The sequence below is a fragment of the Streptococcus sanguinis genome (assembly GCF_050234405.1).
Taxonomy (GTDB): domain Bacteria; phylum Bacillota; class Bacilli; order Lactobacillales; family Streptococcaceae; genus Streptococcus; species Streptococcus sanguinis_W.
The window spans coordinates 1384119-1845491 of sequence record NZ_CP092117.1 but is presented as its reverse complement, the minus strand read 5'-3'; the positions used below and the strand labels follow the sequence as shown (position 1 = coordinate 1845491).

Annotated in this window: 402 protein-coding genes, 1 tRNA gene, 1 other RNA gene, 8 pseudogenes and 2 other annotated features (2 of these 414 running past the window's edge); of the genes and pseudogenes, 350 read left to right on the top strand and 62 right to left on the bottom strand. The window is 43.8% G+C overall.

Features of this window, described 5'->3' with window-relative positions:
• From acpS to recG, 3 genes are all read left to right on the top strand, one after another.
• On the top strand, nucleotides 1-33 hold the end of the coding sequence (acpS, locus tag MFP28_RS08955) for a holo-ACP synthase (RefSeq protein WP_002907128.1). The gene continues 330 nt to the left of window position 1, outside the view; only the last 33 of its 363 coding nucleotides appear in the window; the start codon falls outside the window, past its left edge; the stop codon is at nucleotides 31-33.
• Nucleotides 23-1129, top strand: coding sequence for an alanine racemase (gene alr, locus MFP28_RS08950; protein ID WP_032916049.1), 1107 nt, complete (start codon nucleotides 23-25; stop codon nucleotides 1127-1129). The genes acpS and alr overlap by 11 nt, the downstream gene beginning before the upstream one ends.
• A 104-nt stretch (nucleotides 1130-1233) precedes the next feature.
• Nucleotides 1234-3249 carry an ATP-dependent DNA helicase RecG gene (gene recG, locus MFP28_RS08945; RefSeq protein ID WP_002907126.1) on the top strand — a complete coding sequence of 672 codons (2016 nt, stop codon included), beginning with the start codon at nucleotides 1234-1236 and terminating at the stop codon, nucleotides 3247-3249.
• Between the two features lie 715 nt (nucleotides 3250-3964).
• Here recG and MFP28_RS08940 read toward each other — a convergent pair.
• Nucleotides 3965-4927, bottom strand: coding sequence for an asparaginase (locus MFP28_RS08940; protein WP_002907125.1), 963 nt, complete (start codon nucleotides 4925-4927; stop codon nucleotides 3965-3967).
• A gap of 180 nt (nucleotides 4928-5107) precedes the next feature.
• On the opposite strand from MFP28_RS08940, the gene MFP28_RS08935 reads away from it, so the two are divergent.
• Nucleotides 5108-6499 (top strand): Cof-type HAD-IIB family hydrolase, encoded by a 1392-nt coding sequence (locus tag MFP28_RS08935; protein ID WP_032916046.1) that lies wholly within the window; start codon nucleotides 5108-5110, stop codon nucleotides 6497-6499.
• A 21-nt stretch (nucleotides 6500-6520) separates the two neighbouring features.
• Here MFP28_RS08935 and MFP28_RS08930 read toward each other — a convergent pair whose 3' ends face one another.
• Entirely contained in the window at nucleotides 6521-6973 is a 453-nt protein-coding gene (locus MFP28_RS08930) for a universal stress protein (RefSeq protein WP_002896311.1), read from the bottom strand.
• A gap of 344 nt (nucleotides 6974-7317) precedes the next feature.
• Here MFP28_RS08930 and MFP28_RS08925 point away from each other — a divergent pair, with 344 nt between their 5' ends.
• The 11 genes and pseudogenes from MFP28_RS08925 to MFP28_RS08875 form a co-directional block, all read left to right on the top strand.
• Entirely contained in the window at nucleotides 7318-8532 is a 1215-nt protein-coding gene (locus tag MFP28_RS08925) for a pyridoxal phosphate-dependent aminotransferase (RefSeq protein WP_032916043.1), read from the top strand.
• A 319-nt stretch (nucleotides 8533-8851) separates the two neighbouring features.
• The gene (locus MFP28_RS08920) at nucleotides 8852-11437 is read left to right on the top strand and encodes an SEC10/PgrA surface exclusion domain-containing protein (protein ID WP_080556473.1); all 2586 of its coding nucleotides are present in this window, start codon (nucleotides 8852-8854) and stop codon (nucleotides 11435-11437) included.
• A 201-nt stretch (nucleotides 11438-11638) separates the two neighbouring features.
• Nucleotides 11639-12427 carry a GTP-sensing pleiotropic transcriptional regulator CodY gene (gene codY / locus MFP28_RS08915; RefSeq protein ID WP_002896308.1) on the top strand — a complete coding sequence of 263 codons (789 nt, stop codon included), beginning with the start codon at nucleotides 11639-11641 and terminating at the stop codon, nucleotides 12425-12427.
• On the top strand, nucleotides 12427-12984 hold the full coding sequence (locus MFP28_RS08910; protein ID WP_002907119.1) for a cysteine hydrolase family protein: 558 nt from the start codon (nucleotides 12427-12429) through the stop codon (nucleotides 12982-12984). The genes codY and MFP28_RS08910 overlap by 1 nt, the downstream gene beginning before the upstream one ends.
• 316 nt (nucleotides 12985-13300) lie before the next feature.
• Entirely contained in the window at nucleotides 13301-15037 is a 1737-nt protein-coding gene (aspS, locus tag MFP28_RS08905; RefSeq protein WP_002907118.1) for an aspartate--tRNA ligase, read from the top strand.
• A gap of 203 nt (nucleotides 15038-15240) precedes the next feature.
• A complete protein-coding gene (gene gatC / locus MFP28_RS08900; RefSeq protein ID WP_002896305.1) occupies nucleotides 15241-15543 on the top strand; it encodes an Asp-tRNA(Asn)/Glu-tRNA(Gln) amidotransferase subunit GatC in 303 nt (100 codons plus the stop codon).
• On the top strand, nucleotides 15543-17009 hold the full coding sequence (gene gatA, locus MFP28_RS08895; protein ID WP_002907117.1) for an Asp-tRNA(Asn)/Glu-tRNA(Gln) amidotransferase subunit GatA: 1467 nt from the start codon (nucleotides 15543-15545) through the stop codon (nucleotides 17007-17009). Before gatC ends, gatA begins: the two co-directional genes overlap by 1 nt.
• On the top strand, nucleotides 17009-18442 hold the full coding sequence (gene gatB / locus MFP28_RS08890; RefSeq protein ID WP_002907116.1) for an Asp-tRNA(Asn)/Glu-tRNA(Gln) amidotransferase subunit GatB: 1434 nt from the start codon (nucleotides 17009-17011) through the stop codon (nucleotides 18440-18442). The genes gatA and gatB overlap by 1 nt, the downstream gene beginning before the upstream one ends.
• 93 nt (nucleotides 18443-18535) lie before the next feature.
• Nucleotides 18536-18892, top strand: a complete 357-nt coding sequence (locus tag MFP28_RS08885) for a hypothetical protein (protein ID WP_002907115.1) — start codon at nucleotides 18536-18538, stop codon at nucleotides 18890-18892.
• 121 nt (nucleotides 18893-19013) lie between these two features.
• On the top strand, nucleotides 19014-20060 hold the full coding sequence (locus tag MFP28_RS08880; protein WP_032916040.1) for a 2,3-butanediol dehydrogenase: 1047 nt from the start codon (nucleotides 19014-19016) through the stop codon (nucleotides 20058-20060).
• 107 nt (nucleotides 20061-20167) lie between these two features.
• A pseudogene (locus MFP28_RS08875) lies at nucleotides 20168-20417 on the top strand (EamA family transporter); the annotation flags it as partial.
• Nucleotides 20418-20482: 65 nt separating this feature from the next.
• On the opposite strand, the gene MFP28_RS08870 reads toward MFP28_RS08875, so the two are convergent.
• Nucleotides 20483-21109 (bottom strand): TVP38/TMEM64 family protein, encoded by a 627-nt coding sequence (locus tag MFP28_RS08870; RefSeq protein ID WP_002907112.1) that lies wholly within the window; start codon nucleotides 21107-21109, stop codon nucleotides 20483-20485.
• A 134-nt stretch (nucleotides 21110-21243) separates the two neighbouring features.
• Here MFP28_RS08870 and MFP28_RS08865 point away from each other — a divergent pair, with 134 nt between their 5' ends.
• From MFP28_RS08865 to MFP28_RS08725, 29 genes are all read left to right on the top strand, one after another.
• Complete coding sequence (locus MFP28_RS08865; RefSeq protein WP_032916039.1) at nucleotides 21244-21771, top strand: YqeG family HAD IIIA-type phosphatase; 528 nt, start codon at nucleotides 21244-21246, stop codon at nucleotides 21769-21771.
• Between the two features lie 2 nt (nucleotides 21772-21773).
• Nucleotides 21774-22880: a ribosome biogenesis GTPase YqeH gene (yqeH, locus tag MFP28_RS08860; RefSeq protein WP_002907110.1), complete on the top strand. Its 1107-nt coding sequence runs from the start codon at nucleotides 21774-21776 to the stop codon at nucleotides 22878-22880.
• 107 nt (nucleotides 22881-22987) lie between these two features.
• Nucleotides 22988-23299, top strand: coding sequence for a ribosome assembly RNA-binding protein YhbY (gene yhbY / locus MFP28_RS08855; RefSeq protein WP_002896287.1), 312 nt, complete (start codon nucleotides 22988-22990; stop codon nucleotides 23297-23299).
• 28 nt (nucleotides 23300-23327) lie between these two features.
• Entirely contained in the window at nucleotides 23328-23960 is a 633-nt protein-coding gene (locus MFP28_RS08850; RefSeq protein WP_002907109.1) for a nicotinate-nucleotide adenylyltransferase, read from the top strand.
• Entirely contained in the window at nucleotides 23957-24556 is a 600-nt protein-coding gene (gene yqeK, locus MFP28_RS08845; RefSeq protein ID WP_002907108.1) for a bis(5'-nucleosyl)-tetraphosphatase (symmetrical) YqeK, read from the top strand. Before MFP28_RS08850 ends, yqeK begins: the two co-directional genes overlap by 4 nt.
• A complete protein-coding gene (locus MFP28_RS08840) occupies nucleotides 24553-25056 on the top strand; it encodes a cysteine hydrolase family protein (protein WP_002907107.1) in 504 nt (167 codons plus the stop codon). Before yqeK ends, MFP28_RS08840 begins: the two co-directional genes overlap by 4 nt.
• A gap of 9 nt (nucleotides 25057-25065) precedes the next feature.
• Complete coding sequence (gene rsfS, locus MFP28_RS08835; RefSeq protein WP_002901020.1) at nucleotides 25066-25431, top strand: ribosome silencing factor; 366 nt, start codon at nucleotides 25066-25068, stop codon at nucleotides 25429-25431.
• A gap of 74 nt (nucleotides 25432-25505) precedes the next feature.
• Nucleotides 25506-26240 (top strand): class I SAM-dependent DNA methyltransferase, encoded by a 735-nt coding sequence (locus MFP28_RS08830; protein WP_002907106.1) that lies wholly within the window; start codon nucleotides 25506-25508, stop codon nucleotides 26238-26240.
• A 1-nt stretch (nucleotide 26241) separates the two neighbouring features.
• Nucleotides 26242-27336, top strand: coding sequence for a nucleotidyltransferase (locus MFP28_RS08825; protein WP_002907105.1), 1095 nt, complete (start codon nucleotides 26242-26244; stop codon nucleotides 27334-27336).
• 205 nt (nucleotides 27337-27541) lie between these two features.
• Nucleotides 27542-28345 carry a DUF6612 family protein gene (locus tag MFP28_RS08820; RefSeq protein WP_002907104.1) on the top strand — a complete coding sequence of 268 codons (804 nt, stop codon included), beginning with the start codon at nucleotides 27542-27544 and terminating at the stop codon, nucleotides 28343-28345.
• Between the two features lie 230 nt (nucleotides 28346-28575).
• Nucleotides 28576-28941 (top strand): hypothetical protein, encoded by a 366-nt coding sequence (locus MFP28_RS08815; RefSeq protein WP_002907101.1) that lies wholly within the window; start codon nucleotides 28576-28578, stop codon nucleotides 28939-28941.
• A gap of 240 nt (nucleotides 28942-29181) precedes the next feature.
• Nucleotides 29182-29898, top strand: a complete 717-nt coding sequence (locus MFP28_RS08810; protein ID WP_002907099.1) for a YebC/PmpR family DNA-binding transcriptional regulator — start codon at nucleotides 29182-29184, stop codon at nucleotides 29896-29898.
• Between the two features lie 123 nt (nucleotides 29899-30021).
• Nucleotides 30022-31128, top strand: a complete 1107-nt coding sequence (locus MFP28_RS08805; protein WP_002907098.1) for a DUF4352 domain-containing protein — start codon at nucleotides 30022-30024, stop codon at nucleotides 31126-31128.
• A gap of 112 nt (nucleotides 31129-31240) precedes the next feature.
• Complete coding sequence (locus MFP28_RS08800) at nucleotides 31241-32383, top strand: M20 peptidase aminoacylase family protein (protein WP_032916036.1); 1143 nt, start codon at nucleotides 31241-31243, stop codon at nucleotides 32381-32383.
• Between the two features lie 117 nt (nucleotides 32384-32500).
• Complete coding sequence (locus tag MFP28_RS08795; RefSeq protein WP_032913533.1) at nucleotides 32501-33328, top strand: amino acid ABC transporter substrate-binding protein; 828 nt, start codon at nucleotides 32501-32503, stop codon at nucleotides 33326-33328.
• A 116-nt stretch (nucleotides 33329-33444) separates the two neighbouring features.
• On the top strand, nucleotides 33445-34827 hold the full coding sequence (locus MFP28_RS08790; protein WP_002907096.1) for a M20/M25/M40 family metallo-hydrolase: 1383 nt from the start codon (nucleotides 33445-33447) through the stop codon (nucleotides 34825-34827).
• Nucleotides 34828-34848: 21 nt separating this feature from the next.
• Nucleotides 34849-35442, top strand: coding sequence for an MptD family putative ECF transporter S component (locus MFP28_RS08785; RefSeq protein WP_002907095.1), 594 nt, complete (start codon nucleotides 34849-34851; stop codon nucleotides 35440-35442).
• A 31-nt stretch (nucleotides 35443-35473) separates the two neighbouring features.
• Nucleotides 35474-36319, top strand: coding sequence for an SAM hydrolase/SAM-dependent halogenase family protein (locus MFP28_RS08780; RefSeq protein ID WP_002907094.1), 846 nt, complete (start codon nucleotides 35474-35476; stop codon nucleotides 36317-36319).
• 11 nt (nucleotides 36320-36330) lie between these two features.
• Complete coding sequence (locus MFP28_RS08775) at nucleotides 36331-36873, top strand: ECF-type riboflavin transporter substrate-binding protein (protein ID WP_002907093.1); 543 nt, start codon at nucleotides 36331-36333, stop codon at nucleotides 36871-36873.
• A 315-nt stretch (nucleotides 36874-37188) separates the two neighbouring features.
• Nucleotides 37189-38175, top strand: a complete 987-nt coding sequence (locus MFP28_RS08770) for a rhodanese-related sulfurtransferase (RefSeq protein ID WP_002907091.1) — start codon at nucleotides 37189-37191, stop codon at nucleotides 38173-38175.
• Between the two features lie 240 nt (nucleotides 38176-38415).
• Entirely contained in the window at nucleotides 38416-39219 is an 804-nt protein-coding gene (locus MFP28_RS08765) for a helix-turn-helix transcriptional regulator (RefSeq protein ID WP_032916034.1), read from the top strand.
• 56 nt (nucleotides 39220-39275) lie between these two features.
• Nucleotides 39276-39689 carry a VOC family protein gene (locus MFP28_RS08760; RefSeq protein WP_002907088.1) on the top strand — a complete coding sequence of 138 codons (414 nt, stop codon included), beginning with the start codon at nucleotides 39276-39278 and terminating at the stop codon, nucleotides 39687-39689.
• 9 nt (nucleotides 39690-39698) lie between these two features.
• Nucleotides 39699-40058, top strand: a complete 360-nt coding sequence (locus tag MFP28_RS08755; protein ID WP_002907087.1) for a TfoX/Sxy family protein — start codon at nucleotides 39699-39701, stop codon at nucleotides 40056-40058.
• 293 nt (nucleotides 40059-40351) lie between these two features.
• Nucleotides 40352-41269 carry a DUF4299 family protein gene (locus MFP28_RS08750; protein ID WP_002907086.1) on the top strand — a complete coding sequence of 306 codons (918 nt, stop codon included), beginning with the start codon at nucleotides 40352-40354 and terminating at the stop codon, nucleotides 41267-41269.
• A gap of 180 nt (nucleotides 41270-41449) precedes the next feature.
• The gene (locus MFP28_RS08745; RefSeq protein WP_002898091.1) at nucleotides 41450-41710 is read left to right on the top strand and encodes a SemiSWEET family transporter; all 261 of its coding nucleotides are present in this window, start codon (nucleotides 41450-41452) and stop codon (nucleotides 41708-41710) included.
• Nucleotides 41711-41930: 220 nt separating this feature from the next.
• Nucleotides 41931-42692 (top strand): nucleoside phosphorylase, encoded by a 762-nt coding sequence (locus tag MFP28_RS08740; RefSeq protein WP_002907085.1) that lies wholly within the window; start codon nucleotides 41931-41933, stop codon nucleotides 42690-42692.
• Between the two features lie 9 nt (nucleotides 42693-42701).
• Nucleotides 42702-44387: an ABC transporter ATP-binding protein gene (locus tag MFP28_RS08735; protein WP_002907084.1), complete on the top strand. Its 1686-nt coding sequence runs from the start codon at nucleotides 42702-42704 to the stop codon at nucleotides 44385-44387.
• A complete protein-coding gene (locus MFP28_RS08730) occupies nucleotides 44380-45216 on the top strand; it encodes an energy-coupling factor transporter transmembrane component T family protein (protein WP_002907083.1) in 837 nt (278 codons plus the stop codon). Before MFP28_RS08735 ends, MFP28_RS08730 begins: the two co-directional genes overlap by 8 nt.
• 106 nt (nucleotides 45217-45322) lie before the next feature.
• Nucleotides 45323-46270, top strand: a complete 948-nt coding sequence (locus MFP28_RS08725; protein WP_002907082.1) for a hypothetical protein — start codon at nucleotides 45323-45325, stop codon at nucleotides 46268-46270.
• Between the two features lie 100 nt (nucleotides 46271-46370).
• On the opposite strand, the gene rsmG is transcribed toward MFP28_RS08725, so the two are convergent.
• The 5 genes from rsmG to MFP28_RS08700 form a co-directional block, all read right to left on the bottom strand.
• Nucleotides 46371-47084 carry a 16S rRNA (guanine(527)-N(7))-methyltransferase RsmG gene (gene rsmG, locus MFP28_RS08720; RefSeq protein ID WP_002907081.1) on the bottom strand — a complete coding sequence of 238 codons (714 nt, stop codon included), beginning with the start codon at nucleotides 47082-47084 and terminating at the stop codon, nucleotides 46371-46373.
• An 80-nt stretch (nucleotides 47085-47164) separates the two neighbouring features.
• Nucleotides 47165-47908, bottom strand: a complete 744-nt coding sequence (locus MFP28_RS08715) for an ABC transporter ATP-binding protein (RefSeq protein WP_002907080.1) — start codon at nucleotides 47906-47908, stop codon at nucleotides 47165-47167.
• A gap of 57 nt (nucleotides 47909-47965) precedes the next feature.
• Nucleotides 47966-50302, bottom strand: a complete 2337-nt coding sequence (locus tag MFP28_RS08710; protein WP_002907079.1) for an ABC transporter permease — start codon at nucleotides 50300-50302, stop codon at nucleotides 47966-47968.
• Complete coding sequence (locus tag MFP28_RS08705) at nucleotides 50277-51560, bottom strand: MFS transporter (protein WP_002907078.1); 1284 nt, start codon at nucleotides 51558-51560, stop codon at nucleotides 50277-50279. Before MFP28_RS08705 ends, MFP28_RS08710 begins: the two co-directional genes overlap by 26 nt.
• Nucleotides 51561-51622: 62 nt before the next feature.
• A complete protein-coding gene (locus MFP28_RS08700; protein WP_002907077.1) occupies nucleotides 51623-52240 on the bottom strand; it encodes a TetR/AcrR family transcriptional regulator in 618 nt (205 codons plus the stop codon).
• 153 nt (nucleotides 52241-52393) lie between these two features.
• Here MFP28_RS08700 and MFP28_RS08695 point away from each other — a divergent pair, with 153 nt between their 5' ends.
• The 4 genes from MFP28_RS08695 (at nucleotide 52394) to MFP28_RS08680 (ending at nucleotide 59975) form a co-directional block, all read left to right on the top strand.
• Nucleotides 52394-52963: a LemA family protein gene (locus MFP28_RS08695; RefSeq protein WP_002898080.1), complete on the top strand. Its 570-nt coding sequence runs from the start codon at nucleotides 52394-52396 to the stop codon at nucleotides 52961-52963.
• 1 nt (nucleotide 52964) lies between these two features.
• On the top strand, nucleotides 52965-53861 hold the full coding sequence (gene htpX, locus MFP28_RS08690) for a zinc metalloprotease HtpX (RefSeq protein WP_032916031.1): 897 nt from the start codon (nucleotides 52965-52967) through the stop codon (nucleotides 53859-53861).
• Between the two features lie 459 nt (nucleotides 53862-54320).
• A complete protein-coding gene (locus MFP28_RS08685; RefSeq protein WP_002898077.1) occupies nucleotides 54321-55202 on the top strand; it encodes a helix-turn-helix domain-containing protein in 882 nt (293 codons plus the stop codon).
• A 69-nt stretch (nucleotides 55203-55271) separates the two neighbouring features.
• Complete coding sequence (locus tag MFP28_RS08680; protein WP_002907075.1) at nucleotides 55272-59975, top strand: glycoside hydrolase family 70 protein; 4704 nt, start codon at nucleotides 55272-55274, stop codon at nucleotides 59973-59975.
• Nucleotides 59976-60106: 131 nt separating this feature from the next.
• Here the strand turns inward: MFP28_RS08680 and MFP28_RS08675 are convergent, their stop codons facing one another.
• Both MFP28_RS08675 and MFP28_RS08670 read right to left on the bottom strand, forming a co-directional pair.
• A complete protein-coding gene (locus MFP28_RS08675; RefSeq protein ID WP_002907074.1) occupies nucleotides 60107-61348 on the bottom strand; it encodes a hypothetical protein in 1242 nt (413 codons plus the stop codon).
• 350 nt (nucleotides 61349-61698) lie between these two features.
• Nucleotides 61699-62568, bottom strand: coding sequence for an Rgg/GadR/MutR family transcriptional regulator (locus MFP28_RS08670; RefSeq protein WP_032916029.1), 870 nt, complete (start codon nucleotides 62566-62568; stop codon nucleotides 61699-61701).
• 98 nt (nucleotides 62569-62666) lie between these two features.
• Here MFP28_RS08670 and MFP28_RS08665 point away from each other — a divergent pair, with 98 nt between their 5' ends.
• On the top strand, nucleotides 62667-63197 hold the full coding sequence (locus MFP28_RS08665) for a YceD family protein (RefSeq protein WP_002907072.1): 531 nt from the start codon (nucleotides 62667-62669) through the stop codon (nucleotides 63195-63197).
• Between the two features lie 310 nt (nucleotides 63198-63507).
• On the opposite strand, the gene MFP28_RS08660 is transcribed toward MFP28_RS08665, so the two are convergent.
• The 4 genes from MFP28_RS08660 to MFP28_RS08645 are packed head-to-tail and all read right to left on the bottom strand — an operon-like array spanning nucleotide 63508 to nucleotide 66246.
• Nucleotides 63508-63801, bottom strand: a complete 294-nt coding sequence (locus tag MFP28_RS08660; RefSeq protein ID WP_002907071.1) for a DUF5960 family protein — start codon at nucleotides 63799-63801, stop codon at nucleotides 63508-63510.
• Nucleotides 63779-64153, bottom strand: a complete 375-nt coding sequence (locus MFP28_RS08655; protein ID WP_002907070.1) for a hypothetical protein — start codon at nucleotides 64151-64153, stop codon at nucleotides 63779-63781. Before MFP28_RS08655 ends, MFP28_RS08660 begins: the two co-directional genes overlap by 23 nt.
• Complete coding sequence (locus MFP28_RS08650) at nucleotides 64150-65565, bottom strand: Y-family DNA polymerase (protein ID WP_002907069.1); 1416 nt, start codon at nucleotides 65563-65565, stop codon at nucleotides 64150-64152. The genes MFP28_RS08655 and MFP28_RS08650 overlap by 4 nt, the downstream gene beginning before the upstream one ends.
• Before the next feature lie 3 nt (nucleotides 65566-65568).
• Nucleotides 65569-66246 (bottom strand): helix-turn-helix domain-containing protein, encoded by a 678-nt coding sequence (locus MFP28_RS08645; protein ID WP_002907068.1) that lies wholly within the window; start codon nucleotides 66244-66246, stop codon nucleotides 65569-65571.
• Between the two features lie 142 nt (nucleotides 66247-66388).
• Between MFP28_RS08645 and MFP28_RS08640 the strand changes: the two genes are divergently transcribed.
• The 15 genes from MFP28_RS08640 to trpA all read left to right on the top strand — a co-directional run bounded on the left by MFP28_RS08640 (nucleotide 66389) and on the right by trpA (nucleotide 79592).
• The gene (locus tag MFP28_RS08640; RefSeq protein ID WP_002900955.1) at nucleotides 66389-66877 is read left to right on the top strand and encodes a YcxB family protein; all 489 of its coding nucleotides are present in this window, start codon (nucleotides 66389-66391) and stop codon (nucleotides 66875-66877) included.
• Nucleotides 66878-66946: 69 nt separating this feature from the next.
• Nucleotides 66947-67495, top strand: a complete 549-nt coding sequence (gene rsmD / locus MFP28_RS08635) for a 16S rRNA (guanine(966)-N(2))-methyltransferase RsmD (RefSeq protein WP_002907067.1) — start codon at nucleotides 66947-66949, stop codon at nucleotides 67493-67495.
• Entirely contained in the window at nucleotides 67485-67979 is a 495-nt protein-coding gene (gene coaD, locus MFP28_RS08630; protein ID WP_002907066.1) for a pantetheine-phosphate adenylyltransferase, read from the top strand. The genes rsmD and coaD overlap by 11 nt, the downstream gene beginning before the upstream one ends.
• Complete coding sequence (locus MFP28_RS08625) at nucleotides 67966-69009, top strand: SepM family pheromone-processing serine protease (protein WP_002907065.1); 1044 nt, start codon at nucleotides 67966-67968, stop codon at nucleotides 69007-69009. The genes coaD and MFP28_RS08625 overlap by 14 nt, the downstream gene beginning before the upstream one ends.
• A 181-nt stretch (nucleotides 69010-69190) precedes the next feature.
• Nucleotides 69191-69772, top strand: coding sequence for a YutD family protein (locus MFP28_RS08620; RefSeq protein ID WP_002904019.1), 582 nt, complete (start codon nucleotides 69191-69193; stop codon nucleotides 69770-69772).
• Nucleotides 69769-70857, top strand: coding sequence for a 23S rRNA (adenine(2503)-C(2))-methyltransferase RlmN (gene rlmN, locus MFP28_RS08615; RefSeq protein ID WP_002907064.1), 1089 nt, complete (start codon nucleotides 69769-69771; stop codon nucleotides 70855-70857). The genes MFP28_RS08620 and rlmN overlap by 4 nt, the downstream gene beginning before the upstream one ends.
• Nucleotides 70844-71383: a VanZ family protein gene (locus tag MFP28_RS08610; RefSeq protein WP_002907063.1), complete on the top strand. Its 540-nt coding sequence runs from the start codon at nucleotides 70844-70846 to the stop codon at nucleotides 71381-71383. The genes rlmN and MFP28_RS08610 overlap by 14 nt, the downstream gene beginning before the upstream one ends.
• A gap of 75 nt (nucleotides 71384-71458) precedes the next feature.
• Nucleotides 71459-71688 (top strand) — a binding site (T-box leader).
• Between the two features lie 62 nt (nucleotides 71689-71750).
• On the top strand, nucleotides 71751-72932 hold the full coding sequence (gene trpB, locus MFP28_RS08605; RefSeq protein ID WP_002907062.1) for a tryptophan synthase subunit beta: 1182 nt from the start codon (nucleotides 71751-71753) through the stop codon (nucleotides 72930-72932).
• 403 nt (nucleotides 72933-73335) lie between these two features.
• Complete coding sequence (gene trpE / locus MFP28_RS08600; protein ID WP_002907061.1) at nucleotides 73336-74694, top strand: anthranilate synthase component I; 1359 nt, start codon at nucleotides 73336-73338, stop codon at nucleotides 74692-74694.
• A complete protein-coding gene (locus MFP28_RS08595; RefSeq protein ID WP_002907060.1) occupies nucleotides 74691-75254 on the top strand; it encodes an aminodeoxychorismate/anthranilate synthase component II in 564 nt (187 codons plus the stop codon). The genes trpE and MFP28_RS08595 overlap by 4 nt, the downstream gene beginning before the upstream one ends.
• A 10-nt stretch (nucleotides 75255-75264) precedes the next feature.
• On the top strand, nucleotides 75265-76269 hold the full coding sequence (gene trpD, locus MFP28_RS08590) for an anthranilate phosphoribosyltransferase (RefSeq protein ID WP_002907059.1): 1005 nt from the start codon (nucleotides 75265-75267) through the stop codon (nucleotides 76267-76269).
• The gene (trpC, locus tag MFP28_RS08585; protein WP_002907058.1) at nucleotides 76266-77033 is read left to right on the top strand and encodes an indole-3-glycerol phosphate synthase TrpC; all 768 of its coding nucleotides are present in this window, start codon (nucleotides 76266-76268) and stop codon (nucleotides 77031-77033) included. Before trpD ends, trpC begins: the two co-directional genes overlap by 4 nt.
• The gene (locus tag MFP28_RS08580; protein ID WP_002907057.1) at nucleotides 77020-77607 is read left to right on the top strand and encodes a phosphoribosylanthranilate isomerase; all 588 of its coding nucleotides are present in this window, start codon (nucleotides 77020-77022) and stop codon (nucleotides 77605-77607) included. Before trpC ends, MFP28_RS08580 begins: the two co-directional genes overlap by 14 nt.
• Complete coding sequence (trpB, locus tag MFP28_RS08575; RefSeq protein ID WP_002907056.1) at nucleotides 77597-78820, top strand: tryptophan synthase subunit beta; 1224 nt, start codon at nucleotides 77597-77599, stop codon at nucleotides 78818-78820. The genes MFP28_RS08580 and trpB (MFP28_RS08575) overlap by 11 nt, the downstream gene beginning before the upstream one ends.
• Nucleotides 78813-79592 carry a tryptophan synthase subunit alpha gene (gene trpA, locus MFP28_RS08570; RefSeq protein WP_002907055.1) on the top strand — a complete coding sequence of 260 codons (780 nt, stop codon included), beginning with the start codon at nucleotides 78813-78815 and terminating at the stop codon, nucleotides 79590-79592. The genes trpB (MFP28_RS08575) and trpA overlap by 8 nt, the downstream gene beginning before the upstream one ends.
• Nucleotides 79593-79631: 39 nt before the next feature.
• Here trpA and MFP28_RS08565 read toward each other — a convergent pair whose 3' ends face one another.
• Complete coding sequence (locus MFP28_RS08565; RefSeq protein WP_002907054.1) at nucleotides 79632-80324, bottom strand: EcsC family protein; 693 nt, start codon at nucleotides 80322-80324, stop codon at nucleotides 79632-79634.
• A gap of 53 nt (nucleotides 80325-80377) precedes the next feature.
• Complete coding sequence (locus tag MFP28_RS08560) at nucleotides 80378-81034, bottom strand: prepilin peptidase (RefSeq protein ID WP_002907053.1); 657 nt, start codon at nucleotides 81032-81034, stop codon at nucleotides 80378-80380.
• A gap of 166 nt (nucleotides 81035-81200) precedes the next feature.
• Here MFP28_RS08560 and MFP28_RS08555 point away from each other — a divergent pair, with 166 nt between their 5' ends.
• The 4 genes from MFP28_RS08555 (at nucleotide 81201) to MFP28_RS08540 (ending at nucleotide 82737) form a co-directional block, all read left to right on the top strand.
• The gene (locus MFP28_RS08555; RefSeq protein ID WP_002907052.1) at nucleotides 81201-81716 is read left to right on the top strand and encodes a Dps family protein; all 516 of its coding nucleotides are present in this window, start codon (nucleotides 81201-81203) and stop codon (nucleotides 81714-81716) included.
• 91 nt (nucleotides 81717-81807) lie between these two features.
• Nucleotides 81808-82026 (top strand): YqgQ family protein, encoded by a 219-nt coding sequence (locus MFP28_RS08550; protein ID WP_002907051.1) that lies wholly within the window; start codon nucleotides 81808-81810, stop codon nucleotides 82024-82026.
• Between the two features lies 1 nt (nucleotide 82027).
• Nucleotides 82028-82408: a rhodanese-like domain-containing protein gene (locus MFP28_RS08545; protein WP_002900929.1), complete on the top strand. Its 381-nt coding sequence runs from the start codon at nucleotides 82028-82030 to the stop codon at nucleotides 82406-82408.
• A gap of 89 nt (nucleotides 82409-82497) precedes the next feature.
• On the top strand, nucleotides 82498-82737 hold the full coding sequence (locus MFP28_RS08540; RefSeq protein WP_002896181.1) for a DUF4190 domain-containing protein: 240 nt from the start codon (nucleotides 82498-82500) through the stop codon (nucleotides 82735-82737).
• A 33-nt stretch (nucleotides 82738-82770) separates the two neighbouring features.
• Here the strand turns inward: MFP28_RS08540 and MFP28_RS08535 are convergent, their stop codons facing one another.
• Nucleotides 82771-83496 carry a 16S rRNA pseudouridine(516) synthase gene (locus MFP28_RS08535; RefSeq protein ID WP_002907050.1) on the bottom strand — a complete coding sequence of 242 codons (726 nt, stop codon included), beginning with the start codon at nucleotides 83494-83496 and terminating at the stop codon, nucleotides 82771-82773.
• 180 nt (nucleotides 83497-83676) lie between these two features.
• Here MFP28_RS08535 and typA point away from each other — a divergent pair, with 180 nt between their 5' ends.
• The 13 genes from typA to ileS all read left to right on the top strand — a co-directional run bounded on the left by typA (nucleotide 83677) and on the right by ileS (nucleotide 98662).
• Nucleotides 83677-85524: a translational GTPase TypA gene (typA, locus tag MFP28_RS08530; RefSeq protein WP_032916279.1), complete on the top strand. Its 1848-nt coding sequence runs from the start codon at nucleotides 83677-83679 to the stop codon at nucleotides 85522-85524.
• Between the two features lie 23 nt (nucleotides 85525-85547).
• Nucleotides 85548-85817 (top strand): DUF3165 family protein, encoded by a 270-nt coding sequence (locus tag MFP28_RS08525; RefSeq protein WP_002907048.1) that lies wholly within the window; start codon nucleotides 85548-85550, stop codon nucleotides 85815-85817.
• Between the two features lie 218 nt (nucleotides 85818-86035).
• Nucleotides 86036-87388 carry a UDP-N-acetylmuramoyl-L-alanine--D-glutamate ligase gene (gene murD, locus MFP28_RS08520; protein ID WP_032916023.1) on the top strand — a complete coding sequence of 451 codons (1353 nt, stop codon included), beginning with the start codon at nucleotides 86036-86038 and terminating at the stop codon, nucleotides 87386-87388.
• A gap of 1 nt (nucleotide 87389) precedes the next feature.
• The gene (locus MFP28_RS08515) at nucleotides 87390-88460 is read left to right on the top strand and encodes a UDP-N-acetylglucosamine--N-acetylmuramyl-(pentapeptide) pyrophosphoryl-undecaprenol N-acetylglucosamine transferase (RefSeq protein ID WP_002904042.1); all 1071 of its coding nucleotides are present in this window, start codon (nucleotides 87390-87392) and stop codon (nucleotides 88458-88460) included.
• On the top strand, nucleotides 88457-89668 hold the full coding sequence (locus tag MFP28_RS08510) for a cell division protein FtsQ/DivIB (RefSeq protein WP_002904043.1): 1212 nt from the start codon (nucleotides 88457-88459) through the stop codon (nucleotides 89666-89668). The genes MFP28_RS08515 and MFP28_RS08510 overlap by 4 nt, the downstream gene beginning before the upstream one ends.
• Nucleotides 89669-89789: 121 nt before the next feature.
• Nucleotides 89790-91148 (top strand): cell division protein FtsA, encoded by a 1359-nt coding sequence (gene ftsA / locus MFP28_RS08505; RefSeq protein ID WP_002896169.1) that lies wholly within the window; start codon nucleotides 89790-89792, stop codon nucleotides 91146-91148.
• A 16-nt stretch (nucleotides 91149-91164) separates the two neighbouring features.
• A complete protein-coding gene (ftsZ, locus tag MFP28_RS08500; protein WP_032916021.1) occupies nucleotides 91165-92442 on the top strand; it encodes a cell division protein FtsZ in 1278 nt (425 codons plus the stop codon).
• An 8-nt stretch (nucleotides 92443-92450) separates the two neighbouring features.
• Complete coding sequence (locus MFP28_RS08495; protein ID WP_002907044.1) at nucleotides 92451-93122, top strand: YggS family pyridoxal phosphate-dependent enzyme; 672 nt, start codon at nucleotides 92451-92453, stop codon at nucleotides 93120-93122.
• A gap of 9 nt (nucleotides 93123-93131) precedes the next feature.
• The gene (locus MFP28_RS08490; RefSeq protein WP_002896164.1) at nucleotides 93132-93719 is read left to right on the top strand and encodes a cell division protein SepF; all 588 of its coding nucleotides are present in this window, start codon (nucleotides 93132-93134) and stop codon (nucleotides 93717-93719) included.
• A gap of 5 nt (nucleotides 93720-93724) precedes the next feature.
• Nucleotides 93725-94000, top strand: a complete 276-nt coding sequence (locus MFP28_RS08485) for a YggT family protein (protein ID WP_002896162.1) — start codon at nucleotides 93725-93727, stop codon at nucleotides 93998-94000.
• Nucleotides 93997-94782, top strand: a complete 786-nt coding sequence (locus tag MFP28_RS08480; RefSeq protein WP_002907043.1) for an RNA-binding protein — start codon at nucleotides 93997-93999, stop codon at nucleotides 94780-94782. Before MFP28_RS08485 ends, MFP28_RS08480 begins: the two co-directional genes overlap by 4 nt.
• A 9-nt stretch (nucleotides 94783-94791) precedes the next feature.
• Entirely contained in the window at nucleotides 94792-95586 is a 795-nt protein-coding gene (locus MFP28_RS08475; protein ID WP_002907042.1) for a DivIVA domain-containing protein, read from the top strand.
• A 283-nt stretch (nucleotides 95587-95869) separates the two neighbouring features.
• Complete coding sequence (gene ileS / locus MFP28_RS08470; RefSeq protein ID WP_002907041.1) at nucleotides 95870-98662, top strand: isoleucine--tRNA ligase; 2793 nt, start codon at nucleotides 95870-95872, stop codon at nucleotides 98660-98662.
• A 137-nt stretch (nucleotides 98663-98799) separates the two neighbouring features.
• Here ileS and MFP28_RS08465 read toward each other — a convergent pair whose 3' ends face one another.
• On the bottom strand, nucleotides 98800-99255 hold the full coding sequence (locus tag MFP28_RS08465) for a MarR family winged helix-turn-helix transcriptional regulator (protein WP_002900910.1): 456 nt from the start codon (nucleotides 99253-99255) through the stop codon (nucleotides 98800-98802).
• Between the two features lie 22 nt (nucleotides 99256-99277).
• Between MFP28_RS08465 and MFP28_RS08460 the strand changes: the two genes are divergently transcribed.
• Nucleotides 99278-99712 (top strand): GNAT family N-acetyltransferase, encoded by a 435-nt coding sequence (locus tag MFP28_RS08460; protein WP_009659940.1) that lies wholly within the window; start codon nucleotides 99278-99280, stop codon nucleotides 99710-99712.
• Between the two features lie 25 nt (nucleotides 99713-99737).
• Here the strand turns inward: MFP28_RS08460 and MFP28_RS08455 are convergent, their stop codons facing one another.
• Nucleotides 99738-100040, bottom strand: a complete 303-nt coding sequence (locus MFP28_RS08455) for a DUF1827 family protein (RefSeq protein WP_002898025.1) — start codon at nucleotides 100038-100040, stop codon at nucleotides 99738-99740.
• A 67-nt stretch (nucleotides 100041-100107) separates the two neighbouring features.
• The gene (locus MFP28_RS08450; RefSeq protein ID WP_002900905.1) at nucleotides 100108-100557 is read right to left on the bottom strand and encodes an NUDIX hydrolase; all 450 of its coding nucleotides are present in this window, start codon (nucleotides 100555-100557) and stop codon (nucleotides 100108-100110) included.
• Between the two features lie 224 nt (nucleotides 100558-100781).
• Here MFP28_RS08450 and MFP28_RS08445 point away from each other — a divergent pair, with 224 nt between their 5' ends.
• Together MFP28_RS08445 and MFP28_RS08440 are read left to right on the top strand one after the other, a co-directional pair.
• A complete protein-coding gene (locus MFP28_RS08445; protein WP_002907039.1) occupies nucleotides 100782-101681 on the top strand; it encodes a helix-turn-helix transcriptional regulator in 900 nt (299 codons plus the stop codon).
• Between the two features lie 59 nt (nucleotides 101682-101740).
• On the top strand, nucleotides 101741-102355 hold the full coding sequence (locus MFP28_RS08440; RefSeq protein WP_002907038.1) for a GyrI-like domain-containing protein: 615 nt from the start codon (nucleotides 101741-101743) through the stop codon (nucleotides 102353-102355).
• Between the two features lie 48 nt (nucleotides 102356-102403).
• On the opposite strand, the gene MFP28_RS08435 is transcribed toward MFP28_RS08440, so the two are convergent.
• On the bottom strand, nucleotides 102404-104674 hold the full coding sequence (locus tag MFP28_RS08435) for an ATP-dependent Clp protease ATP-binding subunit (RefSeq protein ID WP_002907037.1): 2271 nt from the start codon (nucleotides 104672-104674) through the stop codon (nucleotides 102404-102406).
• A gap of 249 nt (nucleotides 104675-104923) precedes the next feature.
• Between MFP28_RS08435 and MFP28_RS08430 the strand changes: the two genes are divergently transcribed.
• The 34 genes from MFP28_RS08430 (at nucleotide 104924) to icd (ending at nucleotide 142076) form a co-directional block, all read left to right on the top strand.
• On the top strand, nucleotides 104924-105154 hold the full coding sequence (locus MFP28_RS08430) for a DUF1797 family protein (protein ID WP_002896146.1): 231 nt from the start codon (nucleotides 104924-104926) through the stop codon (nucleotides 105152-105154).
• Nucleotides 105155-105352: 198 nt separating this feature from the next.
• Nucleotides 105353-106207 (top strand): bifunctional methylenetetrahydrofolate dehydrogenase/methenyltetrahydrofolate cyclohydrolase, encoded by an 855-nt coding sequence (locus MFP28_RS08425; protein ID WP_002907036.1) that lies wholly within the window; start codon nucleotides 105353-105355, stop codon nucleotides 106205-106207.
• Nucleotides 106204-106977 (top strand): HAD hydrolase family protein, encoded by a 774-nt coding sequence (locus MFP28_RS08420; RefSeq protein ID WP_002907035.1) that lies wholly within the window; start codon nucleotides 106204-106206, stop codon nucleotides 106975-106977. Before MFP28_RS08425 ends, MFP28_RS08420 begins: the two co-directional genes overlap by 4 nt.
• Before the next feature lie 94 nt (nucleotides 106978-107071).
• A complete protein-coding gene (locus MFP28_RS08415; RefSeq protein WP_002907034.1) occupies nucleotides 107072-107914 on the top strand; it encodes an NAD(P)H-hydrate dehydratase in 843 nt (280 codons plus the stop codon).
• Entirely contained in the window at nucleotides 107890-108126 is a 237-nt protein-coding gene (locus tag MFP28_RS08410; protein WP_002896141.1) for a hypothetical protein, read from the top strand. Before MFP28_RS08415 ends, MFP28_RS08410 begins: the two co-directional genes overlap by 25 nt.
• Nucleotides 108071-109411, top strand: a complete 1341-nt coding sequence (gene xseA, locus MFP28_RS08405; RefSeq protein WP_002907033.1) for an exodeoxyribonuclease VII large subunit — start codon at nucleotides 108071-108073, stop codon at nucleotides 109409-109411. Before MFP28_RS08410 ends, xseA begins: the two co-directional genes overlap by 56 nt.
• Nucleotides 109389-109601 carry an exodeoxyribonuclease VII small subunit gene (locus MFP28_RS08400; protein ID WP_002896137.1) on the top strand — a complete coding sequence of 71 codons (213 nt, stop codon included), beginning with the start codon at nucleotides 109389-109391 and terminating at the stop codon, nucleotides 109599-109601. Before xseA ends, MFP28_RS08400 begins: the two co-directional genes overlap by 23 nt.
• Nucleotides 109598-110473, top strand: coding sequence for a polyprenyl synthetase family protein (locus tag MFP28_RS08395; protein ID WP_002907032.1), 876 nt, complete (start codon nucleotides 109598-109600; stop codon nucleotides 110471-110473). The genes MFP28_RS08400 and MFP28_RS08395 overlap by 4 nt, the downstream gene beginning before the upstream one ends.
• Complete coding sequence (locus MFP28_RS08390; RefSeq protein WP_002907031.1) at nucleotides 110466-111281, top strand: TlyA family RNA methyltransferase; 816 nt, start codon at nucleotides 110466-110468, stop codon at nucleotides 111279-111281. Before MFP28_RS08395 ends, MFP28_RS08390 begins: the two co-directional genes overlap by 8 nt.
• Entirely contained in the window at nucleotides 111274-111705 is a 432-nt protein-coding gene (locus MFP28_RS08385; RefSeq protein WP_002902614.1) for an arginine repressor, read from the top strand. The genes MFP28_RS08390 and MFP28_RS08385 overlap by 8 nt, the downstream gene beginning before the upstream one ends.
• A gap of 8 nt (nucleotides 111706-111713) precedes the next feature.
• Nucleotides 111714-113372, top strand: a complete 1659-nt coding sequence (recN, locus tag MFP28_RS08380; protein ID WP_002900883.1) for a DNA repair protein RecN — start codon at nucleotides 111714-111716, stop codon at nucleotides 113370-113372.
• A gap of 52 nt (nucleotides 113373-113424) precedes the next feature.
• A complete protein-coding gene (locus tag MFP28_RS08375) occupies nucleotides 113425-114153 on the top strand; it encodes a metallophosphoesterase (protein WP_002907030.1) in 729 nt (242 codons plus the stop codon).
• Between the two features lie 283 nt (nucleotides 114154-114436).
• Entirely contained in the window at nucleotides 114437-115270 is an 834-nt protein-coding gene (locus tag MFP28_RS08370; protein WP_002907029.1) for a DegV family protein, read from the top strand.
• A 112-nt stretch (nucleotides 115271-115382) separates the two neighbouring features.
• A complete protein-coding gene (locus tag MFP28_RS08365; RefSeq protein WP_002896125.1) occupies nucleotides 115383-115658 on the top strand; it encodes an HU family DNA-binding protein in 276 nt (91 codons plus the stop codon).
• A gap of 332 nt (nucleotides 115659-115990) precedes the next feature.
• Nucleotides 115991-119830, top strand: a complete 3840-nt coding sequence (locus tag MFP28_RS08360) for an LPXTG-anchored SHIRT domain periscope protein (RefSeq protein WP_002907028.1) — start codon at nucleotides 115991-115993, stop codon at nucleotides 119828-119830.
• 219 nt (nucleotides 119831-120049) lie between these two features.
• Nucleotides 120050-120370: a hypothetical protein gene (locus MFP28_RS08355; protein ID WP_002907026.1), complete on the top strand. Its 321-nt coding sequence runs from the start codon at nucleotides 120050-120052 to the stop codon at nucleotides 120368-120370.
• 206 nt (nucleotides 120371-120576) lie between these two features.
• On the top strand, nucleotides 120577-121020 hold the full coding sequence (locus tag MFP28_RS08350) for a Fur family transcriptional regulator (RefSeq protein WP_002907025.1): 444 nt from the start codon (nucleotides 120577-120579) through the stop codon (nucleotides 121018-121020).
• A gap of 466 nt (nucleotides 121021-121486) precedes the next feature.
• Complete coding sequence (locus MFP28_RS08345; RefSeq protein ID WP_002907024.1) at nucleotides 121487-122233, top strand: hypothetical protein; 747 nt, start codon at nucleotides 121487-121489, stop codon at nucleotides 122231-122233.
• 149 nt (nucleotides 122234-122382) lie between these two features.
• A complete protein-coding gene (locus MFP28_RS08340) occupies nucleotides 122383-123075 on the top strand; it encodes a phosphoglycerate mutase (protein ID WP_002900876.1) in 693 nt (230 codons plus the stop codon).
• Nucleotides 123076-123284: 209 nt separating this feature from the next.
• Complete coding sequence (gene pbp2b, locus MFP28_RS08335; RefSeq protein WP_002907023.1) at nucleotides 123285-125351, top strand: penicillin-binding protein PBP2B; 2067 nt, start codon at nucleotides 123285-123287, stop codon at nucleotides 125349-125351.
• 103 nt (nucleotides 125352-125454) lie between these two features.
• Nucleotides 125455-126051 (top strand): recombination mediator RecR, encoded by a 597-nt coding sequence (gene recR, locus MFP28_RS08330; protein ID WP_002900872.1) that lies wholly within the window; start codon nucleotides 125455-125457, stop codon nucleotides 126049-126051.
• Nucleotides 126052-126269: 218 nt separating this feature from the next.
• Nucleotides 126270-127316: a D-alanine--D-alanine ligase gene (locus MFP28_RS08325; RefSeq protein ID WP_032916013.1), complete on the top strand. Its 1047-nt coding sequence runs from the start codon at nucleotides 126270-126272 to the stop codon at nucleotides 127314-127316.
• 75 nt (nucleotides 127317-127391) lie between these two features.
• A complete protein-coding gene (locus tag MFP28_RS08320) occupies nucleotides 127392-128762 on the top strand; it encodes a UDP-N-acetylmuramoyl-tripeptide--D-alanyl-D-alanine ligase (protein WP_002907021.1) in 1371 nt (456 codons plus the stop codon).
• Nucleotides 128752-129363: an NUDIX hydrolase gene (locus MFP28_RS08315; protein ID WP_002907020.1), complete on the top strand. Its 612-nt coding sequence runs from the start codon at nucleotides 128752-128754 to the stop codon at nucleotides 129361-129363. The genes MFP28_RS08320 and MFP28_RS08315 overlap by 11 nt, the downstream gene beginning before the upstream one ends.
• Nucleotides 129364-129470: 107 nt before the next feature.
• The gene (locus MFP28_RS08310) at nucleotides 129471-130157 is read left to right on the top strand and encodes a TIGR02206 family membrane protein (RefSeq protein WP_002907018.1); all 687 of its coding nucleotides are present in this window, start codon (nucleotides 129471-129473) and stop codon (nucleotides 130155-130157) included.
• A gap of 18 nt (nucleotides 130158-130175) precedes the next feature.
• Nucleotides 130176-130862 (top strand): TIGR02206 family membrane protein, encoded by a 687-nt coding sequence (locus tag MFP28_RS08305; RefSeq protein ID WP_002907017.1) that lies wholly within the window; start codon nucleotides 130176-130178, stop codon nucleotides 130860-130862.
• A gap of 547 nt (nucleotides 130863-131409) precedes the next feature.
• Nucleotides 131410-132954, top strand: a complete 1545-nt coding sequence (locus MFP28_RS08300) for a peptide chain release factor 3 (RefSeq protein ID WP_002897991.1) — start codon at nucleotides 131410-131412, stop codon at nucleotides 132952-132954.
• A gap of 53 nt (nucleotides 132955-133007) precedes the next feature.
• Nucleotides 133008-134372, top strand: a complete 1365-nt coding sequence (locus MFP28_RS08295; RefSeq protein ID WP_002907016.1) for a UvrD-helicase domain-containing protein — start codon at nucleotides 133008-133010, stop codon at nucleotides 134370-134372.
• A gap of 12 nt (nucleotides 134373-134384) precedes the next feature.
• The gene (locus tag MFP28_RS08290; RefSeq protein WP_002907015.1) at nucleotides 134385-135068 is read left to right on the top strand and encodes a DarT ssDNA thymidine ADP-ribosyltransferase family protein; all 684 of its coding nucleotides are present in this window, start codon (nucleotides 134385-134387) and stop codon (nucleotides 135066-135068) included.
• A gap of 1 nt (nucleotide 135069) precedes the next feature.
• Complete coding sequence (locus tag MFP28_RS08285; RefSeq protein WP_009659887.1) at nucleotides 135070-135804, top strand: DarT1-associated NADAR antitoxin family protein; 735 nt, start codon at nucleotides 135070-135072, stop codon at nucleotides 135802-135804.
• A gap of 169 nt (nucleotides 135805-135973) precedes the next feature.
• Nucleotides 135974-136882 (top strand): magnesium transporter CorA family protein, encoded by a 909-nt coding sequence (locus MFP28_RS08280; protein WP_002907013.1) that lies wholly within the window; start codon nucleotides 135974-135976, stop codon nucleotides 136880-136882.
• 211 nt (nucleotides 136883-137093) lie between these two features.
• On the top strand, nucleotides 137094-139757 hold the full coding sequence (gene acnA, locus MFP28_RS08275; protein ID WP_002907012.1) for an aconitate hydratase AcnA: 2664 nt from the start codon (nucleotides 137094-137096) through the stop codon (nucleotides 139755-139757).
• Between the two features lie 2 nt (nucleotides 139758-139759).
• Nucleotides 139760-140878, top strand: a complete 1119-nt coding sequence (locus tag MFP28_RS08270) for a citrate synthase (protein WP_002907011.1) — start codon at nucleotides 139760-139762, stop codon at nucleotides 140876-140878.
• Nucleotides 140865-142076 (top strand): NADP-dependent isocitrate dehydrogenase, encoded by a 1212-nt coding sequence (gene icd, locus MFP28_RS08265; protein ID WP_002907010.1) that lies wholly within the window; start codon nucleotides 140865-140867, stop codon nucleotides 142074-142076. Before MFP28_RS08270 ends, icd begins: the two co-directional genes overlap by 14 nt.
• A 31-nt stretch (nucleotides 142077-142107) precedes the next feature.
• Here icd and MFP28_RS08260 read toward each other — a convergent pair whose 3' ends face one another.
• Entirely contained in the window at nucleotides 142108-142506 is a 399-nt protein-coding gene (locus MFP28_RS08260; RefSeq protein ID WP_002907009.1) for a hypothetical protein, read from the bottom strand.
• Nucleotides 142507-142862: 356 nt separating this feature from the next.
• Between MFP28_RS08260 and MFP28_RS08255 the strand changes: the two genes are divergently transcribed.
• The 3 genes from MFP28_RS08255 to MFP28_RS08245 all read left to right on the top strand — a co-directional run bounded on the left by MFP28_RS08255 (nucleotide 142863) and on the right by MFP28_RS08245 (nucleotide 146283).
• Nucleotides 142863-144434 (top strand): DEAD/DEAH box helicase, encoded by a 1572-nt coding sequence (locus tag MFP28_RS08255; RefSeq protein ID WP_002907007.1) that lies wholly within the window; start codon nucleotides 142863-142865, stop codon nucleotides 144432-144434.
• Nucleotides 144435-144819: 385 nt separating this feature from the next.
• Entirely contained in the window at nucleotides 144820-145566 is a 747-nt protein-coding gene (locus MFP28_RS08250) for a DeoR/GlpR family DNA-binding transcription regulator (RefSeq protein WP_002900848.1), read from the top strand.
• A 183-nt stretch (nucleotides 145567-145749) separates the two neighbouring features.
• The gene (locus MFP28_RS08245) at nucleotides 145750-146283 is read left to right on the top strand and encodes an isoprenylcysteine carboxyl methyltransferase family protein (RefSeq protein WP_002907006.1); all 534 of its coding nucleotides are present in this window, start codon (nucleotides 145750-145752) and stop codon (nucleotides 146281-146283) included.
• A 45-nt stretch (nucleotides 146284-146328) separates the two neighbouring features.
• On the opposite strand, the gene MFP28_RS08240 is transcribed toward MFP28_RS08245, so the two are convergent.
• From MFP28_RS08240 to MFP28_RS08225, 4 genes are all read right to left on the bottom strand, one after another.
• The gene (locus tag MFP28_RS08240; RefSeq protein WP_002907005.1) at nucleotides 146329-147195 is read right to left on the bottom strand and encodes a DapH/DapD/GlmU-related protein; all 867 of its coding nucleotides are present in this window, start codon (nucleotides 147193-147195) and stop codon (nucleotides 146329-146331) included.
• A complete protein-coding gene (locus tag MFP28_RS08235) occupies nucleotides 147188-147451 on the bottom strand; it encodes a GIY-YIG nuclease family protein (RefSeq protein ID WP_002907004.1) in 264 nt (87 codons plus the stop codon). Before MFP28_RS08235 ends, MFP28_RS08240 begins: the two co-directional genes overlap by 8 nt.
• Nucleotides 147441-148187, bottom strand: coding sequence for a tRNA1(Val) (adenine(37)-N6)-methyltransferase (locus MFP28_RS08230; protein WP_002907003.1), 747 nt, complete (start codon nucleotides 148185-148187; stop codon nucleotides 147441-147443). The genes MFP28_RS08235 and MFP28_RS08230 overlap by 11 nt, the downstream gene beginning before the upstream one ends.
• A 127-nt stretch (nucleotides 148188-148314) precedes the next feature.
• Nucleotides 148315-150654 carry a cation-translocating P-type ATPase gene (locus MFP28_RS08225; RefSeq protein ID WP_002907002.1) on the bottom strand — a complete coding sequence of 780 codons (2340 nt, stop codon included), beginning with the start codon at nucleotides 150652-150654 and terminating at the stop codon, nucleotides 148315-148317.
• Between the two features lie 157 nt (nucleotides 150655-150811).
• On the opposite strand from MFP28_RS08225, the gene MFP28_RS08220 reads away from it, so the two are divergent.
• From MFP28_RS08220 to MFP28_RS08135, 18 genes are all read left to right on the top strand, one after another.
• Nucleotides 150812-151552: a lysophospholipid acyltransferase family protein gene (locus tag MFP28_RS08220; protein ID WP_002907001.1), complete on the top strand. Its 741-nt coding sequence runs from the start codon at nucleotides 150812-150814 to the stop codon at nucleotides 151550-151552.
• Nucleotides 151553-151624: 72 nt separating this feature from the next.
• A complete protein-coding gene (locus tag MFP28_RS08215; protein ID WP_002907000.1) occupies nucleotides 151625-152173 on the top strand; it encodes an HXXEE domain-containing protein in 549 nt (182 codons plus the stop codon).
• 148 nt (nucleotides 152174-152321) lie between these two features.
• A complete protein-coding gene (locus tag MFP28_RS08210) occupies nucleotides 152322-153002 on the top strand; it encodes a helix-hairpin-helix domain-containing protein (RefSeq protein WP_032916008.1) in 681 nt (226 codons plus the stop codon).
• A complete protein-coding gene (locus MFP28_RS08205) occupies nucleotides 152986-155226 on the top strand; it encodes a DNA internalization-related competence protein ComEC/Rec2 (RefSeq protein WP_002906998.1) in 2241 nt (746 codons plus the stop codon). The genes MFP28_RS08210 and MFP28_RS08205 overlap by 17 nt, the downstream gene beginning before the upstream one ends.
• A 124-nt stretch (nucleotides 155227-155350) precedes the next feature.
• Nucleotides 155351-156436: a DUF805 domain-containing protein gene (locus MFP28_RS08200; RefSeq protein ID WP_002906997.1), complete on the top strand. Its 1086-nt coding sequence runs from the start codon at nucleotides 155351-155353 to the stop codon at nucleotides 156434-156436.
• A gap of 250 nt (nucleotides 156437-156686) precedes the next feature.
• Nucleotides 156687-157733, top strand: a complete 1047-nt coding sequence (gene holA, locus MFP28_RS08195) for a DNA polymerase III subunit delta (RefSeq protein ID WP_002906996.1) — start codon at nucleotides 156687-156689, stop codon at nucleotides 157731-157733.
• 62 nt (nucleotides 157734-157795) lie between these two features.
• Entirely contained in the window at nucleotides 157796-158401 is a 606-nt protein-coding gene (gene sodA, locus MFP28_RS08190) for a superoxide dismutase SodA (RefSeq protein WP_002906995.1), read from the top strand.
• Nucleotides 158402-158536: 135 nt separating this feature from the next.
• Entirely contained in the window at nucleotides 158537-159616 is a 1080-nt protein-coding gene (locus MFP28_RS08185; RefSeq protein ID WP_002934461.1) for a serine hydrolase, read from the top strand.
• Nucleotides 159617-159826: 210 nt separating this feature from the next.
• Entirely contained in the window at nucleotides 159827-159967 is a 141-nt protein-coding gene (locus MFP28_RS08180; protein ID WP_002897970.1) for a hypothetical protein, read from the top strand.
• Between the two features lie 265 nt (nucleotides 159968-160232).
• Nucleotides 160233-161813: an ATP-binding cassette domain-containing protein gene (locus MFP28_RS08175; protein WP_002906993.1), complete on the top strand. Its 1581-nt coding sequence runs from the start codon at nucleotides 160233-160235 to the stop codon at nucleotides 161811-161813.
• Between the two features lie 14 nt (nucleotides 161814-161827).
• Complete coding sequence (locus tag MFP28_RS08170; RefSeq protein ID WP_002906992.1) at nucleotides 161828-162313, top strand: hypothetical protein; 486 nt, start codon at nucleotides 161828-161830, stop codon at nucleotides 162311-162313.
• A gap of 169 nt (nucleotides 162314-162482) precedes the next feature.
• On the top strand, nucleotides 162483-164282 hold the full coding sequence (locus MFP28_RS08165) for a serine hydrolase domain-containing protein (protein WP_002906991.1): 1800 nt from the start codon (nucleotides 162483-162485) through the stop codon (nucleotides 164280-164282).
• A gap of 16 nt (nucleotides 164283-164298) precedes the next feature.
• Nucleotides 164299-166101, top strand: a complete 1803-nt coding sequence (locus MFP28_RS08160) for a serine hydrolase domain-containing protein (protein WP_002906990.1) — start codon at nucleotides 164299-164301, stop codon at nucleotides 166099-166101.
• A 30-nt stretch (nucleotides 166102-166131) separates the two neighbouring features.
• A complete protein-coding gene (locus MFP28_RS08155) occupies nucleotides 166132-166983 on the top strand; it encodes a CPBP family intramembrane glutamic endopeptidase (RefSeq protein ID WP_002906988.1) in 852 nt (283 codons plus the stop codon).
• A gap of 28 nt (nucleotides 166984-167011) precedes the next feature.
• Nucleotides 167012-167836: a CPBP family intramembrane glutamic endopeptidase gene (locus tag MFP28_RS08150; RefSeq protein WP_002906987.1), complete on the top strand. Its 825-nt coding sequence runs from the start codon at nucleotides 167012-167014 to the stop codon at nucleotides 167834-167836.
• Between the two features lie 128 nt (nucleotides 167837-167964).
• The gene (locus tag MFP28_RS08145; protein WP_002906986.1) at nucleotides 167965-168873 is read left to right on the top strand and encodes a CPBP family intramembrane glutamic endopeptidase; all 909 of its coding nucleotides are present in this window, start codon (nucleotides 167965-167967) and stop codon (nucleotides 168871-168873) included.
• A gap of 202 nt (nucleotides 168874-169075) precedes the next feature.
• The gene (locus tag MFP28_RS08140) at nucleotides 169076-169363 is read left to right on the top strand and encodes an autorepressor SdpR family transcription factor (protein WP_002897962.1); all 288 of its coding nucleotides are present in this window, start codon (nucleotides 169076-169078) and stop codon (nucleotides 169361-169363) included.
• Nucleotides 169341-169850 (top strand): hypothetical protein, encoded by a 510-nt coding sequence (locus MFP28_RS08135; protein WP_002906985.1) that lies wholly within the window; start codon nucleotides 169341-169343, stop codon nucleotides 169848-169850. The genes MFP28_RS08140 and MFP28_RS08135 overlap by 23 nt, the downstream gene beginning before the upstream one ends.
• An 86-nt stretch (nucleotides 169851-169936) precedes the next feature.
• Here MFP28_RS08135 and MFP28_RS08130 read toward each other — a convergent pair.
• Both MFP28_RS08130 and MFP28_RS08125 read right to left on the bottom strand, forming a co-directional pair.
• Nucleotides 169937-170392: pseudogene (locus tag MFP28_RS08130) on the bottom strand (transposase); the annotation flags it as partial.
• Nucleotides 170393-170526: 134 nt separating this feature from the next.
• Nucleotides 170527-171201, bottom strand: coding sequence for a DUF6796 family protein (locus MFP28_RS08125; protein ID WP_002906983.1), 675 nt, complete (start codon nucleotides 171199-171201; stop codon nucleotides 170527-170529).
• A 594-nt stretch (nucleotides 171202-171795) separates the two neighbouring features.
• Here MFP28_RS08125 and MFP28_RS08120 point away from each other — a divergent pair.
• The 9 genes from MFP28_RS08120 to MFP28_RS08080 all read left to right on the top strand — a co-directional run bounded on the left by MFP28_RS08120 (nucleotide 171796) and on the right by MFP28_RS08080 (nucleotide 180836).
• Nucleotides 171796-172584, top strand: coding sequence for a YhfC family glutamic-type intramembrane protease (locus MFP28_RS08120; RefSeq protein ID WP_002906981.1), 789 nt, complete (start codon nucleotides 171796-171798; stop codon nucleotides 172582-172584).
• Nucleotides 172562-172843, top strand: coding sequence for an autorepressor SdpR family transcription factor (locus tag MFP28_RS08115; RefSeq protein WP_002896078.1), 282 nt, complete (start codon nucleotides 172562-172564; stop codon nucleotides 172841-172843). The genes MFP28_RS08120 and MFP28_RS08115 overlap by 23 nt, the downstream gene beginning before the upstream one ends.
• A complete protein-coding gene (locus tag MFP28_RS08110) occupies nucleotides 172830-173327 on the top strand; it encodes a DUF1648 domain-containing protein (protein WP_002906980.1) in 498 nt (165 codons plus the stop codon). Before MFP28_RS08115 ends, MFP28_RS08110 begins: the two co-directional genes overlap by 14 nt.
• 47 nt (nucleotides 173328-173374) lie before the next feature.
• Nucleotides 173375-174061 (top strand): Crp/Fnr family transcriptional regulator, encoded by a 687-nt coding sequence (locus MFP28_RS08105; RefSeq protein WP_002906979.1) that lies wholly within the window; start codon nucleotides 173375-173377, stop codon nucleotides 174059-174061.
• A gap of 288 nt (nucleotides 174062-174349) precedes the next feature.
• Nucleotides 174350-175579 carry an arginine deiminase gene (arcA, locus tag MFP28_RS08100; RefSeq protein WP_002897955.1) on the top strand — a complete coding sequence of 410 codons (1230 nt, stop codon included), beginning with the start codon at nucleotides 174350-174352 and terminating at the stop codon, nucleotides 175577-175579.
• Nucleotides 175580-175629: 50 nt separating this feature from the next.
• The gene (argF, locus tag MFP28_RS08095; protein ID WP_002897953.1) at nucleotides 175630-176646 is read left to right on the top strand and encodes an ornithine carbamoyltransferase; all 1017 of its coding nucleotides are present in this window, start codon (nucleotides 175630-175632) and stop codon (nucleotides 176644-176646) included.
• A 166-nt stretch (nucleotides 176647-176812) separates the two neighbouring features.
• Nucleotides 176813-177760: a carbamate kinase gene (arcC, locus tag MFP28_RS08090; RefSeq protein ID WP_002906975.1), complete on the top strand. Its 948-nt coding sequence runs from the start codon at nucleotides 176813-176815 to the stop codon at nucleotides 177758-177760.
• A gap of 205 nt (nucleotides 177761-177965) precedes the next feature.
• Nucleotides 177966-179477, top strand: a complete 1512-nt coding sequence (locus MFP28_RS08085) for a YfcC family protein (RefSeq protein WP_002906974.1) — start codon at nucleotides 177966-177968, stop codon at nucleotides 179475-179477.
• A gap of 21 nt (nucleotides 179478-179498) precedes the next feature.
• Entirely contained in the window at nucleotides 179499-180836 is a 1338-nt protein-coding gene (locus MFP28_RS08080; RefSeq protein ID WP_002906973.1) for a dipeptidase, read from the top strand.
• A 139-nt stretch (nucleotides 180837-180975) separates the two neighbouring features.
• On the opposite strand, the gene MFP28_RS08075 is transcribed toward MFP28_RS08080, so the two are convergent.
• From MFP28_RS08075 to MFP28_RS08065, 3 genes are read right to left on the bottom strand one after another with little or no spacing between them, the layout of a single operon-like run.
• Nucleotides 180976-181446, bottom strand: coding sequence for an arginine repressor (locus MFP28_RS08075; RefSeq protein WP_002896068.1), 471 nt, complete (start codon nucleotides 181444-181446; stop codon nucleotides 180976-180978).
• Between the two features lie 16 nt (nucleotides 181447-181462).
• Nucleotides 181463-182491 carry a tRNA preQ1(34) S-adenosylmethionine ribosyltransferase-isomerase QueA gene (gene queA / locus MFP28_RS08070; protein WP_032916004.1) on the bottom strand — a complete coding sequence of 343 codons (1029 nt, stop codon included), beginning with the start codon at nucleotides 182489-182491 and terminating at the stop codon, nucleotides 181463-181465.
• A gap of 9 nt (nucleotides 182492-182500) precedes the next feature.
• The gene (locus MFP28_RS08065) at nucleotides 182501-182680 is read right to left on the bottom strand and encodes a hypothetical protein (protein ID WP_002897949.1); all 180 of its coding nucleotides are present in this window, start codon (nucleotides 182678-182680) and stop codon (nucleotides 182501-182503) included.
• Between the two features lie 134 nt (nucleotides 182681-182814).
• On the opposite strand from MFP28_RS08065, the gene nagB reads away from it, so the two are divergent.
• From nagB to MFP28_RS07915, 30 genes and pseudogenes are all read left to right on the top strand, one after another.
• Complete coding sequence (nagB, locus tag MFP28_RS08060; protein WP_002906971.1) at nucleotides 182815-183522, top strand: glucosamine-6-phosphate deaminase; 708 nt, start codon at nucleotides 182815-182817, stop codon at nucleotides 183520-183522.
• Between the two features lie 150 nt (nucleotides 183523-183672).
• A complete protein-coding gene (locus MFP28_RS08055; protein ID WP_080556469.1) occupies nucleotides 183673-185028 on the top strand; it encodes a DUF1958 domain-containing protein in 1356 nt (451 codons plus the stop codon).
• A 94-nt stretch (nucleotides 185029-185122) separates the two neighbouring features.
• On the top strand, nucleotides 185123-186292 hold the full coding sequence (locus MFP28_RS08050; RefSeq protein ID WP_002906969.1) for an MFS transporter: 1170 nt from the start codon (nucleotides 185123-185125) through the stop codon (nucleotides 186290-186292).
• 116 nt (nucleotides 186293-186408) lie between these two features.
• Nucleotides 186409-187359, top strand: a complete 951-nt coding sequence (locus MFP28_RS08045) for a competence protein CoiA (RefSeq protein ID WP_002906968.1) — start codon at nucleotides 186409-186411, stop codon at nucleotides 187357-187359.
• Nucleotides 187360-187529: 170 nt separating this feature from the next.
• Nucleotides 187530-187916 (top strand): DUF1310 family protein, encoded by a 387-nt coding sequence (locus MFP28_RS08040; RefSeq protein WP_032916001.1) that lies wholly within the window; start codon nucleotides 187530-187532, stop codon nucleotides 187914-187916.
• A gap of 210 nt (nucleotides 187917-188126) precedes the next feature.
• Nucleotides 188127-188534: a DUF1310 family protein gene (locus MFP28_RS08035; protein WP_002906966.1), complete on the top strand. Its 408-nt coding sequence runs from the start codon at nucleotides 188127-188129 to the stop codon at nucleotides 188532-188534.
• 152 nt (nucleotides 188535-188686) lie between these two features.
• Nucleotides 188687-189079 (top strand): annotated as a pseudogene (locus MFP28_RS08030) (DUF1310 family protein).
• Between the two features lie 322 nt (nucleotides 189080-189401).
• Nucleotides 189402-189788, top strand: a complete 387-nt coding sequence (locus MFP28_RS08025) for a DUF1310 family protein (RefSeq protein WP_002906963.1) — start codon at nucleotides 189402-189404, stop codon at nucleotides 189786-189788.
• Nucleotides 189789-191390: a DUF2974 domain-containing protein gene (locus tag MFP28_RS08020; RefSeq protein ID WP_002906962.1), complete on the top strand. Its 1602-nt coding sequence runs from the start codon at nucleotides 189789-189791 to the stop codon at nucleotides 191388-191390.
• Nucleotides 191387-191761 (top strand): hypothetical protein, encoded by a 375-nt coding sequence (locus MFP28_RS08015; protein WP_002906961.1) that lies wholly within the window; start codon nucleotides 191387-191389, stop codon nucleotides 191759-191761. Before MFP28_RS08020 ends, MFP28_RS08015 begins: the two co-directional genes overlap by 4 nt.
• A 35-nt stretch (nucleotides 191762-191796) precedes the next feature.
• Nucleotides 191797-192105 (top strand): hypothetical protein, encoded by a 309-nt coding sequence (locus MFP28_RS08010; RefSeq protein ID WP_002906960.1) that lies wholly within the window; start codon nucleotides 191797-191799, stop codon nucleotides 192103-192105.
• A gap of 162 nt (nucleotides 192106-192267) precedes the next feature.
• Nucleotides 192268-194070, top strand: a complete 1803-nt coding sequence (gene pepF, locus MFP28_RS08005) for an oligoendopeptidase F (RefSeq protein WP_002906959.1) — start codon at nucleotides 192268-192270, stop codon at nucleotides 194068-194070.
• 1 nt (nucleotide 194071) lies between these two features.
• Nucleotides 194072-194755: an O-methyltransferase gene (locus MFP28_RS08000; RefSeq protein WP_002906958.1), complete on the top strand. Its 684-nt coding sequence runs from the start codon at nucleotides 194072-194074 to the stop codon at nucleotides 194753-194755.
• 113 nt (nucleotides 194756-194868) lie between these two features.
• Nucleotides 194869-195876 (top strand): peptidylprolyl isomerase PrsA, encoded by a 1008-nt coding sequence (gene prsA / locus MFP28_RS07995; protein WP_002906957.1) that lies wholly within the window; start codon nucleotides 194869-194871, stop codon nucleotides 195874-195876.
• A 140-nt stretch (nucleotides 195877-196016) separates the two neighbouring features.
• Nucleotides 196017-196598: an LURP-one-related/scramblase family protein gene (locus MFP28_RS07990; protein WP_002906956.1), complete on the top strand. Its 582-nt coding sequence runs from the start codon at nucleotides 196017-196019 to the stop codon at nucleotides 196596-196598.
• A gap of 38 nt (nucleotides 196599-196636) precedes the next feature.
• Nucleotides 196637-199255, top strand: coding sequence for an alanine--tRNA ligase (alaS, locus tag MFP28_RS07985; protein WP_002906955.1), 2619 nt, complete (start codon nucleotides 196637-196639; stop codon nucleotides 199253-199255).
• 241 nt (nucleotides 199256-199496) lie between these two features.
• A complete protein-coding gene (gene argC / locus MFP28_RS07980; protein ID WP_002906954.1) occupies nucleotides 199497-200519 on the top strand; it encodes an N-acetyl-gamma-glutamyl-phosphate reductase in 1023 nt (340 codons plus the stop codon).
• Between the two features lie 17 nt (nucleotides 200520-200536).
• A complete protein-coding gene (argJ, locus tag MFP28_RS07975) occupies nucleotides 200537-201730 on the top strand; it encodes a bifunctional glutamate N-acetyltransferase/amino-acid acetyltransferase ArgJ (protein ID WP_002906953.1) in 1194 nt (397 codons plus the stop codon).
• Between the two features lie 11 nt (nucleotides 201731-201741).
• Complete coding sequence (argB, locus tag MFP28_RS07970; protein ID WP_002906952.1) at nucleotides 201742-202479, top strand: acetylglutamate kinase; 738 nt, start codon at nucleotides 201742-201744, stop codon at nucleotides 202477-202479.
• 2 nt (nucleotides 202480-202481) lie between these two features.
• Nucleotides 202482-203624: an acetylornithine transaminase gene (locus MFP28_RS07965; RefSeq protein ID WP_002906951.1), complete on the top strand. Its 1143-nt coding sequence runs from the start codon at nucleotides 202482-202484 to the stop codon at nucleotides 203622-203624.
• A 156-nt stretch (nucleotides 203625-203780) separates the two neighbouring features.
• On the top strand, nucleotides 203781-203990 hold the full coding sequence (locus MFP28_RS07960; RefSeq protein ID WP_009659847.1) for a helix-turn-helix transcriptional regulator: 210 nt from the start codon (nucleotides 203781-203783) through the stop codon (nucleotides 203988-203990).
• 97 nt (nucleotides 203991-204087) lie between these two features.
• On the top strand, nucleotides 204088-204852 hold the full coding sequence (locus MFP28_RS07955; protein ID WP_002906949.1) for a DUF3169 family protein: 765 nt from the start codon (nucleotides 204088-204090) through the stop codon (nucleotides 204850-204852).
• 28 nt (nucleotides 204853-204880) lie between these two features.
• Entirely contained in the window at nucleotides 204881-205423 is a 543-nt protein-coding gene (locus MFP28_RS07950; RefSeq protein ID WP_002906948.1) for a DUF3267 domain-containing protein, read from the top strand.
• A complete protein-coding gene (locus tag MFP28_RS07945; RefSeq protein ID WP_002906947.1) occupies nucleotides 205420-206121 on the top strand; it encodes a CPBP family intramembrane glutamic endopeptidase in 702 nt (233 codons plus the stop codon). The genes MFP28_RS07950 and MFP28_RS07945 overlap by 4 nt, the downstream gene beginning before the upstream one ends.
• Before the next feature lie 21 nt (nucleotides 206122-206142).
• Complete coding sequence (locus MFP28_RS07940) at nucleotides 206143-206796, top strand: CPBP family intramembrane glutamic endopeptidase (RefSeq protein ID WP_002906946.1); 654 nt, start codon at nucleotides 206143-206145, stop codon at nucleotides 206794-206796.
• Between the two features lie 162 nt (nucleotides 206797-206958).
• Nucleotides 206959-207876 carry a diacylglycerol/lipid kinase family protein gene (locus tag MFP28_RS07935; RefSeq protein ID WP_002906944.1) on the top strand — a complete coding sequence of 306 codons (918 nt, stop codon included), beginning with the start codon at nucleotides 206959-206961 and terminating at the stop codon, nucleotides 207874-207876.
• Between the two features lie 353 nt (nucleotides 207877-208229).
• On the top strand, nucleotides 208230-209165 hold the full coding sequence (locus MFP28_RS07930) for a helix-turn-helix domain-containing protein (RefSeq protein WP_002906943.1): 936 nt from the start codon (nucleotides 208230-208232) through the stop codon (nucleotides 209163-209165).
• Between the two features lie 181 nt (nucleotides 209166-209346).
• Nucleotides 209347-211770, top strand: coding sequence for a GBS Bsp-like repeat-containing protein (locus MFP28_RS07925; protein WP_002902691.1), 2424 nt, complete (start codon nucleotides 209347-209349; stop codon nucleotides 211768-211770).
• Nucleotides 211771-211864: 94 nt separating this feature from the next.
• Nucleotides 211865-212479, top strand: a complete 615-nt coding sequence (locus MFP28_RS07920; RefSeq protein ID WP_002900765.1) for a DUF6287 domain-containing protein — start codon at nucleotides 211865-211867, stop codon at nucleotides 212477-212479.
• Between the two features lie 77 nt (nucleotides 212480-212556).
• Nucleotides 212557-212862 carry a hypothetical protein gene (locus tag MFP28_RS07915; RefSeq protein ID WP_002900763.1) on the top strand — a complete coding sequence of 102 codons (306 nt, stop codon included), beginning with the start codon at nucleotides 212557-212559 and terminating at the stop codon, nucleotides 212860-212862.
• A 58-nt stretch (nucleotides 212863-212920) separates the two neighbouring features.
• On the opposite strand, the gene nrdF is transcribed toward MFP28_RS07915, so the two are convergent.
• From nrdF to nrdH, 3 genes are all read right to left on the bottom strand, one after another.
• On the bottom strand, nucleotides 212921-213880 hold the full coding sequence (nrdF, locus tag MFP28_RS07910; protein ID WP_002896021.1) for a class 1b ribonucleoside-diphosphate reductase subunit beta: 960 nt from the start codon (nucleotides 213878-213880) through the stop codon (nucleotides 212921-212923).
• 156 nt (nucleotides 213881-214036) lie between these two features.
• The gene (gene nrdE, locus MFP28_RS07905; protein WP_002906942.1) at nucleotides 214037-216196 is read right to left on the bottom strand and encodes a class 1b ribonucleoside-diphosphate reductase subunit alpha; all 2160 of its coding nucleotides are present in this window, start codon (nucleotides 216194-216196) and stop codon (nucleotides 214037-214039) included.
• Between the two features lie 160 nt (nucleotides 216197-216356).
• Nucleotides 216357-216575: a glutaredoxin-like protein NrdH gene (nrdH, locus tag MFP28_RS07900; protein WP_002897920.1), complete on the bottom strand. Its 219-nt coding sequence runs from the start codon at nucleotides 216573-216575 to the stop codon at nucleotides 216357-216359.
• 598 nt (nucleotides 216576-217173) lie between these two features.
• Between nrdH and MFP28_RS07895 the strand changes: the two genes are divergently transcribed.
• The 27 genes and pseudogenes from MFP28_RS07895 to MFP28_RS07765 all read left to right on the top strand — a co-directional run.
• Complete coding sequence (locus tag MFP28_RS07895; RefSeq protein WP_002896017.1) at nucleotides 217174-217437, top strand: phosphocarrier protein HPr; 264 nt, start codon at nucleotides 217174-217176, stop codon at nucleotides 217435-217437.
• A gap of 1 nt (nucleotide 217438) precedes the next feature.
• Nucleotides 217439-219172, top strand: a complete 1734-nt coding sequence (gene ptsP, locus MFP28_RS07890; RefSeq protein WP_002896016.1) for a phosphoenolpyruvate--protein phosphotransferase — start codon at nucleotides 217439-217441, stop codon at nucleotides 219170-219172.
• A 234-nt stretch (nucleotides 219173-219406) separates the two neighbouring features.
• Entirely contained in the window at nucleotides 219407-220831 is a 1425-nt protein-coding gene (locus MFP28_RS07885; RefSeq protein WP_002906941.1) for an NADP-dependent glyceraldehyde-3-phosphate dehydrogenase, read from the top strand.
• 385 nt (nucleotides 220832-221216) lie between these two features.
• A complete protein-coding gene (gene glgB, locus MFP28_RS07880; protein ID WP_002902694.1) occupies nucleotides 221217-223127 on the top strand; it encodes a 1,4-alpha-glucan branching protein GlgB in 1911 nt (636 codons plus the stop codon).
• Nucleotides 223128-223133: 6 nt separating this feature from the next.
• A complete protein-coding gene (locus MFP28_RS07875) occupies nucleotides 223134-224276 on the top strand; it encodes a glucose-1-phosphate adenylyltransferase (protein ID WP_002897914.1) in 1143 nt (380 codons plus the stop codon).
• Nucleotides 224266-225405 carry a glucose-1-phosphate adenylyltransferase subunit GlgD gene (gene glgD / locus MFP28_RS07870; protein ID WP_002906940.1) on the top strand — a complete coding sequence of 380 codons (1140 nt, stop codon included), beginning with the start codon at nucleotides 224266-224268 and terminating at the stop codon, nucleotides 225403-225405. The genes MFP28_RS07875 and glgD overlap by 11 nt, the downstream gene beginning before the upstream one ends.
• Nucleotides 225402-226832 (top strand): glycogen synthase GlgA, encoded by a 1431-nt coding sequence (gene glgA / locus MFP28_RS07865; protein WP_002906939.1) that lies wholly within the window; start codon nucleotides 225402-225404, stop codon nucleotides 226830-226832. The genes glgD and glgA overlap by 4 nt, the downstream gene beginning before the upstream one ends.
• A 215-nt stretch (nucleotides 226833-227047) precedes the next feature.
• Nucleotides 227048-229444, top strand: coding sequence for a glycogen/starch/alpha-glucan phosphorylase (locus tag MFP28_RS07860; protein ID WP_002906938.1), 2397 nt, complete (start codon nucleotides 227048-227050; stop codon nucleotides 229442-229444).
• A gap of 142 nt (nucleotides 229445-229586) precedes the next feature.
• Entirely contained in the window at nucleotides 229587-230087 is a 501-nt protein-coding gene (locus MFP28_RS07855) for a phosphatase PAP2 family protein (RefSeq protein WP_002906937.1), read from the top strand.
• 125 nt (nucleotides 230088-230212) lie between these two features.
• Entirely contained in the window at nucleotides 230213-231154 is a 942-nt protein-coding gene (gene manA / locus MFP28_RS07850; protein ID WP_002906936.1) for a mannose-6-phosphate isomerase, class I, read from the top strand.
• A gap of 264 nt (nucleotides 231155-231418) precedes the next feature.
• Nucleotides 231419-231619: a F0F1 ATP synthase subunit C gene (locus MFP28_RS07845; RefSeq protein ID WP_002906934.1), complete on the top strand. Its 201-nt coding sequence runs from the start codon at nucleotides 231419-231421 to the stop codon at nucleotides 231617-231619.
• 35 nt (nucleotides 231620-231654) lie between these two features.
• Nucleotides 231655-232371 carry a F0F1 ATP synthase subunit A gene (gene atpB, locus MFP28_RS07840; protein WP_002906933.1) on the top strand — a complete coding sequence of 239 codons (717 nt, stop codon included), beginning with the start codon at nucleotides 231655-231657 and terminating at the stop codon, nucleotides 232369-232371.
• Between the two features lie 18 nt (nucleotides 232372-232389).
• Entirely contained in the window at nucleotides 232390-232884 is a 495-nt protein-coding gene (gene atpF / locus MFP28_RS07835) for a F0F1 ATP synthase subunit B (protein ID WP_002906932.1), read from the top strand.
• Nucleotides 232884-233420 carry a F0F1 ATP synthase subunit delta gene (locus MFP28_RS07830; RefSeq protein WP_002904151.1) on the top strand — a complete coding sequence of 179 codons (537 nt, stop codon included), beginning with the start codon at nucleotides 232884-232886 and terminating at the stop codon, nucleotides 233418-233420. The genes atpF and MFP28_RS07830 overlap by 1 nt, the downstream gene beginning before the upstream one ends.
• 15 nt (nucleotides 233421-233435) lie before the next feature.
• Nucleotides 233436-234941 carry a F0F1 ATP synthase subunit alpha gene (gene atpA, locus MFP28_RS07825; RefSeq protein WP_002906931.1) on the top strand — a complete coding sequence of 502 codons (1506 nt, stop codon included), beginning with the start codon at nucleotides 233436-233438 and terminating at the stop codon, nucleotides 234939-234941.
• Nucleotides 234942-234956: 15 nt separating this feature from the next.
• Entirely contained in the window at nucleotides 234957-235838 is an 882-nt protein-coding gene (locus MFP28_RS07820; RefSeq protein ID WP_002895995.1) for a F0F1 ATP synthase subunit gamma, read from the top strand.
• A 38-nt stretch (nucleotides 235839-235876) separates the two neighbouring features.
• A complete protein-coding gene (gene atpD / locus MFP28_RS07815; RefSeq protein WP_002895993.1) occupies nucleotides 235877-237283 on the top strand; it encodes a F0F1 ATP synthase subunit beta in 1407 nt (468 codons plus the stop codon).
• Nucleotides 237284-237290: 7 nt separating this feature from the next.
• Nucleotides 237291-237713 (top strand): F0F1 ATP synthase subunit epsilon, encoded by a 423-nt coding sequence (locus tag MFP28_RS07810; protein ID WP_002904155.1) that lies wholly within the window; start codon nucleotides 237291-237293, stop codon nucleotides 237711-237713.
• Nucleotides 237714-237885: 172 nt separating this feature from the next.
• Nucleotides 237886-238116 carry a DUF1146 family protein gene (locus MFP28_RS07805; protein WP_002906930.1) on the top strand — a complete coding sequence of 77 codons (231 nt, stop codon included), beginning with the start codon at nucleotides 237886-237888 and terminating at the stop codon, nucleotides 238114-238116.
• A 67-nt stretch (nucleotides 238117-238183) separates the two neighbouring features.
• Nucleotides 238184-239464, top strand: a complete 1281-nt coding sequence (gene murA / locus MFP28_RS07800; protein WP_002897900.1) for a UDP-N-acetylglucosamine 1-carboxyvinyltransferase — start codon at nucleotides 238184-238186, stop codon at nucleotides 239462-239464.
• A complete protein-coding gene (locus tag MFP28_RS07795) occupies nucleotides 239457-239639 on the top strand; it encodes a DNA-directed RNA polymerase subunit beta (protein ID WP_002895988.1) in 183 nt (60 codons plus the stop codon). Before murA ends, MFP28_RS07795 begins: the two co-directional genes overlap by 8 nt.
• Before the next feature lie 58 nt (nucleotides 239640-239697).
• Nucleotides 239698-240558 carry a DNA/RNA non-specific endonuclease gene (locus MFP28_RS07790; protein WP_002906929.1) on the top strand — a complete coding sequence of 287 codons (861 nt, stop codon included), beginning with the start codon at nucleotides 239698-239700 and terminating at the stop codon, nucleotides 240556-240558.
• A gap of 178 nt (nucleotides 240559-240736) precedes the next feature.
• A complete protein-coding gene (locus MFP28_RS07785) occupies nucleotides 240737-241456 on the top strand; it encodes a matrixin family metalloprotease (RefSeq protein WP_002902711.1) in 720 nt (239 codons plus the stop codon).
• Nucleotides 241457-241460: 4 nt separating this feature from the next.
• Nucleotides 241461-241826, top strand: coding sequence for a hypothetical protein (locus tag MFP28_RS07780; RefSeq protein ID WP_002906927.1), 366 nt, complete (start codon nucleotides 241461-241463; stop codon nucleotides 241824-241826).
• A 99-nt stretch (nucleotides 241827-241925) separates the two neighbouring features.
• Nucleotides 241926-243821, top strand: a complete 1896-nt coding sequence (locus tag MFP28_RS07775) for an ABC-F family ATP-binding cassette domain-containing protein (protein ID WP_032916272.1) — start codon at nucleotides 241926-241928, stop codon at nucleotides 243819-243821.
• A gap of 21 nt (nucleotides 243822-243842) precedes the next feature.
• Complete coding sequence (locus tag MFP28_RS07770) at nucleotides 243843-245486, top strand: DUF2971 domain-containing protein (RefSeq protein ID WP_002906925.1); 1644 nt, start codon at nucleotides 243843-243845, stop codon at nucleotides 245484-245486.
• Between the two features lie 399 nt (nucleotides 245487-245885).
• Nucleotides 245886-246071: pseudogene (locus MFP28_RS07765) on the top strand (MFS transporter); the annotation flags it as partial.
• A 58-nt stretch (nucleotides 246072-246129) separates the two neighbouring features.
• Here MFP28_RS07765 and MFP28_RS07760 read toward each other — a convergent pair.
• The 3 genes and pseudogenes from MFP28_RS07760 to MFP28_RS07750 form a co-directional block, all read right to left on the bottom strand.
• Nucleotides 246130-246255: pseudogene (locus MFP28_RS07760) on the bottom strand (aminopeptidase); the annotation flags it as partial.
• Nucleotides 246256-246326: 71 nt separating this feature from the next.
• Nucleotides 246327-248105, bottom strand: a complete 1779-nt coding sequence (locus MFP28_RS07755) for a serine hydrolase domain-containing protein (protein ID WP_032916270.1) — start codon at nucleotides 248103-248105, stop codon at nucleotides 246327-246329.
• Nucleotides 248106-248356: 251 nt separating this feature from the next.
• On the bottom strand, nucleotides 248357-250138 hold the full coding sequence (locus MFP28_RS07750; protein ID WP_032915992.1) for a serine hydrolase domain-containing protein: 1782 nt from the start codon (nucleotides 250136-250138) through the stop codon (nucleotides 248357-248359).
• A gap of 405 nt (nucleotides 250139-250543) precedes the next feature.
• On the opposite strand from MFP28_RS07750, the gene MFP28_RS07745 reads away from it, so the two are divergent.
• Entirely contained in the window at nucleotides 250544-251110 is a 567-nt protein-coding gene (locus MFP28_RS07745; protein WP_002906921.1) for a TetR/AcrR family transcriptional regulator, read from the top strand.
• Nucleotides 251111-251221: 111 nt separating this feature from the next.
• On the opposite strand, the gene MFP28_RS07740 is transcribed toward MFP28_RS07745, so the two are convergent.
• From MFP28_RS07740 to murT, 3 genes are read right to left on the bottom strand one after another with little or no spacing between them, the layout of a single operon-like run.
• A complete protein-coding gene (locus tag MFP28_RS07740; protein WP_002895980.1) occupies nucleotides 251222-251479 on the bottom strand; it encodes a LapA family protein in 258 nt (85 codons plus the stop codon).
• A gap of 18 nt (nucleotides 251480-251497) precedes the next feature.
• Complete coding sequence (gene gatD, locus MFP28_RS07735; protein ID WP_002906920.1) at nucleotides 251498-252283, bottom strand: lipid II isoglutaminyl synthase subunit GatD; 786 nt, start codon at nucleotides 252281-252283, stop codon at nucleotides 251498-251500.
• Nucleotides 252283-253626, bottom strand: a complete 1344-nt coding sequence (gene murT / locus MFP28_RS07730) for a lipid II isoglutaminyl synthase subunit MurT (RefSeq protein WP_002906919.1) — start codon at nucleotides 253624-253626, stop codon at nucleotides 252283-252285. The genes gatD and murT overlap by 1 nt, the downstream gene beginning before the upstream one ends.
• A 232-nt stretch (nucleotides 253627-253858) precedes the next feature.
• Between murT and cdaA the strand changes: the two genes are divergently transcribed.
• From cdaA to whiA, 11 genes are all read left to right on the top strand, one after another.
• Nucleotides 253859-254707: a diadenylate cyclase CdaA gene (cdaA, locus tag MFP28_RS07725; protein ID WP_002902726.1), complete on the top strand. Its 849-nt coding sequence runs from the start codon at nucleotides 253859-253861 to the stop codon at nucleotides 254705-254707.
• A complete protein-coding gene (locus MFP28_RS07720) occupies nucleotides 254695-255459 on the top strand; it encodes a CdaR family protein (protein WP_002906918.1) in 765 nt (254 codons plus the stop codon). The genes cdaA and MFP28_RS07720 overlap by 13 nt, the downstream gene beginning before the upstream one ends.
• A 94-nt stretch (nucleotides 255460-255553) precedes the next feature.
• Nucleotides 255554-256906: a phosphoglucosamine mutase gene (gene glmM, locus MFP28_RS07715; protein WP_002895974.1), complete on the top strand. Its 1353-nt coding sequence runs from the start codon at nucleotides 255554-255556 to the stop codon at nucleotides 256904-256906.
• A 65-nt stretch (nucleotides 256907-256971) separates the two neighbouring features.
• Nucleotides 256972-258711: an Ig-like domain-containing protein gene (locus MFP28_RS07710; RefSeq protein ID WP_002897885.1), complete on the top strand. Its 1740-nt coding sequence runs from the start codon at nucleotides 256972-256974 to the stop codon at nucleotides 258709-258711.
• 117 nt (nucleotides 258712-258828) lie between these two features.
• On the top strand, nucleotides 258829-258957 hold the full coding sequence (locus MFP28_RS07705) for a DUF4044 domain-containing protein (protein ID WP_002895969.1): 129 nt from the start codon (nucleotides 258829-258831) through the stop codon (nucleotides 258955-258957).
• A 50-nt stretch (nucleotides 258958-259007) separates the two neighbouring features.
• Nucleotides 259008-260318 (top strand): GTPase ObgE, encoded by a 1311-nt coding sequence (obgE, locus tag MFP28_RS07700; protein WP_002906917.1) that lies wholly within the window; start codon nucleotides 259008-259010, stop codon nucleotides 260316-260318.
• A gap of 11 nt (nucleotides 260319-260329) precedes the next feature.
• Nucleotides 260330-260491 carry a hypothetical protein gene (locus tag MFP28_RS07695; RefSeq protein WP_002895966.1) on the top strand — a complete coding sequence of 54 codons (162 nt, stop codon included), beginning with the start codon at nucleotides 260330-260332 and terminating at the stop codon, nucleotides 260489-260491.
• A gap of 213 nt (nucleotides 260492-260704) precedes the next feature.
• Nucleotides 260705-261085: a RidA family protein gene (locus MFP28_RS07690; RefSeq protein ID WP_002906916.1), complete on the top strand. Its 381-nt coding sequence runs from the start codon at nucleotides 260705-260707 to the stop codon at nucleotides 261083-261085.
• Between the two features lie 55 nt (nucleotides 261086-261140).
• Nucleotides 261141-262031, top strand: a complete 891-nt coding sequence (gene rapZ / locus MFP28_RS07685) for an RNase adapter RapZ (RefSeq protein ID WP_002906915.1) — start codon at nucleotides 261141-261143, stop codon at nucleotides 262029-262031.
• Nucleotides 262028-263005, top strand: coding sequence for a YvcK family protein (locus MFP28_RS07680; protein WP_002906914.1), 978 nt, complete (start codon nucleotides 262028-262030; stop codon nucleotides 263003-263005). The genes rapZ and MFP28_RS07680 overlap by 4 nt, the downstream gene beginning before the upstream one ends.
• On the top strand, nucleotides 263002-263913 hold the full coding sequence (gene whiA, locus MFP28_RS07675) for a DNA-binding protein WhiA (protein ID WP_002897881.1): 912 nt from the start codon (nucleotides 263002-263004) through the stop codon (nucleotides 263911-263913). The genes MFP28_RS07680 and whiA overlap by 4 nt, the downstream gene beginning before the upstream one ends.
• 33 nt (nucleotides 263914-263946) lie before the next feature.
• Here the strand turns inward: whiA and MFP28_RS07670 are convergent, their stop codons facing one another.
• Together MFP28_RS07670 and MFP28_RS07665 are read right to left on the bottom strand one after the other, a co-directional pair.
• The gene (locus MFP28_RS07670) at nucleotides 263947-264915 is read right to left on the bottom strand and encodes an NAD(P)/FAD-dependent oxidoreductase (protein ID WP_002906913.1); all 969 of its coding nucleotides are present in this window, start codon (nucleotides 264913-264915) and stop codon (nucleotides 263947-263949) included.
• 112 nt (nucleotides 264916-265027) lie between these two features.
• On the bottom strand, nucleotides 265028-266344 hold the full coding sequence (locus MFP28_RS07665; RefSeq protein ID WP_002906912.1) for an FAD-containing oxidoreductase: 1317 nt from the start codon (nucleotides 266342-266344) through the stop codon (nucleotides 265028-265030).
• A 188-nt stretch (nucleotides 266345-266532) separates the two neighbouring features.
• Here MFP28_RS07665 and MFP28_RS07660 point away from each other — a divergent pair, with 188 nt between their 5' ends.
• The 6 genes from MFP28_RS07660 (at nucleotide 266533) to rpsU (ending at nucleotide 270979) form a co-directional block, all read left to right on the top strand.
• Nucleotides 266533-266889: a DUF1304 domain-containing protein gene (locus MFP28_RS07660; RefSeq protein WP_002906910.1), complete on the top strand. Its 357-nt coding sequence runs from the start codon at nucleotides 266533-266535 to the stop codon at nucleotides 266887-266889.
• 112 nt (nucleotides 266890-267001) lie between these two features.
• Nucleotides 267002-267379 carry a BlaI/MecI/CopY family transcriptional regulator gene (locus tag MFP28_RS07655; RefSeq protein WP_002895954.1) on the top strand — a complete coding sequence of 126 codons (378 nt, stop codon included), beginning with the start codon at nucleotides 267002-267004 and terminating at the stop codon, nucleotides 267377-267379.
• Between the two features lie 14 nt (nucleotides 267380-267393).
• A complete protein-coding gene (locus MFP28_RS07650) occupies nucleotides 267394-268851 on the top strand; it encodes a M56 family metallopeptidase (RefSeq protein ID WP_002906908.1) in 1458 nt (485 codons plus the stop codon).
• Between the two features lie 377 nt (nucleotides 268852-269228).
• Complete coding sequence (locus tag MFP28_RS07645) at nucleotides 269229-269960, top strand: polyphosphate polymerase domain-containing protein (protein ID WP_002906906.1); 732 nt, start codon at nucleotides 269229-269231, stop codon at nucleotides 269958-269960.
• Nucleotides 269961-269971: 11 nt separating this feature from the next.
• Nucleotides 269972-270655 carry a DUF4956 domain-containing protein gene (locus MFP28_RS07640; protein ID WP_002895949.1) on the top strand — a complete coding sequence of 228 codons (684 nt, stop codon included), beginning with the start codon at nucleotides 269972-269974 and terminating at the stop codon, nucleotides 270653-270655.
• A gap of 147 nt (nucleotides 270656-270802) precedes the next feature.
• A complete protein-coding gene (rpsU, locus tag MFP28_RS07635) occupies nucleotides 270803-270979 on the top strand; it encodes a 30S ribosomal protein S21 (RefSeq protein ID WP_000048054.1) in 177 nt (58 codons plus the stop codon).
• A gap of 113 nt (nucleotides 270980-271092) precedes the next feature.
• Here the strand turns inward: rpsU and mscL are convergent, their stop codons facing one another.
• Nucleotides 271093-271476: a large conductance mechanosensitive channel protein MscL gene (mscL, locus tag MFP28_RS07630; protein WP_002904176.1), complete on the bottom strand. Its 384-nt coding sequence runs from the start codon at nucleotides 271474-271476 to the stop codon at nucleotides 271093-271095.
• A 154-nt stretch (nucleotides 271477-271630) separates the two neighbouring features.
• Between mscL and dnaG the strand changes: the two genes are divergently transcribed.
• The 20 genes from dnaG (at nucleotide 271631) to MFP28_RS07530 (ending at nucleotide 301628) form a co-directional block, all read left to right on the top strand.
• Complete coding sequence (gene dnaG / locus MFP28_RS07625) at nucleotides 271631-273415, top strand: DNA primase (RefSeq protein ID WP_317627896.1); 1785 nt, start codon at nucleotides 271631-271633, stop codon at nucleotides 273413-273415.
• A gap of 2 nt (nucleotides 273416-273417) precedes the next feature.
• A complete protein-coding gene (rpoD, locus tag MFP28_RS07620) occupies nucleotides 273418-274530 on the top strand; it encodes an RNA polymerase sigma factor RpoD (RefSeq protein ID WP_002897871.1) in 1113 nt (370 codons plus the stop codon).
• A gap of 121 nt (nucleotides 274531-274651) precedes the next feature.
• Nucleotides 274652-274990: a metal-sulfur cluster assembly factor gene (locus MFP28_RS07615; RefSeq protein WP_002897870.1), complete on the top strand. Its 339-nt coding sequence runs from the start codon at nucleotides 274652-274654 to the stop codon at nucleotides 274988-274990.
• 81 nt (nucleotides 274991-275071) lie between these two features.
• Nucleotides 275072-275420: a transfer-messenger RNA gene (gene ssrA / locus MFP28_RS07610) on the top strand.
• Between the two features lie 166 nt (nucleotides 275421-275586).
• Nucleotides 275587-276432 (top strand): DUF695 domain-containing protein, encoded by an 846-nt coding sequence (locus tag MFP28_RS07605; protein WP_002906902.1) that lies wholly within the window; start codon nucleotides 275587-275589, stop codon nucleotides 276430-276432.
• Between the two features lie 38 nt (nucleotides 276433-276470).
• A tRNA-Ser gene (locus MFP28_RS07600) sits at nucleotides 276471-276558 on the top strand.
• A 210-nt stretch (nucleotides 276559-276768) separates the two neighbouring features.
• The gene (locus MFP28_RS07595; RefSeq protein ID WP_002906900.1) at nucleotides 276769-285315 is read left to right on the top strand and encodes an accessory Sec-dependent serine-rich glycoprotein adhesin; all 8547 of its coding nucleotides are present in this window, start codon (nucleotides 276769-276771) and stop codon (nucleotides 285313-285315) included.
• Between the two features lie 344 nt (nucleotides 285316-285659).
• Nucleotides 285660-288884 carry an SP_1767 family glycosyltransferase gene (locus MFP28_RS07590; RefSeq protein ID WP_002906898.1) on the top strand — a complete coding sequence of 1075 codons (3225 nt, stop codon included), beginning with the start codon at nucleotides 285660-285662 and terminating at the stop codon, nucleotides 288882-288884.
• A gap of 16 nt (nucleotides 288885-288900) precedes the next feature.
• On the top strand, nucleotides 288901-289905 hold the full coding sequence (locus tag MFP28_RS07585; RefSeq protein WP_002906896.1) for a sugar transferase: 1005 nt from the start codon (nucleotides 288901-288903) through the stop codon (nucleotides 289903-289905).
• A gap of 32 nt (nucleotides 289906-289937) precedes the next feature.
• The gene (gene secY2 / locus MFP28_RS07580; RefSeq protein WP_002906894.1) at nucleotides 289938-291161 is read left to right on the top strand and encodes an accessory Sec system protein translocase subunit SecY2; all 1224 of its coding nucleotides are present in this window, start codon (nucleotides 289938-289940) and stop codon (nucleotides 291159-291161) included.
• A gap of 8 nt (nucleotides 291162-291169) precedes the next feature.
• The gene (gene asp1, locus MFP28_RS07575) at nucleotides 291170-292750 is read left to right on the top strand and encodes an accessory Sec system protein Asp1 (protein WP_002906892.1); all 1581 of its coding nucleotides are present in this window, start codon (nucleotides 291170-291172) and stop codon (nucleotides 292748-292750) included.
• Nucleotides 292740-294269, top strand: coding sequence for an accessory Sec system protein Asp2 (gene asp2 / locus MFP28_RS07570; protein WP_002906889.1), 1530 nt, complete (start codon nucleotides 292740-292742; stop codon nucleotides 294267-294269). The genes asp1 and asp2 overlap by 11 nt, the downstream gene beginning before the upstream one ends.
• A complete protein-coding gene (gene asp3 / locus MFP28_RS07565; RefSeq protein ID WP_002906887.1) occupies nucleotides 294266-294745 on the top strand; it encodes an accessory Sec system protein Asp3 in 480 nt (159 codons plus the stop codon). The genes asp2 and asp3 overlap by 4 nt, the downstream gene beginning before the upstream one ends.
• Nucleotides 294738-297119 carry an accessory Sec system translocase SecA2 gene (gene secA2, locus MFP28_RS07560; RefSeq protein ID WP_002906884.1) on the top strand — a complete coding sequence of 794 codons (2382 nt, stop codon included), beginning with the start codon at nucleotides 294738-294740 and terminating at the stop codon, nucleotides 297117-297119. Before asp3 ends, secA2 begins: the two co-directional genes overlap by 8 nt.
• Nucleotides 297120-297131: 12 nt before the next feature.
• Nucleotides 297132-298652 (top strand): accessory Sec system glycosyltransferase GtfA, encoded by a 1521-nt coding sequence (gtfA, locus tag MFP28_RS07555; RefSeq protein ID WP_002906881.1) that lies wholly within the window; start codon nucleotides 297132-297134, stop codon nucleotides 298650-298652.
• Nucleotides 298636-299988 (top strand): accessory Sec system glycosylation chaperone GtfB, encoded by a 1353-nt coding sequence (gtfB, locus tag MFP28_RS07550; RefSeq protein WP_002906879.1) that lies wholly within the window; start codon nucleotides 298636-298638, stop codon nucleotides 299986-299988. Before gtfA ends, gtfB begins: the two co-directional genes overlap by 17 nt.
• A complete protein-coding gene (gene asp4, locus MFP28_RS07545; RefSeq protein WP_002897858.1) occupies nucleotides 299981-300163 on the top strand; it encodes an accessory Sec system protein Asp4 in 183 nt (60 codons plus the stop codon). Before gtfB ends, asp4 begins: the two co-directional genes overlap by 8 nt.
• Before the next feature lies 1 nt (nucleotide 300164).
• Nucleotides 300165-300386, top strand: a complete 222-nt coding sequence (gene asp5, locus MFP28_RS07540; RefSeq protein ID WP_002906878.1) for an accessory Sec system protein Asp5 — start codon at nucleotides 300165-300167, stop codon at nucleotides 300384-300386.
• A gap of 173 nt (nucleotides 300387-300559) precedes the next feature.
• On the top strand, nucleotides 300560-300940 hold the full coding sequence (locus tag MFP28_RS07535) for a CidA/LrgA family protein (protein WP_002906877.1): 381 nt from the start codon (nucleotides 300560-300562) through the stop codon (nucleotides 300938-300940).
• The gene (locus MFP28_RS07530) at nucleotides 300933-301628 is read left to right on the top strand and encodes an LrgB family protein (protein WP_002906876.1); all 696 of its coding nucleotides are present in this window, start codon (nucleotides 300933-300935) and stop codon (nucleotides 301626-301628) included. Before MFP28_RS07535 ends, MFP28_RS07530 begins: the two co-directional genes overlap by 8 nt.
• Before the next feature lie 42 nt (nucleotides 301629-301670).
• Here the strand turns inward: MFP28_RS07530 and MFP28_RS07525 are convergent, their stop codons facing one another.
• Complete coding sequence (locus tag MFP28_RS07525) at nucleotides 301671-302504, bottom strand: hypothetical protein (RefSeq protein WP_002906875.1); 834 nt, start codon at nucleotides 302502-302504, stop codon at nucleotides 301671-301673.
• Nucleotides 302505-302518: 14 nt separating this feature from the next.
• Nucleotides 302519-303226, bottom strand: a complete 708-nt coding sequence (locus tag MFP28_RS07520) for an ABC transporter ATP-binding protein (protein ID WP_002906874.1) — start codon at nucleotides 303224-303226, stop codon at nucleotides 302519-302521.
• 180 nt (nucleotides 303227-303406) lie between these two features.
• Here MFP28_RS07520 and MFP28_RS07515 point away from each other — a divergent pair, with 180 nt between their 5' ends.
• The 5 genes from MFP28_RS07515 (at nucleotide 303407) to MFP28_RS07495 (ending at nucleotide 310799) form a co-directional block, all read left to right on the top strand.
• The gene (locus MFP28_RS07515; protein ID WP_032916266.1) at nucleotides 303407-306517 is read left to right on the top strand and encodes a DNA polymerase III subunit alpha; all 3111 of its coding nucleotides are present in this window, start codon (nucleotides 303407-303409) and stop codon (nucleotides 306515-306517) included.
• A gap of 84 nt (nucleotides 306518-306601) precedes the next feature.
• The gene (gene pfkA, locus MFP28_RS07510; protein ID WP_002906871.1) at nucleotides 306602-307612 is read left to right on the top strand and encodes a 6-phosphofructokinase; all 1011 of its coding nucleotides are present in this window, start codon (nucleotides 306602-306604) and stop codon (nucleotides 307610-307612) included.
• A gap of 63 nt (nucleotides 307613-307675) precedes the next feature.
• Nucleotides 307676-309181: a pyruvate kinase gene (pyk, locus tag MFP28_RS07505; RefSeq protein WP_002897851.1), complete on the top strand. Its 1506-nt coding sequence runs from the start codon at nucleotides 307676-307678 to the stop codon at nucleotides 309179-309181.
• A 182-nt stretch (nucleotides 309182-309363) separates the two neighbouring features.
• A complete protein-coding gene (gene lepB / locus MFP28_RS07500) occupies nucleotides 309364-309921 on the top strand; it encodes a signal peptidase I (RefSeq protein WP_002906870.1) in 558 nt (185 codons plus the stop codon).
• Nucleotides 309922-310061: 140 nt separating this feature from the next.
• Nucleotides 310062-310799 carry a hypothetical protein gene (locus MFP28_RS07495; protein WP_002906869.1) on the top strand — a complete coding sequence of 246 codons (738 nt, stop codon included), beginning with the start codon at nucleotides 310062-310064 and terminating at the stop codon, nucleotides 310797-310799.
• Nucleotides 310800-310838: 39 nt separating this feature from the next.
• Here the strand turns inward: MFP28_RS07495 and MFP28_RS07490 are convergent, their stop codons facing one another.
• Nucleotides 310839-312029: a cation diffusion facilitator family transporter gene (locus MFP28_RS07490; protein ID WP_002906868.1), complete on the bottom strand. Its 1191-nt coding sequence runs from the start codon at nucleotides 312027-312029 to the stop codon at nucleotides 310839-310841.
• 260 nt (nucleotides 312030-312289) lie between these two features.
• On the opposite strand from MFP28_RS07490, the gene pcrA reads away from it, so the two are divergent.
• The 8 genes from pcrA to MFP28_RS07450 all read left to right on the top strand — a co-directional run bounded on the left by pcrA (nucleotide 312290) and on the right by MFP28_RS07450 (nucleotide 325335).
• Entirely contained in the window at nucleotides 312290-314590 is a 2301-nt protein-coding gene (gene pcrA / locus MFP28_RS07485; protein WP_002906866.1) for a DNA helicase PcrA, read from the top strand.
• A complete protein-coding gene (locus MFP28_RS07480) occupies nucleotides 314587-314985 on the top strand; it encodes an NUDIX hydrolase (protein ID WP_002906865.1) in 399 nt (132 codons plus the stop codon). The genes pcrA and MFP28_RS07480 overlap by 4 nt, the downstream gene beginning before the upstream one ends.
• 98 nt (nucleotides 314986-315083) lie before the next feature.
• Nucleotides 315084-316364: an O-acetylhomoserine aminocarboxypropyltransferase/cysteine synthase family protein gene (locus MFP28_RS07475; RefSeq protein WP_002906864.1), complete on the top strand. Its 1281-nt coding sequence runs from the start codon at nucleotides 315084-315086 to the stop codon at nucleotides 316362-316364.
• Between the two features lie 161 nt (nucleotides 316365-316525).
• On the top strand, nucleotides 316526-317452 hold the full coding sequence (locus MFP28_RS07470) for a glycosyltransferase family 2 protein (RefSeq protein WP_002906863.1): 927 nt from the start codon (nucleotides 316526-316528) through the stop codon (nucleotides 317450-317452).
• Nucleotides 317449-318933, top strand: coding sequence for a glucosyltransferase domain-containing protein (locus tag MFP28_RS07465; RefSeq protein ID WP_002906862.1), 1485 nt, complete (start codon nucleotides 317449-317451; stop codon nucleotides 318931-318933). Before MFP28_RS07470 ends, MFP28_RS07465 begins: the two co-directional genes overlap by 4 nt.
• A gap of 261 nt (nucleotides 318934-319194) precedes the next feature.
• Nucleotides 319195-320049, top strand: a complete 855-nt coding sequence (gene rfbD / locus MFP28_RS07460) for a dTDP-4-dehydrorhamnose reductase (RefSeq protein WP_002906860.1) — start codon at nucleotides 319195-319197, stop codon at nucleotides 320047-320049.
• Between the two features lie 280 nt (nucleotides 320050-320329).
• Nucleotides 320330-321088, top strand: coding sequence for a triose-phosphate isomerase (gene tpiA / locus MFP28_RS07455; protein WP_002906859.1), 759 nt, complete (start codon nucleotides 320330-320332; stop codon nucleotides 321086-321088).
• Nucleotides 321089-321153: 65 nt separating this feature from the next.
• Complete coding sequence (locus MFP28_RS07450) at nucleotides 321154-325335, top strand: GBS Bsp-like repeat-containing protein (RefSeq protein ID WP_002906858.1); 4182 nt, start codon at nucleotides 321154-321156, stop codon at nucleotides 325333-325335.
• 33 nt (nucleotides 325336-325368) lie between these two features.
• Here MFP28_RS07450 and MFP28_RS07445 read toward each other — a convergent pair whose 3' ends face one another.
• The 4 genes from MFP28_RS07445 to MFP28_RS07430 are packed head-to-tail and all read right to left on the bottom strand — an operon-like array spanning nucleotide 325369 to nucleotide 329945.
• Nucleotides 325369-326604 (bottom strand): aminoacyltransferase, encoded by a 1236-nt coding sequence (locus tag MFP28_RS07445; protein WP_002906857.1) that lies wholly within the window; start codon nucleotides 326602-326604, stop codon nucleotides 325369-325371.
• Nucleotides 326605-326618: 14 nt separating this feature from the next.
• On the bottom strand, nucleotides 326619-327833 hold the full coding sequence (locus MFP28_RS07440; protein ID WP_002906856.1) for an aminoacyltransferase: 1215 nt from the start codon (nucleotides 327831-327833) through the stop codon (nucleotides 326619-326621).
• A complete protein-coding gene (gene yidA, locus MFP28_RS07435) occupies nucleotides 327833-328642 on the bottom strand; it encodes a sugar-phosphatase (protein WP_002906855.1) in 810 nt (269 codons plus the stop codon). The genes MFP28_RS07440 and yidA overlap by 1 nt, the downstream gene beginning before the upstream one ends.
• Before the next feature lies 1 nt (nucleotide 328643).
• Nucleotides 328644-329945, bottom strand: coding sequence for an HD domain-containing protein (locus MFP28_RS07430; protein ID WP_002906854.1), 1302 nt, complete (start codon nucleotides 329943-329945; stop codon nucleotides 328644-328646).
• 115 nt (nucleotides 329946-330060) lie between these two features.
• Here MFP28_RS07430 and MFP28_RS07425 point away from each other — a divergent pair, with 115 nt between their 5' ends.
• From MFP28_RS07425 to MFP28_RS07415, 3 genes are all read left to right on the top strand, one after another.
• Nucleotides 330061-330447, top strand: a complete 387-nt coding sequence (locus MFP28_RS07425) for a DUF1934 domain-containing protein (RefSeq protein ID WP_002906853.1) — start codon at nucleotides 330061-330063, stop codon at nucleotides 330445-330447.
• Nucleotides 330448-330732: 285 nt separating this feature from the next.
• Complete coding sequence (locus MFP28_RS07420) at nucleotides 330733-333429, top strand: cation-translocating P-type ATPase (protein ID WP_032915980.1); 2697 nt, start codon at nucleotides 330733-330735, stop codon at nucleotides 333427-333429.
• Nucleotides 333430-333517: 88 nt separating this feature from the next.
• Nucleotides 333518-334309, top strand: coding sequence for a DUF2785 domain-containing protein (locus tag MFP28_RS07415; RefSeq protein WP_002906849.1), 792 nt, complete (start codon nucleotides 333518-333520; stop codon nucleotides 334307-334309).
• Here MFP28_RS07415 and MFP28_RS07410 read toward each other — a convergent pair.
• Nucleotides 334303-335163 (bottom strand): metallophosphoesterase, encoded by an 861-nt coding sequence (locus MFP28_RS07410; RefSeq protein ID WP_002900641.1) that lies wholly within the window; start codon nucleotides 335161-335163, stop codon nucleotides 334303-334305. The genes MFP28_RS07415 and MFP28_RS07410 overlap by 7 nt on opposite strands.
• Nucleotides 335164-335473: 310 nt before the next feature.
• On the opposite strand from MFP28_RS07410, the gene prfB reads away from it, so the two are divergent.
• The 3 genes from prfB to ftsX all read left to right on the top strand — a co-directional run bounded on the left by prfB (nucleotide 335474) and on the right by ftsX (nucleotide 338225).
• Nucleotides 335474-336569, top strand: a protein-coding gene (prfB, locus tag MFP28_RS07405) for a peptide chain release factor 2 (protein ID WP_097677707.1) whose coding sequence is annotated in 2 segments (ribosomal slippage) — nucleotides 335474-335545 and nucleotides 335547-336569 — 1095 coding nt in all. Because the reading frame shifts where the segments join, the coding sequence is not laid out codon by codon here.
• A gap of 44 nt (nucleotides 336570-336613) precedes the next feature.
• The gene (gene ftsE / locus MFP28_RS07400) at nucleotides 336614-337306 is read left to right on the top strand and encodes a cell division ATP-binding protein FtsE (RefSeq protein WP_002895890.1); all 693 of its coding nucleotides are present in this window, start codon (nucleotides 336614-336616) and stop codon (nucleotides 337304-337306) included.
• A complete protein-coding gene (ftsX, locus tag MFP28_RS07395; protein WP_002895888.1) occupies nucleotides 337299-338225 on the top strand; it encodes a permease-like cell division protein FtsX in 927 nt (308 codons plus the stop codon). The genes ftsE and ftsX overlap by 8 nt, the downstream gene beginning before the upstream one ends.
• 68 nt (nucleotides 338226-338293) lie before the next feature.
• Here the strand turns inward: ftsX and MFP28_RS07390 are convergent, their stop codons facing one another.
• Entirely contained in the window at nucleotides 338294-338932 is a 639-nt protein-coding gene (locus MFP28_RS07390; RefSeq protein WP_002906847.1) for an MBL fold metallo-hydrolase, read from the bottom strand.
• 135 nt (nucleotides 338933-339067) lie between these two features.
• Between MFP28_RS07390 and MFP28_RS07385 the strand changes: the two genes are divergently transcribed.
• The 9 genes from MFP28_RS07385 (at nucleotide 339068) to MFP28_RS07345 (ending at nucleotide 350959) form a co-directional block, all read left to right on the top strand.
• The gene (locus MFP28_RS07385) at nucleotides 339068-341512 is read left to right on the top strand and encodes a bifunctional DnaQ family exonuclease/ATP-dependent helicase (protein WP_002906846.1); all 2445 of its coding nucleotides are present in this window, start codon (nucleotides 339068-339070) and stop codon (nucleotides 341510-341512) included.
• Nucleotides 341513-341611: 99 nt separating this feature from the next.
• Nucleotides 341612-342592, top strand: coding sequence for a YeiH family protein (locus tag MFP28_RS07380; RefSeq protein WP_002906845.1), 981 nt, complete (start codon nucleotides 341612-341614; stop codon nucleotides 342590-342592).
• 12 nt (nucleotides 342593-342604) lie between these two features.
• Nucleotides 342605-343837 carry an FtsW/RodA/SpoVE family cell cycle protein gene (locus MFP28_RS07375; RefSeq protein WP_002906844.1) on the top strand — a complete coding sequence of 411 codons (1233 nt, stop codon included), beginning with the start codon at nucleotides 342605-342607 and terminating at the stop codon, nucleotides 343835-343837.
• A 72-nt stretch (nucleotides 343838-343909) separates the two neighbouring features.
• Nucleotides 343910-344458, top strand: coding sequence for a DJ-1 family glyoxalase III (locus MFP28_RS07370; protein WP_002906843.1), 549 nt, complete (start codon nucleotides 343910-343912; stop codon nucleotides 344456-344458).
• A gap of 235 nt (nucleotides 344459-344693) precedes the next feature.
• Nucleotides 344694-345260, top strand: coding sequence for an HAD-IA family hydrolase (locus MFP28_RS07365; RefSeq protein WP_032915978.1), 567 nt, complete (start codon nucleotides 344694-344696; stop codon nucleotides 345258-345260).
• A 12-nt stretch (nucleotides 345261-345272) separates the two neighbouring features.
• Nucleotides 345273-347222, top strand: a complete 1950-nt coding sequence (gene gyrB / locus MFP28_RS07360; protein ID WP_002895870.1) for a DNA topoisomerase (ATP-hydrolyzing) subunit B — start codon at nucleotides 345273-345275, stop codon at nucleotides 347220-347222.
• Nucleotides 347223-347308: 86 nt separating this feature from the next.
• Complete coding sequence (ezrA, locus tag MFP28_RS07355; protein ID WP_002906841.1) at nucleotides 347309-349033, top strand: septation ring formation regulator EzrA; 1725 nt, start codon at nucleotides 347309-347311, stop codon at nucleotides 349031-349033.
• A gap of 150 nt (nucleotides 349034-349183) precedes the next feature.
• Nucleotides 349184-349831 (top strand): phosphoserine phosphatase SerB, encoded by a 648-nt coding sequence (gene serB, locus MFP28_RS07350; RefSeq protein ID WP_002906840.1) that lies wholly within the window; start codon nucleotides 349184-349186, stop codon nucleotides 349829-349831.
• Nucleotides 349832-349840: 9 nt separating this feature from the next.
• Nucleotides 349841-350959, top strand: coding sequence for a glycerate kinase family protein (locus tag MFP28_RS07345; RefSeq protein WP_002906839.1), 1119 nt, complete (start codon nucleotides 349841-349843; stop codon nucleotides 350957-350959).
• On the opposite strand, the gene MFP28_RS07340 is transcribed toward MFP28_RS07345, so the two are convergent.
• Nucleotides 350956-351294 carry a nuclear transport factor 2 family protein gene (locus MFP28_RS07340; RefSeq protein ID WP_002906838.1) on the bottom strand — a complete coding sequence of 113 codons (339 nt, stop codon included), beginning with the start codon at nucleotides 351292-351294 and terminating at the stop codon, nucleotides 350956-350958. The two genes, MFP28_RS07345 and MFP28_RS07340, sit on opposite strands and share 4 nt — an antisense overlap.
• A gap of 1 nt (nucleotide 351295) precedes the next feature.
• Nucleotides 351296-351745 carry a DUF1694 domain-containing protein gene (locus tag MFP28_RS07335; RefSeq protein ID WP_032915977.1) on the bottom strand — a complete coding sequence of 150 codons (450 nt, stop codon included), beginning with the start codon at nucleotides 351743-351745 and terminating at the stop codon, nucleotides 351296-351298.
• A 208-nt stretch (nucleotides 351746-351953) separates the two neighbouring features.
• Between MFP28_RS07335 and eno the strand changes: the two genes are divergently transcribed.
• Entirely contained in the window at nucleotides 351954-353258 is a 1305-nt protein-coding gene (gene eno / locus MFP28_RS07330; RefSeq protein WP_002906836.1) for a surface-displayed alpha-enolase, read from the top strand.
• A 349-nt stretch (nucleotides 353259-353607) separates the two neighbouring features.
• Nucleotides 353608-354948, top strand: a complete 1341-nt coding sequence (gene mgtE, locus MFP28_RS07325; RefSeq protein ID WP_002906835.1) for a magnesium transporter — start codon at nucleotides 353608-353610, stop codon at nucleotides 354946-354948.
• Nucleotides 354949-355000: 52 nt separating this feature from the next.
• Here the strand turns inward: mgtE and MFP28_RS07320 are convergent, their stop codons facing one another.
• Entirely contained in the window at nucleotides 355001-355186 is a 186-nt protein-coding gene (locus MFP28_RS07320) for a hypothetical protein (RefSeq protein WP_002906834.1), read from the bottom strand.
• Nucleotides 355187-355254: 68 nt separating this feature from the next.
• Entirely contained in the window at nucleotides 355255-356265 is a 1011-nt protein-coding gene (locus MFP28_RS07315; RefSeq protein ID WP_002906833.1) for a lactonase family protein, read from the bottom strand.
• 242 nt (nucleotides 356266-356507) lie between these two features.
• Between MFP28_RS07315 and MFP28_RS07310 the strand changes: the two genes are divergently transcribed.
• The 14 genes and pseudogenes from MFP28_RS07310 (at nucleotide 356508) to MFP28_RS07245 (ending at nucleotide 390217) form a co-directional block, all read left to right on the top strand.
• Nucleotides 356508-356780, top strand: a complete 273-nt coding sequence (locus MFP28_RS07310; RefSeq protein ID WP_002895853.1) for a hypothetical protein — start codon at nucleotides 356508-356510, stop codon at nucleotides 356778-356780.
• 28 nt (nucleotides 356781-356808) lie between these two features.
• Nucleotides 356809-358074 (top strand): efflux RND transporter periplasmic adaptor subunit, encoded by a 1266-nt coding sequence (locus MFP28_RS07305; RefSeq protein WP_002906831.1) that lies wholly within the window; start codon nucleotides 356809-356811, stop codon nucleotides 358072-358074.
• Complete coding sequence (locus tag MFP28_RS07300; protein ID WP_002895848.1) at nucleotides 358061-358735, top strand: ABC transporter ATP-binding protein; 675 nt, start codon at nucleotides 358061-358063, stop codon at nucleotides 358733-358735. The genes MFP28_RS07305 and MFP28_RS07300 overlap by 14 nt, the downstream gene beginning before the upstream one ends.
• Nucleotides 358736-358747: 12 nt before the next feature.
• Nucleotides 358748-359965, top strand: a complete 1218-nt coding sequence (locus tag MFP28_RS07295) for an ABC transporter permease (protein WP_002906830.1) — start codon at nucleotides 358748-358750, stop codon at nucleotides 359963-359965.
• Between the two features lie 21 nt (nucleotides 359966-359986).
• Complete coding sequence (locus tag MFP28_RS07290) at nucleotides 359987-360643, top strand: response regulator transcription factor (protein WP_002895843.1); 657 nt, start codon at nucleotides 359987-359989, stop codon at nucleotides 360641-360643.
• Nucleotides 360640-362013, top strand: coding sequence for a HAMP domain-containing sensor histidine kinase (locus MFP28_RS07285; protein WP_002906829.1), 1374 nt, complete (start codon nucleotides 360640-360642; stop codon nucleotides 362011-362013). The genes MFP28_RS07290 and MFP28_RS07285 overlap by 4 nt, the downstream gene beginning before the upstream one ends.
• A gap of 170 nt (nucleotides 362014-362183) precedes the next feature.
• Nucleotides 362184-363362: an AI-2E family transporter gene (locus MFP28_RS07280; protein WP_002906828.1), complete on the top strand. Its 1179-nt coding sequence runs from the start codon at nucleotides 362184-362186 to the stop codon at nucleotides 363360-363362.
• Nucleotides 363349-364578, top strand: coding sequence for a tetratricopeptide repeat protein (locus MFP28_RS07275; RefSeq protein WP_080556460.1), 1230 nt, complete (start codon nucleotides 363349-363351; stop codon nucleotides 364576-364578). Before MFP28_RS07280 ends, MFP28_RS07275 begins: the two co-directional genes overlap by 14 nt.
• 149 nt (nucleotides 364579-364727) lie before the next feature.
• Nucleotides 364728-365447 carry an acetolactate decarboxylase gene (gene budA, locus MFP28_RS07270; RefSeq protein ID WP_002906825.1) on the top strand — a complete coding sequence of 240 codons (720 nt, stop codon included), beginning with the start codon at nucleotides 364728-364730 and terminating at the stop codon, nucleotides 365445-365447.
• A 72-nt stretch (nucleotides 365448-365519) separates the two neighbouring features.
• Nucleotides 365520-366011: a flavodoxin family protein gene (locus tag MFP28_RS07265; protein WP_002906824.1), complete on the top strand. Its 492-nt coding sequence runs from the start codon at nucleotides 365520-365522 to the stop codon at nucleotides 366009-366011.
• A 171-nt stretch (nucleotides 366012-366182) separates the two neighbouring features.
• Nucleotides 366183-375755: a CshA/CshB family fibrillar adhesin-related protein gene (locus MFP28_RS07260; protein ID WP_002906823.1), complete on the top strand. Its 9573-nt coding sequence runs from the start codon at nucleotides 366183-366185 to the stop codon at nucleotides 375753-375755.
• 210 nt (nucleotides 375756-375965) lie between these two features.
• Nucleotides 375966-377327, top strand: a pseudogene (locus tag MFP28_RS07255) (CshA/CshB family fibrillar adhesin-related protein); the annotation flags it as partial.
• Nucleotides 377325-381563, top strand: a complete 4239-nt coding sequence (locus MFP28_RS07250; RefSeq protein ID WP_427192030.1) for a GEVED domain-containing protein — start codon at nucleotides 377325-377327, stop codon at nucleotides 381561-381563. The pseudogene MFP28_RS07255 and the gene MFP28_RS07250, both read left to right, overlap by 3 nt.
• Before the next feature lie 341 nt (nucleotides 381564-381904).
• A complete protein-coding gene (locus MFP28_RS07245) occupies nucleotides 381905-390217 on the top strand; it encodes a CshA/CshB family fibrillar adhesin-related protein (RefSeq protein WP_002906821.1) in 8313 nt (2770 codons plus the stop codon).
• Between the two features lie 188 nt (nucleotides 390218-390405).
• On the opposite strand, the gene fbpA is transcribed toward MFP28_RS07245, so the two are convergent.
• Nucleotides 390406-392055 carry an Rqc2 family fibronectin-binding protein FbpA gene (fbpA, locus tag MFP28_RS07240; RefSeq protein WP_002906820.1) on the bottom strand — a complete coding sequence of 550 codons (1650 nt, stop codon included), beginning with the start codon at nucleotides 392053-392055 and terminating at the stop codon, nucleotides 390406-390408.
• 172 nt (nucleotides 392056-392227) lie between these two features.
• Nucleotides 392228-392461: a binding site (T-box leader), on the top strand.
• Nucleotides 392462-392587: 126 nt separating this feature from the next.
• Here fbpA and trpX point away from each other — a divergent pair.
• The 6 genes from trpX (at nucleotide 392588) to MFP28_RS07210 (ending at nucleotide 399725) form a co-directional block, all read left to right on the top strand.
• A complete protein-coding gene (gene trpX / locus MFP28_RS07235; RefSeq protein WP_002906819.1) occupies nucleotides 392588-393595 on the top strand; it encodes a tryptophan ABC transporter substrate-binding protein in 1008 nt (335 codons plus the stop codon).
• Nucleotides 393596-393914: 319 nt separating this feature from the next.
• Complete coding sequence (pheS, locus tag MFP28_RS07230; RefSeq protein ID WP_002900605.1) at nucleotides 393915-394964, top strand: phenylalanine--tRNA ligase subunit alpha; 1050 nt, start codon at nucleotides 393915-393917, stop codon at nucleotides 394962-394964.
• Nucleotides 394965-395009: 45 nt separating this feature from the next.
• Nucleotides 395010-395519 (top strand): GNAT family N-acetyltransferase, encoded by a 510-nt coding sequence (locus tag MFP28_RS07225; protein ID WP_002906818.1) that lies wholly within the window; start codon nucleotides 395010-395012, stop codon nucleotides 395517-395519.
• Between the two features lie 246 nt (nucleotides 395520-395765).
• Nucleotides 395766-398171: a phenylalanine--tRNA ligase subunit beta gene (gene pheT / locus MFP28_RS07220; RefSeq protein ID WP_002906817.1), complete on the top strand. Its 2406-nt coding sequence runs from the start codon at nucleotides 395766-395768 to the stop codon at nucleotides 398169-398171.
• Nucleotides 398172-398355: 184 nt separating this feature from the next.
• On the top strand, nucleotides 398356-398748 hold the full coding sequence (locus MFP28_RS07215; protein ID WP_002906816.1) for a YbgA family protein: 393 nt from the start codon (nucleotides 398356-398358) through the stop codon (nucleotides 398746-398748).
• Between the two features lie 149 nt (nucleotides 398749-398897).
• On the top strand, nucleotides 398898-399725 hold the full coding sequence (locus tag MFP28_RS07210; RefSeq protein ID WP_002906815.1) for an alpha/beta fold hydrolase: 828 nt from the start codon (nucleotides 398898-398900) through the stop codon (nucleotides 399723-399725).
• 123 nt (nucleotides 399726-399848) lie between these two features.
• On the opposite strand, the gene MFP28_RS07205 is transcribed toward MFP28_RS07210, so the two are convergent.
• Entirely contained in the window at nucleotides 399849-400994 is a 1146-nt protein-coding gene (locus tag MFP28_RS07205; protein WP_032915973.1) for a cobalamin-independent methionine synthase II family protein, read from the bottom strand.
• Between the two features lie 132 nt (nucleotides 400995-401126).
• Entirely contained in the window at nucleotides 401127-401594 is a 468-nt protein-coding gene (locus MFP28_RS07200; RefSeq protein WP_002895803.1) for a GNAT family N-acetyltransferase, read from the bottom strand.
• Between the two features lie 234 nt (nucleotides 401595-401828).
• Here MFP28_RS07200 and MFP28_RS07195 point away from each other — a divergent pair, with 234 nt between their 5' ends.
• Entirely contained in the window at nucleotides 401829-402299 is a 471-nt protein-coding gene (locus MFP28_RS07195; protein WP_002906813.1) for an SP_0198 family lipoprotein, read from the top strand.
• Between the two features lie 180 nt (nucleotides 402300-402479).
• Nucleotides 402480-403517, top strand: coding sequence for a zinc-binding dehydrogenase (locus MFP28_RS07190; protein ID WP_032915969.1), 1038 nt, complete (start codon nucleotides 402480-402482; stop codon nucleotides 403515-403517).
• Between the two features lie 70 nt (nucleotides 403518-403587).
• Here MFP28_RS07190 and MFP28_RS07185 read toward each other — a convergent pair whose 3' ends face one another.
• Complete coding sequence (locus tag MFP28_RS07185) at nucleotides 403588-404313, bottom strand: hypothetical protein (RefSeq protein ID WP_002906811.1); 726 nt, start codon at nucleotides 404311-404313, stop codon at nucleotides 403588-403590.
• Between the two features lie 109 nt (nucleotides 404314-404422).
• On the opposite strand from MFP28_RS07185, the gene MFP28_RS07180 reads away from it, so the two are divergent.
• The 34 genes and pseudogenes from MFP28_RS07180 (at nucleotide 404423) to MFP28_RS07015 (ending at nucleotide 439766) form a co-directional block, all read left to right on the top strand.
• Complete coding sequence (locus MFP28_RS07180; RefSeq protein ID WP_002906810.1) at nucleotides 404423-405031, top strand: TetR/AcrR family transcriptional regulator; 609 nt, start codon at nucleotides 404423-404425, stop codon at nucleotides 405029-405031.
• 68 nt (nucleotides 405032-405099) lie between these two features.
• Entirely contained in the window at nucleotides 405100-406161 is a 1062-nt protein-coding gene (locus MFP28_RS07175; RefSeq protein WP_002906809.1) for an ABC transporter permease, read from the top strand.
• On the top strand, nucleotides 406162-406827 hold the full coding sequence (locus MFP28_RS07170) for an ABC transporter ATP-binding protein (RefSeq protein ID WP_002906807.1): 666 nt from the start codon (nucleotides 406162-406164) through the stop codon (nucleotides 406825-406827). It abuts the gene before it with no gap.
• Nucleotides 406828-406878: 51 nt separating this feature from the next.
• Entirely contained in the window at nucleotides 406879-407295 is a 417-nt protein-coding gene (locus MFP28_RS07165; protein ID WP_032915962.1) for a GNAT family N-acetyltransferase, read from the top strand.
• A gap of 173 nt (nucleotides 407296-407468) precedes the next feature.
• Nucleotides 407469-408080 (top strand): TetR/AcrR family transcriptional regulator, encoded by a 612-nt coding sequence (locus MFP28_RS07160; protein ID WP_002906803.1) that lies wholly within the window; start codon nucleotides 407469-407471, stop codon nucleotides 408078-408080.
• Nucleotides 408081-408098: 18 nt separating this feature from the next.
• Nucleotides 408099-409865 carry an ABC transporter ATP-binding protein gene (locus MFP28_RS07155; RefSeq protein ID WP_002906800.1) on the top strand — a complete coding sequence of 589 codons (1767 nt, stop codon included), beginning with the start codon at nucleotides 408099-408101 and terminating at the stop codon, nucleotides 409863-409865.
• Entirely contained in the window at nucleotides 409858-411603 is a 1746-nt protein-coding gene (locus MFP28_RS07150) for an ABC transporter ATP-binding protein (protein ID WP_002906799.1), read from the top strand. The genes MFP28_RS07155 and MFP28_RS07150 overlap by 8 nt, the downstream gene beginning before the upstream one ends.
• 204 nt (nucleotides 411604-411807) lie before the next feature.
• The gene (locus tag MFP28_RS07145; protein WP_032915959.1) at nucleotides 411808-413079 is read left to right on the top strand and encodes a DUF2130 domain-containing protein; all 1272 of its coding nucleotides are present in this window, start codon (nucleotides 411808-411810) and stop codon (nucleotides 413077-413079) included.
• Nucleotides 413080-413088: 9 nt separating this feature from the next.
• Complete coding sequence (locus MFP28_RS07140; protein WP_002906795.1) at nucleotides 413089-413532, top strand: GNAT family N-acetyltransferase; 444 nt, start codon at nucleotides 413089-413091, stop codon at nucleotides 413530-413532.
• Between the two features lie 30 nt (nucleotides 413533-413562).
• Nucleotides 413563-414366, top strand: a pseudogene (locus MFP28_RS07135) (alpha/beta fold hydrolase).
• A gap of 3 nt (nucleotides 414367-414369) precedes the next feature.
• Nucleotides 414370-415248 (top strand): tRNA pseudouridine(55) synthase TruB, encoded by an 879-nt coding sequence (gene truB, locus MFP28_RS07130; protein ID WP_002906789.1) that lies wholly within the window; start codon nucleotides 414370-414372, stop codon nucleotides 415246-415248.
• A gap of 247 nt (nucleotides 415249-415495) precedes the next feature.
• On the top strand, nucleotides 415496-416425 hold the full coding sequence (locus MFP28_RS07125; protein ID WP_317627895.1) for a bifunctional riboflavin kinase/FAD synthetase: 930 nt from the start codon (nucleotides 415496-415498) through the stop codon (nucleotides 416423-416425).
• Between the two features lie 111 nt (nucleotides 416426-416536).
• Nucleotides 416537-416938, top strand: a complete 402-nt coding sequence (locus tag MFP28_RS07120; protein ID WP_002906786.1) for a Spx/MgsR family RNA polymerase-binding regulatory protein — start codon at nucleotides 416537-416539, stop codon at nucleotides 416936-416938.
• A 2-nt stretch (nucleotides 416939-416940) separates the two neighbouring features.
• Complete coding sequence (locus tag MFP28_RS07115) at nucleotides 416941-417219, top strand: UPF0223 family protein (protein ID WP_002906784.1); 279 nt, start codon at nucleotides 416941-416943, stop codon at nucleotides 417217-417219.
• Entirely contained in the window at nucleotides 417209-417979 is a 771-nt protein-coding gene (locus MFP28_RS07110; RefSeq protein ID WP_032915956.1) for an inositol monophosphatase family protein, read from the top strand. The genes MFP28_RS07115 and MFP28_RS07110 overlap by 11 nt, the downstream gene beginning before the upstream one ends.
• Nucleotides 417980-419284 (top strand): RsmF rRNA methyltransferase first C-terminal domain-containing protein, encoded by a 1305-nt coding sequence (locus MFP28_RS07105; protein WP_002906781.1) that lies wholly within the window; start codon nucleotides 417980-417982, stop codon nucleotides 419282-419284.
• 130 nt (nucleotides 419285-419414) lie between these two features.
• Nucleotides 419415-420296: a phosphate ABC transporter substrate-binding protein PstS family protein gene (locus MFP28_RS07100; RefSeq protein WP_002897767.1), complete on the top strand. Its 882-nt coding sequence runs from the start codon at nucleotides 419415-419417 to the stop codon at nucleotides 420294-420296.
• Complete coding sequence (pstC, locus tag MFP28_RS07095) at nucleotides 420293-421210, top strand: phosphate ABC transporter permease subunit PstC (protein WP_002895771.1); 918 nt, start codon at nucleotides 420293-420295, stop codon at nucleotides 421208-421210. Before MFP28_RS07100 ends, pstC begins: the two co-directional genes overlap by 4 nt.
• Nucleotides 421200-422084 (top strand): phosphate ABC transporter permease PstA, encoded by an 885-nt coding sequence (gene pstA / locus MFP28_RS07090; protein ID WP_002895770.1) that lies wholly within the window; start codon nucleotides 421200-421202, stop codon nucleotides 422082-422084. The genes pstC and pstA overlap by 11 nt, the downstream gene beginning before the upstream one ends.
• Before the next feature lie 10 nt (nucleotides 422085-422094).
• A complete protein-coding gene (gene pstB, locus MFP28_RS07085) occupies nucleotides 422095-422898 on the top strand; it encodes a phosphate ABC transporter ATP-binding protein PstB (protein ID WP_002895769.1) in 804 nt (267 codons plus the stop codon).
• A 75-nt stretch (nucleotides 422899-422973) separates the two neighbouring features.
• Nucleotides 422974-423732 (top strand): phosphate ABC transporter ATP-binding protein PstB, encoded by a 759-nt coding sequence (gene pstB, locus MFP28_RS07080; protein ID WP_009660526.1) that lies wholly within the window; start codon nucleotides 422974-422976, stop codon nucleotides 423730-423732.
• A gap of 14 nt (nucleotides 423733-423746) precedes the next feature.
• Nucleotides 423747-424400, top strand: a complete 654-nt coding sequence (phoU, locus tag MFP28_RS07075) for a phosphate signaling complex protein PhoU (RefSeq protein WP_002895767.1) — start codon at nucleotides 423747-423749, stop codon at nucleotides 424398-424400.
• A 155-nt stretch (nucleotides 424401-424555) separates the two neighbouring features.
• Nucleotides 424556-425149, top strand: coding sequence for a hypothetical protein (locus tag MFP28_RS07070; protein WP_080556458.1), 594 nt, complete (start codon nucleotides 424556-424558; stop codon nucleotides 425147-425149).
• Between the two features lie 219 nt (nucleotides 425150-425368).
• Nucleotides 425369-427909 carry a M1 family metallopeptidase gene (locus MFP28_RS07065; protein ID WP_002906775.1) on the top strand — a complete coding sequence of 847 codons (2541 nt, stop codon included), beginning with the start codon at nucleotides 425369-425371 and terminating at the stop codon, nucleotides 427907-427909.
• Between the two features lie 152 nt (nucleotides 427910-428061).
• Nucleotides 428062-432276: a GbpC/Spa domain-containing protein gene (locus MFP28_RS07060; protein WP_002906774.1), complete on the top strand. Its 4215-nt coding sequence runs from the start codon at nucleotides 428062-428064 to the stop codon at nucleotides 432274-432276.
• A gap of 267 nt (nucleotides 432277-432543) precedes the next feature.
• Nucleotides 432544-432828 carry a helix-turn-helix domain-containing protein gene (locus tag MFP28_RS07055; protein WP_002906772.1) on the top strand — a complete coding sequence of 95 codons (285 nt, stop codon included), beginning with the start codon at nucleotides 432544-432546 and terminating at the stop codon, nucleotides 432826-432828.
• Nucleotides 432829-432883: 55 nt separating this feature from the next.
• Nucleotides 432884-433210, top strand: a complete 327-nt coding sequence (locus MFP28_RS07050) for a DMT family transporter (RefSeq protein WP_002906770.1) — start codon at nucleotides 432884-432886, stop codon at nucleotides 433208-433210.
• 3 nt (nucleotides 433211-433213) lie between these two features.
• The gene (locus tag MFP28_RS07045; RefSeq protein WP_002906769.1) at nucleotides 433214-434029 is read left to right on the top strand and encodes an SDR family NAD(P)-dependent oxidoreductase; all 816 of its coding nucleotides are present in this window, start codon (nucleotides 433214-433216) and stop codon (nucleotides 434027-434029) included.
• 181 nt (nucleotides 434030-434210) lie between these two features.
• Nucleotides 434211-434693: a hypothetical protein gene (locus MFP28_RS07040; RefSeq protein WP_032912009.1), complete on the top strand. Its 483-nt coding sequence runs from the start codon at nucleotides 434211-434213 to the stop codon at nucleotides 434691-434693.
• Nucleotides 434694-434797: 104 nt separating this feature from the next.
• The gene (locus MFP28_RS07035) at nucleotides 434798-435472 is read left to right on the top strand and encodes a response regulator transcription factor (RefSeq protein WP_002906767.1); all 675 of its coding nucleotides are present in this window, start codon (nucleotides 434798-434800) and stop codon (nucleotides 435470-435472) included.
• Nucleotides 435462-436853 (top strand): sensor histidine kinase, encoded by a 1392-nt coding sequence (locus MFP28_RS07030; RefSeq protein WP_002906766.1) that lies wholly within the window; start codon nucleotides 435462-435464, stop codon nucleotides 436851-436853. The genes MFP28_RS07035 and MFP28_RS07030 overlap by 11 nt, the downstream gene beginning before the upstream one ends.
• Before the next feature lie 15 nt (nucleotides 436854-436868).
• Nucleotides 436869-437807, top strand: coding sequence for a ketopantoate reductase family protein (locus tag MFP28_RS07025; protein WP_002906765.1), 939 nt, complete (start codon nucleotides 436869-436871; stop codon nucleotides 437805-437807).
• A gap of 113 nt (nucleotides 437808-437920) precedes the next feature.
• Nucleotides 437921-438307, top strand: coding sequence for a lactoylglutathione lyase (gloA, locus tag MFP28_RS07020; protein WP_002895748.1), 387 nt, complete (start codon nucleotides 437921-437923; stop codon nucleotides 438305-438307).
• Nucleotides 438308-438368: 61 nt separating this feature from the next.
• Nucleotides 438369-439766, top strand: a complete 1398-nt coding sequence (locus tag MFP28_RS07015) for a polysaccharide deacetylase family protein (RefSeq protein ID WP_002906763.1) — start codon at nucleotides 438369-438371, stop codon at nucleotides 439764-439766.
• Between the two features lie 94 nt (nucleotides 439767-439860).
• On the opposite strand, the gene MFP28_RS07010 is transcribed toward MFP28_RS07015, so the two are convergent.
• The gene (locus MFP28_RS07010; RefSeq protein ID WP_002906762.1) at nucleotides 439861-440952 is read right to left on the bottom strand and encodes a DEAD/DEAH box helicase; all 1092 of its coding nucleotides are present in this window, start codon (nucleotides 440950-440952) and stop codon (nucleotides 439861-439863) included.
• Nucleotides 440942-441922, bottom strand: a complete 981-nt coding sequence (locus MFP28_RS07005; RefSeq protein ID WP_002906761.1) for a Gfo/Idh/MocA family protein — start codon at nucleotides 441920-441922, stop codon at nucleotides 440942-440944. Before MFP28_RS07005 ends, MFP28_RS07010 begins: the two co-directional genes overlap by 11 nt.
• 110 nt (nucleotides 441923-442032) lie before the next feature.
• Between MFP28_RS07005 and udk the strand changes: the two genes are divergently transcribed.
• From udk to MFP28_RS06900, 21 genes and pseudogenes are all read left to right on the top strand, one after another.
• Nucleotides 442033-442668, top strand: a complete 636-nt coding sequence (udk, locus tag MFP28_RS07000; RefSeq protein ID WP_032909529.1) for a uridine kinase — start codon at nucleotides 442033-442035, stop codon at nucleotides 442666-442668.
• A 164-nt stretch (nucleotides 442669-442832) separates the two neighbouring features.
• On the top strand, nucleotides 442833-443501 hold the full coding sequence (locus MFP28_RS06995; RefSeq protein ID WP_002906760.1) for a YoaK family protein: 669 nt from the start codon (nucleotides 442833-442835) through the stop codon (nucleotides 443499-443501).
• A 72-nt stretch (nucleotides 443502-443573) separates the two neighbouring features.
• Nucleotides 443574-444254: a hypothetical protein gene (locus MFP28_RS06990; protein WP_002906759.1), complete on the top strand. Its 681-nt coding sequence runs from the start codon at nucleotides 443574-443576 to the stop codon at nucleotides 444252-444254.
• Between the two features lie 157 nt (nucleotides 444255-444411).
• Nucleotides 444412-445440: a hypothetical protein gene (locus MFP28_RS06985; RefSeq protein WP_032916264.1), complete on the top strand. Its 1029-nt coding sequence runs from the start codon at nucleotides 444412-444414 to the stop codon at nucleotides 445438-445440.
• A 46-nt stretch (nucleotides 445441-445486) separates the two neighbouring features.
• Nucleotides 445487-446128 (top strand): DUF443 family protein, encoded by a 642-nt coding sequence (locus MFP28_RS06980; protein WP_032915953.1) that lies wholly within the window; start codon nucleotides 445487-445489, stop codon nucleotides 446126-446128.
• A 12-nt stretch (nucleotides 446129-446140) separates the two neighbouring features.
• On the top strand, nucleotides 446141-446512 hold the full coding sequence (locus MFP28_RS06975; RefSeq protein WP_002906755.1) for a hypothetical protein: 372 nt from the start codon (nucleotides 446141-446143) through the stop codon (nucleotides 446510-446512).
• Between the two features lie 56 nt (nucleotides 446513-446568).
• Nucleotides 446569-447273 (top strand): DUF443 family protein, encoded by a 705-nt coding sequence (locus MFP28_RS06970; protein ID WP_002906754.1) that lies wholly within the window; start codon nucleotides 446569-446571, stop codon nucleotides 447271-447273.
• Between the two features lie 88 nt (nucleotides 447274-447361).
• Entirely contained in the window at nucleotides 447362-448138 is a 777-nt protein-coding gene (locus MFP28_RS06965; protein ID WP_002906753.1) for a hypothetical protein, read from the top strand.
• 256 nt (nucleotides 448139-448394) lie between these two features.
• Complete coding sequence (locus MFP28_RS06960) at nucleotides 448395-449363, top strand: hypothetical protein (RefSeq protein ID WP_223331334.1); 969 nt, start codon at nucleotides 448395-448397, stop codon at nucleotides 449361-449363.
• Between the two features lie 128 nt (nucleotides 449364-449491).
• Complete coding sequence (locus MFP28_RS06955; protein ID WP_002906751.1) at nucleotides 449492-449938, top strand: hypothetical protein; 447 nt, start codon at nucleotides 449492-449494, stop codon at nucleotides 449936-449938.
• A 432-nt stretch (nucleotides 449939-450370) separates the two neighbouring features.
• Nucleotides 450371-451939: a 2-isopropylmalate synthase gene (locus MFP28_RS06950; protein WP_032916262.1), complete on the top strand. Its 1569-nt coding sequence runs from the start codon at nucleotides 450371-450373 to the stop codon at nucleotides 451937-451939.
• A 12-nt stretch (nucleotides 451940-451951) separates the two neighbouring features.
• On the top strand, nucleotides 451952-452989 hold the full coding sequence (gene leuB, locus MFP28_RS06945) for a 3-isopropylmalate dehydrogenase (protein ID WP_002906749.1): 1038 nt from the start codon (nucleotides 451952-451954) through the stop codon (nucleotides 452987-452989).
• On the top strand, nucleotides 452986-453252 hold the full coding sequence (locus MFP28_RS06940) for a DUF1294 domain-containing protein (protein ID WP_002906748.1): 267 nt from the start codon (nucleotides 452986-452988) through the stop codon (nucleotides 453250-453252). Before leuB ends, MFP28_RS06940 begins: the two co-directional genes overlap by 4 nt.
• Before the next feature lies 1 nt (nucleotide 453253).
• Nucleotides 453254-454636, top strand: coding sequence for a 3-isopropylmalate dehydratase large subunit (leuC, locus tag MFP28_RS06935; protein ID WP_002906747.1), 1383 nt, complete (start codon nucleotides 453254-453256; stop codon nucleotides 454634-454636).
• Between the two features lie 9 nt (nucleotides 454637-454645).
• Nucleotides 454646-455236: a 3-isopropylmalate dehydratase small subunit gene (gene leuD, locus MFP28_RS06930; protein ID WP_002906746.1), complete on the top strand. Its 591-nt coding sequence runs from the start codon at nucleotides 454646-454648 to the stop codon at nucleotides 455234-455236.
• 100 nt (nucleotides 455237-455336) lie between these two features.
• The gene (locus tag MFP28_RS06925) at nucleotides 455337-456116 is read left to right on the top strand and encodes an L-threonylcarbamoyladenylate synthase (protein ID WP_002897734.1); all 780 of its coding nucleotides are present in this window, start codon (nucleotides 455337-455339) and stop codon (nucleotides 456114-456116) included.
• A 250-nt stretch (nucleotides 456117-456366) separates the two neighbouring features.
• On the top strand, nucleotides 456367-458040 hold the full coding sequence (locus tag MFP28_RS06920; protein ID WP_002906745.1) for an AAA family ATPase: 1674 nt from the start codon (nucleotides 456367-456369) through the stop codon (nucleotides 458038-458040).
• The gene (locus MFP28_RS06915) at nucleotides 458003-459307 is read left to right on the top strand and encodes an McrC family protein (protein ID WP_002906744.1); all 1305 of its coding nucleotides are present in this window, start codon (nucleotides 458003-458005) and stop codon (nucleotides 459305-459307) included. The genes MFP28_RS06920 and MFP28_RS06915 overlap by 38 nt, the downstream gene beginning before the upstream one ends.
• 111 nt (nucleotides 459308-459418) lie before the next feature.
• Nucleotides 459419-459502: pseudogene (locus MFP28_RS06910) on the top strand (nuclear transport factor 2 family protein); the annotation flags it as partial.
• 13 nt (nucleotides 459503-459515) lie between these two features.
• On the top strand, nucleotides 459516-460244 hold the full coding sequence (locus MFP28_RS06905; RefSeq protein ID WP_002906743.1) for an ABC transporter ATP-binding protein: 729 nt from the start codon (nucleotides 459516-459518) through the stop codon (nucleotides 460242-460244).
• Nucleotides 460237-461373 carry the 5' portion of an ABC transporter permease/substrate-binding protein gene (locus MFP28_RS06900; RefSeq protein WP_002906742.1) on the top strand. Its footprint extends 384 nt past the window's final position, so the window shows 1137 of its 1521 coding nt (coding positions 1-1137); it begins with the start codon at nucleotides 460237-460239; its stop codon lies beyond the right edge, outside the window. The genes MFP28_RS06905 and MFP28_RS06900 overlap by 8 nt, the downstream gene beginning before the upstream one ends.

The following is a 461373-nucleotide window of genomic DNA, read 5'->3' as shown; positions in this document are numbered from 1 at the left end:
AGCGTTATTTTGGAGGAAAATGATGAAAGCTAGTCTGCATAGACCCAGCAAGGCAGTGATTGATTTAGCTGCCATTGATTTTAATATTAGACAATTGAGTGCCCATCTGCCTCAGACGACAGAGAAGTGGGCCGTTGTCAAGGCCAATGCTTATGGCCACGGAGCTATTGAGGTTTCTAGGCATATTGAGCCCCTCGTAGATGGCTTTTGTGTGTCTAATATCGATGAAGCCTTGGAGCTGCGTTCAGCTGGCATTGGCAAAAAAATTCTGGCGCTTGGAGTATCAGATCTGGCTGCGCTTCCGCTGGCTAGAAAGGGAAAGGTGTCTCTGACCGTAGCCAGTTTAGAATGGTTGGATCTAGCTTTAACTGCTGAAGAAGACTTGACTGGATTGAACTTTCATATCAAGATTGACTCTGGTATGGGGCGGATTGGTTTTCGAGATAGTCAGGAAGCTCAGGAGGCAATCCATCGCTTGCAGGCTGCTGGGGCTGTCGCGGAGGGAATTTTTACCCACTTTGCAACGGCAGATGAAGCGGAGCACCATAAGTTTGAAGCCCAGCTGACTCGTTTTCATCAGATCTTATCTGAGCTGGACAGTGTTCCTCCTCTGGTTCACGCTAGTAATTCTGCCACCTCTCTCTGGCATAGCGAGACTGTTTTAAATGCGGTTCGGCTGGGGGATATCATCTATGGTCTCAACCCTAGCGGAAGAGTCTTGGAACTTCCTTACGAATTCAAGCCAGCTCTGTCGCTGGTCTCAGAATTGGTACATGTCAAGGAAGTAGAGGCTGGAGCAGATGTTGGCTATGGAGCCACCTACACTAGCCAGTCTCAGGAGTGGATTGGCACCATTCCTTTGGGTTATGCGGATGGCTGGACACGGGATATGCAGGGCTTTGATGTCTTGATTGATGGTCAGCGTTGCCCTATTGTTGGCCGCGTTTCCATGGACCAGATTACAGTGCGTCTGCCTCAGGCTTATCCCCTTGGCACGTCGGTTGTGTTGATTGGAAATAGCGGTGCGGAGACCATTACGGCGACAGATGTGGCAGAAAAACGTGGCACCATTAACTATGAGGTGGTTTGCCTGATTAGCGACCGTGTACCGAGGGTCTATAAAGACTAAGAAGATTAATGCAGGGAACCGCTTGAAGTATTTGATAATGTTCTAGCTTGGCCCCCTGTCTGCGATATTAGCACCGCAGCAGTATCAGAACTGAAAGAGGAATTATGAATTTACACCAACCTTTGACGGTTCTGCCTGGTGTGGGACCGAAATCAGCAGAAAAATTTGCCAAGCTGGGTCTAGAGACCTTGCAGGATTTGCTGCTTTATTTTCCTTTTCGTTATGAGGATTTTAAGAGTAAGAATGTCCTAGACTTGGAGGATGGAGAAAAGGCGGTTGTTTCTGGTCAGGTCGTAACCCCGGCTAATGTCCAGTATTATGGCTACAAACGCAACCGCCTGCGCTTTACCATCAAGCAAGGGGAAGTCGCTCTGGCAGTTAATTTCTTTAACCAGCCTTATCTGGCAGACAAGATTGAAGTGGGAGCTAATATAGCCGTCTTTGGCAAGTGGGATAAAGCCAAGGCTAGTCTGACTGGCATGAAACTTCTGGCTCAGGTAGAGGACGACTTGCAGCCTGTCTATCGGCTGGCTCAGGGAATTAGTCAGGCTAGTTTGGTCAAGCTGATTAAGACTGCCTTTGACCAAGGATTAGACTTGCTCTTAGAGGAAAATCTGCCCCAGCTCCTACTGGAACGCTACCAGCTAGTGAGCAGAGTGGAGGCTGTGCGGGCCATGCATTTTCCTAAAGATTTAGCAGATTACAAGCAGGCTCTTCGGCGGGTTAAATTTGAAGAACTCTTTTATTTCCAAATGCAGCTGCAGGTCTTAAAGAGAGAAAGCAAGGCTGTCAGCAATGGATTGAAGATTGATTGGCAGTCGGATGCTGTAGCCGAGAAAAAGAAGAGCTTACCTTTTGAGCTGACTTCGGCTCAGGAGCGCAGTCTGGCAGAGATTTTGCAGGATTTGCGGTCGCCTGGCCACATGAATCGCCTGCTGCAGGGCGATGTGGGAAGCGGAAAGACAGTAGTCGCTGGTCTAGCTATGTATGCTGTTTATACAGCTGGCTTTCAGTCAGCTCTGATGGTTCCAACAGAAATTTTGGCTGAGCAGCATTTTGACAGTCTAGCTCAGCTTTTTCCAGAATTGAAGCTGGCCCTGCTAACTGGTGGGATGAAAGCAGCTGAGCGCAGGGAAACCTTGGCAGCGATTGAAAACGGTCAGGTGGACATGATTGTCGGAACCCATGCCTTGATTCAGGAAGCAGTCCGTTACCATGCATTGGGCTTGGTCATTATTGACGAGCAGCATCGCTTTGGGGTGGAGCAGCGCCGGATTTTACGGGAAAAGGGAGACAATCCTGATGTCCTCATGATGACGGCGACACCAATTCCCAGAACCCTTGCTATTACAGCTTTTGGTGATATGGATGTCTCCATTATTGACCAGATGCCGGCAGGACGCAAGCCTATCATCACTCGCTGGGTCAAGCATGAGCAGCTGGAAGTCGTCCTGGACTGGCTGAAAAAAGAGCTCCACAAGGGCGCTCAGGTCTACTTTATCTCTCCCTTGATTGAGGAATCTGAGGCGCTGGATCTTAAGAATGCCATTGCCCTAGAAGAAGAACTGACAGCCTATTTTGGTCAGCAGGCCCAAGTGGCTCTGCTTCATGGCAAGATGAAGAGCGAGGAAAAAGAGGCGATTATGCAGGACTTCAAGGAAGGACGGACTGATATTCTGGTCTCTACCACAGTCATTGAGGTCGGAGTCAATGTCCCAAATGCTACGGTGATGGTCATCATGGATGCGGACCGCTTTGGACTCAGCCAGCTTCATCAGCTAAGAGGCCGCGTCGGCCGAGGGAGCAAGCAATCTTATGCCGTCTTGGTTGCCAATCCTAAGACGGAGTCGGGCAAGCGACGCATGAAAATCATGACTGAGACGACCGATGGTTTCCTGCTGGCTGAGGAGGATCTGAAAATGCGAGGATCTGGAGAAATCTTTGGCACTCGGCAGTCTGGTATTCCTGAGTTTCAAGTGGCAGACATCGTGGAAGATTATCCGATTTTAGAAGAAGCCAGAAAGGTTGCCAGTCAGATTACAGCTGATCCGAACTGGCGGACAGATCCTAGTTGGCACTTGATTGCTCTTCATTTGGACAAGCGAGATTACCTAGATTAAGAGTTCTTTGGATTAAGTTTCCTGCAAGTTATTTATAAGTAGGCTTTAAGTTTGAGGGATTATACTATTGTCAAATCAAAGAAAGAGGTAGGACCAATGACAAAGTAAACATCCCTTAAAATCTGGTAACCAAAGCTTGAAGACTAGAAGACCTGCGAGGTATGAGCCACTCAAAGAATAAGAATAATTTAGAATTTTTTCATCATAAATCTCCTAACAAATCACAAGCTTCACCCAATCGGTGAAGTTTTTTTGTATTTGATTGAAAAGACTTGTTCGTTTCAAATAGTAGATAAGGATTGCTGCCGGATTTCGTTGACTATAAGCTTTCCCTAAGAAATCTATAAGAGATTCTTAAGTTTAGGGCTGTATCCTTATATCCAAGTAAGAACAAAAAGATTAGACACCAAACTTGAAGCTAGACACTCCAAGAGTTTCGTTTTTGCTCTTAAAGAATGAATGATAAGCGAGGTAAAAGCTATGAAAGTTGCAATCAAAGTCCACTATCCAAAGACATTTAAGAAAGCTCAGAAAATAGAGGTGACCTATGGTAAGTGATTATATTTTTGAAATTTTAGAGTCTCTGTTTGAGGTTATCTTCTAAGTCCAGCGATTCAATGAAGTTTTCCCAATGTTAGAATATGAAAGAGTCAAAAAAGTGCTAAGCAACCTTAGCACTTTTTGATTTAAAGAAAGTAAATAAGGACTTTTTCTCTCAGCCTTCCATATAATCTCGTAGTTCTTGGTCTTTGAGTCCAGCATTCAGGGCGATGAGCAGTTTGATTCTGGCTTTTTGAGCATTGAGCTCCTTGACGAAGAAAATACCAGCCTGGTGCAGTTGAACACCGCCTCCTTCATAAGCATAGACTGGCTCAGCAATCCCGTTAAAGCAGCGAGAGACAAGAGCGATTGGCAGTCCGACTGCTATCATATCAGCCAGTTTGTCAGCTACTTCCTTGGGGAGGTTGCCAGCACCGAATGCCTCAATGATGAGGCCGTCTATCTTGTCTAAATCCAGCATGTCTAGCAACTCTGTCTTCATACCCGCATAAGCTGGAATGATGGGCACCAGACCAGAAATGCTGTTCAAGTCAAAGCGGACCCGAGGCTCTGCTGTCTTAAAATAGAGAATTTCCTGCTTCATAATCAAGCCAAGCGGTCCGTGAGTCGGCGTCTGGAAGGTGCTGACATTGGTCGTGTGGGTCTTGGTTACATACTTGGCAGCATGTGCCTCGTCATTCATCACGACAAGCACGCCTTTATCACTAGCTTTTTTATCACTAGCTACCCGCAGGGCTGTCAGGTAGTTATAGACTCCGTCGCTCCCCAGCTCATTGGAACTGCGCATAGCTCCAGTCAGAATGACCGGAATTTTCGGCAGCTGCATAGTATCTAGAAAGTAAGCTGTCTCTTCTAAAGTATCTGTCCCATGAGTAATGACTACTCCGTCAAATTGGTCAGCACTGGCTTTGATTTTCTGGTAGAGCTTGAGCATGTGCTGAGGCGTGATATGAGGACTGGGAATATTAAAAAAGTCAATGACTTCCGTCTCAATCCCCTTAAGCGGAATTGTCACATGGTTCATAGGGTTATCAGCATTGGTGACGACAGCCCCAGAGCCGTCAGCCTGCATGGAAATGGTTCCTCCTGTGTGCAGGACCAAGATTTTCTTTGTCATAAATCCTTTTTCTCCTTGTAGTCATGATGCAGATTCGAAAACTTACATTCTGTTTTCATAGAGTTTTCAATCCTATTGCATAGATATTACTCCAGCTTTTCTTTTCTGCAATTCATGTGATTGTATGTCATTTTTGTGTTATAATTTATTGTATCATAAAAGGAAAGAATGAGAAAATCAATGGAAGTAAAGGCCGTCTTTTTCGATATCGATGGGACACTGGTCAATGACAGTCGAACGGTTTTGAAATCTACAGAAAAGGCTATTCAGAGTTTAAAGGAGCAAGGAATATTAGTCGGTTTGGCAACAGGCCGTGGTCCTTTCTTTGTCAAACCTTTTATGGAGCAATTGGACTTAGACTTTGCTGTGACCTATAATGGCCAGTACATTTTTTCAAGAGACAGAGTGATTTCTGCCAGTCCCATTGACAAGCAGAGTTTACGGGATTTAATCGCCTATGCTAAGAAGCATCGGAAAGAGATTTCCTTGGGAACGGCTGAGGCTATGCTGGGCTCCAAGATTATGTCCTTCGGTATGAGCCCTTTCTCCCAGTGGACTAGCCGCTTCATCCCTAAGCGAATGGCTCGAACAGTCAGTCATGGATTTAATAAGGTCATCAGCAAGGCCTTGCCCCAGCATGAAAAGGATCTCCTGCAGCTGATTCAGGAGCCGATTTATCAAGCTTTGATTTTAGCCAGCCCAGAAGAAAGCCGTAAGATTGAAGCAGACTTTCCTGATTTGAAATTTACCCGCAGCAGCCCCTATGCGGTTGATATTATCAATAAAGATACATCTAAGCTAGAGGGGATTCGCCGAGTCGGCAAGGAATATGGTTTTGACATTCATCAGGTCATGGCCTTCGGTGACTCTGACAATGACTTGGAAATGCTATCGGGAGTTGGTCTGTCCATTGCTATGGGAAATGGAACCAGCTCAGTCAAGGAAGTGGCCAAGCATACGACTAGCAGCAATAGTCAAGATGGGATTCACAAGGCTCTGGAGCATTTTGGCATCCTAGCGAGGGAAAAGGTCTTTACCAGCAGCGACCATCACTTTAATAAGGTTAAAGAGTTCCATAGTGTCATGGATGAAAGTACTCAGGAAGAGCCGATTGCCTGGTCGCCTCAGGACGCTCGCTATCGTGCAGGCTTTAAGCTAGAAGAGTTGGTTGAGTTTCTGCGAGCAGCTAGTAACTCAGAGGAAGACTTTAACAGTTCTGTAGCCTATCTCCATCAAGCGCTTGACAAGGCTGCTGACAAGGTTCGCTCTAAGAGTCAGGCTGAGGTTTCTCTAGTCGGTCAGGTAGATGCCTTGATTGATACTCTATACTTCACTTATGGCAGCTTTGTCCTGATGGGAGTAGATCCAGAGCAGCTGTTCGATATTGTCCATCGGGCTAATATGGGCAAAATTTTCCCAGACGGGAAGGCTCACTTTGACCCCGTTACCCATAAAATTCTCAAACCAGAAGACTGGGAAGAAAAATACGCGCCCGAAGGAGCTATCAAAGAAGAACTGGAACGACAGATTCAGGCCTACCAGCGTACCTTAGAGCAGAAAGAAGAAAACTAGAGCAGTCATCTGCTCTAGTTTTTATAAAGTTTTTTCTGGGTCTCTGACCACCAGCAAGTCAACCTTGGCGTGGCGCAAGATATATTCGGAGGAAGAGCCGACTAGCAGCCGTTCAAAGGCATTGAGGCCGGTAGCACCGACCATGATTAGATCTACCTTATGCTCTTCTGGGATATCTGTAGCCAAGAGAGTCTTGGGATTGCCCATCTCAATGACAATGTCAACATACTTGATACCGGATTTTTGAGCCTTTTCTTTCAACTCAGCTGTCAGCTTTTTGGCATCTTCCTGCAAGTCCTCGTAGACATCTGCATCAAAGGTTGAGACACTTTGCAAAGCTCGGGTATCAATGACGTGGGCGATGGTCAGACGAGAGCCGTTTCTGAGAGCTACGTTAACACCTTTTTCAAAAGCTAGTTCGGATTCATGAGAACCATCCACAGCAACCATAATGTTTTCATATTTCTGAGTCATAGAGCTACCTCCTCTAAAATGGTCGGCAAAGGACGTCGCATCATTCACAGAATGATTGGGCTGACCAAAAATCAATCAGTCCATAACGTCCGAGTGATTTGCAACTATTTTCTTGTTTCTATTGTAACCCTTTTCAGAAAAAAAGTAAAGATAAAATGGAAATGCTGTCAGAAAATTGCAAGCAGAAAAAGATTCCTTTACTTTGAGGGGTTAGAAAAGGAATAGTGCTCTTTATCTTATAAATCGCTTCATAATCGCATGAAAAGTGAGCTTATTTTTTTGTTGTCAATCGCTTTTTCTGGTGGTATAATGATAACATTCTGATGAATAGAGGAAAAATAAGAATGAAAGAATTTGACAAGTCCAGCAAGCTAGAACATGTTGCCTATGATATTCGCGGTCCAGTTTTGGATGAAGCCATGCGCATGCGGGCCAACGGTGAAAAGATTCTCCGCCTCAATACAGGAAATCCGGCTGAATTTGGTTTTACCGCTCCGGATGAGGTCATTCATGATTTGATTATGAATGCGCGTGACAGTGAGGGCTACTCTGACTCCAAGGGAATTTTTTCAGCCCGTAAGGCTATCATGCAGTATTGCCAGCTTAAGAATTTTCCTAATGTAGATATTGATGACATTTATCTGGGAAATGGTGTCAGTGAGCTGATTGTCATGTCCATGCAGGGCTTGCTGGATGACGGGGACGAGGTGCTGGTACCAATGCCAGACTATCCACTCTGGACGGCTGCAGTCAGTCTGGCTGGTGGGAATGCTGTTCACTATGTTTGTGATGAGCAGGCAGAATGGTATCCAGATATTGACGATATCAAGTCAAAAATCACATCTAATACCAAGGCTATCATTATCATTAACCCTAACAATCCAACGGGAGCACTTTATCCTAAGGAACTGCTGCTGGAGATTGTGGAAATTGCTCGCCAGAACAATCTCATTATTTTTGCAGATGAAATTTACGACCGCATGGTGATGGACGGCAATGTCCATACGTCTGTGGCTAGTCTGGCTCCTGATATCTTCTGTGTCAGTATGAATGGTCTTTCTAAGTCGCACCGAATCGCAGGCTTCCGTGTTGGCTGGATGGTACTATCTGGACCTAAGCACCATGTTAAGGGTTATATCGAAGGGTTAAACATGCTCTCCAACATGCGCCTGTGCTCCAATGTCTTGGCTCAGCAAGTCGTCCAAACCTCACTTGGCGGTCATCAATCTGTGGATGAACTGCTTTTGCCAGGTGGCCGTATCTATGAGCAGCGTAATTTCATCTATCAGGCTATTCAGGACATCTCGGGGCTATCAGCTGTAAAACCTAAAGCTGGTCTCTATATTTTCCCGAAAATTGACCGGAATATGTATCGCATTGACGATGATGAGCAGTTTGTGCTCAATTTCCTCAAGCAGGAAAAAGTCCTTCTCGTCCATGGACGAGGCTTTAACTGGAAGGACCCAGATCATTTCCGAATCGTTTATCTGCCTCGAGTAGATGAGCTAGCTCAAATCCAAGAAAAAATGACGCGCTTCTTGCGCCAATATCGCCGTTAATAAGCGGATGTTACAAAAAGGCTGGAAAATATTCCGGCCTTTTTCTTATCAATCTTACATATTTTTTAGTCTTATGCCTGTCTTTGAATTGAAAAAATAAAAATCAAGATGCTCTGGAAAACGAATTTGAGATCGATTAGTAAAAATTATAGGCGGCTTTACCGACATTTTTTAGGAATTTGTCCAACATTTTTTATGTATCTGTCCAAAAATGCTTAAAAAAATGTGTTAGCGTCTTCCTTCCAGAAGACAAACATGATAGAATGTGTTTGTCAATGTTTTTAACAATGATGAAAAAGTGGAGGAGATTATATTGACAATGAAAAAGACACTTAGTGCTTTTTCTGTCAGTGCAGCGGCATTGTCTTTGGTGCTCGCAGAAGGAGTTCAGGCTGATCAATTAGTTGATAATCAGTCTTATTCTGATGCGCCCGTTAGTCAAAGCCAACCACAGGCAGAAAACACACAAAAGGATGAATCTGTTTCGAAAGAACAGGTAGATGCTGCTCAGGCTCTTGTACAAGAAGCCGACAGCAATGTTGCACAAGGGAAAGCTGATTTGGCTCAAGCTCAAGCAAATACTGCTGCGGCTCAAAGTCAGGTCGAGCAAGCACAAGCTGAAGTTAACCGGGCACAGGAGGCAGCTGATAAAGCTGGTCCGGAAGCTATTGAAACAGCTAAGCAAGAAGAGAGCAATCAAAAAGCTCAAGTGGACAGCAACAAGTCAGAACTGGCTAAAGCTGACCAAGCAACTAAGACGGCTGAAGCTGAGCGTGATGCTCAAGCAGCCAAGATTAAAGAAGCTCAAGAGCAAGCGAAAACTCAAGAAGGACGCCTTGCTAAAGCTCAAAACGACGTGAAGGAAGCTCAGGCCAACCTAAGTGGGGACGCTACAGCTAAAGCAGAAAAAAATGCTCAAGCAGCCCAAGACAAGGTGGCAGCTGACCAGTCTGCTGTTGAAAAAGCGCAAGCAAAAGTAGCTACAGCTCGTCAGACTGACAGTCAGAAGCAAGCTGAGGTTGCAAAAGCTCAGACCAACCAGACTCAGGCTAAGACGGCTCGTGATGCTTCTCAAAAGAACTTGCAGGAAAAAACTGCTGCGGCTGAGAAGACTCAGTCAGATCTGAACCAAGCTCAACAGGCTTTGCAAAAGGCTCAAGCTGGAAAAATTACTGCTGAAGCTTCTAGCAATAAAAACCGCGTGTCAATGACTCCGGAATACATTGCAGCCTTGAGAGAGCTAATCGTACCAAATTTATCAGAGCAAAAAACTAATGAGATTCAAAATAGACTGGCTGCACTTAATGCCAGTGCTAAGGCTCTCAATCGTTATGTAGCAGATCCTACAGATAGCAAAGCTTTGATTGATACCAACAATATTCCACAGAATGTTCGTCAGGAACTTTCACAGTTTGCTTCAGAACTCATCAACCAACTGCGTACTCAGATGGGAACAGGTGAAGTAGTTGTGACACCGTCATCAATTGATTTCGCTGATAAGGTGGCAACAGAATACCGCAAAGACAACTGGAACTGGGATTTGATGGAGAAATACCATCACGATGCTAAAGCAATTAACCGCGTAGCGCGTGAATATGGTTTAATGACCACAAGTGCTGAGCAAGAGAGCAAAGGTCTCCAGTATTATGAAAACGCTTATATTTGGAGAGAAAAAGCTGGCCAAATGAGTGTGGCTGAAATGAAGAGACGAATCTATGATTCTGTTGTTGAATTCATGTTTAATGGCTATGAATGGCTGCATGCTACCTCTATCTCTGGTCTCAATACTGGTCGCCAGAAAAACTATCTGGGTGTTGATTTCTCAATGGAAAGCGACATCACTATGGCTCATTTTACCATGGTGTCAGAAGATCAGGTCAAATATGCCAGCAAAAAGAACTTCAATGCCAGCCCGATTACAGGCAAAGCTGCAACAGCAAAAGTAGATCCGCAGGAAGTAGCTAAGGCTCAAACTGCCTATGACGCTGCCTTCAAGGCTAATCAATTGGCTCTGGCATCTAAGGGAGTTGCTCAGACTACTTACAATCGGAAGGCTGCAGCTCTAGAGCAAGCCAACCAGCAACTGGCTCAGGCACAAGCTCAAGCAGGTGAGTCAGCAACTGCTCAGGCTCAAGCAGCTCTTGCTGCAGCTCAAGAGAAGTTGGCAGCTGATCAAGCGGCTTTGGCAGCAGCACAAGCAGCCCTGCAAAACTCAAACTTAGATGACAAGACTAAAGCGGACAAATTAACTCAGGCCCAAGAATCTCTGACTGCTGTTCAAGCGACAGTTGCTGCAGCTCAAGAAGCTCTAAAAACTGAATCAGATAAGTTGGCTCAGCTAGACGCAGCTTTGAATGCAGCAAAAGAAAGAAAGACTACTCTTGAAAAAGCTGTTACAGATGCTGAAGCAGCTTTGCAAATGGCTAAAGAGTCATTGTCAAATCTTGAAAATGCAGAAGAAAACTTGGAACAAGCTAAAACCAAACTAGCCGCAGCTCAGGCTGCTTACCAAGCAGCTCTTACAGCTCAAACAGATCAAGAAGCAAAAGTAGCAGTTTTAACTGCGGTTCAAGCACAAGCTAAGGCGACATACGACTTGCTAGCTCAAACATATGCTGAGCAAAATAAGGAAGAAGATATTCGCTATTATCAGTCTGTTTTGGCTCACACAGAGGAGCGCTTCGCTCGCTCTCCGCTTACTGGACAAGTAGGAGATCCTCAGCATACAGCTCTTGGAACTACTGGAGATGCTGGAAGTGCTGGCCCTGTAAATCATAAGCAGACAGCTGCTTCAGGTCATGCCTTGCCTAAGACAGGAGAAAACTCTTCTTGGCTTCTTCTAGCAGGCCAAATGCTTCTGCTCATGGCTATGAAATTGTTCTACAAGAAACGTTCTCTTGATTAGAAAGAACAAAAGCAATCAAAAACAGTCAAATTCTTGACTGTTTTTTGTTTAATATAACTTGATATATCAAGTCATATACTTGAAAAATTCTTTATTTTATAGAATTGTATGTAATTGTTTTTCAATAAAAAATTTTCAGATAATTATTGAAATTTCACTGCTTTTATGTTACAATGAAGCTAATAAATATGAGGTAAAAATATGGCAGATTTACTAGAAAAAACACGAAAAATTACGTCTATTCTGAAGCGCTCGGAAGAGCAGATGCAGGAAGATTTGCCCTATAATGCTATTACGCGTCAGTTGGCTGATATTATCCACTGCAATGCCTGCATTATCAATAGCAAGGGACGTCTTCTAGGCTATTTCATGCGCTATAAGACCAATAATGACCGTGTAGAAGCTTTTTTCCAAGATAAGAATTTCCCAGAGGAGTACGTCCAAGAAGCCAATCTGGTTTATGAAACGGAGGCTAATCTGCCGGTGACGCATGATTTGACAATTTTTCCGGTAGAGACCAAGGATGATTTTCCAGATGGCCTGACTACCATTGCTCCCATTCATGTTTCAGGGATTCGTTTGGGCTCATTGATTATCTGGCGCAATGACAAGGAATTTGCGGACGATGATCTGATTTTGGTTGAGATTGCCAGTACAGTGGTTGGTATCCAGCTGCTTAACTTCCAGCGAGAAGAAGATGAGAAAAATATCCGCCGCCGGACGGCAGTGACCATGGCAGTCAATACTCTGTCTTACTCAGAACTGAGAGCTGTTTCAGCAATTTTGGGCGAGCTGAATGGCAATGAAGGCCAGCTGACTGCATCTGTTATTGCTGACCGTATTGGGATTACCCGCTCAGTGATTGTTAATGCCTTGCGCAAGCTGGAAAGTGCTGGGATTATTGAAAGCCGCTCACTGGGAATGAAGGGAACTTATCTGAAAGTCCTGATTCCGGATGTCTTTGATGAAATTAAAAAGAGGGACTACTAATGGCTAAAGCACTGATTTCCATTGATTATACAGTTGATTTTGTCGCAGATGAGGGCAAGTTGACAGCAGGAGCGCCAGCTCAGGCGATTTCTGAAGCCATTGCTCAAGTAACAAAGGCGGCTTTTGAGCGAGGAGATTATATCTTCTTTGCTATTGATGCTCATGATGAGAATGATGCCTTTCACCCTGAGAGCAAGCTGTTCCCGCCTCATAACATTAAAGGGACTAGCGGTCGCAATCTTTATGGTCCTTTGGCTGATTTTTATGAGAAGCATCAAGCAGACTCTCGGATCTTTTGGATGGATAAGCGTCATTATTCTGCTTTTTCCGGTACAGATTTAGATATTCGATTGCGAGAAAGAAAGGTAGATACGGTCATTTTGACAGGAGTCTTGACGGATATTTGCGTCTTGCATACAGCGATTGATGCCTATAATCTTGGTTATCAGATTCAGGTGGTAGAGCCAGCTGTGGCTTCTCTGTCAGAGGAAAATCACAAATTTGCCTTAAACCACTTGCAAAATGTTCTGGGTTCGACTATAATAGATACAATTTAAAAGTAAAAGAGAAGCAGAGTAGGCTTGCTGACTTGCACAGAGAGTGCTGATAGCTGAGAGCAGTACCAAGAAAGCAAAAACCGAAGAACATGTTTCGTAATCTTTTGTGTGATCAAGCACAAACGTTGCTCACGTTACGAGCTCAGAGGCTGCTTTTTAGGGCGGCGAATAACAGTGGTACCACGGCTTTCGTCTGTTTTAGAGACGGAAGCTTTTTATTTTGCAGTAGGACAAGTGAAGCTGATGTAATGGGAAAGAGCTGTTAATATCCTGAACAACAGGGCGGAGCTACAAATTGATTTGAGAGGGAAAGAACATGAAAAAATTTTTTATCGGAAACTATGGTTTAGAGCAAGTCGGACAGACCATGACCGCGACTGGCTGGGTGGCCAATATCCGCAATCACGGCAAACTAGCCTTTATTGAGTTGCGGGACCGCGAGGGCTTGCTTCAGGTCTTCGTTGGCGGTGAGATTGAAGATTTTGCTAAGCTGGAAGACATTGGCAAAGAGGATATCATTGCAGTGACGGGGCAAGTGGTTCAGCGGGAAGAGCGTTTTGTCAATAAGTCCATCAAGTCTGGTCAGATTGAGCTGAGGGCAGAGAAGATTGAGGTTATTGCTAGCAGCAAGGCCCTGCCTTTTGAGCTTGACCAGCATGCCCATACAGGGGAAGACCTGCGTCAGAAATACCGCTACCTGGACTTGCGCCGTGAGAAGATGACACAGAACCTCAAACTTCGTCATCAGGTCACCTCAACCATTCGGGAATATTTGAACGGTTTGGACTTTTTGGAAGTGGAGACGCCTTATCTGACCAAGTCAACTCCTGAAGGGGCTAGAGACTTTTTAGTTCCTAGTCGGGTCTATAAAAATCAATTCTATGCCTTGCCGCAGAGCCCACAGATACTCAAGCAGTTGCTGATGGGAGCTGGCCTTGAGCGCTATTATCAGATTGTTCGATGCTTCCGTGACGAAGACCTGCGAGGCGATCGTCAGCCAGAGTTTACTCAGGTGGACTTAGAGCTGAGTTTTGCTAACGAAGAAGAAATCCGAGCTCTGGTTGAAGCTATGCTCAAGTCTGTTGTCAAGAAAACTCATGGTTTAGAGCTAACAGAAGATTTTCCGACTATCAGCTATGAAGAGGCTATGAGCCGCTTTGGTTCTGATAAGCCAGATACACGCTTTGATTTAGAGCTAAAGAGTTTGACGGATTTGTGCCAAGCAAATGAATCGCTTCTCATCAAGAAAGCCCTGGATAACCAAGAGGAAGTGATGGGAATCTGTGTGCCAGATGCGGCTAGTGCTTTTAGCAAGAAACAACTGAGTCATTACTATCAGGAAATGAAGGAATTTTGCTGCAGTCGTTTTGCTAGTCTAAAGGTTGAAAATGGTCAGTTGGTTGGAGATTTGGCTAGCACCTTTGAGGCTGAGAGTCAGGATTTACTAGCACGTTTTGAGGCCAAGGATGGAGACCTCATCCTGCTAGTCATGGCCAAGAAGCGTCGGGCTCAGGAAGCTTTGGGACATTTGCGCATAGAAGTCGCAAATGCTTTGGATTTGATTGATCCGAGTTTGCTTCATTTTCTTTGGGTTGTGGATTGGCCGCTGCTGGAGTGGAATGAAGACCAAAACCGCTATCAAGCCATGCACCATCCTTTCACACAGGGAATCTTTGAAGAGGGACAGGAGCCTGGTCAATTCCGAAGCCACGCTTACGACATCGTCTTAAACGGCTATGAGATTGGCGGAGGGAGCCTCCGGATTCATGACCGGAAGGCTCAGGAAGCTATGTTTGAGCTGCTGGGCATGAGTAAGGAAGACTATGAGCGGGACTTTGGTTTCTTCCTAGAAGCCTTAGAATACGGCTTTCCACCACACGGCGGTTTGGCTCTGGGCTTAGATCGTTTAGTTATGATTTTGGCTGGGGAAGAAAATATCCGCCAAGTCATCGCTTTTCCGAAAAATGGTACTGGCTTTGATCCTATGCTGGAAAGTCCGAGTTTGGTTGACCAAAGACAGCTCAAAGAACTGCATTTGGAATTGAAGAATTAGCCTGAAATATGGTAAAATGAAATGATGCGAATTCCTGAAGAATGGCAGGAAGAAGCTGAAGAAAAGAGCTAGCGGATGGCAAATAAATGAGCGTCCCTAGCTTGTCAAAGTAAAGGTGAGCTGAAGCATGGAAATAAAGATATCATCTAGAAATTCTTATTTTCAGTCGCTAAAGCTCACATATCTTATGAAAGGAATCAGAGATGAAGATTACTCAAGAAGAAGTAAGTCATGTTGCTAAGCTGTCAAAATTGGCTTTCTCACCAGAAGAAACAGCTGAATTTGCGACGACCTTAACCAAGATTGTTGACATGGTCGAATTGCTCAATGAAGTGGACACGGAAGGGGTGCCTTTCACTTCTAATGTAGCTGCCAATATCAACTATATGCGAGAAGATGTGGCTCAGCCAGGCTGGAACCGGGAAGAGCTTTTCCAAAATGTACCTGAAAAAGAGCGGGGCTACATCAAAGTGCCTGCCATCCTAGATGACGGAGGAGATGCCTAATGACTTTTAATCACAAGACCATTGAAGAGCTGCATGATTTGCTGGTCAAGAAAGAAATTTCTGCGGTAGAGCTAACTCAGGCAACTCTGGCGGACATCAAAGAACGCGAAGCAGCTGTGGATAGCTTCATTACTGTCAGCGAAGAGGAGGCTTTAGCTCAGGCTGCGGCTCTAGACGCCAAGGGCATTGATGCGGACAATCTTATGAGCGGCATTCCGCTGGCAGTCAAGGATAATATCTCAACCAAGGGAATGTTGACGACGGCTGCTTCCAAGATACTCTACAATTACAAGCCGATTTTCGATGCGACTAGCGTGGAGAAGCTTTACGGCAAGGATATGATTATCGTTGGGAAGACCAACATGGATGAGTTTGCCATGGGTGGATCCAGCGAAAATTCTTACTTTAAGACGACTAAGAATGCTTGGGACAGCAGCAAGGTTCCTGGTGGCTCATCTGGTGGTTCAGCGACAGCTGTTGCCTCAGGTCAGGTTCGTCTGTCACTGGGTTCAGATACGGGTGGTTCTATTCGTCAGCCGGCTTCCTTTAACGGTGTAGTCGGTCTCAAGCCAACCTACGGTCGGGTTTCCCGTTTTGGGCTCATTGCTTTTGGTTCTTCCTTAGACCAGATTGGGCCTTTCTCTCAGACAGTTAAGGAAAATGCCCAGCTCTTGAATGTTATTTCTGGTAATGATCCTAAGGATTCTACATCATCACAAGAAGCAGTGCCAGACTTTACCAGCAAGATTGGCCAAGACATTAAGGGCATGAAGATTGCCTTGCCTAAGGAATACATGGGTGAGGGAATTGACAGCAAGGTCAAGGAAACGATTCTGGCAGCGGCGAAGCACTTGGAAAGTCTAGGCGCTATCGTTGAAGAAGTCAGCCTGCCCCACAGCAAGTACGGCGTAGCAGTCTACTATATTATTGCTTCTTCTGAAGCCAGCTCTAACCTGCAGCGTTTTGACGGTATTCGCTATGGCTATCGCGCAGAAGGCATTGAAAATCTAGAAGATGTCTATGTCAAATCTCGCAGTGAAGGCTTTGGTGAAGAGGTGAAACGCCGCATCATGCTGGGAACTTTCAGTTTGTCATCTGGTTACTACGATGCCTACTTCAAGAAAGCTGGTCAGGTTCGTACCCTGATTATGCAGGATTTTGCCAAGGTTTTTGAAAAATACGACTTGATCTTAGGTCCAACTGCACCAACTGTAGCTTATGACTTGGGCAGTCAAAACCAAGATCCAGTGGCCATGTATCTGGCTGACCTGTTGACTATTCCAGTCAATCTGGCTGGCCTGCCGGGCATTTCAATCCCAGCTGGCTTTGCAGATGGTCTTCCTGTCGGCTTGCAACTGATTGGTAACCACTTCGATGAAGCGACCATCTATCAGGCAGCCGCAGCATTTGAAGCGACGACTGACTACCACAAACAGCAGCCAGTTATCTTTGGAGGTGAAAAATAATGAACTTTGAAACAGTTATCGGACTGGAAGTCCATGTTGAATTGAAGACCAATTCAAAAATTTTCTCACCGGCTCCAGCTCACTTCGGTGAAGATCCAAATGCCAACACCAATATCATTGACTGGTCCTTCCCAGGTGTTTTGCCTGTTATGAACAAGGGTGTTATTGACTATGGTATCAAGGCTGCTCTGGCTTTGAACATGGATATTCACCAGAAGATGCACTTTGACCGCAAGAATTACTTTTATCCGGACAATCCAAAAGCCTATCAAATTTCTCAGTTTGATGAGCCGATTGGCTACAATGGCTGGATTGAGATTGAGCTAGAAGATGGCACGACCAAGAAAATCCGTATCGAGCGGGCCCACTTGGAAGAAGATGCCGGAAAGAATACCCATGGCAGCGATGGTTACTCTTATGTGGACCTCAACCGTCAAGGGGTGCCGCTGATTGAGATTGTATCGGAAGCAGATATGCGCAGTCCAGAAGAAGCTTATGCCTATCTGACTGCCCTCAAGGAAATCATCCAGTACACGGGTATTTCGGATGTCAAGATGGAAGAGGGCTCCATGCGGGTGGACGCCAATATTTCTATCCGTCCTTACGGACAGGAAGAGTTTGGTACTAAGACTGAGCTGAAAAACCTTAACTCCTTCAACTTTGTCCGTAAGGGTCTGGCATTTGAGGAAAAACGCCAGGCTGAAATCCTGCGCAGTGGTGGTCAAATCCGTCAGGAAACCCGTCGTTATGACGAAGCAACTGGCGAAACTCTGCTCATGCGGGTTAAGGAAGGTTCAGCGGACTACCGTTACTTCCCAGAGCCTGATCTGCCAATCTTTGAGATTGAGGATGCTTGGATTGAGCAAGTACGCAGTAGTCTGCCTGCCTTTCCAAAAGAGCGCCGGGCTAAGTATGTGGGCGACTACGGTCTGTCTGACTACGATGCCAAGCAGCTGACCGCGACCAAGGCTGTGTCAGACTTCTTTGAAGCAGCTGTTGCGGCAGGCGCTGACGCCAAGGCTGTCTCTAACTGGCTCCAAGGAGAAGTGGCTCAATACCTCAATGCCGAAGGCAAGACTATCTCTGATATTGAGCTGACACCTGAGAATCTGACTGAGATGATTGCTCTGATTGCAGACGGAACGATCTCCTCTAAGATTGCTAAGAAGGTCTTTGTTCATCTGGCCAAAAATGGCGGTTCTGCTAAAGAATATGTACAGAAAGCAGGCCTGATTCAAATCTCAGACCCTGCCCAGCTTCTTCCAATCATCCAAGAAGTATTTGCCAACAATGAAAAAGCCATCAATGACTATAAGGGCGGCAACAAGAATGCGGCTAAGTCCCTAATCGGCCAGCTCATGAAGGCAACCAAGGGCCAAGCCAACCCACAAGTAGCACAAAAACTGCTCAATGAAGAGTTGGAGAAACTATAGAAATAAGTAGAAAACCAGTCGAGAGGCTGGTTTTCTATCTTTTATTTAGCCATTAGTTATGTTAAAATAATAGAAAAAACAAAGGAGTCTTTTATGTCAGAAATTAAAATCAAACGCGAGACAGGTTTTGTAGGGATTATTGGGAAGTTTCCAGTCTTTATCGATGGTCAGAAAGTTGGCGCAATCAAAAACGGAGAAGAGGTTGTTTTTCCAATCGCAGCCAATGAAGCAGAAGTCCGTGCGGGATCTGCTCCTATGAAAACCAAGCCAGTGACAGTTAAAGCAGGACAAACCTTGCTGATTGAAACTAATTTTACTAATTTTTCCGTTTATTTGGTAACTTTAGTGGTTGCGCTTCTATTTGGCGGATGGCTCCGTGTGATTCTCCTGATTCTTTGTATTAGCTTCCTGTTCCTTCTGCCTTTTTACACGGCTAGAATTGCAGAATAAGTCTAAGACCAGCTGATGCTGGTTTTTTGTATGCTATTTTTTGAAAATGTAGTTAATCTTTTGACAAGATTTCTGAAAGGGTTTACAATAAAGCTAACAAATTATAAAGCGAGGTATGTTTATGGCAAAAATGAATGCTGCGCGTTGGTATGGCGCTAAAGATGTCCGTATTGAAGAAGTGGATGTACCGGAAGTCCAACCGCATCAGGTTAAGATTGCGGTCAAGTATACAGGAATCTGTGGAACCGACTTGCATGAATATTTGGACGGACCGATTTTTATTCCGACGGAAACAGAGCATGTCTACTCTGGCCAGAAAGCGCCTGTAACTTTGGGACATGAGTTTGCTGGGGAAATTGTTGAGGTCGGCAGTGCTGTGACACGGGTCAAGGTTGGCGATCGGGTGACAGTAGAGCCTATTTTAGCTAAGCATAATCTTGTCGGTGATTATAATCTGGACCCTAATCTAAACTTTGTTGGTCTGGCGGCAGACGGTGGTTTTGCCAAATACTGTGTTTTGGACGGAGACATTGTTCACAAAGTTCCAGACAGTCTTAGCTATGAGCAGGCAGCCTTGACAGAACCTGCTGCTGTGGCTGTTTATGCAGTTCGTCAGTCGGCTCTCAAGACGGGCGATACAGCAGTTGTATTTGGATTGGGACCAATCGGACTCTTGATTATTGAGGCTTTGCGGGCAGCCGGTGCCTCTAAGATTTATGGAGTTGAATTATCTCCAGAACGCCAAGCCAAGGCAGAGGAGCTTGGGGCCATCATTGTGCGACCAGAAGAAGGCGAAGATGTGGTAGCTGCTATTCAGCGTTTAACTGGTGGCGGGGCAGATGTATCTTATGAAGTGACCGGGGTGCCGGTTGTGCTGGGACAAGCTTTGGCTGCTGTCCACAAGGCTGGAGAATGTATGGTGGTTTCTATCTGGGAACGAGAAGCCAGCATCAACCCTAATGAATTTGCCATTCAAGAAAAAACGCTCAAGGGTATTATCGCCTATCGGCATATTTTCCCTAAGGTACTGGAACTGATGGAGCAGGGGTATTTCTCTGCTGACAAGCTTGTGACCAAGAAGATTAAGCTAGAGGATATTGTGCAAGAAGGCTTTATCGAGCTGACTCAGGACAAGGCGCAGATCAAGATTTTGGTATCGCCAGAATAAAATCTTTGCTTAATCATGAGACGAAAATCAGTCAAAACTGGCTGATTTTTCTTTATGGTTTGTGCTGTAATAAGCAAAGATATAGAAAGAGGTTTGGAATGTCAAAAGTTTTGAAAGGGAACATCTTTTCCTACACGGTCTTTTTAAAGGGTACTTCCCTGATAGGTCCTGTCAAATCCAGTCTTCTAGCTTCCATTGATCCTATTTCAACGATCTTCTTTGCTTTTTCTGATGAATTAGCGTTTTTATGTCGTTGATCTGGTAGGGATTGTTATGATTTTAATAGCTGTTTTGCTCATTTCCTTAAAGATTTATGGCTGCAAAAAAAGAAAAAGTCCTGCAGACTCTCTTAGTTGAATCATTATATATGGGAGACAAAAAGGATAATTAAAAAAGGAGTTGACTCTTCAATCAACTTCTTTTTATTTGGAGACCATTTTCCAGAAAAAATCAATGATATAGGTCAATCCGTAGGTATAGATGACGAGAGTGATAGGCTTGCAGAGAAGGATAATCAACATGTACTTTTTGAAAGTCATCTTGGTCAGGGCCGCCAGCATGCAGAGAAAGTCGGCTGGACTGATGGGCCAAATCATCATGAAAATAAAGAAGCGCTCAAAGCGGTTGCCCTTATCCAGCCAGCCGATATATTTATCATAAGTACTCTTGCTGACGACAGACTGGACAAAAGCCGGACCGTAGGTACGAGCTAGGTAAAATATAATAGCGCAGCCAATGACGATACCGATATAGTTATAAATGGTGCCGATGATATGGCCGTAGATGAAAACGCCAGCGACAGAGGTCAGGGCGCCAGGGATAATGGGCACTACCGTCTGTAGAATCTGCAGGAAGATAAAGAGGGGTGGACCCCAGATACCTGCCTGCTGGATAAAGGCTGAGAGAGTTTCCTTGGACTGGAGAATACCTGCGAAATATGCCCAAAGACAAAAAGCCACCGTTCCTAGAGCACCAATGGCGGACGACCAGTTGATAATCTTTTGCAAAAGAGGGGAAACAGCTTGCATCTGCCTGTTTTTTTCTGCCATACAAACCTCCAGAACATTTATACTATCACCACTATAATATCATCTTTTTTCCTTTTTGTAACACTTGAGGCTGTAAGTGCCAAAAAGCCTATTTTATGCTATAATAATGAGAATACGAATTTTTGGAGAGAGATGTGGCGATTGAAGATTATATGCCGGACTTTGCGGTTGAGGCAGTTTACGATTTGACAGTAGAGAGTTTGAAAAGACAGGGGATCAAAGCGGTTTTGGTGGATTTGGATAATACCCTGATTGCTTGGAATAATCCTGATGGGACCCCAGAGATGAAGAAGTGGCTCCATGATTTGCGGGACGCGGGTATTCGGATAATCGTGGTGTCCAATAATAACCAAAAACGGGTCAAGCGAGCTGTTGAAAAGTTTGACATTGACTATGTCTACTGGGCCATGAAACCCTTCACTTGGGGCATTGATCGGGCGCTCAAGCTTTTTCATTTTGAAAAAAAGGAAGTGGTCATGGTGGGCGATCAGCTCATGACGGATATTCGAGCTGCTCATCGGGCCGGAATTCGTTCGATTTTGGTTAAACCACTGGTCGAGCACGACTCTATCAAGACTCAGATCAATCGGGCGCGTGAACGCCGTGTGCTCAAGAAAATTACTGGAAAATACGGCCCAATTCAATACAAAAAAGGAATTTAAGTATGGAAGAACTTCTCTGTATCGGCTGCGGAGCCACTATTCAGACAGAAGATAAGAGCAAGCTAGGGTACACGCCCCAGTCAGCTCTAGAAAAAGGCTTGGAGACAGGTGAACTCTATTGTCAGCGCTGTTTCCGCCTGCGCCATTATAATGAAATCAGCGATGTCCAGCTGACGGATGATGACTTTCTGCGGCTTCTGCATGAGGTTGGAGATAGCGACGCTTTGGTCGTCAATGTTGTCGATATTTTTGACTTTAATGGATCGGTCATCCCTGGCCTGCCTCGCTTTGTTGCTGGAAACGATGTTCTCTTGGTTGGGAATAAAAAGGACATTCTGCCTAAGTCGGTCAAGGATAGCAAGGTGACCCGGTGGCTGACGGAGCGGGCTCACGAAGAAGGCCTGCGTCCAGTCGATGTGGTCCTAACCTCTGCTCAGAACAAGCAGGCGATCAAGGACTTGATTGACAAGATTGAGCATTGCCGCAAGGGACGTGACGTTTATGTGGTCGGCGTGACCAATGTGGGCAAGTCTACTTTGATTAACGCGATTATTCAGGAAATCACGGGCGATAAGGATATTATTACGACTTCGCGCTTCCCGGGCACAACTCTGGATAAAATCGAGATTCCTTTGGCAGATGGCAGTCATATCTATGATACACCGGGCATTATCCATCGTCACCAGATGGCTCACTATCTTTCTGCTAAGAATCTCAAATACATCAGTCCCAAAAAGGAAATCAAGCCCAAAACCTACCAGCTCAATCCTGAGCAAACCCTCTTTTTGGGTGGTTTAGGTCGCTTTGACTTTGTGGCAGGCGATAAGCAGGGCTTCACAGCTTATTTTGACAATGAGCTTAAGCTCCACCGGACCAAGTTGCAAGGTGCTAGTGATTTTTATGACAAGCATGTCGGCAGTCTCTTAGTACCTCCCGTTGGCAAGGAAAAGGAAGAATTTCCAGCTTTGGTCAAGCATGAATTTACCATCAAGGACAAGACAGATATCGTCTTCTCAGGTTTGGGCTGGATTCGCGTCAGTGGTCCTGCCCGAGTAGCTGGTTGGGCGCCAGAGGGTGTGGCGGTTGTCACTCGGAAAGCTATTATATAATACTCAAGACACCAAGGGGAAGAAATTCCCTTAAAATAAGGAAGGAAAAGGCCATGAATAGTGGGGAGTAAAGCGAATCCTAGCTGTATCAAGCCTTATAGAAGAACATGACACTAACATCAAAACAACGCGCCTTTCTCAACAGTCAGGCACATAGTCTCAAGCCTATCATTCAGATTGGGAAAAATGGACTTAATGACCAAATCAAAACCAGCGTCCGTCAGGCACTGGATGCCAGAGAGCTGATTAAGGTTACGCTCTTGCAGAATACAGATGAGAATATCCATGAAGTTGCTGAGATTCTGGAAGAGGAAATCGGAGTGGATACGGTGCAGAAGATTGGCCGGATCTTGATTCTCTACAAGCAGTCCAGCAAAAAGGAAAATCGCAAACTCTCTGTCAAAGTCAAGCAAATTTAAGGAAAAATTTCTGTGGAGATGTCAGCCTATGGCTATTGAATTACTAACCCCCTTTACCAAGGTGGAATTAGAACCAGAAGTTAAAGATAAAAAACGCAAGCAGATTGGTATTTTAGGCGGGAATTTCAATCCTGTCCACAATGCTCATTTGGTCGTGGCGGATCAGGTCCGGCAACAGTTGGGCTTGGATCAGGTTCTGCTCATGCCAGAGTACGAGCCGCCCCATGTGGATAAGAAAGAAACTATTGATGAGCAGCATCGGCTGAAAATGCTGGAGCTGGCTATTGAGGGCATTGAAGGACTAGGGATTGAAACCATTGAGCTGGAGCGCAAGGGAATTTCTTACAGCTACGACACCATGAAGCTACTGACAGAGCAACATCCAGATACGGACTATTACTTTATCATCGGTGCGGATATGGTGGACTACCTGCCCAAGTGGTACCGGATTGATGAGCTGGTTGAGCTGGTTCAGTTTGTCGGTGTTCAACGACCGCGCTACAAGGCGGGGACTTCTTACCCTGTCATCTGGGTGGATGTCCCCCTTATGGATATTTCCTCCAGTATGGTGCGGGATTTTCTGGCTCAGGGACGGACTCCTAATTTCCTGCTGCCTCAGCCGGTCTTAGACTATATTGAGAAAGAAGGGCTTTACCTATGACCTATGAAAGTTATATCAGTATGAGTCGTGAGGCCTTACTGGCTAAGATGGAAACTGTCATGCCTGAGAAACGCCTGCGGCATTGTCTAGGTGTGGAAAAGGCTGCCCGTGAATTAGCGGAGCGCTTCAGTCTTGACGTCGAAAAAGCGGGTCTGGCAGGACTCTTGCACGACTATGCGAAAAAGGTCTCGGACGAGGATTTTCTTGCCTTGATTGACAAATACCGGCTGAATCCTGACCTGAAAAACTGGGGCAATAATGTCTGGCATGGCATGGTGGGCATTTACAAGATTCAGGAAGATTTAGGCATCGAAGATGCAGAGATTCTCCGAGCCATCGAGATTCATACAGTAGGCAGTGGCACCATGTCTGAACTGGACAAGGTCGTCTATGTCGCTGACTATATCGAGCACAACCGAGACTTTCCGGGAGTGGACAAGGCCAGAGAGCTGGCTCAGCAGTCGCTCAATCAAGCTGTGGCCTATGAAACAGCAAGGACTGTGGAGCATCTAGCCCATAAGGGGATGCCCATCTATCCGCAGACCTTGGAGACCTACAATGCCTTTGTAGGGTATTTGAAGGAAATAGAAGAATGAAAACAGCTCTAATCATTATAGATGTACAAAATATCTTAGTGGAAACAGGTTTTCAGTCTAATAAAATGATGGATAAAATTTCCTTTCTGCAGCATCAGGCTAGGAGTAAAGGTGTCGAAATTATCTATATTCAGCATATGGAAAATCCAGAAGACAATGCATTGGAAGATTGGCAGTTGTCTCCTCTCTTGAATCGAAAGTCAGATGAAAAGGTCTTTCAGAAGAAGTATAATAGTATATTTAAAGAGACAGATTTGAAGGATTACTTGGATAAAGAAGATATTGGTCGTCTAGTTTTATGTGGAATGCAGACGGAACATTGTGTAGATGCATCAGTTAAAGTTGGATTTGAATTTGATTATAAACTTATCATTCCAGAAGGTGCTTTTACAACTTTTGATGGAGAAGACGCTTCGGCAGAAAAAATAAATACTTTTTACCAAAAAATTTGGGACGGACGTTTTGCGGATGTTCTAGACTACAAAAACATTTTTAATTAAAGAGGAACTATGAAAGAACAAGAATTATTGGAACTGGTCGTGAAGGCGGCCGATGAAAAGCGTGCAGAAGATATTGTAGCTTTGGACTTGCAAGGTCTGACTACTGTGACAGATTATTTTGTTATCGTCAGCTCGATGAACAGTCGTCAGCTGGATGCAGTCGCTGAAAATATCCGTGAGAAAGCTGCGGCGGCGGGTGTTTCTGCTGGTCATGTTGAGGGAGACGCAGCTGGCGGCTGGGTGCTCTTAGACTTGGGCGGTGTGGTTGTCCATGTCTTTTCAGAGGAGATGCGGGCGCATTACAATCTTGAAAAGTTGTGGCACGAAGCAACTGGTGTGGATGTTGCAGCCTTATTGGAAGAAAAAAACAAGTGATTTTTTGCCCTTGGGCAGAAAGCAGAATTTAGCTCAGTCAGCCTGCTGGCTGGGCTATTTTTGAAAGGAAAAGTATGGCAACTTATGAAACCTTCGCGTCGGTTTACGATGCGATTATGGATGATTCTTTGTATGAGAAGTGGACGGATTTCAGTCTGCGTCATTTTCCCAAGGATAAGAAAAAGCTGCTGGAGTTGGCCTGTGGTACGGGCATTCAGTCTATTTATTTTAAGCAGGCTGGTTTTGATGTAACGGGGTTGGACCTTAGTCAGGAAATGCTGGTTTTGGCGGAGAAACGTAGCAGAGAGGCCGGTTTGGATATTCCCTTTATCCAGGGCAATATGCTGGATTTGAGTGGTGTTGGTCAGTTTGATTTGGTGACTTGCTATTCGGACTCGATTTGCTATATGGAAGACGAAGTCGATGTCGGTCAGGTCTTCACTCAAGTTTACCAGCATCTAAATGAGGGTGGTCGCTTTATCTTCGATGTGCACTCGATTTACCAGATTGACGAGGTTTTTCAAGGCTATTCCTATCATGAAAATGCTGAAACCTTTGCCATGGTATGGGATTCCTATGCGGACGAACCGCCTCATTCCATCGTGCATGAGCTGACCTTCTTTGTCCAAGACGAAGATGGGCGCTTCACGCGCCATGATGAGGTGCATGAGGAGCGGACCTATGAGATTCTGACCTATGATATCTTGCTTGAGCAGGCTGGCTTTAAGAATGTCAAGGTTTACGCGGACTTTGAGGACAAGGAGCCAACTGACAAGAGCGCTCGCTGGTTCTTTGTAGCGGAGAAATGAGATGGCAGTTACCGGTATTATCGCAGAGTTTAATCCTTTTCATAATGGGCACAAATATCTGCTGGAGCAGGCTTCTGGTCTGAAAATTATCGCTATGAGTGGTAATTTTGTTCAGCGAGGGGAGCCGGCTATCGTGGACAAGTGGACTCGGGCACAGATGGCTTTGGAAGCTGGAGCGGATTTGGTCCTTGAGCTGCCTTTCTTGGTCAGCGTTCAGGCGGCGGACTTTTTCGCTAAGGGGGCAGTAGACATCTTAGAGAGACTGGGCATCGAACAGCTGACTTTTGGGACCGAGGAAGTGCTGGATTATGAGAGTGTTTCCAAGGTATATGGTCAAAAGGCAGAGCAGATGGAGGCTTATCTGGCTGGCTTGCCTGATTCCTTATCGTATCCCCAGAAGACTCAGGCTATGTGGCAGGAGTTTGCAGGGCTCAATTTCTCAGGCTCTACGCCCAACCACATCTTGGGCTTGGCCTATGCCAAGGCTGTGGCGGGAAGAGATATAAAACTGTGCTCGATTCAACGTCAGGGAGCTGGCTACCATTCCTTATCGGCTAATCAGGAATTTGCCTCCGCAACTGCCCTTCGTCGGAATCTGGACCAGCCGGGCTTTCTCAAGAAATTCACTCCAGCCTACCACTTGCTTGAAACGGCACCCAAGGTGACCTGGTCGGACCTCTTTCCTTATCTTCGTTACCAGATAGTGACCTGTCCGGATTTGACAAACTTTTATCAGGTCAATCAGGAATTGGCCGTTAGGATAAGAGAGGCCTTGAAAAGCAGTGAGACCATAGAAGAGCTAGTTGAACAGGTGGCAACCAAGCGCTATACCAAGGCTCGGGTTCGGCGTCTTTTGACCTATATTCTGGTCGGAGCTAGGCAAGAAGAGCTTCCGTCAGGTGTTCATATTTTAGGATTTTCCGAGCAGGGACGCCAGCATTTGTCCAAGCTTAAGGGCAAGGTTGAATTAGTCAGCCGTATCGGCAAGGAGCCGTGGGACAGTTTGACCCAGCAGGCTGATAAGATCTATCAGCTAGCCAATCCCGCACTTAGGGAGCAGAATTTTGGACGGGTTCCGATTATGAAAGACAAGTAAGGCTGAATGTTCAGCCTTTTTGCTTTGTTTGCGACGGTAAATAAAAAATGGTATAATAAACAAATAAACTTGTTTTCACTAAGAAGCACGATTTGCTTTTTAGTGATTTGACTGTAGATATGAAAGCTAGCATTTGGTCAATAAAACATTGCTGTGCTGATTGAATGATTATCTTTCCTATCCATATCTCAAAGGAGGAAGACTCATGAAATTCAAAAAGATTACCTTTATGGCACTTACAGCTTTACTGACGCTTAGTTTAGGGGCTTGTAGCTTGATTGGGCAGAAGCATTCTCAAAAGAATCAGGGTGGGACTGAGAATAGCTCCCGTGAGAGCCAAAAGAATACTTCTTCTGACGATATTGAAGAACTCTTGGAGAAAGCAGAAACTGCGAATGAAGATCTAACTTCAATGAAAATGAAGGTGAAATTATCTATCACTGTAGATGGTTCCAATAAAACTCAAACGATGAGCGGGGATCTTCTCTATGATAAAAGCACGGATGAGCTGGCCAAGGGGCATTTAGTCATAGATGGAAAAGAGAGCGGTCAGGAGAGTTATCAAGAAGCGATTATGCCAGGCGGAGAGAATAAACTTTTGTATACTCGTTCTTCTAAAAATGGAACATGGTCTAAGCAAGAAATGGGAAGCGGGGCAGATTATTATGTTCAGCCCGATTATTTCAAACTCATGGATGGCTTTTATCAAATGGCTGATGATGTCACTGTAAAGGAAAGCGGTGATGAATATATCTTTAAATTAAGCAGTAAAAATGCTGATTTGCTAGGACTTTTTGGTGAAGAATTCAAACTAGAGCTGACAGGTGTTACTCAGGCTGATATGGATAAAACGTTAGAAGTACGCTTGGATAAAAAGACCTTATTCTTAAAAGACTTTAAACTAGGTTTATCTTATAAGGGTGAAGAAGGTAGTTTGGATGTTCAAACAGATACTCAATATTCTGACTGGAATAAGGTAGAGGAAGATGAGTTTAAGGCGCCTCAGTAAAGCATAAGCAAAACTATTAGCTGAGAAAGAAGGGAAAAGTCATGCCTTTATTGTTTGCTTTTCGCTATCGTAGAGGACTCTATTTGACCATAGTCATCTTGGCATCTGTCTTTTTAGTCTCAGGCATCATTTTCAGCGCTTTAGCTTCCTTGCTCCTGTTTTCAATTGATAAAGCCATGCTTGGAGCAGGAATAAGCTCGTTCAGTTTGCCTTTTATACTTGCTTTTTTCATGACTGTTGTAGTCGAAATCTTTGCAATAGTCCATGCGGGTCGCAAGCTGAGCAAAAAGTGCTTTGTTCTTGCGGGAACAGAGTGGGGCTTGACCGTGCGAGGTGCTTTCTTGAAAAAGCATAGCTTTGCTTGGAATCAGCTAGAAAGCGTCTTTTACCGGCCGGCTTGGGGAAGAACATCTGATGGGCAGGCTTCTTTTCGACTGGGAGTCAGGTACTATCGGAGAGACTACCTATATGTCAGACCTTACCATGGCAAGTCCGTTCGAGTAGATGTCACTTTTTTAGATGGCAGAATAGAGGATGTTTTTGCCTGCTTAAGCAGATGCAAACCGGATTTGCCTATTGTGAAAAATGATCAGTGATATTTTTGATGGATTTCGGCAAAGGTCCGTTATGACAGGCCTGCTAGTTTCAGGAAATAGAATGTACCGTCCAGTTGCTCTTTTAGCGACTGGATTTTTTATGGAATAGAAATAGGTGTAAAGTTAAAGAAACCAAGCTGGTTCTTCTAAAAGCTATCATTTTTTCTTAGTGATTTTTCTGATTCCCTGTGTTATAATAAGAAAGATTAAAAATGTAATTTATCAAAAGGAGAATCTCCAATGGGACGTAAATGGGCCAATATTGTGGCAAAGAAAACGGCCAAAGACGGCGCAAACTCAAAAGTGTATGCTAAGTTTGGTGTAGAAATCTATGTAGCGGCTAAAAAAGGTGATCCAGATCCAGAGTCTAACACAGCTTTGAAATTTGTTATTGACCGAGCTAAGCAGGCTCAGGTGCCGAAGCATGTTATTGACAAAGCTATTGATAAGGCAAAAGGAAACACCGACGAAACCTTTACTGAAGGCCGCTATGAAGGATTTGGGCCAAACGGTTCTATGCTGATTGTCGATACTCTGACTTCAAATGTCAATCGGACTGCAGCCAATGTCCGTGCTGCTTTTGGTAAAAATGGCGGCAATATGGGAGCTAGCGGCTCTGTAGCCTATTTATTTGATAATAAAGGTGTGATTGTCTTTGCGGGTGACGACGCTGACAGCGTCTTTGAACAGCTGCTGGAAGCGGATGTGGATGTTGATGATGTTGAAGCAGAAGAAGGAAGCATCACTGTCTATACAGCGCCAACCGACCTTCACAAGGCCATCGTGGCTCTGCGTGAATCTGGCATTCAAGAATTCCAAGTAACCGAGCTGGAAATGATTCCTCAGTCTGAAGTAGAGTTGACTGGTGAGGACCTCGAAACCTTTGAAAAACTTTATAGCGTTTTAGAAGACGACGAAGATGTCCAAAAAATCTATACGAATGTAGATGGATTCTAAAGATACTTGACCTGTAGTTGGAGCTACAGGTTTTTCTGTGATGAGAAGTATCAAACTGTATTTACCAGTCAAGATAAGTATGGTAAAATAGAAAGGTCATATTATTAAGTTATTAAGGAGACAATGATGAAAAAAGTATTTCAATACGCGACCTTGCTTCTAGCAGGAATGAGCTTAACAGCCTGTGCCTTTCTTCCGACTTCAAATCAGGATATTCCAAGTAAGCAAAGTCAGGAGAAGAAGGACAAGAAAGCAGCCAGCAATGGGCAAGTAGAGGTCAAGATTAAGGAAGGCCAGTTTATTTTGCCAAGCAATGGGGCCGCTGATTCAAAATACTTAGCTTTGTCATTGGAAATTAAGAATAAAACGGATGAAAAAATCATGATTTCCTCTTCAGACATTGGCTTTTATGATTCAGAAGGTGAGAAAATCCAGCCTGTCGGAGTTTATGATGATGCAGAAAACTTTAAAATACTGAAATATGAAGATTTAGCTAAGGGAAAGACTCTTTCTGGTTATCTTGTATTTAAGGTTGAAAAGGATGAAAAATATGAACTGCACTATGAGAAGAAAACTTATGATGCTGATGAGAAAACAGAAGAAATCAAGCTAAATGTTGATCCTTCAAGTTATCCTGATCAAATCGAAGAGTCAAAGAAATTAGCTTCTGATTATCTGAATGCTGTTTTCTTAGGTGGAGACGCCAAAAGCAAAGACAAGGCAAAGTCATCCAAGGGCAAGGAAGATTTTGTCTTGGGCGGTAATTTGGAGCAAGATAAAAATGACTTTAGAGCAGCTTTTGCTGAAGACTTCAAACGTAAATTGCATGACTATCCCTTTACTGATAAGGAAGTCAATGCCTTTATCGATGCCTATGTGGAAAATAATGCAAAACGCTCCGAAATTTCTTATACAGTAGCCCAGTACATGCCGAATGAGATAGTGATCAAGATTAAACCGAGAACGGTCAGTCTAAGCAAAACCATCCTGAACTACAGTAAAGAGTTTTCTGATAAGCATCGTTCTGAGTATGCGAATCTTTCGGAATTCTATAAAGCACAAGATAAGAATTATGCTGATGACATGATGGCTGGATTGGACTCACGGCCGCTTCTCACCCCAGAACGAGATTATCAGCTGAAATTTGTCAAGACAGATGGCAAATGGGTCTTGGAGCGTGATTTTTCTTATGAATCCATTGTCATTTCTTTCGAAGGCGATATCTCATAATAGCAAAATTAGAGGGCTAATTATTGATTATTTGCTCTCTATTTTTGTATCTGCGTCCAGCTTTGTGCTATACTGGTTGATAGATAGGTGTATTCGAGTAAAGGAGTCGGCCATGAAAAAATTTTATGATAAACTGATACAAACACGGCATTATCTTCATCAGCATCCAGAGCTGTCTGGGCAGGAATTTGAAACGACGGCTTTTCTAAAAGGCTATCTGGAAGATTTGGATATTAGGATTTTAGAATCCGGTCTGAAAACCGGCCTAGTTGCCGAGGTTGGATCTGGCAAGCCGGTTATTGCCCTGAGGGCTGATATTGATGCTCTGCCCATTTTGGAGCGGACTGGTCTGCCTTACGCCAGTCAGAATTCAGGCGTCATGCACGCTTGCGGCCATGATTTTCACCAGACCAGCCTCTTGGGGGCGGCGGAGCTGCTCAAGGCTATGGAAGGAGATTTGAGAGGGACAGTTCGACTGATTTTCCAGCCGGCTGAGGAAACTTCTCAGGGAGCCAGTCAGGTTCTTGCGACTGGTCTGCTGGACGATGTGTCTGCTATTATCGGTTTTCACAATATGCCGCAGCTCAAGGCGGGACAGTTGGCACTTAAAGCTGGAGCCATGATGGCTGGGGTTGAGAAGTTCAAGGTGGAGGTAGAAGGAGTCAGCAGCCATGCGGCTAGACCAGATTTGGGTGTTGATACAGTATTGACCTTAATCAGTATGATTCAAAATCTGCAGGCTCTAGTGGCTCGCACAGTGTCTCCTTTTGAAGGGGCTGTCTTGTCTGTAACTCATATCGAAGCGGGAGCAACTTGGAATGTACTGCCGCAGTCAGGCTTTTTTGAAGGAACGATTCGCAGTTTCAATCCGACCTTGCAGCAGCGTCTCAAGGAAGACTTTATCCGAATTGTAGAGAATACAGTGGAGAATTTTGGAGCTCAAGTCAGGATTTCTTGGGATCATACACCGCCAGTGACCTATAATGACCCTGAATTGGCCGAGCTGCTCTATGAGCATTCACAGAATCTAGCCGAGGTCCTGCCTGCCAGTCCTTCCTCGGCTGGAGAAGATTTTGCTTTTTATCAGGAGAAGCTTCCAGGCGTCTTTGCCTTTATCGGCTCAAATGGGGCAGAAAATGCTCCTGACCTCCATCATGACAGCATGGTCATTGACGACGAAGCCTTCAAAGTTTCCGTTCCTTACTATGTTGAAAGCGCCCTCTTCCTCCTGCAGCACTACAAGCAAAAAGCCTAGAAATGGCTGCCTCAAAGCTGATAAAGAAAAGCTATCACCTCCATAAAAAATATATAATGGTCAAGTTTCTCCTTATTTGATATGATAAAGAAAGACTTTTTAGGAGGAATTCGAAATATGAACCTGAAGAAAACCTTGAAATACTTCTCTCTGGCGGCTGTCAGTGTCTTGGCCATTGGTGCTCTAGTGGCCTGCTCATCATCAAGTGAGAAGAAAACAGAGAAAATAAAGGTAGAAGTTGGAACTGTAGGAACGACCAAACCATTTTCATACGAGGATAAAGACGGTAAACTGACTGGCTACGATATCGAAGTCCTTCGTGCTATCTTTAAGGACTCAGACAAGTATGAAGTCAATTTCAATAAGACCAAGTGGGCTTCTATTTTCTCAGGTCTGGACAGTGACCGCTACCAGATTGGTGCCAATAATATCAGCTACTCTGAAGAACGAGCTAACAAATATCTCTATGCTAGTCCATATGCGAAAAATCCAACAGTTTTAGTTGTCCGTAAAGGTGAGGGCATTAAATCGCTGGATGACATTGGCGGCAAGTCTACTGAGGTTGTTCAGGGGACTTCAACTGCTCAGCAACTAGAGGATTACAACAAGGAACATAGCGATAATCCAACAAAAATCAATTATACGGACGGAACCATTCAGCAAATCTTGGCCAATCTGAATGACGGCCGTACGGACTATAAAGTTTTTGAGCGCATAACTGTAGAGTCTATTATCAAAGACCAAGGCTTGAAGAATCTGGAAGTGATTGAACTTCCAAGCGACCAACAGCCTTATGTCTATCCGATTATCGCAAGTGGTCAGGAAGACCTGCAAAAATTTGTCAACAAGCGAATCAAGGAACTCTATGAGGACGGTACGCTTGAAAAACTATCACAAGAATTCTTTGGCGGCTCTTACCTGCCAGATGCAAAAGACATCAAGTAAGAAATCCCATCAAGTCCAGTCTGCATTTGGCTGAGTAGACTTTGATACAAGAAATACGATAAGGGCGGGGAAGCTTATTTCCCCAGCCCTTTATCTGCTGTTAATAGGAGTAACGCATGCCTTTCTCAACTGAGACTGAACAAATCAAGAAATTTGAAAACGACGAGGTAGCCCAGCATTATTTTGAAGTGCTGCGGACCTTGATTTCTAAAAAATCAATCTTTGCCCAGCAGGTTGGTCTGCAGGAAGTAGCCAACTATTTGGGAGAGATTTTTACAGCTGCAGGTGCCAAGGTCATGATTGACGACAGCTACACTGCTCCATTTGTTTTGGCGGAGTTTCTTTCTTCAAATCCTGTTGCTAAGACCATTATTTTCTACAACCACTACGATACAGTGCCGGCAGATGATGACCAGCCTTGGACCAATGATCCTTTTACGCTGTCAGTTCATTACGGGGTTATGTATGGGCGAGGAGTGGATGATGACAAGGGGCATATTACCGCTCGTCTGACGGCTGTTCGCAAGTATATTCGAGAGCACGGTGATTTGCCGGTCAATATCATTTTTATGATGGAAGGGGCAGAAGAGTCTGCTTCGACAGACTTGGATAAATATCTGGCCAAGCATCGCAAACACCTGCGAGGAGCAGATTTGCTGGTCTGGGAGCAAGGCAGCCGCAACAATTTAGGACAGCTGGAAATCTCGGGCGGTAACAAGGGGATTGTTACCTTCGATATGACGGTCAAAAGTGCAGATGTAGACATCCATTCTAGCTTCGGCGGTGTTATCAATTCAGCTTCTTGGTATTTGCTCAATGCTTTATCCAGCTTGCGCAGTCCAGACGGCCGCATTCTAGTTGAAGGCATTCATGAGCAGATTCAAGAGCCAAATGAACGGGAGCTGGCTCTGATTGAGGAATATGCCCTGCGGACTCCTGAAGAGTTGAGTCAGGTCTATGGCTTGAAATTGCCGGTTTTGTTGGACGAACGGAAGGAATTCCTCCGTCGCTTTTACTTTGAGCCTTCGCTGAATATTGAAGGCTTCGGATCAGGCTATCAAGGCCAAGGGGTTAAAACAATTTTACCTTCAGAGGCCCAGGCTAAGATGGAGGTTCGTCTGGTACCTGGTCTGGAGCCACAAGATGTTTTGGACAAGATTCGTCAGCAGCTGGATAAAAATGGCTATCCGGCAGTTGAGCTGACCTATACCTTGGGAGAAATGAGCTATCGCAGCGACATGAGCGCACCTTCCATTCTCAATCTTATCGAGCTGGCCAAAGATTTCTATCGCGAAGGCATCTCTGTTCTGCCGACTTCAGCTGGAACTGGTCCGATGCACACGGTCTATGAAGCCTTGGAAGTTCCTATGGCAGCTTTCGGACTTGGCAATGCCAATAGCCGAGACCATGGCGGAGATGAGAATGTGAAAATTGCTGACTACTATACGCACATAGAGCTCATTCAAGACTTGATTGGCAGTTACCATCAAACTGACTAGACTAGTGGGAAAGGAAGGCTTATGCTATACTCTATAAGAAAAGACAAACTGAAGCAGGCTGGCTTCTTTTACCTCTTTTATTTTTTAGCCATGCTCTTAGGCGTCTTGGTTGGGCTTCTATTTGACCGCTCGGGCAATATGTTTTACGCTCCGGCTTTTACAGCTTTCTTTGGCGGAGTTCTGTTCATCTTCTACACTGAGAAAATAAAGACCTTCGGTCTAATCAGCGGCCTAGGTTGTCTGCTAGGTCTCTTCTTTCTGCTCAGTCGACATGGCTTTGGAGCCTTTCTACCAGGTTTGATTTGCGGTATTTTAGCGGATCTTATAGCTCGGTCAGGCAGCTATCAAAAGACTGTTAGAAGCTTGCTGGCTTTTATGGTTTTCAGCTTTAGCACAGCGGGTCCTATTTTCCTAATGTGGCTGGCACCCAAGCAGTACGAAGCTAGTCTTCTTGCTAGAGGAAAGACTCAGGCTTATATTGAGCAGGTCATGCTTAAGCCAGAACCCAGCTTAGTCTTTTGGTTTGTGGTCAGCATTTTACTGGGGGCTTTACTAGGCGCCCTATTAGGAAGAAAAATCCTTAAAGCTAGACATTCCAAGTCAGCTTCAGACTAAATATCATCGAAAATATAACTAAGGAGAAAACATGAACAATATACTCGTACTCCAGTCGGACTTTGGTCTGGTAGATGGAGCCGTGTCAGCCATGATCGGAGTGGCCTTAGAAGAATCGCCCACTCTGAAAATTCATCATCTGACTCACGATATCACCCCTTACAATATCTTTGAAGGGAGCTATCGTCTCTTTCAGACGGTTAATTACTGGCCAGCAGGAACGACCTTTGTGTCGGTAGTGGATCCGGGTGTGGGCTCAAAGCGTAAGAGTGTGGTAGCCAAGACTAAAAAAGGTCAGTACATCGTTACGCCTGATAACGGCACCCTGTCTTTCATCAAGAAGCATGTCGGCATTGAGGCCATTCGGGAAATTTCTGAAGTGGAAAATCGCCGTAAGGATACGGAGCATTCCTACACTTTCCACGGCCGTGATGTCTATGCCTATACAGGTGCTAAGCTAGCCAGCGGCCATATCAGCTTTGAAGAAGTTGGACCAGAGCTAAAAGTTGAAGACATTGTCGAAATTCAGGTAGTCGAAACTACGCTTGCGGAGAATTATGTCAGCGGAGCTATTGATATCCTGGATGTTCGCTTCGGCTCTCTCTGGACCTCTATCACCCGCGAGGAGTTCTGCACCTTGAAACCAGAATTTGGCGACCGCTTCGAGGTTACCATCTACAATAATGACATGCTGGTTTATCAAAACCAAGTAACCTATGGCAAGTCCTTTGCGGATGTCCGCATCGGCCAGCCTATCCTCTATATCAACTCCCTCTATCGGGTTGGCTTAGCGATTAACCAAGGTTCCTTTGCTAAGGCCTACAATGTTGGCGTCGGTGCCCAGTGGCATATTGAAATCAAGAGAATTGAGAATTAAGGAAGAAGAACATGAAAAATAATACAATCAGAAACGTAGTCGCAACAGGAATTGGAGCTGCCCTATTCGTGGTCATCGGAATGATCAATATCCCAACGCCTGTACCCAATACCAGCATCCAGCTCCAATACCCTCTGCAAGCCCTTTTTAGCGTCATTTTTGGACCAATCGTTGGTTTCCTGATGGGCTTCATTGGCCATGCCATTAAAGACGCTATGAGCGGTGGCGGACTTTGGTGGTTCTGGATTGCTGGCAGCGGAGTCTTTGGTCTATTGGTTGGTTTCTTTAGAAAATTCTTCCAAGTAGAAGATGGCAAATTTGAAGTCAAGGATATTATCCGCTTTAACTTGATTCAGTTTGGAGCCAATGCAATCGCTTGGCTAATCGGCCCGATTGGTGACGTGATTGTATCTGGTGAGCCGGTCAATAAGGTTATTGCTCAAAGTATTGTAGCAATTCTGGTGAATTCTGCGACAGTAGCAGTCATCGGTACAGTCTTGCTGACTGCTTACGCTCGCACCCGCACACGCGCAGGAAGTCTGAAAAAGGATTGATTACATCAAAAATTGACAGATTGGGAGAATTCCCAGTCTTTTTTTGTACAAAATAAAAAACAAAATGTAAATTATATATTGTATTATAGAAATTTATAAAGTGAAAGGAAAATCTGTAAGAGAATGCAGTCAAAGCGCTTTGAGAAGTATTTGGACCAATTGGAAGAAGAGCGATAACTTGTCCTTCTCATTTAAACTTTTCAGCTCTGCTATTTTCCAAACAAATATTTTGCCCAGCTTTTCTTCTCGCGTTATAATAAATAGATGAATTAAAAAATTCAGAAAATTTTATAGAGAAAAGAGAGTTGAAATCTTATGGCAAAAGATATTCGCGTCCTACTTTACTACAAATATGTTCCGATTGAGAATGCTGAGAAATTTGCAGCTGATCATCTGGCCTTCTGTAAATCTATCGGTCTGAAAGGCCGTATCTTGGTGGCAGATGAGGGAATCAATGGAACGGTTTCTGGTGATTATGAAACCACTCAAAAATACATGGATTATGTGCACAGCCTTCCGGGCATGGAAGACCTTTGGTTCAAGATTGACGAAGAAAACGAGCAAGCTTTCAAGAAAATGTTTGTTCGCTACAAGAAAGAAATCGTGCACTTGGGCTTGGAAGACAATGATTTTGATAATGACATCAACCCACTAGAGACGACAGGAGCTTACCTGTCGCCTAAGGAATTTAAGGAAGCCCTCTTGGATGAAGATACTGTTGTCCTAGATACCCGTAACGACTACGAGTACGATCTGGGTCACTTCCGTGGGGCCATCCGTCCAGACATCCGCAACTTCCGTGAGTTGCCGCAATGGGTCCGTGATAACAAAGAGAAGTTCATGGATAAGCGCGTGGTTGTTTATTGTACCGGTGGTGTTCGCTGTGAGAAATTCTCAGGCTGGATGGTGCGTGAAGGCTACAAAGATGTCGGTCAGCTTCATGGTGGTATCGCGACTTACGGCAAGGATCCAGAAGTTCAAGGTGAGCTTTGGGACGGCAAGATGTATGTCTTTGATGAGCGTATCTCCGTTGATATCAACCATGTTGATCCAGTTGTGATTGGGAAAGACTGGTTTGACGGTACTCCTTGCGAGCGCTATGTCAACTGTGGCAATCCAGAGTGTAACCGCCGCATCCTGACTTCAGAAGAAAATGAAGACAAGTATCTCCGTGGCTGTTCTCACGAATGCCGTGTTCACTCTCGCAACCGCTATGTTGCTGAAAACGACTTGAGCCAAGCAGAAGTGATAGAGCGTTTGGCTGCGATTGGAGAAAGCTTGGAAACACTGGTAGCTCAGTAATTTAATCGTGAAGATAAAAAACTTTAGATGTTTCAAGTGTCTAAAGTTTTTTTCATCATTTACCTACAAATAAAAGGCTTGTTAGATAGAGATTTGGGAAAGCGAACTATTTCCGCTAGTTCTTGGGATATCTCTCAGAGTATTACTTGCTTTCTTCTTTTCTTTATGCGGTTTTGGTTTTTTGTCCTTTCTTTTTGATGTGATATAATGGGCTTAAATAAATGGGAAAGGAGCAAGTCTATGTCTAAAGCTATCATGGAAGAAGTGGCAGCTTATCTGCGTCAGCATGCAGATGAAGAGCTGAGTCTAACCGATTTGGCTCATCATTTCCATTATAGTCCTTCCCATCTATCCAGAACTTTCAAGAAAAAGATGGGATTTTCTATCAAGCAATATAAGGAAGCTCTTAAGATGGAAAAAGGAATTCAGGAGATTGTGGAAGGCCAGCAAAATGTGACTGAGACCTCTATGGAAGCTGGTTATGATAGTCTAGGCAGTTTTTCCAATACTTTTAAGCGGCATACTGGACTTTCGCCTAAAAAATATTATCAGGAATCAACCAAGGCTTATGATTTTATGGTCAAACAGCTGGATGAGAAGGGAGTTTTGTTGCATCAGGATCCCGACTGTAAAAGTGGCAATCGCTTGACTGTTGCGCTATCTTATCCTGAGGGGTATGAACCACGCATTAGCTGTGTCGGGCTTTTTAAAACCCGCATTCCCAAAGAAGAGCCGATTATCGGAGTAGCACTGAGTCAGGAGAGACAGTTTACTTTTGAAAATGTACCCGATGGCCACTACTATCTTTTGGCCTGTGAATTGCTGGAGGATTTACGCCTAACTAAAAACTATGTCTTGAAGCATAACTTTCGCTGGGGCAGCGATGAGCCTCTCGCTTTTTCAGGCGATAGCATCTATCAGGAGGAAATCATCATGCGCAGGCCCTTGCCCAGCGATCCACCTATTACAGTTAATCTTCCAGTTTTAATCATGCGTTCCCTAGCAAAACAAGCGCAATTGAGAATAAGAAAATTTTTATCCTAATTGATAAACTGATACTAGAGATTTATTCTCAGATATAAAAAATTGGAGGAACAATAATGAAATTAGACGTGTTTTTAAGTTTTAATGGTCAGGCCGAAGAAGCTTTTCGTTTTTATGCAGATCTTTTTCAGACAGAGATAAAGGGACTTGTACGAGCCAGTGAGATGATGGATCCAGCAAACCTTCCTGCAGAAAAACGGGATAAGCTTGCCTGGATTGCCTTAGATACGGAAAACTTGACCCTGAATGGTGAGGATGTAGGCGTTTTTAACGACCTATCAATTCCTAGCAATCATCAGCCCAATCAATGGTTGGTTCTGAGCCCAGACAGTAGAGAAGAAGCCGATGAGCTCTTTGCTAAGCTTGCTGAAGGCGGACAAATTCTCTATCCCTTAGAGGAACAAGCTTTCGCAGAGTTTTATGGCCGCTTGATTGACCGTTTTGGTATCGGCTGGGATGTGATGAAATGAGGTAGAAGGATGGCTTATAGTGAATCCCTAGCCCAGCAAGTCCGTGTCATTTTAGCTACTGAACTTCCTCCTCATGTTTTTGAAGAAGAGGTGGAAGAGAAGAAGATGTTTGGTGGTTTGGCTTTTATGGTCCGTGGTAAGATGACCGTTACTGTGAGTTCGAGAGGTCAAGAGCTTGTCATGGTACGCATCGGTAAGGAACTGGAAAAGCAGGTCCTGCCTAAAAATGGTGCCAGTGTCACAGTGATGAAGGGTAGGCTTTATCATGGCTATATTGATTTAGATGGCGAAGGACAAAAGGAACTGCCTTACTGGATCAAGCTAGCCTTGTCCTACAATCAGGAGCTGACACAGCAGGATAAAAAGTAAGAAGTGCTCAGAATGAGTTTTGCTTTCTTAGAAGTTTATTCATTACCTTTTTATGAAATTCAAATATATTCTTAGAATCTGTATTGATGAAGCTTTCAATCGGAAAGTCTCTTCATGGATACAGGTTTTTTCGTCTTTTTCTTCCAAAAATGTTATACTAATACCAGAGTACGTTTTAAGAATGGAGCATGTCTTAAAAGTCTTGGAGAAAAGCTAGTTTGTACCTGTATTGAGTTTTGATTTTGCATTTTCTCGCTTTCTGAAAGGCTTTTGTAGTTAGAAAGGAGCATGGTATGAGTATTTCTTTTTACATTCAGAACCGAAAGGGCTTGTTTAGCTATAAGGCGGTCGAAACACCCTTATCTCTGGTTTCCTTGGTAGAAGGGCTGGAGGTTGTAGGCCTCGAGGGCGATAAGGCTTATCAATCCTTGGATCAGGTCGGAACTTTTCTGGCTGTCTATTGGGAAGGGGCAGGCCGTGGGTTTGAAGTTTATTATCTGCCAGATCGGGAAACCTACCAGGTTCGTGTCTTGACACCATCGACGGTAGGCGACTGGAAAGGGGCCATTCTCTTCATGAATCGTTTGGCTCAGAAGATGAAGCAGGATATTGTCGATGAATACGGCACCACTTACACGGCTGACGGGATTTTTAATATTGATTTTGAAGCGGATATTCTCTATGGCCTGAACGATGCTAGAGTTGCAGCTGCGCCTATGCATGTTTTCGAAGGCTATGCTCATGATTTGTACATGTCGCAAGAAAAACTTCTGGAACTTTTCAAGGCAGAAGATCCTGTGGAGGAGTTTGGCAGGCAGATGGCCGAGATGCAGCAGGTTCAGAGTCAATTTTCTACTCCGAAGTATTATAAGGATCAGGATGGGAAATACCTGGGTTCTTATGTCTTGGCAGAAGGAGTGGATACAGTCCTTCCGACTCAGCCCATGCCCAAGGGATACTTGGTTAAAGAGATGATTGAGAGCGGTGCTAGTCAAGACATGGAATGGCATCTTCATATCCTGATAGAGGATGCTAGCAGTCCTCAGGGCTATAAATATCTGACAACAAAGGACTTGCAGGCTTTTTTGGAGAAAATTCCAGACACTCACCGTAGCTATCTGGATTCCAGCCAGATCCGGATTCAGCCACTTAGTCGACTGGAACTGGAAGCCATTTTGGACCAACTTCCTGATGGAGAACCGAAGTTTTAGAGCTAGGAAAATTTACTTTTTGAATCTTAACAGAGCTGCCAAAAGGCAGCTTTTTTAGGGCTGTCAGCAGTTCTCACAATTTTGTGACTCTTTTCGTTTTGACAACATTATTGAAAATATCTTGAAAATTTCACAAAGAAGCTATAGAATAGAGGTCAGTTTTATAAAAAGGAGAACGAAATGAAAGAAAAACACATGCTAATCTTGGGCTGGGTGGCCACTTTTATGTCTGTTATGATGTATGTTTCCTATATCCCACAGATTATGAATAATCTAGCTGGCAACAAGGGCGATTTTATCCAGCCCTCAGTAGCTGCTCTAAACTGTACTCTCTGGGTCATTTATGGTCTATTTAAAGAGAAACGGGACATTCCTTTAGCAGCGGCTAATATGCCGGGCATCGTATTTGGCTTGATTACTGCTGCAACGGCCCTTATGTAAGATGAGATTGGGAGTTATGCCCAGTCTTTTTTTATTGGAAAATCATAGGACAAAGTAACTACTTCACTTGTAGCTATAGAGTCTGCCTATGGCTTTGGCTATGTAGAAAATATGCAGGCAGCGTTCAGCAGACCGCCTTTTTATGATACAATGGTAAGATGAAGTTAGCAGAGTTCTGCTGGCTGTTTCATCAGGAAGAAAGGGGTAAGAGAGCAAGCCTATGATACTTGAAGAATTTGACCAAAGTCGCAAGGCCATCATTAACCCAGAAGATTTGAATGAATCCATAGAAGGTTTTCCGGAGACGGCTGTTTCCTGCTTTGCCAGAGAGACTTTTGCGCGGATGTTGGCGGATTTTGAACATGAGCTGATTACGACGACTAGCATGGCTAATATTGAAATTCCTATCTATCGTGTTTTCATGGATGGACGGGAACTGGCTCTCTTCAATGCACCGGTTGGAGCTTCGGCTTGTGTAGCTATTCTGGAAGACCTGATTGCGTTTGGCATGAAGAAGCTGGTGCTTTTCGGTACTTGTGGCATCTTGGATGAGGAGATTAAGGAATCGTCTGTCATTATCCCGACGGAGGCCTTGCGAGATGAGGGGACTAGCTATCACTACCAGCCGGCTAACCGTGAGCAAGAAGTCAATCTTGGTCTGAAAGATTTTTTGACGGATTTTCTGGATGCGCGGGGTATTTCCCATAGCAAGGGCAAGGTCTGGACGACAGACGGCATTTACCGTGAGACTCCTGCTAAGCTTCGTCAGAGAAAGGCTGAGGGAGCTATCTGTGTGGATATGGAATGCTCAGCTGTAGCGGCTTTGGCAGCCTTTCGAGAGATATCCGTCTGCCAGTTCTTTTATGCAGCCGATCACTTGTCTGAGGAAGCTTGGGACATGCGCAACCTGGCCAATCATGCAGACTTAGATGAAAAAGATAAGATTGCCAATCTAGCGATTCAGATCGCTCTGGCACTATAGAGAAATAAGATGAAAAAACCAATTATCCAATTTGAAGACTTTAGCTTTCAATATCAGGCCCAGTCTGAGCCGACACTGAAGCAGATTAATCTGACTATTTACGAAGGAGAGAAGGTTCTAATTGTCGGTCCGTCTGGCTCTGGTAAGTCAACGCTGGGCCAGTGTCTCAATGGGATTATCCCCAACATTTATAAAGGAGAGGCCAGCGGTCAGCTCTTGATTAAGGGGCAGCCAGCCTTTGAATCCAGCATTTATGATAAGTCCAATCTTGTCAGCACGGTCTTGCAGGACACGGATGGCCAGTTTATCGGGCTTAGCGTAGCAGAAGATTTGGCCTTTGCGCTGGAAAATGATGTGATGGAGCTGTCGCTTATGCGCGAAAAAGTCCAAACCTGGTCAGAGAAGCTGGATTTAGCGGAGCTTTTGCAGCATCGGCCCCAGGATTTATCAGGCGGTCAAAAGCAGCGCGTCAGTTTGGCTGGGGTTTTGATTGACGAGAGTCCTATTCTGCTTTTTGACGAGCCCTTGGCCAATCTGGATCCCAAGTCGGGTCAGGATACCATTGATTTGATTGACCAGCTTCATCGGGAGACGGCAACGACGACTCTGATTATCGAGCACCGCTTGGAAGATGTTCTTTACAGACCGGTAGACAGAATAGTGCTTGTCAATGACGGACGCATTCTCTTTAATGGACAGCCGGATGACCTGCTCAGAACCCAGCTGCTAGCTGAAAATGGCATCCGCGAACCGCTTTACATTACGACCCTGCGCCAGCTGGGTGTTGATGTGGAAAAGACTGAAGGATTGTCCCACTTGGATCAGCTGCAGCTGGCAGATGTGACCTTTGAGGGCAGAGACTGGTCTGACTCTGACAAAGAGTCTCAGGAGCCTTTACTGGAATTGGAGCACGTTTTCTTTGCTTACCAGAGCGGCGGCAAGCCTATATTGCAAGATATGAGCCTGAAGATTTTCAAGGGTGAGCGGATAGCCATCGTTGGTAAAAATGGAGCTGGCAAATCCACTCTGGCCAAGGCCCTCTGTCAGTTTATCGAGACTGAGGGGAACTATAGCTGGCAGGGGCAGGACATCAAAGGAGACTCCATCAAGGAGCGAGCTGAGCGGATTGGCTATGTCCTGCAGAATCCCAATCAGATGATTTCGGAAGCCATGATTTTTGATGAAGTGGCCTTAGGCTTGCGCTTGCGCGGACTGGCAGAAGCGGAAATCGAAGAGCGGGTCCATGCGGCTCTTAAAACGTGCGGCCTCTATGAATTCCGTAGTTGGCCGATTTCGGCCCTGTCTTTCGGCCAGAAGAAGCGGGTGACTATTGCGTCTATCTTGGTGCTGAATCCGGAGATTATCCTCTTGGATGAACCGACAGCTGGCCAGGACCAGCGCCATTATACAGAGATGATGGACTTTCTAGACGAGCTCAACCAGCAGGGACATACGATTATCATGATTACCCATGATATGCAGCTGATGCTGGATTACTCCGATCGGGCAGTAGTTGTGGTGGATGGTCAGATTTTAGCCGATAAGGCTCCCGCGCAGGTTCTGACAGATCAAGAGTTGATTGCGGCGGCTCATCTAAAGGAAACGTCAATCTTTGCTCTGGCTGAGAAGATTGGTGCCGATCCTCTGGCTTTGACTGAGTTTTATATGCGAAAAAAGGAGGACAAGCATGCTTAATCAGCGAAAATTAATCGGCTACCATTCAGGCAACACGTTTCTTCATGGTCTGTCCGGTGCCAGCAAGATGCTGTTCTTCGTTCTGGTATCAGTGGCGGCCATGATTAGTTACGATACTCGCTTTTTACTGGGGCTAGCCCTGCTGTCTCTCTGTCTCTTTCGGCTGTCCCGTATCCGCATCCGAGACATTTCATTTGTTTTAGTCTTTGCGGCATCCTTTGCTGCTCTTAACTTAGTGATGGTCTATCTTTTTGCGCCTCAGTATGGTGTCGATATCTACGGGGCCAAAGATGTCCTATGGACCGGATGGGGAGCTTATAATCTAACAGCTCAGGAGCTGTTCTACCTCTTTAATCTCCTGCTCAAGTATGTTTCTACTATACCTCTGGCAGTGATTTTCCTCATGACAACCCATCCCAGTCAGTTTGCTTCCAGCCTGCATCAGCTTGGTATTTCCTATAAAATTGCTTACGCGGTCAGTCTGACGCTCCGCTATATTCCAGATTTGCAGGAAGAATTTTTCCTGATCCGGATGTCTCAGGAAGCGCGTGGTCAGGAATTATCCAAGAAAGCCAAACTGGCTCAGCGCGTGAAGGGAAATCTGCAGATTATCATTCCGCTGATTTTCAGCTCACTAGAGCGCATCAATACCATTGCCACAGCCATGGAGCTGCGCCGTTTCGGAAAAAATAAAAAACGCACCTGGTATACCTATCAGGCTCTAAGCAGACGAGATATGCTGGTGCTGATACTGGCAGTCGCCTTTCTATTGCTCTGCTTTGCCCTCTTCGCAGTCAATCACGGCCGCTTTTACAATCCGTGGAGGTAGGATGTAAGCATGTTTCTTATGAATGTACGGTTTCCTAAAGTATCTTCTATTTAGATGCTATTTTAGGAGCTTTTGGAGACTTACGTGCTGAAAGGGAAGGAGTAATATGAAGAAAAAATGGAAATTTATAGTAGTGCTCGTAGTTGCTTTGTCTTTAGTTGGTGCTTATGATGCTTATCAATATTTCACATATAATCGTTATAAAGAAAGAAACTATGCAATTGAACCACGAGCTTATGAATTTATTGCAGATAGGCAAGGGGTAGCTATTACATGGCAGCCAATAGATTCTAAATATAGATCGAAATTTGGAGGTTATTCAGATGCAATTTATGGCAAGAAATATATTGCGACGGATAGCTATCAATTTGTTCACCATTTTAATGACTCTGACTTTGATTTGAAACATCTAACTTGGGGTGAGTACTGGAAAATTCAAGTATATGATACTAGTACGGATAATTTAGACCGTAAGGAGTACGACTTACTTAAAGCTGTTCAGGAATATGACGATGGTTATTATCCTTATGACAGCTACACCTATTTTGTTAGCTATAATAATCAAGAATATCGAACAATAAAATTAAGAAAAATTGGTGGAGGGCCTGGTCGCTTAGTCTTATTCAATCTTGGAACAGGGAAGGTGGAAGATGTTCCAGAAGGGGCAAATATGGGTGGGGATGGACGAACTAGTATTTTTATCAACTATACAAGCCTTAAAAATTACTATTCTGAGAGCATGACAAATACTAATTCTTCTCTCTATTTCCCCAATTCAGTTATTAAACAATCTTCTGATTGGCGCCTAAAGGAGGAATACCCTAAAGCCTATGACTTGATGACGAATCAGGGAGGTCAATTATATCTTTTGACGGATAAGACAGATCCTAAACTGATGTCAGACATTTACAGTCTTTTAATTCCAAAAGATAAGCAGTTATTTGATAACTTAACTGTTTATGGTAGTGTCACAAAAGACGGTCAAGATCATGTGGTCAATTCTTATGAAGAATTTATCAGTGTTTTAAAACTGGAGGAACAGGACAGTAAGTAAGTGACTTTTTATACTTGCGGTAGTCTTGTAGCATCTCTTTTCTATATTGAGCTTCTAGTCGGAGACATAAAAAATCAGGCAATCCTTGCCTGTTTTTTTCTTATAACGGTCTTTTGTTTGGCATACCGGCTTTGCGGGGGTATTTATTGGGGGTTTCTTTCTTCTTTTCTACCACTGTGATAAAGCGGGGGTCGCCGTTTGGTAGGGCATAGCTGAGGTTGTCTTGGACCTTGCTAAAGAGTAAGTTGAGGGCATTTTTTGCTTCTTCCAGTTCTTCAGGAGCATTAGAAGCCTTAAGCGCCAAAAGCTTCCCGCCAACTTTTAGATAGGGAATAGTCAGCTCGGATAGGACCTGCATGCGGGCGACTGCACGGGCAGTGACCAGGTCAAATTGGGCTCGAAAGGCCTTGTCCTGAGCAAAGTCTTCTGCGCGGCCGTGGTAGAAGTGAACCTTGTCCAGCCCGAGTTCCTCTGCCAGTAGTTTGAGGAAGTTGATTCGTTTGTTGAGCGAGTCAATGATAGTCACATCCAGCTGAGGGCAGATGATTTTCATAGGGAGGCTAGGAAAGCCGGCCCCGGCTCCGATATCCAGCAGCTTAAGCTCTTGATTCTCAATCAGGCCTTGCAAAACGGGCGCAATTGAATCATAGAAATGCTTGAGATAGACTTCATTTTTCTCGGTGATAGCTGTCAGATTGATTTTTTCATTCCATTCGACCAAGAGTTCAAAATAACGCTCAAATTGGTCTTTCTGGCGGTCGGTCAGCTCGATTCCCTGCTGGCTCAATAGCTGGTAAAATTCTTGCGGTGTCATAGTTTCATCCTTATCTGTCAGTATTCAACCTATTATATCATAAAAAGGAGACCCCAGCATTCTGCCGAAGGGCCTCTTTTTTATATGCCAATCTGATTGAGGTCCGCCAAGAGCAGCTGGCGCCGCCCATCCTGATTAGCGGTTGGGTCAAAGAGAATTTCTTTTTTTATCTTGCCATCGAAAATGAGCAGAACCTTGTCTGCATAGGTAGCCACACTGGCATCATGCGTCACTAGGAGAATGCTTGCACCCTGCTGGTGGAAGTGCTGCATGAGCTCCATAGCTTGACGGCCAGCCTGAGAGTTGAGCGCTCCTGTCGGCTCGTCAGCAAAAATGATTCGAGGTTGGTTCATGAGAGCCCGGCAGATGCCGGCTCGCTGGAGCTGGCCGCCCGATACCTGATGGATAGAGCGGTGAGCAATGTCCTTAATGCCAGTCAGAGCCATTAAATCCTTGGCTCGCTCATAGGCTGCCTTTCGCTCGCTGCTTTTCTTACCAATAATACTCGGTAGGCAGATATTGTCTAGGATATTGAGATTTTTCAGGAAGGTTGCCTGCTGGAAGACAAAGCCGAAAGCCTCTCTGCGAAGGCGGTCTAAGTCCTTGTCTTTCATAGCTAGCAAGTCCTGTCCCTGGTAAAGAATCTGGCCTTGGTCAGGTCTATCAATGGTGGATAGAAGATTGAGAAGAGTGGATTTCCCGCAGCCAGACGGCCCCATGATGGCGATGAATTGGCCGCTTTCAATCTCTAGCGACAAATCACGGAGAATGGGCTCCTGATTTTCCTGATAGCTTTTGCTGAGGTTACGTGCTTCTAATAACATAGGCTTCTCCTCGGATGTAAAATAAATGCTAAGCGCTCGAAAGCTATCTGCTTAAGATTAATGTTCCTTGAGATAGCGTCCAATTTCCAGCTTGTTCAGCGCTCGGAGACTGATGTGTGCTGCTGTGAGTCCGCTAAGAAGCAGAGCCAGCGGTGTCCATAGAAAAGTAAGGGACTTATTGATGATGAGCTGGAGTTTACTGATACCAAAGCTGCTGAGCAGCAGGTTGCAGACTTCTTGCCCTAGACTAAGGAGTAGCAGGTCAGCTATTGCCAGAGCCAGCATCAAGATGAAGCAGACGGCGAGCAGGTAGTGGCTCCTGAGTCGTTCAGTGCCAAATCCCAGCATCCGATAAAGTGCCAAGTCAGCTTGGTCCTTGGTGAAAATCATATAGATAAAGAGAGTCATTAGGATGAAGACAATGCTGAGCCCTGTCCAGAAAACGCTGGTCTGAATCAAGCGGAGCATGGCCAGAGTGTCATCAAAAGTCTGATGGAAAAAGTCTTCTACATCGGTTAATTTATAGTTGGAATAGTGTTTTTTCCATTCGTTGATTTTTTTAGCTTTGTTGCTAGCATCTTTAAGGCGGATGGTCGTCAGACTATTGAGTGTTTGCGCTTGCTTTGTCACAAAGACAGCCTTGGCGGTCTTGCCGCCGTAGGTCAGGTCTGAGTAAATACCGACTACTTTTAGTTTTCTGGCTTGACCGTCTACCGTCAAGGTCAGACTGTCTCCAACATTTAGCTTGAGCTCTTCTGCCTTAAGCTTGGAGAGAGCAATTTCATGCTCGTTTTTAGGATAGCGGCCTTGGCTGTATTTGACTGGAAATCCCGCATGGTTTCCCAGAGTTACCCGCAACTGCTGGGTCTGACCTTGCTGGTCTTGATAGGAGAAATTCTGGCTCTGGTACTGATTAATCTCTGCGATATCCTTGTCTGCCTGCAGTTCTTTCAGAAGCTGGGCAGTCTTGGTATCGATATCTTCAGTCTGAGAAATATCAATCAATACATCTGCCTGACCAGCTCCCAGATACTGAATGAAATTCTTATCCATCACAGTGCTGTAGAGACTGGCTGGCAGCAGGATAAGCAGGCTAATCAGACTGACAATGAGCAAGATAGTCAAATAGAGTTTTTTATGATTCAGAATCGTTTTCAGAGCGAAATAGGGTCTGTCTAAGAAGGGGATAGACGGTAAACCCATTTTGGGAGTAGAAGGAGTTTCGGTCAGACTGTTGGCAGAAGCTAATCTTAAAGCTTGGCCAGGCGTCATTTTCTTAAAGGAGCTGAGAGGCCGGGCAGTCAGCCAAAAGACCAAGAGGCAAAGCAGCAGCGCCACTAGCATTTCCAAAAGATAGCTATAGAAGGGCGTCGGACTTTGCCCCATAGACAGTGCCATCTGCTTTTTAAAAGGATCACTCAGAAGAAAGGACAGTCCCCATCCTGCGATGGTTGCTAGAGCCAGACAGAAATAATACTTGGTCAGGTAGACCCTGCTGATAAAGCTTTGGGGCAGTCCCATCACTTTCATAACCGCAATCTGCTGCAGGTCTTCTTGAATCTTGGTCAGGAGGGCAAAGCGCATGCAGAGAAAGGTGATGCCAATGATAGCCACAACCAGCAGCCCCATGACTAGGATGACTAGAGCATCATTGAAGCCGTTAATCATCTTGATAGTCGGATAGGTAATCATAGGAGGTCCATTGGACTCAAGCTCCGCATTTTTATATGCTTGCTCGATGATAGAGATCTGACTAAGCTTATGCACTCGAAAGGCAATCAGGTTCTCGTTAGATGCAACTGCTTCTTTTTTCAGAGTCTGCAAATCAGTCTGCGAGATGAGGAAGCGCTTGGAGGAGACTAGACCGGCATTCATCTGAGCATCTCGGATAAAGCCCTTAACAGTCAGTTGGAGCTTGCCGACCTTTATTTGGTCATCGATCTTGATTTTTCCGCTGTTGTAATAATAAAGGGGAATATAAACTTGCCCTGGCTGAGGCTGGGCAGGCTGGTTATTCTGATCCAGCAGAAAGTCAAAGTTTTGGTTCTGACTGGAAAAGCCATTATCCTGAGAGCTGTCCTTAAGTGAGTCCTGCCCATTGATGCGGATGGCTGCTCCTTCCACATTGACAAAGTCTGTCAGCTGCCAAGAGGCAATTTCTGGATGCTGCTGGACGAAGTTTTGCAGGCGTTCTTGGTCAACGCTTCCGCTGTGCATCTGTAGCAGGTGAGGACTTTTAGCTGTTTCTACAAAGCGCTCAATCGAGCTAGTCAGACTAACGGTCAGGCGAGTGGCTGCAAAGCTCAGAGTCAGAGTCAGAAGCAGGAAAAGTCCAATGACTAGCATGCTGACTTTGTTTTCTTTTAAATCATTTTTTATCAAGCGTTGAAACATATTCCAGCTCCTTTACTGAACGTGCTCGGGAGAGCAGGTAAGCACCGATGCTGATAGAGATACCGGATAGGATAAAGAGCAGACCATAGCCTCTGCCTCCTCCGACACCGATGATTTTTCCGACAGAATTTGCCAGCCAGCCAAAGTAAGTCAGTGAGGGCTTGAAAAGAGTGTCCGCGACCCAACCCATGCCGGCATAAGCTAGCACATAGCCCAGCTGAGAAATAATCCCTATGGTCCCCCAGACCTTGCCTTGGTCAGCTTTGTTAATATTGATGCGGACCAGGTAGTCAATGGCTGTATTGGTGAAAGGTAGGGCAGCAAAGAGGAGAAAGCCAAAGCTGCAAATCCAGATGAAGTTTTCCTTCATTCCCAGCCCAACCATGAAGAGTCCCAGTAGAAATAGTGAGAGACAGAGCATACGGTGGAAGTGTTTTTTGATAGCAAATATCCCCAGAACCAAGCCTCCTATCAGCATCCCGCTGCTGGAGATGGTCATGACCCAGCCGGCTGTTTTAGCGTCTGCGAAAGCCAGTACCAAGGGAGAAAACAGGATTTGGACTGTTCCCAAAAAGAAGGAAAAGCCTGTTCCAGCTAGGACTAAAATCCAGATTCCTTTTTTTCTATAGACGATTTGAAAACCTTTAAGGAAATCCGCCCAGAAACGACTATCACTGCTATAAACTTGTGTGTGAATGGCCCTACGAGCCAGCAAGGTGCAGGCTACTGTCACGAAAATGGTTGAAAAATCCAGCAACAGAATCATGCTGATATCTCCGCTCGCCAAAATCATTCCAGCCAAGGCTGGTGAAATCAGATAGCGGGCAATGCCATTAATCTGGGACAAACCAGTTGCTTTTGATAACTGGTCCTCAGGCAGCAAGTCGGAAATCGTAGCCCGAAAGGCCGGATTGACCAAGGCTGAAAAGAGCGAACTAATGGCAGCTCCGATACAGATAAAAATCAAAGCAGGATTCTTCAGACTAAAGTAAATCCAGAGAACGCCTAAGCCTGACAGGCCATCTCCCAGGGCCATCAGCAATCTTCGGTCATAGCGATCTGCCAGAATTCCAGCCAGAGGAGTAACCAAAAGACCAGGCAGAAATGCACAAAGCGTAACAAAAGAAGAAACAGAAACCAAACCGGTCAGCTGGAAGATATAAACTCCTAAAGCGAAAGAAGTCATACCAGAGCCGATTTCCGAGATGAGGCTCCCTATCCAAATCAATAAAAAGAGTCTAAAGCCTGATTGTTTCATAGTTGCCTCCTTATGCTTGCAATGTCAAGTAAGTGTAAATAGTAAATCTAGTAATTAGCTGTCTAGCTGCTTTGTGTCTGAATCAAAGATAGAAAGGGATTGAAGTAGCCTTGCCGGCTGTGAAAAAGAGTTTCTAAAAGATAGAGAAAAGCTTGCAGTTTTTTTTGCTGTTTTTCTGGGGGTAGAGCTTGAAAGCTGCTGCCAAAAACTTGCAGGGAATAAGTAAGAATCATTTCTAGGCTTTCGTAGGGATAGTCGGTCCTCATATCTCCAGCGGTGATGCCGTCTTGGATGATGGGAAGTAGAATCTGGGGTGCTCGTTCAAGAAGAATTTGATTGGTCTTTTCGTGCAGGAGCGCATTTTGTGGCTGATTGAGATGCAGCAGTACTCCCTCTCCCTCTTGGTGATTGAGATTCAGAGCAGCCATACTGCCAACCAAGCGCTCTATGATAGTCAGTCCACGATTATCAGCAAAGGCTTGGGAAGCTGTAAATGCTCTTTCAATGGTTCGCTCAATGATGGCATCCATTATCTCTTCCTTAGAAGAAAAGTAATAGTAGAGAGTACCGCGGGCGATTTGAGTCGCTTCTAAAATCTGGGAGATAGAGGTCTGGTCAAAGCCTTGCTCCATAAAAAGCTTTTGTGAGGTATCTAGAATAAAGTCTTTTTTATTAGCCATGCTTGCATCCTTTTTGGTAGTAAAATTTCATTCGACCGACAGTCGGTTTATTCTTTCCTTTATCCTACATCTTTTCTAAATCAATGTCAAGAATAAAGACACTTCCACTATTTTTTGATATAATAAGTCTAATCAAAATTGAAGGAGTATATCATGACTTTTATTATTATTCTTATTATTGTCGCGGTTTTAGCATTCTTCGTTGTTGGTGCTTACAATACCTTGGTTAAAAGCCGCATGCAGACTCAGGAAGCTTGGAGCCAGATTGATGTGCAGCTCAAACGCCGTAATGACCTGATTCCTAACCTCTTGGAAACTGTCAAGGGCTATGGCAAGTACGAGCAGGCAACCTTGGAAAAGGTAACCCAACTGCGCAACCAGGTCGCTTCAGCTGCTTCACCAGCCGAAGCTATGCAAGCCAGCGACGCCCTTTCTCGTCAGATTTCTGGAATCTTTGCAGTAGCTGAAAGCTATCCAGATCTGAAAGCTAACACCAACTATTTGAAGTTGCAGGAAGAACTGACCAATACTGAAAATAAAATCGCTTATTCTCGTCAGCTTTATAATTCAGTAACTAGCAACTACAATGTCAAGTTGGAAACTTTCCCAAGCAATATTGTTGCAGGAATCTTTGGCTTTAAAGCTGCGGACTTCCTCAAGACACCAGAAGAAGAAAAGGCTGTGCCAAAAGTTGACTTTGGCAGCACTGGACTAGGTGACTAAGATGCTATTTGATCAAATTGCCAGCAATAAAAGGAGGACTTGGCTCCTCCTTATCGCTTTTTTCGGACTCTTGGCTCTCCTTGGAGCAGCTATTGGCTATCTCTGGCTGCGGTCTGCTGTAGGTGGTGTCTTGCTAGCCTTGATTATCGGAGCGATTTATGCCGGAGTGATGATTTTTCAGTCTACAGAAGTGGTCATGGCTATGAACGGAGCTCGCGAGGTCTCTGAGCAGGAAGCACCTGAACTCTATCATATTGTTCAGGATATGGCGATGGTCGCACAGATTCCTATGCCACGTGTTTATATCGTAGAGGACACCTCTCCCAATGCTTTTGCGACCGGCTCTAAGCCTGAAAATGCAGCTGTCGCAGCAACGACAGGTATCTTGCAAATCATGAATCGTGAGGAGCTTGAGGGAGTGATTGGCCATGAAGTCAGTCATATTCGCAATTACGATATCCGAATTTCAACGATTGCTGTGGCTTTGGCCAGTGCTATTACTATGTTGTCTAGCCTAGCTGGCCGTATGATGTGGTTTAGTGGCGGCCGGCGCAGTAGTAATGATCGAGATAACGATAGTGGTTTGGGAATTATTCTCCTTATCGTATCATTGATTGCTATCGTTTTAGCTCCTCTGGCAGCTACCTTGGTGCAGTTAGCCATTTCTCGTCAGCGGGAGTTTCTGGCTGATGCTTCCAGTGTAGAGCTGACCCGCAATCCACAAGGGATGATTAATGCCCTGCTCAAGCTGGATCACAGCGAGCCAATGGAACATCATGTTGATGATGCCAGTGCAGCTCTCTATATCAGCGATCCTAAAAAAGAAGGCAGTCTGAAGAAACTTTTCTATACGCACCCTCCTATCTCAGAGCGGGTGGAGCGATTGAGACAGATGTAAAACCAAGGAAACTTAAATTATTTCCAAAAGTTAGATAAATAACTAGTAAATGGATTTAGTTCTGTATTGTCCAGGACTAAGTCCTTTTCATTTTACTTCCTTTCATTCATGTCTAAAAAATATTCGTTTAGATTTTGTTACAGTTTTATTTCAGTCATCTATAAACCTTAGATTATCCAAGTTTATTTTTGTATAAGTAAGGAAGCTAGATTTAAAAAAGCCAGTGTTTTCAAGTTGTCAGGTTGAACCCTTCTGAGAATCTTATAAAATCAATATTTTCTTGAAAACTATAAAACTTTCAGAAAAAATCACTATATTGAGTATTCCTATCTTTCAAATTAATCTATTTGTATTATTTGGAAATATAAAGTAATTTTTTTGTAACATATTCGAAATATATTACTAGTATATTAAATTTAGTAAAAAATTTTATTGCATATATGAAACCGAGGGCTCAATATGTTGAAAACATTTGGAAAAATTTTCAAAGTCATTAGAGAATCAAAAAATATGTCTCTTAAAGAGGCGGCAGCCGGAGATATTTCAGTGGCTCAGCTGTCTCGTTTTGAGCGGGGAGTCAGTGGTATTACGCTTGATTCTTTCTATTGCTGCTTAAAGAATATGGCTGTTTCTCTAGACGAATTTCAGTATGTTTACCATAACTACATTGAGGCAGATGATGCGCTTTTCTCAAAAAAAGTAGCTGATGCTTATCAGGAAAACAATGTCGTCAAGCTCCAAAGTATATTAGCTAGCTCAGAAGCTTTGGCTAAAAAGTTCCCTGAGAAGAAGAATTATAGGCTTAATACAATTGTTGTTAGAGCAGTATTGTCTTCCTGCAGTCCAGATTTTCAGATTAGCAAGAAAGATGTAGAATTTCTGACCGATTATCTCTTTTCCGTTGAGGAGTGGGGGCGTTATGAGCTCTGGCTCTTTACTAATAGTGTGGATCTATTGACCTTGGAAACACTGGAGACCTTTGCTAGTGAGATGATTAACCGCACCCAGTTTTATAATAATCTACCGGAGAATCGCCGGCGTATTATCAAGATGCTGCTTAATGTTATCAGCGTCTGCATAGAGAGTAATCATTTGCTGGTTGCTATGAGATTCCTCAATTATCTTGACCATTCTAAAATCCCTGAGACAGATCTTTATGATCGGATGCTGATTAAGTATCATAGGGCTCTTTATTCCTACAAGGTTGGGAATAGCTATGCTCTGAGCGATATTGAGGAGTGCTTATCTTTCTTGGAATTTTTAGATTCTTTCGGTGTTGCCCAGAAGCTCAAAGCTCAGTTTGAAAGGATTTGCCTTTCCCAGTTGCAGATGTGCAAATAAAATAGACTCATTTCTAAAAATATACTAGAATAAGAGTATAACTTTATACCAAATTCAGAAGGAGGCTTTATGATGGAGAAAAAAATTCATTATAAGATGCATAAAGTTAAGAAGAACTGGGTAGCCATCGGTGTGACTACCTTAGCACTTATCGTAGCACCAAAAGTACTTGGTCTCGAAGCAGGTCTTGTCCACGCTGATGATGTTAAGCAGGTGGCAGTTCAAGAACCAACTGCAGCTCAGGATAGTGGCTCAGGGCAGCCAGTTCAAGTACAAGCTAACTCAGCTTCTCAGTTGGAAGCAGAAAAAGCAACTTCTGCAGACAAGGTGACTGATGCTGCTGTAGCCAGTGAAAAAACTGTTGAAACTGCAGCAAATACGGAAGCAGCTGCTACTCAAGAGCCAGCTAAGCCGGCAGTAGCAGAAGCAGCAACTACAGAAAAAGCGGCCGTTGCTGAAGAAGCAAAAGCAGCTAATGCAACATCAGAAACTGCTAAAACTGCAGCAATTGCTCAAGATAGACAAGCAAGTCCAGCAACTGCTGACAAACAAGCAAAGAAGACTGTTACAGACAAGATTGTTGCAAATCCAAAGGTTGCAAAGAAAGACCGCTTGCCAGAACCGGCTCAAAGACAGGGAGCGATAGCTGAAAGAATGGTGGCTGCTCAAGCTCAAGCGGCGCCTGTTAATGCTGAGCATGATGATGATGTCTTATCTCACATCAAGACCATTGATGGCAAGAAATACTATGTTCAGGACGACGGTACAGTTAAAAAGAATTTCGCTGTTGAGCTTAATGGAAAAATTCTTTATTTCGATGCAGAGACTGGAGCACTGATTGATTCAGCTGAGTATCAATTCCAGCAAGGTACTAGCAGCCTTAACAATGAATTCACCAGAATGAATGCCTTCCATGGCACTACGGAAAAGGACATCGAAACAGTTGACGGCTACCTGACAGCGGATACTTGGTATCGTCCAAAAGCTATCCTCAAGGATGGAAAAACATGGACTCAGTCTACAGAGACCGACTTGCGTCCGCTTTTAATGGCTTGGTGGCCTGATAAGCAAACGCAGGTTAGCTATCTCAACTATATGAACCAGCAAGGTTTGGGAGCAGGAGCTTTTGAAAACAAAGTGGAACAAGCTATCCTGACAGGTGCTTCTCAGCAGGTTCAGCGCAAAATTGAAGAAAGAATCGGTAAAGACGGAGATACTAAATGGCTGAGAACGCTGATGGGTGCATTTGTCAAAACTCAGCCAAACTGGAACATTAAGACAGAGTCTGAAACAACTGGTACTAATAAGGACCACTTGCAAGGCGGAGCTCTGCTTTATACCAATAGTGATAAGACTTCTCATGCTAATTCTAAGTACCGCATCCTTAACCGCACACCTACCAACCAAACTGGTACACCTAAGTACTTCATTGACAAGTCAACTGGCGGTTATGAGTTCCTACTAGCCAACGACTTTGATAATTCTAATCCAGCTGTTCAGGCTGAGCAACTCAACTGGCTGCACTTTATGATGAACTTCGGCAGCATCGTAGCCAATGATCCGACTGCTAACTTTGACGGAGTCCGTGTCGATGCGGTAGACAATGTCAATGCGGACTTGCTCCAAATTGCCTCTGACTACTTCAAGTCTCGCTACAAGGTTGGAGAAAGTGAAGAGCAGGCTATTAAGCACCTGTCTATCTTGGAAGCTTGGTCTGACAACGATCCTGACTACAACAAGGATACCAAGGGCGCTCAATTACCGATTGATAACAAGCTTCGTCTGTCCTTGCTTTATTCGTTCATGCGTAAGCTTTCTATCCGTAGCGGTGTAGAGCCAACGATTACCAATAGTCTGAATGACCGTTCTTCTGAAAAGAAAAATGGCGAGCGGATGGCCAACTATATCTTTGTCCGGGCTCATGACAGTGAAGTACAAACCGTTATTGCCGACATCATCCGGGAAAATATCAATCCAAATACGGATGGTTTGACCTTTACCATGGATGAGCTCAAGCAAGCCTTTAAGATCTACAACGAAGATATGCGCAAGGCGGACAAGAAGTATACGCAGTTCAATATCCCAACTGCTCATGCTCTCATGCTCTCCAACAAAGACTCCATCACTCGGGTCTACTATGGTGATCTCTATACAGATGACGGCCAATACATGGAGAAAAAATCTCCTTACCACGACGCTATCGATGCCCTGTTGCGGGCTCGTATTAAGTATGTAGCCGGCGGTCAGGACATGAAAGTCACCTATATGGGTGTACCTCGTGAGGCTGATAAATGGTCTTACAATGGTATTTTGACTTCTGTTCGTTACGGTACTGGTGCTAACGAAGCGACAGATGAAGGAACAGCAGAAACCCGTACCCAAGGGATGGCTGTTATTGCTTCTAACAACCCTAATCTCAAGTTAAATGTATGGGATAAACTGCAAGTCAATATGGGAGCAGCCCATAAGAATCAATACTACCGTCCTGTGCTCTTGACGACCAAAGATGGCATTTCCCGCTATCTAACTGACGAAGAAGTACCGCAATCCCTCTGGAAGAAGACAGATGCCAATGGTATTTTGACCTTTGATATGAACGATATCGCTGGCTACAGCAATGTCCAAGTTTCTGGTTATCTGGCTGTTTGGGTACCAGTTGGTGCTAAGGCAGATCAGGATGCTCGTGTAACAGCTAGCAAGAAGAAAAATGCCAGCGGTCAGGTTTATGAGTCTAGCGCAGCCCTTGATTCTCAGCTCATTTACGAAGGCTTCTCTAACTTCCAAGATTTTGCAACTCGCGATGACCAGTATACCAATAAAGTCATTGCTAAAAATGTCAACCTCTTCAAGGAATGGGGAGTGACTTCATTTGAGTTGCCGCCTCAGTATGTGTCTAGCCAAGATGGCACTTTCCTAGATTCTATCATCCAGAATGGTTATGCCTTTGAAGACCGTTATGATATGGCAATGAGCAAGAACAATAAATATGGTTCTTTAAATGACCTGCTCAATGCTCTCCGCGCTCTTCACAGTGTCAATATCCAAGCCATTGCTGACTGGGTGCCAGACCAAATATACAACCTGCCAGGTAAAGAAGTGGTAACGGCAACTCGTGTCAACAACTATGGAACCTACCGTGAAGGCGCAGAAATCAAGGAAAAACTTTACGTTGCTAATACTAGAACGAATGGTACAGACTATCAAGGCAAGTATGGTGGAGCCTTCTTGGATGAACTCAAAGCTAAATACCCAGAAATCTTTGAACGAGTACAGATTTCCAACGGTCAAAAGATGACGACTGATGAGAAGATTACCAAGTGGTCAGCTAAACACTTCAACGGTACCAATATCTTAGGGCGTGGTGCTTACTATGTTCTTAAGGACTGGGCTAGCAACGAATATCTCAACAACAAGAATGGTGAGATGGTACTGCCTAAGCAATTAGTTAATAAGAAAGCTTCTACTGGATTTGTTAGTGATGCTAATGGTACTAAGTATTATTCAACTAGTGGATATGAGGCTAAGAATGCCTTTATCCAAGATGAAAATGGAAATTGGTATTACTTCAACAACCGTGGCTATCTGGTGACAGGCGCGCAAGAAATTGACGGCAAACAGCTCTACTTCCTCAAGAATGGTATTCAGCTGCGTGACTCGCTCCGTGAAGATGAAAACGGCAATCAGTACTACTACGATAAGACTGGTGCCCAAGTTCTCAACCGTTACTACACTACTGATGGCCAAAACTGGCGTTACTTTGATGCCAAGGGTGTCATGGCTAGAGGCCTGGTAACCATGGGCGGCAATCAGCAATTCTTCGACCAAAATGGCTACCAAGTCAAGGGCAAGATTGCGCGTGCCAAAGATGGTAAACTTCGTTACTTTGATAAGGATTCAGGTAATGCTGCTGCTAACCGCTTTGCCCAAGGTGATAATCCAAGTGACTGGTACTATTTCGGAGCAGATGGTGTTGCAGTAACAGGTCTTCAAAAACTTGGTCAGCAAACACTTTACTTCGACCAAGATGGCAAGCAAGTCAAGGGTAAAGTAGTAACTCTGGCTGATAAATCAATCCGTTACTTCGATGCCAACTCAGGAGAAATGGCAGTTGGCAAGTTTGCGGAAGGTGCCAAGAACGAATGGTATTACTTCGATCAAGCTGGTAAAGCAGTGACAGGTCTTCAGAAGATTGGCCAACAAACACTTTACTTTGACCAAGATGGCAAGCAAGTCAAAGGTAAAGTAGTAACTCTGGCTGATAAATCTATCCGTTACTTCGATGCTAATTCAGGAGAAATGGCAGTCGGCAAGTTTGCAGAAGGTGCTAAGAACGAATGGTATTACTTTGATCAGGCTGGTAAAGCAGTGACAGGTCTTCAGAAGATTGGTCAACAAACCCTTTACTTCGACCAAAATGGTAAGCAAATCAAAGGACAGCTAGTAACTCTGGCTGATAAATCGATTCGTTACTTCGATGCCAACTCCGGTGAAATGGCAGCCAATAAGTTTGTTGAAGGTGCCAAGAACGAATGGTACTACTTCGATCAGGCTGGTAAAGCAGTGACAGGTTTGCAGCAGATTGGCCAACAAACCCTTTACTTCGACCAAAATGGCAAGCAAGTCAAAGGTAAGATTGTCTATGTCAATGGTGCTAACCGTTACTTTGATGCCAATTCCGGAGAAATGGCGCGCAATAAATGGATTCAGCTGGAAGATGGAAGCTGGATGTACTTTGACCGCAATGGTAGAGGCAGACGCTTTGGCTGGAACTAATAGTAATAGAATAGGCTAAGTGAAACTTAATCTTTAGCTTTCTAATACACAAAAACGATAACTTCTTATTTGGAAGTTATCGTTTTTTGCTGTCTTCTGGGAGAACAAACATAAAAACAAAATTAAATCTATCAAATTTCTTTAATATCTTTCTTTTTTTCAATAGATAGGAGCAGAGCAATTACACCGATAATGCTGAAGATGAGCCAGCTAGCGTTCATATTCCAGAGGGCCAGACTGCTGAAGACCATAGTACCAAAGGGAACAGAGAAAGAAAAGAGCAGACTCAGAAAGCTGGAAGTCTGAGCGAGAACATCAGAAGGCAATTTGCTCAGTAAGAGGGTGTTTATTTTGGGATTGATCTTGCCAGTGATATAAGCTAGTAAAAAACCAAAAGCAATGCCGACGAAAACAGGCAGATGTAAGAAATTGCTGACAGCAAGCAGAATCATGGTAAGAGCAGCCCAGAGGGTTAGTTGATTTAGAGAGAGACGGCTAAAGTAATCGTTGGGCGTCAGGCTGGCTGCAATCATGGCTAGGACAAGAGTGGTCTGAAGAACCAAGAGAGACTGACTAAAGGATAGCTGGAAGATGGGGTTATCCAGCAAGTAGAGATTATAAAGAGCTATAAGAGAACCTGCCATAGCGTTGACGATCAGGATTTGAGCCAGCAGTTTGAGAAAATTGTTAGAACCTTCCTGCTCAAAGATGAGCTTGGACGATGTGTACATTTTCTTCAATTCTTCTTTCAGAGGAGCTTTTTTCTCAGAAATTGTCACTGGGTCATGGGTCAATCTGCGGCGGACTAGGTAGAGGATGGTGGAGGATAGGAGAAAGGTTAAAGCATTGACCAAAGCCACTAGGAAAAAGTCTTGCTGGCTGACGGTTAAGAGCCAAACTCCCAAAACTTGTCCGGCCAGGCTGCAGAGAAAGCTGATAAGCTGGGTAAAAGAGAAGGCTTCCATAAGGTCTTTCTCTGGAACATTCTTTTTTAAAATCGGCATTTGGAGACCGCTCCGATAGTCGCTGATAATATCTGAAAGAATATTCATCAAGCAGACGGCTGAAAAGGCTAGATAAGAGCTGGAGCGAGTCATGAAGGCAACAAGTACAAAGATCAAGGCTTGAAGATAACCAAAATGAATCAGCCAACGAGCCTTATGGACGGTCTTGTCAGCTTTGATGCCGGCAAAGATAGTAAAGAAAGTCGGAACCAGGACGATAAAATTAGCCACAGCAATGGCAAACTTGGGATTGGGCATACTGGAAGCAAATACCACAAAAACAATATTGAAAATAGAAGCTCCCAAGGTGTTGAAGATTCGGGAAAGGCTGAGTGAGGCATAGACCCCATTTTTAAAAAATAATTTCATCGTAGACTCCTTTTCTAAACTGCAAGAATGAATGAAAGCTGATTAGGTGCATCTGTAATCTAGCTTTTGTTTTTTCTCTTTCTGGTGAACATTATAGACCGTTTAAAGCCAAAAACAAGGGCTTTTCGGCAACTGGTCAGGTCTCATAAGTAAGTGGTAAAATTCTGAAAGTGACTTGCGCTAGCTCTTTCTGCTTTTAGTATAAAATAGAGAATCCAATCTGCAGGAAATGTTGCATATATTCAACGATTTTCGGGTAGAAACTTTTAAATCAGAAAGGTGGAGCTCGAGTAGGAACAAAAAACCACTTTCCAACTCAATATCGCTGAGCTTAAAAGCGGAAATTTGCATTATTTGCTATATTTTTGAAAAGCAGTATCAAGGGCTTCTTGATAGTAGTCAGCGCTATGCTGACAGTTCAAGATTCGGAAAATGTCGACAGCTTGCTTCATTTGAGTGAGTCCCTCCTCTATTTGCCCTTTCAAACAAACTAATTCTCCCTGAGCAAAGAGATAGACAATTCGGAAGTAAGTCTCATTTTCTTCATAAAAGTTTCGCTCAATGACTTGTTGGAAATAGTCTGCCTGAGTGATATTTTCCTGACTGATGGCCAGAAGATAGCCATTAAGAAAGGTAGTGTGCAGGGTGTTGCGATTGTTGGCAAACAAGGCGGCAAAATCCTTTCTTGAGAGGATTTCTTTGGTGTATTGGGAAAACAAGTTTAGGGATAAAACCGGAGTACAGATAGAGAAGAGATTGAGTTCGTAGCGTCCCCAAATGTCAACTGAAAAGAGGTAATCATGGAGGAAATCCAGCTCGCCTAGGCTGGCCTTTTCAGACTCTTTGAGGGCACAGAGATAGGCCTTTATAATCAGGCGTTCAACCCAATCGCTAGTCTTCTTGCTTTTTTGAGTGATTTTTTCTTTTTCCAGATAAAGTTCTTCTAAGAGGTCGAGCTGACTGGCTTGCAACAGGTCTTGAATGTGGCTTAAGAGTTCCTTGTGAGAATGATGATCCTGGATGCCGGCTGCAACGGTAAATTCTTCCGTTTCCGTGTGGATGGCGCTGAGAGCGCTAAAAAGTTTCTGTGCCGAAAGTTCGCTCTGCCCATTTTCAAAGCGAGAAAGCATAGATTTTGAAAATTCTCCGCCAGTCGCCTCGGATAAAGAGATGTGCCTTGCCTCTCGAAAAAATCTAAAAACCTGTCCTAGATGTTCCATTGTCTTCCCTCCTTGCATTTTATTATAACAAAATAATTTTCAATAACATCGTAGCGCCCAAACATGATATAATATAAATAAAAAACAAAGAGGAACTTATGTTGCATATTCAAGAAATTCGGAAGAATGCAGATGGTCTAGCCTTTGAGAAAAAGCTAGACTTGGCAGAAGAGTTAAAAGAACGCAATCCTGAGATTTTAGATGTTCAGGATATTGTAGCCAAAGGAAAAGTTCAATATGAAGACAGCCTTTATTTTCTGGATTATGACCTGTCTTATACCATTACCTTGACGTCCAGTCGCAGTATGGAGCCGGTGGAGCTCAAGGAGTCTTATCTAGTCAACGAAATTTTCATGGAGGAAGGCCAGGCTGCATCACAGGATATGATTGATCAGGACTTGGTGCTGCCGATTGAAAATGGCGAGATTAATATAGCTGAGAGTGTAGCTGACAATATCTTAATGAATATCCCGCTGAAAATCCTAACAGCTGAGGAAGAAGCCGGCCAAGGCTTTCTGTCAGGTCAGGACTGGCAGGTTATGACAGAAGAAGAATTCGCCGCTGCCCAGGAAGCTCAAAAAGAGAAGAACAATCCTTTCGCTGGTTTGCAAGGACTGTTTGATGAATAATTCTTGTAAAAATTTTGAAATCGATAAAAAATAAAATAAAAGAAAAGACAAATTGCTATGACCCGCACCCCAAAAGTTAGACAGAAAATCTGACGATTGGGGTGTTTTGGGTATGAAATTAGTTTATACAAATGAACTGAAAAGATAACCTAAAAAGAATGGCACTTCTTGGGTTCAGATTGACCTCAAATACAATATAGCTGGCCCAAATCTTCAATATTATTCCCCTGACTTAAAGCAAGAAATAATTGAGAAGATACTAGTAGATGGACAGTTCCCTACAATAAGCTCCCAAACTTAGTTTGGGAGCTTATTGATTTATATCTTCTGTTTGGCCTTGATAGTGGTAAATGCAGAGTCGGTTTGCTTGGTCTGGTCGACTGACGGTAAAGTGGAAGTAATGATCCTTTTTATCCAAGCTTTTGGTCTTGGAGAGTTTGAAATAAGTGGCTCGGCGGCTGGCCATGTGGAGTAGGATGTCATCTTCCATGACCATCAGAGGCTGGGGAAGATTGGAAAATTGATAAAAATCCTCTTGAAATTGATAGTAATTCTGGGAAAAATAGTCAAATTGAAGTTCCTCATGTACATTTTGAGTGGTCATCTGCGCCTCCTGAAGCTTGTATCGAAAGAATCTGATGGATAGCAATGCCTTTGTAATGGTCACCTTTCTGCAGGAGGACTTGCTTGCAGTCCAGATGAAAGATTGTAGCAGTAATGTCGGTCAGCCTTTCCTTATTAAGAAAGGTGATTCGGATGGGAACTTGCTGGCTGTAGGCTTGACTGAGCAAGTGGAATTTTTCCTGTCTATCAAGTTGGGGCAATTGGCTCATATCTAGTTCTTTTTTGGCCAAAGCAGTGCTATGTTCAGAGAGGAAAAAGCCAGCCCACTTAGCCATGCCCCGATCCTGAAAGTCACGAGCTGACTGATAGGGGAGGTAGGAGCGGTCGGTCATGATAAGCCCTCCAGCCCTCCAGCCGAATGGCCACCTGTCAGCTTGCTTCGAGCGATGGCACGGGAGGAGCCCAGCAAGGCATTTCCCTTAAGCAGAGAGGCGAAGCCGAAGCGATCTCTGATGCGGTCAATCGTCTGTTGGAGCTCCTCTTCTTTTTGAATTTGCAGAGGATCGTCAAAGAGAGAAATCAGACCATAACCTTGATCGACAAAGTCACTGTAAAAAACGCCAATCTGACGGATAGCCCCGCCCTGATATTTGGAACGAAAAAGCTGAACGACGATTTGAGCCAATCGATCGCTGTTGTTAGTGGGCTCAATTTTTTTCTGTGTATGAATGGAAGGCAGGAGCTCCTGCTTGGAATAACGGGCATAGATGGAGACACGCTGGCATTTCTTACCAGAGCGTCTGAGCCGAATGGCGACCTGCTCAGCCATTTCTCGGAAAACCAACTCAATCTCTGCCTGCTGTCTATAATCTCGGGGGAGAATTTGTGAATTGCCCAGACCATGTGACTTGACCTGATAGGGCTTGTGCACATTGCTTTCATCAATACCGTGAGCATGAAACCAAAGCTGTAGGCCCATGATTCCCATTTCTTTTTTGAGTATGTCGGGGTTAAAGTGGGCCAAATCATAAATGGAATGGATGCCTAGCTTCTTAAGACGGGTGGCCGTTCGGTGGCCGATGCCCCAAAAATCAGTTATTGTCGGAATAGTCCAAACCTTGCTTGGTACATCCTCATAGGACCAGTTGACCCGCATCTTTTTTGTGTGTTTGGCTTCAATGTCCAAGGCTAGCTTAGCGAGAAGAGGATTGGCGTTGCTCAGGCCGATAGAGGCATAAATCCCGGTCTTCTTCCAGATAGCCTGTTGAATGCGGGCGGCCAGCAGATCCAGTTTGGTCCTGCGGTCCAGCGTCTGATCGGGAATGAAGTAGTTGATAGAGCTAGTCAAATCTAAGAAACCCTCATCGATTGAGTAGGGGAAAATGTCATTGGGAGCTGCGAAATCCTGGAAAATTTTTTGAATTTCCATGTTTTTCTGGATGTAGTAGTTCATCCGAGGGGGGACCAATAAGGTCTTTTGAGCAGCATCTTCAATAAAGCGCACATAATCTGCTGTAATCGGCAGTCCCTGCTTGCGGGCAGCAGCATAGTTGAACTTGCGGGTGTGGACATCAAAAGGAAGATTATAGCTTCGGCTGACATTTTGGCTGCCGAAATTCTTTTTAAAGAGAGGGGTGGCAGCTAGTATCAGTCCAGCAGAATTTTCAACTCGGCTCATGACACAGAGCGAGGTTTTTAAAGGGTCAAGACCAAGAGCAATGCATTCGCAAGAGGCATAAAAACTTTTCATATCCACAAAAGCGATGTCTGAACGAGGCTCGCGTGAATAATCAAATAGGACCATAACTTATACCTCAATCGGCAGAAAATGTCCGACTACGATACCAACAATGCTGGGCTGGTCTTCATAGGGAGCAAAGAGATCCTCGTAGTCAGGATTGATAGACTCTAAACGAAGTCCTTCAGCTTCTCGGTAGACTTTTTTGATATAGGTCTTGCCATTCCACATAAGAGCATAGACTGCCCCATCGTAGTCGAATCCTGTCTGTTTCATAAGGGCAACAGAGCCATTGGGATACTTGGGCTCCATAGAATCCCCAGAGACCCAGGATGCAAAGTCATGCTGGATATCTTGATCAAAGTAGACAGTTTCATAGTCTGTTTCATTGTCATAGTAACTGTGCCCGCGCCCTGCAGCTAGCTCAACGGATAGAACTTTATAGGCTGTAAGAGAGCTAACCTTGCGCTGTCTCTCTAGGAGTTGACTAGCTAGCTGGTCTACTTCTTTTTTATGCGGTGGGGTTAGTAAAGGGTAGGTGTAGAGCGCGCTGGTCTCATCCACAAAGTAGTTCTCTTGGACCTTGAGACAGGTGGCCAACCTCCTGAGATTTTTTGCGTGGGGCTCTGCCAGACCATTTTCCCAAGCAGAGTAAGCCTTTCGAGAGATGCCCAGCTCTTGGTAAATGGAAGCCTGAGTTAAATTAAGCTCCAAACGGCGTTTTTTTAATTTTTCATGCGAAAACATATCACACCTCCTATGTAACGTTTTAAAAGTTACATATAGTATAACAAATGAAATCGAGAAAAGCAAGTTCTTTATTGAGTATTGTTATTTCTAGCAAGAGTGTGGTAAACTGTAGGGAGGAATATAACCTGGAGGTAGCGAGATGTTTCCTATGACAGCAAAAACGATCATGACAGAAGAAGCTTATCGCCGTTTCGCTTGGACCAATTTCTGGTATAAAAAGAATGGCATCTTCTCACTGATTCTCCCTGAGATAGTGGTGCTGATATGCGGTGCAATCTGTTTTTTCATCGGGGAACCTTTGCCAGGCGTAGCTTTTCTTGTTACTGTGGCAGTCCTTCCTTTTCTTTACTATCTGTCCATGAATCGACATATTAAAAAGTTTTATAGAGGCAACCCCCTCTGGCATGATATAGAGCAGGAGTTTAGCTTCTATGAGACAGACTTTCGTGTCGTTAATCGGAATAACAATGCCAGATTTGACTATCAAGATATTGTGGCGATTATAGACAAGCCAGAAACTTTTTATATCATGGTTGGCCGGTCAATGGGGCTGATCTTGGATAAGGCAGACTGTCAGCCTGAATTAATTGATTTTTTACTAAAACTAAAAGAAAACAGAAGTCTCTAATTTGGGGCACTTCTGTTTTTTGTCTGTCAAGTTTTCAAAAAATTGGCCTCCTGTGCGATGTGTGTTATAATGTTTTTTATGAGAGTTGTGGCAGGTAAATATGGGGGCAGGCCCCTCAAGACTTTAGACGGCAAGACGACTAGACCTACGACCGATAAGGTTAAGGGGGCGATTTTTAATATGATTGGTCCCTATTTTGACGGCGGTCGGGTGCTAGATCTTTATTCTGGGAGTGGGGGGTTGGCCATTGAAGCTATTTCGCGAGGTATGGAGACAGCTATCTTAGTCGAAAAGGATCGCAGAGCTCAGGCTATTATTTCAGAAAATATTCAGATGACTAAGGAGCCGGAACGTTTTGACTTGCTCAAGATGGAGTCTGGCCGAGCCCTAGAAATGTTGACGGGGGCTTTTGACTTAGTCCTTTTGGATCCGCCTTATGCCAAGGAGCAGATTGTGGCTGACCTTGAGAAGCTGGAGGAAGGCCAGCTCTTGAGCCAAGATGTCCTAGTAGTCTGTGAGACAGAAAAGGAAGTTGAATTACCTGAGGAAATCGCAGGGCTAGGCATTTGGAAACAGAAGATATATGGAATTTCAAAGGTGACGGTGTATGTCAGATAAAATAGGACTATTCACAGGGTCTTTTGACCCGATGACCAAGGGCCATGTGGACCTGATTGAGCGGGCCAGCAGGCTCTTTGATAAGCTCTATGTAGGGATTTTCTATAACCGAGAAAAGTCTGGTTTTTTCACAATTGAGGCCAGAGAGCGGATGGTCAAAGAAGCACTGCAGCATTTGGATAATGTTGAGGTTATTACTTCTCAGAATGAGCTAGCAGTGACAGTGGCCAGAAGACTGGGAACCCAGGCCTTTGTGCGCGGTCTCCGTAACAGTCAAGACCTAGACTATGAAGCCAATATGAACTTTTTCAATCATGAACTAGCAGGAGAGCTGGAAACGATTTTCTTGCTTAGCAAGCCGGACTATCAGCATATCAGTTCATCACGTATTCGTGAGCTGATTGCTTTTCAGCAGGATATCGCGGCCTATGTGCCCCAAAGTGTAATCAAAGAATTAGAAAGAATCAACGATGAAAAGAATTAAGAAGTATCTATGGCCGACGGTCATTGGCGTTACTATTGCCTTTTTTATAGCAGCTTTTTGGGTTCGTCTGCCTTATTATATAGAAGTTCCTGGTGGTGCCGAGGATGTTCGGCAGGTCTTGCTGGTTGATAATAAGGCTGACAAGGAAGCGGGTTCCTACAACTTTGTGACGGTCGGAGTAGAGCAGGCAACCTTTGCTCATCTGGTCTATGCTTGGCTGACCCCTTTTACCGATATTTATTCCGCCAAGGATATGACGGGTGGCTCCACGGACGATGAGTTTAATCGTATCAACCTATTCTATATGGAAACATCGCAAAATATGGCCAAATATCAGGGATTGACGACAGCTGGTAAAGAGATCAAGATGGACTATCTGGGAGTTTATGTCTTGCAGGTGGCAGATAACTCAACCTTCAAGGGAGTTCTCAATATTGCTGATACGGTAACTGGTGTCAATGACAAGACATTTGAAAGCTCTGAGGAGCTGGTCAAGTATGTCAACTCGCAGAAGCTTGGGGATAAGGTCAAGGTGACTTTCCAAGAGGATGGTCAGGAGAAATCGGCAACCGGTAAGATTATCAAGTTGGAGAACGGTAAGAATGGGATTGGGATTAGTCTGATAGACCGGACGGAAGTCAGCAGCAGTATTCCGATTACATTTTCAACAGAGGGTATTGGCGGTCCCAGTGCTGGTCTCATGTTCAGCCTGGCTATTTATACCCAGTTGGCTGATCCGACCCTTCGTGACGGCCGCGATATTGCAGGGACCGGCAGCATCAGCCGGGAAGGTGAAGTTGGCGAAATCGGCGGAATCGATAAGAAAGTCGTTTCAGCGGCCCAAAGCGGAGCAGATATCTTCTTTGCACCGAACAATGAACTTACAGAGGAAGAGAAGAAGCTTTCTCCTAATGGGAAAAACAACTACCAAACAGCTCTGGAGACAGCCAAGAAGATTAAAACGGATATGAAAATTGTTCCAGTTAAAACGCTGCAGGACGCCATTGACTATCTGAAAAAGAACAAGTAAGATCTTAGCTTTTGCTAAGATTTTTCTTGTGAGACAGACAAAATCAGCTGGCCTTTTCTACTTTAAATCGTCTGACTTTTTTCAGAAAGATATTTTTGATGAAAAGTCCGCGAAATACTGGCTGATTTATGATAAAATAAAGTGTTGTAGATAAACTATCCAAGAACGTTAAAGGAAGAGTATGCGTAAAGATATTTCACCTGAATTGTATAATTATAATAAATTCCCAGGACCGGAGTTTAAACAGATTGATAGCAAGATTGTTGCAGAAAAATTCGAGTTTGAATTGATTGAGAACTATAAGGAAGGCTTTGACTTGACGGCCTTTCATCAGCGCTTTTCAGAAATTCTCACCAAGTTTGACTATATTGTCGGTGACTGGGGCAACGAGCAACTGCGCCTGCGCGGTTTTTACAAGGATGAGCGGGCTAATGAAAGCGATGAGAAGATTAGCCGCTTAGAAGACTATTTGCTAGAGTACTGCAGCTATGGCTGTGCTTATTTTGTCTTGGAAAATCCAAATCCCCAGCGCGCTTCCTTTGATAAGAAATCGCATGGCAAGAAAGAGACAGAAGGGCGGTCAAAACGTTCTCGCAACAGCCGTTCAGGCGGCAACCGGAATCGCAGAAGCGAGCGAGACCGAGACAGCCGCTCTAAAAGGGACAATAAGCGCTCTCGCAACAATTCCCAGCAAGATAGGCAGAAAAAGCAAAAAGACAGCAATCGCCATTTTGTAATTCGTCAGAATAAAGGAGAAAAATGAAACCATCTATTTATAGCTTAACGCGCCAGGAAATGATTGAATGGGCGGAAGCTCAGGGAGAAAAGAAATTCCGTGCTGCCCAGATTTGGGAGTGGCTCTACCGCAAGCGTGTCCAGTCTTTTGAAGAAATGACCAATCTATCCAAGGACTTGATTGCCACGCTAAATGATCAGTTTGTCGTCAATCCGCTTAAACAGCGCATTGTTCAGGAGTCGGCTGACGGTACGGTCAAGTACCTCTTTGAGCTGCCGGATGGTATGCTGATTGAGACGGTGCTCATGCGCCAGCACTATGGACTTTCTGTCTGTGTGACCACCCAAGTTGGCTGCAATATCGGCTGCACCTTCTGTGCCTCCGGCTTGATTAAAAAGCAACGCGACCTCAATAACGGTGAGATTGTAGCTCAGATTATGCTGGTTCAGAAGTATTTTGACGAGCGTGGTCAGGATGAGCGGGTCAGCCATATCGTAGTTATGGGAATTGGTGAGCCTTTTGACAACTATGACAACGTGCTCAAGTTTGTCCGGACGGTCAATGATGACAAAGGTTTGGCTATTGGTGCCCGCCATATAACGGTTTCGACCTCAGGGCTGGCTCATAAGATTCGTGACTTTGCCAATGAAGGTGTGCAAGTCAATCTAGCTGTATCCCTCCATGCCCCCAATAATGATCTGCGGACCAGCATCATGCGGATTAACCGTTCCTTCCCTATCGAAAAGCTTTTTGCAGCTATCGAATACTATATTGAGACGACCAACCGTCGGGTGACCTTTGAGTACATCATGCTCAATGAAGTCAATGACGGGGTAGAGCAAGCCAAGGAACTGGCAGAATTGCTGAAAAATATCAAGAAGCTGTCTTATGTCAATCTCATTCCTTACAACCCCGTTAGCGAGCACGACCAATACAGCCGCAGTCCCAAAGAGCGGGTGATGGCCTTCTACGATATCCTCAAGAAAAACGGAGTCAACTGCGTGGTTCGTCAGGAACATGGTACAGATATTGATGCAGCCTGCGGCCAGCTGCGTTCCAATACTATGAAGCGTGATCGCGAGAAAGCATTGGTAGAAAATGTTCAGCCTTAAGAACTATCTGACTTCAGTCGGTGAGCTGACTGCTAAGGGACGGAAATTGCTGGTAGGGGGAAGCTGGCTCTATTTCTTGATGCTTTGCATTCTGTGCTTTATTCCTCAGGTTCCAGAGCCGGGAATGGAAACGCCGGGAATCCAGTATTTTGGTCGAATAGTGGTTTTGTTAATCCCTTTTAATTCCTTTGTCAATATTGGAGAGATCACTTCTTGGATTCAGCTGGTCAAGGTCTTTATCCAAAATCTAGCCAATATCTTTCTGCTATCGCCCTTAATCTTTCAATTGCTTTACCTTTTTCCGAAATTGCGGAAGACAAAGAAAGTTGTATGGCTGAGCTTTGGGATGAGTCTGTCTATCGAAGTGACTCAGATTCTGCTGGACCTTCTTATCAACGCCAATCGAGTCTTTGAGATTGATGATCTCTGGACCAATACTTTGGGTGGTTATCTGGCTTGGCGGGCATTTCAGCTTGGTCAGAAAATCTGGAAAAATCGTCAAGGCGACGCTTTCAAAAGAGATTAGCGAGCGAAAGGTTCGGATTTAGAAGAAAAAAATAAATTTTTTCTTGACAAGAAAAAGGGAAAGGCCTATAATAAAATAAATCATCAGAAAAGTAATAATTTTTTCTGCTTTCAGGGAGCCTGTGGTTGGTGGAAACAGGCAGTGGAAGATTATGAAGTGGGCTGATGCAAAAAATGAATTTGAAGCAATAAAAATTCGGTGAGCACACCTTACAGTGCAGCTTGTTGTTAGACAAGACAGAGATATGGAGGCAGTCTATACTTTGCTCCATAATTGAGGTGGCACCGCGATTTTACGCCCTCACACAGAGTTTTTTCTGTGTGTGGGCTTTTGTTTTGCTTGAAAATAAAGAAATGAGGCAATTAAGATGACAGAAACTAAAGGATATTTTGGACAATTCGGCGGCTCCTTCGTACCGGAGCCTATCCAAGCCTTGCTGGATGAATTAGAAGCGACTTTTGAGAAGTATAAGGATGATCCAGAATTTTTAAATGAATACCGACATTATTTGGCGGATTATTCAGGTCGGGAGACTCCGCTCTATTTTGCAGAAAGTCTGACCCAGCATCTGGGCGGGGCTAAGATTTATCTGAAGCGGGAAGATCTCAATCATCTGGGCTCCCATAAGCTCAATAATGTTTTGGGACAGATTCTTCTAGCTAAGCGCATGGGTAAGACCCGAGTCATCGCTGAAACTGGAGCTGGTCAGCATGGTGTGGCAACTGCGGCAGCCGCAGCTAAGTTTGGTATGAAGTGCGATGTTTACATGGGTGCAGAAGATGTAGAACGCCAGCGCCTTAATGTCTTCCGCATGGAAATGATGGGGGCGACTGTTCACGCTGTGGAAACAGGCACCAAAACCCTCAAGGATGCAGTTGATGCAGCTTTTGGAGCTTGGATGAGTGATTTGGAAGCCTTCTATGTTTTGGGTTCGGCTGTCGGACCTCACCCTTATCCGACGATTGTCCATGAGTTCCAAAAGGTGATCAGTGAAGAATCTCGCCGTCAAATTTTGGACAAGGAAGGCCGCTTGCCGGACTATGTCATTGCCTGTGTAGGTGGTGGATCTAATGCTATCGGCGCCTTCTCCCAGTATGTGGCGGATGAAGAAGTCAAGCTGGTTGGTGTTGAAGCAGCTGGACGGGGTCTTGATACAGACCAGCATGCGGCGACCATGACCAAGGGAAGTGTCGGAGTAGTGGATGGTATGAAGACTTACGCTGTCTTTGCTGAAGATGGTCAGGTAGCGCCTGTTTACTCCATTTCAGCAGGCTTGGACTATCCTGGAGTTGGTCCTGAACATGCTTTCTTTAAAGATTCTGGTCGAGTAGAATACGTGGCAGCGACAGATGATGAAGCTGTGGATGCCTTGCTTCTCTTGACACAAAAGGAAGGAATTTTGCCAGCGATCGAAAGCTCTCACGCCATTGCTGAAGCCATCAAGCGAGCTCCGAAATTGTCATCTGACCAAATCATCATTATCAATGTATCTGGTCGTGGAGACAAGGATGTGGCAGCCATTGCCGACTATCTAGAAAAACGAAAATAAAATACCCAGCAGAAGAGTAGTAACATCACTCCTTTCAGAGAGTCTGTGGTTGCTGAGAACAGGCAGGAGAAGTTATGAAATGGGCTGTTGGAGTCAACATTTTGTCCTTTAGTTGAACTTTTATTATTTTGTTAGTATGCTTTGCTGTAAACCAGTATGCTGACTTGAACTAAAAGGGATCTAAATGACTGCAAATAGGTAAATGAGATGTGGAGCCTGAAAACTCCATAACTGAGGTGGCACCGCGATGATACGCCCTCACAGGATGAACTGTGCGGGCGTTTTTCTGTAGTTCTGGAGCAAGTTATGACAGTGGACAGGTGCTATCTGTTCTTGTAAAATACGGTCATGATTAGCAGATTGCTCCTACCTAAACGCTTCTGATTAAATAGAAAGAAACATTATGCAAAAGATTTTACCAGCTGATATTTTATCGCCGATTCTGGCTTATATGCGGATTCAGGGCGACCACAAGGTGATTTTGGAAAGTATTCCAAGAGATAGCGAGACAGCTCGCTTTTCTATCCTAGCCTATAATCCAGTCTTTGAAGTTCGCTATGAAAATGGCCAGTTAACAAAGAATGGGCAAGTAATTGAGGCAGATCCATTGGACTATCTGCATGAGTTAGCAGTAAAGAAAGATCATCATTCAGACCTGCCTTTTGGTGGTGGAGCTATCGGCTTTGTCGGCTATGATATGATTTCCCTCTATGAAGAGATTGGCCAGATTCCAGCTGATGTGATTGGGACGCCAGACATGCACTTTTTCGTCTATGAGAGTTACATGGTTTTTGACCATAAAAAAGACAAAATCTATATCCTTGAGGAGGCACTCTACAGTAATAGAAGCGAAGCTGATTTGGCTGCTAGTCTGGAGCATATCATGGCTGAGCTGGCGCAGCCTGCGGTAGATGAATTTTCACCGCTGGAACTATCCAGTTTGAACTTCCAGAGTCATATCGAGCAGTCAGCTTTTGAAAAAATGGTGGAAGAAGCGCGTAGCTTGATTCGGCAGGGAGACATGTTCCAATGTGTTCTCAGTCAGCGTTTTTCAGCAGAGTATTCTGGTAGGCCACTGGATTACTATCGCAATCTGCGTGTGACCAATCCTTCCAACTATCTCTACTTTTATGATTTCGGGGATTATCAGATCATCGGAGCCAGCCCAGAAAGTCTGGTCTCTGTCAAGCAGGGGCAGGTTACGACCAATCCTATCGCTGGGACCAGACCGCGCGGGCAGGATGAAAGAGAAGATAAAGCCTTGGCGAAGGAGTTGCTGGCTGACGAGAAGGAAGTGGCGGAGCACCGTATGTTAGTTGATTTGGGGCGTAATGATATCGGTAAAATTGCCCAGAATAACAGCGTGGAAGTCACTAAGTACATGGAAGTGGAGTATTTCCGCTATGTCATGCATCTGACCAGCGTGGTTCGTGGTCAGCTTCTGCCTCAACTGACAGCCATGGATGCACTCAAGTCGACCCTGCCGGCCGGTACTGTCTCGGGCGCGCCTAAGATTCGAGCTATGAAGCGAATTTATGAGCTGGAGCAGGAAAAACGTGGTGTTTATGCGGGGGCTATCGGCTATCTGTCTGCGACAGGTGATATGGATTTTGCCATTGCTATCCGGACCATGATTTTGAAAAATGGCAGAGCTTACGTTCAAGCTGGAGCGGGTATTGTTTATGACTCGATTCCTACTAATGAATACCAAGAAACCATCAATAAGGCCAAATCAATGACCAAGATAGGAGAGATGCAATGATTTTATTGATTGATAATTATGATTCTTTTACTTATAATCTAGCCCAGTATATCGGCAATTTCGCAGAAGTTAAAGTCTTGCGAAATGATGATGCAGGCCTTTATCAAGCGGCAGAAGAAGCGGATGCCTTGGTGCTGTCTCCAGGTCCAGGCTGGCCAGCAGATGCAGGACGGATGGAGGAAGTTATCCGTGATTTTGCTGGTAAAAAGCCGATTTTGGGGATTTGCTTGGGGCATCAAGCCATTGCAGAAGTATTTGGCGGCAAGCTAGGTTTGGCTCCCAAAGTCATGCACGGCAAGCAAAGTATTCTGCGCTTTGAGAGAAAATCTCCTATCTATCAAGGGATAGAGGATGGGCGGCCGGTCATGCGCTATCATTCGATTTTGATTGAGGAGATGCCGGAGGACTTTGAAGTGACGGCTCGGGCGGTTGATGACAACTCAATCATGGCTATCCAGCACAAGAGTCTGCCTATTTATGGTTTTCAGTATCATCCAGAAAGTATTGGCACGCCGGACGGCTTGTTGTCTATCAAGAATTTCATCGATTTAGTAAAATAAAGGAGCGTGTATGAAAGAGATTATTGCAAAACTAGCTGATTTTAAGGATTTAAGCAGCGCTGAGATGACAGATGTGATTGAGCGTATTGTCACCGGACGGGTGACAGAGTCTCAAATTGTAGCTTTCTTGCTGGGGCTCAAGATGAAGGGGGAGACAATTGAGGAACGAACTGCTTTGGCGCAGGTAATGCGAGGCCACGCTAAGCAGATTCCGACCACTATTCGCACTGCCATGGACAATTGCGGTACGGGCGGGGATAAGTCTTTCAGCTTCAATATTTCAACTACGGCAGCTTTTGTACTAGCAGGTGGCGGGATTAAGATTGCTAAACATGGCAATCGATCTATTTCTTCTAAGTCAGGCTCAGCTGATGTCTTAGAAGCTCTGGGGATCAATCTAGACTTGGACGCTGCTAGCTTGGGCAAGATTTTTGAGCAAACAGGCATCGTCTTTCTCTTTGCAAAGAATATGCATCCAGCTATGAAATACATTATGCCAGCCCGCCTTAGCCTAGGTATTCCCACTATCATGAACCTAACTGGTCCGCTCATCCATCCCATGAGTCTAGAAACCCAGCTTTTGGGGACCAGCCGGCCGGATATGCTAGAGAGCACGGCAGAGGTTTTGAAAAATATGGGCCGCAAGCGTGCAGTAGTCGTGTCGGGTCCAGATGGTCTGGACGAGGCCGGTCTTCATGGCCGTACCCAGTATGCTCTGCTGGAAAATGGGCAAATCAGCCAGCACAGCTTTCTGCCGTCAGATATTGGCATGGAAGAAATAGCTCTTGAAGCGATTCGTGGAGGCAATGCCAAGGAAAATGCAGAAATTCTGCTATCTGTCCTGCAAAATCAAGTCAGCCCCTATCTAGAAACGACAGTTCTGAATGCGGGAATGGGTTTCTACGCTAATGGAAAATCAGATAGCATAGAAGAAGGAATAGCTTTGGCCCGCCAAGTGATCGCTAGTAGCGCAGCCTATGAAAAACTCAAGCAACTACAGGAGTATCAAAAATGAGCAAAGAATTTCTCCCGACCATTCTAAAGCAAAAAGAGCAGGAAGTGGCGGCTATGTCTTATGAAGAGCTGCAACCTCTACGCTCGACCTATTCCCTCTATGAATATCTCAAAAGTCATCTTCAAGAGCTGCAGCTGATTGCTGAGGTCAAAAAAGCCAGCCCCAGTCTGGGAGATATTAATCTCGGTGTGGATATTGTGGAGCAGGCTCGCACCTATGAACGATGCGGTGCAGCCATGATTTCGGTCCTGACAGATGAGATTTTCTTCAAAGGACATTTGGATTACCTGAGAGAGATTTCCAGTCAAGTGACCATTCCAACCCTCAATAAGGACTTTATCGTTGATGAAAAGCAGATTGTTCGCGCCCGTAATGCCGGAGCGACGGTTATTCTTCTGATTGTGGCTGCCTTGTCTGAAAAGCGGCTGCAAGAACTCCATGATTTTGCGACAGGTTTAGGCTTGGAAGTTCTGGTCGAAACCCATAATCTGGCGGAGCTGGAAATTGCCCATAGAATAGGAGCTCGGATTATCGGTGTCAATAACCGCAATTTAGTCACTTTTGAGACAGATATCAATACAAGTCTCCAGCTGTCTGCCCATTTCAAAGATGACAGGGCTTACGTATCAGAGTCCGCTATTTTCAGCAAGGAAGATGCTGAGCTGGTAGCTCCTTATTTCCATGCGGTTCTAGTCGGAACAGCCCTGATGCAGGCAGAGGATGTGGCAGAAAAAATTAAGGAGCTGAAAATTGACAAAGGTTAAGATTTGCGGCTTATCAACGGCTAGCGCTGTGGAAACAGCATGCCAGGCTGGTGCAGATTACATTGGCTTTGTCTTTGCTGAGAGCCGTCGGAGGGTCAGTTTGGAGCAAGCTCAGAAGCTAGCTGCCTTGGTGCCGCCTACTGTCCGAAAGGTAGGAGTTTTCGTCTCTCCGAGCTTGGCAGAGTTGCAGGAAGCTATTTCAGTGGCAAATCTGGATTTGGTGCAGATTCATGGCGATTTTGATGAAGAGCTCCTGACTCAGGTTGGCCGGCCGGTTATTCGAGCTTATCAGGTCAAGGGAGCGTTAAAAGGAGTCATCCAACAGTCGGACTACCTGCTCTTTGATGCCCCTCTTGCCGGTAGTGGTCAGACCTTTGACTGGCAAGCTTTTGATAAGAGTCAAATCCACCAGCCCTTCTTTATTGCCGGTGGTTTGAATGCAGGAAATGTTCGAGAAGCTATTCAGCACTTTGCCCCTTACGCAGTGGATGTCTCAAGCGGGGTCGAAACTGACGGCCAGAAGGACTTAGAAAAGATAAAAGAATTTATAGAAAGAGTGAAAGATGGCATATAATCAACCCAATCAAGAAGGATTTTACGGTGAGTTTGGTGGGCGCTTTGTTCCCGAAACGCTGATGACAGCAGTTTTGGAGCTAGACAAAGCCTACCGTGAGAGTAAAAAAGACCCAGCCTTTCAGGCTGAGCTGGACGAGTTGCTGAAGCAGTATGTAGGGCGAGAAAATCCTCTCTATTTTGCTAAAAATCTGACAGCCTATGCTGGCGGTGCTAAGATTTATCTGAAGCGGGAAGACCTCAACCATACCGGGGCACATAAAATCAATAATGCCCTAGGTCAGGTCCTATTAGCCAAGCGAATGGGCAAGAAGAAAATTATTGCGGAGACTGGTGCGGGCCAGCACGGAGTAGCCACCGCCACAGCTGCAGCCCTTTTCAACATGGACTGCACTATCTATATGGGCGAAGAAGATGTCAAGCGCCAAGCACTCAATGTCTTTCGTATGGAACTTCTGGGAGCCAAGGTAGAGTCTGTGACCGATGGCTCTCGAGTTCTCAAGGATGCAGTCAATGCTGCCTTGCGAGCTTGGGTGGCTCAGGTCGATGATACTCACTATATTATGGGGTCGGCCTTGGGACCTCATCCCTTCCCAGAGATTGTCCGCGACTATCAGAGCGTGATTGGGCGTGAGGCCAAGCGCCAGTTTGCTGAGCAAAATGCAGGTGCCTTACCCGATGCTTTAGTCGCCTGCGTTGGCGGTGGTTCCAATGCTATTGGGCTCTTTTATCCCTTTGTAGAGGATAGCACAGTGGCTATGTATGGAACAGAAGCAGCTGGACGGGGCGTGGATACAGATGAACATGCTGCGACCTTAACCAAGGGCCGCCCGGGGGTTTTACACGGTGCCTTGATGGATGTCTTGCAGGATGAGCAAGGGCAGATTCTGGAAGCTTTCTCTATCTCTGCCGGGCTAGACTATCCGGGCATCGGTCCTGAACATTCTCATTTTAATGCTATCAAGCGCGCCACTTATGTCCCAGTCACAGATGAAGAAGCTTTGGAAGCCTTCCAGCTCCTGTCTCGTATCGAAGGGATTATCCCTGCTCTAGAGTCTAGCCACGCTATTGCTTACGCAGTTAAGTTGGCTAAGGTGTTGGGACCAGATAAATCAATGATCGTCTGCCTATCCGGCCGTGGTGACAAGGATGTCGTTCAGGTAAAGGAACGCTTGGAAAAAGAAGCGGCTCAAAAAGGAGGTACCCATGACTAAAACACTCACTCAGCATTTAGAAACCATCAAAAGAGAAGGCAAGGGAATTTTCCTTCCTTATATTATGGCTGGTGATCACGAGAAAGGTTTAGCAGGATTAGCAGAAACCATCTCGTTTTTGGAAAACTTGGGTGTGTCAGCTATTGAAATCGGCCTGCCATTTTCAGACCCTGTTGCAGATGGGCCGGTTATTGAAGAAGCCGGTCTGAGAAGTCTGGGTCACCATACTTCGGCCAAGTCTTTAGTGGCAAGCTTGCAGAATTTGGACACTCAGCTGCCTCTCATCATTATGACCTACTTTAATCCTATTTTCCAGTACGGGCTCAAAGATTTTGTCAAGGATTTGGCTACGACACCGGTTAAAGGATTGATTATTCCGGATCTGCCCTACGAGCATAGGAACTTTATCTTGCCTCTGCTGGAAGATTCAGATATCGCTCTAGTTCCTTTAGTGAGCCTGACGACTGGCCTAGAACGTCAGCAGGAGCTGATCAAGGAAGCTGAAGGTTTTATCTACGCTGTAGCCATCAACGGTGTGACGGGTAAGAGCGGAAGCTACCGCAATGATTTGGACCAGCATTTGAGCAAGCTCCATGGTATTGCTGAGATTCCAGTACTGACGGGCTTTGGTGTTTCAACTTTAGGGGATGTTGATCGCTTCAATCAAGTCTCAGACGGAGTCATTGTCGGATCTAAGATTGTCAAAGCTCTTCATGAAAAGGACGCCAGCATAGCAACCTTTATCCAAGAAGCAGCAGCCTATAAGAAATAAATAAAATGAGGTTCTTTCTATCGAACCTCATTATTTTCTTTATTTGATATCAATAATTGTACCGTCTCCTATATTAATTCCTTTAGAAGTAAAGGTTTTTAAAGCATTTTTCGCAATGATTTGAGTTGATGCGGTATCCACAACTCCGCCTATAAGAGCACCAGCAATAGGAACCATTTTTCCTAAATTCACAGCTCCTTTAGTGCCAAATTTGGTTACCAATCTAAAACCAACCGCTTGATTAATTTTTGTTAGTACTTTTCCAGGGATTTTTTTAATTACTCCAGTTGCCATTTTATTTGCAATAATAATCCCGGCTTTCTTTGCAATATCAGCAACAGATGTTCCAGTTAATGAGGCATAAACAAATGTTTGAACTTGATCGCTCTTTAAATCGTATCCTCTCATATAAGCTATAGTGGCAATCATTCTCATTTGAACTAAAATAACAGAAGTTATATTGGCTGGAATAGTTACCGGCATTGTTAATATTCCCCCAAATCCAGTAACGAAACCAGATATTCCAGCTTTTGAAGTTTGATAAGTAATCATCTTTGAAATTGCAGTTTCTATATCATCATGCTTCAAATAATCAGCAGCTAGTTCTTCTATAGTCTTTTGACCAGGGATACCATTAATTGTAGTTTCATAAGTCCAGTCAAGAACTTTTAACATCGATTTTTCATCAATGTTAGGCATTTTTAATTTTGATTTTGGTAATTCTAATTTCATAATAAAATCCCCTTAATAAATAATCTGCTTTCATTATATAGTACTTTTACGAATTACACAATACATTTAAAAATTAAAACAGCAAATACACCAAACAAAAGACAGGGTACAAATGCTAGCCTGTCTTTTTTCTTTTTAAAGCAGAAACAGGCAAGACCAGAGAAGCTAGCGATTTGGATAAGGATGAGAGTCTCCGTCAGGCTGAAAATGGCTGAGCAAGACACCAGAAAGAGAAAGTCACCAGCTCCAATACGAAGATTATAAAAGAAGGCTAGAAGTCCTAAGGCTAAAAAGAAGAGCATGAGAAGGTTGACGCCTGCTGTCATCAGCAGCAAAAGCTGAAAAATCAGCCAGACCATCAGGGGATACTGTTGTTCTCTTTGATCGTAGATAGCTAAGGTTAAGCCCATGGTGACTACCAATAATTGACTAATGGAAAGAATGCTCAAGGAGGTTGCCAGAAAAAGACCGCCCAAGATAGATTCAAAAAATAAATAGCGTAAGGGAATCTTGTCTCCACAGAAGCGGCAACGAAGACGGTTCATGACTTGAGAAAAAATAGGAATCAAATCACGGGGAGCCAATCTTTTCCCGCAGGCATTGCAATGGCTAGCGGGAGTGATGATAGACTGCTCTGGGAAGCGGTCGATAACCAAGCCTAGGAATGAGGCAAAGACAGTACCAACGATAAAAAAGTATAGGTGAATCATACTTATTTATTCGTAATTTTAAACAGAAAAATTCTGAAATTTTGCAACTTTTCTAATAAAGTCTTTTTTTGAATCTTTTGTCTTGACTTTCTTATTTAGAAGCATTATAATTAAACCATAATCTAAAAAGATTAGAATCATTATAAATAAAAACGAGGTAGAAACAATGACACAAGTAAAAAATGGTGCAGCAACTGACGTAGCAACTTTCAGCAATCAAAAGGCTTTGCCAAAGACTAAGGCTATTCTTAACCAAGTAGTGGCAGACCTTTATACAGCTCATATTGCTCTTCACCAAGTTCACTGGTATATGCGTGGCGCAGGCTTCATGGTTTGGCATCCAAAAATGGATGAATACATGGAAACTTTGGATACAACTTTGGATGAAGTCAGCGAGCGCTTGATTACACTGGGAGGCAAGCCTTATTCTACGTTGACCGAGTTTATCCAACACAGCAAGATTGAAGAAAAAGCTGGTGAATTCAGCAAGAATGTAGAAGAAAGTCTGGCGCGTGTGATTGAGATTTTCCGTTATCTGACAGGGCTTTACCAAGAAGCTTTGGATGTAACAGACGAAGAAGGGGACGATGTAACCAATGATATCTTTGTCGGTGCTAAGGCTGACCTTGAAAAGACTATCTGGATGCTGACAGCTGAAATTGGCCAAGCACCAGCTTTATAAAAAGTTATCCATGCCAAACAGAAAGGAAACAGGCTTTCCTTTCTGTTTTTTCATCTTGAAAAGCGCTGGAAAATCTGATAAAATATAGCTCATGAAAACCCTGTATGATGTTCAGCAATTTCTTAAAAGTTTCGGAATCATTGTCTATATGGGCAAACGTCTTTATGATATTGAAATGATGAAAATCGAGCTGAAGAGAATTTACGACGCTGGTCTAATGGATAAGCTAGCTTATTTTGAGGCGGAGGCAGTCTTGCGCGGAGAACATCGCTTAGAGTTAGAATATTTAGAAAAGAAAAAGGAGACTTGAGATGACAATTTGGATTTTGTGGGCGGTACTTTTAGGAATAATTGGCTGGATGGGCTTTAATTATCTGCGCCTTCGTCAGGCAGCAAAAATCGTGGATAATGGGGAATTTGAAGACCTGATTCGCCAAGGGCAGTTGGTTGATCTGCGGGATCCATCTGATTTTCACCGGAAGCATATCTTAGGTGCTCGCAATATTCCATCTCAGCAGCTCAAGGATAGTGTCGGTGCACTTCGCAAGGACAAGGCTGTTCTCCTCTATGAAAATAGTCGTGGTCAGCGCGTGACCAATGCGGCTCTGTATCTGAAAAAACAAGGATTTAAAGAAATCTATATTCTTTCTTATGGGTTGGATTCTTGGAATGGCAAGGTGAAGGCTAGTTAACATAAATCAAAAATTTGTCGCATTATATATACAAAGCCAGTTTCTTATGTTATAATAAATTAATATTAATTTTAAGGAGTTTTTAGAACATGCAAGAAAAGAAAAAATCTTCACTTGTTTTAGGTATCCTATCTATCATCTTTGGTTTTTTCATTCCATTGGTAGGTCTTATTTTGGGTATTATCGGTTTGGTGTTGGCTAATTCACACCAAAAAGAGTCTAAATTAGACTATAAAACAGAAAAAATTCTGGGTATCGTAGGGATTGTAATTTCCGTAATTGTTTGGATTCTAAATGTTATGGTACTTATGAATGGAGCAGGCTACTAACAAAAAAGCTTTATTATTTAAAGCTTTTTTGTTTTACCGACTTTTCTCTAAATATTCTTTAATGATCTCTAATTCTTTTTGGTTCAAAGCACGGTAATCGCCTTTTGCTAGATCTGGGTCTAATGTAAAATCTCCGAATTGAATTCGCTTGAGATAGGTGACCTTGACACCAACTGCCAGAAACATCTTTTTGATTTGGTGGAATTTCCCCTCAGAAATCCTGACGCTAGCACGGCTCAGACTGGAGCTGGTAGAGAGGATAGAAAGCTGGGCGGGCTGACAGACGGTACCGTCTAAAAAACGAATGCCCTCTTGAAAGGAAGAACTGTCGTTAGGAGTTAAAGGTCCATTGACTTCTACATAGTAAGTTTTTTCAACGTGGTATTGAGGGTGTAGTAGCTGAAATCCTAAGGGACCATTATCGGTAATCAGAAGAAGGCCTTCGGTATCTCTATCCAGCCGTCCGATAGAGTAAAGATTTTCTTTCTCTATCTCCTTGTCCAGCAAATCCAGGACAGTCAATTTTTCAGCATCGCGATTGGCAGTGACTGCACCTGCGGGTTTATTCAGCATGTAGTAACGGTGGGCAGGGCCGCTGACATGTTTGCCTTGAAAAGTAATCTGCTGCAGGCCGGTATCAACGTTTTGGCTGAGTTTGTAGGCGGGCTTACCATCCACTAAAATCTGTTTTTGTAAATGGCTTTGTTTCATCTTTTTTCGGCTGATATGATTGGCAGCCAGCAGTTGGTCGAGGCGCATCTGTTTTCCTTATTTTTTTCTAAATCATATCATAAATTTTCAGGATGGGAAATGCAAATCCTCATGGAGCTCCCATATTTTTTAATGAAAACATTTACACTTATCAAAGCCGTGTTTTTTGCCTGCGTCTGTGGTATAATTGTTCAGTTAGAAATAAAATTTAAAAATTCAGAGGAAATCATGACAAAATTAAGAGAAGATATCCGTAACATTGCGATTATCGCCCACGTTGACCACGGGAAAACAACCCTCGTTGACGAATTATTGAAGCAGTCTGAAACTCTTGATGCTCGTACAGAGTTGGCAGAGCGTGCTATGGACTCAAACGATATCGAAAAAGAGCGCGGTATTACGATCCTTGCTAAAAATACAGCCGTTGCTTACAACGGAACTCGTATCAACATTATGGATACACCAGGACACGCGGACTTCGGTGGAGAAGTTGAGCGTATCATGAAAATGGTTGACGGTGTTGTTTTGGTGGTAGATGCCTACGAAGGAACCATGCCACAAACTCGTTTCGTATTGAAAAAGGCCCTTGAACAAGACCTTGTCCCAATCGTTGTTGTCAACAAAATCGACAAACCATCAGCTCGTCCAGCAGAAGTAGTGGACGAAGTATTGGAACTCTTCATTGAGCTTGGTGCAGATGATGACCAGCTTGATTTCCCAGTTGTTTATGCTTCAGCTATCAACGGAACTTCTTCACTTTCTGACGATCCTGCTGATCAAGAAAAAACAATGGCACCAATCTTTGATACTATCATCGACCATATCCCAGCTCCAGTGGACAACTCTGATGAACCTTTGCAGTTCCAAGTCTCACTCTTGGACTACAATGACTTTGTAGGTCGTATTGGTATCGGACGTGTCTTTCGTGGTACTGTTAAGGTTGGGGACCAAGTTACCCTTTCTAAACTAGACGGAACAACGAAGAACTTCCGTGTCACAAAACTCTTTGGTTTCTTTGGCTTGGAGCGTCGTGAAATCAACGAAGCAAAAGCGGGTGACTTGATTGCTGTATCAGGTATGGAAGATATCTTTGTTGGTGAGACGATTACACCGACAGATACCATTGAGCCTCTTCCAATCCTTCACATCGATGAGCCAACGCTTCAAATGACTTTCTTGGTCAACAACTCACCTTTTGCTGGCCGGGAAGGAAAATGGGTAACCTCTCGTAAGGTGGAAGAACGCTTGCAAGCAGAATTGCAGACAGACGTATCCCTTCGTGTTGACCCAACAGATTCACCAGATAAGTGGACAGTTTCAGGTCGTGGCGAATTACACTTGTCAATCCTGATCGAAACCATGCGTCGTGAAGGATATGAGTTGCAAGTATCTCGTCCAGAAGTTATCGTAAAAGAAATCGATGGCGTTAAGTGCGAGCCATTTGAGCGTGTCCAAATTGATACTCCAGAAGAATACCAAGGATCTGTTATCCAAAGCCTTTCTGAACGTAAGGGTGAAATGTTGGATATGATCTCAACTGGTAATGGTCAAACTCGTTTGGTCTTCCTTGTTCCAGCGCGTGGTTTGATCGGATACTCAACTGAGTTCTTGTCAATGACCCGTGGTTACGGTATCATGAACCATACCTTCGACCAATACTTGCCATTGATTCCAGGTGAAATTGGTGGACGTCACCGTGGTGCGCTTGTTTCCATCGATGCTGGTAAGGCAACGACCTACTCTATCATGTCTATCGAAGAGCGCGGAACTATTTTTGTTAACCCAGGTACTGAGGTTTATGAAGGAATGATCATCGGTGAAAACTCTCGTGAAAATGACTTAACTGTTAATATCACTAAAGCCAAGCAGATGACCAACGTTCGTTCTGCAACCAAGGATCAGACAGCGGTTATCAAGACACCACGTATCTTGACCTTGGAAGAATCGCTGGAGTTCTTGAACGATGATGAGTACATGGAAGTAACGCCAGAATCTATTCGTCTGCGTAAGCAAATTTTGAACAAACAAGAACGCGAAAAAGCCAATAAAAAGAAAAAATCAGCTGCAGCTGAATAAGCAAAAAGGAAAGGAGCAGCAAGATGGTTTATCTTATCATTGGGATTTTAATCCTCTTTTTCTACATTTTTGCTGTTCCATCCAGTATTAAAGGGACTGTTAATGCAGTGACCATGGTGCTACTGATTGTAGCCTTAATTATCTTATTTGGCTTAGGCATTTTTAAAATTTTCCAGTTGCCGGCTGAATATTTTGTAGGTTTCGGCCTATCCGTAGTGACTGTCTTGGCTTTGCGGGATATCAATCGCCTCAAGACGCCTAAGAAATCAAAAAAGAATTTTGATGAAGAATAAAAAAGAGCAAGAGCTTAGAAAGTCGGATAGACGTTTTGAGCTTTTGCTCTTTTTCTTTACAAAAACAATAGGTTTATGTTACAAAATATTTCAAATAGATGAAAACATATCATTTTTTTCAAAACTTGCTTACAGTCGAAAATAAAAGACTCCTATGTCTTTTTTATTTTCACAAAAAAAGGTAAAATAGAGTGAAGTATGAATGGAAGAGGTTGCTTATGAAAAAAATAGCAAATTTTGCCAATAAGAAGGTCTTGGTCCTGGGATTGGCCAAGTCGGGTGAGTCAGCAGCTCGCCTTTTAGATAAATTAGGAGCCATCGTGACGGTTAATGACGGTAAACCTTTCGAGGAAAATCCTGCTGCCCAATCTTTGCTAGAAGAAGGTATTAAAGTGGTGACAGGAGGTCATCCCTTGGAGTTGCTGGACGAAGATTTTGAACTAATGGTGAAAAATCCAGGTATTCCTTATGACAATGCCATGGTCGTCCGAGCTCTGGAGAAGAAGATTCCAGTCATTACTGAAGTCGAGTTGGCTTATCTCATTTCAGAAGCACCGATTATTGGTATTACGGGATCAAACGGAAAAACGACGACTACAACCATGATTGCGCAAGCCTTGACGGCTGGCGGCCAGAATGGTCTTTTGTCTGGTAATATCGGTTATCCTGCTAGTCAGGTAGCCCAAACAGCCAGCAGCAAGGATACGCTGGTCATGGAATTGTCTTCCTTCCAGTTGATGGGGATTGAGGATTTTCATCCGCAAATCGCTGTTATTACTAACCTCATGCCGACTCATTTGGATTATCACGGCTCTGTTGAGGGCTATGCAGCTGCCAAGTGGAATATCCAGAAAAACATGACAGCTGATGATTATTTGGTTTTGAATTTCAATCAAGATTGGGCCAAGGAAATGGCTAGCCAGACTCAGGCTACTGTTGTCCCTTTTTCAACGACTGAAAAGGTGGATGGTGCCTATTTAGAGGGTGATGTCTTGACCTTCCGTGGAGAAGCGATTATGCAGGCGGCTGAAATCGGTGTTCCTGGCAGTCATAATGTCGAAAACGCTCTGGCTATGATTGCTGTGGCCAAACTGCGTGGCATTGACAATCAGACGATCAAAGAAGTCTTGTCTGCTTTTGGTGGTGTTAAGCACCGTCTCCAGTATGTGGGACGTGTAAATGAGGTTGCCTTTTACAATGATAGTAAGTCTACCAATATCTTGGCAACCCAGAAAGCCCTATCTGGTTTTGACAATAGCAAGGTGATTCTGATTGCAGGCGGCTTGGACCGTGGCAATGAATTTGACGAGTTGGTGCCTGACCTCAAAGGGCTCAAGAAAATGGTGATCTTAGGACAATCAGCTGCGCGTGTAAAGAGGGCGGCTGATCTGGCAGGTGTTTCTTATCTGGATGCGACTGATGTCCGGGATGCAGCTCATAAGGCCTATTCTCAATCGGAGCCAGGAGACATTGTCTTGCTCAGTCCTGCCAATGCTAGCTGGGATATGTATAGTAATTTTGAAGTCCGTGGCGATGAATTTCTCGCTGCATTTGAAGAATTAAAAGGTTAAGATGAAAAAGATTGTATTTACTGGTGGAGGAACGGTTGGGCATGTAACCCTCAACCTTCTCCTGATTCCGAAATTTATCAAAGAAGGCTGGCAGGTCCACTATATTGGTGATAAGCATGGTATTGAGTACCAGGAAATCCAAAAGTCAGGACTTGACGTGACCTTCCATTCGGTGGCTACGGGCAAGCTTCGTCGCTATTTTTCATGGCAGAATCTGCTGGATGGCTTTAAGGTTGTTTGGGGCATTTTCCAGTCGATGGGTATTATGCTCAAGGTTCGGCCGCAGGCCCTCTTTTCTAAGGGAGGCTTTGTATCCGTTCCGCCCGTGATTGCAGCCCGATTGTCCGGAGTGCCCGTCTATGTTCATGAATCGGATCTATCCATTGGCTTGGCCAATAAAATTGCTTATAAGTGTGCGACCAAGATGTATGCAACCTTTGAGCAACCTTCCAGTCTGACCAAGATTGAGCATGTCGGAGCTGTGACCAAGATCGGTAACCAAGAGTCAGTCGCACCGCAGGAACTAGAAGAAATTCGTCAATATTTTAATAGAGAACTGCCCACCCTGCTTTTTGTCGGTGGTTCTGCTGGTGCTAAGGTCTTTAATGACTTTGTCAGCCAGAATCAAGCTGCGCTGACCGAACGCTACAACATTATCAATCTGACAGGCGATGCAAGTTTGGATGTTCTGTCTGACCGTCTCTTTCGCAGAGCCTATGTGACCGACCTCTACCAGCCTTTGATGGACTTGGCAGATGTAGTGGTGACTCGCGGCGGTTCCAATACAATCTTTGAGCTCTTGGCCATGGCTAAGCTGCACATTATCGTTCCTCTGGGACGCGAAGCCAGCCGCGGCGATCAAATTGAAAATGCGGATTATTTTGTGAAAAAGGGATATGCCAAGCAATTGGCAGAGGAACAGCTGGATATGAGCAATTTACAGGCAGCACTTGATGACCTTTTGGCTAACCAAGCTTCTTATCATCAATCTATGAAAAATTCTCAGGAAATCAAGTCTGTAGATGAATTTTATGCTTTATTGAAAGTGGATATTGACAAAGGAAAGAAATGAGCAAGAAAAACAATGATGAGCCAAAGGAAGAGGTAAGTGAGCACCTCTCTGAATGGCAGAAACGAAATAAAGAATATCTTGAAAAGAAGGCTCAGGAAGAAGCAAGTAAACAGAAGGAGCTGGAAGAAGAGGAAGTAAAAGAAGCTGAAGCTGAGGACTCAATCGAAGGCGGAGAAATAGCTGAAGAGACGGAAGAAGACGACTCATCTTATGAAGAGGAAGAAACAGAATATTTGGAAGATGACTCATCTGAACCTGAGCTAGAGACCGAATTGGGCGAGAAAGAGCGCAAAAAACTGGAGAAACTTCAGAAAAAGGCAGAAAAAGAAGCTGCTAAGGTGCATATCTCGAGGATTCATATTTATCGAGCGCTGCCGGTTTTGCTGGGCAGTGGCTTGATTTTTCTCCTGTCAGTCTATTTTTTGACGCCACTGGCGACCATGAAGACAATCAAATTTTCAGGGAATCAAATGGTCAGTCAGGAAGATCTGCTCAAAAGCAGTAAGATTGATGAGAAGGACTATACTTTAACAACCTTTATCAATGGTGGCAATCATATCCGCAATATGAAAGCTTCTAGTCCTTGGATTAACAACTTGGAGATGGCTTATCAGTTTCCGATTACTTTTCAGGTAAAAGTCAAGGAGTACGGAGTTCTGGCCTATCTGCACGAGGGTGGCCAGTATTATCCTATTCTGACAAATGGGGAGATTATTTCGGAACCAACTGCTGCAAATTCTATGCCGGAAACCCATATTTCGATAGAATTTTCAGATAAAAAATTGATTAAAGAATTTGCTCTTCAAATTGAAAAGGTACCGGCTTCGGTTAAGAAAAATATTAAGATAGTTCAGCTGACCCCGAGCAAGGTGACACCGGATTTGGTTACGCTGACCATGCATGATGGCAATAAAATTTTGGTACCAATTTCACATATTGCCAAAAAACTGCCATATTACAAGGGAATCCAATCGCAGCTGGAAGAGGGTGTACCTAGTGTTGTAGATATGGAAGCAGGGATTTTTAGTTATGTTGAAGGAGCTCAAAACGAGTCGTCGTCTTCTGACGAAGAAAAGCAGAAAGCAGAAGAGGAATCGACGGGACAGCCAACAGAACAAGCGGCTGAGCAGGTGACAGAAAGTCAAGAACAAGAATCTGCAGAGCCACAAAATTCAACAGAAAACCCGGGAAATACCGAAAATCGCTAAATTATATGTAGAAAAACTGCGCATTTTCATTTTCTTTATGTTATAATAAAGCTTGGGTAACTCTAATTTTTAGCGTTATTAGTATAGACTGGAAACATGGAAGATAGAGAGGACTGGTGTAATGGCTAGAGACGGCTTTTTTACTGGATTAGATATAGGAACTAGCTCAATTAAAGTGTTGGTGGCAGAGCACATCAACGATGAAATGAATGTTATTGGAGTCAGCAACGCGAAAAGTGCTGGCGTTAAAGATGGAATTATTGTTGATATTGAGGCTGCTGCTGCTGCCATTAAGACAGCTATTTCTCAAGCAGAAGAAAAAGCAGGCATTTCAATTGGTTTAGTTAATGTCGGACTTCCGGCTAATCTCTTACAGATTGAGCCTACTCAGGGTATGATTCCTGTGACTAGTGATTCTAAGGAAATCACAGATACAGATGTAGAGAATGTTGTTAGATCTGCTCTGACTAAGAGTATGACTCCTGATCGCGAAGTGATTACTTTCATCCCAGAAGAGTTTGTAGTGGATGGTTTCCAAGGGATTCGTGACCCACGCGGTATGATGGGGATTCGCTTAGAAATGCGTGGTCTCCTCTACACTGGACCACGAACTATCCTGCATAACCTTCGTAAGACAGTTGAGCGCGCGGGAGTTCAGCTTGAGAACGTTATTATCTCCCCATTGGCTATGACTAAGTCAATCTTGAACGAAGGGGAACGTGAGTTTGGGGCAACTGTTATTGATATGGGTGGCGGTCAAACTACAGTGGCTTCTGTTAAAGGTCAAGAGCTTCAATATACGAATATATACCAAGAAGGTGGCGACTACGTAACTAAGGACATCTCCAAGGTTTTGAAGACTTCGCAAAAGTTAGCTGAAAGTCTCAAGTTTAACTATGGTTCTGCTTATGTTCCTGAAGCTGGGACAGAGTCTTTCCAAGTAGAAGTGATTGGAGAGATTGAGCCGGTTGAAGTAACTGAAAAGTATCTGGCTGAGATTATTTCTGCTCGTATCCAACACATTTTTGAGCAAATCAAACGCGATTTGGATAGAAGGCATCTCCTCGAGTTGCCAGGCGGCATTGTGATTATTGGTGGAGCAGCTATTCTTCCAGGAGTGGTTGAACTGGCTCAGGAAGTGTTTGGCGTGAATGTCAAGCTTTATGTGCCGAATCAAATCGGCATTCGCAATCCAGCCTTTGCACATGTTATCAGCCTGTCAGAGTATGCTGGAAACTTAACAGATGTGGATATGCTGGCTCAGGTTGCTGTTCATGGTGATGAGCAACTGCGCCACCGACCTGTATCCTTTGAGCGTCCTGCTCAGTCAGTACCACGCTTTGAACCTCAACCAGCTGATGAGATTCCTGAGGAGCCGGTCCAAGAAGTTCCAGTTGCCAGTGCTGATGTGCCAAACCAAGAACCGAAAACCGGTATTACAGATCGGATGCGCAACCTAATTGGCAAAATGTTTGATTAAGGAGAATACAGAGAATATGACATTTTCATTTGACGCTGCTGCTGCACAAGGCGCAGTAATTAAAGTTATTGGTGTCGGTGGAGGTGGCGGTAACGCCATCAACCGAATGATTGATGAAGGTGTTGCTGGTGTTGAATTCATCGCAGCAAATACAGATGTTCAAGCTCTTAGCAGTGCTAAAGCTGAAACAGTTATTCAGCTCGGTCCTAAGCTGACTCGCGGACTTGGTGCTGGTGGTCAGCCTGAAGTAGGCCGTAAGGCAGCTGAAGAAAGTGAAGAAGTCCTGACTGAAGCTCTGCAAGGAGCAGATATGGTCTTCATCACTGCTGGTATGGGTGGTGGATCTGGGACAGGTGCTGCTCCAGTGATTGCTCGTATCGCAAAAAATGTTGGCGCTCTGACTGTTGCTGTAGTTACACGTCCTTTCGGTTTTGAAGGAAGCAAGCGTGGAACCTTTGCAGTAGAAGGAATCAACGAACTTCGCGAGCATGTAGATACACTCTTGATTATTTCAAATAACAACTTGCTTGAAATTGTAGACAAGAAGACTCCGCTCCTTGAAGCACTCAGTGAAGCAGATAATGTTCTTCGCCAAGGTGTCCAAGGGATTACTGACTTGATTACCAGCCCAGGACTGATTAACCTTGACTTTGCCGACGTGAAAACAGTTATGGCAGACAAGGGTAATGCTTTGATGGGAATTGGTGTTGGTAGTGGTGAAGAACGTGTCATCGAAGCTGCTCGCAAAGCTATCTACTCACCTCTTTTAGAAACAACCATTGATGGCGCAGAGGACGTGATTGTCAACGTTACTGGTGGTCTAGATATGACCTTGATTGAAGCTGAAGAAGCTTCAGAAATTGTCAACCAAGCAGCAGGTCATGGTGTGAACATCTGGCTCGGTACTGCGATTGATGAGTCTATGAAGGATGAAATCCGCGTGACTGTTGTGGCTACTGGTGTCCGTCAGGATAAGGTTGAAAAGGTCAGCGGTATTCGTCAGACCCAGCAGCCTACTAGTCCAAGCCGTCCGCAGCAAGTTGAGCCAAATCGCGAAGTTCGCTCAGGACAGTTTGAACGAAACTTTGATATGACCGAAACAATTGATATTCCTGCTCCAACTCGTCAAAGAACGGATGCGCCTAAAGGTTCAGCCTTTGGTGATTGGGATCTTCGCCGCGAAGCGATTGTTCGTCAGGCTGAACCAAGTTCGTCAGCCCGCGTGGAACGCTATGCAGAAACTAATGAAGATGATGATGAATTGGAAACACCTCCATTCTTCAGAAATCGTTAATCTAAATCATGAATTTGCAGAATAATAAAGAGTTGGTCTTTCAATCCGTCGCTCAAGCGGCGGAGCAAGCCCATCGTTTGAAAGATTCAGTAAATATCATTGCAGTTACCAAATATGTTGACTGCGAAACAACTCAGGAGCTTGCACGTACAGGTATTCAGCATATCGGAGAAAATCGGGTAGATAAATTTCTAGATAAATACCATGCTCTGAAAGATGAGAATCTGACATGGCACCTGATCGGCAGTTTGCAGAGGAGAAAAGTCAAGGATGTGATTAACTATGTTGATTACTTTCACGCTTTAGATTCTGTAAAATTGGCCAAGGAGATTGACAAACGGGCTGAACATGTGATTAAATGTTTCCTGCAGTTGAATATTTCTAAAGAAGAGAGCAAGCATGGCTTTTTAGTTGAAGATCTTGAAGTTGTCCTGCCTGAACTTGAAAAATTAGAAAATGTTCAAATTGTGGGATTGATGACTATGGCTCCGTTTGAAGCTAGTCATGAGGAGCTGAACCAAATTTTTGAAAAGGCTCATCAACTACAAAAAGAATTAAAAAAGAAACAGTTAAATAATATGCCCTTTTCTGAATTAAGCATGGGAATGAGCCGTGATTATCCTGAAGCAATTGCCCATGGCTCGACCTATGTCAGAATTGGTACAGCATTTTTTAAATAGGAAAGAAATATGTCATTAAAAGATAGATTTGATAAATTTATAGATTATTTTACAGAAGATGGAGATGAGACTGAGGTTCAGGAGCAGACTGTCAGCAGACCTGCAGCGCCTGTTAAGCAGAAGCCTGAATTGGTTCAGCCTAAGCCAGTTAGAGAGAGCAAGCCAGCTCCTCGTCCGGTTGCTGCGGCTAAGCCACAGCCTAAACCACAGCCACAACAGAAATCTTCTACAGAGAATATTACCAGACTGCATGCACGTCAGCAGGAATTGGCTCAGCACCGTGCAAATGCGGATGAGAAGATTACGATTGATGTTCGTTATCCGAGGAGATATGAGGAAGCGACTGAAATTGTTGACCTGCTTTTGGCCAATGAAAGCATCCTGATTGACTTCCAGTATATGACTGAGGTACAGGCTCGTCGCTGTTTAGACTACCTAGACGGTGCGCGTTATGTCTTGGCTGGAAATTTGAAAAAAGTTGCAAGCACTATGTATTTGCTGACTCCGATTAATGTAGTGGTAAATGTGGAAGACATCCGCCTGCCAAACGATGTTGAAATCAGCGAATTCGACTTTGATATGAAGCGCAGTAGATAAGAGATATGTTATATTTTGTAATTCGTGCCATCTCTAATCTTTTCGATCTTTATAGCATTGCCTTGATTGTCTATGCACTTCTGTCTTGGTTTCCAGGAGCCTATCAAACCAAATTCGGAGAGTTTTTAACACGAATTGTAGAACCGTATTTAAAACTTTTCCGCCGTCTTCCCTTGCAGTTTGCAGGGCTGGACTTTACCGTTTGGGTTGCAATTCTGGCTTTAAACCTTTTAAATCGTGTGGTCTTTTATTTAATAAGCGTCTTACTAATGTTATTATGATGAAAGATTTATATCAACATTTTTCGCATGAGGATCGAGAGTTTATTGATAGGAGTCTGGAGCTGCTTCAGCGGGTTCAAGATACCTATGCGTTTGAAACAACGTCTTTTCTGAATCCCCATCAGGTCTCAATCCTGAAGAATATTGGCAAGCAATATGATGTGCAAGTCTTTGCTAGTACGGATTTTTTTCCAAGTGAACTGGCAAGAGTTCTTGTGGCGCCTTCTTATTACCAACTGAATATGGATGATTTTGAATTGAGCTTGCTGGAAATTTCCTATGCAAGCAAATTTTATAAAATCAGTCATTCGCAGATTATGGGAACCTTGCTCAATCATTTAGGGATTGAAAGACGGACCTTTGGCGATATTCTTGTAGTTGGAGACCGTGCTCAGCTCTTTGTAGATAAGAGACTGGCCCAGTATTTTATTGATCATGTCTCTAAAATTGCAAAGATGCCTGTCAAACTAAAGGAAGTTTCCTTTGCAGAGCAGCTGAGAGAGCAGAAGCAGGCTGTTACCAAAGAAATTTTAGCATCTAGTCTTCGCTTGGATAAGTTGGTAGCCAGCACCTTTAAACTATCAAGGAGCCAGGCTGTTCAGCTGATTTCTGGCAAGCATGTGAAAATGAACTATGCTGTTAATGACAATCCCAGCCAGCAGGTCGGGCTTGAAGACTTGATAAGCGTTAGACGATTTGGAAGATTTAAGGTTTTAAGAGAAAATGGCCTTTCCAAGAATGGAAAACATAAGTTAACCGTTGAATTATTAGCTAGTAAATGAGGAGGAACTATGACACTTACAGCATTAGAAATTAAAGATAAATCCTTTGGAACCAAGTTTAGAGGCTATGATGTTGAAGAGGTAGATGAATTCCTTGACATCGTTGTCCGCGATTATGAGGACTTGGTTCGCGAAAACCACGAAAAAGAAGCAAAAATTCGCAATCTGGAAGAACGTCTGACATATTTTGATGAGATGAAAGACTCTCTCAGCCAGTCTGTTTTGATTGCTCAAGATACGGCTGAGCGTGTTAAAGTTGCTGCCAACGAGCGGTCTACGAATATTGTCCGTCAGGCAGAGCAGGATGCGCAGCATTTGTTGGATGGAGCTAAGTACAAGGCTGATGAAATTTTGCGTCAGGCAGCTGACAATGCTAAGAAAGTAGCCATTGAAACAGAAGAACTGAAAAACAAAACACGTGTCTTCCATCAACGTTTGAAATCAACCATTGAGAGCCAACTCAGCATTGTGGATTCTTCTGAGTGGGAAGAAATCCTGCGTCCGACAGCTACTTATCTGCAGACCAGCGATGAGGCCTTCAAGGAAGTTGTATCTGAGGTTCTGGGAGAAGAAGCAGTTGTTCGTGAGGAAGAAGTGGATGTGACTCGTCAATTTTCTCCAGAAGAAATGGCTGAGCTGCAAGAGCGCATTGAAGCTGCTAACCGTGAATTAGCTGCGACCCAAGCTTTTTCTCCGCTCAGTGATGAAGATATAGAAGCTCATGCAGCTGAGGAAAACTCAGAAGCTGACCATCACGATGATGATACAAATGGGGAACAAAAAGTTCCAGTAAATATTTTATAATTTTTAAAGAAGATAAGATTGTAAAAACACAGACCAAGCAAAATACTTTCAGCGAGCAGATGATGGTGAGAGATCTGCAGTCCATCTTGCTTGGGCTATCATTTTACAGAACTTTCGTCTGAAATCAGTAGGATGAGACGGCAGTCCACGTTACGGACAAAGAGGGGCAAGAGGAGTATTATGCTATTGTCTTGCCTAAACAAAGGTGGTACCGCGAATTTTCGTCCTTTTTGGAGAAGTTTGCGGTTTTTAATTTGTAATTTTAAAAATAAAGAGGAATAGAATGAAACTGAAAGAAACACTTAACCTTGGAAAAACTGCTTTTCCTATGCGGGCCGGTCTTCCAAATAAGGAGCCAATCTGGCAAAAAGAATGGGATCAAGCTAAGCTGTATCAGCGCCGTCAGGAATTGAATGAAGGCAAGCCACATTTTGTCCTACATGATGGCCCGCCATACGCTAACGGGAATATTCACGTTGGCCATGCTATGAATAAGATTTCCAAAGATATCATTGTTCGCTCAAAGTCTATGGCTGGCTACTATGCGCCTTACATTCCAGGATGGGATACGCATGGTCTTCCGATTGAGCAGGTATTGGCAAAACAAGGCGTTAAGCGCAAAGAGTTGGACTTGGTAGAATACCTCAACATGTGTCGGGACTATGCGCTTAGCCAAGTCGAAAAACAAAAAGAGGACTTCAAGCGTTTGGGTGTTTCTGGTGACTGGGATAATCCTTATGTTACTTTGACTTCTGATTATGAAGCGGCTCAGATTCGTGTCTTTGGCGAAATGGCTAAGAAAGGCTACATCTACCGTGGCGCTAAGCCAGTTTACTGGTCTTGGTCTTCTGAGTCAGCTCTTGCTGAAGCAGAAATTGAATACCATGATTTGGTTTCCACCTCTCTCTACTATGCTAACCGTGTTAAAGACGGAAAAGGGGTACTGGACACAGATACTTACATCGTCGTATGGACAACAACTCCGTTTACTATTACAGCTTCTCGTGGTTTGACTGTTGGAGCAGATATTGATTACGTAGTCGTTCAACCAGCTGGTGAATCTCGTAAGTTTGTGGTTGCTTCAGAATTGTTGAATAGTCTGTCAGAGAAATTTGGCTGGACTGATGTTCAAGTTTTGGATACCTACCGTGGTCAAGAATTAAACCAGATCGTGACAGTTCACCCATGGGATACTGCTGTAGATGAACTTGTTATCCTTGGTGACCACGTTACGACAGACTCTGGTACTGGTATTGTCCATACAGCGCCTGGTTTTGGTGAGGATGACTATAATGTCGGTGTAGCTAACGGCTTGGAAGTATTTGTCACAGTCAACGAGCGTGGTATCATGATGGAAAATGCTGGTCCAGACTTTGCAGGCCAGTTCTATGACAAGGTTGCACCAACAGTTATTGAAAAGCTTGGTGACTTGCTCCTTGCTCAAGAAGAAATTTCTCACTCATACCCATTTGACTGGCGGACTAAGAAGCCAATCATCTGGCGGGCAGTACCACAGTGGTTTGCATCTGTTTCTAAATTCCGCCAAGAAATCTTAGACGAAATTGAAAAAGTTAAATTCCATTCTGAATGGGGTAAAGTACGTCTCTACAACATGATCCGTGACCGTGGTGACTGGGTTATCTCTCGTCAGCGGGCTTGGGGTGTGCCATTGCCAATCTTCTATGCCGAAGACGGCACACCAATCATGACGGCTGAAACCATCGAACACGTAGCTCAGCTCTTTGAGGAGCACGGCTCTATCGTCTGGTGGAAGCGTGAAGCAAAAGACCTTTTACCAGAAGGATTTACTCATCCAGGTTCTCCAAACGGCGAATTTACCAAGGAAACGGACATCATGGACGTTTGGTTTGACTCAGGTTCATCATGGAATGGTGTAGTGGTCAATCGTCCTGAGTTAACTTACCCGGCTGATCTTTATCTAGAAGGTTCAGACCAATACCGTGGTTGGTTCAACTCATCTCTCATCACTTCAGTTGCCAACCATGGCGTAGCTCCTTACAAACAAATCTTGTCACAAGGATTTGCCTTAGATGGTAAGGGGGAAAAGATGTCTAAATCCCTTGGAAATACGATTTCTCCAAGCGATGTAGAAAAACAATTTGGTGCGGAAATCTTGCGTCTCTGGGTAACCAGTGTTGATTCTAGCAACGACGTTCGCATCTCTATGGATATCTTGGGTCAAGTTTCTGAAACCTACCGTAAGATTCGGAATACGCTTCGTTTCTTGATTGCTAATACCTCTGACTTCAATCCAGTTGAGGATGCCGTAGCTTACGAAGATCTTCGCTCCGTTGATAAGTACATGACTATCCGCTTCAATCAGTTAGTGGAGACTATTCGCAAGGCTTATGCGGACTTTGAGTTTCTGACTATTTATAAAGCGATTGTCAACTTTGTGACCGTTGACTTGTCCGCTTTCTATCTGGACTTTGCCAAAGATGTCGTCTATATCGAAGCAGCTAAGTCATTGGAACGTCGTCAGATGCAGACTGTCTTCTATGATATTTTGGTCAAGATTACCAAGCTGTTGACACCAATCCTGCCGCATACAGCAGAAGAAATTTGGTCTTACCTAGAGCATGAAGAGGAAGAATTTGTTCAGTTATCTGAATTGCCAGAAGCTCAGACTTTCCCAAATCAAGAAGAAATCTTGGACACTTGGTCTGCCTTTATGGACTTCCGCAGTCAGGCTCAGAAAGCCTTGGAAGAAGCCCGCAATGAGAAGGTTATTGGGAAATCGTTGGAAGCACATCTGACTGTCTATCCGAATGAAGTCATCAAGACCTTGCTGGAAGCAGTTAACAGCGATGTGGCACAGCTTCTTATTGTTTCACAATTAACGATTGCTGAAGGACCTGCTCCAGAAGGCGCTCTAGTCTTTGAAGATGTAGCTTTTGTTGTAGAGCATGCGCAGGGGCAAGTCTGTGATCGCTGCCGTCGCATTGATACAACAGTTAAAGAGCGTAGTTATCAAGCTCTTGTCTGTGACCACTGTGCAGAAATTTTAGAAGAAAACTTTGTTCAAGCTGTCGCAGAAGGCTTTGAGAGCAAGTAAGTTTTCCAAAATAAAAAATGGCTTTGCCCTTTAGTGGTAAGCCGTTTTTTAGATAGATTGATTTGAAAATTTGTTAATTTAAAACTAAATTAGCAAAAACAAACAGTTGCGTTTGCAACTGTTTTCTGTTATACTACTTATAACTTAGGAGTGCTTATTTTAGCCAAAATGTTTTGAAGCTGAAAGAGCTCAGAGGAAGTCAGTTGCTGCAGCGCCTGACTGGCGTAGGTATTTTCAAAGCCAATCAGTTGGTCGTAGAGTTTGAGAGCCTGACTGCTAGGATAGAGCTCTTTGAACTTCTTATTTTGAGCTTTGGTCTTTTTGATAATTAAGCCTCTATCTTCCAGCTTTCCTAGAGAACGGCTGAGAGTAGTCTTGTCAATCTGCACCAGTTCTGCCAGTTGTGACTGGCTGAGACCTTCATTTTCGACGATACGAATGAGCAGTAGAAACAAATTATTGTCTAGGCCGTAGTTACTGGCTTTTTGATTCATTTTCATCATGGCTTGTCTAGAAATAAAGCCCATTTGCCGGAAAAGTTGACGGTAATCCATAGGAACTCCTTGATAGTTGCATTTGCATTTATTATACATTAAAAAGATAGAGGAAACAAGTATGTGGTCTAGGAAAAAATTAACAGAGCTGAACTCGATAGAATTTTATCAAATCTTAAAATTGCGCATTGACACCTTTGTGGTGGAGCAGGAGCGCATTTATCATGAGCTGGATGAGAAGGACCTAGAAGCAGTGCATGTTTACCATGCTAATAAACAAGGGGAAATTGATGCTTATGCCCGTGTCTTTGAAGAGGGAGAGCATTTAGTCTTTGGTCGAGTAGTCACAGCTCAGTCTGCACGAGGACAGGGCTTAGGAGGACAGCTTATCAGAGAAATCCTGCAATTATGTGCTGAAAAATGGCCAGGAAAGGAAATTGAAATAGAGTCTCAGGTTCAGGTGGCTGCTCTCTATGAAAAGTATGGCTTCAAATCAGTTGGCCAACCCTTTATTTTTGAATCGACACCTCATATTACCATGATCTATAAACAATAAAAAAACTAAGGCAATAGCCTTAGTTTTACTGTTTAACAGGAATGGAAATTTCGATTAGATTATTAGCGTAAATCGTGCGGATAGCAGCTCTATCAATAGTATTTGCATCAATTTTTCTCTTCAAGAAAAATTCTCTGATTTTTTCGATTTCCTGTTCGCGTACAGCACGGTGCATGTTTGAAATCAAAATTTCATAGTGAAGAGGAGCTTGTGTAAAAACAACATCGCTGTTTCCAGCAGAATAAACTTCGACTAATATCGCATCGGTGCTTTCCAATTGGCTTTTGACAAGGTCAGCATGACTGTTTGTTGTATTAATAAGCTTCATACGATTTCCTCCTGCTTTATACCTGCTATTATTATAACATGTTTGCTATGAATTGTGAATGATTTCTTTAAGCTTTAAGCGCATTTTTCCAAGTTTGGATACCCCATTTATGGCTGCCACGTTTGAGTGTTTCGATAGCTTCATCGACGGGGAACCAGGCCAACTGATTGAAATCTTCCAACGGTTTTTGGACTTCTTGGAAAGAGGTGACCTCATACAGGTATGCCGGGTTGTAGAAATGGGTGTCGCGATGGCGAGAGTAAAAATATTCATCAGCCTGTCCAAGATAGCGTCCAAGCTGGGCTGTGAATCCAAGTTCTTCCATCAGCTCGCGTTCAAGGGCAGTCTGATGGTTTTCCCCCTCTTCAATCTCTCCACCGGGCAGAAACCAAGCCCCGTTAGGCGCCTGAATCAAAATAATCTTTTCTTTCTTCTCGTCTGGGATAACGGCATAGACTCCGTAACGGGTCACATATTCTACATTTGCTTCCTTTTCACCAAAGGTTGGATTTGTCATTCTAATATCCTCAATCTCTAGTCAGTTTACTATCTATCATAATGGACTAAGGCCCAGCTGTCAAGAATTTACTCGGTTTATTGGACAGAAAAAGAATGATAGTCCTTGAAAGAAATCCCCTTCAAATAATAAATTCCTTCCTCCGACCGTTTAGAAAACTCTTCTTTATAGGAATGGTAAAACATTTTTAGAAGAAATTGTTATAATAGGAGCGAGGTGGTTTTATGACAGAAAGCAGACTTTTTAAAATCTTATATCTTCTTTTAGAGCAGGGCCGCGCAACAGCTCCCGAATTGGCCTCACTATTTGAAGTATCTATTCGGACCATCTATCGAGATGTAGACAAGCTGAGTTTGGCAGGAATCCCTATCTATTGCAGTCCAGGCAAAGGCGGGGGTATTTTTCTGATGAAGGATTTTGTCTTGGACAAGGCCTTGTTTTCAGAGTCTGAGAGGGATGAGCTATTAGCAGCTCTTCAAGGCTTGCAGATTTTAACAGATGGCGAGCAAGTAGAGACCCTGTCTAAGCTACAGTCCTTGTTTCAAGTTCAGGCAACTTCCTGGCTGGAGGTGGATTTCACTGACTGGCGCAAAAAAGCAGATCAGAAAGAACTGTTTGATACTATTAAGCAGGCAATCTTGCAAAGAAGAGTCTTGTCTTTTTCTTATTTGAATGGGCGTGGAGAAAGAGAGCAGCGCAAGATAGAGGCGCTGAAGTTAGTATTTAAAAGCCAAAACTGGTATGTTGCTGGCTTTTGTCGCTTAAGACAAGCTCCGCGCTTTTTTAAACTCAGCAGAATGAGAGATTGTCAAATGTTAGAGGAACGATTTAAGCAGAGAGTCTTGAATGAGAAATTTAGCCCCGAAGAGCGGCTAAGAGATACTGTAAAAGTCCTCTTGAAATTTGACAAGAAACATGCCTTTCGGGTGTACGAGGAGTTTTCAGAAGCAGAGATAGAGGAGACTGATGGGGGCCTTTATGTTGAAACGCATTTGCCGAGTCACGATAGTCTTTATATCTACTTGCTATCCTTTTTGGATGGAGTTGAAATCATGGAGCCGCCTCGGTTACGGGAAGAATTCAAAGGAAAGTTAAAAGCCATTGCCGATATTTATAAAAGCTGACAGAGGTTGTCAGCTTTTCTTTGATATACTGTTTGTAGTAAAGAAAGGAGGGCTCTCTCATGAAATATGAATGGAGAAAAGCCAATCGAGAATTCTATCAAATCAAGTCTGCACCCTGTCTCATAGATGTTCCTGCCCAGTCTTTTATCATGATTGACGGCAAGGGCAATCCTAATGCTGCTGACTTTTCGGAACGAGTTGGTGCTCTGTACAGTTTAGCCTATGCTATCAAGATGAACTACAAAAAGACAGCGGTCGAGCAAGAATTTACTGATTTTACAGTCTATCCCTTGGAAGGACTTTGGCAGCAGGAGCAAGTAGGAGAACTGATTAAAGAAGAATTGATTTATACTATTATGATTGGGCAGCCAGACTTTATCACTGGAGAGATGGTGAAAAAGGCTCTGGAACAAGTCCGTGTCAAAAAGCCTAATCCTCTCTATGACGAGATTCGCTTTGAAGAAATGACGGAAGGAGCGTGTGTCTCCATGCTGCACCTAGGACCTTTTGATGAAGAACCTCAATCCTTCACTAAAATGGATGCCTTTTGTCAGAGTCACCAGCTGACACGGATTTCACACACTCATAGGGAAATCTATCTCAATAATCTGAATCGGACAGACCCTAGCAAACTGAAAACAATTCTGCGCTACAAGGTTCAGAAGGATAAATAAAGAAATAGAGCAGAAAACTAACTGTTTTCTGCTCTATTTTGTCGAAAATTATTTTTCTTCTTGTGATGAATTAACGGACTCTGTGCTTTCAGTTTTCTTGGCTGACTTGATGAGAATCTTACCATTGCTGGTCATGACAGCTTTAAGCTCTTTTTCGCTTGGATTTTCCAAATAAAAGTCAGTAATAGCATCTTCGATATGGTCCTGAATGGTACGGCGCAGTGGGCGAGCGCCCATTTTTGGATCGTAGCCCAGGTCAACCAATTTTTCCTTGACCTTCTCCGTAACATCCAGATGAATGTCATTGGTTGCCAAACGTTGATTAACATCGTCCAGCATAAGGTTGACGATTTGCAGCAGATTGTCCTTGCTGAGCGCCTGGAATTCGATAATGCCGTCAAAACGGTTCATAAACTCAGGACTGAAGAAATTGCCCAATTCACCTAAGACGGAGTTGGTGCGGCCTTCACGCGCTGCCCCAAAGCCAACGCTGGCTTCAGCTTTGCCAGTTCCAGCATTGGATGTCATGATGATAATGGTGTCCTTGAAGCTGACAGTTCGGCCTTGGCCATCAGTCAGGCGACCATCATCTAGAACCTGCAGGAACATGTGCATAACATCAGGATGGGCTTTTTCTACCTCATCCAGCAGAATGAGTGAGTAGGGATTGCGGCGGACGCGCTCAGTCAATTGACCAGCCTCATCATAGCCGACATAGCCCGGAGGGGCACCGACCAGCTTGGCCACGCTGTGTTTCTCCATATATTCACTCATATCAAAGCGAATCATGCTGTCAGCCGAACCAAAGAGCTCAATGGCTAGTTGCTTAGACAGCTCAGTCTTACCGACACCAGTTGGTCCGACAAAGAGGAAGCTGCCGATTGGGCGATTAGGACTTCCTAGTCCGACTCGGTTGCGGCGGATGGCCTTGGCAATCTTATCCACAGCATCGTCTTGGCCGATGACATGAGCCTTTAGGTCGCTGGCGAGATTGACTAGTTGAGACTGTTCCTTTTCTTTGAGATCGCCAACTGGGATATTGGTCTTTTGCTCCACGATGTGCTCAATCGTTTTCTCGCTGATAATCGGAGTATCCTTATCTAGCACACTTGTCTGTTGGAGTTCCTTGTACTTGGCAATCTGGTCGCGGAAGTAAGCCGCCTTCTCGAAGTCTTCGTCGCGGGTTGCCTGAGCCTTGAGGTTTTCGGCCTCAATCAGACGTTGGTCAATGACCTTGGGATCAACGAAGTTGAGGGTCAGATTCATCTTAGAACCAGCCTCATCCAAAAGGTCAATAGCCTTGTCTGGTAGGAAGCGGTCTTGGATGTAGCGGTTGGAGAGAAGGGCAGCAGCTTCAATAGCCGCATCTGTGTACTTGACATGATGGTAGTCTTCGTATTTTTTCTGAATCCCTTTGAGGATGGTAATGGTTTCTTCAACCGTCGGCTCGTCTACCTTAACGGGCTGCATACGGCGCTCCAGCGCAGCATCCTTCTCGATGATACGGTATTCATTGAGAGTGGTTGCTCCGACCATCTGGAGTTCTCCGCGAGCCAGAGCTGGTTTGAGGATGTTCCCAGCGTCCATATTGCCATCGCCAGCAGAGCCTGCTCCGACAATTTCATGGATTTCATCAATGAAGAGAATGACATCCTGACGAGAACGAATCTCATCAATGAGCTTCTGCATTCTCTCCTCAAATTGGCCACGGATACCAGTTCCCTGTACTAAGCTGACAACGTCTAGGCGGATAACTTCCTTGCCTTGGAGTTTATGAGGCACATCACCATCGACAATTTTCTGGGCCAGACCTTCCACCACGGCAGTTTTTCCGACTCCTGGCTCTCCTATGAGAACAGGATTGTTTTTGGTGCGGCGGTTGAGGATTTCAATGACACGGACGATTTCTTCATCACGGCCAATAACAGGATCAATCTCGCCTTGGCGAGCCAATTCAGTCACATTGATACCATATTCTTCCAGCAAACCTTTTGGTTTTTGCGGAGCTGGCTGAGGCTGGCCTCCCTTGCTGGGATTGGAACCGTAGCCGCCACTGCCTCCATAGGCTCCGCCAGATTGGGTAGGAGGAGTAGTTGGTTCCTGAGGCTGTTGAAAATTGCTGAGGCTATTGAAGAAGTCATCGATAGGATCTGTTCCGTGATTGTTGGCATTAGCAATTCCACCGAACAAGGAATGTTCGGGGTCTGTTTTCATGATTTGGTAGCAGTTTTGGCACAAATCCACCTGCTGTTTATGGCCATTTACATTGGTATAAAGGTGAATCGTAGATTCATTGATTTTACAATTTTGACAAAGCATGCAGATACCTCTTTTCTTTTAGTGTGCAAGCTATTTATAGAAATAATTAAAGGTCAAAAATAGTCAAAGTTTTATAGTTTCATTATATCAGTATTCTCGAACTTTGCAAGAATTTACTACAAAATCCTCCCTTAGACCGAGCAGAATGAAAACAAATTCTTGAAAAATTACAAAAAATTGGCTTTTAGTGGTATTTCGGTCGCTATTTATGGTAAAATAAGAGGGAACTAAGTAAATAGGAGAAACAAAATGGAATCACATTTAGTTAGAATTATCAACCGCTTAGAAGCTATGGCTAAGGATGGCGGAAATTTGAAACGTAATTTTGAGCGTGAAGGAGTTGTTGTAGCAGAAGTAGCTTACAGTTACGATGAAGAAAACGGCTCTGTATTCACCTTGCGTGATGTCGCAGCGCGTGAAACCTATACTTTCGACAGCATCGATTTGATTGCAATGGAAATTTATGAATTACTCTACTAAAAAGCACTTAGCTGCTTTTTATTTTTACCCTTTTTATCTTATTTTAAAAGAGATAGAAATGATTCAGTAGGGCTGAAAATTTTACCACTAGCTGCCAATGAATCCCTACCTTATAACCTTATATAAGAAAAAGTTATAGGCTGGGCACAAATTTTTTTGGTATAATGAAAAAGATAATGAAAAAGAAATGAGAATGACATGGCGCAGATTATTGATGGTAGAGGTTTGGCAGAGAAGCTTCAGAAAAAATTAGCCGAAAAAACGGCTCGCCTCAAAGAAAAGACAGGTCAGGTACCGGGCTTGGTAGTGATTCTAGTGGGAAATAATCCAGCCAGTCAAATCTACGTGCGTAATAAAGAGCGCTCAGCCTTGGCTGCTGGCTTTCGGAGTAAGGTAGAACGTCTGCCAGAAGAAACTAGCCAAGAAGAGCTCTTGAGCTTGATTGAAACTTATAATCAAAATCCTGATTGGCATGGCATTTTGGTCCAGCTGCCCTTGCCTGAGCATATCGATGATGAAGCTGTGCTGCTGGCTATTGATCCAGACAAGGATGTTGATGGCTTTCATCCCCTTAATATGGGCAAGCTATGGAGCGGCCATCCGGTTATGATTCCGGCTACTCCTGCAGGCATTATGGCAATGTTCCATGAATATGGCATTGAACTGGAAGGCAAGCGAGCGGTCGTCATCGGGCGGAGTAATATTGTCGGTAAGCCCATGGCTCAGCTCCTTTTAGCTAAGAATGCGACGGTAACTCTGACACATTCGCGGACCCACAATCTAGCCAAGACTGCTAAGCGGGCAGATATTTTGGTGGTGGCTATCGGACGTGGACATTTTGTGACCAAGGACTTTGTCAAGGAAGGGGCTGTCGTCATTGACGTCGGTATGAACCGAGATGAAAATGGCAAGCTGATTGGCGATGTTAAGTTTGATGAAGTGTCTGAACTTGCCAGCCTGATTACCCCTGTACCTGGAGGCGTTGGGCCTATGACTATTACCATGCTGATGGAGCAGACCTACCAGGCCTTTAAACGGAGTCTTGAATCATGAAATTTGTTTTTGATTTGGATGGGACCTTGTCCTTTGATTATATGACGATTGATGAGGAGATTAAGCAGGTCCTGCTGACGGCTCCTCAGTTTGGGCATGAAGTTCTGTTTGCTTCGGCGCGTTCCTATCGAGATTGTCTGGGACTATTAGGTCCGGAATTGAGTCAGCAGATAGTGATTGGCCTGAACGGCGGAGTAGCTTATCAGAATGGACAGCTGATGTTTGAGCGTCAGCTGCATCAGTCGAGTTATCAAGCCATTCTAGATACTTGTTTGACCTATAATTTGCCTTTTTTCGTTGATAATACTTTTGACTACAGCGGCCAGATTTTAGAAAAAATCCCTTTTATTGCCAGTGTAGATCCTCTCAAGCGGGCAAGACGGCTGGAACTGACTGAACTCCAGCATCCTATTAAGGTCGTTATTTACATGGGGAATCATGAGCAGCTCTTAGATGATGTACAGGCTCGTTTTGCAAGCTTGCCTAATCTAAGTCTAGACTATCATGAGCATGAGAAATGTTTTTATGTCAATCCGGCTGAAACCAATAAAGCTTCAACTGTAAAGGAACTCTGCGGTTCGGATTATGTAGCTTTTGGTAATGATCAAAATGATATCCAGCTCTTTAAGAATTCTCTCTACGCTGTGCAGGTTGGTGATTTCCCAGGCTTGAGCGATTATGCGGATGAGCAGGTCGCTTTTCAGGAAAATTTACCCAAGGCAGTTGCAGCAAGAATCTTACAAAAATTTGCAGATTTTCGGGAAAAATAACTTTCTTATGATACGGGGCATCTGTTTAGGTGCCTTTTGGTGTATAATGAAGATAGGTTTGAAGTGCAGGATAAAGTTGGTCTAGGAGAATATCATGGTAAAAAATGCTGAAAATGTTTTAAAAAGGGTCATTAGGGAACGTCCCTTGGATAGTCACAAGGGCGACTACGGCCGTCTCTTATTGATTGGGGGGACCTATCCTTATGGGGGCGCCATTATCATGGCAGCTTTGGCAGCAGTCAATAGTGGGGCCGGTCTGGTGACTGTTGCTACAGACAGAGAAAATATCGCCCCTCTGCACAGTCATTTACCAGAGGCTATGGCCTTTGACATAGAGGAGCAAGACCGATTGACAGAGCAGTTGGCTAAATCAGATCTAGTCTTGATTGGTCCAGGCCTAGCAGAGAATCAACTAGGTCTAGATATCCTACAAAAGGTAGTACAGACTGTGGCAGAACAGCAGATACTAATAATGGATGGCGGAGCCATTTCTCTCTTTAGCAAAGCAGCTTTGCCATTTCCAAAATCCCAAACAGTTTTTACTCCTCACCAAAAGGAGTGGGAAGGCTTATCGGGTTTGAGCTTGTCAGATCAGACAGCAGCAGCCAATCAGGCGGCGGTCAATCAGCTGCCTCTAGGCAGTATTGTCGTGCAGAAAAAGCATGGAACGACCATCTATCAAAGCGGACAAGAGCAGGTCTTTGAGCTGACAGTAGGCGGAGCTTATCAGGCAACTGGCGGCATGGGGGATACGCTGGCTGGTATGATTGCTGCTTTTGCTGGACAGTTCAAGTCAAGCAGTCTCTTTGAGCGAGTGGCGGCTGCAACCCTTCTTCATTCCCTTATCGCTGATAAATTGGGTCAGGAAGCTTATGTCGTCCTACCAACGGCAATCAGCAGAGCTATTCCAAGGTGGATGAAGGAGATGAGTCAGTAGACTTTTTCTTAGGTTTTAAGTCAGCTGGGTTTCTTTTGTGGAAGCCCAGTTTTTTTCTAGCTTTTCAGGGGATTTTTAGACTTTGTAATCGGTTTTTTATGCAGTTTTTTGTTATAATAAAAGTTACGGAAAAACTAGAAATGAAAGGAAAAGGACATGCCAGAGTATTTGTCGGTTTCGACCTTGACCAAGTATCTGAAGATGAAGTTTGAGCGGGATCCTTATTTGGAGCGGGTCTATCTGACTGGCCAAGTGTCCAATTTCCGCCGGCGTCCTAATCATCAGTATTTTTCATTGAAAGATGAGAAGGCCGTCATTCAGGTCACGATTTGGTCTGGTGTCTACCAGAAGCTAGGCTTTGAGCTGGAAGAAGGCATGAAAATCAATGTCATCGGCCGGGTGCAGCTCTATGAGCCGAGCGGTTCCTATTCTATTATCATTGAAAAGGCAGAGCCGGATGGTATCGGTGCCTTGGCTATCCAGTTTGAACAGCTCAAGAAAAAACTGGGAGAAGAAGGGCTTTTTCAAGATAAATTCAAGCAAGCCTTGCCCCAATTTCCTAAGAAAATCGGTGTTGTAACCAGTCCCAGCGGAGCGGTCATTCGGGATATTATCACGACGGTCAGCCGTCGCTTTCCGGGAGTGGAGATTGTCCTTTATCCGACAAAAGTGCAGGGAGTTGGGGCTGCAGCTCAGGTTGCTGACCACATTAGACTGGCCAATGAGCGGTCCGATTTGGATGTGCTGATTATTGGTCGAGGCGGCGGTTCTATCGAAGATCTCTGGGCTTTCAACGAAGAGGAAACAGTTCGGGCTATTTTTGAGTCTCGGATTCCTGTTATTTCTAGTGTCGGCCATGAGACAGATACGACTTTGGCGGACTTTGTAGCAGATCGCAGGGCTGCGACTCCGACAGCTGCGGCTGAGCTAGCAACACCGGTCACCAAGCTGGACCTGCTGGGACATTTGCAGCAGCAGGAAAACCGCATGTCACGAGCGATGTCCAATCGCCTGACCTATTATCGCGAGCGCCTGAATAAGCTAACCCAGTCGGTTATCTTCCGACAGCCAGAGCGGCTTTACGATGGCCATCTGCAGAAGTTAGACCAGCTCAACCTGCAACTTAAGCAAAAAATTCGCGAATATTATAGTGAAGAGCAACAGCGGGTCAAAATCTTACAGCATCGTTTGGAGGCATTGAATCCGCTCAGTCGCGTTCAGCGTTTTCAAGAGCAGACTGCCCAGCTGGAGCGTTTGCTGCGCAGCAACATGGCGGTCATTTATGATAACAAGGTGGCTCAAGTCAGGAGATTGTCTGAGGCCTTGCTTATGCTGGATACCAGTCGAATCGTGGCGCGTGGCTATGCTATTGTCCAAAAGAATCAAAAGGTTGTCGAATCAAGTGCATGCATTGAAGAAAAAGATGAGCTGACCCTGCTTATGCGGGATGGGCAGCTGGAAGTAGAGGTAAAACATGTCCAAAGAAAAGAAATTTGAAGAAAACTTAGCAGACTTGGAAGTCATTGTCCAAAAGCTGGAAAATGGTGATGTAGCACTGGAAGAGGCGATTGCGGAATTTCAAAAGGGAATGAAGCTTTCAAAGGAACTCCAGGCTAGTCTAGACAAGGCAGAAAAGACCTTAGTTAAGGTCATGCAGGCAGACGGCACAGAAACGGAAATGGAATGACAAGAAACGAGAAACTGGAAAAGATTGGTCTGATGATTGCGGATTTTTATAAATCTCAGCAAGTGTCGTCGGATTTATCAGAAGTTATTTTGTACTCGGTGCAGGCAGGCGGCAAGCGGATTCGTCCCTTACTGCTATTGGAATTGATTCAAGCTTTTGATCTTGAGCTGACTGAGGCTCACTATCAGGTCGCCTCTGCTCTTGAGATGATTCACACTGGCAGCCTTATCCATGATGATTTGCCGGCTATGGATGATGACGACTATCGTCGCGGTCGCTTGACTAGCCATAAGAAGTTTGGAGAGGATATGGCTATTTTAGCGGGCGATTCTCTCTTTTTGGACCCCTATGGACTATTGGCAAGGGCCGAGCTGCCTAGTCAGGTCAAGGTGGACTTGATTTCTGAGTTGTCTCTGGCGGCAGGGAGCTTCGGTATGGTCGCAGGACAAGTGCTGGACATGCAAGGCGAAGGCCAAGCAATTAGTTTAGAAGATTTAAAAACCATCCATGCCAATAAGACTGGTAAGCTACTGACCTATCCTTTTGTCGCAGCTGGTTTGATTGCGGAGGTCGAGTATTTTGTTCAGGACAAACTTCGTAGGATTGGAGAGCTCTTAGGGCTGGCCTTTCAAGTGCGGGATGATATTTTGGATGTGACAGCCAGCTTTGAAGAGCTGGGTAAAACCCCGCAGAAAGATTTAGCTGCGGCCAAGTCGACTTATCCAGCTTTTCTGGGACTGGACGGAGCTAAGAACTTTTTCAATCAGACCCTTGATGAAGCTGTGGACATTCTGACAGGCTTGGAAGAAAAGACAGAGTTTTCAGGCGGAGAAATTCAAAAGATAATAGAAAGTTTGAGATTGAATGGCTAAGGAAAGAGTGGATGTGCTGGCCTACAGACAAGGGCTTTTTGAGACAAGAGAGCAGGCTAAGCGTGGTGTAATGGCTGGACTGGTCATTGCTGCGGCCAATGGCCAGCGCTTTGACAAGCCGGGTGAAAAGATTGACACGGCCACAGAGCTGCGCTTAAAAGGTGAGAAACTCAGATATGTCAGCCGAGGCGGCCTCAAGCTAGAAAAGGCTTTGCAAGTCTTTGATATTTCGGTCACTGACCGAGTGACCTTGGATATCGGAGCTTCAACCGGCGGTTTTACAGATGTCATGCTGCAATACGGAGCTAAGCTGGTCTATGCGGTAGATGTAGGAACCAATCAACTGGCTTGGAAGCTCAGACAGGATGAGCGGGTTGTCAGCATGGAGCAGTATAATTTTCGCTATGCCCAAAGGACTGACTTTGAGCAGGAGCCGAGCTTTGCCAGTATTGACGTCAGCTTTATATCGCTGAGTTTGATTTTGCCGGCTCTGCATGAGATTTTGGCTCGGGATGGCCAAGTGGTTGCATTGATCAAGCCCCAGTTCGAAGCGGGCCGCGAGCAGATTGGGAAAAAAGGAATTGTCAAGGATAAAAAGGTCCATCTGGCAGTTCTGGAAAAGGTCATAGCATTTATGATGGAAGCTGGATTTTCTGTTAGGGGACTGGATTTTTCGCCTATTCAGGGAGGTCAGGGCAATGTGGAATTTCTGGCCTATTTAGAAAAGAGCACAGAGCCGCAGTCTCTTGATTCAGCTATGATGATAGCTGTCGTAGAGGCAGCACACAAGGAATTTAAGGATGAATAAGAAGGATAGATTAGAAAAGATTAGACGCTTTGTCAGTGACTATGACATTGGCACACAGGAGGAAATTGTAGAATATCTCAGGGAATCTGGGATTACAGCGACGCAGGCTACGGTCTCTAGGGATATCAAGGAGCTGGGGATTGTTAAGATACCGCTCAAGGATAACACCTATATCTACGAGCTGCCTAAGACCATGACCAGCAGTCTGGGCTTGGCTGAAAATAACGTCCTGTCCTGTCAGGTCTTGGGAAATATGATCAATCTCAGTCTGGTGCCGGGGAGCACAGCACTGGTCAAGCGCCATCTTAGAAATGAATTTGCTGAAGATATTTTCAGTATCTTGGCAGACAACGACAGTATTTTGATGGTTATGATGACAGAGGAAGCAGCTGCAAGGGTTGCAACCATCATTCACCATTGGTAGGAAAGCCTATGTTATTAGAAATTTCGATTAAAAATTTTGCCATTATTGAGGAGATTTCCCTTAATTTTGAGCAAGGTATGACCGTGTTGACCGGGGAAACCGGAGCTGGCAAGTCTATTATTATTGATGCGATGAACATGATGCTGGGCAGCCGTGCTACGACGGATGTTATTCGTCATGGGGCACCCAAAGCCGAGATAGAGGGACTTTTTTCGCTGGAAAATAGCAGAGCTTTGCGAGAGATTTTTGAGGAGCAGGGCTGGGAGTTGACCGACGAGCTGATTATCCGTCGAGAAATTCTGCAAAACGGCCGCAGTGTCAGCCGTATCAATGGCCAGATGGTTAATTTGTCTGTTCTAAAGGCTGTTGGCCAGCACTTGGTGGATATCCATGGTCAGCATGATCAGGAAGAACTGATGAGACCCCAGCTTCATATTGCCATGCTAGATGAGTTCGGAACAGCAGACTTTTTGCATCTCAAAGGCCGCTATCAGGAAACCTTTGACCGCTATCGAAGCCTACGCAAGCAAGTCCTGACTTTGCAGAAAAATCAGCAGGAGCATAAGGCCAGAATTGAGATGCTGGAGTTTCAGATGGCGGAGATTGAGAGCGCAGCCCTCAAAAGTGGTGAAGATACTGCCCTACATCAGGAACGAGATCGTCTGCTCAACCACAAGCTTATTGCCGATACGCTGACGAACGCCTATACCATGCTGGATAATGAAGACTTTTCCAGTCTGACCAATGTCCGCTCAGCTATGAATGATCTTGAGTCTATTGAAGATTACGATCCAGCCTACAAGGAGCTTTCCGGCAGTTTGTCGGAGACTTATTATGTCTTGGAAGATGTCAGCAAGCGCTTAGAGGATATTTTAGATGGACTGGACTTTGACGGAGATCGGCTGCTGCAGGTGGAGAGTCGCCTAGACTTGATTAACAGCATCACACGTAAATACGGCGGCCAAGTAGATGATGTGCTAGATTACTTTGCTCAGATTTCTAAAGAATACAGCCTTTTAACTGGAAGTAACTTGTCCTCAGAGGATATGGACCGAGAGCTGAAGGCCTTGGAGAGAGAGCTGGTAGAGCTGGCCCAGGAGCTGAGTCAGGCTCGTCATGGCCTAGCAGCCCAGCTGGAAGCAGAAATCAAGCAAGAGTTGCAGGACCTCTACATGGAAAAGGCGCGCTTTAAAGTGCAGTTCAGTAAGGGCAAGTTCAACCGTGAAGGCAATGAGCAAGTAGAGTTCTACATCTCAGCCAATCCGGGCGAGGATTTCAAACCTCTGGTGAAGGTTGCGTCTGGTGGCGAGCTCTCCCGTCTCATGTTGGCTATCAAGTCGGCCTTTTCTCGTAAGGAAGGCAAGACCAGCATTGTCTTTGATGAAGTGGATACGGGCGTTTCTGGCCGAGTGGCCCAAGCTATTGCTCAGAAGATTCACAAGATTGGCTCCAATGGCCAAGTCTTGGCAATTTCCCATCTTCCGCAGGTCATTGCGATTGCCGATTATCAGTTCTTTATTGAGAAGATTTCGGATGAGAATTCGACCGTCTCAACGGTTCGCCTGCTGACGGCTGACGAGCGTGTTCAGGAAGTCGCTAAGATGCTGGCTGGTGAAGATGTGACGGAGGCTGCTTTGACTCAAGCCAGAGAATTATTAAAAAAATAAACAAGCGAGGCTGAGACACTAGTGTTTCGGTCTCCTTTAGGAGGTGGCGCATATGACAGAATATTTTACAATCGGTGATGTCCATGGTAAGGCTAGTATGCTAGATGAGCTGCTCCAGCACTGGGACGGTCGCAGCCAACTAGTCTTTCTAGGCGACTTGATCGATCGAGGCGAGGACAGCCGAGCAGTTTTGGAGCGGGTCAAGAATTTAGTAGATCAGAAAGGAGCTGTTTGTCTGTCTGGCAATCATGAGTATATGTTTCTGACCTGGCTGGACAATCCTGAAAAGTCTTATGACCACTACCGGCGTAATGGCGGAGATACGACGATTAATTCGCTTTTAGGTCGACCTCTCAATGCTCCTGTAGATGGAGTAGCAGACGCGGAACGTGTCAAGACGGAGGCGGCCAATTTAGTAGATTTTATTCGCCAGATGCCTTTCCTATTGGAGACGGAACAGTACATTTTTGTTCATGCTGGTCTAGATTTGGAGCTGAAAGACTGGCGAGAGACCAGTGATTATCAAAAAGTTTGGATTCGCGCTCCTTTTCACGAAGGCAGTAATCAGACTGGCAAAACGATTGTCTTTGGCCATACACCGACATTTTACCTCTTGCATGAGGCACCGGGAACTGATCAGCTATGGATGACTGAGGATGGCAAGATTGGCATGGATGGCGGAGCTGTCTATGGCGGAGTCCTCCACGGAGTTCTCTTTGGCCATAATGGCATCATAGAGCAGTATGCCATAAAAAATGATGGTTTTGTAGCTGAAGACTGAAAAAAGATTGGATTTTCCCAATCTTTTTTTGCTGAGTTTCTCTTTGAAAACCAGCTTTTTCCCAAAATTTTCCCCAATAAAGCTAAAAAAGCTGCATGTAAACACTTTTTCATCTAATTTTAAAGAAGCGCAAAAGGATTAAAAATCTAAAACAGGCAGATTAAATTTAGGAAACGCTTGGCCTGAGCTGTGATTTTAGCGAATATTCCCCCACAAAACCATAAAAATTTGGTATAATGTAGTGTAATAACAAGTTAAAATTTAGATACAGAGTAGGAAATCTATGACAAAAATAAAAATCGTAACTGACTCATCCGTAACCATTGAACCGGAGGTTGCTAAGGAATTAGACATTACAATTGTGCCTCTCTCTGTTATGGTGGACGGGGTGGTCTATTCGGATGCAGACCTAGAGGAAGGTGAGTTCCTTCGTCTTATGCAGTCTAGTCGCAATCTTCCTAAAACCAGCCAGCCGCCCGTCGGAGTCTTTGCTGATGTTTTTGAGCACTTGGCAGGGGATGGAGCGCAGATTATCTCCATTCACATGTCTCACGCCTTGTCAGGGACTGTCGAAGCAGCCCGTCAAGGAGCGACTTTGGCTAATGCTGATGTGACGGTTGTTGACAGCTCTTTTACTGATCAGGCTATGAAGTTCCAAGTCACCGAAGCAGCTAAACTGGCCAAGGAAGGAGCTAGCCTGGAGGAGATTTTAGCTAAAATTGAGGAAGTAAAGGAAAAGACAGAGCTCTATATCGGTCTCTCTACCTTAGAAAATCTGGTTAAAGGGGGCCGTATAGGCCGAGTTTCTGGTCTGATTAGCTCCCTGCTCAATATCCGAGTTATCATGCAAATGAAGGACCATCAGCTGGAGCCCATTGTCAAGGGAAGGGGCGCTAAGACTTTTAAGAAATGGCTGGATGATTTGACAGTAAGTCTGCAAAACAAGCAAGTGGCTGAAATTGGAATTTCCTATGCAGGCAGTCCAGAATTGGCGCTAGAAATGAAGGAAAGTTTACAGCCGTATGTCAAGAAACCTATTTCAGTGCTGGAAACAGGGTCTATTATTCAGACGCATACTGGGGAAAATGCTTGGGCTGTGCTGATTCGTTACGAATAAAACCATAATAATTTAGAAAATAGCGGTTTAGTACTTGACCTGAATGCTTTTTTTAGATATGATAATATTTGTTAGGGTTATTAACCCAGAAAAAATTTGGAGGATTTGTTAAATGGCTAACAAACAAGATTTGATCGCAAAAGTAGCAGAAGCTACAGAATTGACTAAAAAAGATTCAGCAGCAGCAGTTGACGCTGTATTCGCAGCTGTAACTGAGTACCTTTCAAAAGGTGAAAAAGTTCAACTTATCGGTTTTGGTAACTTTGAAGTTCGTGAGCGTGCAGCACGTAAAGGTCGCAACCCTCAAACTGGTAAAGAAATCAAAATCGCAGCTTCTAAGGTACCAGCTTTCAAAGCAGGTAAAGCTCTTAAAGACGCTGTAAAATAATTTTGATTAATAAAGCCTGATACACTTGCCTCTGGCGAGTATGTCAGGTTTTTCTTTTTGCTCTCAATTCTTGAGCTCAATAAAATATTTAGGTGCTTCTAGAAAGTTGATTTATGAACTTTCTTGGAGTTTTTATTTTGCAGTAAAGTGAAGGAAATTGTCTCTAATCAAAAGAGAATGATAAAGGACAAACATTTTTAAAGACTTAAAATAAAAAGTTTAAAATTTTAGCAAAAGTGCTTTTAAATCATAGGTGTTTATGATAAAATGAAGGGAACATTTCTTTTTGTGTAATGATTGCGAGATCATTGAAAAAGTTTAGGAGGTAAGAAATGAAATGGAAACCACTTCAGGGCTCACTGCGCCCTGTTAATCCTTATGGCAGCAAATTTCGCCTGCTGATGGGATTGTTTGTCGTGCTTTTTTCAATCTTTCTACTCCCCATGCAGACCTTGTCTGCCTTGGAGGAGCTGAAGGATGGAACGGATTTGTCCAAGTTGAATATTCATAAGTTTGATTTGAATGTTAACAATGTCAGTGTTCTTTCTAAGTCAGAGGCGATTGAACAGGTTCATTTGACTAATCCAAATTATGAGTATCTGGGAGCAGTTTATCCTGGAGAAATGGAAAATTTCACCATCAAAGTAGACAAGTCTCAAAAAGCAGATCAGGTCTTTAATAAGCCGCTTTCTCTTAAGTTCTCTAATGTTGGAACGGCTTATGGAAAACAAGTAGATGCCTATCTGACTTTTAATAAGGTAACACTCCACTATCTGAACTCATCTACAGCAGAAGCTCAGATGAATGATGCTCAAAAAAATGCAGTTGAATTTTTCTCTATTTCAGAGTTGTGGGAGAGAAGCGCTTTTGAGATTGGGAATATCCCATATGTGGATGCTGCCCATAATAACATTATGAACAAAGCTTTCTGGGTGGAGGCTGATGTTACAGCAGAGCTACGTTATGCGGATGGTTCGGATACAGATTTGAAGTTGGTTATGAAACCGACAGACATTGATGTGGTTGACGGCTTTGGTCTAAAAGAGTCTTTCTATATTAATGATTATAAAAATGCTGTTGATAAGCGCTTGATGAACAATGCCAATGCTTTGAATCAAACAGATCAGAGCGGTCGGACAATTTGGGAAGCGACGACTTCAACTAGCGGTGCTGCTAATGAAAACAACATCTCTGGTTTGGCCGTTCGTTCTGCAGATAACACATTGAATTTCGGTTATTTATCAACAGAAGCTTGTTCGGCAGTCTTTGGCCTTTATATTGAAAAAGTTGATCCCAAGCCAGTCTTAGAAGTGGATCCAGTTAAGATTCCAGCTAAGGAAGGTCAAGAGGTGACTTATAAGGGAACCTTCAAGATTCCAGTTCCTGGTAAGGATATTTTGGCTACCCCGACTACTATTGAGATGACTGAAACCTTTGACGAGCGTCTGGATTACAAGGAGCTCAAGGTTGAGGCTGGCGGTAATGCCTTGCAGGAAGGTCGTGATTACACGATTGAAAAGAAAGGCCAGACTGTTACGGTCAAGATGACACCGGAGTATGTTAAAGCAAATTCTTCTCAGGATATTGTCATTACCTACAAGACTGCAACCAATCAAAAGGTAGCAGAAAAGGGTGCTGCAACGATTGAAAATACAGTGACTTTAAAAGTAGACAATCTTTCAGCACCATCTAATCAAGTTACTACTGACTTGCTCTATGAAAAGAAACACGAATTTGTCAGTGGCACTGCTGGTAAGGAACTCCCGCAGGAAATCAAAGACCTAACACCAGAAACAGAAAAGAATCTGGAGAATGGTACTAAGACCACCCCGACACAACCGGCTAAAACGGAAGTGCAGACCGCTGATGGCACTTGGACCTTCAAGTCTTACGACAAGGCAGAAGAGACTATCACCGGAGCAGATGCGCACTTTGTTGGCACTTGGGACTTTACTCCAGCGCCAATCTATAAGGCAACTCACGAGTTCGTTAGTGGCACAGCAGGTAAAGAACTTCCACAAGCAGTGAAAGACTTGCTTCCAGCCGACAAGCCTGACTTGGCAGATGGCACGAAAGCCACTCCAACCCAGCCATCGAAGACAGAAGTGAAGACCGCTGATGGTACATGGACCTTCAAGTCTTACGACAAAACAGAAGAGACCATCAATGGAGCAGATGCGCACTTTGTTGGCACTTGGGACTTTACTCCAGCTCCAACCTATAAGGCAACTCACGAGTTCGTCAGTGGTACAGCAGGTAAAGAACTGCCACAAGCATTGAGGGATTTACTTCCAAGCGATAAATCTGATTTGGCAGATGGCACCAAGGCTACTCCAACACAACCAGTCAAGACGGAAGTGAAGACCGCTGATGGCACTTGGATCTTCAAGTCTTACGATAAGGCTGAAGAAACTATCAATGGAGCGGACGCTCACTTCGTCGGCACTTGGGACTTTACTCCAGCGCCAACCTATAAGGCTACTCACGAATTCGTTAGTGGCACAGCAGGTAAAGAACTGCCACAAGCATTGAGGGATTTACTTCCAGCCGATAAGCCTGATTTGGCAAATGGCACTAAGGCAACTCCAACCCAGCCATCTAGTACAGAAGTGAAAACCGCCGACGGTACATGGACCTTTAAGTCTTACGACAAGACAGAAGAGACTATCAACGGAGCGGACGCTCACTTTGTTGGTACATGGGAATTCACAGCAACTCCGTCATCAACTTATAAGGCTGTGCATGAGTTCGTCAGCGGTACAGCAGGTAAGGAATTGCCACAAGAAGTGAAAGCTTTGCTTCCAAGAGATAAATCTGATTTGGAAGACGGTAGCAAGACCACTCCAACCCAGCCAGTCAAGACAGAAGTTGAAACATCTGATGGCACATGGAGCTTCCAGTCATATGACAAGAACGAAGCAACCATTAATGGTGCAGACGCTAAATTTGTTGGAACTTGGACGTTTGCAGCGAAGCCTAGCCCAGCACCAACTTACAAGGCTACACATGAATTTGTCAGCGGCACAGCAGGTAAGGAATTACCGCAAGAAGTGAAAGCTTTGCTTCCAAGTGATAAACCTGATTTAGCCGACGGCACTAAGACCACTCCAACACAACCAGTGAAGACAGAAGTTGAAACATCTGATGGCACCTGGAGTTTCCAGTCATATGACAAGAACGAAGTAACCATTAATGGTGCAGATGCTAAATTTGTTGGAACTTGGAAGTTTGTGGCAAAACCTAGCCCAGCACCAACTTACAAGGCTACATATGAATTTGTCAGCGGTACAGTAGGTAAAGAACTGCCACAAGAAGTGAAATCCTTGCTTCCAAGCGATAAATCTGATTTGGCCGACGGCACTAAGACCACTCCAACGCAACCAGTGAAGACAGAAGTTGAAACATCTGATGGCAGCTGGAGCTTCCACTCATATGACAAGAACGAAGCAACCATTAATGGTGCAGATGCCAAATTTGTTGGAACTTGGACGTTTGTGGCAAAATCTAGTCCGGTACCAACTTACAAGGTGACCCACGAATTCGTTAGTGGCTCAGCAAGTAAGGAATTGCCTCAGGAAGTGAGATCCTTGCTTCCAGCCGACAAGCCTGATTTGGCAGATGGCACTAAGGCCATTCCAACACAGCTAGTCAAGACAGAAGTGAAGACCGCCGACGGCACTTGGACCTTCAAGTCATACGATAAGAACGAAGAGACCATCAATGGAGCGGATGCGCACTTTGTCGGTACTTGGACTTTTGCAGCTGACTCAACTACGCTTACTGGCAGTGTGATCTGGATTGACAATGATAACGGTGCAGGTCGCCGACCACAGAGTGTCCTTGTTCACTTACTTGCAGATGGACAGGATACAGGCATCAGCGTAACTGTTGATGAGGCAATGGGCTGGAAATACAGCTTTGAAAACCTGCCTCGCTTCAAGGATGGAAAAGAAATCGTCTATAGTGTCCGCGAGGACGAAGTGGAAGGTTACAGCAATCAAGCTGAAGGTATGAATGTAACCAATCGCTTGCTTGTAGATGCTCAAGTTAAAGAGATTGGCAAGAAACGAATTCTGCCTAAGACTGGCCAAGATACATCTATCTGGATGCTGATTCTTGGATTCTTGACTCTTGGAGGAGCAGTTGGCTTGACCAAACGCCAGCGTGACTAAGATTAAGCGTTAGTAAAAAGCTTTGAAAATCTAGAATATATGAAAAGTCTGTTATCTCAACTTTTGTTGGGAATAGCAGGCTTTTTATTTTTCAAGGAAAGATAAGCAATTATAAGCAGTCAAATGCTTGAATTTTTCATAAAATTAAAAATAAGTTTGTATTTTTCTAGTAAATATGGTAAATTATTTTAGTAAAAAATTATACAAAGGAGACTGTTGATGAGGACAAAAACATTAGCACTCGTAAATGGACTTGTTGGACTTATTGGTGGTATTATTCTACTTTTGTGGCCTTTCTTCATTTGGGTTATTTATTTTATGCTAGGTGTATTTGACATCCTGAAAATTGCAATCCTAGCTTTGGGAATTGCTGGTATTGTCTACAATAAGGATGACAATCGTGTGGGACCAGCAGGCTCTATCTTGATGATTGTAGGTGGAATTTTTACCTTTAATGACTTCTTGGGCTGGATTGGTGCTATTCTTTCTATCATAGGCGGTTCCCTTTATTTAGCAAGCTTGAAGAGATTCCAAGCATAGAGCGAGGATTGAAAAAAATACTAGTTTAAAGCTTGCATTGCCTTAAATGGATAAGCAATCATGCAGAAGCAGGATGATGAACTTTGGTTAGTTCTGTCCTGCTTTTTTCTTTTTAGCTTATTTACAATCATTCTTAATAGCCAAGTAAGCCTAGTCATGGTATAATGGTAATGACTTAGATGAGAGGCTATATAACGGAGTAAATAATGAAACAAGAACATCAGCATGACTTTGACCAAGTAATTGGCCATTTGCGCGCCAAGGGTGTGCGCATTACAGAAACGCGGAAGGCGGTAATTGACTATATTATCCAAAGTCACGACCATCCTAGCGCTGAAATGATATATCAGGACTTGAAGCCCAATTTTCCTAATATGAGTCTGGCAACAGTCTATAATAATCTCAAGGTTCTGATTGATGAGGGTTTTGTCGCTGAGCTCAAGGTTCGCAATGATACGACAATCTACTTTGACTTTATGGGCCATCAGCATCTCAATGTCATCTGTGAAAAATGCGGCCGTATCGCTGATATGGAGCTGGAACTTCCGGATGTGAAGCATGAGGCTGAAGTGCAAACTGGCTACCACATCACCCAAAGTCAAACGACTGTCTATGGTCTATGCCCCCAATGCCAGCAGGAGGCGGTGTGACTGCGAGGATGATTAGCAGCTTTTTGGAGTCTAAAGACGAACAAGGTTGTGACTCGCTTCGCAAATTCAATCTGCAACTTCAAAGCAGTACTTGAGCAATCAGCTACTGCGTCAAGATTCTATTTCTAATAAAAAGAAAGGCTAGAATTTATGTCTCTTAGCCTTTTTTTATGTGTTTTAGCAAGGCATGTTCGTAGGATATCATCTGAGTTTATAGACGCTGACACCTAGTCAAGTACAGCACTTAGCAAGATCAGATATTTTAAGTACAACCCCTTATATACTTATGCTATTATTTTACAGGTCGATTCTCTTTTGATATAATGAAAGCAGAATAAAGCCTTGTACAAAGAGATTCAAAGAGTTCTGAAGGATTTACAATATAGGTAAATTCGTCATAAGTCTGTAGTATCGAAATCTTTAAGGGGTATTACTTTGTGGGTGGGTTTGATTTTTAGGAGGTCTTATGTTCTGGTGGAGAAAGAAATGGCTGGATGAATTGCCAGACGGCGAAGAATCTCCTTTTTTTGAATGCCGTCATCTTCTTTTTGAGGATGAGGCGGGCTATCCTATTTGTCCTTCCTGCGGTCAACTCATAAAAGAGAATTTTCCTAAGAAAGGCGCGGACAAAGCACGTCTGCACCTGATACGGGAGAAGATGCAGCGAGTATGGAGCGTAAGATTTGGAAGGGAATTTTTAGCAGCTTTGTTTGTGATACCAGCTATTTTTCTTCCAGAATTTTTAAGCCGTTGGATTTTAACCACTGGAGATTACGGCTTTTCTAGCTTTTTCATTGCTAGCCGTCATACGCCTACAATGATTAGCTTCACTTATGAAGGCTATATTCCTTTATTCATCTTTTTTATGGGCAAAGAACGCTTTAAACGTTTCTCTACTTTTTCTTTAGGATTTGAGCGTTTTCATAAAATCCTTTATTCTTGGCCTGTTCGGCTTGTTACTTTTATCGCTGTTATTTGCTTTATTAACATTATTATGCCAAAGATTTATGGGGTTGAAGGAGATGTCTTTATAGGTAAACATAGCCAGCTAACTCCGGCCCAGCATGCTAAAGGTGTAGAACTTTTCATTTTTGTCAATATGCTCTCTATCTGGATTGTGTCTGGCTTACTGCTTATTTATCAGTTGATAGACAGGCGGCGGACTTGGTGGCTTAAGGAAGCCAACGAGGTTTATCTATCTGGTGGGTGTTAGGGCAAAGGTTTCTGCTCGGAAATACAAAAGCGCTTTCTTGTTGAAAAAGGTCTGATTTGACGAAATAGGCTAGCTTTTTAGGCGAAAATTTTGTAAAATAGAATAGATAAACGGGGGTTTCCTCGGAAAATAAAAGGAGAATCCATCTAATGGTAAAATTAGTTTTTGCTCGCCACGGTGAGTCTGAATGGAACAAAGCGAACCTTTTCACTGGTTGGGCTGATGTTGACTTGTCTGAAAAAGGTACTCAGCAAGCAATCGACGCTGGTAAACTGATTAAGGAAGCTGGTATCGAGTTTGACCAAGCTTACACTTCAGTATTGAAGCGTGCGATTAAGACAACTAACCTTGCTTTGGAAGCGTCTGATCAGCTTTGGGTACCAGTTGAAAAATCATGGCGTTTGAACGAGCGTCACTATGGCGGTCTGACTGGTAAAAATAAGGCAGAAGCAGCTGAGCAATTTGGTGATGAGCAAGTGCATATCTGGCGTCGTTCATACGATGTATTGCCTCCAAACATGGATCGCGATGATGAGCACTCAGCACACACTGACCGTCGTTATGCTTCACTTGACGACTCAGTAATTCCAGATGCTGAAAACTTGAAAGTTACTTTGGAACGTGCCCTTCCATTCTGGGAAGACAAGATTGCTCCAGCTTTGAAAGATGGCAAAAATGTCTTTGTAGGTGCACACGGTAACTCTATCCGTGCTCTTGTGAAGCACATCAAACAATTGTCTGACGATGAAATCATGGATGTGGAAATTCCAAACTTCCCACCATTGGTATTCGAATTTGACGAAAAATTGAATGTAGTAAAAGAATACTACCTTGGAAAATAAGCTTAAAGGAATCTGAGATTATTCTCAGGTTCTTTGCTTTTCCAGAGAGGAAGGACAAGGATTGTTAGAAGCCTAGCTAGCAAGTCTTGTCTGTTCAGTGGTTTGACGGACTTCCTCTTAACTCGTCCACATTTTCAGATTTTCTATCAGTTTTGAAACATTCATTGAGCTGGATTTATGGTAAAATAAAGGTCAGAACTTTTACTAGAATGAGAGAGAAAATGGCAAGGAAGAAGAGAAAATTTGACAGTCATTCCATCACCAGAAGGCTTTATCTGCTGTTTGGAATCGTGATGTTTTTGTTTTTAGCCTTGATTGCCCGTCTGGGCTATATGCAGGTGGTCAATCAGGACTTTTATACGGATAAGTTGGCCAAGGCCAGCAAGACCAAGATTACCACTAGCTCAGTGCGTGGGCAGATTTATGATGCTACTGGCAAGCCCCTGGTGGAAAATACGACCAAGCAGGTGGTGACCTATACACGGGATAATCGTCTGACGGCTGGAGAGATTCGAGCGACAGCTCAAAAGCTCCTGACCTATGTCGGTGTCAGCGATACAGAGGTGACAGACCGCCAAGAGGTGGACTATTATTTGGCGGACAGCGCAGTCTATCAGGAAGTAGTGGAAAAGCTACCCAAGGATAAGAAATTTGATACAGATGGCAACCGCTTGCCTGAGTCCAAAATCTATAAGGCGGCAGCTGAGAGCATTGACCCTAAGCAGCTGGGCTATACGGATGAGGAAAAGAAGGCCATTGTTCTCTTTAGTCAGATGAATGCAATTTCCAACTTTGCGACGGGGACCATCCAGACAGATCCGCTGACAACAGAGCAAGTGGCTGTACTGGCTTCTAGCAGCAAGGAGTTGCCAGGTATCAGTGTCTCAACGGGCTGGGACCGTAAGGTCTTGGATACCTCGCTGGCTTCCATCGTGGGTAATATCTCGACGGAAAAGACTGGACTTCCGGCTGAAGAAGTGGATGATTACCTGAAAAAAGGCTACTCCCTCAATGACCGGGTGGGGACCTCCTATCTAGAAAAGCAGTATGAGTCAGTCTTGCAAGGCAAGCGAGCTGAGAAGGAGATTCATCTGGACAAAAATGGTAATATGGAGAGTGTGGAAAATATCTCTGACGGCAGCAAGGGCGACAATCTCAAGCTGACGGTGGATTTGAGCTTCCAGCAGGGAGTGGAGGACATTCTCAAAAATGCCTTTAATGCAGAGTTGGCTAGTGGCAATGCGACTTACTCTGAGGGCGTCTATGCCGTAGCTATGGATCCCAATACCGGCGCCGTCTTGGCCATGGCAGGCATCCGGCATGATCTAGAAACAGGAGAAAGCTCAGTCGATGCTCTGGGGACCATGACCAATGTCTTTGTTCCGGGATCTGTTGTCAAGGCTGCAACTCTGACCTCGGGCTGGGAGAATAATGCCATTAGCGGCAACCAAGTCCTGACAGACCAGCCGATTAGCTTTGGCGGTACAGACAGTATCACGTCTTGGTTTACCCAGTATGGTTCACGTGCTATCACAGCCCAAGAGGCTTTGGAATACTCTTCCAATACCTATATGGTGCAGGTGGCGCTGAAGATGATGGGAACGCCTTACTCAGCGGATATGAAGCTAGATTTTGATGAGCTAGATCCGTCCATGAAAAAGCTACGGTCGACTTTTGCAGAATATGGTCTAGGCACTTCGACAGGGATTGATTTGCCAAATGAGTCCACAGGCTATCTTCCAGACAAGTTTACCTTTGCTAACTATCTGACCAATTCGTTCGGCCAGTTTGACAATTATACAACGCTTCAGCTGGCCCAGTATGCCTCAACAGTAGCTAATAACGGCAAGCGTGTGGCTCCGCATATCGTTGAAGGCATTTACGGTAACAGTGACCAAGGAGGACTCGGTGATTTGGTGCAGAAAATTGACACCAAGGAGCTGAACCAGGTTAATATCTCTGACGAGGATATGAGCATTATCAAGCAAGGCTTCTATCAAGTGGTTCATGGCAGCAGTGGCTTTACGACTGGTCGAACCATTTCCCAGGGAGAGAGCGTGCCAATCAGTGCCAAGACTGGTACGGCTGAGACCTTTGTGGACAAGGGCAAGAAAGAAGCCATCAATACCAATGTCGTGTCCTATGCACCAAGTGAGAAACCGCAGATTGCGGTGGCGGTGGTGTTCCCTCACAATACGGACCTATCTTCTACTGTCAGCCACAGTATCACTCGTGATATTATCAATCTATACAATCAACAACACCCTATGAATTAGTGCTCAATGAAAATCATCAGCAAACATAGAAAGCTAATGCAGTCAGTGCTCAAGTAGAGCAATCTGGTTTGAGGAGATTTTTTGAGAATAGAGAAAGGATTTTATGCTTTACCCAACCCCTATTGCCAAGCTGATTGACAGTTTTTCAAAGCTGCCCGGCATTGGCGTCAAAACAGCCACTAGACTGGCTTTTTACACTATTGGCATGAGTGATGACGATGTCAATGAATTTGCCAAGAATCTGCTGGCTGCTAAGCGTGAGCTGAGCTACTGCTCTGTCTGTGGCAACCTGACGGACGAAGACCCTTGTGCTATCTGTCAAGACCAGTCGCGCGATCAATCGACTATTTTGATTGTTGAGGACAGCCGGGATGTGTCAGCCATGGAAAATATCCAGGAATACCACGGACTTTATCATGTCTTGCACGGCTTGATTTCACCTATGAACGGTGTTGGACCGGATGATATCAATCTCAAAAGCCTGATTACTCGTCTAATGGATAGTGAGGTGACGGAGGTCATCGTCGCGACCAATGCGACTGCGGATGGCGAAGCGACTTCCATGTATATTTCACGTGTCTTGAAACCTGCTGGGATTAAGGTGACTCGCCTAGCGCGTGGCTTAGCTGTTGGCTCCGACATTGAGTATGCGGATGAGGTTACGCTGATTCGCGCTATCGAAAATCGGACGGAATTATAAACATCAAGGATTTTTCTGGCTCTAGCTGGCTGGAAGAGTCCTTTTTTCTATTCAAAAATGCTGGGAATTGTGATATACTAAAACGAACTGATACAGAAGCTCCTGCTTAGAAGAATCGACTAGCTAGGTAGATGCAAAACCAAGCTTTTTAACTTGATTCTTCTCGGGCTGGTAGCTTTTGTAAATCGTACTATTTTTAGAAAATGATAGGAAAAATCATGGCAAAACAAAGATTGATTTTATTGTATGGCGGACGCAGTGCAGAGCGGGAAGTTTCGGTTTTATCAGCTGAGAGCGTCATGCGGGCTGTCAATTATGATAGATTCTCAGTGAAAACTTACTTCATCACCAAGGATGGAGATTTTATCCAAACTCAGGAATTTGAAGCAAAGCCAGCGGCTGATGAGAAGTTGATGACTAATGCCACAGTGGACATGTCTCGGAAGATTAAGCCCAGTGACATTTACGAAGAAGAAGCAGTGGTCTTTCCAGTCCTGCATGGTCCCATGGGCGAAGATGGCTCTATTCAAGGCTTCCTAGAAGTGCTCAAAATGCCTTATGTCGGCTGTAATATTTTATCTTCTGGCTTGGCCATGGATAAAATTACGACCAAGCGAGTGCTGGAATCGGCAGGTATTGCCCAAGTGCCTTATGTGGCGCTAGTTGATGGCGAGGATCTAGAGCAAAAAATCCAGGAAATCGAGGAGAAATTGACCTATCCAGTCTTCACCAAACCTTCCAATATGGGCTCCAGTGTCGGCATTTCTAAATCGGAGAACCAAGCAGAATTGCGTGCTTCTCTGGACCTGGCTTTCAAATATGACAGCCGGGTACTGGTTGAGCAGGGAGTAACGGCTCGCGAGATTGAGGTTGGGCTTCTAGGCAATGTGGATGTCAAGAGTACCCTGCCTGGAGAAGTGGTTAAGGACGTGGCTTTCTATGACTACGAAGCCAAATACATTGATAATAAAATTACCATGGATATTCCGGCCAAGATTCCAGAAGAAGTGGTGAGCCTAATGCGTCAAAATGCAGAGGCCGCTTTCCGAGCTCTGGGCGGTCTGGGGCTGTCCCGCTGTGATTTCTTCTATGCAGAAGATGGTCAGGTCTTCCTTAATGAGCTCAATACTATGCCAGGTTTTACCCAGTGGTCTATGTATCCACTACTCTGGGAAAATATGGGGCTGGCCTATCCTGACTTGATTGAGAAACTAGTTGGCCTAGCTGAAGAGGCATTTGCTAAGAGAGAGGCGCATCTTCTCTAAAATATGATATAATAGAGGGGCTGAAAATTTTCGGTCCTTTCTTTTTGCGAGCAAACCGAAAAACGAGGAAGAAGTATGAAATTAGATTTATATGAAATCGCAGAAGTCCTGTCTGCGAAAAATGATGTGACTCAGTTTGAAAATGTCTCTCTTAGAAATGCTGAGTTTGACAGCCGCTTGATTGAGTCGGGTGACCTTTTTGTGCCACTCAAGGGGGCGCGTGATGGCCATGACTTTATCCCAACAGCCTTTGCTCAGGGTGCTGCTGCCACCTTATCTGAGCATCCAGTGGCAGAGGGGGCTTATATCTTGGTCGATGATGTCCTGACGGCCTTTCAGCGCTTGGCCCAGTATTATCTGGAAAAGATGCAGGTGGATGTGCTGGCGGTGACAGGTTCCAACGGTAAAACGACAACTAAGGATATGTTGGCCCAGCTACTAGCAACCAGTTACAAAACCTATAAGACACAAGGTAATTACAACAACGAAATCGGTCTGCCCTACACGGTTCTTCATATGCCTGAGGATACAGAGAAAATTGTCTTAGAAATGGGGCAGGACCACTTGGGCGATATCCATCTCCTGTCGGAACTTGCCAAACCTAAGACGGGCATTGTAACTCTGGTCGGAGAAGCCCATCTGGAATTTTTCGGCAGTCGAGCTGAGATTGCCCAAGGCAAGATGCAGATTGCAGACGGTTTGAGAAAAGACGGTCTCTTGATTGTTCCGGCAGATAAGATTGTCAACGAATTTCTGCCAGCAGACTGTAAACTGGTTCGCTTTGGTCCTGATGCGGATATCTTCCTGACTTGCTTGGAAGAGCGCAAGGACAGCTTGAGCTTTGAATGTAACTTTTTAGAGCAAAGGATTGACCTGCCTGTGACCGGTAAGTACAATGCGACCAATGCCATGATTGCATCCTATGCGGCTTTGCAGGAGGGTGTATCTGAGGCGGCTATTGCTCAAGCCTTTTCTGAGCTGGAGCTGACCCGCAATCGAACGGAGTGGAAGAAAGCTGGTAATGGCGCGGATATCCTATCGGATGTCTATAATGCCAATCCAACAGCCATGCGCTTGATTCTTGAGACCTTCTCGACCATTCCTGCTAATCCAGGCGGACGAAAATTAGCGGTGCTGGCGGATATGAAAGAGCTGGGAGCGGACTCTAAGTCCATGCATGGCTCTATGATTACCAGCCTCAATCCAGAAATTGTGACCGACCTTTTCCTCTATGGGCAGGATATGGAAGCCCTCTATGACTATGCCAAGGAGATTTACCCGCCAGGAAAGGTGCATTACTTTATCAAAAATGACGAGAAAGACCAGTTTGAACAGCTGAAACAAGCTGTCAGAGAGAAGCTGACTCCTGCCGACCAAATTCTTCTCAAAGGCAGCAATTCTATGAATCTGGCTAAGCTGGTAGAGGACTTGGAAGATGGAAACTAAAGAAATTGCAAAAACCATTCAACGTCTCCTTTCTATTACAGAGACAGGTCTAGCATTTAGTCGTGATGAATTTGATCGAGAGCGTTACTTAGAACTCCGTCAGCTTTTGGGACACCTCCTGGCTGATTGGTCAGATTTGGATGAGAAAGAATTGGCAGAGCTGTTGCGCCCAACGGATTTTTATGCCACTCCCTTGATTGATGTCCGAGCTGTACTGGTTCGAGACGGAAAAGTCTGTTTAGTCAAGGGTAAAAATGAGAAAACTTGGGCTTTACCAGGCGGCTTTTGTGAAGTCGGCCTATCTCCTAAGGAAAATATCGTCAAGGAAGTCCAAGAAGAAACGGGATTTAATGTTTCAGTTTCGCGTCTGCTTGCAATTTTTGATACTAATAAATTTCAATTTCAGAGTAAGCAATATGCTAAACTGGTCTTCGAGTGTCAGATAGAGGATGGAGATTTTCAGCCTAATACAGAAATAGAAGAGTTAGCTTTCTTTGATATCCAATCTTTACCAGAATTATCTTCTAAGCGGACGACAAAAGAACAGTTGGAAATCCTTTGGGAGATTTATCAAGGAGATAGAGGACAATATTTGGATTAGTTAAGTAAGTTTCTGGAATGCTTTTTGTCTGAAAAAGCTAGAAATTATTGCAACAACAGGCAAACTCAACCTTGTTCAAACCTTATATTAGAATGGAAACCTAGGAGATGGGAATAAGAGATATGTTTACAACCTATAAAACCGAACCGCCTCAACTGGGGCTTTGGTATTTTGTTCTTTTGGGGCTTGTCTTTGCGATTATCTGGCTTTCCTATCGCTACTACAATCGGAAGCCTTACCAGCAGCTATTTGTCGGGATGCAAGCTTGCCAGCTGATAGGACTCTACTCTTGGTATATGCTGACTGCTGCCCCGCTGTCTGAGAGTCTGCCTTTTTATCATTGCAGAATGGCTATGTTTGCTTTGATGTTTCTGCCTAATCGCTCGGTGTATAAATTTTATTTTGCACTTTTGGGGACTTTTGGCTCGATTGTAGCCTTTATTTATCCGATTTTTGATCCTTACCCTTTTCCCCATATCACTATTTTGTCCTTTATCATCGGCCATCTAGCGCTTTTGGGAAATTGTTTGATTTATCTTTTCAGATATTATCATACTTTCTCTATGAGCTGGCAGCGAGTGGTGTGGACGACCTTTCTGATGAATGCTTTTTTGCTTGTTATCAATATGTTGACAAAGGGTTCTTATGGATTTCTCACAGATCCGCCGCTTGTTGGCAATCACGGACTCTTGCTCAATTATCTGCTTGTCTCAATCGTCTTAAGTGCAGCAGTCTGTTTGGTTTCTGATATTTTTAAGCGCGTGGAGCAGACCAAGACAGTCACCCTAACTTAATTATCTCATGGAGGATTTATGGAAGATTTTTTAACTACGACAAAAACGGTGGCACCGCCTATCTCGATTTTATGGTATGCTGTGATGATTGCTCTGGTCTTGCTGTCTATTTGGAGCTCGCTCAAATACCATGATAATCCGCGTTTTGTCAAGGCTTTTAAGTGGATTCAGATTGCCCAGCTGCTGATGCTTTATAGCTGGTATTTTGGTTTTCGGATTCCCTTTACCAACAGCTTACCCTTTTATCATTGCCGCCTGGCTATGTTTGCGGTGGTCTTTCTGCCAGACAAATGGCGCAGCAAGCAGTATTTTGCTTTATTAGGAGCCAGCGGAGCGGTCTTTGCCTTGGGCTATCCAGTCTTTGACCCCTATGATTTCCCGCATATTACAAGCTTTTCTTTCCTGATTGGCCACTATGCCCTCTTGGTTAATTCCTTGATTTATCTGATGAATCACTACGACAAGACCCTGCTCAAGAAATATATGATTGTAGCTTACACCTTTGGGCTCAATCTTTTCCTAGTCGGCGTTAATCAAGTGACCGGAGGTAATTACGGTCTGCTAAAAAGCCCGCCTTTTATCCCTAACGCACCCCTATGGATAAAGTATCTTCTTGTGTCGGTCATCCTTTCTCTGGCTCTGGTTCTCTTTGACATATTGTTTAAGATACGGTGGAAAAAGCAGTTAAGTTTGGTCCGCAGTTAATTCATCTCAAGTTTACAATTCCTGTCAAGTTAATGTGGCAGGATTTTTCTTAAATTAGAAAGTTTAATTATGACTTGCCTTGTTTGTAGTAACAAATGAACTGTTTGTCTATCAACTCTTTGAGCTGGTCGAGCTAGACGCTTTGTTCGTGAAATGAAATGCTTCAAATTTTGGGATTTCTTAAAGCTAACGGACAAAGGGAAGGAGACTTTGTCCTCTATCTCTTGAAACGGAATAAGGCCATTTTTCCATGACAGCTGAAGAGAAAGAAGAACTGGAAATCAGAAAATTGCCTGCTCTATTTACTAGTTTTAATCTTCATCTTTGCAGTTTTCCTCTTTAACAGTGTCATTGTTAGATTTTAAAGGAAATTTAGTTGACATGGGAGAATAGAATCGCTCGAAAGGGCGATTTTTATCTTCTTTAGATCATTGAAAAAAAGCGCTAAATCCGCTATAATAGGTAGGTTGAAAGGATTGAAATACTCCGATGTAAAATAAAAAATACTAAGATTCACCATTATCCTAAATAAAAGAAAGAGAAGAAAATGACTTTACAAGAAGAAATTAAGAAACGCCGGACCTTTGCCATTATCTCCCACCCGGACGCGGGGAAGACGACCATTACGGAGCAGTTGCTCTACTTCGGAGGCGAGATTCGTGAGGCTGGGACAGTCAAGGGGAAAAAGACGGGTAATTTTGCCAAGTCTGACTGGATGGATATTGAGAAGCAGCGGGGGATTTCAGTGACTTCCTCTGTCATGCAGTTTGACTACGATGGCAAGCGGGTCAATATCCTAGATACGCCTGGACACGAGGACTTCTCAGAAGATACTTATCGGACCTTGATGGCGGTGGATGCTGCGGTCATGGTTATTGACTCGGCTAAGGGTATTGAGGCCCAGACCAAGAAGCTCTTTGAGGTTGTTAAGCATCGTGGTATTCCAGTCTTCACTTTTATGAATAAGCTGGATCGTGATGGTCGCGAGCCCTTGGATTTGTTAGAAGAACTAGAAGATATTTTGGGCATTGCCAGCTACCCGATGAATTGGCCGATTGGCATGGGCAAGAGCTTTGAAGGTCTTTATGACCTCTACAATGAGCGCCTGGAACTTTATAAGGGCGAGGAGCGCTTTGCAACTCTGGCAGAAGGCGATCAACTGTTTGCTTCTAACCCTTTCTATGAGCAAGTTAAGGAAGATATTGAGCTCTTGAGCGAAGCTGGAAATGAATTCTCAGAAGAAGCGATTTTGGAGGGCAAGTTGACACCTGTTTTCTTTGGCTCAGCCCTGACCAACTTTGGCGTCCAGACATTCCTGGAAACCTTCCTCAAGTTTGCTCCGGAACCGCATGGCCACAAGAAGACAGATGGCGAGGTAGTCGAGCCACTCAGCCCAGACTTTTCAGGCTTTGTCTTTAAGATTCAGGCCAATATGGATCCGCGCCACCGCGACCGCATCGCCTTTGTTCGTATCGTTTCAGGCGAGTTTGAGCGCGGTATGAGTGTCAACCTGCCTCGCACTGGCAAGTCCGCCAAGTTGTCCAATGTTACCCAGTTTATGGCTGAGAGTCGGGAAAATGTGACCAATGCTGTAGCTGGTGATATTATCGGGGTTTATGATACGGGGACTTATCAGGTCGGCGACACCCTGACTGTAGGTAAGAATAAATTTGAATTTGAGCCTCTACCAACCTTTACTCCAGAGATCTTTATGAAAGTTTCGGCTAAGAATGTCATGAAGCAAAAATCCTTCCATAAGGGGATTGAACAGCTGGTACAAGAGGGAGCCATCCAGCTTTATACCAACTACCAGACGGGCGAGTACATGCTGGGCGCTGTCGGTCAGCTTCAGTTTGAAGTCTTCAAGCACCGCATGGAAAATGAATACAATGCTGAAGTGGTCATGAATCCTATGGGCAAAAAGACAGTCCGCTGGATTTCACCAGATGATTTGGACGAGCGTATGTCTTCTAGCCGTAATATCCTAGCCAAAGACCGCTTTGATCAGCCAGTCTTCCTCTTTGAAAACGACTTTGCCTTACGCTGGTTCGCGGATAAATATCCAGATGTCAAGTTGGAAGAGAAGATGTGATTCTAATAGGAAATAGTTTGCTTTGTAATATCATGATAGTTTAGGGGGATATAATGAAGAAACTAACGGGAGAACAAACAAAAATTCTTTATTTGCCAGATGAAAAAAATTTGGTTATTCTAGGTGCCGCTGGAAGCGGAAAATCCTTGGTGGCTTTATATAAATCAGTCTATTTAGCTATAAAGTATCCAAGTAAAAAAATAGGGATTGTTTGCTTCAATAAACCTATTATTGAGCAAATTAAAACACAACATTTACCACAATTATGTCAGAATTTGCAGATTCAAGTCCCAAGAAATATTTCTGTTACAACATACCATAGCCTAGTTTGGAATACGTTAAGAAAATTAAATTCAGGCAACGAAATAAAATGTTTAGATTTTATAAAAGTTAATGAAAAGGAAAAATGTATAAACGATTCTATAAAAAAACTGGCAGAAATAGAAAAGTATACTGACAGCAGAATTCTTAATAGAGAAATAGATTTTTTTAAAGAAGAGATTTCCTGGCTGCAAGGAATGATGGTTAAAACGGAAGAAGAATATCAAGAACTTGAAAGAACAGGAAGGGGACGAAAAAATCCAGTTAACAAAGGAGAGGAGAGAGAGTTAGTTTATAGGATATTTAAAGGGTATAAATATTATAGAAGTCAATTGAATCCACCTAAATATTTTGATTATGATGATATTTCTTGGAAATTAGAGGAGAGAAAGGAGCGTATACCGGATAAAGATAAGTTTGATTTCTTAATTATAGACGAATTTCAAGATATGGATAAAGCGAAGATACAATCTTTAACCTATTTAACTAAGGAAAATGGAGCTTGTATTTTATTAGGGGATTATGCTCAACAAATTTTAGGAACTAAGATTTCCTTTAAACAATTAGGTGTCAATAATATATCCAAAGAGACTTTTGTTAAAAATTATAGGAATACAAAACAAATTAGTAATTTGGCAAATATATTGATTGAAAAAGGCTTTATAACGGAAGAAGAGGATGAAAAAATTAGCCGAGTTTCGTCTAGAAGAGATGGAGAAATACCACAATTACAACAGGCTAATAGTTTTGAAGTATATAAAAACATTATTTCGAGTTTTTTTACGAATAAAATAGGTAGCAACGGAATTATTCTAATGGATCCCACTTCTTTTAAAACTATAGCAAAAATTTTAAAGGTTCTGGACTTAGATAATCATGTTGAACTTTATACTATTAATCAAGTCAAAGGTTTAGAATTTGATAATGTCTTAGTACTTGATATAGATAAAAGCAAATACATAGAAGATTATAGCAATCTTGAAGATAATGAAAATAATGAAGTTGCAAAACAATTATATGTTGCAATTACTAGGGCAACTACTAATTTGGCTTTAACATATCAAAACTATGATATGAATTTTTATCTTGGTGGATAGGGGAAGGTTAATGTGAATCAAGAAATTGTTTTTAAAAAAGGCATAACTCGTCTTTGCCATTTTACAAAGTCTTCCAATCTTCCTTATATATTAGGAACTGGTGATGAGGAGGCTAATGGTATTATTTCTAATAAAGCGATTAGAGACTCTGAATGCAAGTTTTTGAAATTAAATGATATTCATCGTTATGATAATCGCCCTGAATTGATATGTCTTTCCGTAGAGTATCCAAACTTTTTCTTTTTTGAAAAATCAATTGAAAAAGAAAAAGAATCGCTTTTGAATGATTGGGTTGTCTTGCTAATTTCTCCTAGTATAATTAACGAAGAGACATATTTTTGTCCTGTCAATGCTGCAAAAAACAGAGGTGCTCATATAGGTAAAGGGAGCCAAAAGTTTATGGAGTTATTTAATACAGAGGTTCTAGGGCTTAATCGTAGTGTCTCAATGTTACCTAATATACCAACCAATAATCAAGCAGAAGTTTTATCTCCAGATATGATTCCGAAAGATAAAATAATAGGTTTGGTTTTTAGTAGCAAAAAGCAAGCTAGGGATGAAGTGTTAAGATTAAAGTTGTGTCAGATAGAACTAAGGAATTTAAAAATATATTACTCTCATGAATGGTTTAAGAGAAATTCAGCATACAGTATTATGCAAGGAAAAGTGTTAAAATTATATGAATTGGAGGAGTAGAATGGCAGAGAGATTTGTCTATATATATGAATCAAGTTCAAACAGTTTTAAAAAAGAGAATATAAAATTCAATTGGTATCCGGGTTTCTCAGTTTCGCAAAAACAAAGATCTATACATTCGCTTCACAAAGAATTCAAAGAAAAATTTGGGAATTTAAAAGTATTAGAAGTTTCCACTGCTTCTGAAGAAGAGTTTGGGAAAGAATGTAGTGCCTTTAATCTTCAACTTACATTGCGTAATGGTAATAAATACTCTGTAGAATCTTTATTTCAGTCTTCTAAAGTGTTTAAGAATTATGGACGTGTAAATCAAGATTTGGATTTGGATGCCAAGGCAGTAAAGAGACAAGTTCGCTCAATTGAGGTAAATGATAAATTAATTGAATTCGATTTTTTAGGAGTAAAATTTCCTCTGCTACCACGTACTTATTTTTATAACTGGTTATACGTAAATGCGTTATTTCAAAATACAGAATTATCTAATTTCATTCTTCAATACGATGCTTTTACAGATATAAATTTTAATCCAAACAAATCTATAAATTGCCAGGCTGAGGCTTGCTCAATATTTTTATATCTGGCTAAGAATTCCTTATTAAACGATTCAATTCGAAGTCCTAAAAAATTTTTAGAGCTCGTTTATAGGAAAAAAGATAAAGAATTTATTTCTGAATTAGGAGAAATAGAAAGCGAAACAGAAACAGATATTGAAGGAGAACAGTTGACCCTTTTTTAAAAAAATAGCAACAATTTTCAAAATAAAGAATTAGAAATTATTAGCAATTAATGAGAAAACTAAAAGAAAAGGCAACTTTTATAATTGGATTAACATGCATTTATATTCAAAAAGATAGAAGGTAAGATAATTTTGTGAGCACTAAGTGTTCCTCATAGAAAGGAGCTCCATGTTTTTGGAAAGAAAACTAAAAGATCAGTCTGTCTGGATCAACATTGACTCAGATAGTTTCAAAAAGAACGCCCGGATTTATCAGGATTATGAGATTGATAAAGAGACCATCGAGTATGCGCTTGATAAGAACGAGCGGGCTCACATGGACTACAATCGTGAGAATGGAACAGTTGTCTTTATCTACAATGTCCTTAATCTAGCGACAGATAAGGAATATTATGAAACGATTCCCATGACCTTTGTAGTGCAGCAGGGGCGGCTCATTACTATCAGCAACCAAGACAATGCCTATGTTGTGGACATGATGAAAGCCTATACTGAGTGCCATGAGCCAGTATCGGTCTATAAGTTTCTCTTTGCTAGTCTAGAGTTAATCTCCAATTCTTACTATCCGGTTGTTGAGCGGATGGACAAGCGTAAAGATGAGATTAATGCTCTCCTGCGTCAGACAACTACCAAAAAGCATCTTTTTGCTCTGTCTGACTTGGAAACTTCTATGGTCTATCTAGTTGCTGCAGCTAAGCAGAATCGCATGCTCCTAGAGCATATCAAAAGTCATGGCATTTACCGACGTTTTGATGAATTAGAAACCGAGCAGTTTGAGGATGCTATGATTGAGGCTCGTCAGCTCGTTTCGATGACTGATCTGATTGCTCAAGTTCTCAGCCAGCTCTCTGGCTCCTACAATAATATCCTGAATAACAATCTGAATGACAATTTGACGGTCTTGACCATTATTTCGGTCCTTTTGGCAGTACTCGCAGTTATCACGGGTTTCTTTGGTATGAATGTTCCTCTGCCCTTGTCTAATGATAAAAACGCCTGGATTTATATTGTTGTCATTAGTTTGATCATCTGGGGACTTCTAACCAAGCTTCTTAAATGGTTAGCCAATAAGAAGTAAGCATTTGAAATTATTTTACCTATAACAAGCACCGAGAATGGTGCTTGTTTTTTCGTGCTTGGGAAAAATAATCATTAGTACAGTTTGCCTATATTTAAAAAACTGTTATTTTATGTTATAAAATATAACATAAAAATTATAATTTTTATTGCATAAAATTTCATAATGAAGTATAATATAAAACAATTTAAAATAAGTGAGGGGTAGAAATATGGCAGAATACCTAAACGATTTAAATTACAAAGGTAAAGTATACCAATATACAGACCTTAGGGAAGCCTCGGCTCTACTAGGAGGGGATATAGAAGGGCTTCCTTATTCTATACGAATATTATTAGAAAGTGTTCTTCGTAAGGAAGACGGAATTGATGTAAAAAAAGATAACATTAACTCTTTGGTGCATTATCAAGCTAAATCACCAAGCGGAGAAGTGCCTTTTAAGCCTAGTCGAGTTATTCTCCAGGATTTTACAGGTGTTCCTGTCGTGGTGGATTTGGCTAGTATGCGCGATGCTATTGTCGGGCAGGGAGGTCAGGCTGATCAGATTAATCCAGAGATTCCGGTTGATTTAGTTATTGATCATAGTGTTCAGGTGGACTTTTATGGCTGTGACACAGCTCTAGAGGCCAATATGAATCAAGAGTTTGTCCGTAACAATGAGCGCTACGAATTTCTCAAGTGGGCAGAAAAATCATTTGATAATTATCGAGCTGTTCCTCCTGCTACTGGGATTATCCATCAGGTCAATATCGAATTTCTCAGTGATGTCATCATTGAAAAGGATGGTCAACTCTATCCAGACAGCATGTTTGGAACGGATAGTCATACGACAATGATTAATGGGATCGGTGTTCTGGGCTGGGGAGTCGGTGGGATTGAGGCTGAGGCTGCCATGTTAGGTGAAGCTTCTTATTTCCCAGTTCCTGAGGTGATTGGTGTTCGTCTCTTGGGTAAGCTGCCTAAGATTGCGACTGCGACGGATTTGGCTTTAAAGGTCACGCAAATCTTGCGGCAGGAAAATGTTGTTGGTAAATTTGTCGAGTTCTTTGGGCCTGGTTTGTCTAATCTAAGTCTGGCTGACCGAGCAACGGTGGCTAATATGGCACCGGAATATGGAGCTACCTGTGGTTATTTTCCGATAGATGAGGAAACGCTCAATTACATGCGTCTGACTAATCGGTCAGAAGATCATATCGAGCTGACCCGTCTCTATTCTCAAAAAAATCACCTCTTCTATGATGAAAGGGTTGAGCCGATTTATACCAAGGTAGTTGAAATTGATTTGTATGGCATTGTGCCGAGCATCTCAGGACCCAAGCGGCCCCAAGATCTAATTGAATTAACAGCTGCTAAAGAGGAGTTTCAAGCTAGTCTAGTAAGAGAAGCGGGGGTCCGAGGCTTTGGTCTAGATGAGAGCGAGCTGGAAAAGTCAGTAGTGGTTCAATTTTCTGATCATGAGGAGACGATTAAGACCGGCCATGTGGCTATCGCTGCCATTACTAGCTGTACCAATACATCTAATCCCTATGTCTTGATAGCGGCAGGGCTTTTAGCCAAGAACGCAGTAGAAAAAGGCTTACGGGTTTCAAAGACAGTCAAGACTTCTTTGGCTCCTGGCAGCAAGGTGGTTACAGGCTATCTCAAGAAGAGTGGTCTGCAAACTTATCTGGATCAGCTTGGTTTCAATGTTGTCGGCTATGGCTGTACCACTTGTATTGGAAATTCAGGAAATCTCCGACCGGAAGTGGCTCAGGCGATTATGGATACTGACTTGCTGGCTAGTGCTGTTCTTTCAGGAAATCGGAATTTTGAAGGACGAATCAATCCACTGGTCAAGGCCAATTTCCTAGCTAGTCCGCCCTTGGTGGTCGCCTATGCTCTGGCTGGAAATACCAATATCAATCTGACTAGCGAGCCACTAGGTTATGATCAAAAAGGGCAGCCAGTCTATTTGGTGGATTTGATGCCGGAGCACGACTTGGTTGCTGACTATGTTCAAAAATATGTGACGCGCCAGCTTTTTGAAAAAGAATATGCCCATGTGTTTGATGACAATGAAAAATGGAATCAGATTCCGACAGCCTCTTCTCAGAATTATCAGTGGAATCAGGCTTCGACCTATATTCAAAATCCACCTTACTTTGATGGCTTAGCTGATGATTTAGCCATTCAGCCGCTGAAAAATCTTGCAGTGCTGGCAAAATTTGGGGATACGGTGACGACAGACCATATCTCCCCAGCAGGAAATATTGCCAGAAAAAGCCCTGCAGCTTCCTATTTGCTAGATCATGGAGTGGATTACCAAGAGTTTAATTCCTATGGCAGCCGTCGGGGTAATCATGAGGTCATGATGCGGGGGACTTTTGCCAATATTCGGATTAAAAATGAATTGGCGGATGGGAAAATTGGTGGTTACACAGATTATAAAGGAGAGCTGCTATCCATTTATGAGGCGGCCATGCGTTACAAAGAAGAGCAAATTGACACCATTGTCCTAGCTGGTAAAGACTACGGTATGGGTTCCAGCCGTGATTGGGCAGCTAAGGGTGCTAATCTTTTGGGTGTCAAGGTGGTCTTGGCAGAGAGTTTTGAGCGTATCCACCGGTCAAATCTGGTCATGATGGGGATTCTTCCTCTGCAGTATCTAGAGGGCGAAAATGCGGATAGTCTAGGCTTAACAGGCAAGGAGACTTTCGATATTAATCTGCCACAGAATCCTCAAGTTGGTCAGCTAGTTGATGTGATAGCTAGGAAGGGTGCTGAAGAAATAGATTTTCAAGCTCGACTGCGTTTTGATGCAGAGGCGGATATCCGTTACTATGAAAATGGGGGGATTTTGCCCATGGTCGTTAGAAAGAAATTAGAGGAGGTGTGAGCATGAGTCAGACGGACGGTTTGAAAGATACCATTGCCTGTGATACTAGGATTAGCCAGATTGTGGATGATTCTTTGTCTTATGCAGGCTACAATATTTCTGAATTGGTAGAGCACCATGCCAGTTTTGAAGAGGTGATTTATCTGCTGTGGCATTTGCATTTACCGACTCAGATTGAGCTTAAGCATTTTGAGGAAGATCTGCGAGCTAATTATGCTATTAGCGATGCGGTGGAGCAGTGCATCCTTATCCAGTCCCGCAAGCATCTTCATCCCATGAGTGTCTTGCGCTCAACGGTCAGTCTTTTGGGTGTTTATAATGTCCACGCAGAGGAAGCTTCTTTGGAAGCGACCTATGAGCAGAGCATCCAGCTTATGGCAAAGATGCCGACTATTATTGCGGCTTTTGCCAGGCTGAGGTCGGGTCAGACTCCGATAGAGCCGCGGGAGGATTTAGGTTTTGCGGCTAATTTCCTTTATATGCTCAAGGGAGAAGAAGCTAGTGAGCTTGAAGTCAAAGCCTTTAACTGTGCCTTGGTGCTCCATGCCGACCATGAGCTCAATGCTTCAACCTTTGCGGCTCGAGTCTGCGCCTCAACCTTGACTGATATTTATTCCTGCGTGACAGCAGCCGTTGGAGCGCTCAAGGGCTCGCTTCATGGCGGTGCTAATGAATGTGTCTTTGATATGCTGAAAGAGATCAGAGAGGAAGGGGATTGTCAGGCCTACCTAGACCGCAAGCTGGCCTCTCACGAGAAGATTATGGGCTTTGGTCATCGAGTTTACAAGACCCAAGATCCGCGTGAAAAATACCTGCGTCAAATGGCCAAGGACTTGACGCAGGGGACTAAGGATGAGGTCTGGTATCAACTTTCAGAGGAAATTGAAGCCTATATGAAGCATACCAAGCATCTGATACCGAATGTCGATTTTTATTCGGCTACGGTTTACCATGTGCTGGGCATTGACAGCAGTATCTACACCCTGATTTTTGCCATGAGTCGGGTGGCTGGCTGGATTGCCCATATTCAGGAACAGCGTAAGAATAATAAGCTGATTCGGCCGCGTTCTAACTATACTGGTGCTCAAGGTTTGGAGTATCTTCCCATTGGAAGGAGATAAAATGGCAGATAAGATTTTGTTTGAGAAAGGGCGATTGCAGATACCGGATGCTCCTATTATTCCTTACATCCAAGGTGACGGGATTGGGGGTGATATCTGGAAAAATGCCCAGTTGGTCTTTGATAAGGCAGTGGAAAAGGCTTATGGTGGCCGGAGAAAGGTTGTTTGGAAGGAAGTTTTGGCTGGAAAAAAAGCAGCAGACCTGACGGGTGACTGGCTGCCGGATGAAACGCTGGCAACGATTAAGAGCCATCTAGTGGCTATTAAGGGCCCGCTAGAAACCCCAGTCGGAGAAGGGATTCGTTCCTTGAATGTGGCCTTGAGACAGGAATTGGATCTTTACGCCTGCCTGCGGTCAGTTCGTTATTTCAAGGGAGTTCCCAGTCCGCTCAAGCACCCAGAGAAGACTGACATCACAATTTTTCGGGAAAATACAGAAGACATCTATGCAGGGATCGAGTGGGAGAGTGGAACGGCTGAAGTCCAAAAAGTTATTGATTTCCTGCAGAAGGATATGCAGGTTGACAAGATTCGCTTCCCAGAAAGCTCTGCTATTGGAATCAAGCCTATCTCTAAGCAGGGAAGTGGGCGGCTGATACGGGCGGCTATTGACCATGCTCTAGCCAAAGGACTGAGGCGTGTCACTCTGGTTCACAAGGGCAATATCCAGAAATTTACAGAGGGCGGTTTTCGGAAATGGGGCTATGAGCTAGCTCAAAGAGAATATGCAGATGAGTTGGCTTCTGGAAAACTAGTCATTCAGGATGTGATTGCAGATAATTTTCTGCAGCAGATTCTGCTCTATCCAGAGAAATTTGATGTTGTTGCCTTGACCAATCTAAATGGTGACTATGCCAGCGATGCCTTGGCTGCTCAGGTGGGCGGGATTGGTATTGCGCCAGGGGCCAATATCAATTACGAGACTGGTCATGCTATTTTTGAAGCAACTCATGGGACTGCGCCAGATATAGCAGGTCAAAACAGGGCTAACCCTTGTTCTCTTCTCTTATCAGGGGCCATGCTCTTTGATTACATTGGTTGGCCGGCGGTCTCTCATCTCCTGACTAAGGCTATTGAGAAGGCTCTCTTTGAGCAAAAAGTGACAGGGGATTTTGCTAGTCAGCTGGAAGGAGTAGCGGTTCTGACCACTAGTCAATTTGTTGAGGAGCTGGTAGCTAATATAGAAAAGTGCTTATAGTGAAGAAAAAAGCGATGAGGAAACTGCCTATCTAGACGGTCTCTTCATCACTTTTTTGTCTTTTTCGATATTCTAGTCCCCAGCCGATGATCCAGCAGAAAACTAGCAGATAATTTTCGATCCAGCCCAGTAGATTGGCTTGATTAGCCTTTTCCAGATAGCCTAGCAGATGGTTGGTACCAAAGCCCAGCCCACCCAGAATCAGTGCTAGCAGGGTCATCCGTAGATAAAACCAATCATACTTCATATTGGCAGCAATGACTAAAGGTAGAATAGCCAGATTCCAGAAACCAATTTCCCGCTGCCAGTAGGGAGCTAGGCCGTAGATGGATTCATTACCCAAGAGCCGGGGCTGGAAAATCTGGATTATAGCCGCGCCCAGCATAGCTAAGATCAATAAAATGAAAGTCACTCGTAAAAATTTATTCATACCTGTCTCCTTTCTTCTTTGTAGATTATAATGTTTTTGAAAATGATTTTCAAGTTTTCATTTTTACAAAAGAATCTCTAATAAAATATTTTACAGCCAAGTCCTATCTTTTTAACCTTATTTATGGTATACTGGATAGGTTGCAAAACTTACAGTTTTTCTATTCAGTGGGAACTAGCGACCGAGTCGGCGCTTTTTTAGTGCCTGGACTTGAGAGACCATATTTATGAAGAGAAGAGCGAATACTCTCAGAAAATCGAGATTTAGCAAGCGACACGTGGTTGTTATGTTTCGATAGTTGAGTATCAAAAGCCTTATAAGGTGGCTTCGCACCGCCTTTAGAAAGAAGAAGAACATTGAAGTTTAATGAATTACATTTATCTGCTGAATTACTAGCAGAGATTGAAAAAGCTGGCTTTGTAGAAGCAAGCCCTATTCAAGAGCAGACGATTCCACTTGCTATGGCAGGTAAGGATGTCATTGGTCAGGCCCAGACAGGGACAGGAAAGACGGCAGCCTTTGGCTTCCCAACTCTGGAGAAGATTGATACAGATAATCCTGCTGTGCAGGCTTTGATTATCGCTCCGACCCGTGAATTGGCTGTGCAGAGTCAGGAAGAGCTTTTCCGTTTTGGCCGCAGCAAGGGGGTCAAGGTGCGTTCTGTCTACGGTGGCTCCAGCATCGAAAAGCAAATCAAGGCCCTCAAATCTGGTGCTCATATCGTCGTAGGAACACCTGGCCGTCTCTTGGACTTGATCAAACGCAAGGCGCTTAAGCTGAATCGGATTGAAACTTTGATTTTGGACGAAGCGGATGAAATGCTTAACATGGGCTTTTTGGAAGACATTGAGTCGATCATTTCCCGTGTGCCAGAAGAACGTCAGACTTTGCTCTTTTCAGCGACCATGCCGGATGCTATCAAGCGTATCGGTGTTAAGTTCATGAAGGAGCCTGAGCATGTCAAGATTGCTGCTAAAGAGCTGACAACGGAGCTGGTAGACCAGTATTATATCCGTGTCAAAGAAAATGAAAAATTTGATACCATGACCCGCCTGATGGATGTGGAGCAGCCAGAGCTGTCTATCGTCTTTGGGCGGACCAAGCGCCGGGTCGATGAGCTGACTCGCGGTCTGAAAATCCGTGGTTTCCGAGCAGAGGGTATCCATGGTGACTTGGATCAAGGCAAGCGCCTCCGCGTCCTCCGCGACTTTAAAAACGGCAACCTGGATGTCTTGGTGGCGACAGATGTGGCTGCGCGTGGATTGGACATTTCTGGTGTGACACATGTCTACAACTATGATATTCCGCAGGATCCAGAAAGCTATGTTCACCGGATTGGTCGAACTGGTCGAGCTGGTAAGTCAGGTCAGTCTATTACTTTCGTAGCGCCAAATGAAATGGGCTATTTGCAGATTATCGAAAATCTGACTAAGAAGCGCATGAAAGGCCTCAAGCCTGCGACTGCAGAGGAAGCTTTCCAAGCTAAGAAAAAAGTTGCTCTTAAGAAGATTGAACGCGATTTTGCGGATGAAAGCATCCGTTCTAACTTTGAGAAATTTGGCAAGGATGCCCGCAAGCTAGCAGCAGAATTCAGTCCGGAAGAGCTGGCTATGTATATCCTCAGCTTGACGGTGCAGGATCCAGATGCTCTTCCTGAAGTAGAAATTGCCCGTGAAAAACCATTGCCATTTAAACCGTCTGGCGGTGGCTTTGGCGGAAAAGGCAAGGGCAGTCGTGGCGGAAACAGCAACCGTCGCAGCAATGACAATCGCCGTGACCGAGGTGGCCGTCGTGACCAATTTAAGAAAGGTCGCAAAGACGAGCGTTTTGATAAAGATAATCGCTACCGCAAGGACCACAAGAAGCCACGCAATACTTCTAGCGAAAAGAAAACCGGCTTTGTAATCCGTAACAAGGGTGATAAATAAAGCGGGGTGTTAACTGGAGTTGACGACAATTTTAGCGACGAGAGAGAATGCAAGTTCTCTCTTTTCGTTTGTTCAATAAATCTTCTTATTCTCAGTCCTGCAGAAATATAAGTATGAGCCAATGTAGTTTCCTTAATCATGCTGATTGAAGCAGTCCTGTTTATCAAAGTAAATTATAGCCTCCTTATTTCTGCTTTGAACTGTTTCTGGTGTTTTTGCTATAGAACAGGATTCAAAGTATTTCAACTAATTTCGACATCAAAATTCAACATATTAGCTATTTAAAATAAAAAAATTCACAAATCTTTGTTTATATGCTGGAACTGTTGTATAATAAGGTGAAGGTGAGTCTGTAAGAAATTCAGGAGTAAAAGGAGAATGTAAAATGAAAGAAAGTAGACATAGAATCATTCTGCAAGAACTGGATCAAACAGGTGTGGTTGCTGTTAAAAACCTCAAGGAAATGCTGGGTGTCACGGATATGACCATCCGTCGGGATTTGATTGATTTGGAGAAGCAGGGCATGCTGACCCGTGTTCATGGTGGAGCCCATAAGAAGGTCAAGAATGCTCTCAACGAGATTTCTCACTCAGAAAAGCAAATGCTGAATGTTGAGGAGAAGAAGCAGATTGCCCGTAAATGTGCGGATTTGATTGTTGACGGGGATACGGTCTTTATTGGGTCAGGCACCACAACGGATTTTATAGGAGACTATTTGGATGGCAAAAATATCAGCATCGTCACCAATTCGCTACCAATTTTTGAAAAGTTAAAAGAAAGAGCCAATTTAGATTTAATTCTGATTGGCGGACGCTATCGGGCTAAGACTCAAACCTTTGTCGGTCAGTTTGCCAATAATCTTTTGAAAGAAATCAAGGTTTCTAAGGCCTTTATTGGGGCGAATGGTATTGACGGTCATAATGTTACGACCAGCAATGAAGAGGAAGGCAACGGCGACGCGATTATCCTTAACAATGCCATCAGCAAATACATTGTAGCCGATAACAGCAAGTTTGACAGCTATTCTTTCTATTCTTTTTACCGGCTGGACAACCTCAGTGCAGTTGTGACGGACGACAATATCGCTCCGAAAGTCAAGGAAAAATACAGCACCTATATTGAAATTTTGTGATGTCTGACCGGTGAGAGAAACTTGCTTCAAATAAATATTTTATAGAGGTTGTGACTGGGATTTTGTCTAGAAATTCTAGTCGCAGCTTTTTTATATCTTTATCTCATTTTGTAAACAACAGTCTTGACTTTGCTGCAGAATTCCTTATATAATAAAATGTATTATTAAATTTTAGGAGGTCTTATGACAATCAATATAGTGATTTTTGTGTCTGTGTCGCTTTTTCGTTTGGTGTTTTTGAGGAAATCCTCTCAGAATGAGCAGGATATTCTGGCCAAGGGAGGCATGGAGTACGGGGTGAAAAACTCAAATATCATGAAGTACCTGCACATGCTTTTTTATGCGGTTTGCTTTCTGGAATTGCTGCTGAAGAAGCCAGCTTTTGACTTTGTGAGCCTACTGGGAGCTGTCTTGTTACTCTTTTCTATGTTTATGCTCTACCTTGTTGCCAAGCTCTTGGGACCAGTTTGGACCATCAAGCTTATGCTGGTTAAGGATCATAAGTTTGTTGACCACTGGCTCTTTCGCAATGTCAAACACCCTAATTATTTCCTGAATGTTGTACCAGAATTGGTGGGCTTGGCCCTGCTCAGTCATGCCTACTTTGCTCTTTTCATCCTCTTCCCGCTCTACTGTATCACCCTCTATGTCCGTATCAAAGAAGAAGAGCAGTTACTCAAGGAAGTTATCATTCCAAATGGAATTGCTGGTGAATAAAGTTAATAAAATACATATCGACTGCAAAAGAAAAGTCTAGGATCTTTATGTCCTAGACTTTTCTTTCAATAATTTTCGTATTTCATTAGCCATTTGTTGGGGTTGGTCCGATTCGAAAAGTAAAGTATTTGCTTCAGGCTGGTGGGCAGTTTGACGGAAAGCTAAAACTGGCTTCCCCTTGCTGATAGCCCTTTGGACAATCTGGTCTACCTCTCCCCAGTGATTGATATCCAAGTAAATATCCGCCCTATCGAGCAAGTCTTCAATAAAGTCATCCTGGTGGATATTGGTGTAGAGGTTGATATTGGGATAGTCATTAAAGCTGGCTAAGTAAGGAGAAATATTGGTCTTAGCAGCTATGTGAAATTCTAATTCTGGCAGATTTTCTGCTAAATAGGCCAGTTGTTCCAAAGTATCAGAAGCCGTTAGCGTGAAGGCATGGAAATTGCCCTGTGGACGCTCCTTGATGATAAGCTCTTCCTTGCTCATAGCGATAGAGTTGCTGGGAATATCCTGGAAAATCAAGCTGTTGGCTCCAATGATGACATTATCACCAATGGTCACACCTTTGAGGATCACAGTATTGGCCCCAATCCAGCAGTTAGCTCCGATCTTGACTGGCGCAACAGTAAAATCAATCTTCTCAATGTGATAATTAGAATACTGATGATTATGGTCAAAAATGCGGACCCCATCGCCAAACATGGTGTCCTTGCCGATTTCGATAGAGTGCTGACAGCGGACAGTGCAATGGTCATTGAAGAAAACCCGGGTTCCTAGCTTGAGTTGTGCGCCACTTGCTACATTGAGGCTGGTAAAAGATTGGAAGATGACATCTTGACCGATATCGAGCTGGCTGTCTGGGGAAATTTCGATATGATGAAAGTCGCCTTTAAACTGGATTTCAGGCATTTTGAGTCCTTTCTTTGATGTAAGCCAGTTTGGCTTGTCTAGTTTTCTTTTTAAAGAGGGCTTCAGCCGACATGGCAGCCGGCTTATTAGGGTGTTCCTCTTGGTAAAGTAAGGTAACTGGCAGGCGAGCACGGGTGTACTTGGCTCCTTTGCCAGCTTGATGTTTTTTGAGTCGGGCTTGGACATTCGTTGTGTAGCCGGTATAGAGGGAGCCGTCTCTGCATTCAAGTACGTACATATAGGCTTTATTTTCCATAGTAAATCTCGTGAATCTCCGGAGTGTAGCTGCCGTCCTGATTGTGAATAAAGAGAGGGGGCAGGATTTTTAGACCGTCGCGGGAACCATCTTTAATAGCTTCGATAAGCAGCATATTGGCCTCTTTACCCAGCTTTGGATAGACAAACTGGATGCGCTTGGGAGCCAGGTTGTGGGCTTGCATGGTATCTAAAATATCTAAAAAGCGTTCTGGTCGATGAACCATGGCCAACCGACCATTAGATTTGAGGACTCGTTGGGCAATCTTGCAAATCTCTTCCAGATTTGTTGAGATTTCATGGCGGGCTAAAAGGTAGTGCTGGCTTTCATTGAGATTGGATTGCTTGTCAACCTTGAAATATGGAGGATTGCAGAGAATCATATCAACCCTGCTGCCAGTGATATAGCGTCCTAGGTTTTTCAGATCGTCCTGAATAACCTGCATTTGCTGAGTCAAATCATTGAGCTCAATGGAGCGCTCGGCCATGTCTGCTAGACGTTCCTGGATCTCGACTGCCATAATCTGAGCCTTGGTGCGAGTGCTGGCAAAAAGTCCAACGGCGCCATTTCCAGCACAGAGATCGACAATCAACCCCCGCTGGGGCAGCTTGGGAAAGCGGGAAAGCAGCACGCTGTCTACCGAATAGCTGAAGACCTCACTATTTTGAATAATCTTGACATCCGTCGAAAAGAGCTGGTTGACGCGTTCTCCGTCTTTTAGTTTTGCTTCGTTCATAAGTCAATTATAGCATGATTTAGCATGGATTCCAAAGGGATATGGGAAGTTTTTGCACAATTAAAAAACATGCGAGAACCCTCGCATGTTTCCATGAGCTTAAATGACAATCTTTTTTAGCTAGCTCTTAATCAAATCTGTATTTCTGCTTGATGGTGCAGGCAACAAAGACAAATCCAAAAACGACCATGAGAATCAGATAGACTGGTAAAGTTGCGGCTGTCAGCGTTGCAATTTCCAAAAGGTGCTGCAGGACAAAGGCTGATAAATAGAAGCCAAAGACAGAGAAGATAATGAGCAGGCTGCGCCAGAGGTTGAGTGGCAGGCAGGCCCGAATGACTGACAAGAAGCTGATGCTGCCTAGCAAGTAGTAGGTCAGGGTGGACATTTCTATGTCGCTCCAGCCATGGCTGCTGCCCCAGATGCGAACAAATAGCACGCTGAAGACAATCATGAGGGAACTTGGCAGAGCTAGCTGCAGGGAGCGTTTGAGGAAGTGCTTTTCAACCGGCTTAATATTGCGCTCAAAGGTGAGGACAAAGGGTGGGAAACCTTCGACAAACTGGTCAATCAAGGTGATCTGAATTGGGATGAATGGGAAAATCAAGAGGTATTCAGGTTTTCCGAGCAGGATACTGGCGATACAGATGATAGCTAGGATAAAGGAATAGATGGTCTTGATGAAGAAAATCGGAGCAATCCGGCCGATATTGTTAACGACTCGGCGACCTTCAAAAAGAATCTCAGGGACATCGTTAAAGTCGGAGTTAAGAAGGACCAAGTTGGCAATTTGCCGAGTTGCGGGGTCGCCCTCGGCCATGACGATGGAGCAGTCTGCTTCACGCAAGGCCAAGATATCATTAACCCCATCTCCGGTCATGGCTGTTGTCCGACCAGCGGCCTTAAGAGTCTGGATGAGCAGCTTCTTTTGATGGGGAGAAACACGGCCGAAGATAGCTGTTTCTTCGGCCTGCTCAACCAGTTCTTGGTCGCTGATTTTAGAGCAGTCGATGTAGCTGTCGTAGTTGGCAAATCCAGCCTGGCTTGCGATATGAGAAACGGTCACAGGATTGTCACCAGAGATGATTTTCAGATCAACATCCTGAGAGCGTAGGTAGTCCAGTGTCTCGGCCGCTCCCTCACGAATAGGGTCAGTGATTTCCAGAACAGCCAGAGCAGTCATATCTTCAGGCAATTGGATACTGTGTTTGTCTAGCACTTGGTCGCTGTGAGCCAGTACCAAAACCCGAGATCCGCGTTTTTGAGCCTCTCCAACCGCTGCAGGATTGCTGTCCAGTAGCATTTCGGGAGCTCCCAGAAAGATAGTTCCGACACTTGATAAATGCATAGCGCCCCATTTTCGGTCACTAGAAAATGGGATGACATTGTCGCTAGTATAGGTGTGCTCTAAATGGCCGTAGCCCTTGCGGATAGCCTGAGCTGTTGGGTTATTATCCTCGCTGGTTTGGAAGTAGGCTGCTAAGATTTGACTGACGGTCTCATCAGAAAACTTATCTGAAAGGCTATGTAAGGCTTCAACAGTCATCTTACCTTGGGTAATTGTCCCGGTCTTGTCCAGGCAGAGAGTATCCACCCGAGCCAGAGTTTCAACAGAATACATTTCCTGAACAAGAACCTTGCGCATACCTAGCTTGATGACAGCTGTCAGAAGTGACGTGACTGTCAGCAGGGCGATTCCCTTAGGTAGCATACCCAAAAGGGCTGTCGAGCTGGTAATGACAGAGTTTTTGACAGGCAGTCCCTTTATCATTAGGGCTTCAAAGAAGAGAGCCAATCCGAAAGGAATGATGATTTTTCCAGTAAAGCGGGAAATTTTCGCAAGATTGTATAGAATGCGCGAGTTGATAGGCTTGAGTGTTTTAGCCTCAGTCATGAGCTTGTTGGCATAGTTGTCCGCGCCGACATGGTGTACCTCAGCATAAATCTGCCCACTAGCCAGAAAGCTACCAGACAGCAGCTCAGCGCCTTCTTCCTTGAGAACCAAGTCGCTCTCCCCTGTCAGCATGGCTTCATTGGCCTCGGCAACCCCCTCTACCACACGGGCATCACTGGGAATTTGCTCACCAGCTGACAGCTTGATCAGATCGCCCAGTACAATTTCTTCTGGCTGAATCTTGACTTCCTGGCCTTCGCGGATGACTGTGACCAGCTCTCGGCTGACCAGATTGAGCTTGTCAATCATGCGTTTGGCTCGCAGTTCCGTAATAATACCAGTGACGGCGTTAAAGCTGATTACTGCGAAGAAGACTAGATTGCTCCAGGCTTGGACAGAGACCAAGGCTACAGCAATAACAAAGTTAAGGGCATTAAAAAGGGTGAAAACATTCCGCTTAACGATTTGCCAGTTACTAGTACTGGTGTCACTTGTAAAATCGTTGGTCAAGCCCTGCGAAATTTTTTCATCTACTTGGGTTTGGTTTAAACCGATTAATTCTTTCTTGTTCATGAGATTAATGATACCATTTTTTTATGGAAATGGCTATCAGAATCAGCTGTTACAGCCAAAGTTTGGAAAAATATTGCAGACTATAAGGGTATAGGGTATAATGGGAAAGGATGTAATAAATTTCAAGTACAATCACAGTTTGAAATAAGGAGAGTTTATGTTTTATACTTATTTGCGAGGTTTAGTGATTTTTATCCTGTGGACCTTAAACGGCAATGCACATTACCACAATAAAGAAAAGATTCCTTCAAAAGATGAAAATTATATCTTAGTTGCCCCTCACCGAACATGGTGGGATCCAGTTTACATGGCTTTTGCGACCAAGCCCAAGCAGTTCATTTTCATGGCCAAGAAACAACTCTTTGAAAATCGGGTGTTCGGCTGGTGGATTCGCATGTGTGGTGCTTTTCCTATCGACCGGGAAAATCCTGGTTCGTCAGCTATCAAGTACCCTGTTAATATGCTGAAAAAGAGCAATCGTTCTCTGATTATGTTCCCAAGCGGCAGCCGCCATTCTACGGATGTCAAGGGAGGAGTGGCAGTGATTGCTAAGATGGCTAAGGTCCGTATCATGCCAGTAGTCTATGCTGGTCCCATGAGCCTTAAAGGCTTGGCAGCTGGGGAGCGCGTGGATATGAATTTTGGTAATCCCATTGATATTTCAGACATTAAGAAGATGAATGATGAGGGAGTTGAGGAAGTAGCTCGCCGTATTCATGCGGAGTTTGATCGTCTAGATGCTGAAGTGGCTCCTTATCAGACACAAAAGAAAGGCAATATCTTCTTACGGATTCTACGTGCCTTTGTCTTTATTCCTGCTATTTTGATTGGAATTTTGACCATCATTTTCAGCTTTTTTGCTAGCTTTGTCTGGGATCCGGATAAGCACAGAAAATAAGATACTAATCAGCTTCCTGATCAATCTTGCTTGGGAGCTGATTTTTGTATGTGAGTGAGTTATAATGTAGGTATGTTTTATAAGGAGGACACTATGTCTCTTGCTTTTTTGTCTTTTGTAACCTTATCGCTTTTCATACTGCACGAGTTTGATGAGATTATCCTGGTTCGGCCTTGGATTTCTCAGAATCAAGACCATCAAGGCTATCAAAAGGAGATGTTCATTGCCAGAAGAGGAAGTTATCTTTCTGCTGAAAGCATTGCTCTAATGATTGCGGAGGAATTTCTACTGGCTTTTATCCTTTTGTTGCTTGCGATTCTATTTCGCATTCCTGAGCTGGCTTTGGCTATTGGCTTCTGTCATACCCTCCATCTGCTGGGCCATATCATGCAAGTGTTTCGCTTTCGTCGCTGGGTACCGGGCGGCTTCACAGCTTTGACGACTTTTCCTATACTCATCTTAGTCTTTGTCCTTTATCTGAGTCAGCAGTCGATTTCTTGGTCGCTACTTCTGATTCTAAGCGTGTTAGTGATGGCTTTTCTTTTGGCAAATCTGGCCTTTTTACATGGCAGAGCTCAAAAGATAGAAGCTTGGATATACAGGGTAAGCAAAGCAGACTGATATTGCAGCTTCTATTTTTGTCAATGGCCTTTCTATCTATACGACTTCTTGCAAAATAAAGATTTTAAAATATGACAAGCTGAAAATATTCTCGGCTTGTTTTATTTTTTTGCAATCTTTTACGAATAAAAAGACAAAGGAGAAAAATATGCTTGAAGAAATCATTGAAAAGCTGAAAGAATACAAACTCTTTGTCGGTCTGGCAGTAGTTGGTACTGTGCTAGGTGGCTTTTTCCTCATCAAAGGAAATCACCAGCCGCGAAATCAGGTGGCCGCCTTGAGTCAAGAGGTAACTTCCTCATCCAGCTCAGCTGATGAAGAGAGTGAAAAAGTTCTTTCTAAGGCCAAGGCGGATGAAGAGGAGAGTGAGCAAGTCACTGTGGATATTAAAGGCGCAGTTAAGAATCCTGGTGTCTATGAGCTGAGAGCGGGAGCGAGAGTCCATGAAGCCATCCAAAAAGCTGGCGGATTGACAGCAGACGCCGAGGCTAAGTCCATTAATCAGGCACAAAAATTAACAGATGAAGCAGTAATCTATGTGGCAAAGATTGGTGAAGAAGGAGCCGATGTCACACAGACCGGCCAGTATCAAGCAGGAGCTTCTGATTCTGCTGGTGCCAGTGGTGGAAAGTCGGACAAGGTCAATCTAAATACGGCGACAGAGACTGAACTGCAGACTATTTCAGGCATCGGGCAGAAGCGGGCTTCAGACATCATTGCCTACCGCGAAAGCAATGGCCGCTTCAAGTCAGTAGATGATCTGAAAAAGGTGTCAGGTATTGGAGATAAGACCTTAGAAAAGCTGAAAGAATATGTCACAGTGGATTAAAAAGCTACCCCTCCCCCCTATCTATCTAGCTTTCATCCTTGTATGGGCCTATTTTGCAGTCTACTCTGGCAGTTCCTTGGCTTATTTTGGGTTGGGGGTACTTCTACTTCGTCTCTTTTTCAGCTATCCTCTCAAAAAAAGTCTAGCTGCCTTGGCATTCCTGTCCCTTTTTGTCCTCTTTTTCTTGCTTCGTCGGGAAATGGCAGAGCAGGCCTTTAGGCAGGAACCTCCTTCAGCTAGCTTGGTTCAAGTTTTGCCGGATACGATCAAAGTCAATGGAGATTCCCTATCCTTTCGAGGGCGAACGGACGGTCGGCTTTATCAGGTCTTCTACAAGATCAAATCAGCCAGTGAAAAGGAAGATTTTCAGCAACTGACAGATTTGGTCGTCCTTGATGTTGAAGCAGAGTTTGAACACGCCCAGCAGCAACGAAATTTTTCGGGCTTTGACTATCAGGCTTATTTAAAGAGTCAGGGGATTTACCGTACCTTAAAAATCAATAAGATTCAGTCACTAAGACCATTTTCCAGCTTAAATCCACTGGATTGGCTGTCTGTTTGGCGGAGAAAAGCGCTGGTCTATATTCGAAGTAATTTTCCCAGCCCGATGAGTCATTATATGACTGGACTCTTGTTTGGTGACTTGGATACGGAGTTTGCGGAAATGAGCAATCTGTATTCTAGCTTGGGTATCATCCACTTGTTTGCCTTGTCTGGTATGCAGGTAGGTTTCTTTTTGGATGGTTTTCGCAGGATTCTTCTACGTTTGGGGATGAAGAGGGAGACAGTAAACGCCTTGCAGCTACCTTTTTCATTTATCTACGCTGGACTGACAGGCTTTTCTGTTTCTGTCGTCAGAAGCTTAGTTCAGAAGTTGTTGGCCCAGCAAGGACTGACCAGATTAGATAACTTTGCTCTGACACTGATGGTTCTCTTTATCATCATGCCCAATTTTCTTCTGACAGCAGGCGGTGTCTTGTCCTGCGCCTATGCCTTTTTGATTTCTATGATGGATTTTGAAAAGTTACCGCCGATTCGTAAGCTTTTAGCGGAAAGTCTGACTATTTCATTGGGGATTTTGCCTATACTAATCTACTATTTTTCTGAATTTCAGCCTTGGTCTGTGATTTTAACTTTTCTATTTTCACTATTCTTTGACCTGCTGATGCTACCGGGGTTAACCCTCATTTTTATTTTGTCACCACTTGTAAAAATTTCTCAGGCCAATTTTTTCTTTGAGTTACTCGAAGATGTGATTCGTTGGGTAGCTGATTTTACTCCGCGTCCTTTGATTTTTGGGAAGCCCAACCTCTGGTTACTGTTTGCTCTGCTTTTGGTTTTGGCTTTAATCTATGACTTTCGGAGAAAGAAAAGCTGGCTTTTATCTTTTAGTTTGCTTACTCTTCTCTTATTTTTTCTAACAAGGCATCCGCTGCAAAACGAGATCACAGTAGTGGATATTGGTCAGGGAGATAGCATTTTTCTCAGGGACTGGCGAGGCAGGACGGTTTTGATTGATGTAGGAGGACGAGTCGAGATAGGAAAGAAAGAGGCTTGGCAGGAGCGACAGACTTCATCCAATGCAGAAAAGACCTTAATTCCCTATCTCAAAAGTCGTGGCGTTGCTAGTCTGGATGTATTGGTCCTGACTCATACCGATACCGATCACATGGGAGATATGCTGGAGGTAGCTAAGCATTTTTCCATCAAGGAAATCTATGTTTCTAAAGGAAGTCTGACTCAGCTTGATTTTGTTCAAAAACTGGAGCAGATAGAAACTTCTGTCCATGTCGTAGAAGTAGGAGATGAGATTCCGGTGTTTGACTCAGTTTTGCAGGTTCTCTATCCTAGCGGAACAGGAGACGGTGGAAATGATGATTCAATTGTACTCTACGGGGAGTTCTTTCAGACAAAATTTTTGTTTACAGGTGATTTGGAAAGGCAGGGAGAAATTGAACTGCTGCAGCGATTCCCTCAGCTGAAAGCAGATGTCTTAAAAGCAGGACACCATGGCTCCAAAGGCTCTTCCAGTCCAGAGTTTTTAGAGCAAATTCAGCCGAAACTGGCCTTGATATCAGCTGGCCAGAATAATCGTTATCGACATCCGCATCAGGAAACTTTGCAAAGATTTAAGAAGTTTAATACAGCCATCTATCGAACTGACCAGCAGGGGGCCATTCGTTTGATTGGTTGGAATTCCTGGAGGATTGAAACGGTTCGTTGATAGCTGCGTTAAAGATGCCAACTGATACTTTGTAGACTGCTTAGCTTCAGTTAGGAAGTCATATTGATTTATTTATGCATTTGTGATAAGATAATGGGTATAAAAAATTATAGAGGAGAATTTTATGTTTGCTGCATATAAAAAATTCTGGACACACTATGCTGATTTTTCAAGCCGGTCTAGCCGGTCAGACTATTGGTGGGTAGTTTTATGCCATGTTATTGTTACTGCACCGCTATTTATCATTTTTTGGGCATCTGCTTTTGGAAGTATTCTTTCAGCAGCAGTTCAAGACTCAACTTATGGATATGAATCAGATCCATCAGCAATCTTGGCTGGAGCAGGATTCGCTGTAATCTTTATTTTCATCTTAATTCTCTATGCTCTGGCAACTTTTGTACCTAATTTAGCTATCATTGTCCGTCGTTTACGTGATGCTGGTTATCATTGGGCATTTCTTTTCTTGTATGTTGGTCCTTTTTTACTATCATTTATTCCAGTTCTAAATATTATTGCAGGAATAGTATCTCTTCCATGTAGTATTGCTTTGATTGTTTTGCTTTGTCAAGGATCTAAGCCTGAAATGGTTGGAAATTCATATGGTCAGCAAAACTTCCAAGGACAACAGTTTGGACAACAGCCATACAATCAAGGTTTGAACTATGAAAAACAACCACAACAAGGTGGTTTCCAAGGACAACAGTTTGGTCAGTCACAACAACCTGTTCAAAATCAACCATTTGGTCAACAACCGCAACAAGGTGGTTTCCAAGGTCAGCAATTTGGTCAACAACCACAGCAACCTGTCCAAAACCAATCATTTGGTCAACAACCGCAACAACCTGTTCAAAATCAACCATTTGGCCAACAGCCACAACAAGGTGGTTTCCAAGGACAACAGTTTGGTCAACAACCACAGCAACCAGTCCAAAACCAACCATTTGGCCAACAGCCACAGCAAGGTGGCTTCCAAGATCAGCAGTTTGGTCAACAGCCACAACAACCTGTTTCTGATCAAAGTCAAGCGGGGGAGCAAGCAGAACCAGTTCAAAATCCATTTACTGCTGAAACACCTGAGCAGTCAACACCTCAGGATTTTGGAACTCAAGCACCTGTTCAAGACAATCCTTTTGTTTCACCTATCCAAGAGGAGCAACCTTCTACACCAGTTGAAAACAGTGTAGAGGATGCAAGTGAAAACCAAGAATAAACAAAGAAAGAGTTGGAATTTTTCCAGCTCTTTTTCTTTGTCGCTCGCAGAAAAGTTTTAACAGAACGAGGCATTGATTGCTTTTCATAACAAAGAAAAATGAAGCCACTAACAGTTTATATTTATATAGCGGATATACTCAAAAATTAGATTTTGTTTGCAGAGAAAATAGCAGACTTTCCGACTCTTTTTTGTTACAATCAATACATGAAAAAAATTGACAAGAAATATAAAGCAGGGGAGACTTTCTGTGTTAGCTATTGAGGAAATTAAAAAAATCACGCCAAGCAACCTTCCTGCTTTGACAATTGTGGCGGGAGATGACTTGGGTCAGTTTGAGTTGTTGAAGGAGCAGTTTCTCCGCCAGATTCAGTTTCAACCGGGCGATTTGAATACTGCTATTTTCGATATGAAAGAAGCAAACTATCAGGATGTGGAGTTGGACTTGGTCAGTCTGCCTTTTTTTACGGATGAAAAAATCGTGATTTTGGACCATTTTGCTGATTTGACAACAGCCAAGAAGCGCTATCTGACTGATGAAGAACTCAAATCTTTCGAAAATTATCTGGAAAATCCAGCAGATACGACTCGTCTGGTTATCTTTGCAGAAGGCAAACTGGATAGCAAGCGCCGTCTGGTCAAACTGCTGAAACGAGATGGGAAAATTTTTGAGGCTGCAGAACTTAAGGAAGCAGATCTGCGGGCTTATTTCAGCAAGGAAGCGCAGGCAGAAGGTTTACAATTTGCTCCGGCGGCTTTCGATCAGTTGCTGCTGAAATCAGGTTTTCAGTTCAGTGAAGTCAGTAAAAATTTAGCCTTTCTGAAAGGATATAAAGAGTCTGGTCAGATTAGTTTAGAAGACATTGCCGAGGCCATTCCCAAGACTCTTCAGGACAATATTTTTGACCTGACCCAGCTGATTTTGCAGCAGAAGATTGATGAAGCCAGAAGTTTGGTACGAGATTTGACTCTTCAAGGTGAGGATGAAATCAAGCTTATTGCCATTATGCTGGGGCAGTTTCGTATCTTTACGCAGGTTAAGGTTTTAGCGGAAAATGGCAGAGCTGAGAGCCAAATTGTGTCTGATTTGTCCGACTATCTAGGTCGCAAGGTCAATCCTTATCAAGTCAAGTTCGCCTTAAAAGATGCTCGTTCGCTGAGTTTGTCCTTTCTTAAAAAGACCATGGCCTGCCTGATTGAAACTGATTATCAGATTAAGTCGGGGCTTTATGATAAAGATTACCTATTTGATTTGGCTCTGCTCAAGATTGCGACGGGTGAGCTACAAGCAAAATAGTTGAAAAATTCTAATGATTGCGTTATCATTTTTATAATCATATAGAAAAAGAGGTCTATCAAATGGCAATTATCTTACCTGATCTTCCTTACGCTTACGATGCGTTAGAGCCTTACATTGATGAAGAAACAATGCACTTGCATCATGACAAGCATCACAATACCTATGTAACGAATGTTAATGCTGCGCTTGAAAAACATCCTGAAATCGGTGAGGATTTGGAAAAATTATTGGCTGATGTTGAGTCTATTCCAGCTGATATCCGTCAGGCAGTCATCAACAACGGTGGTGGACATCTTAACCACGCTCTTTTCTGGGAATTGATGACACCAGCAGAAACATCACCATCTGCAGAATTGGCAGCAGATATTGAAGCTACTTTTGGATCATTTGAAGACTTTAAAGCAGCTTTTACTGCAGCGGCTACAACTCGTTTTGGTTCTGGCTGGGCTTGGTTGGTTGTCAATAAAGAAGGCAAGTTGGAAGTGACCTCAACAGCAAATCAGGATACTCCTATTTCAGAAGGTAAAACTCCAATCTTAGGACTGGATGTTTGGGAACATGCTTACTATGTGAAATACCGCAATCTTCGTCCGAATTACATTCAAGCTTTCTTCTCAGTTATTAACTGGAAAAAGGTTGACCAACTTTACGCAGCTGCGAAATAAACAGGCAGTTTCAATATATAAAAAGGTGAATCGTTTAAAGATTTGCCTTTTTTAATGCTTAAAATACCTTTTTTCTGGATTTCACTTGTTATTTTCCTCATAATTTTTTATAATACAAATGCTAGGAGAAATGTTTTGAGTAAAAAAATTGTAACGATTATCGTAGCTGTCCTTTCTTGTCTTTGTCTGCTGGGCTTCATCTTCCTTTTTATAACCCAACGAAATAAGGCTATTGAAAAGAAAGCACAAGAGGCTGCCCAACTTGCAAAGTCTGGCGAGCAAGAACAGGAAGAAGAGAAAGTCAAGCCTGATTCCAAACTAGTTGAAGAAAAGCCGAAGCCTGTTGAGAAAAGTCCAGAGGAGAAGCAGAAGGTCATGGAGGCGGACGGCCCGACTATGGATGCTTTGGGGCTGCGATTTGACTATGCAAATTTGGATTTGACTCAGGTCATTCAGGCTTATATGACTGAAATGGGAATTGAACCCTCCCAGGTTGCATTTTCATATAAGGATTTGACGACTGGCAAGACCTTTGCAATGAATGATACCCAGCCTATGACTGCGGGATCGACCTACAAGCTCCCTCTCAATATGCTGGTAGTAGATGAGGTTGCTGCTGGAAAACTTTCTATGGACGAGCGGTTTGATATTACCAATACAAACTATGAATATAGGGGCGAGCATGATAACTATGTCGGTGCTTTCAACGGTGCTATGAGAATATCAGACATGCAGGAATATTCCTTGGTTTATTCTGAAAATACTCCAGCGTACGCTTTAGCAGAGCGTCTGGGCGGTATGGAAAAGGCCTATGATATGTTTAGTCGCTACGGTCAGTCCAAGGCTGATATTAAGACGATCAGCCGGGAGAATAATAAGACCACGACGGACTACTATATTCAAGTTCTTGAGTATTTGTCTAAAAATCAGGAAAAGTACAAGGACATCCTTTACTATATTGGCGAATCCTTCCCAGGTGAATACTATAAGCGCTATCTGCGTGACATTACCATCTATCAAAAGCCTGGATATGTTCGTGAGGCGCTCAATGTGGATGCATTAGTTATGGAAGAGAAGCCTTATATTATAGCTCTCTATACGGCTTATTTAGGTGGTAGCACCGAGGCCAGTGATGAGATCAGTGGTGTCGGAATTGAGCAAGTTGGTCAGTTAGCCTACGTCATCAATGAATGGCATCGGGTTAATATGAACTAAGAGCAATCTAGTCTAGACAGGCTAGATTTTTTGATAGCTATTTAGAAAAAAACCAAAATACCTCTTGCTTTTTTGAAAGAGAAGTGTTACAATCTATTTAGAAGATGTTCTAATTACTTCATTCTGCTCTGTTTAATTAGTCACTGAGCAATTTTTTATAAAAGCTATTTAGAAAAAATTCTAAATTTCTCTACTCAAAAAGGAGGAAAAATGAAGAAAGCAAGAAACTCAATCCTACTAACCGTAGTAGGTCTAGTGACGGGTCTATCCATTTGGCTGGCTGTTTTTTCCTGGGTGCTCTATAAAAATAAGGACGACCTGCAAAAAATATCCAATCAAAAACATTTTTAAATACAAAATAGGCAATCTAGTTTTTCTAGACTAGATTTTTTAATCCAGAGTATTTAGAAATAAATCGAAATACCTAAGAAGGATTAGATTGCTTCGTTTCGTACTCTTTATTTAGAAAATTTTCTAAATAGATAGATAAAGGAGAAAAGATGAAAAGAGGATTACTTTTATTGCTTATAGGCTTGCTCACGGTTTTATCCGTCTGCTAGGCAATTCCGTCTTGGATCGTTTTCAAAAATAGACGAAAATTGGAAGGAAAAATTAAATGTTGAAAGAAATTTTACGGAAATACCGCGCTTCTTATCTGGGTGCGACTATCTTTAGCATTGGAGCAACGATTTTTATCACTTTGTTTTCTTTGCAGCTGGGAGTTGTTGTGGACAGTGCGCAAAAGGCTCATTCTAACTTGCTTGGACAATTCTTTATCTGCCTTTTTTGCACTTGTGCTTGGTCTCTTTGCAGCTTGCTGGCTATTTGGTTCAAGAACAATCATAATAAGCAAGTCTTGGAAGAAGTCAAAACGAGGCTTTTCCATTCTTTTTATGACAAGAATTTGCATGACAAGGCTTCCGAGCAGGAAAATAGCTATCTCAACACAACGACCAAGAATATGGATATTTACCAAGAGAATTACTTGACCCCGCGCTGTGATATTGTGGCTGCCTTTTCTTCAGTTTTTATCAGTACACTGGCTATTTTTTGGATTGAATGGCGCATGGCTCTGGGCTTTATTCTCATTTCTTTTTTGACCATGGCTGCGTCGCAAATTCCGGGGGTCTTGATGAGAAAGGCGACGGCGAATTTTACCCAGAAAAGCAATCATTTCTTGAAGCAAGTCACCAATTTTTTGGAAGGGTTTGAGCAAATCAAACTTTTGCAAATCCAAAAAAGGGTGGTTGAGCACTTGTCTAGCAGTAACAGCGATTTTGAGCAAGCCAGAAAAAGTTACAATGTGGCAAAAGAAGGCGCTGTGAATCTGATGATGTTCTTTAGCTTTCTGTCTCAGATATTTTGTATGTCTCTGGGGATTTGGTTTGTCAGTCAAGGCTCACTGACGATTGGAGCTTTGATTGCCAGTCTTCAGCTTTTGAACTTTGTCTTCACTCCTTTGCAGCTTTTTATCAATAACAAAAATCTCATGAGCACGGTCAAGGATATTGAGAATGATTTTGATGCTAAGTTGGCTAAGAAAGAAGCGGAGCCCGCTCAAAATCTGACCGAAACGATTGAGCGGATTGATTTTGAACATCTCGGTCTGGAGTTGGGCGACAAGGCTCTCTTTCAGGATTTTTCTTATCAGTTTGCCAAGGACAAGCACTATGCCATTATCGGCGAGTCTGGTCGGGGCAAGTCGACCTTGATGAAGCTCTTGCTTAATTATTTTGATAAGAAGGACTACGCTGGTCAAATCATGGTCAATGGTCAAGCGGTCAGCCAGCTAGCAAGCGACAGCCTTTATCAGAAAATCGCCTTTATCCAAAAGAATGACTTTTTTATCGAGGGAAGTGTGGCGGACAATATCGCGCTATACAGAGATATAAATGCACCTGACCAAACTTCCTTGTACCAAAGTCTGCATTTTAATGAGGCTTTCTTGAGCAAGAAGCTGGACTTGGAGCGGCAGGAAGTTTCCTATGGCGAAAAGCAGCGGATTGATTTGGCGCGCTTCTTGGTCAAGGATTATGATGTGCTGATTTTTGATGAGCCGACTAGCAATCTTGATCCCAACTTGGCAGCGGAAGTCATGGACTATATCTTGTCGATTAAAGACCGCATTGTTATCGTTATTACCCACAATCAAGGTCGGGCTCTTTTAGACCGCTTTGATGACTGTCTGGAATTATAAAAGGAAGAAAGAAAATGAAATTAAAATGGAAAGAATTAGTGGCAAGCCTAATCGTTATTTGGCTACCGCTTATCTACGCTTTGTCAATCTATGCAGACCTACCTCAGCTAATCAGAGGGCATTTGCCCTATAGCGGTCTAGGCATGCCCAAGCAAATCTTTATCTGGTTTTTGCCAGTTCTCTTGAGTGTAATTCAACTGATTGTTTGCTACACGACGACTATTAAGGAGATTATCGACAAGCAATTTGTCCATTTCCTTTACTGGCTGGTTCCCTTTATCAATGCCGTAGTTTATATCAGCGTTCTTCTTTATGCGCTCAATCCGTCTTTTCCGATATTTAAGGTCAATGGGATTATGGTGGCAATCAGCCTTAATGCTGTCAGCTACTTTCTCACGAGAAAAATAGTGGCAGACCAAGAGCCGGCTCCACGCGTTTTAGCTTATATCTTCAGTGGCATCAGCTCAATCCTTTTTCTTGTGAGCCTCTTCCTCTTTTAAAAATGTCTGATACGAAAGGAGAAAATCATGTTTTATATTTTCGTTTTTGTTAAAATCCTGTTATTCTTTATCTTTGGCTGGTTGTGGCTGCTTCTCAGCCTGTTCGGTTTGCCCTTTTTCTTTCCTTTTTGAGTGAGTGAACTCTAGTAAATGATGATTGGAGGCAAACATGAAAACATCATTTTTGAAAAGCGCTGTGGCGCTAGTAACTTGTGGGCTGGTCGTTTTTGGAGCGGGTCACGCTTACGCCGACCAGCAGAAATTGCCGTCGGGCACGCCTTATGACCAAATCGGTCAGAAAATTGAGGACTACTACAAGGAACACGAAAAAACCAGCGCGGGGCTAGCGGCAGCAGTCTTTGATAAGGACGGCAACACTCTTTACCAAAACAACTTTGGCTATATGGACAAGGAGAAAAAGCTAGCTGTAGACGATAGCTCGGTTTTCGAGTGGGGGTCAACGACCAAAATCACGGTTTGGGTCAGTGTCATGCAGCTTTGGGAAGAAGGAAAAATCGACCTAAAAACAGATATAAAAGAGTATCTGCCCAAGGATTTTTTGACAAACCTCAAGTACGACAAGCCCATTACCATGCTTGACCTCATGAACCACCAAGCGGGTTTTGAGGATTACCATTTATATATAGGTGTTGATAAGAGTTTAGGGACATTGCTAAAAAAAGCTCCGTCGCAGATTTATGAGCCGGGAACGGTGACCTCCTATTCTAATTATGGGACAGCACTGGCAGGCTATATCGTGGAGCGGGTGAGCGGGCAATCCTTTGCCGACTATGTCCACGAGCATATTTTCCAGCCGCTGGGTATGGAGCACACCGCTCTCAAGCCTGATTTGTCGGATAATCGCTATGTACAAAAGCAGCGGGAGAAGGAGAAAACCTATGATACAGAAGGTAACTTGCTAAAAGGTGATGTGCCATTTGTCCTCGGAGAATATCCAGCGGGGCGAGCGACAGGCACTTTTTCCGATTTGAAACGCTTTGCCCAAGCTCTCTTGCAAAAGAAAACGCTCTTTAAGCGAGCAGAGACTTGGGAGAATTTTTACAGCGCTAGCCATACTTATCCGGGTACGGACGTTCCTGTCAATGCTCATGGACTGTGGGCGACAGAATTTGAAAACACCAGAACGCTTGGGCACGGTGGAAATTCGCCGGGCTTTACGACCAGCCTCTTGATTGATTTGAAGTCAGGGATTGGCTCAGTCGTTACAGTCAATCAGAGAAATGAGTTCCATTTTGCTATCGCCATGCCCGACCTCATTTATGGTGGGAAAAAAGAAGCCTCAAAGGCGTCACAAAGAGATTTTCAAGCTGGTTTTTATCGCGAAGCGCGCATTTTTAGTGGAGGTCCCCTGTCTATATTGAGGGTTTTCAAGTCGACTAGCTATCTAACTAACCCTTCTGAAAATGCGGCTATCAAAGACTATTTTGGTTTTTGGACGGCAGGAGAAAGAGGAGGGCACTATATTCTGAACCTGCCTATTTCAGATAGGACAAAGCTGCCCTTGTTGGATGTTATCAAAGATTATGGTAGTTTATTACTCGCTGGGCTCGCCGCACTGTATGTCGCCCTTTGCTATCTCAGCGGTATTTTGGCAAAATTATATCGTTTGCTCACTAGGAAAAATAAGGGAAGCAACTCAGCTGTTTGGTCAATCTGGCATTATCTGACGGGCTTCCTTATTCTTTGGGTGTTTCGCAATTTATTCTCATTTTTCTCTATTATTCTTGCGAAAAATTCTTTCGACCTAGCTGGTCTGACGGGGCATTTTCAACTCTTTGCCTTGCTTGCTCTAGTCTTGCTGATTAGTGCTTTTCTGCCCTATCTGCCTTTTTTCAAAGAGAGATTGAAGCAAGGAAATAAATACCTCACGCTAGCGACTAGCTCCGCCGCTTTTATCATCGCTTTTAATATTTTCTATTGGTCGCTATACCAGTGGTGGGCACTTTAATAGAAAGGTGAATATCATGAAAAGATCATTTTTGAAAAGCGCTGTGGCGCTAATAACGTGTGGCTTGGTGGCTTTTGGAGCAGCCCACGCTTACGCCGACCAGCAGAAATTGCCGTCGGGCACGCCTTATGACCAAATCGGTCAGAAAATTGAGGACTACTACAAGGAACACGAAAAAACCAGCGCCGGGCTGGCAACATCCGTCTTTGACAAAGACAGCAATACTCTCTATCAAAACAACTTTGGCTATATGGACAAGGAGAAGAAGCTGGCAGTAGATGACAACTCGGTCTTTGAGTGGGGGTCAACGACCAAAATCATGGTCTGGGTCAGCGTTATGCAGCTCTGGGAAGAAGGAAAACTTGACCTCAATGCCGACATTAAGGAGTATCTGCCCAAGGATTTTTTGACAAACCTCAAATACGATAAGCCAATAACCATGCTTGACCTCATGAACCACCAAGAAAGTTTCGACGAAACACCCCTTTACATGGGTAGTGACAAGAGCTTGGAGGAGCTGCTCAAAGAAAGTCAACCGCCGCAATCCTATAAGCCCGGTGAGCTGACGTCTTACTCTAACTATGGAACGGCGCTGGCGGGCTATATTGTAGAACGGATAAGTGGGCAATCTTTTGCCGACTATGTTCACGAGCATATCTTCCAGCCTTTAGGCATGAAGCATACTGCCCTCAAGCCTGATTTGTCGGACAATTCCTATGTACAAAAGCAGTGGAAGAAGGAGAAAACCTATGATACAGAGGGCAACTTGCTGAAAGATGACCAGCCGTTTATTCTCGGAGAATATCCAGCAGGGCGGGCAACGGGAACCTTTTCAGATTTGAAACGCTTTGCCCAAGTTCTCTTGCAAAAGAAAACGCTCTTTAAGCGAGCGGAAACGTGGGAGACCTTTTACAGTCCTACGAATACATTTCCTCATACGGATATTCCAATCAATTCCCACGGACTTTGGTCAATAGAGTATGAAAATACCAGAACGCTTGGGCATGGGGGGAATTCGCCGGGCTTTACGACTAGTCTTTTGCTTGATTTTAAAACGGGTGTCGGCTCTGTCATTATGGTTAATCAAGGGCTGGAGACTAATTTTACTTCTAAAATACCCGAACTTATCTACGGTCAGAAAAAATCGACTTCGCAAGAACAAGTGAAAAACTTCCAGCCCGGCTTTTACCGTATGGCTCGCACTTTCAATCAAGGTCCGTTATCTCTGATGAAAATGATGCCCAACTATACAACTTATATCAAAAATCCTAATGATAATCCAAATATTCAATCGCGTGGTTTCTGGATAGCAGGTGAAAAGCATGGACGTTATGTGATTAGTTTGCCGATTTCCGACTGGGTCAAGATGTCTATATTTGATGTGGTAAAGGACTATGGTGTTTTGATTTTGGCAGCTGTAGCAGTGGTTTATGCGCTACTAGCTTACATTGGTGGTTTTCTTGTTAAAATGTATCGCTTGATTTTCCGCAAGCCAAATCAGCAGCCTGCTAATCTAGTCTGGAACATCTGGCATTATGTGACTGCAGTGTTTGTGCTCATTGTGCCAGTCAACTTTGTGACGGCTTTATCCTCTATCCAAGCGACGGCTTCAACAGCTGGTAGCCGCTTGCAATTCGTGCTCTTTGCCATGGTAGGACTGGTCTTGGTTGTTAGCACCCTTTTGCCAGTCGTTTGGCGCTCTGCCTTCAAATCAGCTAGTAAGGCGCGGATAGCTCTCACGCTAGCGACCAGCTCCGCTGCCTTTATCATGGCTTTTAATATTTTCTATTGGTCGCTATACCAATGGTGGACTTTATAATTTTACAAATGACAGAAAGGAACATTTCATATGCAAACTTCCATTTCAACTTCAACGATTAAAAAGTTTCTCATCTGGGCTTATGGCATAGGTTGGTTTCTTATGATTTTCTTATGTTATTTCTCTCAGCAAAAGCAAAATGTCATAGCCTCGGTCTTCTCTATTTCCGCTATGTTTGCGCCGAGTATCGCCGCTCTTCTTTCTAAAGCGCCCATAAAAGAGGTTGGCTGGCGACCTAACTTTATCAAAAAGTGGAAATCTTATGCTGCGGTTTGGCTCTGGCTTGCCTTTTATGTTATCTTTGGTGCGGTGGTTTACTTCGCTATCTTTCCTCAGCACTTTTCACTAGCCTTTAGCCTACTTGCTAAAAGCATTGGAACTAGCGATCTGGCTCTGGTTCAATCCACAGCTTGGCAGTATGTCTTTAATTTTCTAACGTGGATAAATTTACTTTGTATCATTCCAGCTTTAGGTGAAGAGTTAGGCTGGCGGGGTGTGCTCTATCCTTATCTGAAGGAGCGCTACGGTCGAACCAAGGGGCGCATCATTGGTGGTCTGATTTGGGCTTCGTGGCATTTGCCTATATTACTGTTTGCGGACAAATTATCACTAGACACCATTCTCTATATCTTTCCTTACTATATTATGGCGATTACTATGGGCTTCTTGTTAGATATTTATTATGTAAAAAGCAAATCCATTTGGTTGCCTGCTTTTGGTCACTCCACTATTGATACACTTGGCCCCCTGACTTCTTTGTTGGTCGCAGGCAATGTCAAACCTCTTGCCTATCTCGGGCCTGGAGCCAATGGGCTATTTGTAGGCTTACTAGCCATTGTAGTGGTTACTTGGCTAACCAAGCGGGAGGCGAAAGAAAACTAGAATTAAAAAAAAGAAAGGAGCATTTTATATGCAAAACACAATTTCAACTTCAACCATTAAAAGGTTTCTAGCTTGGGCGTTTGGGCTCGCTTGGCCAGGTATGCTAGCCATAGCTTACTTTTATGCGATCAATCAGAAACTTGTCGGTAACATTTTATCCGCAAGTGTGGTAATGTTCGCCCCTATGGTGGCTGCTTTTTTGGCCAAAGCTCCTGTCAAGTCTATCGGCTGGAAATTGAAGCTCGCCAGTAAATGGCGCGATTACCTAGCCTGCTGGTTAGCCATTTGTAGCATTATACTTGGCGGCGCACTTGTCTATTTTGCTGTCTTTCCGCAGCATTTGGCTTTTGCCCTGAACCCACAAGTCGCCCTTCAAATTTTAATGATTTTTACGGTCTTAACTCTAGTCGTCAGTCTTTCTGGCTTGGGCGAGGAAGTCGGCTGGCGGGGTATTCTCTATCCTTATTTGAAAGAGCGCTTCGGACGGACTAAGGGACGCATCATTGGTGGTCTCATCTGGGCTATTTGGCATTTTCCTGTCAATATGATTGGAGCAGGGACGTTGGGTGAGCGTTTCTTAAATTTAATTCCCTATTATATCATGGCTATTTCTTTTGGGATTATCCTTGATATTTACTATGTACGTAGCAAAACCATTTGGCTGCCAGCCTTTGGACATGGGGTCATTGATGCCGTTGCCATGATAACTACCGTTTTCACTGTTAGTGGGGTAGAAACGTTTAAATTCCTTGGTCCTAGTCCAACTGGACTTTTTGGCGCTCTCATTGCTCTTGTCATTGCCGTTTGGCTGACCAAGCGCGAAGAGAGAGAAAGTCAGCAGGGGATTTCTTAATCTTTTTTAGGTGATTTTTCTACCACTTACTAGCGCAATCTAACCACTTACCAAAAAGAGCTTGAGTTGGTGTACTTCTTTTGTTAGGATAAGGGTGTAGGGGAAAATACACCTTAAGGAGGTCACACATGACACATACTTATCAAAAGACAGCCCATCGCTCTAGTCTGGAAATCTTGCAAGAAGAAGCAGGGGCAAAAAATTGGTGGCTGAGCCTGCCGCTGGCTTTTCTTGCGATTGCTGCGGGAAGCCTCATCAGCGGAGCTTTGTCCCAATGGCTCTTGCTGCCGAGCATGACGGACGCCAATCGCTTACTGATAGGCATCGTTTCTTTATCCGTCTTTTTAGGTAGCAGTTTACTCATCATTCTCTTCGTCGCTAAATTTTGGGAGCGGCGCAGTCTTGCCAGTTTCGGTCTCTGGAAGGAAAAATTAGGGTTCAATCTGCTGCTTGGTACAGCACTGGGTTTCTTCTTAGTCCTTCTGGAAGTGGGCTTCAATCTGCTCGGCGGACAGCTCCACATTCAAGTCGAAAAGCAGTTCAATCTAGGAATTTGGCTCTTTTTCCTGGTCAATTTCTTCTTTCAGGCGCTGGCTGAAGAGATGATTTACCGTGGCTTTGTCATGAACAAGCTCCGCACCAAACTGAGCTTGCTGCCGGCTGTCCTGCTCAACTCCCTGCTCTTTGCGGTTATCCACATTTTTAAAGGTGGAACGTCCGTCCTTTATATCCTCAATGTCTTTCTGACCGGGATTTTCCTTTCCCTCCTTTTTGCACTGACGGACAATCTCTGGCTGGTCACAGCGCTGCATGCGGCTCATAACATGATTTATCTAGGCATCTTTGGAGTGATTGGGGCGGGCAATAATCTCCAGCACGGCAGTTTTTTACAGACGACTTTGACCAGTCAAGCCAACAGTTTCTTAGCAGGAACGCCAAGCGAACCTCTATCAGGCGGGCTGATAGCAGTCATCGTTATGGCGCTGGCTGCTCTTCTCACCGCTTATCTAGCCAAGAAAAAGCAAGTGTTTAGCTAAGCCCTCCTTGTCTTTTATCCTCAAAAACAGTATAATGGAGAAAAGAATTTGAAAGTTCTCTAAATAGTTTTAGGAGGATTGCTGGCAGAAAATCTTGTCCGTTTGAGTAGCGCCTTGCTTACATTTGTAGGAGCCATGACTTATCTAGAGCTAGTTGCTTTGTTTGTCCTTAGCTAGAAATCAATTTTAAGAGGTATCAAAATTGGGAATTAGTGAAACCATGAAAGCCCTAGCTGATCCAGTTCGGCGGGAAATATTAGAAATATTAAAAAAAGGTCCTAAGTCGGCTGGTGAAATCGCTCAAGTCTTCGATTTGACGGGAGCGACGGTATCCTACCATTTGTCCCAGTTGAAAAAAGCGGGGCTCATCTATGAAGAACGGCAGAAAAATTACATTTACTACCATTTAGATGCTACGGTTTTTGAGGAAATTTTGGTCTGGATTGCCGCGCTAGGAGGGAAAAATAATGAAAACGAAACTGAGAAATAACCTTAGAGAATTGCTGCTGACTTTCTTGGTTATTTGGCTGCCACTTGCTTATGCCTTATGGATTTATCCTAGTTTGCCAGAGAATATTAGGATCAATTTCACGTCGCCGATTAGCCCGACATTTAAGTATGTACCCAAATTTCTCTTTATCTGGGGTCTGCCAATCTTTATGACTTTGGCACAGCTGATTGTTTATGGGGCAACGGCTTACCGAGAAATCACCAAGCCAGCTTTTGCCCGCTTCGTCCTTTGGATTGTTCCCTTGACCCATATCATTGTCTATCTTTCTATTTTGTTCTATGCTCTCGATTCTCACTTCAATGTTAATAAGATTGCCTTGATTTTTTCAGGCTTGATGTTTATGATTTCTGGGAATTATATGCCCAAGAAAGTGGTGGTGGAAGAAAAACCAGCGCCGCGTTGGCTAGCCTACCTCTTTATCCTAGTCGGATTGACAGCCGTACTAGTGGGACTTTTTCTTTTGTAAATCAAGTGAAAACAAAGTGCACAGATTGTGCGCTTTTGTTTAGTCTCATTCTGGCTCTTTGTCAACTGTAGTGGGTTGATGAGAAGTTATAATCTGGAGAGGACTAAATCAGTCCTCTCCTTTTTGATGTTCAAAGCGATGAGGATTCTAGTTTTAAAATTGTCAAAGTTCCGAAATCCGAAAGCATTGCGCTTGATGACCTTGATGAGGTTGTTAGTAGCTTCTAGTTTTGCATTTGAGTAGGGCAGTTCCAGCGCGTTCAAGATCTTGTCCTTATCTTTCAAAAAGGTCTTAAAAACAGTTTGAAAGATAGGATTTACACAAGAAATGGTATTTTCGATGAGACCAAAGAAATGCTCAGTTTTTTTCTCTTGAAAATGAAAAAGCAGGAGTTGGTAGAGTTTATAGTGTTCTCGGAGTTCTTGAGAGCAAGAGAGAAGTTTTTCTAGAATCTCTCCGCTGGTCAAGTGCATGCGAAAAGTTGGGCGATAAAATCGTTTCTGACTTAGTTTCCGACTATCTTGTTGGACGAGTTTAATGATGGTTTTGTTGCTTTTCATTATAGGTCTTATGGGACTTTTTTTCTACAACAAATAGGCTCTATCATTCCTACAGTGGTTTTACCCACTACAGAAATTATAGAGCCGTTTTATGACTTGTCTTTTAATGTTAGCATTTAAGGTTGTCTATTGGCGCTACTTGCTTCCTTGCTGGTAAAGTTTTTGTCCTTTAGGGCAAAAATCATGGCTATTGTTATCATTAAAGCAAACCAAAAGGCGGGAATGAGAATAGGAGAAAGCATTTCACGAAGGGCTGGTACAATAGCGCTGAGTAGCCGACTAAGGAGAATTCCTGTTAAGGGAGTTGTTAGGGCAAACCAGCGAGGGTAAGCCGTTTTCTTACTCAAAACGAGGATAACAATAAATAGGAGAAGTACAGCCATAAGTACGAAATAAATAAGCATAAAGTTATTTTTCACTATTGAAAAGCTTTCTAGTAATTTTGCAATATCGGCAGAGGGATTCTGGGCATACAGCCGCGAAGTGGCGGCAAAATAGAAATAGCTGGTGTGGAGGAAAACACAGACAGTCATGAGAATCCAAGCTCCTACTATTCCTAGCCATTTTTGTCTCAGCCCGATAGAGAGGATATAGACGCCCATTCCTAAAAGCGGAAAAAGAAGTAAGGCGTAGCCTGCAAAATCAACTTTCCAAGCTGCTAAATCAGGCATGTGCTGCCAAAATCCCTTTCCAAAACCGTCAGAGATAGCAATCAATATATCTGCAACATAAATCAGCCAGCTTCCTAAAATAGACCAGGGAGCCCAGCAACGGATCGTTTTTTGAGTCATAAGCGCCTCCTTTAGACTTGTGTTACTAACATTTTACTATAGGCTTGTTACGGAAGCAAGGCTCGAAATGCCTAGAGGCTATAAAATGGTGTCTGCTTTCTATGTAAGGGGATAAAATGATTTCAGAAAGTGTGGGAAATGTTTGATTTTTGGACTCTTTGTCAACTGTAGTGGGTTGATGAGAAGTTATAATCTGGAGAGGACTAAATCAGTCCTCTCCTTTTTGATGTTCAAAGCGATGATTTCTTTATGAGTTCCAGCATCTAGAACATCCAAGATTATGATGTTAGGGTCTTTTATTCCCAGTAAGTTTGTGATAAAATTGAACTGTTCCATAAGAGTCTTTCTAATGATGGTTTTGTCGCTTTTCATTATAGGTCTTATGGGACTTTTTTTCTACAACAAATAGGCTCCATCATTCCTACAGTGGTTTTACCCACTACAGAAATTATAGAGCCGTTTTTTATTGCAGTAGAGCTTGATGATTTTTAGATTGAAGTTATTTAGAAAAAAATCGAAATAGATTTGACAGAAAGAAAGGAAAGATGTATAATCTATTTAGAAAAAAACCAAAACAGTTTAGGAGAAAAAACGATGATTTCCATTCATATCTTGATTGCTATGCTGCTGATTTTAGGGACAGTCCTTGTTCCTTTGGTTTATTTTAAAAAGACCAAGCACATTTCTCTATTAGTCTTTCTTTTAGGGGGAGTTGGCTTTTATCTGTCTAGTCAGGTTCTGGAAAATATCTTGCACCGTATCGTCTTACAACCTCAGGCTGATGGAACTATCGCTTTGCAGACGGAAAATCCTTGGCTATACGTTCTTTATGCTATTGCTGCGGCAGCTATTTTTGAAGAAACAGCCCGCTGGGTCATCTTTTACTGGTTGCAAAAGAAGCGCCCACTGACCTTTAGGGATGGTATAGCCTATGGCTTGGGGTATGGTGGTATTGAGGCTCTGTTTGTTGGTATTGTCAGTCTCTTAAACTTTTGGGTTATAGCTCAAGTAGTGACTCAGGGGAATGCCCAGACGCTGGCTCAAATTCCTCAAGCAGTTATTGACAATGTCCGCTCCATGAGCGCTGGCAGCATCTATCTTTTGGCTCTTGAGCGAATCTTGGCTATTCTCATCCAAATTTTGCTGACTTTCTGGGTTTGGAAGGCGGTCAAGGAGAAGGCTCCGGTATATTTTTTAGCTGCGCTGGGACTTCACGCCCTGATTGACTTAGCGCCTGCTCTGGCTCAGGTAGGTGTTCTTCCGCCGCTTGCAGTTGAAGCTTTGCTCTTGGTAGAAGTAGTGGCACTAGTCTTTCTGACCAAGAAAATTTTGAAAGTTTACCTGAAGGAAAGGTTCAATCATGGGGATCAGTCAAACGCTTAAAGCTCTAGCTGACCCAGTTCGAAGGGGGATTCTGGAAATGCTCAAGCATGGTCCGAAGTCTGCTGGGGAAATTGCTCAAGCTTTTGAGCTGACTCCTGCGACGGTATCCTACCACCTCTCTCAGCTAAAGAAAGCCGGTCTGCTCATAGAAGAAAAGCAGAAGAACTTTATTTATTACAGCTTAGATGTCACTGTTTTTGAAGAAATTCTTGTCTGGTTTCAATCTCTTGGAGGAGGAAACGAAAATGAAAAAAAATAGTTTACAGGAATTAGGTTGGGCGCTTGGCGTCATGCTCTTGCCAGTTTTATATGCCATCTGGGTCTATCAAACATTACCAGAAAACTTGGCTATTCACTTTGACTTATCTGGAAAAGGAAATGCGTTTTTACCTAAGTTTCTAATAGTATCTGCTTTTCCAATTGTCATGATGCTGCTAGAAGTTATGATCTATTGGACAACCATTGCCAAAGATATCTTGAATAGAACCTTTAAGCACCTTATTTGCTGGATATTTCCTTTTACCTTTGTTTTGCTGTATCTAGCTACCATTTATCGGGGCTTAAATGAGAGTTTTGATGTGCGTAAAATAGCAACTATGCTAGTTGCTTTGGTTTTCATAATTGTAGGCAATTACTTGCCCAAAAAAGTACAAGCTGATAGAAATTCCATGAATAGAAAATGGGCACACCTCTTTGTTTTGTTAGGATTTCTTACTTTTATAGTCAGCATTTTCTATTTGTAAGCGGATTTATGCTATAATGGTATCAAGTATCAAATAAAAGGGTTATCATGATTACCAAGGAGCATTATCAATTTATCCGGCAGCACCCTGCCTTTGTCAATCTGCCAGTGGAGCTTTTCGATAAGTTGGCTGTGGAGATTCAGTATCGCAAGATTCCAAAAGGGCAAATTATCTTTTTTGCAGGAGACCGACGAGAGCGCCTTTTTCTCTTGTCTCAAGGCTATGTTCGGATTGAGCAATATGATTCGACAGACACATTTTCTTATATGGATTATGTCAAGAAAAACAGTGTTTTCCCCTATGGAGGTATGTTTTTTGATGAGTGCTATCATTACACAGCAAGTGCTGTCACCAATGTCGAATATTTCTCCATTCCTATCGATTTGTTTGAAGAATATTCTAAGAAGAGTGTGGACCAGCTGTTGTTCATTACCAAGCGGCTATCGCAAATCTTGGAATTTCAGGAACTTCGTCTGCGTAATGTTGTAGCAGCCAGTGCCAGCGAGCGTGTGGTTCAGTCCTTGTCTCTGCTCTGCATGGATTTGTGCAAGGTAGGAGATAGCCTGCCCTTTCCTATCAGTATGAAAGAACTGGCTAAGCTAGGAGCCACGACTCGGGAAACGGTCAATCAAGTTCTGAAAAAGCTCTTAGATGAAGGTCGGATTGAATACGAACATAAAAAATTAACTTTTAAAGAGAAAGAGTATTTTATGAAATACCTTGCTGGAAGCTAATCGGTTCTGATTAGCTTCTTTTTTGCTTATGAATTCAAAATATTCTAATATTAACCGTGTACTAATTTTATTTTAAAAAATAAATATTCACAAAAATAATATAATGCATAAAATATTCAAAGAAAACGCTTTAAAGAAGAATATTATAAAAATAGAAATAGAAAAAAGCAAAGGATTTGACATTTGCAATGTAGGCTTTTTCTTGAAAGCGGTAGCATTAAATGCTAGAATAGTACATGTAAACGGGCTTAGAAAAACCTAAACCGCAAAGAAAAAGGAGGATAGTAGATGTCTACACATCCAATTCGTGTTTTCTCAGAAATTGGAAAACTGAAAAAAGTTATGTTACACCGTCCTGGCAAGGAGTTGGAAAACTTGCAGCCGGACTATTTGGAACGTCTTCTCTTTGATGATATTCCTTTCTTGGAAGATGCACAAAAAGAACATGACAACTTTGCTCAAGCGCTTCGCAATGAAGGAGTTGAGGTTCTCTATCTTGAGCAGTTGGCTGCTGAGTCACTGACTTCTCCAGAAATCCGCGAGCAATTCATCGAAGAATATCTGGAAGAAGCCAATATTCGCGGCCGTGAAACCAAGAAGGCTATTCGCGAACTGCTCCGTGGTATCAAAGATAACCGAGAGTTGGTTGAAAAAACGATGGCAGGGGTTCAAAAAGTTGAATTGCCAGAAATTCCTGAAGAAGCAAAAGGCTTGACGGACTTGGTAGAATCTGATTATCCATTCGCTATTGATCCAATGCCAAACCTTTACTTCACACGTGACCCATTTGCTACAATTGGTAATGCTGTATCGCTCAATCACATGTATGCAGACACTCGTAATCGTGAAACTCTCTACGGTAAATACATCTTCAAACATCACCCAGTATACGGTGGAAATGTTGAACTTGTTTACAACCGTGAAGAAGATACACGTATCGAAGGTGGGGACGAGTTGGTTCTTTCAAAAGATGTGCTGGCAGTTGGGATTTCACAACGTACAGACGCAGCTTCTATCGAAAAACTCTTGGTCAATATTTTCAAGAAAAATGTTGGCTTCAAGAAAGTTTTGGCCTTTGAATTTGCCAACAACCGTAAGTTCATGCACTTGGACACTGTCTTCACTATGGTTGACTATGACAAGTTCACGATTCACCCAGAAATCGAAGGCGATCTTCGCGTTTACTCTGTAACTTATGTTGATGACAAACTTAAGATTGTTGAAGAAAAAGGTGATTTAGCAGAAATCTTGGCAGAAAACCTTGGTGTGGAAAAAGTTCACCTGATTCGCTGTGGCGGTGGCAATATCGTAGCTGCTGCGCGTGAGCAGTGGAATGACGGTTCTAACACCTTGACCATCGCACCTGGTGTGGTAGTGGTTTATGACCGTAATACCGTTACTAACAAGATTTTGGAAGAATACGGCTTGCGTTTGATCAAGATCCGCGGAAGTGAATTGGTTCGCGGTCGTGGTGGACCACGTTGTATGTCTATGCCATTTGAACGTGAAGAAATTTAGGAATCCAGTATTTTACTAATACTCAAAGAATAGAAAGAGGAAATAATAGAATGACACATTCAGTATTCCAAGGACGTAGCTTCTTAGCAGAAAAAGACTTTAGCCGTGCTGAGTTAGAATACCTTATCGGTCTTTCAGCTCACTTGAAAGATTTGAAAAAACGCAACATTCAACACCACTATCTTGCTGGCAAGAATATCGCTCTCTTGTTTGAAAAAACATCTACTCGTACTCGCGCAGCTTTTACAACAGCGGCTATTGACCTGGGAGCACATCCAGAATACCTTGGTGCAAATGATATCCAGCTTGGTAAGAAAGAATCTACAGAAGATACAGCCAAAGTTTTGGGCCGTATGTTTGATGGGATTGAATTCCGCGGCTTCAGCCAACGCATGGTAGAAGAATTGGCAGAATTTTCAGGTGTTCCAGTATGGAATGGTTTGACTGACGAATGGCACCCAACTCAAATGTTGGCTGACTACTTGACTGTTCAAGAAAACTTTGGCCGTCTGGAAGGTTTGACATTGGTATACTGTGGTGATGGACGTAACAACGTTGCCAACAGCTTGCTGGTAACAGGAGCTATACTTGGCGTCAACGTTCACATCTTCTCACCAAAAGAACTCTTCCCAGAAAAAGAAATCGTTGAATTGGCAGAAGGCTTTGCGAAAGAAAGCGGCGCACATATCCTCATCACAGAAGATGCTGACGAAGCAGTTAAAGGTGCAGACGTACTTTACACAGACGTTTGGGTATCTATGGGTGAAGAAGATAAGTTTGCAGAACGCGTTGCCCTCCTCAAACCTTACCAAGTTAATATGGATTTGGTGAAGAAAGCTGATAATGAAAACTTGATTTTCTTGCACTGCTTACCAGCATTCCACGATACAAATACTGTTTACGGTAAAGATGTCGCTGAAAAATTCGGCGTAGAGGAAATGGAAGTAACAGACGAAGTCTTCCGCAGCAAATATGCTCGTCATTTTGACCAAGCAGAAAACCGTATGCACACAATCAAAGCGGTTATGGCTGCAACTCTTGGGAACCTCTACATTCCAAAAGTATAATCTTACCTAAGAAACCGTCTACCAACAGCTATGAGGGCTGCGACTAATAGCTTTAGTCTGGCCCTCTTTTATATGATAAGGAAAGCTCATTTTCTTATTGAAAATTAAAAAATCTACTAAAATAAATTGGAAGCGCATTCATTAGAGCGCATTTAAGGAGAATTTAATGTCAAATCGTAAAATCGTTGTAGCCTTGGGAGGAAATGCCATCCTTTCATCTGACCCATCAGCGAAAGCACAGCAGGAAGCCTTGATGGAAACTGCTAAACATTTGGTAAAATTGATAAAAAACGGGGATGATCTTATCATTACCCATGGAAATGGTCCACAGGTAGGGAATTTGCTGCTGCAACAGTTGGCAGCGAACTCTGAGAAGAATCCTGCTTTCCCACTAGACTCTCTTGTGGCTATGACAGAAGGCAGTATCGGCTTCTGGCTGCAAAATGCCTTGCAAAATGCTCTCTTGGATGAAGGTATCGAAAAGAATGTTGCTTCTGTTGTGACGCAAGTAGTGGTGGATAAGAACGATCCAGCCTTTGTCAACCTCAGCAAGCCAATCGGTCCTTTCTACTCAGAGGAAGAAGCAAAAGCGGAAGCTGAAAAGAGCGGAGCGACTTTCAAAGAGGATGCTGGCCGTGGTTGGCGCAAGGTTGTTGCTTCACCAAAACCAGTGGATATCAAGGAAATTGAAACGATCCGTACGCTTTTGAATCAAGGTCAAGTAGTAGTGGCTGCGGGCGGCGGCGGGATTCCTGTCGTCAAGGAAGACAATGGCCATCTTACTGGTATTGAAGCTGTTATTGACAAGGACTTTGCTTCTCAACACTTAGCGGAGTTGGTTGATGCAGACCTCTTCATCGTCTTGACTGGTGTGGACTATGTCTTTGTTAACTACAACAAACCAGACCAAGCAAAATTGGAGCATGTGAATGTTGCTCAATTGGAAGAATACATCAAGCAAGAACAATTTGCACCAGGCAGCATGCTTCCAAAAGTAGAAGCAGCTATTGCCTTTGTCAATGGCCGTCCAGAAGGTAAAGCAGTTATCACATCTCTGGAAAATCTTGGTGCTCTGATTGAGTCTGAGAGCGGTACGATTATTGAAAAAGGCTAGACATAGAACTGATTGAAAAGCGATAGCAAGTAATCTCTATTGCTGATGGAAGTCTTTTCCTGAAAATCTTTGATTATTTTCAAAAATACTGGCTTTTTCAATGTTAATATGGTAAAATAAAAACAAAGTAAGCGTTTTCTTGTTTACTCATACAGGGAAATGTAGGTTCGTAACCTCGTTAAAAAATTTTTAGGAGGGAATACAAATGAGTGAAAAAACAAAAAAAGGGTTTAAGATGCCTTCATCTTACACCGTATTGTTGATAATCATTGCCATTATGGCAGTGCTGACTTGGATTATCCCAGCAGGGGCTTTTGTAAAAGGTGTTTATCAGCCTCAGCCACAAAATCCACAAGGGATTTGGGATGTCCTGATGGCACCGATTCGTGCAATGCTGGGTACGCATCCAGAAGAAGGCTCCTTAATCAAGGAGACGAGTGCAGCGATTGATGTTGCCTTCTTCATCCTCATGGTTGGTGGTTTCCTTGGCGTTGTCAATGAAACTGGCGCTTTGGATGTGGGAATTGCCTCTATCGTTAAGAAGTACAAGGGGCGCGAAAAGATGCTGATTGTCGTCTTGATGCCTCTCTTTGCCCTCGGTGGTACTACCTATGGTATGGGTGAGGAAACCATGGCCTTCTATCCGCTTTTGGTGCCGGTGATGATGGCGGTGGGTTTTGACAGTTTGACTGGGGTGGCTATTATCTTGCTTGGTTCGCAAATCGGATGTTTGGCTTCTACGCTAAATCCATTTGCAACTGTTATCGCTTCAGAGACTGCTGGTGTTGGTACCGGTGAAGGGATTGTCCTTCGTCTTATCTTCTTTTTTGTCATGACAGCTCTCAGTACTTGGTTTGTTTATCGCTATGCGGATAAGATTCAAAAGGATCCGACCAAGTCACTGGTTTACAGTACTCGCGAAGAAGATTTGAAACACTTCAACGTTGAAACTTCTTCATCTGTTGAGTCAACACTGAGCAAAAAGCAAAGACTTGTCTTAGTATTGTTCATTTTGACATTTGTCCTTATGGTATTGAGCTTCATTCCTTGGACAGATCTTGGTATTACTATCTTTAAGGACGTCAATACCTGGCTGACAGGTCTTCCAGTACTCGGTAAGATTATTGGTTCATCTACTTCCGCACTGGGGACTTGGTACTTCCCTGAAGGAGCTATGCTCTTTGCCTTCATGGGAATTTTGATTGGCGCTGTTTACGGTCTCAAGGAAGACAAGATTATCTCTGCCTTTATGAATGGTGCAGCTGACCTGCTTAGCGTAGCCCTAATCGTAGCAATCGCCCGTGGTATCCAAGTTATCATGAATGATGGTATGATTACAGACACTATCCTCAATTGGGGTAAACAAGGACTCAGCGGTCTGTCATCACAAGTATTTATCGTCTTGACCTACATTTTCTACCTGCCAATGTCCTTCCTTATCCCATCATCATCTGGTCTGGCCAGTGCGACTATGGGAATCATGGCTCCTTTGGGAGAATTTGTCAATGTCAAGGCAAGCTTGATCATCACAGCTTACCAGTCTGCTTCAGGTGTGCTGAACCTGGTTGCTCCAACTTCTGGTATCGTTATGGGGGCTTTGGCACTCGGACGTATCAATATCGGAACTTGGTGGAAATTTATCGGCAAGCTGATTGTAGCTATCATTGCGATCAGTATTGGTCTCTTACTCCTAGGAACTTTCTTACCGTTCCTATAAGCTAGAAGCTGAGGTGATTCCATGAAAAATTTTATAACGGAAGAAGTTAAAGAAGATTTTCTTGAATCTTTGAAAACAATCGTTTCTTATCCTTCAGTACTGAAGGAAGGTCAAAATGGAACACCTTTTGGACAAGCTATCCAAGATGTCCTAGAAAAAACTTTAGAAATCTGTCGGGAGCTAGGTTTTACAACCTACCTCGACCCTAAAGGTTATTACGGATATGCAGAAATCGGTCATGGAGCTCAGCTCCTGGCCGTTCTCTGTCATTTGGATGTTGTTCCATCAGGTGATGAGTCGGACTGGCAGACGCCGCCTTTTGAAGCCACTGTCAAGGATGGCTGGATTTTTGGTCGTGGGGTGCAGGACGACAAGGGACCTTCCATGGCCGCTCTTTATGCTGTAAAAGCATTGCTGGACAGTGGAGTGGAATTTAAAAAGCGGGTTCGCTTTATCTTTGGTACAGATGAGGAGACGCTTTGGCGCTGTATGGGAAGATACAACCAACTAGAAGAGCAGGCTACACTTGGCTTTGCGCCGGACTCTTCCTTCCCTTTGACCTATGCTGAAAAGGGGCTTCTGCAGCTCAAGCTGGAAGGGCCGGGCTCTGACACTTTAGAGCTCGAAGCTGGGCAAGCTTTTAATGTCGTTCCTGCCAAGGCTTCCTATTCAGGCAGCCTACTAGAGTCAGTCGTTGCAGGACTGAAAGATTTAGGTTATGAATATGAGCGAACGGCAGAAGAAGTAACGGTTATTGGCTTGCCCAAGCACGCCAAGGATGCCGCCCAAGGAGTCAATGCCATTATTCGCCTAGCCAAGGTCTTGCAGCCCCTGAATTCGCATCCAGCTCTTGCCTTTCTGGCTCAGGCGATTGGTGAAGATGCGACAGGCAGCCATCTTTTTGGGCCTGTGTCTGATGAACCGACGGGCTTTCTTTCCTTTAATGTTGCCGGTCTGACTTTAACCTCTGACCGCTCTGAGATTCGGATTGACATGCGGATTCCGGTCTTGGCAGACAAGGAAAAGCTGGTTGAAAAGCTGGCAGAAATAGCCAGTCAATACGAGCTGACCTATCAGGAGTTTGACTATCTGGCTCCCCTCTATGTACCATTGGACAGTGAGTTGGTCAGCACCTTGATGGCAATTTATCAGGAGAAAACAGGAGACAACAGTCCAGCCATGTCGTCGGGCGGAGCGACCTTTGCTCGTACGATGCCTAACTGTGTTGCCTTTGGCGCCCTCTTTCCGGGAGCTGATCAGACAGAGCATCAGGTCAATGAACGATTCCGCCTAGATGATCTGTATCGGGCCATGGATATTTACGCAGAGGCCATTTATCGTTTGGCTACAACACCTTAAATGCTGACTTTTTAAAACCCTCTTCAAATCTTATTTGTACTGCCTTGCTCTGGTCAAGTATGGCTTGCTGATTTGCTAATGGGGTTCATTGAGGGAAAAATCGTAGATAGAAAAAGCTGAGGCAATGTTGTCTCAGCTTTTATTTACTAAAGAAGAATGGTGGGGTGAATTCTTTGAGCTTCTCAAAGCAGTCAAGAGCCCCTTGATCATCTTCGCAGATAATCAGACAGACATCATCGCCGCAGACAGTAGCTACAATCTGTGGTAGCTCTAGAGCGTCTAAGATTGCACCGAAAGATTGAGCTAGACCAGGCAGGGTTTTCATAACGACTTGATTTTGAACTGGCCGCAGCATGACCAAAGCATCCTCCATGTAGAAGCGGAGGCGTTTTTCCCAACGGGATGGTGCGATGCTATTGATGATATAGTAGGAAGTATCGTTCTCACTGACCTTGACCAGATTGAGTGCTTTCATATCTCGTGAAAGAGTGGACTGGGTTACAATGACGCCGTTTGCTTCCAAATGCTCTTGGAGTTCTTGCTGGGTATGGATTTTCTTTTCCATGATTAAGGAGCGAATAAGACGGTGTCTGCTTTCAATTTTATTCATAAATTTTCACCTATAGTTATTTGATAAACATAGCATCACCAAAGCTGAAGAAGCGATAGCGCTCAGCAATAGCGTGCTCATAAGCTTTAAGTGTTAAGGAACGTCCGGCAAAGGCAGAGACTAACATGACCAGAGTTGACTTTGGCAGGTGGAAGTTGGTTGAAAAAGCATCAACGACCTTCCAATCGTATCCCGGCTTGATAAAAATATTGGTCCAGCCAGAGTCAGCCTGAATCTGCCCCTGGAATTTACTGCCAATCGTCTCCAAGGTGCGGATAGATGTCGTGCCGACTGCAATGACACGTCCGCCATTAGCCTTAACCTGACGAAGTGTCTGGGCAGCTTCCTCGGACAGACTGTAAAACTCGGAGTGCATCTCGTGATCATCTAAACTGTCTACAGAAACCGGTCGGAAAGTTCCCAGTCCGACATGAAGGGTGAGATAGACTAGCTTGACTCCCTTAGCAGCGATCTGCTCCAGCAACTCTTCTGTGAAGTGAAGTCCAGCAGTTGGCGCAGCAGCAGAGCCATTTTCTTTAGCATAGACAGTCTGGTAGCGTTCGCGGTCTGCCAGTTTTTCGTGGATATAAGGTGGCAGCGGCATTTCTCCCAAACTTTCCAAGACTTCTAGGAAAATCCCTTCATAGCCAAAGCGTACGATTCGACCGCCATGGTCAAGCTCCTCTACCACAGTAGCAGTTAAGCGGCCATCGCCAAAGGAAATTTGAGCACCTACTCTGAGGCGCTTGGCTGGCTTGGCTAGCACTTCCCAATCATCGCCCTGGGTATTTTTGAGTAGCAGCAGCTCGACATGGCCCCCTGTCTCAGGCTTGATACCATAAAGGCGGGCAGGCAGGACACGTGTATTATTCATAACTAGGGCATCGCCGGGCTGGAGCTGATCAATAATCTGGTCAAAGTGCTGGTCGGAGAAGGCTCCCGTTTCTTTATCGACCACTAGCAAGCGGGAAGCATCCCTTTTCTCCAAAGGTGTCTGAGCAATCAGCTCTTCAGGCAAGTCAAAATCAAAATCAGCGGTATTCATCATATCTCCTTATATTGTTTTCATCAGCCAGAGTAGGTAGGCAGCGAGTAGAAAGGGACTAGCTGTAAGCAAGCCGCCTAAAATCAAACTTACAATCTGCCAGCCTGGTTGTTTTTTCATGAGGAAACTCAAGCTGCAGAGTAAGACTCCGACTAAAAATAAAATCAATAAAACAATCAGTAAAAACATGTCTCTATTATAACACGATTTGCCGCAAAAGGAAGCGAGCATGACTGAAAAGTATGTCTATTTTGCATACTTTTTCTTGACAAAAATTGGTCTATACCATATAATAAAATTAAGAAAAGAAGTGGAGGTAGAAAATGAGAATTATTCAAGTGGAAAACCAAGTAGAAGGTGGCAAAGTGGCTCTCGAGCTGCTCAAAGAAAAGCTGGCTCAGGGGGCAAAAACTTTAGGCTTAGCTACAGGTAGCAGCCCTGAAGGATTTTACAAGCAGATCGTTGAGAGCGACCTTGATTTTTCAGAGATGTTCAGTGTTAATTTGGATGAATATGTTGGTTTGCAGGAGGACAATCCTCAGTCTTATCGCTATTTCATGAACCAGCACCTCTTTAACCAAAAGCCTTTTAAAGCAAGCTTCCTGCCCAATGGTGCAGCGAAAGATTTAGAAGCAGAAGTGGCGCGGTACAATCAGCTTCTAGCAGAGCATCCAGCTGATTTGCAGATTTTGGGAATCGGTACGAATGGTCATATCGGCTTCAATGAGCCGGGGACTAGTTTTGAAAGCCAGACTCACTTAGTGGATCTGACACCGTCCACCATTCAATCCAATGCTCGATTCTTCGACAAGATGGAAGATGTTCCGACTCAGGCTATTTCCATGGGAATTGGCAATATTCTCAATGCTAAGTCCATCATCCTCTTTGCTTACGGTTCAGCTAAGGCCAAAGCCATAGCAGGGACTGTTGAGGGTGAGGTGACAGAGGAGCTGCCAGGCAGTGCTCTCCAGAAGCATCCAGATGTTGTGATTATCGCTGATAAGGAAGCACTTAGCTTGTTAAATCACTAAGATTTTGACGTTGTTGCTAGAAAACTGGCTTTGCCAGATAAAAGTCTCTTAATTTCCTATCTATTTTTTAGGTAGGATTTTTAGATTTATGGTTGACTTTGCGTAAAATATGATATACTAGATAGGTATAATTGTTCTTTGGAGGATCCTGTGAAGAAAAAGCTTTTGTTACTGGGAATTGTGTTCCTGACCTCTTTAGCGCCACTAGCTGCTAGGGCTGATGAATTGGTGGATATGGCTAAAAAGATGTATCCGCATGATAATGTTCAGGCGATTAATCGTCCCAAGTCTTCTCTCGTGATGGATGGCAGTACAGGTGATGTTGTCTGGGAGGATAATGTCGATGAGGTGCGTGATCCCGCTAGTATGAGTAAGCTCATGACACTTTACTTGGTCTTTGAAGCGATTAAGGAAGGAAAAATCAGCGAAAAGACGGTCATTACAGCTACACCTCAGGATCAAGCTACTGCTAATATTTATGAAATTTCTAATAATAAAATTGTTGCGGGTGTAGACTATACCGTATCTGAGTTGATTACCATGACAATCGTGCCGTCATCCAATGCGACAACCGTTATGCTGGCCAATTATCTATCGGACAATGATCCAGATGCTTTCTTGGATCGGATGAATGCCAAGGCTCAAGAGCTGGGTATGACGAATACCAAGTGGTTCAATGCCAGCGGTGCAGCAGCGATTTCTTTCAAGGGATATTACAATCCTCAGAATTACGATAATACTCTCAGCAATCAAACAACAGCCCGTGATTTGGCGATTCTGGCTTATAACTTTGTCAATCACCATCCTGAGATTCTAAACTATACTAATAAAGCCAAGGTTACGGTTAAAGCCGGAACTCCTTACGAGGAAACCTTTGAAACCTATAATTACTCCCTGCCGGGTGCTAAATACGCACTCAAGGGCGTAGATGGCATGAAGACAGGCTCTAGTCCTAACGGTGCTTTCAACTATATCGCGACCATTAAGCGTGGAGATCAGCGCATGATTGCTGTGATTATGGGAGTCGGTGACTGGTCTGACCAAGACGGTGAGTATTACCGCCATCCTTTTGGTAATGCTTTGATTGAGAAGGCTTATGCGGACTACGAGTACAAAAAACTCTTATCCAAGGGTGAGCAGGAGATTGATGGACAGAAATATAAGCTGCCTGAGGATTTCTACGCTACTGTTAAAAAGGGAACCGAGCCTAAAGTCAAGGTTGAAAATAATGTTCTCAAGGCTGAAAATGGCTTGAAGACCTTGTCTAGTAAGATCTCTGATGAAATGAAAGTCGAGAAAGTTGAGAATCCAGTTGCTCAGGCTATTGAAAATGTGACTGGCAGCAAGTCGGAAAGCAAGCCTTGGTATGGTGTGTTCTTCAGCGATAAGATGTTAATTCTGCTGCCTGTTGGCATCCTGCTAATCATTCTGTACTTTGAATACCGCAGTCGTCAAAAACGCAAGGCTGCAAAACAGGAACGTCGTAGAAATACAGATGTTGAATAAAGGGAATGTCCTCTGTCGCATACGAACGGAATGACTTTCCAAGCTAAAACTCAGTGATTTTGCTGAGTTTTCTTTCTGTTTTAAGGAGATTTTCATGCTAAAAAAGTTTCACAACAGCTATCTAGCTCATTTTTTACTCTTTAATTTTTTCTTCTTAGCCTATTCTCTTTTTTCGACTCTGATATCAGTCTATATGCAGGACTTAGGCTATTCTAATGCCCAAGTATCTATGGTAGTGTCAGCTTCCTTCTTTGCTTCCATGTTGGCTCAGCCGCTGTTTGGGATTCTCAGCGATGCTTTGGGGATTAAAAAGATCTTCCTTTTTAGCTTTCTAGTTATGATGGTTGGGGCTGTATTTTTCATGAAAGCGACTCAGCTTTGGCAGTTACTGGTCTGGTATAGTCTGGTCCTCATGCTGGTTAACGGGGTCAATCCAGTCATGGATGTTCTGGCAGCTCAAAGTCCTTATACTTATGGTAAGATTCGGATTTGGGGAACCATTGGCTATGCTTTAGGCTCTCAGCTGGCAGGATTGATCTATCAAAGAGTCGCACCGCAGGCTATTTTCCCAGTTTTTATTGGCATGATGCTTATCAGCAGCATAGGACTTTTGGGAATCCAGCCCAAGCACGACCGAGCAGCCCTAGAAAGCAGGAATACCCGTAAGCAGACAGGTCTGGGGAAGCTCTTGACCAACAAAACCTATCTCTTTTACTTACTTTTGGTCGCCCTCTACTCTGGGGTGGGGAATACTGGTCATACCTATATCCCTGCCATGCTACAGCATAGTGGCTTAGAGGTGGATATGGCTTCGACTGTTGTTGCCCTATCAGTTCTGGTTGAAGCGCCTTTTATCTTTTATTCCTATCTCTTTATGGACAAGATTTCGATGAAGAAGCTTCTTTATATCTGTTTGGGAATCATCTTTCTCCAGTACAGTGTCTATGCCTTGGACCTAGGTTTGATTTCGAAAATCGGGATGACTCTCCTTTCCAAGCACGTGACAGGCATGGTTTTGATTATGGTGACCTTGAAAATCGTGGCCAGCTTGGTCGATGAAAAATACCTGGTTACAGCCATTGCTCTGGTCCAGACAGCCCGCAGTCTGGGCACTATTCTCATTCAAAATCTGGCTGGCCATTTTCTGGACAGTTGGGGTTACGAAGGGATGAACCTCTTTCTAGCAGCGGTTATCTGCCTAGTCTGTCTGCTGGCCCCCTTTCTGAAATTGCCAGAACGAAAAGGAAATCAGTTATTTGGATAATGAAAAACGAGTCGGAGAGATGTTCTCTTGACTCGTTTTTTTGATGGTGTAGTTCTTTTCTCTTTTCTTTTGCGAATATTTTAGTAAATGAGAGAAATTTTAGAGGGGGTTAGGATATGTTTGTGGCGCGAAATCATAAGGGACTTTTGTGTAATGCTCTGGAGGGGAAGATTGAGAAGGGGGCTGATTTCGTCTGCCCAGCTTGTTCAGGGGCAGTCCGTTTTAAAAAAGGGAAGGTTATGCAGCCGCATTTTGCGCATATTTCGCTAGAAGAGTGTCGTTTTTACAGGGAAAATGAGAGTGCTGAGCACCTCAACCTTAAGGCCGAGCTTTTTCGCTGGGCTGTCCAGAAAGAGGAAGTTGAGGTGGAGGCTTTTTTGCCTGCTCTGCAGCAGATTGCTGATTTGCTGGTTGATAAAAAACTGGCTCTTGAAGTCCAGTGCAGTTCTCTAAGAATAGAACGACTGCAGGAACGGACGCTTTCTTACCGCCAGCATGGCTATCAGGTCCTCTGGCTCTTGGGGCGAAAACTTTGGCTCAAGGATTCCCTAACTCGCCTGCAGAAGGATTTTCTCTATTTTAGTAAAAATATGGGCTTTCATCTCTGGGAGCTGGATCAAGAAAAGCAAGTTCTGCGTCTTAAATACCTGATTCACGAAGATCTGCATGGAAAAGTCCAGTACAAGACCAAGAACTTTCCCTTTGGTCACAGTCAGCTTTTGGATATTTTGCGTTTGCCCTTTCAAAAGCAGGAGATGAACAGCTTTCTGGCCCAGCAAGATCCGCAGATCTGCAATTATATCCGCCGTCAGCTTTATTACCAGCAGCCTAGATGGATGCGGCTGCAGGCTCAGCTCTATCAGAATGGCGATAATCTCTTGACTAAGACTGCAGAGGATTTTTATCCACAGGTTCGGCCAATACAAGCTACCTCCTTCTGTCAGATAACTACTGACCTGACTGGCTATTATCAGCAGTTTGAGAATTATTACGCCAATCTCCAGCAAAAAAATCTGCAAATTGTTTATTCACCGGCTTTTTATGAGATGATAAGAGAAAAATGCTAAGTATCGTTAGTTTCCCATTGATGAAGCCATAAACTTTTAGCTATCCTTTCAGTTTTAGAATATTTAAGAATCCTGTATAATATAATAAAGTAATAAGTTAGATAGTTAAAAATTCTAAATCGTGCTAATTCAGCTAGCTTTAGAAAATATGAGAAGTGAAAGGTGCTATCATGAAGAAAATTTTTGTCATTTTTCTGACTATCATCACACTCAGTTCAGCTATGTTTTTAGGAGGATGCAGCATGCTAAATAGTCGGTCAGAAAAAGAAGAAATGATTCAGATTGCGGAGAGTAAAAAGATGAAGAAAGCCTTGGAAAATTTTCTCAAAGGTTTAGATTCTAAAGCTTTGACACCAGAAGGAAAGATTAAATCCTATGAAATTCAAAAGGATAAGTTAGATTATAATCCCATGGGAGGGATAATGATTCAAATGTTTATTAACGGAGATAAGAATTTAAGTTTAAGTGTAACAGTAGTGGAAGATTCAACAACTGGTAATTATGAAATTGCTACAAATTCAAGAAGTCGGAAACTTAGTGACCTATTGGCGAAATAGAATACATAGGCTCCGTTTCCCAAATTTACGACAATATTAAGGGTGAGAGAGAATGAGTTTTTGTCTTTACAACTCTTTATACGTAGCGTAGTCCTTGAAACTTTTAAAAAATAGTATAACAATGATAATATAAAACATTGATTCAAATCCAGTTTCCCATTTTCGTTAGGACATCAGTTTGAGCAAAGAAGAGAAACGAAAGGAGCCATTATGAAGAAAATTTTTGTCACTTTTCTGAGTATCATAACGATTAGTTCGGCTATGTTTTTAGGAGGGTGCAGTATGCCAAGCAGTCGGTCGAAAAAAGAAGAAATGATTCAGATTGCAGAAAGTAAAAAGATGAAGAGTGTTATTGAGGAAGGGCTGAAAAAGATTGATCCTCAAGCTTTAACACCTGAAGGGAAAATTAAAAGTTATGAAATTGATAAGAAGTCACTAACTCAGAACCCAATGGGAGGATTAATGTTCGATTTAATCATTAATGGTGACGAAGAAGTAACACTAGGATATGTCATTGGAGAGGACGAAAATGGGAAATTTCACAGAGATGGGACTGTGTGGTCACCGAAGCTTACAGAACTAATGGATGAAGAAAATGTAAATGGCAATGAAGAATAAGGTTTTTCTAGATAACTTCCTAACAATGATTGTGCTATTATGTTCTTTGGAAAAATAGTATAATAATTAATATAAAAAATTAATCTAAATTCGCCTTCTCGTTTTTGTTAAGGCATCGGTTTTATCAAAGATGAGAAGCGAAAGGAGTCATTATGAAGAAAATTTTTGTCATCTTTCTGACTATCATTACGCTTAGTTCGGCGATGCTTTTAGGAGGATGCAGTATGTTAAACAGTCGGTCGGAAAAAGAAGAAATAATCCAGATTGCGGAAAGTACAAAAATGAAGAAGGCGATTTAGAAAGAGTTGAGAGAACTGGATCCTAAAGTTCTGACAGCAGAAGGGAAGATTAAAACGTATAAAATTGAAAATAATAAATTAGATTTCAATCCGATGGGAGGATTAGACATCTATTTAATAATTAATGATAATAAGAAGTTTGAATTAGACATGACTTTTCAAGAAAATTCAACTACTGGCGAATACGAAGTGGGTGGTTATGGCATGTCTCCGGAATTTAACGAGCTAATTAGAGGAGAAAAGTAATACGCCTGATTATAAAAACCCTGTTGATGTTAGAGAATATGAAGATAAACAACTTGTTGGAACTTATTTATATGAGTATGGAAGTATGCATATTGTAAAGAATATGATGTAAATGGGAGGATTATTTAGGCACCGTCTCCCAAATTTATAAAAATATCAAGCGTGATGGAGAACGAGTTTTTGTCTTTACAACTCTTTATCCGTACTGGAGTACTTGAGACTTATAAAAAATAGTATAACAATGATAAGATAAAACATTAATCCAAATCCATTTTCATTAGGACATCAGTTTGAGAAAAGCTAACAAGCGAAAGGAGTCATCATGAAGAAATATTTTTTCATCTTTCTGACTATCATCACGATTAGCTCAGCTATGCTTCTGGGAAGCTGCAGCATTCTAAACAGTCGGTCAGAAAAAGAAGAAATGATTCAGATTGCGGAGAGTAAAAAGATGAAGAAGGCGATTGAGAATGAGTTGAGAGCACTAGATCCTAAAGCTCTGACAGCAGAAGGGAAAATTAAATCTTATGAAATTCAAAAGGATAAGTTGGAGTACAATCCTATGGGAGGAATGTTGGTTTATGTGGTTCTCAATAATGACCGTGAGTTAAATATGAGTATGACGGTATTAGAAGAAAAGACGGGTGAATATAGAATAGCGAGTTATTTTGCATCTGATGAACTTGACAAGCTTGTTGGAGGTGTATAAATGGATGGCTACTTAAATCCTATTGATGGCACAGGATATACTGATGGACAACATGTAGATATTGCTATGTTTGAATATGCCGAAGATATAACTGTTGGAAAAAAAGCTAAAGTTGGTGATGTTGGCTACATAGGCACCGTCTCTCAAATTTACGATAATGTAAATGGCCATGAAGAGCAGGTTTATGTACTAACAAATAGTGGAACGAATCGCGAGGCTGTCCCTTACTCCGCTTCGGATGCTGAGCGTGCTCAGGTGCAGGATGTGACAGTCATGATGCAGGGGTCACAGACTAAGACGCATACTCCTAAGTTGCTCCATGACACTGTTACGGATTGGCTGCCTACAGACTTTGTGACGGCGTCTCATCGTCTGGGACCTGCAGGTGCAGTAGAATATGCTACCCCTTTTGTTTATCGTCATTCAAAAAATATGATTACTCAAAAAAGCCGAGAAGAACTAGATAAGGCAGATCGAGACGTAAGTAATAACATAGGAAATGTAGTCGGAATCTTTAATAAAGATGCTGGTCAAGCTGTGAAGCAGAGCCTTAATTCTCTCAATAAAAATCCCTTCAATGAGCTGAGGAAGAATGTTATATCAAATGTTACAGGTGTTTATGGCGGAACTTTAACGACAGGAATTGCTGCACCGAATATTATGGTAGCTGCTAGTTATCTCAAAAAGACACAAGAGTTTCCTCCGGCTCAGTTTAAGGATGCGGCTAAGCATCTTAAGGAAACCATTCGTAAGTATCCGAATGCCAAGATTGATCTTTACGGACACTCTTTGGGTTCTATGGATATCCAGTATGCTCTATCCACTCTGACAGAGGAGGAGATGCGCCATATTGGCACTGTCCATATCTACAATGGCCCCAATATCTATCCTCTCTTAACCAAGGAACAGCAGGAAAGACTGGATAGTGCTAAGTATAAGATCTTTAATCATATCGACCATAAGGATATCGTCAGCTTAGGCTACAGCTTATCTGGCAGTGAAAATGCTGCTGGTATTGTACGCCATATTGCGACTGTCGAAAAAGAAATCGGCGATCAGCATATGATGGAGGGCTATATCTACGATAAAAATAAAAATTTTGTGCTTATGGATGGGACAGGAAAGACGACTATCAAGGATACTATCAAAGCAAATATGATTCCTTACCAGAATATGAAGAAGTATCTGTCTAAGGGTAGATTTAGCAGCAATGAAAAGATTTATCTGGATAGTGTTCAAGCCCAGGCAACTGTTCAAAATTTAGTAAATGTAACCAAACTAGGCTATGACACGTTGCAGCAGGCTAGAGATCAGGTTGTTAGCGAAGCGGAAAAGCTAGCAGAGCAGTTGGGAAAGGTTCCTCAGGGCTTCAGTCTTTGTCCAGATGAGGTGACTGCAGCCTATCAGGCTGGAGGTGCAGATTATCAATCATTGGTCGGATCTTTGCAAGAGCACTTTTATATTCGATTGTCTAAATTTCAGATGCTTCTAACTATCTTTGAAGTTTTGCAAGGTCAGATTGAAGCTGGTATTGAGCTGTTGCTGGCTAAGGATCAAACATTAGCAGGAGATTTTGAGCAATGGAACCAAATCAATCAATGAAGCAGGATATAGCTAAAAAAGAAAAAGAGATGGAGGAACTATACTCAGAACTTCAGCGTGAACGTTTGAAGATTGATAAAGAACGAGATATCATACTATCTAAGAAAAAAGCTTTTTCCGACATGCTACAAGAAGAGTATGAAATGGCGACTGCTATTTTACGGAAACAAGAAAGGGACACTAGTATCGAATGGCAAGCTTTAAATCAGTATATAGAATCCTATGATGTGTTGGCAGAAGAGGCTAGCAGCGAGGAATTGAAAAATCTTGATTTAAAAGATGAGAAAGTTTTGGAAACATTCTCTAAGCAGAGACGCCGTTTAGAATGGGAAATTGAAGATAGCTATTGTCGTCTTCGTGATTCTAAATAAATCTGCTGTTTAGAGTAGAGGAAAGGAAAAAGTCTATGTTTATATCAGAAGTAGCTTCAGCACCAGTAAAAAGTTACTTTTCACCATCTAAAACAGCCGATTTGACAGAAATTAGGAAAGCAATAGAAAAGCAAATTATAACGAATGTTTTAGCTCCTCTTTTGTTAGCTCAAAAAAGCAGCCTTCAAAGCAATTATGATACTCTTTTTACCGATGTCGCAAAGACTGTTCAGGAGAGTGTGAAAGTAGCTGCAGATCAGATAGATAGCTCGATGAAAGGGCAATTTTCTAAAAAAGTTGTAAGCGTTATAGACAACAGCGGTACGAAATTTGAAGAAATCTAGCAATGAACTCTTTGGAATCTAATTTTTCTTTGGTCAGGAATTAGGTTCAAAGAGTTTTTTTATTAATTAAGTCTGTCTGCCTAGCTACTATGTGATTTTGGTACTTGAGTTTTATAAAAAGTAGAATTTTGTGATAGAATAGGGGAGTCGGAGGATTTTTTTATGGCAAAACAAAGAAATGAAATTGAAGAAAAATATACTTGGGATTTGAGTACCATTTTCCCAACAGATGAAGCCTTTGAAGCGGAGTTGGCGCAGGTTTCAGAAGAAGTGAAGAAAGCAGCTAGTCTGGCTGGGCATTTGCTTGATTCAGCGGACAGTCTCTTAACAACGACTGAAGTGCAGTTGGACTTGATGCGTCGTATTGAAAAGCTTTATTCTTATGCTCACATGAAGAATGACCAAGATACACGTGTGGCTAAGTACCAAGAGTATCAGGCTAAAGGCATGACTCTTTACAGCGACTTTGGTCAAAGCTTTGCTTTCTATGAGCCAGAATTTATGGCGATTACAGAAGAGCAGTACCAAGCTTTCTTGGCTGAGCAGCCAGCCTTGCAGCAGTATCAGCATTATTTTGACAAGCTTTTGAAAAAGAAGGCTCACATCCTGACACAGCGTGAAGAGGAGCTATTGGCTGGTGCTGGTGAAATTTTTGGTGCAGCGGGCGAAACCTTTGCTATCTTGGATAATGCAGATATCGTCTTTCCGATGGTGCATGACGAAGATGGAAATGAAGTTCAGCTCAGCCACGGTAACTATATCACTCTGGTCGAGTCTAAGAACCGAGAGGTCCGCAAGGAAGCTTACGAGGCTCTCTACAGCGTCTACGAGCAGTATCAGCATACCTATGCTAAGACTTTGCAGACCAATGTCAAGGTCCATAACTACAATGCGAAAGTCCGCAAGTTCTCATCTGCCCGTGAAGCGGCTTTGTCAGCGGACTTCATTCCAGAAAGTGTTTATGACAGCTTAGTTTCAGCTGTCAATAAGCATTTGCCTCTTTTGCAACGTTATATCGCTTTGCGAGCAAAGATTTTAGGCATTTCTGACTTGAAGATGTATGATATGTACACACCTTTGTCAGAGACAGACTATAAGTTCACTTATGAGGAAGCCTTGGCTAAGTCTAAGGAAGTTCTGGCTATTCTGGGTGAGGATTATTTGAGCCGAGTGAAGAAAGCCTTCTCAGAGCGCTGGATTGATGTTCATGAAAATCAAGGCAAGCGCTCTGGAGCATACTCAGGCGGTTCATATGATACCAATGCCTTTATGTTGCTCAATTGGCAGGACACACTGGACAATCTCTTTACCTTGGTGCATGAGACAGGCCACAGTATGCACTCCAGCTATACTCGTGAGACTCAGCCTTATGTTTACGGGGATTATTCTATCTTCCTAGCTGAGATTGCTTCAACGACCAATGAAAATATCCTGACCGAGAAGCTCTTGGAAGAAGTAGAAGACGATGCTACGCGCTTTGCTATTCTCAATCACTTCTTGGATGGCTTCCGAGGAACGGTCTTCCGTCAAACCCAGTTTGCTGAGTTTGAGCATGCTATCCACAAGGCTGACCAAGAAGGGCAAGTTTTGACCAGCGAGTTTCTTAATGAACTCTATGCAGACTTAAACGAGAAATACTACGGCTTGAAAAAGGAAGATAATCCACAGATTCAGTACGAGTGGGCTCGGATTCCGCATTTCTACTATGATTACTATGTTTTCCAATATTCGACAGGATTTTCAGCGGCTTCTGCCTTGGCTGAAAAGATTGTCCATGGCAGTCAGGAAGACAAGGACAAGTATCTGGACTATCTGAAAGCTGGGAACTCTGACTACCCACTCAATGTCATCAAAAAAGCAGGTGTGGATATGGAAAAAGAAGACTACCTAAACGCTGCTTTTGCTGTCTTTGAGCGTCGCTTGGATGAATTCGAAGCCTTGGTAGAAAAGTTGGGACTGGCATAAGATGGTCGAGACTTATAATCAAAACTCTAATCCCAATATGCGCCGGCCAGTGGTCAAAGAAGAAATCGTTGACTTTATGAGACAGCGTCTCCAGCCGGTCACTGGTGGACTCAAGGAGCTGGAGGATTTCGCCAGAGCTGAAAATGTACCTGTGATTCCCCATGAGACAGTAGCTTTCTTCCGCCTGCTACTCGAAAGCCTGCAGCCTGAGAAGATTTTAGAAATCGGGACGGCTATTGGATTTTCGGCCCTTTTGATGGCAGAACATGCTCCTCAGGCTCAGATTACTACTATTGACCGCAATCCAGAGATGATTGAGCTAGCCAAGGCTAATTTTGCTAAGTATGACAGCCGTCAGCAAATTACGCTGCTAGAAGGCGATGCGGTGGATTTGCTTGAGACACTGGAGGATTCTTACGACCTTGTCTTTATGGACTCTGCCAAGTCTAAGTATGTGGTGTTTTTGCCTCAGGTCCTCAAGCGCCTCAATCCTGGTGGGCTGATTCTTATTGATGACGTCTTCCAAGGCGGCGATGTTGCCAAGCCTTTTGAGGAAATTAAGCGTGGTCAACGAGCTATTTACCGAGGACTGCATAGTCTTTTTGACGCAACTCTGGACAATCCAGATTTAACTTCTAGTCTGCTTCCCTTGGGAGATGGTCTGCTTATGATTAGAAAAAAATGACATCTCTGATTTTTTCCTAATTTCCAAAAATTTTTAGTAAAATTTAAGATATCAATTCAAATTTGTGCTACAATAGAAAACATGAACTTTTAAGAATAAGGAGTCAATATAAAATGAAGAAAAAAATATTTGCAGGAGCTGTGACACTCTTGTCAGTCGCTGTATTAGCAGCATGCTCTAACTCAGAAGGCAAGGACATCGTGACCATGAAAGGAAACACGATTACTGTCAATGAGTTCTACGATCAAGTGAAAAACAATGGTGCAGCTCAGCAGGTCTTGCTGCAGATGGCTATCAAAGACATCTTTGAAGAAAAATATGGCAAAGACGTCAAAGACAAGGATGTTAAGGATGCTTTCGAAAAGTCTAAAACTGCTTACGGTACAGCTTTTGCCCAAGTCTTGGCTCAAAACGGATTGACCGAAGATGCCTACAAGGAGCAAATCCGCACCAATATGCTGGTAGAGTATGCCGTTAAGAAGGCTGCTGAAAAAGAGCTGACTGACGAAAACTACAAGGCTGCCTTTGAAAACTACACGCCAGAAGTAACAGCTCAAATCATCAAGGTTGACAGCGAAGACAAAGGTAAGGAAGTTCTCGAAAAAGCTAAAGCAGAAGGAGCAGACTTCAGTCAAATCGCTAAGGAAAACTCTACCGATGCTGCCACTAAGGAAAAAGGCGGAGAAATCAAGTTTGACTCTGGCTCTACTGATGTTCCAGATGCTGTCAAAAAAGCTGCTTTTGCTTTGGAAGAAAATGGCGTTTCAGACCTTGTGACTGTGCCAGATTCACAGTACTCAGCAAGCTACTATATTGTTAAGCTGGTTAAGAAGTCAGAGAAATCTTCTAACTGGAAAGACTACAAAGATAAACTGAAAAAGATTATCATTGCGCAAAAAGAAAAAGATACTAGCTTCATCCAAAGCGTCGTGGCTAAAGAGCTGAAAGATGCCAACATCAAGGTTAAGGACAGTGCTTTCCAATCTATCTTTGCTCAGTATATTGAAACGACAGGCTCTTCAACTTCTTCATCAAGTGCTGCCAGCAGCTCAAAGACATCTGAGTCTAGCTCAGCAGCTGAAAGCAGTTCAGCAGAAGCTTCATCCTCAGCCGCAGAATAAGGTTGACGAAAAGAGAATAAGCAAGTATAATAAGACTGGTGAGAATTGATTTTTCAAGTTCTTAGTTCAGAGAATTGGCGGTGCTGCGAGCCATCTGAGACGGAGAATCATGCTACTCATCTTGAAAAATAGAATATGAAATGAGAATGACAAGTTCATTGAATGAAGGTGGTACCGCGGTTTTTCGCCCTTCGGACAAGGAACTTGTCTTTTATGTTGACTGTGGAGGTAACGTAATGAAAACCTATCTTGTCAAACAGAAATTTCGCTTAGGCGGCGAACGCTTTGATATCAAGGACGATCGCGGAAATGTGGATTACCAAGTGGAAGGCTCTTTCTTCCAGATTCCTAAGACCTTTACTATCTATGATAGTCAGGGTCAAATCGTCAGTCAGATTACCAAGACCCTTATAACCCTCCTGCCCCAGTTTGAAATCAAACTCAGCAGCGGGTATAGCTTTTATATCCGTAAGAAATTCTCTTTTTTGCGTGATAAATATAAATTTGATAATTTGGGTCTTCGAGTTGAAGGGAATATCTGGGATTTAAACTTTCGTCTGCTGGATGACGGCAATCAAGTCGTTGCAGAAATTACCAAGGAGCTCTTCCATCTAACCTCTACTTATCAGGTGAATGTCTATGATGAGACTTATTCAGATTTGGTGATTTCCCTCTGTGTCGCTATTGATTATGTCGAAATGCTGGAAAGTTCGTCGTCATAATGCAATTATTTTTAGAAAAAAATTAAGGAGAAAAAGAAATGAAACAAATGTCAAGTGCTCAGGTTCGTCAAATGTGGCTGGATTTTTGGGCAACTAAAGGTCATGCAGTAGAACCATCTGTCAGCTTGGTGCCGGTCAACGATCCAACCTTGCTCTGGATTAACTCTGGTGTAGCGACGCTCAAGAAATACTTCGATGGAACTATTATTCCGGAAAATCCTCGGATTACCAATGCTCAAAAGGCCATTCGGACCAATGATATTGAAAATGTCGGAAAGACTGCCCGCCACCATACTATGTTTGAAATGCTGGGCAACTTCTCTATCGGCGATTATTTCCGTGATGAAGCAATCGAGTGGGCTTACGAGCTTTTGACTAGCCCTGAATGGTTTGCTTTCCCCAAAGACAAGCTCTACATGACCTACTATCCAGATGACAAGGACTCTTACAACCGCTGGATTGCTATGGGAGTTGAGCCCAGTCATTTGATTCCGATTGAGGATAATTTCTGGGAAATCGGTGCGGGACCTTCTGGACCGGATACAGAGATTTTCTTTGACCGGGGTGAGGCTTTTGATCCAGAAAATATTGGGGTCCGTCTCTTAGAAGAAGATATTGAAAACGACCGTTATATCGAAATCTGGAATATCGTTTTGTCACAATTCAACGCTGACCCTGCTGTACCGCGTAGCGAGTACAAGGAATTGCCACATAAGAACATTGATACGGGCGCAGGTTTAGAGCGTTTGGTCGCTGTTATCCAAGGGGCTAAGACCAACTTCGAGACCGACCTCTTCATGCCTATCATTCGTGAAGTAGAGAAACTGTCTGGCAAGGTCTATGACCAAGATGGCGATAATATGAGTTTCAAGGTTATCGCAGACCATATCCGCTCGCTTTCCTTTGCCATTGGGGATGGGGCTCTTCCGGGAAATGAAGGCCGTGGCTATGTGCTTCGTCGTCTGCTCCGTCGTGCTTCAATGCATGGTCAAAAGCTGGGGATCAATGAGCCTTTCCTTTACAAACTGGTTCCAACTGTGGGCAAGATTATGGAAAGCTACTATCCAGAAGTTCTTGAAAAGCAAGACTTTATCGAAAAGATTATCAAGAGTGAGGAAGAATCTTTTGCTCGTACTCTGCACTCTGGTCAACACTTTGCAGAAACAATTGTGGCAGATTTGAAAGCTAAGGGACAAACTGTTATTGCTGGTCAAGATGCCTTCAAACTCTACGATACTTACGGTTTCCCACTGGAGTTGACTGAAGAAATTGCTGAAGAAGCAGGCATGACTGTGGACCGTGCTGGCTTTGAAGCGGCTATGAAAGAGCAGCAGGATCGGGCGCGTGCTTCTGTCGTCAAGGGCGGCTCAATGGGCATGCAAAATGAAACCTTGCAGGCCATCACCGTAGAAAGTGCCTTTAATTACGAAAAAGAAGAGCTGACAGCTGAACTCCTTGCTATCGTGGCGGATGATGCATCAGTAGAGTCTGTTGAGACAGGAACAGCTGCCCTCATCTTTGCAGAAACACCATTCTACGCAGAAATGGGTGGTCAGGTGGCCGACCACGGTCAAATCTTTGATGTGGCAGGCAATCTGGTAGCGCAAGTTACGGATGTGCAAAAGGCACCAAATGGTCAGCCACTGCATACTGTAGAAGTTTTGGCTCCTCTGGCTCTGGGTCAAAGCTATAAACTGGAAATTGACCACAGCCGTCGCCATCGTGTGATGAAAAACCACACGGCGACTCACCTCTTACATGCAGCCCTGCATAATGTTCTTGGTAACCATGCAACCCAGGCTGGTTCTCTGAACGAAGTAGAATTCCTGCGCTTTGACTTTACGCATTTCCAAGCAGTGACTGCAGAAGAGCTGCGTGCTATCGAGCAAGAAGTCAATGAGAAAATTTGGGAAGCTCTTGCCATCGAGACAGTAGAGACAGATATTGACACGGCTAAGGAAATGGGTGCCATGGCGCTCTTTGGCGAAAAGTATGGTAAAGAAGTTCGCGTCGTAACCATCGGCGACTACTCTGTTGAGCTTTGCGGAGGAACCCACGTAGGCAACACTTCTGAAATCGGTATTTTCAAGATTGTCAAAGAAGAGGGGATCGGCTCTGGAACTCGTCGTATCTTGGCAGTCACCAGCAAGGAAGCTTTTGAAGCTTACCGTGAGGAAGAAGAGGCGCTCAAGGCTATCGCAGCGACACTCAAAGCACCGCAAATCAAGGAAGTGCCTCACAAGGTAGAAGCGCTGCAAGAGCAGCTGCGTCAACTGCAAAAAGAGAATGCAGAACTCAAGGAAAAAGCAGCAGCAGCGGCCTCTGGTGAAGTCTTCAAGGATGTTCAAGAGGCAAATGGACATAGCTTTATCGCTAGTCAGGTCTCTGTGTCTGATGCAGGTGCCCTGCGTACCTTTGCGGACACTTGGAAGCAGAAGGACTATTCAGATGTTCTCGTACTGGTCGCAGCGATTGGAGACAAGGTCAATGTTCTTGCAGCCAGCAAGACCAAGGACGTCCATGCGGGTAATCTGATTAAGGAATTGGCACCGATTGTAGATGGTCGAGGTGGTGGTAAGCCAGACATGGCTATGGCCGGCGGCAGCAAGCAATCAGCTATTCCAGACCTGCTAGCAGCAGTTGCTGAGAAGTTATAATATTAGATAACAGATAGATGAAAAGGTCTGCTCTTTGGGCAGATCTTTTTTTGTACTCTCAGCTCTCTTACTTTTCTATATGTGAAGGTAATAAGCCGCTTTTCGGCAAGAAATTATGAATTGTTTTAGAATAAATAATGATATTTTCAAAAATATTGCATAAAAATACAGAAAATACTTGACAAAGGGAAAATATACGAGTAAAATAAAACGCATATTTATACGGAGGTGTTTTAAAAATATGCGAATTTCGATTGTAGGAATAACTGGTTATTCAGGAATGGAACTCCTCCGTATTTTGTTGCAACATCCGCAGGCAGAAGTCGTTTCCCTTCATGCCAGTCAAGATATGGAGGCTCCTGTGTCAGAGCTTTATCCTCATTTGAAGGGGATTTGCGACCTGAAAATAGAAGCTTTTGACAGTCAGGAAATAATGCGACGAGCAGATATTGTTTTCTTTGCAACGTCAAGTGGAGTGGCTAAAGATTTGTCAAAAGACTTTGTAGAAGCAGGATTTTCAGTCATTGACCTATCTGGTGATCATCGTTTGCCAGAGAATATTTATAAAAAATGGTATCAGAAAGAGCCGGCTGAAGACTATGTTCAAAAAGCGTTTATTTATGGGCTGTCTGAGTTTACAGATATCAGAGGGAAGCGATTTATTGCTAATCCCGGCTGCTATGCGACGGCTACAGAGTTGGCCTTGATTCCCTTGCTGAAGGCTCGGGCTATTGAGCTGGACTCCATTATTGTCGATGCCAAGAGCGGCTTGACTGGAGCAGGGAAAAATCCAGCTGCATCCAGCCATTTTGTTCATGTGCATGACAATTATGTGACTTACAAGCTGAATCAGCATCAGCATATTCCAGAGATTGTGCAGCAGTTGCAGCGTTTTAATGAGGGATTGCAACAGATTCAGTTTTCAACTTCCCTCATCCCGCTCAATCGTGGTATCGTGGCGACAGTTTATTGCAAGTTAAAAGAACCTTTGACTCGAGAAGAGTTGGCTGCTATTTACCAGGAATGCTATCAGGATAAGCCTTTTGTCCGTATCCAAGCTACTCTGCCGAATCTGCATCAGGTTGTCGGTACTAATTATACAGATATTGGTTTTGACTATAATCCTGTAACAAACATTTTAACTGTAGTGGCTGTGCTGGATAACCTGATCAAGGGGGCTGCTGGTCAGGCGGTTCAAAATATGAATCTGATGTTGGGCTTTCCTGAAACAGATGGCCTGCTCAGTCAACCGTCCTATGTCTAGATGAGAAAGGGTTAGATATGAAAACTATTGATGGAACGATTGCCAGTCCGCTAGGCTTTTCGGCTGACGGTTTGCACGCTGGCTTTAAGAAAAAGAAGTTGGATTTTGGCTGGATTGTATCAGAAGTGCCGGCCAGTGTGGCTGGAGTCTATACAACTAATAAGGTCATTGCTGCTCCGCTTCTAGTGACCAAAGCATCGATCCAAAAGAGCCAGAAATTGCAGGCAATAGTGGTTAATTCTGGTGTTGCCAATTCCTGTACAGGCCAGCAGGGACTGGACGCAGCCTATGAGATGCAGCGATTGACTGCTCAAAAGCTGAAGATTGAGCCCGACTTGGTAGGTCTGGCTTCTACAGGAGTCATCGGCGAGCAGCTTCCAATGAATGCTCTTAAAAATGGTCTGTCACAGATTCTAGTGAGTGGTAAGGCAGAAGATTTTGCTGAGGCTATCTTGACGACGGATACTTGTACCAAGACCTGTGTAGTCACAGAAGAGTTTGGCACAGACTTGGTGACTATGGCGGGAGTAGCCAAGGGTTCGGGCATGATTCATCCGAATATGGCGACTATGCTGGCCTTTATCACTTGTGATGCCAATATTTCCAGTGCTACCTTGCAAGCGGCTCTCAGTCAGCATGTGGAGACGACTTTCAACCAAATCACGGTGGATGGAGATACATCGACCAATGACATGGTATTAGTCATGGCTAATGGCTGCCGACAAAATGAAGAAATTCTGCCAGATACGGAAGAATTTGAAAAGTTTTCTAAGATGCTCCGCTATCTTATGGCTGACTTGGCTAAGAAAATTGCCAAGGATGGAGAGGGAGCGACCAAGCTGATTGAAGTCAATGTTCGGCATGCCAAGGATGGACAGAGTGGCCGTATGATTGCCAAGAGTGTTGTTGGCTCTAGCTTGGTTAAAACCGCCATTTTTGGTCAAGATCCCAATTGGGGTCGTATCTTAGCAGCTATCGGCTATGCGAGAGCAGATGTCTCAGTGGACAATATTGATATTTGGATTGAGGGGATTCCAGTTATGCAGGCTTCTAGTCCTGTGGCTTTTGACACCGAGGAGACGAGTGATGCCATGGCTGGGGAGCTGCTGACCTTGACCATTGACCTGCACGATGGGGACACTGAAGCTCAGGCCTGGGGCTGCGATTTATCCTATGATTATGTGAAAATCAACGCCCTCTATAGAACCTAAGGAGAAATGCAATGAAAGATGTGATTGTTATAAAAATTGGCGGTGTTGCTGCGCAAAAGCTGTCTGATAAGTTTATCAAGCAGATGCAAGATTGGATAGCAGCTGGTAAGAAAATCGTGATCGTTCATGGGGGCGGTCTGGTTATAAACCAACTCATGAAAGAGCGCCAGCTGCCTACTCGCAAGATTAAGGGGTTGCGGGTAACAGCTAAGTCTGACTTGCCTATCATTGAGCAGGCCTTGCTAGGTCAAGTCGGCCGAACGCTGACACAAGAACTGAACGACTCAGATATTGAAAGCCTTCAGCTGGTTTCACATTTGGGAAAGACAGTTTCGGCAGATTTTATCGACAAAGACCTCTATGGTTATGTCGGTCAGGTGAAGGTGATTCAAACTGCTTATCTAGAGCAGCTGCTAGCTGAGGACATAGTCCCAGTGCTGGCTTCGCTGGGGGGAAATGCGGCTGGCGAGTTCTTAAATATCAATGCAGACTATCTAGCAGCGGCAGTTGCTAGTAGTTTGCAGGCAGAGAAGCTGATCTTGATGACAGATATAGAAGGGGTTTTAGAAGACAAAAAAGTTCTGCCTCGGCTTCTGACCAGTCAGGTTTCCAAGAAGATTCAGACAGGTGTCATCAAAGGTGGGATGATTCCTAAGATTGAGAGTGCTGTCCAGACTGTGCTTTCCGGTGTCGGGCAGGTTCTGATTGGTGACAATCTTTTGACGGGCACCTTGATAGCAGAGGGATAACGATGACTTATTTATTTGAAAACTACAAGAGGGCACCCATTGAGTTTGTTAAAGCAGAGGGCTCCTATCTGATTGACAATGAGGGAAAGGCTTATTTGGACTTTTCATCGGGGATTGGTGTAACCAATCTTGGCTTTCACCCGCAGATCCAGCAGGCTTTGATCCAGCAAGCAGGGCGCATCTGGCACAGTCCCAATCTCTATCTTAGCTCTCTGCAAGAGCAGGTGGCTCAGGAACTGGCTGGTTCTTATGATTATTTGGCTTTTTTCTGCAATAGCGGAGCAGAAGCCAATGAAGCAGCTATTAAGCTAGCCCGCAAAGCTACTGGCAAGCAAGGCATTATCACTTTTCAGCAATCCTTTCACGGTCGAACCTTTGGCGCTATGGCCGCAACAGGACAGGATAAGATTAAGGAAGGATTTGGTGATGGGGTTCCCCATTTCAGCTATGCGGTTTACAATGATTTGGCCAGCGTAGAAGACTTGGTCAATCAGGATACGGCAGCTGTCATGCTGGAATTGGTCCAAGGAGAATCAGGAGTTCGTCCAGCAGAAGCAGCTTTTGTCAAAGACTTGGCTGATTTTTGCCGACGAGAGGAGATTTTGCTGATTGTTGATGAGGTCCAGACAGGTATGGGGCGTACGGGCCAGCTTTATTCCTTTGAGCATTATGGGATTGTACCGGATATTGTGACGCTGGCTAAGGGTCTGGCCAATGGCCTGCCTGCTGGCGCTCTATTAGGAAAGTCTAGCTTGGCTCCGGCTTTTGGACCTGGCAGTCACGGTTCTACCTTTGGTGGCAATAAATTAGCCATGGCAGCTGCCTTGGAGACCTTGCATATCATGAAAGAGACGGGATTTATGGAAGAAGTCAGGTCTAAGAGTGCCATCTTACTGGAGCAGCTGCAGCTTGCTTTTCAGGACCATCCAAATATTTCTGCTGTTCGAGGCCTGGGCATGATGATTGGGATTGAAACAAGTGCCAGTCTGTCAAGGCTTGTTGAAGCCGCTCGTCAGAAGGGCTTGATTATCCTGACAGCCGGAGAAAATGTTATCCGTCTCCTGCCGACTTTGACTATCAGCAGGGAGGAAATTCAGCAGGGTATTGCTGTTTTAAAAGAAGTATTTTCAGAAATTGATGAATAAAGGAAAAGGATTCAGTTTGAGCTGGATTCTTTTTTGTCTATGATAATAGCGTTTTTGACAATGATTATTATTTTTTTGACAAAGATACTTGTCAAAAAGAAAAGAATTTGTTACAATGATTTTATCCAAGGGAGAATAATAAATAAGGAGTTTATGATGCAGCTTAGAAATCGACTCAAGGAGTTGAGGGCGCGTGACGGTCTCAACCAGACAGAACTGGCTAAGCTGGCCGGTGTTTCCAGGCAGACAATCAGCCTTATAGAGAGAGGCGAATATACCCCGTCGATTGTGATTGCCCTTAAGATTGCCCATATTTTCAATGAAAACGTTGAGAATGTCTTTCGGCTGGTGGAGGAAGCAGAATGAAGAACCAATTAAGATTCATTTCAACAGGAGCTAAAACAGTCCTTCAGCCTCAGCATTCTTGTATCATCTATTGTAAAAAAATAAAGGAGAAGAAGTCGTGAAAGAGCAAAAACGTATATCTACACAGAAAAGAGTTTTATATAATGTCCTTATATTTCTAGCTGGAGCTTTAATAGGTGGTCTGTCTATTTTGTTTTCTGAAACTGGTCTGCTAAAAAACATCAGTTGGTCGACTATTTTTTCTGTTCAACTGCTGCGCCAGCTAGGTAGGGCCAGCCTTATCATCCTCTATCCCTTGGTCTTTTTCTTGATTTATCGGACTCGTAAATACAATGAAGCCTATGAAAAAGAAGCAGATGAGGATAAGAATTATGAATGGTACCGGCTAACCTTTAAAAATCTGGAATATGCGACTATTGTCTTTAATATCAGCAGTGCTATCGTTCTTTTTACGATTTTAGTTGGAGTTGTTTTTATTGGAAATATTACTAATCATAAGAGCCCGCTTCAGTGGAGTCTTATAGATTATGCGATTGCATTTCTTTATTTTATTTTGCAAGTTGTCTTTTTAAAGACAGTTCAGAAGGTGCGGCACTATAAGCTATCAGCCTTTCCGACTACTGAGGAAATAAAAGAATTTGCCCTCTCTTATGATGAGTCAGAGCTGCAAGCCAATTATGAACAGTGCTATCTCATTCTCTTCAATGTAAATCAGAGACTTCTGCCAGCCCTCTATGTTATTTTAGGGATACTGGGAGTCTTCACCCCCCTCAATGTCGTTTCCGGTTTTGTCGTCCTAGTGGTGATCCATATCTATATCAATCTTATGTATTATCCAATGGTAAGAAAATATTTCAAATAAGCTTATTTCCCGATGAAAGGCGGAAATTATGAAACTACTGAAAGAACTTGATTTTATCCATAATAAAAAGGTCAATCTGGCTCTGAATATAACGGCTGTGCTGCTGATCTTCCCTTTTCTAGCTCTCTTTACCTGGATTGCTATTCTGATGTATGGCAAGGGTAGCGAAGTTTTTCATTTTTTTGACTTACTCTACCTCCTTGTTCTAATGGTCATCCATGAGCTGATTCACGGCTTTTTCTTCAAGGTCTTGGGGGATGAAAATACCAAGGTCAAGTTTGGTTTTAAAAGCGGCATGGCCTATGCGACCAGTCCAGGCAGTCGTTACAGTCGGAAAAGGATGCTCGTCATCATCCTGGCACCTTTCTTTCTGATTAGCCTAGTCCTGACCTTGATCTATGCCTTGCATATTCTGACTGCAACCTCTTATATCGTTCTTGCTAGCTTCCATGCAGCCGGCTGTGCAGGAGATTTTTTCCTGGCTGTCGCTATTCTTCGGCAGAAGGGTGATATCGCTGTTGAGGATACGGAAGTCGGTATCAATATTTATCAAAAGGAGAATACAAAATGAACAACTTCAAATCAACTGCTTTAGGACTTGTAAAATGGATAGGCTTAATTGCTCTTAGCCTCCTTATAAATGTTGCTCCGATGCTATTCTTAAGGCTCGGGAAGAGTTTACCTATTTATGCAGAAATCTTATTGGTAGCCTTGTATCTGATTTTAGTTTTCCTGATTTTTCGTGTCTTCTGGCGGCGATATCAGAAGCATGTGCCTGAAGAAAAGAAGAAATTCAAACTGTCTGGCAAGGACATCGGTTTTGCTTTTCTATTCTTTTTCCTTGCCAGAGTGGCTGCTATTGTTGGTGTTTATCTCAATCTCATCCTGAGCGGCAATTCCCAGACAAGTAATGACAGCGCCATACAAGGGCTAGGGGGAATGATGTCTTCGCAGCATATCTTCTTTGCCTTACTCTTTGTTGCAACGATTGCTTTTATCGCTCCTATTATGGAGGAATTAATTTTCCGCGGTTTTGGTACTGCCTTCTTTTTTAAAAATGATCAAAAAGTTTTGCCTGCTATTGTGACTTCTGTGGTCTTCACTCTGCCTCATATTACTCAATTGACAGAGTTCCCAATTTATTTTGCACTTGGACTGGTTCTTTATTTATCCTATGCTCGTCGGGGGAATATAAAAGATTCTATGTTGGTTCATATCCTGAACAATCTCCCTATGGCTATAATACTGCTGCTAGCTATGTTTAAATAAATCAATCTATAAGGAATCACTATGAAATTAAAAACTTTCTTTACTAATTTTGGCCTTTATATTCTTGTCCTCTTGGCCTATTTCTATATATTTTCGGCTGTAGTTCTCTTCACTATAGGTTCTCTGACAGGAGGAACTTCTCAACTATTGATTTTGCCGATTTTTGTCATACTTGCAAGTCTCTATTCTTTTGCCATGTGGAAATGGTACCAGAAAGATTTGAAACTGGAAATCAAAAATACCAAGCTGACAAGCTCTATCTGGCTTCCCAGTGCCCTCTTGCTTGCTTTTATCATCTTCCAGCAGCTCGTTCCTATTGAATCCTCTGCTAATCAGAACACTGCTGTGCAATTGATTCAGCAGCAGCCAGCCTTTGCTTTTCTATACATGGTAATCTTTGCTCCTATTCTCGAGGAGTTGCTGACACGAGGATTTTTGGCTAAGTTTCTCTTTCCTGACCAAAATAGCTTGGCGAAAATCCTGCTCTATTTAACCGTATCTGCCAGCTTTTTCTCTCTTCTGCACATGCCAGGCAATCTTGTCCAGTTTCTGGTTTACTTCATCTTGGGAGCTATCTTTGGCTTAGGATATCTAGCTAAGAAGGATCTTCGCTACTCAATGGGGCTACATTTGGCCAATAATCTAATTGCCTTTGTTCTCATTGTCTTCTTTTAGTAGAAAAAGTTAAATATAAGACAGCACTTCTAAAGTTAGGCAGTAAAGTCTAACGGCAGAAGTGTTTTTCTGTGGAATGGAGTTTAAATACCAAACTGCTTTTCTGGTCTTTCGAAAGCCAGCAGTTTCAAATTCTTGTGAAAGTGTTTTCCAGATGGTATAATGAGCTATCAAATGAAAAGAGGTTTCTTTATGTCTAAAGTCCTATTAATTGTCAACCCTAGCTCGGGAGGCGAAAAAGCCAAGTCCTATGAAGACTTGGCAAGAGAAAAGCTGGCAGAATGTTTCGATGAGGTAGTGGTCAAGCATACTGAAAAAGGCGGAGACGCAGCGGCTTTTGCTAAGCAAGCAGCAGAAGACCGTTATGATAGCGTCTTTGTCATGGGTGGCGATGGAACAGTCAATGAAGGAATCAGCGGCCTGGCTGAACTAGACTATCGTCCGACTTTTGGCTTCTTTCCACTTGGTACGGTCAATGACTTGGCGCGTGCTCTTGGCATTCCCCTGGACGCTGAAGAAGCCATTCAGAATCTGGATATCAACAAAGTCAAGCCGCTTGATATCGGTAAGATTAATGACCAGTACTTTATGAATGTGGTTGCCATTGGAACGATTCCTGAATCGATTAACAATGTGGATCCTGAAGACAAGACCAAGTGGGGTAAGTTTGCCTACTTTATCTCTGGCTTCAAGCAGTTGATGGATACTAGTTTTTACGAATTTCACTTGAAGATTGATGGAGAAGAGCGCACGATAAAGAGCAGCACACTCTTGATTGGCTCTACCAACTCAATCGGAGGTTTCGAGAGCATTCTCCCTGAAGCTACTGTCAATGACGGCTTGCTCCATCTCTTGTATCTTAAGGATAAAAATCTCTTGGACACCTTGGTTTCTGTGCCGGATTTGATTTCTGGCAATGGCGAAGAAAGTGATAATATCGAGTATCTGACCTTTAAGGAAATCACAGTTGAGTTGGTAGATGATAAGGCAGAGCTCAGCGTCAACGTTGACGGAGATGAGGGCGACCAATTACCAGTAACGATTCGTGTCTTGCCATCTCACTTGAATGTTTATTGCTAGTTTTTTTGTGTTTAGACTCAAAAAAGAATATGGTAGAAGGACTCCAAACTTTTAAGTTTGGGGTCCTTTAATATTTGTAATATGCTAATTTTTAGATTTACATACTTTTCTCAAGTGATGGCGGACGTCAGCGACCTCCTGCAGAGTTCCATGACTAGCTATTGAGCCTAAGGTCTCAATAGCTCCGCTCTACCTAACTGTTGCAACAGTTAGGTAGATTTCATCACTGAGAAAAGGAAGTAATCTTTTTAGAATTTTATTAGTAAAATCTTTCCAGTTATGCTATAATAAATCTAGAATAACATGATAACATAAGCAAAGGTTTCCTAATTTATTTGGGAGGGGAATTGACGATGCGAGGAAAAGAATTTGGACAGCATTTGAAACAGCTTCGATTAAATAGGGGCTGGACCAAGGAGCAATTGTGTGGTGATGAGTCAAAGCTTTCTATACGGCAGTTAACGCGTTTGGAGTCCGGCATTTCCCAGCCGACTCTCTCTACTTTAGAATATCTGGCTTCCTGTCTAGAGGTTGATTTGGCAACCTTGATAGGAAGTAAAAAAGAAGATGCCGCTCTACCTGCTGATTACCAGCGCTTGAAGTATAAGCTGATTCGGACGACCACTTATGGCAATACCAAAGTCTTGTCCGAATTGGAGCATATCATAGATGAAATTTTTGACGTTTATTACGATGATTTGCCAGAAGCTGAGCAGAATGTAATGGATATCTTGCAATCAAAGATTTATACCTATACTTCTGAGAATTTCCAGAAGTATGGAATGACTCTCTTTGCCCAGCATTTGGATGATTTGCAAAGTAAAAAGCATTATGACGTGAATGATTTACTCTACATCCAGCTCTATCAGATCTATGTGGGAGATGAAGAGGAGATTCGGTCAGCTAAGTTTGATAAGGAATTATATACAAGAATCGCTCGGCGATTACTGCAGTCAGTTGACTATATTCCAAATGAATATCTCTTTCTCATGCGAGATGCTCTACTGACAATTCCAGGTATTGAGTGCGAGCGAAAAGAGTTCATTTATACAAAAGATACACTCAATAAACTTAATATAATCATGGAATTGACAGAGGATTATCAAAAGAAACCGCTGATAAGAATGTTAGAGGGAGAATATGAGCTTTTCGTACACAAGGACGAGAAAAAGGCTCAACAATACTACGAAGAGGGACTGACGCTGGCGAAATTGTTAGGTCATACTTTTCTATCTAAAAAAATGTCTGAGGAGTGGAATAAAGAACTTCAGATCTATCATCAAGGCTAACAGGACATCTATGTCCTGTTTTTTATTTGTAATTGAGTCTATAATTGAAACATGGAAAAAGTTAAATAGGAAAGGAGAGAATCACATGTTTAGGATTTCTTATTATCTCGCCATGATTTGGTTTTGGCTTTAGGAAATTAAATGTTGTCGTGCACAAAGATTAATAAAGGGAGCAAATAAAATGAAAAATCAATTTTTTAATAAGCAGGTTCAACGTTTTTCTATTCGTAAATATTCTCTAGGAGCAGTTTCAGTGCTTCTAGGAACATTATTATTTGCAGGGACTCAAACAGTTGCTGCTGATCAAGTAATTTCGCCAACTGGTACTGATTCAGTAGTTTCTACAGCACCTTCTGACATAGCTGTGGACACAAATCAGAGTGTTTCAGAAAAGTCAAATGCAACAGTAAGTTCTGATATTGAATCGGAAACAAAAAATGCTGTAAATAACAATTTAGTTAGTATTGAAAATGGAGTAACTTCTGAAGTTCCTGAACCACTAGAAACTGAAAATAAAGCGACAAATGCAAATGATATTCCAATCAACACTGAGCCTGTTTCTGATCAAACTTCAACAGTTAATGAAAAACAGAAAACTGTTGAAATAAATCCAGTTATAGATGATCCTACTAATCCTAAACATTTAGTAACACGTGGCTATGCCGCTTCGAATGTAGATAAGCCAGCCACCTCAATTGTTAATGATGTCAGCCGCCGCCGTGCAACTAAAGAAGAAAAAACAACTCTCAAAACAACTGTTGGTAAAGTTGCAAACGGGACTGGACATACGACTTTACTGGCTACAGGGAATGGTTCAATCGCTCGAGGCGATGATTATCCAGTAAGGTTTAAAAATCTCCCTGATTATGCTGCGGACGATTGGGGACTTATTGTTAAAAATTGTACTTCATTTACTGCTTATAGATTAAGTTCAGTTAATGGTTTTAACATTCCTCGTGCGTACGGAAATGGCGGTGAATGGGGATATCGGGCAAGAAGAGAAGGATATAGGGTAGATAATCATCCAGCTCTTGGCTCAGTCGCTTGGATTGATGATGGAAGTTACGGACATGTAGCATGGGTGTCCAATGTATTGGGAAATAATGTAGAAATTGAAGAATATAACTATGCTTGGAGTAAAAGTTATAATCGCAGAGTAGTTGCTGCAAGTTCAATCTCAGGCTTTATACATTTTAAAGATATCATTGGAGGTACATCCACACCGATTTCCCAGCCTTCTGATAATCAAGGAATCCCTGCCAGTGGAGTGTATCATTTCACTCAAAGAGCCTCCATTAAAGCTGAGCCTAAGATGTCTAGTCCTGAATTAGCTTATTATGATGCAGGACAAACTGTTACATATGATCGTAAATTGGAAGCAGATGGCCATCAATGGATTAGCTATCTCTCCTTTGCTGGAAATCGTAGATATATTGCCATTGGAGTAACAAAGACAAAGGCTCCTTTAAAGGGAACCTTGACTATCCAAAACAATAATGCTCAGACAGGGACTTTTGATGTCATTGTATCTGATGTCTCTAGCCCGTATGGTGTGAAAGAAGTGAAATTACCAACTTGGTCAAGTGAAAATGGACAAGATGATATTGTTTGGTACACTGCTGCTAAACAGCCTAATGGAACATATAAAATAACTGTCAATGCAAATAAACATAAAGGTTCTACGGGAGAGTATAATATCCATCTATATTATGTTCAAAATAATGGGGAAATGGTTGGAGCTGGGGGAACGAAGACTACCGTTTCTATTAAGAAGCCTGAAGGGAAAATTACTATTCAAAATAATAATTCAAAAACAGGAACCTTTGATGTTGTTATATCTAACATTTCCAATCCTGGTGGTGTAAAAGAAGTAAAAGTACCTACATGGTCTAGTGCGAATGATCAAGATGATATTATTTGGTATACTCCTAAAAGACAATCGGATGGCACTTACAAATTGACAATAAAGGCTAGCGATCATAAATATTCCACTGGAAAATATAATGTGCATTTATACTATGTTCAAAATAATGGCCAAATGATTTGTGTAACAGGAACGACGACAGAAGTCTCCTTGGATAAGGAATTAATCCGGCCGACAGGAACTATTACTATTCGGAATAATACTTCAAAGACAGGTACCTTTGATATTATTGTGTCTAATGTTTCTAATCCTGGTGGTGTAAAAGAAGTAAAGGTACCTACATGGTCTGCTGCCAATGACCAGGATGACGTGGTTTGGTACACTGCTAGCAAGCAACCAGATGGGACTTACAAACAGACTATTAAAGTAAGTGATCATAAAAATTCCACAGGGAAATACAACGTCCACCTGTACTACGTTCAGGATGATGGAAAACTTGTAGGTGCCGGCTCAGCTACTACGGAAGTCGCATTACCAACTATATCTATTCCATCAAAAGGGAATTACGTTTTTCAAGGCTATGCTTCTATTCGGTCTGAAGCTAAAATATCAAGTCCAGAACTAGCAAACTTTGACAAAGGGAGCACAGTCTTTTATGATCAAACTTTTATTGCAGATGGTCATCAGTGGATTAGCTATGTTGGGTATAGTGGTAGCCGTCGTTATGTAGCAATAAATTAATTTTATAATATTTCAATATGATTATTGATTTTATTAATTCAAAATGTTACAATAAGATTACAAAAAGGTATTAATTCATGAGGAGGCCTCTTTTATGAAAAATGCAAAATTAATGTTTCTTGCGACTGCACTCACTTCTTCCATTATCTTGCTTGGTGCTTGCAGTAAACAGCAGGACAAGCAAACATCTCAAAGTAATAGCTCTAGCCAAACAGTTCAAACTTCTAAATCAGATTCTAAGTCTGAAGCGAAAGCTGTTCCATCAGCTAGCCCAGATGAAACTGATGCAGCGTCAGTATCTTCTGAAGCTCAGCCTAAAAATGAAACAAAGTCTGACACGAAAGACCCAGCCACTCCAGCAGCGGGTATCGATGTCAATGCTTTGGCAGCAGGAGATTTTTCGACTGTAGCCGGTACTTGGCAAAATGATTTGGGGGATGCGATAGTATTGAATAATCAAGGGGTCGTTTCTCATACTCTGAATGGAAAAGAATCCAGCGATTATACTTTACTAAAAGGTCAAGTAAGCGATGGTAGTTATGTATCTACTCTTGCTTATACTGCTGGTAGCAGTAGCGCAACCTTTTTAGTAATTCCAGAAGGAGCTGTTTTGCCTGATACTGGAAACGAGAATCCTAAAGCACAGATTCGAGTTGGACAAGATGCTATCACTGCTTCCCAGCATCCGTATTATCGCGTATCTAATTAGTGACTGCATAAGTGGAGTTAGGGATGATGTTCCTAGCTCCACCTTTATTTGGATAAAAAACATGAAGGGAGGAAAAGATGGCTACTTTAATGATGAAAAAAATAGCTGAGGATTTAAATAAGACTAGAGTATTGGATGAAAATGGAGCTTTGGTAGCTTATTATGCCCTTCTGCCAGCTGACTTTTCTGGTGGTGACAGCAAGCTTTATCTTGAAAATCCAACGAGTCAAAGGCGGATGTATAGAATTTATCAAAATATGAAGCCCTTTTTATTTCCTATTGTCCCAGCTCATGACTGTACCGTGATTTATCTAACATCTGATGTTGGAGTTGAGATTACAGTCGCAGAACATCTGGAAGAATATATCTATGATAGTCAATAGATTAATAGTCAGTCAAAGACCCCCTCTTTCCGTATTTTGGAAAGAGGGGGTCTTTGTCTTATAAACCGTAATTATAGTCGTCATCCTGCATGGCTTCAACTTCGCCTAGCAGGTAGCCGTTACCCACTTGGGAGAAGAAGTCATGGTTGGAAGTACCGGTTGAGATACCGTTCATGACGATAGGATTGACATCGTCTGCTGAGTCAGGGAAGAGCGGATCTTGCCCTAGATTCATCAGAGCCTTGTTGGCATTGTAGCGCAGGAAGGTCTTGACCTCTTCAGTCCAGCCGACTGTGTCATAGAGGCTTTCAGTGTAGCCTTCTTCATTTTCATAGAGGGTGTAGAGCAGGTCGTACATCCATTCTTTGAGTTTTTCTTGCTCGTCTTCTGGCAGCTCGTTAAAGGCTAGCTGGAACTTGTAGCCGATATAGGTTCCATGGACAGACTCGTCACGGATAATCAGCTTGATAATTTCAGCAACGTTAGCCAGTTTGTTATTGCCCAGATAGTAGAGCGGAGTGAAGAAACCAGAGTAGAAGAGGAAGGTTTCCAAGAAAACGCTGGCTATTTTCTTTTCCAGAGCTGTACCGTTCAGGTAAATCTCGTTGATAATCTCAGCTTTCTTTTGCAGGTATGGATTGGTGTTGGTCCAAGCAAAGATTTCATCGATTTCTGACTTGGTATTGAGCGTAGAAAAGATAGAAGAGTAAGACTTGGCGTGAACGGACTCCATAAATTGAATGTTGTTGAAGACAGCTTCTTCGTGAGCAGTGCGGACATCCTTGCGAAGGGCATCCACACCAGACTCAGACTGGAGGGTATCCAGCAGGGTCAGGCCACCGAAGACCTTGCCGACCAGGTCTTTTTCCTTGTGAGACAGCTTTCTCCAGTCATCCAGGTCATTGGATAGGGGAATCCGCGTATCCAGCCAGAATTGCTCGGTCAGTTTTTCCCAGGTGGACTTATCGATGACATCTTCAATAGCGTTCCAGTTAATGGCTTTATAGTAAGTTTGCATTCTTTCTCCTTTAGTAGATGGTACGACCTGATGTGGTATCAGCTATCACTTCTTGGATACTGTCCCAATGCTCCACGATTTCACCTTCCTGTTCATGATGAGGAAGGTGAAATTGTGACATGGTCGAATTTCCTTTTCTTTTTCTAAAATCTCTTGTTAGATGACACAGCTTTCACATTGGTTGGCACCTACTTCGCCGCCATCATCAGTAAAGGTGCGGACGTAGTAGATGGACTTGATTCCCTTGTTGAAGGCATAGTTACGCAGGATAGAAAGATCGCGGGTTGTCTGCTTGCTTTCTTTTTTCCATTCGTAGAGGCCTTTAGGGATATCGCTGCGCATAAAGAGAGTCAGAGAAAGACCTTGGTCCACATGCTCAGTTGCGGCTGCATAGACATCAATAACCTTGCGCATGTCCATGTCATAAGCACTGGTGTAGTAAGGGATAGTCTCAGTTGACAGGCCAGCAGCAGGATAGTAGATCTTACCGATTTTCTTTTCTTGACGTTCTTCGATCCGCTGGGTAATTGGATGGATTGAAGCAGAAACGTCATTGATATAGCTGATAGAGCCATTTGGTGCAACGGCCAGGCGGTTTTGGTGGTAGAGGCCATCAGCCTTGACCTTGTCGCACAACTCTGCCCAATCCTCTGCAGACGGGATAAAGATGCCTGCGAAGAGTTCTTTGACACGATCAGACTTAGGTACAAATTCACCCGTCAGGTATTTGTCAAAGTAAGTACCGTTGGCATAATCAGATTTTTCAAAGTTATGGAAGGTCACACCACGTTCGCGAGCGATATTGTTAGACTCGACTAAGGTCCAGTAGTTCATAAGCATGAAGTAGATGCTGGTGAACTCTACAGCTTCCGCTGATCCATAATCGATCAGCTGCTGTGCCAAGTAGCTGTGCAGTCCCATAGCTCCCAGACCAAAGGTGTGCGCCAGACTGTTACCATTGTCGATAGAAGGCACAGCTGTGATGTGTGAACTGTCTGTGACAAAGGTCAAAGCGCGTGTCATAGTTCGGATGGATTTTCCGAAGTCAGGCGAAGTCATCATGTTGACAACGTTGGTAGAGCCTAAGTTACATGATACATCTGTTCCTAGGTGAAGATACTCTTGCGCATCATTCAAAAGGCTAGGCTCTTGTACTTGCAGGATTTCAGAGCAAAGGTTACTCATGACGATTTTACCGTCAATTGGATTTGAACGGTTGGCCGTATCAATGTTTACGACATAAGGATAGCCAGATTCTTGTTGGAGTTTGGAAATTTCTGTTTCCAAATCACGGGCCTTGATCTTGGTCTTAGTGATATTTGGATTAGCGACCAATTCATCGTATTTTTCAGTGATGTCAAGGTAGGCAAATGGCACTCCATACTCGCGTTCAACAGAGTATGGGCTGAAGAGGTACATTTCTTCATTCTTGCGCGCTAATTCGTAGAACTTATCCGGAATGACAACACCGAGTGAGAGGGTTTTAACCCGAACTTTTTCGTCGGCATTTTCTTTCTTAGTAGAAAGGAAAGAGATGATATCTGGGTGGAAGACATTGAGGTAAACAACTCCAGCTCCCTGACGTTGGCCCAGCTGGTTAGAGTAAGAGAAACTGTCCTCGAAGAGTTTCATAACAGGCACAACGCCAGACGCAGCTCCTTCATAACCCTTGATAGGAGCTCCAGCTTCCCGCAGATTGCTGAGGGAAATACCAACCCCGCCTCCGATACGAGACAATTGCAGGGCAGAGTTGATGGAGCGACCGATTGAGTTCATATCATCTGTTACTTGGATGAGGAAGCAAGAAACCAATTCACCGCGACGAGCCCGACCAGCGTTGAGGAAGCTTGGTGTAGCTGGTTGGTAGCGCTGGTGGATAATTTCATTGGCAATATCCTTGGCAATGGCTTCATCTCCGTTGGCAAAGTAGAGGGCGTTGAAGAGTACCCGATCCTCCATGCTTTCCAGATAGTATTCGCCATCATTTGTCTTCAGGGCATACTGGTTGTAGAACTTATAAGCAGCCATGAAAGATTTAAACTTGAAATCTTGAGCATGGATAAAAGCAGTCAGCTCCTCGATGTATTCAGGAGAATAAAGTTCAATAAATTCCTTCTCCAAATAGTTTTCTTCTATTAAATATTTAATTTTTTCTGTGATAGAAGAAAATTGCTTGGTGTTTGGCTCAACGTTTTCTTTAAAAAAAGCTTTTAAGGCTTCTTGGTCTTTATGAAGCATAATCTGACCATTAACTGGACGGTTGATTTCGTTGTTGAGTCGGAAGTATGTCACATCCTCTAAATGTTTGAGTCCCATGTTTTTCCTTTTCTATATAAATAAGATAATTAGCTAGCGGAAAAATATCCGCCTTACAAAAGAAACGGCCCCTATGAGCATAGGAGCTGCAGTTTGCCCTGATAATCTGTCTTTTAGTTTATCTCCCAATCAAGGCGCGCTGCCCTCAAAATAAACTACATTAAGACAGTTTTTTCAATTTACCAGGTTGGAAACCAGAAAATGCCTCAGTTGCTGTCTGAATCACAGGAGCAGCGTTGAAACCAAGATCTTTGACATGGTCAATGAATTCTGGCTGTTCGTCCAAGTTGATTTCGCGGTATTCTACATGATTAGTATCTAAGAAGCGCTTGGTCATTTTGCACTGAACGCAGTTGTTTTTTGAGTAAATAGTTACCATTAAAAATTCCTCTAAACTTTCGTTTTTTCTTTTAAATAATACGAAACTAGTATATCTAAAAGAAAATAGAATGTCAATAGTTTTGAACTAAATATTGTGTGATATTTTGTTATAGGATAGATTACAATACAATATATAGTGTTTGTATAAGCGGTGAAAAGAAGTGAAAAATTGCAGAAAAGGAGCAAAATGCTGTTGCGGCAATGCTTAAACAAGTCTTAAAATGTTAGAAAAATGACTAGTAGCTTTTCCTCCCCAAAACCAAAATCCAATATCTTGTGTTACAGAATTTAGGGAATCACTAGCAGGAGTGGAGGGAGGAGTTTATATTCTTAATTTATGGAAATTAAGAATATAAAAATAAGAAATTTATGATTGAAAACTTGCTGGAAGAAATGTTTGAATAAAAGCTGAAAGATAGGGGCTTTTGCTTGGAAATTCCACCTTCAATATAATAAGAAGAGTTTTCATTTCCTAAGAAATATTTTGTAAGCGGGCTATAAAATTCTTGAAAAAGATTTCAAAAGGTGATATAATATCAACTTGTAAGGGTTATCACAATAACTCAAAAAGAATTATTTAAAAGGAGAGTCTAACTATGGCTTCTAAAGATTTCCACATTGTAGCAGAAACAGGTATTCACGCACGTCCAGCAACTTTGTTGGTTCAAACTGCTAGCAAATTCGCTTCAGACATTACGCTTGAATACAAAGGTAAATCAGTAAACTTGAAATCTATCATGGGTGTTATGAGTCTCGGTGTTGGCCAAGGAGCTGATGTTAAGATCTCAGCTGAAGGTGCAGATGCAGACGATGCTATCGCTGCAATCTCTGAAACAATGGAAAAAGAAGGATTGGCTTAATATGACAGAAATGCTTAAAGGAATTGCAGCATCTGACGGTGTTGCCGTTGCTAAGGCATATCTATTAGTTCAACCGGATTTATCATTTGAGACTGTTTCAGTCGAAGATACGAATGCAGAAGAGGCTCGTTTGGATGCAGCTCTTGAAGCTTCACAGAACGAGCTTTCTGTTATCCGTGAGAAAGCAGTAGATAGCCTTGGTGAGGAAGCCGCTCAGGTGTTTGACGCTCACTTAATGGTACTTGCTGACCCTGAAATGGTTGGGCAAATCAAAGAAACAATCCGTGCGAAAAAGACCAATGCAGAAGCTGGTCTGAAAGAAGTAACGGACATGTTTATCACTCTCTTTGAAAACATGGACGACAATCCATATATGCAGGAACGTGCGGCAGATATCCGCGACGTGACGAAGCGTGTTCTTGCTAACCTTTTGGGTAAGAAATTGCCAAACCCAGCGTCTATCAATGAAGAATCAGTTGTGATTGCTCATGACTTGACTCCTTCTGATACAGCACAGCTGGATAAGAAATTTGTTAAAGCTTTTGTAACCAATATCGGCGGCCGGACAAGCCACTCTGCTATCATGGCACGTACGCTTGAAATCGCAGCAGTATTGGGAACTAATAACATTACTGAGCTTGTAAAAGACGGCGATGTGATTGCAGCTAACGGTATCACTGGTGAAGTGATTATCAACCCAACTGAAGAGCAAATCGCAGCATTTAAAGCAGCTGGTGAGGCTTATGCTAAGCAAAAAGCTGAATGGGAATTGCTTAAAGATGCTCAGACTGTGACTGCAGATGGCAAGCACTTCGAATTGGCAGCCAATATCGGTACGCCAAAAGACGTTGAAGGTGTCAATGCTAACGGTGCAGAAGCGGTTGGTCTTTACCGGACTGAGTTCCTTTATATGGATTCTCAAGACTTCCCGACAGAAGATGAGCAGTATGAAGCATACAAGGCTGTGCTTGAAGGCATGAATGGAAAACCAGTTGTTGTTCGTACGATGGATATCGGTGGAGATAAGGAACTTCCTTACTTTGATATGCCGCATGAAATGAACCCATTCCTTGGTTTCCGTGCTTTGCGTATCTCTATCTCTGAAACTGGCGATGCTATGTTCCGTACACAAATCCGCGCTCTCTTGCGTGCTTCTGTACATGGACAATTGCGCATCATGTTCCCAATGGTAGCCCTTCTAACAGAATTCCGCAAAGCTAAAGCGGTTTATGACGAAGAGAAAGCTAAGCTGCAAGCTGAAGGCGTTGCAGTAGCAGACAATATCCAAGTGGGTATTATGATTGAAATCCCAGCAGCAGCTATGTTGGCGGATCAATTTGCTAAGGAAGTAGACTTCTTCTCTATCGGTACCAACGACTTGATCCAGTACACTATGGCGGCTGACCGGATGAATGAGCAAGTCTCTTACCTCTATCAACCATACAATCCATCTATCCTTCGCTTGATTAACAATGTTATCAAAGCAGCTCATGCTGAAGGCAAATGGGCAGGTATGTGTGGAGAAATGGCTGGTGATCAAACAGCGGTGCCATTGCTCGTAGGTATGGGCTTGGATGAATTCTCTATGAGTGCGACTTCAGTTCTTCGGACTCGTAGCCTCATGAAGAAGCTGGATACGAAGAAGATGGAAGAACTGGCTCAGCGTGCACTGACTGAATGTGCAACGATGGAAGAAGTTCTTGAGCTTGAAAAAGAATATCTGGACTTCGATTAATCTGAAAATTAAGATCAGGGAGATTTTCCTGGTCTTTTTTAGTTTTCTTCAAAGGCATAGTGAAGATTGTGCAGAAAGTTGAAATCAAAGAAAACAGAAAATAAGCAGATCTAATATGAACAAAATTAGATAATCTATCTTAATTGTGAAAAAATTCTTTAAATTTATAACTTTTGGTTGAAATTTTCAGAAAATTTGGTAAAATAATATTTAATAACATTTTGGAGGGGACAAGTGACACAATATAAAAACTATATAAATGGAGAGTGGAAAGTTTCTGAAAATGAAATTACCATCTCATCTCCTATCAACAATGAGATTTTAGGAACTGTGCCTGCCATGACTCAGGCAGAGGTCGACTATGCGATGGCGAGCGCTCGTGCGGCTTTGCCAGCTTGGCGAGCTCTTTCAGCAGTTGAACGTGCAGCTTATTTGCATAAGGTTGCGGATATTTTGGAGCGCGATCAGGAGAAGATTGGCGAAATTCTTGCAAAAGAAGTTGCCAAGGGTATCAAAGCGGCAGTCGGAGAGGTAGTCCGGACAGCAGACTTGATTCGCTATGCGGCTGAAGAAGGGATTCGTATTCACGGTCAGGTTATGGAAGGTGGCGGCTTTGAAGCTGCCAGCAAGAAGAAATTGGCTGTGGTTCGTCGTGAGCCTGTAGGAGTTGTACTAGCCATTGCGCCATTTAACTACCCAGTCAACCTGTCTGGTTCTAAGATTGCTCCTGCCCTTATCGGCGGAAATGTCGTGATGTTTAAGCCACCTACTCAAGGTTCAATCTCTGGTCTGCTCTTGGCTCAGGCTTTTGCTGAGGCTGGTCTGCCTGCTGGTGTTTTCAATACCATCACAGGACGTGGTTCAGAAATCGGAGACTACATCATTGAGCATAAGGAAGTAAACTACATTAACTTTACTGGCTCCACCCCAATCGGAGAGCGCATCGGTAAGTTGGCTGGTATGCGTCCAATTATGTTAGAATTGGGTGGTAAGGATGCTGCAGTCGTGCTGGAAGATGCTGACTTGGAGCATGCAGCTAAGCAGATTGTTGGCGGGGCATACAGTTATTCCGGCCAGCGCTGTACGGCTATTAAACGTGTCATTGTCATGGAGAGCGTAGCAGATAAATTAGCGGCGCTGATTAAGGCAGAGGTAGAGAAACTGACGGTTGGTGATCCCTTTGATAATGCGGATATCACACCAGTCATTGATAATGCATCAGCAGATTTCATCTGGAGCTTGATTGAAGATGCTCAAGAAAAGGGAGCGTCAGCCTTGACAGAAATCAAACGTGAAGCAAATCTCATCTGGCCTGCCTTGTTTGACCATGTGACACTGGATATGAAATTAGCTTGGGAAGAGCCATTTGGTCCTGTTCTTCCGATTATTCGTGTGACTTCCGTTGAAGAGGCTATCCAGATCTGCAACCAGTCAGAATTTGGTCTTCAATCTTCAGTCTTTACAAATGATTTCCCGAAAGCATTTGAAATTGCTGAAAAACTGGAAGTGGGTACTGTACACATCAATAATAAGACCCAGCGTGGTCCAGATAACTTCCCATTCCTTGGAGTTAAGGGATCTGGAGCCGGAGTGCAAGGGATTCGTTACAGTATCGAAGCGATGACACAAGTGAAATCCATCGTGTTTGATGTGAAATAATGAGAAAGGCGGCTTTGTGCGGCCTTTTTTCTTACATTGATGAACTTGTAAATTTAACAAGATTATCGAACCATTTGAAAAGAATCAAGCATTTATATGTTTAATTGCTTATTATTTTAAAATGTAAATTTACATATTGGTCTATATCTTTATGAAAATTTTCATCTTTTTCTTGTTTTGGATAGCTCCTATATTTAGCGAAAAAGGAATAAAAACATACTTAGAGGCACAAAATGCAGTGTTTTCTCTCTGATTTATTACTAATTTTAGCTAATGTTCGGTTTTAGTGATTTTCCGTAAGGATATTTGAAATTTACTTGAAAAAGAGATAAAAATAATGTAGAATAGTATTATAGAAAACGCTTACAAATAGAAAGGTGATTGCATGGATAAGAACGAAGCATTAAGAACCTTTACAACAGGTGAAAACTTTCATTTGCAGCATTATCTAGGGGCGCATCAGGATGAAGTGGACGGCAAGTCTGGCTACTCTTTCCGCGTTTGGGCGCCTAATGCTCAGAGTGTCCATTTGATTGGAGATTTCACCAATTGGTATGAAGAGCAGATTCCTATGGTCCGAAATGAAGCGGGCGTTTGGGAAGTCTTCACGGAGCTGCCTAAGGAAGGAGATATTTACAAGTACAATATCAAGCGTAGCAGTGGTCAGGAAATTTTAAAAATTGATCCGCTGGCTATCTATCTGGAAGAGCGTCCGGGTACTGGAGCAGTTATTCGCACTATTCCTGAGAAGAAGTGGAAAGACGGTCTTTGGCTGGCACGCCGGAAGCGCTGGGGCTTCTTCTCTCGGCCGGTCAATATCTATGAAGTGCATGCCGGCTCGTGGAAACGCAATGAAGACGGCAGTCCTTATAGCTTTGCCCAGTTAAAAGAAGACTTGATTCCGTATCTGGTGGAGATGAACTACACGCATGTGGAATTCATGCCGCTTATGGCTCATCCGCTGGGACTTAGCTGGGGCTATCAGCTCATGGGCTACTTTGCCTTTGAGCATACCTATGGCACACCTGAGGAATTTCAAGACTTCGTCGAAGAATGTCACTTGAACAATATTGGTGTCATTGTGGACTGGGTACCAGGTCACTTTACTATTAATGATGATGCTCTGGCCTACTATGACGGGACACCGACTTTCGAGTATCAGGATCACGATCGGGCTCATAACTATGGCTGGGGTGCTCTCAACTTTGATTTGGGTAAAAATCAAGTTCAGTCTTTCTTGATTTCCAGCATTAAATTCTGGATTGATTTTTACCATCTGGATGGGATTCGGGTTGATGCTGTCAGCAATATGCTCTATCTGGACTATGACAGTGGTCCATGGCAGCCAAATAAAGATGGCGGCAATCGCAATTATGAAGGCTATTACTTCCTGCAACGCCTCAATACGGTTATCAAGCTAGCCCATCCTGATGTCATGATGATTGCAGAGGAAAGTTCCTCAGAGACCAAGATTACTGGTATGAGAGAGCTGGGTGGTCTTGGATTTGACTACAAGTGGAATATGGGCTGGATGAATGATATCCTTCGTTTCTACGAAGAAGATCCGATTTATCGTAAGTACGATTTTAATCTGGTGACCTTTAGCTTTATGTACGCTTTCTCTGAAAACTTCCTCCTGCCATTCTCGCACGACGAAGTGGTTCACGGTAAGAAGAGTCTCATGCACAAGATGTGGGGTGACCGTTACAATCAATTTGCAGGTCTCCGCAACTTGCTGACCTATCAGATTTGCCATCCGGGCAAGAAATTGCTCTTTATGGGTTCAGAATTTGGTCAGTTCTTAGAATGGAAGTCGGAAGAGCAACTAGAATGGTCGAATCTGGACGATCAGATGAACAAGAAGATGCAGGGCTTCACTGCTGCACTCAATGCCTTTTATAAAGACAATCGTCCGCTTTGGGAAATTGATCTGAGCTATGATGGTATCGAAATCATTGATGCGGATAATACCGATCAAAGTGTCCTCTCCTTCATCCGTAAGACGGAAAAAGGAGATATGTTAGTTTGTGTATTTAATATGGCGCCGGTAGAGCGGAAGAACTTTACCATTGGTGTTCCAGTGGAAGCCATTTATGAAGAAGTATGGAACACTGAATTAGAAGAATGGGGAGGTGTTTGGAAGGAACATAACGAAACAGTTCAGTCTCAAGAAGGACTTTGGAAAGATTATCCACAGACCTTGACCTTTACACTGCCAGCTCTTGGAGCCAGCATCTGGAAGATCAAGCGTCGGATTGCTCGTAAAAATGTTAAAAAAGATTCCACAAAGGAGTAATAGTCTATGAAGAATGAAATGCTAGCTTTGATTCTTGCCGGCGGGCAAGGAACTCGTCTTGGAAAGCTCACACAGAGTATCGCAAAACCTGCGGTACAGTTTGGCGGCCGCTATCGTATTATTGACTTCGCCTTGTCTAACTGTGCCAACTCCGGTATTCACAATGTCGGTGTCATTACTCAATACCAGCCATTAGCTCTGAACAGTCACATCGGAAATGGTTCTAGCTGGGGGCTTGATGGTATTAACTCAGGCGTGTCCATTCTTCAGCCTTATTCTGCGAGCGAAGGAAATCGCTGGTTTGAAGGTACTAGCCATGCGATTTATCAAAATATCGACTATATCGACAGCATTAATCCTGAATATGTCCTGATTTTGTCTGGGGACCATATCTATAAGATGGACTACGATGACATGCTTCAATCTCACAAGGACAACAATGCCAGCTTGACAGTAGCTGTTTTGGATGTGCCTCTCAAAGAAGCCAGCCGTTTTGGTATCATGAATACAGATGCTAATAATCGGATTGTTGAATTTGAAGAAAAACCAGAACATCCTAAGTCAACCAAGGCTTCTATGGGGATTTACATCTTTGACTGGCAGCGTCTGCGCAATATGCTGGTAGCTGCTGAAAAGAGCAATGTAGATATGTCTGACTTTGGTAAGAATGTTATCCCTAACTATCTTGAATCTGGCGAAAGCGTTTATGCTTATGACTTTGCAGGCTATTGGAAAGACGTTGGTACAGTAGAGTCTCTCTGGGAAGCCAACATGGAATACATCAGCCCAGAAAATGCTCTGGATAGCCGCAATCGTCGCTGGAAGATTTATTCTCGCAACTTGATTTCTCCGCCAAACTTCATCAGTGAAAATTCCCATGTAGAAGATTCGCTGGTCGTTGATGGCTGTTTCGTTGACGGTACAGTAAAACACTCTATTCTTTCTACTGGTGCTCAAGTCAAAAAGGGCGCAGTCATTGAAGACTCTGTCATTATGAGTGGAGCTGTAATTGGCAAAGATGCTAAGATCAAGCGGGCCATTATCGGCGAAGGTGCTATCATCTCTGATGGTGTAGAGATTGATGGTACAGAGGAAGTATATGTTGTCGGATACAACGAGAAAGTGGGGGTACCAAAAGATGAAGATTGATAAATACTCAGCAATTTTAGGAAACACAGTCGGCTTCCATGATATGTCAACTCTGACAAATCATCGTCCAGTAGCCAGCTTGCCATTCGGTGGGAAATACCGCTTGATTGACTTCCCGCTTTCAAGTCTTGCCAATGCTGGTATCCGCAGTGTCTTTGGTATCTTCCAGCAGGACAATATCAGCTCTGTTTTTGACCATATTCGTTCTGGTCGTGAGTGGGGTCTGTCTACCTTGCTCAGCCACTATTACTTGGGAATCTACAATACCCGTGTAGAAAGTTCTACAGTCGGTGAGGAATACTATGATCAGCTTTTGACCTACCTGAAACGTTCCGGTTCCAACCAAACGGTTGCACTTAACTGCGATATCCTGGTTAATATTGACCTCAATCAAGTTTTCCACTTGCACAATACAACAGAGCAGCCTATTACAGTTGTCTATAAGAAATTGCATAAGGAAAATATTTCGGATGTGAATGCTGTCCTAGATATTGACGAAACGGACCATGTTAGAGGGCATAAACTCTTTGATGGCCGAGAAGATGCTGAGCTCTTCAATATGTCCACAGACATCTTTGTGGTAGATACTCCATGGCTGATTGAAAAACTGGAAGAAGAAGCTAAGAAAGAGCATCCGCAAAAACTGCGCTATGTCTTGCGTGATTTAGCAACTCAGGAAGGGGCATTTGCCTACGAATATACAGGCTATCTGGCGAATATCTATTCTGTAGAGACCTACTACAGATCCAATATCGATATGCTTGAAAGTAAGAAATTCTACTCTCTCTTCAGTCCGAACCAAAAGATTTACACCAAGGTTAAGAATGAAGAGCCAACTTACTATGCTGAGTCTTCAAAAGTATCTCGCTCCCAGTTTGCGTCAGGAAGCATTGTGGAAGGTGAGGTCATCGATTCTGTGATTTCACGGAATACCAAGATTAAGACTGGAAGCAGTGTTAAATCCAGTGTTCTCTTCCCTCGAGTGAAAGTTGGAGAAAATGCAACTGTCGAGTACGCGATTGTGGACAAGGGTGTTGAAATTGGCGAAGGAGTGGTGATTCGCGGAACTGCAGAAGACCCAATCGTAGTCAAGAAGAGCCAAAAAGTTACAGAGGACATAATTCGATGAAGATTTTATTTGCAGCAGCAGAAGGAGCCCCATTTTCTAAGACAGGTGGTTTGGGAGACGTTATCGGCGCTCTCCCCAAATCACTGGTCAAGGCTGGCCATGAAGTTGGTGTTATTCTGCCTTACTATGACATGACCCATGCCAAATTTGGCGACCAAGTGGAAGACCTTTTCTATTTTGAAGTCAGCGTTGGCTGGCGTCGCCAATACGTTGGGGTCAAGCGACTGGTCTTGAATGGTGTGTCCTTCTATTTTATTGACAATCAGCATTATTTCTTCCGCGGTCATGTTTACGGGGATTTTGATGATGGTGAGCGCTTTGCTTACTTCCAGTTAGCAGCCGTAGAGCTGATGGAGCGGATTGATTTTATTCCAGATGTTCTGCATGTTCACGATTATCATACAGCTATGATTCCTTTCTTGGTTAAAGAAAAATACCATTGGATTCAAGCATATCAGAATATCAAGACTGTCTTGACCATCCATAATCTGGAGTTCCAAGGTCAATTTCCTGACAGCATGCTTTGGGAACTGTTTGGAGTGGGCTATGAGCGCTATGCAGATGGCACCCTACGTTGGAATGACTGTCTCAATTGGATGAAGGCTGGTATTCTCTATGCGGATCGAGTGACGACTGTATCACCAAGCTATGCAGGCGAAATACGTACACCAGAATTTGGTTGTAATTTGGATCAAATCCTGCGGATGGAGTCCGGTAAGTTGGTCGGAATTGTCAACGGTATAGATACAGATATCTATAATCCAGAAACGGATCCGCTATTAGCCCATCACTTTGACAAATCTGACTTATCTGGTAAACTAGAAAACAAGCGGGCTTTGCAAGAACGGGTTGGTCTGCCTGTGCGTGACGATGTGCCGGTAGTTGGGATTGTTTCCCGTCTGACCCGTCAGAAAGGCTTTGACTTGGTAGTGGAAGAGCTGCATAATCTCCTCCAGGAAGATGTGCAGATTATCCTCTTGGGAACAGGCGATCCAGCTTTTGAGCAGGCTTTCGCTTGGTTTGCCCATGCTTATCCTGAAAAGCTTTCAGCTAACATTCTCTTTGATGTAACCTTGGCTCAGGAGATTTACGCTGCCAGCGATATTTTCCTCATGCCAAGCCGCTTCGAGCCTTGTGGACTGTCACAAATGATGGCTATGCGCTACGGAACCTTGCCTTTGGTGCACGAAGTGGGCGGTTTGCGTGATACCGTGGAGCCTTACAATGCCTATACAGGACAGGGAACTGGCTTTAGCTTCAATAACTTTTCTGGCTACTGGCTGACTTGGACCTTCAAGGAGGCCCTCAAGCTCTATGTGGATGACAAGGAAGCTTGGAAATCTCTGCAAGAGCAAGCCATGGAGAGAGACTTCTCTTGGGATACAGCCAGCCAGGCTTACAGTGATTTATATCAATCACTTCTATAACATTTACTTCGGAATCAGTGTAAACAAATCCTCTCTTGTCCATGGGACAAGGGAGGATTTCCGTGAGAATTACATTTTTATATATTATCATACTGTTTTGGAGCTCTGTTTTTAGCTTGTGGCTGAAGCGAGTACTTCTCATCTTGATTGAAAAAAAGTATTCCTGCGTTTAAAAACTGTTTCCCGCTATTAAGAAAGGGAGATAACCACCCACCATGGAACTGACAAAAGAAAGTTTTATTCGAGATTTTAAGGATATTCTACATGAAAGACAGCTGATTAAGGTTGCTGATGCGACTTCAGTGGAGCTTTTTCAGGCTTTGGCTAGCACTGTCCGTAAGTATATCACGCCCCTGTGGCTGGAGCGTCGCAATCAGTTGATTGAGCAGCAGCAAAAGACAGCTTATTACTTTTCTATCGAGTTCTTACCAGGACGCATGCTGGAAACCAATCTGCTCAACTTAGGTATCCTCGATACGGTTAAGGAAGGCTTTGCCGAGTTGGGCGTTGACTTTGAGGATGTTAAGAATGCTGAGTATGACATGGCCTTGGGAAATGGCGGTCTGGGCCGCTTGGCGGCTGCCTTCATGGACTCGCTTGCAACCACTGGCTATCCAGGATTTGGAAATGGGATTCGCTATCGCTATGGACTCTTTAAGCAACGCATCGTAGATGGCTATCAGGTAGAAATTCCTGATGCTTGGTTTGGCAGTCTGGGCAATGTCTGGGAGACGCGCAAGGACCATGATATTGTTGATGTTAAAATCTTCGGAAATGTTTCCCTCCACGCCAATGAAAAGGGCCGGATTGTGCCTCTTTATGAGAATTCCAAAATCTTGCGGGCCGTTCCTTACGATGTGCCGCAGATTGGCTTTGGCAATGACAATGTCAACAATCTCCGGCTTTGGGATGTTGAAATTCCAGAGGAGCATGAACTGGACTACCCGACCATTGAAGCTCGTCGCCGGGTGCAAGATATCACTGCTATTCTCTATCCAGACGACTCTAGCTACGAAGGAAAAGAGCTGCGCTTGATCCAGGAATACTTCATGACCAGTTCAGGTCTGCAGACCATTATCAAATCCTACCTCAAGCAAGGTCGTCCGCTCAAGGATATTCATGAGAAGGTCTCAGTCCATATCAACGATACCCACCCAGCTGTCGCACCGGCTGAATTTATGCGTCTCTTGATGGATGAATATGATTTGGAATGGGCAGATGCTTGGAATGCTACAGTTAAAACCATGAGCTACACCAACCATACCATTCTGTCTGAAGCCTTGGAAAAATGGGATGCAGAGCTCTTTAAGAATGTCTTGCCGCGGGTTTATCAGATTATTCTAGAAATTGACAATCGCTATGTAGCTGAAATGGCTGGACGTGGCCTTGATCCGCAGGTCATTGAAAATACTCGGATTGTCAAAGATAATCAAATCCACATGGCCCACTTGGCGATCATTGGCGGTCATTCAATCAATGGTGTTGCCAAACTCCACACCGAACTGCTCAAAGAAGACACCTTGCGTGATTTCTACAGCATTTACCCAGAGAAGTTTAATAACAAGACCAACGGGATTATCCAGCGCCGCTGGCTGCAAATTGCGGATGAGCCTTTATCGGCTGAGATTGATAAGCTGATTGGTCAGGGTTGGAGAAGTGATATCCATGAGCTGCGTAAGCTTTTGGAATTCAAAGATGACAAGCAAGTGCTGGGCAATTTCTATCGGGTGAAGCAAGAAGCCAAGGCTCGTCTAGCTGACTTCATCAAGGAATCAACAGGAGTAGAAGTTTCTACAGAAGCCATCTTTGATGTGCAGGTGAAACGCCTCCACGCCTACAAGCGTCAGCTCCTCAACCTGCTGCATATCATCAAGCTTTACTGGGACCTCAAGGACAATCCTGATAAGGATATGGTGCCGCGCGTCTTTATCTTCGGTGCCAAGGCTGCTCCAGGCTACCACTTTGCCAAGTCGGTCATTAAGCTGATCAATGAAGTGGCCAATCTGGTCAACAAGGATGAAAGCCTGCAAGGAAAACTCAAGGTTGTCTTCTTGGAAAACTACCGCGTCAGCCTGGCTGAGCTCATCATTCCAGCTGCGGATGTATCAGAGCAGATTTCTCTGGCTTCCAAGGAAGCTTCTGGTACTTCCAACATGAAGTTCATGATGACAGGTGCCATTACCTTGGCTACTCTGGACGGAGCCAATATCGAAATCAAGGACGAGGTTGGTGACGACAACATTGTCATCTTCGGGATGGACAAGGACCAAGTTTACGAGCACTATGCCCTCCATGATTACTACTCACGCGGTGTCTATGAGAGCAATCCAGACATTCGTCGAGTAGTCGATACCTTTGTCAACGGCACTATTCCAAACGTCCGTGAAGAAGGCTCAGAAATCTACGAAGCCCTCATCACCCACAATGATGAATACTTCCTCTTGGAAGACTTCCATGCCTATGTAGAAGCTCAAGAGAAGATTGATACTCTCTATCGTGACAAAGAAAAATGGGCCCGCATGAGTTTGATCAACATCGCGACATCTGACAAGTTCACTTCAGATGATACCATTGAGCAATATGCCAAGGAAATCTGGAACTTGGAGAAATAATACTCTTCAGAAAACATGGACAATAAGAGATTGGGGCTTGGGTCTCAGTCTCTTTTGCTATCTATCTACCATCTTGTCTAGAAATATGCTATAGTAGAGAAAGTATGAGAGTCCAACTTTTAGAAAAGCAGGGTAAGCATGCATGAAAGATTACACAATTTTTTATCAACAATTAACGGCTCCCTTTCGCAGTCGCCCTCAGTGGCTGAAAGGGCTGGTTTACTTCAATAGGGGAATGACCTTGTTCATACCTATCGTTTATGGTCTCGTTCTGCTCAGCGCCTTTCTGACAGAAGGCTGGAAAGGGTTGCTTACTTTTTTCTTCTTACCAGCTATCGGATTTGGTCTCTTGTCAGCTATTCGCAAATGGCTGAATCAAGCACGCCCTTACGAGAAATGGCCAATTCAGCCCTTGTTGGCCAAGGATACTTCAGGCAAGTCCATGCCCAGCCGCCACGTCTTTTCGGCGACAGTGATTTCCATGTGCCTACTTTACTTTTTCTGGTTGCCGGGGCTAATCTGCCTCTTGCTTTCGGCAGGGCTGGCCCTAGTGCGCGTGATTGGCGGAGTGCACTATCCAAAGGATGTGCTGGTCGGTTATCTTTGCGGCATTTGTTGGGGAGCTTTACTCTTTTTATTATAAAGGACCTGTTTTCGGCAGAGAGTAGACAAAGAACCTCCAGCTATATTATAATAGAAGCAGCAACAACCGTTTCGACACCAAGGGCTATTCCTTGCTGGATGTAAAAAATATTTAAGGAGTCTACTATGTCAGAACCATTATTTCTACAGTCTGTGATGCAGGAGAAGATTTGGGGCGGCACCAAGCTGCGCGATGTCTTTGGCTATGAGATTCCCAGCGACCATGTAGGGGAGTACTGGGCTATTTCGGCTCATCCTAATGGTGTGTCAATCGTCAAGAACGGACGCTTTGCCGGTCAGAAGTTAGATGCGCTCTATGCCGAACACCGGGAGCTTTTTGGCAATCGTCCAGAACCTGTCTTTCCGCTTTTGACGAAGATTTTAGATGCCAATGACTGGCTCAGTGTTCAGGTCCATCCTGATGATGCCTATGGACTGGAGCACGAAGGGGAGCTTGGTAAGACTGAATGCTGGTATGTCATTGCTGCAGACGAAGGAGCAGAGATTATTTATGGTCATAATGCCAAGAGTAAGGAAGAGCTGCGCCAGCAGATTGAGAGCAAGGACTGGAACCATCTCCTGACTAAAATCCCAGTTAAGGCTGGCGATTTCTTCTATGTACCAAGTGGCACCATGCATGCCATTGGCTCAGGGATTCTGATTTTGGAAACTCAGCAGTCCAGTGACACAACCTATCGTGTTTATGACTTTGATCGCAAGGACGATGCTGGCAATCTTCGTGAGCTGCATTTGGAGCAGTCGATTGACGTTCTGACTATCGGTGAGCCAGCCAATAACCGTCCTGTTACCATTCAGGCAGATAGTTTGACTTCTACTCTTTTGGTGGCCAATGACTTCTTTGCTGTTTACAAGTGGGATATTGCCGGTTCAGTCAATTTTAAAAAGACAGCAGATTATAGCTTGGTCAGTGTCTTGGAAGGTATCGGTGAGCTAGAAGTTGATGGAGCTGTTTACCCGCTCGAAAAAGGGGAGCATTTCATCCTGCCAAGCGATGTCACAGAATGGACCTTGTCTGGAGATATGCAGCTGATTGTCAGCCATCCATAACTATAGAAAAATCAAGAGCAAATAATCATTTTGCTCTTTTTTCTTTAAAAAACATATGAAATAAGTGAAATTTTAATCACTTTCTTCTTATTTATATAGCAGAATAGTTTGTATATCAATAATAATTCAATTGTTTTGACAGGAAAATGTATAAATCAAAAGAAAGAAATAAAAAACGCTTACAATGGTGGCAAAAGATTGACTATTCGATATTTTAGGAGTAAACTAAGGAAGTAAATTTTAAAATATAAAGGAGAAGTCATCATGAATTTAACATATTTAGGACTTTGTTTGGCCTGCTTGGGCGTATCAATTGCTGAAGGTTTGATTATGAGTAATCTATTTAAGGCAGCAGCTCGTCAGCCAGAAATTATCGGTCAATTGCGAAGCCTCCTAATCTTGGGAGTAGCCTTTGTTGAAGGTACTTTCTTTGTAACGCTGGCTATGTCCTTTGTTATCAAATAAGAAAGAATTCTCTTTAGAAAAGGGGGTGTCATCTGTTGGAAGAAAGTATCAATCCAACTATCAATGTCGGTCCTGTGACCTTTGATTTGACCCTGCTGGCCATGACTCTGCTGACGGTGTTTGTAACTTTTGGACTTGTTTATTGGGCAAGTCGAAAGATGACGATTAAGCCGTCAAGAAAGCAGAATGCTTTGGAATATATCTATGATTTTGTCATTGATTTTACCAAGGGAAACGTTGGCGAGCATTATATGAAGAATTACTCGCTTTTTCTATTCTCCCTCTTTCTTTTCGTAGCTGTGGCGAATAACTTGGGATTAATGGCTAAGGTTCAGACAACTAATGGTTTCAATCTCTGGACATCGCCGACAGCCAATCTCGCTTTTGACCTAGGCTTCTCTCTTTTGGTGACGGTATTCTGTCATGTCGAAGGAGTCCGTCGTCAAGGTATAAAAGGATATCTAAAAGGTTTTGTGACTCCAGGTATCATGACACCCATGAATATCTTGGAAGAATTTACCAATTTTGCTTCGCTAGCCTTGCGGATTTATGGGAATATTTTTGCAGGTGAAGTATTGGCTGGTTTGCTCTTGACTTGGGCACATCAAGCAGCGTATTGGTATCCGATTGCCTTTATTATGAACATGGTTTGGACTGGTTTTTCCATCTTTATTTCCTGTATCCAAGCCTATGTTTTTACCATGCTAACATCTATGTATCTTGGTAAAAAGATTAATGGTGAGGTAGAATAAAAAGAAAGGATAGATAAAATGAATATAACCGTAGGTGAAATTATTGGCAACTTTATCTTGATTGCCGGCTCCTTTCTTCTTTTAGTATTTCTCATTAAGAAGTTTGCCTGGGGCAATATTATCGGGATTTTAGATCAGCGTGCTCAAAAGATTTCAGACGATATTGACGGTGCGGAAGCGGCCCGTAAGAAAGCTGAAGACTTGGCGCAAAAGCGTGAGGAAGCTCTGGCAGGCAGTCGGGTCGAAGCAGTTTCTATCGTTGAGACTGCTAAGGAGACAGCTGAGAAGAATAAGGCTGGAATCCTAGCTAATGCAGCAGAAGAAGCAGGGCGCTTGAAGGCTAAAGCCAATCAGGAAATTGCCCAAAACAAGGCAGAGGCTATGAGCAGCATCAAAGGAGAAGTAGCTGATTTGACTGTGACTCTGGCCAGTAAGATTCTGAGCCAGGAGCTGGATAAGGAAGCTCAAAGCGAGCTCATTGACCGCTATATCAAACAGTTAGGAGATGCCTGATGGATAAGAAGCAATATGCAATCATTGAGAAATATGCTTTGCCTTTTGTTCAGACGGTCTTTGAAAAAGGTCAGCAAGAAGATGTTTTTGAAAAACTGAGTCAGATTAAGGCTGTTTTCGCGGAGACCGGCCTTGCTGACTTTTTGTCACATATCGGTATTAGTGACCACGAGAAAGAAAAGAGTCTGCGGCTCTTTCAAAACTCAGGCTCCCAGCTGCTTGATAATCTGATTGAAATTGTCATTCTCAATCATCGCGAGGACCTCTTTTATGAGATCGTGCTGGAGAGTCAGCACCAGCTTGAAAAGATCAGCAATGAGTTTGAGGTGACGCTGCGCTCTGTTCAGCCTTTGACAGCCAGTCAGAAGGAGAAGATTCGACCGATTATTGAGCAGAAGATGGGCCTAAAAGTCCGCTCGCTCAAGGAAGAATTGGACAGCAGCTTGATTGGCGGCTTTGTCATCTCTGCCAATAACAAAACAATTGATGCAAGCATAAAACGTCAATTGCAAGTCGTAAAAGAAAAATTGAAATAGAAAGTGGTGTGAATTTTGGCGATTAACGCACAAGAAATCAGCGCTTTAATTAAGCAACAAATTGAAAATTTCCAGCCAAATTTTGACGTCACAGAAACAGGGGTCGTCACTTATATTGGTGATGGAATCGCGCGCGCTCATGGACTGGATAAGGCTATGAGCGGAGAGCTCTTAATCTTTGAAAATGGCTCTTATGGTATGGCGCAAAATCTAGAGTCGACCGATGTTGGGATTATCATCTTGGGAGACTTTACAGACATTCGTGAGGGAGATACCATTCGCCGGACTGGCAAAATCATGGAAGTTCCTGTGGGCGAGTCCTTGATTGGGCGGGTTGTTGATCCGCTGGGTCGTCCTGTTGATGGACTGGGTGACATTGTCACGGACAAGACACGTCCGGTTGAAACACCAGCTCCGGGTGTCATGCAGCGTAAGTCAGTATCTGAGCCTTTGCAGACAGGTCTCAAGGCTATTGATGCCTTGGTTCCAATTGGCCGCGGCCAGCGGGAGCTGATTATCGGGGACCGTCAGACTGGGAAGACGACCATTGCCATTGATGCCATCCTGAACCAGAAAGGTCAGGATATGATTTGTATCTATGTGGCGATTGGTCAGAAAGAATCTACAGTCCGTACGCAGGTAGAAACGCTCCGTCAGTATGGTGCTTTGGACTATACGATTGTCGTGACAGCCTCTGCTTCACAGCCGTCGCCTTTGCTTTTCCTAGCGCCTTATGCTGGTGTAGCGATGGCAGAAGAGTTCATGTATAATGGTAAGCATGTTTTGATTGTCTATGATGACTTGTCCAAGCAGGCGGTGGCCTATCGTGAACTGTCCCTCTTGCTCCGCCGTCCGCCAGGTCGTGAGGCCTTTCCTGGAGATGTTTTCTACCTGCATAGCCGTCTCTTGGAACGTTCAGCCAAGGTTTCTGATGAGCTGGGCGGTGGTTCGATTACAGCTCTGCCATTTATTGAAACGCAGGCGGGAGACATTTCAGCCTATATCGCGACCAATGTGATTTCAATCACTGATGGACAAATTTTCCTCAGCGACAGCCTGTTCAATGCTGGGGTACGTCCAGCCATTGATGCAGGTTCTTCTGTATCACGGGTTGGGGGCTCTGCCCAAATCAAAGCTATGAAGAAAGTAGCTGGAACCCTGCGTATCGACCTGGCTTCTTATCGGGAGCTTGAGGCCTTTACTAAGTTTGGTAGTGATTTGGATGCGGCAACGCAGGCCAAGCTCAATCGTGGCCGCAGGACTGTAGAAGTCTTGAAACAGCCAATTCATGAGCCGCTGCCGGTTGAAAAGCAGGTGGTGATTCTCTATGCTTTGACCCATGGTTTCCTAGACAGTGTGCCAGTAGATGATATTTTGCGCTTTGAGTCAGAATTATTTGCCTACTTTGATGCACATCAAGAAAGCATTTATGAAACCATTCGAACAACGAAAGACCTTCCAAGTGAGGAAGTCTTGGATGCTGCCATTACTGAGTTTATTGACCAGTCTAGCTTCAAATAAGAATAGAGGTGTCAGATGGCAGTTTCATTAAATGATATTAAAAATAAAATTGCATCCACGAAAAACACCAGTCAAATCACCAATGCCATGCAGATGGTTTCTGCTGCTAAGCTGGGAAAGTCTGAGGAAGCAGCTAAGAACTTTCAGGTCTATGCCCAGAAAGTGCGTAAGCTAGTTACGGATATGCTGCATGGCCACGAGGCAGAAAATGCCCGTCATCATTCGATGTTAATCAGTCGGCCAGTCAAGAAATCAGCCTATATCGTCATTACTTCTGACCGCGGGCTGGTAGGTGGCTATAATGCGACCATTCTCAAGGCTTTGATGGAGCTGAAAGCTGAGTACCATCCGACAGGAGAGGACTTTGAAGTCATCTGTATCGGAAGTGTTGGTGCTGATTTCTTCCGAGCTCGGGGGATTCAGCCCGTTTATGAGCTGCGTGGTCTAGCCGACCAGCCTAGCTTTGATGAGGTCCGTAAAATCATTAGCAAGACCATTGAGATGTATCAGAATGAGCTCTTTGATGAGCTCTATGTCTGCTATAACCACCATGTCAACAGTCTGACCAGTCAGATGCGGGTGGAGCAGATGCTGCCAATCATTGACTTGGACCCTAATGAAGCTGATGAAGATTATACGCTGAATCTGGAACTGGAGTCCAGTCGGGATTCTATCTTGGACCAACTGCTGCCCCAGTTTGCAGAGAGCATGATTTACGGTGCCATTATTGATGCCAAGACGGCTGAAAATGCTGCCGGTATGACTGCTATGCAGACAGCGACAGACAATGCTAAAAAGGTCATCAGTGATTTGACTATTCAGTACAACCGCGCTCGGCAGGCAGCCATTACGCAGGAAATTACTGAAATCGTGGCGGGTGCAAGTGCCCTAGAATAAGGCCACAAATGAATTAGAAATTAAACGAGGGAAAAAACATGAGCTCAGGCAAAATTGCTCAGGTTATCGGGCCGGTCGTAGACGTTGCGTTTGCTGCCGGAGACAAACTACCTGAGATAAATAATGCACTTGTAGTCTATAAAAATGATGAGAAAAAATCAAAAATCGTCCTTGAAGTAGCTCTTGAGCTTGGTGACGGTGTGGTGCGGACCATTGCCATGGAGTCGACCGATGGTTTGACGCGTGGTTTGGAGGTCTTGGATACTGGTCGTCCGATTTCTGTGCCGGTCGGCAAGGAAACTCTGGGCCGGGTGTTCAATGTCCTAGGAGACACTATTGACTTGGATGCGCCTTTTGCAGAGGATGCAGAGCGCCAGCCGATTCATAAGAAGGCACCGACCTTTGATGAACTATCGACTTCATCAGAAATCCTGGAAACAGGGATCAAGGTTATCGACCTTCTAGCTCCTTATTTGAAAGGTGGGAAGGTTGGACTCTTTGGCGGTGCCGGAGTTGGGAAGACAGTCCTGATTCAGGAATTGATTCACAATATCGCTCAAGAGCACGGTGGGATTTCTGTCTTTACGGGTGTTGGTGAACGAACACGTGAGGGGAATGACCTCTACTGGGAAATGAAAGAGTCTGGCGTTATCGAAAAGACCGCTATGGTCTTCGGTCAGATGAATGAACCGCCAGGAGCTCGGATGCGGGTTGCTCTTACCGGACTGACTATCGCGGAATATTTCCGTGATGTGGAAGGTCAGGACGTGCTGCTCTTTATTGACAACATCTTCCGCTTTACGCAGGCTGGTTCGGAAGTGTCTGCCCTTTTGGGCCGCATGCCGTCAGCCGTTGGTTACCAACCAACACTTGCGACAGAAATGGGACAGTTACAAGAACGGATTACCTCAACCAAGAAAGGTTCCGTTACTTCCATTCAGGCTATCTATGTGCCAGCGGATGACTATACTGACCCTGCGCCAGCGACAGCTTTTGCTCACTTGGACTCTACGACCAACCTAGAACGGAAATTGGTTCAGCTGGGGATTTATCCAGCCGTGGATCCATTGGCTTCCAGCTCTCGTGCCCTTTCACCAGAGATTGTCGGAGAAGAGCACTATGCAGTAGCTGCAGAGGTTAAGCGGGTTCTGCAACGTTATCATGAATTGCAGGATATCATTGCTATCCTTGGTATGGATGAGTTGTCTGACGATGAGAAGACTCTGGTTGCACGTGCGCGTCGGATCCAGTTCTTCCTGTCACAAAATTTCAATGTGGCAGAGCAGTTTACTGGCCAGCCAGGTTCTTATGTACCAGTAGCTGAAACGGTTCGTGGCTTCAAGGAAATCCTTGAAGGTAAGCACGATAAGCTGCCGGAAGATGCCTTCCGTGGTGTAGGGTCCATCGAGGATGTATTGGCCAAGGCTGAGAAAATGGGATTCTAAGAGGTGAATGATGGCTCAAATGACAGTACAAATCGTGACACCGGATGGTCTTATTTATGATCACCATGCTGCATTTGTTTCCGTAAAGACCATTGATGGTGAGCTGGGGATTTTACCCCGCCACATCAATACCATCGCTGTTTTAGAAGTAGATCAGGTCAAGGTACGTCGGGTTGATGATGACAAGCATATCGATTGGATTGCGGTTAATGGCGGAATCATTGAAATTGCAGATAATGTCATTACCATTGTGGCGGACTCAGCTGAGCGTGAGCGAGATATCGACATTAGTCGGGCTGAGCGGGCTAAGCTCCGAGCTGAGCAAGAAATTGAAGAAGCACATGATAAGCATTTGATTGACCAAGAACGCCGGGCTAAGATTGCCCTGCAACGGGCGATCAACCGGATCAATGTCGGAACAAGATTATAAGAAGCTATTTTGTCTAGATTGATGGAAGTCATTCGTCATCTGGTAAGATGCTTTCATGAATACAAACTGAATACGCAAAACTGAGGCAGAAATGTCTCAGTTTTCTTTTCCAAAGAAAAAGGGGGACTATTTAGTTCGTCCCTGACTGGAGTCTTGTGGTATAATAAAAGTTATGGTAGAAGTTATTTTTAAATTATGCAGTCATTTGCTCTTTATTTTCTTTACCTTTCATCTGCTGTCAACAGTTGTTGAGTGGGAGAGGTTTTTCAAGGTCAATGCCGATAATGCGATGAAGATTCGCTTTTTGATTCTCTTGTTTAGCATTGCCTTGGGCTATTTAGTCAGCCTTTTCTTCATTGGTATTTACGATATGAGCCGGGCGATTTTTAATGGTACTTTATAAGGTCATATTTTTGATTTTATGGTATGATAGTATGGATGATTTTAAAAATTTAGAGTAAGGAATCGGTATGGAAAAAATTATTATTCAAGGTGGAGATAATCGCTTGGTCGGAAAGGTCAAGATTGAAGGAGCAAAAAATGCGGTGCTGCCTCTCTTGGCAGCGACAGTCTTGGCTAGTGAGGGCCAGTCTGTTTTGAAAAATGTTCCGGTCTTGTCTGATGTCTTTACCATGAACAATGTGGTCCGCGGTTTAAACACTCAGGTGGATTTTAATCAGGAGGAAAATACAGTTGTTGTGGACGCCACTCAACCTCTGTCAGAGGAGGCGCCATATAAATACGTCAGCAAAATGCGGGCGTCTATCGTTGTTTTGGGTCCAGTCCTGGCTCGCAATGGGCATGCTAAAGTTTCTATGCCAGGTGGCTGTACGATTGGCAGTCGGCCTATTGACTTGCACCTGAAGGGCTTAGAAGCTATGGGAGCTCAGATTACCCAGACAGCAGGTTATATCGAAGCCAAAGCAGAGCGGCTTAAAGGTGCTCATATTTACATGGACTTTCCTAGTGTGGGAGCAACGCAAAACATCATGATGGCTGCAACGCTGGCTCAAGGCACCACAGTGATTGAAAATGCTGCTCGGGAGCCTGAAATCGTTGACCTAGCCCTCTTTTTAAATGAAATGGGAGCCAAGGTCAGAGGAGCGGGTACAGAGACTCTGACTATTGTCGGAGTGGATCAGCTACGCGGGGCCAAGCATAATGTGGTTCAAGACCGTATCGAAGCAGGAACTTTTATGGTTGCTGCAGCTATGACCAGCGGTGACTTGCTGATTGAGGATGCCATTTGGGAGCACAACCGTCCCCTGCTTTCCAAAATGCAGGAAATGGGAGTGGAAGTGACAGAGGAAGATGAAGGGATTCGGATTCGTTCCGATGTTTCGAAGCTCAGACCGGTTGCGGTCAAGACCCTTCCTTATCCGGGCTTCCCTACCGACATGCAGGCTCAGTTTACGGCGCTCATGGCTATGGCCAAGGGCGAGTCTACGATGATTGAGACTGTCTTTGAGAACCGCTTCCAGCATCTGGAGGAAATGCGTCGGATGGGGCTGCACTCTGATATCATGCGTGATACAGCTCGTATCTGGGGCGGCGGCAGCTTGCAGGGAGCTGAAGTCATGTCAACTGACCTTCGGGCCAGTGCGACTTTGATTCTGATGGGCTTGATTGCTGAAGGCGAGACTAAGGTCAGCAAGCTGGTACACTTAGACCGAGGCTACTATAAATTCCATGAGAAATTGGCAGCCTTGGGAGCCAAAGTGAAGCGTGTAAAGGAAGAAGACGATGAGTGAAAATCTAAAATATTTAGGTCGGCAAATTGGCCTTGTTCTGTTGGTTCTCCTGGTAGCAGTGATTCTCTTTTTCGTGTCTCTGATGATTGGCTATAACATTATCGGAAACGGTAAGGGATCAGTTTTTTCACCAGAAACCTGGCAAGAATTAATCGGGAAGTTTACTGGAAACTAGCTCCTAGTCGAAAAGACTAGCTGAAATGAATCCAGTTTGCTAAGTTGAAAGAAAGAAGATGAAAAGAAAGACTAGTCAGAAAAGGAATTCTAAGAGCCTGCAAGGCTGGGCTGGGCTGACTCTAGCCTTGATTTTAGCTCTGGCTGGCTATTTCTGGGGACAGGAAGGTCAGCAGCCACTTCAAAATCCAAATTCAGAAATCAGAGTTGGGCAAGTCCAAGATCAGGGCACCCCTAGCCAGGAATTGGCTGAGAGCGTTCTGACGGATGCTGTCCGAGCTCAGCTCAAAGGCAGCATTGAATGGAATGGAGCTGGTGCCTTTATTGTGAATGGGAATAGGACAGACTTGGATGCGGGGATTTCTAGCAAACCCTACGCTGACAATAAGACCAAGCTTGTACAAGGGCAACCACTTCCGACAGTGGCGAATGCCTTTTTATCCAAGTCTACCCGCCAGTACAAAAAACGGGAAGAAACTGGAAATGCCAACACTTCATGGGTACCGGCAGGCTGGCATCAACTCAAGAACCTCCCTGGTGAGTACAATCATGCTGTGGACAGAGGACATCTCTTGGCCTATTCGCTGATTGGTGGTTTGAAGGGCTTTGATGCTTCTACTAGCAATCCTGCCAATATTGCTGTGCAGACAGCTTGGTCTAACCAAGCCAATGAAGCGGATTCGACAGGGCAGAATTACTATGAGACAAAGATCCGTAAGGCCCTTGATAAGAACAAGCGAGTGCGCTACCGGGTAACCTTGATTTATGCCACGGAGACTGATTTAGTACCGGTTGGGTCACATTTAGAGGCCAAATCTAGCGATGGTAGTTTGGAATTTAATGTCTTTATTCCGAATGTGCAAAAAGGGATTCGCCTGGACTATAATAGTGGCAGGGTCAGTCAGGAGACGGGTTCTTAATTTTATACTCAAAAATGGATTTGCAAAGAGTATTCAACAGTATGAAAAGAAATGGTTGCAGATTTGTAGTCATTTTCTTTTATTCTAATAGAATAGAAAGAAGGCGAATTTTTCAGTCTTTTTTAAGAAAGCGGTGGTAAAATCAACGTTCTCTTACAATCTAGTAAAGGAGGTTGCGATGGGACTTATTTTTAAATGCATCCGTTTCCTCATGCGTCTGATTGGACGTGTGGTATGGGGACTTGCCTGGTCCTTTGTCCTGAGCTTTATGGTTATTGTCGGAATTTTCTATTTTACCACTTCAACAAAACCGGGTACAGAGGGACTGACGCAGGCTGTTCAGACAGCTGTTGGCAGAGTGGATCAATTTTTAAATCACCAAGGCATTTCCACGGGCCTTCATAGCAGTGAGGAGACGCAAACAGATCAGCTGACAGATGAGCATGCAACAACAGGGGCTCGTTGGGATCAGCCAAGCGCCACGATTTATATCGATACAAATAATGAAACCTTCCGTTCAGCCTATAAGGAGGCTATTGATTCTTGGAATCAAACAGGTGCCTTCACCTTTCAAATCATCAACGACAAAGACAAGGCGGATATTGTTGCAACGGAGATGAACGATGGCAACGTCAGTGCAGCTGGTGAAGCTGAGTCGCAGACCAATCTCTTAACCAAGCGGTTTACCCATGTCACGGTTCGCCTTAATAGTTACTACCTGCTAGACAGTCGCTATGCTTATTCTCATGAGCGGATTGTCAATACAGCAGCGCACGAATTGGGCCATGCTATCGGATTAGACCATAATGAGGAGGAATCAGTGATGCAGTCAGCAGGCTCATTTTACAGTATCCAGCCGACAGATATCCAGGCTGTAAAAGACTTGTATCAATCGTAAGCCTATGTTAAAATCTATTTTTTACTTGATTCGACACTTTCCAGAGCAAGTTTTTCTCTTTGTTTTTAACTCAGGAATCTTTGTCTGGCTATGGAAAAGCGGCAATGAGATTGCCAACCAGCTAGGAGTGACAGCGGCTTGGGAAAATCATGTTCCGGCGCCCATTCAGGTCTTCTTCGGCCAGAATATTGAGGCAGTTCAGGGATTTTTTCACAATTCCGCCTTTATGTGGCTAGTCGGGTCCATGATTATCCTTCTGGTTATTCGTCTGATTAAGGGAATGATTAAATTTGTTGTCTTTGCGGTTTTGATTCTGCTGGGAATTTATCTGATTTTGCAGAATCAATCTATTCTCAATAGTTTTATGTAAGACAGTCTGGTATGGCTGTCTTTTTTCTTTTGGGGAGCTGAGTTCTCTTTCTCTTGAATTCTGATAGCTGTGCTTCTGGAAATCTGCTATAATGGTCTTATGATTATTTTACAAGCAAGCAAGATTGAGCGCTCTTTTGCAGGGGAGCTTCTTTTTGACAATATTAACCTGCAGGTGGATGAGGGCGATCGGATTGCCCTAGTCGGTAAAAATGGAGCCGGGAAGTCAACCCTGCTCAAGATTTTAGTGGGCGAGGAAGAGCCTACTTCTGGTCAGATCAATAAAAAACGAGACCTGTCCCTGTCCTATCTGGCTCAGGACAGCCGCTTTGAGTCGGAGAATACTATCTACGACGAGATGCTGCTGGTCTTTGATAGTCTGCGCCAGCAAGAGAAGCGCTTGCGGCAGATGGAGCTGCAAATGGGAGAATTGTCGGGGGAAGCCCTGACTGCACTCATGACTCAGTATGACCAGCTGTCAGAGGACTTTCGCCAGAAAGGTGGTTTTACCTACGAGGCCGATATTCGAGCGATTTTGAATGGTTTTAAGTTTGACCAGTCCATGTGGCAGATGAAGATTTCTGAGCTTTCGGGCGGGCAGAATACCCGTCTGGCTCTGGCCAAGATGCTTTTGGAAAAGCCAGAGTTGTTGGTACTGGACGAGCCGACCAACCACTTGGATATCGAGACCATTGCCTGGCTGGAGACTTACTTAGTCAACTACAGCGGTGCCCTGATTATCGTCAGCCACGACCGCTATTTTCTAGACAAGGTTGCGACTATCACGCTGGACTTGACCAAGCATTCCTTGGATCGCTATGTGGGCAATTACTCTAGCTTCGTGGTCCAAAAGGAGCAGAAGCTGGCCACTGAAGCCAAGAACTATGAAAAGCAGCAGAAAGAAATCGCTGCGCTGGAGGACTTTGTCAATCGCAATCTGGTTCGGGCTTCCACAACCAAGCGGGCTCAGTCCCGTCGTAAGCAGCTGGAAAAGATGGAGCGTTTGGACAGACCGGAGACCGGCAGCCGCTCGGCTACTATGACCTTCAAATCCGATAAGGTTTCTGGAAATGTCGTCCTGACTTTGGAGGATGCAGCTATTGGCTATGGCGAGGAAGTCCTGTCGGAGCCAATTAACCTTGACATTCGCAAGTTTAATGCGGTAGCTATCGTCGGACCAAATGGGATTGGAAAGACGACCTTGATTAAATCACTAATCGGGCAAGTGCCCTTCATCAGAGGCAAGGAGCAGCTGGGAGCTAATGTGGAAGTGGGCTACTATGACCAGACCCAGAGCAAACTGACTGCTAGCAATACGGTTCTCGATGAGCTATGGAATGACTTCAAGCTGACACCAGAGGTCGAGATTCGCAATCGCTTAGGCGCTTTCCTCTTCTCGGGAGACGATGTCAAGAAGTCTGTCGGCATGCTATCGGGTGGAGAGCGGGCGCGGCTGCTTCTAGCCAAGCTGTCTATGGAAAACAACAACTTCCTCATCCTAGATGAGCCGACCAACCACCTAGATATTGACAGCAAGGAAGTTCTGGAAAATGCCCTGATTGACTTTGACGGCACCCTGCTCTTTGTCAGCCACGACCGTTACTTTATCAATCGCGTGGCCACCCAGATCATCGAGCTCTCTGAGACAGGCTCCACCCTTTATCTTGGTGATTATGACTACTATCTGGAGAAAAAGGCAGAGCAGGAAGCCTTGCGTGAGGAGACGGAGCAAGCCAGTCCTGACAAGCCAGCACCTGCCAATGACTATCAGCTTCAAAAGGAAAACCAGAAAGAACAGCGCCGGCTGGCCCGCCGCCTAGAGCAATTGGAAGCGCAAATCGAGGATTTGGACAGTCAGATCAGTCAGCTTCAGAAAGCCATGCAGGCAACCAATGACGCCGCCGAACTCATGGAAAGCCAGCAGCAAATCGACCAACTGACCGCTGCCCAAGAAGAAGCTATGCTAGAATGGGAAGAACTGGCGGAGAAGGTGTGAGAATAGAAAGGAATATAAACTATGATTAATTTTGCTTGGGATAATGAAACTTATTATAAAAATTCAGTAAAAAATCAGAAACGTCCAAATTGTTTTGTATTTTATCAAGATAATTGGAATGATTATGGCTATTATTTAACTTTTACAGTATGCTACTACGATCAATATTTGAATGAAACTCTTTTAGGAAATTATAGAATTTACAACCCATCAATAGAGGTGCAAATTGATGAATTTGGAATAAAGAAGATTTCTACTCAGATACTTAGTGATATGAGCAATGAAATTTTTTATAATTACGATGATTCTCATAATTTTGAAGGTATAAATTGTAACTATTGTTCATTAGCTCAGGATATTTCTTTTTATCAGCATTTATATAGACTCGGAACGGGATGCTATGAGAACTTTTTGAAAGTGTTTCGAGATTTAACAGTTATAGACTTACCTGATGACATAAAAGAAAACGAGGGTGTAAAAAAAGCTCTATTAAGAAATGATGGGGTTACAAATAGTAAGGATATATTGAAACTAGAAAAGAAACTAAAGGGACTTGATGAATGTCTGAATGTTGGAAATTATCCTTTTACTGATTATTTCTTTAATTCTATTGTCAAACATCGAGAAGAGCTAGAAAAAATTGAGAATAATATTTTCGACTCAGTAAGAGCAACCATTTATTCCTATGCTTTATTAAATAATTTAGTTGATAAATATAAAAATAAAACCTTTAAAGACACAGATTTTAAGGTATATAAATTTTTGTCTTCGTTGTTGAAGAGTAATATCTATCCCCAATTAGAATCTGATTTAGATTCTTGTATTGATAAGAATCTAAAATGTATTATAGATAATGTGAACTGCATAAGGGAGAAATTGCGATTTGATATTGAAGATTATGACAATTTTATTCACTATACATCTCTAAAAACTTTAAAGAATTTAGTGTATACGAAGGATAAGAAAAATATTTACCCTAGATTACGACTAAGTAATGCGAGACAGATGAATGATCCAAATGAAGGATATACATTTCTTGATCTCATAGGAATTGAGAAAAAAGAATTGCCTGAGACTGATTATGAAACATCATCATTCTATTTTGCATCAATGTCACAAGCTGGAGAGGATAAAAATCTTGAAGATAGTCTTCCTATGTGGAAACAATATGGGGATGATGCGACGGGAATTAATTTAACATATCATTCAGATTATATTAAAGAATTAATTGATGATATAAATAATGGGATTGGAATTTATAAGGTTTGTTACGATGCTAAAGAAGATTCTTTAGAGAAAGAAATAGCTGAAATAAAATCAGCATTTGGCGAAATTAAAAAGGATGATGGTGATGAAAGACAAAAATACTTTTCTTCAGCTTTGAATTTAATAGATGATATTCGCTATTTATTTAAAAAGACAGATTATAGCTATGAAAATGAGTATCGGATTATTAAATCTTATGAAGGTAAGGAGAATGAAATTTTTACTAGCGATAGTTCTAATAGTGTCATTCCTGGTCTATATGCCTATATTGACAAAGAATTAAAATACTCCAAAATTAAACTAGGTCCTAAGTGTGATGATATTGACTTTGTTGCACCGTACATCAAGTATGTTGATCCAAATATTGAAGTAACTCAATCAGAGATTTCGTATCGCTAATTGTTTGTTTCTATCAGGAAATTTCTCGGACCATATGTGAAATCTCTGATTCTGTGACAAAAAGATAAATCCTTCATGAATAATTGTTTCCCTGAGAGTAAGACCCGAACTTTTACATGTGTTCTGAGATTTTTTCGAGGAAAATAAACTATTCTTCATGTAATCTAAATTCTTTTAAAGACAAGTCAGTCCGTCAGATTTTCTGAAAAGCTATTTTGAAGCAAAATGACTCTGTCAGATTTTCTGACGGTTGTTCTGAGAGCAAATCCCGAACTTTCTATTTTCTGACGATTTCTTTTAGCAGAATTTGCCTTTTCCGATTTTCAGACGATAAGATTTTGACGAAAAGAGTCTCGTCTGAAAATAAAATCCGAACAAGGGGCGGTGAAGATAGTTTTGAAAGAGCGACTAGGCCGCATTTTCTCAACGATCTACACGCTGGCAATTCTTTTCATGCCTCCTGCGACTTTTCTGATGACTCTTCTGCCGAGTGTCCGCACCCTTTCCTTTCTTCTGATTGGTTTTGGAGTGATGGGATTGGCTTTGATTTCCTACCTTTACCAAAAGAGAATACAAAAAGACTAGGCTGGATTTCCAACCTAGTTTGTTTGTATAATATTTTAGGAAAAGGCAGCAAGCTACAGGCCAGTTCTGCCTGCTCAACCTCAATACTGAGAGCAACCGTTTGTCCCGGCTGGACATTGATACCGTAAGTAACTAGAATTTTATCGTATTTGCGTAGGTTTTCTTGAAAATTTGTTAGAGTCATGTTTGTTTTCCTTTCTTGTAGAGAAGTAGCGAGTGAGATAACAGCTCACTCGAAAGCAGCGAATATCTTCTTTATAGCACCCACCACTGATAAAGCGACCAATAGAGAATGTTGGCTATGATGGTGAGGGCAGCTAGGCTGGTCAGGACCGTTAGGAAGAGACGTCCCTTGCTTAATCGGCTTTTGGCCTTAGTTACCCAAGGATAGAGGAGTCCTGCTAGCAGTAAAATTCCCAGTCCAGCGAAGACCATATAGCGCCAAGGTTGCATAATACCAGTCTTGCTGACAGTCATAACAGTAAAGATGAGATAAGAATTGAATCCAACGGCGAGAATAGTAAGCGAGGTCAGATAATTCCAGATTTTTAAATCTACTGGAGCCTTGGCAGGTGTCTTTCTGATCAAACGAATCAGGTCAGCCACTCCGCTGATGATGAGATTGATAAGAGCATAGACCAGCCCGAGAAAGAATAAGGCGTACATGGCATAGTCTTTGTAGATCTCAATGTCCGCAATCTTGTAGCTATCTCCGTCCGCATTTGTGATAGTCTCTTGGTTATTCGCATGGCTAAGGACTGCATATCCTTGAGTGAGGAGAGGATTGTCTGCGCTTTTTGGGGCGTAGCTGGTGTATAAAAATCCTCTGGTAATTGATATCGGTCCAGTCTCGAAGTAGCGGGCTTTGCGGTAAAAGCCAGGCTGAAAATTTTTAAAGGCTGTTTTGTCAGTCTTTTTCTTGTCTCCGAAAATCAGCTGGGGCATCTCGCTATTATAGATTTGCTCTTGGGATTGATTGGTCATGACGGCATAACCGATGCCGTTTTTCAAGTCAAGCAGAATATTGGAGGAGAAGGCGTCGGTATTCCCTCCATGGCCGACAAGAGTCGTGCCGTACTCTTGGGTCCAGAAGCCATGCATGTTGAGCGGTATATCCGTGCCAGGATAGGTGGAGCTAGCTGTGTAAAGAGTTGTCCAGGTTTCCTTCCGCTTAAATAGCTTGTCCTGACTCAGGAGGGCTTGAGCAAACTTCTGGAAATCTGCCATAGTACCGGCGGCCTGACCTGCTGGATAGATGTCCATGTAGAAGTTGGATGCTCCAAGAGACTGTCCTTCTGTACTGTAGCCTTTGTCTTCCTTCCGCTTTTCGCGCACATAATCATTGTCTGTAAAGCCTGGTAGGATAGCTGTCTTATCCATGTCCAATGGCTGGAAAATATGTTTATAGACATAGTCTGAGAAGCTCTGACCGGAAACCTGCTCCACGATATAAGCGGTCAAAGCCGCGCTGTAGTTTGAATAGGCAGTCTTTGTACCAGGTTCAAAGATTTGGGCAGGCTGCTTAGTTGCTAGGAATTCTTCCATGCTGATGTCGTTGTAGTTCATGGCCGCACCAGACTCTTCAAAGCCAGCTTGATGATTCATCAGATCCAGCATGGTAATAGGCTTGTCGTAGCGAAGAGTTTTGAGAAAGTCCTTTGGCAGATAGGTTTTTATTTCAGTTTCCAGGTCTATCTTGCCTTCTTCCCAGAGTTGCATGACTGAGATCCAAACAGTCAACTTGGTCACAGAACCCCATTCAAAGACGCTTTTGTCATCCACTTTGATGCCTTTTTCTTTGTCCGTATATCCAAAGTTGGCATGGTAAATCGTACCGTTCTTGTCAAAGACTGCCGTTGTCATACCGGCTGTTGTCTTTTCATGCTCCTTGACAAAGTCTTGGATTTTCTGCCCAATTTGGCTGCGCTCTATGCCTGATGGCAGCTTTTGTGATTCATCAGCTAATGCAGTGATTGGTTGGAAAATTCCTAGGCTGAGAATAGCCAGAAGCCATAAAAACATTCGTTTTGTCATCATATTCATACTCCTTTTTGACATGTTTCAGATTTAGCTATTGCAGCAATAGATTAAAAGGCCGAGGACTAGGATGATTAAAATGATTAGGAGTTTTGATTTTCTCATAAAAATTCCTTTCTGTTCTATGTAGATAATAATTGGTTATTTTCTAATACTCAGTGAAATTCAAAGAGTAAACAGGGAAGCTAGCTGTAAGCAATACTGAAGTACGAAAATTTAGCGCTGATTTAGTTTGCATTTAGTATAAACTATTGGAAAACCCACCACTGATAGAGAGACCAATATAGAATATTGGCTATCACAGCTAGGGCAGATAGGCTAGTCAGAACTGTCAGACAGATATGACCTCGACTGAGTTTCTCTGATGATTTTTTGAAAATGGGCAGCAGAACAGCAAGGGTCAGTAGAAGTCCTAAGATAGCAAAGACCATATAGCGCCAAGAGCTAACGCCACTAAAATCATTTTTTAAAACTGCTTGGAAAACCAATAGGAGTTGAAGCGGAACAGCCATGATGCCTAGAGAAGTCAGGTAGTTCCAAACCTTCCAAGAGCGAGGCAGAGTTTTTTTCTGCTTGTGCCAAATTAGATGACTAATGTCTCTAAAAATACTACACAAGATATTTCCCAGAGCAAAAAGGCTGGCAAGGAGTCCTAAGCCTGTGACGGCATAGTCTGTAAAGAGCTCGGAATCAGAAATCTTCTTAAAGTCAGAGGAAGTCAAGGACAGCGTAGTTTGCCCATTGCTATCGTCAATAGTCCAAAATTCATCTTTTAACAAGTCTTCATTCGGACTATTCAGTCGATCGATAAATGGAGGTACAATTTTAGCTATAGACAAGGGACCACTATTAAAAATTCTGAAGGAAAGATAATATCCAGGACTGAATCGATCCTTAGTAACTTCGCTAGCTGTTTTTCGCTGTCCAAATACTAATTCCGGCATATAGAGATTATAGCGTTCTTCAATGGATTGATTGGTCATGACAATCATGCCAACTCCTGACTCAAGGTCCAACAAAAGATTGCTAGAAAATCCGAACGTATGTCCTCCTTGACCTAAAACAGAAACATTATACTTGCTTACCCAGAAGCCGTGAGCATTGCGTACTATATCTGTACCTGGATATGTTGAAGTAGCAGTATAAAGGGTCGTCCAAGTCTCTGGACGATGGAAAAGGGTCTCCTTTTTGAGAAGTGTTTGAGCAAACTTTTCTAAATTCTCTAGCGTTCCTGTAGCTCTGCCAGAGGAGTAGAGACCGAGTTCAGAATTAGCGCTTCCTAAGAGCTTGCCTTCGCTATCGTATCCCTTTGCTTCCTTGCGCTTAGCCTGTACAAAAGCATTGTCGGATAAATCTGGTAAAATGGCCGTCTTGTTCATCTTTAGAGGTTCAAAAATATGCTCGTGAACGTAATCGGAGAAACTCTGACCAGAAATCCGCTCTACGATATAAGAGGCCAAGCCCGTCCCGTAATTTGAGTTAGCTGTGACCGTACCTGGCTCGAAAGATTGAATCGGCTGGTAAAAAGTCAAAATTTCTTCTAGATTCTTGTCGCCATGTAAGTAATTGGGAATCGTATCAAAGCCTGCCTGATGATTCATCAGATCGAGCATGGTGATAGGCTTTTCAAAACGAAGATTTTTGAGAAAGCCTTCTGGCAGATAGGTGCGGATGTCTTCTTTGAGGTCAATCTTACCCTCCTCCCAAAGCTGCATAACAGAAATCCAAACAGTAAGTTTAGTCACTGCTCCCCATTCGAATACGCTATCTTTGTCCGCTTTGATACCTTTTTCCTTATCCATATAGCCAAAACTGTCTTGGTAAATAGTTCCATTGGTGTCAAAGACGGCTGTTGCCATACCAGCAGTGGTCTTTTCGTGCTCCTTGACAAAGTCTTGGATTTTCTGGCTGATTTGGTCGCGACTGATACCAGATGGCAGCTTTGTTCCCTCCTCGGCTAGAGCTCTAGCTGGGTAGAGAAGGCTGAGAGTTAAGAAACTTAGTATAAAGCATAGGGTCAATTTTTTCATTACGAGATACTCCATTTCTATCGGGCTTTAGATACAGAAGCAGCAGACTAGGAACGATCGCTTAGTAGCTTCTACAGAAGAAAGTCCATTCAAGCAAGGAAAATTTTGTGGAGAACTGATCCGATTTGTTGGATCTATTGTATTCTCTTCGAAAAACAACTTAAAATCACATTAATGCCGTATCGCTGTACTCTGGTACTGTCTGTGCTTGCTCTTTAGTTTTTATTGAGTATTAAAATCTCCTCTGCTATGTCTTCGTTGAAAACGAAGTCAAAATACGCTATACTAGGAGCAAATTGACACTAAGATTATAACCAAGCCAGCAGCCAAGTTCAAGGGAAAACGGCCTTTAGCCTACAAGAGATACTTTTTGGCTGCTTCTGTATACCATTCAAGGAGGACAAGATGGACGGCAAGCAATTGCAGGTGCAGGAAACGAAAGAAATGCTGAAACAAGGATTATTAACCTTGCTGCAAAACCAAGATTTCTCGGAAATCTCGGTCACAGACATTATAGAGGTTTCGCAAACTTCCCGTCGGACCTTTTATCGCCATTTTCGCAATAAAAGGGCTTTATTAGATTATTACTTTCAGGAGCTGATGAAGGAGTATTTTCGTGTGGAAGAGGATATGCAGAATAAGCCAAACCAGTATGAAGCTTATCTTTATCTTTTTCGTTTTTGGTACAGCAAACGTCAGGAGCTCAGAGGACTGGTTAAGAGTCAGCTTTTTTCCTCCTTTATTTCTGCATGGAATGCCCATTCTCCAGCAGTGCTTCAGCCCTTTTTTAAGGAGCAGATGGATATGCAGCTTTTTAGGATACACTTTCTCATCGGAGGCTACAGTAATGCTATTTGGAACTGGCTGCAAGAGGAGGAGCCGGAGAGGCCAGAAGTCATTACAGACTATTTTTTCAAGATTGTAGGCTATTTCGCCTGTGATAAAGATGATTCGACAAGCCAGACGGAGTAATGGATATGGCAAAAAAAACAAGAATGGCCTGAAGACTTCTTAGTTAGAAAGGGGAGCAGCGATTTCCGTTGTTAAAAAAGCATAAAAAACTAGGCTGGAGTGATTTCCAACCTAGTTTTCTGTATGGGAATTTTTAAGTGCTTCTTTGGTTTTTTTAAGCTCTTTTTTCAGCGAGAAGTTTTTTAGCATGCTGATGAGAAAGGTCGTGACAGAGCCTAGGAGCACTGAGACCAAAATCAATATGATTAAGGGAAGTTTGAAGCTAAATAGGATAAAGCTAACATTGACACTCTGCATATTGGCCAAGGAAATACCAGCAACTAATAGAACGGTAATTAAAAGCAGGATATAGTGCAATTTTTCTTTCATAGTGATTCTCCTGTTTATCTATTCAAACTCTGCCTTGCTCTTGATATCTCCATATTCTTCTGGGATTTCTTGGGCTAGGATATCTTCATAAGCCGCCAGTTCAATATCTGAGCCATACTTGTTTTTCAGAGCAGTGGTCACCAGACGGTAGGCCAAGTTCGCATTGCGGGACAAGATAGGGCCGTGAAAGTAGGAGCCAAAGACATTTTTATAATGAACGCCTTCGCAACCATCCTCTTGGTTGTTGCCATTTCCATAGACGACTTTGCCCAGAGGTTTTTCATCGTCAGCGAGGAAAGTCCGTCCTTGGTGATTTTCAAAGCCGTAGTAGGTTTCATCGAATTCTTCGTTATGAATCTTGATGTCACCGATATAGCGATTATTGGTCTGGTTGAGGGTATAGTGACCCATGATGCCCAGACCTTCGATTCGTCGGCCAGAAGCTTCTATATAGTATTGGCCTAAGAGTTGGAAACCACCGCAGATAGCTAGCACAACGCCATTTTCATTGATAAAACTTTCCAAAGCTTCTTTTTTAGACGGCAAGTCACGAGCCACAATCGTTTGCTCATAGTCTTGACCTCCGCCAAAGAAGACGATGTCGTAGCTGTCCTTGTCAAAGTCATCTTCTAGAGAGACGATATCGACTTCAACTCTAGTACCTAGCTTTTCAGCCACATACTTGAGCATGAGAACATTGCCGTTGTCGCCGTAGGTATTCATGAGATTGCCATAGAGATGGGCAATTTTAATATCGTAACGGTAATCCTTGTTTTCAGGAGAAGTGAGGGATCTGTAAACCATTAGTTCATCTCCTTTCTGACCACTTGACGCTCTGCCAGTAGCTCGCGGAATTCCAGCATGGCAGTATAAGTTGCTAAGATATAGGCATGCTTGGTTTCTTGCTGCTCAATGGTCTTAAAAACTGCTTCCAAATCTTTGACTTCAGTAATCTGATTTGCTGGATAGCCCGTTACCCGCAAACGACGAGCAATCTCAGAGTGGCGCACACCACCTGCAATGACATGAGGAATCTCCATCTCTAAAATCTTCTCAAAGTCAGCATCCCAGATCCAGCTGGTGTCAATGCCGTCCGCATAGTTGGCATTGAGTAAGACAGACAAGCTAAAGTCAAATGGTGCAAGTCCAATCATATCTAAAGCTTGGGTGGCTCCGACCGGATTTTTAATCAAGACTAAGGTACATTCCTTATCGCCGATTTTAAAAGTTTCCTGACGGCCAAAGACAGCACGGCTCTTGTCAAAGCCAGCCTTGATAGTAGCCGGCTCAACGCCAAAGAACTGAGCCACTGATACAGCGGCCAAGGCATTGTAGATATTATAAAGACCGCCGATATTGATTTGATAGTCTTGACCATCAATGGTAAAGGCCGAGCGGTTATGCTCAAGTGTTTTGAGAGCGGTCAGGCTGTAGTCAAGCTTAGGACGCTTGAAGCCGCAGTCCTCACAGATATAAGCCCCCAGATTGGCATAAGTGTTGAGCTCGTATTTGAGGATATGCTCGCACTTGGGACAGAGAATGCCCTCTGTATTGTAGTGAGCCAGCTGAGCTTGGCCTTTCTCGGTATCAAATCCATAGTAGCGTACAGGATTCTTCAGGCTTACGGAGTTAAAGAGGGGGCTGTCACCATTCATCAGTACAGTTGCTTCAGGCACTTTAGCTGCAGCATCCAGAATCATCTGGTAGGTCGTGTAGATCTCGCCATAGCGATCCATTTGGTCTCGGAAAATATTGGTAAAAACGAAGAGGCTAGGCTTGATATAATCACAAATCCGAGATAGGCTGGCTTCATCTATTTCCAGCACAGCGATATGTTTGCCAGATTTGCCTTTTTTAGCAGTCAGGAAGGTTGTCGTAATCCCAGTGATCATATTGGCACCGCTGGGATTGGTCACCACTTCTCCAAAGGCTTCCTTGAGAATGCCTACTGTCAGAGCTGTAGTCAGAGTTTTCCCATTGGTTCCGGTAATAACCACGACCTCATAGTTCTTTGCTAGGTTCTGTAGAATATTTTTATCAAATGTCAGGGCAACTTTCCCTGGCAGAGTCGATCCACGCCCCATTTTGTTGAGAACAAAGTGGGAGGACTTGCCCGCCAAGAGGCCCAAGGCTGTATTTATCTTCATAAGAAATATTTTATCATAAAAAAGTAAAGAAGGTTACAGAAAAATATTGACAAACGTGATATAATGGGTTGGTAAGTCTTTAAGCGTTAAGACCCACTGTAAAATAAAAAGAGAGAAGTTAATTGAGTAAACTCTGACTACAGGACAAAATCAGGCTGTTACTAGATTTAATAAGTTCGATTTGTTGCTACAGCTGTTTGATTTTGCTTGTAGAGGAGTAGGAAGTCTAAGTATGAATTTTCAACAACTAACCAATCTCCAATATTGGGCCAGTTTGTTTTCTGACCCTTGGAGGATTGTAATTAATATTATTGACGTCGCTATCGTCGCATGGATTCTATATTATCTAATCAAGGCCATTGCCGGTACCAAGATTATGATTCTGGTCCGCGGGGTGCTCTTCTTTATCTTGGCACAGTTTTTTGCCAATATCATCGGCTTGACCACCATTTCTTGGTTGATCAATCAGGTCATCACATACGGTGTCATTGCGACCGTGGTGATTTTCTCGCCAGAGATTCGGGCAGGATTGGAAAAGCTCGGCCGAGCAACAGATATTTTTTCTACAACGCCCATCAGTAACGAAGAAAAAATGGTTCAGGCCTTTGTCAAGTCTGTTGCCTATATGAGTCCGCGGAAAATCGGGGCTTTGGTGGCCATTCAGGGAACCCGCACCTTGCAGGAGTACATTGCAACAGGGATTCCTTTGGATGCAGATGTGTCTGGAGAGCTGCTAATCAACATTTTTATCCCCAATACGCCATTGCATGATGGAGCTGTCATCATAAAAAACAATAAGATTGCGGCTTCCTGTGCCTACCTGCCTCTGACAGAAAGCAGCGGCATCTCTAAGGAGTTTGGAACCCGGCACCGCGCAGCTATTGGCCTGTCTGAAGTATCCGATGCGTTTACTTTTGTTGTTTCAGAAGAAACAGGTGGGATTTCCACTACGCACAATGGAATTTTCAAGCATGATCTGACTTTGGATGAGTTTGAGATAGAGCTGAGAAAGGTCTTCTTATCAGAGCAGGACAAGCCAGCAGGTTTGAAAAAACGCTTCATGGGAGGATGGAAGAAATGAAAAAACGTAAAAAAATTCTTTATATCATCTCTTCGTTTTTCTTTGCCCTAGTCCTGTTTGTCTATGCAACCTCTAGCAGTTATCAAAACAATACTGGAGTTCGACAGGTCACATCTGAAACTTATACCAATACGGTTTCCAATGTGCCAATTGACATCAAATATGATAGCGAGAATTACTTTATCAGCGGCTTTACTTCTGAAGTTTCTGTTGCCCTGACAGGCTCCAACCGGGTCAATCTAGCCAGTGAAATGCAGGAAAGTACTCGGAAGTTTCGAGTTGTAGCTGATCTTTCCAAGGCTACAGAAGGCACAGTAGAAATCCCTCTGAAAGTGGAAAACCTACCGAGCGGTCTGACTGCTACAGTCACCCCGCAGAAGATTTCGGTTAAGATTGGTAAAAAATCCAGCAAGAAGGTTGAGGTCCGCTACCTCATCACAGACAGCCAGGTGGCTGAAAATGTGACTATCAGTGGTGTGACCTTGGAAAATAAGGAAGCTACTGTAACAAGTGACGAGGAGACCCTGTCTAAAATAGAGTCTGTCGTAGCTATTCTTCCGACCAATGTCATTATCACTGGCAACTACAGCGGAACAGCACCGCTGCAGGCTGTGGATGGTCAGGGAAATGTCATGCCAAGCGTGGTGACACCATTTGAAACGACTATGCGTGTCAACACTAAAACAGCAGACAGCTCAGGCTCGTCCTCCTCTAACAGCAGCTCAAATACGAGCTCATCAAATAAAAACTAAATAAAATTTTGAAAATAAACTTGTATGAAGTTAGTCTGCCTTGCTTGCAGCCTAAATCTTTACATCCAGGTCTTATGAAAGGAAACTATTTATAATGGGTAAATACTTTGGAACCGATGGTGTTCGCGGAGAAGCAAATGTGGAATTAACGCCGGAATTGGCCTTTAAACTCGGTCGCTTTGGTGGTTATGTTCTGAGCCAGCACGAAAGTGAAGTTCCTCGGGTCTTTGTTGGCCGGGATACTCGAATTTCAGGAGAAATGCTGGAAAGCGCCTTGGTTGCAGGACTTTTGTCCGTTGGGATTCATGTCTATAAGCTGGGTGTCATTGCAACGCCTGGTGTAGCTTATCTGGTCAAGTCAGAGAAAGCCAGCGCCGGAGTCATGATTTCTGCCAGCCACAATCCAGCTTTGGATAATGGTATCAAATTCTTTGGTGGTGACGGCTATAAGCTGGATGATGAGCGTGAGTTGGAAATCGAAGCTTTGCTGGACGCAGCAGAAGATACCCTGCCACGTCCAAGCGCAGAAGGTTTGGGTGACTTGGTGGATTATCCAGAAGGACTGCGCAAGTACCAACAATACTTGGTATCAACCGGCTTAGAACTAGAAGGAATGCATGTAGCTTTAGATACGGCCAACGGTGCGGCTTCAACCAGTGCCCGTCAGATTTTTGCGGATCTAGGCGCACAGTTGACCATTATCGGAGAAAATCCAGACGGCCTCAATATCAATCTAAATGTCGGCTCTACGCATCCAGAAGCTCTGCAGGAGGTTGTCCGTGAGTCTGGTGCAGCGATTGGTCTGGCCTTTGATGGAGATAGCGATCGCTTGATTGCTGTGGATGAAAATGGCGAACTGGTAGATGGTGACAAGATTATGTACATCATCGGTAAGTACCTGTCTGAAAAAGGCGAGCTGGCACAGAATACCATTGTTACGACCGTCATGTCTAACCTAGGCTTCCATAAGGCTTTGGAGCGTGAAGGTATTCAAAAGGCTGTGACCGCAGTCGGTGACCGCTATGTTGTAGAGGAAATGCGCAAGAATGGCTATAATCTAGGTGGTGAGCAGTCTGGACATGTTATCATTATGGACTATAATACGACAGGTGATGGACAGCTGTCAGCTGTGCAATTGACCAAGGTCATGCAGGAAACAGGTAAGAAACTATCCGAATTGGCCGCTGAAGTAACCATCTATCCGCAGAAACTAGTCAATATCCGTGTGGAAAACAGCATGAAGGATAAGGCGATGGAAGTTCCAGCTATCAAGACGGTGATTGAGAGAATGGAAGCCGAAATGGCTGGCAATGGCCGAATTTTGGTTCGTCCGAGCGGAACAGAGCCTCTGCTGAGGGTCATGGCTGAAGCACCGACTGACGAAGAAGTAAATTATTATGTAGATACCATTGCCAATGTTGTTCGAGATGAAATTGGGATAGACTAATAAATGTAAAGAAACTGAGACATAATGTCTTGGTTTTTTTATATTCGTATGAATTTTTAAACACTTTGAATAAAAATGTTGATAAATTGCAATACTCTTGGTATAATAAGCTACGAAAGGAGTATAAGATGAAAAATAAGAAAACACTTATTCTTAAAATTTTAATCTTGTTAACGGCCATTGTTACAGGTCTTGGTTTGGCTGCTAGGACACAGGCTGCTGAGGTAACAGATTATACCCAGCAAACAAGCATTACCAAAGATGGTGTGCCATTAACAAGTGACTCAACAGTTATGACCAATGAAACTCTGTCTGTAACAACTAGTTTCACATTCCCGTCATCTCAAACTATCGCTGAAGGGGACACTCTTACTTTCTCACTGCCGCAGGAATTAACCCTGATTACTCCCTTAAACTTCCAAGTATCTGATGTTGTCAATCACAAGGGAGAAGTAGTCGGAAAAGCTCAAGCGAATCCAGCAAGTCAGACGGTTACAGTAACCTTTAGTAATTACTTTACTAACTACACCGAACAAAAAGAAATGTCCCTGACTTTTAATGTACGAGTTAATAACGACAAGGTGCAAAATTCAGGGCCAGTTTCCTTCAAATTTGGCCAGACAGATTTTTCTTTCCAATACGAAAAGGTAGAAGGAACTGCTGGTGAGTATGAAATGAAATATGGTTACCAAGACAGTAGCGATCCAAAGATTGTCAAATGGCGCATTATCCTGAATGCAAGACAGGACATGCTTCGTAACATGGTGATTTCAGACAACTTTGGCGATGGTCTGACATTGGTACCAGGTACACTGCGCGCAGTTCGTTATGCTCCTGTAGAAGGTGGTATCCGCAATGAAGCGCACTTGCTGACTCTGCCTGTTTTGGATAACTTCACTAACAAGGCGGTTCTTACGCAAAATGCTAATGGTGATGCCAATGGCTTTACCATCAACTTTGGTGATAACTACAACTGGCCAATGTACATCGAGTACTCTACTCGCGTACCAGATGGTGTTCAAGTAGGTGATGTGGTTAACAACACCTTGTCTTGGACAGCTAAAGGCTTCCCAGAGCGTACTATTACTAAGTCAGTCCGCTTAGAAGATGGTTCTGGTAAAGGAAGCGCTCTGTTGGCAAAAGACGTAATGATTAAGGCCCAGAAGAAGCTTGTTAACAAAGAGTTAGAAAAAGGTCAGTTTACCTTTGGTCTCTTTGACGAAAGTGGTAACTTGCTTCAAACTGTTACCAATGAAGCAGACGGCTCTATCAACTTCAAGGCTTTAAACTACAGTGCTGCTGGTACTTACCGCTACAGCATTAAGGAAATCCCAGGAAACGATCCTAACTACGTCTATGATGACAAGGAAGCACAGCTGACAGTTACTGTAACAGATGTTAATGGTGAGCTTTTGGGCTCTGTCAAGTATGACTTGGATCCAGTCTTTACAAATACTTATAGAGGTAATGATCCAGGCAAGTCAGTTCAGCCGCCAACTCCTGGCAATAACAACAATCCAAACAACAACCCAAATAATAATCCAAACAATAATCCAAATAACACTCCAGGCAATGGTAACAATACCCCTGGTAACAGTTCCGACAATCCAAAGGGTGGAACAGACAATCCAGGGAATGGAAATAACAATTCAAACAATGGTACCAATGATCCGGGTGCTGCAGGAGGCAACAAAAAAGTTCTGCCTAAGACTGGTCAAGAAACTACACTTTGGCTGTCAGTTGCAGGTTTGGCAATCTTAGTTGGCTTTGGAAGTTATGTCTTTCTTCAAAAAAAGACTAGATAAGATTCAAAGGTTTTAAGAGTTTTCTCTTAAAGCCTTTTTGCATACTTTTCCATTTGAAAAAACGGAGCAATCATGTTAGAATAGACCTAGTAATTTTTAAAGGATAGAGGTGTTATCGTGGCTTTTGGAGATAACGGACAACGCAAAAAAACAGGATTTGAAAAATTGACGATGCTGGTCGTGATTATCATGCTCATCGTGACAGTTGGAGCTATCTTTGCTTCCGCTCTCAGCGCAATCTTTTAATCCAAACGCTTCAGGGCGTTTTTTTAGACTAGAAAAAGAGAATAGAAAAAATGAGTATGTTTTTAGATACGGCCAAGATTCAAGTTAAGGCTGGCAATGGTGGCGATGGCATGGTGGCCTTTCGCCGTGAAAAATATGTTCCTAATGGCGGTCCTTGGGGCGGTGATGGCGGTCGTGGCGGCAATGTTGTTTTTGTTGTAGACGAGGGCCTGCGCACCCTGATGGATTTTCGCTACAATCGCCACTTCAAGGCTCAGTCTGGTGAAAAGGGTATGACCAAGGGTATGCATGGCCGTGGAGCTGAGGACTTGATTGTTCGTGTACCGCAGGGGACGACGGTTCGTGATGCTGAGACGGGCAAGGTGCTGACGGACTTGGTAGAAAATGGCCAAGAATTTATCGTAGCGCGTGGTGGCCGAGGTGGTCGTGGAAATATCCGCTTTGCAACGCCTAAAAATCCTGCTCCAGAGATTTCTGAGAACGGAGAACCAGGTCAAGAACGGGAGCTTCTGCTTGAGCTTAAGGTCCTAGCAGATGTTGGTCTGGTTGGCTTCCCATCTGTCGGAAAATCCACTCTGCTTAGTGTTATCACAGCAGCTAAGCCTAAGATTGGTGCCTATCATTTTACGACAATCGTGCCCAATCTAGGAATGGTTCGTACTCACTCTGGAGAGTCCTTTGCAGTAGCAGATCTACCAGGTTTGATTGAGGGAGCCAGCCAAGGGGTCGGACTGGGAACTCAGTTTCTCCGTCATATTGAGCGGACACGGGTCATCCTGCATGTCATCGATATGTCAGCTAGTGAGGGGCGTGATCCTTATGAGGACTATCTAGCTATCAATAAAGAGTTGGAATCCTATAATCTTCGTCTTATGGAGCGCCCGCAGATTATTGTTGCTAACAAGATGGATATGCCAGATAGTGCTGAAAATCTCAAGGTATTCAAAGAGAAATTAGCGGCTAATTATGATGAGTTTGCGGAGCTGCCACAAATCTTCCCAATTTCCAGTCTGACTAAGCAAGGACTTGCGACTCTCTTGGATGCGACTGCAGAGTTACTGGATAAGACACCAGAGTTCTTGCTTTATGATGAGTCTGAAATGGAAGAAGAAGCTTACTATGGCTTTGACGAAGAAGCACCAGCCTTTGAAATTTCTCGTGATGATGATGCGACTTGGGTGCTGTCTGGTGATAAACTTGAGAAACTTTTTAATATGACTAACTTTGACCGCGATGAGGCAGTCATGAAATTTGCCCGTCAGCTGCGTGGTATGGGCGTTGATGAAGCCCTTCGTGATCGCGGAGCCAAGGATGGGGATTTGGTTCGCATCGGCAAGTTTGAGTTTGAATTCGTTGACTAAGGAGGCTTGCAATGGGTGATAAACCAATATCCTTTCGCGATGAAAATGGAAACTTTGTCTCTGCAGCCGACGTCTGGAATGCAGAAAAGCTAGAAGAGCTCTTTAATAAACTCAACCCTAAGCGCAAGCTGCGTCTGGAAAGAGAAGCATTAGCGAAAGCAGAAGAGGAATAAGACTTCTGATTTTGAAACTATAAACGCTGGGAAAAATTTCTCAGCGTTTTTAAATCTTAAAAAATGGGTTCTGATAGGTAAGTCGATTTCCTTTTAGCTTCTAAGGACCTCATTAATGAAAAAATGGAAAAAGTCAAGGCTTATCAATCTGTCGTGGCCATTGCTTGCTATTTTATGGTATAATGAAAAAAATAAATAGGAGAAGTGATAATTATGGCAAAAACGATTCATACAGATAAAGCACCAGCAGCGATTGGACCTTATGTTCAAGGAAAAATTGTCGGCAATCTTTTGTTCGCGAGCGGGCAAATTCCCCTGTCTCCTGAAACTGGAGAAATTGTTGGGACGACTATTGAAGAGCAGACCCAGCAGGTGCTGAAAAATGTTTCAGCCATTTTGGAAGCCGCTGGAACAGATTTTGACCATGTAGTCAAGGCTACTTGCTTCTTGAGTGATATCAATGATTTTGTGGCCTTTAATGAAGTTTACAAAACGGCCTTTACAGAAGCATTTCCAGCTCGTTCAGCAGTCGAAGTGGCTCGCCTGCCTAAGGATGTGAAGATTGAGATCGAGGTTATTGCCGAGATTCTCTAAAAAAGAGCGGGAGAAAACAGCTTTTTGACGGATTCTATCTGATGAAAGGATTATTATGTCTGAGAAGAAAATTCAGCTTGTCATTGTGACTGGAATGAGCGGGGCGGGGAAAACCGTTGCCATCCAGTCCTTTGAAGACTTAGGTTATTTTACCATTGATAACATGCCGCCAACTCTGGTGCCGAAGTTCTTGCAGCTGGTCGAAGGGACTACTGACAATGATAAATTGGCTCTGGTTGTTGATATGCGCAGCCGTTCCTTCTTTTTGCAAATCCAGAACGTTTTGGATGAATTAGAGCAGAATGAGAACATTGATTTCAAGATTCTTTTCCTAGATGCGGCTGATAAGGAGTTAGTGGCTCGTTACAAGGAAACGCGTCGCAGCCATCCGCTAGCAGCTGATGGACGGATTTTAGATGGGATTAAGCTGGAGCGCGAACTCTTAGCCCCTCTGAAGAATCTAAGCCAAAATGTCGTGGATACAACAGATTTGACACCACGGGAGCTCAGAAAGACCATCTCTGAGCAATTTTCAAATCAGGCTGACATGCACAGTTTCCGCATTGAGGTCATGAGTTTTGGTTTCAAATACGGTCTGCCTTTGGATGCTGACTTGGTTTTTGATGTGCGCTTTCTGCCAAATCCCTACTATAAGCCTGAGCTACGCAATCAGACAGGCTTGGACAAGGATGTCTTTGACTATGTCATGAACCATGCCGAGTCAGAAGAATTTTACCAGCATCTGCTAGGCTTGATTGAGCCCATTTTGCCAGGCTATCAGAAGGAAGGCAAGTCTATCCTGACTATTGCTGTGGGCTGTACGGGTGGTCAGCACCGCAGTGTAGCCTTTGCTCAGCGCTTAGCAGATGATTTGGCTAAAAATTGGCCGGTCAATGCTAGTCACCGCGACAAAAACCGTCGGAAAGAAACGGTGAACCGCTCATGAGAAAGCCACGAATTACAGTCATTGGCGGTGGGACAGGAATTTCAGTTATTCTAGACAGCCTGCGTAAAAAGGACGTAGAAATTACAGCCATTGTCACAGTAGCAGATGATGGAGGCAGTTCTGGTGAGCTGCGGAAAAACATCCAGCAGCTGACTCCGCCAGGTGACCTTCGAAATGTTCTGGTAGCCATGTCTGACATGCCAAAATTCTATGAGAAGGTCTTCCAGTATCGCTTTGCGGAAGGAGATGGCGTTCTAGCGGGGCATCCCTTGGGCAATCTGATTATTGCCGGTATTTCCGAAATGCAGGGCTCAACCTATAATGCCATGCAGCTTCTGACCAAGTTTTTCCATACGACAGGAAAAATCTACCCTTCTAGCGACACCCCCCTAACTCTGCATGCTGTGTTTGCAGATGGGACGGAAGTTGTCGGTGAAAGCAATCTGACCAGCAAGAGTGGAATGATTGAGCGGGTCTATGTGACCAATACCTATGATGACAAGAAGCCTGCTGCTAGCAAAAAGGTGGTTGAAAGTATCCTGGAAAGCGATATGGTGGTTCTGGGACCAGGTTCGCTATTTACCTCAATCTTGCCTAATCTCGTTATCGAGGAAATTGGTCAGGCTCTTCTAGACACCAAGGCAGAAGTGGCCTATGTCTGCAATATCATGACCCAGAGAGGCGAAACAGAGCATTTTTCAGACAGCGACCACGTCCAAGTCCTGCACCGTCATTTAGGCAGGAAGTTTGTAGATACAGTCTTGGTTAATATCGAACCTGTCCCTCATGAGTACATGGACAGCAACCAGTTTGACGAATATCTGATACAGGTGGAGCATGATTTTCAGGGGTTGCAAGAGCAGGTTCCGCGCGTTATTTCTTCGAACTTTCTGCGTTTGGAAAATGGCGGAGCGTTCCATGATGGTGAGTTGGTCGTTGACGAATTGATGCAGATTATACAGGTACGTAAATGAGCTTTACAGTAAAAGTAAAAGAAGAACTGCTGAGTCTGGCAAGCAGAGATAAAAATGAGCTGTCAGCCATGATCAAGATGTCTGGCAGTTTGGGCTTGGCCAGCAGTGGTTTGACCCTGTCTGTCACAACAGAAAATGCCAAAATTGCCCGCCATCTCTATGAGTTGCTGTCGGACCTCTATCAGGTCAAGTCAGAAATCCGCCACCATCAGAAGACCAACTTGCGCAAGAACCGTGTTTATACAGTATTTCTAGATCAGAAAGTGGAAGAAATCCTTTCTGACCTGCACTTGGCTGACTCCTTTTTTGGTATCGAGGCAGGGATTGACCAGGCTATTTTGACTGATGACGAAGCCAGTCGAGCCTACCTACGGGGAGCCTTTCTCTCAAATGGCAGCATGCGGGAGCCAGACTCAGGCAAGTACCAGCTGGAAATCCTGTCCGTTTATCTGGATCATGCTGAGGACTTGGCTGCCTTGATGCGTCGTTTTCTGCTTGATGCCAAGACCATCGAGCGCAAGAAGGGGGCTGTTACTTATCTGCAGCGGGCTGAGGACATCATGGATTTTCTCATTGTCATCGGGGCCATGGAAGCCATGGCTGAGTTTGAGTCTCTTAAGCTCATGCGGGAAGCGCGCAATGACCTCAATCGAGCCAATAATGCAGAGACAGCGAACATCGCTCGCACGGTCACAGCCAGTATGAAAATCATCAACAATATTGCTAAAATCAGTGATAATATTGGCATTGAGAGTCTACCTGTAGACCTGCAGGAGGTAGCCCAGCTTCGCATCCAGCATCCAGACTACTCCATCCAGCAGTTGGCTGATAGTCTGAGCCGGCCACTGACTAAGAGCGGCGTCAATCATCGCTTGAGAAAAATCAATAAAATCGCAGATGAATTATAAAAGCTGCTGAGCTTGAGCTCGGCAGCTGTTTTTTTATAGGCTTGTAGAATGTTTGGGTTGGACTTTTTGCTCAGGATAGATATGGTTAATGGCATTGTTGACAGCAGTAGGTGCCTCACCTAACCCAGTCGCAATCAAGTCAATCTTTCCCTCGTAGCTGCAGCAGTCACCAGCTGCATAGATACCTGGCACGGAAGTTTCTTGCTTGCTATTGACCAAAATTTTGTGACGGTTGAGCTCCAAGCCCCAATCTTTGAGATTGCCGACAGAGGATTTAAAACCGTAGTTGACAAAGAGGTGATCCAGAGGCAGAAGCTGACTTTCCTCCCCCTTGACTTGGCTGATTTCCAAGTGGGTTATCTTGCCATTCTCACCAACCAATCGACTGGGTACAAATGGTGTCTTAATCTCAACACTAGAAGCCTTGAGTTCTTCCACACTATGCTCTAAAGCTCGGAAGTTGTCCCGACGGTGAACCAGGCTGGTTTCTGCGATTTTTTCAAAAGCTAACGCCCAGTCAACAGCCGAGTCGCCGCCGCCCAGAACAACAACCTTTTTGCCAGCGTACTGGCTGATGTTTGAAACGTGATAGTGGAGGTTGCTGTAGCTTTCAGCATCATCTAGCTCCAAAGCTCTTGGTTTGAAGGCACCGCCTCCCATGGCGATGATGATGGTTTTGGTCTGATGCTGGGCTTGAGAAGTCGTGATAGAGAAGCCATCATCAGATTTAACGATATCCAGCACCGTTTCATTGAGGCAGATTTCAGTCTGGAAAGTTTCCAGCTGCTCAATCAGACGCTGTGTCAGTTCTTCGCCACTTAGATTGGTAAAGCCCGGTACATCCAGAATCTTCTTCTCTGGATAGAGAATGGCCGGCTGACCGCCCAGCTGAGGCAGGGAATCAATGATTTTAACCTTGGCTTGGCGCAGATGGGCGTAAAAAGCTGCGAATAGGCCAACTGGACCGCCGCCGACAATCGTAATATCATACAGTTCAGACATAATTTTCCTCAATCTTTTTAAAATAAACTAGCATTATTGTACCACAAAAAGGGGTTGAAATGTAGGCAAATGTTTTGAAGCCATCTTAAAAGCCCCATCAGGGGCTTAAAAATTAGATAGCAAATAAATCATTGAGGTTTTCAGCCAACGTTGGGTGGGTGAAAATTTGCTTGCCAAAGTAAGTGTAAGGAATTTTATTATCCATGGCTACTGTCAGGATATTAATAATTTCCTGAGCTCCCGCTGAGAAGATAGTTGCTCCAACGATTTCCTTGGTTTCAGTGTTGACAACAGCCTTGAAGGCACCGCGTAAGTCAGCATTGACATGTCCACGAGGCATTGCTGCGACAGGAATCTCCTTCACTGCAATCGGCAATCCTTGCTCTTGGGCTTCCTTTTCTGTCAATCCGATTTGAGCTAAAGGCGGTGTGATGAACATGCTGGTAGGGACGTTTTTACGGTCTTCCAGTGTGTAGCTGCCATCGCCAGCTAGATAGCTATAAAGGATACGGAAGTCATCCAATGAGATATAAGTAAACTGCAGACCGCCATTGACATCGCCCGCTGCAAATACACCAGGTACAGATGTTTCCAAGTGCTTATCGACCTTAATCGCTCCGCGCTCTGTCAGCTCGATATCTGTATTTTCCAGCTGTAGTGGTTCAATATTGGGCTTACGGCCGGTAGCATAGAGAAGGGCATCGAAGCGGAATTCTCCAGATTCTGTCACAACTACAACTTCGTCACCATCATTTTTGATCTGTGTAGTACGTACATTTTGTAAGAGTTGGATTCCGTCTTCTTCCATGTATTGCTTAGCTAGAGCAGCGATAGAAGGCTCAACTCGAGGGAGAAAGGCAGGAGCAGCATCCAGCACAGTCACCTGACTGCCCAATTTGTTGTAGAGTCCAGCGAATTCTAGGCCGATGTTACCGCCACCCAGAACTCCCAAGCGTTTAGGAAGTTCTTTCAGGTTTTGGATACCTGTTGAATCGTAAACATTTTTAGTATCAGTCAATCCAGGAATTGGCAGGACATTGGAAACAGCGCCAGTATTGATGACAATAGTTTCAGCAGTCAGTTCCTCTTTCTCATCGCCAGCTGTGATTTCAATGACTTTATTGGAAAGGAAATGAGCTTCCGCATCAATGATGTCAACACCAGCACCACTGATTGCTGCGTAGTTCTTCCCGTTGAGACGGCTGGTTACAGCGTTCTTCTCAGCCATGACTTGGTCGAAATCCAGGCCTTTTTCAGCTGCGACAAGCAGGGTCTTGGTTGGGATGCAGGCGATATTAATACAGGTTCCCCCGTACATAGCCTTGCTTCGCTCAATCAAAGCAACTTTTTTTCCTTGGGCCGCCATTTTGGCTGCCAATGTTTTACCGGCCTTCCCAAAGCCGATGACAATTAAATCATAGGTTAACATAATTTACCTCCATTTTTCAAAAAGATTGTATCACATCTAGTCAGAAATTGCTGATTTCTGCTACGCTTTTTTTCTTCAGTATTTTTAGTCACACTTTTTATACAAACTGTCCATTTTTGAGCAAGATTTTCGCAGTTCAAGTCAGTTTGTGTTATACTGATTTTCATTATTTATTTTAGGGGGATAAAATGTCTATTATTACTCTGATTTTGGCAAGCTTGGTTGCCTTGGAATTTTTCTACATCCTGTACTTGGAGACCATTGCGACGACTTCTGCAGCAACAGCTCGGGTTTTCGGTATGTCACAAGAGGAGTTGGAGCAGCAGTCGGTCAATACACTTTTCAAAAACCAAGGAGTTTACAACGGATTGATAGCTGTTTTAGTGCTGATTGCGGCCTTTGTGCAGTCTAGTCCGGTTTGGCTGGGAATTTTTATGGTTTATATCATCTTGGTGGCAGCATACGGTGCAGTGACCAGTGATCCTAAAATCCTGTTCAAGCAGGGAGGGCTGGCTATGCTGACCCTACTTAGTTTATTTTTCTAAAATAGAGTGAGGAAGTGATTTCCCGCTCTTTTTTTATATAATGATTGACTTTTTTGTTAGACAAGTGTAGAATAAAAATAGAATAGCATTATTTAGAAAGCGCGTGGGAACGATGAAAAGATCTATTAAACGTTTGCCAGACGGGGAATTTACTATTTTAAAAGTAATTTGGCAGCTGCCTACCCCGACGACCTCTGCCCGTATCATGGAAAAGCTGGGACCAGACAATCACTGGAAGCCCCAGACTTTGCTGACAGTCTTGGCTCGCTTGACTGAAAAAGGCTTTTTAGAAAGTGTCCGCAAGGGACGTGAAAGGCAGTATACAGCCTTGATCTCAGAAGATGAGTATCTGGAAGTTGAGGCTTCGGATTTCTTGAAGCGTCACAGTGGCCGTTCTATGGGCGGGTTTGTCAAAACACTCTTTTCTTCTAACTCCTTTTCGGAAAATGAATTGGATGAGCTGCGCAGTCTGCTCAACCAAGGAAAGTAGGATGGAGGATAAGCATGAAACAATTCCTTCTTTCTTTTCTTCTGACCAGTTTGTCAACATCCATTTTGGTGCTTTTGCTTAGTCTGCTTTTTACGGCCTTTAAGACTAAGATTTCGGTCAGAGTGAAGTATTTTATTTGGTTTTTGATATTGCTGAGTTTTCTGTTTCCGTTCCGTCCTCAGTTTGGCTCAGGCCTGATTCGGCTGAATACAGGATCGGTAGTTCAGACAGCAGTGACTGCCACCCAGACAGGTGGTGCTCAGGGTGCTTCTCCAGCAGTTGAAAAAGCTGCCCAGCCAAATCTGTGGGAGGCTTTTCTGGGACTACCTTGGTTTGAAATTCTCTTTGCCATCTGGCTGATTGGCTTTGTCTTTAGTATAGGAAGATACGCTTATTCTTATATTCGCTTCAGAAAGATGCTGAAGCGCTGGGGAACGGAGTTTCAGGACGAAGAAGCGATGGCTCAGCTGCGGTCTGTTCAGCAGGAGATGGGAGTTAAGGGCCAGATTCGTCTGCTCCACTATCCTATGTCCCAAAGTCCTATGCTGCTAGGTTTCAGAGATATTTTAATCGTGCTTCCAGAACTTGACTACACAGAAGAAGAGCTGCAGCTGATTTTTAAGCATGAGCTGACCCACTATAAGCACCGCGATGTTTTAATCAATCTCTTAGGGATTTTTGCCAAGAGTCTTCATTGGTTTAATCCGGTTGTCCGCTTTGCCTGCCGTGAAACCCAGGAAGCAGGAGAAATGTACTGTGACTACGATGTTCTGAGCTGTAGAGATACAGAGTATCGGACGTTCTACGGTGAAACGATTTTGACCATGATAGACCGCAGTAAGAAGACTCCAATTGCTCTGACGACTTGCTTTTACTCTGACAAGTTTAATCTCAAGCGTCGGATTGTTGGTATTATGGATAGCCGACTGCCTAAGAGGTTTCTGTCTGCTGCTTTTGTAGTGGCCGTTCCTCTCCTTTTGCTCTTGACTAGCTCGGTCTTTGCTCTAGAAAGTCCAGCTGCTCAACAAAGCAGACCTGTTGCAGGGCAAAAACAGTCTCAAGGGTTCAGTCAGCATCAGGCTCTAGCGTCCGTCTTAAAAGAGCTGTCTCTTTCTGAAAAAGATATTAAAGATTTACAAATTTCGCGTGAGAAAGACACCTATAAAATTCGCTTCTCGCACGGGCAAACAGCTCATGAAACCATTGTCAATGCTAAGGATGGAAAACTGATCCAATCCAAGCAGCATACCATTGTCGAAAAGACGGTAACGGTTGAAAAAGAAGTCAACCCATCCTCGTCAGCTGCATCAAGTCCAGCTGACAACAGCGCTACTGCAGGCGCAGGGAATACGGGAGCAGCGGGCTCTACTGGAGCCAGTACAGCGACTGTTCAAACTCCGTCTCAGCACAGTTCCTCTCATACGACAGACACCGATGATCCGGACGATGATGATGACCATGATGACGATTAAGTAAAGGATTCTGCCAGTTTAAGTTTCTTAAAAGCTTAGACTGGTAGAATTTTATTATCTTCTCAAAGGGGGATTTGGCAATCCTCCAAGAGCAGTTAGTCATCAGTTTATCTTTATTTTAGGACGATTTTGCTTACAGTTTGTACTTCGTTTTCTAATGCTAAAAAAACTGAAAGATTATTTATCTTTTTTCTTGACATTCACAAACGACAATTGTAGAATATGTTTATAAACTACATTTGTAGAATGTTTTTGAAAAATACTGCTTGGAAAGGAGAAGAAAGCAAAGCTTATCCAGACGCTTGTAGGATGCAGAGCGGAAGCTCTATTTCTTTTAAAAGCACAAACTACATTTGTAGAATCAAAGGAGAATTCAAATGAAACAAAAGCAAATCCAAACAAACTTCCAACGAATCGAAACGAAGTATATTCTTGACCGAGCAATGCTAGCTCGTCTTGAAGCTGATATGAGACCTTACCTCACCGCAGATGATTATGCGACATCCACCATTTCTAATGTGTATTTTGATAATGATGAGTTCCAGATGATTCAGGATTCCATTGCTAGAAAAGGTGGTCGCGAAAAAATGCGGATGCGGACTTATGCTGAGCAGCCAAATGATGATAGTCAAGTTTTCTTAGAAATCAAGAAGAAACGTGATGAAGTAGGCTTCAAATACCGTTTGGTTTCGAATCCTCTCTCTGTGACCAACTATATTGTGAACGGTGTGGCAGACCATACTATTTCTGATGACCGGGTCAAGGCAGAAGTGGAGCAGTTGCAGGAGCGCTATATAGACTTGAAGCCAAAAATGGTGATTAGCTATGACCGCTATTCTATGAGAGGCTTGGAAGATAAAAAGGTACGCGTGACAGTTGATTCCAACATCCGCTATCGTGATTATGATGTAGACTTGGCTTTAGGCCGCTATGGACTGCCCTTGCTGGATGACGACAAGGTGATTATGGAAATCAAGGTTCCTGGTCAATACCCTCAGTGGTTGGCTGATATTCTGAATAAATACGGTCTTGAAGACCAGTCCTTCTCAAAATACGGCAATGCCTACCTGAAAACTAAAGAAAGGCTGACTCAAACAGTCAAGGCCTAAGGAGGTAGTCTATGCTCAATCAGTTATTTAACAGTATCTACTCCTCTACGGAAGTCAAGATAAATCCTTTAGCATTGATTTTTTCACTAGCAACTAGTGTGGTTTTAGGAATTATCTTGGCCAAGGTCTATAAGCGCCAAACCATTTATACCAAGGAATTTGTCGTCACCCTCTCCCTTTTGCCAGCCATTATTTCCATTATCATCTTCTTGGTCAATGGAAATCTAGGTACCAGTGTCGCCGTAGCGGGAACTTTCAGTTTGATTCGCTTCCGGTCGGCTGCAGGTGGCTCCAAGGAGCTCCTAGCCATCTTTATGGCGACAGCTATCGGGATTACAACAGGGATGGGCTTTGTAGCACTGGGAATTGTCTTTACTCTAGCTATTTCAGGCATCTGGATGCTCTTTGAAAAGATGAGCTTTACTTCAGTCAGTCCGACCAGACGTTATGTCCAGGTTCAGGTTCCAGCTGACTTTGACTACGAAGTACTCTTTGATGCTATCTTTGAAACGACTTGTAAGTCAGCCGAACTGACATCTCTCAAGTCGGCTGAAAAGAAGTCTATTAAGCTGGACTATGTTGTTGACTTGAATCCTGACATGAGCGACAGAGAGCTCATTCAGCAGTTCCTGTTCTATGATAAGGTACAGGATATTTCCCTTTCCAAAGCCGCTAAGAAGCGTAAAACCCTCTAAGCAAAAGAAGACCAGCTGCAGCAGAGCAGTTGGTTTTCTTGTTTGTATCATAAAAAGGGGATACATCATACTTACAGAAAATACTTGACACTCTTTTCTATATGTGGTATGATTATATAGATTTTGGACTTGAAGGGAGTGAAAAAAATGTCAAAAACAGTAGTACGCAAGAATGAATCACTTGATGATGCACTTCGTCGTTTCAAACGTGCGGTTACTAAAGCTGGTACTCTTCAAGAAACACGCAAACGTGAATTCTATGAAAAACCTTCTGTAAAACGCAAACGCAAATCAGAAGCAGCTCGTAAACGTAAAAAATTCTAATTGAACAAAAAAGCAGACTCCGGTCTGTTTTTTGTTTTGGTTATTTGGAGAGAAGAGGATGATTATGAGCAACAGGAAAGAAAAAAACACTGATTTTCATCAGTGAATTCTCTTTATTTTTTCTCAGCCAACAAAGCTTTGATTTCTTGCAGGACTTCCAATTCAGTTGGTCCAGCTGGCGCTTCTTCAACTTCTTCCTTCTTCTTAGCAAGGCTTTGTGCTTTTTCAGCAGACTTGACGATGAAGAAAAGAACAGTACCGATTACCAAGAAGTTAATTACAGCGCTCAAGAAGTTACCATAAGCGATCCCGTTCCATTTCAATTGAGAAATTTGCTCCAAGTTTGCAGCTTTCAAAATTGGGTTGAGGAAGAGAGGAGTGATTACGTCAGTAATCAATGAAGTGACGATTGCTCCAAAGGCGTTGGCGATGATCACACCGACTGCCAAATCAATCACGTTCCCGCGCAGCAAGAATTCTTTAAGATCCTTTAACATTCTTTCTTTCCTTTCAAGAATTTATTAATGAGATTATATTATAGCTTATTTATATGACATCCTCAAGATATTTGCTTGTCAAATATTTTACATTTGCATCATTTTAGTATAAAATATAGAATGATATTCTATGATAAATTGGAGGTATTGTCTCTTGATTGATAAAGAAATCATTTCTGAAATTAAAAACAGCGTCAATATCGTCGATGTCATAGGAGAAACAGTGGCCTTGACTAAGGCTGGGCGGAATTTTCTGGGACTCTGTCCCTTTCATGGCGAAAAGACGCCCTCTTTTAACGTTGTAGAGGACAAGCAGTTTTATCACTGTTTTGGCTGCGGCAAGTCGGGCGATGTCTTCAAATTCATTGAAGATTATCGAGGCGTTTCCTTTATGGATGCTGTGCAGATTGTAGCAGAGCGGGCAGGGATTCCCTTGGCTGTGGAGACAGCGGTCAATGACCGACCGAGACAAAGCCATCCGCACCAGGCTCTCTACGATATCCATACCGAGGCAGCGAAATTTTACCATGCGGTCCTGATGACGACCAAGATGGGAGAGGAAGCGCGGGCTTATCTCTACCGGCGGGGTCTGACAGATGATGTTCTTAAGCATTTTCAAATCGGGCTGGCTCCTAATGAGGGCAATTATCTTCATAAGAGTATGGTTGGCAAGTTTGATGAGAATACCATCATGAACTCGGGTCTCTTCAATCTGGCGGAGAATAATCTGGTCTATGATGCCTTTCAGAACCGGATTATGTTTCCCCTGACCAATGACAGTGGGCAGGTTGTAGCCTTTTCCGGGCGGATTTGGCAGTCGGCGGCCTCAGACGGCCATCAGGCTAAGTACAAAAATAGTCGCGGCACTGCTATTTTCAATAAAAGCTACGAGCTCTATCATCTGGATAAGGCCAAGCCGGTTATCAAGAAGAGCCATGAGGTCTATCTGATGGAAGGCTTCATGGATGTGATTGCGGCTTATCGGGCCGGGATTGAAAATGCTGTAGCTTCTATGGGAACTGCTCTGACGCCTGAGCATGTCCAGCATCTGAGCAAGTATTGCAAGAAGATTATCCTGTCTTACGATGGAGATAAGGCAGGGCAGGCTGCGACTGCTAAGGCTTTGGATGAGCTGAGAGATATGACGGTGGAAATTGTTCGGATTCCTGATAATTTGGACCCCGATGAATTTCTCGCTAAAAATTCTGAGGAAGACTTGCAGCATTTGCTGAGCAAAACGCGAATAAGTAATGTGGAGTTTCTGCTGCATCATCTGAAACCAGATAATATTGAAAATCTGCAGGCTCAGATTGAGTTTGTAGAGAAGATGGCACCGATTATTGCGAAGACCAAGTCCATCACAGCTCAGAACTCCTATATTTACATGCTGGCTGAGTTGCTGCCGGACTTTGACTATCAGCAGGTGGAGCAGACGGTAAATAACAGTCGGCTGGCTGAGCGCTCTAATCGCAGTCAGGAGGTGCCCACTCAGCAGTCTCAACCAGTCGTCATGCAGTTTTCGCCTTCAAACCGGCTGAGTCGGCTCATGAGGGCGGAAAATCATATCTTCCACCGCATGATACATCATCCTTTGATTTTGAACCAATACAGGCTGAGAGAAGACTTTGTCTTTGACTCAGAGGAATTGCAGGCCTTGTATGAGATTTTACTGGCAAATGGCGAGGTGACACCGCAGGATTTGTCCCAGCTGCCAGATCATGTCCAGCAGGCTTGGTACCGCGTCTTGGAAGAAGACTTGCCGGATGAGGTTTTGGAAGATGAATTGAAAGAAGTGGAAGAAACCAGAGAGCGGGAGATTTTGCGCAAGCATAATCAGTTTATTAGTAAGAAGATTCGAGAAGCTTCTCACAGCGGAGATACGGATACAGCCCTGTCCGAGCTGGAGCGCTTGATTGAGCAAAAAAGAAGAATGGAGTAGGAATGGCTACAAAACAAAAAGAAGTAACAACATTAGACGTTCAAATTGCAGAATTTATCCGCAACCACAAGCAGACAGGGGTTGCGACAGATGATGAAATCAATGACCAGCTGGTCATTCCTTTCACTTTGGATGCCGATGGGATTGAGGATTTGCTGCAGCGCATCCAGGATGCGGGCATCTCAATTACGGATAAAGAAGGAAATCCCAGCGCGCGTGTCTTAAATAACGAAGAGGAAGAAGCGGAGCTGACGGATGAAGAGCTCCTAGGCAGCAATTCAGCCAAGGTCAATGACCCAGTCCGTATGTATCTGAAAGAAATCGGGGTTGTGCCCCTTCTTAGCAATGAAGAAGAGCAGGAGCTGGCTATCTTGGTAGAGCAGGGAGACTTGGAAGCCAAGCAGCGTCTGGCCGAGGCCAATCTTCGTCTGGTTGTTTCCATTGCTAAGCGCTATGTTGGCCGTGGCATGCAGTTCCTTGATTTGATTCAAGAAGGGAACATGGGGCTGATGAAAGCCGTTGATAAGTTTGACTACACCAAAGGATTTAAGTTTTCAACTTATGCGACTTGGTGGATTCGTCAGGCCATTACCCGTGCGATTGCTGACCAAGCTCGTACTATTCGGATTCCAGTCCATATGGTGGAAACCATTAACAAGCTGGTCCGTGAACAACGTAATCTCTTGCAGGAATTAGGTCAAGATCCTACGCCTGAGCAAATCGCTGAGCGGATGGATATGACACCTGACAAGGTTCGTGAGATTCTCAAGATTGCTCAAGAGCCAGTGTCGCTGGAGACCCCTATCGGTGAAGAAGATGACAGTCATCTGGGAGACTTTATCGAAGACGAAGTGATTGAAAATCCAGTTGACTATACAACTCGTGTCGTCCTTCGTGAGCAGCTGGATGAAGTTTTAGACACCCTTACAGATCGTGAAGAAAATGTTCTTCGTCTGCGCTTTGGTCTAGACGATGGAAAAATGCGGACACTGGAAGATGTCGGCAAGGTCTTCAATGTCACCCGCGAGCGGATTCGCCAGATTGAAGCCAAAGCCCTGCGCAAACTCCGCCATCCAAGCCGCAGCAAACCACTCAGAGACTTTATTGAAGATTAGGAAATGAAGAGGAGCGAGGGGGCAGAGCAGGAAAACGTCAAGTCGGCAATCCTAGCTGAAAACAAAAGCCCCCCCTCTAGCTAACTTGAAATTTCTGCTATATCTATAAGGAGGATATTGCATGTCAGAACAAAAATACAGCCCTGAAGAAGTTGAAAAGATTAAAACGCGTATTTTAGAGAGCTTGGAGCAAGTCATTGACCCAGAATTGGGAATTGATATTGTCAATCTAGGCTTAATCTATGAAATCCGTTTTGACGAGACCAATGGAGAAACGGAAATCGATATGACCCTGACAACTATGGGATGCCCTCTGGCGGATCTTCTGACTGACCAGATTTATGATGCCATGTCAGATGTTCCAGAGGTTACCAAGACGGATGTTAAGTTGGTTTGGTACCCAGCTTGGACGGTGGAAAAGATGAGTCGTTATGCTCGAATTGCTTTGGGAATTCGCTAAGAACTGATAATAAGTGCTGGCCTGCTGCGTGCAGGCTTTTGCTTTTTTTAGCAGATTCTGTTATAATGTTCCTATTGTCTTGGGGTCGTTACGGATTCGACAGGCATTATGAGGCACATTTTGCAACCCATCTAGCGGATGTAAAACGCCAGTTAAATATAACTGCAAAAAATAACAATTCTTACGCTGTAGCTGCCTAAAAACCAGCCAGCGTGACCCGATTCGGATTGCTTGTGTCTGATGACAGGTCTTATTATGAGCAAGCTACGGCAAAATCTGGTCTAGGGATTTTGCAAGAGATTGATAGACTCGCTTGACTTGGGCTTGAGCTATGTGTCAAAGTTAAGTCAAACCAATACATAGCCTATGGTTGTAGACAAATGTGTTAGCAGGTGTTTGGACGTGGGTTCGACTCCCACCGGCTCCATTATTTTAAAGTCTTTCTAAAACGTTGAGAAATCAGCGTTTTTTGCTTTTACGATGTTCAGGAAATCTTGATTTCTATCTGAAAAAGTAATACAATGATGTTAGTGATGACAAAGGAAATATTTGTATTTCTATTGGGTTGATTTCATAAGTATTAAGGGAAGTTGGATATGAGTTTTTTTAAGAATCTGTTTGGTAAGAAACAAGAGCAAGAGGAAGAGAAAGTAGAAAAGGTTGAAGAAGCAGTGCTTGATGTGCCTTCTGAAGATCCTTTTCCTAGTGAGTGGGGCTCTTTCTCAACCTATATAGATGACAAGTTGGCTAGTATTCGTCTGAATCTAGCTTTGGCTGATGAGGCACCCTATCCTCTCTATGCTTATGCTATGAGGCTCAAGGTAACGCTCCTCCAGTACGATGGGGAGACAGGTTTTCCATCTAGTGATGAGTTTAAAGAGCTGAATGTGATTGAGGACCGGCTTTCTGAGGCTTTAGGGCAAGTCGGTGGCATTCATGTCGGTGTGATTACGACAGATGGAAATATTGAGTTTTACTACTATCTGCAAGACAAGAAAAGCCATCTGGAACCAATTGCTGAAGTGATGCGCGACTTTCCAGACCGCCGCTATGACTCGGCAACCCTGGAAGACGAGGAATGGAATCAATACTTTGACTTTCTCTATCCTAATGAATACGAGTATCAGACCATTCTCAACCAGAGGGTCTGGTACCAGCTGGAGCAGGACGGTGATGACCATAGTCAGGAGCGCGAGATTGACCATTGGGCCTATTTTGCTTCGGAGGAAGACCGAGATGGTTTCCTAAAGGAAGTAGAAGAGCTGGGCTATAGCCTCGTATCAGCTGAAAAGATAGAAGATGCTGACAAACCATATCAGCTGCATGTGATTCGTATGGATACGACGGAAATCTTTGATTTGAACCAGAATGTTTGGACTTTGGTTGAATTTGTGAAAAAATTTAACGGAAACTATGGCGGTTGGGGCTGTAATGTGGTATAATGGTTAAAGTTTTGAGAAAGCTGGGCTTTCTCTTTTGTGGAAGATTACTCAAGAGGCTTAAGAGGCTGTGTTGGAAACGCAGTAGGCGTGTAAAAGCGTGCGTGGGTTCGAATCCCATGTCTTCCGTCATAAGTTGCAAGAAACGCTGTTTGGCGTTTTTTCTCTTTGTAAAAGAGGCATGAAAGTAAGGTGATTCTTTTTGAAAATGAATTTTTTGGAAATTCTTGAAAACAATTTCAGCAAAAAAAATAAGTAAATTATTGTTCATTTTATATAATAGTGTGGTAAAATGGGATTAATGGATTTTTAAAAAGGATATAAATTAAAGGGAGAATTATGTTTTTTAAACGTCAAAAAGGTAAGTACCACGAAGTAGAGCGTGTGACTCGTTTTAAGCTGATTAAATCGGGTAAGCATTGGCTGCGTGCTGCGACATCACAGTTCGGCCTTTTTAGATCAATGAAGGGGGGAGGCCTTTCATCGATCGAGCTCAAGGTAACGGAAGAACAAGTTACCGATAAGAAGAGCGGCATAGACTTTTTGAGGGGCATTGTCGCTACGGGGGCCGTGCTGGGCGGAGCTGTTGTGACAAGCACAACTGTCCATGCAGAAGAAGGTCAGGCTCTGGAAAAGGTCATTGACACGACAGACGTTTTAGCGACACGTGGTGAAACAGTTTTAGGAGAAGAAAGCAGTGCTGCTGAAGCAGCAACTGCAACGGCAAGCTCACATACTGAGTCAGAGTCTGTATCAGATACATCCTCAGCCAGTGCCAGTGCTTCTGTCAGTGCATCTATCTCAGCCAGCATCTCAGCATCAGAGTCAATGTCACAGTTTAGCTCTGCCTCTATCAGTGCCAGCACATCTCAAGCAGTCTCAGATTCCTTAAGTGTATCTGAGTCTCTTTCAGTGTCTTCAAGTACATCTGATTCGGTTAGTGCAAGCACCAGTGCGTCCGCTAGTGCATCAGAGTCAGTCTCAGCCAGTCAGACATCTACCACCTCTACATCAGAGAGTGCTAAATCCGAAAGCAGCCAGCAGTCGACAGAAGCTTCTAACCAGACAGGACGGAGAAGGGGCCGTCGGGCGGTGACACAGCCCAATTTCAATGAGACTAACCGTGATAGAGTCAACGGTGATATGATTGACAACATCACTACAAGCTTTGATGATCAGACTCGTCTGCTGACTTGGACTATCACCTTGTCACCTAACAAAGCACAGACTGGCAATATTGGGGCGCTTGTATCTATCGGAGAAGGTCAGGAAACTACAAGCGTTACTTTTAATGGTCGAGAAGCTACTAATTCTGGGACTGTTCAGTCATCTGGAGCTTGGAACCTCTATACTGGTCGTTCAGCAGCGACTACAACACTGCGAATTGTCACCAGAGTGGCAGAGACTACAGGTAATCCAGCTATTGCCCTGCGATTGGCAACAAGTACTCAAGCTATTACAAATAATAATTTTCCTGCTGAATACAGCGAAGTCACTAGTAAGACTAGAGGAAGTTGGGATAAGATAGATCTGGATACCAATGTGCCGTTTAGAGATACGGAAAGACCAGTTGTTGATTTCCCTAGTGAAATTACTGTTTATCGTGGTGAGTCCTTTGAATTTGTTGCGACAGTAACGGATAATTCCAATGCTTTTGATCTTAATAAGACACTTTATCGTTGGTTGTATAGTAATCTTCCTGGAACCGGTACTGAATGGGTGAGATATTCAGTTGCGCAAGAAGGTAATCAGTTAAAGGTTCGAGTTTTTGGTAATGTTCCAGTCGATACAACGATTGGTGATTATACTCGTTACATAACTGCTACGGATGCGGCAGGGAACGTTAATGCAACACAAACAGAAATGGGTAATGCTGCTGTTGCAAAGACATCGGTAAATGGCCAGTTCAGATTGATTATTCGATACAAACCGAATATTCCAGAGAATACGTTAATAGTTAAGAACCCAAATCAATTATCAGAAACTGAAAAAAATCAGGTCAGAGAAGCAATTAAGCAGAGTAATCCAAACTTAAGACCACAAGACGTTGCAGGTAACAATTTAAATACTGCTATTTCCGTTTCTAATAATGGTACGACTACTATAACATTCAGAGATAACAGGAAGGCTACTGTTGAGGGCAATAAGTTGGTAGATACAAGAGAAGGAAGTACTTCCAAATCTGCAAGCACCTCCGCATCCGTCAGTGCCTCTACCTCAACAATCGAATCTATTGCGGAAAGTAAGTCAGCCTCTGCTAGTGCCTCAACTTCAGCAAGCAGTTCCGCATCTACAAGTGCTTCTGTGTCAATTAAGAGCTCCGCGTCCACAAGTGCGTCTACAAGTGCAAGTACGTCCGCGTCGACGAGTGCATCCGTAAGTGCAAGTACATCAGCTTCAACGAGTGCGTCCGTCAGCGCCAGCACATCGGCATCTACGAGCGCGTCCGTCAGCGCAAGTACCTCAGCGTCCACGAGCGCATCAGTTTCAGCAAGTACCTCAGCGTCCACGAGTGCATCCGTAAGTGCAAGTACGTCCGCTTCAACGAGTGCATCTGTGTCTGCAAGCACATCTGCGTCCACTAGCGCCTCCGTAAGCGTAAGTACGTCAGCCTCCACGAGCGCGTCAGTTTCAGCCAGCATGTCCGCCTCAACGAGTGCGTCAGTGTCAGCAAGCACGTCCGCTTCAACGAGCGCGTCAGTTTCAGCCAGCACTTCAGCGTCGACAAGTGCGTCCGTGAGTGCCAGCACGTCCGCATCGACAAGTGCATCTGTAAGCGCAAGTACGTCAGCCTCCACGAGCGCGTCAGTGTCAGCAAGCACGTCCGCGTCGACAAGTGCGTCAGTAAGTGCAAGTACGTCCGCATCGACCAGCGCGTCAGTGTCCGCAAGTACATCTGCTTCAACGAGCGCGTCAGTAAGTGCAAGCACCTCAGCCTCCACGAGCGCATCAGTAAGTGCAAGTACCTCAGCGTCAACGAGTGCATCAGTAAGTGCCAGTACGTCCGCGTCAACCAGCGCATCTGTATCTGCAAGCACATCCGCATCAACCAGTGCATCAGTTTCAGCCAGTACGTCTGCATCGACGAGCGCATCAGTCAGCGCCAGCACGTCTGCCTCCACGAGTGCGTCCGTGAGCGCAAGTACCTCGGCATCAACGAGCGCATCTGTATCTGCAAGTACGTCCGCCTCGACGAGCGCATCAGTGAGCGCAAGTACGTCCGCGTCCACTAGCGCGTCAGTAAGTGCAAGCACCTCGGCATCAACGAGCGCATCAGTAAGTGCAAGTACCTCAGCCTCCACGAGTGCATCAGTAAGTGCCAGTACGTCAGCTTCCACGAGCGCATCTGTATCTGCAAGTACGTCCGCGTCAACTAGCGCATCTGTATCTGCAAGCACTTCAGCCTCAACGAGTGCGTCCGTAAGCGCAAGTACGTCAGCGTCAACTAGCGCCTCAGTAAGTGCAAGTACCTCCGCGTCGACGAGTGCGTCCGTAAGCGCAAGTACCTCAGCATCAACCAGCGCGTCAGTTTCAGCAAGTGCTTCAGCCTCAACGAGTGCGTCCGTTTCAGCAAGTACGTCCGCGTCAACGAGTGCATCCGTATCTGCAAGTACCTCAGCTTCAACGAGTGCCTCAGTAAGCGCAAGTACGTCAGCGTCAACGAGTGCATCAGTAAGTGCAAGTACGTCCGCGTCGACGAGTGCGTCCGTAAGCGCAAGTACGTCAGCGTCAACTAGCGCCTCAGTAAGTGCAAGTACGTCCGCGTCGACAAGTGCGTCCGTTTCAGCAAGCACGTCCGCATCGACGAGTGCGTCGATATCCGCAAGTACGTCCGCGTCCACTAGCGCCTCAGTGAGTGCAAGCACGTCCGCTTCAATAAGTGCAAGTACCTCGGCGTCTACTAGCGCGTCAGTATCAGCAAGCACATCGGCTTCAACAAGTGCCTCTGTATCAGCAAGCACGTCCGCGTCGGCAAGTGCGTCAGTAAGTGCAAGCACGTCTGCCTCAACGAGCGCATCCGTAAGTGCAAGTACCTCAGCATCGACGAGTGCATCCGTAAGCGCAAGTACCTCAGCGTCCACCAGTGCGTCGGTATCCGCAAGTACGTCCGCGTCCACTAGCGCGTCCGTAAGTGCAAGCACATCGGCATCAACGAGTGCGTCGGTAAGTGCAAGTACCTCAGCATCGACGAGTGCATCAGTAAGTGCAAGCACCTCAGCATCCATGAGCGCATCAGTAAGCGCAAGTACGTCTGCATCAACAAGTGCGTCCGTTTCAGCAAGTACATCTGCCTCCACGAGTGCATCAGTAAGTGCAAGTACCTCAGCATCAACGAGCGCATCCGTTTCAGCAAGTACGTCTGCCTCAACGAGTGCCTCCGTGAGTGCAAGTGCCTCAGCCTCAACAAGTGCGTCAGTGAGTGCAAGCACCTCAGCGTCTACTAGCGCATCTGTATCTGCAAGCACATCCGCATCAACGAGCGCGTCAGTGAGCGCAAGTGCCTCAGCCTCCACGAGTGCGTCGGTAAGTGCAAGCACGTCAGCATCAACCAGTGCGTCAGTAAGCGCAAGCACATCGGCTTCAACAAGTGCCTCTGTTTCTGCAAGTACGTCCGCGTCGACGAGTGCGTCAGTAAGTGCAAGCACCTCAGCTTCCACTAGTGCGTCCGTGAGCGCCAGCACGTCAGCGTCCACAAGTGCCTCTGTATCAGCAAGTACATCCGCATCAACCAGTGCGTCAGTATCCGCAAGTACGTCAGCGTCCACGAGTGCTTCAGTATCAGCAAGTACGTCCGCATCGACGAGTGCTTCAGTGAGCGCAAGTACGTCTGCTTCAACGAGTGCATCTGTATCAGCAAGCACATCCGCATCAACCAGTGCATCAGTATCCGCAAGTACGTCCGCATCGACGAGTGCATCAGTTTCAGCAAGTACGTCTGCATCGACGAGTGCCTCTGTAAGTGCCAGCGCGTCAGCGTCGACGAGTGCGTCCGTAAGTGCAAGTACCTCTGCGTCAACGAGCGCATCTGTATCTGCAAGTACTTCAGCATCGACAAGTGCATCTGTATCTGCAAGTACGTCCGCGTCGACGAGTGCGTCCGTAAGTGCAAGTACTTCAGCCTCAACGAGTGCGTCAGTTTCAGCAAGTATGTCAGCGTCGACCAGTGCTTCAGTAAGCGCCAGCACGTCCGCGTCAACAAGTGCGTCAGTAAGTGCAAGCACCTCAGCTTCCACTAGTGCGTCCGTAAGCGCAAGTACGTCCGCATCGACGAGCGCATCAGTCAGCGCCAGCACGTCCACCTCAACAAGTGCATCAGTAAGTGCAAGTACGTCGGCTTCAACGAGTGCGTCAGTGAGCGCAAGCACATCGGCCTCAACGAGTGCATCAGTAAGTGCAAGTACGTCCGCGTCGACGAGTGCATCAGTAAGTGCAAGTACCTCAGCGTCCACAAGTGCATCAGTAAGTGCAAGTACGTCCGCATCAACGAGTGCGTCAGTAAGTGCAAGTACCTCGGCATCAACAAGCGCATCAGTAAGTGCAAGTACGTCCGCGTCAACGAGCGCGTCCGTATCTGCCAGCACGTCAGCATCAACAAGTGCGTCAGTATCCGCAAGTACGTCTGCATCAACAAGTGCATCTGTATCAGCAAGTACCTCAGCCTCAACGAGTGCATCTGTGTCTGCAAGCACATCTGCGTCCACTAGTGCATCAGTAAGTGAAAGTACGTCTGCTTCAACGAGCGCATCAGTTTCAGCAAGTGAGTCTGCTTCCACGAGTGCATCCGTATCTGCAAGCACGTCCGCGTCAACGAGTGCGTCAGTGAGTGCCAGCACGTCCGCGTCAACCAGTGCGTCCGTTTCAGCAAGTACCTCAGCATCGACGAGTGCATCCGTTTCAGCAAGTACGTCTGCGTCTACCAGCGCATCAGTAAGCGCAAGTACCTCAGCCTCCACGAGTGCATCAGTAAGTGCAAGTACGTCCGCCTCAACCAGTGCATCCGTAAGTGCAAGTACGTCCGCGTCGACGAGTGCGTCCGTGAGCGCAAGTACCTCGGCTTCCACAAGTGCGTCCGTGAGTGCAAGTGAGTCAGCTTCAACGAGTGCATCTGTATCTGCCAGCACGTCTGCGTCCACCAGCGCGTCAGTAAGTGCAAGTGAGTCCGCGTCAACGAGCACCTCTGTAAGCGCAAGCGAGTCAGCCTCGACGAGTGCGTCCGTATCAGCAAGTACGTCTGCTTCAACAAGTGCATCTGTATCAGCAAGTACGTCTGCTTCAACGAGTGCATCTGTATCAGCAAGCACATCCGCCTCAACCAGTGCATCAGTAAGTGCAAGTACGTCCGCATCGACGAGTGCATCCGTAAGTGCAAGTACTTCAGCGTCCACGAGTGCATCCGTAAGTGCAAGTACGTCTGCGTCAACCAGTGCGTCTGTATCTGCAAGTGAATCTGCATCGACGAGCGCTTCAGTCAGCGCAAGTACTTCAGCCTCAACGAGTGCGTCAGTATCTGCAAGCACGTCTGCTTCAACGAGTGCGTCAGTAAGTGCAAGTACCTCAGCCTCAACGAGTGCGTCAGTATCTGCAAGCACATCTGCATCGACGAGCGCATCAGTGAGCGCAAGTACGTCTGCTTCCACGAGTGCGTCAGTAAGTGCCAGCACGTCCGCGTCAACCAGTGCGTCAGTAAGTGCCAGCACATCGGCATCGACGAGCGCGTCAATGAGTGCCAGCACGTCAGCATCGACGAGTGCGTCAGTATCTGCAAGTACCTCAGCCTCAACGAGTGCGTCAGTGAGCGCCAGCACATCAGCCTCCACGAGTGCCTCTGTATCTGCAAGTACGTCCGCGTCAACCAGTGCGTCAGTAAGTGCCAGCACATCGGCATCGACGAGCGCGTCAATGAGCGCCAGCACGTCAGCATCTGCTAGCGCGTCAGTGAGTGCAAGTACGTCCGCGTCGACCAGTGCTTCAGTAAGCGCCAGCACCTCAGCCTCCACGAGTGCGTCCCTAAGTGCAAGCACCTCAGCCTCCACGAGTGCCTCTGTATCTGCAAGTACGTCCGCTTCAACAAGTGCTTCAGTATCTGCCAGCACATCTGCATCGACGAGTGCGTCAGTCAGCGCAAGTACGTCCGCATCGACGAGTGCCTCAGTAAGTGCAAGTACCTCAGCCTCCACGAGTGCATCTGTGTCTGCAAGCACATCTGCGTCAACCAGCGCCTCCGTAAGTGCAAGTACCTCAGCCTCCACGAGCGCATCAGTTTCAGCAAGTACCTCAGCCTCCACGAGTGCATCAGTTTCAGCAAGTACGTCCGCATCGACAAGTGCGTCCGTTTCAGCAAGCACGTCTGCATCAACCAGTGCGTCCGTTTCAGCAAGCACGTCTGCATCAACCAGTGCGTCCGTTTCAGCAAGTACGTCCGCGTCAACGAGTGCGTCAGTCAGCGCCAGCACGTCCGCATCAACGAGTGCATCAGTTTCAGCAAGCGAGTCTGCGTCAACCAGCGCATCGGTAAGTGCAAGTACCTCAGCGTCCACCAGCGCGTCTGTGAGCGCCAGCACGTCCGCATCGACAAGTGCGTCCGTAAGCGCAAGTATCTCAGCCTCAACGAGCGCGTCGGTAAGTGCAAGTACCTCAGCATCGACGAGTGCCTCAGTATCAGCAAGTACGTCCGCATCAACGAGTGCGTCAGTGAGTGCAAGCACGTCAGCATCGACGAGCGCATCTGTATCTGCAAGTACTTCAGCGTCGACGAGTGCCTCTGTATCAGCCAGCACGTCAGCATCGACGAGTGCGTCGGTAAGCGCAAGTACGTCCGCCTCAACCAGTGCGTCAACGAGCGCGTCGGTAAGTGCCAGCACGTCCGCTTCAACGAGTGCCTCTGTATCAGCCAGCACGTCAGCATCGACAAGTGCATCTGTGAGTGCAAGTACGTCCGCGTCCACGAGCGCATCAGTGAGCGCAAGTACGTCTGCTTCAACCAGCGCATCAGTAAGTGCAAGTACGTCAGCTTCAACGAGCGCGTCTGTGAGCGCCAGCACGTCCGCTTCAACGAGTGCGTCAGTGAGCGCAAGTACGTCCGCTTCAACGAGTGCGTCAGTGAGCGCAAGTACCTCGGCGTCCACGAGCGCGTCAGTATCTGCAAGTACATCTGCCTCAACAAGTGCGTCCGTATCAGCAAGCACGTCTGCCTCAACGAGCGCGTCCGTATCAGCAAGCACGTCAGCGTCTACTAGTGCATCTGTATCAGCAAGCACGTCAGCGTCTACTAGTGCATCTGTATCAGCAAGCACGTCAGCGTCTACTAGTGCATCTGTATCAGCAAGCACCTCAGCGTCAGCAAGTGAGTCAGCTTCAACTAGTTCATCCGTATCTGCGAGCGAATCCGCTTCAGTAAGTGCATCTGCTTTAGCGTTGGCAAGTATATCCGCTTCAGTAAGTGTCTCAGAATCTGCCAGCACTTCGGCTAGTCTATCTGGTTCAGAAAGTGCTTCGATTAGCGATTCTCAGTCAATCAGCGAGTCTACCTCACTGAGCACCAGCACCTCAGTCTTGCATAGTCAGCTGGATCTGGTTCATGAGAAGGAATTCTACTCATTAAGCATTTCTACAAGTGAGTCACTGTCAGCAGCAGTCAGCCTCAGTGAGCTTGTTCGTGTCAGTCAGTCTGTATCGGAAAGCCTGTCGACGAGTCTGTCAGCTAGTCAGAGCACATCTGAAAGTCTGTCCGCTTCCACAAGACAGTCTGAACTGGATCTGATTTCCAGAGGTCGTCTGCCTCAGACAGGGGAAACGGAGAGCAAGGCTTCCATCCTGGCTCTGGGCTTAGGAGCATTGGGCTTGGCCTTCAAGAGACGTAAAAAGAAAAGCGACTCTGAGGAGTAGCAGTAAATAGTGCCGCTCAGTTTATCTTTTAGTCCGTCGAAAGTTCACTCAGTTAGTGAGTTGAGGAAGTGATGGGCAGAGCAAGTCTTAAGGGAATTAATTTGATAATTTCTAGTGCTTGCTTACTAAAATACTAGACTAGGAACTAGTAAAAAGAAACCGAGAGGCAATAGAAACAGGAAGTTTTGACAACTTCCTGTTTTTTTGACAATTTAGTAGAAAAAAGAGTTCTTTATTGTGCAGGAAAATCCTTGAGAATATAGATTTTTTGGACAATATTTTATATAATATCAAGTATAGAAATGATGTTTTAGAGTTTATGAAATGAAAGAGTAAGGGAAGAAATGAAAACGATTGTTTTGGTTGGGGATCAGGCCTATCAGGAGCAAGTTTCGACTACAATTAAGTCGATTTTATATTACAATAAAAATGTAAAAATCTATGTTTTCAATCAGGGATTAAGTGACGAGTGGTTCCGTGATTTTAAGGAGCTGGCTGAGCAGGTGGATAGTGAATTGGTCAATGTCAGCTTGGACCAAGTGACTATCAGTCCAGAGTGGCTGACTCAGGACCATATCAGCTCAGCAGCCTATGCACGCTATTTCATTCCGCAGTTTGTAGCAGAGGAGCGCGTCCTTTATCTGGACAGCGATCTGGTGGTCAATAGAGATTTGCAGCCTTTATTTGATATTTTTCTAGAAGGCAAGCTTGTTGCAGCGGTTGGAGATGCTGGTGGTTATGGATTTAACTCTGGAGTTCTGCTAATTGATAATCGAGCATGGAAAGAAAAGCAGCTGCAGGAGACCTTTATCAAGGAAACGGACCGCATCATGGGCTTGGTCCAGTCTGGCCAGATGGAGGATTTCAACGGCGATCAGACGGTTTTAAATCATGTGCTGGCTCAGGACTGGCTGCCCTTGGATAAGATTTACAATCTGCAGGTAGGCCATGATTTGGTGGCCTTTTACAGCGGCTGGAATGGGCATTTTGAGCTGGATAAGGAACCGATGATTATTCATTATACGACTTATCGTAAGCCTTGGAATTCGGAGATCAGCTATCGCTACCGTCAGCTTTGGTGGGACTTTCAGGCTTTGAGTCTGGAGGATGTTTTAGCCCATCATCGGGGAGAGTTTGAGATGCAGGACCGTTGGGAGAAGGCCGCTCTCAACTGTATGCTCCTGACAGATGTGCAAGAGCTAGAGCAGATTGAGTTTTTAGCCCAGTCCCTGCCTAGCGTTCATTTTTATATAGCCTGTTACACAGATATGGGAGATTATCTGCGTTCTTTGGATCGCTATGAAAATATCCATCTCTATCCGCAGGTTATCCATGCAGTGCTGGATGAGCTCATTGATAAGTGCCAGGTCTATTTGGATATTCACCATGGGAATGAGCACTATGAACTGAGTCGTCGTTTCAAGACGCTGGGCAAGCCAGTTCTGGCTTTTGACAATACTAAGAAAAATGAAAACGAAGAACTGGTCTATCCCCATGAGCACCCTCAGGAGATGGTGAGAAAGCTGTGCAGTCTGATGAAAAAAGAGAAGCCGCAAGCCTTTCGGGCTGTGGTGCTGGCGGCTAATGCTGCCTATAGTGAGCAGGTCTTAACCACCATTAAGTCCATCGTTTGCCACAATCGCTTTATCAAGTTTTATGTCATCAACAGTGACTTTCCGACAGAGTGGTTTGTCAGCATGCAAAAGAGACTGGCCAAGCTAGACTGCCAGATTGTCAATGCTCGGGTGGATGGCAGTCATATTAGTCAATATAAGACAAATATCCATTATTCAGTTTTTTTGAGATATTTTACAGCTACTTTTGTACAGGAAGATCAAGCTCTTTATTTGGACTGCGATATTGTAGTAACACGTGATTTATCAGAAATTTTTGCAGTTGATTTAGGTTCCTATCCGCTTGGAGCGGTAAGAGATCTGGGTGGAGAAGTATACTTTGGCGAGCAGATTTTTAATTCAGGTGTTTTACTAATTAATGTGAACTACTGGAGAGAAAACGATATTGCGGGTCAATTGATTGAGATGACTGATAGCTTGCATGATAAAGTTACTCAGGATGACCAAAGCATTCTCAATATGCTCTTTGAAAACCGCTGGCTTGAGCTGCCTTTTGCTTATAACTGCATTACGCTGCACACGACCTTTTCGGACTATGAACCTGAAAAAGGTCTCTATCCGCCTGTGATTCACTATCTGACCGAGCGCAAGCCTTGGAAAGAGTATACCCAGTCTATCTATCGTGAGGTCTGGTGGTTCTATCAGGGACTGGATTGGTCGGATATGGAGGAGCCAGTCGGAGCCCTGACTCAAAAGATGGTGGAAGAGGAAGATAGCTCAAGTCTGTCCTGCCTAGTCTACACCTACTCTTGTGACCTGATGCATATCAATTATCTGATTCAAGCCCTGCCTGCCTGTCATTTCTACATTGCTGCACCGGTAGTGGTGGCAGAGCCAATCACGCGTCTGCTCCAGTATCCTAATGTCAGCGTCAGTTCAGATATAGCGGGCATTCCGGCTCTCTTGGAGTCGCTGGAAGCCAAGTCTCAGCTGCTGCTGGATATCAATGCTGGCGATGAGGTAGGGGACATTATTGCTCGCTTTAAGTCTGCTGGCAAGCCAGTCTTTGCCTTTGATAGTACAGTCCATGGCCAGCAGGGGCAGGAAGTCTTTCCAGCTGATAACCCTGAAGTCATGGTGCAGGCTATTGAGAAGCTGGGCTTAGCCGAGCCTGAGGAGCGGCAGATTTCTGTACTCTCTATCGACCAGTCGCTGGATTATCTCTTGGAGAAAGGTGCTTCAGTAGTTCGCTTTGGAGATGGGGAGATGGATTTGGTTGCGGGCCGTAGTATCGTCTATCAAGACTTTGATCCAGAGCTGTCAGCACGCTTGAGAGAGATTATGTCTATGGAAAGCAATGAGCGTTTGATGATTTGTCTGCCCGATGTCTTTACAGGGCTAGAGCGCTATTCCATCGATGCCCAGAATTTCTGGAGTCTAAATCATTTGCCACATTTTCTTGAGAAATATAAAAATATTTGCCGAGCACCTTGGTATGGATCGACCTTTATTTCCCGTCCTTATATTGACTTGGAAGATAAGACACCGTCTGCGGGCTATTTTGCAAAGCTCAAGCAGCTATGGAAGGACAAGGACCTCTTGATCGTAGAGGGCTTGACTTCTCGCTCTGGTGTGGGCAATGACCTCTTTGACGGGGCTAAATCCATCAAGCGGATTATCTGTCCTTCTCGCAATGCCTACAGCAAGCTGGATGCCATCAAGCAGGCTGTTCGAGAATATGCGGACAATCGTCTGATTTTGACTATGCTGGGTCCGACGGCCAAGGTCTTGGTCTATGATCTGGTTCAGGAAGGTTATCGGGCGCTGGATATTGGGCATATTGACTCAGAGTATGAGTGGTTCCAGATGGGGGCTAGCCACAAGGTCAAGCTGTCGCACAAGCATACGGCTGAGCACAACTTTGATCAGGATATTGAGTTTAGAGACGACCAAGCTTATGACAGTCAGATTGTTGCCAATCTGGCTCAGGAATGAAGATTAGAAAAAGAATATGAAAGTTAATATTACCAATCTATACGGTATGTCTGGCCAGAGTACGGCCTTGATTGCCCAGAATGATGTGACCAAGCTAGCCAAGCAGCTGGGCTTCAATGAATTGAGTTTTTACTTTTACGATATTTACAGCGACAGCCAGTCGGAGCTTAGTCGGCGTCTGGACGGTATCATGGCCAGTGTAGGCTATGGCGATGTGGTTATTTATCAGTCGCCGACTTGGAATGGTCGGGAGTTTGACCAGGCCTTTATCAGCAAGCTGAAGATTTTGCAGGCCAAGCTGATTACCTTTATCCATGATGTACCGCCGCTGATGTTCCCGTCAAACTACTATCTGATGCCGGAGTATATCGATATGTACAATCAGTCAGATGCGGTCATCGTGCCTTCTGAGCAGATGCGGGATAAGCTAGTGGCAGAGGGGCTGACGGTGGACAAGATTTTGGTCCAACGCATGTGGGATCATCCCTATGATTTGCCCCTGCACCAGCCTCAGTTTGCCCGCAAGCTCTATTTTGCCGGAAGTGTGGAACGTTTTCCACATCTGATCAATTGGTCTTATGCTACGCCGCTGGAGATTTTTTCGCCTGAGGAAGAGTCAAATCCAGAGGCCAATGTCAGCTATCGTGGCTGGGTCAGCCGGCCAGAGTTGCTCTTGGAGCTGTCCAAGGGCGGTCTAGGTCTGGTCTGGGGGGTTGAGGAAAATCCAGCAGACGAGCCGGAATATTATGGGCTCAACATCTCTCATAAGTCAGCTACCTATCTGGCGGCAGGTATTCCGGTCATCGTCCCTTCTTACCTGTCCAATGCAGAGCTGATTCGCGATCGCGGTCTGGGCTTTGTCGTAGACAGCCTGGAAGAGGCCAGTCGGATCGTTGAAAATTTGACTGCAGAGGAATATCAGGCTATGGTCGAGCGGGTTAGAAAATTCTCTTTCCTGCTCAAGGAAGGTTATTTTAGCAAGAAAGTCTTAGTAGATGCGGTGATGGAAGTCTTATCTTAGAGCTTTTCCAGCCATCGTCATGAGGAGTCAGTGTGAAGTCATTTTTTAAACCGGTCATTATCAAGAAGTTTCTGTGGACCTTATTTTTCTTATTTATCTATGTCTTGGGAACCAAGCTGACCCTGCCTTTCATCGATATGAGTAAGGCAACCGCCATGGACGGAACCTCTACGACCTTGAACTATGCGACAGCCCTGATGGGGGGAAATCTGCGCAGTATGTCGCTCTTTTCTGTCGGCCTGTCTCCTTGGATGTCCTCTATGCTGATCTGGCAAATGTTTGCTGTGTCCAAGCGCCTAGGCTTGAGTAAGCTCCCTCTGGAAGTACAGGAAAGGCGGCGGATGCTGCTGACTTTGGTTATTGCCTTGATACAGTCTGTGGGACTGGTCCTAAATCTGCCACTGCAAGAATCAGGTGGGGTGGATATGACTACGATTATGGTCTTAGATACCTTGGTCTTGATGGCTGGGACCTACTTTCTCATCTGGCTGACGGATTTGAATGCTGCCATGGGACTTGGCGGTTCCATCATGATTGTCATGGCCAGCATGATTGCCTACATTCCGCAGGATATTTGGAACTCTATTCAGGAGCTGAAGATTTCTTCTCTGTGGCTAGCCTTGATGCTGGTTTTCAGCCTAGTTTTTCTCTATCTGGCTGTTACAGTTGAGCGGTCCAAGTACCGAATTCCAGTCAATAAGATTAATATCCATAACCGTTTCAAGAAATACTCTTATCTGGATATTCGTCTGAATCCTGCTGGTGGGATGCCGATTATGTACGCTATGACCTTGGTCAGCATTCCCCAGTATTTCCTCTTGATTATCCACTTTCTCCAGCCGGACAACCAGCTGATTGAGCAGTGGATAGAAGCGCTGTCTATGGGAAGTCCAGCTTGGTTTATCCTCTATCTGCTGACTATTTTCATCCTGGCACTGGCCTTCGCCTTTATCAATATTAGCGGCGACCAGATTGCTGAGCGGATGCAAAAGAGTGGAGAGTATATTGAAAATGTTTATCCGGGAGGAGCAACCCGCCGCTATATCAATGGTTTGGTGACTTATTTTGCTCTAGTGGGGGCTTTCTATCTTATCCTGATTTCTGGCCTGCCCATGATGGTAGTCCTTCTGGACATTCGCTATCTGCGACTCAGCATGATTCCGGGGATTTTTATGATTTTTATCGGGATGGTCTTTTCTATTAAGGACGAGGTGGATGCCTTGATGCTTAATGACCGTTATCGTTCATTGTTGTAGGAGAAACTATGTATTACTTTATTCCTTCATGGAGTGGCAGTGGGGATCGGGTTTGGCACCGGGATATTGTCCCTTGGTATCGCTCCATGCAGCGACTGGAGTTTGATGACTCGATTCATCAGATTCGGATTTTCCAAAGTGAAAATCTGCCAGTCCAGCTGCTTTTGCCAGCCTATATGCCGCATGCCCGCTACCTCTTGCATCGGCAGGATATTTTTGAGACGGACTATTACTCGGTCTTTGATGAGATTCAGGGGATTCAGTCTAAAGAAATGCAGGTCTTGCAAATCAAGGATCTGGACTGGGAGCCAGACTGCGAGTTTGTCTATACGCCCTTTCTAATCATGGTTCGCAGGCAGGGCCAACTCTATGCCCATGTCGAGTTTGGAGTAGAAGGCTTTATCAGCTTTATCAAGTTTTTCAAGGATGACCAGCTGGACAAGTTTTATATCTTTGATGACCGGGGCTTTGTCTCCAGTATCACCTATTATGAAGTAGGTCAGCCCCTGTATCAGGACTACCTACAGCCGGATGGTGATTGGCGGATTCGTGAGTATCTGAAGCCTGACGATAGTCGGATAGAGGTCAACCCTGCTTACTTACTGGACTTTGATAAGCTGGAGTATGAGCGGATGCCGGACTTAATCTTGGAGAAATTAGGCCACTACATCGAGCGCAATGCAGGAGCAGACAGCCGCTTCGTCCTGGCAGCGCATCCCTTATACACTCAAGCCATTTTGCGCTTATTGCCCCAGCAAGTTCAAATCATTCTCAGCTTTTTCCACGAGCGCAATCATACAGTGGATTGGCCGGCTTTAGAAGCAGATTTGCAGCAGGCGAATTTAGTCTTGACTGATCGTATGGATTTCAAGAAGGCTATTCAGCGCTATCTGCCTAGACAGGCTCAGAAGGTGCACTACTTGTCGCCTTTTGATACTCGTCTGCAGCTGGGCAAGAGCCAACGCCGTCGTGAATCCAAGATTTTTTATCAGATTAATCTGGAAGAAGGGCTTAATGACTATGCCATCTTCAAGGTTCTCCACTATGTGGCCAAGCATCCGGATACGGAGCTGACTATCGGTGTTTACAATGCCTGGCATGAAGGAATCCAAAAGGTGGAGACCAAGGTACAGGAGGTTATTGATGAGTATCTGAATCAATATGAATTTGTCAAGAATTACCGCCGCAGTGAGCAGGCTGAGAATGCCCTGCTGGAAAATCAGGAGCAGGATCTCCGTTTCACCATTAAAAATATCACGGACGAGCTCAGCTTGATTCAGGAGCTGGATGATACACGTTTAATCATCGACCTGAGTGAGCAGCCAAATCTCTATACACAAATTGCTGGGATTTCTGCCGGGATTCCGCAGATCAATCTGGTGGGCTCGGATTATGTGACCCATCTGCAAAATGGCTATATCTTGGACTCTATCTCTGATGTTCCGACTGCTGCAGACTATTACTTGGAAGGTTTGAAAAATTGGAACCAGGCCCTGATTTATTCCATTGAAAAAATCCATCATAACACTGGTCTGGAGCTGATTGGCCGGTGGGAGCAGTGGCTCAAGGAGGCTGAGAATGCAAAATAAGCTGAAAATCTTACAGATTGGCTCAAGCGACTGGAGCAAGGAGCTTGCTATTCCAGACAATATGGCCTGGTATTATTTCTTTCCTAACTCCAATCTAGCCATCAAAAAGGTCATGGAGATGGATAAGATTGGCAAGTTTGATGCGATTCTGGTGGACGATTTGCATCGGATCCCAGATTTGTTTATGATTGAGGCCAAGATTATCCCTTATACAGTTTTCTATGATCGGGAACAGGAAACCCAGGAAGCGGATATTGAGTACTTCCTCAAGCGTCACTGCGCTCAGCCAACGGATATGAGCGATCGAGCTGATCTTATCCGCAAGCTGTCCAAGTCTCTCTTTTCCGGCCAGTATGGTGACAAGATGACCCCGCTTGATATGGTGGTCAGCCCTGGATTTCACGGGAAGATTTGCTACAATGGCTATGAAAATCTAGAGCTGGAAGGTGACTTTGGTCAGGACTTTCAGTCAATCCTGTCTTGGAAATACAATATTATAGCCAACAAGTTCAATCCAGTTGAACTCTGGCTTGAATATGAAAAGTCAGGCAGCTGTGAGCTGCGGCTGCGCCTCTATAATATCCAAGAAGGTTCGACTGCAGACATCGCTCGCGAGACTATTTTCGCAGAAGAGGACATGCGGGAATCCATGGTTCTGGACAATGACTTTACCTCCTATCTGGGAGTCAGTTTAGAGGCTAGAGGAGTGGGACGGATTCAGGTTGGTGCTCTGCATCAGCGCCTGACCCGCTTTGAGTTTGGTAAGTATGTTCTGGGCGGGAAGATTTTTCGTGATAGTCACCGTCAGGAGATTAATTACTTCTTTTATCCGGGAGATTTGAAGCCACCTTTGGCTGTTTATTTCTCTGGTTACCGTCGGGCGGAAGGCTTCGAGGGCTTTGGAATGATGCGCAGTTTGGGCTGTCCTTTTCTCTTGTTTTCTGATCCGCGCGTGGATGGCGGTATGTTTTATCTGGGCAGTCAGGAGCTGGAGAGCAGTATTCATAAGATTATCCAAGAGCATTTGGACTTTCTGGGCTTTACCGAGCGGGATTTGATCCTATCGGGCATGTCTATGGGGACTTACGGTGCGGTTTATTACGGATCAGAGTTTCGTCCGCGAGCTATTGTTTTGTCCAAGCCCTTGGGAAATCTAGGCACTATTGCCCAACGTGGTCGTTTACGCCTGCCCGAGGTCTTTCCGACGGCTCTAGATGTCCTTCACCGTCACACAGGTGGCAAAGATAAGGAGCATGTAGAGGAGCTGAATCAACGCTACTGGCGTAAGTTTGAGAAGGCTGATTTCAGCCGGACGACCTTTGGTATCGCCTACATGAAGGAAGAAGACTATGATCCGACGGCCTATGAGGACCTGGTAGCGGCTCTTCATCTTACCGAAGCTAAGCTGATTAGCAGAGGTGTCCCTGGACGCCATAATGATGACTCCACTATAGCCATATCTTGGTTTATGAATTATTATCGAATGATATTGGAAAAGGAATTTGGGAGAAAGAAATGAAGATTCAAAAAAGAAAGGGCATATACTGGGGAGAGCTGAGAGGGGTTTCGGCAGCTGGTAAAATGACTGACTTTACCTATCTTTACGGCACTACCCTTATTATTCATTCCCCTTCACATATATTTTTTGAAAATAAACTGATGGCCTCCGGCCAGACCATCCATGAATGGTCTTCCAAATGGAACTATCAGCGAGACCGGCAGGTGCCTGCTCTCCCCTTGCTCAAAAAGGGAGCTCGCTATTGCCTGTCTAGAGATATGACCACCTATCCTGAATCCAGCGTCTTTCTGAAAATCATCTTCTTTGACCGCTATGAGAAAGAAATCAGCAATCAAGTGGAGCGTTCGGAGAGTATGATCTTTACCTACCCAAACGAAGCCTATAGCTATAAGGTTCAGCTGCTGAGTGCAGGAGTTGAGTCCTTGGAGTTTCATTGCCTAAACATTGACCAAATCATAGAGGAGTCTGATGATTAAAAATCATTTTCAAATTCAGCGCTTAAAGAAAATCTTAGCCAAAGTCAAGAGTTTTGAGTCAGAAATGGCTGGCTTGTCAGACGCTGACCTACGAAAGAAAACTCAGGAATTTAAGGAGAGACTGACCGCAGGTGAGACTTTAGACGACTTGCTGCCGGAGGCTTATGCTGTGGTGAGGGAAGCGGACAAGCGGGTGCTGGGCATGTTTCCCTACGATGTGCAGGTCATGGGGGCGATTGTTCTCCATGAGGGCAATGTCGCTGAGATGGCTACAGGGGAGGGCAAGACTCTGACAGCTACCATGCCGCTCTATCTTAATGCCCTGTCTGGACAAGGAGCTATGCTGGTGACCACCAATACCTATCTGGCCCTGCGGGACGCTCAGGAAATGGGGCAGGTCTATCGTTTTCTTGGGTTGACTATTGAGGCAGCGGTGGTAGCTGATGGGTCTGGAAATTTGACGCCCAAGCAGAAGCGGCTGATTTACCAGGCGGATATTGTCTATACGACCAATAGTGCCTTGGGCTTTGACTATCTGATTGAAAATCTAGCAGAGAATAAGGATAGCCAATATCTTAGTCCTTTCAACTATGTCATTATAGACGAGATTGACTCCATCCTCTTGGATAGCGCTCAGGTGCCTTTGGTTATCTCTGGTGCTCCTCGGGTTCAGTCAAACTTCTATAGTATCATGGATACCTTCATTACGACTTTGAAAGAAGACGAGGACTACCACTACGATGACGAGAAGAATGAAGTCTGGCTGACGTCGAAAGGTATTCTGGCAGCGGAGTCTTTTCTTGACTTGGAGCATCTTTTTTCTAAGGAAAATCAAGAGTTGGTCCGCCACCTCAATCTAGCCTTGCGGGCCCACAAGCTCTACAAGAAGGATAAGGACTATGTTGTCCGCCAGGGTGACAAAGAAGCAGAAGTTGTACTTCTGGACCGCGCAACCGGCCGTCTGCTGGAAATGACCCGGCTTCAGGGAGGCCAGCACCAGGCCATTGAGGCCAAGGAGCATGTCAAGCTGACGGAGGAAACGCGGGCCATGGCTTCCATCACCTATCAGAATCTCTTCCGGCTCTTCCGGAAAATCTCTGGTATGACCGGGACCGGCAAGGTGGTGGAGAGCGAATTTATGGAGACTTACTCCATGTCTGTCATCAAGATCCCGACCAACCGGCCAGTGATTCGGCAGGATTTACCAGACCAGCTTTACCAGACCCTGCCAGAAAAAGTCTTTGCTTCATTGGACGAGGTCAAGCACTACCATGCTCAAGGCAATCCACTCTTGATTTTCACCGGCTCAGTGGAGATGTCAGAGATTTACTCATCCCTACTGCTGAGAGAAGGCATCGCCCACAATCTGCTCAATGCCAACAATGCGGCGCGTGAGGCGCAGATCATCGCAGAGTCTGGGCAGAAAGGTGCTGTGACGGTGGCTACATCCATGGCCGGCCGCGGTACGGATATAAAGTTGGGACCGGGTGTCGCTGATTTGGGTGGTCTCGTGGTGATTGGTACTGAGCGGATGGAGAACCAGCGGATTGACCTACAGATTCGTGGCCGTTCAGGCCGCCAAGGTGATCCGGGGATTAGTAAGTTTTTCATCTCGCTAGAGGATGATCTGCTCAGGAAGTGGGGGCCAGATTGGCTCAAGAAGCTCTACAAGGACTATTCAACTGAAGAAGTTCAGCAGCATCCAGTCCAGCTGGGGCAGCACCGCTTTAGACGCTTAGTGGCCAAGGCCCAGAGAGCCAGCGAAAGCAGTGCCAAGATGTCCCGTCGGATGACGCTGGAATATGCCCAGTGTATGAAGATTCAGCGGGAGATTACCTATGCTGAGCGCAATCGCTTGATTCAAGCTGAAGAGCGGATTGATGAAGAAATCAGCCGTGTCCTCAGTCAGGTCATTCATCAGGCGGCCTATGAGCAGTCCTATGAGACGCGGGCAGACCTCTATCGCTTTATCTTAGACCATTTCAGCTATCATGCTGAGCGTATTCCTTATGATTTTGATATTTATTCGCCGGAGAAAATTGCAGAGCTCTTGCAGGATATTGCCGAGCAGGAATTACAGGCAAAGAAAGCCTATCTCAAGTCTGACAAGCTCTTTACCCATTTTCAGCGAGTGTCCGTTCTCAAGGCTATTGATGAGAACTGGGTCGAGCAGGTGGACTATCTGCAGCAGCTCAAGACAGCCTTAAGCGGTCAGCATTTCTCTATGAAAAATCCTCTGGTAGAATATTATCAAGAGGCTTACGATGGCTTTGAATATATGAAGGAGCGCATGAAACAGCAGATTGTCAAGAATCTTTTGATGAGTGAATTGGCACTCAACCCTAAAGGAGAAGTCATCATGTACTTCCCGTAAGACGAGGAGAATATGACAGTATATAACATCAACTTAGGCATCGGCTGGGCCAGCAGCGGTGTAGAATACGCCCAAGCTTATCGGGCCCAGCTACTGCGCAGGATCCAGCAGCCGGCTAAGTTTATCTTTATGGATATGATTTTAGCGGATAATATCCAGCATCTGACGGAAAATATCGGTTTTCTGGATGAGGAAGTTATTTGGCTTTATAATTACTTTACTGATGTCAAGATTGCACCAACGACGGTGACGCTGGACCAGGTGCTGGATCAAGTCGCAGGTCAGCCGGATCGCTCGGAGAGAGAGGGCAAGATTGTCCGCTATTTCTATCCGCAGGATGAACAGTTTATCACTTGTTATCTGCGACAGGAAGACCAAGACTTTGTGGAGCATGTGGAGTATGTCTCGCGGGGGAGATTGATTCGCAAGGATTATTTCTCCTATGTCCGCTATGCCAGTGAATACTTCGCACCCCACAATGATGCTGCAACCCTCTACCAGCGCCGTTTCTACCATGAAGACGGCAGTGTGGCCTATGACATGCTGATAGAGGATGGTCAGGAAGAGCTCTATCGCTTTCCAGATCGGATTTTCTATTCCAAGGCTGAGCTGGTCCGCTATTTTCTCCAATGTTTGCAGCTTCAGGCAGATGATGTGGTCATCTTGGATAGGGAGACAGGGATTGGTCAGGTTGTCTTTGAGGAGAGTCAGAAGGCTAAGCTGGGAGTAGTGGTCCATGCGGAGCATTTTAGTGAAAATGCCAGCAGTGACGACTACATTCTCTGGAATAATTTTTATGACTACCAGTTTACTAATGCTGACAAGGTGGACTTTTTCATCGTGGCAACAGAGGCTCAGAAAACGATTCTAGAGCAGCAGTTCCAGCATTACTCGAACAAGCAGCCCAAAATTGTCACCATACCGGTGGGAAGTCTGGACCAGCTGACTTATCCCAAAGATCCTCGCAAGCCTTTCTCCATGATTACGGCTTCGCGTCTCGCTACGGAAAAGCATATCGATTGGCTAGTGGCAGCGACTGTCCAAGCACAAGCCCAGCTGCCTGAACTGACTCTTGATATTTACGGTAAGGGGGGCGAAGAGGAGAAGCTACGCCGCAGGATTGAGGAAGCAGGAGCTCAGGACTACATTCGGCTCAAAGGGCATGCAGATTTAAGTCAGATTTATGCAGGCTATGAGCTTTATCTGACGGCTTCAACCAGCGAAGGCTTTGGTCTAACGCTCATGGAAGCGGTTGGCTCGGGTCTGCCCCTCATTGGCTTTGATGTCCGTTATGGCAATCAGACTTTTATCGATGATGGTAAAAATGGTTATCTGATACCGGTCAGTTCCAATCAGGTCGAGGACCAAATTATTGCTGCTTTTGTGGAGAAAATAGTAGCTCTCTTTAGCCAAGGACGCCAGCAGGAGATGAGCCAACACTCTTATCAAGTGGCCGAGAATTATTTGACCAGCCGGGTTGAAGCGGCTTGGTCCCAGCTTTTAAAGGAGGTCAGAGATGATTCAGCTCTTTGATTATTACAATCAGGAAACCCAGGATCTGCATGATTCCCTCCTTGCAGCTGGCTATGACTGTCCGACCATTGTCATTGAGGCCAATGGCTTTCTCCCGGACGATATGATTTCCCCCTATACTTATTTTTTAGGGGATGAAGAGGGAGTAGACCACCCGCTCTTTTTCAATCAAGTACCAGTGCCACCTTTCTGGGAAATCACAGGCGACCACCAGGCGGCGCGTGTCAGTGACATGGGAGAAGAAAGAGCACGGATTCACTATGCAAGTCAGGCCAAGGGCCGCTTGGTCAAGCAGGTGGACTGGCTGGATAAAAAAGGCCAGCTACGACTGAGTGAGCGCTATAATAAGCAAGGTCGCTGCTTTGCCAAAACAGCCTATAAATCAGGCCAGGAAGCTTTCAACACAACCTACTATAGCACAGACGGTCAGGAGCGCATCGTGGAAAATCATGCCACTGGTGACATCATCCTGACTCTGGACCAAGAGCCGATGCGGATGTTCAAAAGCCGAGTAGATTTTATCCATTTCTTTTTAGAGCGGCTAGACTTTGACTTGGATCACATTCTCTTTAATTCGCTGGCTTATTCTTTCCTAGTTTCCCACAGCTTGACAGGTCGAGCTGGGCAGGATATTCTCTTTTGGCAGGAACCTCTGTATGATGAGCTTCCGGGCAATATGCAGCTGATTCTGGAAAATAGCCAGCTGCGGACGCAGACCATTGTCATTCCAGATTTAGCAACTTATGAAAAGGCCAAGAGTCTGGCAGCGACTGACCAGCAGCAGAAGTTCCTGCATCTGGGCTATCATTATGACTTCAAGCGGGACAACTACCTACGAAAAGATGCCTTGATTCTGACCCATTCGGATCAGATTGAAGGCTTAGAGACCTTGGTTCAGGCCTTGCCGCAGCTAGTCTTTCGCATTGCAGCACTTACGGAAATGTCGCCTAAGCTATTGTCTATGTTGTCCTATAAGAATGTCGTCCTTTATCAAAATGCCAGTCTCAAGCAGATCGAGCAGCTCTACTTGGAATCGGACATTTATCTGGACATCAATCACGGAGGTCAGGTTCTACAGGCAGTGCGCAAGGCTTTTGAGAACAATCTCTTGATTCTAGGCTTTGAGCAGACCCTGCATGACAGGCACTACATTGCCCAACAGCATATTTTCGACAGCAGCCAGCCAGCTCAACTGGCATCAACTTTGGAAGAAGCCTTATCTGGTGTTGAGCAGATGCGGTCAGCCTTGCAAGCTCAAGGCCGACATGCCAATGATGTACCCGTCAGTCTTTATCAGGAGACTCTCCAAAGCTTGTTAGGAGGTCAGCATGGCTAAAAAAGATTTATTTCATAAGGATATTGAGGGACGGTTAGATGAGCTTAAGCATGGCAAGCCCAAGAAAGAGAAGGCCAGCCTGGGTGAAAACCTCAACAAGGCCTTTGTCATCGCCTTGGGCTTGATGATCTTGATTGGCTTGATTTTTACATTGATTGGAGCCTTGAGGAAATAAAATGCAAACAATATTGATTACATTTACCATTGTAGTAGCCCTTATCTTGATTTTGCTGGTTAGTCTGCTTCCTAGAGAAAACCAGCAATTTTATAGAGAAACTAATACATCGATTGGCAAGTCAGGCTACTGGGAAACCCACCTCGCAAAGAAAATCCTAGTTCTTTTGGCAAGCCTTTCTCTGATTGTGCTCATGATTTTCTTTATGATTCAATCCATCTAGCATCTGTCTAGGAAGCTACTCAGACGACTGCTAAATAAGAAAGACTCTCTATTGTCTGCAATAGAGGGAATTTTTATAAGCAAATTTTTTATGTAAAGGTTTTAATTTCTGAAAGCACCTTGATATTTTTCTGAAAAGGAGTAAACTGGATATACAAGTGATGGAGGTTTGGTATGAAATTATACGTTCAGTTGATGATTATTTTTATGATTTCCCTCGTTGGAGAAGGAATTTCAAGTGTTTTCCACCTGCCTGTTCCGGGCAGTATCATTGGTTTGGTCTTGCTGTTTTTGGCTCTGCAATTCAAGCTCCTGCGCCTGCGTCATATCAGTATGGTTGGCAATTTTCTCTTGGCAAATATGACCATTCTTTTTCTGCCTCCAGCAGTTGGTATCATGGATAAATTTCAGGTCATTGCGCCTTATCTGTTGCCGATTATTTTGATTGTTTTAGGAGCGATTGTGCTTAATGTCTGCGTGATTGCGGTTGTGGTGCAGCTGATTAAGACTCGTTTTGAAGGAGATTATGAGGAAGGAGACACCAGCAATGTCTGATTTATGGAGCAACCCTCTCTTTGGCCTTGCCTTGTCTATCTTGGCCTATCTGTTCGGTCTATTGATTTTTCGGAGATTTCCTCATCCTTTGACAACACCGTTGCTGATTGCAGCAGTTTTGGTTATTTCATTTTTAAAATTAACCGGTATTTCCTACAAGGATTACTATGTCGGCGGCTCCTATTTAAACAACCTAATTGTGCCATCTACGGTTGCTTTGGGGATTCCGCTTTACAAGACTTTTCATTTGATGAAGCACCATGCACGCAGTATTTTGATTGGGACCTTTGCGGCGGTTGTAGTCAATACCAGCTTCACTGCTTTACTGGCTAAGTTTTTCGGAATGGATTTCTTTCTGGCTGTTTCTCTTTTTCCGAAATCTGTCACAACGGCCATGGCTGTCGGTATCACAGACAAGCTGCAAGGTCTTGCTACAGTGACCTTAGTGGTGGTGGTTGCGACGGGCATTCTAACCAGTGTATTAGGACCAACGCTTCTTAAGCTCTTAAAAATCACAGACCCGGTAGCTATCGGTCTTGCTTTAGGTGGAACTGGCCATGCGGTAGGAACGGGAACCGCCTTTAAATACGGCCAGGTCGCAGGAGCTATGGCAGGACTTGCGATTGGCGTGACCGGCCTCATGTATGTTCTGGTCAGCCCTATTGTGGCAGCGATTATTCTGAAGTAAAAATAAACAAGGTTGAAACGTTTCGTTTCAACCTTGTTTTGCCTATTGAAGATTTAGTTTGTTTTTTACAATGGCATAGATTGTAAAATAGAAACCGAAAATTTTGACGAGTTCAAAGACGATTCGGATAATAATGAAACCATCTAGCATCTGTTCAAAGTCCGAAGAGGAGTGACTATAATCATATAAACTAAGTAGTCCATATGAATCAAAAGAACTAGGCAAGAGGAGAGACAAGATTGCCAGAACAGTCCAAATCAAAAATCCGAAGAGCACAGCCATCATAATCCGATTCTTCTTGAAAAGCTGTCCGACTGAGATTGCTAGGTAAAAGAAGAGGATACCAGAAAGGATTTGAAGGAGATTAAGGAAGCCGTATTTGACAATCCATAGCCACAAATCTGGTATTTCACCAATAAATTTAAAAATCTCATCGAATGAATAGCCTACAAGGGGAAGAGCAATGCCAAAGATGACTAAACCACTAATAAACATGGTCAGCATACACAAGAGGGTCCAAACAAATGCGGAAAGAAGCTTGGACAGAAGAATCTGATGCGGGGTGACCGGCAAGGTCCAAGTCAGGTAGCCTTCTCTCCCAAAGACATTTTTATAAAATCGACGGATAATAATGATGGTATTGGATAGAAAGACTGCGCAAGATGCAGAAAACAGCAAGAGAAATAGTAGATAGAAAGTGATAATAACACCACTAATAGACAATGGATGTTCACTATAGCGATTCATCGCCTCAGGTCTTAGGATGCTGCCAGCTATGATTCCCATAAAGACTGATAGAGTGAGAAGAATGGCAAAGGTGATACAATACCATTTGTAATTAGACTTAAAGTCGTATTTAAACAGTTTTCCAAACATATAATGAAGCCCTCCTAATAAAAGCGAAACTGGCTGCGGAAGAGATTATCAATGGATTGATTGTACTGTTGACGCAGCTGATTAGCATTTTCATGCAAAAAGATCTGACCTTGGTTAATCAGGATTACTTCATCCAAGATTGGCTCGATATCTGCGATCAAGTGGGTGGAAATGATGACAGAAGACTGAGGTGTGCGGTTTTGAATGATGGTCTGCAGGATATAGTCGCGAGCAGCCGGATCAACACCACCGATAGGCTCGTCTAGGATATACAGTTCCGCATGGCGGCTCATGACCAGAATGAGCTGCATTTTTTCTTTATTTCCTTTTGAAAGGCTTCCGATGCGTGCTTGAGGATCGATATGAAGATCCTTTAGAAGCTGCATAGCTTTCGCGCTGTCAAAATTATCATAAAAATCTTGGAAATATTTTACAGCTTCGATTACTTTGGAGCTGTCGCTCAGATAAGTCGTATCTGGCAGATAGGAAACGATTCTTTTGGTATCAGGAGAAGGTTTGACGCCTTTGAGATAGATATGGCCAGAGGTGGGCTGCAAGAGACCATTGATAAGCTTGATAATAGTTGTCTTGCCGCTGCCATTAGGACCTAGAAGTCCGATGATTCTGCCGGGCTGTATGTTTAAGCTCACATCATACAGGGCGGGTGCGTCGCTATAATTTTTATGGACATGGTCAAGATAGACCAGAGGATACTGATTCATACATGTCTCCTTTATTTTCTTCAATTTACAATTATTATACCTTTTCCTTAGGAAAATGGCAAAGAAAGCCGGAAAGAAGGAATGGAATCTTTCTGTTCAGTCAAACTCCTATTTCCCTCATTCAGTGAATTGCGGTATAATAGTTATAAGAAGAAGCAAAGCATGTTCAAGGAGAAAAATGTGGTGATACAACTTGATACCAAGACTGTTTACAGTTTTATGGATAGCTTGATCCCGATAAAGAAATATGTGCAAAAAGCCAAGGACTTAGGATACAGTCATCTGGGCATGATGGATGCGGACAATCTCTATGGAGCCTATCATTTCTTAGAGGAAGCCGAATCTGCGGGACTGCAGCCGCTTTTAGGCTTGGATCTGAGTCTGATCAAGGCAGAGAAGGAGCTTCATCTCCGTCTGCTGGCCTTGGACAGTCAAGGCTATCGCAATCTGATGAAAGTCTCGACTCTCAAGATGATGGGACAAAAAAACTGGGAGGATTTCCAGCATCTCTTTAAGGGGTTGGCTGTGATTGTTCCTGCTTTTAACGGAGTAGCAGATCTGGATTTGGGGTTGGATTTTTATGTTGGTGTCTTTCCAGCAACACCTAAGCAGGAGTTCAGTCGGCCAACCCTGCCCCTGCATACCGTCCGATATTTTGACACGGGGGATTTGGAAACCTTGCAGATGCTCCGGGCTATTCGAGAAAATGCCAGCCTGCGGGAGATTGGCAGCCTTCCCAATCATGAGTTTTTGCTGGCACCAGATGCTCTGGCAGGAGCTTTTAAGGAAACTTTCCCAGAGAGTTTGGCTAATCTTGAGAAGCTAGTCCGTCATGTTCACTATGATATCAATAGGGAGCTGAAACTGCCCCGCTTTAATCGGGAGCGACCAGCCGTGGAAGAGTTGCGGGAGCGCTCCGAAGCTGGCTTAAAAAAACGCGGTTTAACAGGTAAACTTTATCAGGAACGGCTGGACCAGGAGCTGGCTGTCATTCATCAGATGGGCTTTGATGATTATTTTCTCATTGTCTGGGATTTGCTGCGCTTTGGTCGCAGTCAGGGCTACTATATGGGCATGGGCCGAGGATCTGCTGTCGGTAGTCTGGTGGCCTATGCTTTGGAGATTACTGGGATTGACCCAGTCAAGAATAACCTGCTCTTTGAGCGCTTTCTCAATCTAGAGCGCTATACCATGCCCGATATTGATATCGATATTCCTGATGTTTACCGGCCAGAGTTTATCCGCTATGTTCGTGACCGCTATGGCAGTATGCATGCAGCTCAGATTGTGACCTACTCGACCTTTGGAGCTAAGCAGGCCATTCGCGATGTTTTCAAGCGTTTCGGTCTGCCAGAGTATGAGCTGACCAATATCACCAAGAAAATCCGCTTCGGGGATAGTCTGACCTCTGCTTATGAGAAAAATATGGCCTTTCGTCAGATTATCAATAGTAAGCTGGAATATCAAAAGGCCTTTGATATTGCTAAAAAAATCGAAGGTCATCCCCGTCAGACTTCTATCCATGCAGCTGGCGTTGTGATGAGCGACAGTGACCTGACTGATCAGATACCGCTTAAATACGGTGAGGACATGTATATCACCCAATATGATGCCCACGGTGTGGAGAGCAACGGTCTGCTCAAGATGGACTTTCTGGGCTTGCGCAATCTGACCTTTGTCCAGCGGATGAAAGAAGCAACACTGAAAAAATATGAGGTAGATATTGAGATTGCAGACATTGACTTGGAGGATGCAGACACTCTGAAACTCTTTGCGGCTGGCCAGACCAAAGGGATTTTCCAGTTTGAGCAGCCGGGTGCAATCAGCCTGCTCAAGCGAGTTCAGCCAATTTGCTTTGAGGAAGTAGTGGCCACAACCTCTCTCAATCGTCCTGGAGCCAGCGATTATATTGATAATTTTGTCAAGAGAAAGCACGGGCTAGAGCAGGTGGAGCTGATTGATGACAGTTTGGCTGATATTCTAGCTCCGACTTACGGTATCATGCTCTACCAAGAGCAGGTTATGCAGGTGGCCCAGCGCTTTGGTGGCTTTAGTCTGGGGAAAGCCGATATTTTACGGCGGGCCATGGGCAAGAAAAGCGCTGCTGAAATGCACCGCATGCAGGAGGACTTTGTCGCAGGTGCTCTCAAACTAGGTCACTCGGAATCCAAAGCCAAGGAAGTCTTTGCTATTATGGAGAAGTTTGCTGGTTATGGCTTCAACCGCAGCCACGCCTATGCCTACTCAGCTCTGGCCTTTCAGTTGGCTTACTTCAAGGCTCACTATCCAGATGTTTTCTTTGATGTCATGCTTAATTATTCTAGCAGTGACTATATCACCGATGCCCTGAGTTTTGACTTTGAAACAGCACCCCTCAGCATTAATAATATTCCCTACCATGATAAGTTTCAGGATAAAAAGATTTTTTTGGGTCTGAAAAATATCAAAGGCTTGCCTAGGGATTTGGCATACTGGATTATCGAAGAGCGACAAAATGCTGTCTTTACTGGGGTAGAAGACTTTATTCTGCGCCTACCTCAGAATTACCATAAGATTCCACTGCTGACTCCTCTAATCCAGCTGGGGCTCTTTGACAGTTTTGAGAAAAATCGCCAAAAAATTCTAGCCAACCTGCCTAATTTATTTGTATTTGCGGATGAGCTAGGCAGCCTCTTTGCCGATACGACTTATTCTTGGACAGAGGCTCAGGATTTTAGCGATACCGAAAAGTTTGAGCTGGAACAGAGCATAATCGGTGTGGGGCTTAGCGATCACCCCTTGGTTAAACTGGCCAAAGAAGCGGCCCAGCCCTTTAGCTGGATTGCTGAGTTGACAGAAAATAGCAGAGCTAGGATTTTGGCTGAAGTCCAGACTATTAAGACTATCCGGACTAAAAATGGCGAGAATATGGCCTTCTTGCAGGTTTCAGATACCAAGAAAAAACTGGATGTTACCCTCTTTCCTGATACCTATCGCCAGCTAGGTGAGCGCATTAAGGAGAAGGGGATTTACTACTTGAGCGGCAAGGTGCAGGAGCGGGATGGTCGTTTACAGTTGGTCTTGTCAGATATAGAAGAAGCCACTACAGAACGGTTCTGGATAAAACTTGCTGGACATGAGCATGATCGGGAAATATCTCATGTTTTGCAGAAATACCCCGGCAATATTCCGGTTGTCCTGCGCTATGAAGATGAGAAGCGAACTATATCTGCACCTCATTTCCGAGTGGAGAAATTAGAGCAGCTGCAAGAGGAATTGAAGAATTATACTATGAAAACGATTTTTCGTTAAAAAATATGGAAAATAGGAGAATTTTCATGATGATTGTGGTATAATCTATAAGAATGTTAAAAAGAAAAAGGAGCAAAAAGCGAAATGAAACGTATTGCTGTTTTGACTAGTGGTGGCGATGCCCCTGGTATGAATGCTGCCATCCGTGCAGTTGTTCGTAAAGCAATTTCCGAAGGAATGGAAGTTTACGGGATTTATGATGGCTACGCTGGAATGGTTGCTGGCGAGATTTACCCACTTGATGCGACATCAGTTGGTGACATTATTTCTCGCGGTGGAACTTTCCTTCACTCTGCTCGTTACCCTGAGTTTGCCCAAGTTGAAGGGCAGCTGAAAGGGATTGAGCAGCTTAAAAAACATGGAATCGAAGGTGTCGTTGTTATCGGTGGAGATGGATCTTACCACGGTGCTATGCGCTTGACAGAGCATGGCTTCCCGGCTGTCGGTGTTCCAGGAACCATTGACAATGATATCGTCGGAACAGACTTCACTATCGGTTTTGATACAGCTGTTACTACGGCTATGGATGCGATTGACAAGATTCGGGATACCTCATCCAGTCACCGCCGTACTTTCGTTATCGAAGTAATGGGACGTAATGCTGGTGATATTGCTCTTTGGGCAGGTATTGCATCTGGTGCGGACGAAATCATCGTTCCTGAAGAAGGTTTCAAGATCGAAGAAGTTGTTGAAAGCATTAAGAGTGGCTATGCCAAGGGTAAGAAGCACAACATCATTGTCTTGGCTGAGGGTGTCATGTCAGCGGATGAATTCGCTGAGAAGCTGAAAGAAGCTGGTGATATGAGCGATTTGCGTGTCACAGAGCTCGGACATATCCAGCGTGGAGGCTCACCGACTGCGCGTGACCGTGTTCTTGCATCTCGTATGGGAGCACATGCTGTTAAACTGCTTAAAGAAGGTATCGGCGGAGTTGCTGTTGGAATCCGCAATGAGCAGATGGTTGAAAGCCCAATTCTGGGAACTGCTGAAGAAGGAGCGCTCTTTAGCTTGACTGCTGAAGGCAAGATTGTCGTTAACAATCCGCACAAAGCTGATCTGGACTTGGCTGATTTGAACCGCAGCATCAATATTTAATTATTATTTGTTATTTGTTATTCAGGCCAAGAGGCCAAATAGAAGAAGGAGTTTCATACAATCATGAATAAACGTGTAAAAATCGTTGCAACATTAGGTCCTGCGGTAGAAATCCGCGGTGGTAAAAAATTCGGTGATGACGGATATTGGGGAGAAAAGCTGGATGTTGAAGCATCAGCTCAAAACATTGCTAAGTTGATTGAAGCTGGCGCAAACACATTCCGTTTCAACTTCTCACACGGTGACCATGCTGAGCAAGGAGAGCGCATGGCAACTGTTAAGCGTGCAGAAGAAATTGCCGGCCAAAAAGTTGGTTTCCTTCTTGATACAAAAGGACCAGAAATTCGTACAGAATTGTTCGAAGGCGATGCAAAAGAGTATTCATACAAAACTGGTGAAAAAATCCGTGTTGCTACTAAGCAAGGCATCAAGTCTACTCGTGAAGTCATTGCTTTGAACGTTGCTGGCGGATTGGACATCTACGATGATGTTGAAGTTGGCCGTCAAGTATTGGTTGACGATGGTAAACTTGGTCTTCGTGTTGTGGCTAAAGACGATGCTACTCGTGAATTTGAAGTAGAAGTTGAAAATGACGGCATCATTGCTAAGCAAAAAGGTGTGAACATCCCTAACACTAAGATTCCTTTCCCAGCACTTGCTGAGCGTGACAATGACGATATCCGCTTTGGTCTTGAGCAAGGAATCAACTTCATCGCGATTTCATTTGTACGTACTGCAAAAGACGTCAACGAAGTTCGTGCAATCTGTGAAGAAACTGGCAACGGCCATGTTCAATTGTTCGCGAAAATCGAAAACCAACAAGGTATCGATAACTTGGACGAAATCATTGAAGCTGCTGACGGTATCATGATTGCCCGTGGTGACATGGGTATCGAAGTACCATTCGAAATGGTTCCAGTTTACCAAAAGATGATCATCACTAAGGTAAATGCAGCTGGTAAAGTGGTTATCACAGCAACTAACATGCTTGAAACCATGACAGAAAAACCACGTGCAACTCGTTCAGAAGTATCAGATGTATTTAACGCTGTTATCGATGGAACTGACGCAACTATGCTTTCAGGTGAGTCTGCAAATGGTAAATACCCTCTTGAGTCAGTAACGACAATGGCTACTATCGATAAGAACGCTCAAACCCTTCTTAACGAATATGGTCGTTTGACAACTGACAACTTTGAGCGCAACTCTAAGACTGAAGTTATGGCTTCAGCAGTTAAAGATGCTACAAACTCAATGGATATCAAGTTGGTAGTTACTCTTACTAAGACAGGTCACACAGCTCGCTTGATTTCTAAGTACCGTCCAAACGCTGATATCTTAGCTATCACTTTTGATGAATTGACTCAACGTGGGCTTATGCTGAACTGGGGTGTTATTCCAGTGACTACTGAAACTCCATCTAACACAGATGATATGTTTGAAATCGCTGAAAAGATTGCAGTTGAGCAAGGCTTGGTTGAATCTGGTGATGATATTGTTATCGTTGCTGGTGTGCCGCTTGGTGAAGCAGTTCGTACCAACACAATGCGTATCCGTACAGTACGTTAATCTAAGACAACAAAAAAGAACCGTTGATTGGAAAATCACCGGTTCTTTTCTTGTTTATGTGATGCAACTTATTTTATTTAAGAGGAAGTGCTAGTTTGTAAATTGGTTTTTGAAATAAAATTGTACCTTTGTCTATTTTGTCTAAAAATGATATAATGGTATAAAAGAGATGGGGGAGACGAATGTTAAAGAGAGATTTATTAAGAAATATCATTATTTTTTCAGTACTGGCAGCTATCATTATAGGGCTGAGAGTTTTTATTTATACGCCTTATCGGGTGACTGAGCAGGACAGTAATTCCTATTTGGCAAAGAATGACTTGGTCTTGGCGACGAAAAAGCAAGACATCAAGCGTGGAGACTTTGTTCTCTATGAAGTGGACGGCAAAGACTATGTCGGCCGGGTCATTGCCCAGGAAAAAGATCAGGTAACCTATATGGATGACCTCCTTTACCTGAACGGTCAGGTCATGTCGGAAGAATATATCGAGAAAATGCGCGAGAAATATCTGGCTTCAGCAGGAAGTTCGGGTTACTATACTCATGATTTCTCTATTATGGATTTAAAAGATTCAAAGTCTGATAAAATTACTAAAGATTCTTATCTGATTCTTAATGACCGACGGGAAAATACGAAGGACAGCCGAGAATTTGGGCTCATCAAAGCCAGTCAAATCAAGGGAGTGGTGGAGTTCCGACTTTCACCGCTTAATGAATTTGGTTTTATTAAGAATAAATAAATTGAAGTCTATTTTCAACCAAGGCAGGGCAAACCTTGGTTTTTTTCTTTGAAAATCAACTTTAAAGTTACAAGTAAACATAAAGATACTTGTTCTGATGTGGTATACTAATATCAAAAGACTATTAAAGGAGACTGCTCTTGAAGTCAGGAAAGAAAAAATTACTATTTTGGGCTATACTTGCACTGATTTTTCTGACTGCATGTAGCAGCATAGTAAATAGAGATGGTGAAAAAATATGGATGTCAGATACAGAAATGACGGAGCTTCATAAGAAAGAGCAAAAGCTTGCACTTTATATCATTAATCATTATGAAGATGTTCAAAAAATTGAATTTGATGAATTTTCCAAGGGAAAGTTCTGGGAAGCAGGTTCTGTTAGTGTGATTGTAAATGACACCAGTTATATCCCACATGTTTCTTTGGACTCAAAAGATGAAAACTATAATATAAATGATAGTTCTCACACTGATTCGACAGAATTGACCTTTCGTCTGAAAAAGAAAGAGAAGGTCACAAATTTTAAAGATACGGGTGAAACGGATGTTATTTACTCTGGAGAAAATGCTTGGCTGACGACTGAGGAAAAAATAAAGGTGCGCAATCAGGAAGAGGGGCTGGCTTTATTTTTACTGAATCACTATGAAAATGTTGAAAAAATTGAATTTACAAAGATTTCAAGAAAGCCTTTTGGACAGGCAAGATATGCTGCTTTACTTGTTAATGATAAGATAAAGATTTATACCGACCTAGATGATAGCTATGACAACTATTATTTGTCTGACAATCCTGAAAAAGACATCCTGAAAGCTAAAGAAAAACCAACAAATTTGCAAAGTCTAGATAGTATTACTGTTATTTATTATACAGGGAAATGAAGGATGTGTTGCAATGAAAAAGCCAGACTGACTTAATCATCAGACTGGTTTTTTTCGTGTCTCTTGGTGAAATATGTTTTGCCATACTTCGTGGCGGCGCCAGAGGCTGGTATGGATAACACCGTCCATTTCATAGCGGATGAGCTTGGTTTTCTGGCTGACAGAGAGCAGTTCAACGTTCTTGATAGGTGTTTTTGAGGCTCTTTCTGCCAGAAATTCAGCCTTGTTCAGCTGTCGGCCATCTTGGGAAATGTAGAGAAATTCGGCGGACAGAAGTGTATCCAGTTGGTTGCCTTGCTCCACGAGCTGTTCACGCATGAGCAGGTTTGGGTAAAGATTGTCCAGCGTCTCATCCTCGGGAATGGGAGCAGGCTCAATATGAATGTCAATATCAAAGACTCCGAAGCGCTCCATAAGCATATCCTCAACTTGGTCCGCAATCTCATGGCTTTCAAAAACAGACAAATCCGGATTCATTTCCAAGATAATATCCAGATAGATATTGCTGCCATAGGTCCGGCCGCGCTGTGACTTGACCTGAGTGATTTTAGGAATTTCCAGGATAGCTTGCTTATAGTCTTGGAGCAGGCTTTCATCAAATCCGTCGGACAGGCTGAAGGAAGATTCCATAAAGATATCGTAGGCCGTCTTGAGAATGAAGAAGGTAATGACAATGGCTACCAGCTTATCAACGATTGGAAAGTTAAAGGCGCTGGCAATGATAGCAACTGAAGTGCCGATAGAAGTGACAGCGTCTGATAGGTTATCCTTGGCTGCGGCATCCAGAGCCTTGGAGTGAGCTTTTTTAGCTAGCGTTTTATTGTAAAAATAAACACCCAACATAATGATAGCCGAGAGTATTCCGACCACGGCACCAACAGGGTCAAGCTTGGTCTCTTGGTTGGAGATGATTTTCTGAATGGTCTCAATCAGGACATCAAATCCAACGAAAAACATGATAAAAGATGTGATGAGACTGGCCAAATCTTCTATCTTCCAATGGCCGAAGCGATGGTCACGGTCGGCTGGTTTTCTAGCCATACGCAGGCCAATTAAAACGGCGATATTAGCCACGATATCAGAGACGTTGTTAAAGCCGTCGGCCGTCAGACTGGAGGACTGGAGGGTCGAGCCTGCGATAATCTTGACCGCGGAGAGAATCAGATAGGTAGCGATGGACAGGATGGCTCCTCTCTCCGCTAGTTTCAGATTGTTACTAGGATTTTTCATGACAGCCTTTCTTTCTGAGTGGGACAGCAGAATGGAAAAGAGACTTGCGAAAAAATGTCATCTATGGACAGATGCTCTAAGTCTCATATGGGCATATTATAGCAAAAATAGGATTGATTTTCAATTTGAGTTGGGCTTGGGGTGCCTTAAATGACTTTGTCGAAAATCTAACCTAAAATCAGAAATTCCTCTTCTTTCTGGTTTAGCTTCATCAGGATTTTTGTTATAATAGTAGCATTGACTTTGAAAGAGGAAGAAAAATGCATCCTTTATTAAACGGTATGAATGACCGTCAGGCTGAGGCGGTTCAGACAACAGAAGGGCCTTTGCTGATTATGGCGGGAGCTGGATCGGGTAAGACCCGTGTCCTGACCCACCGCATTGCCTATTTGATTGATGAGAAGATGGTCAATCCTTGGAATATCCTTGCCATTACCTTTACCAATAAGGCGGCGCGGGAGATGAGAGAACGGGCTGAAAAACTTAAAACGGAAGCTCAAGATTGCTTAATCGCTACCTTCCACTCCATGTGTGTACGCATTCTGCGGCGAGAAGCAGATCATATTGGCTACAACCGTAACTTTACTATCGTTGATCCAGGTGAGCAGCGGACTCTGATGAAACGGATTCTCAAAAATCTCAATCTGGATCCTAAAAAGTGGAATGAGCGCGCCATTCTTGGGACTATTTCCAATGCTAAGAACGACCTGATTGATGAGGTGGCCTATGCAAATCTAGCTGATGATATGTATACAGAAATTGTGGCCAAGTGCTACACAGCCTATCAAAAGGAATTGCGCCAGTCTGAGGCTATGGACTTTGACGATTTGATTATGCTGACCCTGCGGCTTTTTGATCAAAATCCTGATGTTCTGACCTACTACCAGCAACGTTACCAGTATATCCATGTGGATGAGTATCAGGATACCAACCATGCTCAGTATCAGCTGGTCAAGCTCTTGGCTTCCCGCTTTAAGAATATTTGCGTAGTCGGAGATGCTGACCAGTCTATCTATGGCTGGCGGGGAGCCGATATGCAGAATATCCTGGACTTTGAAAAGGATTATCCAGAAGCTAAGGTAGTTCTGCTAGAGGAAAACTATCGTTCCACCAAGACCATTCTTCAGGCAGCTAATGAAGTCATCCGAAACAACCGCAACCGCCGTCCTAAAAATCTCTGGACTCAAAACGAAGACGGTGAGGAAATTGTCTACTATCGGGCTAATGACGAGCAGGATGAGGCTCTTTTTGTCGCCCGAACTATTGATCAGCTGAGCCGAGAAGGATACAGTCATAAGGATTTTGCAGTTCTTTACCGGACCAATGCCCAGTCACGGACAGTGGAGGAAGCCCTGCTAAAGTCCAATATTCCCTATACTATGGTCGGTGGCACCAAGTTCTACAGCCGCAAGGAAATCCGCGATGTTATTTCTTATCTCAATCTCATCGCCAATCCTAGCGATAATATAAGCTATGAGCGCGTGGTCAATGAGCCTAAGCGTGGTGTCGGACCAGGAACGGTGGAGAAAATTCGGGATTTTGCGTCCAGTCAGGAAATCTCCTTGCTAGATGCGTCGGCCAATATCCTGCTGTCTCCAGTCAAGGGCAAGGCGGCTCAGGCGGTCTATGATTTTGCTAATATGCTTCTGGATTTGAGGGAGCGCTTGGACGACTTTACAGTGACGGAGTTGGTAGAAGCCGTACTGGAAAAGACAGGTTATGCTGCGGCCTTAGCTGCGCAGGCAACCTTGGAGAGCCAAGCTCGGATTGAAAATATTGAAGAATTCCTGTCTGTAACCAAGAATTTTGACGAAAGTCCAGACAATCCTACTGATGAGTCTGGTCTTGATAAGCTCAGCCGTTTTCTCAATGACTTAGCCTTGATCGCAGACACAGATGATGGGGATACGGAGAGTTCCGAAGTGACTCTAATGACCCTCCACGCAGCCAAGGGATTGGAATTTCCGGTCGTCTTTCTGGTTGGTATGGAGGAAAATGTCTTCCCTCTAAGTCGGGCGTCTGAAGATGAGGATGAGTTGGAAGAGGAACGGCGTCTAGCTTACGTTGGCATCACCCGAGCAGAGAAGATTCTCTATCTGACCAATGCTAATTCCCGTATGCTTTATGGTAAAACCAACTATAATCATCCTACACGCTTTTTGAGAGAAATCAGCTCAGACTTGCTAGACTATCAGGGACTGGCTCGACCGTCAAATAGCTCCTTTAAGGTTAGTTATACCAATAGTGATACCAATAGTGATACCAGTCAATTCGGTCAAGGCATGAGTCTGGCCCAGGCCCTGCAAGAACGGAAGCGTCAGGCAGCACCAAGCTCGATTTCTACAGGCAGTCTGCCTTTTGGAAAGAGCGGTCAGAGCCAGCCATCTAAGCCAGAAGTTGCTTGGGCTATCGGAGATATTGCCCACCATAAGAAATGGGGCGATGGGACAGTTCTAGCAGTCTCTGGCAGCGGCAACAGCCAAGAGCTTAAGATTAATTTCCCAGAAGTGGGTCTGAAGAAAGTGCTAGCCAGCATAGCACCGATTGAGAAAAAATCATGATGAAACAGTCGATTGAAGCCTGGATCTATCATCCAGAGGATAGGGAAATCTTGCTCTTGAAAGTGGAGAATGAGAAAGTTTCCTTTTGGCAGCCCATTACTGGTGGGATTGAGAGTGGCGAGAGCCCAGAAGAGGCTTGTCTTCGTGAAATAAAGGAAGAGACCGGCTTGCTCTTAGCTTGTCCAAATTTGACTAGTCTTGGAGATTTTACGGTAAAGATTGATGAAAATCTGTCCATCCACAAAAATCTCTTTCTAGTTCTGACTGAACAGAAAGAAATCCAGATTTCTGATGAGCATGTAGGAGCTCAGTGGGTAGCTTTAGACAAAGTTTCGTCGCAGCTGTACTGGCCCAGCAATCAAGCGACTTTTGAGATTATAAAAGAGAAGCTATAAGATATAGCTTCTCTTTATTTCTTTTGATAAGGAAATTCTATTAGTCAAGCGGGGCGTTTAGTGGTAGACTTATCACATAACTATAGTGAGGTGACCTTATGACACGTGAATTTAAATTTGAAACTCTGCAGCTTCATGCTGGACAGACAGTTGATCCGACAACCAAGTCTCGGGCTCTGCCTATTTACCAGACAACTTCCTATGTGTTTGACGATACTCAGGAGGGAGAAGAACTTTTTGCCCTGCGCAAACCGGGCAATATCTACACTCGGATTACCAATCCGACCCTGTCTGCTTTTGAGGAGCGGATTGCGGCTTTGGAGGGTGGGGTTGGAGCTCTAGCGACAGCTTCTGGTATGGCGGCCCTTACCTATACCGTTCTAGCCTTGGCGCATGCTGGCGACCATGTAATAGCAGCCTCTACCATCTACGGTGGTACCTTTAATCTGCTCAAAGAAACCCTGCCTCGCTATGGCATTACCACGACTTTTGTGGATATTGAAAATCTGGCTGAAGTAGAAGCAGCTATTCAGGACAATACAAAGTTGGTTCTGATTGAAAGTTTGGGCAATCCTTTGATAAATATTCCTGACTTTGATGCTTTGGCAGAGCTGGTTCATGCTCATAAAATTCCGCTGATTTCCGACAATACCTTTGCCACTCCTTATCTGATCAATGTCTTTTCTCATGGAGTGGACATCGCGGTACATTCTGCTACCAAGTTTATCGGTGGTCACGGAACCAGCATTGGCGGTGTGATTGTGGACAGCGGTCGTTTTGACTGGGAAGCTTCTGGCAAGTTTCCGCAGTTCGTGGACCCGGACCCGAGCTATCACGATATCAGTTATACGCGCGATGTCGGAGCAGCAGCCTTTGTTACTGCTGTCCGGACTCAGCTCTTGCGCGATACGGGTGCAGCCATGTCTCCCTTCAATGCTTTTCTCTTCCTGCAGGGGTTGGAAACACTCTCTTTGCGTGTAGAGCGCCATGTGTCCAATGCCGAGAAGATTGTGGAATTCTTAGCAGGGCATCCTAAGGTTGAGAAGGTCAATTATCCCAAGCTTGCTGACAGTCCTTATCATGCTTTGGCAGAAAAATATTTCCCTAAAGGCGTAGGCTCTATCTTCACCTTTAATGTCAAAGGTGGGGAGAAAGAAGCTCGAAAAGTTATTGACAGCCTAGAGATTTTCTCCGATTTGGCCAATGTAGCAGATGCTAAGTCCTTGGTCGTTCATCCAGCTACGACGACTCATGGTCAGATGTCGCCAGAGGCTCAGCTAGCAGCAGGCATTGCACCAAATCAAATCCGACTCTCTATCGGCTTGGAAAATGTAGATGACTTGATAGAGGATTTGAAAATCGCCTTGGAATCTATCTAATTTTCAAGGTCTCTAGACTAAGCAATAAGAATAAAACTAGGTTGGAAATAAGCTGCACCCCAAAAGCTAGATTTTTTGTATCTAACTTTTAGGGTGCAGTGCATTTCGCCTAGTTTTTTGTTATAATAGGATGAAATATATAAAAATAGTAGGAGATTAAAATGACAATTTCGGTGATTGTTCCGTGTTTCAATGAAGAAGAGTCTATTCCTCTGTTTCATGAAGCCATGGAAGCGGTCAAATATCAAATCCGTGACCAGTTTGAATATATTTTTGTCAATGACGGATCGACGGACCGGACCTTGGCTGTTTTGCGAGAGCTCAGCAGTCGCTGTCCTGATGTGCACTATCTGTCTTTTTCTCGTAATTTCGGAAAAGAAGCAGCTCTATATGCTGGTTTGCAAGAGGCGAGTGGGGATTTTGTGACGGTAATGGATGTGGATTTGCAGGATCCGCCAGAGCTCCTGGTTGAGATGAAGGCCATGCTGGACACGAATTCTGAGCTGGATTGTGTGGGTACTCGTCGCACTACTCGCGAGGGAGAGCCGCCTATCCGAAGCTTTTTTGCCAATTTGTTTTACAAGTTGATAAACAAGATTAGTCAGGTAGAGATGGTGGATGGTGCGCGTGACTTCCGACTGATGCGCAGCCAGATGGTAGAAGCTATTCTGGAAGTTTCAGAGTACAATCGCTTCTCCAAGGGAATTTTTGCCTGGGTTGGCTTTAATACCGAGTACTTGGAATACAAAAATGTCGAACGAGTAGCTGGCAAGACCTCTTGGAATTTCTGGTCTCTTTTCAACTATTCTTTGGAAGGCATCGTCAATTTCTCTGATGCGCCGCTCAACATCGCCTTTTTAGGAGGTATCCTGTCTTGGATTTTAGCCTTTATCCTGATGGCAGTGATTATTATTCGCACCTTGGTTTTTGGTGACCCGACATCGGGTTGGCCGTCCCTTATGACTGTCATTCTCCTTATCGGAGGCTTCCAGCTGCTGACCATCGGCATACTGGGTAAATACATTGGTAAAATATTTATGGAAACCAAGCATCGGCCGATTTATGTGATTAAGGAGAAGAGTAAATGATTTTCCAGAAACGTTTTTCTGATTTTAAAAACTATCTTCTTTTAAATAAATCGTCTGCCCTAGTTATTTTTATTATTTATTCAGTAGTCAATATTAATATCGGTTTAGCTGAGTATCCCTATATTGATGATATTGGAAGACAATTACAAGGCTATTCAAAATTCTCTGAACATTATTCAAGATATTTAAGTGAGTATTCCGCTCGTTTAATACAAGGTGGGGATCATCTGACAGAACTAGGCTTGACTTCAAATATTCTGTCAGCTTGTTTTTTAACTTTAGCGAGTTTAATTTTATTATTTGCCTTATATCCCAATAAAAAGATTTCTTTTATAACAGCATGTGTTTCAACTATTATAGGAATTAATCCGTGGTTTTTAGAGCCATTAAGTTTTAGATTTGACAATCCTTTTATGACTTTAAGTATATTAGTTTCAATCATTCCATTTATTTTCTGGGATAATAAAAAAATATTTGGAGTTATGTCAGTTGTTGGTATATTCTTAATGTGCAATTCATACCAAGCTTCTTCAGGAGTGTACATTATTGTAACCATGACGCTAATATTTTTAGAATTATTGCAAGGAAGTTGTTTTAAAGAAAAAATTCCTAAAATTTTCATCTCAATGTTGTCATATGTAATTGGTTTGCTTTTATATCGTATACAAATTTTTATAAAGCCACCTATTTTTGCTGATCAAGCTGATATTCCAAAGGGATTAGAGATGATTAAAATAATCGGGGTGAATGCTGCAGGATATTTGAACAATATATTTTTTCAAAGTTCAACTATCTGGGTTTTATTAACGATAATTGCTATATTTCTCTTAACTATCAGTGTGATTCGCTTATCCAGTACTAAATTCCTTTTAAACTTTATTTATATGCTGATTTGGCTAAGTTTAGGAAGTGTGTTTAGCTATGGAACCTATTTGATTTTGTCTAATCCTTATTATCTTATGAGACCAAGATATGAATATGGTTTCGGAATTTTTTTAGCGATTATCTTAATTGTTAGCTTAGAATGCGGTGAAAAGAGTAAAATTCTACGTAGAGGGAAGTCCTTCGTCTCGGGATTATTAGTTTTTTATTTCTTATCTTTCTCTTTTACTTATGTGAGCAGTTTAAAACAACAAAATGAAATGTTCAAAGCGCAGAGCATATTGCTAGCTTCCTCTCTAAACAAGTACATTACACCCGAAAAAACAGTTATTAATGTGAATCGCTTTCTTTCTGATTCGCCAGTATTTAGCAATACAGCTTCTGTTTATCCAATGTTAAAAAGTTTGATTATGCCAAATACGAATGTTTCTTGGGATATGACATTGAGATTTAATAGCATAACGAACTTAAACGTCGATTTCAAATTAATCGATATTGCTAATATCGATTTTAGTAGTGAAAATTATACATTACTTGAAGAAACAAAGTTATATAATATTTATCTTGAAAATAATGAATTATTTGTTATCATGAAGTAGAATCTTTCTAAGAGAGAAATAAAGAAAAGATTCATTTTAATATGATTATGCATTGTTAAAGTTTATACTGTCAATTTGAAATGATGCTAAGTTTTCTGATTATCACTTGCATAATGTTGCATCATTTATATATGGAGTATAAAAAGTATGAGATTTTATTTTCTAAAAATGACTAGAGGTATGATTCGATCAAGCAGATTTTTTCTGCTTTTTTTGTTATAATAAACTCATTGAATGTTTATGATGTGAAAGGAAAGACAAATGATTTTAATTACAGGTGCGAATGGACAGCTAGGTACAGAGCTTCGCTATCTTTTGGATGAGCGCAATGAGGAGTATGTGGCTGTTGATGTGGCGGAAATGGATATTACCAATGCACAAATGGTGGACAAGGTCTTTGCGGAAGTCAAGCCAAGCTTGGTTTATCACTGCGCAGCTTATACTGCAGTTGATGCGGCTGAGGACGAAGGAAAAGAGCTGGACTATGCCATCAATGTGACCGGGACCGAAAATGTTGCAAAAGCAGCAGAAGCACACGGAGCGACCTTGGTCTACATCTCAACAGACTATGTCTTTGACGGACAAAAGCCTGTCGGAGAGGAATGGGAAGTAGATGACCGGCCGGATCCACAGACAGAGTATGGCCGTACCAAGCGCATGGGTGAGGAGCTAGTTGAGAAATATTCCAGCCGTTTCTATATTATCCGTACTGCCTGGGTCTTTGGTAACTACGGTAAAAACTTTGTCTTTACCATGCAAAATCTTGCTAAGACTCACAAAACTCTGACTGTAGTCAATGACCAGCATGGTCGTCCGACTTGGACTCGTACGCTGGCTGAATTTATGACTCATCTGGCTGAAAACCAAAAGGAATTTGGTTATTACCATCTGTCTAATGATGCAGCTGAGGATACAACTTGGTATGACTTTGCATTGGAAATTCTCAAAGATACAGATGTGGAAGTCCAGCCGGTTGATTCCAGCAAGTTCCCGGCCAAGGCTAAGCGGCCTTTCAACTCAACTATGAGCCTGACCAAGGCCAAGGCTACAGGCTTTATCATTCCGACTTGGCAGGATGCCTTAAAAGAGTTTTACAAGCAAGAGAAGAAACAGTGATTTTCTTTGAAGTTAATAACAGCGACAGAACTTAGTCTCAGACTAGGTTCTGTTTTTTTCTTCTAGCTAGTTGGGGAAGTGGTTTCAGGTGCGTGCTCTGGTGGAGAAAGAGCTGGCTTGAAGATGCGGGTGGGAAATGATAATGAGAAGAATTTTCCACAGATCCTATCCCCTTAAAATAAAGATGTTTCAATTTGATGAAATTCTGTGGATAACCTTTATTATTTCATTCAACTGTGTTACAATGTTACTATAAATAAAATAGAAGAGGTGTGTGAATATGTCACGTAAACCATTTATTGCTGGTAACTGGAAAATGAACAAAAATCCTGAAGAAGCAAAGGCTTTTGTAGAAGCAGTTGCTGCTAAGCTACCTTCTTCAGATTTGGTAGAAGCTGGTATCGCTGCTCCAGCACTTGATTTGACAACTGTTTTGGCAGCAGCTAAAGGAACCAATCTTAAGGTTGCAGCGCAAAACGCTTACTTTGAAGATGCAGGTGCCTTCACTGGTGAAAACAGCCCTAAAGTTCTTGCAGAAGTTGGAGTTGACTACATTGTTATCGGTCACTCAGAACGTCGCGATTATTTCCATGAAACAGACCAAGACATCAACAAAAAAGCGCATGCTATCTTCCGCAATGGTCTGGTGCCAATCATCTGCTGTGGTGAATCACTGGAAACTTACGAAGCTGGTAAAGCAGTAGATTTCGTTGGTGCTCAAGTATCAGCTGCTTTGAAAGACTTGACAGCTGAGCAAGTTGCATCATTGGTTATCGCTTATGAGCCAATCTGGGCTATCGGTACTGGTAAGTCAGCAACTCAAGATGACGCTCAAAAGATGTGTAAAGCAGTTCGTGACGTTGTAGCAGCTGACTTTGGTCAAGAAGTAGCAGACAAGGTTCGTGTTCAGTACGGTGGTTCTGTAAAACCTGAAAATGTTGCGTCTTATATGGCTTGTCCAGATGTTGACGGTGCTCTTGTTGGTGGTGCATCACTTGAAGCTGAAAGCTTCTTGGCATTGCTTGATTTTGTAAAATAAAAAAATGTTGAAAAAAGACTTGTCCTCCCAAAGGTGACAAGTTTTTTAAAAGTTGGAGAGAAAAGTTGAAATCGAAAGAATTAGTTTATTTAGCGAGTACGGCTATTTTGTTGGCAGCGACTGCCAATGTTGCAAAAGCCGAGGAACATAATATCGCTGAGTCAGAAGTTTTAAAAACAGAAAGGTCTGTTAGTTCCCAGAATCAAACAGTGAATGCGGCCGCATCACAAACGTCTAATCAGGCGACTGTAGCAGTGTCAACTGCAGAACAGTCAGTTCAAGCTGTTAAGCAAGAGGAGGAAGCAACGAACGCTACAGGAACAGCTGTTGAGTCTGGAGGAGCAGCTCAATCAGTTCCTGTAGAAACTCAGGTAGCTTCTGCTAAGCCAGAAGGGCAAAGTCAGCCAGATGCAAATGCTTCTAATCAGAATGAAACTGCAGCTGATCAGTCAGCAAAAGCAAGCTCTTCTGTTTCAGATTCTGCTACTGCCTCAGAGCCCAAGCCTAGTCCTGCAGTAGCATCAGCACCAAAAGCTAGTAGTGCTGGAAAAACTGTATTTTATAATGCTGGGTCAAAGGCTCAGGCAGCCCGCGGGAATTCCCAAGCAGAGATTAAAGGCACTTCCTTTGTAGATGTCAGCAGCCACAATGGCCATATCAGCGTAGATGACTATCGTAAATTAGCCCAGCAAGGGGTTGGCGGTGTCGTTGTCAAACTGACTGAAGGAACCCATTACACTAATCCATTTGCCGAGTCTCAAGTGAGAAATGCACAGGGAGCTGGTTTACAAGTATCGACCTATGCCTTCTCACACTATACCAGTGATGAAGAAGCGAGAGCCGAAGCTCGTTATTACGTTGCCTTTGCTAATAGACTAGGTTTGCCTAAAAACACAGTCATGGTCAACGACATGGAAGATCCCAAAATGCAAAATGGGATTAACCAGCATACCCAGGCTTGGGCGGATGAGATGCGCAGACTGGGTTATTCCAACCTGATGTATTATACCAGTGCCAGCTGGCTGGATCAAAATAATCTTCGCAGCAAGGGACCAGTTAATACATCGCAATTTGGCTATAGCAACTTCTGGGTGGCCCAGTATCCGTCCTCTAATTTAAATCTTGATGGAGCTAAATCTCTCAAATACAATAGTGGCGCTGGGGCATGGCAGTTTACAGCTCAGGCTCAGCTTTTAGCTGGCAAACATGTATTTGACCATAGCGTAGATTACACTGGGAGATTTACCCAGCAGTCTGCTCTTGCTAAGCAGCCTTTAAAGGGTAACATCAGTATTCAGAATAAGAATAATGTCAACGGTAGCTTTGATGTTGTGATTTCAAACGTTTCTGCTCCTTATGGAGTGTCTGTTGTTAGTGTTCCGGTGTGGTCTGAAGCTAATGGTCAAGACGATATTATCTGGTACACAGCCACTCAGCAGGCAAATGGTACTTATAAAGTTTCTGTTGATTCTAGCAGACATAAGGATTCAGTTGGCAAGTACAATGTCCATCTCTACTATGTCCGCAACGACGGTCAATTAGTCGGTGTCGGCGGTACTACGACTAATGTATCTGTCATCAAGCCACAGGGCAAAATCAGCATTCAGAATCGCAACAGCGAAACTGGTGATTTCGACATTGTGGTTTCAGGTATCTCATCCCCAGGTGGTCTTAAGACTGTCTCTCTGCCAACTTGGTCAGAGGCAAACGGCCAAGATGATATCAAATGGTATACTGCTGAACGTCAAGCTGACGGCACTTATCGTAAGCGAGTACGCATAAGCGACCACAATAATGTGCAGGGCGAGTACAACGTCCATCTCTATTATGTCCAAAATGACGGCCGCTTGGTTGGTGTAAGCGGAACTAAAACGACCGTTTCTCTTGGAAAACCTAAAGGCACCATCAGTATTCAAAATCGAAATAAAGAAACCGGCGATTTTGATATTGTGGTTTCAGGTATTTCATCTCCGGGCGGCCTGAAGGAAGTTTCCCTGCCAACTTGGTCTGAGGCTAACGGCCAAGATGATATCAAATGGTACAACGCTGAGCGTCAAGCTGATGGCACCTATCGTAAGCGTGTCCGTCTGAGCGATCACAAAAATGTAGAGGGTGAGTACAATATTCATCTCTACTATGTGCAAAATGATGGCAGCTTGGTAGGTGTAAGTGGCACTAAAACGACTATTTCTATAGAAAAACCAAAAGTTCAAGGCAAAATCAGTATTCAGAATCGCAACAGCGAAACTGGCGATTTTGATATTGTGGTTTCAGATATCGTATCGCCAGGCGGTCTCAAGACTGTTTCCCTACCAACTTGGTCAGAGGCCAATGGCCAAGATGATATCAAGTGGTACAATGCAGAACGTCAGCCGGATGGTACCTATCGTAAGCGAGTCCGTGTGAGTGATCACAAAAATGTTGAGGGCGAGTACAATATTCATCTCTACTATGTGCAAAATGATGGCAAGTTAGTAGGAGCAGGCGGTATCAAGACCAACGTTTCTATCAGCAAGCCGCAGGGCAAAATCAGCATCCAGAATCGCAACAGCGAAACTGGCGATTTTGATATTGTGGTTTCAGATATCGTATCGCCAGGCGGTCTGAAAGGAGTTTCCTTGCCAACCTGGTCTGAAGCCAACGGCCAAGATGATATCAAGTGGTACAACGCAGAACGTCAGCCGGATGGTACCTATCGTAAGCGAGTCCGTGTGAGTGATCACAAAAATGTTGAGGGCGAGTACAATATTCATCTTTACTATGTGCAAAATGATGGCAATCTGGTTGGTGCTGGTGGCATCAAAACTAATGTTTCTCTAGGTAAGCCAAAGGGCAACATAAGTATTCAAAATAAGAATAATGTCAACGGCAGTTTTGATGTTGTGATTTCGAACGTTTCTGCCCCTTATGAAGTGTCTGCTGTCAGTGTTCCGGTTTGGTCTGAAGCTAACGGTCAAGACGATATTATCTGGTATACAGCTACTCAGCAGGCTAATGGTACCTATAAAGTTACTGTTGAATCTAGTAAACATAAAGACTCAGTTGGTAAGTATCATATCCATCTTTACTATGTCCGTAACGACGGGCAGTTAGTCGGTGTTGGCGGTACTACAACCAATGTGTCAGCAGTTAAACCACAGGGTAAAATCAGTATCCAGAATCGTAACAGCGAAAATGGCGATTTTGATATTGTAGTTTCAGATATCGTATCGCCAGGTGGTCTGAAGGGAGTTTCCCTGCCAACTTGGTCTGAAGCCAACGGCCAAGATGATATCAAGTGGTACACAGCAGAACGTCAAGCTGACGGCACTTATCGTAAGCATGTTCGTGCGAGCGACCATAATAACGTTCAAGGCGAATATAATGTTCATCTCTACTATGTGCAAAATGATGGCAAGCTAGTAGGAGCAGGCGGCATCAAGACCAATGTGTCTATCAGTAAGCCGCAGGGTAAAATCAGTATTCAAAATAAAAATAATGATACTGGAGAGTTTGATATTGTAGTATCAGGCATTGTGGCACCAGAAGGACTCAAGACAGTTTACCTGCCGACTTGGTCAGAAGCGAATGGCCAAGATGATGTCCAGTGGTACACAGCGGATCGTCAGGCTGATGGTACTTATCGTAAGCATGTATATGCGCGTGACCATAAGAATAATGCAGGCGAGTACAATGTTCACTTGTATTACTTAAATAATCAAAATCAGCTGCAGGGAGCTGGTGGAGAAAAGACCTCTATCTCTGTAAACCGTCCTCAGGCAGCTAGTCAGCGAGACCGTGTTCTTGCGGCGGCAGCTGCTATGGTAGGTGTCAGGGGAGGCAGTGCAGAGCATCAGCGCTTGGTCGACGATTATAACAGTGTCAGACCGCTGCCAGTTGGCTATGCTGTGAAAAACACAGATGACTGGTGCGACATTTTCACGACGGTTATTTTTCAAAGAGAAGGCTTGAGCGATCTTATCGGCCGTGAGTGCGGTGTAGAGCGCCATATTCATATTTTCCAAAGACTGGGTATCTGGAATGAAGATGGTAATTCGACTCCTAGCGCAGGCGATATCATCACCTTTAACTGGGACAAAGATACCCAGCAAAATGATGGCTGGGCTGATCATATCGGTATTGTCGAAAAAGTTGAGAATGGTATCATTCACACGATTGAAGGCAACAGCAATAACGTAGTTAAACGCAACACTTACCGCATCGGTCACGGGAATATCCGTGGTTTTGCGACACCTCGTTATAAATAAACACGCAAAAAAACCAAGGGAAACCTTGGTTTTTTAACGTCTTAGAATTTTCTTTATGAGCTGAAGCAACTTAAACTTGAGAGGGTTAGGATAATAACGGAAAGTTCCCATTTTTCGAACGATGAAGCCGTTGAAGTTTTGTTTGAAGCGCAGAACACCGTCAGAACCGTCGAAAATTCCCATAATGCCGAGGAAATTATAAAATGGAATGCCTCTCTTGATGCTTTCGGTCATAACATATTCCTGCAGCAGGGCAGGGGCATAGAATTTGTTAAACTCAGGATAAGATCCACTGAAGAGGTAAGTTGTTTCCTGAGGGGTGTAGATAAAGAGGCTGGCAGCCAGGATTTGGTCTTGGTCGCCGTACTTATCAATTAGTTCTTGGGCTTCAGCTTTGCGGGTTTCAAAGCTATCAAACTGGCTGGAAAGTTCTCGCAGCTGATTTTGCTTCTTTTCAGATTGAGGATTTTTTTCCAAGTCAGCCTGCAGTTTCTGGATTTTTTGGCCCAGTTTCTCTTGGTCTTTTTGTAAGTTCTGAAGATAGTCCTTGAAGTTGAGACTGGCTGTCATAAAGTCCGCCTGCTGACCAAAGCTATCATAAAAATCTTGATAGTAGTCTAGTGGCTTGTCATCATATTCCCGCCGGTCAGAAGTAGCAGCTGTGATGTCTTTGAAAATGCTGAGTTGGTCACGTTCCAGCCTTTTTAGCTTGATACCAAAGGTATTCGCCTTTTTGACAGTCGCCTTACCATTTTTACTGAAGGATTTGAGCAGGTCTTTCTCCGTCAGACCAGCTAAGTCTTTGACATAATGCCAATCAGGCTCCCCGCCTGGATAGCCCGTCTGTAAACCGTCAAAGTCAAAGCCCAAGTCAGTCAGTTGCTGGATAAGCTCGACTTTTTCATCAGATGTGGGCTGGCCATTGCTGTCAAAGGTCTGATAAGTCTCGTAGGGCTTGATGATGAGCTCTAGAGCGCCTTCTTTTTTAGCGTAAGCCTGCAAAGATTGATAGAAGGGAGTCAAGTATTGAGCATCGGTAGAGACAGGGCCGCAGTTGATTTCCATATGGAGGCCGCCAGTCATCGGCATACTGTAGAGGACAGCAGACACCACTACCTGTCCCTGTGGGTCAGTGTAGCCAACATACTGGGTACTGAAGCCACGCTTGCTCAGCAGCTCTGCCATTTCTACGGTCTGCATGAAAGAGCGTTGGGAGCTAGCTGAGGTATGCTGGATGAATTCTTCTTGGCTGAGAAGTTTAAAGGTCATAGGCTTCCTTTCTGTTAATGCTTGCTGCGCAGTTTCTTTCTGAGTGTGTAGGCCAGATTAGAGAGGTGGTAGAGGGGATTAGTTGGCAGGTTGAACTCACCAGCGAATTCCTCAATGGTCGGATTGAACTTGGATTTAAAGCTATAGAGACCACCCTTGAGATCGTTTTCGATTCCGCCCATATTTTGCCAATCAGCTCCGCGCTCAAAAGCATGTTTGGCCGTTTCGTACCAAGTGATAATGGCTGGCTGGTAACGGCGGTATTCCTCGTCCATTCCGGCATAGATATTTTCAGAGGTTTTGCCGTATTCCAAGACCAGTGTGCCAGACAGGGGAACGACAGTAGCACCTTGGCTGATTTTGTCCTGCAGGAAGTCAATCTCTTCTTGGAGGCGTTTCTGTTCTTGCTGGTTATTCTCAATCTTGCCAGGCTTGGTTTTCTCGGTAAATTTCTCTGCTTCCTTGAGTGTCTTGGTCAGCTGAGCCTGCAAGTCTTCCAATCGTGCCTTTAGATCAATGCTGGATAAGGTGACATAGGAATGCTCAGGATAAGTATCCAAGAGTTTTTGGTAATAGTCTTTTCCACGCAGGTGGATGTTTTTTCTGTTTTCTGTCTTTTTCATCAAGGCTGAAAAGTCATCCAGTAATTCTGCTCCGCCAAATTGGATTTGGATGCCTTTGTTACGGGCTGTGCGAATAGCCTGCCGAGTACTCTTAGAAAGCAGATCCTCGCTGAAATCTTCTTTATGGATATTGGCCTGCAAGCGAGGCTGGATGGTTTCGTCCAGAGACTCAGTCCGTCCGACCCAGACAGTTCCTGCTTCCTGTAACTGTTGAATCAGCTCAACCGTCTCTGTATTGTCTTGCAATTCAGCACCCATCTTGCTTTCTGCCAGAAAGAGGCTAGGGTCAAACTTGACAAAGAGCGCTTTTTTCTCCTTGGCAAATTTCTTGAGCGAGGCCAAAACAAAGGTCAGCAGCTCCTTGTCACCATAGTCCATGATGGGACCGCGCGGAATATAAAGCATGGTCATCCCTAAGGGCAGTGGCTTGATCAGGACACTGGCTGCAGCAACCAAGCGGTCGTCTTTATAGAAGCCCAAGCGCTCATTGGCCCAGTTATCCTTAATCTGAGCCCAGGCTGAACTCTGCAGAAGATTGGCCTGCGGATGAGCCGTGACAAAATCGTCGTGTTCCTGAGCTGAAATTCCAATTTTGTAACTAAACATTATTTTAAAACCCACTCTCTAATAGCGTGCGCTACGCCAGATTCGTCGTTCGATTTGGTGATATATTTGGCGATTTTCTTGAGTTCTTCCTTGCCGTTTTCCATGACAACAGGAGAGCCAACGGCTTCCAGCATGGCGCGGTCGTTTTCTTCATCACCGATAGCCATAGTCTGCTCCTTGCTTAAGCCAAGTTTTTCAGCCAGATGAAGGATAGCAGCCCCTTTATTGACAGTCTTTTTGACAATTTCCAGATAGAAAGGAGCTGATTTAACCAGTGTATATTTTTCAGCTAATTCCGGTGGCAGCTTAGCAATGGCCGCGTCCAAAATTTCCGGCTCATCAATAAACATGCACTTGACGATTTCTTTATTGGCCATTTCTTCAGGTGTGCGGTAGAAGATTGGCATGCTGACGAGATTGGACTCGTAAACAGTGTACTTGCCGATGTTGCGATTGGCTGTATAAATGCCGTCCTTGGTGATGGCATGCATGTGAACACCTAATTTTCGCCCGAGCAGTTCGATATCCAGATAGTCGTCATAGGTCAGTGTTTCTTTGATTAATTCTTGACTTGTGACAGTATCCTGCACCAGTCCGCCGTTGAAAGTAACGACATAGTTGTCTGGCTGATTAAGCTCTAGATCCTCGAGAAGCTTTTGAACGCCTGCAATAGGACGGCCGGTTGCAATGACGATTTTGACACCAGCAGCTTTGGCATCCTGAACAGCACTGAAGACTTCAGGAGTGATTTCTTTTTGGTTATTTAAAAGGGTACCGTCAATGTCAACGGCAACTAATTTGATAGACATATTATTCTCCGTAGGTAAATTGGTCGTTTTTGATATAGTGCATAAAGGTCTGGTTTTTTTCGCTGAAAAGTCCGGTCTCTGCCAGCATTTCCTTGGGGAAGTAGAAGCGATTATCGCCCTGTCTGGTCCCAGCTAGCGAATGAACGATAGGAGACAGGCTGGACAGTTCTGCTAAGCTGCCATCTTTTTGCAGGATTTCAATCTGGGTCCGAGGTTTTTCAACGTCAGGCCGGTAGAAATCATAAGGCAAATCAAAATTACGATGGATAGCAGTATAGTAATCAGGGTCGAAACCAACCTGTCCAACTAGGTCTCGCATGATATCCAAATGCCCTTCGTTTTCCTGAGAGAAGACGATAGACTTAAAGACCTTGCGGTTGATAAAACGCTGAGCCAGGTCAGATAAAATCTTGTCTGGACTAGTCATCCAAACTTGGAAATAGGTATTCATAACACCATCATCCAAGGCCAGATAATCCTGCAGGGTCACTCTGTTTTCAAAGAATGGAATGAGATTGGGCGATGACAGCGCAAAATAATCTTTCTGGGCCGGATAGAGGAACTTGGCTCGCTTGAGCAGATTTTGCAGCAGAACTTCCATCGCTCGGCTGGCCGGGTGGAAATAGACCTGCATGTACATCTGGTAGCGGCTGACTACGTAGTCTTCTACCGCATGCATGCCATTGCGCTTGAAAGCAATGCCGTTTTCTACTGGACAAATCACTCGTAAAATTCTGGTTAAGTCAAATTGCCCATAGGAAGCGCCAGTAAAGAAGGAATCGCGTAAGAGATAATCCATCCGGTCCACATCAATCTGGCTGGAAATCAGCTGGACCACTTGCTTATTGGGATAGGTATGGTTAATGACGCTAGCTACCTTTTCTGGGAAATCCGGCGAAACCTGCACCAGGACCTGATGAATCTCTGTCTCAGGGCTGGTGATGATTTGCCGCGTAATATCCTCGTGATTGGTATCAAAGAGGCGCTCAAAAGTGTGTGAATAAGCTCCGTGTCCCAAGTCATGCAGGAGAGCGGCTGTCATGGTCAGCAGGCTTTCATGGCTGTCCCAGTTGGATTGGTATTTTTCATTGAAAATCTTGGTGATGCGCCGGGCAATCTCATAAGCTCCCAGACAATGCGAAAAACGGCTGTGCTCCCCACCGTGGAAGGTATAGCCGGAAGTACCCAGCTGTTTGATGCGGCGCAGCCGTTGAAATTCTTTGGTATTGATTAAATCATAGATAACCTGATGGTCCACATGAACATAATTATGAACCGGGTCCCGAAATACTTTTTCAATCATGCTACCATTATACCACAAATCATAGTAGGAAAAAAATCAAAGCTGCAACTGAAAGAAGAGCAATTTTGTCCTTTTTTTGATAAAATAGGGAAAGAAAAAGAGAAACGAGATAAAGATGCAAATCAGAATAAAAAATCACATCCAGCTGGACGGGCATACCGAGCTAATCGATCAGGTCTACGATACGGACTGGACGCAAAAAGGAGACTATCATTATCTGCTATACAAAAATGAAGAAGGAGAGAAAGTAGTTCTGAAGTTTCACGATAAAGAGCTGGTTATGACGCGCTTTTCTGAGCCTAAGTCCATCATGCGTTTCATCAGTCAAGGACAGACGCTGGTTGGCATCCATACACCTGTGGGCTTGCAGCAGTTTGTGACCGATACTTCTTTCTACAAGGTTGATTTGACCAAGCAGGTTCTGCAACTTCATTATCAGCTGAAAACTGTTGATGGAGAACAGATTTTTGCCAGCTATGAAATGGAGATTAGCTGGGGTTAGCTGCTATTCTCCGAGAAAGCTCTTGAAAATCAGAATGTTTCCCCTTGCAAAAGCCTGAAAATTTGGTATAATAGTTTCTAACTCAAGGGAGTAGCTAACGGAATAACCGTTACAAGGTCGTCAATACGAAAGAAATTTCCGGCCTTGTATGAAATAGCGAGACTTGTTAATAAACAGGTCTCTTTTTTGTTTCTGACTTTTTGGATATGACTGGTGCGGCTCAAGATGATGAGTCGTAGTGGTCAGAAAAGTTCAGAAATAAAAGAGGCCAAGAGGAGGAATACATTGTCAAAAGAACAAAAGCGCCAAGCTTTTTACACCCAGAGTCCTGAGGAAATTTTCAAAACTTTGGACGCTTCAGAGCAAGGTTTGTCCAGTCAAGAAGCAGCCAAGCGTTTAGCTGATTATGGCCGCAATGAACTGGATGAAGGGGAGAAAAAATCTCTCTTAATGAAGTTTTTGGAGCAGTTCAAGGATTTGATGATTATCATCTTGTTGGTAGCAGCTGTCTTGTCTGTTGTCACATCAGGCGGCGAAGACATCGCAGATGCTTTAATCATCTTAGCAGTCGTAATCATCAATGCCATCTTCGGTGTCTATCAGGAGGGCAAGGCTGAAGAAGCCATTGCAGCTCTCAAATCCATGTCCAGCCCGGCTGCACGTGTCCTGCGTGATGGTCATGTCACAGAAGTAGATTCTAAGGGGTTGGTACCTGGTGATATTGTTAGACTGGAAGCCGGTGATGTTGTCCCAGCGGATATGCGACTTTTAGAAGCTAATTCACTGAAAATCGAAGAAGCAGCTTTGACAGGTGAGTCTGTTCCGGTTGAGAAAGATTTGACTGTTGAGGTAGCTGCAGATGCTGGTATTGGCGACCGGGTCAATATGGCTTTCCAAAACTCAAATGTGACCTATGGTCGTGGGGTTGGGTTGGTTGTCAATACAGGGATGTATACGGAAGTCGGCCATATCGCAGGTATGTTGCAGGATGCGGATGAAACGGACACACCTCTTAAGCAAAATCTTAATAGTCTGTCTAAGGTTCTGACCTATGCTATCTTGGTGATTGCTGCAGTGACTTTTGTAGTCGGTGTCTTCATTCAAGGGAAAAATCCACTGGATGAGCTGATGACCTCTGTAGCCTTGGCAGTTGCGGCTATCCCTGAAGGTCTGCCTGCTATCGTTACCATTGTGCTGGCTTTGGGAACTCAGGTTCTGGCTAAGCGGAATTCGATTGTCCGTAAGCTTCCGGCTGTTGAGACTTTGGGATCAACTGAGATTATCGCTTCAGATAAGACTGGTACCCTGACCATGAATAAGATGACGGTCGAAAAAGTCTTTTATGACGGAGTCCTGAATGAAGCTGGACAAGATATTGAACTTGGGCTGGAGCTGCCGCTCTTACGTTCGGTTGTCTTAGCCAATGATACTAAGATTGACCAAGAAGGGAAGCTAATTGGTGACCCAACAGAAACAGCCTTTATCCAATATGCTCTGGACAAGGGCTATGATGTGAAGGCCTTTTTAGAGAAATATCCTCGTGTAGCTGAGCTGCCCTTTGATTCAGATCGTAAGCTCATGTCTACTGTCCATCCATTGCCAGATGGGAAATTCTTAGTGGCAGTCAAGGGAGCACCAGATCAACTATTGAAACGCTGTGTTGCCCGTGATAAGGCTGGAGATGTTGCAGCGATTGATGATGCTACTTCACAGCTGATTAAGTCTAACAACTCAGAGATGGCTCACCAAGCTCTGCGCGTGCTGGCTGGTGCTTACAAGATTATTGATGCAGTTCCGACTGACCTGACATCTGAAAATCTAGAAAATGATTTAATCTTTACTGGTTTAATCGGTATGATTGACCCAGAACGTGCAGAAGCAGCAGAAGCTGTTCGTGTAGCCAAGGAAGCAGGTATTCGTCCGATTATGATTACTGGTGACCATCAGGATACAGCTGAAGCTATCGCTAAGCGCTTGGGTATCATCGAAGAGGGAGATACTGAAGACCATGTCCTGACTGGTGCAGAGCTCAATGAGCTTTCTGATGCAGAATTCGAAAAGGTTGTTGGCCAATACTCTGTCTATGCACGGGTTTCTCCTGAGCATAAGGTACGGATTGTCAAAGCTTGGCAAAACCAAGGTAAGGTCGTAGCCATGACAGGTGATGGTGTCAATGACGCACCAGCTCTGAAGACAGCTGATATCGGTATCGGTATGGGAATTACCGGTACAGAAGTATCTAAGGGTGCCTCTGACATGATTCTGGCAGATGATAACTTTGCGACCATCATTGTAGCCGTGGAAGAAGGACGTAAGGTCTTCTCTAATATTCAAAAGACTATCCAGTATCTCCTTTCAGCTAATACAGCTGAGGTACTGACTATTTTCTTGGCAACCCTCTTTGGCTGGGATGTGTTGCAGCCAGTTCATCTGCTTTGGATTAACCTAGTAACGGATACCTTCCCAGCAATTGCTTTGGGAGTTGAGCCTGCTGAGCCAGGTGTTATGAGTCATAAGCCTCGTGGCCGTAAGTCTAGCTTCTTCTCAGGTGGAGTGATGAGCTCTATCATCTATCAGGGTGTCTTGCAAGGGGCTTTGGTTCTGGCGGTTTATGGTTATGCTATCTCTAATCCCGTCCATGTCGGTGATGTCAAGGCTATCCATGCGGACGCTTTGACAATGGCCTTTGCAACGCTTGGCCTTATCCAGCTCTTCCATGCTTACAATGTAAAATCTGTTTATCAATCTATCTTTACAGTTGGTCCATTCAAGTCTAAGACCTTTAACTGGTCTATTCTGGTTTCTTTCATCCTATTGATTTCAACTATTGTAATTGATCCACTGGAAAAGATTTTCCATGTGACCAAACTGGACTTGTCACAATGGACAGTTGTTCTGATTGGTAGCTTTGCCATGATTGTCATTGTTGAAATTGTTAAGTTCATCCAACGTAAATTAGGTATGGACAAAAATGCTATTTAATAGCAAAAAGTCATCTACGGATGGCTTTTTTGCGTACAAGGCGATATAATCAAATTCAAAGAAAGCAACTCGAAAGGACGGTGAAAGTATGTATCAAAACTTACGAAAGAAGTTGGAAGAAGCTTCTCCTTTATATTATGAGGAAGAAATCTTATGGTTACTGGATCATATTGATCATCCAGAAGCGAAAATCCGTGATGAGTTAGTCTTTTCGTCCATAGCAAGGGGACTTCAGGATGATCTGTTTTCAGCTGAACAGTTTCGTTTCTTAGCTCAAGAAGCAGTCAAAAGACAAGGACTTTTTTATATGAGTGATAAAAATGGTCAAGCTACCTTAACACGTTCCTTCACGGCTTTGCTTTATGCTAATCTCTTAAACTGTGATGGCAATCCAAATTCTTCGTATTATCAGGCTTTATCAGTGCAAGGAAGAAAATACTTACTAGATAAGGGGCTAACCTACTTGTCAGTAGAAAGAGACACAAGGGGTTACTCCAGGAAATACGGTTGGGTTCATGCCTTCGCTCATGGAGCAGACTTATTGACAGAAGTGGCTTGTCATCCGGACTTCCCCTCCAGTAGGATGCCAGAGGTTTTAGAGATCATTCATCAAGTTTTTAAAAGAGTTTCAGTCCGTTTCGGAAATGATGAGGATTGGCGCTTATCCCAGGTGCTCTATCAAGCTGTCTTAAAGAAAAAACTGTCGCAGCATGAACTTAGACTGTGGCTTCAATCACAGAGTTTTCCATTGGAAAGTAACCAAGACTTCATTGCTTTTTCCAATTTTCGTTCCTGTTTATTAGAAGTCTATGTGCAGTTGGACAGCAAAAAGCAGCTCTCAGATGAGCTGAGAACTGCTATTCAACATTTTCATTACTGAACTTCAATCACCATTAAAGCATCTCGCAGTTCGTCTGCTAGGTGTTTTTTCTTATAGTCTCGAAATTCGGCTAAATCTTTAACAGCATTATAACGCTTGTGCAGGCGGTACATCTGGGGAATTTTATACTGAGGAAAGTCATTAAAAAAGTTTCGAGTCAGTTCCCATTCGCGGATATAGCCCAGAGGACGCATATGGTAGCGGACACCTTCGATAACACGGCTTTGGTGGCGGTGATGGAGATGACCAAAAATCACTTCTTTCACCCTGTATTTGACAAAGAGCCGATGAAAAGCTTGGCTTCCTAGGAAGGCGTTGAAGCGCTGGAAGTAGGGATGGTCGTATAGAAAGTCTTGATGGGGGACAAAATGCAGAGCAACAATAATGGGACCATCTAAAGTCATCAGCAGTTTTTCTAACTCTTGCAGTGTCTGAGCTGTAATGCTAGGGTCGTCGAGTTGACGCTCCAATCTGCGGTCAAACCAGAAATTAGTCTTGGTTCTCAGATGCTCTTCCTTGCTTTTTTCTGGACCAAAGCTGTAGTCGTACCAGCCAGAAAAGCTGATGAGCTTGGTCTGTCCAAATTGCTGGATCTGAAAATCATAGTTTGAAATTTCTTGCTCAGAAAGTCCCAGCATATCGTGGTTTCCCAGATTAAAAGAGAGGGGAATCTCTTGCTTCAAAGTTTCAAGAAAGGGCAAACTGATCTTGGTCAGGTCGTTGGACAAATCTCCTGCAATGTGTAGGTGGTCAATCCCTTCCTCTTTTAAAAGCTGGCGAAGAACTTGCCGCTCAAAATCTCCAAACTGGTTGGAGTCCAGATGGAGGTCGCTCATAAATCCGATTCTTGTCATAATTTTAGTCTAGCATATTTTTCAAAACTTGAAAATGCTTAAGGTCCTATGGAGTTTCTCCCTTTTATCTAAACACCTCATAAATTATCGTAATTTTGTATTTCGTTTATCCATAGATGAAGTCTAGGAAGGCTTGAAATAATTCTTCCAACCCCATGTCATTATATTACTTTTCTAACAATTAAGTGACAAGGAGTCGCTTGTCTTGCCTAGCTAGGGAAAATCCGATAAAATGTAAGCTGCTGAATGTGAGATTAGGCAAACTGTTTAATTTATGTTATAATTAAACGATATGTGAAAAGAGGTATTTATGGACATTTCAGAAATTCGTCAAAAGATTGACGCAAATCGTGAAAAATTAGCTTCTTTCAGGGGGTCTCTTTGACTTAGAAGGTCTGGAAGAAGAAATTGCCATCTTAGAAAATAAGATGACAGAACCCGACTTTTGGGATGACAACATTGCAGCCCAGAAGACTTCTCAAGAGCTAAATGAACTCAAGCAAACCTATGAAAATTTCCATCAAATGACCGAGCTTTTTGATGAATCGGAAATCTTGCTTGATTTTCTGGCTGAAGATGAGTCGGTTCAGGGTGAGTTGGAAGAAAAACTGGCTGAACTCGAGAAAATGATGACCAGCTACGAAATGACCCTGCTCCTATCTGAGCCTTACGACAATAACAATGCTATCCTTGAAATTCACCCGGGCTCTGGTGGTACAGAGGCCCAGGATTGGGGAGATATGCTGCTGCGTATGTATACACGCTTTGGCAATGCCAAGGGTTTCAAAGTAGAGGTCTTGGACTATCAAGCGGGAGATGAGGCAGGCATTAAGTCGGTGACCCTTTCATTTGAAGGACCGCACGCTTATGGTCTGCTTAAGTCAGAAATGGGAGTCCACCGTTTGGTCCGGATTTCGCCATTCGACTCAGCCAAGCGTCGCCATACTTCCTTCACCTCAGTAGAGGTCATGCCAGAGTTAGATGACACCATTGAGGTGGAAATTCGCGATGACGATATTAAGATGGACACTTTCCGCTCGGGAGGAGCCGGCGGGCAGAACGTCAATAAAGTTTCGACTGGTGTGCGGCTGACGCATATTCCTACAGGAATTGTGGTGCAGTCTACGGTTGACCGGACTCAGTATGGAAATCGTGATCGGGCGATGAAGATGCTACAGGCCAAGCTTTATCAGCTAGAGCAAGAGAAACAAGCAGCCGAAGTCGATTCACTCAAGGGAGATAAGAAGGAGATTTCCTGGGGCAGCCAAATCCGCTCCTATGTCTTTACGCCTTATACTATGGTCAAAGACCATCGGACCAGTTACGAAGTAGCACAGGTGGACAAGGTGATGGATGGAGATTTGGATGGTTTCATCGACGCTTATTTGAAATGGCGTTTGAACTAGGAAATGCAAGAGATTAGAATTAGATTGAAAGGAAATTTCAATAGATGTCAATAATTGAAATGAAAGATGTTGTCAAGAAGTATGGCAACGGGACCACTGCTCTGCGTAGTGTGTCTATTAACGTAGAACCTGGGGAGTTTGCCTATATTGTAGGTCCTTCAGGAGCAGGAAAGTCAACCTTTATTCGTTTGCTTTACCGGGAGATAAAGCTGGATAAGGGAAGTCTGAAAGTAGCTGATTTTGACTTGGCTAAGATTAAGAAGCGCGATGTTCCAATGCTGCGCCGTCAGGTTGGAGTCGTCTTCCAAGACTACAAACTTCTTCCTAAAAAGACGGTGTATGAGAATATTGCCTACGCCATGGAAGTTATCGGTGAGCGCCGCCGTAATATTAAAAAGCGGGTTATGGAAGTGCTGGATCTGGTTGGTCTTAAGCATAAGGTCCGCTCATTCCCTAATGAGCTTTCCGGTGGTGAGCAGCAGCGGATTGCCATTGCGCGTGCTATTGCTAACAACCCTAAAGTCCTGATTGCGGATGAGCCGACAGGAAACTTGGACCCAGATAATTCTTGGGAGATTATGAACCTGCTGGAGCGGATTAACCTTCAGGGAACAACTGTCCTGATGGCAACCCACAACAGCCAGATTGTAAATACTCTGCGTCACCGCGTTATTGCTATTGAAAATGGCCGTGTGGTACGTGATGAAGCGGAAGGAGAATACGGATACGATGATTAGAAGATTTTTTCGTCATTTGATTGAGTCGCTTAAGAGTCTTACGCGGAATGGTTGGATGACTGTAGCGGCTGTCAGCTCGGTTATGATTACCTTGAGCTTAGTGGCTGTCTTTGCTTCAGTAATTTTAAATACAGCCAAGTTGGCAAATGATATTTCCAATAATGTCCGCGTTATGGTATACATGCGTAAGGATGTTTTCGATAATAGCGAAACGATTGTAAAAGAAGGCCAAACAGTTCAGAATGAAGACTACCACAAGGTTTATGATGCTCTGACTTCTATGAAAAATGTAGAGAAGGTTACTTTTTCTAGTAAGCAAGAGCAGTATAATAAGCTAACAGAGACCATGGGTAGTGAGTGGGATGTTTTTGATGAAGAAAATAATCCACTTTACGATGCTTATATTGTTGAGACCAAGGCACCTAAGTATGTAGAATCTGTTACAAAGGATGCTCGTAAGATTGATGGTGTTTCAGAGGTTCAAAATGGGGGTACCAATACCAAAAATCTCTTTGCGTTTTCTAATTTCATCCAAACATGGGGATTGATTGGGACAGCGCTTCTGATTTTCATTGCTATCCTACTCATTTCCAATACTATTCGGATTACCATTATTTCCCGAAGTCGCGAGATTCAAATCATGCGCTTGGTTGGTGCCAAGAATAGCTATATCCGCGGACCATTCCTGTTTGAAGGAGCATGGATTGGCTTGCTAGGAGCAACAGTTCCGTCACTTGTAGTGTATTTGACATATGGTATAGCCTACCAGACTATGAATAAGAGCTTGGTAGGTCAAGGACTTTCTATGATTGATCCGAAACTCTTTAGTCCGATTATGATAGCAGCACTCTTTGTGTTGGGAATTCTTATCGGATCATTGGGATCTATCATCTCTATGAGACGCTTCTTGAAGATTTAACAATTTATAAAAAAACAGAGTTTGAAGAATTTCAAACTCTGTTTTTGTTATAGGTATTGCTTAAATGGCTACTGAGCTAAAAATGGATTAAAGATTTTTTCATGTGAAATAGTGGTATCATGACCATGACCAGGATAAACAGCATAGTCTTTAGGCAATACCAGAAGTTTCTCGCGAATGGATGTCAGCAATTGCTCCATGTTTCCAGTCGGCAGATCCGTTCGTCCGATGCTTTCCCGAAAGAGGGCATCACCCGTCAAAACAAGGCAGTCATTAGGAAAGACTAGAGAGGCACCTCCGATGGAGTGGCCAGGTGTTGCAAGCACATAGAAGTGAAAGCCTCCAAGATCATAGTCTGTCTCGTAGGAGAAAAACTCCTCTGCTGGTCGACAGATAATATCATCCATATCGGCATGGCGCGCCAGACCAGATAAATTATCTGTCGGTGTGTAGAGCCAGCTGCTTTCGCTCTCAGCCACATAGACAGGTGGGGCAGCATAGTGCTCTCGGACCTTTTCTAAACTCATAATGTGGTCATAATGGGTATGGGTCAAGAGTATAGCAATCACAGGCTTGGCGAGTTCCTCCAGCTTGCGCTCAATCTTTTTCCAGTCACTGCCAGGATCGATGACTAGGAGACCCTGATCGTTCTCTAAGATATAGGTATTTTCAAAAGCAACAAGGTTGGTAATTTTATGAATCTTCATCTGATTTCCTCGGAAAATGTATTCTGCTATTGAGTGTAACAGAAAAGCAGATTTTTTGCACAGAATTGCTTTCTAGGCTAGGGCTGAAAATTTTCAGATGTTTCAGAATGGCTTTTATGATATAATCATAGCAGTATGACACAAAATGATTATAAGTATGCCGTTGTGGACTTGGAGGCTACAGGAACGGGCAGCAGTGCAAAGATTATCCAGATTGGCATTGTTCTGATTGAAAATGGAATCATTACTAAGACTTATGAAACAGATGTCAATCCTCATGAGGAACTGGATGAGCATATCAAAGAGCTGACAGGTTTGGATGATGAGCGGCTTGGCCGAGCCCCAGAGTTTTCTCAAGTAGCAGCGGAGGTTTATGAGCTGATTCAGGATGCGATTTTTGTCGCTCATAATGTCAAGTTTGACGCTAATCTACTAGCAGAGGCCCTTTTCTGGGAAGGTTTTGACTTGCTGACACCGCGTGTGGACACGGTAGAGTTGGCTCAGGTCTTCTACCCGACTTTTGATAAATACTCCTTGGGCAATCTCTGTAATTTACTGGATATTTCTTTGGAAAACGCCCATACTGCTCTGGCAGATGCTCAAGCAACGGCTCAGCTATTTTTAAAAATACAAGACAAAATCAAGAGCCTGCCCAAGGCCTTGGTTGAGAAAATGCTAACTTTGGCTGATAGCATTATCTATGAGTCGCGTCTGGCTATCGAGGAAGTTTATCAGACAATGCCGGATCAGCAAGATAAGGAACTGCAATCCTGCCATGGTATTTTCCTACGACGTCCCCAAAAGCTGACTTCGGAAAAGAAACTGTCGCAGGATTTCCTGACCAATTTATACCTACTGGACTTAGAAGAGCGGTCTGAACAGCTCAAATTTGCTCGTTTTATGGAGGAAGCTCTGGACCAGCAGGAGCCTAGTTTTTTAGAGGCGCAGACAGGCTTAGGTAAGACCTTTGGCTACTTGCTGCCTATTCTATCTAGAGGTCAAGAAAAAGTACTAGTGACGGTTCCGACTAAGATCCTGCAGGACCAGCTGCTGCAAAAGGAAGGGCGATTGTTGGAGGAAGTATTTGGTATTTCCTTTCACAGTCTCAAGAGTCCGGAGAATTATATCAAGCTGGACCATTTCTATCAGACACTGGACAGGGAATATGACAACCGTTTGGTTAATCGTTGTAAGCTGCAACTCTTGGTTTGGCTGACAGAAACTAAAACAGGTGATTTGAACGAAATCGGGCAGGCTCATCGCTTCTCAAGCTACTTCAATGAAATCCGTCATGATGGCAAGCTAAGCAAACATTCTCTTTTTTATGAGGAAGATTTTTGGCGGTTGGGACAGGTCAAGTCGGCTACTAGTCGAGTCGTGATTACCAATCATGCTTACCTGCTGACGCGTTTAGAGGATGACCAGTCTTTGCTGGACAATCGTATTCTGGTAGTAGATGAAGCTCAGAAGATGTTTTTTGCCTTGGAAAGCTTCTCTCAGGCCAGTATAAATCTAACTAAAACGCTGCAGCAGATAAATCATCTCCTTCAGGAAGAAGGGGAGCTTCTGCAGCAACGGCTTTTGCAAAGCATTCAGTTTGAGCTGGCTGATGCCGCAGAGAAGCATCGCAAGAAAGCATCTGAGCTAAGTCCGGAAAAGATTGCCCGATTGCTTCAGGATGTGTCCGAGTTAAAGACAAGTGCACTGCCTGAGCTGCAGCACTTGTTCAGTGGCAAATACCAGTATTATTGGTTGGTTGATGAAGATTTGGCAGACCATCGCTTGATGACTCTGCATGCTGGCCGTTCAGAATTGCTGCATTTTACAGACTTTTTGCCTGAAAGGGCCAAGGTTATCTTGGTTTCGTCTACTCTGGAAATCAGCTCTAAGGTCAATTTGGCGCAGTTGCTAGGCTTTGAAAGTTACCACTTTTACAAGCTGAAAAGCAAGAAGAAGCCACTGCAGAAGCTCTTTTTAGATGAAAGTTTTCCGGCAATAGTGGATTTGTCAACTGAGGATTTTGCTCGAGAGATTGTTGCTTGCCTGCAAGAAGTGGCAGAACTTGGTCTGCCTATCGTCGTCCTCTTCACCTCTAAAGACTTGCTTTTGACTGTTTCGGACATGCTGGCTCTGCCTCATTTGGCCCAATATAAAAATGGCGATGCTGGCAATATCAAACGCCGTTTTGATAGAGGAGAGGCAGGTATCCTTTTGGGCTCTGGCAGCTTCTGGGAGGGGGCGGATTTTGCTGAGCAAGATCAGATTATTCAGTTGATCACTCGGATTCCATTTGACAATCCCAAGGATTTCTTTGTGCAGAAGATTAACAGCCGCTTGAAAGCGGAAGGTAAGAATGCCTTTTATGATTATCAACTGCCTCTTGCCATCTTACGGCTTAAGCAAGCTATTGGCCGAACCCGGCGCAATGAACATCAGAAGTCAGCTGTTATTCTTTTGGATAATCGCATTTCTAGTAAACGCTATGGAAAGCAGATTCAGCATCATCTGTCACAATTGGCTTCTTTGGATATTCTGCCAGAGGCAGCCATTATGCAGGAATTACAAGAATTTTTTGACTGAAACTATCTGAAATCAGCTGATTTTTATTGGCTGATTTTTTAGGTTCATTCAGATTTTTGGGACAAAATTTGTTATAATGAGAGGCATAGGAAAGAAGGGGTGTTCGTGAAAAAATATTTACCAGGAATTCTGTTGTCCTTTGGCATAGCGGCTGTTTCTATCTTTTTAGGCGGCTTGCTTCCCTTGATAGGCTCTAGTGTTTTGGCTATTGTCTTTGGGATTGTTTTGAACAACAGCATGAAGCTGCCGGCTGTTTTTCAGGAAGGACTCAGCTATTCGGGGAAGAAATTGTTGCAGTATTCCATCATCTTTTTGGGATTTTCCATGTCCATTGGTCAGGTTTCTGAGACAGGGATTTCTTCTCTTCGTATCAGTCTTATCACCATTCTGATAGCCTTTCTGGCGGCTTATCTGGCTGGCCGTTTCTTTAAGATGAACCGTGTCTTGACTATTTTAATCGGTTTTGGAACAGCCATCTGCGGAGGTTCTGCCATTGCGGCTGCTTCACCAATCTTAGACGCTGATGAAGAGGAAATTGCCCTGTCCATCTCCACTATTTTCTTTTTCAATATTTTAGCAGTATTCATTTTCCCTTTTTTAGGGCATTTGCTGCAGATGTCGGATACCTTTTTCGGGACTTGGGCTGGAACAGCCATCAATGATACTTCGTCAGTAGTGGCAGCAGGCTATACATATAGCCCGTCAGCTGGGGACTTGGCGACTATTGTCAAGCTTAGTCGGGCTCTGATGATTGTACCGGCCTGCTTGATCTTCGCAGCTTATCGCTATATTAAGTCTAAGCAGTCATCACAAAAGACAAACTTGAAACAGATTTTTCCTTGGTTTATAGCTTGGTTTGTCCTAGCTTCACTTATCAGCAGTCTTGGATTTCTGCCGGCCTCTGTCATCCCCTATACAAAATTCATTTCTCAATGGCTGATGGCTATGGCCTTGGCAGCTATTGGCGCAAAGGTTTCCTTTAAGCAGTTTAAGCAAGCAGGAGCAGCGCCTTTGCTGACTGGTGCTTTCGCTTGGTTTTGCGTCGCTGTTTCCAGCTTGATTATCCAGTATTTTTTCTAAAAAGGAGGGACTATGCCCTATCAAAGACGGACGTTTGAGTCTCGGATTGATTATAGTTTAATTTTGCCCGTTTTGATGCTGCTTTCAATCGGAGTTGTGGCTATATACATTGCTGTTAGTCATGATTATCCTGACAATGCCTGGCCCATGGTTGGTCAGCAGATTGCCTGGATTGCGGTGGGCTTCTTGCTCAGCTTTATCCTCATGTTTTTTAACACCAAGTTTCTCTGGAAAATTACGCCTTATCTCTATGTTTTTGGTCTTGGCCTCATGGTCTTGCCTCTGATTTTTTACAGTGAATCTCTGGTAGCCTCCACTGGTGCCAAAAACTGGATTGCTATTCGTGGTGTGACCCTTTTTCAGCCCTCGGAGTTCATGAAGATTTCATATATTCTCATGCTGTCGCGGCTGGTGGTTCATTTTCTCCAGCAGCACAAGCAGGATGAGCGAACCCTGGCTTTAGACTTTTTTCTGATTCTGAAGCTTGGGCTCTACACAGTGCCTGTTCTGGTTCTATTAACCCTTCAAAGTGATTTGGGAACAGCTCTGGTTTTTGTTGCTATATACGGCGGTATCATTCTACTGTCTGGTGTTTCTTGGAAGATTATCCTGCCGGTCTTTCTGACGGGAGTCCTGCTGTTGGGAGGATTTCTCTTTATCTTTATTTCCGATGGCGGTCGTGCCTTTCTGCATAATCTAGGCATGCCAACCTACCAAATCAATCGGATTTTGGCTTGGCTCCATCCCTTTGACTACGCTCAGACGACTACCTTCCAGCAAGCACAGGGACAAATCGCTGTCGGAAGCGGAGGTCTGACTGGTCAAGGCTTTAATGTTTCCAATCTCTTGGTTCCTGTTCGGGAAAGCGATATGATTTTCACCGTCATTGCAGAAGATTTTGGCTTTTTGGGCTCGACCTTGGTTATCATGCTCTATTTACTGCTGATTTACCGCATGCTCAAGATTACGATTAAATCTAACAACCAGTTTTATACCTATATCTCAACTGGCTTTATCATGATGCTGCTCTTCCATATCTTTGAAAATATTGGAGCAGTGACAGGAATTCTGCCTCTGACAGGGATTCCGCTGCCCTTTATTTCACAGGGCGGCTCTTCCATCATCAGTAATCTTATCGGTGTTGGTCTCCTGCTGTCCGTCTCCTATCAGAACAGCCTGACGGATGAAAAGAAGGAGCGAATTCCTGCTGTCCGTAAAAAGGTCGTACTGAAGAAATTAAAATAAAAATAAAGCAAGTTTTTGACTCACAAATCAGATGGGATTTTGTGACTGGCTCATCTCAGAAAGGATATTTTTATGAAAAAAGCAGCTTTACTCTTAGCTCCCGGCTTTGAAGAAATCGAGGCCTTGACAGTTGTGGATGTCTTGCGCCGTGCAGATCTTGTCTGCCATATGATTGGTTTTGATGAATCAGTGACTGGCTCACACGCCATCACTGTTAAAGCAGATCAGGTCTGGAAGGGCCGACTGGATGACTACGATATGGTCATTTTGCCAGGTGGGATGCCAGGAACCGCTAATCTCCGAGATGATGACCGCCTGATGCAGGTTTTGCAGGACTTTCAGCAGTCGGACAAATTCATCGCTGCCATTTGTGCCGCTCCCATTGCTCTTGACCGCGCAGGTATCTTGACTGGTAAGTATTTCACTTGCTATGATGGTGCGCAAGACAATATTAAAAATGGAACTTACCGTAAAGAAACAGTTCTTGTTGATGGGAAGCTGATTACTAGCCGTGGTCCATCAACTGCCTTGGCTTTTGCCTATGAGCTGGTTCGTCAGCTGGGCGGAGACGCTGACCAGTTGGCTGATGCTATGCTTTATACAGATGTATTTGGAAATTAAAAATAGGCTGGGATTCATAATGTTTCCCAGCTTTTTTGAACCCTTATGACTCTTTGCCGTCCTCTATATGGAACGGGTTTAGAGCTGTTGAAAAGGACGAAACCAGCAGCCATTTTTAAATTTTAGATTCTTTGAGATATTTTGTTTAGAAAAAGGCTTGAAAAAAGTCGGAAAAGTGCTGGATTCGGGCAAATATTAGCCCCTTTTTCATGAAAATTATGGTATAATGAAAGGTATGAATTATCAAGATTACATCTGGGATTTAGGTGGAACACTCTTGGATAATTATGAAACTTCGACAGCAGCTTTTGTTCAAACCTTGAAAGAGTTTGGTCTGCAAGCTAGTCACGACGAAGTTTATAAGGCCCTCAAGGTGTCTACGGACTATGCAGTCCAGCAGTTTGCTCCCCAAGAAAAAGACTTTTTAAAGTTTTATAAGGCCAATGAAGCAGAAGAGTTGACTCACCCTGTCTTATTTGACGGCGCGGCAGACTTGCTTAGGCGGATTGTGGCCAAGGGTGGGCGGAACTTTCTGGTCTCTCACCGGGACAACCAAGTACTGGAAATCTTGGAGAAAACTGCCATTTCATCAGCTTTTACAGAAGTGGTGACAGCTGCAAATGGTTTTCCAAGGAAACCCTCTCCAGACTCCATGCTCTATCTAAAAGACAAGTATCAGATTGCCTCTGGCTTGGTCATTGGTGACCGTCCGCTGGATATTGAAGCAGGGCAGACAGCTGGCTTTGACACCTATCTCTTTGATAATATGCAGCATCTTGAAGAATTTATAGATATTGATTAGAAAAGGAACACTATGACAGAAGAAAAGCAGCAAGATATACAGGCCCAGGAATATGATGCCAGTCAGATTCAGGTCTTAGAAGGCTTAGAAGCCGTTCGTATGCGTCCAGGAATGTATATCGGTTCGACCTCCAAGGAAGGTCTTCACCATTTAGTATGGGAAATTGTTGATAACTCAATTGATGAGGCGCTGGCTGGTTTTGCCAGTCACATTCAAGTCTTTATCGAAAAAGACAATTCCATCACGGTAGTAGATAACGGTCGGGGAATTCCTGTTGATATTCAGGAGAAAACTGGCCGCCCAGCTGTGGAAACCGTCTTTACCGTGCTCCATGCCGGAGGAAAATTCGGTGGTGGCGGATACAAGGTATCAGGAGGTCTGCATGGTGTGGGCTCTTCCGTTGTAAATGCCCTGTCCACTCAACTGGATGTCCGCGTTTATAAAAACGGCCAGATTCATTACCAAGAATACCGTCGCGGTCATGTAGTCGCGGACCTAGAAATCATCGGTGAGACAGACCGTACTGGTACGACAGTTCACTTTACACCGGATCCAGAGATTTTCACTGAAACAGTAGAATTTGACTTTGAAAAGCTCAATAAGCGGGTACAAGAACTGGCCTTCCTCAATCGTGGTCTCAGAATTTCCATCACTGATAAGCGAGATGGAATGGAGCAGGTCAAGGATTACCACTATGAGGGTGGGATTGCCAGCTATGTCCAATACATCAATGAAAACAAGGATGTAATCTTTGAAACGCCGATTTATACTGACGGCGAAATGGACGACATTACGGTTGAAGTAGCTATGCAGTATACGACTGGCTACCATGAAACAGTCATGAGCTTTGCTAATAACATCCACACCCACGAGGGTGGAACGCACGAGCAAGGTTTCCGGACTGCCCTGACTCGGGTTATCAATGACTATGCCAAGAAAAACAAGCTTCTCAAAGAAAACGAGGACAATCTGACTGGGGAAGATGTTCGTGAGGGACTGACAGCGGTCATCTCTGTCAAGCACCCCAATCCTCAGTTTGAAGGTCAGACCAAGACCAAGCTGGGCAATAGCGAAGTGGTCAAGATTACCAATCGCCTCTTTAGTGAAGCTTTCTCAGATTTTCTTTTGGAAAATCCTGCTGTGGCTCGAAAAATCGTTGAAAAAGGAATTTTGGCTTCTAAGGCCAGAATTGCTGCCAAGCGAGCTCGGGAAGTAACCCGCAAGAAGTCTGGTTTGGAAATCTCCAATCTGCCAGGTAAATTGGCTGACTGTTCGTCCAACGACCCACAGGAAACTGAACTTTTCATCGTGGAGGGGGATTCAGCGGGTGGTTCAGCTAAGTCCGGTCGTAACCGTGAATTTCAGGCCATTCTGCCAATTCGTGGTAAGATTCTCAATGTTGAAAAAGCCAGCATGGACAAGATATTGGCCAATGAAGAAATCCGCAGTCTCTTTACTGCTATGGGAACTGGTTTCGGTGCTGACTTTGATGTCAGCAAGGCCCGCTACCAAAAATTAGTCATCATGACCGATGCCGATGTAGACGGTGCTCACATTCGGACCCTGCTCTTGACTTTGATTTACCGCTATATGAAGCCGGTTCTGGAAGCTGGATTTGTCTATATCGCTCAGCCGCCAATCTATGGTGTTAAGGTCGGAAGTGAAGTCAAAGAATACATCCAGCCAGGTGCCAACCAAGAAGAAGAGCTTCAAGCTGCTTTGGCTCGCTACAGTGAAGGTCGCTCCAAGCCAACCATTCAGCGCTATAAAGGGCTCGGAGAGATGGATGACCATCAGCTGTGGGAGACAACTATGAATCCTGAACATCGCTTGATGGCACGGGTTTCAGTGGATGATGCAGCGGAAGCTGACAAGATTTTTGACATGCTGATGGGGGATCGCGTTGAACCTCGTCGTGAATTTATCGAAGAAAATGCTGTATACAGTACGCTCGACGTCTAAAAAAATCAGAAAAATCAACCATTATGGGCAAAAATATGATATAATCATTATGTTTGCTTTATAGTAACAATGTGAAGGAGTTCTATATGTCTATTGGACTAGTTATTCTCGTTGCTGTGGTAGCTCTGCTTTTGGTTGTCGGCTATGGTACTGCAGTTCTGATGAGAAAGAGAAATGAAGCTTTACTTCAAAATTTGGAGGAGAGAAAAGAAGCACTCTATAATCTCCCTGTAAATGATGAAGTTGAAGAAGTAAAAAATATGCATTTGATTGGACAGAGTCAGGTAGCCTTCCGTGAATGGAATCAAAAATGGGTAGACTTGTCCTTAAATTCATTTGCTGATATCGAAAATAATCTATTTGAAGCAGAAGGTTACAATAATTCTTTCCGTTTCATAAAAGCCAAGCATGCCATCGGCAATATTGAGAGTCAGATTGATTTGATTGACGAAGATATCAAGATGATTCGTGCTGCCTTGGAAGATCTTAAAGAGCAAGAGTCTAAGAACAGTGGCCGAGTGCTCCATGCCTTGGATTTGTTTGAAAAACTGCAAACTCAGGTGGCTGAGAATGCTGACTCGTATGGGCAAGCCCTAGCTGAGATTGAGAAACAGCTGGAAAATATCCAGTCAGAATTTTCTCAGTTTGTGACTCTTAATTCTTCGGGTGACCCGGTTGAAGCAGCTGAAATCTTGGACAAGGCAGAGGATCATATTCTTGCTCTGACGCATATCGTTGAGAAAGTTCCTGCTATTGTTGAAGAGTTGACTGTGAAACTGCCAGATCAGTTGGAAGACTTAGAATCTGGTCATCGTAAGCTTTTGGAATCTGGTTATCACTTTATCGAAACAGATATAGAGTCTCGTTTCCAACAGCTCCATGCAAGCCTCAAACGCAACGAAGCTAATATTTCAGCTCTAGAGCTGGATAATGCTGAGTATGAAAATGAGCAGGCGCAAGAAGAGATTAACGCTCTCTATGAAATTTTTACGCGGGAAATTGAAGCCCATAAAGTAGTGGAGAAGTTGATTAAAAACTTGCCTAGCTATCTGGCTCATACAAAGGAAAACAACCAGCAACTCCAAAAAGAGATAGAACGTTTATCTCAAACCTTCCTTATCTCTGATACGGAGACTTCTCATGTCAAGGAGTTGCAGGCCGAGCTTTCTGCCCAGGAAGATGTGGTACTTAGCGCGGTAGAAGATTCTTCTGAAACCAAGCAAGCTTATTCTGTTGTTCAGGAAGAGTTGGAAGCTATCCAAGAGCGTTTGAAAGAAATCGAAGATGAGCAGATTTCTCTTGGCGAAGCACTGGCAGAGATTGAAAAAGATGATGCCAATGCTCGCCAGAAGGTCAATATCTATGCGAACAAATTGCATACCATTAAGAGATATATGGAAAAACGCAATTTGCCAGGTATTCCAGACTCTTTCTTAGAAATTTTCTTCTCAACCAGCAACAATATTGAAGAGTTGGTGAAGGAATTGGAAGCTACACGAGTCAATATTGAATCAGTTAACCGTTGGCTGGAAATTCTGGGAAATGATATGGAGCAATTGGAAGAAGAAACCTATCGTATCGTCCAAGATGCTACCTTGACTGAGCAGCTGTTGCAGTATTCAAACCGCTATCGTTCCTTTGATGATAATGTACAAGCAGCTTTCAACAAGTCCTTGTATGTCTTTGAACATGACTACGACTACGCTCAATCCTTGGAAATCATTTCAAAAGCTTTGGATCTTGTCGAGCCAGGCGTGACAGAGCGTTTTGTGACATCCTACGAAAAAACACGCGAGAATATTCGTTTTTAAAAGAAGTTCCTTCGGGAACTTTTTTCTTTTACAAAGAGAACGCTAGAGAACAGTCAGTAACAAGGATTCTGAGACTTCAATTTTTCCCAGCTTGTTTTGAAATAGAATTTCCTGTATAATACAAAAAAATAGAAAGAATGAGGTCGGACAATGAAAACTGTCAAAGGTTTGTTAGTCATGGATGTAGACAGCACCTTAATCATGGAAGAGGGGATTGATCTGCTAGGAGAGGAGGCGGGGGTAGGAGCTCAGGTTGCGGCTATTACCGAGCGTGCCATGCGAGGAGAGTTGGACTTTGAAGCTGCTTTACGTGAGCGTGTTGCTCTTTTAAAAGGGCTGCCGGAGGATATTTTTGCTCGAATTGCTGAAAGGATAAACTTCACGCCAGGAGCCGAGGACTTGGTCGATGAGCTGCATAAACGTGGCTATAAAGTAGGCTTGGTGTCAGGTGGTTTTCATGAGACGGTGGACAGACTGGCTGAGCAGCTTGGAATTGACTATGTCAAGGCAAATCGTTTGGAAATCCAGCAGGGTTTTTTGACAGGGCAAGTCTTAGGAGAGATTGTCACTAAGGATACCAAGCTTGCCATGCTAAAAGCATGGGCAGCTGAAAACAAGTTGGAATTAAATCAAACAATCGCTATGGGGGATGGTGCCAATGATCTGCCTATGATTCAGGCAGCTGGGATGGGAATTGCCTTTATGGCCAAGCCGATCGTGCGAGAGCAGGCTCCTTATCAGATTCAGGAATGCAATCTCTATCGGGTCATTGATCTTTTAGACAATGGAAAAGAATAGGAGAGAAGCATGCATATTCTAATTGCACCGGATTCTTTCAAGGAAAGTTTGTCAGCTGCTCAGGTTGCTCAAGCTCTGCAGACAGGATTTTCTCAGGCCTTGCCAGATGCTAACTTTGACTTGCTGCCAGTCGGTGACGGCGGCGAGGGAACAATGGCTGCGCTGACAGCAGCCTTGGGCTGGGCTGAATTTTACCACACCGTAACCGGACCCTTTGGCCAGCCAGTAAAAATGCCCTACGCCAGAAATGGTCAGCAAGCGCTTTTTGAAATGGCTGACTTGGTAGGACTTGCCTCTATTCCGGAGGAAAAACGAAATCCCTTGGCCATAGAAACCAAAGGATTAGGGGAATTAATTTTGCATCTGGCTGAAGTCGGTGTTAGAAAAATTTTAGTTGGTGTTGGAGGTTCGGCCAGTAACGACGGTGGGATTGGACTGGCAGCGGGCCTGGGCTATGAATTTTTCGATGCGGACAATCATAGTCTGCGCCCCATCGGCTCGTCTTTGGGAAAGGTTGCCCGAATATCAGCTGAGCAGGTTCCTGCTTTCTTGAAAGAAGTTGAGATTGAGATTTTGACGGATGTAGACAATCCTCTATGCGGTGAGCGTGGTGCGACAACTGTTTTCGGAGGTCAGAAAGGTCTAGCACCCTTATTATTCTCTCAAGTGGATCAAGCCATGGCAGATTTCTATCAGTTGGTTGATCCTCAGGTGATTGATATGGATGGAGCTGGAGCCGGAGGCGGAATGGCTGCAGGACTGGTCGCTTTTGCTGGAGGAAAAATCGTTTCGGGTATCGAAACCTGTTTAGATTTACTGGATTTTGATGACAGAGTTAAAAAAGCGGACTTGGTCGTCGTTGGCGAAGGACGGATGGACCGTCAGTCTTTGGCGGGTAAGGCACCAGTTGGGATCGCAAGACGAACACCTGACGGCATCCCTGTACTGGCTATTTGCGGTAGTCTGGCTGATGATTTACCGGATTTCCCAGTTGAGAATATTCAGGCAGCTTTTCCGATTATTGCGCGAGCAGATAGTTTGGATAGGATTCTAGAGCAGGCGGAGCAAAATTTGATTCGCACGGCCAGAAATATTGGCAATGTTCTGAAGATGAAAAAAAGCGGTTAGTCCGCTTTTTTTAGTAGGTATTCAATTTCTTTGACTATCATGCCCTTTTCAAAGAAGAAGATGTCACAAGACAGGTCACCAAAGTCATTTTCTAAAATGGTCACAATCCGATTCTGGTCAGGACTAAGTTGATAATAAGTGCAAGAAAATTGGACGGGGTTCTTATGGTAGACTTTTTGAATCTTAGTCAGGTAGTCCGCTTTTCCTTTGATGATTTCGGTTGTGTCACCCTCTAATTCCCAGCTAACATGATCAGAAAGAAAGGTCTGATAGGTTTGCCAATCACGCTGATTTTCTGCTTCAAAGAAGGCAAAAAGTTTTTCTAAATTTGTCATCCTATCCAAACCATTTTTTCCAGAGGGAGCGCTTTTCTTTTGCAGGGATTTCTGCTGGCTCAAGGAGCCCAGCAAACTGTTGGCTCATGTCCTTATCATCTACTTGGACCAGATGGTCGCTATGGACAATCAGGCCAAAAGGAGAAGACTGGTAATCGCTTGAGACGATAGTAGCCTCGCAGCCCAGCTCCTTGGAGGTTTTTAGATAAAAGATTTGATTGCCTGACTCGACTTCTGGAGAAATTTTGACAATTACAGGTTGGCAGCTTTTCATGATGCTGCTGAGTATTTCCTTGAAATGACTGCGAATGAGAGTCTCGTTGGCTTGCTCAATAGAGCAGGAGGCCAGTACTCGCTCCTCAAAAGTCCCTAAAAACCTACGCTGTTCATCAGGATTGAGCTTGACTCCGCCCTGAGCTTTTTCCATGATTACTTTATTAATATCAGTCATACTAAAATTGTACCATAAAAGGAGGAATTCTAAAAGCTCGAATGTCTGTTCTGATTTGCTGGAAAAGCTTTTATATAGTAAATTTGGAATCGTTTTCTTGTGCAAAATTTCTCAAATTTGCTTAGATTCTCTATTTTTCCTTGAAAAAAAAGCGTTTTTGAGGTATCATAGACTAGTAAATAATTTTAAATAATAAGGAGAGTAAGAAATGTCAATTATTACTGATGTTTACGCTCGCGAAGTCCTAGACTCACGCGGTAACCCAACACTTGAAGTAGAAGTTTATACTGAATCAGGTGCTTTCGGACGTGGTATGGTTCCTTCAGGAGCTTCTACAGGTGAGCACGAAGCAGTTGAACTTCGTGATGGCGACAAATCTCGTTACGGTGGTCTTGGTACACAAAAAGCAGTTGATAATGTAAACAACGTTATCGCTGAAGCTATTATCGGTTACGATGTTCGTGACCAACAAGCTATCGACCGTGCAATGATTGCTTTGGACGGTACTCCTAACAAAGGTAAATTGGGTGCGAACGCAATCCTTGGTGTGTCTATCGCTGTAGCTCGTGCTGCTGCTGACTACCTTGAAATCCCTCTTTACAGCTACCTTGGCGGATTCAACACTAAAGTTCTTCCAACTCCAATGATGAACATCATCAACGGTGGATCTCACTCAGATGCTCCAATTGCATTCCAAGAGTTCATGATTTTGCCAGTTGGTGCTCCAACATTCAAAGAAGCTCTTCGTTACGGTGCTGAAATCTTCCACGCTCTTAAGAAAATCCTTAAATCTCGTGGTTTGGAAACTGCTGTTGGTGATGAAGGTGGATTCGCTCCTCGCTTTGAAGGAACTGAAGATGGTGTAGAAACTATCATCGCTGCTATCGAAGCTGCTGGCTATGTTCCAGGTAAAGATGTATTTATCGGATTTGACTGTGCATCATCAGAATTCTACGATAAAGAACGTAAAGTATACGACTACACTAAATTTGAAGGTGAAGGCGCTGCTGTTCGTACATCTGCAGAGCAAATCGACTACCTTGAAGAGTTGGTTAACAAATACCCAATCATCACTATCGAAGATGGTATGGATGAAAATGACTGGGATGGTTGGAAAGCTCTTACTGAACGTCTTGGTAAGAAAGTACAACTTGTTGGTGACGACTTCTTCGTAACAAACACTGACTACCTTGCACGTGGTATCAAAGAAGGTGCTGCTAACTCAATCCTTATCAAAGTTAACCAAATCGGTACTCTTACTGAAACTTTTGAAGCGATTGAAATGGCTAAAGAAGCTGGTTACACTGCAGTTGTATCACACCGTTCAGGTGAAACTGAAGATTCAACAATCGCTGACATCGCAGTTGCAACTAACGCAGGTCAAATCAAGACTGGTTCACTTTCACGTACAGACCGTATTGCTAAATACAACCAATTGCTTCGTATCGAAGATCAACTTGGTGAAGTTGCTCAATACAAAGGTCTTCAAGCTTTCTATAACTTGAAAAAATAATCTAACAACCTATAAGAGGAGCTAGGACTTAGTCCTAGCTTTTTTGATGTGTAAAGATATAACAATGGATATTTTTGATTTAGGATTCCCCCTAATTGATGAGAGGGAGCTTTATCATCTTTTCCTAGAAAATTGCTTGGAAGTAGTGTGCAGGTCTGGTCATGCACCTTCCCTTGAAAAATTTGAGGATAAGATGACATTTTTATTTCGGAAAATATAATCAAGAGATTCCTGCATTTCCTTGTGACTACATGCTTGAAAAAGTGAGTGATTTATTGAAGATTTTATAGCTTTCTTGTATCAAAATCAGTCTTTTATGGTATACTAGCAAAGTGGAAGGAGGAGTACAATGGAAGAATTATTAAATCAGGTCTTACTATCACAGGATAGTGAAGTTTTCAATCAGATATTTGACGATTACTATCCCATTGATATTGCTCTTTCTTTGGGGGCCTTGGAGGATGAGGAAGGGAATCTCCTCAAAACCTTTACGGAAATGGCTAGTGATGATCAATTGGTAGAGATTTTAAAAGAAGCCGAGCCGGAGTTGCAACGAAAGATTATCCAATCGATTTCTTTCAAACGTACCAGCACTCTTTTTCATCTTATGCCAGATGATGATGTGGTAGATATTTTGGGTTACTTGAGTGTGGACTTGCGTAAGCAATACTTAAGTATGATGAAAAATACCAGTCAAGAGAATTTGAAAGCTATGTTGGCTTATGATCCTCAGACAGCTGGAGGTCTGATGACGACAGAATTCATTACCTTAAATGAAAATCTGACCGTTTCAGCAACTCTCAATAAATTGAGGGAGATTTCGCCCAATACGGAAGTTATTGATACCTTATTTATTAGAAATGTGCATCATTCGCTAGTTGGCTGGATTGATATCCGTGATTTGTTTATTCATGATGCGGAGATGAAACTCAGTGAATTTATGAATACTCAGATAGTGAGTGTAACGCCAGAGGTTGACCAAGAGGAAGTGGCACAGCTTTCTGCCAAATATAATTTATCGGTCGTACCGGTCGTCAATCATCGGCAGGTATTGTTAGGAATCATCACTATTGACGATATCGTCGATGTTTTGCAAGAAGAGTATCAAGAAGATATCTTGCGGATGGGGGGTGTCCAAGAAAGTGAAGAAATTGGAGGACCTTTCAAAGAATCACTCAAGAAACGCTTACCTTGGTTGATGATTAACCTAGTGACAGCCTTTCTAGCTTCTGCGACAGTGGCACTTTTTGATGATACGATTTCAAAAGTTGTAGCATTAGCAGCGATTAGTCCTATTATTACGGGAATGGGAGGAAATTCTGCCTCTCAGACACTTGCTTTGGTTATCCAGGGAATTGCCTTGGGGAAACTGGATCTGAAAGAAAATCAGAATTTAGTATTCAAAGAAATCGTGCTAGCTTTGGTTAATGGTTTCTTTACTGGCTTGATTGCAGCTATTGTCATGTTTATTTTCTATCAAAATTTCTATCTGTCTGTTATTGTGGTATTGGCTATGATGATTAATCTAGCATGTGGTGCTCTATTTGGTTACTTTGTACCGCTGATTATCAAGACACTGCATCAGGATCCGGCTCTAGCCTCGACCATTTTCATTACCACAGCAACAGATGTGTTAGGTTATCTAGCTTTTCTAGGCTTAGCACAAATTTTCTTACCATTAATTATATAAAAAATGATACACAAAAAACGCTTGATTTTTCAAGCGTTTTTGTTATGTTTACTTAGAACAAACCTTTAATTTTATCAATTGCGCCGCTGGCCATTTCATTTCCAGCTACTAATTTTTTGGCTTGTTCTAGGTATTCTCCGAGTTCGTCTTTGTTTTCTTCGATAAACTTTTTGGCGCCATCAAAGTCTTTCTTTTCAATCATTTCTTTTACTTGGTTAAATAAATCTACTGGATTCATAGTTGTTGCTCCTTGATAATTTTTTATATTATTTAATCAAATTTCTAATAGAAAGACAAGAATTCTGCTTATTTAAAGGTCACACAAACAGCTTCGGGAACGTAGAAATCATGGGAGATTTCTGTTAATTTTCCACTCTCTGCATCGCGTTTGAAGATGGTTGCATTGTCTGAGTCTTGATGGACAGCAATGATATGGTTTTGATCCGGTGTGACGTTGAAATCCCGTGGATTTTGGCCATTGGTAGGTGCAATCTGGATTAAGTCCAAGCTACCATCAGCTAAGATTTTGTAAACGGCAAGAGAGTCATGGCCACGGTTGGAACCGTAGAGGAACTTGCCGTCAGCAGACAGGCGGATAGCAGCTGTTCCGTTTGCACCTTCAAAGTCCTCTGGCAAGGTGGAGACGGTTTGCAGGTGTTCAAAATGGCCGACTCCATCGTAAATCAGGACTTCAATAGTAGAATTAAGCTCACAGATTAAATAGGCTATTTTGTAATGATGGTGGAAAACGATATGGCGGGCACCAGCTCCAGCGGCACACTTGTAGGTATCCAGAGGAGCGATCTTTCCATCTTCAGCAACATCATAGGTGGTTACTTCGTCAGTTCCCAAGTCGCAGGTGATCAGGTATTGATCTGGTGTAAGGTCTGCGTAGTGGACATGGGCTGAAGCTTGGTTGGCATGTGGTCCTTGACCTTGGTGAGTAGCTGAGTCAGCTAGTTCAAGTCTGCCATCAGCTAGGCGTCTGTAGACCAAGACTTGTCCCTTATGATAATTGGCACCGTAAACCAAGTCGCGTTCTTCGTCGACTGCGACATAGCAGAGCGGAGCCCCCTCTTCAACAACATGGTTGAGGAGCTGACCTGCCTGGTCAAAGGCCGCAATACCTCCCTGTCCATCCTTTGTTCCGACAGAATAGAAATGTCCAGCCTTATCAAAGGATAGGTAGGTTGGACTGGGCTCTTCAGCAACCAAGGTTAAGTTTTCTAAAGTTCCTTTGATAGAATTAAAATCTGCTTTGTAAATTCCTTTGGAATCTCTGCGAGTATAGGTTCCAAAGTAAACCGTTTGTGTCATTCCATTACCTCTTATATATTTAGATTACTTGCTACTATTATATCATAAAAGCAGATCATAGAGTTTAGAGCGGAGGATTTGTCTGATTTTCAAAAGAATAGTATTGGTTTTGAAAAAACAGATAAAAAACAGATAGCGGGTAGGAAGGGGATAGATGGCTTTGTTAGAATAGAATTGTTCAAAAAAACAATTACTGTCAGGAAGCAACAAACTTCCTGCTTGCTAAACAAAGGAGAAATCAAATGAACGTTAAAAAAATTGCTATGCTCGTTGCTCTTATCGGAATGTCAGGATTCTTTTTAGCCGCATGCGGAAATAAAGAAGCTGATAACTCAGAAATTAAGGACGGGAAACAAGTGGACTTCCAGAAGGATGCTGTTGATAAGAAGACCAAGACAGTAGATGGGAAAGAAGTGACAGAATACACAATGCCTGATGGAAATGTTATCCAAATTCCAGCAGATGGTGAGGAAATTCCAGAAGACGGATCAGGATCTAGCTCAGAAGCTGAATAAAGATTAAAACATGTAGGTTGGAGGCAATATGTTTCGAAGAAAAAAAATGAATCGTAAGACCATTCTATTGGGCAGCACGGTCATTCTCGCTTGTGCTGGGCTGGGAGGCTATCTGTATTTTAGACAGATCAATCAACAACAGGCCATGAAAATGGTAGATAAGACGATTGATTCGCTGACAGTCCAAGAAGCTGTCAATAACAGTAAAAAAACAAGCCTGGTTTTATCTGGGGCAGTAGTTGCCAACAATAGCAGTAAGGTCAAGATTGACCCTTCTAAAGGGGAAGTCAAGGAAGTATTTGTCAAAAATGGTGATACCGTTACACAAGGACAGCCGCTCTTTTCCTATGCGACAGAGCAACAATTGACAGCCCAGTCGGCTCAATATGATGCCCAGTCCAAGGCTAATGGCATTACAGCCGCTCAAAACAGCGCGGCGATTAAATGGGAAACCTATAATCGCAAGTTGGCCAGTCTCAATGCTCTCAAGGACAAATACAATTCCAGTCAGGATGAGTCATTGCTGGAGCAGATTAAGTCTGCTGAAGACGAGCTGGCTCAAGCGCTGAGCGATGCTAAGACTGCGGATAATGAAGTGACGACAGCTCAGATTGAGGCTGAAAAGGCCCAGGTGACAGCTCAGACAGAATCAGACCGGATGAAGTATGATACTGTGACTGCCGATACAGCAGGAACAATTACCTCTATGAATGAAGATTTACCCAATCAGTCCAAGGCCAAAAAGGAAGAAGAAAACTTTATTGAGATTATGGACAAGTCCAAAACTCTGGTCAAAGGTACTGTTAGTGAATTTGACCGTGAGAAGCTGAGTGTCGGCCAGAAAGTGGAAGTGGTGGATCGCAAGGATCCTAAGAAACGCTGGAGTGGTACGGTAACTCAGGTCGGCAGTCTGACAGCAGAAAATACTTCCAATAATAATGGTGGGAATAAGCAACAGGAAAACCCCAACCAAGGTAAGTATCCTTATACTGTTGAGCTGGATCAAGGTGGTGAAATGCCACTGGTGGGCTCCCATTCCTATGTCAACATCGTGGAGAATGCTCCCGAGGCAGGAAAGGTAGTCGTCAATAAAGCTTATACTTTCAGTAAAAATGGCAAGACCTATGTCTGGAAGGTAGAGGGTAAGACTCTGAAAATGCATGAAGTCAAGACCAAGAAAGTGTCTGACCGTTTGGTAGAGATTACAGAAGGTTTGACTATGCAGGATACCATTTCAACCCCGAGAGCAGGTATGGAAGAAGGGATGGAGGTAGGACAGCATGTTAAAGCTTAAGGATATCCACAAATCTTATCAGCAGGGCAGTCAGGAATTTCCAATTTTAAAAGGAATTGATCTGCATGTGAAAGAGGGGGATTTTCTGGCTATCATGGGACCGTCTGGATCTGGTAAGTCCACTCTGATGAACATTATCGGCTGTCTGGATAAGGCAAGTTCGGGGACTTATCATATTGAAGGGACCGATGTGTCTGAGCTGTCTGACAATCAGCTGTCCGATTTGCGCAATCAGAAGATTGGCTTTGTTTTTCAAAATTTTAACCTCATGCCCAAGCTGACGGCCTGTCAAAATGTGGAACTGCCTCTGACTTACATGAAAATTCCTAAAAAAGAGAGACGGGAGCGAGCTCTGGAAATGTTGCGATTGGTCGGGCTGGAAGAAAGAAGTGATTTCAAGCCTATGGAGCTGTCCGGTGGTCAAAAGCAGCGGGTAGCCATTGCACGAGCCTTGGTAACCAATCCCAGCTTCATCCTTGGTGACGAACCAACGGGGGCTCTGGATACCAAGACCAGTGTGCAGATTATGGATCTTTTCAAGCAGTTTAATGATGAGGGTAAGACCATTGTCATCATTACCCATGAGCCGGAAGTAGCCCAACTCTGCAAGCAGACGGTTATCCTGCGGGATGGTAATATAGAGAGCAAAGCGATAGGATAGAAAGGAGGCTGTATGGAAGATATTTTTGTAGCTCTGAATTCAATCTTGTCGCATAAAATGCGCTCTATGCTGACCATGTTGGGGATTATCATCGGGATAGGCGCTATCATCGCTATCTTTTCTATCATTGAGGGAAATACGGAAAATACCAAGCGTCAGCTCATTGGCGGGAATAATAACACAATCAAGGTCGTCTATGACAAGAAAAGCGCCATCGATCCGACCATTCCAGAGAAATCTCAAGCTCAGAAGCCTTCTTATATTCCCTTTATGGGAGAGGATGTGCTGAGTAAGATTAAGGAAATCTCTGGGGTCAAGAATGCTCTGCTGACCTATGGTACAGATGAGAAGATTTACTACCTGAGCCAAAAGTCATCTGGGAAGATTCAGGCTGTTTCGCAGACAGCCGCTGACATCAAGCAGCAACGTCTGCTAGAAGGTGAAGGCTTTGACTCAGAAGCTTTTAAAAATCAAGAGCAGGTGACCTATCTGGAAAAGTCACTTTATGATAGTCTTTTTCCAAAGGGGGATGGTATCGGCAAGTATGTGGAAGTCTTGGGAAATCCCTTTAAGGTTATTGGCGTATTTGAGTCGACTGAGCAGAGTGGCTTAACAGCTGGTGCGGAAAAGGTAGCCTATATTCCCCTGCAGCAGTGGCATCGAATTTTTGATACCATTAATGTCAGTCCTGAAGTGACTGTCCAAACCCATAAGGCAGATGATTTGAAGAAGGTAGCCAAGAAGGTTAGTGATTACCTCAATCAGCAAATGCCACCGTCAGACTATATGTTTGGTGTGCTCAACCTGCAGGAATTTGAACGGCAGCTGGATAATCTCAACAAGTCTAACTTTGTCTTGCTAGCAGGTATTGCCAGCATCTCTCTCCTAGTCGGAGGTATCGGTGTTATGAATATCATGCTGGTTTCAGTGACAGAGCGGACTCGTGAAATCGGGATTAAAAAGGCTCTGGGAGCTCGGCGGAAGATCATTCTTAAGCAGTTCCTGATTGAGGCAGTCATCCTGACCTTGATGGGAGGAATTATTGGCGTGGTAGCTGGTATCGCCTCGGGCTTTGCCATCACCCAGTCTCTAGCCTATCCGTATATTCTATCCCTCTTTTCTGTCTTTGTAAGTTTGATCTTTTGTTGTATAATAGGAGTAGTATTTGGGCTCCTGCCAGCTGTGAAAGCATCTAAGCTGGATCCGATCGAAGCCCTGCGATTTGAATAGGTAAAGGAGAAAAATCTAAGTATGCACAAGATTCTAGTGGTGGAAGATGATACGACAATTAATCAAGTGATTTGCGAGTTTTTAAAGGAAAGTCAGTATGAGGTGAGACCAGTCTTTGACGGAGGTGATGCCTTGCAGGCTTTTGAAGAAGAGCCCTTTGATCTGGTCATCTTAGATATGATGCTGCCAACCAAGAGCGGTCTGGAAGTACTGAAGGAAATCCGCAAGACCTCTCAGATTCCGGTCATGATTTTGACAGCTCTGGATGACGAGTATACCCAGCTAGTCAGCTTTAATCATCTCATCAGTGATTATGTAACCAAGCCTTTTTCACCGCTAATCTTGGTCAAACGGATTGAGAATATTCTGCGCAGAAATACAGTTGCTTCAGAGATTGCTGTTGGCGACCTGACGGTTTCTATTGATGACTGCACGGTTTACTGGCAGGGTGAGAAGATGCCTCTGACCAAGAAAGAATATGAAATCTTGCAGACTCTGGCTAAGAGGAAGGGGCATTTGGTGACCCGAGATCAGCTGATGACTACCATTTGGGGCTACAGCGAGCTGGATAGTCGGGTGCTGGATAATCATATCAAGAATATCCGCAAAAAGATTCCAGGTGTGCCGCTGAAAACCATTACGGGTATGGGCTACCAGCTTGGAGGAGAAGACAAGTGAAAATTGTCAAAAAGAACTTTCTCTTGACCTCGTCTATCATTTTCGTGGTGGTGACTATCGTTCTAGCCAGTCTTTACTTTGCCATGCCGGTGTATTATCAGCAGGTTAAGAGTGGAGAAGCTAAGAGAGAATTTGACCAAGTTTCCAAGCAAGTCAAAGGAAAGTCCAGTCAGGAAATCGGCGAGCTCTTGAGTGATTATAGTAAAAAGAGTAATCTGATTTGGTTTACCTTGCTTGCGAAAGACAATACGATTCTCTATCCTTCACTCGAAGCTGGCGATGAAAGTTCTCTGCAGCTGACCATCGTTCCGACAATTGCCAACAGCGACTATGAGAGCAAGAGTTTATCAGAAAGCTTTCGAACTTCAGATGGTAAAGAAGTTGTCCTGAGAGGGGAATATTCCTTACAGCCTGTTTCTGATGCTAGTCGGATTTTGCTTAATCTCTATCCATTTGTCTTGCTTGTATCTCTGAGTCTGGGTGGTCTGGCAGCCTATCTCTACAGCCGGACTTCCAGTCAGCGTATAAAAGCCATCTCTAAGAGCACCCGTCAAATGACGAGTCTGGCTCCAGATGTGACCTGTCAGGTCAAGGGGCGTGATGAGATTGCCGAACTGGCCCAAGATATCAATCATCTCTATGCCAATCTGCTGACCAGTATCGAGGCTCTGCGCCTGGAAAATGAAAAGGTAGCAGAAAGCGAGCGGGAAAAGGCTGAGTTTTTGCGAATGACATCGCATGAGCTCAAGACACCCATTACCAGCATGATGGGGATGGTTGATGGCATGATCTATGGAGTAGGAGAGTTCAAGGATCGAGACAAGTACTTGCAGAAGTGCCGAGAAATTCTAGAGGAGCAGTCGGAGTTGGTCCAGTCTATCTTAGCCATTTCTAAACTGGAGATGAAGACTGAAACTGAACAGGAAGTCTTTTCACTCAAGCAGGTCTTGGAGGAAAATCTGAGCACCTATCGAGTTTTAGCAGATGTCAGACACTACCATTTTCAGGTTGAGCTGGCAGAAGCGAAGGTCAAGGGTAACCGCACCTATCTGCTCAAGGCTATCAAAAATCTTCTGGACAATGCCTTTCATTATACAGTAGAAGGCGGACAGATTTTACTCAGGCTGGAAGAGCGTGAGCTAGTCATCGAAAATGAGGCGGAACGAGTTTTGAACAAAGACCAAATTCAGCAGATTTTTCAGCCTTTCTACCGGCCAGACTACAGTCGCAATCGCAAGGACGGCGGGACTGGTCTGGGACTCTTTATCGTTCAGCAGATTTTGGACAAGCATGGTCTGCGATATCAGTTTGAAGCCCTTGATGGGCGGAAGATGCGCTTTAGCATTTCTCTGCCGACTGTTGAGAAATAGCCTTGCATTCTAGCTGGCCTTGCAGGAACCGAAGAGAGAAGTCAGAAGCTGTATTTTGCGAAAAATACAAGTCTTCTGTCTCCTCTCTTTTTTTGCTTTTCCCTATAGCTGAGCAGAGAATTTTTCTCCGAAAAATGTTACAATGAAATGACAAGTTAAAGGAGGAGAATATGGAGCACAAAGAGAAAGATTTTAGCCTATCCTGGTTTTTTAAATGGTTTTTGGATAACAAGGCCATTACAGTATTTTTAGTAACCCTTTTGATGGGGCTGAATATTTTTATACTTAGTAAAATCAGTTTTATTTTTAGTCCAGTCATTGAATTTTTGGGAGTAATCATGCTGCCGGTTATCTTAGCTGGTCTGCTTTATTATCTGTTAAATCCCATCGTCGACTGGATGGAAAAGCACAAGATTAATCGACTGGTTGCTATTACCATTGTCTTTGTTTTAATTGCTTTTTTGATTATCTGGGGCTTGGCTGTTGCTATTCCTAGCTTGCAGCATCAGGTCATGGCCTTTGTCAGAAATGTTCCTGCTTATCTGAAGCAGGCTGACAAGTTCATCGACGATGTCGTGACTAAGTATATTTCGGCAGATTTCAAGCCGCAGATTGAGGAATACACTAGCAATCTGTCTAGTCAGATTACCGATTGGGCCAGCAATTTTTCATCTAGGGCAGTCAATTGGGCGGGTAACTTAATCAGTACAACTTCGCAGATTGTCGTGGCTATTATCATCATGCCGTTTATCCTTTTTTACCTGCTGAGAGACGGGAAAAACCTGAAAGGCTATGTGACCCAGTTTCTGCCAACTAAATTCCGCGCTTCTTTTGGTCAAGTGATGACGGATATCAACAGCCAGCTGGCTAATTATGTGCGAGGTCAGGTGACGGTTGCTATCATTGTAGCTCTGATGTTTATCGTTTTCTTCAAGATTATTGGTCTGCGCTATGGTGTCACTCTTGGAGTAATTGCCGGCGTTCTCAATCTGGTGCCTTATCTGGGCAGCTTTTTGGCTATGCTTCCGGCTCTGGCAATCGGTTTGATTGCTGGCGGTCCAGTGATGCTGGCTAAAGTCATTGTCGTTTTCATCGTTGAGCAGACAATCGAGGGGCGTTTTGTTTCTCCTTTGGTCTTGGGCAGTCAGCTCAGTATTCATCCAATTACGATTTTATTCGTATTATTGACTTCTGGTACCATGTTTGGTATTTGGGGCGTTTTCCTGGGAATTCCCGCCTATGCTTCAGCCAAGGTAGCTATTGCGGCCATCTTTAAGTGGTATCAGAAAGTAAGTGGCCTCTATGAAGCCGATTTTGAACAAGAAGGAGAAATCAGTGAGCAAGAGTGAGCAAATGTTAGCAGCTTTACAGGAGCAGGACCTAGCTCTGGCTGATCGCTATTTCGAGCAAGCCCTGACTACAGACAGCGAAGAAGAATTATTGGACTTGGCCGATTACTTAGAGAGTATCGGCTTTTTCCCTCAGGCCAAGCGTATTTTTGAAAAGTTGGCTCCTGACTATCCGGCTTCTTATATCAGTCTGGCAGCTATTGCCAGTGACGATGGGGACTTGGAGCAGGCTTTTACCTATCTAGAGGAGATTCAGCCAGATAGTGACTGGTATGTTGCTGCTCTCTTGGCTAAGGCTGACCTCTATCAGCTAGAGGGGCTGCCCGATGTAGCTCGAGAAAAACTGGCTCAGGCAGCGGAGCTGACTGATGAGACTTTGGTAACCTTTGGTCTGGCTGAGATTGATTTGGAGCTGGGGGCTTTTTCTCAGGCGATTAAGGAATACGCCCAGCTAGACAATCGCTCAATCTTTGAGCAGACAGGCGTCTCAACCTATCAGCGGATTGGAGTATGCTATGCCAGTCTTGGGAAATTTGCTGCGGCTATTGAGTTTTTGGAGAAAGCGGTTGAGCTTGAGTATGACGATGCAGCGGTTTATGAGCTGGCGACTATTTTAGCGGATCAGGAAGAATACCAGAAAGCCAATCTTTATTTTAAGCAATTGGATACTCTGTCACCGGATTTTGAAGGCTACGAATATGGCTATGCCCTGTCTCTTCATGCGGAGCATCGGACGGCTGAAGCCCTGACCCTTGCCCAGCAAGGCTTGGCTAAGAATCCTTTTGAGACTCGGCTCTTGCTTTTAGCCTCACAGCTTTCTTATGAACTTCACGATGAGAAAGCGGCTGAAAATTATCTATTGCAAGCTCAGGAAGATGCGGATGATTTGGAAGAGATTGCCTTGCGATTGACTACTCTTTATTTGGAGCAGGAGCGCTATGAGGATATTTTAGAATTTGCTGAGCAAGAAGTCGATAACGCCTTGACCCGCTGGAATCTGGCGCGTGCTTATCAGGCTTTGGAAAATCTGGAAAAAGCAGAGGAACTCTATAATCAACTGGCTCGTGAATTGCATGATAATCCAGAGTTTCTAGAGCAGTATGTCTATCTTTTGCGAGAATTAGGCCAATTTGAAGAAGCTAAAAGGGCTGCTGCTTCTTACCTGAGATTGGTACCTGATGATGCTAGTATGCAGGAGCTTTATGAAAGTTTATAACAGCTGAAGAAGCACTCGTTCAGCCATTTCCCGCGATTTATGGTATAATGATTGGCGTAGAAATTCAGTAAGCCAATGTAATAAAGATGAAAAAAGCTTAGCTGGATGGGCAATAATATTTTTAGGAAGAGAAAGATTAAGGAAAAAGAATGGCAGAACCAATCAAATTATTTCAATATAATACTTTGGGAGCCTTGATGGCTGGTCTTTACGACGGCAGTATGACTGTTGGGGAGTTGCTGCAGTATGGAGATTTGGGCTTGGGGACATTGGACTCTATTGATGGTGAGCTCATTGTTCTTAATGGTAAGGCTTATCAGGCAAAGGGCTCTGGAGAAGTGCCAGAAGTGGTTGAGGTGTCACCAGATATGACAGTACCTTACGCGGCCGTTGTTCCTCATCAGGCGGAGGTCATTTTCCGTCAGCGCTTTGAGATGGATGACAAGGAGTTGGAGAAGCGGATTGAGTCTTACTATGATGGGGAAAATCTTTTCCGCTCTATCAAGATTCACGGCGATTTCGCCCGCATGCATGTTCGGATGATTCCCAAGTCTACGACAGAGCGGAAGTTTGCAGAAGTAGCGGTCAATCAGCCTGAGTATCGTAAGGAAAATGTCACAGGCACCATCGTTGGTATCTGGACGCCTGAGATTTTCCACGGGGTTAGTCTGGCAGGCTATCATCTGCATTTTGTATCGGATGATCTGACTTTTGGCGGACATGTCATGGACTTTGTCATCAAGGAAGGTTTCGTCGAGTTGGGTGCTGTAGACCAGCTGGATCAGCGTTTCCCAGTACAAGATCGCAAGTATCTCTTTGCTAAATTTAATATGGATGAGATGAAAGAAGATATGGAAAAGTCGGAATAAATAGTAGGGGTGAGCATTGTTTGCTTCCCTCTTTTTTGATATAATTGGAAAAAATAAAGGAGAAAAGAAGCTATGATTTATTTGGTAAACGCCAGCCCGAATAGGAATGGTAATAGTTTTAAGTTGGGGCACTTTTTTCTGCGGGATAGAGATTATGAGGCTCTTCAATTAGTGGATTACCACATTGAGCAATATGGGCAGTCAGCAGAAAACGACCAGTTCTTTCAAGTCTATGAGCAGCTGAGTCAGGCTGATGTGCTGGTCTTTACCAGCCCTATTTATTGGTGGTCTTTTTCAGGTTTGCTAAAAACTCTGTTGGACCGAGTGGCTGATGTACATGAGCCGCAGGAAGCACTTAAGGGCAAAAAGGTATTTTTTCTCCTGCAAGGTTCTCAACCCAGCAAAGAAATTGAAATGCTGGACTACGTGATGAGCCGCTTTTGCCAGAACTGCGGACTCGAATATGAGGGGCTGGCCGTAACCACTCATGAACTGAAAGAAATTGAAGGTTGGGAATTAGCAGCCTTGCAGGAAAAATTAGATAAGGTTTTATCAGAAGGTTAAAAGTGAGAAGATTCGTTTGCGGATCTTCTTTTTTTACTATAAAAATGGAGCCTTTTTTTTATGTGTCTATTTTTGGACACAATGGCCCTCAACTACAGTCATATCCATGGCTAACTAAATATAAATGTTGTATAATACCAATTGCTATTAAATATTAATATAGGAGATTCTATGGGAAAAGAATTATTTAACCCCCATTTAAATAAGTTTTCAATTCGAAAATTAAATGTCGGAGTTTGCTCGGTATTATTATCTACCGTTTTTCTTTTAGGTACTGCGGCTACGGTCAATGCAGATGAAACTGCCAGCGGATCTGTAGATGATAATATCTCACTGCCAGAAAAACCGACGGACTCTGCTATGAGTCAGCCAGTCAGTCAGCCTGCTCTTGAGAATACAGCAACATCTGCTGTTCCTGAAACAGCTAACTCAGAAGCAAGTGCTGATCAAAATCAGCTGGTAAGTCCAGCTGCAGTTTCAGAGCAAACAGCACCTGAAAAGGCACAAGAAGCTAATCAAACAGCTGAGACCTCTAATGAAGCCAGACCAGCTGAAGCTAGTCGGACGCGCTCTTATTCAGTGCAATATACGCCAAAACCAAGTTCTGCGGCTATGCCAAGGTCTGATCGTAATGGTCAGCCAATGGAGGCAGGAACTTCATTCCGTACAGCCAGTCCTGCTGGTCAAGCTAGCTCTGCTATACAAGATGCGACACCTAATCCTACAGTTTCTAAACCAACACTGGAAGAATCAGTGAGGAAACGTTCTGATGAGTTGATGAAGCAGGTAAACTGGCTAGATTTTGGTGATACTAAATCACTGAGAAATCTAGATAAAGATGGCTCCTTTAAAGTTGGAACAGTATATGAGAAGGAAATTTCTCCAGGCTATGTGGTCAAACTGACTGTGACGGAATTGAAACCTTTCTATGCGACAGAGATCTATCGTGATCGAGTAAAGGGAACTGAGTACGAAAGCAGTTATGATCCCAATGCAAAAAATACTTGGCTTCAATATAACAATAGCAATAATTATGCTTATCAGTATTGGTATGGTGATGATTACCGTCCTAAAATTACTGGTGCTGCTCAGAATCAATATTCAGCTATTAAGTCAGAGGGAATTGATACCAAAGGGCGTAAGACCCAACTGCAGGTTCCTAAAGATGAAGCTAACTATGGCGTGAAGTTCAAAGTTGAAGCTAGATATCGTGGGAAGCCTGTTAAAGCAACCGTTGTCATGGCTGATGGAGAAGAGGCAAACCCTGGTGAGTATGCTATCTTTACAACCAATGGTAAGGGTTGGGAACATTTGGCCGAATGGAAGCGTACAGTTACAGACGCAAATGGTGTGACTACTGAGATTACAGAAACCTATAAGCCAATGAAGCCTACTACAGAAGGCCAATTTATTGGAAATGACGGTACTGGGGTTCATTGGCAGGCCTATGTCAGTCCTGATCAAAAGACTGGCGGACTGGGAAGTCAAGTATTTGGACCGAATGTTTCTAGAAATAATACGATTCCACTTGTGATGACTCGTGGTGCTTCAGAGGTTGGTATTTACATAGCTTCTTCTGGTCAGCAGGCTGCGATGATTGGTTTTATGGCAATTGATGAAGGTGATGCACCGGATTCCTATGGAAAAGCGATTCATGCTATTTCAAGATACAATGCAGAAACTGGCGGTCAAAATCCACAGCCATTCTTGGGCCGTGTTGCGGCTGATATTGATACCACATCTGGAAACAACTGGAAGCATGACGATCAGAATGATTTAGCCGATGAAGGTATTAATCAGCTCTTGTCTGATGATTTAGTCGGGAAAACCAATGGTCTTTTTCCAGTAAACCGTCTGCATGACGGAGATTATTCTCTCCGCATCCATGCTTCGGCTAATGGATACGAAAAAGCCTATGTTCGCGCGTGGATTGACTTCAATAATAATGGTGTCTTTGACGAAGACGAAGCCAGTGAATTTACCGAAGTAACAACTGCGGGAGATTATACTGTCAACTTTAAGAAGAATCCAGCTATGACTAATCCTGAACTTAGCAAGTTGGGAATGCGGGTTCGTATCGCCTTGAACAAGGGAGATATTGAAAAGCCAACCGGAACTGCATTTAGTGGTGAGGTGGAAGATCTAGAAGTTGAACTGACTTATCCACCAAAAGGTGAGAAGAAGGAAAGTACTGGAATCCGTAATCAGAGACAGACAGCCACTCTTCATTTTACTCCGCAGGGGATTGCTCAAAATACTGAGAATAAGAGAGTAGCGATTGATACTACTAAAGCTCCGATTGTATTGGATGCGAGAGGAAATGCCCTGACAGCTGATGCAGAAGGCTGGTATAACACTGCTGAAGGCCGTTATAAAGTAACAGCAAACGGTGCTGATGTAGATGTGGTATATGAGCCTAAGGCAGGCTTTATCGGCACAGCCCAGGGAATTAACATCCGTCGTTTTGATACTAATGGAGCAAGTACAGATTGGATTGCCAAAAATCAGGCTGAAGCAGTCATCAATGACCAGCTCAACACCATGGATGGACGCTATGTGCCAACCGTGCTCAATGTTCCTAAGTATGAAACAACGGATGCTCAAGGACTAACGCAAGAAAAGACGCCTGTCTTTAATGATGGTGATGCTGGCAAAACTCCGGCAAGTCCGACGGCAGCAAATCCAGTAAAATTTGTGAAAGCGGATGGAACGACTACAGATGATACTAGAGTTCCAGCTTTATCAAATGGTCGGGAAGTCGGTCGTTTTGAAGTCGAATCTGCAACAGGTAAGATTACTTTCAAACCAAACAAAAACTTTGTTGGTACTGTTGACCCTGTTTCCGTTCAGCTGACTGATGGCAAAGGTATTCCGCACCAAGCTGTTTATCAGCCAAAGGTGACTCCTGTTAGACCGACTGCTCAAGGTGCCAGCAGCGAGGGCATTCAAGGTGCAGTTCAGACAGGGCAATTGACCTTTAATCCAGGCCATAATCGTGTGCCTATTGATAGCAAGAAGTTGCCAATCTTTGATAATGGCAGCCAAACTAAAACAGTTGATGGTGTCGGCACTTATCAGGTGGATAATCAAGGCTTAGTTACCTTCACTCCACTGCCGACTTATACTGGACGGCCAGCGGCAGAGACTGTCAAGCGAGTAGATGTCAATGGAACAGAAGTAACAGCTACCTATCAGGCTGATGTAAAAGCAGCAACACCAAGTGCGACGAATGCTGAAACCAGTGGTATACAAGGCCAAGTTCAGCGAGGAAAAGTCAGCTTCACAGAAGGTTCTGCGCAAGTCAACGGTCAAAAACAAACTGTGGCCTTTCCAGCTGGCTCAACTCCGCTCTTCGACAATGGTTCGACTGTTAAAGAAGTACCTACTGTTGGTAAGTTTGAAGTGGATGAGGATGGAAATGTAACCTTTACTCCAGAGAAACAATTTAAAGGCCTTACGCCGGACATCAGAATTACTCGTACAGATAGGAATGGCAGCACAGCTACAGCTATCTACAAGGCGACAGTCACTGCTGTAACTCCAACAGGGACAAACATCACTAGCACTGGTAAACAAGGCCGTCCACAGACAGGTAAGCCAAATTTTGTCAGTGGCAACCCAGATGTACCAATGGATAATGATACTCCAGCGACTTTCGACGATGGAAGTAAGCGCAAGGTTGTTCCAAATGTCGGTATATTTGAGGTGGCACCAGATGGATCTGTCACTTTCACACCTGACAAGCAATTTGTTGGCACACCAGACCCGGTTGTTGTTAAGCGTGTAGATAAGAATGGCACTCCTGTGACGGCTAAGTACACGCCTACTGTTGAGAAAGTGACCCCAAGAGCAACAGGTGCTCAGACAAAAGGCCCTCAAGGTCAAGTTCAAAAAGGCAAGGTTACTTTTGAACCAGGAAGTCCGCAAGTTGGCTTCCCAGAAAACAGCACGCCAGTCTTTGATACCGGCACGAATGTGAAAGAAATTGCCAAAGTAGGTAAGTTCGAGGTTGATACGGAGGGGAATGTTACCTTTACCCCAGTCAAAACGTTTGTAGGTAAGACACCAGAAGTTGAACTCAGCCGTGCAGATGTCAATGGAACAGTAGCCAAGGCTAAATATCGGGCGACTGTGACCGCTGTGACTCCGACGGGAACTGGAGATCAGACAGAAGGTCCGCAAGGACAAGTTCAAAAGGGTCGTGTAACTTTTAAAGCTGGCGATCCCAAAGTAGGATTCCCAGCCAACAGCACGCCAGTCTTTGACACAGGTACGAATGTGAAAGAAATTGCCAAAGTCGGTAAGTTTGAAGTAGATGCGGAGGGCAATGTTACCTTCACGCCAGACAAGCGCTTTGTAGGTGAAACACCAGAAATTAGCATTTCTCGCAAAGATGCAAATGGTATTGCCGCAAAAGTCACTTATGTTGCGACGGTTACATCAGTAACTCCAATGGGCACTAATGTGACTAGCACCGGTCCTCAAGGTCTTCCGCAAATAGGTACCCCAACTTTCCAAGGTGGTAATCCGCTAGTTCCGATTGATGAAGCAGTCACGCCAACCTTTGACGATGGCAGAAAGGAAAAAGTAATTCAAGGTCAGGGAACTTACACCATTGCACCAGATGGCACGGTTACCTTCACACCAGAGAAGCAGTTTGTAGGAAAGCCAGATTCAGTGACAGTGAAACGTGTTGATAAGAATGGTACACCAGTCACTGCGACTTACAGTCCTGAGTTTACTAAAGTCACTCCAACTGGTACTGGAGATAAGACAGAAGGATTGCAAGGTCAGGTTCAAGAAGGCCATGTTACCTTCACACCTGGTCATGCCTCAGTTCCATTCCCAGCTGAAACAACTCCGCTCTTTGACAATGGTTTGACTGTTAAAGAGATTCCAACCGTTGGTAAATTTGAAGTGGATGCGAATGGCAAGGTGACTTTCACGCCAGACAAGCAGTTTAAGGGAATCACTCCTGAGCTGACATTGGTTCGAGCAGATGTGAATGGCACTCCTGTTACCGTCAAATACCAAGCAGTGGTGAAAGAAGTGGTTCCAACGGGAACAAATATCACCAGCACTGGTGAGCAAGGCCGTCCACAAACAGGCAAGCCAAACTTCGTGAGCGGCACTCCGGGAGTTCCACTGGATAATGATACTCCGGCTACTTTCGATGACGGAAGCAAGCGCAAGGTTGTTCCAAATGTCGGTATCTTTGAAGTGGCACCAGACGGTTCTGTCACCTTTACCCCAGATAAGCAATTTGTTGGCACACCAGATCCGGTTATTGTTAAGCGAGTGGACAAAAATGGCACTCCTGTGACAGCCAAGTATACGCCAACTGTTGAGAAAGTGACTCCAAGAGCGACAGGTGCTCAGACGGAGGGGCTTCAAGGCCAAGTTCAAAAAGGCAAGGTTACTTTTGAAGCAGGAAGTCCGCAAGTCGGCTTCCCAACCGGCAGCTCACCGGTCTTTGATACTGGCACGAATGTCAAAGAAATTGCCAAAGTCGGTAAGTTCGAGGTTGATACAGAGGGGAATGTTACTTTCACACCAGTCAAAACGTTTGTCGGTAAGACACCAGAAGTTGAACTCAGCCGTACAGATGTCAATGGTACAGTAGCCAAGGCCAACTACCAAGCAACTGTGACAGCTGTTACTCCGACAGGTACTGGTGACAAGACAGAGGGCTTGCAAGGTCAGGTTCAAAAAGGCCATGTCACCTTCACGCCAGGTCATGAATTAGTTCCATTCCCAGCAGGTTCGACTCCGCTATTTGGTAACGGAAAAAATATTAAAGAAGTACCAAATATCGGTAAGTTTGAAGTGGATGCAGATGGCATTGTGACCTTCACTCCAGACAAACAGTTCAAGGGTGAAACACCAGAATTAGGAATTATTCGTGTGGATGCCAACGGAACACCAGTAACAGTTAAATACCAAGCGGTAGTGAAAGAAGTAACTCCGACAGGTACCACAGTTACGAGCACCGGTCCACAAGGTATCCCTCAAACAGGAACTCCAATCTTCAAAGCTGCGGACCCACTAGTTCCAATCGATGAAACTGTTGAGCCAACTTTCGCAGATGGAAGTAAGGAGAAGAAGATTCCAGGCCAAGGAACTTACACCATTACTCCAGATGGCGTAGTGACCTTCACACCGGACAAGCAATTTGTGGGTAAATCAGACCCAATCACAGTTAAGCGAGTGGACAAGAACGGCACACCAGTGACAGCGACCTACAGTCCAGAGTTCACCAAGGTAACTCCAACTGGTACCAATGCAATCAGCACAGGTCTACAAGGCCTTCCTCAAACTGGCACACCGACCTTTGCAGGTGGTGATCCATTGGTTCCGATTGACGAAACAGTTGAACCGACCTTTGAAGATGGAAGTAAGGAGAAGAAGATTCCAGGCCAGGGAACTTACACCATCACTCCGGATGGAGCAGTGACCTTCACGCCAGACAAGCAATTTGTAGGTAAACCAGATCCAATTACTGTTAAGCGAGTTGACAAGAATGGTACTCCAGTAACGGCTACCTACAGCCCAGAATTTACTAAAGTAACTCCAACTGGTACTGGTGATAAGACAGAAGGTCTTCAAGGCCAGGTCCAAGAAGGCCAAGTCACCTTCACGCCTGGTCATGATTCAGTTCCATTCCCAGCTGGTTCAACTCCATTATTCGATAATGGTACCGCAGTTAAAGAAGTACCAAATGTTGGTAAGTTCGAAGTGGATGCAGATGGCAAGGTAACTTTCACTCCAGACAAACAATTCAAAGGTGAAACACCTGAACTCGAATTGACTCGGACTGATGCTAATGGAACACCAGCAACTGTCAAGTACCAAGCAGTAGTGAGAGAGGTAACTCCAACAGCTACTACGTCAACTAGCACTGGTCCACAAGGCCGACCACAAACGGGTAAACCAAACTTTGTCGGTGGCGACCCGAATGTACCACTGGATAATGATACTCCAGCGACTTTCGATGATGGAAGCAAACGCAAGGAAGTTCCAAATGTCGGTACCTTTGAAGTAGCACCAGATGGATCTGTCACTTTCACACCTGACAAGCAATTTGTTGGGACACCAGACCCAGTTGTTGTTAAGCTAGTAGATAAGAATGGTACACCAGTGACGGCTAAGTACACACCAACTGTTGAGAAAGTGACTCCAATAGGTACTACTGCAACTAGCACTGGCCCACAAGGCCTTCCTCAAACGGGTACTCCAACCTTCACAGGTGGTGACCCACTAGTTCCGATTGATGAAACAATTGAGCCAAGCTTCGACGATGGCAGCAAGGAAAAGACTATTCCAGGTCAGGGAACTTACACCATTACTCCAGATGGCTCAGTGACCTTTACTCCAGAGAAGCAATTTGTTGGGACACCGGATCCAGTAACAGTTAAGAGAGTGGATAAGAATGGTACACCAGTGACTGCGACCTACAGTCCAGAATTTACGAAAGTAACTCCAGCAGGTACCAATGTAACCAGCACAGGTCCTCAAGGCCTTCCTCAAACGGGTACTCCAACCTTCGCAGGCGGCGACCCACTGGTTCCAATTGATGAAACAATTGAGCCAAGCTTCGATGATGACAGCAAGGAAAAGACTATTCCAGGTCAGGGAACTTACACCATTACTCCAGATGGCTCAGTGACCTTTACTCCAGACAAGCAGTTTGTAGGCAGACCAGATCCAATCACTGTTAAACGTGTGGATAAGAATGGTACTCCAGTAACTGCGACTTACAGTCCAGAGTTTACCAAGGTGACTCCAACAGGTACCGGCACTAAAACAGAAGGCTTGCAAGGCCAAGTTCAAGAAGGCAAAGTCACCTTCACTCCAGGCCATGATTCTGTTCCATTCCCAGCTGGTTCGACTCCGTTATTTGACAATGGCTCTTCTGTCAAAGAAGTACCGAATGTCGGTAAATTCGAAGTGGATGCGGACGGCAAGGTGACTTTCACTCCAGACAAACAATTCAAGGGCGAAACGCCAGAACTTGAATTGACTCGCACTGATGTCAATGGAACCCCTGTTACAGTTAAGTACCAAGCGGTAGTGAAAGAGGTAACTCCAACAGGCACCACCGTGACGAGCACTGGCCCACAAGGCCTTCCGCAAACAGGCACTCCAACCTTCAAAGGTGCGGATCCACTGGTTCCAATCGATGAGGCTGTTGAGCCAACCTTTGCAGATGGCAGCAAGAAGAAGACCATTCCAGGTCAGGGAACGTACACCATCACTCCGGATGGCGCAGTGACTTTCACCCCAGACAAGCAGTTTGTAGGTAAACCAGATCCAATCACTGTGAAACGAGTAGATAAAAATGGCACACCAGTAACTGCGACCTACAGTCCAGAGTTCACTAAGGTAACTCCGACTGGTACTGGCACTAAGACAGAAGGTCTGCAAGGTCAGGTTCAAAAAGGTCAAGTGACTTTCACGCCAGGACATAAATTAGTTCCATTCCCAGCTGGTTCGACTCCACTCTTTGGTAACGGAAAGAATATTAAAGAAGTGCCAAATGTTGGTAAGTTCGAAGTAGATGCGGATAACAAGGTGACCTTCACCCCAATAAAACAATTCAAGGGTGAAACATCAGAACAGGGGTTAATTCGTTTAGACGCTAACGGAACTCCTGTTATTGTCAAATATCAAGCAATAGTGAAAGCAGTAGTCCCAACTGGTAAAAATGCTTCCTCTACGAATATCAAAGGCCATGTTCAGACTGGCAAACCTATCTTCGAAGCAGGTGATCCATTGGTTCCAATTGATGAGTCAGTAGAGCCAACCTTCGAAGACGGAAGCAAGGAAAAGACTATTCCGGGTCAGGGAACATACACCATCGCACCAGACGGTACAGTGACCTTCACTCCAGATGCTGATTTCCTTGGTCAGGGAAGCGGTGTGACCCTTGTCCGTCGTGATAAGAATGGCACTTCAGTTACAGCTCGCTATGTTCCAACCGTAGTTGAACCATCAACTAGCAAGGACAGTGTATCCAGTGGCCGCAAGGGCCAAGCTCAAACGGGCACGCCAACTTTTGAAGGGGCGATTGACCAGGCAGTGGCACCGACCTTTGCGGACGGCAGCACCGAAATGGTTGTCCCAGGTGAAGGAACTTATCGTTTCAATATGCTGGGGGCAGTGACCTTTGTGCCGGAAGCCGACTTTGTCGGAACTGCTCGCGGAGTTGTCGTGAAGCGTTCAGATATTTATGGCAATGCTGTGACGGCTACCTACACCCCAACTGTTTTGGGAAGTACTGCCGCAGAAGATACCAGCAGCACGGGTCTTAAAGGACAGCCTCAGACCGGTAAACCAATCTTTGAAGGCGACGTAGATCCAACCGTTCCTCCAACTTTCGAGGATGGCAGTACTGAAAAGGTTGTTCCAGGCCAAGGAACTTACACGATTGCGCCAGATGGCACTGTGACTTTTGTACCGGAAACGGGCTTTGTCGGCCAAGCTGACGGTGTGACAGTGATTCGCAAAGATCGTAATGGTCAGACGATTTCAGCGGTTTACGTTCCAACTGTGACAGAAAATCCTGTTCAGCCAGAGCGGACGATTACGCCTGCACCACCGTCTCTTTCTAAGAGTGAGGGTGCAAAATCCCTTCCTAAGACAGGTACAGAAGAAACCTCATACTTAGCTGCAAGCTTACTTGCGGGAGTATCAGGTTTGGGTCTGATTGGCTTAGAGAAGAGAAAGAAAAAGTCTGAAGACTAAAAATTAAGAATTTAGGTTTCAGATACTAAATTAAAAGAGGAAAGATTCGTTTATGGATCTTTCCTCTTTTTTTGTTAAAAATAGACTGTTTTCAACAAAGTGTCTAATTATAATGTTGGTTTCTTACAATTATAGTTATATATATGGATAACTAAAATAGAATAGTGTATAATAAAATCTGCAATTTAAATGATTATTTAGGAGATTATTATGGGAAAAGATTTGTTTAATCCACACCTGCGTAAGTTTTCGATTCGAAAACTAAACGTCGGTGTTTGTTCTGTGCTCTTATCGACCTTGCTTCTTTTGGGAGCAGCTGCGCAGGTTAGTGCTGATGAGACTGTTTCTTCTGGGACTCAAAACGACGTTTCTCAAACAGGTATAGCTGATTCCTCAGTAAGTACTGCAGAGCCGCTAAATTCACCAGCTGAGGAAAGTAATCCTGCCACTATTTCAGCTCAGGCAGAAGATACATCTGCTGTAACGACTACAAGGCCTGATTCAGATGGCAAGTCAACAAGTGAGCAGCCGGCTGCAGAAACTGCCTCTTCACAAGCAGGTGTTCCCACAGAAGTTAAGTCTGAGGAGAATACCCAACCAGCTCCTGCTCAACCAGCAGCAGTCGCAGAGACAGCTCAGTCTAGTCGCTCTCGTCGGGTAAGACGGGATGCTGCACCTACTGGTCTGCGAGATGGTGATCCTAACAACACAATTGAGAAGCCTACTTTGGCTGACTCTGAAAAAAAGAACCCAACGGAGTTGATGAAGCAGATCAACTGGCTGGATCTTGGTGATAGAAGCGCCATCAGTAACTTAGATACGGATGATTCCTTTAAAGTTGGTACTGTCTATGAGAAAGAAATTTCTCCAGGTTATCGTATCAAACTGACAGTGACGGAATTAAAACCTTTCCACTCAACAGAGGTTTATCGTGACCGCGTTAAGGGTACTGAGTATGAAAACAGCTATGATCCGAATGCGAAAAACACTTGGTTCAGATATGTAAACGAAGACTATAGAAAGCAAGAAGCCGAGGGAGATTCGGCTAGACCCAAAATTATAGGTTCGGAACAGAATCAATGGACAGCCGTCCGAGACCAAGGGATTAACACCAATGGTCGAAAGACTCAATTACAAGTTCCTAAAAATGGTGCTAGCTACGGTATAAAATTCAAGGTAGAAGCGACTTACCTTGGGAAACCTGTAAAAGCGACGGTTATCATGGCAGATGGAGAAGAGGCCAACCCAGGGGAGTATGCTATCTTCACGACTAATGGCCAAGGATGGGAACACTTGGCAGAATGGAAACGTGTTCGGCCAGATGGGTCTGTAATTACCGACACTTATGCACCGATGAACCCTAACAGATATGGACAATATATAGGGGATAATGCGACTATACCTGTAATCGACTGGACTGCTTTTACTAATCCAGATCAAAAAACAGGAGGCTTGGGCTCTCAGGTCTTTGGTCCTAATACTTCTAAAGATCGCACTGTTCCGATTGTGATGACACGAGGTGCTTCAGAAGTTGGGATTTATATTGCTTCTTCAGGTCAGCAAGCTGCTATGATTGGTTTTATGGTAGTTGATGAGGGGGATGCACCGGCTTCTTATGGAAATGCTGTTCATGCTATTTCTGGTTATGATGCCAATACGGGTGCAAGAACTCCTCAGCCATTCTTGGGTCGAGTTGAAGCTGATATTGATACTACTTCGGGTAATGACTGGAGGCATGATGACGATACTGATCACGCAGACGAAGGGGTTAATCAGCTCTTGCCTTCTGATTTGACCGGTAAGACGAATAACCTTTTCCGAGTCAATCGTCTTCAAAATGGTGACTACTCAGTTCGCTTGCAAGCCTCTGCCAATGGTAATAGCAAGGCCTATGTTCGTGCTTGGATTGATTTCAATCAAAATGGTGTTTTTGATGAAAATGAGGCCAGCGAATTTACTGAAGTAACAACGGCTGGTGACTATACTGTTAATTTTAAGAATAATCCAGCGATGACCAATCCTGCAGTTAGCAAGCTGGGAATGCGGGTCCGTATTGCCCTGAATAAGGGAGATATTGAAAAACCTACGGGAACAGCCTTTAGTGGGGAAGTTGAAGACTTAGAAGTCATCTTGACCTATCCGCCAAAAGGTGAAAAGAAGGAAAGTTCAGGAATAATCGGCCAGCCTCAGAAAGCTACTCTTCAGTTTACACCTCAAGGTATTGATCAAAATGATGAAAGCAAGAAAGCGGCTATTGATACAACTGTAGCACCTGTTGTTTTGGACAATGCAGGACATACATTAACAGCAGATGGCGACGGTTGGTACAATACTGCTGAGGGACGATATAAAGTAACAGCCAAGGGTGCAAATGTGGATGTGATATTTGAACCTAGCAATGGCTATATTGGTACTACTCAAGGAATTAATATCCGCCGTGTTGATACTAATGGTGCAAGTACTGATTGGATTGCAAAGAATAATGGAGAACCTCTTATCAACGATAAGTTGAATAATATGGATGCCCGCTATATTCCGACTGTTTTGAATTTCACGGAACATCGTTCGACGGACGCACAAGGTTTGCCTCAAGTGCAAGATATTGTCTTTAATGATGGCAATCCTGCTAAGACACCTGTTCAACCATCTGCAACGAATCCTGTCTCTTTCTTGGATGCTGATGGCAATCGTATTGTTGGAACAAGCGCGAAGGCAACCTCGCAAGGCCAAGAAGTGGGAACCTTTGAGTTAGATCCAGCTACTGGGCGTGTGACTTTCACTCCGAATAAGTCGTTTGTGGGGACAGTTGACCCAGTCAATCTACAATTGCATGATACCGATGGAATAGAGCACCGCGCAACCTATCAACCGACAGTAACGCGTCTTGTTCCAACAGCACAAGGAGCAAGCTCTGAGGGTATTCAAGGTGCTGAACAATCTGGTAATTTGATTTTTACGCCAGGTGATAATCGTGTGCCAATTAATGAGGCAGTTGCTCCAACTTTTGATAACGGTCAAACAACTAAGGGTGTTCCGAATGTCGGAACTTATATGGTTGATAACTCAGGTCGTGTAACCTTCCAACCGGTTCCTAGCTACACTGGCCGTCCAAGTGCTGAATCTGTTAAACGTGTTGATATGAACGGGACAGAAGTAACCGCTGCTTATCAAGCCGAAGTTAAGGCCGCAACCCCAACAGGTCAAGATACACAGTCTACTGGTTTACAAGGGAAACTTCAAACGAGTCACATAAGCTTTACTCCAGGTCAAGCAAGTATTAATGGACAGACTGCGACGGTGCCTTTAGCGCCAGAGGGACCACGATTTGTAGTTAATGGGCAAATTCAACAAGCTAATAGTCTGCCTGTCCATGATACAAGTGGCAAGCTACAAGGAACTTATACTGTTCAAGCTAATGGAGATATTAGCTTCCAACCTGCACCAGATTTTTATGGGACGCCTACTCCTGCGCGTCTTCGTGTAAGTGATAAGAACGGATCTACAGCAGAAGCAGTTTACCAACCTACAGTGACTCAAGTAACCCCAACCAGCACCAATGCTGAATCAACTGGCCTCCAAGGTCAACTACAAAGTGGCAAACCAACTTTCAGCCCAGGTGACTCAACTGTTCCAATTGATATGGATTCTCCAATGACCTTCGAAGATGGTCAGCCTAAAAAGACTGTTCCAGGAGTAGGTGTATACACAATCAATTCAGATGGTTCTATCACTTTTACACCTGAGAAACAGTATGTTGGCACCCCAACACCAGTGACTGTGAAACGTGTGGATAAGAATGGTACTGAAGTTACTGCTACATATACACCGACCGTTACCAAGGTAACTCCAACTGGCACCAATGCGAATAGTACAGGTCCTCAAGGTGTCCCTCAAACTGGCATTCCAACCTTTGCAGGTGGTGATCCACTAGTTCCAATTGATGACTCAGTAGAGCCAACTTTCGAAGATGGAAGTAAGGAGAAAAAGATTCCAGGTCAAGGAACCTACACCATCACTCCAGATGGCGCAGTGACCTTCACACCAGAAAAGCAGTTTGTAGGAAAACCAGATCCAATCACTGTTAAACGAGTAGACAAGAACGGCACACCAGTGACTGCGACATACAGTCCAGAGTTTACCAAGGTAACTCCAACTGGTACTAGTGCAACGAGCACAGGACCTCAAGGTGTCCCTCAAACTGGCACCCCGATCTTTGCGGGTGGTGATCCACTAGTTCCAATTGATGAAACCGTTGAGCCGACCTTTGAAGATGGCAGCAAGAAGAAGACTATTCCAGGTCAAGGAACTTACACCATTGCCCCAGATGGCGCAGTGACTTTCACACCGGAGAAGGAGTTTGTAGGCAAGCCGTATTCAGTTACTGTGAAACGTATCGATAAAAACGGTACGCCAGTGACTGCAACTTATAGTCCTGAGTTTACGAAAGTGACTCCAACAGGCACCAATACAACCAGCACCGGTCCACAAGGTCTTCCGCAAACCGGCACACCGACCTTTGCAGGTGGTAATCCACTAGTTCCAATCGATGAAACCGTTGAACCAAGCTTCGAAGATGGAAGCAAAGAGAAGACCATTCCAGGTCAAGGAACATACACCATCACTCCAGATGGAGCAGTGACTTTCACACCAGACAAGCAGTTTGTAGGCAAACCAGATTCAGTGACTGTAAAACGTGTCGATAAAAATGGCACTCCAGTAACAGCTACCTACAGTCCAGAGTTTGCCAAGGTTACTCCAACTGGTAAAGATGCTACATCTACAAATATCAAGGGCCATGTTCAAACTGGCAAACCTATCTTCGAAGCAGGTGATCCATTGATTCCAATTGATGAAACAGTTGAACCAACTTTCGAAGATGGAAGTAAGGAAAAGACAATTCCAGGTCAAGGAACATATACCATTACTCCAGATGGAGCAGTGACCTTCACTCCAGATGCTGATTTCCTTGGTCAGGGAAGCGGTGTGACCCTTGTCCGTCGTGATAAGAATGGCAGCTCAGTGACGGCTCGCTATATTCCAACCGTGGTGGAACCATCAACTAGCAAGGACAGTGTATCCAGTGGCCGCAAGGGCCAAGCTCAAACGGGCACGCCAACTTTTGAAGGGGCGATTGACCAGGCAGTGGCACCGACCTTTGCGGACGGCAGCACCGAAATGGTTGTCCCAGGAGAAGGAACTTATCGGTTCACTATGCTAGGGGCAGTGACCTTCGTACCGGAAGCAGATTTTGTTGGAACTGCTCGCGGAGTCGTCGTGAAGCGTTCAGATATTTATGGCAATGCCGTGACGGCAACCTATACCCCAACTGTTTTGGGAAGTACTGCCACAGAAGATACCGGTAGCACCGGTCTCAAAGGCCAGCCTCAAACAGGCAAGCCTCTCTTTGAAGGAGATGTGGATCCAACCGTTCCGCCAACATTCTCAGACGGCAGCACCGAAAAGGTTGTTCCAGGTCAAGGTACTTACACGATTGCGCCAGATGGCACTGTGACCTTTGTACCGGAAACTGGCTTTGTCGGCCAAGCTGACGGTGTGACAGTGATTCGCAAAGACCGCAACGGTCAGACGATTTCAGCAGTTTACGTTCCGACTGTGACAGAAAATCCTGTTCAGCCAGAGCGGACGATTACGCCTGCACCTTCATCACTTTCTAAGAGCGAGGGGACAAAAGCCCTTCCTAAGACAGGTACAGAAGAAACTTCATACTTAGCTGCAAGCTTACTTGCGGGAGTATCAGGTTTGGGTCTGATTGGCTTAGAGAAGCGGAAGAAAAAGTCTGAAGACTAAGAGGTGAGAACTTAGGTTCTAACACCTGAATTAAAAGAGGAAAGATTCATTAGTGAATCTTTTTTCTTTATATTCAAAGAAATAGATCTTAAAAACTTCATGATAGCATTTCTAAAATGTTAAACATTAAAGTAGAATCTGAGATACTCTCAGATTTATTTAATTTATAAGGATTTTTCTATGGTCTATTTTTTCTTTTGTTTTCAAAAATAGACTATAAAATGCTTTGTGTCAATTTTTTTAAAAAATTTTTATATAATTATAGTTATATATATAGCTAACTAAAATGGAATGTTGTATAATAAAACTATTGTAACTAGATGATTATTTAGGAGATTATTATGGGAAAAGATTTATTTAATCCTCACCTGCGTAAGTTTTCGATTCGAAAACTAAACGTCGGTGTTTGTTCTGTGCTCTTGTCAACCCTGCTTCTTTTGGGAGCAGCGGCACAAGTTAGTGCTGATGAAGCTAGTGATTCTGGTGCCCAAAACGAAGTTTCGCAAACAGGAATAGCCGAATCATCAGTGAATTCTGCTGAAACTGTGGCTTCTGAACATTTACAAGCAAAAGAAAGTTCAGCACTTCCTTTTGCTACTGATACCCCTCAATCAGATGATAATCCTAGTCCAAGAAGCTCAGATTCTGAGAAAGTTGAAGAACCTACTGAATCTACAACAACTAAACCAGTTGAGAATACTCAACCAATCACTGTTCAACCAGAAACATCCAACGTGGCTGTCGTGGCTGAAAAGTCAGAAGCAACCGCAGATCTAGCTCAGCCTAATCGCTCTCGTCGTGTGAGACGGGATGCTACACCTACTGGACAACAGAACAGCGTAACAACAGGAGTTCCGATAGGTACTGGACCAGCTGGGGCAGATGATGCTACCTCTACGCCACGAGTACCTAAACCAAGCTTGGAAGAGTCGGTCAAGAAAGATAGTACCCAATTAGCCAAACAGATTAGTTGGCTTGATTTTTCGGATACTGCAAGTTGGAAAGGATTGGATTCACGAGGCGGACTCCAAGTAGGAACGACCTTCAAGAAGGAAATTTCACCGGGCTATGAAGTAACCCTGACGGTCACTGAGCTTAAACCTTTTAACTCGACTGAAACTTATAGAAAACGGGTTGAAGGAACACCGACAGCAAATACTTATGACCCAAATGCTCAGAATGGATACTTAAAGTCTGCAGCAAAGTATGGTCAAACCCCTCCTTCGGTGACAGGAGCTATCCAGAACCAATGGACTTCTATCCGTGATCAAGGTTTTAATACGCAAGGACGAAAGACGCAGCTTGTCTATCCAGAGAACTCTACCAACTGGGGAGTGAAATTCAATATTGAGGCAACCTATCTCGGTAAGCGCGTGGCCCCTACGGTGGTTATGGCCGATGGTGAAGACGCCAACCCAGGTGAATTTGCTATCTTCACTACTAACGGAGAAGGATGGGAATATCTCGGTGAATGGAAGAATAAGAGTACTGCCAAAGAAGCCTACACCGTTATTACCAAGCAAATGCTGGATGATGAAAATGTAAAGAGAAGAGGTCTCTTAATCTTAAGAGATACAAGCGTAGACTGGTATAAGTACCTCAGTCCGGATACTGTGACAGGTGGTCTGGGGACTCAGGTCTTTGGACCAAACCGTTCTAACGAACGGACGGTTCCTGTGGTGATGACACGCGGAGCTTCTGAAGTAGGATTTTATGTAGCATCATCTGGGCAACAGGCTATGATGATGGGATTTTTAGTGGTGGATGGAAGTGATGCGCCAGCGACTTATGGCGAAGCCTTCCATACCATTTCAGGTCGTGATTCTCTGACTGGTAAGCTAATTAATCAGCCTTACTTAGGGACTACTCCAGCAGACATTGATGTTGAGTCATCCAATGACTGGGTTCTGGATGATAAAAAGGAGCATAAGGACGAGGGGGCCAGCCAATTACTAGCGGACGATCAATTAAGTAATTCTAATGATTTGCTTGATTTAGACAAAGCAAAAAATGGAACTTACACAATTAAAATCAAAGCTAATCCAAATGGCAATGCTAAATCCTATGTCAAGGCATGGATAGACTTCAACAATGATGGAGTCTTCAATGAAAGCGAAGGTAGCAACCTACAAGAGATTACAGCTGCTGGTGACTATACCTTGACCTTCAATGCCAACCCAAATATTAGTGGCGGTCAAGTGGACAAATTGGGTATGCGTTTCCGTATTGCGACTAATAAAGGTGATATTGAGCAACCAACCGGTATTGCCTTTAGTGGTGAAGTAGAAGATATGCTCTTACACCGCATTTATCCTCCTAAAGGTGAAAAGCAGACTACGGACGGCTTTACAGGTGAGACTCAAACTGCTGTCCTTCACTTCACACCTAAAGGAACGGATCGTTCAGATGACAGTGTCAATGCAGTTATGAGTACCCAAGCGCCTCAGGTTCTGGATAAACAAGGCAATGCTCTGACGCCTGTTGATGGCAACTATATTCGTCCAGAAGGGACCTATCGCTTGACCGTCAATGGCAATGATGTTCAAGTAGTCTTCACACCAAATGCGGAATTTTCTGGAACTGCTGACGGAGTTAATATTCGCTGGACTGACAGCAATGGTACATCAACTGGTTGGACTTCGACGGATGCTTCTGACCCTAATAAAAATGATCAATTGACTAGTATGGACGGCCGTTATGTGCCGACAGTTCGTAAGATTCCAAACTACGAATCAAGTGGTCTTCAGGGACTGGAACAAAACAAAACGCTAGTCTTTAACGATGATGATGCGAATATGCCTCCTGTTACGCCAGACGCTTCTCATCCTGCTAGTTTTGTTGATGCGAGTGGACGACTGGTAACAGAAAATAAGGTGCCTGCCATGGCCAATGGCCAGCAAGTGGGAACCTATGAATTGGATCCAAATACCGGCCAAGTGACTTTTAAGCCAAACAAGAGCTTTTATGGCATGCCAGACCCAGTGGTAGTTCAAGTCAGTGATACCGATGGTAAAGCACACCGAGCACGTTATCAACCTAAGGTAACCCAAGTAACGCCAAGAAGTATCAATGCTGAATCAACTGGTCTCCAAGGTCAAGCACAAAGTGGTAAGCCAACTTTCACTGCAGGTGACCAACAAATCCCAATTGACATGAGCAAAGCCATGACTTTTGAAAATGGGATGAACACCTTGGAAGTAGCTAATGAAGGAACTTATACTATCAATTCAGATGATACCATTACCTTCAAGCCACTTAAGCAATTCACTGGCAAGGCGACTCCAGTGACAGTCAAACGTGTTGATACCAATGGCACCGAAGTGACTGCAACCTATACACCTAACGTGACCAAGGTTACACCAACCAGCACACCTGCTACTTCATCAGGTCCTCAAGGGGTTCCACAAACAGGAACGCCAGTCTTCAAGGAAGGCGATCCAGCGGTCCCAATCGACTATAACAAGCAAATGACCTTTGATGATGATCAACCTAAGAAGACGGTTGCGGGCGTAGGGGAATATACCATTAATTCAGATGGTTCCATTACCTTTACACCAGATAAGAAATATGTAGGGACCCCAGCCGCAGTGACGGTCAAACGAGTTGACGAAAATGGCACCGAAATAAGAGCAACCTATACGCCAACCGTGACGGAGGTTACACCAAGCAGTACCAATGCCGTTTCAAGTGGCCTGCAAGGACAACCACAAAGTGGTAAGCCGACATTCACACCAGGTGACAAAGCTGTGCCTATTGATATGGCTCAACCAATGACCTTTGAAGATAATCAAACAACTAAGAAGGTAGACAAGGTCGGGACTTATGTCATTGAGTCAGATGGTACGATTACTTTCACTCCAGAAAAGCAATATGTGGGCACGCCAGCTCCAGTGACGGTCAAACGCGTAGACACAAATGGTACCGAAGTGACGGCCACTTACACACCAACCGTGACGCGTGTCACACCAACCAGCACCAATGCTGAATCAACCGGTCTCCAAGGTCAACCGCAAAGCGGCAAGCCAACTTTCAGTCCAGGTGACCAAGCAGTCCCAATAGATATGACCCAGCCCATGACCTTTGAAAATGGAACTGATACATTAGTAGTGGCTGATCAAGGAACTTATACCATCAATTCAGATGGTTCCATCACCTTTAAGCCAGAGAAGAAATTTACTGGCAAGGCGACCCCAGTCAAGGTTAAACGAGTTGACACAAATGGAACAGAAGTAACGGCCACTTACACACCTACTGTTGAAGAAGTTATTCCAAACGCAACTGGCGATCAGACTGAAGGTCCACAAGGATTGGTTCAGAATGGTAAGATTACTTTTGAAGCTGGAAGACCAGAAGTAGGCTTTTCAGCAGACAGTACCCCAGTTTTTGACACTGGTACCAATGTGAAAGAAATTGAAAATGTTGGTAAGTTTGAAGTGGATATTGATGGTAATATTACCTTTACCCCGGTCAAGACATTTGTAGGTAAAACACCTGAAATTGAAGTCAGTCGTGCAGATGTCAACGGTACCATCGCTAAGGCAAAATATCAAGCAACGGTGACAGCAGTAAAGCCAACTGGTGTTGGAAATAAGACAGAAGGTCTGCAAGGTCAAGTTCAAGAAGGTAAAGTGACCTTCACACCAGGGCACGACTCTGTTCCATTCCCAGCTGGTTCGACTCCATTGTTTGATAACCATTCAACAGTGAAAGAAGTACAGAATGTCGGTAAGTTTGAAGTGGACTCTGATGGTAAGGTTACCTTCACTCCAGTCAAGCAGTTTAAGGGGGAAACACCAGAACTTGAATTGACTCGTACTGATGCCAATGGCACCCCTGTTACAGTCAAATACCAAGCAGTAGTGAAAGAAGTGGTTCCAAGAGGAACCGACGCGACTAGCACAGGTCCTCAGGGTGTTCCGCAAATAGGTAGCCCAAGCTTCCAAGGTGGTGATCCGCTAGTTCCGATTGATATGGATTCTCCAATGACCTTTGAAGATGGTCAACCTAAGAAGACAGTTCAAGGAGTAGGAGAATATACCATCAACTCAGATGGTACTATCACCTTTACCCCAGACAAACAGTATGTGGGGACCCCAGCTTCAGTTACTGTTAAACGTGTAGATAAGAACGGCACGGAAGTTACTGCCACCTATACGCCAACGGTAACACGGGTAACGCCTACTAGTACCAATGCTGAATCAACTGGTATCCAAGGTCAACCGCAAAGTGGCAAGCCAACTTTCAGTCCAGGTGACCAAGCTGTTCCAATCGATATGACCAAGCCAATGACCTTTGAAAATGGGACTGACACTTTGGTAGTGGCTAATCAAGGAACTTATACCATTAATTCAGATGGTTCTATTACCTTCCAACCAGTTAAGCAATTTACTGGCAAGGCGACACCTGTTACGGTTAAACGAGTCGATGCTAACGGTACAGAAATAACTGCGACTTATACACCGACCGTTACCAAGGTAACTCCTACTGGCACCAATGCTGAATCGACTGGCATTCAAGGTCAGCCACAAACTGGCACACCAACTTTCCAAGGCGGCGACCCACTGGTTCCAATTGATGACTCAGTAGACCCAACTTTCGAAGATGGAAGTAAGGAGAAAAAGATTCCAGGTCAAGGAACCTACACGATTGCTCCAGATGGTGCAGTGACTTTCACGCCAGACAAGCAATTTGTGGGTAAACCAGATCCAATCACTGTGAAGCGAGTGGATAAGAACGGTACACCAGTGATAGCGACATACAGTCCAGAGTATACTAAGGTAACTCCGACTGGTACTGCCACTAAGACAAAAGGCTTGCAAGGCCAAGTTCAAGAAGGCAAGGTATCCTTCACTCCAGGCCATGATTCTGTTCCATTCCCAACGGATTCGACTCCACTGTTTGATAATGGTTCTTCTGTCAAAGAAGTGCCGAATGTTGGAAAGTTCGAAGTGGATGCAGACGGCAAGGTTACTTTCACTCCAGACAAACAATTCAAGGGAGAAACACCAGAGCTTGAATTGACACGCACTGATGCCAATGGCACCCCTATTACAGTTAAGTACCAAGCGGTAGTGAAAGAAGTGATTCCTACTAGCACCAATGCAACAAGCACAGGACCTCAAGGTGTTCCACAAACTGGTACACCAACTTTCCAAGGTGGTGATCCATTAGTTCCAATTGATGAAACCGTTGAGCCGACCTTTGAAGATGGAAGCAAGGAGAAAAAGATTCCAGGTCAAGGAACCTACACGATTGCTCCAGATGGCGCGGTGACTTTCACGCCAGAGAAGCAGTTTGTAGGCAAGCCAGATTCAGTGACTGTAAAACGAGTCGATAAAAACGGCACTCCAGTAACAGCTACCTACAGCCCAGAATTTACGAAAGTAACTCCAACTGGTACTGGCACCAAGACAGAAGGCTTGCAAGGCCAAGTTCAAGAAGGTAAAGTGACCTTCACCCCTGGTCACGATTCAGTTCCATTCCCTGCTGGTTCGACTCCGTTATTTGACAATGGTTCTTCTGTCAAAGAAGTACCAAATGTTGGTAAGTTCGAAGTGGATGCAGATGGTAAGGTGACCTTTACTCCAGACAAACAATTCAAGGGTGAAACACCGGAACTCGAATTAACTCGTGTGGATGCCAACGGTACTCCTATCACCGTCAAATATCAAGCAGTAGTGAAAGAAGTGATTCCAACTGGCACCAATGCGACTAGCACTGGTCCTCAAGGTGTTCCACAAACTGGTACACCAACTTTCCAAGGTGGTGATCCATTAGTTCCAATTGATGAAACCGTTGAGCCGACCTTTGAAGATGGAAGCAAGGAAAAGACTATTCCAGGTCAGGGAACTTACACCATTACTCCAGATGGAGCAGTGACCTTCACGCCAGACAAGCAGTTTGTAGGCAGACCAGATCCAGTCACTGTGAAACGTGTAGATAAGAACGGAACTCCAGTAATGGCAACTTACAGCCCAGAGTTTACTAAGGTTACGCCAACTGGTACTGGCACTAAGTCAGAAGGCTTGCAAGGTCAAGTCCAAGAAGGTCAAGTCACCTTCACTCCAGGCCATGACTCTGTTCCATTCCCAGCTGGTTCAACTCCATTATTCGATAATGGTACCGCAGTTAAAGAAGTACCAAATGTTGGTAAGTTCGAAGTTGATGCGGACGGCAAGCTTACTTTCACTCCAGACAAACAGTTCAAGGGGGAAACACCGGAACTCGAATTGACTCGGACTGATGCGAATGGAACTCCAGTAACCGTCAAATATCAAGCAGTAGTGAAAGAAGTAACTCCAACTGGTACTAGTGCAACGAGCACAGGTCCTCAAGGTGTTCCACAAACTGGCACCCCAATTTTTGCGGGTGGTGATCCACTAGTTCCAATTGATGAAACCGTAGGGGCAACCTTCGCAGACGGCAACAAGGAAAAAGTGATTCCAGGTCAAGGAACATACACCATCACTCCAGATGGAGCAGTGACTTTCACACCAGACAAGCAGTTTGTAGGCAAACCAGATTCAGTGACTGTAAAACGTGTCGATAAAAATGGCACTCCAGTAACAGCTACCTACAGTCCAGAGTTTGCCAAGGTTACTCCAACTGGTAAAGATGCGACCTCTACGAATATCAAAGGTCATGTTCAGACCGGCAAACCTGTCTTTGAAGCAGGTGATCCATTGGTTCCAATTGATGAAACGATTGCGCCAACTTTCGAAGATGGAAGTAAGGAAAAGACCATTCCAGGTGAGGGAACTTACACCATCGCACCAGACGGCACAGTCACTTTCACTCCAGAAGCTGATTTCCTTGGTCAAGGAAGCGGTGTGACCCTTGTACGTCGTGATAAGAATGGCAGCTCAGTGACGGCTCGCTATATTCCGACCGTAGTGGAACCATCAACTAGCAAGGACAGTGTATCTAGCGGTCGCAAGGGTCAAGCTCAAACAGGCACGCCTACCTTTGAAGGGGCGATTGACCAGGCAGTAGCACCGACCTTTGCGGATGGCAGCACCGAAATGGTTGTCCCAGGTGAGGGAACTTACAGGTTCAATATGCTGGGAGCAGTGACCTTTGTGCCGGAAGCCGACTTTGTCGGAACTGCTCGCGGAGTTGTCGTGAAGCGTTCAGATATTTATGGCAATGCCGTGACGGCTACCTATACCCCAACTGTTTTGGGAAGCACGGCCACAGAAGATACCGGTAGCACCGGTCTCAAAGGCCAGCCGCAGACTGGTAAACCAATCTTTGAAGGAGACGTGGATCCAACCGTTCCTCCAACTTTCGAGGATGGCAGTACTGAAAAGGTTGTTCCAGGCCAAGGAACTTACACGATTGCGCCAGATGGCACAGTGACCTTTGTACCGGAAACTGGCTTTGTCGGCCAAGCTGATGGTGTGACAGTGATTCGCAAAGACCGTAATGGTCAAACTATTTCAGCAGTTTATGTTCCGACTGTGACAGAAAATCCTGTTCAGCCAGAGCGGACGATTACGCCTGCACCACCATCTCTTTCTAAGAGTGAGGATGCAAAATCCCTTCCTAAGACTGGTACAGAAGAAACCTCATATTTAGCAGCAAGCTTGCTTGCGGGAGTATCAGGTTTGGGACTGTTTGGCTTAGAGAAGAGGAAGAAAAAGTCTGAAGACTAACATAGGCTTGAAGAAATTCCGTTAATAAACTAGAAGAATTTCGGAAAAGCTCAAAAACAGGTAGAACTTATGTTCTACCTGTTTTTTTTTAACAAAAAATTGTTGGAATTAATAGAAAGAATAGAAAGCTTCAGCTAGCTAATGACCGTCCTGCTCCTAAGTCAGTTTGATAGTTAAAGAGGGTAACTTTATATCTTCATGCTTTTAATTTTCTCTTCATCTGGTGTGACGCGCAAGGTTTTCTGGCCTGTATAGGTGACAAATCCTGGCTTGCCACCAGTTGGTTTATTGAGTTTTCTAGTCTCAATCATATCTACTTGGACCAGATTAGAGAGTCTGGCCTTGGAGAAGTAGGCCGCTAGCTCGGCAGCGTCAGTCTTGACTTCATCGCTGGGCTGAAGATTGCCTGTGATGACCACATGACTACCTGGAATATCCTTGGCGTGGAACCAAAGATCGTCTTTCTTGGCTATCTTAAACGTCAGCTCATCATTTTGTAGATTGTTACGTCCAACCAGGATAATGGTTTGGCCATCTGTTGCCAAATATTTCTCCGGTTTCTGTCTTTTCTGGATTTTCTCTCTTTGGCGTCGGCGGATAAAACCAGTCTGGATTAGTTCCTCCCGAATTTCTGCAATTTCAGTTAGGCTGGCCTGAGCAAGGGCAGTTTCCACGCTCTCTAGGTAGAGAATCGTAGCTCGAGTCTCCTCAATCAAGCTGGTCAGATGTTTGACGGCTTCCTTGAGCTTCTGGTAACGTTTGAAATAGCGCTGGGCATTTTGGTTGGGGGTTAGAGCCTTGTCAAGCGAGATGATAATCTTCTCACCTGTGTAGTAATTGTCCAGCTCTACCTGATCTTGGTCGTTTGGCACCTGATGGAGAAAGGTAGTCAAAAGTTCCCCTTTTTGACGGAATTCCTCTGCATTCTCCGTTGCTAGAAGTTCTTCCTCTTGCTTGCCCAGCTTTTTCCGGTTCTTTTCCAACTCATTTTCTACTCGGCGAATCAGTTCGCTAGCCTGCTGGTTGACTCGATCTCGCTCAGCCTTGTCCTTATAGAAAGTGTCCAAAAGCTCGGATAGCGTGGACATTTGGGTCTTGCTGTCGGAAAATAGCAGAGCAGAGAAGGATTTTTCGGTCAGGCTTGGCTGAGTTGGACTGGCAAAAAATGCACGGAAAGTTTTGAGCTTGTCAGCTGTCAAACGGCCTCTGAGCTCGGTAGCTGTATCCCGGCCCAAACCCTGAAAAATCTGCTGCAGGCGTTTGGGCTCTAAGTCTTCAGTATGTAAGATTTCAAAGAGCTTTTCATCACCTACAGTGAAAGGATTGAGGCTGCCAGTCTGAGGTGGTGCGACATAGGTTGAGCCCGGCAGGATCGTTCGATAGCTATTCTGAGAAAATCCGACATGTTTGATGGCTTCAATAATCTTACTGCTAGCCTTATCCAAGAGAATGATATTGCTGTGCTTGCCCATAATTTCGATGACCAGAGTTACAGCCACGCTGTCACCGATTTCATTCTTATTCGAAACACTGATTTCCAAAATCCGGTCATTCTCTACCTGCTGGATTGCTTCAATAACAGCGCCCTGCAGGTATTTGCGCATGACCATGATAAAGGTATTGGGAACAGCTGGATTTTCAAACGTGGTATCTGTCAGCTGGACACGCCCAAAAACCGAGTGGGCTGACAGGAGCAGCTTGTGGCTTTGGCGGTTGCTTCGAATCTGTAAAACCAGCTCTTGCTCAAAGGGCTGATTAATCTTCTGAATACGGCCGCCCAGCAATTCGCGGCGGAGCTCCTCTGTCATGTGGTGTAAAAAAAATCCGTCGAAAGACATGTTTTTCTCCTTGAAAGTTGCTACAGAAAATTATAACAAAAAACCAAGCTAAAAGCTTCTAAAGTCTCGGCAAAAAGCAATTTAATTTTTTCCTAGAACTGCCTCTATAAACCAAATCCGAACATTTTATAAAAATTTTCAAAAAGGTCTTGACATCTTTTCAGGAAAAACTTAAAATATAGGAAATTAGAAAAGTAGTAGATGCATTTGTTTTTAGCGAGCTTGTGGTTGGTGGAAATGAGCAGCAAATCTTTACGAAATTGGGCTAATGGATAAAATGAATTTGAAACAATAAGAATTCGGTGGGCACACCTTACAGTGCAGCTTGTTTGATGACAAGATAGAGACATGGGGAATATTTGCTATTTTCCATAATTGAGGTGGCACCGCGATTTACGCCCTCACACAGAGTACCTGTGTGAGGTTTTTTGTTGCTTATTATAAAAAAACAAGGAGAATTGCCTATGTTTAAACGATGGCGTCCCTAGGGATTAAACAGAAAAAATATAAAACATAGAAATGGAGAAAGAACATGAAAAACAAACGATTAATCACTATCTTAGGCCTTCTGGCCGTTTTGGCAATCGGTGGGATTGTCTATTCCAGCTTGAACAGCAAAGGTAACGCCACTAAGACTAGTAGCGACAGTCAGACAGTCAAGGTTGGCGTGCTACAGTATGTCAGCCACCCTTCGCTGGATTTGATTTACAAGGGGATTCAGGATGGTTTGGCTGAAGAAGGCTATAAGGGCGACAAGATTAAGATTGACTTTATGAATGCTGAGGGCGATCAGAGTAAGGTCTCTACTATGAGCAAGCAGCTAGTCTCCAATGACAACGATGTGCTGATTGGGATTGCGACTCCGTCTGCCCAAGGACTGGCTGCAGCTACTAAGGACAAGCCTATTGTCATGGGAGCTATCACAGATCCAGTCGGAGCAAACCTAGTGAAAAATCTGGACAAGCCAGGTGGCAATATCACTGGTGTCTCTGACCGCAATCCAGCCAAGCAACAGTTAGATCTGATTAAAAAATTGACTCCAGATGTCAAAACTATCGGTGCGCTCTACTCTAGCAGCGAAGATAACTCTAAAACTCAGGTGGAAGAGTTCAAAAAATTAGCTGAAGAGGCAGGCTACAAGGTAGAGGAATACTCTGTTCCTTCGACCAATGAAATTGCTTCAACCATGAATGTCATGACTGGCAAGGTTGACGCTATCTGGATTCCAATTGACAATACCATTGCTTCAGCTTTTGCGACAGTTGTGTCCAGCAATAAAGAAGCTAAGAAACCAATTTATCCGAGTGCGACAGCCATGGTAGAAGAAGGAGGTCTTGCCTCTGTCGTTGTAGACCAGTATGACCTAGGTGTTGCGACTGGTAAAATGGCAGCTAAAATCCTTAAAGGTGCCAAACCTGCTGACACTGCAGTAGATATTTTCGATACAGGTAAATCTGTCATTAATACAAAAAATGCCAAAGAACTTGGCATTACTGTACCAGAGGATGTTCTGAAAGAAGCAGGACAAGTGATTAAATAGAAAGAAAGGGAGTCTGTTGTTTGACAGACTTCTTTTTCTCGATAGTCTCTTCTTGTAAATTCTTTAACTTAGCTTGCGAAATATTTAGAAATCTGTTAGAATGAAATATAACTAAATAGCAATCCGCAAGACCAGTAACCTAGGGGAAGTTTAACAGGGAGGGGAGCCAGCGACTGAAAGCTCTCTAGATGAAAGCTAGGCGAATTCACTTGCTCTAGGATTGATAAGTAAGGTCTGGCTTGCCAGATAAAAAACGGATGGTACCGCGTGTCAACGCTCCGCTTATGGAGATTGGCGCGCTTTTTATTTTGGAGGGAAAATGACGAAAACGATTGAAGAACAACTGAAAAGCCTGCGTGAAGAGACTCTAGCTTCTCTCAAGCAGCTCAAGGCTGAGAATCAAAAAGAACTGCAGGATTTGCGTGTAGCTGTATTGGGTAAGAAGGGTTCACTGACTGAAGTCCTGAAAGGGATGAAGGATATTTCAGCTGAAATGCGGCCGATTATCGGGAAGCACGTCAATGAAGCGCGTGATATTTTGACAGCAGCCTTTGAAAAGACTGCTCAAGAGATGGAAGAGCAATTAGTCGCTCTGAAACTGGCTGAGGAATCCTTGGATGTGACTCTTCCAGGCCGTCAAATTCCAGTAGGGAACCGTCATATTCTCAGCCAGACTAGTGAGGAAATTGAGGATATTTTCATCGGGATGGGCTATCAGGTTGTGGACGGCTTTGAAGTGGAAAAGGACTATTACAACTTTGAGCGGATGAATCTGCCTAAGGACCACCCGGCTCGGGATATGCAGGACACTTTCTACATTACAGAGGAGATCCTGCTCAGAACCCACACCAGTCCGGTGCAGGCGCGAGCTATGGACGCTCATGACTTTTCTAAAGGGCCACTCAAGATGATCTCACCAGGGCGCGTTTTCCGTCGGGATACCGATGATGCGACTCACTCCCACCAATTTCATCAGATTGAAGGCCTGGTGGTTGGAGAAAATATTTCCATGGCCAACCTGCAAGGAACGCTGCAGCTGATTGTACAGAAAATGTTTGGTGAGGACCGCAGTATTCGTCTGCGTCCGTCTTACTTCCCATTCACAGAGCCGTCTGTTGAAGTGGATGTTTCCTGCTTTAAGTGTGGCGGTGCCGGCTGTAATGTCTGCAAGAAGACCGGCTGGATTGAGATTATGGGAGCTGGTATGGTGCATCCGCGCGTGCTGGAAATGAGCGGCATTGATGCGGAGAAATATTCTGGATTTGCCTTTGGTCTTGGTCAAGAGCGGGTAGCTATGCTTCGCTACGGTATCAACGACATTCGTGGCTTCTACCAAGGAGATATTCGTTTTTCTCAGCAGTTTAAGTAGAAACCTGTATTCATAGATGCAGCTTTTCTGAGAAAGGAGTGCAGTATGCTAGTCAGAGTCAAAAAAGAAGAGGCGAACTTCCTGAGAGATGTGGAGGTCCAAACTTATCAAGAAACCTTTGGTCCATTTATCAAGGAAGCTGATATGGCTCATTATTTTGACAATGAGCTGTCGCTTGCGACCATCGAAAAGGAACTGGCAGACCCTGAGTCAGAGACTTATTTTGTTGTCAAAGACGGTGAAATTGCTGGTTTTCTCAAGTTTAACTGGGGACATGCTCAAACGGAGCAAGAACTACCACAAGCCTTTGAGGTTCAGCGAATCTATGTCTTGAAAGCCTACCATGGTCAAGGCTTGGGCAAGGAAATGTTTGAATTTGCCTTAGAAGAAGCCGAGAAACGAGGCTTTGACTGGGTCTGGCTAGGCGTCTGGGAAAAGAATTTTAGAGCCCAAGATTTTTACTTCAAATACGGCTTTGAAAAATTTAGCCAGCACGACTATATCACTGGTGAGACGGTAGACACAGACTGGCTGCTGCGCAAGAAATTGAAATAAACAAGAAAATTTAAAGAGAGGAAATGATACGACCTAAAAGCTCTAAATTGAGATGATTTGTTTCTAAAATCAGACTTTCAGACAAATCCCTAAAATTTGGTTGGTCAAGTTCCTCAGCGATAGAATAGAGAAAGGAATTGAACCCGGGCTAAAAACTCGAAAAAAAGATAGACTTGCGATCATTCGTCGAATGTTTAGCCAATCTCCTATTTTTCAGTCGTTTTTGACGCCCTTGGTATCTTAAATATGCTAGTAAGTTATAAGTGGTTAAAAGAGTTAGTAGACATTGATGTGGCGAGCGCTGAGCTGGCTGAGAAAATGTCAACGACAGGAATTGAAGTGGAAGGTGTAACATCACCAGCTGCTGGCCTGTCTAAAATTGTTGTTGGTGAGGTGGTATCATGTGAGGATGTTCCTGATACCCACCTGCATGTCTGTCAAGTCAATGTCGGAGAAGAGGAGAACCGTCAGATTGTCTGTGGTGCTCCAAATGTTCGCGCAGGCATCAAGGTCATGGTGGCTCTGCCAGGTGCTCGCATTGCGGACAATTATAAGATTAAAAAAGGGAAAATCCGAGGCTTGGAGTCACTGGGTATGATCTGTTCTCTTGGTGAGTTGGGCATTTCTGATTCTGTCGTGCCAAAGGAATTTGCGGATGGCATTCAAATCCTGCCTGAAGAAGCAGTGCCAGGTGAGGAAGTCTTCTCTTATCTGGACTTGGACGATGAGATTATCGAACTTTCCATCACACCAAACCGAGCTGATGCTCTGTCTATGCGTGGGGTGGCTCATGAAGTGGCTGCCATCTATGACAAGTCAGTACATTTTAAAGATTTTCCGCTGGTGGAAAATGAAAAGCAAGCAGCTGACAGCCTTTCAGTAGCCCTTGAGACAGAGAAAGCCCCTTACTACGCAGCTCGTATCTTGGAAAATGTCACCATTGCCCCAAGTCCTCAATGGCTGCAAAATCTCCTCATGAACGAAGGAATCCGTCCGATTAACAATGTAGTGGACGTAACCAACTACATCCTGCTCTACTTTGGTCAGCCCATGCATGCCTTTGATTTGGATACTTTTGAGGGTGACCAGATTGTCGTGCGGGAAGCGCGTGCTGGTGAAAAACTGGTGACACTGGACGGCGAAGAGCGCGAGCTGGAAGTTAGCGACCTAGTCATTACTGTGGCAGATAAGCCAGTTGCACTGGCTGGTGTTATGGGCGGAGCAGCGACCGAAATCTCTGGCCAGTCCACTCGTGTTGTTCTGGAGGCAGCAGTCTTTGATGGTAAATCAATCCGCAAGACCAGCGGTCGCCTTAACCTGCGCTCAGAATCATCTTCCCGCTTTGAAAAAGGGATCAACGTAGCAACTGTTAATGAAGCTTTGGATGCTGCAGCAAGCATGATTGCGGACTTGGCAGGTGCAACCGTTCAGGCTGGTATCGTATCCGCTGGTAGCTTAGACACTAGCGATGTAGAAGTGACATCCAGTCTAGCGGATGTCAACCGAGTTTTGGGAACAGACTTGCTTTATACAGATATCGTGGATGTCTTCCGCAGACTTGGTTTTGGCTTGTCAGGAAGTGCTGAACAGTTCACTGTCAGTGTACCTCGCCGTCGCTGGGACATTTCAATCGAAGCAGATCTCTATGAGGAAATTGCCCGCATTTACGGCTATGACAAATTGCCAGCTAGCCTGCCAAAAGATGATGGGACTGCTGGTGAATTGACTGCAACGCAACAACTGCGCCGTCAAGTACGGACCTTGGCAGAAGGAGCAGGGCTGACAGAAATCATCACCTATGCTTTGACGACTCCAGAAAAGGCGGTTGAGTTCACTCTCAAACCTAGCAACTTGACTGAGCTCATGTGGCCAATGACAGTGGAGCGCTCTGTTCTTCGTCAGAACATGGTTTCTGGGATTTTGGACTCTCTAGCCTACAATGTAGCTCGTAAAAACAAGAACCTAGCCCTCTATGAGATTGGAAAAGTCTTTGAGCAGACTGGCAATCCTAAGGAAGACCTGCCAAATGAAATCAATAGCTTTGCCTTTGCTTTGACAGGTTTGGTTAATGAAAAAGACTTCCAGACCAAGCCAGTAGCAGTTGATTTCTTCTATGCTAAGGGTGTAGTGGAAGCGCTCTTTACTAAGTTGGGCTTGACTGCTGAATACGCGGCTAGCAACCAGATTAAGAGCCTGCATCCTGGGCGTACTGCCTTAATCTCTATCAATGGCCAGACTGTCGGCTTTGTCGGCCAAGTCCATCTTGCGACAGCCAAGGCTTACGATATTCCTGAAACTTATGTGGCTGAGCTCAACCTGTCTGCTATAAAAGAGCAGCTCGAGCCAGCACAGCCATTTACAGAAATCACTAAATTCCCAGCTGTCAGCCGTGATGTGGCCCTCTTGCTCAAGGCTGAAATCACGCACCAAGAGGTCCTTGATGCAATCCAAGCAGCTGGTGTTAAGCGCTTGACCGATATTAAGCTCTTTGATATCTTCTCTGGTGACAAGCTAGGTGTCGGCCTCAAATCCATGGCCTACAGCCTGACTTTCCAAAATCCAGAAGCTAGCCTGACTGACGAAGAAGTGGCTAAATACATGGAAAAAATCGAAAAATCCCTGACCGAAAAACTCGGTGCAGAGGTGCGTTAATGAACGATTCCCCAGTCATGTGATTGGGGATTTTGATTAATACTCTTCGAAAACCTATTCAAATCATAGTTGATTTGCAGTTTCGCTTAGCTTTCTGTCTTGGCAAGCTTATTACTGGGTTGCGAGCAATGATGTAGACGAAACGAGGAGTATTCGAAATTGAAAATCAGTAGGAAAAGTAATCATGGAAAATTCAAACCAAATATCCCAATGTCAGACTCTTTGGGCTAGAAAAAAGTATCTGGTTCTCAGTCATTCCAGTAAGGTCTATCTGGAAATCCGCCAATACCTGAAAAGTGACTCGGTGGAAGTGGCACATGTTCAAGGCTTGATTGACCAGGCGGTAGCCCTGCCTGAAAACCGCGGTCAGGTCAGCAATGCCTTTCAGCATGTTTGGGGCTATTTTAAGAAAAAAGCTAGTACAACTGAAAAAGAAGATTTTATGCATCTTTTGCTTCGATATCAATCAGGTCAGGCTGAGCAGAAAGACTTGGTAAGAGCTGTAAGGGACCTGCTAGTCAAGTATCCCAATCCTTATCTGCAGCAGTCGACCTTGTTATTTGAGGATGAGGCATGAAGCTCTGAAATCAAGGGGAAGAATAAGCTTGCTCGTCTAGTAGCTTTGAGGGGTGTAGATGATAAGAATAATTTGTTAGGCTCATAAACAATATTATTTTGACTGGTTTCGATAAAGGCTCCACCTCGCGCAAAACGTGTCTTTATGGTATGATTGGAGAAAAAATGTTTTTTACTTATCAGGGAAATAAATTATATTATAAAGTGATTGGTCAAGGAAAGCCAGTCTTAGCAATTCATGGTTTGGGCTGTTCATCTGAATTGATGGAAGGATGTTTGGAACCTATTTTTGAGAAACATGCTGACTATAAAAGGATTTATTTAGATTTGCCTGGCATGGGTAGGTCTGATGCCAATCTTGCTTTTGCAAGTGCGGATGCGATTTTAGAGATGCTCTTGAACTTTATAGAGACTGTAATCAGCGGACACAACTTTCTATTAGCTGGAGAGTCTTATGGTGGCTATCTTGCTAGAGGAATTTTGGCTAAGAAAAGGTCGGAGATTGATGGTTTGCTGCTTATTTGTCCAGTAGTTGTACCCAATCCGCAAGAAAGAATTCTGCCAAAAGACAGCCTGCTAATTAGAGAGGTAGGTTTTGATACAGCAGGCAAAAGCGAAGATTTCGTTGATTTAGCGATTTTACAGACTAAAGAAACTTATCGACGGTTTGCAAAAGAAATCCTAGCAGGGCTTCAGATGATGAATGCTCCCTTTGTCCAAAAGCTGCAAGAAAACTATGCTTTTTCGTTTGAAGTGGATCAAGGGATACAGGAAAAGAGCTATGACAAGCCCAGCCTTTTTATAGCAGGAAAGCAGGACCAAGTCGTGGGCTTCCAGCAGTTAGCCCAGCTGTCTCACTATTATCCAAGGGCAACTCATGCTGTAATGGATCTTGCTGGCCACAATGCACAGATAGATCAAGAGGCTCTCTTTACGGCCTTGGTTGAAAATTGGCTCAAGCGAATTGAACTTTCCTGATACTCCAAGATTTAATATGTTGAACAGATGTAGATGAAACTGGAGTTCATCAAAGAAATCTAATTCAGCCCACAATTGATTTTAAAAGCATAGAAAAAGCGGTCATACCGCTTTTTTTGCTTATTATCCCCAGAATTTCTGGGCGATTTCTTGGCCTTGTTTGATTTTGGCCCATTGTTGTTCAATGGTGAGTTCGTTTCCAGAGTCACAAGAGGCGAAGCCGCATTGGTGGGAGAGCAGGAGACGCTCTTTTGGTAGAACGGTTGCTGCTTTCTCGAGCAGATCTAGGACGCGTTTTTCGTCATCCAATCCTGTCGTCTTACTGGAAAGCAGTCCTAAAACGACTTCTGCATCCTTGTCTTTTAAAGCTGCTAGGGCTGATACATCACCAGCTACATCGCTGTCCCACTCTAGGAAGTAGCGATCATAGTGTTGGTCACGCAGGAACTTTTCCGCAATAGCTTCGTAGGTACCTTCAGCAGCAGAACGGCTTTCGTAGTTGCCACGGCAGTTGTGGGTCCAGACAGTCAGTCCTAGCTCATGAGCGTAGTCTACAACTTCGTTATTAATAGCGACAAACTCGTCTGCCAGGTCAGCCAGACTAGCATTGCCTTCAGCAAAGAAGCTGGCAGGATTGGACTCGTCAAAAAGCTCCCAGAGACAGTCGTCAAACTGGATAATCTGTCCGCCAGCAGCCTTATAGTCGTCCAAAAATTCCTTATAGGCCTGTATCAAGCCTTTTTTCAAATCTTCATTGGTCTCATAAACTTGTCCTGGTCCAGCCAAGCGGTCAAAAACAGCTAACTCAGTATAAGCATGGGCAGGCCCCCAGACAGTCAGCTTAGTATCTTCACCAGCAGCCTCTTCCTTGACTAGCTTATAAATCTCGATAAAGTGATGATTTTTTCCAGAGAGTGGTGCTGTGATGCGGATACCAATATCCTTGCGGGTCTCATATTGCCCGCCGTCGTGGTCCTTGAAGGTATAGCCGTGGTCGGCAATGTAGCGCTCGATTCCCTTAAGTCCCCAGACAAAGTCCAGATGCCACATGGATTTAGAGTATTCTCCATCCGTCAGGATGTCAATTCCCTTAGACTTTTGCTCAGCGATAATCTCCTTGATGTCTGCTGTCTCCGTCTCATGGTAGCCTGGGAAGCTGTCGTAGAATGGATATTGAATATCATCGCGGTGCTCAATTTCTGTTTTATACTGGCGCAGATTTTCTGGGCGCAGAAGAGATCCAACTAGTTGAAATTTTGATTTTGTCATAAGATTTCTCACTTTCATTAGGGATTACGGTCTATTTTATCGAAAATTCCTCGGCAAATAAAATAGTTAATTATACTGGTAGAGTATAGCCGAAAACTATTGCTAGCGCTTCCTGAAATTTGTCTTTCAAGATCAAAGAATCTTCTCCATCACTGTTTCCTGAGCCTGAAGCCCTAATCGCTCATAGAAACGCAGGGCTCCAACATTGTCGTTCCAAACATTGAGAGTCAGATTATAGCAGCCGATTTTTCGAGCATAGTCTTCTGCAAAGCGATAAAGCTGCTCGCCGACCTTTTGCCTTCTGGCTTTCTCATCCACACATAAGTCCTCAATAAAAAGTGTTTTGATGGGATTGAGTATAGGACTGACAGGTTCCTTGATGGAGCAAAAGAGGTGACCGAGGATTCCTCCAGTTTCATTTTCAAAGACAAAAATAGGGGTGGATTCTTGACCCAGAATCTTCTCTAATTCTTCATTGCTAAACTTGCTGCCCTTGGCCTTGAAAATGTCCGGACGAGCCTGATGGTGGACAAGCAAGATTTGCTGAAGGAGTTCTTGGAGTTCAGGAATATCGCTGACTTGGGCTTTTCTGATTGGCATAATCTTCTCCTTTTATCTTTTTAAGAATCATTATACGACAGGGAACTATTTTGTCAAGTTAGCTCGGGAAACCTATCAGAACAATTGGCGTCTGAATAGCAAAGTTCAGTCAGAGTGAGTCATTTCCTTTAGATGTATTTTCCTTATGGTAAAAACTGCTTTTTCTTGACAAATGAAACAGACAAGTGTAGAATATAAGTATAAACTACAAATGTAGAAAAAGGAGAAAGCGATATGACTATTACAAAAAAAGCCTTTATCGGAATTCTATCTCTGACAGCAGCAGTCCTATTAGCTGCCTGCTCAGGCAATACCAACCAAGGAGGGAATACTAGTTCATCACAGAATACACAAGGCCAAACATCACAATCTGCACAAAATCAGACTTCGCAGTCATCAGCTGCATCATCCTCTAATCAGCCTTCATCATCATCAAATGCAGGGCTGGCTACTAATCTAGACGGGCGCTATCAAGCAACCGACCATGATGGTGACCAGCATGTCCTAGAAATCAATGGTACGACTGGTACTTGGACTGAGACTGAGGTTGATGGTGATAAGGAGATCAAGCAGGTACAAGTAGATGCTGCTAACCAAAGACTGATAGTTGGTGATGATGCTAAAAGCTATCGCCAAAATGGCAATCAGCTGATTGTGGACGAATTGGATGATGATCCAGATACTCTGACCTTTACCAAGCAGTAAAGCGCTTCTCATTCTGCTCAGGACAACAGGATGAGCAGTGAGGGAATCAAACTAGGAAACTCTGAGAAAGGAGTTTCCTTTTTTATAAGAATTTTATCGTAAATGATACCCAAAATTTGACTTATGGGGTGCCCTAAGTTGTATAATAGTTACTATAAAGATATCAAAGGAGAAGAAACGATGAAATCAGCAGTTTATACAAAAGCAGGTCAAGTTGGGCTCGCTGACATTGACCGTCCGGAAATTATTGAGGCAGATGATGCCATTATTCGGATTGTTCGGACCTGTGTCTGTGGCTCTGACCTATGGCGCTACCGCAGTCCAGATATTGAAGCAGGCCATCAAAATAGCGGGCATGAAGCGATTGGAATTGTCGAAGAAATCGGAGATGCAGTAACGACTGTTAAACCTGGTGACTTCGTTATTGCTCCCTTTACTCATGGATGCGGGCAATGTGATGCCTGCCTAGCAGGATTTGATGGCACTTGTGATTCTCATATTGGGAATAACTGGTCAAATGGGGTGCAAGCTGAGTATATGCGCTTCGAATTTGCTAACTGGGCTCTTATCAAAATTCCGGGCCAGCCCTCTGATTATACAGAAGGCATGCTCAAATCACTCTTGACATTGGCTGATGTCATGCCGACGGGTTACCATGCTGCGCGAGTGGCAGATGTTAAGCCTGGTGATAAGGTGGTCGTGATTGGTGACGGAGCTGTGGGGCAGTGCGCTGTTATCGCTGCTAAAATGCGTGGTGCTTCCCAAATCGTTCTTATGAGCCGTCACGAAGATCGACAAAAAATGGCCTTAGAATCAGGTGCGACAGCTGTTGTGGCAGAACGTGGCGAAGAGGGAATTGCCAAAGTGCGTGAGATTCTAGGTGGCGGGGCAGATGCAGCTCTGGAATGTGTTGGAACAGAAGCAGCCGTAGATCAAGCCCTTGGGGTTCTTCACAATGGTGGACGTTTAGGTTTCGTCGGTGTTCCTCATTACAATAACCGTGCGCTCGGTTCTACCTTTGCTCAAAACATTTCAGTGGCAGGCGGTTCGGCCTCTGTTACGACTTACGACAAGCAAATCTTGCTCAAGGCAGTTCTTGACGGTGATATTAATCCGGGAAAGGTCTTTACTTCAAGCTACAAACTGGAAGATATCGATCAAGCTTATAAGGATATGGATGAACGCAAGACCATTAAGTCTATGATTGTCTTTGATTAAATGTAGAAGAAAACAGCCTTGCTGCGGTCTCTTTATGATGGCAGTAGGCTGTTTTTGTTTGGAAGGAAATTCATTCTTTATGCTCTTTGCACCAAGTTATCCATCTTGACCATTCGGCGGCCAGGTGGAGCTGGTGTTCTTTGATAAGGCTGTCTGGACAAAGTCTGGGGAATTCGACGCAGAATCGGGCTTCTAGGCCTTTTTCTGTGTCGCGAAACTGATGGCGAATTCCACCGATATTGCAACCATTCGCTAGACTGGCGGCACCGACAGTTTGGAAGGGATAAGACGCATCACGAGGCTCCTCTATTTCAGCTTCACCACCAAGGTCAAGGAAAAACTGTGTCGGCAGCGGGCTGTTTCCTGCTGTCTCAATGACTTCAAGTATGCCGCCGTGCGGCTGCAAGGCATAATGATCCGAACAGGCACCAAGATTGACTCGTTTATGAACATTTGTCTTTTCTAACATCAACTTTTCTAGCATAATACTGAAAGAAGCGGCACTCAGTCCACTTGCAAAAATCGTTACAACAGCTCTTGTTCGTGGTTTCTTGGACCATTTGGCCGCCCATTTCATCAAAAATTGACTCCATTTGAGTTTGGTTCCGATTTGCTGGATTAGCTCTTCGTATGTCAGCTTCATTTTTGCTTCCGGTAGGGCTTGGTCTAAAATCTCCGTGTTGTCAGTATTGGGCAGCTGTAGATTAAGTATCTTAGCTGCTTTATGGATTCTCTTCTTCCGCCATTGCTCAATTCTTTCTTGACTGACTTCCTTTTGATTGATCATAATCTTCATCTTTTAATCCTCCTGTTCTTGCCTTCTGCTTATATTTATTATATAGTGGGAGCTGGATGGTAGACAAGCATCAATTTTAGAGAGACTGTTGCATTTTGAGGTGAATGGCATGTATGAGAAAAAAAGAAGAAAGACAGAAAAGCAGATAGAGACTAGCTTGCTGCAGCTGATGAAAGAGCAGACTTTTGAGAGCATCAGTATTCGTAAGCTGATTGACTTAGCAGAGGTCAATCGCAGTACTTTTTATCGGCATTATTTGGATAAATATGATCTGCTGGAGAAGATAGAAGACCGCTTGCTAGGTGATTTGCAGACATATTATCAAGAGGCTCTAGAATCTGCCTGCTTGTTCAAGTTAGAAAAGGATTTTAAAGTGAAAGACTTTATCCATGAGAAACAAAATCTTTTTCATTTTTTTGAGCCTTACTTGGAAGACTTAGCCATTCTTTTGGGGCCAAATGGCAGTCCAACTAGTTTGCTGCGATTGCAGGAAGCTTTGAGGGAGATTTTCTGGCAGAGTATTTCCTTGGCTGATCCACATTTAGAGGAGGTTGAGGTGGACTTGCTCCTGAATCATCAAGCCGCGTCCTTTATGGGAACCCTGACTTACTGGCTGGCTCATCCTCGTTATAAGGCTCAGCAAATGAGTGATTTTCATGCTAGGGTGACCGCTGTCGGTCTGGCGGGCTTTGTCAGAGAGCATATGCAGGGGGATTGACAGGATAGTTTTTCCAGCTTGCTTCTTGTATGGTATAATAGTCTCGAATATCTCAAAGGAGGACAGCTTTGTTTTTAGCTTTTAAAGAGATTGTCTACAGTCGCGGACGCTATCGTTTAGTGGTTGCTGTGGTCTTTCTCATTACCTATATGGTTTTCTTTTTATCTAGTCTTTCCGTCGGTTTGGCTAGGCTCAATCGCTTGGCTTTGGACCAATGGCAGGCTGAGTCGATCGTCTTGTCGGAGTACGCCAATAAGAATCTAATAGCTTCGACTCTCAAGGAAGAGGAGTACAGTCGTCTGCTTCAAGGGGACTCAATCGCTGCTTTGGGACAAACATCAGCAGTGGCCAATTATGAAGATGGGACTGATAAACTCAATGCTCAGGTTTTTGGTCTCTCTTGGGATAGTTTTCTGGCGCCTGACATTATTGAGGGACGTCCTGCTGAGAATGCTTATGAAGTTATTGCGGATAAGCGTCTCCAGCAAAAAGGTGTGAAACTAGGCGACCAGCTTCAGCTTAATGGCAGTGAGCGCCTCTATCAGGTTGTTGGTTTCACAGAGGATAATAGCTTCTTTACGCAACCTGTAATTTTTATGGCTCTAGATGATTTCAGGGAATTAAAGTACGGCTCAAGTCAGGTTAAGAATATCAGCGCACTTGTGGTCAAGGATGGTCAGAAGATTGAAGAAGCAGGACTTAGTCAGCTCTCTATGAGTGATTTTATAGAAAATATCCCTGGTTATCAGCCTCAGGTACTGACTTTTTCCTTTATGATTGGGGCCATGGTTCTGATTACATTTTTGGTATTGGGAATTTTTATGTACATCATTACCATCCAAAAGACGCATCTTTACGGTATTATGCGCGCCCAAGGAATTGCCAGTGGGAAGATTATTGCTTCTATTTTTTGGCAGATTTTCATCCTGTCCACTCTGGGAATCAGCTTAGCTGTCTTGGCTCTTTTGGGAACCCAGCTAGTCTTGCCGGCTTCTATGCCTTTTTACAGTGACTGGAGAGCTTATGCTGGATTGATTGTTCTGATTATTTTCATGTCACTGTCTGGCGGACTCTTGTCCATTCATCGGGTTCTGAAAATTGACCCTATCACAGCAATCGGAGGTGAGTAAATGTCAATCATAGAACTAAAAGGGGTTACAAAAGAATATGGTCAGGGGCATACGCTGGTTCAAGCCCTGAAACCAACTGATTTCCAACTGGAAGCGGGGCAGTTTGTAGCTATTATTGGGCCGTCAGGATCGGGTAAAACAACCTTTCTGACCTTGCTGGGCCATTTACAGACTCCCTCAAAAGGACAAATTCTCCTGCATGGGAAAGATACTTCCCAGCTCAAGGAAAAGGAACGGGCAGCCCTGCGCTTCAATGATTTTGGTTTTATTTTGCAGGCCTCCAATCTCATCCCTTTTTTGAAAATCGAGGACCAGTTCCAGCTGATTGATCGCTTATCTAAAAAGGAAAGGACGAATCTAGACAGTCTGATTGAGCTGCTAGATCTACAAGGAACTCTCAAGCAGTATCCGAAAGAATTGTCCGGCGGAGAACGGCAGAGAGCTGCTATCGCTAGAGCGCTTTACAATAGCCCAGATATTATCTTGGCTGATGAGCCGACAGCTAGTCTGGATACAGAGCGGGCTAAGCGCGTGGTCCATCTGCTCAAAGAGGTGACCCAGAAATTCCATAAGAGCGTGGTCATGATTACTCATGATACCCGCTTGCTGGACGAGGTTGATAAGGTTTATGAGATGCAAGACGGAGTGCTGACTCAAGTTCGATAAAGCGTTAGAATGGTTTATGCAATCAAACAGAGAAAAAACAAGGAGAGGACCATGATTCATTATAAAACAAATCCACAGCTGGATTTTGCGGCAGTGCTAGACCTCTATGATTCGGTTGGTTGGAGCAATTACACTAATCGACCTCAGCAGTTAGAGCAGGCCTTCCATCAGTCCTTGTTTGTGATGGCGGCCTATGACGAAGACAGGTTGGTTGGTTTGATCCGAGCGGTCGGGGATGGGCTTACCATTGTCTTTATTCAGGATTTGCTGGTGTATCCACACTACCAGCGTCAGGGGATTGGTCGGAGCCTTCTTCAGCAGACGTTGGGAAGATTTAAGGATGTTTACCAAATCCAACTGGCAACGGAGCAGTCAGATAAAAATCTAGCTTTTTATCGAGAGCTCGGCTTTCGCCGACAGGAAGATTTCGACTGTACTGGCATGATTTATGCACCTAATAAAAATTAAAATTCTAGAGGAGCTTGTTAATAAGCTCCTTTTGCTATGTTTACAAGAGGAAAAGGAATAGAACTAGACCGATGAAAATATTTCGCGGTCTCTTTTGTTTTTCCTTGACAGTTAAATTGTCAGAATTTATAATAAAAGAAGAAAGGTGATAACAGTGTTATCGAATTGAAACCATGAAAAAAGAAACAGATGAGTTAAACGAAAAAATCTTGGAAAGCGCGAGGAGTGAGTTCTTAGCTTATGGCTATCAGAATGCTTCACTGCGGAGAATTTGTCGCGCTGCTGGCTTGACGACTGGGGCTCTTTATAAGCGCTATGAGAGTAAGGACAGTCTCTTTGTTGCCCTGCTTGAGCCTACTCTGACAGCCTTAGACCAGTATGGACAAGAGCAGAAGCGACGTGACTATGCTTTCCTAGAAGAGGGACACCTGTCTGATATGTGGGCCCATCGCTTGGAGGATCTCCAGTCCCTGATGCGGATTCTCTATGAACATAAGGATATTATGCAGCTCTTGCTCTTTAAATCTCAGGGATCTTCGCAAGCGGACTTTAGGATGCGTCTGCCTCATTTGGCTGCAGACGAGACTTATCGCTATTTAGAGCTAGCTTACAAAGAGGGGAAGATCAATCATTTGGTCAAACACGAGTTTCTGCGATCGTGCATGACAGCTTATTACACAGCTGTATTTGAGCCCTTGGCTCAAGACTGGCCCCAAGAGCAGGCGCTGGAATTTTGCCATTCCATCATGGACTTGTTTGACTGGGGAGGTTTGCTAGGTTTTTGATAGAAAGAAGGAAATTCTATGAAGAAAAAATCTGTTCTTGCTTGGATTTGGGACTTTGTTTCCCTTCATAAGATATATTTTATGCTCAGTCTGATCTTTGCCTTTGCCTCTGTGATTTCAGGATTTCTGCCTTATTTCTTTATTGGTGGAATGATTAATCAGCTCTTGGCTGGCAATAAAAACTGGGATTTCTACCTGCAGCAGTCAGCGTGGGCAGGTCTGGCCTGGATTGGCTACTGGGGCTTCCATGGTATTTCCACCATGCTGTCGCATACGGCTACTTTTAAGATTTTAGCGGAAATGCGGCGCCGCCTGACAGACAAGCTAGCTAGGCTGCCTCTAGGTACAGTGCTTAGTCAGTCATCAGGCAGTTATAAAAACATTATCGTTGAGCGAGTGGATGCAACTGAAACGACCTTGGCTCACCTGATTCCAGAGTTTACCGCTGGGATTTTTGGTCCGATTATTGTCCTCATTGCCATGCTGGTCATTGATTGGCGGCTGACCTTGCTGTCTCTCCTGACTATTCCTATTGTGGTATTGGCCTATGTGCGGATGGCTGTCAATAGCGAAGCGGACTATCAAAATACTCTGGTCAAGACCAAAAAGCTCAATGATACAGCGGTGGAATACATCAATGGGATTGAAGTCATCAAGGTTTTTGGCAAGGAAAAATTTTCTTACGATAAGTTTGTCACGGCTGCTAGAGAAGGAGCAGACTGCTTTATTGAGTGGATGCGCAAATTTAATCTAGAGATGGGCATTGTGACTGCTTTTCTGCCATCAGGCTTGCTCTTTCTGCTGCCGGCTGGCTGTTATTTCTATCTGCAAGGTAGTTTGACTGCCGGCAATTTCATTCTAATGATTATTCTTTCGCTCAGTCTTCTGACTCCTCTGATTTTAGTGGCTAGTTACATGGATGATTTACGGAAAATCGGCACTATTTTTGGCCAAGTCATTGATATTTTGGAAAAGCCTGATTCGAAAAGGCCTCAGGAGCTGAGAGAACTTCCAAAAGGAAGGGATCTGGTCATGACGGATGTCAGCTTTGGCTATACAGATGAAGAGGAAGTACTGCACGACATTTCGCTAGATATTAAGGTTGGCAGCATCAATGCTTTAGTCGGCCCATCAGGCTCGGGTAAGTCTACAATTGCCAAGCTTCTAGCTTCTTTCTGGGATGTCAGTTCTGGTCAGCTTACCTATGGTGGCTTGGACATTCGCCAGCTTCCGCTAGATTATTACAGTCGGCAGATTGCTTACGTGACCCAGGATAACTATCTCTTTGATGAGACTATTATGGAAAATATCCGGATGGGAAATCCAGCAGCTTCTGATGAAGAGGTCATCGAAATTGCCCGTCGCTGTGGCTGTTATGACTTTATCATGAACTTAGAAAACGGCTTTGAGACGCAGGTCGGATCTGGCGGCGGGCATCTATCTGGTGGTGAGCGCCAGCGGATTGCCATCGCCCGTGCCATGCTTAAGGATGCGCCGATTCTTATCTTGGATGAAGCGACTGCTTATACAGATCCGGAAAATGAAGCACGGATTCAGTCCAGTCTAGCTCGTCTGATTGAGGGACGGACCTTGATTGTCATTGCCCACAGGCTGTCTACTATTATGAGTGCAGACCAGATAGTCCTGGTCAATGATGGTCGGATTGAAGCTAGAGGACGACATGAAGAATTGCTGGCAACCAGTCCGCTTTATGCTTCTATGTGGCAGGCCCATATTGCTACCAGGGATAGTGGTGAGATGGAAGGAGGGCTGACTCATGATTAATATACTGAAGAAATTCTTTGATTTCTGTACGGCTGAGGACCGTAGGAAATTTTATCAATCCATTTATCTGGGCGTCATCAAGTCCTTTATCATCGCTCTGCGTATTCCAGCAATCGGCCTAGTCGTTATGGGACTGATTGAGAAGAATCTCTCTATGAAGACTTTCTGGCTGGCTCTGGCTATCATGCTTGTATCCACTGTGCTAAACGTCTGGATTACCCTGAAAACCACCATGCTGCAGACGGAAGCGGGCTATCATACCTGTGCTCAGAAGCGGATTGAAATTGCCGAGCACATGCGCTATCTGCCCATGGGTTACTTTAATCAAAATAGCTTGGGCAAGATTACCAGTGTTACGACTAATACGCTGGAAGGGTTGTCTGATGTAGCTACGCGAGTGGTTATGATGACTGTGCAGGGCTTTCTGACGACTGGTCTCATCACTATTTTGGTCTTTCTCTATGACTGGCGGGTTGGACTGGTTCTCTTGGTGGGTCTTGTCCTCTTTCTCCTGCCCAATACCCTCATGCGTTGGCAAGTTGGCAAGGTTTCTGATGACAAGTATCAGGCGGATATGGACCTAGTAGCCGTTGTTTTGGAGTACAGCCAAGGAATTGCTGAAGTAAAGAACTATAATCTGGTCAACCGTTCTGCCAAGAAGCTGTCCAAGGCTATTGAAGGCAAGAGTCGGCTAGATACCAAAATGACACTCGTGACCTCACCTTACATTGCCCTCCAGGGCATGGTGACCAAGCTGACGGGTCTCTTTATGGGGCTTTTCTCTATCTACTTTTATCTCAATGGCAGTATGGAGCTGCTGGTAACCATTATGATGATTGTCAGTGGTTTTATGATTTATGAAAATCTAGACGGCGTTGGCTCTTTCTCTTCTCTCCTGCGTATTGTTGATCTGTCGGTTGATATGGTCAATCAAGTCTTGGCTATCCAGCCGATGGACATCAGAGGTCAGGATATTGAGCCTAAGAGCAGCAGGATTGAGCTGAGAGATGTTAGCTTCTCTTATGGAAATAAGAAAATCATTGACCGGGTTTCCCTCACCATTCCAGAAAAAACGACAACTGCCTTGGTCGGACCATCTGGATCAGGCAAAACAACGCTTTGCAACCTCATTGCCCGCTTCTGGGATGTGGACCAGGGAAGTATTAGTCTAGACGGGCATGATGTTAGGGAATACAGCTATGACAGCCTGATTCGTAATTTCAGCTTTGTCTTTCAAAGCGTCTATCTCTTTGAGGATACCATTGCCAATAACATTCGTTTTGGCAAGCCGGAGGCCAGTCAGGAAGAAGTAATAGAGGCTGCCAAGAAAGCGGCCTGTCATGACTTTATTCTCTCGCTGCCTGATGGCTATGATACCAAGATAGGTGAAGGAGGTGCCAGTCTTTCTGGAGGTGAGCGCCAGCGCATTTCCATTGCTCGGGCAATTATCAAGGATGCGCCTATCATCATTCTGGATGAAGCAACAGCCAATGTTGATCCAGAAAACGAAGAAGCTCTCATGCAGGCTATTCAGGCTCTGACTAGCGATAAGACCATTATCATGATTGCCCACCGACTCAAGACAGTTGAGCATGCAGATCAGATTTTGGTGCTGGATCAAGGCCGCATTGCCGAACAAGGCAAACACCAAGACTTACTAGCTAAACAAGGCATTTACAGTAAGTTTATCCAAGAAAGAAAAACTGCTGCCAGCTGGCGGATTGAGATGGGGGAGTGATAACCTGAAACAGCAAGACACTTGGCTTGCTGTTTTTCATTTATTGGCAAGAATGGTATAATAGTTCATAGTCGTGAGAAGTAGATTAGTGAATTTGGGAGAATATTGAAAAAAGAATAACAAAGAATAAATGATAGCGATATAATCTATCAGCTTGAAAAAAACAAGGAATAAAGATTTTAATTTTAGATGAAGAGGTACCCCATGAACGAAATCAAATGCCCCAACTGCGGGGAAGTTTTTACAGTTAATGAGAGCCAATATAGTGAGCTTTTGTCGCAGGTTCGGACGGCGGAGTTTGACAAGGAGATTCATGCTCGGATTGAGCAGGAGCTGGCTTTAGCAGAGCAAAAATCCCAGAATGCCCAACAAGCTCTCCTATCGCAGAAAGAGCAGGAAATTAGCAATCTTCAAAGTCAAATTGCTCAGTTTGAGACCCAGCAGGAATTGGCAAAGAAAGAGGTGGAGCAGGCAGCTAGTCTTCAATTGCAGGAGAAGGATAAGGAAGTTCAGCAATTGGAAAGTCAGCTGACAACTCTGCGTTTGGAGCATGAAAATCAACTTCAAAAGACCTTGTCTGCGCTGGAAAAAGAGCGAGACGAGGTTAAGAATCAGCTAGTCTTGCAAGAAAAGGAAGCAGTGCTGGCTCAGACCTCGCTCAAAGAGCGCTATGAGGTAGAGCTGCGGCAGAAAGATGAGACCATAGAGTTCTACAAGGATTTCAAAGCCAAGCAGTCTACTAAGATGATTGGTGAGAGTTTGGAACAGCACTGCGAGTACGAGTTTAACAAGAACCGTATGGCCATGTTTCCACGAGCGGAGTTTGGCAAGGACAATGACGCTAGAACAGGCAGCAAGGGTGACTACATTTACCGTGAGGTGGATGAAAATGGTGTAGAAATCCTCTCCATCATGTTTGAGATGAAAAATGAAGGCGATGAGACAGCGACCAAGAAGAAAAACGAGCATTTCTTCAAAGAGCTGGATAAGGACCGGCGGGAGAAAGGCTGTGAGTATGCTATTCTGGTGACACTTCTTGAGGCTGACAGCGAGCTCTACAATTCGGGTATTGTCGATGTGTCCTATGCCTATGAGAAGATGTATGTTATCCGGCCTCAGTTCTTTCTGCCCATGATTACCCTCCTGCGTAATGCTGCGCTTAACTCGCTCCAGTACAAGCAGGAACTGGCCTTGGTTAGGGAGCAGAACATTGATATTACGCATTTTGAGGAAGATTTGGATGCCTTTAAAGTAGCTTTCGCCAAGAACTATCAGTCTGCTTCGACCAACTTTGGCAAAGCAATCGAAGAGATTGACAAGGCAATTCGCCGGATGGAAGAAATCAAGAAATTCCTGACGACCTCTGAAAACCAGCTGCGCTTGGCAAACAACAAACTGGACGACGTCTCTGTCAAAAAACTGACACGCAAAAATCCTACCATGAAAGCTAAGTTTGAAGCTTTGAAAGGAGACTAGGAGGATCCTATGCAGATACGAAAAGCAACCATTAAAGATGCTGAAGCCTTACTGTCTTTATACGAAGACTTGGGCTATCCAACGACCGCTTCTAAGCTGGCTCGACGTTTAGAAACGCTTCTTTCTCAGCCGCATTATGGCTGTCTTTTAGCTGAAAGAAACGGAGAAATTTTAGGTTTCTTAGGTTATGCAAAGCTCTTCTTTTTTGAAGCAGATGGATCTTACTATCGTATTTTGGCTTTGTCAGTTGCAAAAGAAGCAAGACGACAAGGAATTGCTAGTAGGCTAATCGATGAATTAAAAAAACAAGCGGTAAAAGAAGGAGTTAAGGCACTGGCTCTAAATAGTGGATTAACTGCTGAACGAAATGCTGCACATCAGTTTTATCAGGCGGTTGGATTTGAAAAAGTGACTGCCGGCTTTGCTCTGCATTTAAAAAGTCAACATGAATAAACATGATAAAATAGTAAGGGCAACGAAGTAATGTCTTCAACAAAAGGAAAAACCTTATATTTTAACAATAAGAGCATGGACTATGTGACCTTTGGAAAAGGTAAGAAACCTCTGCTCATCATTCCAGGTCTAGGGGATGGTTTGGCGACTGTCAAGGGAATGGTGCAAATGCTTGCCCTAGCTTATAGGGAATTCGCAACAGCATATCAAGTGTATGTTTTTAGCAGAATCAATGAGTTGCCAGAAAATTATACAACACGAGATATGGCGACTGATATAGCTGAAGCATTGGATGTTTTAGGTTTGAAAACGGTAGCTGTCCTAGGAATTTCCCAAGGCGGTATGATTGCCCAATGGTTGGCATCAGATTTCCCAGAAAGAGTTGAAAAATTGATTTTGACAGTTACTACTGCGAAACTGAATAATCTTGGTAGGGAGCGGATTACTCGCTGGCTTGAGTTGAGTCAGACTTGATCCTATAAGGAACTGATGTTGGATATTGCAAGTCACTCTTATACGCCTAAATCCTTTGGAAAGTTTAAATACCTTTATCGAATAATGGGAATCTTAGGTCGCATTAAAGATAAACAGCGGATTGCTGTTCAGGCCATATCTTGCTTGAGACATAATAGTCTGGCAGTTCTGGAAAAGATCAACTGTCCTACACTAGTCATCGGAGCAGAAGAAGATGACGTTCTAGGTGTAGAAGCTTCGCTCGAATTTCATCACCATATCAAAGATAGCCAGCTCACTATTTTGCCAGACTGTGGCCACGCACTCTATGAAAAGCATAAGGATTTCCAAAAAAGAGTTTTAGTATTTTTAGAAAGTTAATCAATGAACGGAATTATCAACCTAAGAAAAGAAGCGGGCATGACCTCGCATGATGCGGTATTTAAGCTGCGCAAAATTTTAAAAACCAAGAAAATCGGTCATGGGGGAACCTTGGATCCAGATGTAGTAGGGGTGCTTCCGATTGCTGTGGGCAAGGCGACGCGCTTGGTCGAGTTTATGCAGGAGGAAGGCAAGGTCTACGAGGGGGAGATTACTCTAGGCTGCTCAACGACGACAGAGGATGCCAGCGGAGACATCTTAGAGCGGACGCCAGTGACAGAGCTTTTAGAAGAAGCCCTTATCGATGAAGCGATGGAGTCCATGACTGGTGAGATTCGCCAGATTCCGCCCATGTACTCTGCAGTCAAGGTCAATGGCCGCAAGCTTTATGAGTATGCTAGAGCGGGTCAAGAAGTGGAGCGGCCAGAGCGGCAGGTGACCATCTATAGTTTCGAGCGCACCAGTCCGATTTCCTATGAAGATGAGCAAGCCCGCTTTCGTTTTCGAGTCAAGTGCAGCAAGGGGACCTATGTCCGAACCCTGTCTGTTGATTTGGGAGCTAAGCTTGGCTTTGCCAGTCACATGTCCCAGCTGACACGGACTTCCTCGGCAGGTATGAGCTTAGATGATGCCTTGACTCTGGATGAAATAGCAGAGCGAGTAGCAGTAGATGATTTTTCCTTCCTCCAACCACTCGAATTAGGAATCGGAGATTTAGTGACGGTTGAGCTCTCAGACGAGCAGGTTGAGGATGTGAGAAACGGTCGTTTTATCAGCTTGATGTCAGAAGAAGCGGATCTAGCTGGCTTTTATAAGGAGAAGTTAGTAGCCATTTTGGAAAAGCGGGAAGCAGCCTACAAGCCCCGCAAGGTCTTCCTTTAATATCCGCAGTAGAATTGTCAAAAGATTGTTACTCTTTTGTAATATGAAATGTGCGCTTGCATGTTATAATAATTTCATTAAACCTCACAAAAGGACAGCAACTGCACAACTGCTGTCCTTTTGTTTTGCTTTTTTTCGATTTTGACAAACGCCCTGACTAGAGCAGTCAAATCTTTTTGAATATTTTGCAGTTTAGCACGGAACGGATATTGTAAAAATAGCAAATGCGTAGTAAAATAGAGGAATGATGATAACCAAGAGAATTATAGATGAAAAAGGGATTGATCAGACAGAAGATACGGTCCTTGTTCTAGGCTATTTCGATGGACTGCATAAGGGGCATCAGGCACTCTTTGAGAAAGCGAGAGAGATTGCAACGGAGCAAGGTCTCAAGATTGCAGTACTAACCTTCCCAGAGTCTCCTAAGCTATCCTTTGTCCGCTACCAGCCTGTTCTCATGCTGCATCTGGCTAGTCCTGAGGACCGGATGGCGCAGCTGGAAAGTCTAGGTGTTGACTATCTTTACCTGATTGATTTTACTAGCCATTTTGCGGGCAATACAGCTCGAGACTTTTTTGAGAAATATGTGTCTCGTTTGCGCGCCAAGGCTGTGGTAGCTGGCTTTGACTATCATTTTGGCTCAGACCGCAAAGAGTCACATGAGCTGAGAGATTATTTTAACGGTAAGATTGTTATCGTTCCTTCGGTTAATCTGGATAATCGGAAGATTTCTTCCACTCGGATTCGGGAGACGATTGCAGCTGGAGATATGCTGAAAACTCAAGAATTGCTGGGCTATCCTTTGTCCACTCGCGGTATCGTGGTTCATGGCAATGCCAGAGGACGGACGATTGGCTATCCAACAGCCAATCTAGCTCCCTTGGATCGAGTCCTTCTTCCAGGAGATGGCGTTTATGTCGCGGATGTTGAGCACAATGGTCAGCGCTATCGCGGTATGGCTAGTGTTGGGAAAAATGTAACTTTTGACGGGGATGAGCTCCGTTTTGAGGTTAATATATTTGATTTTTCTCAGGACATCTATGGCGATACCATTCGGATTTTCTGGCTGGATAAGATTCGCGAGATGGTTAAGTTTGATGGTATTGACAGCTTGATTGCTCAGCTGCAGAGCGATGAACGGATCGCTAGAAGTTGGACTGCTTATCGAAATAGTTGAAAAATTTATATTTTCATGACATTCGGCAGTAATTTTCAAAAAAATATAGTCAAGCCAAATAAAATTTAGTATAATAGAGGTAGTTATTATACAGAATTAGAAGAGAAACGCATGATTACATTATTTTTATCGCCGAGTTGTACTTCTTGCCGTAAGGCGCGTGCTTGGCTGCTAAATCATGAAGTGCCCTTTCAGGAACATAATATCATGACGAGTCCTCTGTCAGCTCCCGAATTGCAACACATTCTTTCTCTGACAGAGAACGGTACAGACGACATTATTTCAACTCGCTCAAAAATTTTTCAGAAATTAGATTTGGATGTGGAGGATTTGTCCATTTCAACCTTGATTCAGTTGATTGAGGAAAATCCCAGTCTTTTGCGACGCCCAATTATTTTAGACGGCAAACGGATGCAAATCGGCTTTAACGAGGATGAAATTCGTGCTTTCCTGCCTCGTAGTTATCGTAAGGAAGAGTTAAGATCCGCAACTATGCGGGCAGATATTCAGTAAAGATGAACAAAAATTATAGTTACCCACTAGATTTATCGTGGAGCACTGAAGAGCTTGCTTCGGTGCTCTCTTTTTTTAATGATGTAGAAGCAGCTTATGAACAGAAAGTCCAAGCGGACAAGCTCTTGAAGTCCTATGCGACTTTCAAGCAAGTTGTTCCGAGCAAGGGCCAAGAGAAGCGAATCGGCCGTGAGTTCGAAAACGTCAGCGGTTATTCGCTTTATCGTGCTGTTCAAGAGGCAAAAAGTAAAGGTAAAGGAAGCATTTCTCTTGGAAAATAAATTTCATTTTGCTAAAGAAATCATCTACCAAGCTGGTGCTTTTTTGAGGGAACATCTCTATGATGATTTGGATGTGAGTAAAAAGACCAGTGCCACTGACTTGGTCACCCAGATGGACCGGAGGGTTCAAGATGATTTGGTGGCTAAGATTCTAGCCCGCTATCCACAGGATGCTATTTTAGCGGAGGAAAATGGACTCCGACACGATATTACTGATGGCAATGTCTGGGTGATTGATCCGATTGACGGAACCACCAACTTTATCACTCAGAAGGCTGATTTTGCTGTTATGATTGCCTATTTTGAAAAGGGCATTGGTCGTTTTGGCTTGATCTATGATGTGACCAAAGACCAGCTCTATCATGGCGGTGGAGACTTTGACGTCTATTGTAACGACCGGAAACTTCCTGCTTTTGAGGATCGGCCTTTTCAAGACTTTCTCATGGCTTCCAATGCCGGTATGCTGCAAGCCAATGATTGGGGCTTGGCAGACTTGGCTCGGGAGTGTTTAGGGGTTCGGGTTTATGGCAGTGCTGGGATCAGCTTCAGCAAGGTGCTTTCTGGTGGCCTCTTGGCTTATTTCTCCTACAACTGGCCTTGGGATTATGCGGCGGCTTCGATTATGGCGGAGAAGCTAGGCTTTATCGTTCAGACCTTGGATGGCAGTCAGCTAAATTTCCAGACTCGGCAACCTGTCATGATGGCACCTAAGTGCAAACTATCAGCTCTGAAGCCTTATTTAGAAAAGGGGAAGCAGTAGATGGACTTTCCTAAAGGTTTTAAAGAAAAATATGAGCAGATTTTAGGTGCAGAAGCGGCGGACTTTTTTGCGACTTTTGACGAGGAGCCGATTTCGGCCTTTCGCAGCAATCCTTTAAAAGAAGGCCAGCAGAATTTCTCAGATGCCATTCCTCAGACAGACTGGGGCTTTTATGGCAAGGTGTCTGGCAAGTCTGCTGAGCATGTGACTGGTCTGGTTTATTCGCAGGAGCCAGCAGCTCAAATGGTAGCCCAGATAGCAGCGCCATCTAAGGGGATGAAGGTCCTAGATTTAGCTGCAGCACCAGGTGGCAAGTCAACTCATCTTTTATCTTTTTTAGATAATACGGGCCTGCTGGTCTCCAATGAAATCAACAGTAAACGCTCTAAAATCTTAGTTGAGAACATTGAGCGCTATGGTGCTAGAAATGTGGTTGTTACCAATGAATCTGCTGAGCGGTTGGCTCAGGTCTTTGAAGGTTATTTTGATTTGATTGTTTTAGATGCCCCTTGTTCGGGCGAGGGCATGTTTCGTAAGCAGCCGGATGCTACCCAGTATTGGACGCTGGATTATCCAGCCCAATGCGCCCAGCTCCAGCGAGAAATTTTAACAGCTGCTATGAGCATGCTTGCCAAGGACGGTCGTCTGGTTTATTCGACCTGTACTTGGGCTCCTGAAGAAAATGAAAACGTCGTTGCTTGGTTACTGGAAGAATTTCCACTTGAACTGATTGATATTCCTAAGATAAACGGGATGACTGAAGGAATTGGCTTTCCTGAGACAGCTCGGATGTATCCACATCGCTTCAAAGGAGAAGGTCAGTTTGCAGCCCATTTTCGCTTTACGGATGAGAATAGCTGCAAGAAGATTAAATCAGCTAAGCATCGTTTGTCGAGCGAGCAAAGAAAACTCTGGCAGGATTTTGAGAGCAAGCATCTAAAAACAGTCTTGACTGGAGAGCTTCAGACCTTTGGGGACAATCTTTATTTGTTGCCAGCTGGATTGCCAGACCTGTCCAAGCTAAAGATTGCTCGTAATGGTTTGCATCTAGGAACGTTTAAGAAGAATCGCTTTGAGCCTAGCTTTGCCCTAGGCTTGGCTATGAAGCCCAGCGAAGTTCTGAATCGAGTTGAAATCAATAATCAGGACTTCAAGAAATATGCTGCAGGCGAGACGATTGAACTGGCAGAAACGAAGCCAAACGGCTGGTACCAAATAGTCCTTGGCGGGAACGGCCTGGGCTTTGCAAAAGTCACTGGAAAAACCCTGAAAAATTATTTTCCAAAAGGCCTGAGATTTAGATAAAATATTAGGAAAAGCTGGTATTATATGATATAGTTGAAGATGTGAATGTATTGAAAAAAAGCTTCTTTCTGCTAAGTAAGAATACTAAAGATACTTCCCATCCTCTTGATTTTATTAAAGGAGAAATCTTTTGAACAAATTGAAAAAATTTGCTTTAGCGCTGACAGCTCTGGGCTTAGGACTCACCTTATCAGCTTGCTCATCTTGGATTGACCGTGGTGAATCTATGACAGCAGTAGGGTCAACTGCTTTGCAGCCTTTAGTTGAAGCGGCAGCTGATGACTTTGGCTCTAACAACATCGGTAAAACAGTCAATGTTCAGGGTGGTGGATCTGGTACAGGTCTGTCTCAAGTGCAGTCAGGAGCTGTTGAAATCGGGAACTCGGATGTTTTCGCTGAAGAGAAGGAAGGAATCAAAGCGTCTGACTTGGTGGACCATAAGGTCGCCGTGGCTGGGATTGCTGTGATTGTCAATAAAGAAGTTGACGTGGATAATCTAACGTCCGAACAGCTGCAGAAAATTTTCACTGGTGAAATCACCAACTGGAAAGAACTGGGCGGTAAGGACTTGGAGATTTCAATTATCAATCGTGCGGCTAGCTCTGGGTCCCGCGCAACCTTTGACAGCGTCATCATGGATGGGAAATCAGCTGTGCAGAGTCAGGAGCAGGATTCCAACGGTATGGTCAAAAATATCGTTTCGCAAACTCCTGGTGCGATTTCTTACCTGGCCTTTGCCTATGTTGACGAGTCTGTTAAAACCTTGAAACTCAATAACTACGAACCAACAGCAGAAAATGTTGCTACCAATAACTGGTCGCTCTGGTCTTATGAGCATATGTATACACTGGGCAAGCCGACCGGTCTGGCTGCTGAGTTTTTGGACTATATGCTGTCAGATGATGTTCAAAAAGGCGTTGTTACCAGCATGGGCTATATCTCAATCAACGATATGAAAGTCAGCAAGGACGCTGATGGGAATGTCACAGCAATAGAAGGAGATTCAAAATGAAAAATGAGGAATTAACCAAAAAGTTGTTATCACCTTCTAAAAATTCTCGCTTGGAGAAGTTTGGTCGCTATCTGACTTTTGCCTGTCTGTCACTGATTGTGGTTATTGTGGCTATGATTCTAATCTTCGTTGCTCAGAAAGGCCTATCTACTTTCTTTGTCAACGGCGTTAATGTTTTTGATTTTCTTTTTGGTGGTGTCTGGAATCCTTCTGGTAAGGAATTCGGTGCCCTGCCAATGATTTTAGGCTCTTTTATCGTTACCATTCTGTCAGCCCTGATAGCAACTCCCTTTGCGATTGGAGCAGCAGTCTTTATGACAGAGGTTTCTCCAAAAGGAGCAAAGATACTGCAACCTGCGATTGAACTTTTAGTTGGTATTCCGTCTGTTGTTTATGGATTTATCGGTCTGCAAATCGTAGTTCCTTTTGTCCGTACAGTCTTTGGAGGTACTGGTTTTGGTATTTTGTCTGGTATTTTTGTGCTCTTTGTTATGATTTTGCCGACAGTAACCTTTATGACGACGGACAGTCTTCGTGCTGTGCCACGCCACTACCGTGAAGCAAGTCTGGCTATGGGCGCAACGCGCTGGCAGACCATTTGGCGGGTAACACTCAAGGCTGCTCGCTCAGGTATCTTTACAGCTGTGGTCTTTGGAATGGCGCGTGCCTTCGGTGAAGCCTTGGCTATTCAGATGGTCGTTGGTAACTCTGCGGTGATTCCAACTTCTTTGACAACACCAGCAGCTACACTGACCTCTGTCTTGACCATGGGAATAGGAAATACCGTTATGGGAACAGTGGACAATAACGTTCTCTGGTCTCTGGCTCTGGTGCTCTTGATGATGAGCTTAGCCTTTAACAGTGTGATTAAACTAATTACAAAAGAAAGAGGTAAGAAAAACTATGCACGCTAAGAAATTAGATAAATTGGCGACTGGTGTTCTCTACACAATAGCGAGTATCATTGTTGCCATCCTTGCCTCTCTCATCCTCTATATCTTAGTTAGAGGTCTGCCTCATGTTTCCTGGTCTTTCTTGACAGGGAAATCCTCTTCTTACCAAGCTGGCGGTGGTATTGGGATTCAGCTATACAATTCCTTCTTCCTGCTGGTGATTACTCTGATTATCTCTGTGCCTCTTTCTATGGGGGCTGGGGTTTATCTGTCAGAGTATGCTAAGAAAGGCCCAGTGACCAACTTTGTCCGTACCTGTATTGAAATTCTGTCTTCACTGCCTTCGGTAGTAGTCGGACTTTTTGGTTATTTGATCTTTGTTGTCCAGTTTGAGTATGGCTTCTCAATCATTTCTGGTGCCTTGGCTCTGACCGTCTTTAATCTGCCTCAGATGACGCGGAACGTCGAAGACAGTCTGCGCCATGTCCATCATACCCAGCGTGAAGCTGGTTTGGCCTTGGGAATTTCCCGCTGGGAAACGGTCCTGCATGTGGTCATACCAGAAGCTTTGCCTAGTATTGTGACAGGGATTGTACTGGCTTCCGGTCGTATCTTTGGTGAAGCAGCAGCCTTGATTTATACAGCAGGTCAGTCAGCTCCGGCTCTTGATTGGTCCAACTGGAATATTTTCAGTGTCACCAGTCCTATCTCTATCTTCCGTCAGGCTGAGACCTTGGCTGTCCATATCTGGAAGGTCAACAGCGAGGGAACAATTCCTGATGGAACGGCTGTTTCTGCTGGTTCAGCAGCAGTTCTCCTGATCTTCATTTTGATTTTCAATCTGGGAGCCCGCAAACTGGGCAGCTATCTGCATAAGAAATTAACCTCTGCTTAAAGGAGAAGAAATGACAGAATATAATTGGAATGAAAAACATATCATTACTTTTCCTGAAGAAAAGGTAGCCCTGTCGACCAAGGATTTGCATGTTTACTACGGTAAAAAGGAATCCATCAAGGGCATTGATATGCAGTTTGAAAAAAACAAAATCACTGCTTTGATTGGCCCGTCAGGATCAGGTAAATCAACCTATCTTCGCAGCCTCAACCGCATGAACGATACCATTGATATTGCCAATGTGACTGGAGAGATCCTCTATGAGGGGATTGATGTCAACCGCCCTGAAATCAATGTTTATGAAATGCGTAAGCATATTGGCATGGTTTTCCAACGGCCAAATCCTTTTGCCAAGTCCATCTATCGAAATATTACCTTTGCTCATGAACGGGCTGGTGTCAGAGATAGAAAGGTTTTGGATGAGATTGTGGAGACTTCGCTTAAGCAAGCAGCTCTTTGGGATCAGGTCAAAGATGACTTGCACAAGTCAGCCCTGACCCTCTCTGGCGGTCAGCAGCAGCGGCTCTGCATTGCCCGTGCTATCTCAGTCAAACCAAACATTCTGCTCATGGATGAGCCAGCGTCAGCCTTGGATCCGATTGCGACAATGCAGCTGGAAGAAACCATGTTCGAACTTAAGAATAACTATACCATTATCATTGTGACCCACAATATGCAGCAGGCTGCCCGTGCTAGTGACTACACTGGATTCTTCTATCTGGGCGACTTGATTGAGTATGATAAGACGGCCAATATTTTCCAAAATGCCAAGCTTCAGTCCACTAATGACTATGTTTCAGGCCACTTTGGTTAAGCTGCCGTCCGTATTCATCACGATTCAACAAGCTTAGTCTTTGGTTGAATGTAAAATAAAATGAAGGAAAAACGTATGACAGAACCTATTTTGCAAGTCAAGGACTTGTCGGTTTATTATAATAAAAAGAAAGCCCTTAATAGCGTTTCACTTGATTTCATGCCAAATGAGATTACGGCTTTGATTGGACCGTCAGGCTCAGGTAAGTCAACCTTGCTTAAGGCTATCAACCGAATGGGCGACCTGAATCCAGAAGTAACAACTACAGGAACGGTCATTTATAACAGTCACAATATCTATGGCCCGAGGACAGATACGGTAGAGCTTCGCAAGGAAATCGGAATGGTCTTCCAGCAGCCCAATCCTTTCCCTATGACCATCTATGAAAATGTGGTCTATGGACTTCGGATTAATGGTGTTAAGGACAAGGCAGTTTTAGACGAAGCAGTAGAGCGCTCCCTTATTGGTGCTTCTATCTGGGACGAGGTCAAGGACCGTTTGCATGATTCCGCTATCGGTCTTTCTGGTGGTCAGCAGCAACGGGTTTGTGTGGCTCGCGTGCTAGCTACTAGTCCTAAGATCATTCTCTTGGACGAGCCGACATCAGCCTTGGATCCAATCTCGGCTGGGAAAATCGAGGAAACCCTCTACAGCCTGAAAGACAAATATACCATGCTTTTGGTCACTCGCTCCATGCAGCAGGCGTCTCGGATTTCTGAAAAGACCGGCTTCTTCCTTGGCGGAGACTTGATTGAATTTAATGAAACCAAGAAGATGTTCCTCAATCCAGCCCACAAAGAGACCGAAGACTATATTACCGGTAAATTCGGATAACAGAAAGGAATCTTATGCTTAGAGTACAATTTGAAGAAGATTTAGAAAAACTTCATAATCAATTCTACGCGATGGGAAATGAAGTCCTATCGCAGATTAATCGGACGGTGCGTGCCTTTGTTACGCATGACCGTGAACTGGCTCGTCAGGTCATTGAAGACGATGCTGAAGTCAATGAATACGAGGTGAAACTGGAGAAGAAATCTCTAGAAATTATCGCCCTGCAGCAGCCTGTGTCTCAGGATTTGCGGACCGTTATCACCGTGCTGAAGGCCAGCAGTGACTTGGAACGGATGGGTGACCACGCCGTATCGATCGCCAAAGCGACTGTTCGGATGAAGGGAGAGGTCCGCATCGAGTCTGTAGAAGATGCCATCAGCAAGATGGGGCGCGATGTTAAGAATTTCGTCGAAGAAACTCTGAACGTCTACCTCAATGGAAATGTAGACCAAGCCTATGCTGTAGCAGCTATGGATGAGAAAATCAACCAATACTTTGATGATATTCGCGATCTTGCTACAGAGGAAATCAAACAAAATCCAGAGCTGATTGTAACTGGCCGCGATTATTTCCAAGTTATTTCTTATCTGGAACGAATCGGCGATTATGCCAAGAATATCTGTGAATGGGTTGTTTACTTTGAAACAGGTAAAATTATTGAGTTGTGATGATCAAAAGATGCGATTTGTTTCGTGTCTTTTTTGTATAATCTCAAGTATGATTAGCATTCTATTTTGTGTTTTAACTTACAACTAACTATGTTATACTACGGAAGTAGCGTCAAAAATTGTTTTTTTATATGAGCAAAAAATGGAGAATGTTTATGAAGAAAAAAATCCTTATAATGATTACTGTTTTGGTCATGTTAGGTTCAGGCGGAATCTATATATACAACAAACTAACCAAACCTAACTTTAGCCTCAAAACAACCAAGCTCTATCAGCGAGGTTTTCGACTCTTAGAAGAACAATATGGGACCTATTTCAAAGAACACTATAAAGGTATTGAGAAGATTGAATTTTCTCCGATTTATATTGAAGGGGATAGTGGTGGTTCTATGCTAAATGCCTATGTACGTCCGACGATTTATGATAAATATGGGAATAAAGCAACATTAGGAACAACAATAGAGAACTACACACCTAATAGCTATGGTTTAGTTACTCATATATTTCTTGATTTTGATGGTGCAGGAAATGATGTTATAGAATTAATGGACTCACACGGTAATGAGATTGATGTTTCAAATGAAAAACATTTGCCAGACGAAGCAAAGCTTACAAGGGCTAAGGGAACTGATTTGAATATTGAATTATTAGTAGAAGATGGTCAGTTAAAGGATGTTGTTAAGGATGGAAAAGGAACCCCAGAAGCTGAAATCATTTACAATGTTAAGCTAAGTAAAGAGGAAGGATGATGTGGCACTAACTGGGGAATGTGATAGTTTTCCTAGCTATTTGAATGGGAACCTTTCTTCTATTATCATAAACCAAACGGACAGGTTATTCCCCTGTCTTTTTGTTTGCATTTATTCTGCAACGAAATCTTCTAAATATGATACAATAATAACAGATTATAAGCGAACAAGGGGAGCAGATTAATCTTGCTACGTTGTTCGTTAGATGAGGAGAAGCTGATGCAAGCAGTTAAACATTTTATTGAAACTTTTGTTCCTGAGCACTATGATCTTTTTTTGGATCTGAATCGTGCCGACAAGACTTTTTCAGGCAAGGTAACCATTACTGGGGAAGCTAAGACGAGTAAGATTTCCCTACATCAAAAAGATTTGACAGTTGAAGCTGTAGAGGTGGCTGGCCAAGCTCGTCCTTTCACTCTTGATAAGGACAATGAAGCTCTTTATATTGAGCTGGAAGCAGCTGGTCCTGTAGTGGTGACAATAACTTATACTGGTAAGATTACGGACAATATGACGGGGATTTACACATCTTACTACACGGTAGATGGTGTGAAAAAAGAAATCATTTCTACGCAGTTTGAGAGTCACTTTGCCCGCGAAGCCTTTCCGAGTGTAGATGAGCCAGAGGCTAAGGCAACTTTTGATTTGGCTTTGAAATTTGACCAAGCAGAGGGTGAATTGGCCCTGTCTAATATGCCGGAAATTGATGTTGAAAACCGCAAGGCGACTGGCGTTTGGAAGTTTGAAACGACTCCACGTATGTCTTCCTATCTCTTGGCTTTTGCTGCAGGTGATATGCAAGGAATTACTGCTAAAACCAAGAATGGAACTTTGGTAGGAGTTTATGCGACCAAGGCCCACCCAGAGAGCAATCTAGAGTTTGCTTTGGACATTGCGGTTCGCTGTATTGAATTTTACGAAGAATACTACGGAGTCAAGTATCCTATTCCTCAGTCACTTCACGTGGCCCTGCCAGATTTTTCTGCTGGGGCTATGGAAAACTGGGGCTTGGTGACCTATCGGGAAATTTATCTGCTGGTGGATGAAAATTCAACAGCTCTGAGCCGTCAGACAGTTGCCTTGGTTGTTGCACACGAACTAGCCCACCAATGGTTCGGAAATCTAGTGACCATGAAGTGGTGGGATGACCTTTGGCTCAATGAAAGCTTTGCCAATATGATGGAGTATGTCTCAGTTGATGCGATTGAGCCTAGCTGGAAGATTTTTGAAGATTTCCAGACCAGTGGAGCTCCTTATGCTCTCAAGCGTGACGCGACAGATGGCGTTCAGTCGGTCCATGTAGAGGTCAAGCACCCTGATGAAATCAATACTCTCTTTGATGGGGCGATCGTCTATGCCAAGGGTAGCCGTCTCATGCACATGCTGCGTCGTTGGCTGGGAGATCATGCTTTCCGTAAGGGGCTAGGTGCCTATTTCGAGAAGCATCAGTATGGCAATACCATCGGTCGCGACCTCTGGGACGCTCTTTCTCAAGCTTCTGGTCGTGATGTAGCTTCCTTTATGGATGCTTGGCTGGAGCAGCCGGGTTATCCAGTTGTCACTGCTAAGGTTGAAAATGACTGCTTGATTTTGACCCAGAAGCAGTTCTTCATTGGGGAGCACGAAGACAAAGGTCGTCTCTGGCCAGTGCCGCTTAACAGTAACTGGCAAGGACTTCCTGATACTCTGACGACAGAAAGACTGGAAATTCCTAATTATGCAGCTCTGGCAGCGCAAAATGAAGGAGCCCTGCGTCTCAATACAGAAAACACTGCTCACTATATTACAGATTATCAGGGTGAGTTGCTAGATGCTCTTCTGAATAATCTCAGCTCTTTGGACAATATCAGCAAACTACAAATCGTGCAGGAGCGCAGACTTCTGGCAGAGTCTGGTAAGATTTCCTATGCGGACCTGCTGCCAGTTATCAGCAAGTTGGCAAACGAAACTTCTTATATGGTAGTTTCGGCTGTTTCCCAAGTGCTGGAAGGCTTGAACCGCTTTGTGGATGAGGGCAGTCAGACTGAAGAAGATTACAAAGCCCTGTTGAAAGTTCTCAGTCAAAGCAATTTCGACCGTCTTGGTTTTGAAAAACAGGCAGGCGAAAGCGATGAGGACGAGATGGTTCGTCAGCTAATTGTGGGTAATATGATTAAGGCTGACGATGAGACAGCTAAAGCTCAAGCAAGCCAGATTTTTGACAAGTATCGTGATAATTTGGAAAAACTTCCTGCCGCTATTCGTCTGCAGGTATTGGTCAACCAAATCAAGCATCATGAAAGCAAGGAGCTGACTAAGCTTTATCTGGACTTATATGTCGCTTCAAATGATGGAAGCTTCAAAAATGCTCTTTCTACAGCCCTTTCTTATACGAAGAACAAAGAAACCTTGGATGAACTTTTAGCGACTTGGAAGGATAAATTTACTGTAAAACCGCAGGATTTGTCAGCTTGGTATGGTCGTTTCCTCAGCCGGGATTTTACTCAAGAAGCAGTATGGACTTGGGCGCGTGAGAATTGGGACTGGATCAAGGCTGCATTAGGTGGCGACATGAGCTTTGATAGCTTTGTCATTAGCCCGGCAATGGTCTTCAAGACAGAGAAGAGATTAGCAGAATACAAAGCCTTCTTTGAACCACAGTTGGACGATATGGCGATTAGCCGAAACATCAGCATGGGAATCAAGGAAATCGCTGCGCGTGTTGAACTGGTGAAGTGCGAGAAAGAAGCAGTGGAAAAAGCAATTCGAGCTGCTATCTGATAGTTATAATTGAATTGACAAGAAAGTCTGAGATATTATCTTATCTCAGACTTTTTCTTTATCATTTTGAGTATTTAAACATTGCTTATATGCCTTTGCTTTGATAAAATAGAGAAGTATGTAAAATAAACAGGCAACTGTTTAAAGGAGAAATGGAGTTTATAATGGAAAAGAAAATAGTCTATGGCTTCCGCAAGAGCCCCCTTTCTAAGGGCTTGTGCGGAGCTGTTTTGGGTGCGGCTTTGATGGTAGCGGCCGGATCAGTTCAAGCAGAGGAGAAGGTATCTTCAGCAGCAGACCAGTCTGCCCTTTCTGAAGCAGCTCTTTCGCCAACCGAAGCACCCCAGCCAACTGCTGCCCCTGCTCAGTCAGAGCCAGTAGGGCAAGACAAGCTCCTTTTGGAGGTTTCCCATTCGGAAATGGATCAGGCTTTGGCTGAGGCCGAGAAAGCAGGAATTCAGATAAAGCAGGAGCCGACTGTTGATTTAGGAACAGCTAGAAATCCAGAAGAAGCTGCGAGTAAACGGGAGACAGCGCTAGCGGATTATGCGACTCAAATCAAGGAAATACGTGAAAACACAGCAGCTTATCAAGAACAGTTGAAGACCTATGAGAAAGAGCTCAGTCAGAAAGAGTCTGCCAATCAAGCCCTGAAAGACCAATATGACAAGGCTCTGGCTTCCTATGAACAAGAGTCCAGTCGCATTCAGGCTGAAAATACTCAGCTAGAGGCAGACTATGAGCAGAAACGGACGGCTTATCAGGCAGAATTGAGCCGTATAGTAAAAATCAATCAAGAGAAAGAAGCCTCCTATCAAGCAGCTTTAGCAGCCTATCAAGAGGAGCGTTCACGGATTTCACAAGAAAATGCTCAAGCAAAAGCAGACTACCAAACTGCTATGGAGAGCTATGCTACAGAGCTGAAAGCTACCCAGGAGAAGAATGCAGAAGCAAAGCGTCGCTATGAAGAAAAGCTTGCTCAGGTCTCAGCTCACAACAAAGCAGCCCAAGCTGAAAATGCAGCCATTGCAGAACGAAATCAGGCAGCTGAAAAGGCCTATCAGGAAGCAGTCAAGCAGTTTGAAGCTGAAGTTTCCAGGCTGGCTCAGGTTAAGGCGGGAAAAGAAGCTGTTTATCAAGCTGTCTTGGCTGACTATGAGAAAGAATTGGCTCGGGTTCAGAAAGAAAATGCTGAGCTAGAGCAGCAGTATCAGTCAGAATTGACGGCTTACCAGCAGGAAGTAGAACGCATTCAAAGAGACAATCAAGCTGCTAAACAATCTTATGAGACAGCGTTAGCCAAAATTCAGGAGCAGAACAAAGAGATTGAGGCCCAAAATCTAGCTGTTCAGAAGAAAAATGCGGGCTTAAAGGAGCAGTATGAGGCTGATTTAGCTGCTTATCAAGAGAGATTGGCTGAGATTCGTCAAAAAAATCAAGCAGCAGAGAAAGACTATGAGAGCAAATTAGCTGCTTATCAAAAGAATCGCTCTGAAATCGAAGCTGCTAATGAGACCAAAGAAAGAGATTATCAAGCAGCTTTGACTGCCTATCAATCTGAACTTGAGCGTGTCCAAGCTGAAAATAAGAAGCGCCAAACTGCCTATGAGACAGAAAAAGCAGAAGTAACAGCCCGTAATGCTGCCATTGAAGCTGAAAACGCCCAGATTCGTCAGCAAAATCAGGAAAAACAAGAGCTTTATAAAAATCAATTAGCTCAATATGAGCAGGATGTGGCTCGAATCACCGAAAGCAATCAGAAAAGTCGAGAAGCATATGAGAAAGCCTTGCTTACCTACCAGGAGGCGACTGCTCGGATTGAGACAGAAAACAAGAATAAACTAGCTGCTTATCAGGCAGACTTAGCGACATACCAAGCAAATCTTGCAAAGATTGAAGCAGAAAATCAAAGACTAAAAGAAGACTATGAGGCAAACCTTGCTTCTATTTCAGCACAGAACGCAGTGATTGAGCAGGAAAATGCAAGCATTAAAGGAAAAAATGCCCGCTTGAAAGCTGACTATGATAAGCTGTTGGAAGAATATAAGAAGGCAAAAGCTGCCTATGATACAGCCAAAACTAAGTATGATGCAGCTCTTGTAACTTTTGAGAGAGAGTTGCAGGAAGCTGAAGCTAAGAAAAATGAAGAAGGCTATCTCAGTAAGGTTGAAAGCCAGCCTTTTGTTTTCAAATCTGAGCCCCAGGCTGTCTTGACGCTTGATCCCTCTATTAGAACCTATACCAATGATGAGCTGACTGATGAGGTTCGTTCTTGGAGAATGGATGAATCAGGAATGAGAGCTTTGACCAGTGTTTTAAAAGGGAAAGAGCATCAGACCAAGGTCGTTTTGCAAAAAAATGTGCCTCTGGTAGCTACTTATACCAATATCAAAAATTCCAGTATTCAAGGCAAGAAAATCGCTAAAGTTATCTATACTTATACTCTGAAAGAATCAACGAAGAGTCAGGATAAGCTGCCGGTTTTCTTAGTTAAGGATCCGACCTTGACTGTGTGGACCTTGGATTTTTATGGCCAATCTCGAGTCAATGTCCAAGCGGAGTTTTTCGATGAGGCAGGAGAAAAACTTGATATGACAGGCTCGCTAGTCAGCTTCTCATCTTTAAATACGAACAAAGCTGCGATTGAGTACATCAAGAATTTTAATGGTGAATATGTTCCTATCACAGGATCTGCTATTAACATTCACCCAGATACCAGTGTTCATGCCGATATTTCTATTAACCATGAGAAGGAAGGCTCTCGCTTTGAGTATAATAAGTGGGATACGCCCACTAGTCCCTATAACTGGTATGGCGCTATCGTCGGTAAGGCACAGGGAGATGTCATTTCTTTTGATATCGGTTCGCGAAATCGGGGTTCTGCTTGGTTTGTATTTAACTCTGATATTAAAGCCAAAGGTGTTCCAATGAAGCCTGTTGCTCCGACAGAAGTTGCTCAACCTCAGGAACCGGCTTATGAGGAAGTCAAGGCCTTGCAGCCTCTTCCGAGTCAGCCAGTCTATCAACCTTTGCCAGAAGAGCCAGTTCAGCCGACCTATCAAGAACTTCCTAAACAGCCGACAGAAACTCAGCCTCTTCCTCTTCCAAATCGGCCTGAGGAGCCAGCAGTTCTACCGGAAAGAGATTTGGAAAGTCTGCCGCAAGAGCCAACTTATCTGCCTGAGCCGCTTCAACCTCAAAAGCCAGTTTATCAGGAAGTGCCAGAAGAACCTAGCTCCCCTTCTCTATTGACAGAGCCGACTGCAGTTGAAGAGCCGACCTATGAGAAGGAGCAGCCCTTGCTGAGCCTTCCGCAAGCACCGGCCGAAGATCCACTGCCACAGGCACCTCAACGACCATCTTATTTTAAGGAACCAGAAAAACCTCAAAAAGCTCCTGAAGCAAGCACGGGAGAAGGACCGAAACCGCCTGCTTATGAAGATGAAATTGCTTTACAAGACCTTCCACTGGAACCAAGTTATATGCAGAAACCTCAGCTCCCTCAAGAACCAGTTCTTCAGCCTGAGCCTCAGGTACCTGTCAGAGAAAGTGACCTGCCTTTGCCTGAGAAGCCTGAAAAGCCGACCTATCAAGATCTTCCTCAAAAACCGGCTAAACCTAGCTATCAAGCTTTGCCAAGCCGTCCGCAAGCGCCGACTCAAACTTATCACTTTAACCAGCTCTTTATCCAGTTAAAAGTCAGAGAAGAGGTGGAGAATGAGTCCAAGAAGAATATTCATCAACAAGAGGTTAGCCATGGAAGTTTTGCTGTCCTTAATCTGGTAACGGATGCTTTGCCTGCTTATCGCTTGCCAATTCACTCTTTCGTATTGGAAGATCGTCTGCCAGAAGGTTTTGAATTGGATCTAGAAGCGACTAGAGCGAAAAGTCCTGGTTATGAAGTTTCTTATGACCCGAGCACCAGAGTCTTGACTTTTGTTGCTGCACCAGGTCTGCTTGAAGGCTACAATGCTGACTTGAATACTGCGACCGAGACGCTAGCTCCAGCAGCAGTCGGTCGACTCTTGTATCCAGGCAGAACTTATACCAATCATTTCAGCTTGCTGATTAATAATCAATACCGGATAGAGTCCAATCAGGTTAGTGTTTCAACACCTCCTGCAGAAATTACTATTCAAACAGCACAGAAATTTGAGCCTCTGTCAAACCAGACTTGGCAGCATCAAAGATCTGCAAGTAAACAAGCAAGCAACTTGCAGCTATCTGTCAGCTACCAAACCAAAGAAAGAGCTTCTCAAGGTCAACTGCCTAAAACTGGAAGCAATACGAGCTCTCTTCTTACTTATCTTGGCTTTGCGGTCTTGCTAGCTTCAGCTGGCTTCCGTTCTTCTAAGAAAGAGTCATAAAAAGATAAGCAGCTCCTGCATCCAGAGCTTTTGAACATGATAAATCAAGACTGAGACAATTTTGTCCCAGTCTTTTTTGCAGCTGATTTTTTGGGCAAATGGTTGATAGATGTATCAAGTATTTTAGATAGGCAAGTATTTTAAGATGAACGTAAATCATGTTATAATAGCCATGTCAAAGAATTTTTACCTACAATAATCACTAATGTTAAAGAATTTCATCTAGCCAAATAACTAAAAAATAAGTATGATGAGGAGGAAAAGATAATGTTAGGAAAACAATTGAAGTTTATACGGGAGCAAAAAGGCTATAGTCAAGCTCAGATTGCAGAATCACTAGGGACGACTCGGCAGACCATCTCGAACTGGGAAAATGATAAGACGATTCTAGATAGTGTAAGTCTTATTCGTCTAGCCGATTTTTACCAGATTTCATTAGATGAGCTATGTGGTCGAAATGCTTTATCTATCTCCAAAGATTCGAGCATAAAATCAATGATTTTGACAAATGCCTGTACACTTTGGACTTGCTTTGTTTCATCTCTCGGATAGTTCTATTGATTTTCCTGCTAACTTTTTAGTTATTTAGAATATTAGGAGGAAAACAATGTTTTACTATTTTTATTTATCTCTCGCAATTCTATTTGAAATTTCCGCCACAAGTCTTTTAAAACTATCTCAAGGTTTTTCGAAACTATTTTTCGGTTGCCTTGCTTTGACGTTTTATGGCTTGTGCTTTTTCTTTTTATCTCTATCTTTAAAGGGCATTCAGTTAAATCTAGCTTATGCTATTTGGTCTGGAATAGGTCTAGTAGGGACAACGATATTATCTATTCTGCTGTGGCACGAAAAAGTAACAGCTGTAAGTCTTTTAGGGATAAGTCTAGTTATTGTCGGACTTGTTTTATTGAATTTATCACAAAAGACTCACTAGAGAATGGAGAATGATATGTTTGATAATTATTTTAAAAATAAAAAGGTTGTAATTATTGGTGCAAGTGGCAGTTTGGGAAGAGTCTATACACGAGCTTTTCATCAAGCAGGTGCTAGGTTATATCTCTTAGGAAGAGATATAGAGAAGTTAAAGATGTTGGTGCAAGAATTTTCGTCTTTTATTCCAATAAGCTCAGTGGATATTACAAGTGAAGAGTCTCTAAAAAATGCAGTATCAGAGATACAAGAGTGGTCGGAATGTATAGATATTGTTATCAATGCAACTGGTTTTGATGTAAGAAAGTCTTTGTCAGCGCATTCCCTTGAGGACATAGAGCAGACACTGTTAATCAATTTATCTGGCGCCATTCTGATTAGCAAGATTTTTCTGCCCTTATTAGCAAATGAAAAAGGTGCTACAATTGTGCATTCTGGCGGTTTTGCAGATGGGCGGCTCGCTTTCCCTTACTATAGCGTAGATGTGGCTAGTCGCGCAGGGATTTTTTCTTTTATTGAATCAATGAATCGCGAATTAAAGCAGGAGCAGAAAAAGGTGTATTTAACCTATTTTTGTCCCAATGCTGCGGATACACCCTCAGAAAAGCCTTACCATCCTATTTGGAAAGAAATGGGGATTATGATTTCAACTACAGACGAAGTTTGCCTAGCTTTGCTAAAAGGTATTAAGTCTCATCAAAGAGTCATCCTGATGGGGCGAGGGGCATTTTTGTTTGCTAAACTCAATCTTTTGTCTTCAAGATTAGCTGATTTTCTTTTATTAGATAAATATAGCCGTATATTGAAAAAGCACTTTGCATAATCCATTTTCCCTATTTTTCAGCCTTTTTTAAGAAAAAATTCAGTCCTGTTTAAGTAAAAAACTATATGATAATGCTATTCTAGTGAAAGGATGTGTATGGGATGACTTGTAAGCTGCATTAGCTTCTTGCTTGAAAGAAAGAGTCAGAAAAATTTACAAAAGAAAGAAGGTAATAGATTTAATGGATATGGAAAAAATGATTGTTGTAGAAAAAAGTATCAAATGGTGGCTGACGGTTGCGACGGGTGGTGCTCTAGCAGTCGGACTTCTGGGTGGCTATGGTCTTGCGACAGTTATTCACGGTACAAACAATCAGCAATCAGCTATTCAACAGCCAGCTACTATGCCTGGAGCACCGGAGCAGGGACAGAATGGTCAGAGTGCAGGAAATGGATTGCCACCACAACCAGGTCAGAATGGTCAAAATGGTGGACCGGGTAATGGAATGCCGCCGCAGGATAGTGGTTCAGGACAAAACGGTCAAGACCAAGGAATGCAGCCTCAAGACGGCCGGCAGTCTGACAATGACAAGAGCAAGGATTCTCCTACTCAGCAAAATGACAACGGGAAGAAAAACAATAAAAAGTCTTCAACGAACACAAATGAACAATCGGACAAGAACAATAATAAGTCGACAAAAGAAAATAAAACGTCGCAGTCGTAGAAAAAACTTACTGATTTTGACCCGAGTCATGATATAATAAGAATAGCAAATAAAACAAAAACCAAAAGACATAATCTTGGAAAGTTTTATTGGAGGAAAGAAAAATGATTAAAATTCTATTGGTAGAAGATGACCTTGGACTGTCAAACTCAGTTTTTGATTTTTTAGATGATTTTGCAGATGTAATGCAGGTTTTTGATGGCGAAGAAGGTCTATATGAAGCAGAAAGCGGTGTTTATGACCTCATCTTACTGGATCTCATGCTGCCTGAAAAGGACGGTTTCCAAGTGCTGAAAGATCTCCGAGCAAAAGGAGTCACAACACCTGTTCTCATAATGACAGCTAAGGAAAGCTTGGATGACAAAGGACATGGCTTTGAGCTCGGAGCTGACGACTATCTGACAAAACCTTTCTATTTGGAAGAACTGAAAATGCGGATCCAAGCGCTCTTGAAACGCGCTGGTAAATTCAACGAGAATACTCTTTCTTACGGTGATGTGACGGTCAATCTATCCACAAATTCAACCACGAAGGCAGGTAAAGACGTAGAGTTGCTTGGTAAAGAGTTCGACCTCTTGGTTTATTTCTTGCAAAATCAAAATGAAATCTTGCCTAAGACTCAAATTTTTGATCGTCTCTGGGGCTTTGACAGTGATACCACTGTTTCCGTTGTCGAAGTGTACGTTTCCAAAATTCGTAAAAAACTGAAAGGAACGACATTTGCGAAAAACCTACATACTCTTCGTAGTGTCGGCTACATTTTAAAAGATGCTGAATAAAATCAAGAAGACCTTTTATGCGGATGATTTCTCTTATTTCATTCGCTATTTTGGGCTCTTTACATTAATCTTCTCAGCCATGACCTTGATTATTATTCAGGTTATGCGCTCCAGCCTTTATACGTCTGTTGATGAAAATCTTAAAAACCTGAGCAATGATCCTAGTTCGGTAGCAGATTTGGCCTATCGGACGACAGGTCAGCAGTCTAATCCTAGCAATAAGGTCAACACTAAAAGTCCTAAGAGCAGTAAAGATCCAGATGGCGATCCAAACGAAGAACCTAAGCCTGACAATTTGACGACGCCAAATTTCAGTTCTAATACTTTCGCTCTGCTTTTGGATGATAATTATAAAAATATTTCCACCAGCAAGAGCGATGGCTTTCTGGACTTTAATTCATTAGAGTTTAACAAGTCCTATCTGAATCAAATCAAGGAAATTGTGATTGGCAACAGCTTTGGTCAGACAGAAAGCTATCGGGCTTATCTCTTTGATATTGATCCTAAAAATGAGTATCCTGATATCAAGTATGCTGTGGTCATGACTAGTATCAGCCAGCTGGAGCAGACCAGCAGCAAGCATGAGCAGTTGATTGCCATGGTCATGGTCAGCTTCTGGGGAATTTCTCTGATTGCCAGTATTTATCTGGCTCGTATGAGTGTCAAGCCTCTGCTGGAAAGTATCCAGAAGCAGAAGGCTTTCGTGGAAAATGCCAGTCACGAGCTACGGACTCCTCTGGCAGTATTGCAGAGCCGCTTAGAGACGCTTTTTCGTAAGCCTGAAGCTACAATTATGCAGAGCAGTGAAAATATTGCTTCTAGCTTGGATGAAGTACGGAATATGCGCTTGCTGACAACCAATCTGCTCAACCTGGCCCGTCGCGATGATGGCATTAAGCCACAATATGGTGAAGTCGAACCGGAATTTTTTGATACGACCTTTGCTAATTACTGCATTATCGCAAGGGAGAATAAAAAAGCCTTTCATTCAGAAAATATGATCAAGCACCCCATTGTGACAGATCAAATTTTCCTCAAGCAGCTGATGACCATCCTATTTGACAATGCTATCAAGTACACAGATGATGATGGCGTAATCAGTGTCATGGCTACTTCGACAGATCGTCACCTTATTTTCCGAGTGGCGGACAATGGTCCTGGTATCAGAGATGAAGATAAGAAGAAGATTTTTGATCGCTTTTATCGGGTGGATAAGGCTCGGACCCGTCAGAAAGGTGGCTTTGGTCTAGGACTTTCTCTGGCCAAGCAGATTGTCGATGCTTTCAAGGGCACTATTTATGTCAAGGACAACAAACCAAGAGGTACGGTCTTTGAAGTTAAACTGCTACTGAAAGAAACGAAAAAGCGTTCTGTAAAATAGCGGGAGAGGCCTAATATGAACATTTTGGTTTATGGTGCTGGCACGATTGGTTTGACATACGCTTGGTTACTGTCTAATCAACATCAAGTTACTGTCTTAGTTAGAGAGCATAAGCTGTCGACTTTAGAGCAAGGCTTCACACTTTCTATTAAAGATTTAAGGAAAGATGAACAGGTCTATAAAGAACATCATTTCCAGCCGCCATTGGTGACGAGTATCGCTCAAGACTATGACTTGATTCTCTTAACGGTAAATAGTTTGCAACTAGAGCAGGCATTGAATCATTTGGCGGATATAAAGGAAAAAGCTCATTTACTTATTTTACAGAATAACTGGAATATCAACTCCAAGATTCCTTCTTATTTGGACAGAAAGCAGGTGTCGTTAGCTTTTCCTTCTTCTGTTGGAGGAGGGCGAAAGAGTGATGGTCGGATCCAAGCTATCATTTTCAAAGAAGCTACGTTACTTGATGATGATTCTTACACAGCAGAGTTGTCTCCTATCTTCACAGCTAGTGGGATAGGCATTGATGCTATGCCTAACTTGGCTTCTTGGATGAAGGTTCACTGCCTTCAGGAGGCGGTAATGGCAGGTGCAGTTGCAGAAGCGGGGACTTTTGATGCACTCTTGAAAGATAAAAAAGCAATTCGAAAGATGATTTGCGCTTGGCGAGAAGGTTTAGAACTCTGTCAGCGATATGGCATTCCTAAACATCGTTATAAACCTACTAAATATCTATCCCTGCCCTTATTTCTCTTGGTTCCAGTAATGAAGTTCATGTTGAGTCAGCCTTTGGTTGCCGAAATGGTCACAAATCATATGCATTCAGGCTATGCCGAGTGGGTTGATCAATATTTTGAAATCAAAAGAAGTGCTGAAAAGGAAAGCATTCCCATGCCTCAATGGAATTCGTATAGCGACTTCATTGAACATTTTTTGAAAAACAATTCTTAGCAGGCCTTAATGGCTTGCTTTTTATCTGGCTTTTATTTACTTTTTTAAAAATTTAATATAAGTTTTGCCCAAAATAGGGTATAATAATAAACAAGAAAGAATGAGGTGAAATTATGGCATCAAAAATGTTACATACTTGTTTACGTGTGGAGAATTTGGAAGCGTCTATCGCTTTTTATGCAGAGGCTTTTGGCTTTAAAGAGCTGCGCCGCAAGGATTTTCCAGATTATCAGTTTACTATCGTTTATCTAGGTTTGGAAGGCGATGATTATGAGCTGGAACTGACCTATAACTATGACCATGGTCCTTATGTGATTGGGGACGGTTTTGCTCATGTGGCACTTAGCACGCCAGACTTGGAAGGTCTGCACGCTGAGCACAAGGCCAAAGGCTATGAAGTGACAGATCCAAAGGGTCTTCCCGGCAACCCGCCTAATTATTATTTTGTAAAAGATCCTGATGGCTACAAGGTGGAAGTCATTCGTGAGAAGAGTCTCTAACATCTAGCTGCAGTTAATTTTGCAAGATAAATGATGATTTTTATTCATTTAGGACAGGTGTATGAAAAGACAAAATAACAAGAAACACGGAAAGAAAACACTCATTGTTCTCAGCTTGCTAGGTTTAGCTTTTGTTGCTGCTCTATTTCTGGGTGCTGTAAAAATTTACGCTATTTTCCAAGAAAAGGAACTGCAAGAGAAGGTTAGTGTGCTGATTTCTCAAGAAGAGACCTACCACGCTGAAAAAACTGAAAAGCAGAGCAAGATGATTGGCAGCCACTATGTGGAGTCCTTTTATCCTCTGCTGGATGGTCAGGTTATGGCAAGCGTCAAGGAGCAGATGGACGCAGATAGCCAGACGATTAAGGATAATCAGAAGAAGGGCGATAAGATTGAAGAATTGACCTTCTACTATGCTGAGGAAAAAGAAACGAGCCTGAAGGACGTCAAAGAAGTACTGGTGCATCGCAAGGACTATCATGTCAAAGAGATGAAAATCAGTAAAGGAGAAGAGCGGGAAGTTGCTGACAGCTACCTTGGTGCAGACGGCAGCCGTTTCACTCTGGATAAGCTCTTTCAGGATCCCGATGCAGCTAAGGAAATCTTCATCAACGAAATATCCAGCCAGCTGACCTTTAGACAGGTCGATGAGGCGGTGCAGACGGGAATTCTCAACACCCTCAATGGAACGGAGTTGGGCCAGTGGTCCTTCCGTTATGAGTACAGCCATTTTTCTATTAAATTGAGCAAGGAAGTGCAAGGCTTAACCAGTATTGACGTTCCTTTATCTAGCTTCTATGACCAGATCAATGCGGACTATCTGACTGGAGATGACTTGGCAGCTTATCAGAGTTTTGAGGCTAAGAAGCATGTGAAAATGGTTGCTCTGACCTTTGATGACGGTCCTGATCCTAAGACAACACCGCAGGCTCTGGATATCCTCAAGAAATATGGTGCCAAGGCGACCTTCTTTATGGTTGGGCAAAACATTGCTGGTAATGAAGCGATTGTCAAGCGCGTGCACAATGAAGGTCATCAGATTGGGATTCATACATGGGACCATCCAGTCTTAACCAAACTTCCTCTGGAGTCAGCCCAAAAAGAAATCCTTGATACCCAGACCGCTATTAACAATGTCATAGGCATCAAGCCAACGATTACGCGGCCTCCTTATGGAGCTATTAATGCTACAATTCAAAATTCGGTTGACCAGTCCTTTATCATGTGGAATGTAGACAGTCTAGACTGGAAGACACGCAATACTAAAGCTATTATGCAAGAGATTGCTAAAACTCAACCAGGCTCGATTATCCTCATGCATGATATTCACCAGACCAGTATTGACGCTCTGCCAAGTGTCCTCGAATATCTGAAGAGTAACGGCTATACTCTGGTGACGGTCAATGAGCTGCTGGAAGGTCAGCTAGAGCCCCATCGTATTTATTACGGCAGAGACTAAGACGGTCCTTGGGTTTAGATTTTTGAAATCGTTGTTGGTAATGAGTAGAAGCAAAAAGCTTTGGAAATCTAATGTTTCCAAAGCTTTTTTTAGTTTAACTTGTTACATAAAGTTCTTGATTTTTTAGTACAATTTCGCGAACAGAAGCGTATTTTTTTAATGTCTTCAGTTCTTCTGGATGACTGATAAAGGTAATGACATAGCCTTCCTTGCCCATGCGGCCGGTTCGGCCAGAGCGGTGGGTATAGGTTTCTAAATCGCGCGGAAGCTCATAATTGACGACGCATTCTAGCGAGTCAATATCAATGCCGCGAGCAACCAAGTCAGTGGCTAGCAAGAGAGTAATCTGATGTTCTTTGAACTTATCTAGAATCACCTTGCGGAACTTAACATTGACATCGCTGGCTAGAGAAACCGCGTTGGCTTCACGATACTGGAGTTTTTCCTCGGCGCTTCCTAGGTCTGACAGAGCGTTGAAGAAGACCAGTCCACGGAAATCTTCAACATTGGATAATTTGCGGAGCAACTCCACCTTATCACGTTTTTCGACTTGCATGTAAAAATGCTGGATGTTATCCAAAACTTGGTCGTCAATGCTGATTTCTAGAGTATTTTCAGCAATTTTATCGTGGTCGAACTTAGCAGTGGCGCTCATATATACCAGCTGGTGGTCACGAGGCGCATAGTGGGTGATTTTATCTACAAAATGATACTGAGAATCGCTGAGCAGCTGGTCAAATTCATCTAAAATGATGGTTTCGACATTCATCATCTTGATTTTCTTGAGCTTGACCAACTCGAAAATCCGCCCAGGCGTTCCGATGATAATTTCCGGACCTTTCTTAAGGCGCTCGATTTGTCGCTTCTGGCTGGATCCGGAGAGCAGGAGCTGGGCTGTCAGCCCTAAAGGCTCTGCCCAAGTCTTGCAGACCTCAAAAATTTGTCCAGCCAGCTCAGTATTAGGAGCTAAAATCAATAGTTGTTGGGCTTTTTTAGGTGTCAGCTTGAGCAGACTGGGAAAGAGATAGGCCAGAGTTTTACCAGTACCAGTCGGACTGATTCCCAGCACAGTATCGCCTGCAGAAATAGGCTCAAACATCTTCTCCTGAATAGCTGTCAAATCTTCAAAGCCTAGCTGAGCCAGCTGATTTTGCCAGCTCGGGGGAAATTGTTCCTTAATCATCATCAACCTCAAATCTAATGCCAGCGTCCTTGCGCATGGCAAATAAGCTTTCATGAACGACCGCCGCCGCATCTAACCATTTCTCGTAAGACGCATCCTGTACGCCCTTGAGCACTCGCGCGAAAGCCTGAGCTTCTTCCAGCATGGTGTGTGAAGCACGCTTGATAGGCAGTATCTCCTCTTGACCGTTCAGACTTTGGAAAATAGCAGAGCTGATAAATTCAATCCCATCTAAAGTCAGAGTTCCCTGATCCGTGTAAATCTCTGCAGGTAGATTGCTGTGTATATTTTTACCGGCCTGAATCTGAACTTGAAAATTTGGATAGATGAGACAGCCGGCTCCATTTAAATCAATCGTATTGGCTAGCTGCTGGGCGCTGTAGCGAGCGAAGCGGGGATGGCCGAAAAGTCTGATAGCGGCATAGACAGGGTAGACACCCAAGTCCATCAAAGCGCCGCCGGAAAACTTGGCTGAGAAAACGTTGGGTTGCTCTCCTGCAAGCAGAGCCTGCATTTTAGAAGAATACTTGGCATAGGTGAAGTTGGCTCCCAAGACGGTCTTGTCCTTGAGGAAATCACTGATCGTATCAAAGGCCTGCTCATGATAGTTGCGGGCAGCTTCAAAGAGATAGACTTGGTGCTCGTCAGCCAGCTTGACCAATTCCCGCCATTCTTTGGGACGAGAGACCGCCGGCTTTTCGACAATGACATGTTTACGAGACAGAATGGCTACCTTGGCATGCTTGAAATGCAGACTGTTGGGACTGGCGATATAAACGACATCAATATCGGACGACAGAAAGTCCAGCATTTCAGTATAGACGGCTGTATTTTCATAGTTTTGCACAAAGCGCTCAGCAGAAGTTAAAGTCCGAGAGTAGACAGCTGCCAGCTGATAGTCGCCTGTTGAGTGAGCGGCCTTGATGAACTCATGAGAAATAGAACCTGTTCCGATGATTCCAAGTTTGAACATAAAAACCTCCTTTTTTTCTATTTTTAAGCATGTACTTTTTTTATTTTAGCTCTTTCATTATAACATGAATTGCGGTAAAATAGATAAGATAACAAGAGATGGAGCTTATAATGCAAAATAGACCTATTATTATTGGTGTGACTGGTGGTTCCGGAGGCGGAAAAACCAGTGTTTCTCGAGCGATTTTGGCTAATTTTCCAAATGAAAATATTGCCATGATTGAGCATGACTCCTACTATAAGGATCAGACACATCTGACTTTTGAGGAGCGGGTGAAGACCAACTATGACCATCCTTTTGCCTTTGATACGGACCTGATGATTGAGCAAATCAAGGAGCTCTTGGCTGGTCGGCCAGTGGATATTCCCACTTACGACTATACGGAGCATACCCGCAGCAAAAAGACCTATCGTCAGGAGCCTCAGGATGTGTTCATCGTTGAGGGGATTTTGGTCTTAGAGGACCAGCGCCTGAGAGATTTGATGGATATTAAGATCTTTGTGGACACAGATGATGACGTTCGGATTATTCGTCGGATTAAGCGGGACATGGAAGAGCGTGGCCGTAGTTTGGATAGTGTTATTGAACAGTATTTGGGTGTCGTTAAGCCTATGTACCATCAGTTCATCGAGCCGACCAAGCGCTATGCGGATGTTATCATTCCAGAGGGAGCTTCTAATAAGGTGGCTATTGATCTGATTACGACCAAGATTGAAAAAATCCTTAAGGAAGCCAGAGAAGGCTAGGACACGTAGCTTTCTGCTCCGTCATTTGAGGAAATAAATAGTTGTCAATCTGGCGAATCGCAGTAGCTGCAAGATTTTTGAAATGTAATCTAGCAAGGGGAAGTGGACGGACTGAAATCTATGATTTTCGGAGTCTGGTCACTCCCTTATTTTGTAGGTGATTTATGAAACAATTTGTAAAAAGAGAGTTTCACTCTCGTTCAAAATTTTTTGCCTGCCTCTTGACCTTTTGTGCAGGATTTATCGATGCCTATACCTTCATTGAGAGGGGAGGCACCTTGGTGGCAGGTCAGACGGGAAATGTCGTTTTCCTTTCGGTTGAACTCATCAATCAAGAGACAAGAGGAATCGAAGTGAAATTGGCAACTATGTTGGCTTTTATGCTGGGGATTTTTTTGATGACTGATTTTCAGCATCATTTTGAGCATTCTTGGCGCAGACTATCCAGCGTTTTTCCCTTGATATTGACGACAACTGTCGCAGGATTTTTGCCAGCAAATATCCCCCATCTCTATATCGTGCCGCCACTGGCTTTCTGCACGGGTCTGGTCGCGACGGCTTTTGGCGAGGTGGATGGTATTGTCTATAACAACTCCTTTATGACGGGGAATATCAAGAAAACCATGGTAGCTTTTGGCAACTATGCTCGAAACAAGAAAGCGAAAGATTTGAAAGAAGGCCTTTTCTTTGTTGCTCTATTGGCAAGCTTTGTAGTCGGAGCCATCATCTCTACCTATCTGATTCAATTTTACCTCCTGAAGACCATCTGGCTTGTTTCCCTGATTCTAACAGCCTTTCTCCTTTTCCGAGGAATTCAGTATATGAGGAGATGAAGTTGCTGAATGCCAATGGATTGTATTTATTAAAATAAAAAATGGATAGAAAGAAGGATAAATAGAAAGAATTTGAGAAAAATCATTTATATAGGGCAAGGAAGCCTGCAATCCGTGTACTATAATACAAGGACAAGAGAGGCATTAGCGACAGAATCTAGCACCGTTTCAGACACCGACGGTGCCATTAGTTCAAAGAAATCCAAGTGGCCTTGGGTTCTATTCTTTGCTTTCGTGCTAGTTGCTATCATCGGTATTTGGATTCGTTCCTTGATAGCGCCCTTTAGATTGAGTGAGTGGATGATTCCTATCCATCTAGCCGCAATCCTTTTCGTTTTTATCGGAAGTGTTTATGGATTCGAAAAACTCTTCTACAGTGGGGTCGAGTCTGTCGTTCCAGCAAGTGAAGAGCAGTTTAAACAGGCGGTTGAAAGAAGTACCTTTTGGAGAAAATCTCCAGATAAGAAACCAACAGTCGATAAAATCATCTTGTATCTATTTGTTATCCTCGTTCTTTTGTTCTGTCTGGTTATTGCTGTGTTCCTTGTCATACCTGCAACCTTCATTCCTTACTATGAACATGAATGGTTTGAGCCGTCTATGTTCATGGTACCAATCGGAGCAACGATTATTCCAATTAGCGTCGTACTACTTTTATTCCAAAACAATCCTATCCGCTGGCTCTTAGCCGTGCGGAAGTATGAGCAGGGGAAAGTGATATTTGCAGAAGAAAAGGAGAATAAAGATAAATAAAATTGGATTCTTTGTTCTTCATTTTTGGTGCAGATTTTTTATAGGGTTTGATTTATCAATAATACTGAGTATTATCGATGGCATTTTCGTAGATTGAACAAAATGCTCATGTAAGGATGAAGGGAACATGGATAGTTCATTTTTAAGGTATAAAGGTTTGAAAGAAAATACATTTAAAGAAATTAAAGATGCAAATAAGCTGTATTTTAAAAGTCTAGCTAATACACGAGCATCTGTCAGTATGCTGGTTATTGCATGGACTGGGGTACTAATATTGGCTATTGAAATTATTGCTTTTTATTACTATTTTAATATAGGTTTGGAAATTAATCCATTTAGCAATATATTTTTTAATTTACTCGTGTTTATTGCATGTTATCTTGTTATAGCCTTTTTTCTTCCTTTTTTAGGTTCCTTTGTTTACAAAAGGCAAATTTTATCAACTGCTTTTCTAGCATTATGTTATGCAAGTATATTCTTTTCTTTACAGTTGATGATGCTTTTAATTGTAGTTACTTCGATATCAACAAAAGAATTTACGATAGGGTTTCCCAAGTACTCACCAATTTTTGTGCCATTATTTATCGTAGAAACAGTTCTAAGTTTTATCTATCATTATCTTTGCTTAAAAAGGCAGCTTAAAAATGGATTCTCTATAAATAGAACAGTGGGCAACTATTTAGCGAAATCTAGCGTCTATAGTCGAAATTCTCTTCTCATTATTTTCGGCCTCTCTATGTTAGGAGGAATTCTTTCAGGAAAGTTGATTCTTATCTTTGGGATTTCGGGTTCTCTTCTTTTCAGCTATGCGTTCTCCCAACTAATCATAGAGGTTACATACCTTTTATATCTAAAAATTCAGAGTAAGGAATATTGGGAAGAGGCTCCTAAAAGGAAAGAAACTTTTCGAGAACTATTTAAAGGATTTAGTTTGAAAAAAACAAAAATTCGTATTCCTATTGAAATCTTAGTTTTTGCTATATTCTTAGGTGTTTTTTATAATACTAGCTATTCGAATCCAAGTATAAAACATCCTCTTTGGCTAAATTTTATTGGCAGAGTTTTTATCTACCTAATAGGATTAGATTGCTTGGCTAGTTTTATACTATCGAAAATCAAAAAATCAAAAAATCAAGAGATAAAACTAAAAAAGGGAAGAAATAAGGAAATTAACAATCAGAATTGATTCAAACAAGACCTATTTATTTTTGTATACATTCTAGGAGGTTGCTTTGCGAGCGCATCATGTAAATTTTCGTTATATATTATTGGAGGATGGTAAGGAATATTTTTTATTGGATAAGCTACCGACATTGTGGGGCTATTTTTTCCCTTATCTGAATTGGTTTAGTAATCGAACGATATACCAATTGACAGAGTCGCAATTTTGGGAGATTCGAATGCGTAAAAAACATTGGTTGGAGACACTTGTAATTCCAATGCCAGTATTTTTAGCTGTTTCGGTCTGGGCAGGGCGGATAAGAACTAGTGAAAGTTTAGATGCTTACCTTAATTCACCTCGCTTCTCATTCACTGAAAGATTGATTTATTGGTTTCTTGCTTTTATACTAGCATTAGTATTTGCAAATCTAGTCCATTTTTTATCAGCTCGATCTTTGGCAAAGAAATTTAATTTTAGTCTTTATACAAAAGGGCAAGGGAAAATAAAATTAGCTAAATTAGCTCCTTGGATGAAAAAGCAGTTTAGGAGCGTTTTGATTCTCAACTTCCTAATTTTTTTGTTTAGCTATCTCATTTTAAACTGGGGAACTCTAATCTTCCTGATATTTCATGGTCTTATGTTACTAATTAGTTTACTTTTAGCAGGTGATCTAAGCTATAGTGAGAACTGTCAGTATACAATAGAGAGATAAGAGGAGAAATAAATGAAAAATAAAAAAATTTTGATATCTATACTATCTATCATTGCGCTAGGACTTGATGTAGTACTTTCTGTTACTTTCTATAATAATCTGACTCTTGATGGGACATATTATAGTTTGGTTGAGAGTGGAGATGAAAGTTTCGATAAAATGGACAAAGCGGGATTTATTGAAATAAAAGGAAATCATGTATATTATCATGAAAATGGTCAAAAAGAAGTTGGAGCCATTTCAAAAGAAAAAAATACGATTAAGGTTGGAAATAAAGAGTACCAGTACATTCATAGCTTTAGTAATTTAACACTATATTTAATAAAAGACACAGCAAATAATCCTGATGAGAATCTTTTTTTAGGAAAAAAACTCCTTGATTAAAGTTATAGGTATATAAATACTAACAACCGCCCATAGAGAGAAAAGGTATTATATAAATGTTTAAAAAGGCTGAAATGGAGCCCTTGGCTAAAAAAAATCTTTGCTATCGTATACTAAAAACAGAGGATAACTATTATCTTTTGGATGTAGAACGCCCTTTTTTGATTATCTACTTCTTGCCCTTGTTGATTTACTTTGTGCCTCACAGATGTTACGAGATGAGTAAGGAAGAATATGAGCAATTGTCCCAATCAGAGGAGCAGAATGCTCGGTTAAAAGAGGCCTTTGAAAAACATGGTCTTGGCTATGGCTTAGGAACTGGCTTAGGTGCCATGCTTCTATCAAGAGTATTTGATATCAATCAATTTTTGAAATTTGATTCAAGTAGAATTAGCAATTTTTTGGCTATCCTAATTGTACTATTGGTCTTTGGTTTGCGTTTATGGCTTACAGCTTCTTATGAAGTTCCTAGTAGATTAAAAAATAGAGGCTATCATAAGATATACCTTTATCCTCGTTTTGTTAAAGAATTGCTTTTTAGTATTTTTTTGTATATCATGTCGGTATTATTCACGATAGTACTTATTTCCGGTTTTTTAACTAATCAAGTGGATAATTATATTGTTCATATTGGATTGTTAATATTTTTGACATTTTGGTTATTTGTAGGGAATATGTTTTTCATGCGCCCAGCAAGTAATTACTGGATAAAAATAAAAGAGAAAAAAAGGAGAAAAAATTTTATGGATAGCTTTAATTAAAATGTTGAAAAAATGACTCAAGATTAATGAAACTGATATGTAGCATAAAATTTAAGGTTTAAGTTTTTAGCCAATATAGGAGGTTTAAATGTCAGATTATAAAAAAGCCAAGCAGAAATACGATTTTTATATTAGATTAGCATTGCTGTCTGTACTAATTCCATTTTTATATTGTCTGTTGGCAAGAGAAAATATAACACTAATAATACTTTCTTTCATCATATATGTCGTACTCTCATTTATAGTTTTAGTAATTTTTAGTATTTGGCATTCAAATATACTTAAGGAATTACTTGATTCGAGAAATCATTTGGAGTCCTGGAGGCAATTTATTCAAATAAATAGCGCTGCTAGATTTAGGCTCACTAAGTTGCAAGCTAAATTTGCAGCTATTTTATATAATTATATGATGGGTGATTTCGCTCTTGTAATAAAAGAGACGGAAGAGTTAGAAGATCGAAATAATCTAACTCAGCAACAAAAAAATAAACTAGAGAAACACTTTATTAGTGCCGTAATACTATCGAAAAGTGATCTCACAAAGGGTGAACTTCAAGATATGATTTCACGGGTATCAATTGCAAATGCAGATGTGAAAAAAGAAATTAAGGAGAGATCTGAAGCTATATATGATATTGTGATAGCTCATCAAGTCAATGAATACTTTGAACACATAAGTGATGAATCAAAATTTTCTCAATTGGAGATTTTGTACTTTAAGGCTCTGAATTGTCTATTGAAGGGCAATGAGACAAAAGCAAAAGAGCTATTTAACATTATCATAAAAGAAGACAATGAACTTTACATTGTGAGAGAATCAAAGAAATATTTTGAGATGAAAGATATGTCGATTGATAAATGCTAGCAATTTTTCTAAGATATATAAAACGGAATAATTGAGCAGTTTTTAAGCGTGATTTTATTATTTCTATTCGCTAAAAGTGATTTATCAGGAAGTATGGATTGAGCAAAATGGTATTTGCAAAAATTTTAGAGAGGGAGCAGAATTGACAAAGAAAACATCGATTGTGATATACACACTATAAGGAATTGGTCTGATTAGTATTTTCAGCTTAATGATTATCGTAAGTTTTTTCAACCTCTTTTTAGATGGAAATTTGTTGGCAAATTTTTTATATTTCTCAGGGTCAGTTGTTTTATTAATTACAGTAGGCTGGGTGGTCTTTGCTTTTATGGGGAGAATAGAGCTTGATGGCCAAAACTTGCTTGTTTTCCGAAATTTCAAATGCTATCGCTTTCCTCTTTCTTCAGTTACATTTTACTTCGGTAAGAAGAGACACCTTTATCGCGGTAGTTATGAATGGCCCTTATTTATTGTAGGGAAAGCATTAACCAAAAATAGCAGCGGCCAAAAAGTAACACTGAAGTTGATTGGAAGTAAGTGGAAGAACCGTCAATTCCAGCAGTTTATTCAAGAACATCTTGAAGGGAAAATATCCCCTTTGCCTAAGGAAGATTCGTGGAAACTGAATGCTTTTGGTCAGTTAGAGATCATTGAAGATGAGGTGCATGAAAAACCAAAGTCAGCATTGGCAGTTACAAGGAAGCTGTCTGATTTTATCGAATTTGGAGCAGATCAAGGAAATGTCAATAGGACTGTGTTTTATGATTTTAAGCAAAATGAGCTTTTTGTAGGGAAAAGTGTACCTTTTCCAATGATTTTTCTACCAAGTGCTGGTTTTTCTTATGGCCTGTATGTATTAACGGAGAATTTGACTGTACGAGGCTTGTTCCCTTTACTTTTTTCCTTCATTTTCATGCTTTTACTAGCTCTTTACCAGTTTAAAAATAGAAGGGAGAAATCAGTAGTTGAAGTAGTGCCTTATGAGATGCCCAGAGACTATTTTGCCACCCAAAAATCCAACGGTCTTAAAACCTATGCTCTCATTTTCCTCTTTGCCTTGATTTCAGCTGTTTTTTCGTGGCTTTATCTTCTATTTGGCAGTTTCCTACTTTTATTTTTGACGATTGTGATATGGTATTGTTTCTTACTCTTGCTCCTGTCTGGGCAATTTAGAAAGACTAAATATTTGAGAATACTAGAAAAAGAAAAGTTATATAGTAAGTAATGATAGTGTGTTTATAGGGAATATTTTATGATAATTCTTTTACTTTGGAGTTTAATAATAAGTATGAGAGTGAGGTCATAAACCCATCCATGCTATAATAATGTCAGTAGTTGAAAGGATGATTTGAGATGAAGACTATCAAAAGTACGTTATTTGTAGCATTACTGATACTTGTATTTATAGGTGCAACTATAATGGTTCAAAATAAAAATTTGTTTACAGATAGAACCAAGCAGGAGAAAAAGGAAGAGCAAGATCCGCATGAAAAGCAGCTGGCTTATCTTAAAAAGCATGAAGAAGAGATGGCCGACTTTGTCAAATCTTTAAACTCTAAAGTTGAAAGTGTTCAATTTGATTGGGAAAGTATGAAGGTCGAAGATATAGGGAACGGCACCCCGCAAGGCGGTGGATATATTTTAACATTGGATGGTAGAATAAATAATAATAAAGACACTGAATTTACATTAGGAATCCCTTTAAACTACGATTCAAATGAAGTTCCTGATAAGCTAGTTATTTATGAAATGCAGCCGATAAGAATTTTACGAGATGGAGGTTGGTTCTTATATGAGTAATAATCATATTAAAAATTTTCAGAAAATATCGACTTTTTCTTGACAGGTTTATGATACTGTGTTAAAATACTAAACAATAAGAAACCATCTCAAAAAGGAGTTAGTTAAACATGAAGTCAACCCAATCTTCAAACTTTGCTTTGTTGTTGCGTTACTCGGGCTAGTGCAAAAGCATTAGTCCTGTTTGGCTTACCAAGCGGGAGTAAATCAACATCTCGCTTGTTCCTCAAGTGAGATGTTTTTTATTTCACCTATCTTACCTCAAGCTCTGATGAGGAAGAAATGGTTTCTAAAGGAGCGACGGGAGTGGAAGTACATCTTGATTTTTCTGAAATCAATTTGTCCCATACTGTCTCAGTCATTGAACATGACCTAGAAGTTGGGAAAGAGTTTTTCCTAAATGGTCTATGTATCTTAGAAAAGGAGTTGTCTATGACACGCAAAGTTGAGTTTTTTGATACCAGCCTCCGGGATGGTGAGCAGACACCAGGAGTGAATTTCTCTATCAAGGAAAAGGTGGCTATTGCCAAGCAGTTAGAGAAGTGGGGGATTTCAGTCATTGAAGCCGGTTTCCCTGCTGCGAGTCCAGATTCTTTTGCGGCGGTGCAGGAGATTGCTAAAGTCATCACAAAAGCTTCTGTTACTGGGCTAGCGCGTTCGGTCAAGTCCGATATTGATGCCTGCTATGAAGCGCTCAAGGATGCCAAGCATCCACAGATTCATGTCTTCATTGCGACCAGTCCTATTCACAGAGAGTTCAAGCTGAAAAAGTCCAAGGAAGAGATTTTAGAAGCTGTGAAAGAGCATGTCTCCTACGCGCGCTCCAAGTTTGATATAGTAGAGTTTTCACCAGAGGATGCGACACGAACAGAGCTGGATTTCCTTTTTCAGGTGGTACAAACAGCAGTTGATGCAGGTGCGACTTATATCAATATTCCAGATACAGTCGGCTTTACTACGCCAGAAGAGTTTGCAAATCTTTTCGACTACCTAGTGGCAAATGTGACTTCTGATCATAAGGTGGTATTTGGTGTTCATTGCCATGATGACCTTGGCATGGCAACGGCCAATACTTTGACGGCTATCAAGCACGGTGCTGGTCGTGTTCAGGGAACTATCAATGGAATCGGTGAGCGGGCTGGAAATGTAGCATTGGAAGAAGTAGCAGTTGCCTTAGAGATTCGTCAAGACTATTATCAGGTTGAGTCGGATATCGTCCTTAATGAAACCATCAACACTTCTGAGCTGGTGTCCCGCTTCTCAGGTATTCCAGTGCCTAAGAACAAGGCAGTCGTTGGTGGCAATGCCTTCTCTCATGAGTCCGGTATCCATCAGGATGGTGTCCTTAAGAATCCACTGACCTATGAAATCATCACACCTGAGCTGGTTGGAGTCAAGAGCAATTCACTGCCGCTTGGCAAACTGTCTGGCCGCCATGCCTTTGTCGAAAAACTCAAAGAACTGGCTCTGGACTTTGCGGAATCTGAAATCAATGATCTCTTTGCTAAGTTTAAGGTCTTGGCTGATAAGAAAAATGAAGTCACAGACGCTGATATTCGGGCTCTGATTGCCGGAACGACCGTCGAAAATCCTGAAGGCTTCCACTTTGATGATCTGCAGCTCACGACCAATGACGACCATACCATCACAGCGGATGTGCAGCTGGTTAATGGCGACGGCGAGACGGTCAGCTGTGTGGCAGAAGGTAAGGGAAGTGTCGAAGCTATCTTTAATGCCATTGACCAATTCTTTAATCAGTCCGTCCAACTTTTGTCTTATAACATCGAAGCGGTAACGGATGGTATCGACTCTCAGGCTCGCGTCTTGGTAGCTGTTGAAAATACGGATACAGATACAATTTTCAACTCCTCTGGTATTGACTTTGATGTTCTTAAGGCCAGCGCCATTGCCTATATCCATGCCAATACCTTTGTGCAAAAGGAAAATGCGGGTGAAATCGGCCACCAGGTATCCTACCGCGATCTGCCTGCAAATAATTAGAAGGAAGCGACTATGACAAAAGAAATTGTAGCTCTGGCGGGTGATGGTATTGGCCCAGAAATCATGGAAGCGGGTCTCCAAGTTCTAGCAGCTGTTGCGGACAAGTTTGGATTTATTTATCAAGTCACAGAGAAGGATTTTGGGGGTGCTGGTATTGATGCGGAAGGTCATCCTCTGCCTCAGTCAACTCTAGAAGCGGCCAAGAAGGCGGATGCTATTCTTCTAGCAGCTATCGGTAGTCCCCAGTATGATAATGCCCCAGTTCGGCCGGAGCAAGGTTTGCTTGCTCTACGCAAGGAGCTTGAGCTCTATGCTAATATCCGTCCAGTTAAGATTTTTGATGCCCTAAAGCATTTGTCGCCTTTGAAAGCTGAAAGAATCGCTGGTGTGGATTTCGTGGTTGTGCGTGAGCTGACTGGTGGGATTTACTTTGGTGAGCATATTTTGGAGGACAGATCTGCGCGTGATATTAACGACTACAGCTATGAAGAGGTGGAGCGAATTGTCCGTAAAGCCTTTGACATTGCGCGTGGTCGCAGAAAGCGCGTGACCAGTATTGACAAGCAAAATGTGCTAGCGACATCTAAACTCTGGCGCAGAGTAGCAAATGAGGTGGCCAAGGATTATCCAGATGTGACCTTGGAGCACCAGCTGGTGGACAGCGCTGCGATGCTCATGATTACCAATCCTGCTAAGTTTGATGTTGTGGTAACGGAAAATCTCTTCGGCGATATTCTATCCGACGAGTCCAGTGTCTTGTCAGGGACGCTGGGAGTTATGCCATCGGCCAGTCATTCGGCATCTGGACCAAGTCTTTACGAGCCCATCCATGGTTCGGCTCCAGATATTGCGGGGCAGGGCATTGCCAACCCTATCAGCATGATACTTTCTGTATCCATGATGCTGCGGGATAGTTTTGCAGAGGTTGAAGCTGCAGAAGCGATTGAAGCAGCGGTGGAGAAGACTTTGGCTCAGGGTATCTTAACCCGAGATTTGGGTGGTCAGGCAGGGACAGCTCAAATGACGGAGTCAATTATTAATAATTTATGAAATGGATATTAACAGGTATTTGCCTACTTTGGAACCTTATCGTTTTCCTGCTTTATGGCTGGGATAAGCGTAAGGCTAAGAAAAATCACTACCGCATTCCAGAGAAGACTTTGCTCTTGTCAGCATTGGCAGCCGGAGGTTTGGGCGCTTTATTAGGCGGTCGACTCTTTCACCACAAGACCAGAAAATGGTATTTCTGGCTGGCTTGGATTTGCGGATTAATAGTGGAAATCGGAATTTTATATTACATATGGAGAAGCTAGTATGGCTGGAAAATCGATTTTTGATAAGCTGTGGGAAAGGCATCTGATAACTGGTGAAGAAGGCCAGCCCCAGCTTATGTATGTGGATCAGCATTATATTCATGAAGTGACCAGCCCTCAGGCTTTTCAGGGCCTTCGAGATGCAGGTCGCAAAGTTAGACGGCCGGATTTAACCTTTGGAACCTTTGACCATAATGTTCCTACGGTCAATATCTATGATATTCGGGATGTGATTTCCAAGGCTCAGATTGATAAACTTTCTGAGAATGTCAAGGATTTTGGCATTGAACACGCGGCTCATGGATCGGAACTGCAGGGGATTGTCCATATGGTTGGACCGGAAACGGGCAAGACCCAGCCGGGCAAATTTATCGTCTGCGGTGACAGTCACACGGCCACTCATGGGGCTTTTGGAGCTATTGCTTTTGGAATCGGTACTTCAGAGGTAGAACACGTCTTTGCCACGCAGACCATTTGGCAGGTCAAGCCCAAGAAAATGTTGGTCAAATTTACTGGGGTGCCACCTAAAGGTGTCTATTCTAAAGACTTTATCTTAGCACTGATTGCCCGATATGGTGTGGCTGCAGGTGTTGGTTATGTGGTCGAGTATGCTGGTGATGCGATTGATCATCTGACCATGGAAGAGCGCATGACAATCTGCAATATGTCCATTGAGTTTGGCTCTAAGATGGGCATTATGAATCCCGACCAGAAGACTTATGATTATGTTCAAGGGCGGCCGGGCGCTCCAAAGGACTTTGAGGCTGCGGTAGCCGATTGGAAGACTCTGGTCAGTGATCCTGATGCTGTCTATGATAAGGTCATTGAGATTGATGTCTCCCAGTTGGCACCTATGGTGACTTGGGGAACCAATCCTTCTATGGGGGTAGAGTTCGGCGCGGCTTTCCCAGAAATACGTGACATGAACGACGAGCGTGCCTACAATTACATGGACCTCTCACCGGGTAAGAAAGCAGAAGATATTGACCTAGGTTATATCTTTATAGGCTCCTGCACCAATGCCAGGCTCAGTGACTTGCAGCTGGCAGCTAAGTTTGTCGCTGGTAAGCACATTGCTCCCAATCTAACAGCTATCGTCGTACCAGGCTCTCGTCCGGTCAAGCGGGCTGCTGAAAAGATGGGACTGGATAAAATTTTCATGGATGCAGGCTTTGAGTGGCGCGATCCGGGTTGTTCCATGTGCCTGGGAATGAATCCAGACAAGGTGCCGGACGGAGTCCACTGTGCCTCGACCAGCAATCGGAACTTTGAGGATCGGCAGGGATTTGGAGCAAAGACCCATCTTTGTAGTCCAGCCATGGCAGCAGCAGCAGCCATTGCCGGGCGATTTGTAGATGTCCGCCAGCTACCGGAGGTCCAGTAAGGAAGGTTTATGGAAAAATTTACAATCTATACGGGGACAACGGTTCCCCTCATGAACGATAATATTGATACAGACCAAATTTTGCCCAAGCAGTTTCTCAAGTTGATTGATAAAAAAGGCTTTGGCAAGTACCTCATGTACGCGTGGCGTTATCTGGACAACCAGTACACGGAAGATCCTGATTTTGTCTTTAATAGACCGGAGTACCGCAAGGCGACTATTCTGATTACAGGGGACAATTTCGGAGCGGGCTCCTCTCGGGAGCACGCTGCCTGGGCCTTGGCTGACTATGGCTTCAAGGTAGTTATTGCCGGATCTTTCGGGGATATTCACTACAACAACGAGCTTAATAACGGTATGCTGCCTATCATCCAGCCGCTGGAAGTCCGGCAAGCCTTGGCGAATCTGAAACCGACGGATGAAGTGACGGTGGATTTGGAGCAGCAGAAGATTTTTTCACCGGTGGGAGAATTCTCTTTTGACATTGATGGTGAATGGAAGCACAAGCTCCTCAACGGTCTGGATGACATCGGCATTACGCTGCAGTATGAGGATTTGATTGCAGAATATGAAAAAAATCGTCCATCTTATTGGCAGTAACCTTATTTTTGATATATTGAGAAAATTCTGAAAAAACCTTGTCTCCGATAAAAATATATGGTAAAATAAATCTTAATTTATATAGAAAAGGAAGAAACTTATGACAAAACACATTCAATGGAACGGACAGCTTTCACAAGAAGGTTATGACATCTTGAAAGGCGATGGCGGCTGTATCGTTTGCCCGACCAAGGTGGGTTACATCATCATGACCAGCGATAAAGCTGGCTTGGAGCGTAAGTTCGAAGCTAAGGCTCGTAACCGTAATAAGCCAGGTGTTGTCCTTTGTGGCAGTATGGATGAGCTCCGTGCTTTGGCTCAGCTGAATCCGGAAATTGAAGCTTTTTATCAAAAGCATTGGGATGAAGACATCCTCTTGGGCTGTATCCTACCATGGAAGCCAGAAGCTTTTGAAAAGCTCAAGGCCTTTGGCGACGGTCGGGAAGAGCTGATGACAGATGTTCGTGGCACTAGCTGTTTTGTTATTAAGTTTGGTAAGGCGGGCGAGCAGCTGGCAGCTAAGCTTTGGGAAGAAGGCAAGATGGTCTATGCATCCTCAGCTAACCCATCCGGTAAAGGAAACCGTGGCAAGGTTGAAGGAATTGGCGAGCGCATCGAAAATGCTGTTGACCTCGTCATTGAAGCAGACGACTATGTGGCTTCTATTCAGCCTGATAAGACCATTGAAACTCGCTACGAGCAAGGCGTTATGGTCTCTATGGTAGACAAGGATGGAAAACTGATTCCAGAACAAGGTGGGCAACGTTCCATCTCACCAGCACCAGTTGTCATCCGCAAAGGCTTGGATATCGATAAAATCATGATGCACCTGTCCGATACTTTCAACTCATGGGATTACCGTCAGGGTGAATATTACTAAGATAAAAAATAAGCTCAGTGTGGGAGAGAAGATCTTCTTCCGCACTGAGCGCTTTTTGTTTATAAGTTCTTTTCTTTTTCCTATAATTATGCTATGATAAAGAAAAGCTATATTATCCTTTTAAAATTAGGATTTTTTAATTCTTATCTCATGATGTAGAGCGCTATCTGTATTGTTTTCGCAGTAACGCCAAGGATTAGAAAATAAATATAAGATTTTAAAGGTTGGGTTAAAAAGTTGGAGGTTTTTTATGGCAGATAAAGTAAATTATTGGATGATAGTAGCCGGAAGTGGCGGAAGCTTATGGGAGCTTTTTAAAAAAGAGAAGATTGCGTGCATTGATTTTAGTTCAGATCTAGGAAATCTTTTAGACTATACGAGTCCAGAAGATTTAAATCAAGGAACTAGACAAAATCAGTTCATCTGGCAATTTGCTCATGATATAAAGGTAAATGATTATATTATTGCAACTTCTGGATTTGATAGAATTTTTGGTATTGGGCGATGTGTAGAAACTTATTATTATGATGATAGAAAGCAAAAATTTAGACATTGTATTGGAGTTGATTGGTTAAAAGCAGATGGTGAGTGGAGATATCAAAATAAAAAAGGAGCTAGGCAGACTGTAAATTGGGATAGATCTACCGAGCGTATTAATTTATATAAATCTATTTTGAATGGCACGTATGAAAAAAAGAAAGAAACATCTGTTATGAATAAAAATATAAATAATTACATAGAAAAACTAGAAAAATCCAAAAACCTCATCCTCCGTGGTGCTCCTGGTACGGGAAAAACCTATCTTGCTAGACAAATTGCAAGGGAGTTGACTGGAGGAAATGAGGAACAAATCGATTTTGTTCAATTCCATCCCTCTTATGATTATACGGATTTTGTAGAGGGTTTGCGGCCGCTTCTAAGTGATGATGGGCAGATTGGCTTCGGCTTACAGGATGGAATTTTTAAGAAATTTTGCAAAAGAGCTAAATTAGCGCAAAAGACAGGCGGTCAGGATAATTTTGAGGAAGCCTGGGAATCTTATTTGGAGTTTATAAATACCACTGAAGAGAAGGAGTATTTAACAAAGACATCTTACTTGTCAGTTAATAGTAGGCAAAATTTATCTGTCAATTATGATAGTGGAGCATCTGGATGGACATTGCCTCGACATTATGTTTATGAATTATATAAAAATAAGAATTATGATAAACAAAGATATTATAAGGGTGGCGGGAAAACAGTTCTAAAAGTCTTGAAAGAAAGGTTTGCATTAAAAACTTATAAAGAAGCAGCTGAAATATCAAGTATTAAAAACTTCGTCTTCATCATCGATGAAATTAATCGTGGTGAGATTTCTAAGATTTTTGGCGAACTTTTTTTCTCCATTGATCCGGGCTATCGTGGTAAGGATGGAGAGGTTTCGACCCAATATGCTAATTTGCATGAAACTAATGAGAAGTTTTATATTCCTGAAAATGTCTACATCATCGGAACAATGAATGATATTGACCGCTCGGTGGATACCTTTGATTTTGCCATGCGCCGTCGTTTCCGTTTTGTAGAAATCACGGCTGAAAGTCAGCTGGGAATGCTTGATAAACTTCTTGGAGATGGTGCTGAAGAAGCGAAAATTCGTCTAAGAAACTTGAATGCTGCCATAGAAAAAGTAGAAGAGCTCAATAGTCATTACCATGTTGGACCAAGTTATTTCCTTAAGTTGCAGGAAGTCGACTTTGACTATGAATTGCTCTGGTCCGATTATATTAAGCCGCTCCTAGAAGACTACTTGCGAGGTTCTTATGAAGAAGTTGAAACTTTGGAAACTTTGAAAAAGGCATTTGATAAGACAAGCAACGAGCGAACCAATCAGTCAATAACTGGTGACAATGAAAGCGATGGAAATGACGATACGGATAACAGATAATCAGCAACTTATAAAAAAAGAGGATTTTGTTGAAATTTACCCAAAAATTAGTCAGGTACTTTTAGATAGAACTTTAGAAAGTCTTTCTCAAGAGGATAGTATTTTCATTTTTCCAAATGACTTGAAAAATACTTCTGACTTGGACAAGGATCATAAAATTTTTGAAACTGTAAATCAGAACATTAAGACAGGAAATGTGATTGGTTTTCTGGGTTACGGTCAGGAAAGATTAACGATTTCCTCTCGTTTTTCAAATGCTAATAACGACTATTTTTTACATTATCTATTGCAGAAGGTCCTAAATATCAATCTCACTAACTTGGATGTTGGTTTATCTAGCGAAGATAAACTCTATCAACTATTGGTTTACCTCTTTCCAAAATATTTGCAAGCGGCTTTGAGGAAAGGGCTTTATAAGGAATACCAGCGATTTTTTCATAATGATAGCCATGTTAAGGGAGCGATTGATGTAGGAAATCATCTTAAGAAAAATGTTCCTTTTATGGGGAATATTTCCTACACTACTAGAGAGTTTGCTTATGATAATCCATTGATGCAACTGATTCGACACACTATTGAGTATATTAAGAATCAGAAAACAATTGGAAGTGGAGTGTTTGATGCTAATCGTGAAAATGTAACAGAAATTATCCGCGTGACTCCGTCTTATAAACTAGCTGATCGTGTTAAGATTATCAGACTAAATCAAACTAAACCTGTCCGTCATGCCTATTTTCGAGAATATAGAAAATTACAGGAACTATGTCTATTGATTATGAATAGAGAAAAGCACGGTTTAGGACTTCAAGAGCAAAAAATACATGGTGTTCTCTTTGATGTAGCTTGGCTTTGGGAAGAGTATGTTTACACCTTGTTGCCAAAAGGTTTCATCCATCCACGAAATAAAGAAAAGACGGAAGGGATTTCTGTATTTAGTAGTCATGTTCGAAAGGTTTATCCAGACTTCTATCATAAAGATTTAAAAATAGTACTAGATGCCAAATATAAAAAGCTAGAATTTACTGAAAAAGGAATCAATCGTGAGGATTTATATCAACTGATTTCCTATGCATACATTTTAGAAGCTAAAACAGCCGGTCTTATTTTCCCAAGTGTAGAGAAGGTTGTTGATAACGAAATAGGTAAATTAGCAGGTTACGGGGCGCTCTTGAAAAAGTGGTCCATTCTTATTCCTCAAGAAGCTGAAAATTATGACCATTTTGTTCAACAGATACATCAATCGGAAACAATAAATTTTAGATTTTAAAGCAGGTTCAACCTGCTTTTTTCTATACCTATTTTTAAGTTGTATCAAAATAGAACAAAATTCTTGATAGTTGAAATTACAAGTGTTACAATGGAACCGTTCGTTTTGAATGATAATGGCTTGATTGTAGAGCATTGGGACAACAAAGAAGTCATGCCTAAGGTAGAAGACTTGACCAATCGAGGGAAGTTTTAAATGAGGATAAAGAATGATTGAATATAAAAATGTAGCGCTACGCTATACAGAAAAGGATGTCTTGAGAGATGTCAACTTACGGATTGAGGATGGTGAATTTATGGTTTTAGTGGGTCCTTCTGGGTCAGGTAAGACGACCATGCTCAAGATGATCAACCGTCTTTTAGAGCCAACAGATGGCAATATCTATATGGATGGCAAGCGCATCAAAGACTATGATGAGCGTGAGCTACGTCTTTCTACAGGATATGTCTTACAGGCGATTGCCCTCTTTCCAAACCTAACTGTGGCTGAAAATATTGCTCTTATTCCTGAAATGAAAGGATGGAGCAAGGCAGAGATTCAGCAGAAGACCGATGAATTGCTGGACCTAGTAGGCTTGCCTGCTGAAGATTATGCCCAGCGCATGCCGAGTGAGCTATCTGGCGGTGAGCAACAGCGGGTGGGCATTGTCCGTGCCATTATCGCCCAACCCAAAATCCTGCTGATGGATGAGCCATTTTCAGCTCTTGATGCTATTTCGCGTAAGCAATTGCAGAGCTTGACCAAGAGTATCCATGACCAGTTTGGGATGACGACAATCTTTGTGACCCATGATACGGACGAGGCTTTAAAATTGGGGAATCGGATTGCTGTTCTGCAGGACGGAGAGATTCGTCAAGTGGCGACACCTGAGGAAATCTTATCTGCACCTGCGACCAGCTTCGTAGCAGATTTATTTGGAGGTGTTCAGCATGGCTAATTTGTTTTCTACCTTTCAGGAGCGCTTTGGCGAATGGTTGGCAGCCTTAGGGCAACACCTTCAGCTATCTCTTCTGACCTTACTTGTGGCCATCTTCTTGACCATTCCGCTCGCTATCTATCTTCAAAGTCATAAAAAAGCAGCCAATTGGGTGCTGCAAATTGCGGGAATCTTTCAAACCATTCCTTCAATGGCCTTGCTGGGACTCTTTATTCCCCTCATGGGGATTGGTACACTGCCGGCACTGACTGCTCTAGTGATCTACGCTATTTTCCCTATTTTAGAAAATACCGTCACGGCTTTGAATGGGATTGATCCTAGTTTAGAGGAAGCTGGAATCGCCTTTGGGATGACCAAGTGGGAGCGGCTCAAAAAGTTTGAACTGCCTCTAGCTATGCCCGTCATCGTGTCAGGAGTTCGGACGGCAACGGTAATGATTATCGGGACAGCAACTCTGGCAGCCCTTGTCGGAGCTGGTGGACTAGGTTCTTTTATCCTTCTAGGAATTGACCGTCGCAATGCCAGTCTGATCTTGATTGGGGCAATTTCATCTGCAGTTTTGGCTATTCTTTTCAACAGTCTCCTTAAATGGATGGAAAAGGCTAAGCTTCGGACTGTATTTACAGCTTTTGCTGTCTTAATACTCGGGCTCGGCGCTTCTTATACGCCAAGTTTGCTACCGAAACAGGAGAAGGATCATCTGGTTATTGCTGGGAAATTGGGTCCAGAGCCAGAAATTCTCATGAATATGTATAAACTTCTCATAGAGGAAAATACGGATATGACTGTGACAGTCAAACCTAATTTTGGGAAGACCGACTTCCTTTATCAAGCTCTGAAAAAAGGTGATGTTGATATCTATCCTGAGTTTACCGGTACGATTACTGGAACTCTCTTGCAGCCTGCTCCAAAGGTTAGCAATGATGCTGAAGAAGTTTTTGAAGCAGCACGTGATGGAATCAAAAAACAGGACAATCTAGTCTTACTCAATCACATGGCCTATCAGAATACCTATGCAATTGCAGTTCCCAAGAGTATCGCCAAAGAATACAATCTTAAAACTATCTCTGATCTTAAAGCAGTCCAAGACAAGCTTAAGGCAGGGTTTACCTTGGAATTTAACGATCGT

Coding starts and splice junctions, on each gene's coding strand:
- MFP28_RS07185 (WP_002906811.1), bottom strand. CDS start 404,313: ATGAAGATTATGATCAATCAAAAGGAAGTCAGTCAAGAAAGAATTGAG.
- MFP28_RS08765 (WP_032916034.1), top strand. CDS start 38,416: ATGTCTAAAGCTATCATGGAAGAAGTGGCAGCTTATCTGCGTCAGCAT.
- MFP28_RS08820 (WP_002907104.1), top strand. CDS start 27,542: ATGAAATTCAAAAAGATTACCTTTATGGCACTTACAGCTTTACTGACG.
- MFP28_RS08675 (WP_002907074.1), bottom strand. CDS start 61,348: ATGAAATTATTTTTTAAAAATGGGGTCTATGCCTCACTCAGCCTTTCC.
- pheT (WP_002906817.1), top strand. CDS start 395,766: ATGCTAGTAAGTTATAAGTGGTTAAAAGAGTTAGTAGACATTGATGTG.
- MFP28_RS08400 (WP_002896137.1), top strand. CDS start 109,389: ATGTCCAAAGAAAAGAAATTTGAAGAAAACTTAGCAGACTTGGAAGTC.
- obgE (WP_002906917.1), top strand. CDS start 259,008: ATGAGTATGTTTTTAGATACGGCCAAGATTCAAGTTAAGGCTGGCAAT.
- MFP28_RS07915 (WP_002900763.1), top strand. CDS start 212,557: ATGGCTACTTTAATGATGAAAAAAATAGCTGAGGATTTAAATAAGACT.
- MFP28_RS06920 (WP_002906745.1), top strand. CDS start 456,367: ATGGCAGATAAAGTAAATTATTGGATGATAGTAGCCGGAAGTGGCGGA.
- MFP28_RS07295 (WP_002906830.1), top strand. CDS start 358,748: ATGGAAGATATTTTTGTAGCTCTGAATTCAATCTTGTCGCATAAAATG.
- MFP28_RS08050 (WP_002906969.1), top strand. CDS start 185,123: ATGCTAAAAAAGTTTCACAACAGCTATCTAGCTCATTTTTTACTCTTT.
- MFP28_RS08175 (WP_002906993.1), top strand. CDS start 160,233: ATGTTGAAAGAAATTTTACGGAAATACCGCGCTTCTTATCTGGGTGCG.
- MFP28_RS07335 (WP_032915977.1), bottom strand. CDS start 351,745: ATGACTGATATTAATAAAGTAATCATGGAAAAAGCTCAGGGCGGAGTC.
- MFP28_RS08935 (WP_032916046.1), top strand. CDS start 5,108: ATGGAAGTAAAGGCCGTCTTTTTCGATATCGATGGGACACTGGTCAAT.
- MFP28_RS08880 (WP_032916040.1), top strand. CDS start 19,014: ATGGCAAAAATGAATGCTGCGCGTTGGTATGGCGCTAAAGATGTCCGT.
- MFP28_RS08565 (WP_002907054.1), bottom strand. CDS start 80,324: ATGAAATTAGAATTACCAAAATCAAAATTAAAAATGCCTAACATTGAT.
- rpsU (WP_000048054.1), top strand. CDS start 270,803: ATGTCAAAAACAGTAGTACGCAAGAATGAATCACTTGATGATGCACTT.
- trpD (WP_002907059.1), top strand. CDS start 75,265: ATGAAAGAGATTATTGCAAAACTAGCTGATTTTAAGGATTTAAGCAGC.
- MFP28_RS07740 (WP_002895980.1), bottom strand. CDS start 251,479: ATGAAAGAAAAATTGCACTATATCCTGCTTTTAATTACCGTTCTATTA.
- MFP28_RS07990 (WP_002906956.1), top strand. CDS start 196,017: ATGAGAATGACAAGTTCATTGAATGAAGGTGGTACCGCGGTTTTTCGC.
- MFP28_RS08775 (WP_002907093.1), top strand. CDS start 36,331: ATGAAAAATAATACAATCAGAAACGTAGTCGCAACAGGAATTGGAGCT.
- MFP28_RS08465 (WP_002900910.1), bottom strand. CDS start 99,255: ATGTATAATAAATGCAAATGCAACTATCAAGGAGTTCCTATGGATTAC.
- MFP28_RS08250 (WP_002900848.1), top strand. CDS start 144,820: ATGAAAGAAAGTAGACATAGAATCATTCTGCAAGAACTGGATCAAACA.
- atpF (WP_002906932.1), top strand. CDS start 232,390: ATGAATATAACCGTAGGTGAAATTATTGGCAACTTTATCTTGATTGCC.
- MFP28_RS07960 (WP_009659847.1), top strand. CDS start 203,781: ATGCAGCTTAGAAATCGACTCAAGGAGTTGAGGGCGCGTGACGGTCTC.
- MFP28_RS08285 (WP_009659887.1), top strand. CDS start 135,070: ATGGCAGAGAGATTTGTCTATATATATGAATCAAGTTCAAACAGTTTT.
- MFP28_RS07690 (WP_002906916.1), top strand. CDS start 260,705: ATGGCAAAAACGATTCATACAGATAAAGCACCAGCAGCGATTGGACCT.
- alaS (WP_002906955.1), top strand. CDS start 196,637: ATGAAACAAATGTCAAGTGCTCAGGTTCGTCAAATGTGGCTGGATTTT.
- udk (WP_032909529.1), top strand. CDS start 442,033: ATGCAAAATAGACCTATTATTATTGGTGTGACTGGTGGTTCCGGAGGC.
- MFP28_RS08920 (WP_080556473.1), top strand. CDS start 8,852: ATGAAAAAGACACTTAGTGCTTTTTCTGTCAGTGCAGCGGCATTGTCT.
- acnA (WP_002907012.1), top strand. CDS start 137,094: ATGGCAGAATACCTAAACGATTTAAATTACAAAGGTAAAGTATACCAA.
- htpX (WP_032916031.1), top strand. CDS start 52,965: ATGCTATTTGATCAAATTGCCAGCAATAAAAGGAGGACTTGGCTCCTC.
- MFP28_RS07050 (WP_002906770.1), top strand. CDS start 432,884: ATGTTTTACTATTTTTATTTATCTCTCGCAATTCTATTTGAAATTTCC.
- MFP28_RS08245 (WP_002907006.1), top strand. CDS start 145,750: ATGACAATCAATATAGTGATTTTTGTGTCTGTGTCGCTTTTTCGTTTG.
- MFP28_RS07945 (WP_002906947.1), top strand. CDS start 205,420: ATGAACAACTTCAAATCAACTGCTTTAGGACTTGTAAAATGGATAGGC.
- MFP28_RS07590 (WP_002906898.1), top strand. CDS start 285,660: ATGAAAACGATTGTTTTGGTTGGGGATCAGGCCTATCAGGAGCAAGTT.
- MFP28_RS07030 (WP_002906766.1), top strand. CDS start 435,462: ATGCTGAATAAAATCAAGAAGACCTTTTATGCGGATGATTTCTCTTAT.
- MFP28_RS08425 (WP_002907036.1), top strand. CDS start 105,353: ATGGCGCAGATTATTGATGGTAGAGGTTTGGCAGAGAAGCTTCAGAAA.
- MFP28_RS08555 (WP_002907052.1), top strand. CDS start 81,201: ATGACACAAGTAAAAAATGGTGCAGCAACTGACGTAGCAACTTTCAGC.
- MFP28_RS08740 (WP_002907085.1), top strand. CDS start 41,931: ATGATACTTGAAGAATTTGACCAAAGTCGCAAGGCCATCATTAACCCA.
- MFP28_RS08485 (WP_002896162.1), top strand. CDS start 93,725: ATGTTATATTTTGTAATTCGTGCCATCTCTAATCTTTTCGATCTTTAT.
- MFP28_RS07520 (WP_002906874.1), bottom strand. CDS start 303,226: ATGAATCAGTATCCTCTGGTCTATCTTGACCATGTCCATAAAAATTAT.
- MFP28_RS07860 (WP_002906938.1), top strand. CDS start 227,048: ATGGAACTGACAAAAGAAAGTTTTATTCGAGATTTTAAGGATATTCTA.
- MFP28_RS07300 (WP_002895848.1), top strand. CDS start 358,061: ATGTTAAAGCTTAAGGATATCCACAAATCTTATCAGCAGGGCAGTCAG.
- MFP28_RS08205 (WP_002906998.1), top strand. CDS start 152,986: ATGTCACAGTGGATTAAAAAGCTACCCCTCCCCCCTATCTATCTAGCT.
- MFP28_RS08490 (WP_002896164.1), top strand. CDS start 93,132: ATGTCATTAAAAGATAGATTTGATAAATTTATAGATTATTTTACAGAA.
- MFP28_RS06925 (WP_002897734.1), top strand. CDS start 455,337: ATGACAAAACACATTCAATGGAACGGACAGCTTTCACAAGAAGGTTAT.
- asp5 (WP_002906878.1), top strand. CDS start 300,165: ATGCAAACAATATTGATTACATTTACCATTGTAGTAGCCCTTATCTTG.
- MFP28_RS07950 (WP_002906948.1), top strand. CDS start 204,881: ATGAAACTACTGAAAGAACTTGATTTTATCCATAATAAAAAGGTCAAT.
- cdaA (WP_002902726.1), top strand. CDS start 253,859: ATGAATTTTCAACAACTAACCAATCTCCAATATTGGGCCAGTTTGTTT.
- MFP28_RS07125 (WP_317627895.1), top strand. CDS start 415,496: ATGATAACCAAGAGAATTATAGATGAAAAAGGGATTGATCAGACAGAA.
- MFP28_RS07245 (WP_002906821.1), top strand. CDS start 381,905: ATGGGAAAAGATTTATTTAATCCTCACCTGCGTAAGTTTTCGATTCGA.
- fbpA (WP_002906820.1), bottom strand. CDS start 392,055: ATGTCTTTCGACGGATTTTTTTTACACCACATGACAGAGGAGCTCCGC.
- MFP28_RS08730 (WP_002907083.1), top strand. CDS start 44,380: ATGCTTAATCAGCGAAAATTAATCGGCTACCATTCAGGCAACACGTTT.
- MFP28_RS08680 (WP_002907075.1), top strand. CDS start 55,272: ATGATGGAGAAAAAAATTCATTATAAGATGCATAAAGTTAAGAAGAAC.
- MFP28_RS08930 (WP_002896311.1), bottom strand. CDS start 6,973: ATGACTCAGAAATATGAAAACATTATGGTTGCTGTGGATGGTTCTCAT.
- manA (WP_002906936.1), top strand. CDS start 230,213: ATGTCAGAACCATTATTTCTACAGTCTGTGATGCAGGAGAAGATTTGG.
- MFP28_RS08180 (WP_002897970.1), top strand. CDS start 159,827: ATGAAGAAAGCAAGAAACTCAATCCTACTAACCGTAGTAGGTCTAGTG.
- asp4 (WP_002897858.1), top strand. CDS start 299,981: ATGGCTAAAAAAGATTTATTTCATAAGGATATTGAGGGACGGTTAGAT.
- phoU (WP_002895767.1), top strand. CDS start 423,747: ATGCTTAGAGTACAATTTGAAGAAGATTTAGAAAAACTTCATAATCAA.
- MFP28_RS08430 (WP_002896146.1), top strand. CDS start 104,924: ATGGAATCACATTTAGTTAGAATTATCAACCGCTTAGAAGCTATGGCT.
- MFP28_RS08165 (WP_002906991.1), top strand. CDS start 162,483: ATGAAAACATCATTTTTGAAAAGCGCTGTGGCGCTAGTAACTTGTGGG.
- ptsP (WP_002896016.1), top strand. CDS start 217,439: ATGACAGAAATGCTTAAAGGAATTGCAGCATCTGACGGTGTTGCCGTT.
- mscL (WP_002904176.1), bottom strand. CDS start 271,476: ATGTTAAAGGATCTTAAAGAATTCTTGCTGCGCGGGAACGTGATTGAT.
- MFP28_RS08510 (WP_002904043.1), top strand. CDS start 88,457: ATGAGCAAGAAAAACAATGATGAGCCAAAGGAAGAGGTAAGTGAGCAC.
- MFP28_RS07925 (WP_002902691.1), top strand. CDS start 209,347: ATGAAAAATCAATTTTTTAATAAGCAGGTTCAACGTTTTTCTATTCGT.
- MFP28_RS07750 (WP_032915992.1), bottom strand. CDS start 250,138: ATGAAAAAATTGACCCTATGCTTTATACTAAGTTTCTTAACTCTCAGC.
- gtfA (WP_002906881.1), top strand. CDS start 297,132: ATGACAGTATATAACATCAACTTAGGCATCGGCTGGGCCAGCAGCGGT.
- recN (WP_002900883.1), top strand. CDS start 111,714: ATGTTATTAGAAATTTCGATTAAAAATTTTGCCATTATTGAGGAGATT.
- lepB (WP_002906870.1), top strand. CDS start 309,364: ATGTTAAAGAGAGATTTATTAAGAAATATCATTATTTTTTCAGTACTG.
- MFP28_RS07045 (WP_002906769.1), top strand. CDS start 433,214: ATGGAGAATGATATGTTTGATAATTATTTTAAAAATAAAAAGGTTGTA.
- MFP28_RS08000 (WP_002906958.1), top strand. CDS start 194,072: ATGGTCGAGACTTATAATCAAAACTCTAATCCCAATATGCGCCGGCCA.
- MFP28_RS07105 (WP_002906781.1), top strand. CDS start 417,980: ATGGACTTTCCTAAAGGTTTTAAAGAAAAATATGAGCAGATTTTAGGT.
- MFP28_RS08305 (WP_002907017.1), top strand. CDS start 130,176: ATGGAAGATTTTTTAACTACGACAAAAACGGTGGCACCGCCTATCTCG.
- trpB (WP_002907062.1), top strand. CDS start 71,751: ATGACAGAAACTAAAGGATATTTTGGACAATTCGGCGGCTCCTTCGTA.
- MFP28_RS07160 (WP_002906803.1), top strand. CDS start 407,469: ATGAAAAAAGAAACAGATGAGTTAAACGAAAAAATCTTGGAAAGCGCG.
- argB (WP_002906952.1), top strand. CDS start 201,742: ATGAAAGATGTGATTGTTATAAAAATTGGCGGTGTTGCTGCGCAAAAG.
- MFP28_RS07155 (WP_002906800.1), top strand. CDS start 408,099: ATGAAGAAAAAATCTGTTCTTGCTTGGATTTGGGACTTTGTTTCCCTT.
- arcC (WP_002906975.1), top strand. CDS start 176,813: ATGTCAAATCGTAAAATCGTTGTAGCCTTGGGAGGAAATGCCATCCTT.
- MFP28_RS06975 (WP_002906755.1), top strand. CDS start 446,141: ATGAAAAATAAAAAAATTTTGATATCTATACTATCTATCATTGCGCTA.
- yidA (WP_002906855.1), bottom strand. CDS start 328,642: ATGTCTATCAAATTAGTTGCCGTTGACATTGACGGTACCCTTTTAAAT.
- MFP28_RS07775 (WP_032916272.1), top strand. CDS start 241,926: ATGATTATTTTACAAGCAAGCAAGATTGAGCGCTCTTTTGCAGGGGAG.
- MFP28_RS07180 (WP_002906810.1), top strand. CDS start 404,423: ATGTATGAGAAAAAAAGAAGAAAGACAGAAAAGCAGATAGAGACTAGC.
- MFP28_RS07665 (WP_002906912.1), bottom strand. CDS start 266,344: ATGTTAACCTATGATTTAATTGTCATCGGCTTTGGGAAGGCCGGTAAA.
- MFP28_RS07065 (WP_002906775.1), top strand. CDS start 425,369: ATGCAAGCAGTTAAACATTTTATTGAAACTTTTGTTCCTGAGCACTAT.
- murD (WP_032916023.1), top strand. CDS start 86,036: ATGAAAAAAATAGCAAATTTTGCCAATAAGAAGGTCTTGGTCCTGGGA.
- MFP28_RS08110 (WP_002906980.1), top strand. CDS start 172,830: ATGAAAAAAAATAGTTTACAGGAATTAGGTTGGGCGCTTGGCGTCATG.
- MFP28_RS07940 (WP_002906946.1), top strand. CDS start 206,143: ATGAAATTAAAAACTTTCTTTACTAATTTTGGCCTTTATATTCTTGTC.
- MFP28_RS08480 (WP_002907043.1), top strand. CDS start 93,997: ATGATGAAAGATTTATATCAACATTTTTCGCATGAGGATCGAGAGTTT.
- MFP28_RS08640 (WP_002900955.1), top strand. CDS start 66,389: ATGTTTCCTATGACAGCAAAAACGATCATGACAGAAGAAGCTTATCGC.
- pstB (WP_002895769.1), top strand. CDS start 422,095: ATGACAGAATATAATTGGAATGAAAAACATATCATTACTTTTCCTGAA.
- MFP28_RS08595 (WP_002907060.1), top strand. CDS start 74,691: ATGATTTTATTGATTGATAATTATGATTCTTTTACTTATAATCTAGCC.
- yqeK (WP_002907108.1), top strand. CDS start 23,957: ATGACCTATGAAAGTTATATCAGTATGAGTCGTGAGGCCTTACTGGCT.
- MFP28_RS07040 (WP_032912009.1), top strand. CDS start 434,211: ATGGATATGGAAAAAATGATTGTTGTAGAAAAAAGTATCAAATGGTGG.
- eno (WP_002906836.1), top strand. CDS start 351,954: ATGTCAATTATTACTGATGTTTACGCTCGCGAAGTCCTAGACTCACGC.
- MFP28_RS08365 (WP_002896125.1), top strand. CDS start 115,383: ATGGCTAACAAACAAGATTTGATCGCAAAAGTAGCAGAAGCTACAGAA.
- MFP28_RS08660 (WP_002907071.1), bottom strand. CDS start 63,801: ATGACCACTCAAAATGTACATGAGGAACTTCAATTTGACTATTTTTCC.
- MFP28_RS07805 (WP_002906930.1), top strand. CDS start 237,886: ATGGTAGAAGTTATTTTTAAATTATGCAGTCATTTGCTCTTTATTTTC.
- trpC (WP_002907058.1), top strand. CDS start 76,266: ATGAGCAAAGAATTTCTCCCGACCATTCTAAAGCAAAAAGAGCAGGAA.
- MFP28_RS08715 (WP_002907080.1), bottom strand. CDS start 47,908: ATGTTATTAGAAGCACGTAACCTCAGCAAAAGCTATCAGGAAAATCAG.
- MFP28_RS08655 (WP_002907070.1), bottom strand. CDS start 64,153: ATGACCGACCGCTCCTACCTCCCCTATCAGTCAGCTCGTGACTTTCAG.
- MFP28_RS08800 (WP_032916036.1), top strand. CDS start 31,241: ATGAAAAAATTTTATGATAAACTGATACAAACACGGCATTATCTTCAT.
- pbp2b (WP_002907023.1), top strand. CDS start 123,285: ATGAGAGAGAAAATGGCAAGGAAGAAGAGAAAATTTGACAGTCATTCC.
- argF (WP_002897953.1), top strand. CDS start 175,630: ATGACACATTCAGTATTCCAAGGACGTAGCTTCTTAGCAGAAAAAGAC.
- rsmG (WP_002907081.1), bottom strand. CDS start 47,084: ATGACACCGCAAGAATTTTACCAGCTATTGAGCCAGCAGGGAATCGAG.
- MFP28_RS06940 (WP_002906748.1), top strand. CDS start 452,986: ATGAAATGGATATTAACAGGTATTTGCCTACTTTGGAACCTTATCGTT.
- MFP28_RS08020 (WP_002906962.1), top strand. CDS start 189,789: ATGGATGGCTACTTAAATCCTATTGATGGCACAGGATATACTGATGGA.
- MFP28_RS07365 (WP_032915978.1), top strand. CDS start 344,694: ATGAATTATCAAGATTACATCTGGGATTTAGGTGGAACACTCTTGGAT.
- MFP28_RS07315 (WP_002906833.1), bottom strand. CDS start 356,265: ATGACACAAACGGTTTACTTTGGAACCTATACTCGCAGAGATTCCAAA.
- MFP28_RS08810 (WP_002907099.1), top strand. CDS start 29,182: ATGGGACGTAAATGGGCCAATATTGTGGCAAAGAAAACGGCCAAAGAC.
- MFP28_RS07445 (WP_002906857.1), bottom strand. CDS start 326,604: ATGACCTTTAAACTTCTCAGCCAAGAAGAATTCATCCAGCATACCTCA.
- trpA (WP_002907055.1), top strand. CDS start 78,813: ATGACTAAAACACTCACTCAGCATTTAGAAACCATCAAAAGAGAAGGC.
- MFP28_RS07260 (WP_002906823.1), top strand. CDS start 366,183: ATGGGAAAAGAATTATTTAACCCCCATTTAAATAAGTTTTCAATTCGA.
- MFP28_RS08345 (WP_002907024.1), top strand. CDS start 121,487: ATGTTCTGGTGGAGAAAGAAATGGCTGGATGAATTGCCAGACGGCGAA.
- MFP28_RS07465 (WP_002906862.1), top strand. CDS start 317,449: ATGATTTTCCAGAAACGTTTTTCTGATTTTAAAAACTATCTTCTTTTA.
- ileS (WP_002907041.1), top strand. CDS start 95,870: ATGAAACTGAAAGAAACACTTAACCTTGGAAAAACTGCTTTTCCTATG.
- MFP28_RS08815 (WP_002907101.1), top strand. CDS start 28,576: ATGACTGTTGTAGTCGAAATCTTTGCAATAGTCCATGCGGGTCGCAAG.
- MFP28_RS08310 (WP_002907018.1), top strand. CDS start 129,471: ATGGGAATAAGAGATATGTTTACAACCTATAAAACCGAACCGCCTCAA.
- yhbY (WP_002896287.1), top strand. CDS start 22,988: ATGACACTAACATCAAAACAACGCGCCTTTCTCAACAGTCAGGCACAT.
- MFP28_RS08885 (WP_002907115.1), top strand. CDS start 18,536: ATGTCAGAAATTAAAATCAAACGCGAGACAGGTTTTGTAGGGATTATT.
- MFP28_RS07195 (WP_002906813.1), top strand. CDS start 401,829: ATGACTATTACAAAAAAAGCCTTTATCGGAATTCTATCTCTGACAGCA.
- MFP28_RS08710 (WP_002907079.1), bottom strand. CDS start 50,302: ATGTTTCAACGCTTGATAAAAAATGATTTAAAAGAAAACAAAGTCAGC.
- MFP28_RS08010 (WP_002906960.1), top strand. CDS start 191,797: ATGTTTATATCAGAAGTAGCTTCAGCACCAGTAAAAAGTTACTTTTCA.
- MFP28_RS07345 (WP_002906839.1), top strand. CDS start 349,841: ATGCATATTCTAATTGCACCGGATTCTTTCAAGGAAAGTTTGTCAGCT.
- MFP28_RS08440 (WP_002907038.1), top strand. CDS start 101,741: ATGAAATATGAATGGAGAAAAGCCAATCGAGAATTCTATCAAATCAAG.
- serB (WP_002906840.1), top strand. CDS start 349,184: ATGAAAACTGTCAAAGGTTTGTTAGTCATGGATGTAGACAGCACCTTA.
- MFP28_RS08135 (WP_002906985.1), top strand. CDS start 169,341: ATGAAAACGAAACTGAGAAATAACCTTAGAGAATTGCTGCTGACTTTC.
- MFP28_RS08540 (WP_002896181.1), top strand. CDS start 82,498: ATGCAAGAAAAGAAAAAATCTTCACTTGTTTTAGGTATCCTATCTATC.
- MFP28_RS07290 (WP_002895843.1), top strand. CDS start 359,987: ATGCACAAGATTCTAGTGGTGGAAGATGATACGACAATTAATCAAGTG.
- MFP28_RS07070 (WP_080556458.1), top strand. CDS start 424,556: ATGAAGAAAAAAATCCTTATAATGATTACTGTTTTGGTCATGTTAGGT.
- MFP28_RS08045 (WP_002906968.1), top strand. CDS start 186,409: ATGTTTGTGGCGCGAAATCATAAGGGACTTTTGTGTAATGCTCTGGAG.
- MFP28_RS07930 (WP_002906943.1), top strand. CDS start 208,230: ATGCGAGGAAAAGAATTTGGACAGCATTTGAAACAGCTTCGATTAAAT.
- MFP28_RS07370 (WP_002906843.1), top strand. CDS start 343,910: ATGAAAAAAGCAGCTTTACTCTTAGCTCCCGGCTTTGAAGAAATCGAG.
- MFP28_RS07695 (WP_002895966.1), top strand. CDS start 260,330: ATGGGTGATAAACCAATATCCTTTCGCGATGAAAATGGAAACTTTGTC.
- MFP28_RS07650 (WP_002906908.1), top strand. CDS start 267,394: ATGAAACAATTCCTTCTTTCTTTTCTTCTGACCAGTTTGTCAACATCC.
- MFP28_RS08665 (WP_002907072.1), top strand. CDS start 62,667: ATGTTGCATATTCAAGAAATTCGGAAGAATGCAGATGGTCTAGCCTTT.
- MFP28_RS08260 (WP_002907009.1), bottom strand. CDS start 142,506: ATGAATAAATTTTTACGAGTGACTTTCATTTTATTGATCTTAGCTATG.
- MFP28_RS08270 (WP_002907011.1), top strand. CDS start 139,760: ATGAGTCAGACGGACGGTTTGAAAGATACCATTGCCTGTGATACTAGG.
- ftsZ (WP_032916021.1), top strand. CDS start 91,165: ATGACATTTTCATTTGACGCTGCTGCTGCACAAGGCGCAGTAATTAAA.
- glgD (WP_002906940.1), top strand. CDS start 224,266: ATGAAGATTGATAAATACTCAGCAATTTTAGGAAACACAGTCGGCTTC.
- alr (WP_032916049.1), top strand. CDS start 23: ATGAAAGCTAGTCTGCATAGACCCAGCAAGGCAGTGATTGATTTAGCT.
- MFP28_RS07215 (WP_002906816.1), top strand. CDS start 398,356: ATGGAAAATTCAAACCAAATATCCCAATGTCAGACTCTTTGGGCTAGA.
- MFP28_RS07115 (WP_002906784.1), top strand. CDS start 416,941: ATGAACAAAAATTATAGTTACCCACTAGATTTATCGTGGAGCACTGAA.
- MFP28_RS08610 (WP_002907063.1), top strand. CDS start 70,844: ATGTTCAGCCTTAAGAACTATCTGACTTCAGTCGGTGAGCTGACTGCT.
- MFP28_RS07425 (WP_002906853.1), top strand. CDS start 330,061: ATGCAAATCAGAATAAAAAATCACATCCAGCTGGACGGGCATACCGAG.
- arcA (WP_002897955.1), top strand. CDS start 174,350: ATGTCTACACATCCAATTCGTGTTTTCTCAGAAATTGGAAAACTGAAA.
- MFP28_RS07280 (WP_002906828.1), top strand. CDS start 362,184: ATGGAGCACAAAGAGAAAGATTTTAGCCTATCCTGGTTTTTTAAATGG.
- ezrA (WP_002906841.1), top strand. CDS start 347,309: ATGTCTATTGGACTAGTTATTCTCGTTGCTGTGGTAGCTCTGCTTTTG.
- MFP28_RS08750 (WP_002907086.1), top strand. CDS start 40,352: ATGAGTATTTCTTTTTACATTCAGAACCGAAAGGGCTTGTTTAGCTAT.
- MFP28_RS08025 (WP_002906963.1), top strand. CDS start 189,402: ATGAAGAAATATTTTTTCATCTTTCTGACTATCATCACGATTAGCTCA.
- MFP28_RS07475 (WP_002906864.1), top strand. CDS start 315,084: ATGACACGTGAATTTAAATTTGAAACTCTGCAGCTTCATGCTGGACAG.
- MFP28_RS07810 (WP_002904155.1), top strand. CDS start 237,291: ATGATGGCTCAAATGACAGTACAAATCGTGACACCGGATGGTCTTATT.
- trpB (WP_002907056.1), top strand. CDS start 77,597: ATGGCATATAATCAACCCAATCAAGAAGGATTTTACGGTGAGTTTGGT.
- MFP28_RS08670 (WP_032916029.1), bottom strand. CDS start 62,568: ATGGAACATCTAGGACAGGTTTTTAGATTTTTTCGAGAGGCAAGGCAC.
- gtfB (WP_002906879.1), top strand. CDS start 298,636: ATGATTCAGCTCTTTGATTATTACAATCAGGAAACCCAGGATCTGCAT.
- MFP28_RS07375 (WP_002906844.1), top strand. CDS start 342,605: ATGCCCTATCAAAGACGGACGTTTGAGTCTCGGATTGATTATAGTTTA.
- MFP28_RS08295 (WP_002907016.1), top strand. CDS start 133,008: ATGAAGAAACTAACGGGAGAACAAACAAAAATTCTTTATTTGCCAGAT.
- MFP28_RS07920 (WP_002900765.1), top strand. CDS start 211,865: ATGAAAAATGCAAAATTAATGTTTCTTGCGACTGCACTCACTTCTTCC.
- MFP28_RS08870 (WP_002907112.1), bottom strand. CDS start 21,109: ATGGCAGAAAAAAACAGGCAGATGCAAGCTGTTTCCCCTCTTTTGCAA.
- MFP28_RS08795 (WP_032913533.1), top strand. CDS start 32,501: ATGAACCTGAAGAAAACCTTGAAATACTTCTCTCTGGCGGCTGTCAGT.
- MFP28_RS08760 (WP_002907088.1), top strand. CDS start 39,276: ATGAAATTAGACGTGTTTTTAAGTTTTAATGGTCAGGCCGAAGAAGCT.
- MFP28_RS07830 (WP_002904151.1), top strand. CDS start 232,884: ATGGATAAGAAGCAATATGCAATCATTGAGAAATATGCTTTGCCTTTT.
- MFP28_RS07415 (WP_002906849.1), top strand. CDS start 333,518: ATGTATCAAAACTTACGAAAGAAGTTGGAAGAAGCTTCTCCTTTATAT.
- MFP28_RS07060 (WP_002906774.1), top strand. CDS start 428,062: ATGGAGTTTATAATGGAAAAGAAAATAGTCTATGGCTTCCGCAAGAGC.
- gatC (WP_002896305.1), top strand. CDS start 15,241: ATGAAGATTACTCAAGAAGAAGTAAGTCATGTTGCTAAGCTGTCAAAA.
- MFP28_RS08375 (WP_002907030.1), top strand. CDS start 113,425: ATGACAGAATATTTTACAATCGGTGATGTCCATGGTAAGGCTAGTATG.
- MFP28_RS08770 (WP_002907091.1), top strand. CDS start 37,189: ATGGCAAAAGATATTCGCGTCCTACTTTACTACAAATATGTTCCGATT.
- MFP28_RS08170 (WP_002906992.1), top strand. CDS start 161,828: ATGAAATTAAAATGGAAAGAATTAGTGGCAAGCCTAATCGTTATTTGG.
- pstA (WP_002895770.1), top strand. CDS start 421,200: ATGCACGCTAAGAAATTAGATAAATTGGCGACTGGTGTTCTCTACACA.
- MFP28_RS07790 (WP_002906929.1), top strand. CDS start 239,698: ATGAAAAGAAAGACTAGTCAGAAAAGGAATTCTAAGAGCCTGCAAGGC.
- MFP28_RS07720 (WP_002906918.1), top strand. CDS start 254,695: ATGGAAGAAATGAAAAAACGTAAAAAAATTCTTTATATCATCTCTTCG.
- mgtE (WP_002906835.1), top strand. CDS start 353,608: ATGGAAGAATTATTAAATCAGGTCTTACTATCACAGGATAGTGAAGTT.
- secA2 (WP_002906884.1), top strand. CDS start 294,738: ATGATTAAAAATCATTTTCAAATTCAGCGCTTAAAGAAAATCTTAGCC.
- murA (WP_002897900.1), top strand. CDS start 238,184: ATGGAAAAAATTATTATTCAAGGTGGAGATAATCGCTTGGTCGGAAAG.
- pstC (WP_002895771.1), top strand. CDS start 420,293: ATGAAAAATGAGGAATTAACCAAAAAGTTGTTATCACCTTCTAAAAAT.
- rlmN (WP_002907064.1), top strand. CDS start 69,769: ATGAAACCATCTATTTATAGCTTAACGCGCCAGGAAATGATTGAATGG.
- pcrA (WP_002906866.1), top strand. CDS start 312,290: ATGCATCCTTTATTAAACGGTATGAATGACCGTCAGGCTGAGGCGGTT.
- pepF (WP_002906959.1), top strand. CDS start 192,268: ATGGCAAAACAAAGAAATGAAATTGAAGAAAAATATACTTGGGATTTG.
- gyrB (WP_002895870.1), top strand. CDS start 345,273: ATGACAGAAGAAAAGCAGCAAGATATACAGGCCCAGGAATATGATGCC.
- MFP28_RS08495 (WP_002907044.1), top strand. CDS start 92,451: ATGAATTTGCAGAATAATAAAGAGTTGGTCTTTCAATCCGTCGCTCAA.
- glgB (WP_002902694.1), top strand. CDS start 221,217: ATGGATAAGAACGAAGCATTAAGAACCTTTACAACAGGTGAAAACTTT.
- pyk (WP_002897851.1), top strand. CDS start 307,676: ATGAATAAACGTGTAAAAATCGTTGCAACATTAGGTCCTGCGGTAGAA.
- MFP28_RS07605 (WP_002906902.1), top strand. CDS start 275,587: ATGAGTTTTTTTAAGAATCTGTTTGGTAAGAAACAAGAGCAAGAGGAA.
- MFP28_RS07005 (WP_002906761.1), bottom strand. CDS start 441,922: ATGTTCAAACTTGGAATCATCGGAACAGGTTCTATTTCTCATGAGTTC.
- MFP28_RS07120 (WP_002906786.1), top strand. CDS start 416,537: ATGATTACATTATTTTTATCGCCGAGTTGTACTTCTTGCCGTAAGGCG.
- MFP28_RS08625 (WP_002907065.1), top strand. CDS start 67,966: ATGAAAAGAATTAAGAAGTATCTATGGCCGACGGTCATTGGCGTTACT.
- trpE (WP_002907061.1), top strand. CDS start 73,336: ATGCAAAAGATTTTACCAGCTGATATTTTATCGCCGATTCTGGCTTAT.
- MFP28_RS07470 (WP_002906863.1), top strand. CDS start 316,526: ATGACAATTTCGGTGATTGTTCCGTGTTTCAATGAAGAAGAGTCTATT.
- MFP28_RS08515 (WP_002904042.1), top strand. CDS start 87,390: ATGAAAAAGATTGTATTTACTGGTGGAGGAACGGTTGGGCATGTAACC.
- nrdH (WP_002897920.1), bottom strand. CDS start 216,575: ATGGTAACTATTTACTCAAAAAACAACTGCGTTCAGTGCAAAATGACC.
- typA (WP_032916279.1), top strand. CDS start 83,677: ATGACAAAATTAAGAGAAGATATCCGTAACATTGCGATTATCGCCCAC.
- atpD (WP_002895993.1), top strand. CDS start 235,877: ATGAGCTCAGGCAAAATTGCTCAGGTTATCGGGCCGGTCGTAGACGTT.
- rapZ (WP_002906915.1), top strand. CDS start 261,141: ATGTCTGAGAAGAAAATTCAGCTTGTCATTGTGACTGGAATGAGCGGG.
- MFP28_RS06995 (WP_002906760.1), top strand. CDS start 442,833: ATGAAACAATTTGTAAAAAGAGAGTTTCACTCTCGTTCAAAATTTTTT.
- MFP28_RS07140 (WP_002906795.1), top strand. CDS start 413,089: ATGCAGATACGAAAAGCAACCATTAAAGATGCTGAAGCCTTACTGTCT.
- MFP28_RS07410 (WP_002900641.1), bottom strand. CDS start 335,163: ATGACAAGAATCGGATTTATGAGCGACCTCCATCTGGACTCCAACCAG.
- MFP28_RS07670 (WP_002906913.1), bottom strand. CDS start 264,915: ATGTCTGAACTGTATGATATTACGATTGTCGGCGGCGGTCCAGTTGGC.
- MFP28_RS07250 (WP_427192030.1), top strand. CDS start 377,325: ATGATTGGTTTTATGGTAGTTGATGAGGGGGATGCACCGGCTTCTTAT.
- MFP28_RS08210 (WP_032916008.1), top strand. CDS start 152,322: ATGCTTGAAGAAATCATTGAAAAGCTGAAAGAATACAAACTCTTTGTC.
- MFP28_RS08370 (WP_002907029.1), top strand. CDS start 114,437: ATGACAAAAATAAAAATCGTAACTGACTCATCCGTAACCATTGAACCG.
- MFP28_RS07200 (WP_002895803.1), bottom strand. CDS start 401,594: ATGCCAATCAGAAAAGCCCAAGTCAGCGATATTCCTGAACTCCAAGAA.
- MFP28_RS08620 (WP_002904019.1), top strand. CDS start 69,191: ATGCGTAAAGATATTTCACCTGAATTGTATAATTATAATAAATTCCCA.
- MFP28_RS07480 (WP_002906865.1), top strand. CDS start 314,587: ATGATGAAACAGTCGATTGAAGCCTGGATCTATCATCCAGAGGATAGG.
- prsA (WP_002906957.1), top strand. CDS start 194,869: ATGAAGAAAAAAATATTTGCAGGAGCTGTGACACTCTTGTCAGTCGCT.
- pfkA (WP_002906871.1), top strand. CDS start 306,602: ATGAAACGTATTGCTGTTTTGACTAGTGGTGGCGATGCCCCTGGTATG.
- MFP28_RS07655 (WP_002895954.1), top strand. CDS start 267,002: ATGAAAAGATCTATTAAACGTTTGCCAGACGGGGAATTTACTATTTTA.
- glmM (WP_002895974.1), top strand. CDS start 255,554: ATGGGTAAATACTTTGGAACCGATGGTGTTCGCGGAGAAGCAAATGTG.
- MFP28_RS08065 (WP_002897949.1), bottom strand. CDS start 182,680: ATGTTTTTACTGATTGTTTTATTGATTTTATTTTTAGTCGGAGTCTTA.
- MFP28_RS08450 (WP_002900905.1), bottom strand. CDS start 100,557: ATGACAAATCCAACCTTTGGTGAAAAGGAAGCAAATGTAGAATATGTG.
- pheS (WP_002900605.1), top strand. CDS start 393,915: ATGACGAAAACGATTGAAGAACAACTGAAAAGCCTGCGTGAAGAGACT.
- gatD (WP_002906920.1), bottom strand. CDS start 252,283: ATGGTTTACAGATCCCTCACTTCTCCTGAAAACAAGGATTACCGTTAC.
- MFP28_RS07340 (WP_002906838.1), bottom strand. CDS start 351,294: ATGACAAATTTAGAAAAACTTTTTGCCTTCTTTGAAGCAGAAAATCAG.
- MFP28_RS08115 (WP_002896078.1), top strand. CDS start 172,562: ATGGGGATCAGTCAAACGCTTAAAGCTCTAGCTGACCCAGTTCGAAGG.
- nagB (WP_002906971.1), top strand. CDS start 182,815: ATGAGAATTATTCAAGTGGAAAACCAAGTAGAAGGTGGCAAAGTGGCT.
- truB (WP_002906789.1), top strand. CDS start 414,370: ATGAACGGAATTATCAACCTAAGAAAAGAAGCGGGCATGACCTCGCAT.
- tpiA (WP_002906859.1), top strand. CDS start 320,330: ATGTCACGTAAACCATTTATTGCTGGTAACTGGAAAATGAACAAAAAT.
- MFP28_RS07190 (WP_032915969.1), top strand. CDS start 402,480: ATGAAATCAGCAGTTTATACAAAAGCAGGTCAAGTTGGGCTCGCTGAC.
- MFP28_RS07530 (WP_002906876.1), top strand. CDS start 300,933: ATGTCTGATTTATGGAGCAACCCTCTCTTTGGCCTTGCCTTGTCTATC.
- MFP28_RS08435 (WP_002907037.1), bottom strand. CDS start 104,674: ATGCTTTGTCAAAATTGTAAAATCAATGAATCTACGATTCACCTTTAT.
- MFP28_RS08385 (WP_002902614.1), top strand. CDS start 111,274: ATGAATAAGAAGGATAGATTAGAAAAGATTAGACGCTTTGTCAGTGAC.
- aspS (WP_002907118.1), top strand. CDS start 13,301: ATGAAAAAATTTTTTATCGGAAACTATGGTTTAGAGCAAGTCGGACAG.
- MFP28_RS07895 (WP_002896017.1), top strand. CDS start 217,174: ATGGCTTCTAAAGATTTCCACATTGTAGCAGAAACAGGTATTCACGCA.
- MFP28_RS08535 (WP_002907050.1), bottom strand. CDS start 83,496: ATGCGCCTCGACCAACTGCTGGCTGCCAATCATATCAGCCGAAAAAAG.
- trpX (WP_002906819.1), top strand. CDS start 392,588: ATGAAAAACAAACGATTAATCACTATCTTAGGCCTTCTGGCCGTTTTG.
- MFP28_RS08240 (WP_002907005.1), bottom strand. CDS start 147,195: ATGCCTGAAATCCAGTTTAAAGGCGACTTTCATCATATCGAAATTTCC.
- rpoD (WP_002897871.1), top strand. CDS start 273,418: ATGGCTACAAAACAAAAAGAAGTAACAACATTAGACGTTCAAATTGCA.
- MFP28_RS08150 (WP_002906987.1), top strand. CDS start 167,012: ATGCAAAACACAATTTCAACTTCAACCATTAAAAGGTTTCTAGCTTGG.
- MFP28_RS08755 (WP_002907087.1), top strand. CDS start 39,699: ATGGCTTATAGTGAATCCCTAGCCCAGCAAGTCCGTGTCATTTTAGCT.
- MFP28_RS06915 (WP_002906744.1), top strand. CDS start 458,003: ATGAAAGCGATGGAAATGACGATACGGATAACAGATAATCAGCAACTT.
- MFP28_RS08830 (WP_002907106.1), top strand. CDS start 25,506: ATGGCAACTTATGAAACCTTCGCGTCGGTTTACGATGCGATTATGGAT.
- MFP28_RS07310 (WP_002895853.1), top strand. CDS start 356,508: ATGAACGTTAAAAAAATTGCTATGCTCGTTGCTCTTATCGGAATGTCA.
- MFP28_RS07390 (WP_002906847.1), bottom strand. CDS start 338,932: ATGAAGATTCATAAAATTACCAACCTTGTTGCTTTTGAAAATACCTAT.
- MFP28_RS07165 (WP_032915962.1), top strand. CDS start 406,879: ATGATTCATTATAAAACAAATCCACAGCTGGATTTTGCGGCAGTGCTA.
- MFP28_RS08105 (WP_002906979.1), top strand. CDS start 173,375: ATGATTACCAAGGAGCATTATCAATTTATCCGGCAGCACCCTGCCTTT.
- queA (WP_032916004.1), bottom strand. CDS start 182,491: ATGAATACCGCTGATTTTGATTTTGACTTGCCTGAAGAGCTGATTGCT.
- MFP28_RS08080 (WP_002906973.1), top strand. CDS start 179,499: ATGAAAAATTTTATAACGGAAGAAGTTAAAGAAGATTTTCTTGAATCT.
- MFP28_RS08200 (WP_002906997.1), top strand. CDS start 155,351: ATGTTTGCTGCATATAAAAAATTCTGGACACACTATGCTGATTTTTCA.
- MFP28_RS07025 (WP_002906765.1), top strand. CDS start 436,869: ATGAACATTTTGGTTTATGGTGCTGGCACGATTGGTTTGACATACGCT.
- xseA (WP_002907033.1), top strand. CDS start 108,071: ATGCCAGAGTATTTGTCGGTTTCGACCTTGACCAAGTATCTGAAGATG.
- MFP28_RS08320 (WP_002907021.1), top strand. CDS start 127,392: ATGAAATTAGATTTATATGAAATCGCAGAAGTCCTGTCTGCGAAAAAT.
- whiA (WP_002897881.1), top strand. CDS start 263,002: ATGAGCTTTACAGTAAAAGTAAAAGAAGAACTGCTGAGTCTGGCAAGC.
- nrdF (WP_002896021.1), bottom strand. CDS start 213,880: ATGCAAACTTACTATAAAGCCATTAACTGGAACGCTATTGAAGATGTC.
- MFP28_RS07490 (WP_002906868.1), bottom strand. CDS start 312,029: ATGAAAAATCCTAGTAACAATCTGAAACTAGCGGAGAGAGGAGCCATC.
- asp2 (WP_002906889.1), top strand. CDS start 292,740: ATGCAAAATAAGCTGAAAATCTTACAGATTGGCTCAAGCGACTGGAGC.
- MFP28_RS07640 (WP_002895949.1), top strand. CDS start 269,972: ATGCTCAATCAGTTATTTAACAGTATCTACTCCTCTACGGAAGTCAAG.
- MFP28_RS08850 (WP_002907109.1), top strand. CDS start 23,328: ATGGCTATTGAATTACTAACCCCCTTTACCAAGGTGGAATTAGAACCA.
- MFP28_RS08560 (WP_002907053.1), bottom strand. CDS start 81,034: ATGATTCACCTATACTTTTTTATCGTTGGTACTGTCTTTGCCTCATTC.
- MFP28_RS08390 (WP_002907031.1), top strand. CDS start 110,466: ATGGCTAAGGAAAGAGTGGATGTGCTGGCCTACAGACAAGGGCTTTTT.
- MFP28_RS08350 (WP_002907025.1), top strand. CDS start 120,577: ATGAAACAAGAACATCAGCATGACTTTGACCAAGTAATTGGCCATTTG.
- MFP28_RS08155 (WP_002906988.1), top strand. CDS start 166,132: ATGCAAACTTCCATTTCAACTTCAACGATTAAAAAGTTTCTCATCTGG.
- MFP28_RS07855 (WP_002906937.1), top strand. CDS start 229,587: ATGAAAGATTACACAATTTTTTATCAACAATTAACGGCTCCCTTTCGC.
- MFP28_RS08910 (WP_002907119.1), top strand. CDS start 12,427: ATGGCTAAAGCACTGATTTCCATTGATTATACAGTTGATTTTGTCGCA.
- yqeH (WP_002907110.1), top strand. CDS start 21,774: ATGGAAGAACTTCTCTGTATCGGCTGCGGAGCCACTATTCAGACAGAA.
- MFP28_RS07150 (WP_002906799.1), top strand. CDS start 409,858: ATGATTAATATACTGAAGAAATTCTTTGATTTCTGTACGGCTGAGGAC.
- MFP28_RS07660 (WP_002906910.1), top strand. CDS start 266,533: ATGTCTATTATTACTCTGATTTTGGCAAGCTTGGTTGCCTTGGAATTT.
- codY (WP_002896308.1), top strand. CDS start 11,639: ATGGCAGATTTACTAGAAAAAACACGAAAAATTACGTCTATTCTGAAG.
- MFP28_RS07170 (WP_002906807.1), top strand. CDS start 406,162: ATGTCAATCATAGAACTAAAAGGGGTTACAAAAGAATATGGTCAGGGG.
- MFP28_RS08525 (WP_002907048.1), top strand. CDS start 85,548: ATGGTTTATCTTATCATTGGGATTTTAATCCTCTTTTTCTACATTTTT.
- MFP28_RS07015 (WP_002906763.1), top strand. CDS start 438,369: ATGAAAAGACAAAATAACAAGAAACACGGAAAGAAAACACTCATTGTT.
- coaD (WP_002907066.1), top strand. CDS start 67,485: ATGTCAGATAAAATAGGACTATTCACAGGGTCTTTTGACCCGATGACC.
- MFP28_RS08700 (WP_002907077.1), bottom strand. CDS start 52,240: ATGGCTAATAAAAAAGACTTTATTCTAGATACCTCACAAAAGCTTTTT.
- rsmD (WP_002907067.1), top strand. CDS start 66,947: ATGTTTTTTATGAGAGTTGTGGCAGGTAAATATGGGGGCAGGCCCCTC.
- MFP28_RS08650 (WP_002907069.1), bottom strand. CDS start 65,565: ATGGTCCTATTTGATTATTCACGCGAGCCTCGTTCAGACATCGCTTTT.
- asp1 (WP_002906892.1), top strand. CDS start 291,170: ATGTATTACTTTATTCCTTCATGGAGTGGCAGTGGGGATCGGGTTTGG.
- MFP28_RS08415 (WP_002907034.1), top strand. CDS start 107,072: ATGGTAAAAAATGCTGAAAATGTTTTAAAAAGGGTCATTAGGGAACGT.
- MFP28_RS08460 (WP_009659940.1), top strand. CDS start 99,278: ATGTGGTCTAGGAAAAAATTAACAGAGCTGAACTCGATAGAATTTTAT.
- MFP28_RS07935 (WP_002906944.1), top strand. CDS start 206,959: ATGAGCTATCAAATGAAAAGAGGTTTCTTTATGTCTAAAGTCCTATTA.
- MFP28_RS07585 (WP_002906896.1), top strand. CDS start 288,901: ATGAAAGTTAATATTACCAATCTATACGGTATGTCTGGCCAGAGTACG.
- MFP28_RS07210 (WP_002906815.1), top strand. CDS start 398,898: ATGATTGGAGAAAAAATGTTTTTTACTTATCAGGGAAATAAATTATAT.
- MFP28_RS07035 (WP_002906767.1), top strand. CDS start 434,798: ATGATTAAAATTCTATTGGTAGAAGATGACCTTGGACTGTCAAACTCA.
- MFP28_RS08225 (WP_002907002.1), bottom strand. CDS start 150,654: ATGAACAAGAAAGAATTAATCGGTTTAAACCAAACCCAAGTAGATGAA.
- murT (WP_002906919.1), bottom strand. CDS start 253,626: ATGAAGATAAATACAGCCTTGGGCCTCTTGGCGGGCAAGTCCTCCCAC.
- MFP28_RS08325 (WP_032916013.1), top strand. CDS start 126,270: ATGGCAAAACAAAGATTGATTTTATTGTATGGCGGACGCAGTGCAGAG.
- MFP28_RS07305 (WP_002906831.1), top strand. CDS start 356,809: ATGTTTCGAAGAAAAAAAATGAATCGTAAGACCATTCTATTGGGCAGC.
- MFP28_RS07770 (WP_002906925.1), top strand. CDS start 243,843: ATGATTAATTTTGCTTGGGATAATGAAACTTATTATAAAAATTCAGTA.
- gatA (WP_002907117.1), top strand. CDS start 15,543: ATGACTTTTAATCACAAGACCATTGAAGAGCTGCATGATTTGCTGGTC.
- MFP28_RS08545 (WP_002900929.1), top strand. CDS start 82,028: ATGACAATTTGGATTTTGTGGGCGGTACTTTTAGGAATAATTGGCTGG.
- MFP28_RS08075 (WP_002896068.1), bottom strand. CDS start 181,446: ATGAATAAAATTGAAAGCAGACACCGTCTTATTCGCTCCTTAATCATG.
- recR (WP_002900872.1), top strand. CDS start 125,455: ATGCTTTACCCAACCCCTATTGCCAAGCTGATTGACAGTTTTTCAAAG.
- MFP28_RS08785 (WP_002907095.1), top strand. CDS start 34,849: ATGCTATACTCTATAAGAAAAGACAAACTGAAGCAGGCTGGCTTCTTT.
- MFP28_RS08645 (WP_002907068.1), bottom strand. CDS start 66,246: ATGTTTTCGCATGAAAAATTAAAAAAACGCCGTTTGGAGCTTAATTTA.
- leuC (WP_002906747.1), top strand. CDS start 453,254: ATGGCTGGAAAATCGATTTTTGATAAGCTGTGGGAAAGGCATCTGATA.
- MFP28_RS07615 (WP_002897870.1), top strand. CDS start 274,652: ATGTCAGAACAAAAATACAGCCCTGAAGAAGTTGAAAAGATTAAAACG.
- sodA (WP_002906995.1), top strand. CDS start 157,796: ATGGCAATTATCTTACCTGATCTTCCTTACGCTTACGATGCGTTAGAG.
- MFP28_RS08445 (WP_002907039.1), top strand. CDS start 100,782: ATGACAGAAAGCAGACTTTTTAAAATCTTATATCTTCTTTTAGAGCAG.
- MFP28_RS08925 (WP_032916043.1), top strand. CDS start 7,318: ATGAAAGAATTTGACAAGTCCAGCAAGCTAGAACATGTTGCCTATGAT.
- MFP28_RS06905 (WP_002906743.1), top strand. CDS start 459,516: ATGATTGAATATAAAAATGTAGCGCTACGCTATACAGAAAAGGATGTC.
- argC (WP_002906954.1), top strand. CDS start 199,497: ATGCGAATTTCGATTGTAGGAATAACTGGTTATTCAGGAATGGAACTC.
- MFP28_RS08145 (WP_002906986.1), top strand. CDS start 167,965: ATGACACATACTTATCAAAAGACAGCCCATCGCTCTAGTCTGGAAATC.
- recG (WP_002907126.1), top strand. CDS start 1,234: ATGAATTTACACCAACCTTTGACGGTTCTGCCTGGTGTGGGACCGAAA.
- MFP28_RS07225 (WP_002906818.1), top strand. CDS start 395,010: ATGCTAGTCAGAGTCAAAAAAGAAGAGGCGAACTTCCTGAGAGATGTG.
- MFP28_RS07875 (WP_002897914.1), top strand. CDS start 223,134: ATGAAGAATGAAATGCTAGCTTTGATTCTTGCCGGCGGGCAAGGAACT.
- glgA (WP_002906939.1), top strand. CDS start 225,402: ATGAAGATTTTATTTGCAGCAGCAGAAGGAGCCCCATTTTCTAAGACA.
- MFP28_RS07145 (WP_032915959.1), top strand. CDS start 411,808: ATGAACGAAATCAAATGCCCCAACTGCGGGGAAGTTTTTACAGTTAAT.
- leuD (WP_002906746.1), top strand. CDS start 454,646: ATGGAAAAATTTACAATCTATACGGGGACAACGGTTCCCCTCATGAAC.
- MFP28_RS08455 (WP_002898025.1), bottom strand. CDS start 100,040: ATGAAGCTTATTAATACAACAAACAGTCATGCTGACCTTGTCAAAAGC.
- MFP28_RS08840 (WP_002907107.1), top strand. CDS start 24,553: ATGAAAACAGCTCTAATCATTATAGATGTACAAAATATCTTAGTGGAA.
- MFP28_RS07265 (WP_002906824.1), top strand. CDS start 365,520: ATGATTTATTTGGTAAACGCCAGCCCGAATAGGAATGGTAATAGTTTT.
- MFP28_RS08120 (WP_002906981.1), top strand. CDS start 171,796: ATGATTTCCATTCATATCTTGATTGCTATGCTGCTGATTTTAGGGACA.
- rsfS (WP_002901020.1), top strand. CDS start 25,066: ATGAAAGAACAAGAATTATTGGAACTGGTCGTGAAGGCGGCCGATGAA.
- MFP28_RS08035 (WP_002906966.1), top strand. CDS start 188,127: ATGAAGAAAATTTTTGTCACTTTTCTGAGTATCATAACGATTAGTTCG.
- MFP28_RS08685 (WP_002898077.1), top strand. CDS start 54,321: ATGTTGAAAACATTTGGAAAAATTTTCAAAGTCATTAGAGAATCAAAA.
- MFP28_RS08395 (WP_002907032.1), top strand. CDS start 109,598: ATGACAAGAAACGAGAAACTGGAAAAGATTGGTCTGATGATTGCGGAT.
- MFP28_RS08125 (WP_002906983.1), bottom strand. CDS start 171,201: ATGACTCAAAAAACGATCCGTTGCTGGGCTCCCTGGTCTATTTTAGGA.
- ftsE (WP_002895890.1), top strand. CDS start 336,614: ATGTCAATAATTGAAATGAAAGATGTTGTCAAGAAGTATGGCAACGGG.
- MFP28_RS08015 (WP_002906961.1), top strand. CDS start 191,387: ATGAAGCAGGATATAGCTAAAAAAGAAAAAGAGATGGAGGAACTATAC.
- MFP28_RS08695 (WP_002898080.1), top strand. CDS start 52,394: ATGACTTTTATTATTATTCTTATTATTGTCGCGGTTTTAGCATTCTTC.
- MFP28_RS07820 (WP_002895995.1), top strand. CDS start 234,957: ATGGCAGTTTCATTAAATGATATTAAAAATAAAATTGCATCCACGAAA.
- MFP28_RS07430 (WP_002906854.1), bottom strand. CDS start 329,945: ATGATTGAAAAAGTATTTCGGGACCCGGTTCATAATTATGTTCATGTG.
- MFP28_RS08725 (WP_002907082.1), top strand. CDS start 45,323: ATGAAGAAAAAATGGAAATTTATAGTAGTGCTCGTAGTTGCTTTGTCT.
- MFP28_RS08825 (WP_002907105.1), top strand. CDS start 26,242: ATGGCAGTTACCGGTATTATCGCAGAGTTTAATCCTTTTCATAATGGG.
- MFP28_RS08315 (WP_002907020.1), top strand. CDS start 128,752: ATGGAAACTAAAGAAATTGCAAAAACCATTCAACGTCTCCTTTCTATT.
- MFP28_RS06970 (WP_002906754.1), top strand. CDS start 446,569: ATGTTTAAAAAGGCTGAAATGGAGCCCTTGGCTAAAAAAAATCTTTGC.
- MFP28_RS07320 (WP_002906834.1), bottom strand. CDS start 355,186: ATGAATCCAGTAGATTTATTTAACCAAGTAAAAGAAATGATTGAAAAG.
- MFP28_RS08220 (WP_002907001.1), top strand. CDS start 150,812: ATGTTTTATACTTATTTGCGAGGTTTAGTGATTTTTATCCTGTGGACC.
- MFP28_RS08745 (WP_002898091.1), top strand. CDS start 41,450: ATGAAAGAAAAACACATGCTAATCTTGGGCTGGGTGGCCACTTTTATG.
- MFP28_RS07385 (WP_002906846.1), top strand. CDS start 339,068: ATGACACAAAATGATTATAAGTATGCCGTTGTGGACTTGGAGGCTACA.
- MFP28_RS07795 (WP_002895988.1), top strand. CDS start 239,457: ATGAGTGAAAATCTAAAATATTTAGGTCGGCAAATTGGCCTTGTTCTG.
- MFP28_RS08790 (WP_002907096.1), top strand. CDS start 33,445: ATGCCTTTCTCAACTGAGACTGAACAAATCAAGAAATTTGAAAACGAC.
- MFP28_RS08280 (WP_002907013.1), top strand. CDS start 135,974: ATGTTTTTGGAAAGAAAACTAAAAGATCAGTCTGTCTGGATCAACATT.
- MFP28_RS08215 (WP_002907000.1), top strand. CDS start 151,625: ATGTTTTATAAGGAGGACACTATGTCTCTTGCTTTTTTGTCTTTTGTA.
- MFP28_RS08360 (WP_002907028.1), top strand. CDS start 115,991: ATGAAATGGAAACCACTTCAGGGCTCACTGCGCCCTGTTAATCCTTAT.
- rfbD (WP_002906860.1), top strand. CDS start 319,195: ATGATTTTAATTACAGGTGCGAATGGACAGCTAGGTACAGAGCTTCGC.
- budA (WP_002906825.1), top strand. CDS start 364,728: ATGGCAGAACCAATCAAATTATTTCAATATAATACTTTGGGAGCCTTG.
- MFP28_RS07205 (WP_032915973.1), bottom strand. CDS start 400,994: ATGACAAAATCAAAATTTCAACTAGTTGGATCTCTTCTGCGCCCAGAA.
- MFP28_RS07645 (WP_002906906.1), top strand. CDS start 269,229: ATGAAACAAAAGCAAATCCAAACAAACTTCCAACGAATCGAAACGAAG.
- MFP28_RS07525 (WP_002906875.1), bottom strand. CDS start 302,504: ATGTTTGGAAAACTGTTTAAATACGACTTTAAGTCTAATTACAAATGG.
- MFP28_RS08085 (WP_002906974.1), top strand. CDS start 177,966: ATGAGTGAAAAAACAAAAAAAGGGTTTAAGATGCCTTCATCTTACACC.
- MFP28_RS08340 (WP_002900876.1), top strand. CDS start 122,383: ATGGTAAAATTAGTTTTTGCTCGCCACGGTGAGTCTGAATGGAACAAA.
- MFP28_RS08780 (WP_002907094.1), top strand. CDS start 35,474: ATGAACAATATACTCGTACTCCAGTCGGACTTTGGTCTGGTAGATGGA.
- nrdE (WP_002906942.1), bottom strand. CDS start 216,196: ATGGGACTCAAACATTTAGAGGATGTGACATACTTCCGACTCAACAAC.
- MFP28_RS07965 (WP_002906951.1), top strand. CDS start 202,482: ATGACTTATTTATTTGAAAACTACAAGAGGGCACCCATTGAGTTTGTT.
- MFP28_RS07845 (WP_002906934.1), top strand. CDS start 231,419: ATGAATTTAACATATTTAGGACTTTGTTTGGCCTGCTTGGGCGTATCA.
- MFP28_RS07535 (WP_002906877.1), top strand. CDS start 300,560: ATGAAATTATACGTTCAGTTGATGATTATTTTTATGATTTCCCTCGTT.
- MFP28_RS07595 (WP_002906900.1), top strand. CDS start 276,769: ATGTTTTTTAAACGTCAAAAAGGTAAGTACCACGAAGTAGAGCGTGTG.
- MFP28_RS08355 (WP_002907026.1), top strand. CDS start 120,050: ATGAGGACAAAAACATTAGCACTCGTAAATGGACTTGTTGGACTTATT.
- gatB (WP_002907116.1), top strand. CDS start 17,009: ATGAACTTTGAAACAGTTATCGGACTGGAAGTCCATGTTGAATTGAAG.
- ftsX (WP_002895888.1), top strand. CDS start 337,299: ATGATTAGAAGATTTTTTCGTCATTTGATTGAGTCGCTTAAGAGTCTT.
- pstB (WP_009660526.1), top strand. CDS start 422,974: ATGACAGAACCTATTTTGCAAGTCAAGGACTTGTCGGTTTATTATAAT.
- MFP28_RS07680 (WP_002906914.1), top strand. CDS start 262,028: ATGAGAAAGCCACGAATTACAGTCATTGGCGGTGGGACAGGAATTTCA.
- ftsA (WP_002896169.1), top strand. CDS start 89,790: ATGGCTAGAGACGGCTTTTTTACTGGATTAGATATAGGAACTAGCTCA.
- MFP28_RS07755 (WP_032916270.1), bottom strand. CDS start 248,105: ATGACAAAACGAATGTTTTTATGGCTTCTGGCTATTCTCAGCCTAGGA.
- MFP28_RS07055 (WP_002906772.1), top strand. CDS start 432,544: ATGTTAGGAAAACAATTGAAGTTTATACGGGAGCAAAAAGGCTATAGT.
- MFP28_RS08040 (WP_032916001.1), top strand. CDS start 187,530: ATGAAGAAAATTTTTGTCATTTTTCTGACTATCATCACACTCAGTTCA.
- MFP28_RS08705 (WP_002907078.1), bottom strand. CDS start 51,560: ATGAAACAATCAGGCTTTAGACTCTTTTTATTGATTTGGATAGGGAGC.
- asp3 (WP_002906887.1), top strand. CDS start 294,266: ATGAAGATTCAAAAAAGAAAGGGCATATACTGGGGAGAGCTGAGAGGG.
- MFP28_RS08300 (WP_002897991.1), top strand. CDS start 131,410: ATGACTTTACAAGAAGAAATTAAGAAACGCCGGACCTTTGCCATTATC.
- leuB (WP_002906749.1), top strand. CDS start 451,952: ATGACAAAAGAAATTGTAGCTCTGGCGGGTGATGGTATTGGCCCAGAA.
- MFP28_RS07780 (WP_002906927.1), top strand. CDS start 241,461: ATGTTAAAATCTATTTTTTACTTGATTCGACACTTTCCAGAGCAAGTT.
- MFP28_RS07745 (WP_002906921.1), top strand. CDS start 250,544: ATGGACGGCAAGCAATTGCAGGTGCAGGAAACGAAAGAAATGCTGAAA.
- MFP28_RS08805 (WP_002907098.1), top strand. CDS start 30,022: ATGATGAAAAAAGTATTTCAATACGCGACCTTGCTTCTAGCAGGAATG.
- MFP28_RS06955 (WP_002906751.1), top strand. CDS start 449,492: ATGAAGACTATCAAAAGTACGTTATTTGTAGCATTACTGATACTTGTA.
- MFP28_RS07785 (WP_002902711.1), top strand. CDS start 240,737: ATGGGACTTATTTTTAAATGCATCCGTTTCCTCATGCGTCTGATTGGA.
- gloA (WP_002895748.1), top strand. CDS start 437,921: ATGGCATCAAAAATGTTACATACTTGTTTACGTGTGGAGAATTTGGAA.
- MFP28_RS08940 (WP_002907125.1), bottom strand. CDS start 4,927: ATGACAAAGAAAATCTTGGTCCTGCACACAGGAGGAACCATTTCCATG.
- MFP28_RS08735 (WP_002907084.1), top strand. CDS start 42,702: ATGAAAAAACCAATTATCCAATTTGAAGACTTTAGCTTTCAATATCAG.
- argJ (WP_002906953.1), top strand. CDS start 200,537: ATGAAAACTATTGATGGAACGATTGCCAGTCCGCTAGGCTTTTCGGCT.
- MFP28_RS07010 (WP_002906762.1), bottom strand. CDS start 440,952: ATGATGATTAAGGAACAATTTCCCCCGAGCTGGCAAAATCAGCTGGCT.
- MFP28_RS08420 (WP_002907035.1), top strand. CDS start 106,204: ATGAAATTTGTTTTTGATTTGGATGGGACCTTGTCCTTTGATTATATG.
- MFP28_RS07440 (WP_002906856.1), bottom strand. CDS start 327,833: ATGTTTAGTTACAAAATTGGAATTTCAGCTCAGGAACACGACGATTTT.
- MFP28_RS06950 (WP_032916262.1), top strand. CDS start 450,371: ATGACACGCAAAGTTGAGTTTTTTGATACCAGCCTCCGGGATGGTGAG.
- MFP28_RS08160 (WP_002906990.1), top strand. CDS start 164,299: ATGAAAAGATCATTTTTGAAAAGCGCTGTGGCGCTAATAACGTGTGGC.
- MFP28_RS08235 (WP_002907004.1), bottom strand. CDS start 147,451: ATGGAAAATAAAGCCTATATGTACGTACTTGAATGCAGAGACGGCTCC.
- MFP28_RS08475 (WP_002907042.1), top strand. CDS start 94,792: ATGACACTTACAGCATTAGAAATTAAAGATAAATCCTTTGGAACCAAG.
- MFP28_RS08230 (WP_002907003.1), bottom strand. CDS start 148,187: ATGAACGAAGCAAAACTAAAAGACGGAGAACGCGTCAACCAGCTCTTT.
- MFP28_RS08550 (WP_002907051.1), top strand. CDS start 81,808: ATGAAAACCCTGTATGATGTTCAGCAATTTCTTAAAAGTTTCGGAATC.
- MFP28_RS06965 (WP_002906753.1), top strand. CDS start 447,362: ATGTCAGATTATAAAAAAGCCAAGCAGAAATACGATTTTTATATTAGA.